The organism is Streptomyces sp. NBC_00572 (assembly GCF_026341815.1).
GTDB lineage: Bacteria > Actinomycetota > Actinomycetes > Streptomycetales > Streptomycetaceae > Streptomyces.
Window position 1 is genome coordinate 566822 of record NZ_JAPENX010000001.1, and the last position, 461373, is coordinate 1028194.

The 461373-nt window shown below is 72.0% G+C and carries 409 protein-coding genes, 1 tRNA gene, 2 pseudogenes and 3 riboswitches (2 of these 415 only partly in view); of the genes and pseudogenes, 181 read left to right on the forward strand and 231 right to left on the reverse strand.

What is annotated here, in order from left to right:
• From OG514_RS02670 to OG514_RS02680, 3 genes are all read right to left on the reverse strand, one after another.
• Positions 1-213: the beginning of an enoyl-CoA hydratase/isomerase family protein gene (locus OG514_RS02670; RefSeq protein WP_266890416.1), read on the reverse strand. The gene continues 588 nt to the left of window position 1, outside the view; 213 of the gene's 801 nt are visible here — the first part of the coding sequence; it begins with the start codon at positions 211-213; its stop codon lies off the left edge, out of view.
• 132 nt (positions 214-345) lie between these two features.
• Positions 346-567 (reverse strand): helix-turn-helix domain-containing protein, encoded by a 222-nt coding sequence (locus tag OG514_RS02675; protein ID WP_006123601.1) that lies wholly within the window; start codon positions 565-567, stop codon positions 346-348.
• Positions 568-962: 395 nt separating this feature from the next.
• Positions 963-2561 (reverse strand): ABC-F family ATP-binding cassette domain-containing protein, encoded by a 1599-nt coding sequence (locus tag OG514_RS02680; RefSeq protein ID WP_266890418.1) that lies wholly within the window; start codon positions 2559-2561, stop codon positions 963-965.
• A gap of 264 nt (positions 2562-2825) precedes the next feature.
• Here OG514_RS02680 and OG514_RS02685 point away from each other — a divergent pair, with 264 nt between their 5' ends.
• On the forward strand, positions 2826-3716 hold the full coding sequence (locus OG514_RS02685; RefSeq protein ID WP_266890420.1) for a neutral zinc metallopeptidase: 891 nt from the start codon (positions 2826-2828) through the stop codon (positions 3714-3716).
• A 67-nt stretch (positions 3717-3783) separates the two neighbouring features.
• Positions 3784-4185 (forward strand): VOC family protein, encoded by a 402-nt coding sequence (locus OG514_RS02690; protein ID WP_266890422.1) that lies wholly within the window; start codon positions 3784-3786, stop codon positions 4183-4185.
• A 31-nt stretch (positions 4186-4216) separates the two neighbouring features.
• On the opposite strand, the gene OG514_RS02695 is transcribed toward OG514_RS02690, so the two are convergent.
• Together OG514_RS02695 and OG514_RS02700 are read right to left on the reverse strand one after the other, a co-directional pair.
• Entirely contained in the window at positions 4217-5545 is a 1329-nt protein-coding gene (locus OG514_RS02695; RefSeq protein ID WP_266900727.1) for a hypothetical protein, read from the reverse strand.
• Positions 5546-5735: 190 nt separating this feature from the next.
• Complete coding sequence (locus OG514_RS02700) at positions 5736-6863, reverse strand: alpha/beta hydrolase (protein WP_266890424.1); 1128 nt, start codon at positions 6861-6863, stop codon at positions 5736-5738.
• Between the two features lie 397 nt (positions 6864-7260).
• On the opposite strand from OG514_RS02700, the gene OG514_RS02705 reads away from it, so the two are divergent.
• The 7 genes from OG514_RS02705 to OG514_RS02735 all read left to right on the forward strand — a co-directional run bounded on the left by OG514_RS02705 (position 7261) and on the right by OG514_RS02735 (position 15671).
• Positions 7261-8529: an inorganic phosphate transporter gene (locus OG514_RS02705; protein ID WP_266890426.1), complete on the forward strand. Its 1269-nt coding sequence runs from the start codon at positions 7261-7263 to the stop codon at positions 8527-8529.
• 12 nt (positions 8530-8541) lie between these two features.
• Positions 8542-8763, forward strand: a complete 222-nt coding sequence (locus tag OG514_RS02710) for a hypothetical protein (protein WP_266890427.1) — start codon at positions 8542-8544, stop codon at positions 8761-8763.
• Positions 8764-8898: 135 nt separating this feature from the next.
• Positions 8899-9031, forward strand: a riboswitch (cobalamin riboswitch).
• A 33-nt stretch (positions 9032-9064) separates the two neighbouring features.
• Positions 9065-10048, forward strand: a complete 984-nt coding sequence (locus OG514_RS02715) for a cobalamin biosynthesis protein (RefSeq protein ID WP_266890429.1) — start codon at positions 9065-9067, stop codon at positions 10046-10048.
• The gene (locus OG514_RS02720) at positions 10045-11553 is read left to right on the forward strand and encodes a cobyric acid synthase (protein WP_266890431.1); all 1509 of its coding nucleotides are present in this window, start codon (positions 10045-10047) and stop codon (positions 11551-11553) included. Before OG514_RS02715 ends, OG514_RS02720 begins: the two co-directional genes overlap by 4 nt.
• Before the next feature lie 112 nt (positions 11554-11665).
• Complete coding sequence (locus tag OG514_RS02725; RefSeq protein WP_266890433.1) at positions 11666-13726, forward strand: putative cobaltochelatase; 2061 nt, start codon at positions 11666-11668, stop codon at positions 13724-13726.
• Positions 13726-14334, forward strand: a complete 609-nt coding sequence (cobO, locus tag OG514_RS02730) for a cob(I)yrinic acid a,c-diamide adenosyltransferase (protein WP_187624073.1) — start codon at positions 13726-13728, stop codon at positions 14332-14334. Before OG514_RS02725 ends, cobO begins: the two co-directional genes overlap by 1 nt.
• Positions 14328-15671, forward strand: a complete 1344-nt coding sequence (locus tag OG514_RS02735) for a cobyrinate a,c-diamide synthase (protein WP_266890436.1) — start codon at positions 14328-14330, stop codon at positions 15669-15671. The genes cobO and OG514_RS02735 overlap by 7 nt, the downstream gene beginning before the upstream one ends.
• 2 nt (positions 15672-15673) lie before the next feature.
• Here OG514_RS02735 and OG514_RS02740 read toward each other — a convergent pair whose 3' ends face one another.
• Positions 15674-16453, reverse strand: a complete 780-nt coding sequence (locus tag OG514_RS02740; protein WP_266890437.1) for a ZIP family metal transporter — start codon at positions 16451-16453, stop codon at positions 15674-15676.
• A gap of 21 nt (positions 16454-16474) precedes the next feature.
• On the opposite strand from OG514_RS02740, the gene cobC reads away from it, so the two are divergent.
• The gene (gene cobC / locus OG514_RS02745; protein ID WP_266890439.1) at positions 16475-18106 is read left to right on the forward strand and encodes an Rv2231c family pyridoxal phosphate-dependent protein CobC; all 1632 of its coding nucleotides are present in this window, start codon (positions 16475-16477) and stop codon (positions 18104-18106) included.
• 126 nt (positions 18107-18232) lie between these two features.
• On the opposite strand, the gene OG514_RS02750 is transcribed toward cobC, so the two are convergent.
• Together OG514_RS02750 and OG514_RS02755 are read right to left on the reverse strand one after the other, a co-directional pair.
• On the reverse strand, positions 18233-19243 hold the full coding sequence (locus OG514_RS02750; protein ID WP_266890441.1) for an SCO1860 family LAETG-anchored protein: 1011 nt from the start codon (positions 19241-19243) through the stop codon (positions 18233-18235).
• A 288-nt stretch (positions 19244-19531) separates the two neighbouring features.
• On the reverse strand, positions 19532-20251 hold the full coding sequence (locus tag OG514_RS02755) for a siderophore-interacting protein (protein WP_266890443.1): 720 nt from the start codon (positions 20249-20251) through the stop codon (positions 19532-19534).
• Between the two features lie 114 nt (positions 20252-20365).
• Here OG514_RS02755 and OG514_RS02760 point away from each other — a divergent pair, with 114 nt between their 5' ends.
• Both OG514_RS02760 and OG514_RS02765 read left to right on the forward strand, forming a co-directional pair.
• The gene (locus OG514_RS02760; protein ID WP_266890445.1) at positions 20366-22486 is read left to right on the forward strand and encodes a penicillin acylase family protein; all 2121 of its coding nucleotides are present in this window, start codon (positions 20366-20368) and stop codon (positions 22484-22486) included.
• Positions 22483-23052, forward strand: coding sequence for a GNAT family N-acetyltransferase (locus OG514_RS02765; protein WP_266890447.1), 570 nt, complete (start codon positions 22483-22485; stop codon positions 23050-23052). Before OG514_RS02760 ends, OG514_RS02765 begins: the two co-directional genes overlap by 4 nt.
• A 31-nt stretch (positions 23053-23083) precedes the next feature.
• On the opposite strand, the gene OG514_RS02770 is transcribed toward OG514_RS02765, so the two are convergent.
• A complete protein-coding gene (locus OG514_RS02770) occupies positions 23084-24169 on the reverse strand; it encodes an amidohydrolase family protein (RefSeq protein ID WP_266890449.1) in 1086 nt (361 codons plus the stop codon).
• 78 nt (positions 24170-24247) lie between these two features.
• Positions 24248-25789 carry an FG-GAP repeat protein gene (locus OG514_RS02775; RefSeq protein WP_266890451.1) on the reverse strand — a complete coding sequence of 514 codons (1542 nt, stop codon included), beginning with the start codon at positions 25787-25789 and terminating at the stop codon, positions 24248-24250.
• Positions 25790-26015: 226 nt separating this feature from the next.
• On the opposite strand from OG514_RS02775, the gene OG514_RS02780 reads away from it, so the two are divergent.
• Positions 26016-27116 carry an alanine--glyoxylate aminotransferase family protein gene (locus OG514_RS02780; protein ID WP_266900728.1) on the forward strand — a complete coding sequence of 367 codons (1101 nt, stop codon included), beginning with the start codon at positions 26016-26018 and terminating at the stop codon, positions 27114-27116.
• Between the two features lie 137 nt (positions 27117-27253).
• Here the strand turns inward: OG514_RS02780 and OG514_RS02785 are convergent, their stop codons facing one another.
• Complete coding sequence (locus OG514_RS02785; RefSeq protein ID WP_266890453.1) at positions 27254-28321, reverse strand: alkene reductase; 1068 nt, start codon at positions 28319-28321, stop codon at positions 27254-27256.
• A gap of 116 nt (positions 28322-28437) precedes the next feature.
• Between OG514_RS02785 and OG514_RS02790 the strand changes: the two genes are divergently transcribed.
• Positions 28438-28947 carry a MarR family winged helix-turn-helix transcriptional regulator gene (locus OG514_RS02790; protein WP_266890455.1) on the forward strand — a complete coding sequence of 170 codons (510 nt, stop codon included), beginning with the start codon at positions 28438-28440 and terminating at the stop codon, positions 28945-28947.
• Between the two features lie 62 nt (positions 28948-29009).
• Here OG514_RS02790 and OG514_RS02795 read toward each other — a convergent pair whose 3' ends face one another.
• The 4 genes from OG514_RS02795 to OG514_RS02810 form a co-directional block, all read right to left on the reverse strand.
• Positions 29010-30068, reverse strand: a complete 1059-nt coding sequence (locus OG514_RS02795) for an aminotransferase class V-fold PLP-dependent enzyme (protein WP_266890457.1) — start codon at positions 30066-30068, stop codon at positions 29010-29012.
• A gap of 126 nt (positions 30069-30194) precedes the next feature.
• A complete protein-coding gene (locus tag OG514_RS02800) occupies positions 30195-30902 on the reverse strand; it encodes a DsbA family oxidoreductase (protein WP_266890459.1) in 708 nt (235 codons plus the stop codon).
• Positions 30903-30965: 63 nt separating this feature from the next.
• Entirely contained in the window at positions 30966-31442 is a 477-nt protein-coding gene (locus OG514_RS02805; RefSeq protein ID WP_266890461.1) for a GNAT family N-acetyltransferase, read from the reverse strand.
• A 6-nt stretch (positions 31443-31448) separates the two neighbouring features.
• Positions 31449-32501, reverse strand: coding sequence for a GlxA family transcriptional regulator (locus OG514_RS02810; protein WP_266890463.1), 1053 nt, complete (start codon positions 32499-32501; stop codon positions 31449-31451).
• Between the two features lie 72 nt (positions 32502-32573).
• Between OG514_RS02810 and OG514_RS02815 the strand changes: the two genes are divergently transcribed.
• A complete protein-coding gene (locus tag OG514_RS02815) occupies positions 32574-33953 on the forward strand; it encodes an MFS transporter (protein ID WP_266890465.1) in 1380 nt (459 codons plus the stop codon).
• Positions 33954-33963: 10 nt separating this feature from the next.
• On the opposite strand, the gene OG514_RS02820 is transcribed toward OG514_RS02815, so the two are convergent.
• Positions 33964-34878 carry an AraC family transcriptional regulator gene (locus tag OG514_RS02820; protein WP_266890467.1) on the reverse strand — a complete coding sequence of 305 codons (915 nt, stop codon included), beginning with the start codon at positions 34876-34878 and terminating at the stop codon, positions 33964-33966.
• A 101-nt stretch (positions 34879-34979) separates the two neighbouring features.
• Here OG514_RS02820 and OG514_RS02825 point away from each other — a divergent pair, with 101 nt between their 5' ends.
• Entirely contained in the window at positions 34980-35996 is a 1017-nt protein-coding gene (locus tag OG514_RS02825; protein ID WP_266890469.1) for a zinc-dependent alcohol dehydrogenase family protein, read from the forward strand.
• A 19-nt stretch (positions 35997-36015) separates the two neighbouring features.
• Here OG514_RS02825 and OG514_RS02830 read toward each other — a convergent pair whose 3' ends face one another.
• Positions 36016-37515: an aldehyde dehydrogenase (NADP(+)) gene (locus OG514_RS02830; protein ID WP_266890471.1), complete on the reverse strand. Its 1500-nt coding sequence runs from the start codon at positions 37513-37515 to the stop codon at positions 36016-36018.
• A 150-nt stretch (positions 37516-37665) separates the two neighbouring features.
• Here OG514_RS02830 and OG514_RS02835 point away from each other — a divergent pair, with 150 nt between their 5' ends.
• Positions 37666-38436 carry an IclR family transcriptional regulator gene (locus OG514_RS02835; RefSeq protein WP_266890473.1) on the forward strand — a complete coding sequence of 257 codons (771 nt, stop codon included), beginning with the start codon at positions 37666-37668 and terminating at the stop codon, positions 38434-38436.
• Positions 38437-38538: 102 nt separating this feature from the next.
• Here the strand turns inward: OG514_RS02835 and OG514_RS02840 are convergent, their stop codons facing one another.
• Positions 38539-39036 carry a cupin domain-containing protein gene (locus tag OG514_RS02840; RefSeq protein ID WP_266890475.1) on the reverse strand — a complete coding sequence of 166 codons (498 nt, stop codon included), beginning with the start codon at positions 39034-39036 and terminating at the stop codon, positions 38539-38541.
• Positions 39037-39236: 200 nt separating this feature from the next.
• Between OG514_RS02840 and OG514_RS02845 the strand changes: the two genes are divergently transcribed.
• The 9 genes from OG514_RS02845 to OG514_RS02885 all read left to right on the forward strand — a co-directional run bounded on the left by OG514_RS02845 (position 39237) and on the right by OG514_RS02885 (position 51809).
• The gene (locus OG514_RS02845) at positions 39237-40268 is read left to right on the forward strand and encodes a hypothetical protein (protein WP_266890476.1); all 1032 of its coding nucleotides are present in this window, start codon (positions 39237-39239) and stop codon (positions 40266-40268) included.
• A complete protein-coding gene (locus tag OG514_RS02850; protein ID WP_266890478.1) occupies positions 40265-41512 on the forward strand; it encodes a histidine kinase in 1248 nt (415 codons plus the stop codon). Before OG514_RS02845 ends, OG514_RS02850 begins: the two co-directional genes overlap by 4 nt.
• Entirely contained in the window at positions 41509-42180 is a 672-nt protein-coding gene (locus OG514_RS02855; protein WP_266890480.1) for a response regulator transcription factor, read from the forward strand. The genes OG514_RS02850 and OG514_RS02855 overlap by 4 nt, the downstream gene beginning before the upstream one ends.
• A gap of 96 nt (positions 42181-42276) precedes the next feature.
• Positions 42277-43725 (forward strand): penicillin-binding protein 2, encoded by a 1449-nt coding sequence (locus OG514_RS02860; RefSeq protein WP_266890482.1) that lies wholly within the window; start codon positions 42277-42279, stop codon positions 43723-43725.
• Positions 43726-43851: 126 nt separating this feature from the next.
• Complete coding sequence (locus OG514_RS02865) at positions 43852-44292, forward strand: hypothetical protein (RefSeq protein ID WP_266890484.1); 441 nt, start codon at positions 43852-43854, stop codon at positions 44290-44292.
• A gap of 71 nt (positions 44293-44363) precedes the next feature.
• On the forward strand, positions 44364-45569 hold the full coding sequence (locus OG514_RS02870) for an MFS transporter (protein ID WP_266890486.1): 1206 nt from the start codon (positions 44364-44366) through the stop codon (positions 45567-45569).
• A 102-nt stretch (positions 45570-45671) separates the two neighbouring features.
• Entirely contained in the window at positions 45672-47738 is a 2067-nt protein-coding gene (locus tag OG514_RS02875; protein ID WP_266890488.1) for a SpoIIE family protein phosphatase, read from the forward strand.
• A complete protein-coding gene (locus OG514_RS02880) occupies positions 47735-50503 on the forward strand; it encodes a SpoIIE family protein phosphatase (protein ID WP_266890490.1) in 2769 nt (922 codons plus the stop codon). The genes OG514_RS02875 and OG514_RS02880 overlap by 4 nt, the downstream gene beginning before the upstream one ends.
• A 100-nt stretch (positions 50504-50603) precedes the next feature.
• Complete coding sequence (locus tag OG514_RS02885) at positions 50604-51809, forward strand: amidohydrolase (RefSeq protein WP_266890492.1); 1206 nt, start codon at positions 50604-50606, stop codon at positions 51807-51809.
• Positions 51810-51857: 48 nt separating this feature from the next.
• Here the strand turns inward: OG514_RS02885 and OG514_RS02890 are convergent, their stop codons facing one another.
• Together OG514_RS02890 and OG514_RS02895 are read right to left on the reverse strand one after the other, a co-directional pair.
• Complete coding sequence (locus tag OG514_RS02890) at positions 51858-53363, reverse strand: APC family permease (RefSeq protein WP_266890494.1); 1506 nt, start codon at positions 53361-53363, stop codon at positions 51858-51860.
• A complete protein-coding gene (locus OG514_RS02895) occupies positions 53360-54616 on the reverse strand; it encodes an amidohydrolase (RefSeq protein WP_266890496.1) in 1257 nt (418 codons plus the stop codon). Before OG514_RS02895 ends, OG514_RS02890 begins: the two co-directional genes overlap by 4 nt.
• A 190-nt stretch (positions 54617-54806) precedes the next feature.
• Here OG514_RS02895 and OG514_RS02900 point away from each other — a divergent pair, with 190 nt between their 5' ends.
• Complete coding sequence (locus tag OG514_RS02900) at positions 54807-55520, forward strand: GntR family transcriptional regulator (RefSeq protein WP_266890498.1); 714 nt, start codon at positions 54807-54809, stop codon at positions 55518-55520.
• Between the two features lie 82 nt (positions 55521-55602).
• On the opposite strand, the gene OG514_RS02905 is transcribed toward OG514_RS02900, so the two are convergent.
• Both OG514_RS02905 and OG514_RS02910 read right to left on the reverse strand, forming a co-directional pair.
• A complete protein-coding gene (locus tag OG514_RS02905; RefSeq protein ID WP_266900729.1) occupies positions 55603-56736 on the reverse strand; it encodes a hypothetical protein in 1134 nt (377 codons plus the stop codon).
• A 77-nt stretch (positions 56737-56813) separates the two neighbouring features.
• Complete coding sequence (locus OG514_RS02910; protein ID WP_266890500.1) at positions 56814-57746, reverse strand: 5-dehydro-4-deoxyglucarate dehydratase; 933 nt, start codon at positions 57744-57746, stop codon at positions 56814-56816.
• A gap of 276 nt (positions 57747-58022) precedes the next feature.
• Between OG514_RS02910 and OG514_RS02915 the strand changes: the two genes are divergently transcribed.
• A complete protein-coding gene (locus OG514_RS02915; RefSeq protein ID WP_266890502.1) occupies positions 58023-58832 on the forward strand; it encodes an NAD(P)-dependent oxidoreductase in 810 nt (269 codons plus the stop codon).
• A gap of 17 nt (positions 58833-58849) precedes the next feature.
• Positions 58850-59605: an SDR family oxidoreductase gene (locus OG514_RS02920; protein ID WP_266890503.1), complete on the forward strand. Its 756-nt coding sequence runs from the start codon at positions 58850-58852 to the stop codon at positions 59603-59605.
• Positions 59606-59928: 323 nt separating this feature from the next.
• Here the strand turns inward: OG514_RS02920 and OG514_RS02925 are convergent, their stop codons facing one another.
• Entirely contained in the window at positions 59929-60864 is a 936-nt protein-coding gene (locus OG514_RS02925; RefSeq protein ID WP_266890505.1) for an AraC family transcriptional regulator, read from the reverse strand.
• A 148-nt stretch (positions 60865-61012) separates the two neighbouring features.
• Here OG514_RS02925 and OG514_RS02930 point away from each other — a divergent pair, with 148 nt between their 5' ends.
• Positions 61013-61252 carry a hypothetical protein gene (locus tag OG514_RS02930; RefSeq protein WP_266890507.1) on the forward strand — a complete coding sequence of 80 codons (240 nt, stop codon included), beginning with the start codon at positions 61013-61015 and terminating at the stop codon, positions 61250-61252.
• Positions 61253-61288: 36 nt separating this feature from the next.
• Positions 61289-62536, forward strand: a complete 1248-nt coding sequence (locus OG514_RS02935; protein ID WP_266890509.1) for a TerD family protein — start codon at positions 61289-61291, stop codon at positions 62534-62536.
• Positions 62537-62558: 22 nt separating this feature from the next.
• Here OG514_RS02935 and OG514_RS02940 read toward each other — a convergent pair whose 3' ends face one another.
• From OG514_RS02940 to OG514_RS02955, 4 genes are all read right to left on the reverse strand, one after another.
• Positions 62559-63581 carry a 1-aminocyclopropane-1-carboxylate deaminase gene (locus OG514_RS02940; protein ID WP_266890511.1) on the reverse strand — a complete coding sequence of 341 codons (1023 nt, stop codon included), beginning with the start codon at positions 63579-63581 and terminating at the stop codon, positions 62559-62561.
• Positions 63582-63640: 59 nt separating this feature from the next.
• Complete coding sequence (locus OG514_RS02945) at positions 63641-64348, reverse strand: GntR family transcriptional regulator (RefSeq protein WP_266890513.1); 708 nt, start codon at positions 64346-64348, stop codon at positions 63641-63643.
• Positions 64349-64390: 42 nt separating this feature from the next.
• Entirely contained in the window at positions 64391-65851 is a 1461-nt protein-coding gene (locus OG514_RS02950) for an alkaline phosphatase PhoX (protein WP_266890515.1), read from the reverse strand.
• Between the two features lie 193 nt (positions 65852-66044).
• Positions 66045-67499, reverse strand: coding sequence for a hypothetical protein (locus OG514_RS02955; RefSeq protein ID WP_266890517.1), 1455 nt, complete (start codon positions 67497-67499; stop codon positions 66045-66047).
• Positions 67500-67723: 224 nt separating this feature from the next.
• Between OG514_RS02955 and OG514_RS02960 the strand changes: the two genes are divergently transcribed.
• Positions 67724-69586 (forward strand): endonuclease/exonuclease/phosphatase family protein, encoded by a 1863-nt coding sequence (locus OG514_RS02960; RefSeq protein WP_266890519.1) that lies wholly within the window; start codon positions 67724-67726, stop codon positions 69584-69586.
• Positions 69587-69611: 25 nt separating this feature from the next.
• On the opposite strand, the gene OG514_RS02965 is transcribed toward OG514_RS02960, so the two are convergent.
• Entirely contained in the window at positions 69612-70337 is a 726-nt protein-coding gene (locus OG514_RS02965) for an antibiotic biosynthesis monooxygenase (RefSeq protein ID WP_266890521.1), read from the reverse strand.
• Positions 70338-70448: 111 nt separating this feature from the next.
• Here OG514_RS02965 and OG514_RS02970 point away from each other — a divergent pair, with 111 nt between their 5' ends.
• Positions 70449-70904 (forward strand): GNAT family N-acetyltransferase, encoded by a 456-nt coding sequence (locus OG514_RS02970; protein WP_266890523.1) that lies wholly within the window; start codon positions 70449-70451, stop codon positions 70902-70904.
• 7 nt (positions 70905-70911) lie between these two features.
• On the opposite strand, the gene OG514_RS02975 is transcribed toward OG514_RS02970, so the two are convergent.
• Positions 70912-71664, reverse strand: coding sequence for an SDR family NAD(P)-dependent oxidoreductase (locus OG514_RS02975; protein ID WP_266890525.1), 753 nt, complete (start codon positions 71662-71664; stop codon positions 70912-70914).
• A gap of 135 nt (positions 71665-71799) precedes the next feature.
• Between OG514_RS02975 and dapA the strand changes: the two genes are divergently transcribed.
• Positions 71800-72693: a 4-hydroxy-tetrahydrodipicolinate synthase gene (dapA, locus tag OG514_RS02980; protein ID WP_266890527.1), complete on the forward strand. Its 894-nt coding sequence runs from the start codon at positions 71800-71802 to the stop codon at positions 72691-72693.
• Here the strand turns inward: dapA and OG514_RS02985 are convergent.
• The 4 genes from OG514_RS02985 to OG514_RS03000 all read right to left on the reverse strand — a co-directional run bounded on the left by OG514_RS02985 (position 72672) and on the right by OG514_RS03000 (position 74970).
• Positions 72672-72890, reverse strand: a complete 219-nt coding sequence (locus OG514_RS02985; RefSeq protein WP_266890529.1) for a hypothetical protein — start codon at positions 72888-72890, stop codon at positions 72672-72674. The genes dapA and OG514_RS02985 overlap by 22 nt on opposite strands.
• Positions 72891-72952: 62 nt before the next feature.
• Positions 72953-73936 carry a 2,3,4,5-tetrahydropyridine-2,6-dicarboxylate N-succinyltransferase gene (gene dapD, locus OG514_RS02990; RefSeq protein WP_266890531.1) on the reverse strand — a complete coding sequence of 328 codons (984 nt, stop codon included), beginning with the start codon at positions 73934-73936 and terminating at the stop codon, positions 72953-72955.
• Positions 73937-74101: 165 nt separating this feature from the next.
• The gene (locus OG514_RS02995; RefSeq protein WP_266890533.1) at positions 74102-74650 is read right to left on the reverse strand and encodes a TetR/AcrR family transcriptional regulator; all 549 of its coding nucleotides are present in this window, start codon (positions 74648-74650) and stop codon (positions 74102-74104) included.
• Positions 74650-74970: a multidrug efflux SMR transporter gene (locus OG514_RS03000; protein WP_266890535.1), complete on the reverse strand. Its 321-nt coding sequence runs from the start codon at positions 74968-74970 to the stop codon at positions 74650-74652. The genes OG514_RS02995 and OG514_RS03000 overlap by 1 nt, the downstream gene beginning before the upstream one ends.
• A 62-nt stretch (positions 74971-75032) precedes the next feature.
• Between OG514_RS03000 and OG514_RS03005 the strand changes: the two genes are divergently transcribed.
• Complete coding sequence (locus OG514_RS03005) at positions 75033-76136, forward strand: oxidoreductase (protein ID WP_266890537.1); 1104 nt, start codon at positions 75033-75035, stop codon at positions 76134-76136.
• 98 nt (positions 76137-76234) lie between these two features.
• Here the strand turns inward: OG514_RS03005 and OG514_RS03010 are convergent, their stop codons facing one another.
• The 8 genes from OG514_RS03010 to OG514_RS03045 all read right to left on the reverse strand — a co-directional run bounded on the left by OG514_RS03010 (position 76235) and on the right by OG514_RS03045 (position 82792).
• Positions 76235-76573: a metal-sulfur cluster assembly factor gene (locus tag OG514_RS03010; protein WP_266890539.1), complete on the reverse strand. Its 339-nt coding sequence runs from the start codon at positions 76571-76573 to the stop codon at positions 76235-76237.
• Complete coding sequence (sufU, locus tag OG514_RS03015) at positions 76570-77034, reverse strand: Fe-S cluster assembly sulfur transfer protein SufU (protein WP_266890541.1); 465 nt, start codon at positions 77032-77034, stop codon at positions 76570-76572. Before sufU ends, OG514_RS03010 begins: the two co-directional genes overlap by 4 nt.
• A gap of 10 nt (positions 77035-77044) precedes the next feature.
• The gene (locus tag OG514_RS03020) at positions 77045-78313 is read right to left on the reverse strand and encodes a cysteine desulfurase (RefSeq protein WP_187624021.1); all 1269 of its coding nucleotides are present in this window, start codon (positions 78311-78313) and stop codon (positions 77045-77047) included.
• A complete protein-coding gene (gene sufC, locus OG514_RS03025; protein ID WP_024757174.1) occupies positions 78310-79077 on the reverse strand; it encodes a Fe-S cluster assembly ATPase SufC in 768 nt (255 codons plus the stop codon). The genes OG514_RS03020 and sufC overlap by 4 nt, the downstream gene beginning before the upstream one ends.
• Positions 79078-79084: 7 nt before the next feature.
• Positions 79085-79402, reverse strand: coding sequence for a bifunctional 3-phenylpropionate/cinnamic acid dioxygenase ferredoxin subunit (locus OG514_RS03030; RefSeq protein ID WP_030322524.1), 318 nt, complete (start codon positions 79400-79402; stop codon positions 79085-79087).
• The gene (gene sufD / locus OG514_RS03035) at positions 79402-80583 is read right to left on the reverse strand and encodes a Fe-S cluster assembly protein SufD (protein WP_266890549.1); all 1182 of its coding nucleotides are present in this window, start codon (positions 80581-80583) and stop codon (positions 79402-79404) included. The genes OG514_RS03030 and sufD overlap by 1 nt, the downstream gene beginning before the upstream one ends.
• Before the next feature lie 71 nt (positions 80584-80654).
• On the reverse strand, positions 80655-82070 hold the full coding sequence (gene sufB / locus OG514_RS03040; protein ID WP_030322521.1) for a Fe-S cluster assembly protein SufB: 1416 nt from the start codon (positions 82068-82070) through the stop codon (positions 80655-80657).
• Complete coding sequence (locus tag OG514_RS03045) at positions 82067-82792, reverse strand: metalloregulator ArsR/SmtB family transcription factor (RefSeq protein ID WP_266890553.1); 726 nt, start codon at positions 82790-82792, stop codon at positions 82067-82069. Before OG514_RS03045 ends, sufB begins: the two co-directional genes overlap by 4 nt.
• Before the next feature lie 277 nt (positions 82793-83069).
• Here OG514_RS03045 and OG514_RS03050 point away from each other — a divergent pair, with 277 nt between their 5' ends.
• The 3 genes from OG514_RS03050 to OG514_RS03060 all read left to right on the forward strand — a co-directional run bounded on the left by OG514_RS03050 (position 83070) and on the right by OG514_RS03060 (position 85921).
• Positions 83070-84005, forward strand: coding sequence for an ABC transporter ATP-binding protein (locus OG514_RS03050; RefSeq protein WP_266890555.1), 936 nt, complete (start codon positions 83070-83072; stop codon positions 84003-84005).
• An 88-nt stretch (positions 84006-84093) separates the two neighbouring features.
• Positions 84094-84879 carry an ABC transporter permease gene (locus tag OG514_RS03055; protein WP_266890557.1) on the forward strand — a complete coding sequence of 262 codons (786 nt, stop codon included), beginning with the start codon at positions 84094-84096 and terminating at the stop codon, positions 84877-84879.
• Positions 84880-84952: 73 nt separating this feature from the next.
• Positions 84953-85921 carry a heme A synthase gene (locus OG514_RS03060; RefSeq protein ID WP_266900730.1) on the forward strand — a complete coding sequence of 323 codons (969 nt, stop codon included), beginning with the start codon at positions 84953-84955 and terminating at the stop codon, positions 85919-85921.
• 81 nt (positions 85922-86002) lie between these two features.
• Here the strand turns inward: OG514_RS03060 and OG514_RS03065 are convergent, their stop codons facing one another.
• The 4 genes from OG514_RS03065 to OG514_RS03080 all read right to left on the reverse strand — a co-directional run bounded on the left by OG514_RS03065 (position 86003) and on the right by OG514_RS03080 (position 89520).
• Positions 86003-86920, reverse strand: coding sequence for an immunity 49 family protein (locus OG514_RS03065; protein ID WP_266890558.1), 918 nt, complete (start codon positions 86918-86920; stop codon positions 86003-86005).
• Between the two features lie 42 nt (positions 86921-86962).
• Positions 86963-88078 carry an amidohydrolase family protein gene (locus OG514_RS03070; protein ID WP_266890560.1) on the reverse strand — a complete coding sequence of 372 codons (1116 nt, stop codon included), beginning with the start codon at positions 88076-88078 and terminating at the stop codon, positions 86963-86965.
• A gap of 75 nt (positions 88079-88153) precedes the next feature.
• Positions 88154-88474 (reverse strand): hypothetical protein, encoded by a 321-nt coding sequence (locus OG514_RS03075; RefSeq protein ID WP_266890562.1) that lies wholly within the window; start codon positions 88472-88474, stop codon positions 88154-88156.
• Positions 88475-88572: 98 nt separating this feature from the next.
• The gene (locus OG514_RS03080) at positions 88573-89520 is read right to left on the reverse strand and encodes a heme o synthase (RefSeq protein ID WP_266890564.1); all 948 of its coding nucleotides are present in this window, start codon (positions 89518-89520) and stop codon (positions 88573-88575) included.
• A gap of 314 nt (positions 89521-89834) precedes the next feature.
• Between OG514_RS03080 and tkt the strand changes: the two genes are divergently transcribed.
• Genes tkt through pgl form a run of 5 tightly spaced genes read left to right on the forward strand, consistent with a single transcriptional unit; the run spans position 89835 to position 96440 of the window.
• Entirely contained in the window at positions 89835-91922 is a 2088-nt protein-coding gene (gene tkt, locus OG514_RS03085; RefSeq protein WP_266890566.1) for a transketolase, read from the forward strand.
• A 36-nt stretch (positions 91923-91958) separates the two neighbouring features.
• Positions 91959-93077: a transaldolase gene (tal, locus tag OG514_RS03090; RefSeq protein ID WP_266890568.1), complete on the forward strand. Its 1119-nt coding sequence runs from the start codon at positions 91959-91961 to the stop codon at positions 93075-93077.
• Positions 93078-93082: 5 nt separating this feature from the next.
• Positions 93083-94615, forward strand: a complete 1533-nt coding sequence (gene zwf / locus OG514_RS03095) for a glucose-6-phosphate dehydrogenase (protein WP_266890569.1) — start codon at positions 93083-93085, stop codon at positions 94613-94615.
• A complete protein-coding gene (gene opcA, locus OG514_RS03100) occupies positions 94612-95661 on the forward strand; it encodes a glucose-6-phosphate dehydrogenase assembly protein OpcA (protein WP_266890571.1) in 1050 nt (349 codons plus the stop codon). The genes zwf and opcA overlap by 4 nt, the downstream gene beginning before the upstream one ends.
• Positions 95658-96440: a 6-phosphogluconolactonase gene (pgl, locus tag OG514_RS03105; RefSeq protein WP_266890573.1), complete on the forward strand. Its 783-nt coding sequence runs from the start codon at positions 95658-95660 to the stop codon at positions 96438-96440. The genes opcA and pgl overlap by 4 nt, the downstream gene beginning before the upstream one ends.
• 22 nt (positions 96441-96462) lie before the next feature.
• On the opposite strand, the gene OG514_RS03110 is transcribed toward pgl, so the two are convergent.
• From OG514_RS03110 to uvrC, 14 genes are all read right to left on the reverse strand, one after another.
• The gene (locus OG514_RS03110; protein ID WP_266890575.1) at positions 96463-98046 is read right to left on the reverse strand and encodes a PH domain-containing protein; all 1584 of its coding nucleotides are present in this window, start codon (positions 98044-98046) and stop codon (positions 96463-96465) included.
• The gene (locus OG514_RS03115) at positions 98043-98543 is read right to left on the reverse strand and encodes a PH domain-containing protein (RefSeq protein ID WP_266890577.1); all 501 of its coding nucleotides are present in this window, start codon (positions 98541-98543) and stop codon (positions 98043-98045) included. Before OG514_RS03115 ends, OG514_RS03110 begins: the two co-directional genes overlap by 4 nt.
• A 4-nt stretch (positions 98544-98547) precedes the next feature.
• Complete coding sequence (pgi, locus tag OG514_RS03120) at positions 98548-100200, reverse strand: glucose-6-phosphate isomerase (RefSeq protein WP_266900731.1); 1653 nt, start codon at positions 100198-100200, stop codon at positions 98548-98550.
• A 56-nt stretch (positions 100201-100256) separates the two neighbouring features.
• Positions 100257-101465, reverse strand: coding sequence for an MFS transporter (locus OG514_RS03125; RefSeq protein WP_266890579.1), 1209 nt, complete (start codon positions 101463-101465; stop codon positions 100257-100259).
• A 171-nt stretch (positions 101466-101636) separates the two neighbouring features.
• Positions 101637-101972, reverse strand: coding sequence for an RNA polymerase-binding protein RbpA (locus tag OG514_RS03130; protein WP_071891222.1), 336 nt, complete (start codon positions 101970-101972; stop codon positions 101637-101639).
• A 77-nt stretch (positions 101973-102049) separates the two neighbouring features.
• A complete protein-coding gene (gene secG, locus OG514_RS03135; RefSeq protein ID WP_017238647.1) occupies positions 102050-102280 on the reverse strand; it encodes a preprotein translocase subunit SecG in 231 nt (76 codons plus the stop codon).
• A gap of 97 nt (positions 102281-102377) precedes the next feature.
• The gene (gene tpiA, locus OG514_RS03140; protein WP_266890584.1) at positions 102378-103157 is read right to left on the reverse strand and encodes a triose-phosphate isomerase; all 780 of its coding nucleotides are present in this window, start codon (positions 103155-103157) and stop codon (positions 102378-102380) included.
• Positions 103158-103164: 7 nt separating this feature from the next.
• Positions 103165-104376, reverse strand: coding sequence for a phosphoglycerate kinase (pgk, locus tag OG514_RS03145; protein WP_266890586.1), 1212 nt, complete (start codon positions 104374-104376; stop codon positions 103165-103167).
• A gap of 104 nt (positions 104377-104480) precedes the next feature.
• Complete coding sequence (gap, locus tag OG514_RS03150) at positions 104481-105491, reverse strand: type I glyceraldehyde-3-phosphate dehydrogenase (RefSeq protein ID WP_266890588.1); 1011 nt, start codon at positions 105489-105491, stop codon at positions 104481-104483.
• A 218-nt stretch (positions 105492-105709) separates the two neighbouring features.
• A complete protein-coding gene (locus OG514_RS03155; RefSeq protein ID WP_266890590.1) occupies positions 105710-108661 on the reverse strand; it encodes a M14 family metallopeptidase in 2952 nt (983 codons plus the stop codon).
• Between the two features lie 152 nt (positions 108662-108813).
• Positions 108814-109803 (reverse strand): DNA-binding protein WhiA, encoded by a 990-nt coding sequence (whiA, locus tag OG514_RS03160; protein ID WP_073806627.1) that lies wholly within the window; start codon positions 109801-109803, stop codon positions 108814-108816.
• Entirely contained in the window at positions 109794-110819 is a 1026-nt protein-coding gene (gene yvcK / locus OG514_RS03165; RefSeq protein WP_266890593.1) for a uridine diphosphate-N-acetylglucosamine-binding protein YvcK, read from the reverse strand. Before yvcK ends, whiA begins: the two co-directional genes overlap by 10 nt.
• A complete protein-coding gene (gene rapZ / locus OG514_RS03170) occupies positions 110816-111814 on the reverse strand; it encodes an RNase adapter RapZ (RefSeq protein WP_266890596.1) in 999 nt (332 codons plus the stop codon). Before rapZ ends, yvcK begins: the two co-directional genes overlap by 4 nt.
• Complete coding sequence (uvrC, locus tag OG514_RS03175; protein ID WP_266890598.1) at positions 111811-113787, reverse strand: excinuclease ABC subunit UvrC; 1977 nt, start codon at positions 113785-113787, stop codon at positions 111811-111813. Before uvrC ends, rapZ begins: the two co-directional genes overlap by 4 nt.
• Before the next feature lie 58 nt (positions 113788-113845).
• Between uvrC and OG514_RS03180 the strand changes: the two genes are divergently transcribed.
• Positions 113846-114598: an SDR family NAD(P)-dependent oxidoreductase gene (locus OG514_RS03180; RefSeq protein WP_266890600.1), complete on the forward strand. Its 753-nt coding sequence runs from the start codon at positions 113846-113848 to the stop codon at positions 114596-114598.
• A 355-nt stretch (positions 114599-114953) separates the two neighbouring features.
• Here OG514_RS03180 and OG514_RS03185 read toward each other — a convergent pair whose 3' ends face one another.
• Together OG514_RS03185 and OG514_RS03190 are read right to left on the reverse strand one after the other, a co-directional pair.
• The gene (locus tag OG514_RS03185) at positions 114954-115757 is read right to left on the reverse strand and encodes a hypothetical protein (protein WP_266890602.1); all 804 of its coding nucleotides are present in this window, start codon (positions 115755-115757) and stop codon (positions 114954-114956) included.
• On the reverse strand, positions 115754-116341 hold the full coding sequence (locus tag OG514_RS03190; protein ID WP_266890604.1) for a papain-like cysteine protease family protein: 588 nt from the start codon (positions 116339-116341) through the stop codon (positions 115754-115756). The genes OG514_RS03185 and OG514_RS03190 overlap by 4 nt, the downstream gene beginning before the upstream one ends.
• A gap of 572 nt (positions 116342-116913) precedes the next feature.
• Between OG514_RS03190 and OG514_RS03195 the strand changes: the two genes are divergently transcribed.
• Positions 116914-117843, forward strand: coding sequence for a hypothetical protein (locus tag OG514_RS03195; RefSeq protein ID WP_266890606.1), 930 nt, complete (start codon positions 116914-116916; stop codon positions 117841-117843).
• Positions 117844-117899: 56 nt separating this feature from the next.
• Here the strand turns inward: OG514_RS03195 and OG514_RS03200 are convergent, their stop codons facing one another.
• Both OG514_RS03200 and uvrA read right to left on the reverse strand, forming a co-directional pair.
• Positions 117900-118337: a Rieske (2Fe-2S) protein gene (locus OG514_RS03200; protein ID WP_266890608.1), complete on the reverse strand. Its 438-nt coding sequence runs from the start codon at positions 118335-118337 to the stop codon at positions 117900-117902.
• A 158-nt stretch (positions 118338-118495) separates the two neighbouring features.
• On the reverse strand, positions 118496-121540 hold the full coding sequence (uvrA, locus tag OG514_RS03205) for an excinuclease ABC subunit UvrA (protein ID WP_266890610.1): 3045 nt from the start codon (positions 121538-121540) through the stop codon (positions 118496-118498).
• A 169-nt stretch (positions 121541-121709) separates the two neighbouring features.
• Here uvrA and OG514_RS03210 point away from each other — a divergent pair, with 169 nt between their 5' ends.
• From OG514_RS03210 to OG514_RS03220, 3 genes are all read left to right on the forward strand, one after another.
• The gene (locus OG514_RS03210) at positions 121710-122393 is read left to right on the forward strand and encodes a maleylpyruvate isomerase family mycothiol-dependent enzyme (protein WP_266890612.1); all 684 of its coding nucleotides are present in this window, start codon (positions 121710-121712) and stop codon (positions 122391-122393) included.
• Positions 122394-122428: 35 nt separating this feature from the next.
• Positions 122429-123085: an MBL fold metallo-hydrolase gene (locus OG514_RS03215; RefSeq protein WP_266890614.1), complete on the forward strand. Its 657-nt coding sequence runs from the start codon at positions 122429-122431 to the stop codon at positions 123083-123085.
• A gap of 120 nt (positions 123086-123205) precedes the next feature.
• Positions 123206-124495 (forward strand): MFS transporter, encoded by a 1290-nt coding sequence (locus tag OG514_RS03220; protein WP_266890616.1) that lies wholly within the window; start codon positions 123206-123208, stop codon positions 124493-124495.
• Positions 124496-124581: 86 nt separating this feature from the next.
• Here the strand turns inward: OG514_RS03220 and OG514_RS03225 are convergent, their stop codons facing one another.
• The 5 genes from OG514_RS03225 to OG514_RS03245 all read right to left on the reverse strand — a co-directional run bounded on the left by OG514_RS03225 (position 124582) and on the right by OG514_RS03245 (position 131730).
• Positions 124582-125625, reverse strand: a complete 1044-nt coding sequence (locus OG514_RS03225) for a TerC family protein (RefSeq protein WP_266890618.1) — start codon at positions 125623-125625, stop codon at positions 124582-124584.
• A 241-nt stretch (positions 125626-125866) separates the two neighbouring features.
• Positions 125867-127774, reverse strand: coding sequence for a TerD family protein (locus OG514_RS03230; RefSeq protein WP_266890620.1), 1908 nt, complete (start codon positions 127772-127774; stop codon positions 125867-125869).
• 133 nt (positions 127775-127907) lie between these two features.
• Positions 127908-128486 (reverse strand): TerD family protein, encoded by a 579-nt coding sequence (locus OG514_RS03235; RefSeq protein ID WP_030325289.1) that lies wholly within the window; start codon positions 128484-128486, stop codon positions 127908-127910.
• Between the two features lie 152 nt (positions 128487-128638).
• The gene (uvrB, locus tag OG514_RS03240) at positions 128639-130768 is read right to left on the reverse strand and encodes an excinuclease ABC subunit UvrB (protein ID WP_266890623.1); all 2130 of its coding nucleotides are present in this window, start codon (positions 130766-130768) and stop codon (positions 128639-128641) included.
• Positions 130769-130830: 62 nt separating this feature from the next.
• Positions 130831-131730, reverse strand: a complete 900-nt coding sequence (locus OG514_RS03245; protein WP_266890625.1) for an MHYT domain-containing protein — start codon at positions 131728-131730, stop codon at positions 130831-130833.
• 246 nt (positions 131731-131976) lie between these two features.
• On the opposite strand from OG514_RS03245, the gene OG514_RS03250 reads away from it, so the two are divergent.
• Both OG514_RS03250 and OG514_RS03255 read left to right on the forward strand, forming a co-directional pair.
• Positions 131977-132552, forward strand: a complete 576-nt coding sequence (locus OG514_RS03250; RefSeq protein WP_266890627.1) for a methylated-DNA--[protein]-cysteine S-methyltransferase — start codon at positions 131977-131979, stop codon at positions 132550-132552.
• Positions 132553-132621: 69 nt separating this feature from the next.
• The gene (locus OG514_RS03255; RefSeq protein ID WP_266900732.1) at positions 132622-133881 is read left to right on the forward strand and encodes an MFS transporter; all 1260 of its coding nucleotides are present in this window, start codon (positions 132622-132624) and stop codon (positions 133879-133881) included.
• A gap of 18 nt (positions 133882-133899) precedes the next feature.
• Here OG514_RS03255 and OG514_RS03260 read toward each other — a convergent pair whose 3' ends face one another.
• The 4 genes from OG514_RS03260 to OG514_RS03275 all read right to left on the reverse strand — a co-directional run bounded on the left by OG514_RS03260 (position 133900) and on the right by OG514_RS03275 (position 138225).
• Positions 133900-134895 carry a hypothetical protein gene (locus tag OG514_RS03260; protein WP_266890629.1) on the reverse strand — a complete coding sequence of 332 codons (996 nt, stop codon included), beginning with the start codon at positions 134893-134895 and terminating at the stop codon, positions 133900-133902.
• 3 nt (positions 134896-134898) lie between these two features.
• Positions 134899-136215 carry an MFS transporter gene (locus OG514_RS03265; protein ID WP_266890631.1) on the reverse strand — a complete coding sequence of 439 codons (1317 nt, stop codon included), beginning with the start codon at positions 136213-136215 and terminating at the stop codon, positions 134899-134901.
• Positions 136215-137555, reverse strand: a complete 1341-nt coding sequence (locus OG514_RS03270) for a discoidin domain-containing protein (RefSeq protein ID WP_266890632.1) — start codon at positions 137553-137555, stop codon at positions 136215-136217. The genes OG514_RS03265 and OG514_RS03270 overlap by 1 nt, the downstream gene beginning before the upstream one ends.
• Before the next feature lie 313 nt (positions 137556-137868).
• Entirely contained in the window at positions 137869-138225 is a 357-nt protein-coding gene (locus OG514_RS03275; protein WP_266890633.1) for a cupin domain-containing protein, read from the reverse strand.
• A gap of 296 nt (positions 138226-138521) precedes the next feature.
• Here OG514_RS03275 and OG514_RS03280 point away from each other — a divergent pair, with 296 nt between their 5' ends.
• Both OG514_RS03280 and OG514_RS03285 read left to right on the forward strand, forming a co-directional pair.
• The gene (locus tag OG514_RS03280) at positions 138522-139466 is read left to right on the forward strand and encodes a pseudouridine-5'-phosphate glycosidase (RefSeq protein WP_266890635.1); all 945 of its coding nucleotides are present in this window, start codon (positions 138522-138524) and stop codon (positions 139464-139466) included.
• The gene (locus OG514_RS03285; protein WP_266890637.1) at positions 139463-140377 is read left to right on the forward strand and encodes a carbohydrate kinase family protein; all 915 of its coding nucleotides are present in this window, start codon (positions 139463-139465) and stop codon (positions 140375-140377) included. Before OG514_RS03280 ends, OG514_RS03285 begins: the two co-directional genes overlap by 4 nt.
• Positions 140378-140401: 24 nt before the next feature.
• Here OG514_RS03285 and OG514_RS03290 read toward each other — a convergent pair whose 3' ends face one another.
• Both OG514_RS03290 and OG514_RS03295 read right to left on the reverse strand, forming a co-directional pair.
• Positions 140402-141037: a uridine kinase gene (locus tag OG514_RS03290; RefSeq protein ID WP_266900733.1), complete on the reverse strand. Its 636-nt coding sequence runs from the start codon at positions 141035-141037 to the stop codon at positions 140402-140404.
• Positions 141038-141042: 5 nt separating this feature from the next.
• The gene (locus OG514_RS03295) at positions 141043-141552 is read right to left on the reverse strand and encodes a hypothetical protein (protein WP_266890639.1); all 510 of its coding nucleotides are present in this window, start codon (positions 141550-141552) and stop codon (positions 141043-141045) included.
• Between the two features lie 43 nt (positions 141553-141595).
• Between OG514_RS03295 and OG514_RS03300 the strand changes: the two genes are divergently transcribed.
• Positions 141596-142348, forward strand: a complete 753-nt coding sequence (locus OG514_RS03300; RefSeq protein ID WP_266890641.1) for an SDR family NAD(P)-dependent oxidoreductase — start codon at positions 141596-141598, stop codon at positions 142346-142348.
• 26 nt (positions 142349-142374) lie between these two features.
• On the forward strand, positions 142375-142731 hold the full coding sequence (locus OG514_RS03305; RefSeq protein WP_266900734.1) for a MerR family transcriptional regulator: 357 nt from the start codon (positions 142375-142377) through the stop codon (positions 142729-142731).
• Positions 142732-142797: 66 nt separating this feature from the next.
• Here the strand turns inward: OG514_RS03305 and OG514_RS03310 are convergent, their stop codons facing one another.
• On the reverse strand, positions 142798-143439 hold the full coding sequence (locus OG514_RS03310; protein WP_266890643.1) for a helix-turn-helix domain-containing protein: 642 nt from the start codon (positions 143437-143439) through the stop codon (positions 142798-142800).
• Positions 143440-143530: 91 nt separating this feature from the next.
• On the opposite strand from OG514_RS03310, the gene OG514_RS03315 reads away from it, so the two are divergent.
• The 3 genes from OG514_RS03315 to OG514_RS03325 all read left to right on the forward strand — a co-directional run bounded on the left by OG514_RS03315 (position 143531) and on the right by OG514_RS03325 (position 146005).
• On the forward strand, positions 143531-144742 hold the full coding sequence (locus tag OG514_RS03315) for a pyridoxal phosphate-dependent aminotransferase (RefSeq protein ID WP_266890645.1): 1212 nt from the start codon (positions 143531-143533) through the stop codon (positions 144740-144742).
• Between the two features lie 100 nt (positions 144743-144842).
• Entirely contained in the window at positions 144843-145301 is a 459-nt protein-coding gene (locus OG514_RS03320; RefSeq protein WP_266890647.1) for a hypothetical protein, read from the forward strand.
• Positions 145302-145315: 14 nt separating this feature from the next.
• Positions 145316-146005 carry a DUF2293 domain-containing protein gene (locus OG514_RS03325; protein WP_266890649.1) on the forward strand — a complete coding sequence of 230 codons (690 nt, stop codon included), beginning with the start codon at positions 145316-145318 and terminating at the stop codon, positions 146003-146005.
• Between the two features lie 47 nt (positions 146006-146052).
• On the opposite strand, the gene OG514_RS39320 is transcribed toward OG514_RS03325, so the two are convergent.
• The 3 genes from OG514_RS39320 to OG514_RS03345 form a co-directional block, all read right to left on the reverse strand.
• Positions 146053-146853, reverse strand: coding sequence for a chaplin family protein (locus OG514_RS39320; protein WP_323181468.1), 801 nt, complete (start codon positions 146851-146853; stop codon positions 146053-146055).
• 124 nt (positions 146854-146977) lie between these two features.
• Positions 146978-148240, reverse strand: coding sequence for an SWIM zinc finger family protein (locus OG514_RS03340; RefSeq protein WP_266900735.1), 1263 nt, complete (start codon positions 148238-148240; stop codon positions 146978-146980).
• A gap of 2 nt (positions 148241-148242) precedes the next feature.
• Positions 148243-151104 (reverse strand): DEAD/DEAH box helicase, encoded by a 2862-nt coding sequence (locus OG514_RS03345; protein WP_266890651.1) that lies wholly within the window; start codon positions 151102-151104, stop codon positions 148243-148245.
• A gap of 208 nt (positions 151105-151312) precedes the next feature.
• Between OG514_RS03345 and OG514_RS03350 the strand changes: the two genes are divergently transcribed.
• A complete protein-coding gene (locus OG514_RS03350; RefSeq protein WP_266890653.1) occupies positions 151313-151651 on the forward strand; it encodes a hypothetical protein in 339 nt (112 codons plus the stop codon).
• Positions 151652-151726: 75 nt separating this feature from the next.
• Entirely contained in the window at positions 151727-151996 is a 270-nt protein-coding gene (locus tag OG514_RS03355; protein ID WP_266890654.1) for a DUF6343 family protein, read from the forward strand.
• A 19-nt stretch (positions 151997-152015) separates the two neighbouring features.
• Here the strand turns inward: OG514_RS03355 and OG514_RS03360 are convergent, their stop codons facing one another.
• From OG514_RS03360 to OG514_RS03370, 3 genes are all read right to left on the reverse strand, one after another.
• Positions 152016-152384: a tetratricopeptide repeat protein gene (locus OG514_RS03360; RefSeq protein ID WP_266890655.1), complete on the reverse strand. Its 369-nt coding sequence runs from the start codon at positions 152382-152384 to the stop codon at positions 152016-152018.
• 157 nt (positions 152385-152541) lie between these two features.
• On the reverse strand, positions 152542-153147 hold the full coding sequence (gene coaE, locus OG514_RS03365; protein WP_266890657.1) for a dephospho-CoA kinase: 606 nt from the start codon (positions 153145-153147) through the stop codon (positions 152542-152544).
• Between the two features lie 31 nt (positions 153148-153178).
• Positions 153179-154117 carry a PAC2 family protein gene (locus OG514_RS03370; RefSeq protein ID WP_266890659.1) on the reverse strand — a complete coding sequence of 313 codons (939 nt, stop codon included), beginning with the start codon at positions 154115-154117 and terminating at the stop codon, positions 153179-153181.
• A gap of 262 nt (positions 154118-154379) precedes the next feature.
• On the opposite strand from OG514_RS03370, the gene OG514_RS03375 reads away from it, so the two are divergent.
• Complete coding sequence (locus OG514_RS03375) at positions 154380-155327, forward strand: right-handed parallel beta-helix repeat-containing protein (protein ID WP_266890661.1); 948 nt, start codon at positions 154380-154382, stop codon at positions 155325-155327.
• A 104-nt stretch (positions 155328-155431) separates the two neighbouring features.
• Here OG514_RS03375 and rpsA read toward each other — a convergent pair whose 3' ends face one another.
• Positions 155432-156937: a 30S ribosomal protein S1 gene (gene rpsA / locus OG514_RS03380; protein WP_266890663.1), complete on the reverse strand. Its 1506-nt coding sequence runs from the start codon at positions 156935-156937 to the stop codon at positions 155432-155434.
• 346 nt (positions 156938-157283) lie between these two features.
• Between rpsA and OG514_RS03385 the strand changes: the two genes are divergently transcribed.
• Positions 157284-158123 (forward strand): class I SAM-dependent methyltransferase, encoded by an 840-nt coding sequence (locus tag OG514_RS03385; RefSeq protein WP_266890664.1) that lies wholly within the window; start codon positions 157284-157286, stop codon positions 158121-158123.
• 68 nt (positions 158124-158191) lie between these two features.
• Entirely contained in the window at positions 158192-160744 is a 2553-nt protein-coding gene (gene hrpB, locus OG514_RS03390) for an ATP-dependent helicase HrpB (RefSeq protein WP_266890666.1), read from the forward strand.
• Here the strand turns inward: hrpB and OG514_RS03395 are convergent.
• The 3 genes from OG514_RS03395 to OG514_RS03405 form a co-directional block, all read right to left on the reverse strand.
• Positions 160728-161711 carry a DUF3068 domain-containing protein gene (locus tag OG514_RS03395; RefSeq protein ID WP_266890668.1) on the reverse strand — a complete coding sequence of 328 codons (984 nt, stop codon included), beginning with the start codon at positions 161709-161711 and terminating at the stop codon, positions 160728-160730. The two genes, hrpB and OG514_RS03395, sit on opposite strands and share 17 nt — an antisense overlap.
• A gap of 11 nt (positions 161712-161722) precedes the next feature.
• Entirely contained in the window at positions 161723-161863 is a 141-nt protein-coding gene (locus OG514_RS03400) for an SPW_0924 family protein (RefSeq protein WP_106975990.1), read from the reverse strand.
• A gap of 211 nt (positions 161864-162074) precedes the next feature.
• Entirely contained in the window at positions 162075-163895 is a 1821-nt protein-coding gene (locus OG514_RS03405; RefSeq protein WP_266890672.1) for a lytic transglycosylase domain-containing protein, read from the reverse strand.
• A 344-nt stretch (positions 163896-164239) separates the two neighbouring features.
• Between OG514_RS03405 and OG514_RS03410 the strand changes: the two genes are divergently transcribed.
• Entirely contained in the window at positions 164240-165148 is a 909-nt protein-coding gene (locus tag OG514_RS03410) for a DUF4184 family protein (protein ID WP_266900736.1), read from the forward strand.
• A gap of 217 nt (positions 165149-165365) precedes the next feature.
• On the opposite strand, the pseudogene OG514_RS39325 reads toward OG514_RS03410, so the two are convergent.
• Positions 165366-166028 (reverse strand): annotated as a pseudogene (locus OG514_RS39325) (serine hydrolase); the annotation flags it as partial.
• A gap of 179 nt (positions 166029-166207) precedes the next feature.
• A complete protein-coding gene (gene polA, locus OG514_RS03420; RefSeq protein ID WP_266900737.1) occupies positions 166208-168865 on the reverse strand; it encodes a DNA polymerase I in 2658 nt (885 codons plus the stop codon).
• 187 nt (positions 168866-169052) lie between these two features.
• Here polA and OG514_RS03425 point away from each other — a divergent pair, with 187 nt between their 5' ends.
• From OG514_RS03425 to OG514_RS03455, 7 genes are all read left to right on the forward strand, one after another.
• Positions 169053-171335: an FdhF/YdeP family oxidoreductase gene (locus OG514_RS03425; RefSeq protein ID WP_266890674.1), complete on the forward strand. Its 2283-nt coding sequence runs from the start codon at positions 169053-169055 to the stop codon at positions 171333-171335.
• A gap of 65 nt (positions 171336-171400) precedes the next feature.
• Complete coding sequence (locus OG514_RS03430; protein WP_266890676.1) at positions 171401-171895, forward strand: PaaI family thioesterase; 495 nt, start codon at positions 171401-171403, stop codon at positions 171893-171895.
• A gap of 547 nt (positions 171896-172442) precedes the next feature.
• Positions 172443-173678 (forward strand): branched-chain amino acid ABC transporter substrate-binding protein, encoded by a 1236-nt coding sequence (locus tag OG514_RS03435; protein ID WP_266890678.1) that lies wholly within the window; start codon positions 172443-172445, stop codon positions 173676-173678.
• 97 nt (positions 173679-173775) lie between these two features.
• Positions 173776-174705, forward strand: coding sequence for a branched-chain amino acid ABC transporter permease (locus OG514_RS03440; protein ID WP_266890680.1), 930 nt, complete (start codon positions 173776-173778; stop codon positions 174703-174705).
• Positions 174706-174710: 5 nt separating this feature from the next.
• A complete protein-coding gene (locus tag OG514_RS03445) occupies positions 174711-176540 on the forward strand; it encodes a branched-chain amino acid ABC transporter permease (RefSeq protein WP_266890682.1) in 1830 nt (609 codons plus the stop codon).
• A gap of 3 nt (positions 176541-176543) precedes the next feature.
• Positions 176544-177656: an ABC transporter ATP-binding protein gene (locus OG514_RS03450; RefSeq protein WP_266890684.1), complete on the forward strand. Its 1113-nt coding sequence runs from the start codon at positions 176544-176546 to the stop codon at positions 177654-177656.
• Complete coding sequence (locus OG514_RS03455; protein ID WP_024757294.1) at positions 177653-178369, forward strand: ABC transporter ATP-binding protein; 717 nt, start codon at positions 177653-177655, stop codon at positions 178367-178369. The genes OG514_RS03450 and OG514_RS03455 overlap by 4 nt, the downstream gene beginning before the upstream one ends.
• A gap of 84 nt (positions 178370-178453) precedes the next feature.
• Here OG514_RS03455 and OG514_RS03460 read toward each other — a convergent pair whose 3' ends face one another.
• Positions 178454-179104, reverse strand: a complete 651-nt coding sequence (locus tag OG514_RS03460) for an ANTAR domain-containing response regulator (protein ID WP_266890688.1) — start codon at positions 179102-179104, stop codon at positions 178454-178456.
• Between the two features lie 110 nt (positions 179105-179214).
• On the opposite strand from OG514_RS03460, the gene OG514_RS03465 reads away from it, so the two are divergent.
• Together OG514_RS03465 and OG514_RS03470 are read left to right on the forward strand one after the other, a co-directional pair.
• Positions 179215-179289, forward strand: a tRNA-Leu gene (locus OG514_RS03465).
• Positions 179290-179398: 109 nt separating this feature from the next.
• Positions 179399-180174, forward strand: a pseudogene (locus tag OG514_RS03470) (transcriptional regulator).
• Here OG514_RS03470 and pyk read toward each other — a convergent pair.
• Positions 180175-181602 (reverse strand): pyruvate kinase, encoded by a 1428-nt coding sequence (gene pyk, locus OG514_RS03475; protein WP_266890690.1) that lies wholly within the window; start codon positions 181600-181602, stop codon positions 180175-180177. It abuts the pseudogene before it with no gap.
• Between the two features lie 146 nt (positions 181603-181748).
• Positions 181749-182432, reverse strand: a complete 684-nt coding sequence (locus OG514_RS03480) for an SIMPL domain-containing protein (protein WP_266890692.1) — start codon at positions 182430-182432, stop codon at positions 181749-181751.
• A 159-nt stretch (positions 182433-182591) separates the two neighbouring features.
• Between OG514_RS03480 and OG514_RS03485 the strand changes: the two genes are divergently transcribed.
• Positions 182592-184391: a bifunctional UDP-sugar hydrolase/5'-nucleotidase gene (locus OG514_RS03485; RefSeq protein WP_266890694.1), complete on the forward strand. Its 1800-nt coding sequence runs from the start codon at positions 182592-182594 to the stop codon at positions 184389-184391.
• Between the two features lie 18 nt (positions 184392-184409).
• On the opposite strand, the gene OG514_RS03490 is transcribed toward OG514_RS03485, so the two are convergent.
• From OG514_RS03490 to OG514_RS03515, 6 genes are all read right to left on the reverse strand, one after another.
• The gene (locus OG514_RS03490) at positions 184410-185825 is read right to left on the reverse strand and encodes a lysine N(6)-hydroxylase/L-ornithine N(5)-oxygenase family protein (RefSeq protein WP_266890696.1); all 1416 of its coding nucleotides are present in this window, start codon (positions 185823-185825) and stop codon (positions 184410-184412) included.
• Positions 185822-187198 carry an aminotransferase class V-fold PLP-dependent enzyme gene (locus OG514_RS03495; RefSeq protein WP_266890698.1) on the reverse strand — a complete coding sequence of 459 codons (1377 nt, stop codon included), beginning with the start codon at positions 187196-187198 and terminating at the stop codon, positions 185822-185824. Before OG514_RS03495 ends, OG514_RS03490 begins: the two co-directional genes overlap by 4 nt.
• Positions 187199-187405: 207 nt before the next feature.
• Positions 187406-189892 carry an aminopeptidase N gene (gene pepN / locus OG514_RS03500; RefSeq protein WP_266890700.1) on the reverse strand — a complete coding sequence of 829 codons (2487 nt, stop codon included), beginning with the start codon at positions 189890-189892 and terminating at the stop codon, positions 187406-187408.
• Between the two features lie 88 nt (positions 189893-189980).
• Positions 189981-190967, reverse strand: coding sequence for an asparaginase (locus OG514_RS03505; RefSeq protein ID WP_266890702.1), 987 nt, complete (start codon positions 190965-190967; stop codon positions 189981-189983).
• Complete coding sequence (locus OG514_RS03510; RefSeq protein WP_266890704.1) at positions 190967-191314, reverse strand: chorismate mutase; 348 nt, start codon at positions 191312-191314, stop codon at positions 190967-190969. The genes OG514_RS03505 and OG514_RS03510 overlap by 1 nt, the downstream gene beginning before the upstream one ends.
• A gap of 11 nt (positions 191315-191325) precedes the next feature.
• A complete protein-coding gene (locus OG514_RS03515; RefSeq protein ID WP_266890706.1) occupies positions 191326-192213 on the reverse strand; it encodes an AraC family transcriptional regulator in 888 nt (295 codons plus the stop codon).
• Between the two features lie 129 nt (positions 192214-192342).
• On the opposite strand from OG514_RS03515, the gene OG514_RS03520 reads away from it, so the two are divergent.
• On the forward strand, positions 192343-194100 hold the full coding sequence (locus OG514_RS03520) for a beta-galactosidase family protein (RefSeq protein ID WP_266890708.1): 1758 nt from the start codon (positions 192343-192345) through the stop codon (positions 194098-194100).
• Positions 194101-194187: 87 nt separating this feature from the next.
• Here OG514_RS03520 and OG514_RS03525 read toward each other — a convergent pair whose 3' ends face one another.
• Complete coding sequence (locus OG514_RS03525) at positions 194188-194955, reverse strand: trypsin-like serine protease (protein ID WP_266900738.1); 768 nt, start codon at positions 194953-194955, stop codon at positions 194188-194190.
• 170 nt (positions 194956-195125) lie between these two features.
• Between OG514_RS03525 and OG514_RS03530 the strand changes: the two genes are divergently transcribed.
• A complete protein-coding gene (locus OG514_RS03530; protein ID WP_266890710.1) occupies positions 195126-196010 on the forward strand; it encodes a hypothetical protein in 885 nt (294 codons plus the stop codon).
• Here OG514_RS03530 and OG514_RS03535 read toward each other — a convergent pair.
• On the reverse strand, positions 196007-196468 hold the full coding sequence (locus tag OG514_RS03535) for a GNAT family N-acetyltransferase (protein ID WP_266890712.1): 462 nt from the start codon (positions 196466-196468) through the stop codon (positions 196007-196009). The genes OG514_RS03530 and OG514_RS03535 overlap by 4 nt on opposite strands.
• A gap of 104 nt (positions 196469-196572) precedes the next feature.
• On the opposite strand from OG514_RS03535, the gene OG514_RS03540 reads away from it, so the two are divergent.
• Positions 196573-198123, forward strand: a complete 1551-nt coding sequence (locus tag OG514_RS03540; RefSeq protein WP_266890714.1) for an ankyrin repeat domain-containing protein — start codon at positions 196573-196575, stop codon at positions 198121-198123.
• An 84-nt stretch (positions 198124-198207) separates the two neighbouring features.
• Here the strand turns inward: OG514_RS03540 and OG514_RS03545 are convergent, their stop codons facing one another.
• From OG514_RS03545 to OG514_RS03555, 3 genes are all read right to left on the reverse strand, one after another.
• On the reverse strand, positions 198208-198633 hold the full coding sequence (locus OG514_RS03545) for a ribonuclease domain-containing protein (RefSeq protein ID WP_266890716.1): 426 nt from the start codon (positions 198631-198633) through the stop codon (positions 198208-198210).
• A 326-nt stretch (positions 198634-198959) separates the two neighbouring features.
• Positions 198960-199835, reverse strand: a complete 876-nt coding sequence (locus tag OG514_RS03550; protein WP_266890718.1) for an SDR family oxidoreductase — start codon at positions 199833-199835, stop codon at positions 198960-198962.
• A complete protein-coding gene (locus OG514_RS03555; protein ID WP_266890720.1) occupies positions 199822-200676 on the reverse strand; it encodes an SDR family oxidoreductase in 855 nt (284 codons plus the stop codon). The genes OG514_RS03550 and OG514_RS03555 overlap by 14 nt, the downstream gene beginning before the upstream one ends.
• 67 nt (positions 200677-200743) lie before the next feature.
• Here OG514_RS03555 and OG514_RS03560 point away from each other — a divergent pair, with 67 nt between their 5' ends.
• Genes OG514_RS03560 through OG514_RS03580 form a run of 5 tightly spaced genes read left to right on the forward strand, consistent with a single transcriptional unit; the run spans position 200744 to position 205097 of the window.
• Positions 200744-201493 carry an enoyl-CoA hydratase family protein gene (locus OG514_RS03560; RefSeq protein WP_266890722.1) on the forward strand — a complete coding sequence of 250 codons (750 nt, stop codon included), beginning with the start codon at positions 200744-200746 and terminating at the stop codon, positions 201491-201493.
• Positions 201490-202356, forward strand: a complete 867-nt coding sequence (locus OG514_RS03565) for a CoA transferase subunit A (protein ID WP_266890724.1) — start codon at positions 201490-201492, stop codon at positions 202354-202356. The genes OG514_RS03560 and OG514_RS03565 overlap by 4 nt, the downstream gene beginning before the upstream one ends.
• Complete coding sequence (locus tag OG514_RS03570) at positions 202353-203090, forward strand: CoA-transferase subunit beta (protein WP_266890726.1); 738 nt, start codon at positions 202353-202355, stop codon at positions 203088-203090. Before OG514_RS03565 ends, OG514_RS03570 begins: the two co-directional genes overlap by 4 nt.
• Positions 203087-204139: a nitronate monooxygenase family protein gene (locus OG514_RS03575; RefSeq protein ID WP_266890728.1), complete on the forward strand. Its 1053-nt coding sequence runs from the start codon at positions 203087-203089 to the stop codon at positions 204137-204139. The genes OG514_RS03570 and OG514_RS03575 overlap by 4 nt, the downstream gene beginning before the upstream one ends.
• Positions 204140-204194: 55 nt before the next feature.
• Positions 204195-205097 (forward strand): tyrosine-protein phosphatase, encoded by a 903-nt coding sequence (locus OG514_RS03580; RefSeq protein WP_266890730.1) that lies wholly within the window; start codon positions 204195-204197, stop codon positions 205095-205097.
• Here OG514_RS03580 and OG514_RS03585 read toward each other — a convergent pair.
• The 5 genes from OG514_RS03585 to OG514_RS03605 all read right to left on the reverse strand — a co-directional run bounded on the left by OG514_RS03585 (position 205022) and on the right by OG514_RS03605 (position 210866).
• Complete coding sequence (locus tag OG514_RS03585) at positions 205022-206755, reverse strand: DEAD/DEAH box helicase (RefSeq protein ID WP_266890731.1); 1734 nt, start codon at positions 206753-206755, stop codon at positions 205022-205024. The two genes, OG514_RS03580 and OG514_RS03585, sit on opposite strands and share 76 nt — an antisense overlap.
• A gap of 320 nt (positions 206756-207075) precedes the next feature.
• Complete coding sequence (locus OG514_RS03590) at positions 207076-208233, reverse strand: acetyl-CoA C-acetyltransferase (protein ID WP_266890732.1); 1158 nt, start codon at positions 208231-208233, stop codon at positions 207076-207078.
• Between the two features lie 60 nt (positions 208234-208293).
• Positions 208294-208914 (reverse strand): TetR/AcrR family transcriptional regulator, encoded by a 621-nt coding sequence (locus tag OG514_RS03595; protein WP_266890733.1) that lies wholly within the window; start codon positions 208912-208914, stop codon positions 208294-208296.
• A gap of 15 nt (positions 208915-208929) precedes the next feature.
• Positions 208930-209721: an SDR family oxidoreductase gene (locus tag OG514_RS03600; RefSeq protein WP_266890734.1), complete on the reverse strand. Its 792-nt coding sequence runs from the start codon at positions 209719-209721 to the stop codon at positions 208930-208932.
• Positions 209718-210866, reverse strand: a complete 1149-nt coding sequence (locus OG514_RS03605) for an acyl-CoA dehydrogenase family protein (protein ID WP_266890736.1) — start codon at positions 210864-210866, stop codon at positions 209718-209720. The genes OG514_RS03600 and OG514_RS03605 overlap by 4 nt, the downstream gene beginning before the upstream one ends.
• Before the next feature lie 57 nt (positions 210867-210923).
• On the opposite strand from OG514_RS03605, the gene OG514_RS03610 reads away from it, so the two are divergent.
• Both OG514_RS03610 and OG514_RS03615 read left to right on the forward strand, forming a co-directional pair.
• Positions 210924-212069 carry an acyl-CoA dehydrogenase family protein gene (locus OG514_RS03610; protein ID WP_266890738.1) on the forward strand — a complete coding sequence of 382 codons (1146 nt, stop codon included), beginning with the start codon at positions 210924-210926 and terminating at the stop codon, positions 212067-212069.
• Positions 212069-213094, forward strand: coding sequence for an acyl-CoA dehydrogenase family protein (locus OG514_RS03615; protein WP_266890740.1), 1026 nt, complete (start codon positions 212069-212071; stop codon positions 213092-213094). The genes OG514_RS03610 and OG514_RS03615 overlap by 1 nt, the downstream gene beginning before the upstream one ends.
• Here OG514_RS03615 and OG514_RS03620 read toward each other — a convergent pair.
• The 3 genes from OG514_RS03620 to OG514_RS03630 all read right to left on the reverse strand — a co-directional run bounded on the left by OG514_RS03620 (position 213089) and on the right by OG514_RS03630 (position 214562).
• A complete protein-coding gene (locus tag OG514_RS03620; RefSeq protein WP_266890742.1) occupies positions 213089-213604 on the reverse strand; it encodes a pyridoxamine 5'-phosphate oxidase family protein in 516 nt (171 codons plus the stop codon). The two genes, OG514_RS03615 and OG514_RS03620, sit on opposite strands and share 6 nt — an antisense overlap.
• A 73-nt stretch (positions 213605-213677) precedes the next feature.
• On the reverse strand, positions 213678-214058 hold the full coding sequence (locus tag OG514_RS03625) for a VOC family protein (protein ID WP_266890744.1): 381 nt from the start codon (positions 214056-214058) through the stop codon (positions 213678-213680).
• A 138-nt stretch (positions 214059-214196) separates the two neighbouring features.
• Positions 214197-214562: a MerR family transcriptional regulator gene (locus OG514_RS03630; RefSeq protein ID WP_266890746.1), complete on the reverse strand. Its 366-nt coding sequence runs from the start codon at positions 214560-214562 to the stop codon at positions 214197-214199.
• Between the two features lie 69 nt (positions 214563-214631).
• On the opposite strand from OG514_RS03630, the gene OG514_RS03635 reads away from it, so the two are divergent.
• Entirely contained in the window at positions 214632-215600 is a 969-nt protein-coding gene (locus tag OG514_RS03635) for an aldo/keto reductase (protein WP_266890748.1), read from the forward strand.
• Here the strand turns inward: OG514_RS03635 and OG514_RS03640 are convergent.
• Together OG514_RS03640 and OG514_RS03645 are read right to left on the reverse strand one after the other, a co-directional pair.
• Positions 215595-216314: a VWA domain-containing protein gene (locus OG514_RS03640; protein WP_266890750.1), complete on the reverse strand. Its 720-nt coding sequence runs from the start codon at positions 216312-216314 to the stop codon at positions 215595-215597. The genes OG514_RS03635 and OG514_RS03640 overlap by 6 nt on opposite strands.
• Complete coding sequence (locus OG514_RS03645; RefSeq protein WP_266890752.1) at positions 216305-216898, reverse strand: PadR family transcriptional regulator; 594 nt, start codon at positions 216896-216898, stop codon at positions 216305-216307. The genes OG514_RS03640 and OG514_RS03645 overlap by 10 nt, the downstream gene beginning before the upstream one ends.
• A gap of 96 nt (positions 216899-216994) precedes the next feature.
• Here OG514_RS03645 and OG514_RS03650 point away from each other — a divergent pair, with 96 nt between their 5' ends.
• The 6 genes from OG514_RS03650 to OG514_RS03675 all read left to right on the forward strand — a co-directional run bounded on the left by OG514_RS03650 (position 216995) and on the right by OG514_RS03675 (position 225737).
• Positions 216995-218122: an LLM class flavin-dependent oxidoreductase gene (locus tag OG514_RS03650; protein ID WP_266890754.1), complete on the forward strand. Its 1128-nt coding sequence runs from the start codon at positions 216995-216997 to the stop codon at positions 218120-218122.
• Positions 218119-218841 (forward strand): SDR family NAD(P)-dependent oxidoreductase, encoded by a 723-nt coding sequence (locus OG514_RS03655; RefSeq protein ID WP_266890756.1) that lies wholly within the window; start codon positions 218119-218121, stop codon positions 218839-218841. The genes OG514_RS03650 and OG514_RS03655 overlap by 4 nt, the downstream gene beginning before the upstream one ends.
• Complete coding sequence (locus tag OG514_RS03660; RefSeq protein ID WP_266890758.1) at positions 218838-219725, forward strand: alpha/beta hydrolase; 888 nt, start codon at positions 218838-218840, stop codon at positions 219723-219725. The genes OG514_RS03655 and OG514_RS03660 overlap by 4 nt, the downstream gene beginning before the upstream one ends.
• 92 nt (positions 219726-219817) lie before the next feature.
• A complete protein-coding gene (locus OG514_RS03665; RefSeq protein ID WP_266890760.1) occupies positions 219818-224959 on the forward strand; it encodes a caspase family protein in 5142 nt (1713 codons plus the stop codon).
• Positions 224956-225285, forward strand: coding sequence for a hypothetical protein (locus tag OG514_RS03670; RefSeq protein WP_266890762.1), 330 nt, complete (start codon positions 224956-224958; stop codon positions 225283-225285). Before OG514_RS03665 ends, OG514_RS03670 begins: the two co-directional genes overlap by 4 nt.
• Positions 225282-225737, forward strand: coding sequence for a hypothetical protein (locus tag OG514_RS03675; RefSeq protein WP_266890764.1), 456 nt, complete (start codon positions 225282-225284; stop codon positions 225735-225737). Before OG514_RS03670 ends, OG514_RS03675 begins: the two co-directional genes overlap by 4 nt.
• Before the next feature lie 128 nt (positions 225738-225865).
• On the opposite strand, the gene OG514_RS03680 is transcribed toward OG514_RS03675, so the two are convergent.
• From OG514_RS03680 to OG514_RS03690, 3 genes are all read right to left on the reverse strand, one after another.
• Positions 225866-227326, reverse strand: a complete 1461-nt coding sequence (locus OG514_RS03680; RefSeq protein ID WP_266890766.1) for a glutamate synthase subunit beta — start codon at positions 227324-227326, stop codon at positions 225866-225868.
• On the reverse strand, positions 227319-231884 hold the full coding sequence (gene gltB, locus OG514_RS03685) for a glutamate synthase large subunit (protein WP_266890768.1): 4566 nt from the start codon (positions 231882-231884) through the stop codon (positions 227319-227321). The genes OG514_RS03680 and gltB overlap by 8 nt, the downstream gene beginning before the upstream one ends.
• A gap of 600 nt (positions 231885-232484) precedes the next feature.
• A complete protein-coding gene (locus OG514_RS03690; RefSeq protein WP_266890770.1) occupies positions 232485-233213 on the reverse strand; it encodes a VIT1/CCC1 transporter family protein in 729 nt (242 codons plus the stop codon).
• A 253-nt stretch (positions 233214-233466) separates the two neighbouring features.
• Here OG514_RS03690 and OG514_RS03695 point away from each other — a divergent pair, with 253 nt between their 5' ends.
• The 7 genes from OG514_RS03695 to OG514_RS03725 are packed head-to-tail and all read left to right on the forward strand — an operon-like array spanning position 233467 to position 241649.
• On the forward strand, positions 233467-234462 hold the full coding sequence (locus OG514_RS03695; RefSeq protein ID WP_266890772.1) for an ADP-ribosylglycohydrolase family protein: 996 nt from the start codon (positions 233467-233469) through the stop codon (positions 234460-234462).
• The gene (locus OG514_RS03700) at positions 234462-235931 is read left to right on the forward strand and encodes an ADP-ribosylglycohydrolase family protein (RefSeq protein WP_266890774.1); all 1470 of its coding nucleotides are present in this window, start codon (positions 234462-234464) and stop codon (positions 235929-235931) included. The genes OG514_RS03695 and OG514_RS03700 overlap by 1 nt, the downstream gene beginning before the upstream one ends.
• Positions 235888-237066, forward strand: coding sequence for an ADP-ribosylglycohydrolase family protein (locus OG514_RS03705; protein WP_266890776.1), 1179 nt, complete (start codon positions 235888-235890; stop codon positions 237064-237066). Before OG514_RS03700 ends, OG514_RS03705 begins: the two co-directional genes overlap by 44 nt.
• Entirely contained in the window at positions 237063-238637 is a 1575-nt protein-coding gene (locus tag OG514_RS03710) for an ADP-ribosylglycohydrolase family protein (protein WP_266890778.1), read from the forward strand. The genes OG514_RS03705 and OG514_RS03710 overlap by 4 nt, the downstream gene beginning before the upstream one ends.
• Positions 238634-239560 (forward strand): ribokinase, encoded by a 927-nt coding sequence (rbsK, locus tag OG514_RS03715; RefSeq protein ID WP_266890780.1) that lies wholly within the window; start codon positions 238634-238636, stop codon positions 239558-239560. The genes OG514_RS03710 and rbsK overlap by 4 nt, the downstream gene beginning before the upstream one ends.
• Positions 239557-240798, forward strand: a complete 1242-nt coding sequence (locus OG514_RS03720; RefSeq protein ID WP_266890782.1) for a CaiB/BaiF CoA-transferase family protein — start codon at positions 239557-239559, stop codon at positions 240796-240798. Before rbsK ends, OG514_RS03720 begins: the two co-directional genes overlap by 4 nt.
• Positions 240799-240803: 5 nt before the next feature.
• Positions 240804-241649, forward strand: a complete 846-nt coding sequence (locus OG514_RS03725; protein ID WP_266900739.1) for a CoA ester lyase — start codon at positions 240804-240806, stop codon at positions 241647-241649.
• 76 nt (positions 241650-241725) lie between these two features.
• On the opposite strand, the gene lgt is transcribed toward OG514_RS03725, so the two are convergent.
• From lgt to hisI, 11 genes are all read right to left on the reverse strand, one after another.
• The gene (gene lgt, locus OG514_RS03730; protein ID WP_266890785.1) at positions 241726-242718 is read right to left on the reverse strand and encodes a prolipoprotein diacylglyceryl transferase; all 993 of its coding nucleotides are present in this window, start codon (positions 242716-242718) and stop codon (positions 241726-241728) included.
• Positions 242719-242805: 87 nt separating this feature from the next.
• On the reverse strand, positions 242806-243657 hold the full coding sequence (locus OG514_RS03735; RefSeq protein ID WP_266890787.1) for a thioredoxin domain-containing protein: 852 nt from the start codon (positions 243655-243657) through the stop codon (positions 242806-242808).
• Positions 243658-243720: 63 nt separating this feature from the next.
• On the reverse strand, positions 243721-244548 hold the full coding sequence (gene trpA, locus OG514_RS03740) for a tryptophan synthase subunit alpha (protein ID WP_266890789.1): 828 nt from the start codon (positions 244546-244548) through the stop codon (positions 243721-243723).
• Positions 244545-245783, reverse strand: a complete 1239-nt coding sequence (gene trpB / locus OG514_RS03745) for a tryptophan synthase subunit beta (protein WP_266890791.1) — start codon at positions 245781-245783, stop codon at positions 244545-244547. Before trpB ends, trpA begins: the two co-directional genes overlap by 4 nt.
• A 319-nt stretch (positions 245784-246102) precedes the next feature.
• Positions 246103-246384 carry a tryptophan biosynthesis modulator TrpM gene (trpM, locus tag OG514_RS03750; RefSeq protein WP_266890793.1) on the reverse strand — a complete coding sequence of 94 codons (282 nt, stop codon included), beginning with the start codon at positions 246382-246384 and terminating at the stop codon, positions 246103-246105.
• A 7-nt stretch (positions 246385-246391) separates the two neighbouring features.
• Entirely contained in the window at positions 246392-247201 is an 810-nt protein-coding gene (gene trpC, locus OG514_RS03755; RefSeq protein WP_030314603.1) for an indole-3-glycerol phosphate synthase TrpC, read from the reverse strand.
• A 154-nt stretch (positions 247202-247355) separates the two neighbouring features.
• Complete coding sequence (locus OG514_RS03760) at positions 247356-247925, reverse strand: DUF2752 domain-containing protein (RefSeq protein ID WP_266890797.1); 570 nt, start codon at positions 247923-247925, stop codon at positions 247356-247358.
• A 164-nt stretch (positions 247926-248089) separates the two neighbouring features.
• On the reverse strand, positions 248090-248338 hold the full coding sequence (locus OG514_RS03765; RefSeq protein ID WP_266890799.1) for an HGxxPAAW family protein: 249 nt from the start codon (positions 248336-248338) through the stop codon (positions 248090-248092).
• A 159-nt stretch (positions 248339-248497) separates the two neighbouring features.
• Positions 248498-249148, reverse strand: a complete 651-nt coding sequence (locus tag OG514_RS03770) for a TIGR02234 family membrane protein (protein WP_266890801.1) — start codon at positions 249146-249148, stop codon at positions 248498-248500.
• Positions 249149-249162: 14 nt separating this feature from the next.
• Positions 249163-250653 carry an anthranilate synthase component I gene (locus OG514_RS03775; RefSeq protein WP_266890802.1) on the reverse strand — a complete coding sequence of 497 codons (1491 nt, stop codon included), beginning with the start codon at positions 250651-250653 and terminating at the stop codon, positions 249163-249165.
• A gap of 11 nt (positions 250654-250664) precedes the next feature.
• Entirely contained in the window at positions 250665-251039 is a 375-nt protein-coding gene (hisI, locus tag OG514_RS03780; protein WP_266890803.1) for a phosphoribosyl-AMP cyclohydrolase, read from the reverse strand.
• An 84-nt stretch (positions 251040-251123) separates the two neighbouring features.
• Here hisI and OG514_RS03785 point away from each other — a divergent pair, with 84 nt between their 5' ends.
• Positions 251124-251759, forward strand: coding sequence for a TIGR03085 family metal-binding protein (locus tag OG514_RS03785; protein WP_266890804.1), 636 nt, complete (start codon positions 251124-251126; stop codon positions 251757-251759).
• A gap of 57 nt (positions 251760-251816) precedes the next feature.
• Here the strand turns inward: OG514_RS03785 and OG514_RS03790 are convergent, their stop codons facing one another.
• The 10 genes from OG514_RS03790 to hisD form a co-directional block, all read right to left on the reverse strand.
• Positions 251817-253058, reverse strand: coding sequence for an MFS transporter (locus OG514_RS03790; RefSeq protein ID WP_266890805.1), 1242 nt, complete (start codon positions 253056-253058; stop codon positions 251817-251819).
• Positions 253055-253642 carry a transcriptional regulator gene (locus OG514_RS03795; protein ID WP_266890806.1) on the reverse strand — a complete coding sequence of 196 codons (588 nt, stop codon included), beginning with the start codon at positions 253640-253642 and terminating at the stop codon, positions 253055-253057. The genes OG514_RS03790 and OG514_RS03795 overlap by 4 nt, the downstream gene beginning before the upstream one ends.
• 115 nt (positions 253643-253757) lie before the next feature.
• Entirely contained in the window at positions 253758-254513 is a 756-nt protein-coding gene (gene hisF, locus OG514_RS03800; RefSeq protein WP_266890807.1) for an imidazole glycerol phosphate synthase subunit HisF, read from the reverse strand.
• On the reverse strand, positions 254510-254908 hold the full coding sequence (locus tag OG514_RS03805; RefSeq protein WP_266890808.1) for a RidA family protein: 399 nt from the start codon (positions 254906-254908) through the stop codon (positions 254510-254512). The genes hisF and OG514_RS03805 overlap by 4 nt, the downstream gene beginning before the upstream one ends.
• Complete coding sequence (priA, locus tag OG514_RS03810; protein ID WP_266890809.1) at positions 254905-255636, reverse strand: bifunctional 1-(5-phosphoribosyl)-5-((5-phosphoribosylamino)methylideneamino)imidazole-4-carboxamide isomerase/phosphoribosylanthranilate isomerase PriA; 732 nt, start codon at positions 255634-255636, stop codon at positions 254905-254907. The genes OG514_RS03805 and priA overlap by 4 nt, the downstream gene beginning before the upstream one ends.
• A 2-nt stretch (positions 255637-255638) precedes the next feature.
• Positions 255639-256286, reverse strand: coding sequence for an imidazole glycerol phosphate synthase subunit HisH (hisH, locus tag OG514_RS03815; protein WP_266890810.1), 648 nt, complete (start codon positions 256284-256286; stop codon positions 255639-255641).
• Positions 256283-256447: a hypothetical protein gene (locus OG514_RS03820; protein WP_187623890.1), complete on the reverse strand. Its 165-nt coding sequence runs from the start codon at positions 256445-256447 to the stop codon at positions 256283-256285. Before OG514_RS03820 ends, hisH begins: the two co-directional genes overlap by 4 nt.
• Before the next feature lie 2 nt (positions 256448-256449).
• A complete protein-coding gene (gene hisB, locus OG514_RS03825) occupies positions 256450-257043 on the reverse strand; it encodes an imidazoleglycerol-phosphate dehydratase HisB (RefSeq protein WP_015032911.1) in 594 nt (197 codons plus the stop codon).
• Complete coding sequence (locus tag OG514_RS03830; RefSeq protein WP_266890811.1) at positions 257040-258146, reverse strand: histidinol-phosphate transaminase; 1107 nt, start codon at positions 258144-258146, stop codon at positions 257040-257042. The genes hisB and OG514_RS03830 overlap by 4 nt, the downstream gene beginning before the upstream one ends.
• Positions 258143-259486 carry a histidinol dehydrogenase gene (gene hisD, locus OG514_RS03835; RefSeq protein WP_266890812.1) on the reverse strand — a complete coding sequence of 448 codons (1344 nt, stop codon included), beginning with the start codon at positions 259484-259486 and terminating at the stop codon, positions 258143-258145. Before hisD ends, OG514_RS03830 begins: the two co-directional genes overlap by 4 nt.
• 203 nt (positions 259487-259689) lie before the next feature.
• Between hisD and OG514_RS03840 the strand changes: the two genes are divergently transcribed.
• From OG514_RS03840 to ybaK, 4 genes are all read left to right on the forward strand, one after another.
• Complete coding sequence (locus tag OG514_RS03840; protein ID WP_266890813.1) at positions 259690-261315, forward strand: oxidoreductase; 1626 nt, start codon at positions 259690-259692, stop codon at positions 261313-261315.
• Between the two features lie 147 nt (positions 261316-261462).
• The gene (locus OG514_RS03845) at positions 261463-262515 is read left to right on the forward strand and encodes a hypothetical protein (protein ID WP_266890814.1); all 1053 of its coding nucleotides are present in this window, start codon (positions 261463-261465) and stop codon (positions 262513-262515) included.
• Positions 262516-262526: 11 nt separating this feature from the next.
• Complete coding sequence (locus tag OG514_RS03850) at positions 262527-263264, forward strand: LON peptidase substrate-binding domain-containing protein (RefSeq protein ID WP_266890815.1); 738 nt, start codon at positions 262527-262529, stop codon at positions 263262-263264.
• A gap of 90 nt (positions 263265-263354) precedes the next feature.
• Positions 263355-263852 carry a Cys-tRNA(Pro) deacylase gene (gene ybaK, locus OG514_RS03855; RefSeq protein ID WP_266890816.1) on the forward strand — a complete coding sequence of 166 codons (498 nt, stop codon included), beginning with the start codon at positions 263355-263357 and terminating at the stop codon, positions 263850-263852.
• Between the two features lie 88 nt (positions 263853-263940).
• Here ybaK and OG514_RS03860 read toward each other — a convergent pair whose 3' ends face one another.
• The 4 genes from OG514_RS03860 to OG514_RS03875 all read right to left on the reverse strand — a co-directional run bounded on the left by OG514_RS03860 (position 263941) and on the right by OG514_RS03875 (position 268051).
• Entirely contained in the window at positions 263941-264582 is a 642-nt protein-coding gene (locus OG514_RS03860) for a DUF2567 domain-containing protein (protein WP_266890817.1), read from the reverse strand.
• A 34-nt stretch (positions 264583-264616) separates the two neighbouring features.
• Entirely contained in the window at positions 264617-265420 is an 804-nt protein-coding gene (locus OG514_RS03865; protein WP_266900740.1) for an ABC transporter permease, read from the reverse strand.
• Between the two features lie 232 nt (positions 265421-265652).
• Positions 265653-266633, reverse strand: coding sequence for an ABC transporter ATP-binding protein (locus OG514_RS03870; protein ID WP_266890818.1), 981 nt, complete (start codon positions 266631-266633; stop codon positions 265653-265655).
• An 11-nt stretch (positions 266634-266644) separates the two neighbouring features.
• Positions 266645-268051, reverse strand: coding sequence for an NYN domain-containing protein (locus OG514_RS03875; RefSeq protein ID WP_266890819.1), 1407 nt, complete (start codon positions 268049-268051; stop codon positions 266645-266647).
• Between the two features lie 216 nt (positions 268052-268267).
• Between OG514_RS03875 and OG514_RS03880 the strand changes: the two genes are divergently transcribed.
• Positions 268268-268444, forward strand: a complete 177-nt coding sequence (locus OG514_RS03880; RefSeq protein ID WP_266890820.1) for a hypothetical protein — start codon at positions 268268-268270, stop codon at positions 268442-268444.
• Between the two features lie 100 nt (positions 268445-268544).
• On the opposite strand, the gene dnaE is transcribed toward OG514_RS03880, so the two are convergent.
• Complete coding sequence (dnaE, locus tag OG514_RS03885; RefSeq protein WP_266890821.1) at positions 268545-272084, reverse strand: DNA polymerase III subunit alpha; 3540 nt, start codon at positions 272082-272084, stop codon at positions 268545-268547.
• 190 nt (positions 272085-272274) lie between these two features.
• Here dnaE and OG514_RS03890 point away from each other — a divergent pair, with 190 nt between their 5' ends.
• The 5 genes from OG514_RS03890 (at position 272275) to OG514_RS03910 (ending at position 278418) form a co-directional block, all read left to right on the forward strand.
• A complete protein-coding gene (locus tag OG514_RS03890; protein WP_266890822.1) occupies positions 272275-273600 on the forward strand; it encodes a DUF2252 domain-containing protein in 1326 nt (441 codons plus the stop codon).
• 70 nt (positions 273601-273670) lie between these two features.
• A complete protein-coding gene (locus OG514_RS03895) occupies positions 273671-274357 on the forward strand; it encodes a hypothetical protein (protein WP_266890823.1) in 687 nt (228 codons plus the stop codon).
• Positions 274358-274420: 63 nt separating this feature from the next.
• The gene (locus OG514_RS03900; protein WP_266890824.1) at positions 274421-275236 is read left to right on the forward strand and encodes a thioredoxin domain-containing protein; all 816 of its coding nucleotides are present in this window, start codon (positions 274421-274423) and stop codon (positions 275234-275236) included.
• 204 nt (positions 275237-275440) lie between these two features.
• Positions 275441-277090, forward strand: coding sequence for an alkaline phosphatase (locus OG514_RS03905; protein ID WP_266890826.1), 1650 nt, complete (start codon positions 275441-275443; stop codon positions 277088-277090).
• Between the two features lie 317 nt (positions 277091-277407).
• Positions 277408-278418: a zinc metalloprotease gene (locus OG514_RS03910; protein WP_266890827.1), complete on the forward strand. Its 1011-nt coding sequence runs from the start codon at positions 277408-277410 to the stop codon at positions 278416-278418.
• Between the two features lie 60 nt (positions 278419-278478).
• On the opposite strand, the gene OG514_RS03915 is transcribed toward OG514_RS03910, so the two are convergent.
• The 6 genes from OG514_RS03915 to OG514_RS03940 form a co-directional block, all read right to left on the reverse strand.
• Positions 278479-279048 (reverse strand): dienelactone hydrolase family protein, encoded by a 570-nt coding sequence (locus tag OG514_RS03915; RefSeq protein WP_266890829.1) that lies wholly within the window; start codon positions 279046-279048, stop codon positions 278479-278481.
• A gap of 87 nt (positions 279049-279135) precedes the next feature.
• The gene (locus OG514_RS03920; RefSeq protein ID WP_266890831.1) at positions 279136-280722 is read right to left on the reverse strand and encodes a Na+/H+ antiporter; all 1587 of its coding nucleotides are present in this window, start codon (positions 280720-280722) and stop codon (positions 279136-279138) included.
• 109 nt (positions 280723-280831) lie between these two features.
• The gene (locus tag OG514_RS03925) at positions 280832-281299 is read right to left on the reverse strand and encodes a GNAT family N-acetyltransferase (protein WP_266890833.1); all 468 of its coding nucleotides are present in this window, start codon (positions 281297-281299) and stop codon (positions 280832-280834) included.
• The gene (locus OG514_RS03930) at positions 281296-282237 is read right to left on the reverse strand and encodes an RluA family pseudouridine synthase (RefSeq protein WP_266890835.1); all 942 of its coding nucleotides are present in this window, start codon (positions 282235-282237) and stop codon (positions 281296-281298) included. Before OG514_RS03930 ends, OG514_RS03925 begins: the two co-directional genes overlap by 4 nt.
• Before the next feature lie 74 nt (positions 282238-282311).
• Positions 282312-282935, reverse strand: a complete 624-nt coding sequence (lspA, locus tag OG514_RS03935; RefSeq protein ID WP_266890837.1) for a signal peptidase II — start codon at positions 282933-282935, stop codon at positions 282312-282314.
• A gap of 80 nt (positions 282936-283015) precedes the next feature.
• Positions 283016-283849 (reverse strand): histone H1-like repetitive region-containing protein, encoded by an 834-nt coding sequence (locus tag OG514_RS03940; protein ID WP_266890839.1) that lies wholly within the window; start codon positions 283847-283849, stop codon positions 283016-283018.
• Positions 283850-284388: 539 nt separating this feature from the next.
• Here OG514_RS03940 and ileS point away from each other — a divergent pair.
• A complete protein-coding gene (gene ileS / locus OG514_RS03945; protein ID WP_266890841.1) occupies positions 284389-287532 on the forward strand; it encodes an isoleucine--tRNA ligase in 3144 nt (1047 codons plus the stop codon).
• Positions 287533-287935: 403 nt separating this feature from the next.
• On the opposite strand, the gene OG514_RS03950 is transcribed toward ileS, so the two are convergent.
• The 16 genes from OG514_RS03950 to rsmH form a co-directional block, all read right to left on the reverse strand.
• Positions 287936-289045 carry a DivIVA domain-containing protein gene (locus tag OG514_RS03950; protein WP_266890843.1) on the reverse strand — a complete coding sequence of 370 codons (1110 nt, stop codon included), beginning with the start codon at positions 289043-289045 and terminating at the stop codon, positions 287936-287938.
• 55 nt (positions 289046-289100) lie between these two features.
• Positions 289101-289391 (reverse strand): YggT family protein, encoded by a 291-nt coding sequence (locus OG514_RS03955; RefSeq protein WP_266890845.1) that lies wholly within the window; start codon positions 289389-289391, stop codon positions 289101-289103.
• Positions 289392-289472: 81 nt separating this feature from the next.
• Positions 289473-290093 carry a cell division protein SepF gene (locus OG514_RS03960; protein ID WP_266890847.1) on the reverse strand — a complete coding sequence of 207 codons (621 nt, stop codon included), beginning with the start codon at positions 290091-290093 and terminating at the stop codon, positions 289473-289475.
• A gap of 140 nt (positions 290094-290233) precedes the next feature.
• On the reverse strand, positions 290234-290953 hold the full coding sequence (locus tag OG514_RS03965; RefSeq protein WP_266890849.1) for a YggS family pyridoxal phosphate-dependent enzyme: 720 nt from the start codon (positions 290951-290953) through the stop codon (positions 290234-290236).
• Entirely contained in the window at positions 290953-291729 is a 777-nt protein-coding gene (gene pgeF, locus OG514_RS03970) for a peptidoglycan editing factor PgeF (protein WP_266890851.1), read from the reverse strand. Before pgeF ends, OG514_RS03965 begins: the two co-directional genes overlap by 1 nt.
• Entirely contained in the window at positions 291726-292937 is a 1212-nt protein-coding gene (gene ftsZ / locus OG514_RS03975) for a cell division protein FtsZ (RefSeq protein ID WP_266890853.1), read from the reverse strand. The genes pgeF and ftsZ overlap by 4 nt, the downstream gene beginning before the upstream one ends.
• A gap of 278 nt (positions 292938-293215) precedes the next feature.
• Positions 293216-294019 carry a cell division protein FtsQ/DivIB gene (locus OG514_RS03980; protein WP_266890855.1) on the reverse strand — a complete coding sequence of 268 codons (804 nt, stop codon included), beginning with the start codon at positions 294017-294019 and terminating at the stop codon, positions 293216-293218.
• A gap of 28 nt (positions 294020-294047) precedes the next feature.
• Positions 294048-295142 carry an undecaprenyldiphospho-muramoylpentapeptide beta-N-acetylglucosaminyltransferase gene (murG, locus tag OG514_RS03985; protein ID WP_266890857.1) on the reverse strand — a complete coding sequence of 365 codons (1095 nt, stop codon included), beginning with the start codon at positions 295140-295142 and terminating at the stop codon, positions 294048-294050.
• Positions 295143-295148: 6 nt separating this feature from the next.
• Positions 295149-296489 carry a putative lipid II flippase FtsW gene (gene ftsW / locus OG514_RS03990; RefSeq protein WP_266890859.1) on the reverse strand — a complete coding sequence of 447 codons (1341 nt, stop codon included), beginning with the start codon at positions 296487-296489 and terminating at the stop codon, positions 295149-295151.
• Positions 296490-296544: 55 nt separating this feature from the next.
• Positions 296545-297984: a UDP-N-acetylmuramoyl-L-alanine--D-glutamate ligase gene (murD, locus tag OG514_RS03995; protein ID WP_266890861.1), complete on the reverse strand. Its 1440-nt coding sequence runs from the start codon at positions 297982-297984 to the stop codon at positions 296545-296547.
• Complete coding sequence (gene mraY, locus OG514_RS04000) at positions 297966-299036, reverse strand: phospho-N-acetylmuramoyl-pentapeptide-transferase (protein WP_266890863.1); 1071 nt, start codon at positions 299034-299036, stop codon at positions 297966-297968. The genes murD and mraY overlap by 19 nt, the downstream gene beginning before the upstream one ends.
• Complete coding sequence (gene murF, locus OG514_RS04005; protein WP_266890865.1) at positions 299033-300457, reverse strand: UDP-N-acetylmuramoyl-tripeptide--D-alanyl-D-alanine ligase; 1425 nt, start codon at positions 300455-300457, stop codon at positions 299033-299035. The genes mraY and murF overlap by 4 nt, the downstream gene beginning before the upstream one ends.
• Before the next feature lie 4 nt (positions 300458-300461).
• On the reverse strand, positions 300462-302048 hold the full coding sequence (locus OG514_RS04010) for a UDP-N-acetylmuramoyl-L-alanyl-D-glutamate--2,6-diaminopimelate ligase (RefSeq protein ID WP_266890867.1): 1587 nt from the start codon (positions 302046-302048) through the stop codon (positions 300462-300464).
• Between the two features lie 118 nt (positions 302049-302166).
• A complete protein-coding gene (locus OG514_RS04015; protein WP_266890869.1) occupies positions 302167-304149 on the reverse strand; it encodes a penicillin-binding protein 2 in 1983 nt (660 codons plus the stop codon).
• A 7-nt stretch (positions 304150-304156) separates the two neighbouring features.
• Complete coding sequence (locus OG514_RS04020) at positions 304157-304651, reverse strand: septum formation initiator family protein (RefSeq protein ID WP_266900741.1); 495 nt, start codon at positions 304649-304651, stop codon at positions 304157-304159.
• Between the two features lie 50 nt (positions 304652-304701).
• Positions 304702-305658 carry a 16S rRNA (cytosine(1402)-N(4))-methyltransferase RsmH gene (rsmH, locus tag OG514_RS04025; RefSeq protein WP_266890871.1) on the reverse strand — a complete coding sequence of 319 codons (957 nt, stop codon included), beginning with the start codon at positions 305656-305658 and terminating at the stop codon, positions 304702-304704.
• 329 nt (positions 305659-305987) lie between these two features.
• Between rsmH and OG514_RS04030 the strand changes: the two genes are divergently transcribed.
• From OG514_RS04030 to OG514_RS04045, 4 genes are all read left to right on the forward strand, one after another.
• A complete protein-coding gene (locus tag OG514_RS04030) occupies positions 305988-306539 on the forward strand; it encodes a carbonic anhydrase (RefSeq protein ID WP_266890873.1) in 552 nt (183 codons plus the stop codon).
• Between the two features lie 145 nt (positions 306540-306684).
• Complete coding sequence (locus OG514_RS04035) at positions 306685-307701, forward strand: MoxR family ATPase (RefSeq protein ID WP_266890875.1); 1017 nt, start codon at positions 306685-306687, stop codon at positions 307699-307701.
• The gene (locus OG514_RS04040) at positions 307701-309056 is read left to right on the forward strand and encodes a DUF58 domain-containing protein (RefSeq protein ID WP_266890877.1); all 1356 of its coding nucleotides are present in this window, start codon (positions 307701-307703) and stop codon (positions 309054-309056) included. Before OG514_RS04035 ends, OG514_RS04040 begins: the two co-directional genes overlap by 1 nt.
• Positions 309053-311482, forward strand: coding sequence for a DUF3488 and transglutaminase-like domain-containing protein (locus OG514_RS04045; RefSeq protein ID WP_266890879.1), 2430 nt, complete (start codon positions 309053-309055; stop codon positions 311480-311482). Before OG514_RS04040 ends, OG514_RS04045 begins: the two co-directional genes overlap by 4 nt.
• 286 nt (positions 311483-311768) lie before the next feature.
• Here OG514_RS04045 and OG514_RS04050 read toward each other — a convergent pair whose 3' ends face one another.
• The 3 genes from OG514_RS04050 to OG514_RS04060 all read right to left on the reverse strand — a co-directional run bounded on the left by OG514_RS04050 (position 311769) and on the right by OG514_RS04060 (position 313825).
• Positions 311769-312179, reverse strand: a complete 411-nt coding sequence (locus OG514_RS04050; RefSeq protein WP_266890881.1) for a DUF3040 domain-containing protein — start codon at positions 312177-312179, stop codon at positions 311769-311771.
• Between the two features lie 272 nt (positions 312180-312451).
• Complete coding sequence (locus OG514_RS04055) at positions 312452-313240, reverse strand: bifunctional 2-polyprenyl-6-hydroxyphenol methylase/3-demethylubiquinol 3-O-methyltransferase UbiG (protein WP_266890883.1); 789 nt, start codon at positions 313238-313240, stop codon at positions 312452-312454.
• Positions 313241-313306: 66 nt separating this feature from the next.
• A complete protein-coding gene (locus OG514_RS04060; RefSeq protein WP_266890885.1) occupies positions 313307-313825 on the reverse strand; it encodes an SAV_6107 family HEPN domain-containing protein in 519 nt (172 codons plus the stop codon).
• A 164-nt stretch (positions 313826-313989) separates the two neighbouring features.
• On the opposite strand from OG514_RS04060, the gene OG514_RS04065 reads away from it, so the two are divergent.
• From OG514_RS04065 to OG514_RS04085, 5 genes are all read left to right on the forward strand, one after another.
• Positions 313990-314952: an ATP-binding cassette domain-containing protein gene (locus OG514_RS04065; RefSeq protein WP_266890887.1), complete on the forward strand. Its 963-nt coding sequence runs from the start codon at positions 313990-313992 to the stop codon at positions 314950-314952.
• A complete protein-coding gene (locus OG514_RS04070) occupies positions 314924-317020 on the forward strand; it encodes a YhgE/Pip domain-containing protein (RefSeq protein ID WP_266890889.1) in 2097 nt (698 codons plus the stop codon). Before OG514_RS04065 ends, OG514_RS04070 begins: the two co-directional genes overlap by 29 nt.
• Positions 317021-317063: 43 nt before the next feature.
• Entirely contained in the window at positions 317064-317672 is a 609-nt protein-coding gene (locus OG514_RS04075) for a TetR/AcrR family transcriptional regulator (protein ID WP_266890891.1), read from the forward strand.
• Between the two features lie 279 nt (positions 317673-317951).
• A complete protein-coding gene (locus OG514_RS04080; RefSeq protein ID WP_266890893.1) occupies positions 317952-318599 on the forward strand; it encodes a DUF4126 domain-containing protein in 648 nt (215 codons plus the stop codon).
• Positions 318600-318641: 42 nt separating this feature from the next.
• Positions 318642-320084 carry an NAD(P)/FAD-dependent oxidoreductase gene (locus OG514_RS04085; RefSeq protein WP_266890895.1) on the forward strand — a complete coding sequence of 481 codons (1443 nt, stop codon included), beginning with the start codon at positions 318642-318644 and terminating at the stop codon, positions 320082-320084.
• A gap of 44 nt (positions 320085-320128) precedes the next feature.
• On the opposite strand, the gene OG514_RS04090 is transcribed toward OG514_RS04085, so the two are convergent.
• From OG514_RS04090 to OG514_RS04110, 5 genes are all read right to left on the reverse strand, one after another.
• Positions 320129-320968: a hypothetical protein gene (locus OG514_RS04090; protein ID WP_266890897.1), complete on the reverse strand. Its 840-nt coding sequence runs from the start codon at positions 320966-320968 to the stop codon at positions 320129-320131.
• Between the two features lie 54 nt (positions 320969-321022).
• On the reverse strand, positions 321023-321940 hold the full coding sequence (metF, locus tag OG514_RS04095; RefSeq protein ID WP_266890899.1) for a methylenetetrahydrofolate reductase [NAD(P)H]: 918 nt from the start codon (positions 321938-321940) through the stop codon (positions 321023-321025).
• Between the two features lie 162 nt (positions 321941-322102).
• Positions 322103-322771 carry a thiamine phosphate synthase gene (thiE, locus tag OG514_RS04100; RefSeq protein ID WP_266890901.1) on the reverse strand — a complete coding sequence of 223 codons (669 nt, stop codon included), beginning with the start codon at positions 322769-322771 and terminating at the stop codon, positions 322103-322105.
• A 102-nt stretch (positions 322772-322873) separates the two neighbouring features.
• Positions 322874-323239, reverse strand: coding sequence for an Rv2175c family DNA-binding protein (locus OG514_RS04105; RefSeq protein WP_266890903.1), 366 nt, complete (start codon positions 323237-323239; stop codon positions 322874-322876).
• 43 nt (positions 323240-323282) lie between these two features.
• Positions 323283-324506, reverse strand: coding sequence for an NAD(P)/FAD-dependent oxidoreductase (locus tag OG514_RS04110; protein ID WP_266890905.1), 1224 nt, complete (start codon positions 324504-324506; stop codon positions 323283-323285).
• An 82-nt stretch (positions 324507-324588) separates the two neighbouring features.
• Positions 324589-324702: riboswitch (TPP riboswitch) on the forward strand.
• Positions 324703-324750: 48 nt separating this feature from the next.
• Between OG514_RS04110 and thiO the strand changes: the two genes are divergently transcribed.
• The 6 genes from thiO (at position 324751) to OG514_RS04140 (ending at position 330688) form a co-directional block, all read left to right on the forward strand.
• Positions 324751-325983, forward strand: coding sequence for a glycine oxidase ThiO (thiO, locus tag OG514_RS04115; protein ID WP_266890907.1), 1233 nt, complete (start codon positions 324751-324753; stop codon positions 325981-325983).
• Positions 325980-326180, forward strand: coding sequence for a sulfur carrier protein ThiS (gene thiS, locus OG514_RS04120; protein WP_266890909.1), 201 nt, complete (start codon positions 325980-325982; stop codon positions 326178-326180). The genes thiO and thiS overlap by 4 nt, the downstream gene beginning before the upstream one ends.
• A 5-nt stretch (positions 326181-326185) precedes the next feature.
• Positions 326186-326980 carry a thiazole synthase gene (locus OG514_RS04125; protein ID WP_266890911.1) on the forward strand — a complete coding sequence of 265 codons (795 nt, stop codon included), beginning with the start codon at positions 326186-326188 and terminating at the stop codon, positions 326978-326980.
• Positions 326981-327228: 248 nt separating this feature from the next.
• Positions 327229-329133, forward strand: coding sequence for a Stk1 family PASTA domain-containing Ser/Thr kinase (gene pknB / locus OG514_RS04130; protein ID WP_266890912.1), 1905 nt, complete (start codon positions 327229-327231; stop codon positions 329131-329133).
• 6 nt (positions 329134-329139) lie between these two features.
• A complete protein-coding gene (locus tag OG514_RS04135) occupies positions 329140-329991 on the forward strand; it encodes a deoxyribonuclease IV (protein ID WP_266890914.1) in 852 nt (283 codons plus the stop codon).
• Positions 329992-330076: 85 nt separating this feature from the next.
• Positions 330077-330688: a DUF4396 domain-containing protein gene (locus tag OG514_RS04140; protein ID WP_266890916.1), complete on the forward strand. Its 612-nt coding sequence runs from the start codon at positions 330077-330079 to the stop codon at positions 330686-330688.
• Between the two features lie 33 nt (positions 330689-330721).
• Here OG514_RS04140 and OG514_RS04145 read toward each other — a convergent pair whose 3' ends face one another.
• Entirely contained in the window at positions 330722-331366 is a 645-nt protein-coding gene (locus tag OG514_RS04145; RefSeq protein ID WP_266890918.1) for a sulfite oxidase-like oxidoreductase, read from the reverse strand.
• Positions 331367-331543: 177 nt separating this feature from the next.
• Between OG514_RS04145 and bfr the strand changes: the two genes are divergently transcribed.
• Positions 331544-332020: a bacterioferritin gene (gene bfr, locus OG514_RS04150; protein ID WP_030314454.1), complete on the forward strand. Its 477-nt coding sequence runs from the start codon at positions 331544-331546 to the stop codon at positions 332018-332020.
• Between the two features lie 25 nt (positions 332021-332045).
• Here the strand turns inward: bfr and OG514_RS04155 are convergent, their stop codons facing one another.
• Positions 332046-332291 (reverse strand): bacterioferritin-associated ferredoxin, encoded by a 246-nt coding sequence (locus OG514_RS04155; protein ID WP_266890921.1) that lies wholly within the window; start codon positions 332289-332291, stop codon positions 332046-332048.
• 132 nt (positions 332292-332423) lie between these two features.
• Complete coding sequence (locus tag OG514_RS04160) at positions 332424-333776, reverse strand: class II 3-deoxy-7-phosphoheptulonate synthase (RefSeq protein ID WP_266890923.1); 1353 nt, start codon at positions 333774-333776, stop codon at positions 332424-332426.
• Positions 333777-333929: 153 nt separating this feature from the next.
• Between OG514_RS04160 and OG514_RS04165 the strand changes: the two genes are divergently transcribed.
• The 3 genes from OG514_RS04165 to OG514_RS04170 all read left to right on the forward strand — a co-directional run bounded on the left by OG514_RS04165 (position 333930) and on the right by OG514_RS04170 (position 338899).
• A complete protein-coding gene (locus OG514_RS04165; protein WP_266890925.1) occupies positions 333930-336755 on the forward strand; it encodes an N-acetylmuramoyl-L-alanine amidase in 2826 nt (941 codons plus the stop codon).
• 111 nt (positions 336756-336866) lie between these two features.
• Positions 336867-336923 (forward strand): trp operon leader peptide, encoded by a 57-nt coding sequence (locus OG514_RS39450; protein WP_073917353.1) that lies wholly within the window; start codon positions 336867-336869, stop codon positions 336921-336923.
• 104 nt (positions 336924-337027) lie between these two features.
• Positions 337028-338899: an anthranilate synthase family protein gene (locus tag OG514_RS04170; protein WP_266890927.1), complete on the forward strand. Its 1872-nt coding sequence runs from the start codon at positions 337028-337030 to the stop codon at positions 338897-338899.
• A gap of 64 nt (positions 338900-338963) precedes the next feature.
• Here the strand turns inward: OG514_RS04170 and OG514_RS04175 are convergent, their stop codons facing one another.
• From OG514_RS04175 to OG514_RS04195, 5 genes are all read right to left on the reverse strand, one after another.
• Positions 338964-339743 carry a trypsin-like serine protease gene (locus OG514_RS04175; protein ID WP_266890929.1) on the reverse strand — a complete coding sequence of 260 codons (780 nt, stop codon included), beginning with the start codon at positions 339741-339743 and terminating at the stop codon, positions 338964-338966.
• Positions 339744-339874: 131 nt separating this feature from the next.
• The gene (locus tag OG514_RS04180; RefSeq protein WP_266890931.1) at positions 339875-340885 is read right to left on the reverse strand and encodes a 2-hydroxyacid dehydrogenase; all 1011 of its coding nucleotides are present in this window, start codon (positions 340883-340885) and stop codon (positions 339875-339877) included.
• Positions 340886-341027: 142 nt separating this feature from the next.
• Complete coding sequence (locus tag OG514_RS04185; protein WP_266890933.1) at positions 341028-341714, reverse strand: response regulator transcription factor; 687 nt, start codon at positions 341712-341714, stop codon at positions 341028-341030.
• Positions 341711-342925 carry a MacS family sensor histidine kinase gene (locus tag OG514_RS04190; protein WP_266890935.1) on the reverse strand — a complete coding sequence of 405 codons (1215 nt, stop codon included), beginning with the start codon at positions 342923-342925 and terminating at the stop codon, positions 341711-341713. Before OG514_RS04190 ends, OG514_RS04185 begins: the two co-directional genes overlap by 4 nt.
• Before the next feature lie 34 nt (positions 342926-342959).
• The gene (locus OG514_RS04195) at positions 342960-343706 is read right to left on the reverse strand and encodes a 1-acyl-sn-glycerol-3-phosphate acyltransferase (RefSeq protein ID WP_181399446.1); all 747 of its coding nucleotides are present in this window, start codon (positions 343704-343706) and stop codon (positions 342960-342962) included.
• 186 nt (positions 343707-343892) lie between these two features.
• On the opposite strand from OG514_RS04195, the gene OG514_RS04200 reads away from it, so the two are divergent.
• Positions 343893-344675 carry a carboxylesterase gene (locus tag OG514_RS04200; RefSeq protein WP_266890938.1) on the forward strand — a complete coding sequence of 261 codons (783 nt, stop codon included), beginning with the start codon at positions 343893-343895 and terminating at the stop codon, positions 344673-344675.
• Positions 344668-345348 carry a hypothetical protein gene (locus OG514_RS04205; RefSeq protein WP_266890940.1) on the forward strand — a complete coding sequence of 227 codons (681 nt, stop codon included), beginning with the start codon at positions 344668-344670 and terminating at the stop codon, positions 345346-345348. The genes OG514_RS04200 and OG514_RS04205 overlap by 8 nt, the downstream gene beginning before the upstream one ends.
• Positions 345349-345390: 42 nt before the next feature.
• On the opposite strand, the gene OG514_RS04210 is transcribed toward OG514_RS04205, so the two are convergent.
• The 6 genes from OG514_RS04210 to OG514_RS04235 all read right to left on the reverse strand — a co-directional run bounded on the left by OG514_RS04210 (position 345391) and on the right by OG514_RS04235 (position 350493).
• Complete coding sequence (locus OG514_RS04210; protein WP_266890942.1) at positions 345391-346137, reverse strand: endonuclease/exonuclease/phosphatase family protein; 747 nt, start codon at positions 346135-346137, stop codon at positions 345391-345393.
• A 103-nt stretch (positions 346138-346240) separates the two neighbouring features.
• On the reverse strand, positions 346241-347182 hold the full coding sequence (locus tag OG514_RS04215; protein WP_266890944.1) for an ROK family glucokinase: 942 nt from the start codon (positions 347180-347182) through the stop codon (positions 346241-346243).
• Positions 347183-347248: 66 nt separating this feature from the next.
• Complete coding sequence (locus tag OG514_RS04220; RefSeq protein ID WP_266890946.1) at positions 347249-347734, reverse strand: DUF5304 domain-containing protein; 486 nt, start codon at positions 347732-347734, stop codon at positions 347249-347251.
• A gap of 43 nt (positions 347735-347777) precedes the next feature.
• A complete protein-coding gene (locus tag OG514_RS04225) occupies positions 347778-348914 on the reverse strand; it encodes an ArsA family ATPase (RefSeq protein ID WP_266890948.1) in 1137 nt (378 codons plus the stop codon).
• A 278-nt stretch (positions 348915-349192) separates the two neighbouring features.
• Positions 349193-349636, reverse strand: coding sequence for an SRPBCC family protein (locus OG514_RS04230; protein ID WP_266890950.1), 444 nt, complete (start codon positions 349634-349636; stop codon positions 349193-349195).
• Positions 349637-349725: 89 nt separating this feature from the next.
• Positions 349726-350493 (reverse strand): metallophosphoesterase, encoded by a 768-nt coding sequence (locus OG514_RS04235; protein WP_266890952.1) that lies wholly within the window; start codon positions 350491-350493, stop codon positions 349726-349728.
• A 256-nt stretch (positions 350494-350749) separates the two neighbouring features.
• On the opposite strand from OG514_RS04235, the gene OG514_RS04240 reads away from it, so the two are divergent.
• Complete coding sequence (locus OG514_RS04240) at positions 350750-352546, forward strand: long-chain fatty acid--CoA ligase (protein WP_266890954.1); 1797 nt, start codon at positions 350750-350752, stop codon at positions 352544-352546.
• A gap of 130 nt (positions 352547-352676) precedes the next feature.
• Positions 352677-353204: a hypothetical protein gene (locus OG514_RS04245; protein ID WP_266890956.1), complete on the forward strand. Its 528-nt coding sequence runs from the start codon at positions 352677-352679 to the stop codon at positions 353202-353204.
• Here the strand turns inward: OG514_RS04245 and OG514_RS04250 are convergent.
• Positions 353188-354330 (reverse strand): glycosyltransferase family 4 protein, encoded by a 1143-nt coding sequence (locus OG514_RS04250; protein ID WP_266890958.1) that lies wholly within the window; start codon positions 354328-354330, stop codon positions 353188-353190. The genes OG514_RS04245 and OG514_RS04250 overlap by 17 nt on opposite strands.
• An 88-nt stretch (positions 354331-354418) precedes the next feature.
• Here OG514_RS04250 and OG514_RS04255 point away from each other — a divergent pair, with 88 nt between their 5' ends.
• Positions 354419-355693 (forward strand): glycosyltransferase 87 family protein, encoded by a 1275-nt coding sequence (locus OG514_RS04255; protein ID WP_266890960.1) that lies wholly within the window; start codon positions 354419-354421, stop codon positions 355691-355693.
• Here the strand turns inward: OG514_RS04255 and OG514_RS04260 are convergent.
• Complete coding sequence (locus OG514_RS04260) at positions 355654-356982, reverse strand: MATE family efflux transporter (protein WP_266890962.1); 1329 nt, start codon at positions 356980-356982, stop codon at positions 355654-355656. The genes OG514_RS04255 and OG514_RS04260 overlap by 40 nt on opposite strands.
• Positions 356983-357083: 101 nt before the next feature.
• Between OG514_RS04260 and OG514_RS04265 the strand changes: the two genes are divergently transcribed.
• Positions 357084-357626 carry a PadR family transcriptional regulator gene (locus OG514_RS04265; RefSeq protein WP_266890963.1) on the forward strand — a complete coding sequence of 181 codons (543 nt, stop codon included), beginning with the start codon at positions 357084-357086 and terminating at the stop codon, positions 357624-357626.
• Here the strand turns inward: OG514_RS04265 and OG514_RS04270 are convergent.
• The 5 genes from OG514_RS04270 to OG514_RS04290 all read right to left on the reverse strand — a co-directional run bounded on the left by OG514_RS04270 (position 357623) and on the right by OG514_RS04290 (position 363108).
• Positions 357623-358849: a hypothetical protein gene (locus tag OG514_RS04270; RefSeq protein ID WP_266890965.1), complete on the reverse strand. Its 1227-nt coding sequence runs from the start codon at positions 358847-358849 to the stop codon at positions 357623-357625. The genes OG514_RS04265 and OG514_RS04270 overlap by 4 nt on opposite strands.
• 91 nt (positions 358850-358940) lie before the next feature.
• Positions 358941-359951 carry an NlpC/P60 family protein gene (locus OG514_RS04275; protein ID WP_266890967.1) on the reverse strand — a complete coding sequence of 337 codons (1011 nt, stop codon included), beginning with the start codon at positions 359949-359951 and terminating at the stop codon, positions 358941-358943.
• Positions 359952-360150: 199 nt separating this feature from the next.
• On the reverse strand, positions 360151-361200 hold the full coding sequence (locus OG514_RS04280; protein WP_266890969.1) for a C40 family peptidase: 1050 nt from the start codon (positions 361198-361200) through the stop codon (positions 360151-360153).
• A 267-nt stretch (positions 361201-361467) separates the two neighbouring features.
• Entirely contained in the window at positions 361468-362832 is a 1365-nt protein-coding gene (locus OG514_RS04285) for an NYN domain-containing protein (protein ID WP_266890971.1), read from the reverse strand.
• 33 nt (positions 362833-362865) lie between these two features.
• A complete protein-coding gene (locus OG514_RS04290; protein ID WP_017238847.1) occupies positions 362866-363108 on the reverse strand; it encodes a hypothetical protein in 243 nt (80 codons plus the stop codon).
• A gap of 158 nt (positions 363109-363266) precedes the next feature.
• Here OG514_RS04290 and OG514_RS04295 point away from each other — a divergent pair, with 158 nt between their 5' ends.
• Positions 363267-364001, forward strand: a complete 735-nt coding sequence (locus OG514_RS04295; protein ID WP_266890977.1) for a rhomboid family intramembrane serine protease — start codon at positions 363267-363269, stop codon at positions 363999-364001.
• Positions 363998-364279, forward strand: coding sequence for an Lrp/AsnC family transcriptional regulator (locus OG514_RS04300; RefSeq protein ID WP_030205672.1), 282 nt, complete (start codon positions 363998-364000; stop codon positions 364277-364279). The genes OG514_RS04295 and OG514_RS04300 overlap by 4 nt, the downstream gene beginning before the upstream one ends.
• 71 nt (positions 364280-364350) lie before the next feature.
• Here the strand turns inward: OG514_RS04300 and OG514_RS04305 are convergent, their stop codons facing one another.
• The 6 genes from OG514_RS04305 to OG514_RS04330 all read right to left on the reverse strand — a co-directional run bounded on the left by OG514_RS04305 (position 364351) and on the right by OG514_RS04330 (position 371570).
• Positions 364351-365760: an aminotransferase class V-fold PLP-dependent enzyme gene (locus tag OG514_RS04305; RefSeq protein ID WP_266890983.1), complete on the reverse strand. Its 1410-nt coding sequence runs from the start codon at positions 365758-365760 to the stop codon at positions 364351-364353.
• Positions 365761-365996: 236 nt separating this feature from the next.
• A riboswitch (SAM riboswitch) is annotated at positions 365997-366113 on the reverse strand.
• Positions 366114-366201: 88 nt separating this feature from the next.
• Positions 366202-367266: an anthranilate phosphoribosyltransferase gene (gene trpD, locus OG514_RS04310; RefSeq protein WP_266890985.1), complete on the reverse strand. Its 1065-nt coding sequence runs from the start codon at positions 367264-367266 to the stop codon at positions 366202-366204.
• Positions 367267-367397: 131 nt separating this feature from the next.
• Complete coding sequence (locus OG514_RS04315) at positions 367398-369020, reverse strand: cytochrome bc complex cytochrome b subunit (protein WP_266890987.1); 1623 nt, start codon at positions 369018-369020, stop codon at positions 367398-367400.
• Positions 369017-370069, reverse strand: a complete 1053-nt coding sequence (locus OG514_RS04320) for a ubiquinol-cytochrome c reductase iron-sulfur subunit (RefSeq protein WP_266890989.1) — start codon at positions 370067-370069, stop codon at positions 369017-369019. The genes OG514_RS04315 and OG514_RS04320 overlap by 4 nt, the downstream gene beginning before the upstream one ends.
• Entirely contained in the window at positions 370066-370875 is an 810-nt protein-coding gene (locus tag OG514_RS04325; RefSeq protein ID WP_266890991.1) for a c-type cytochrome, read from the reverse strand. The genes OG514_RS04320 and OG514_RS04325 overlap by 4 nt, the downstream gene beginning before the upstream one ends.
• A 74-nt stretch (positions 370876-370949) precedes the next feature.
• Complete coding sequence (locus tag OG514_RS04330; RefSeq protein WP_266890993.1) at positions 370950-371570, reverse strand: heme-copper oxidase subunit III; 621 nt, start codon at positions 371568-371570, stop codon at positions 370950-370952.
• Positions 371571-371772: 202 nt separating this feature from the next.
• Between OG514_RS04330 and OG514_RS04335 the strand changes: the two genes are divergently transcribed.
• Positions 371773-372174 carry a hypothetical protein gene (locus OG514_RS04335; protein ID WP_266890995.1) on the forward strand — a complete coding sequence of 134 codons (402 nt, stop codon included), beginning with the start codon at positions 371773-371775 and terminating at the stop codon, positions 372172-372174.
• A 5-nt stretch (positions 372175-372179) separates the two neighbouring features.
• Here the strand turns inward: OG514_RS04335 and OG514_RS04340 are convergent, their stop codons facing one another.
• The 4 genes from OG514_RS04340 to coxB form a co-directional block, all read right to left on the reverse strand.
• Positions 372180-373433, reverse strand: coding sequence for an Ig-like domain-containing protein (locus OG514_RS04340; RefSeq protein ID WP_266890997.1), 1254 nt, complete (start codon positions 373431-373433; stop codon positions 372180-372182).
• Positions 373434-373555: 122 nt separating this feature from the next.
• On the reverse strand, positions 373556-373954 hold the full coding sequence (locus OG514_RS04345) for a cytochrome c oxidase subunit 4 (RefSeq protein WP_266890999.1): 399 nt from the start codon (positions 373952-373954) through the stop codon (positions 373556-373558).
• Positions 373951-375687 (reverse strand): cytochrome c oxidase subunit I, encoded by a 1737-nt coding sequence (gene ctaD / locus OG514_RS04350; RefSeq protein WP_266891001.1) that lies wholly within the window; start codon positions 375685-375687, stop codon positions 373951-373953. Before ctaD ends, OG514_RS04345 begins: the two co-directional genes overlap by 4 nt.
• A complete protein-coding gene (gene coxB, locus OG514_RS04355; RefSeq protein WP_266891003.1) occupies positions 375684-376649 on the reverse strand; it encodes a cytochrome c oxidase subunit II in 966 nt (321 codons plus the stop codon). Before coxB ends, ctaD begins: the two co-directional genes overlap by 4 nt.
• Before the next feature lie 389 nt (positions 376650-377038).
• On the opposite strand from coxB, the gene OG514_RS04360 reads away from it, so the two are divergent.
• Positions 377039-378424, forward strand: coding sequence for a cysteine desulfurase/sulfurtransferase TusA family protein (locus tag OG514_RS04360; protein ID WP_266891005.1), 1386 nt, complete (start codon positions 377039-377041; stop codon positions 378422-378424).
• Between the two features lie 170 nt (positions 378425-378594).
• Here OG514_RS04360 and OG514_RS04365 read toward each other — a convergent pair whose 3' ends face one another.
• Entirely contained in the window at positions 378595-379569 is a 975-nt protein-coding gene (locus tag OG514_RS04365) for a carbohydrate kinase family protein (protein WP_266891006.1), read from the reverse strand.
• 130 nt (positions 379570-379699) lie between these two features.
• Here OG514_RS04365 and OG514_RS04370 point away from each other — a divergent pair, with 130 nt between their 5' ends.
• Complete coding sequence (locus OG514_RS04370) at positions 379700-379906, forward strand: hypothetical protein (protein ID WP_266891008.1); 207 nt, start codon at positions 379700-379702, stop codon at positions 379904-379906.
• Between the two features lie 66 nt (positions 379907-379972).
• Positions 379973-381490: a hypothetical protein gene (locus OG514_RS04375; RefSeq protein WP_266891010.1), complete on the forward strand. Its 1518-nt coding sequence runs from the start codon at positions 379973-379975 to the stop codon at positions 381488-381490.
• 91 nt (positions 381491-381581) lie between these two features.
• On the opposite strand, the gene OG514_RS04380 is transcribed toward OG514_RS04375, so the two are convergent.
• A complete protein-coding gene (locus tag OG514_RS04380) occupies positions 381582-381938 on the reverse strand; it encodes an iron-sulfur cluster assembly accessory protein (RefSeq protein ID WP_015033024.1) in 357 nt (118 codons plus the stop codon).
• 271 nt (positions 381939-382209) lie between these two features.
• Here OG514_RS04380 and nadA point away from each other — a divergent pair, with 271 nt between their 5' ends.
• Complete coding sequence (gene nadA, locus OG514_RS04385) at positions 382210-383406, forward strand: quinolinate synthase NadA (protein ID WP_266891012.1); 1197 nt, start codon at positions 382210-382212, stop codon at positions 383404-383406.
• Positions 383407-383496: 90 nt separating this feature from the next.
• On the opposite strand, the gene OG514_RS04390 is transcribed toward nadA, so the two are convergent.
• From OG514_RS04390 to OG514_RS04410, 5 genes are all read right to left on the reverse strand, one after another.
• Positions 383497-386625 carry an efflux RND transporter permease subunit gene (locus OG514_RS04390; RefSeq protein ID WP_266891014.1) on the reverse strand — a complete coding sequence of 1043 codons (3129 nt, stop codon included), beginning with the start codon at positions 386623-386625 and terminating at the stop codon, positions 383497-383499.
• Between the two features lie 187 nt (positions 386626-386812).
• A complete protein-coding gene (locus tag OG514_RS04395; protein ID WP_266891016.1) occupies positions 386813-387502 on the reverse strand; it encodes a response regulator transcription factor in 690 nt (229 codons plus the stop codon).
• The gene (locus tag OG514_RS04400) at positions 387499-388761 is read right to left on the reverse strand and encodes a sensor histidine kinase (RefSeq protein ID WP_266900742.1); all 1263 of its coding nucleotides are present in this window, start codon (positions 388759-388761) and stop codon (positions 387499-387501) included. The genes OG514_RS04395 and OG514_RS04400 overlap by 4 nt, the downstream gene beginning before the upstream one ends.
• Positions 388762-388970: 209 nt before the next feature.
• The gene (locus tag OG514_RS04405) at positions 388971-389249 is read right to left on the reverse strand and encodes a hypothetical protein (RefSeq protein WP_266891018.1); all 279 of its coding nucleotides are present in this window, start codon (positions 389247-389249) and stop codon (positions 388971-388973) included.
• A gap of 45 nt (positions 389250-389294) precedes the next feature.
• Entirely contained in the window at positions 389295-390095 is an 801-nt protein-coding gene (locus OG514_RS04410; protein ID WP_266891020.1) for a PspA/IM30 family protein, read from the reverse strand.
• 271 nt (positions 390096-390366) lie between these two features.
• Between OG514_RS04410 and OG514_RS04415 the strand changes: the two genes are divergently transcribed.
• The 3 genes from OG514_RS04415 to OG514_RS04425 all read left to right on the forward strand — a co-directional run bounded on the left by OG514_RS04415 (position 390367) and on the right by OG514_RS04425 (position 392983).
• On the forward strand, positions 390367-390969 hold the full coding sequence (locus OG514_RS04415) for a DUF3043 domain-containing protein (protein ID WP_266891022.1): 603 nt from the start codon (positions 390367-390369) through the stop codon (positions 390967-390969).
• 65 nt (positions 390970-391034) lie between these two features.
• Complete coding sequence (locus tag OG514_RS04420) at positions 391035-391811, forward strand: bifunctional 2-polyprenyl-6-hydroxyphenol methylase/3-demethylubiquinol 3-O-methyltransferase UbiG (protein ID WP_266891023.1); 777 nt, start codon at positions 391035-391037, stop codon at positions 391809-391811.
• 92 nt (positions 391812-391903) lie between these two features.
• The gene (locus tag OG514_RS04425) at positions 391904-392983 is read left to right on the forward strand and encodes a S1C family serine protease (RefSeq protein WP_266891025.1); all 1080 of its coding nucleotides are present in this window, start codon (positions 391904-391906) and stop codon (positions 392981-392983) included.
• A gap of 122 nt (positions 392984-393105) precedes the next feature.
• Here the strand turns inward: OG514_RS04425 and OG514_RS04430 are convergent, their stop codons facing one another.
• Positions 393106-393312, reverse strand: a complete 207-nt coding sequence (locus OG514_RS04430; RefSeq protein WP_189830705.1) for a hypothetical protein — start codon at positions 393310-393312, stop codon at positions 393106-393108.
• Between the two features lie 91 nt (positions 393313-393403).
• Between OG514_RS04430 and OG514_RS04435 the strand changes: the two genes are divergently transcribed.
• The 4 genes from OG514_RS04435 to OG514_RS04450 all read left to right on the forward strand — a co-directional run bounded on the left by OG514_RS04435 (position 393404) and on the right by OG514_RS04450 (position 398345).
• Entirely contained in the window at positions 393404-394606 is a 1203-nt protein-coding gene (locus tag OG514_RS04435; protein WP_266891028.1) for a bifunctional adenosylcobinamide kinase/adenosylcobinamide-phosphate guanylyltransferase, read from the forward strand.
• A gap of 45 nt (positions 394607-394651) precedes the next feature.
• Complete coding sequence (gene cobT, locus OG514_RS04440; protein ID WP_266891030.1) at positions 394652-395740, forward strand: nicotinate-nucleotide--dimethylbenzimidazole phosphoribosyltransferase; 1089 nt, start codon at positions 394652-394654, stop codon at positions 395738-395740.
• Between the two features lie 134 nt (positions 395741-395874).
• Positions 395875-397638: a phosphatidylglycerol lysyltransferase domain-containing protein gene (locus tag OG514_RS04445; RefSeq protein ID WP_266891032.1), complete on the forward strand. Its 1764-nt coding sequence runs from the start codon at positions 395875-395877 to the stop codon at positions 397636-397638.
• The gene (locus OG514_RS04450) at positions 397635-398345 is read left to right on the forward strand and encodes a hypothetical protein (RefSeq protein ID WP_266891034.1); all 711 of its coding nucleotides are present in this window, start codon (positions 397635-397637) and stop codon (positions 398343-398345) included. Before OG514_RS04445 ends, OG514_RS04450 begins: the two co-directional genes overlap by 4 nt.
• On the opposite strand, the gene OG514_RS04455 is transcribed toward OG514_RS04450, so the two are convergent.
• On the reverse strand, positions 398285-399049 hold the full coding sequence (locus OG514_RS04455) for a hypothetical protein (protein ID WP_266891036.1): 765 nt from the start codon (positions 399047-399049) through the stop codon (positions 398285-398287). The two genes, OG514_RS04450 and OG514_RS04455, sit on opposite strands and share 61 nt — an antisense overlap.
• 67 nt (positions 399050-399116) lie before the next feature.
• On the opposite strand from OG514_RS04455, the gene cobS reads away from it, so the two are divergent.
• On the forward strand, positions 399117-399881 hold the full coding sequence (gene cobS, locus OG514_RS04460) for an adenosylcobinamide-GDP ribazoletransferase (protein ID WP_266891038.1): 765 nt from the start codon (positions 399117-399119) through the stop codon (positions 399879-399881).
• Between the two features lie 11 nt (positions 399882-399892).
• Here cobS and OG514_RS04465 read toward each other — a convergent pair whose 3' ends face one another.
• The 5 genes from OG514_RS04465 to OG514_RS04485 are packed head-to-tail and all read right to left on the reverse strand — an operon-like array spanning position 399893 to position 406480.
• Positions 399893-400690 carry an endo alpha-1,4 polygalactosaminidase gene (locus tag OG514_RS04465; protein ID WP_266891040.1) on the reverse strand — a complete coding sequence of 266 codons (798 nt, stop codon included), beginning with the start codon at positions 400688-400690 and terminating at the stop codon, positions 399893-399895.
• Positions 400687-401304 (reverse strand): spherulation-specific family 4 protein, encoded by a 618-nt coding sequence (locus OG514_RS04470; RefSeq protein ID WP_266891042.1) that lies wholly within the window; start codon positions 401302-401304, stop codon positions 400687-400689. Before OG514_RS04470 ends, OG514_RS04465 begins: the two co-directional genes overlap by 4 nt.
• Positions 401305-401316: 12 nt before the next feature.
• Complete coding sequence (locus tag OG514_RS04475; RefSeq protein WP_266891044.1) at positions 401317-402804, reverse strand: hypothetical protein; 1488 nt, start codon at positions 402802-402804, stop codon at positions 401317-401319.
• Entirely contained in the window at positions 402801-404348 is a 1548-nt protein-coding gene (pelF, locus tag OG514_RS04480) for a GT4 family glycosyltransferase PelF (protein ID WP_266891046.1), read from the reverse strand. Before pelF ends, OG514_RS04475 begins: the two co-directional genes overlap by 4 nt.
• Before the next feature lie 26 nt (positions 404349-404374).
• Positions 404375-406480 (reverse strand): hypothetical protein, encoded by a 2106-nt coding sequence (locus OG514_RS04485; protein ID WP_266891048.1) that lies wholly within the window; start codon positions 406478-406480, stop codon positions 404375-404377.
• Positions 406481-406795: 315 nt separating this feature from the next.
• On the opposite strand from OG514_RS04485, the gene OG514_RS04490 reads away from it, so the two are divergent.
• The 5 genes from OG514_RS04490 to aceE all read left to right on the forward strand — a co-directional run bounded on the left by OG514_RS04490 (position 406796) and on the right by aceE (position 415565).
• Complete coding sequence (locus OG514_RS04490) at positions 406796-408304, forward strand: leucyl aminopeptidase (protein ID WP_266891050.1); 1509 nt, start codon at positions 406796-406798, stop codon at positions 408302-408304.
• Between the two features lie 276 nt (positions 408305-408580).
• On the forward strand, positions 408581-409969 hold the full coding sequence (gene lpdA / locus OG514_RS04495) for a dihydrolipoyl dehydrogenase (protein ID WP_056560364.1): 1389 nt from the start codon (positions 408581-408583) through the stop codon (positions 409967-409969).
• Positions 409970-410031: 62 nt separating this feature from the next.
• Complete coding sequence (sucB, locus tag OG514_RS04500; RefSeq protein WP_266891054.1) at positions 410032-411789, forward strand: 2-oxoglutarate dehydrogenase, E2 component, dihydrolipoamide succinyltransferase; 1758 nt, start codon at positions 410032-410034, stop codon at positions 411787-411789.
• A gap of 119 nt (positions 411790-411908) precedes the next feature.
• Positions 411909-412532, forward strand: coding sequence for a GntR family transcriptional regulator (locus tag OG514_RS04505; RefSeq protein ID WP_266891056.1), 624 nt, complete (start codon positions 411909-411911; stop codon positions 412530-412532).
• 327 nt (positions 412533-412859) lie between these two features.
• A complete protein-coding gene (gene aceE, locus OG514_RS04510) occupies positions 412860-415565 on the forward strand; it encodes a pyruvate dehydrogenase (acetyl-transferring), homodimeric type (RefSeq protein ID WP_266891058.1) in 2706 nt (901 codons plus the stop codon).
• Positions 415566-415662: 97 nt separating this feature from the next.
• Here the strand turns inward: aceE and OG514_RS04515 are convergent, their stop codons facing one another.
• A complete protein-coding gene (locus OG514_RS04515) occupies positions 415663-417111 on the reverse strand; it encodes a protein kinase (protein ID WP_266891060.1) in 1449 nt (482 codons plus the stop codon).
• A gap of 72 nt (positions 417112-417183) precedes the next feature.
• Here OG514_RS04515 and OG514_RS04520 point away from each other — a divergent pair, with 72 nt between their 5' ends.
• Positions 417184-418143, forward strand: coding sequence for a YafY family protein (locus OG514_RS04520; RefSeq protein WP_266891062.1), 960 nt, complete (start codon positions 417184-417186; stop codon positions 418141-418143).
• A 28-nt stretch (positions 418144-418171) separates the two neighbouring features.
• On the opposite strand, the gene OG514_RS04525 is transcribed toward OG514_RS04520, so the two are convergent.
• Positions 418172-419101: an SDR family oxidoreductase gene (locus OG514_RS04525; protein ID WP_266891064.1), complete on the reverse strand. Its 930-nt coding sequence runs from the start codon at positions 419099-419101 to the stop codon at positions 418172-418174.
• A gap of 99 nt (positions 419102-419200) precedes the next feature.
• On the opposite strand from OG514_RS04525, the gene OG514_RS04530 reads away from it, so the two are divergent.
• On the forward strand, positions 419201-419722 hold the full coding sequence (locus OG514_RS04530) for a DUF4240 domain-containing protein (RefSeq protein ID WP_266900743.1): 522 nt from the start codon (positions 419201-419203) through the stop codon (positions 419720-419722).
• Positions 419723-419888: 166 nt separating this feature from the next.
• Here OG514_RS04530 and OG514_RS04535 read toward each other — a convergent pair whose 3' ends face one another.
• Positions 419889-420683 carry an SDR family NAD(P)-dependent oxidoreductase gene (locus OG514_RS04535; protein WP_266891066.1) on the reverse strand — a complete coding sequence of 265 codons (795 nt, stop codon included), beginning with the start codon at positions 420681-420683 and terminating at the stop codon, positions 419889-419891.
• 143 nt (positions 420684-420826) lie between these two features.
• On the opposite strand from OG514_RS04535, the gene OG514_RS04540 reads away from it, so the two are divergent.
• Positions 420827-421531, forward strand: coding sequence for a TetR/AcrR family transcriptional regulator (locus tag OG514_RS04540; RefSeq protein ID WP_266891068.1), 705 nt, complete (start codon positions 420827-420829; stop codon positions 421529-421531).
• Here OG514_RS04540 and OG514_RS04545 read toward each other — a convergent pair.
• The gene (locus tag OG514_RS04545; RefSeq protein ID WP_266891070.1) at positions 421514-422017 is read right to left on the reverse strand and encodes a GNAT family N-acetyltransferase; all 504 of its coding nucleotides are present in this window, start codon (positions 422015-422017) and stop codon (positions 421514-421516) included. The genes OG514_RS04540 and OG514_RS04545 overlap by 18 nt on opposite strands.
• Before the next feature lie 38 nt (positions 422018-422055).
• Here OG514_RS04545 and OG514_RS04550 point away from each other — a divergent pair, with 38 nt between their 5' ends.
• Together OG514_RS04550 and OG514_RS04555 are read left to right on the forward strand one after the other, a co-directional pair.
• Complete coding sequence (locus tag OG514_RS04550; protein ID WP_266891072.1) at positions 422056-422976, forward strand: TIGR01777 family oxidoreductase; 921 nt, start codon at positions 422056-422058, stop codon at positions 422974-422976.
• A gap of 222 nt (positions 422977-423198) precedes the next feature.
• Positions 423199-424578: an NAD(P)/FAD-dependent oxidoreductase gene (locus OG514_RS04555; protein WP_266891074.1), complete on the forward strand. Its 1380-nt coding sequence runs from the start codon at positions 423199-423201 to the stop codon at positions 424576-424578.
• Between the two features lie 88 nt (positions 424579-424666).
• Here OG514_RS04555 and OG514_RS04560 read toward each other — a convergent pair whose 3' ends face one another.
• Positions 424667-426223 (reverse strand): regulator, encoded by a 1557-nt coding sequence (locus OG514_RS04560; protein WP_266891076.1) that lies wholly within the window; start codon positions 426221-426223, stop codon positions 424667-424669.
• A 287-nt stretch (positions 426224-426510) separates the two neighbouring features.
• Between OG514_RS04560 and lipB the strand changes: the two genes are divergently transcribed.
• From lipB to OG514_RS04580, 4 genes are all read left to right on the forward strand, one after another.
• A complete protein-coding gene (gene lipB / locus OG514_RS04565; RefSeq protein WP_266891078.1) occupies positions 426511-427320 on the forward strand; it encodes a lipoyl(octanoyl) transferase LipB in 810 nt (269 codons plus the stop codon).
• 114 nt (positions 427321-427434) lie between these two features.
• Positions 427435-428403 (forward strand): lipoyl synthase, encoded by a 969-nt coding sequence (gene lipA, locus OG514_RS04570; protein ID WP_266891080.1) that lies wholly within the window; start codon positions 427435-427437, stop codon positions 428401-428403.
• Between the two features lie 254 nt (positions 428404-428657).
• Complete coding sequence (locus OG514_RS04575; RefSeq protein ID WP_266891084.1) at positions 428658-428873, forward strand: hypothetical protein; 216 nt, start codon at positions 428658-428660, stop codon at positions 428871-428873.
• A gap of 10 nt (positions 428874-428883) precedes the next feature.
• A complete protein-coding gene (locus OG514_RS04580) occupies positions 428884-429588 on the forward strand; it encodes a DUF4191 domain-containing protein (RefSeq protein WP_266891086.1) in 705 nt (234 codons plus the stop codon).
• An 85-nt stretch (positions 429589-429673) separates the two neighbouring features.
• Here the strand turns inward: OG514_RS04580 and OG514_RS04585 are convergent, their stop codons facing one another.
• Positions 429674-430141, reverse strand: coding sequence for an RDD family protein (locus tag OG514_RS04585; RefSeq protein WP_266891088.1), 468 nt, complete (start codon positions 430139-430141; stop codon positions 429674-429676).
• Between the two features lie 222 nt (positions 430142-430363).
• Here OG514_RS04585 and glnA point away from each other — a divergent pair, with 222 nt between their 5' ends.
• The 4 genes from glnA (at position 430364) to OG514_RS39330 (ending at position 433861) form a co-directional block, all read left to right on the forward strand.
• Entirely contained in the window at positions 430364-431788 is a 1425-nt protein-coding gene (gene glnA, locus OG514_RS04590; protein ID WP_266891090.1) for a type I glutamate--ammonia ligase, read from the forward strand.
• A 236-nt stretch (positions 431789-432024) separates the two neighbouring features.
• A complete protein-coding gene (locus OG514_RS04595; RefSeq protein WP_266891092.1) occupies positions 432025-432750 on the forward strand; it encodes a tRNA-dependent cyclodipeptide synthase in 726 nt (241 codons plus the stop codon).
• The gene (locus OG514_RS04600) at positions 432747-433499 is read left to right on the forward strand and encodes a hypothetical protein (protein WP_323181472.1); all 753 of its coding nucleotides are present in this window, start codon (positions 432747-432749) and stop codon (positions 433497-433499) included. The genes OG514_RS04595 and OG514_RS04600 overlap by 4 nt, the downstream gene beginning before the upstream one ends.
• On the forward strand, positions 433478-433861 hold the full coding sequence (locus tag OG514_RS39330) for a cytochrome P450 (RefSeq protein WP_323181473.1): 384 nt from the start codon (positions 433478-433480) through the stop codon (positions 433859-433861). Before OG514_RS04600 ends, OG514_RS39330 begins: the two co-directional genes overlap by 22 nt.
• A 57-nt stretch (positions 433862-433918) precedes the next feature.
• Here OG514_RS39330 and OG514_RS04605 read toward each other — a convergent pair whose 3' ends face one another.
• Positions 433919-434194 (reverse strand): hypothetical protein, encoded by a 276-nt coding sequence (locus OG514_RS04605; RefSeq protein ID WP_266891094.1) that lies wholly within the window; start codon positions 434192-434194, stop codon positions 433919-433921.
• 149 nt (positions 434195-434343) lie between these two features.
• Between OG514_RS04605 and OG514_RS04610 the strand changes: the two genes are divergently transcribed.
• Complete coding sequence (locus OG514_RS04610) at positions 434344-434703, forward strand: arsenate reductase family protein (RefSeq protein WP_266891096.1); 360 nt, start codon at positions 434344-434346, stop codon at positions 434701-434703.
• Positions 434704-434729: 26 nt separating this feature from the next.
• Here OG514_RS04610 and OG514_RS04615 read toward each other — a convergent pair whose 3' ends face one another.
• A complete protein-coding gene (locus tag OG514_RS04615) occupies positions 434730-434933 on the reverse strand; it encodes a hypothetical protein (RefSeq protein WP_266891098.1) in 204 nt (67 codons plus the stop codon).
• Positions 434934-435007: 74 nt separating this feature from the next.
• Between OG514_RS04615 and OG514_RS04620 the strand changes: the two genes are divergently transcribed.
• Both OG514_RS04620 and OG514_RS04625 read left to right on the forward strand, forming a co-directional pair.
• Entirely contained in the window at positions 435008-435448 is a 441-nt protein-coding gene (locus OG514_RS04620) for a helix-turn-helix domain-containing protein (protein ID WP_266900744.1), read from the forward strand.
• Positions 435445-436851 carry a PLP-dependent aminotransferase family protein gene (locus OG514_RS04625; RefSeq protein WP_266891100.1) on the forward strand — a complete coding sequence of 469 codons (1407 nt, stop codon included), beginning with the start codon at positions 435445-435447 and terminating at the stop codon, positions 436849-436851. Before OG514_RS04620 ends, OG514_RS04625 begins: the two co-directional genes overlap by 4 nt.
• Positions 436852-436879: 28 nt before the next feature.
• Here the strand turns inward: OG514_RS04625 and OG514_RS04630 are convergent, their stop codons facing one another.
• Positions 436880-437830: a Gfo/Idh/MocA family protein gene (locus OG514_RS04630; protein WP_266891102.1), complete on the reverse strand. Its 951-nt coding sequence runs from the start codon at positions 437828-437830 to the stop codon at positions 436880-436882.
• Here OG514_RS04630 and OG514_RS04635 point away from each other — a divergent pair.
• The 4 genes from OG514_RS04635 (at position 437829) to OG514_RS04650 (ending at position 442757) form a co-directional block, all read left to right on the forward strand.
• Complete coding sequence (locus OG514_RS04635) at positions 437829-439436, forward strand: hypothetical protein (protein ID WP_266891104.1); 1608 nt, start codon at positions 437829-437831, stop codon at positions 439434-439436. The genes OG514_RS04630 and OG514_RS04635 overlap by 2 nt on opposite strands.
• Positions 439433-440632 (forward strand): hypothetical protein, encoded by a 1200-nt coding sequence (locus OG514_RS04640; RefSeq protein ID WP_266891106.1) that lies wholly within the window; start codon positions 439433-439435, stop codon positions 440630-440632. Before OG514_RS04635 ends, OG514_RS04640 begins: the two co-directional genes overlap by 4 nt.
• Positions 440633-440770: 138 nt before the next feature.
• Positions 440771-441802, forward strand: coding sequence for a glutamine synthetase (gene glnII, locus OG514_RS04645; RefSeq protein WP_266891108.1), 1032 nt, complete (start codon positions 440771-440773; stop codon positions 441800-441802).
• A gap of 376 nt (positions 441803-442178) precedes the next feature.
• On the forward strand, positions 442179-442757 hold the full coding sequence (locus OG514_RS04650) for a winged helix-turn-helix domain-containing protein (protein WP_266891110.1): 579 nt from the start codon (positions 442179-442181) through the stop codon (positions 442755-442757).
• Positions 442758-442763: 6 nt separating this feature from the next.
• Here the strand turns inward: OG514_RS04650 and OG514_RS04655 are convergent, their stop codons facing one another.
• Positions 442764-444212, reverse strand: a complete 1449-nt coding sequence (locus OG514_RS04655) for a PepSY domain-containing protein (protein WP_266891112.1) — start codon at positions 444210-444212, stop codon at positions 442764-442766.
• 49 nt (positions 444213-444261) lie between these two features.
• Complete coding sequence (locus tag OG514_RS04660; protein ID WP_266891114.1) at positions 444262-444894, reverse strand: hypothetical protein; 633 nt, start codon at positions 444892-444894, stop codon at positions 444262-444264.
• Positions 444895-445138: 244 nt separating this feature from the next.
• On the opposite strand from OG514_RS04660, the gene OG514_RS04665 reads away from it, so the two are divergent.
• From OG514_RS04665 to OG514_RS04685, 5 genes are all read left to right on the forward strand, one after another.
• Complete coding sequence (locus OG514_RS04665; RefSeq protein WP_266891116.1) at positions 445139-446137, forward strand: NAD-dependent epimerase/dehydratase family protein; 999 nt, start codon at positions 445139-445141, stop codon at positions 446135-446137.
• Positions 446138-446281: 144 nt separating this feature from the next.
• Positions 446282-447085 carry a tyrosine-protein phosphatase gene (locus OG514_RS04670; protein WP_266891118.1) on the forward strand — a complete coding sequence of 268 codons (804 nt, stop codon included), beginning with the start codon at positions 446282-446284 and terminating at the stop codon, positions 447083-447085.
• Between the two features lie 75 nt (positions 447086-447160).
• On the forward strand, positions 447161-449506 hold the full coding sequence (locus OG514_RS04675) for a hypothetical protein (protein WP_266891120.1): 2346 nt from the start codon (positions 447161-447163) through the stop codon (positions 449504-449506).
• Positions 449507-449587: 81 nt separating this feature from the next.
• On the forward strand, positions 449588-450472 hold the full coding sequence (locus OG514_RS04680) for a metal-dependent hydrolase (RefSeq protein WP_266891122.1): 885 nt from the start codon (positions 449588-449590) through the stop codon (positions 450470-450472).
• Positions 450472-451536 carry a PDR/VanB family oxidoreductase gene (locus tag OG514_RS04685; RefSeq protein WP_266891124.1) on the forward strand — a complete coding sequence of 355 codons (1065 nt, stop codon included), beginning with the start codon at positions 450472-450474 and terminating at the stop codon, positions 451534-451536. Before OG514_RS04680 ends, OG514_RS04685 begins: the two co-directional genes overlap by 1 nt.
• Positions 451537-451578: 42 nt before the next feature.
• Here the strand turns inward: OG514_RS04685 and OG514_RS04690 are convergent, their stop codons facing one another.
• The gene (locus tag OG514_RS04690) at positions 451579-452085 is read right to left on the reverse strand and encodes a hypothetical protein (RefSeq protein ID WP_266891126.1); all 507 of its coding nucleotides are present in this window, start codon (positions 452083-452085) and stop codon (positions 451579-451581) included.
• Positions 452086-452122: 37 nt separating this feature from the next.
• Here OG514_RS04690 and OG514_RS04695 point away from each other — a divergent pair, with 37 nt between their 5' ends.
• The gene (locus OG514_RS04695) at positions 452123-452857 is read left to right on the forward strand and encodes a TetR/AcrR family transcriptional regulator (protein WP_266891128.1); all 735 of its coding nucleotides are present in this window, start codon (positions 452123-452125) and stop codon (positions 452855-452857) included.
• Here OG514_RS04695 and OG514_RS04700 read toward each other — a convergent pair.
• The gene (locus OG514_RS04700; protein ID WP_266891130.1) at positions 452842-453174 is read right to left on the reverse strand and encodes a 5-carboxymethyl-2-hydroxymuconate Delta-isomerase; all 333 of its coding nucleotides are present in this window, start codon (positions 453172-453174) and stop codon (positions 452842-452844) included. The two genes, OG514_RS04695 and OG514_RS04700, sit on opposite strands and share 16 nt — an antisense overlap.
• Before the next feature lie 66 nt (positions 453175-453240).
• Here OG514_RS04700 and OG514_RS04705 point away from each other — a divergent pair, with 66 nt between their 5' ends.
• Positions 453241-453759, forward strand: coding sequence for a GNAT family N-acetyltransferase (locus OG514_RS04705; protein WP_266891132.1), 519 nt, complete (start codon positions 453241-453243; stop codon positions 453757-453759).
• Here the strand turns inward: OG514_RS04705 and pulA are convergent.
• The 3 genes from pulA to OG514_RS04720 form a co-directional block, all read right to left on the reverse strand.
• Positions 453746-459046, reverse strand: coding sequence for a pullulanase-type alpha-1,6-glucosidase (pulA, locus tag OG514_RS04710; protein WP_266891134.1), 5301 nt, complete (start codon positions 459044-459046; stop codon positions 453746-453748). The genes OG514_RS04705 and pulA overlap by 14 nt on opposite strands.
• Before the next feature lie 79 nt (positions 459047-459125).
• Positions 459126-460841, reverse strand: a complete 1716-nt coding sequence (locus OG514_RS04715) for a carbohydrate-binding module family 20 domain-containing protein (protein ID WP_266891136.1) — start codon at positions 460839-460841, stop codon at positions 459126-459128.
• 122 nt (positions 460842-460963) lie between these two features.
• A protein-coding gene (locus tag OG514_RS04720) for a LacI family DNA-binding transcriptional regulator (protein ID WP_266891138.1) crosses the window boundary here: on the reverse strand, positions 460964-461373 show its 3' end. Its footprint extends 688 nt past the window's final position; the window shows 410 of its 1098 coding nt (coding positions 689-1098); its start codon lies off the right edge, out of view; the stop codon is at positions 460964-460966.

A 461373-nucleotide genomic window follows, 5' to 3' on the forward strand; every position in this document is an offset into this window, starting at 1 on the left:
GGCGGAGAAGGACTTTCCCTCGCCGCGCAGGACGACGACCCGCACGCTGCCGGGCAACGACCGGCCGGCTTCTGTCAACGCCCGCCACAGAGCGGGAGACTGAGCGTTGCGCTTCGCCGGATTGGTCAGGGTCACCGTGGCAACGGCGTCCTCGACGGTGAGCCGTACACCGTCCTTGTCGAATACGAGCTCAGAGTCGTCGAGCGTAGTCATGGGGGCGCCTCCGATTACGGTGCAGCACTGCATGCGAAATGCTAAGTGACTGCACAGTAACCACCTGGCCGGTACGAAGACCGACCGGGTGGCCACCGAGAGACCCGGTGGCCCGGTCGAGGCGTCCCGATGTCAGGCCGAGGCGGCTTTCTTGCCCCGTGTCGCTCCGCCGCGTCCACGCAGCGTGACTCCGGACTCGCTGAGCATCCGGTGGACGAATCCGTAGGAGCGGCCCGTTTCCTCGGCCAGCGCCCGGATACTCGCACCGGAGTCGTACTTCTTCTTCAGGTCTGCCGCGAGCTTGTCGCGCGCGGCGCCGGTCACCCGGCTGCCCTTCTTCAGAGTCTCGGCCACCCGTGCCTCCTCATGGGAAGTGCGCTCTGGACTTCTCATGATCACCCCTCCCGTCCGTCCTGGCCACCCATTCGACAAGGTCCATGCCGCCGGGTTTGTGGACGAGCGCGCCTTCGTCACGACCGGAAGCCGGAATTCCGCTGGGCCGGAATCACGGCTCCGTACCGTGCGGCACGGGAATCAGCAGGTCAGCGATACGGGGGGAACACACGTACGGCGCGGGTCTGCCGGAAGGATTCGGCAGAGCACCGCGCCGGGGGGTACGAGACGCCCTCACTCAGATGAAGGATCACCCATGAGCCGAATGATCCAGCCCGGGATGATCACTCCGGGCCGCTCGGGGGCGCTCCCGGCGGATTCCGGGGCGATCCCGGACCCCGAGGGGCGCCGCCGGGTCAGGCCAGCGCCACCAGGTCCGCGTAGTCCGGGCCCCACAGGTCCTCGACGCCGTCCGGGAGCAGGATGATCCGCTCCGGCTCCAGCGCGTCGACCGCGCCCTCGTCGTGGGTGACGAGGACGACGGCGCCCTTGTAGGTGCGCAGGGCCCCGAGGATCTCCTCGCGGCTCGCCGGGTCGAGGTTGTTGGTGGGCTCGTCGAGGAGCAGCACGTTCGCCGAGGAGACGACCAGGGTGGCCAGGGCCAGACGGGTCTTCTCGCCGCCGGAGAGGACCCCGGCCGGCTTGTCGACGTCGTCGCCGGAGAAGAGGAAGGACCCGAGGGTCTTGCGGACCTGGACGAGGTCGAGGTCGGGCGCGGCCGAGCGCATGTTCTCCAGGACGCTGCGCTCGGGGTCGAGCGTCTCGTGCTCCTGGGCGTAGTAGCCGAGCTTGAGGCCGTGGCCCGGGGTCACCTCTCCGGTGTCGGGCGTCTCGGCGCCGGCGAGCAGCCGGAGCAGCGTGGTCTTGCCCGCGCCGTTGAGGCCGAGGATGACGACGCGGGAGCCCTTGTCGATCGCGAGATCCACATCCGTGAAGATTTCGAGCGAGCCGTAGGACTTGGAGAGCCCCTCGGCCGTCAGCGGGGTCTTGCCGCAGGGAGCGGGGTCGGGGAAGCGGAGCTTGGCGACCTTGTCGGAGGCGCGCACCGCCTCCAGACCGGAGAGCAGTCGCTCGGCGCGCTTGGCCATGTTCTGCGCGGCCACGGTCTTGGTGGCCTTGGCGCGCATCTTGTCGGCCTGCGAGTTGAGGGCGGCGGCCTTCTTCTCGGCGTTCTGGCGCTCGCGCTTGCGGCGCTTCTCGTCGGCCTCGCGCTGCTGCTGGTAGAGCTTCCAGCCCATGTTGTAGACGTCGATCGTGGAGCGGTTGGCGTCCAGGTAGAAGACCTTGTTGACCACGGTCTCGACCAGGTCGACGTCGTGGGAGATCACGATGAAGCCGCCGCGGTAGCTCTTCAGGTAGTCGCGCAGCCAGACGATGGAGTCGGCGTCGAGGTGGTTGGTCGGCTCGTCGAGGAGGAGCGTGTCGGCGTCCGAGAAGAGGATCCGGGCGAGCTCGACGCGGCGGCGCTGACCACCGGAGAGGGTGTGCAGCGGCTGGCCGAGGACCCGGTCGGGCAGACCCAGGGCGGCGGCGATGGTGGAGGCCTCGGCCTCGGCCGCGTAACCGCCCTTGGTCAGGAACTCGGTCTCCTGGCGCTCGTACTGCCGCATCGCCTTGTCGCGGGTGGCGCCGGCGCCGGTGGCGATGCGCTCCTCGTTCATCCGCATCTTCTTGAGGAGGACGTCGAGGCCGCGGGCGGAGAGGATGCGGTCGCGGGCCAGCACGTCGAGGTCGCCGGTGCGCGGGTCCTGCGGGAGGTAACCGACCTCGCCGGAGCGGGCGATCTGGCCGGCGGCGGGGACGCCCTCGCCCGCGAGGCACTTGGTGAGGGTGGTCTTGCCCGCTCCGTTGCGACCGACGAGGCCGATGCGGTCGCCCTTGGCGACGCGGAAGGAAGCGGACTCGATGAGGACTCGGGCGCCGGCGCGCAGCTCGATGCCGGAAGCGGTGATCACGGACAGACTCCAGGGCGATGGGAAACGGCGGAAGGACGGCTGATGAAGGGCTTCGACGCCGCTAATGCACGGGGAGAATGGCCATACGGCCAGTCTAACGGGCCCCTGCAACTGCTTTTAGGCCATGCGGGGCTCCGGAGCCGAATCGGAGCTTTCTCACATCTCCGCCCATGATTCACAAAAGGGGCGAGAGGTATGAGATGAGCCGATACTCGGCGCAGGGCGGCGGCCACTGCCGCGGCAGTGACGCGAAGGTGGTGAGCCGTGCAGTTCGACGACGACGCCGATCTGGACACCTCGGAGGTCAAGGACGTCCGGAGCAGCCGCATCCCGGGCGGCAAGGCGACCGTCGGCGGCGGGATCATCGGCCTCATCGCCCTGATCCTGGGCCTGCTCTTCGGGGTGGGGCCGGACCAGCTCGGACTCTCCTCGGGCGGCGACGAGCCGGTGGCCAGCTCCTCCTCGGTGGCCCAGGTGGCCCAGACCTGCAAGAAGGGTTCGGACGCCAACGCCCGCGAGGACTGCCGCATCGTCGCCGTCGTCAACAGTCTCCAGGACTACTGGCGGAGCGAGTACGCGCGCCGGGGCGGCACCTACGGGAGCGCCGCCACCGTGATGTTCAGCCAGCGGGTCCCGACCGCCTGTGGGTCCGCGACCTCGGCGGTGGGGCCCTTCTACTGCCCCGGCGACCGGCAGGTCTATCTGGACCTCGACTTCTTCGACGAGCTGCGCACCAAGTTCGGGTCGAGCGGTGGGCCGTTCGCCCAGGCGTACGTGGTGGCGCACGAGTACGGCCACCACATCCAGAACCTCATGGGGACCCTGAGCCGCGCCCAGGACGGCCGGACGGGCGCGAACTCCAACGCCGTGCGGGTCGAGCTCCAGGCCGACTGCTACGCGGGCGTGTGGGCCCGGCACGCGACGACCACGCCCGACGACCGGACGGGCCGGCCGGTGCTGACGCGGCTGACGGACGAGGACATCCGGGACGGCCTCGACGCGGCGGCCGCGGTGGGCGACGACCGGATCCAGGAGAGGTTCCAGGGCCGGGTGACCCCGGAGAACTGGACCCACGGCTCGGCCGCGCAGCGCCAGCAGTGGTTCTACGAGGGCTACCGAACGGGCGACATGGCCCGGTGCAACACCTTCCGTTGATTGTCGGTGGTGACTGCCAGACTGAGACCCGGGTCACATTCGACTGAATCGAGAGGAAGTGATCGGGATGGCTGAGGCACCCCACATCTGTCCGACGCTGACGTACGAGGACGCGAAGGCGGCGATCACCCTGCTCACGGAGGGCTTCGGCTTCCGTGCGACCGCCGTGTACGAGGCCGAGGACGGGCGCGTCGCGCACGCCGAGCTGTCGTACGGGAACGGCATGGTGATGCTGGGCAGCAAGGGGACGGGCAGCGAGTTCGACAAGCTGATGGCCGACGCCGGCCCGGTCGGCGTGTTCGTGCACGTGGACGACGTCGACGAGCACCACGCACGCGCGGTGACCCACGGCATCGAGATCGTGATGCCGCCCAAGGACCAGGACTACGGCTCGCGGGACTACATGGCCCGGGACCACGAGGGCAACATCTGGAGCTTCGGGACGTACACCCCCGGCGCCGCGGAGTAGCCGGGCGCCGGGCGGGGGCGCACGTCGCTCGTCACGCTCCCCCGGTGTGGACCTGGAAGGCGGCCCGGCGGACCGCCTTGGCCAGGGCCGGGTCCGGGTGGGCGGCGGCGAGGGCGACCAGGACCTGGACGGTACGGGGGTGGCCCACGGCCCTGATCTCGTCGAGGAGCGCCGGAACGGTGCCCTGCACGGCGGAGTCGAGGTGCCGGACGAGCAGCTCGCTCTCGCCGTGGTCGGCGACCGCGGCGGCCGTGTCCACCCAGAGCCAGGTGGACTCCTCGCGGGTGAGGACCTCCTGGGCGTCGTCGGGGTCGGCACCCTCGTACTCGGCGAGCCAGAGCAGCGCGTACGGCCGCAGGGACGGTTCGGCGACGGTGGCCCGCACCTCGGCCTCGGCGGGGGCGCCGACGACCCGGAGCGCCTCGAAGGCGAGCCCGCGCAGCAGCGCGTCCTCGCCGCGGGCGACGGCGAGCAGTTCGGTCACCGCGCTGGAGAGCGTGCGGGCCGCGAGCCAGGCGCGGTACTCGGCGCGGGCCGGGCCGGGGGTGAGCCGGGCACAGCCGCGGAGCATGTCCTCGGCGGACTGCTCGATGTTGCCCGCGGGGCTCTGCGCGGCGACGCAGATCTGCTCCAGCTTGACCCAGACCGCCCAGTTGCCGAGCGGGGTCAAAGTGGCGTGACGCCCCTCCGCGCCGGAGTCCAGGGTGAGCGCGCCGACGGCCGCCAGGCCTTCGAGGGCCCAGTCGAGCAGGGCCGGGAGCCCCTCGGTGCCGTCCACCGCGGGGGCGTCGGCGGCCTCGGGGGCCTCCTCGTCCACCGGGACCTCGCAGCGCTCCTCGCGCAGCTCCTCGACGCGCTGGCCGAGCAGGTCGAGGAGGGCGGGGACGAGGACCGGGCCCTGGGAGAGCTGGAGCAGCGACAGGACCTGCGGGAGGGCCTCGACGACCTCCGCGACGGCGCTCGGCTCGACCCCCTCGGCGGCCGGGTGCACCAGGGACCAGGCGTCGAAGAGGGCGACCCAGCCGCGCAGCACGGCGGAGTCGTCACGGTCCCAGGCGTGCAGCCGCCAGCCGGGGCGGGCGGTGTCGCCGTGGAGCTCGACGAGTCCGGCGAGCCGGGCCCGGTCCCAGCCGGCCCGGATCTGGCCGGGCGTCAGGTTCAGCGCGGCGGCGGCCCGTTCCTGGGCGGGGACGGCTCCCGGGCCGGTGCGGGGTGCGGCTACGGCGCCGCGCTCGACGGCGGCCCAGCGGGCGATCCGTACGGCGTCGGCGAGGACGTGCCGGGCCTGGCGGGCGAGCTCCGCGCGGGGCGGAGTGCCCTCGGGCGGCCGCGGCGCCGGCCGGGTGCGCCGGGTCGTCACGGCCCGTCGGGCGGTGGCCAGCGCCCGCGGGCGGACGAGTCGGAGTCTGGAGTTGCGCGCCAATGGTTCATCGGGCTTTCGAGACGTCACGGGGGCAGTCTTCCCGCTGACGGCCCGAAAGCCCAATCGGAATCGGCCGCCCCGTCGCGACGGGCCCGGGAACAGGCGCGGAAAGGGCTGTCGCGAGGTCCTAGAGGAGCGGGGTGAGGAAGCGGCGCATGGCCTCCTCGTAGCGGACCGGGTCGGCGTTCCACATCGACGCGTGCGGGGCGTGCCGCACGGTGTGGAGGGTGACCAGATCGGGGCGGCGGGCGGCGAGTTCGACGGACGGCTCGTAGGGGGCGATGGTGTCGTCGGGCCCGTGGAAGAGGAGGACGGGGACGCGCAGGGCGTCCGGTGCGGAGGCGGCCCGGAGCAGGTCGCCGTGCGGCCCGGTCCGGCCCTGGGCGGCGCGGACGGCGAGCGGGAGCAGGGGGCCGGGGACGTGGCGGGCCGAGGCGAGGTTGCGCAGGGTCGCCTCCCAGTCCAGGACGGGTGAGTCGAGGACGAGTCCGCTGATCCGGTCGCGGACCCCCGACTCGGCGGCGGCGCGAAGGGCCATCGAGGCCCCGGTCCCCCAGCCGTGCAGCACGATCTTCGACGCGCCCCGGTGGACGGCGTAGCGGATGGCGGCGTCGACGTCGCGCCATTCGGAGTCGCCGAGGTGGGCGAGGCCGTCCGGGGAGGCGGGTGCTCCCGCGTCGCCGCGGTAGGCGGGGACGAGGACGGGGATCTTGCGGCGGTTGAAGAAGGGGACGACGTTCAGCGGGTGCTCGCGGGTGGTGCCGAGGCCGTGCAGGGCGATCACCCAGGTGGTGCGGGGGGCTGCCACCAGCCAGGCCGGCAGGGGGCCGAGCTCGCCGGGGATCTCGACGTCCTCGTGGGCGAGCCCGAGGGCGCTGATCGGCGTGCCGATGTGCAGCTGGGGGGTGAAGCGGACGCGGGAGCCGGGACCGATCACCCCGAGCTCGACCCGTTCGAGGCGCCGGACGACGGTGTCGGCGGTGTGTGGGACCCGGTCGAGGACGGGGCCGACGACGGCGTGCTGGCCGTGGCCCTCCATGCCGTACGTACCGGGGCGCAGCGAGGCGAGGCTGCGGGTGAGGGTGACCCGGTCGGGGCCGGTGGCGTGCACGGTGAGTTTGGGATCTCCGGGCAGGGGACGTCCGGACGGCGCCTTGAGGGCGACGTCGCTGGCGTACCGGCCGACCGCGATCGCGGCCGCGCCGACACCGAGCAGGGTGGTGACGGCCGCTGCCGTCGCTGTAGCCGGGCGCACGCTCCCAGTCTCGACAGGGTCCGGGCGGACTGCCACCGGACGGACCCGGACGGCCCCCGAAGACCCTGCCCGGCGGGACCCCTCTCCGGAGCGCGACGGGCCCCTCGGGAGAGTGACATGGGTCTCCTCGACAGGGTCCTCCGTGCGGATGGTTCGGTCCGGGGAGCGGAACCGGGTGACGGAGGAGAAACCGGGTCAGGTCGCACGTGCCCGGTGATGGCCCGGATTACCCGGGGTTGCGGGGTGACCGCATCGTGGACACCTGCCCCGGCCGGACGCTAAGCGGAATGCCTTGACACCGGATAGGGACACCACGTCGCCCGGCCCAGTTCACCTTCCGTTCACCCAGGTTGCCTACGTTCGGCTTGCCACTGACGTCAAACGATTGCCTGGGTAAATGGAACACATCACGCTGCTGCTCGCCATTGTGGTCGTGACAGCTCTAGTGTTCGATTTCACGAACGGTTTCCACGACACCGCGAACGCGATGGCCACGACCATCTCGACCGGTGCACTCAAGCCGAAGACGGCGGTGGCCATGTCCGCCGTGCTGAACCTCGTCGGCGCTTTCCTGTCCGTGGAGGTCGCCAAGACGATCTCCGGCGGGATCATCAACGAAGAGGGCATTCGTACAGAGGTGATCTTCGCCGCGCTGGTCGGCGCCATCCTCTGGAACCTGCTCACCTGGCTGCTCGGACTGCCGTCCAGCTCCTCCCACGCCCTCTTCGGCGGACTCATCGGCGCCGCGGTCATGTCGGCCGGCTGGTCGGCGGTGAACGGCTCCACCATCGTCACCAAGGTCCTCATCCCGGCCGTCGCCGCACCGCTCGTCGCCGGCCTCGCCGCGATGCTGGCCACCAAGCTGACGTACCGGATCGGCGCCAAGACCGACGAGAAGCACACCGCCAAGGGCTACCGGGTCGGCCAGATCGCCTCCGCCGGTCTCGTCTCGCTCGCCCACGGCACCAACGACGCCCAGAAGACGATGGGCATCATCACCCTGGCCCTGGTCACCGGCGGCGTCCTCGCCCCCGGCTCCAACCCGCCGATGTGGGTCATCGTCTCCGCCGGCATCGCGATCGCCGCCGGCACCTACCTCGGTGGCTGGCGCATCATCCGCACCATGGGCAAGGGCCTCACCGACCTCCGGCCGCAGCAGGGCTTCGCCGCCCAGACCAGTGCCGCGACGGTCATCCTGGCCTCCTCGCACCTCGGCTTCTCCCTCTCCACCACCCAGTCCTGCTCGGGTGCCGTGATGGGTGCCGGTCTCGGCCGCAAGGGCGGTGTCGTCCGCTGGTCGACCGCGACCCGGATGTTCGTCGCCTGGGGTCTGACCCTGCCCGCCGCGGGCCTGGTCGGCGCCGGTGCCGAGTTCCTCACCAAGCAGGGCCCCTGGGGCATCGCCGCCGTCGCGGTCCTGCTGATCGCCGGCTCGGGCGTCATCTGGTCGCTGTCCCGCCGCAAGCCGGTCGACCACAACAACGTCACCGCCGACGACCTCGACGACGAGCCCGCGGGCGTCGTGACCACCGCCATCGCGGCCGTCACCCCGCCGCCGGCCGCCGGTTCCGTCGCCGCCGTCGCGGACGAGGACCTCAAGACCACCATCCCCGCCCCGGCTCCCACCGACCCGGCCGCGCCCTCCGCCCCCGCCGCAGCGGTGTAAGGAACGAACGACATGAAGATCGACTGGGCAGCTCTCGGCTCCGTCTTCGGAGTCAGCCTCGTGGCGACCGTCGCACTGGTGGGCCTCTTCACCCTCGGCATCATCGGCCTCTCCAAGCAGGAGCAGGCCGCCGCCCAGGGAGGCTCCGCCACCCTGGCCCGCACCGGCGCCTACGCCTGCTTCGCCCTCTGCCTCTCGGCGGTGGCGTACGGCATCTATCTGATCGTCGTCTGACGGTCCGAACTCACGACGGCCGGGCGGTCCGCACCTCGGGTGAGGACCGCCCGGCCGTCGTATGTTCGGCGCCGTGTTTGTGGTGCTTCGCACAGTGACCCGATGCAGGTCAAGGGTGAGTTGACGGGTGTTCTCGGGCCGTGGTGGACTGCCGAGGCCATTACGGCGGCAGTAGAGGAAGTCCGGTGCGAATCCGGCGCGGTCCCGCCACTGTGACCGGATCCGAAGGGTCCGGGAGTCAGGAACTCTCGCCGCCGGTCACGTCGATCCAGGGCGCGGACCCTGAGTGAGGACATGCGCCATGCCCGGCCGCAGCAGAACCAGCCGCCTTTCCCCGGACGGATTCGCGTACGGAGCGGCCGCGGGTCTCGCCGTCGATCTGCTCGTCGGCGACCCCCGCCGCGGACATCCCGTCGCCGCGTTCGGCCGGGCCGCCGCCGCCGTCGAGGAGCGCCTCCACCACGACCACCGCGGCTGGGGTGCCCTGCACACCGCCGTCTGCGCCGGCTCCACCGTCGTCCTCGGAGCGCTCGCCACCCGGGCCGTACGGAACCGCCCGGCCGCCTCCGTCGCCCTGACCGCCGCCGCCGTCTGGGCCGTCGTCGGCGGTACGACCCTGGGGCGGGAGGCCCGCGCGATCGCCGGTGCGCTCGCCGCCGGGGACCTGGACGTGGCCCGGGAGCGGCTCCCGCATCTGTGCGGGCGCGACCCGCAGTCCCTGGACGGCCCCGCGATGGCCCGGGCGGTCGTCGAATCGGTCGCCGAGAACACCTCCGACGCCGTGGTCGGCGCCCTCTTCTGGGGCGCGCTCGCGGGCGTACCCGGCCTCGTCGGCTTCCGGGCCGTCAACACCCTCGACGCGATGGTCGGCCACAAGTCCCCGCGCCACCGCCGCTTCGGCTGGGCCTCGGCCCGCCTCGACGACGTGGCCGGCTGGCCCGGCGCCCGGCTGACCGCCGTACTCGCGACCGTCGCCGGCGGGAACCCGCGGGGTGCGCTGAAGGCCTGGCGGGCGGACGCGGGCAAGCATCCCAGCCCCAACGCGGGCCCGGTCGAGGCCTCCTTCGCGGGCGCGCTCGGCGTACGGCTCGGCGGCACCCTGTCGTACGGCGGACGGATCGAACACCGCCCCGTGCTCAACGGGGACGGCCGGGCCGTCGACGTGGCCGACATCGACCGGGCCGTACGGCTCTCGCGACGGGTCACCGGACTCACTCTGGCCGCCTGCGTGGGCGGCCGCCTGATCATCGGCGCCCTGGGGGCCCGGAAGCGGAGGAACGCATGAGGGGTGGGGGACTGCTCGTCGCCGGGACCACGTCCGACGCCGGCAAGAGCGTCGTGACGGCCGGCATCTGCCGCTGGCTGGTCCGCAAGGGGCTGAAGGTGGCGCCGTTCAAGGGGCAGAACATGTCCCTCAACTCCTTCGTCACGAGGGAGGGGGCCGAGATCGGGCGCGCGCAGGCCATGCAGGCGCAGGCGGCGCGGGTGGAACCCACCGCGCTGATGAACCCCGTCCTGCTCAAGCCCGGTAGCGACCGCTCCAGCCAGGTCGTCCTGATGGGCAAGCCGGTCGGCGAGCTGAGCGCCCGGGGCTACCACGGGGGCCGGCAGAAGGAGCTCTTCGAGCCGGTGATGGCCTGCCTGGAGGAGCTGCGGAGCACGTACGACGCCGTGATCTGCGAGGGCGCGGGAAGTCCGGCCGAGATCAATCTGCGGCGCACCGACATCGTGAACATGGGGATCGCGCGGGCCGCGCGGCTGCCCGTCGTCGTGGTCGGCGACATCGACCGGGGCGGGGTCTTCGCCCAGTTCTTCGGGACGACGGCGCTCCTCGCGCCGGAGGACCAGGAGCTGATCGCGGGCTACCTCGTGAACAAGTTCCGCGGCGACGTCACGCTGCTCGAACCCGGGCTCGACATGCTGCACGGGCTGACCGGGCGGCGGACCCTCGGCGTCCTGCCGTACGCCCACGGGCTCGGCATCGACGAGGAGGACGGCCTGCGGGTCTCCCTGCGGGGTGCGGTCCGTGAGTCGGTCGTCGCGCCGCCGGTCGGTGAGGACGTGCTGCGGGTCGCCGTCTGCGCGGTGCCGCTGATGTCCAACTTCACGGACGTGGACGCGCTGGCCGCCGAGCCGGGTGTCGTCGTGCGGTTCGTGGACCGTGCCGAGGAGCTCGTCGACGCGGACCTGGTGGTCGTGCCGGGCACCCGGGGCACGGTGAAGGCGCTGGCCTGGCTGCGGGAGCGGGGTCTCGCCGACGCGCTGGCGCGGCGCGCCGCCGAGGGACGGCCGGTGCTCGGGATCTGTGGCGGCTTCCAGGTGCTCGGTGAGCACATCGAAGACGAGGTCGAGTCCCGGGCGGGGGCCGTCGACGGCCTCGGGCTGCTGCCCGTACGGGTCCGGTTCGCGCCCGAGAAGACCCTCGCCCGGCCGGTCGGCTCGGCGCTCGGGGAGCGGGTGGAGGGGTACGAGATCCACCACGGGGTCGCCGAGGTGCTGGGCGGGGAAGCCTTCCTGGACGGGTGTCGGGTGGGTGCCGTGTGGGGTACGCACTGGCACGGCTCCCTGGAGAGCGACGGGTTCCGGCGGGCGTTCCTGCGGGAGGTCGCGGCGGCGGCGGGGCGGCGGTTCGTACCGGCGCCGGACACGTCGTTCGGGGCGCTGCGGGAGGAACAGCTGGACAAGCTGGGGGATCTGATCGAGGAGCACGCGGACACGGACGCGCTGCTGCGGCTGATCGAGGAGGGGGCTCCTCCGGGGCTGCCGTTCGTGCCGCCGGGCGCCCCGTGAGCGCGGGGCGGCTTGTCGAGAATCCCGCGGGTGGCCCCCGTGGGGCCTTGCTCACCGTCGGCGGCCTCGGGTCGTCGTTCGAACATTCGCGATCTGAAGGAGTGACCAGCCGATGAGTACCCGGTATCCGTTCACCGCCGTCGTCGGTATGGACGACCTGCGGCTCGCGCTGCTACTCAATGCCGTCAGTCCGGCCGTGGGCGGTGTGCTCGTGCGAGGGGAGAAGGGAACCGCCAAGTCCACCGCCGTGCGCGCGCTCGCCGAGTTGTTGCCCGCCGTGGCCGTCGTCGCGGGATGCCGGTTCAGTTGTGATCCGGGCTCGCCCGACCCGGGCTGCCCCGACGGGCCCCACGAGGCCGTCGGCGCGGACACCCGGCCCGCGCGCATGGTCGAGCTGCCCGTCGGCGCCTCCGAGGACCGGCTGGTCGGCTCGCTCGACATCGAGAAGGCGCTCTCCGAGGGGGTCAAGGCCTTCGAGCCCGGACTGCTCGCCGCCGCCCATCGGGGCATTCTCTACGTCGACGAAGTCAATCTGCTCAGCGATCACCTCATCGATCATCTGCTCGACGCCGCCGCCATGGGGTCCTCCTACGTCGAGCGCGAAGGCGTCTCCGTACGGCACGCCGCCCGCTTCCTGCTCGTCGGCACCATGAACCCCGAGGAGGGTGAGCTCAGGCCCCAGCTCCTCGACCGGTTCGGGCTGACCGTCGAGGTCGCCGCGTCGCGCGACCCGCAGCAGCGCGTCGAGGTCGTCAGGAGGCGGCTCGCCTTCGAGGACGACCCCGCCGCCTTCGCCGACCGCTGGGCCGGGGACGAGGCCGCGCTGCGCGAACGGATCGTCACCGCAAGGGCGTTGCTGCCCGAGGTGACGCTCGGCGACGCCGTCCTGCTCCAGATCGCCGCCACCTGCGCCGCCTTCGAGGTCGACGGCATGCGTGCCGACATCGTCATGGCCCGCACCGCGACCGCGCTCGCCGCCTGGGACGGCCGCGCCGAGGTCACCTCCGAGGACGTACGGCAGGCCGCCCTGCTCGCCCTCCCGCACCGGCGGCGCCGCTCCCCCTTCGACGCTCCCGGCCTCGACGAGGACAAGCTCGACGAGACCCTGGAGGAGTTCAAGGGCCAGGACCAGGAGCCGGACGAGGACCCGGAGCCCGACGGGCCCGGCGACGGTGGTCCCGGGGACGGCGGTCCCGGTGGGGGTGTTCCGCCGCAGAGCGACGGGCCCGCCGCCGAGAACTCCCCCGCTCCCGAGGAGACTTCCCCGCCCGCGCCGGCTCCCGAACCCGCTCCCGCTCCCCAAGGGGCCGGTTCCGGTGAGCGGGCCGCCGTCGCCGCCTCCGAGCCCTTCCGTACGAAGGTGCTCAGCGTCCCCGGGCTCGGCGAGGGTGCGGCCGGGCGCCGCTCCCGGGCCCGTACCGAGCACGGCCGTACCACCGGATCCGTACGCCCCCGGGGCGCGCTGACCAAGCTGCACCTGGCCGCCACCGTGCAGGCCGCCGCCCCGCACCAGAAGACCCGTGGGCGGACCGGGCCCGGCCTGGTCGTCCGCCGGGACGATCTACGGCAGGCGACCCGGGAGGGACGCGAGGGGAACCTGGTGCTCTTCGCCGTGGACGCCTCCGGTTCCATGGCGGCCCGGCAGCGGATGAGCGCCGTCAAGGGCGCCGTGCTCTCTCTGCTGCTCGACGCCTACCAGCGGCGCGACAAGGTCGGCCTCATCACCTTCCGGGGCCGGGACGCCGAGGTCGCGCTGCCGCCGACCTCGTCCGTCGACGCTGCCGCCGCCCGCCTTGAGAAGCTCCCGACCGGCGGCCGTACGCCGCTGTCGGCCGGACTGCTCAAGGCCCACGACGTGCTGCGGGTCGAGCGGCTGCGGGATCCCTCGCGCCGCCCGCTGCTCGTCGTCGTGACCGACGGACGCGCGACCGGCGGCGGCGCCGACCCGGTGGCCCTCGCCGCCCGCGCGGCGCGGCTGCACGCCGCCGAGGGCACCGCCTCCGTCGTCGTGGACTGCGAGACCGGACCGGTGCGGCTCGGGCTCGCCCGGGAGCTCGCCCGTGAACTCGGCGGCACCGCCGTCACCCTGGACGAGCTGCGCGCCGACTCGATCGCCGGCCTCGTCAGGGACGTACAAGGAAACCGGAAGACCACTGCCAGGAGGGCCGCTTAATGCCGCAGGGACAGCCGACCGTCGTACCCGACGACGGGCTCACCACCCGTCAGCGACGCAACCGCGCACTCGTGATGGTGCACACGGGCGTCGGCAAGGGGAAGTCGACCGCCGCGTTCGGCATGGCGCTGCGCGCCTGGAACCAGGGCTGGCCGATCGGGGTGTTCCAGTTCGTGAAGTCGGCCAAGTGGAAGGTCGGCGAGGAGAACGCCCTCAAGGCGCTCGGCGAGACCGGCAAGGGCGGCACCGTCACCTGGAACAAGATGGGCGAGGGCTGGTCCTGGATCCAGCGCGAGGTCGCCGAGGGCGAGCAGTCCCACGAGGAGAAGGCCCGCGAGGGCTGGGAGCAGGTCAAGCGGGACCTCGCCGAGGAGAAGTACACGTTCTACGTCCTCGACGAGTTCGCGTACCTGCTGCACTGGGGCTGGATCGACACCGCCGAGGTCGTCGAGGTGCTGCGCGACCGTCCCGGGCACCAGCACGTCGTCATCACCGGCCGCAACGCGCCGCAGGAGCTCGTCGACTTCGCGGATCTCGTCACCGACATGTCCAAGGTCAAGCACCCGATGGACGCCGGTCAGAAGGGCCAGCGGGGCATCGAGTGGTAGCACGTCTCGTCATCGCCGCGCCCTCGTCGGGCGCGGGCAAGACCACGGTCGCGACCGGCCTGATGGCCGCGTTCTCCGGCCGTGGTCTGGCGGTCTCGCCGCACAAGGTCGGACCGGACTACATCGACCCGGGCTACCACGCGCTCGCGACGGGGCGGCCGGGCCGCAACCTCGACGCGTACATGTGCGGTACGGGGCTGATCGCGCCGCTCTTCGAACACGGGGCCCGCGGCTGCGACCTGGCGGTCGTCGAAGGTGTGATGGGCCTGTACGACGGGGCCGCCGACCAGGGCGAACTCGCCTCCACCGCACAGGTGTCGAAGCTCCTCAAGGCGCCGGTGGTGCTCGTCGTCGACGCGTCGTCGCAGTCGCGGTCGGTGGCGGCGCTGGTGCACGGTTTCGCGTCGTGGGACCCGGAGGTGCGGATCGGCGGCGTGATCCTCAACAAGGTCGCGACGGATCGGCACGAGCATCTGTTGCGGGAGGCGCTCGGGGAGTCCGGGGTTCCCGTGCTCGGCGTCCTGCGGCGGGCGCCGGCCGTGGCCACGCCCTCGCGGCACCTCGGGCTGGTGCCGGTGGCCGAGCGGCAGGCGGCGGCGGTGGAGGCGGTGGCCGCGCAGGCGGAGCAGGTGCGTGCCGGGTGCGATCTGGAGGCGCTGCTCGCGTTGGCGCGGAGTGCGCCCGAGCTGTCCGCGGAGGCCTGGTCGCCCGAGGTGGTGAGGCGGGTCCGGGACGATCGCCCCCCGCGTGTGGCGGTGGCCGGTGGGGCCGCGTTCACCTTCTCCTACGCCGAGCATGCCGAGCTGCTGACCGCCGCCGGCGCCGAGGTCGTCACCTTCGACCCGCTCCGGGACGAGGCCCTTCCCGAGGGGACGTCCGGGCTCGTCATAGGCGGCGGCTTCCCCGAGATGTACGGCGAGCAGCTGTCCGCCAACGAGCCGTTGCGGAAGGCCGTCGCCGCGCTCGCCGCCTCCGGGGCGCCCATCGCCGCCGAGTGCGCCGGGCTGCTGTATCTCGCGCGGTCGCTCGACGGCACCCCCATGTGCGGGGTGCTCGACGCGGACGCGCGGATGTCCGAGCGGCTCACCCTCGGGTACCGGGACGCCGTCGCCGTGAGCGACAGCGTGCTCGCGCCCGCAGGAGCGCGGATGCGGGGGCACGAGTTCCACCGGACCGTCATCGAGCCGGGCGCCGGGGCCGCGGCCGCGTGGGGGCTGCGGCAGCCCGACCGGCGCGTCGAGGGCTTCGTCCAGGGCGGGGTGCACGCGAGCTATGTGCACACCCACTGGGCGGGTTCCCCGGAGGCTGCCGCGCGTTTCGTGGAGCACTGCAGGTGAGGTCAGCCGCCGGAGACGCCCACCACGAACCAGATGAAGCCGACGCCCGCCACCGTGCACAGCAGGGTGGAGCGGGCGGGGTGTTCGTGGTGGGCCTCCGGCAGGATCTCGGTGGCGGCCAGGTAGAGCAGGGCGCCTCCGAAGAAGCCCAGATAGCTGCCGAGGAGTTCCTCCGGAAGGGTGAACAGCAGGGTGGACGCCGCGCCGACCAGCGGGGCGACCGCGTCCGCGACGAGCATCGCCAGGGCCTTGCTGCGGGCGTTCCCGTAGAGGCTCGTGATCGTGTACGTGTTGAAGCCGTCGGCGAAGTCATGGGTGATGACGGCGAGGGCGACGGTGGCGCCCATGCCGCCGCCGACCTGGAAGGCCGCGCCGAGCGCGATGCCGTCCATGAGGCTGTGACCGACCATCGCGGCGGCCGCCGTCATGCCGACCTGCGGAACCCGCCCGCCCGTCTCCCGGCCACCACCCCCCGTCGAAGCGCTTTGCGCTGCCCCCCAATCGGCCGCGACGCCGTGTGCGGCCCGGCGTACAGCGAGGAGTCGCTCCACGACATGGGCGAGGAGGAAGCCGCCGACGAACAGCAGCAGGGCCTCGGGGACACCGAACACCTCGTCGCCCGCCGCCTCCATGGCCTCGGGGAGCAGGTCGAGTCCGACGACGCCGAGCATGAGTCCGCCGGCGAGGCCGAGGACGAGGTGGCGTCGGTCGGTGACGCGCCCGGCGACCCAGCCGCCGAAGAGCGTCATGAGGAACGCGCCGAGCGCGACGACTACAGCCATGGGCCTTTGGTATCGGATGGGATGGCGTCCGCGCACCTCGGCGTCGGCGCGCGGTCGGGGGTCCCGGTGGACGAGGTGCTCGCCCTGATCGAGGCGGTTCTGCGGGAGGCGGGTCTGAGGCGCGCGGACGTCCGGTCGCTGGCCACGCTCGACGCGCGGGCGGCGGAGCCGGGGATCACGGGGGCGGCGGAGGTGCTCGGCGTCCCGGTGCGGGGGTTCACGGCGGAGGAGCTCGCGGGCGTGCCCGTACCGCATCCGTCGGCGCTGCCGTTGGCCGCGACGGGCACGGCGTCGGTGGCGGAGGCGGCGGCGCTGCTCGCCGCGGCGGCGGCGGACGAGGGGACGGCGGACGAGGGCGCGGCGGGCGAGGGGACGGCAGCAGCCGGAGGTACCGGGCCGACGGGAGGTGCGGGGGGCTTACTCCTCGTACCGAAGCGGAAAACCAGGCGCGTAACGTGCGCTCTCGCCGCTTCCGTCCCGTTTCGTCCGAACGAAGATGCCCCAGGCGTACGGTTGTTGCGCCGAACTCACGGGTACATCGCTGGCGAGCCTGGCTCACCCCCCACCATCCCCACCCCCCACACGACGGCGGCCATGGACATGCACCTGCATACCGACGCCCACGACCTGCGCCACCACGGTGACGCCGAGGTCCGGGACGAGAAACTCATCGACCTGGCGGTCAACGTCCGGACGAACACCCCACCGGACTGGCTTCGGAGGCGGATCGCCGACTCCCTGACCGGACTCGCCGCCTACCCCGACGGCCGGGCCGCGCGGGCGGCCGTCGCCGAGCGGCACGACCTGCCCTCGAACCGGGTGCTGCTCACGGCCGGCGCGGCGGAGGCCTTCGTGCTGATCGCGCGGGCGCTGCCGGTGCGGCGGCCCGTCGTCGTGCATCCGCAGTTCACCGAGCCGGAGGCGGCGCTGTCCGACGTCGGCCACGAGGTGGGCCGGGTGCTGCTGCGCGAGGAGGACGGTTTCCGGCTGGATCCGGCGGCCGTCCCCGAGGACGCGGACCTGGTGGTGATCGGGAACCCCACGAACCCGACCTCCGTGCTGCACCCCGCCGACTCGATCGCCGCGCTCGCGAGACCGGGGCGGACCCTGGTGGTGGACGAGGCCTTCATCGACGCGGTGCCGGGCGAGCGCGAGTCGCTGGCCGGGCGGACCGACGTGCCGGGGCTCGTGGTGCTGCGCAGCCTCACCAAGACCTGGGGGCTCGCCGGGCTGCGGATCGGGTACGTGCTGGCCGAGCCGGAGACGATCGTGGCGCTCGAGCGGAGCCAGCCGCTGTGGCCGGTGTCGACGCCTGCCCTGGTGGCGGCGGAGGCGTGCATGTCGCGGGCGGCGCTCGCGGAGGCCGAGCACGCGGCGCACCGGATCGGGGTGGAGCGGGCCCATCTGCTCGCCGGCCTCGCCGAGTTCGACGAGGTGCGGACGGTGGAGGGGTCGGAGGGGCCCTTCGTGCTGCTGCGGATCGACGGGGCGGACGCGATCCGGGAGCGGCTGCGGTCACTGGGCTTCGCGGCCCGCCGGGGCGACACCTTCCCGGGGCTCGACCGGAACTGGCTGCGGATCGCGGTCCGCGACCGGGTGACGACGAACCGCTTCCTCCAGGCCCTCGACCAGGCCCTGTTGATGGGCGGCTGAGCCCGGCGGACGCACAGGGGTCCGGGGAGGGCGACGTCGTCACCGTCGCCCTCCCCGGACCCGTGTTTCCCCCTTCGAGGCTCCCCCCGGAGCCTCCCGCGCCCCCGCGCGGCCCCCTCGGACCCGTCAGCCTCGGGAGCGGGCGCGCGAGCGGGTCAGCGCGAGGGCGCCGCCGCCGGCGACGAGGAGCGCGAGCGCCCCGCCGGCGATGTACGGGGTGGTGGAGCTGCCGCCGGTCTCGGCGAGGTTCTGGGTGGGCGTGGTGCCGCCGTTGTTGGTCTTGATACCGCCGGCGTCGCTGGGCTTGACCGAGGGCTGCTGCGTGGGCTGCTCGGAGGGCCGCTCACTGGGCTCCTGGGTGGGCTGCTCGGTCGGCTTCTCGGTGGGCCGCTCCGTGGGCTTCTCCGTCGGGGCCGTGCCCTCGGGGGTCTCGCAGGTGGCCTCGGCGAGCGTCACGGTGCCGTTGACCTCGGCGACGCCGAGCTTCAGCGGGTCGACCTCCACCTTGAGTTCGAGGGCGGTCGCCGCCGCCGTACGAGAGGTGGTGGACGTACGGGAGAGGTCGAGGGTCACTTTGCCGATGCCCGGGACGCTGACCTGGGTGCGACCGCCGGTGGAGAGGGTCGTCCTCTTGCCGAAGACGGTGACGTGACCGAGGACGTTGGACTCGGCGACCGGCTTCCTGCCCACCTCGCACAGCGCCTTGGAGGTCACCTTCTCGACCTCGACGAGGGAGAGCAGCGGGATTCCGGGGACGTGGACCTGGGCCTTGACGAGGTTCACGTACCCCTCGGCCTTCTCCTCGTCGACGGTGGCCGTCGAGGTGGCGACTTCGGCGGCGAGGATGTCGATCGGCTTGCCCTCCTCGGCCCCCTGCACCTTGACGGAGAGCGCGGTCTCGCTCTCGGTCTGCGGCGCCCTGACCTCGTTGAGGGAGGCCCGCACCGGCACGTCGACCGTCTTGCCGAGGAGCGAGACGTCGAGGCCGGTGCGCAGGACGACGGCGGTGGCGCGCCCTTCGCCGCCCGTGGCGTGCGCCGCGGGGGCCGCGAGGAGGACCGGGCCGACGGTCAGGGCGGCGACGGTCGCGGCGGCCGCGGTGCGGCGCACGGGCATGCGGAAGGTGTTGCTGTTCAAGATGGTGGAACCCCCACAAGAGACACGGCGTCGCCGGCCGCTCACCACGGGGACGGTGGGTCGGCGCGGCCTCGGCGACTTGAGACACCGAAATCTTTACGCACGGAGAGTGAACCGGCAGTCGCCTGACGTGAGTTCACTCCAAAGGGGGGTTTCCGTGTTCATTTTCGATTTTTCTGGACACAACCGTTCCCGGGTGTCCCGCGTCTTTCGCACGCGCGGGTACACAAGGGAATGGTGTGAACGATCTGCTCCGCGGCGAAGTAACGGATCGTCAACCCGGCACGTTCAGCTCGCGCGCCAGTACCCGAGAGCGTGGACACGCTCCTTGGGGAGGGCGAGCTCCTTGCGCGCGTACGTGGCGAGGGTGCGGGTGGTCGTGGTGTCGCAGGCGATCCAGACGTACGGGTCCGAGTCGGCGAGTCCGGGCAGCTCGGCCTTCACACGGGCGACGAGGTCGGCTCCGTCGTTCCGACGCGGCACCCGGCGCAACTCGTGGTGCTCGGGGTCGAGCCGGACGGGCAGTTCCTCGTCGGAGGCGTGCTGGGTCTCGAACCAGACGGTGGCCGGGACGCCCGGGAGCGCGTCGAGCAGGGAGTTGACGGCGGGCAGAGAGGCCGGGTCGCCGACCACGAGAAGCCGCCCGGGGCGCGGCTCCGGCGCCTCGAAGCCGGTGCCCTGGAGGGTGGCGTCCACGGTGTCGCCGGGGGCGCAGACGCGGGCCCAGCGGCTGGCGACGCCGTCGTGGAGGGCGAACTCCAGGCTGAAGGTGCCGGCCTCCCGGTCGGGGTCGACCAGGGTGTACGCGCGCTGGTGCGGCTTGCCCGCGTTCTCGAACCAGATGCGCACCCACATCGTCGGGTGGACTCCGGCGGCGGCGAGCAGTCCGCCGTCCGTGAAGTGCACCCTGCGGTAGTCCTCGGTGACCTGCTCGGCCCCCGTCACGGTGAACGTGAAGCCCTTGCCCCGCATCAGCTTGAGAACGGCACCCTGCCAGCCGTGACCCACCGCAATCCCCTCCCCTGAACTCCTGTAGATTAATTTAGGTCAGCCTAACCTAAGAAATTCGCGGAAGACATGGCCGAAGACCATGTCGGGTACAGGGACGGGATCGGGGTCTGCGTGAGCATCGAGGTCTACCGGGACGCCTGGGGCGTCCCCCATCTGCGCGCCGCGGACCCGGACGAACTCGCCTTCGCCCAGGGCCGGGTCACCGCCCGCGACCGGGCCTGGCAGCTGGAGGTCGAGCGGCACCGGGCCCAGGGCACCACGGCCGCCTTCCTCGGCGCCGCCGAGCTCGGCTGGGACACCTTCGCCCGGCGGTCCCGGCTCGCCGACACCGCCCGCCTCTGCTTCGAGCGGCTCGAACGCGACGACGCGACGACCGCCGCCTGGGTACGCGCGTACGTGGACGGGGTCAACGACGGCCTGGAGGAAGGGGCCGGACGCGCACCCGAGTTCGAGCGGACCGGCCTCACGCCCGGCCGGTGGGAGCCGTGGACCCCGCTCGCCGTCTGGCTGACCACCCACATCCTGTTCGCCGGCTTCCCCACCAAGCTGTGGCGCGAGGAGGTCGCCCGGCGGCTCGGCGAGGAGTGGACGGAGCTCTTCGCGACCGACGGGCCGGGGACCTCCGGCTCCAACGGCTGGCTGATCGCGGGCGATCGGACCGCGAGCGGGGCCGCCCTGGTGGCCGGCGACCCGCACCGGTTCATCGAGGCGCCGGGCGTCTACCAGCAGATCCGGCTCGCCTGCCCCTCGTACGACGTGGTGGGCATCGCCGTGCCCGGCATCCCCGGGCTCGCCCACTTCGGCCACACCGGGCCGGTCGCCTGGGCGATCACCAACGCGATGGCCGACTACCAGGACCTCTACCGGGAGCGGCTGCGGCGGCTCCCGGACGGCGGGGTGGAGGCGTACGGCCCCGAGGGCCGGCGCCCGGCGACCACGCACACGGAGACGATCGAGGTCGCGGGCGGTGAGCCGGTCGTCGTCGAGGTGATCGAGACGGACCGGGGGCCGGTGATCATCGGGGTGGACGACGAGCCGGGGAGCGAACCGGGGAGCGAACCGGGGAGCGAGTCCTGCGGATGGGAGGCGGTCAGCCTTCGGTACCCGCCGCGCGTCACCGGAGAGCTCGGATTCGGCGTCCTGCCCGCGCTGCTGCGCGCCCGGACCGTCGCCGATGTGGACACGGCCCTCGACGGCTGGATCGAGCCGGTGAACGTCGTGCTGGCCGCCGACACCCAGGGCGGTCTGCTGCACCGGGTCGCCGGACACGTCCCCGTACGGAACCGGGCCAACTCGCTGCGCATCGTGCCCGCCTGGGACCCGGCCCACGCGTGGGAGGCCGCTCCGGCGCCGCTGCCCCGCGCCGAGGTCGACGGCCACGCCGTGATGGCCAACGCCCGGGGCCTGGCCGGGCCGCTGGGGATCGAGTTCGCCCCGCCGCACCGGGCGGAGCGGATCGGCACGCTCCTCGACGCCTCGGCGGACTGGACTCCGGAGACCGTCGCCGCCGTCCACCGCGACACCGACAACCCCTCGGCGGCCCGCCTCCTCGCGGCGGTGGCACGCGCGGGCGACGCCGGGGTCGGCACCGTCCTCTCCCCCGCCGCCTCCGCCGTCCGGGACCGGCTGCTCGCCTGGGACCGGCGGATGGACGCGGACAGCACCGATGCCGGCCTGTACGCCGCCGTGCGCGGGGCCGTGGTGCGGCGTCTCGCCGCCCACGAGGCCTTCGCGGCGCTGCGCGAAGGCGCCCCGTACCCCGAGGTGTTCCGGCCCTGGCTGGCCCTCGGACCGCGCGTCGCCTACGCCCTGGAGACCCTGCTCGTGGCCGGGCCCGTGCCCGCCGGGGACGTCGACCGGATCGTGCGCAAGGCGCTCGACGAGGTCGGAGCCGGCGAGCCGCCGGCCGCCTGGGGCGTGACGCACCGGCTCGCGCCCTGGCAGGCGCTGCCCGACGCCGACGACGCGCAGTGGCCCGGGCTCGGCGGGGACCACGACTGCGTGCTCTCCACCTCCAGCGTGCCCGGGTGGACCGACCGCAGCGCCCGCGCCTCCGCCGCCCGTTACGTCTGGGACCTCGCCGACCGCGAGCGCAGCGGCTGGATCGTGCCGTTCGGCGCGTCGGGCGTCCCCGGCGACCCGCACCACCGCGACCAGCTTCCGCTGTGGCTGAGGGGCGAACTCGCCCCCGTCACCACCGACTGGCAGTACCTCACCAAGGAGCAGGGATGACCACCGCAACCGCCGCCCACGTCCAGAGAATCGAGGGCTTCGGCACCGTCACCGTCCGGCCCGTCGAGCCCGAGCGCGACGCGCCGGTCCTGCACGCCTGGGTCAACGAGGAGCGGTCCCGCTTCTGGGGCATGGTCGGCACGACCGTCGAGCAGGTCCGGGACGTCTACGCGCACCTCGACTCGCTCACCACGCACCACGGCTTCCTGGTGAGCCTGGACGACGAGCCGGTCGCCCTCCTGCAGACGTACGACCCCGAGGCCGACCGCGTCAGCGAGTGCTACGAGGTGGAGCCCGGGGACATCGGCGCCCACTTCCTGATCGCGCCGAACGCGGCCCCGCAGCCCGGCTTCACCGGCACGCTCCTGTCCGTGCTCATCGCCTTCACGCTGCGGGACCACACCCGTGTGGTCGTGGAGCCGGACGCCTCCAACGAGAAGGCGATCGCCCGTATGGTGCGGGCCGGTTTCGAGCTGGGCCCGGAGGTCGTGCTGCCCGAGGTGGACCTGCCGGAGGTCTTCATCCCGGAGAAGAAGGCCCGGCTCGCCTTCCTGAACCGCGGCTAGGAACGACCCAGGACTGTCCGCCGGACATCCCCTAGCCGACCACGCGCCCGTTGACGACGACCCGGCGCGGCGCCGCGAGGACGCGGACGTCTGCGCGCGGGTCCTCGCCGTAGACGACGAGGTCGGCCGGGGCGCCCTCCTCCAGGGAAGGACGGCCCAGCCAGGCCCTGGCTCCCCAGGCGGTGGCGGCGAGCGCGTCGATCGGCGGGATGCCGGCCTTCGTCAGCTCCTCCACCTCCTCGGCCACCAGGCCGTGGGCGAGGGAGCCGCCCGCGTCGGTGCCGACGAAGACCGGGACGCCCGCGTCGAAGGCGGCGCGCACCGTGTCGTACCGGCGCTCGTGCAGCCGGCGCATATGGGCCGACCAGCGGGGGAACTTCTCCTCGCCGCCGTCGGCGAGGTGCGGGAAGGTCGCGATGTTGACCAGAGTCGGGACGATCGCGACGCCCCGCTCGGCGAAGAGCGGGATGGTGTCCTCGGTGAGACCGGTCGCGTGCTCGATGCAGTCGATCCCGGCCTCGACGAGGTCGCGGAGCGAGTCCTCCGCGAAGCAGTGCGCGGTGACGCGGGCGCCGAGCCGGTGCGCCTCGGCGATGGCGGCCTCGACCTCGGCGCGCGGCCAGCAGGCGGTGAGGTCGCCGGCCTCGCGGTCGATCCAGTCGCCGACGAGCTTGACCCAGCCGTCGCCGCGCCGGGCCTCGCGGCCGACGTACGCCACGAGGTCGGCGGGCTCGATCTCGTGGGCGTAGTTGCGGATGTAGCGGCGGGTGCGGGCGATGTGCCGGCCCGCGCGGATGATCTTCGGCAGGTCCTCGCGCTCGTCGATCCAGCGGGTGTCGGAGGGCGAGCCCGCGTCCCGGATCAGCAGGGTGCCCGCGTCCCGGTCGGTGAGGGCCTGCTTCTCGCTGGTGGCCTCGTCGACGGGGCCGTGCCGGTCGAGGCCGACGTGGCAGTGGGCGTCGACGAGTCCGGGCAGCACCCAGCCCTCGACGGTGACCGTCTCGGCGGCGGGCCGGTCGAAGGTGACCCGTCCGTCGACGCACCACAGTTCGTCCCGTACGTCCTCGGGGCCGACGAGCACCCGTCCCTTCACGTGCAGCACCGCGTGATCACTCATGCCTGCACTGTACGAGGGCGGGTGCCCGGCCGGGACCCCCGATCGGGGGGTCACGGGTCGACCGCGCCCCTGCGACCGTCACTCGTCGATCGCGGACCCGAAGCGCGCGTCGACGTGCGGGCCGCCGAGGCTGCCCACGCTGTAGGTCCACGAGCCGGTGGCGGTCGGCCCGCCCGTACCGGCGGAGAAGACCCACACGTGCCCGTCCGCGGTGTTCTCCCCGGGGGCGGCGGCCAGCAGTCCGAAGCGGCCGTCGGCGTTCGGGTCGACCAGCCGGACCTGGCCGCCGAACCCGTCCCCCTTCTCCACCCCGCCGGGCACGGACGGCGAGTCCTGGGTCCAGGACCGGGCGCGGGTGCCGGTGAGGCCCCGGGCGCTGCCGCGCAGGACGGTGACCATGCCCGCGTCGGCGACGGTGCCGACGTCCTCGCCGGGCGCGCCGATCGCGAGGTCGGCGTAGCCGTCGCGGTCGGTGTCGCCGAGGGAGAGGTCGGCGCCCCAGCCGTCGCCGCGCTCGGATGCGCCCGGTACTCCCGGGGAGTTCTGGGTCCACCACTGCGGCGGGGTGCCGACGCCGGTGGCGCCCGCGAGGCCGCGCGGGCCGCCCCGGTAGACGCCGACGAGGCCGCCGGTCATGCTCTCGCCGCCGTCGTCGGGGCTGTGCGGTTCGCCGGTGACGAGGTCGTCGTAGCCGTCGCCGTCGAGGTCGCCGGAGGCGGTGACCGGGCCGCCGCGCAGGTCGCGCTGGTGGACGAGGTGGTCGCTCCGTCCGGCGAGGTACCAGGACCAGCCGTGGCCGGGTTCGGCGCCGGTGGTGACGCCGCCGATCACCAGGTCCGCGAAGCCGTTCTTGTCGTAGTCGCCGGTGGTGACGGACTTGGCGATGAGGTCCCGGAGCGGTGGCGCGGCGGCGCGCCCACCGCTCCGCGCGAGGGCGGCACGGCTCAGCGGCGCGGCGCTGTGTGTGCGGGGGCCGGTGCCGGTGCGCCCCTCGCCCGGCCGGAGGACGGCGCCGAACAGGTGCCGTTCGGCGGACCGGCGGTCGAGGGCGATGAGCTGGTCCCCGGACGTCTCGGCGGTGAACCGCGCGGCGCCGAGCGCGGAGCCGAAGCGGTTCCCGGCCACCGGGCCGAGGAGGCTCTCGACCCAGCGGCTGTCGGTGCCGACGAGTCCGCGCGGGGAGCCCCACAGGACGATCACGCCGCCGGCGTCGGCGCGGGTGCCGATGTCCTCGCCGGGGGCCCCGACCACGGCGTCGTCGTAGCCGTCGCCGTCGAGGTCGCCGGTGGCGACGGCGGCGCCGAAGGAGTCGCCGGCCTCGGCACCGCCGGGTACACCCCTGGTGTTCTGGCTGATGACCGTGGCGGCGCGGGTGTCGATGCCGTGCCGGGAGCCGTACTGGACGGTGACGAGGCCGGCCCCGCGCCTGCCGCCGACGGTGGCGCCGGGCGCGCCGACGAGGACGTCGTCGAAGCCGTCGCCGTCGAAGTCACAGTTGCGGTCGTCGGCGCGGGTGCTGCCGGGCACCCCGGCCCAGGCGGCGGGTGCGGTCGCGATCCCCGCACCGGTGAGAAGGAGGAGGGTCGCCGCGGCGAGGGCGGCGGAACGGTGCTTGCGCATGGAGCGTCTCCTGGAGTCGGAGGGTTCCGGGCGGCTGCGGGGGTGCGCCGGACGGGGCCCGTGCCCGGTCCGTCGTCCTGTTGGACACCTGATGTCCCTTGACGGTTGCACCGGAACGAAGATCCCTTTTGTACGGGTGGGCCAAGGGCGGGAAAGGGGTGCCTCGGTACCCTGATCGGGAGTTCCGCCCGCACCGCACCGAGTCGAAGAAGGCACCGCCGTGACCGTGACACATCCGCTCCTGGACCTGGCCCCGCTGACCGCCGCGCATTTCGCGTCGATCGAGCGGCGGGTGGCCGCGCTGCTCTCCACGGAGCAGGACGTGGTGATCACCCAGGGCGAGGCGCTGCTCCCCCTGGAGGGGTGCATCCGCAGTGGGGCGCGGGCCGGTTCGACCGCGCTGAACGTGGTCACGGGGCCGTACGGGCAGACCTTCGGCAACTGGCTGCGGGACTGCGGCGCGACCGTCATCGACCTGGAGGTGCCCTTCCACACGGCGGTGACGGCCGCTCAGGTGGAGCAGGCGCTCGGCGCGCACCCGGAGATCGACTTCGTGTCCCTGGTGCATGCGGAGGCGGCGACCGGCAACACCAACCCGGTGGCGGAGATCGGTGAGGTCGTCCGGGCGCACGGCGCGTTGTTCTACCTGGACGCGGTGGCCTCGATCGGCGCCGAGCCGGTGCTGCCGGACGCCTGGGGCGTGGACATGTGCATCATCGGCGCGCAGAAGGCGATGGGCGGGCCGGCGGGCGTGTCGGCGGTGTCGGTGAGTGCGCGCGCGTGGGAGCGGTTCGCGGCCAACCCGGCCGCGCCGCGCCGCTCGTACCTCTCCCTCCTGGACTGGAAGGAGCGCTGGATCGACGGCGGCCGGAAGACGCTGCTGCACGCTCCGGCGCAGCTGGAGATGCTGGCCCTTGAGGCCTGTGTGGAGCGGATCGAGGCGGAGGGCCTGGACCTGCTGATGGCGCGGCACGCCTCCGCGGCGGCCGCCACGCGCGCGGGTGCGCTGGCGCTGGGCGGCGGCCTGGAGCCGTATGTGCACGAGGCGAAGGACGCGGCCCCGGTCGCGACGACGCTGCGCGCGCCGGCCGGGGTGGACGCCTCGGAGCTGGTGGCGAAGGCGCTGGCCGCCGATCCGTCGCTGCCGCTGATCGCGGGTGGCGGGGCGCTGGCCAAGGAGATGATCCGGGTGAACCACTACGGGGTGGACGCGACCCCGGGCGCCGTGCAGTCCTCGCTGGCCGCCCTGGGCGCGGCGCTCGGCGAGACGGGACGCACGGTGGACCTGGAGGGCGCGCGCCGGGCGGTCACGGAGGCGTGGGCCTGATCCCGGTCGGCGGTACGGGGGAAGGGGCGGGGTTCGCACTCCGCCCCTTCCGCCCGTGCGGCCGCGCAGGGAGGGGGCGGGGGTCCGGTGCCGGGCCCCCGCCCCTACTCATGTGCGCGGGTTTCGCCTGTGCCGGCTCACAGCGCCGGGTAGTCGGTGTAGCCGCGGTGGTCGCCGCCGAAGAAGGTCGCGGTGTCCGGGGTGTTGTACGGGCCGCCGGCCCGCAGTCGGGCGGGCAGGTCGGGGTTGGCGAGGAAGAGCGCCCCGTAGGCGACGAGGTCGGCGGTGCCGTCCTCGATCAGCGCCAGGGCGTCGGCGCCGGTCGGTCCTTCGGTGGACGGGTTGAGGACGAAGGTGCCGGAGAAGGCCTTGCGCAGGGCGAGGGTCAGCTCGCGGACCTCGGGCGTGGGCTCCGTGACGTGCAGGTAGGCGATGCCGACGGGGTCGATCGCGGCGACGAGGGCGGGGTAGAGCTCCTCGGTGTCGGTCTCGGCGATGTCGTTGTAGGTGTTGGCCGGGGAGATCCGCAGTGCGGTGCGCTCGGGGCCGATCTCGGCGGCGACGGCCTTGACGACCTCGACGGTGAGGCGGACGCGGTTCTCGACGGGGCCGCCCCACTCGTCGGTGCGGTGGTTGGAGCCGGTGGCGAGGAACTGCTGGAGGAGGTAGCCGTTGGCGCCGTGGATCTCGACGCCGTCGAAGCCGGCGTCGACGGCGTTGCGGGCGGCAGCGGCGAAGCCGGCGATCGTCTCCCGTATCTCGTCGGAGGTGAGCTCGCGCGGGGCGACGAAGTCGATGAGGCCGGTGCCGGCGAAGAGCTGTCCCTTCGGGGCGACGGCTGAGGGGCCGACGGGGTGGAGGCCGTCGCCGAGGACGACGGGGTGGCTGATCCGGCCGGCGTGCATCAGCTGGACGAAGATCTTTCCGCCGCGCTCGTGGACGGCGTCGGTGACCTCGCGCCAGGCGGCGATCTGTTCGGCGCTGTGCAGGCCGGGGGTGTTGGGGTAGCCCTGGCCGACGGCGGTCGGCTGGGTGCCCTCGGTGATGATGAGGCCGGCCGAGGCGCGCTGGGCGTAGTACTCGGCGACGAGCGCGGTGGGGGTGCGACTCTCGCCCTCGGCCCGGCTGCGGGTCATGGGCGCCATGGCGATGCGGTTGGCGAGCCGGGTCCCGGCGAGGTCGATGGGGTCGAAGGCGGTGGTCATGGCTGTCCCCTTCACAGATTTATGTGGTCGGCCAACTATCTGGTCCGGATGCCACTGTAACTCATTGATTGGCCGACCAAGGTAATCTGTGGGGAGAGTCTTCCCGAGGAGCCCCGATGCCAGGACCCGACCCCGCCTGTACCGAGCCGACCCCCTCCGCCGCCCGCGGCGGACCCGTCAGCATCGCCCTGGCCCGGGTGGCCCGGATGCACCGGATCGCCGCCGGACGCCGGCTGCGGGAGCTGGAGCTCTACCCCGGCCAGGAGATGATGATGATGCGGCTCTGGGACTGCGGACCGGTCCGCCAGTCCGAGCTGATCCAGTCCCTGGGCCTGGACGCCTCGACCGTGACCAAGATGCTCCAGCGCCTGGAGCAGGGCGGCCACGTCCGCCGCGGCCCCGACCCGGCCGACCGGCGCGCGGTCCTCGTCGAGGCGACGGAGGAGGGGCGGGCGCTGCGCGCCGGCGTCGAGGGCGTCTGGTCGGACCTGGAGCAGGCCTCCCTGAACGGGCTCGGCCCGGAGGAGCGGGCGGAACTGGCCCGGCTCCTCGGCCTCGTGGCGGAGAACCTGCGCGAGGAGGCGGGCGAGGCGGGCGAGTGCCCGCCACCGCCGGCGAACTGCTGAGGACAGGGCGGCCGCCGGGGGGCCTCCCCGCCTGCACCATCCCCCCTGCGGCGGTACGGGCCTCAGCCCGCGAGGACGTCCAGGACCCGGTCCACGTCCGCCGCCGTGTTGTACAGGTGGAAGGACGCGCGCAGGTTGCCCGCGCGGGCGGAGAGCAGGACGCCGGCCTCGCGCAGCGCCTCCGCGCGGTCCCCGAGGCCGGGGATCGCGACGACCGTCGAGTCGTCCATGACCGGCTCGTGGCCGAGGGAGACGAGACCCGAACGGAAGCGGGCCGCGAGCCCCTTGTCGTGGGCCTCGATCCGCTCGATGCCGATCTCCTCCAGGAGCGCGAGCGAGCGGGCCGCCCCGTGGTACGAGAAGAAGGCCGCGGGCTCGTCGAACCGGCGTGCCGTACGGGCCAGTTCGCGGACCGGGCCGTAGCTGTTCACCCACAGCTCCTCGCCGGTGACCCAGTTGGCGTGGATCGCGAGGAGCGAGTCCTGCGCCTCCTCGGTGACGGTGAGGAAGGACGCCCCGCGCGGGCAGAGCAGGTACTTGTATCCGCCGGTGACGGTGTAGTCCCAGTCCCCCGCGCTCAGCGGCAGCCAGCCCGCCGACTGTGTGGCGTCGAGGAGCGTCCGGGCGCCGTGCGCGGCCGCCGCGGCACGGATCGCCGTGAAGTCGGCCGTCCGGCCGTCCGCCGACTGCACGGCGGAGAAGGCGACGAGCGCGGTCTCCGGGCGGACGGACTCGGCGAGCCGCTCCAGGGGCACGAACCGGGTCTTGAGGTCGCCGCGGATGGTGAAGGGGGTGATGACGGAGGAGAACTCGCCCTCGGGGAAGAGGATCTCGGATCCGGCGGGCATCGACTGGGCGATCATTCCGCAGTGCACGGCGACGGAGCTGCCGACGGCGACGCGCTCGTGCGAGACGCCGGCGAGGCGGGCGAAGGCGGCGCGGGCCTCGTCGACGATGCCGAAGCTTCCGGCACCGTCGGACCGGCCGTCGGCGGTCTCCTCGGCGAGGAGCGTGACCGCCTCGATGGTCCGGCGGGGCAGCAGCCCACAGGCGGAGGTGTTGAGGTAGGTCTTCTTGGGCGCGAACTCGGCGCCGCCGAGCGGGTTTTCCAGGGGTTCCATGACCTCAGCCTGGATTCCCCACGATCACCCGTCAATCGCCTTTGATCGTGGGGAAAACCCAAGCCTGTCTTATCGCCGCAGGTGGGCGGGGGTGCGGGTGATGGGCCGACGTCCGGAGACGGGCCCTCAGGCCCCCGGTACCTCGCAGCTGCCGTCGGTGTCGCAGGCCGCCGCGTCCCCGCCGATCGGCTGGAGGACCCGGCCCTGCCAGGCCTGCTCCAGGGCCTGGGTGAAGACCTCGGCGGGCTGGCCGCCGGAGATGCCGTAGCGGCGGTCGAGGACGAAGAAGGGCACGCCGTTCGCACCGAGTTCGGCGGCCTCGCGCTCGTCCTCGCGTACGGCCTCGGCGTAGGCGGAGTCGTCGGCGAGGACGGCCCGCACCTCGGCCTCGTCGAGGCCGGCCTCGACACCGAGCGTCACCAGGGTCTCCGCGTCGAAGACCGAGCGCTCCTCGGCGAAGTTGGCGCGGTAGGCCAGGTCCAGGAGCTCGTTCTGACGCCCGCGGTCCTTGGCGAGGTGGAGCAGCCGGTGGATGTCGAAGGTGTTGCCGTGGTCGCGGCCCTCGGTGCGGTAGCCGAGGCCCTCGGAGTGCGCGTTGGAGGCGACGTGGGCCTCCATGGCACGCGCCTCGTCGAGGGTGCGGCCGTACTTCTTGGCGAGCATCTCCAGGACGGGGCCGGTGTCGCTCTTGGCGCGGTTCGGGTCGAGCTCGAAGGAGCGGTGCACGACCTCGATGTCGTCGCGGTGGGCGAAGGCCGCGAGCCCCTTCTCGAAGCGTGCCTTGCCGATGTAGCACCAGGGGCAGGCGATGTCGCTCCAGATCTCGACGCGCATGTGACTTCTCTCCGAGGGTTGCCGATGGGGTGTTCGTCCTGGGAACGCCCCCACCGGTCCGGATCATTCCGTTTCCGGCCCCAGTGTGAGCCGGAGCACGAGGTGATCGCCGTCGCGCGGGGTCTCCGGGTCGGGGGTCCAGCCGTGGGCGGCGTAGAAGGCCTGGGCGCGCTCGTTCTTGTCGAAGACCTCCAGGCGGGCCGTGGTCACCCCGGCGGCGCGCCAGTTCTCCACGCAGGCCGCGTGGAGCCCGGCTCCGATGCCCGCGCGCCAGCGGGCGGGCAGGACGTGGAGCTGGGTGAGGTGCATGAGGCCGTCCCGCTCGCCGTACGCGGCGATGCCCGCGAGCTCCCCGTCGCGTACGGCGCAGAGGACCGCCCCGCGGTCGATGGCGCCCGCCCAGCCCTTACGGGCGCGGGCGACCTCCTCGGGGCCGAGGAAGTCGGCGTCGGGGAGGTGGCCACGGTAGTAGGTGGCGCGGGCCTCGGTGTGGAGGGCGACGACGGCGTCGAGATCGGCGGCGGTGGCGAGTCTGATCATGACTCTTCAGGACGTGCGGGAGGGTGGGACGGTTCCGGACCCGGCAGGTGCCGTCGCATGGCCGGCGGAGGACATGTGACCGGAGGAGGACGCGTGGCCGAAGGAGGAGCGGTACGCGCTCGGGGTGAGGCCCGTGCGGCGCAGCAGGTGCTGCCGCAGGGAGTCCGCCGTGCCGAGGCCGCTGGCGCGGGCCACCCCGTCCATGGCGAGCGAGGTGGTCTCCAGGAGCTCCTTGGCCCGCTCCACGCGCTGGTGCAGCAGCCACTGGAGCGGGCTGACGCCGGTCTCGGCGTGGAAGCGGCGGGAGAGGGTGCGGACGGAGACCCCGGCGTGCCGGGCGAGGTCGCCGAGGCCGAGCGGTTCGTCGAGGTGTTCCATGGCCCACGCGCGTGTGTCGGCGAACGAGGCCCCTCGCTCGGGCGGCAGCGGGGTCTGCGTGAACTGGGCCTGGCCCCCGGGGCGTACCGGCGCGACGAGGGCGAGCCGGGCGACGGTGTTGGCGACGGCGGCGCCGTGGTCGGTGCGGATGACGTGCAGGCAGAGGTCGATGCCCGCCGCGTATCCGGAGGAGGTGAGCACGGGCCCGTCCTGGACGAACAGGACGTCGTCCTGGAGGTCGACGGCGGGGTGGCGGGCGGCGAGCAGCGAGCGGTACGCCCAGTACGTCGTGGCGGCCCGGCCGTCGAGCAGCCCGGCCTCGGCGAGCGCGAAGGCGCCGGTGCAGATGGAGGCGATGCGCTTGCCCGCGGCGGCCGCGGCGCGCAGCGCGTCGAGGATCCGCGGGTCGGGGTCGGCGGAGGAGCCGCCGCCCGCGAGGACCACGGTGTCGGCCTCCTCCACCGCGTCGAGGCCGCGCGGGACGAGCAGGTCCAGGCCTCCGGCGGTGGTGACGGGCCCGGGGTCGGGGGCGCAGATGACCGTCTCGTACCCGGGTGCGCCGTCGATCTCGACCTTGCCGAACAGCATCTCGGGGATGGCCAGGTTGAACATCGAGACGGGCGGGGCGGCGATCACGGCGACGCGTCGGACGCGGGACGGGGGTGCGGACTCGGCTGTCATCTGGCCAGAACCTCCGGGCATATGGCATTCGGGCCACTACTGTACGGCTCCGCCGATCATGAAGCTGGAGGCATGTCCTCAACCGACCTCGTACAAGCCGATGTTGCCGTCCCCTCCCCCGCGAGCGCCCCGAAGCGCCCCGCCTCGCCGGGCCTCGCGCTGGCCGCCGCGATGCTCGGGTTCGCCCTCATCACCCTCGACACCTCCGTCGTGAACGTCGCCCTGCCCGCGATCGGCGCCGACCTGCGGGCGGGGATGTCGGGACTCCAGTGGGTGGTCGACTCGTACACCCTGGCCTTCGCCGCGCTGCTGCTCTCCAGCGGGGCGCTGGCCGACCGGATCGGGGCGAGCCGGGCGTACGGCACCGGGGTCGTCGTCTTCGTCCTGGCCTCCGCCGCCTGCGGCCTGGCCCCCGGCCTTCCGGCGCTGCTCGCGGCCCGCACGGTGCAGGGCGCGGCGGCCGCCGTGATGCTGCCGGCCTCGCTCGCGCTCGTACGGGAGGCGTACGGCGATCCCGGGCGGCGGGCGCGTGCGGTGTCGCTCTGGGCGGCGGGCGGCACGGTCGCGGTGGCGCTCGGTCCGGTCGCGGGCGGGGCGCTGACCACGGCGTGGAGCTGGCGGGGAATCTTCTTCGTGAACCTGCCGCTGGGGCTGCTCGCGCTCGCCCTGCTGACCCGGGTGGCGCGTTCGGCCCGCCGGCCCGCCCCGCTCGACCTGCCGGGGCAGCTGACGGCGATGACGGCGCTCGGGGCGCTCACCTTCGCCGCCATCGAGGGCGGTACGGAGGCCTGGTGGGCGCTGGGTGTGGCGGCTGTCGCCTTCGCCGCGTTCCTGGTGATCGAGACACGGCGGCGGCACCCGGTGGTGCCGCTGGGGCTGTTCCGGAACACGACGGTCGCGGTCGCGGTGGCGGCGGGCTCGGCGAACAGCGTGGCCTTCTACGGGATGCTCTTCGTCTTCAGCCTCTTCTTCCAGCAGGTGCTCGGCCTCTCGCCGCTGGCCGCCGGGCTGATGTTCCTGCCGATGACGGGACTGCTCGCCGCGGTGAACATCCTGTCGGCGAAGGTGGCGGCGCGGTACGGGGCGAGGCTGCCGATCGTCGTCGGCCAGGTGGTCGCGGTGGCGGGCCTGCTCGGGCTGCTCACCGTGGACGCGGACTCCTCCCGGGTGGCGCAGGCGCTGCTGCTTGTACCGCTGGCGCTCGGGGCGGGCTTCTCGCTGCCGCCGCTGATCGCCTCGATGATGGAGGCGGTCCCGGCGGAGCGGGCGGGCACGGCCGCGGGCCTTCTGAACGCGGTCCGGCAGACGGCGGGCGCCCTCGCGATCGCGGTCTTCGGCTCGATGGCGGCCGAGTCCATGGAATCGGCCCTCCGCACCAGCCTCCTGATCAGTGCGGGCTTCCTGACCCTGACGACGCTGGCGTCGCTCCGGCTGCCGGGCCGCAGGGCCTGAGCTCCGGGTCTCAGGCGCCCTTGCGGTACTGGCCCGGCGCCACGCCGTACTCCCGCTTGAAGGCCTTGGCGAAGGCGAACTCCGAGGAGTAGCCGGAGCGTTGGGCGACCGCGCGGAGCGGAAGGTCGTCGGAGCGGAGCAGCCGACCCGCCGCGGTCATGCGCCACCAGGTGAGGTACGAGAGGGGTGCGCGGCCCACCAGGGCGGTGAACCTGCGGGCGAAGGCGGCGCGGGAGAGGCCGCTCAGGGCGCCGAGTTCCTCGACCGTCCACGCGCGCGCGGGGTCGCCGTGCAGGGCGCGGAGGGCGCCGGCGACCGCCGGGTCGCCGAGGGCGGCCGACCAGCCGGTGGAGCGGTCGGCGCGTTCGGTGAGCCACCAGGTGCGCAGCAGGTAGAGCAGCAGGGTGTCGAGCAGGGCGGGCACGATCGCGTCGGATCCCGGCTGGGGTTCGGCGAGTTCGGCGCCGAGCAGGTCGACGGCGGCGCGCAGCCGGGGGTGGGCGCCGACCCGGGCGGGCAGGTGCACGTACGGGGGCAGATCGGTGAGGAGCGGGTGCGCCCGGGCGCGGCTGAGCTGGTAGGCGCCGCAGAGGAGCAGGGTCTCCTCGGCGCCGATCGGGCCCCGGTCGGGCGGGGTGGGCCAGGAGCCGTCGGAGGCCGGCAGGGCGTCGACGAGGGGCGTGTCGGGCCGGTCGGCGAGGCCGTGGCCGGTGCCGTGGGCGAGGAGGACGACGTCGCCGGGGCCGAGCCTGACGGGGGCGGCGCCGTCCGGGGGCAGCAGCCACGCGGTGCCCTGGAGGACGACATGGAATCCGGCACCCTCGCTGGGAGGGAAGCGGAGGCCCCAGGGGGCGAAGCGGACCGTGCGGGAGGAGTGGGGCCGCCCGGTGCGCATGGCGGCGATGGCATCGCTCAGTACGTCCATCCCGGCACCGTACTCCTCGCCGACACGGATGAGACGATCGGACATCGACAGGAGCCGTCGGGACATGGATCGTCTCGCCACGTGCTCGTAGCGTCTGGCTCATGACGACAACGGACATGACCACCAGGGCAGTTCTCTTCCATCGGACCGGCGGGCCCGAGGTCCTCACCGTGGAGGAGGTGCCGCTGCCGGCCCCCGGGCCCGGCGAGCTGCTCGTACGGGTCGAGGCGATCGGGCTCAACCGGGCCGAGGCGCTGTTCCGCGCGGGCACCTACTACTACCCGCCGACGCTGCCGGGTTCCCGGCTCGGCTACGAGGCGGCGGGCGTCGTCGAGGCGGTCGGCGCGGGGGTCACCGCGCACGCGCCCGGCGATCCGGTGATGGCGGCGGCCAACTTCGACTTCGGGGTGTACGGGGTCTACGCGGAGCGGGTGGTACTGCCCGAGGAGTACGTGGTGGCCCGGCCCGAGGGGGTGGACGCGGTGACGGCGGCGGCGGTCTGGCTGACGTACTTCACGGCGTACGGCGGCATGGTGCTGACCGGCGGTCTCGGCCCCGGCGACCACGTGGTGATCACCGGGGCGTCCAGCGGAGTGGGAACGGCCGCCCTCCAGACGGCGCTGCGCGTCGGGGCCGTGCCGATCGCCACCACGCGCGGCGAGGGCAAGCGGAAGCGGCTCCTGGAGCTCGGGGCCGCGCACGTGATCGCGACGGACACCACGGACGCCGACGCCCTGGTGGCGGAGGTGCGGCGGATCACCGCCGGGGCGGGCGCCGATCTCGCCTTCGACGCGATCGGTGGGCCCGGGTTCGCCCGGCTCGGGGACGCGCTGCGGACCGGGGGAACGGCCGTCCTGTACGGCTGGCTCGACCCGCGGCCGGTCGCCCTCTCGGCGAACTGGCCGCAGACGGTCCACACGTACGCCAACGGGGCACTGGCCAGGTCCGAGGAGGGGCGGCGGCGCGCGGCCGGTTTCATCGGCTCGGGGCTCCGCGACGGTTCCCTGGCGCCGGTGATCGCCGAGGTCTTCGACGGTCTGGAGCGGATCGCCGACGGCCATCGGCTGATGGAGTCCAACGCGCACCTCGGGAAGATCGTGGTGCGCGTCGGGGAGTGAACCAGGGGACGGCCGGGACTCAGCGGCGGGGCAGGTCCAGCGGGTTGTCGTCGCGGAGCTCCGGCGGGAGCAGGTGGCCGGGGGTCGACTGGTAGGTGACCGGGCGCAGCCAGCGCTCGATCGCCGTCGCGCCGACCGAGGTGGAGGTGGAGGTGGTGGCCGGGTAGGGGCCGCCGTGGTGCTGGGCGGCGGCGACGGCGACGCCGGTGGGCCAGCCGTTGACGAGGACGCGGCCCGCGAGCGGGGTGAGTTCGGCGAGGAGCGGGGCCGCGTCCTCGTCCTGGTCCCGCTCGGCGATCTGCAGGGTGGCGGTGAGGTTTCCGGGCACCCTGGAGAGGACGTCGGTGACCTCCGTACGGGAGTCGTAGCGGACGACGACGGTGACCGGGCCGAAGACCTCCTCCACGAGGCTGGGATGCGGGCCGTCGAGCAGGGTCTTGGCGTCGACGGCCAGGAAACCGGCCTTGACGGTGTGCGGCCCCCCGGCGGCGGGCTGGACCGGCGCGGTGACGCCGGGGATCCGGGCCATCCCTTCGGTGCCGGTGAGGAAGTGGTCCCGCATCCGGTGGTCGAGCATCACGCCGGGCTCGGCGTCGCGCAGGGAGATCGTCAACGCGTCGACAAAGCGGTCGCCCGCGTCGCCGGAGGGGGCGAGGACGAAGCCGGGCTTGGTGCAGAACTGACCCTGCCCCAGCGTCATGGAGCCGGCCAGGCCGGTTCCGATCTCCTCGGCCCGCTCCTCGACGGCGGCCGGGGTGATCACGACCGGGTTGAGGGAGCCGAGTTCGCCGTGGAAGGGGATGGGGACGGGCCGGGCGGCGGCCGCGTCGAAGAGGGCCCGGCCGCCGCGGACCGAGCCGGTGAATCCGGCGGCCGAGACGAGCGGGTGGCGGACCAGCTCGACGCCCGCGTCGAAGCCGTGGACGAGGACGACGACGTCCTCGGGGAGACCTGACTCCGCGGCGGCCCTGCGGAGCAGCGAGGCGCAGAGTTCGGAGGTGGCCGGGTGGTCGGGATGGGCCTTGATCACCACGGGGCAGCCGGCCGCGAGGGCGCTCGCCGTGTCGCCACCGGGGACGGAGAAGGCGAGCGGGAAGTTGCTGGCGGCGTAGACGGCGACGACGCCGAGCGGGATCTTCCAGCGGCGCAGGTCGGGGCGGGGCGGGATCGCCGCGGGGTCGGGCAGGTCGATCCGGATGTCGAGGAAGGAGCCTTCCTCGACGACCTCGGCGAAGGCCCTCAACTGGGCGGTGGTGCGGGCGAGTTCGCCGGTGAGGCGGACCGGCCCGAGGGCGGTCTCGGCATCGGCGGTCTCGACGATCTTTTCGCCCGCCCCGTGGAGGAGGCCGGCCGCGGTACGGAGGAAGGCGGCCCGTACCGTCCGGTCGGCGAGGGCCTCGCGGACCGCGTACGCGGCCCGTACGGACCGGTCGACGTCCGCCGCCGTGGCCTCCACCGCGACCCGCTCGCGCGGCTTCCCCGTCCGGGGGTCCACACTCCACACTGGTTCTGCCGCCACCGCCACGCCCCTGTTCGCTATTCTGAACACAGTTCCCGTAGATGAACGCATCTGTACGGGACTTTAGGGACGGCCCGGCCGTCTCCACAAGGGGCCCCGTTCGGCCAGGTGGCCACGGGACGACCGGACGACGGAAAAGGGGCGAGGGTCATGGCGACTGCCGACGCGGGCGGAGCGCAGGTGAAGTCCGCGGTGCGGACCGTGGAGCTGCTCGAATACTTCGCCGGGCGCCCGGGGATGCACTCGCTCGCCGCGGTCCAGGAGGCCGTCGGCTACCCCAAGTCCAGCCTGTACATGCTGCTGCGCACCCTGGTCGAGCTGGGCTGGGTGGAGACGGACGCGACCGGCACCAGGTACGGCATCGGCGTACGGGCGCTACTCGTCGGCACCTCGTACATCGACGGCGACGAGGTGGTGGCCGCCTCCCGGCCCACCCTGGACCGGCTCTCCGACGACACCACCGAGACCATCCACCTGGCGCGGCTCGACGGCACCAACGTCGTCTATCTGGCGACCCGTCAGTCCCAGCACTACCTGCGGCCGTTCACCCGGGTCGGGCGCCGGCTGCCCGCGCACTCGACCTCGCTCGGCAAGGCGCTGCTCGCCACCCACACCGACGAGCAGGTGCGCAAGCTGCTCCCGGAGACCCTCCCGGCCCTGACCGAGCACACCATCACCGACCGCGAGCAGCTCATCGAGGAGCTGCGCGTCATCCGTGAGCAGGGCATCTCGGTGGACCGCGAGGAGAACACGCTCGGGCTGCGCTGCTTCGGCGTCGCCATCCCGTACCGGACCCCGGCGCGGGACGCGATCAGCTGCTCGGTACCGGTGGCGCGGCTCACCCCGGCCCACGAGCAGATGATCAAGGACGCGCTCTTCGACGCCCGGGACCGGCTGACGCTGGCGACCCGCCGCCTCTGAGCCTCCCGCCGGGAGGTCAGACACGCTTGAACCTCCGGCCGGGGCAGCCGCTCTTGAACCTCCGGCCAGGGGTCAGCCGCGCTCGGGCCTCCCGCCGGGGGATCAGCCGCGCTCGGCGAGCGCCTTCTGCCAGACCGGGCTGTCCACGTAGTGGTTGTCGTACTGCTCCGAGGAGGCCTTGATCTCCTCGAAGCTCGCCTCGCCCCGCATGACCCTGCCGAGGAGGCGCAGGTAGTCGAAGCGGGCCATGCCGGGCGTGAAGACGAACAGCACGTCGGCCTCGGCGCCGGGCGCCGCCGCGAAGGCGTGCGGGGTGTGCGGCGGGACGAGCAGGAAGTCGCCCTTCTCCAGGACGGACAGCTCCTCGTTCACCAGGACCTGGAGCGAGCCGTCGATCACGTAGAACATCTCCGACGCCTTGGTGTGGAAGTGCGCCGGGGCGCCGACCGCTCCCTTGGCGAAGGTGGAGCGGTAGCTGGTGAGCTGCCCGCCGGTGGTGCCGGAGTCGGCGAGGAGGGTCATGACGCTGCTGGGGTCCGCGGTGGTCTCGGCGGTGGCGGCGCGGGTCAGGAGCGGGGCGAAGGGCGCGTTCTCGTTCATGATCACTACTCTAGGGCCTCATTGACCCTTGGGGAGGGTTCAATTGATCTACAAAAACGTGGGTCAATTCACTGCGCCCGAAGCCGTCGCACGGCGTACCGCGTCGCGTCCCGGGGACGAGGGCGCCTCCCCCGTGCGGCGGAGGCGGATCACCGGTCCGCAGGAGGTGGCGCCGGGGGTCCGCGCGGGAGCGTGGAGCCATGACACGGACCGCTCATCTCCCCGCCCCGGCGCCCGGCGCCGACCACGGAACCACGGACGACCACGGAACCGCCGGAGACCGCGGGACCGGTGGATTCCGCCGCGCCCTGCGCGTACTGGCGATCCTCGCCTGCCTCCCGTACATCACGCTCAAGATCGCCTGGGTGGCCGGCAGCGAGATCGGCATCCCCGCCGGAAGTGTGCTCCTGGAGCACCGGGAGCTGCTGGTCGTCGCCAACTCGGTCTCGGTGGTGGCCGACGCCCTCGTGGTCGTCCTCGCCCTGCTCCTCACCCAGCCCTGGGGTCGGCGGGTGCCCGCCTGGCTGCTCGCGCTCCCGATGTGGGCGGCGACCGGGCTGCTCGCCCCGATCATGACCGGCTACCCCAGCCAGCTCGCGGTCGCCCTCTTCACCGGCGACGAGCAGGCCGCCGCGCCCGCCGAACCCTTCCTGCACCCCTGGGTCTTCGCCGTCGTCTACGGCGGCTTCATCCTCCAGGGCCTCTCCCTCGGAACCCTTTTCGTGCTGTACGCCCGGGACCGCTGGGGCCGGCTCCTGCGCGGCCGCCTCGGTGACCTCTCCGCCCGTACGGCCGGGCCGGGCGTACGGGCCACCGCCCTGGCCGCCGCCGTCGTCGCGCTCCTCCCCCTCACGCTCCACACGATGTGGCTGTCCGGCGCGACCGAGGGACTGTCCCCCCGGCAGATCGCCGAGCGCGACGCCGACTTCACCGTCCTGGAAGCCCAGTGGATCGTCTACATCGTCGTCGCCGTGGCCACCACCCTCCTCCTCGTCCTGCGCCGGCCCGCCGCACCGAGGACGCGCAACGTCGTCGCCCTGGCCTGGATCGGCTCGGGCACGGCGGGCTGCTGGGGCGCGTACATGTCGCTGGTCGCGCTGATGCCGGACACGGATCCCGCCAAGCGGCTCACGGGCCTGGCGCAGCTGACCTACGCTGGCGAAATGATCACCGGATTCCTCCTCGCCGCCTGTCTGGCCGCGGTCCTGCGGCGGCGGAGTGCCGAGGCGTGAGACGGTGCGCGATCGCCCTCCTCGGGCAACGGGCCAGACGGCGCTGGCTCCATCTGATCGTGGGCGGCGCGCTGTTCATGCCGTTCTGGATGGTCGGCTCCGTGATCGTCGGGGCGTTGCTCGACGCGGGCGGACTGTTCACCGGAAGCCTCGCGGTGCAGTTCGGGGCGTACGCGGTGGGGCTTCCGCTGGTCGCGGTCGCCGCGCTGTTCCCGCTGGCCCGGCCGATGTCGGTGGCGGCGGCGCGGGCGCTGTGCGGGATACCGGCGGACGGGTTGGCGGACGGCCCGGCGCGGGGCCGGGAGGAGAAGGCCCGGACGGCCGGCTGGTTCACGCTGCACCTGGCCGCCGGGGCGCTGATCAGCGGGGCGACGCTGGCCCTTCCGCCGTTCGCGGTGTCGGTTCTGGCGCTGCCGTTCTCGCCGGCGCTGCGGGAGTCGGAGGTCGGCCGGCTCTGGGGTCTCGACCGGCCCTGGTGGAGCTGGGCCGCGATCCCGGCGGGGATCCTGATGCTGATCGCGCTGGCCGCCGTGGCCGCCGCGACCGGGGCCCTGCTCGCCCGGCAGGCGCCCCGGCTGCTCGGGCCGAGTCCGGCGGACCGGCTCGCGGCGGCCGAGCGGCGCGCGGCGGAGGCGGAGTCCCGCAACCGGCTGGCCCGGGAGCTGCACGACTCGGTCGGTCACGCGCTGAGCGCGGTCACCCTCCAGGCGGGCGCGGCCCGCCGGGTCCTGGACGGCGGCGACGGGGCGGACCTGGAGTTCGTCCGGGAGGCGCTGACCGCGATCGAGGAGACCACCCGGCGCACGGTCGGCGAGCTGGACTGGGTCCTCGGGCTGCTGCGGCGCGACGAGGACGCCGGGGAAGGACCGGGGCCCGGTCCGGGGCTGGACGCCCTGGAGGCCCTGGTGCGGGGTGCGGGACCGAAGGTGGCGCTGACCGTGTCCGGCGACCTCGCGCCCGTACCGGAGGCGCTGTCCCGGGAGGCGTACCGGATCGTTCAGGAAGGGCTGACGAACGCGGCCCGGCACGCGGGCGGGGAGCCCGTCGCCGTGCGGCTCGACGCCCGTACCGAGGAGTTGGAGATCACCATGGAGAACCCCCTGCCCGCGCGGCCTCCGGTCGCCCGCCCGAACGGCGGCCGCGGCCTGCGCGGAGTCACCGAGCGGGCCCGGCTGCTGGGCGGCACCGCCGAGGCGGGCCCGGCGGACGGCGTCTGGCGGCTCGCGGTGCGGATCCCCCGATGAGCGCCCCGGCGAACGCCACGATCAGAGTCGTCCTGGCCGACGACGAGCGGATGGTGCGGACGGCCCTGCGGGTCATCCTCGACGCGGAGCCCGATCTGCAGGTCGTCGGCGAGGCGTCCACCGGCGCCGAGGCGGTCTCCGTGGTGCGGGCCGAGCGGCCCGATGTCGTCCTCATGGACGTACGGATGCCGGAGATCGACGGCATCCGGGCCACCGAGCAGATCCTCGCGGGGATGGCGGAGCCGCCCCGGATCGTGGTGGTGACCACCTTCGAGAACGACGCCTATGTGTACGACGCGCTGCGCGTCGGCGCGGCCGGCTTCCTGCTCAAGCGGGCGGCGGCGGAGGATCTGGTGAGCGCGGTCCGGCTGGTCGCGCGGAGCGACTCGCTGCTCTACCCGGCGGCGGTACGGGGTCTGGCCGCCGAGCACGCCCGGCATCTGGCGCCGGTGGCGCCGCCCTGGGTGGCGCGGCTCACCGAGCGGGAGGCCGAGGTGCTGCGCCTGGTGGCGACGGGCCTCACCAACGCGGAGATCGCGGGCCGGATGGGCGTCGGCGCGGCCACGGTCAAGACGCACGTGGCGGCGGTCCTGGCGAAGTCGGGCGCCCGGGACCGTACGCAGGCGGTGATCCTGGCGTACGAGTCGGGCTTCGTCCGGGCGGGGTGAGGGCGCCCGCCGCGAGCTCCGCCGACATGAAGGTTCACTGAGAAACGGGCCACATCCGGAACGTCCCCCACCGGGTCGTTCGTCCCCACAAGTGCGATGAACAAGACGATCAGGCGCACCTCGGTCTTCGTACTGCTCCTGGTGCTCGCCCTGCTGGGCCGGGCCACCTGGGTGCAGGCGTACGAGGCGAAGGCGCTCGCGAACGACAAGAAGAACCGGCGGAACACGATCGCGCAGTACGCGCAGCCGCTCGGGAACATCGTCGTGGCCGGCTCGCCGGTCACCGGCTCGAAGAAGACGGAGGGAACGGACCTCGAGTACCGCCGTACGTACACGGACGGCGAGCTGTACGCGGCGGTGACCGGCTACAGCTCGCAGGCGTACGGCGCCACCCAGCTGGAGGGCATCTACTCCGACGTCCTCGACGGCACCGACGACCGGCTGAAGAACCCGCTCGACGCCGTCACCCGCAAGCAGCAGGAGCCGGGCACGGTCGTCACCACGATCGACCCGGACGTGCAGAAGGCCGCCTACCGGGCGCTCGGGGACACGAAGGGCGCGGCCGTCGCCGTCGACCCGGTCACCGGCCGGATCCTCGCGATGGTCTCCACCCCGTCCTACGACCCGTCGAAGATCGCCGGGACGACGAACGGCGACGCCTGGAAGGAGCTGACCACCGACGCGGACAAGCCGCTGGTCAACCGGGCGCTGCGGCAGCCGCTGCCGCCCGGCTCCACCTTCAAGCTGGTCGTCGCGGCGGCGGCCCTGGAGGACGGTCTGTACGGCTCGGTGGACACATCGACGGAGAGCCCCGACCCGTACACCCTGCCGAACACCCGGACCGTGCTGAAGAACGAGAACGCGTCCGCGCCCTGCGAGAACGCCACGATCCGCACGGCGCTCCGCTACTCCTGCAACAACGTCTTCGCCAAGATGGCCGCCGACCTGGGGCAGGACAAGGTGAAGGCGATGGCGGAGAAGTTCGGCTTCAACGACGCCGAGCTCGACGTCCCGGTCCGCGCCTACCCGAGCGTGTACCCGTCCGGCATGGACAAGGCGCAGACGGCGCTGACGGGCATCGGCCAGTTCGACGTGACCGCCACCCCGCTGCAGATGGCGATGGTGTCGGCGGCGATCGCCAACGACGGTCTGCTCGCCGCCCCGCACATGGTGTCGGAGGTCGTCGACTCCGACGGCGACGCGCTCAAGACCTTCGAGGACGGCGACAGCGAGCGGATCGTCTCCTCGTCGACGGCGGAGCAGCTGCGCAGCGCGATGCGGACGGTCGTGGACGAGGGCACGGGCACCAACGCGGCGATCAGCGGGGCCGAGGTCGGCGGCAAGACGGGTACGGCGCAGCACGGCGAGAACAACAGCAAGACGCCGTACGCCTGGTTCACCTCGTACGCGAAGGACGCCTCGACCGGGAAGCAGGTCGCCGTCGCGGTGATGATCGAGGACTCGGGCGCGGCCCGCTCCGAGGTCAGCGGCAACGGCCTGGCGGCCCCGGTGGCCCAGAAGATGATGGCGGCGGCGCTGAAGTGAGCTGAATCCGCTTGGCGGGGGCCCCCGATTGGCCGTCGGGGCCCGTCACGCGATATGCAGGGTCACGCTCGTATCCGAGCACGCATTCGAACCGCTGATCCTGCTCTCACCTCGCGGAGGACCGCCGTGCGCCTGCCCCGTTCCCTGTCCGGCTGGACCATCGCGGTCTTCGGTGTGCTCGCCGCCGCGCTGGGGGTGGTGGGCCTGGTCGTACCGGACGCGCTGCTCACGATGATGGGCTTCGAGCCGGTGCCCGCGGGCGGAGCCGTAGAGGGAGACCACACCCTCGTCTTCCTCACCGCCTCCTCGATGGCCGCGGTCAACATGGGCGTGTACTACGTGCTGGCCGCGCTCGCCGACTGGAAGCCCTTCTTCCGCTGGACGGTCCCCTTCCGCCTCCTCACCTGCGCGGTCTTCACCCTCGCGGTCGTCACCGGCCGGGCCCCGGCCGGATTCGTGGGGGTGGGCCTGTGGGAGGGGCTGGGCGCGGTGGTGACGGGTCTCGCTCTGCGGTACGAGAAGGCGCACGCGGAGCCTCCGTACGAGAGGCAGGGCGCGGGCGCGTGACGCGCGACGGGCCGGCCCATTAGGGAAGATGCCCGATCCCCCGGGGCCACCTCAGAGACCAGCCTGAGGTCATGCGCTGGTATCTGACAGGTGTCGTCGTGTCCGGGTTCGGGACGACGGCGATGTGGCTGGTCTCCGGGATCTGGGTCAAGTCGCTGACGGGCTCCGACAGTCTCGCGGCCCTGGCCGCCTTCGCCCTCTGGGCGCCCGTCCTCCTCGGGCCGCTCCTCGGCACCCTCGCCGACCGGGTACGGCGTCGGCCGCTCCTGGTCGCGCTGAACGCGGCGATGGCCGTGCTCCTCCCGCTGCTCCTGTGGGTGGAGTCGGCGGACAGGGTGTGGCTGCTCTTCGCCGTCCTCGTGCTCTACGGCGCGCAGGGCGCCGTACACGAGGCGGCGGAGCAGGCCCTGATCGCGACCGCCCTGGACGAGAAGCGGCTCGGTACCTTCAACGGGCTGCGGATGACCGCCAACGAGTCCATGAAGCTGATCGCCCCGCTGGTGGCGGCGGGGCTCTTCGCCCGGTACGGGGGCGGGCCTGTCGCCCTCCTCGACGCGGCGAGCTTCGCGCTCGCGGCGGCCCTGTTCGCGTGGATGCCGGTGCGCGAGACGCGGCCGGTCCGGTCCGGGTCCCGGCACTGGTGGCGGGAGACCGCCGAGGGCGTGCGGCTGCTCCGTGGCTCACCGGTCCTGCGGCCGCTGGTCGCGACGGGCGCGTTCACGATGCTGCTCGCCGGGGTGAACGGGGCCGCGATCTACGCGGTCGTGGACCGGGGGCTCGGGCACGCGCCCGTGTACGCCGGTGTGCTCTACGCGGTGCAGGGCGTGGGCTCGGTCCTCGCGGGCCTGGTCACCGGCCCGCTGCTGCGCCGGACCCCGGAGCGGACGCTCGCCGCGGCGGGTCTCGCCCTGTTCGCGGTGGCGGTGGGCGTACGGACGCTGCCGTACGAGACGACGGCGCTGGCCGCGAGCGCGGTCATCGGCCTCGGGCTGCCGTGGGTGCTCGTGGCGGTGATGACGGCCGTGCAGCGGGAGGCGCCGACGGAGGCGGTGGGCCGGGTGGCGGCCACCGCGAACACCCTGGTCATGGCGCCGAACGCGCTGGCCCTCGCCCTCGGCGCGGGCCTCGTGGCCCTGGTCGACGTCCGCGTCCTGCTGCCGCTGCTCGCGCTCGCGGGGACCGGGTGGGCGGCGGGAGTCGCGATACGGGGGCGGCGCGGGCGACGCGACCGTGATCCGGCGACGAGCACCCCGGAGACCCCCGTCCCGGCCCGCTGATCGGGCCGCCCTCAGGGCGCGGCCCGTGGGCGCTCGCGGTGCGGGGCGACCGGCGTGCGGCGAGCATGGAAGGAGGCGCGGGCGTGGCGGGAGGAGGGCAGCGTGACGGCCGGTTCCTTCCCGGGGACGACGGGGCGGGTCGGTGTGCCCCTCGAAGGCACGGGGTTGCTCGACGTGCTCGGGGTCGCCGCCGTAGTCGTCGACGCCCACGGCCGGATCGTGCTGTGGAGTCCGCAGGCGGCGGACCTCTTCGGGTTCCGCGCCGACGAGGCGCTGGGCCAGTACATGGGCCGGCTGGTCGTCGGCGCGGACCACCGGGAGGAGGCGACGCGCCTCTTCGGCGAGGTGCTGCGCGAGGGCACGACCTGGGCGGGCGTCTTCCCCGTACGGCACAAGGACGGCAGCGTACGGAACGTGGAGTTCCGGAACATGCGGCTCTCCGACGACCTGGGGGGTCTGTACGCGCTCGGGATCGCCGCCGACCGGTCCGTCGTCGAACGGGTCGAGGCCGAGCTCGCCCTCTCCGACCGGCTCGTCTCCCAGTCCCCCATCGGCCTCGCCGTCCTGGACACCGACCTGCGCTACGTCCTGGTGAACCCGGCCCTGGAACGGATCAACGGGATCCCGGCCGCGCTGCACCTCGGACGGCGGATCAGCGAGATGGTGCCCGAGGTCGACGCCCCGGCCCTGGAGGCCGCGCTGCGCGCCGTCCTGGCGACGGGCACACCGCTGCTCGACCATCCCACCGTCGGGCGGACCCCGGCCGACCCGGACCACGACCACGCCTGGTCGGTGTCCTTCTACCGCCTGGAAGGGCCGGAGAAGCGGATCCTGGGAGTCGCCGCCTCGGTGATCGACGTGACCGAACGGATGCGGGCGGACGCGGACGCCGACCGGTCCCGGCGACGGCTCGCCCTCATCGCGGACGCCTCCGCCCGGGTCGGCACCACCCTGGAGGTGGAGAAGACGGCCGACGAGCTGGCCTCGGTGGTCGTACCGGAGCTCGCCGACATCGCCGCCGTCGACGTCCTGGACTCCGTGCTCGCGCTGCGAAGGCCGGGCGCGCCCGAGGAGGGGCCCGAACTGTTCCGGGCGCTCGCGGTGAAGGCCGCGGCCCGGACGGAGGCGCTGCCGGCGGCGGACCCGCCCGGGGCGATCACCATGTACGGGGCGGACCGGCTCGTCACCCGGTGTGTGCACACCGGCCTTCCGGTCCTGGTGGAGCACGTCGGCCCCGGCGACCTGTCCCGGATCGCGCGGAGCCCGGAGGCCGCCGAGCTGCTCGCCCGGGCCGGGGTCCACTCCTATCTGGCGGTGCCGCTGATCGCGCGCGGGGAGGTGCTCGGCGCGCTCGACCTCAAGCGGGACCGCAACGCGCTGCCCTTCGACGGCGACGACGTCCTGCTCGCGACGGAGCTCGCGGCCCGCGCGGCGGTGAGCATCGACAACGCGCGCTGGTACCAGAGCGTGCGGAACTCGGCGGTGACGCTCCAGCGCAGTCTGCTGCCGGGCAAGCCCCCGGAACGGGCGGGTCTCGAAGTCGCGACCCGCTACCAGCCGGCGCAGGCGTCGAGCGAGGTCGGGGGCGACTGGTACGACGTGATCCCGCTGCCCGAGGACAAGACGGCGCTGGTCGTGGGCGACGTGATGGGCAGCGGGATCGACGCGGCGGCGACGATGGGACGGCTGCGGACCGCCACCTGCGCGTTCGCGGACCTCGATCTCTCACCGGCCCAGGTCCTGCGGCATCTGGACCGGATCACCGAAGGCCTTGAGCACTACATCGCGACCTGTCTCTTCGCCGTGTACGACCCGGCCCTGGGCCGGTGCCGGATCGCGAACGCGGGGCACCTGCCACCCGTGCGGGTCCCGGCGGACGGCCCGGCCGAGCTGGTGGACGTCCCGCCGGGGGTGCCGCTCGGGGTGGGCGGCGGCACGTTCCGTACGGTCCGGGTCCCGTTCCGGCCCGGGGACCGGCTCGTGCTGTACACGGACGGCCTGATCGAGACCCGCCACGAGGCCATCGACGAACGGCTCGCGCTGCTCGTGGGCCTCATCGACAAGTCGCGCGGGCCCCTTGAGGAGACCTGTGACGAGCTCCTTCGGGCACTGCGCCGGCCGGGAGCGCCGGACGACGTGGCGCTGCTCATCGCCCGGAGCACGGGATGACGGCCCGGGGCGGCCGGGAGCGGGGGAAGGGCCCGGGTGACCGCGGGACCGGCCTGCGCAGCCTCGCCGGGCAGGTGTTCGCCCTGGAGGCGCTGATCGCGCTCCTGGTGATCGCGGCGGCCGTGTTCGTGACGTTCTACCAGGCGCGCAGCGACACCGAGCGGGATGCCCGGGTCCGTTCGCTGGCGGTCGCGGAGGCCTTCGCCAAGGCGCCCGGCATCGACGCGGCGCTCGCCTCGCCCGATCCGACGGCCGTGCTCCAGGACCGGGCGGAGGCGACCCGGCGGGCGACGGGAGTGGACTTCATCGCGGTCCTGAACCCGGAGGGCGTGCGGTACACCGACTCGGAGCCGAAGCTGATCGGCCGCAAGGCGACCGGCGACCTCAACCGCGCGGTGGTGGACGGCGAGTCCTTCACCGAGCTGTTCCGGGGCGCGCCCAACGACGCCGTACGGGCCGTGGTGCCGGTCGTGAACGACCAGGGAAAGATCGTCGGCCTGGTCACCAGCGGCGTCGAGGTGGAGAACATCACGCACGCGGTGGAGGGCCGGTTGCCGCTGCTGGTGGGCGCGGCGGCGGGCGCGCTCGTGCTCGCCGTGGGCGGGGCCGCCCTGGTGAGCCGACGGCTGCGGCGGCAGACGCACGGCCTCGGCCCGGCCGAGATGACCCGGATGAAGGAGCACCACGAGGCGGTGCTGCACGCGGTGCGCGAAGGGGTCCTGATCGTGGGCCCGGACCGCCGGCTGCTGCTCGCCAACGACGAGGCGCGCCGGCTGCTCGGTCTCACCGCGGACGCGGAGCGGCGGCATGTCTCGGAGCTCGGCCTCGATCCCCGTACGGTCGAACTCCTGGAGTCGGGCCGGCCGGCGACGGACGAGGTGCACCGGGCGGGCGACCGGCTGCTCGCGGTGAGCGTACGGCCCACGCTGCCGCACGGGCGGGAGTCCGGCTGCGTGATGACGATGCGGGACACCACCGAGCTGGCCGCCCTGACCGGCCGGGCGGCGGTGGCCCGCGGCCGGCTCCAGCTGCTGTACGAGGCGGGGGTGCGGATCGGGACGACGCTTGAGGTCGTGCGGACCGCGGAGGAGCTGGCGGAGGTGGCGGTGCCGCGGTTCGCGGACTTCGCGACGGTGGAGCTGCTCGAACCGGTGCTGCGGGGGGAGGAACCCGCGGCGTCCGTCCCGGCGACGACGGAAATGCGGCGGACGGCGCTGAGCGGGCTGCGGCCCGACCAGCCGCTGCAGCCGGTCGGGGACACCGTACGGTTCGACGTCACCAGCACCCCCATGGCGAGGGCCCTGAGCGCGGGACACGCCGTGGTGCAGGCGGAGCTGGCCTCGGCGGAGGGCTGGCGGGAGCAGGACCCGGAGGGGGCGGCGCAGGCCCTCGCGTTCGGGATGCACTCGCTGCTCACGGTGCCGCTGCTGGCCCGTGGGGTGGTTCTGGGGATGGCGAACTTCTGGCGTGCGGACACGCCGGAGTCGTTCGGGGAGGAGGACCTGTCGTTCGCGGAGGAGCTGGCGGCGCGGGCGGCGGTCGCCATCGACAACGCGCGCCGGTTCACCCGGGAGCACGCGATGGCGGTGACGCTCCAGCGGAGCCTGCTGCCCCGGGTGCTGCCGGACCAGAGCGCGGTGGACGTGGCATACCGCTATCTCCCGGCGAAGGCCGGGGTGGGCGGCGACTGGTTCGACGTGATCCCGCTGCCGGGGGCGCGGGTGGCGCTCGTCGTCGGTGACGTGGTGGGGCACGGGCTGCACGCGGCGGCCACCATGGGGCGGCTGCGGACGGCGGTGCACAACTTCTCGACGCTCGACGTGCCGCCGGACGAGCTGCTCGGGCACTTGGACGAGCTGACGAGCCGGATCGACGACCGGGAGTCGGAGGGGTCGGACGGCGAGGCGAGGCGGCGGGAGGAGGGCATCACCGGCGCGACCTGTCTGTACGCGATCTACGATCCGGCGTCGGGCCTGTGCACGATCGCCAGCGCGGGACATCCCGGGCCCGCGCTCGTGGGTCCCGACGGGCGGGTCGAGTTCCCCGAGCTGTCGCCGGGGCTGCCGCTCGGGCTCGGCCTGGGCGATGTGCCGTTCGAGGCGACGGAGCTGCGGCTGCCGGAGGGCACCAAGCTGGTGCTGTTCACGGACGGGCTCCTGGAGGACCGGGGGCGGGACCTCGACACGGGCCTCGGCCTGCTGGGGTCCACGCTCGCTCGCCCGGACCGGAGCCCGGAGCAGATCTGCGCGGACGTGCTCGCGACCCTGCTCTCGCCCGCACCGCGCGACGACATCGCGCTGCTCGTCGCCCGGACCCGGCTGCTCGACCGCGAGCGGATCGCCGAGTGGGAGGTGGCGCGCGACCCGTCGGCGGTCTCTCCGGTGCGGAACGCGGCGGCGGCGAAGCTGTCGGAGTGGGGTCTGGACGGTCTCGCGTTCACGGCGGAGCTGGTCCTCAGCGAGCTGATCACGAACGCGGTGCGGTACGGGGCCGATCCGGTCCGGGTACGGCTGCTCCACGACCGGACGCTGATCTGCGAGGTGTCGGACGGCAGCAGCACCTCGCCGCACCTGCGGCACGCGGCGGCGACGGACGAGGGCGGGCGCGGGCTGTATCTGGTGGCGCAGTACGCGGAGCGCTGGGGGACGCGCTACGGCCGGCGCGGCAAGACGATCTGGGCGGAGCTGCGGGCGGGCGGGGCCGACGCGGAGCCGGTCGTGACGGCGGTGCCGGATCTGGACGCGCTGGAGGATCTGGCCTGGTGAGGGGGCGGGATCGGGCCGCGGCGGGGCCGCCACGACCGCTCGTGGTATACCAGATCACGGCACCGTTTTCCGTACTGTCGACAGCTCCGAGGAGACTCCCGTGACCCCGCCGCCGCCCCACACCGCGACCCTGTTCCACGACGTCCGGCCCTTCGGCCGGCCGGCCGGCGACCTGATCGCCGTGGACGGCGTCCTGGTGACGGAGGTCCCGGAGGGCGCCGTGGTCGAGCGGGTCGACGGGGGCGGGCGGCTGGCGCTGCCGACCCTGGTCGACGCGCACATCCACCCCGACAAGACGTCCTGGGGCGAGCCCTGGCACAGCAGGCGCCCGGCGGACGGCATCGCCGAGTACGTCGCCGGGGACGTGGAGCTCGCCCGGGCGCTCCCGACGCCGGTGGGCGAGCGGGCGCTGCGACTGATGTCGCACGCGGCGGCCCAGGGCACGCGCGCGATGCGCGCCCACGCGGACGTGGCGCCCTCGTACGGCCTGTCCGGGATCGAGGGAGTGGCGGAGGCGGCGGCGAAGCTGGCCGGGATCGTGGACGTGGAGCTGGTCGCGTTCCCCCAGCACGGTGTGGTCCGCACGCCGGGAGTGGCCGAGCTGCTCGCGGAGGCCGCGGCGAGCGGTCTGGTCACGCACATCGGAGGCATCGACCCGGCGGGCTTCGACACGACGGGCGAGGGCACGGGCGACCAGCTGGGAACGGTCTTCGCCCTCGCGGAGAAGCACGGCCTGGGCCTGGACATCCACCTCCACGACCGGGGCGAGCAGGGCCTGGCCCCGCTGCGGGACATCGCGGCCCGTACGCGCGCGCTGGGGCTCCAGGACCGGGTGAGCGTGGCGCACGCCTTCGCGGTGGCCGGTCTGTCCGGCCGTGAGCTCGACGAGACGGCGGACCTGCTCGCGGAGACGGGGATCGCCCTCACGACGGTCGCCCTGTCGGTGACGACGATCCTGCCGTTCCGTCGCCTCGCCGAGCGCGGGGTACGGGTCGGGCTCGGCTCGGACGGAGTCCGGGACAACTGGAGCCCGTTCGGCAATGCGGACATGCTGCACCGGGCCTGGCTCGCGGCCTGGGCCCTGGACCTGCGACTCGACGAGGAACTGGAGTCCTGTTTCCGCCTGGCCGCCGACGGCGGCGCGGACCTCCTGGGCCTCCCGAAGGCCGACCTCCGCCCGGGCTCCCCCGCCGACTTCATGCTCGTCGACGGCGAATGCCTCCCCCAGGCGCTGGTGGACCTCCCCCGCCGCGACCTGGTGGTCCGCGCCGGCCGGGTGGTGGCGAGGGACGGCCGGCTGGTCTGACGGTCGACGGCGGTACGGGGGCGGGCGCGGGCCCGCCCCCGTACCGGATCAGTCGCGTTCCACGTCCACGGTCGTCAGGGAGGCGTACCGCTCCGGGTCGGTGCGCCGAATGCGGAGGGCCACCAGGAGGCCGGCCACCAGGACCACGGGGAGCGGGACCAGGAGGGCCGTGTTCACGGCGCCCGTGCGGCCCGTCAGGAGGTCGAAGTGGACCACCGCGAGAACAGTGAGGACCGCGAGGCCCGCGCAGGCGACGAGCGGGGCCCAGACCACCCGGGCCGCCGAGAGGCCGTGGCGGTCGCGGCGGAAGTACGCCCAGACGGCGAGCGCGGCGAGGGCCTGCATGCCCATGATGCCGAGGACGCCGACGCTGTTGGTCCAGAGGAAGACCTCGCCGTACGGGTCGGCGGCGAGGAGCGCTCCGGCGCCGACGATCGCCAGGTTGAAGGCGGTCTGGGCGACGACGGCCCCGCCGGGCGAGCCGTGCCGGCCGGAGACCGCGCCGAGCCGGCGGGGCAGCAGGCCCTCGCGGCCGAGGGCGTACAGGTAGCGGGCGGCGGCGTTGTGGAAGGCGAGGGTCGCGGCGAAGGCGCTGACGACGATGAGTCCGTGCATGGCGTCCGCCAGCCAGGGTCCGGCGTACAGCTCGGCCGCCCGGAAGGTCAGTTCCGGTCCGTCGGCCGCGCGGGCCGTTTCCACGGCCTCGTCGGTGCCGAAGGCGCCCATGATCAGCCAGCAGCCCAGGGAGTAGAAGACCGCGAGGAAGCCGATCGCGATGAAGGTGGCGCGGGGCACGGTCTTGCGCGGCTCGCGCACCTCCTCGGCGAAGATCGCGGTCGCCTCGAAGCCGGTGAAGGCGCCGATGACCAGGACGAACATGCCCGCGACCCCGCCCGCGGCAAGCGTCGAGGGGGCGAAGGACGCGGTGTCGAGGGCGGCGGTGCCGCGCTCGCCGATGATGCCGCCGTCCATGACGACCAGCGACAGGACCTCCAGGACCAGGGCGACGCCGAGGACCTTGGCGCTGAGCGTGACCTTCAGCCAGCCGAGCACGCCGACGGCGAGGACGCAGACCCCGGAGAGCAGCCACCACGGCACGTCGACGCCGGTGGAGTCGCGGATCGAACCGGCGGCGAAGTAGCCGAAGGCGGCGGCGACTCCGGGCGTGACCAGGTTGTACGAGACGACGGCCACGTACGCGGTGCCGACGCCGAGGGTGCGGCCGAGACCGCGGGCCACGTAGGCGTAGAAGGCCCCCGCGTTGCGGACGTGCAGGCTCATCGCCGTGAACCCGGCGGCGAAGAGCGCGAGCAGGGCGCCGGAGACCAGGTAGGCGAGCGGGGCGCCGGGACCGCCGATGCCGATGGCGAAGGGCGCGACTCCGGCGAGCACGGTGAGCGGTGCGGCGGCGGCCACGACGAAGAAGACGAGGTCGAAGGTGCCGATCCGGCCGGCGGCGAGCTTCCCCGCCTCCGGGGTCGCCGTCGGGGCCGCCGTCGGGGTCGCGGGAGGGATCGCCTCCGGGGTCGTACGAGGGGTGGTTCCGGTGCTCATCTCGCTCCTCCTGCGGCCGGTACGAGTGCGGGGAAGGTGTCGTCCGCGAAGGGTCCGACGACTCGGCCGGCGTGCAGCACCAGCAGTCGGCGGGGGTGGGAGGCGACGGCCTCGGCGACGGAGCCCGCGGCGACCGCGACGAGGTCGGCGCGGCTGCCCGGGGTGAGTCCGTGACCGGTGAGGCCGAGCGCGGCGGCGGCCTCGTCGGTGACGAGGGAGGCGGCGGCGCTCAGTTCGGCGTCGGTCATGAGTCCGGCCCTGAGGCCGATGATCGTGGCGCGTTCGAGCATGTCGGCCGTGCCGTACGGCCACCAGGTGTCGCGGATGTTGTCGGAGCCTGCGAAGACCCGGACGCCGTGCTCGCGCAGCCGCAGGACGGGTGGCATGGGGCCACTGGGACCGTTGGTCATGATGGCGACCCCGGCGGCGGCGAGGGGCGCGCAGGTGCGGTCGAGTTCGGCGTCGTCGACGTCGCCGAGTGCGTACGCGTGGCTGACGGCGACCGTGCCGCCGAGGCCGAGCGCGGCGGTGCGGGCCGCGATGTCCCGCAGCTGGGCGGTGCCGGTCTCGCCGCCGTCGTGGAGGTGGAGGTCGATGCCCTTGCCGTGGCGCTGGGCGAGGCCGAAGACGATGTCGAGCTGGCCGTCGGCGTCGCCGTCGAAGCCGACCGGGTCGAGCCCGCCGATCAGGTCGGCACCCTCGGCGAGGGCCGCGTCGAGGAGGTCGACGACACCGGGCGCGGTGACGACCCCGCTCTGCGGGAAGGCCACGAGCTGGATGCCGAGCCGGTCGCGGAAGTCCTCGCGTACGCCGAGGAGGGCGTGCAGGTGGTCGAGTCCGGTGTCCGGGTCGACGTCGACGTGGGAGCGGACGTGGCCGGTGCCGAGGGAGACCATCCGGCGGGCGAGGGCGGCGGCCCGTTCGGCGACGGGCACCTCCTCGGTGTGGCGGGAGTCCCGTTCGGCGGCGATCTGCTCGCGCAGGCCGGCGGTGGCGCGGTGCGGTCGCCAGGGGGCGCCGAGGAGGGTCTTGTCGAGGTGGGCGTGACCGTCGACGAGGGCGGGCAGCAGCAGCGCGCCGCCGAGGTGGAGGGCGCCGGGCGGGGTGGGGCGGCCGGGGACGTGGTCCTCCACGGCGCTGACGAGACCGTCGTGGAGACGGACGTCAGCGGTGCGGCCGTCGGGGAGGGTGGTGCAGACGAGGGCAGTGGGTTCACCCGTGGTGGTGAGTGGCGGGGCCGGGGCCTCGCTCATGGCTTCTCCTTCGCAGATCCGTACGGCTCGAAGGGGGCCATGCCGGGATCTCCCCTGGTGAGCGCGGTGCGGCGCCAAGGTAGCTGGTATACCGAATACCAAGCAACGGTTTACGGGGGTCGAATTTTCCGGGCCCACGGGTCTGCGAAGATCGAAGGAGTACGACATCCACCCGACTGGAGCCGCCCCCATGACCGTCCAACGCCCCGCCACCCGCGGCACCGCCGTCGGGGACACCCACCAGTCCCTGCGGGAGCGGGTCTATGTGGAGCTGCGCGAGCGGATCATCGAGGCGGAGTACCCGGCGGGCATGCGGCTGGTGGAGCGGGAGATCGCCGACGAGCTGCGGGTCTCCCGGGTCCCGGTGCGCGAGGCGATGCAGCGCCTGGAGTCGGAGGGCTTCCTCTCGGTGCAGCCGCGCCGGGGTTCGGTGGTGGCGGACTTCGGACCGCGGGACGCGGAGTACCTCTTCGACGTACGGGAGAACCTGGAGGGCCTGGCCGCGCGGCTCGCCGCCCGGCACGCGGGTCCCGCCCAACTGCGGGACCTGGAGCGGCTCCTCGCGCGGGCCAGGAAGGCGGCGGAGTCCGGACGCCTCCGCGAGGCCGTCTCCCTCAACGCCGACTTCCACCGGCAGATCGTCGAACTCTCCGGCAATCCGCTCCTGGTGGACCTGATGGCCCCGCTCGACTCCCGGCTGCGCCGGCTCTTCCGGCTCACCTCCGCCCAGTCGGACGGCGAGCCGATGTGCGGGGCCCACGAGCGGCTCTACGAGGCCGTCCGCGATCACGACGAGGACGGCGCGGAGGCGCTGGCCCGCGCCCATGTCGCGGACACCCGCGCCTCCGCCGCGCGCCTTCTCGCCGCATCCCGGGAGGAACAGGCGGCGGAGACGGCGCCTTAGGGATTCCTCGGGAGGCCCCCAGGGGGATCCCGAAGGGGTCTCCAGCAGGGGTCTCCAGCAGGGGGTCCCCAGGGGCTCTCCCCTAGCCGAGCTTCCCCAGGGCCGTCCGGACCGCGGCCAGATCCTCGCCCGAGGCCAACCCGGCGTGGTAGAGCCGCAGTTCGGTCGCGCCCGCGTCCCGCGCCCGCTCGGCGGTGTCGGCGAGCCGGTCGGGCGCGCCACCCATGCCGGTGACGACGGACAGGTTCGCCGCGAGGACGGTGTCCACGCGCGCGTGGGCCGCGAACTCCGCGACCCGGAGCGGCCGGGCGACCACACCGTCCGCGAGGCCCAGGACGTGCGCCGGGTCGGTGCCGGAGTCGGCGCCGCAGCGGTACGGGTCGGGGTCGGCATGCAGCAGGACGCGGAAGCCGGGCGGGGCCGCGGCCCGTACGGCGGCCACGGCGGCCTCCTGGAAGCTGCGGGCGGTCCCCGCGCGCCAGGCCAGGGCCGGGGCCTCCAGGGCGCCGAGCCCGCCCGCGGGACCCGATCCGCCCCACACGGGCTCCAGGGCGCCGCGCACGACGGCGGCCAGCTCGTCCGGGTCGACGCCCTCGCCCCCGTACCCCTCCCGGCAGGAAGGGCAGAAGCAGAGCGACATCAGGTACTGCTCCCGGTCCCCCAGGGCGACGCCGCCGGTCTTGTCGTGGGCGTGGAGGTGGGCGAGGCCGTACCAGCCGCAGGACTCCAGCTCGGTGCCGACGGCGCCGGGCCGTACGGCGGCCTCGGCGGCCAGGCCGACGAGCAGGTCGCGGACCTCGGGGCGGGCGATGCAGGGGGCCCACGGGTAGCGGTCGCCGTACGCGTTGACGACGGAGGTCTCCGGATGTTCGGCGCCGAGGCGGGAGTTGTGCGCGAGCACGACCCAGCTGTGCACCTCAAGACCGGTGGGCGCGAGAGCCTCGACGGCCCGCCCGAAGGCGTCGCCGGGGGCCCACTCCCCCGCCGGGTACGGGCGGAGCGGGCGCCCGGACCAGCGGTCCGGGTCCGGCGGGTAGAGCACGGCGGCGTGCTCGGCGGTGACGATCCGGTGGCCGGGATGGCGGGGGGTGAGTGCCCGGGTGGAGTGGTAGGCGGCGGCGAGCGTGACCTGCGCGAGGCCGAGTTCGGCGAGCAGCGCGGGCGCGGCGGGATCGCCGTCGACGTCCCAGGGGTAGACGAAGGCCCCCGCCCGCACGCCCCGGCCTCCCGTACCCCCGCTCACGCCCCGGTCTCCCGTACCCCCGCTCACGCCTCGGCCTCCCGTACCCCCGCTCACGCGCCGAGCTCCTTCAGGAGGGCCCGGCCGCTCTCGACGAGCAGCATGAGGGCGTCGACGTGCTCGGGCGCGGGCTCGCTCAGCGGCGGCCGCACCTCACCCACGTCCAGGCCACCCCGCCGCACCGCCGCCTTGACCAGCGAGACGGCGTATCCGCGTCCCTGGGCTCGGAGTTCGACGAGCGGCCGGTAGAAGACGTCGACGAGCCCGTTCACGGTGGTGTCGTCGCCGGTGGTGAGGGCGCGGTGGAAGGCGAGGGCGATGTCCGGGGCGAAGCAGAAGACGGCGGAGGAGTAGAGGGTGACGCCGATGCCCCGGTAGGCGGGGCCGGTGAGTTCGGCGGTCGGCAGGCCGTTGAAGTAGAGCAGGTCGAGCCCCTCGGCGCGGACGGCGCTGACGATCCGCTGCATCAGGTCGAGGTCGCCGAGGCCGTCCTTGAGGCCGATGATCCCGTCCGTGCGGGCGAGGGCGACGGCGCTGGCGGGGGTGAGGATCGCGTTGTCGCGCTGGTAGACGATGACGTCGAGCGAGGTGGCGGCGGCGAGTTCGGTGTAGTGGCGCAGCAGCCCGGCCTGGTCGGCGACGACGAGGTACGGCGGCATGGCGAGGAGTCCGTCGGCGCCGGCCTCCTCGGCGAGCCGGGCGAACCGCACGGCGAGGGCGGTGCCGTAGCCGGCGCCCGCGACGACGGGGACGCGGCCGTCGGCCTCCTCGACTGCGGCGGCGACGCAGTCCCTGAACTCCTCGGGGGTGAGGGCGTGGAACTCGCCGGTGCCGCAGCACGCGAACACGGCGGCGGCTCCCGCCTCGATCCCCGCGCGCACGTGGGCGCGGAAGGTGTCGAGGTCGACGGAGCCGTCCGGCGCGAAGGCGGTGACAGGGAAGAACAGCAGGCCGTCGAGCCGGCCGGTGAGCGGGGCAGTGGTCACGGGCGCTCCCAGGAAAGTCCGTCGTGCAGGGCCATCGCGTGCACAGTTATGACTGTCATCCATATTCTTGAACACTGACGCTCCGCACGCTAGAACAGCACGGAAGGGCCGGTCAAGGTGAGAACGCGCCCTGTCGCCCGCTCTTGACGCTCCGTCGGGCCGCTCCCTAGCGTGTCCACGGTTGTGAATTCCACTCAGGTGAATGCCATCGCATGCGGTTGAATGCCCCCGCATGCGAACGACACCGCATGCCGCTCGACGGAGGAGATCCGTTCCATGGCCGTACCCCGCACCGTCCTGCTCACCGGCGCCGCCGGAGGCGTCGGCACGCTGATGCGGGAGCTGCTGCCCCCGTACGGCTACGAGCTCCGCCTCCTGGACGTCGCCCCCGTGCCGGGGGCGCCCGACGCGATCGTCGCCGACCTCGCGGACCGCGCGGCGCTGCGCGAGGCCGTCCGGGGTGTCGACGCGATCGTGCACCTGGCGGGCATCTCCCTGGAATCGACCTTCGACAAGATCATGGCCGCCAACATCGCCGGGACGTACAACCTGTACGAGGCCGCCCGCGAGGAGGGCGTCCCGCGCGTGGTCTTCGCCTCCAGCAACCACGCGGTCGGCTTCACCCGTCAGCCACGCGAGGGCGACCCGCTCGTCCCGGTCGACACCCCGCACCGCCCGGACACCTTCTACGGCCTCTCCAAGTGCTTCGGCGAGGACCTGGCGCAGCTGTACTGGGACCTGCACGGCGTCGAGACGGTCTCGGTCCGCATCGGCTCCTGCTTCCCCGAGCCCACCTCGGTCCGGATGCTGTCGATGTGGCTCAGCCCCGCCGACTGCGCCCGCCTGCTGCACGCCACGCTCACCGCCGGGGACGTGGGCCACACGGTCGTGTACGGCTCCTCCGCCAACACGCGCGCGTGGTGGGACCTGTCCACGGCCCGGGAGCTCGGCTTCGAACCGCGGGACGACTCGGAGGTCTACGCGGAGAAGCTCATCGCCGACAAGGGCTTCCCCCCGGAGGGCAGCGCCGACGACCTCTACCTGGGCGGGCACTTCTGTGTGAACCCGCCCCGGTGGCCGCACTGAACGACAGGAGCAACACGATGAACCGTCCCTTGGCCCTCGTGACCGGTGTGGGCCGTACGGTCAGCATCGGCGCGGGCATCGCCCTACGTCTCGCCGAGTCGGGCTGGGACATCGCGTTCACGTACTGGACCCCGTACGACCGGCGCATGGACTGGGGTGAGGAGGACGGCGCGGCCGGGGCGATCGCCGAGCAGCTCGCCGAGCTGGGCGCGGCCTGCACGGCCGTCGAGGCCGACCTCGCCGACCCCGAGGCGCCGGCACGCGTCTTCGACACGGCGGGGGAACGGTTCGGCCGCCCGGTCACGGCCCTGGTCATGTGCCACTGCGAGTCGGTCGACTCCGGTCTGCTCGACACCACCGTCGAGAGCTTCGACCGCCATTTCGCGGTCAACACGCGCGCGTCCTGGCTGCTGATCCGGGAGTACGGCCGTCGCTTCACCGGCCCTCCGGGCACCGGCCGCGTCGTCGCCCTGACCAGCGACCACACCGTGGGGAACCTGCCGTACGGGGCGAGCAAGGGCGCCCTCGACCGCATCACCCTGGCCGCCGCGCGCGAGCTGGCGCATCTCGGGGTCACCGCCAACGTGGTCAATCCGGGTCCGGTGGACACCGGCTGGATGACGGAGGAACTGCGGCAGGAGATGGTCCGGCAGACCCCGCTCGGCCGCCTCGGCACCCCTCGGGACACCGCGCACCTGGTGGACTTCCTCTGCTCACCCGAAGGGCAGTGGATCAACGGGCAGCTGTTGCTGAGCAACGGCGGGCTGGCCTGAGGCAACGGCCACCCGAACGGGAGAACCGCGCGAAAATACACAGGACCCGGCCGGACTGATACGGGGGAGCCGGCCGGGGCCCGGGTCACGGTGCACGCTGGCAGCCGGACCTGCTCACCGTAGGCCCGGACGAAGATCATCGCGAGCCGCTGAACGCGGCACCTGTCCGGAATGCGCGATGGATTGGCGCATGGAATTCTGCCGGTCAGCGAAATATGCGCCCCTCGCGCGCCCCGGCGTACGCCCGGACCCGTCGCGGCCCGCGGCGGCGGGGCCGCAAGGGGCCTGAGGACCCTCGGCGACACCCTGGCGAGATCCCGCCCTCAGCGACACCCGCGCAAGGTCCCCGACGGCGACTCGCCGAACTTCTCCCGGTAGCGCGCCGCGAAACGGCCCTGGTGGGCGAAGCCCCAGCGCCAGGCCACCTCGCTCACGCTCACCTCGTCCGGCCCGGCCGCCCGCAGCTCCTCGCGGACCCGGTCGAGGCGGACCTCCCGTACGTACGCCATCGGCGACATCCCCACGTACTCCCGGAACGACTCCTGGAGGCGGCGCACGCTCACCCGGGCCAGGGCGGCGAGTTCGGTCGTCGTGAACGGGTGCTCGGGACGCTCCCGTACGGCGTCCATGACGCGCTTGACCGGGGCCGGACGCCGGGGCTCCCCCGGGTGGGCCAGGTCCTCGCGCCAGGGGTGCTCGGCGGCCAGGAGCAGCCCGTTGAGCAGGGCCTCCTGCAGGGGGCGGGCCACCAGCTCGTGCCGGGCGAGGCCCTCGCCGGCGAGGGCCTCCGCGGCGACCTGGCGGGCGAAGCGCACCCAGCTCAGACCGGGGCCGCGCGTGATGTCCAGGACGGGCGCGAAGACGAGCGGGCCCCGGGGGGCGCGGCCGATGAGCTGTTCGAGGCGGTCACGCAGTTCGGCCGCCCCGATCTTCACGGACAGGGTCCGGCAGTCCCCGCTCCAGCGGTCGAGGAAGGTGTCCCCCGCCGGGTCGAGCAGCAGCGCATCGGTGGCCGTGGCGACGATCGGCGCGCCGGCCTGGCGCATCTCCATCCGCCCGCTGAGCGGCGCGTTCAGGTGGTACGCGCCCAGCTCCCCGAAGCTCATCCGCACATCGGCCCCGCAACTCAGGTCGCCGATGACCAGCGGGCCGAGCGCGACCGTGTCGAAGCGCGCCGCGAAGGGGCGCCGCTCACCGTCGACGACGTCCATCCGGTTCGCGTAGTAGCGGGCGTCGAGTTCCTCGCGCGCCTCGTCCACGTCCTTTGTCCGGAAACAGCTCCCGTCGACCGTGCCCACAGCACCCCCCGCCCCTGCCGGTACCACCGGCCCCTCCGCCCCCACTGCACCCATGGGTCGAAAGAATATTCATATGACGGATCTGACCGGGAACGGCAGGATGCCCGGCATGCCACGACCCCATGGATTCACGTACGAGCAGCGCCGGGACGGCTCCGTCGTCCTGACGCATCTGGGACGCGCCGCGGGCGTGCTGCGCGGCGCCCGCGCGGAGAAGTTCCTCGCGGAGGTCGAGTCGGGCGACGCCCAGCTCGTCATGGCCCGCTGGACCGGTTCGTACCGCTTCGGCAACGAGCGGCAGGCCAGGAACCACCCGCGTAATCAAGGTGGCCGAACCGGGCGAGGGTAAGGGAACGGCAAAGGGACCCGGTTCGTTAGCTCTGGCATGACCGCTATGACCCCCGGCTCGAACATCCCTCTCACCGCCGCGCGCGTGGCGGTGGACGTCGCCGCCCCGGTGCGGCTCGACGTCTCGGGCCTGCTGCTCGGCGCCAACGGCAAGGTGCGCTCGGACGACGACTTCATCTTCTACAACCAGCCGTCCGGCCCCGGTGTCACCTACCGCTCCGGCGGCGGGACCGCCCCCGACGCGATCCTCGTCGACACCTCGGCCGTCCCGGCCGGCATCGAGAGGATCGTCGTCACCGCGAGCCCGGACGCCGCGGGCCAGACCTTCCAGGGCATCGAGCCCACGGCCACCCTTCGCAACGCGGACGACGGCAGCGTCCTCGCCACCTTCACCCCGCCGCAGCTGGCCAACGAGACCGCGCTCGTGGTCGTCGAGATCTATCTGCGCAACGGCGCGTGGAAGGCCCGCGCCGTCGGCCAGGGCTATGCGAACGGCCTGGCCGGCATCGCGACCGACTTCGGCGTCTCCGTGGACGACGAGCCCGCCGCCGCCCCGGTCGCCGCCGCCGCGCCCGTGGCCCCGCCCGCCCCGGTGGCTCCCCCCGTCGCGCCCCCGGCCCCGCCCGCGCCGCCCGTCGCCCCCGTGGACCCCCGCATCGCGGCCGCCACACCGCCCGCTCCCCCGGCCGCCGCCCCCGTCTCCACCGGCAAGATCAACCTCGACAAGGGCCGGGTCAGCCTCCAGAAGAACCAGACGGTGTCCCTGGTCAAAGGCGGCCGTCCGCTGCTCTCCCAGGTCAAGATGGGCCTCGGCTGGGAGCCCGCGTACCGGGGCAAGGACATCGACCTGGACGCCTCCGTCATCGCGTACGGCCCGCAGCGCAACCACCTGGACAGCTGCTACTTCGGCAAGCTGTCCATCCTCAACGGCTCGGTGAAGCACTCCGGCGACAACCTCACCGGTGAGGGCGCGGGCGACGACGAGGTGATCGTCGTCGACCTCGGCCGGCTCCCGGCCGACGCCACCGGCCTGGTCTTCACGGTCAACTCCTTCTCCGGCCAGAAGTTCACCGAGGTCGCCAAGGCCTACTGCCGGCTGATCGACGCGGCGACGGGCGAGGAGCTGGTCCGCTTCGACCTGACCACCGCCGAGCCGCAGACCGGCGTGATGATGGCCAAGCTGATCAAGCAGTTCAGCGGCGAGTGGGAGATGACGGCGATGGGCGAGTTCGTGAAGTCCCGGACCGTCCGGGGCATGGTGAAGCCGGCCGCCCAGTCACTCTGAGCGACCGGCTCCACGAGCGCCGCTACGAGAACAGGGCGCTGTAGGCGTTGAGGGCGGGCTGGCCGCCGAGGTGGGCGTAGAGCACGGTCGAGTCCCGGCCGATCTCTCCCCGGTCCACCAGGTCGATCAGTCCCGCCATCGACTTCCCCTCGTACACGGGGTCGGTGACCATGCCCTCGGTGCGGGCGGCGAGCTTCATCGCGTCGAGCGTGGCCTCGTCGGGGATGCCGTACACCCCGGCGTGGTAGCGGTCGTCCAGCTCGACGTCGGCCGCCGTCACCGGCCGCTCGACGCCGATGAGGGCTGCGGTGTCCCGGGCGATCCGGGTGATCTGCTCGTGCGTCGGGCCGGGCTTCGCGGAGGCGTCGACGCCGATGATCCGCCGGGCCGGGACGCCCTCCTCCTCGGCGAGCGCGGCGAAGCCCGCGACCATGCCGGCCTGGGTGGAGCCGGTCACCGAGCAGACGACCACCGTGTCGAAGAAGACGCCGAGCGCGCGCTCCTGCTCGGCCACCTCGTAGGCCCAGTTCGCGAAGCCGAGCCCGCCGAGCGGATGGTCGGAGGCGCCCGCCGGAATCGCGTACGGCTTGCCGCCGCTCTCCTCGACCTCCCGCAGGGCCTGCTCCCAGCTCTCCTTGAAGCCGATCCCGAAGCCCGCCTTCACGAGGCGTACGTCGGCGCCCGCGAGGCGGCTGATCAGGATGTTGCCGACCTTGTCGTAGACGGAGTCGGGCCAGTCGACCCAGCTCTCCTGGACGAGGACGCACGCGAGCCCGGCGCGGGCGGCGACGGCGGCGACCTGCCGGGTGTGGTTGGACTGGACGCCGCCGATGGAGACGAGGGTGTCGCAGCCCTGGGCGAGGGCGTCGGCGACCAGGTACTCCAGCTTGCGGGTCTTGTTCCCGCCGTACGCGACACCGGAGTTGCAGTCCTCGCGCTTGGCCCAGAGGGTGGCACCGCCGAGGTGGTGGGTGAGCCGTTCGAGGGGGTGGACCGGCGAGGGCCCGAAGAGGAGCGGGTAGCGGTCGAAGTCGGTGATCGGCAAAGCGGCTCCCGGTGAGTGACGGCTGCTGGTCGACGTTCCTGGACGCGGAGACGGAGGCGCTACGGAGCCGCGGGAGCGGGCGACGGGGGCGCGGGGATGCCCGTCACCTCCGCCACCTCGATGGCGTCGTCGGCGAGCTGTTCGAGGGCCGCCCAGATCTCCGTGGTGACCCGCACCGCCTCCGCCGCGTCCCCCGCCTCGCACGCGTCGATGAGCCGGGCGTGCAGCTCGGCCGAGCCACAGCTCCCGGCGTCGCCGAAGAGCCGCCGTTCGACACGGCGGATCAGGGGGGTGTACCGCGCGATCGTGGCGGCGGCGGCGTGGTTGCCACTGGCGATGACGAGGACCTGGTGCAGCTCGTCGTCGGCGTCGAGAGCGGCCTCGACGTCGGAGGCGCGGACGGCCGCGGCGAAGCGCTCGTTGGCCTCGCGCATGGCCCGGATGCCCTCGGGCCCGAGCAGGGGTACGCCGGTCCGCGCCGCGAGTTCGTGCATCACCCGCACCACCGAGGCGGCATCCCGGACGACGCGGCTGACCGGCCGGGTGACCCGGGTGTAGCTCTGCGGCTTGGACTCGACGAGGCCCTCGTCGCCGAGCCGGGCCAGGGCCTCGCGCACGGGTGCGCGCGAGAGCCCGAGCCGTTCGGCGAGGTCGGCGTCCTTGAGCGGGGCGCCGGGGGCGAGGTCGCCGCGCACGATGGCCTCGCGCAGCGCCTCGTACGCCCGGTCACGCAGCAGGGTCCGGCTCACGGGCCGTAGTGCGTCCATGGACTGACATGTTAGATGTCAGTCCATGGAACTGACCAGAGGTCAGCGGCGGGGCTGACGGCGCCAGGGGCCGGTGATGGCCACCATGATGCCCGGGTCCTGGATGTTGGCGAACAGTGTGTCCCCGTCGGGCGAGAAGGTCACACCGGTGAACTCGCTGCCGTTGAGGTCGTTACGGGCGATCGGGTAGGTGCGGCCCGAGTCGGTGGCGCCGAAGAGGTGCTGGACGCCCTCGCCGTCCTCGGCGATGACGAGCCCGCCGTACGGGGAGACCGTGATGTTGTCGGGGCCGTCGTAGGCGCCGTCCACGTCCGGGTTCGCGTTCACACCGAGCAGCACCTTGAGGGTGAGGGTGCGGCGCTTGGGGTCGTAGAACCAGACCTGGCCGTCGTGCGCGGCGCCGGGGCTCTCCTCGCGCGCGTAGGAGGAGACGACGTACGTGCCGCCGTCGGCCCACCACATGCCCTCCAGCTTGCGGGCACGGGTGACCTGGCCGTCCGTGAACTGCTTGCGGACGGAGACGGTACGGCCGTCGCGGTCGGGGACGTCGACCCAGTCGACGCCGTAGACGGTGCCGATCCGGCTCGCCCGGGAGAGGTCGTCCACGAAGCGGCCCGCGGAGTCGACGCACTTGGCGGCCTGGAGCACACCGGCGTCGTCGGCGAGGGTGCGGAGCTTGCCGCGGCCGTGCTCGAAGCCCTTCGGCGGCACCCAGCGGAAGAGCAGTCCGTTGGGGTTGGAGGCGTCCTCGGTGAGGTAGGCGTGGCCGCGCTTGGGGTCGATGACGACGGCCTCGTGGTCGTACCGGCCGAAGGCCTTGACCGGCTTCGGGGCGCGGTTGGCGCGGCGGTCGCGCGGGTCGACCTCGAAGATGTAGCCGTGGTCCTTGGTCATGCCGTTGACGCCGGCGCGGTCGGAGTTCTCCTCGCCGGTCAGCCAGGTGCCCCAGGCGGTGCTGCCACCGGCGCAGTTGGTGGAGGTGCCGGCGATGCCGACCCACTCGGCGACGGTGCCGTCGCGGTGCACCTCGACGACCGTGCAGCCGCCGGCCGCGGCCGGGTCGTAGACGAGCCCCTCGGTGAGCGGCACCGGGTGGGCCCACTTGTCGCGGGTGCCCTTGAGCTCGTGGTTGTTGACCAGATACGTGGTGCCGCGCGGCCCGGCGAAGGCGGCGGTGCCGTCGTGGTTGGAGGGCGTGAACTCGCCGGACTCCAGCCGGGTCACACCGCTGTGGGTGATGACGCGGTACGTGAACCCGGCGGGCAGGGCGAGCATCCCCTCGGGGTCGGCGACGAGCTCTCCGTACCCGAGCCGGTGGCCGTGGCCGTGCCCATGACCGTGGTCGCCGTCGTGGTCGTGACCGTGGCCGGCGCCGTATGTCTCCAGGTCGTCGGAGGCGAGCGCCTCGGGCGCGGTGGCGAGAGCACCGACGACGCCGGTGAGGGCGAGCCCCGCACCGGCGACGGCGGACTGCTTGGTGAACTCTCTGCGGTTGAGGGGCATGTGTGGCGTTCTCCCTGTGCTGGCCCGGTTGTCGCGGGCCACCCTCCCGCGCCGCCACGAACACCGTCTGAACGCCACGGGAACACCGCCGGGCGCGACAGCCCGACGGTGTCCCCCCGCTCGCCGTCAGGCCCGACCGCCTCCTGTGTCAGGCCCCTACCGCCCCGCCGTCAGGCCCCGAACGCCTCCTGTCTCAGGCCCCCGACCGCGACCGCGCCTTGAAAGCGGCCTTGCGGGCCTCCTTCGCCGCGCCCTTGTCCCGGTGCAGGCGTCCCATCGCCTCCAGGACCTCCGCGGTCGCCGGGTGCTCCACCCGCCAGGCCGCCTCGAAGAAGCCGCTGTGGCGCCCCGTGAGCCCCTCGATCAGCTCCTGGAGCTCCCCCAGGTCGCCGTCCGCGTCCAGCTGGGCCGCGATCGTGTCGATCGCCAGCCAGAAGATCATCGACTCCGGCGGCGCGGGCACGTCCGCCGCGCCCCGCTCGGCGAGCCAGACCCGCGCGAGGCCGCCGAGTTCCGCGTCGTCCAGGACTTCCCGTACGGCCGGCTCCGCCTCGGCGCCCACCAGGGACAGCGTCTGCTGGCAGTGGAGGCGGCGGAGCGGCGAGCCGGCGTCCGCGCCGCGCGCGGCGTGCAGCAGCTCGCGGGCGGCGCCGAGCGCGTCGCGGCCGGTCAGCCAGGCGGCGGTCTCCTCGCGGGCGGCGGCCTCCGGGTAGCCGGAGATCCCGTCGAGCAGCGCGTCGGCGCCCTTGTCGGCGAGGTCGCCGACGGCGGGGGCGTCGACGCCGGCGTCCAGCATCCGGGCGCGGACGCCGTAGAGGCCGAGTTCGGTGAGCCGGACCATGCCGTACCGGGTGACGTCCTCGTCGTCGACCGGCGGCGCGGGCTCCTCGCCCTCCTCGGCCATCAGCGCCTCGTCGACGGGCTGGTACTCGACCAGCCCGATCGGTTCGAGCAGCCGGAACTGCTCGTCGAGCCGCATCATCGCGTCCGAGACCTGCTCCAGGACGTCGTCGGTCGGTTCGCCCATGTCGTCGGGGACGACCATCGACGCGGCGAGCGCGGGCAGCGGGACCGGTCCCTCGCCGGGGCCGCCCTCGCTGACGGTGAGCAGGTAGAGGTTGCCGAGGACACCCTCCAGGAACTCGGCCTCCACCTCGGGGTCCCAGTCGAGCGACTCGATGTCGATCTCGCCGTCCTCACCGACGATCGCGTCGAGGTCGTCGAGGACGGGGGCGACGGCGTCGGCGAAGACCACGTCGAAGCCCTCCAGCCAGAGCGCGAGGACGTCCTGGGGCGAACCGCCCGTCATGAGCGCGAGGTTCTCGCCGGGCGTGGCCCGCCCGGGAGCGTCACCCGCCTCGTCCTCGTCACCGTCCTCGACGTTCACCAGGCCGGTGTCGACCGCGAGGCGCCAGGCGTCGGCCGCCCAGATCTCGGCGTCCTCGTCGTCGGTGAGGCCCAGGACCTCGACGGCCTCGGGCAGTTGCTCGTCGACGAGTTCGCCGCCCGCGTCGACCCGGGTGTCCGGCCCGGCCCAGCGGGCGAGCCGTACCGCGTGCGCGAGGAGGGGGGCCGCCAGGGCGTCCCGCGCCAGCTCCGCGTCCGCACGCAGCCGAACGGGGGGAAGGGTGGGGTGCTCCGCTGACATCTGGGGGGTCTCCTCGACGCGTCCGTGGGTGAAGGGTGAAAGGGGGCTCAGAGAGGGCTCGAAGCGCGGCTCTCAGCGTAGACGCATCCGGGAGGGCGTCCGTCGGTTCACACATCCGTCAGCCTTCGTACACTCGTCGACTCTTGACAAGTTGGGCGCTCTGCAAAGAGATTGACGCGCGTAGATTCATCTGCCGTTCCTCCAAGCACCCTCGGAGTCCCCTGATGCCTTCCTCCATACCGAGATCTGCCGGCCGCACCGTCGCGCGCTCCGCCGCGGTCTCCGCCGTCGTCGCCGCCGCCCTCTCCGCGGGTCTGCTCGCCGGTTCGACGAGCGCCGCCGCCGACGACGCCGCGGCCGGCGTCCGCATCCACGACATCCAGGGCACGACCCGCGTCTCGCCGCTCGTCGGCACTCAGGTCACCGGCGTCACGGGCATCGTCACCGGCGTCCGCACCTACGGCTCGCGCGGTTTCTGGATCCAGGACCCCGAGGCCGACGCGAACCCGGCCACCAGCGAGGGCATCTTCGTCTTCACCAGCTCCGTCCCGACGGTCGCCGTCGGCGACGCGGTCAGCCTGAACGGAACGGTCACCGAGTACGTCCCCGGCGGGCTGAACTCCGGCAACCAGTCGCTCACCCAGATCTCCAAGCCGGTCGTCACCGTGGTCTCGAAGGGCAACGCCGTCCCGGCCCCCGTGACCGTCTCGGCCTGGTCCGTCCCTGACGAGTACGCCCCCGAGGGCGACCCGGCCGCCGGCGGCTCGATCAACGGCCTGACCCTGGACCCGGAGACGTACGCCCTGGACTACTACGAGTCCCTGGAGGGCACGAACGTCCGGATCGGCTCCTCGCGCGTGGTCGGCGCCACCGACCCGTACTCCGAGCTCTGGGTGACGGTGAAGCCCTGGGAGAACCGCAACTGGCGCGGCGGCACGGTCTACGGCTCGTACGAGTCGCAGAACACCGGCCGTCTGCAGATCCAGTCGCTGACCCCGATCGCCCAGCAGCCGTTCCCCAAGGCGAACGTCGGCGACCGGCTGACCGGCACGACCGAGGGCCCGCTCGACTTCAACCAGTTCGGCGGCTACACGATCACCGCCCGCACCCTCGGCACGGTCGTCGACGAGGGCCTGGAGCGGGAGTCCACGGACAAGCAGCACAAGAACGAGCTGGCCGTGGCCACGTACAACGTGGAGAACCTCGACCCGAGCGACCCGCAGGAGAAGTTCGACGCGCTCGCGAAGGCGGTCGTCGACAACCTGGCCTCGCCCGACATCCTCGCCCTGGAGGAGATCCAGGACAACACCGGCGCCAAGAACGACGGCACGGTCGCCGCCGACCAGACGGTGAAGAAGTTCACGGACGCGATCGTCGCGGCCGGCGGCCCGGCGTACGAGTGGCGCTCGGTCGACCCTGAGAACAACAAGGACGGCGGCGAGCCCGGCGGCAATATCCGTCAGGTCTTCCTCTTCAACCCCGAGCGGGTCTCCTTCACGGACCGCGCGGGCGGCGACGCCACCACCGCCACCGCCGTGACGGGCACGAAGGGCCACGCCGCGCTGACCGTCTCCCCCGGCCGGATCGACCCGGCGAACACCGCCTGGGAGAGCAGCCGCAAGCCGCTCGCGGGCGAGTTCGTCTTCCGCGGCCGTACGGTCTTCGTGATCGCCAACCACTTCGGCTCCAAGGGCGGCGACGAGTCGATCGTCTCGCACCACCAGCCGCCGAACCGTTCCTCCGAGGCGAAGCGACTCCTCCAGGCGCAGGCCGTCAACTCCTTCGTGAAGGACATCGTCGCGCTCGAGAAGCAGGCCGACGTCCTCGTCGTCGGCGACATCAACGACTTCGAGTTCTCCGGCACGACGCAGGCGCTGACCGACGGCGGCGCGCTGTACCCGGCCGTGAAGTCGCTGCCGCGCAGCGAGCGCTACTCGTACGTCTTCCAGGGCAACAGCCAGGTCCTCGACCAGATCCTGACCAGCCCCGGCGTGCACCACTTCGAGTACGACAGCGTCCACATCAACGCGGAGTTCGCCGACCAGGACAGCGACCACGACCCCCAGGTCCTGCGCTTCCGCCCGTAGCGGCTCCGGGGCCGACCGGCCCCCCTCACACGCCCGCGCTCAGACTGAGCGCGGGCGTGTACCGCCGCACCCGGCCGCCCACGAGCCGAGGGTCGTGCCGGACGCGCTTCCAGGCCTCGCTCAGCGGGGCGTCGTCCGCCAGCCAGTCCAGATGGGCCTGCTCGCTCTCCCACTCGGCGTAGTTCAGGACCCGGCCGCCGTCGACGGACAGATGGAACTGGCCGCTGATCCCGCCGGTCGTCGGCCGCGTCACCGCGTCCTCGTCCAGGGCGGCGAACACGCTGTCCACCCACTCCTCCCGGTGCCCCGCGCCGACCGCTGCCCCGGCCCCCTCGAAGTCCGCCTCGACGATCACGACGACCCCGGGCAGCTCCCCCGTGCTCGTCGCGGCGTGGACGGTGGAGCGGTGGATCGCCCCGTAGCGGCGGAGTTCCAACCGCTCGACGCCGGGCACGGCGGCGTCGATCTCGGCGTTCCGGTCGTCGCGGTAGGTGCGGACGAAGTCGTCGTAGGCCTTCTGCTCGGTCCACTGCGAGTAGTGCAGCAGCGTGTCCCCGTCGGTCCCGGTGAGGACGCTGTACGAGAGCAGCCCGAGGTCCGGCCATTCCCGGCTCTCCCAGGCCGTGCGGATCGCCTCGACGGCGGCGCGCTGGCGCTCGGGAGTGCCGACGCTCCAGGTGCTGACGAGGACGGCGCCGACTCCGGGGCGGTGGAGGTCGGGACGGGCATCGGGGCGTGCGACGGCGTTCATGAGGGGACGTCTCCTGTTCCTCGGGGTTCCTCGGGGTTCCTCGGATGGCTCCACCGTCGTCCCTCAACCTTGGTTGAGGTCAAGCCCGTCTCCCGTGCGAGACTTCGCGCCATGACCCGCGCCCCGATCCTTCGCCCGGCCACCCGCGCCGAACTCCCCACCGTCCTCGCCCTCCTCGCCGACGAGGAGACGGTCGTGGACCCCGACTCGGTCACCGTCACCGAGGCGTACGAGCGGGCGTTCGCGGCCATCGAGGCCGATCCGCGCAACGAGATGCTGGTCCTGACGGACGGTGAGCTGGTCCTGGGCTGTCTCCAGGTCACGTATATCCCGGGGCTCGGCAAGGGCGGCGCCGAGCGGGCCCTGATCGAGGCGGTCCGGATCAGGGCCGACCGGCGCGGCGACGGTCTCGGCCGGGAGCTGATGGAGCGGGCCGTGGCACGCGCGCGGGAGCGCGGCTGCGCGCTGGTCCAGCTGACGAGCGACAAGCGGCGGACGGAAGCCCACCGCTTCTACGCCTCACTGGGCTTCGCGCGCAGCCACGACGGCTTCAAGCGCGCCCTCTGAGGCGGAGCTAGCCGAGCAGGTGTCCGCCGCCGTCCACGAGCAGCACCTCGCCGGTGATGTACGAGGAGTGGGCCAGGTCGTGGACGGCCCCGGCGATGTCCTCGGCGCGGCCGACCCGGCGCAGCGGGACGACGTCCGCCACATGGGCCTTGGCCACGTCGGCGCCGTCGACCCCGTCGAACCAGGGGGTGTCGACGAGGCCGGGTGCGACCGCGTTGACCCGCACGTCGGGGCCGAGGGCCTTGGCGAGGAGCTTCGTCATGTGGTTGACGGCCGCCTTGGAGACGGCGTACGGAATGGAGCTGCCGCCCGGCCGGACACCGGCCTGCGAGGAGACGTTCACGATGGCGCCGCGGGCCTTCCGCAGGTGCGGGACGGCGGCGGTGACGGTCTGCCAGACGCCGATGACGTTGACGTCGTAGAGGTGGCGCCAGACGTCGGGGGAGGCGGCTTCGAGGTCGTCGTGCGGGATGAACCGGGTGGTGCCCGCGCAGTTGACGAGGAGGTCGAGGCGGCCGAGGGTCGCCACGGCCCGCTCGACGAGGGCCTTGGCCTGGCTCTCGTCGGACACGTCGGCCTGGAGGTAGACGGCGCCGGGCAGTTCGGCGGCGAGCCGTTCGCCCGCCTCGACGGAGCGGGCGGAGTTGACGACGACCCGGTAGCCGGCCTCTGCGAGGCGGCGGGCGACGGCGGCGCCGATGCCCGAGGACGAGCCGGTGACGAGTGCGACGCGCTGTCCTTCGGTGCTGTGTGAGCTCATGCGGTGCTGTTCTCCATGTCCCCCTGTCGCGCCCCCCGATCATGTCAGACCACCCCGACCCTTCAGTGGTCCTTATCTCTTGAGCCAAGCAGATCTAAGTGGACCTTCACGGTCCGGTGCACCCAGACTTGGCGGATGACTTCTGCACGACCTTTCGGCCGCGCGCTCTGCGCGATGATCACCCCGTTCACCGCCACCGGTGAGCTCGACCTCGACGAGGCGGGCAAGCTGGCCGCCCGGCTCGTCGGCGAGGGCTGTGACGGCCTGGTCCTCAGCGGCACCACCGGCGAGTCGCCGACCACCACCGACGCCGAGAAGGCCGCGCTCGTCCGAGCCGTCCGGGAAGCCGTCGGGCCCGGACCCTCGGTCCTGACGGGCGTCGGGACCGCCGACACCCGGCACACGGCCCAGCTGGCCCGTCAGGCGGAGGCGGCGGGGGCGGACGGACTGCTCGTCGTCACCCCGTACTACAGCCGCCCGCCGCAGTCGGCCGTCGAGGCGCACTTCCTGAAGGTCGCGGACGCGACCGGACTTCCGGTGATGGTCTACGACATCCCCGGCCGTACGGGCACCCGGATCGAGCCGGCGACGATGCGGCGGCTCGCCGAGCACCCGCGGATCGTGGCGGTGAAGGACTGCGCGTACGACCTGCTGAGCTCGGCCCGGCTGATCGCGGAGACCCCGCTCGCGTACTACTCGGGCTGCGAGGAGATGAACCTGCCGCTGTACGCGGTCGGCGGCGCGGGCTACGTCAGCACGGTGGCGAACGTGGCGCCCCGTCAGCTGCGCGGCATCCTCGATGCCTTCGACGCGGGCGACACCGCGGAGGCGGCCCGGCTCAACGCTCGGCTGATGCCCCTCGCCGAGCGGATGATGGCCGGGGGCCTGCCCGGCACGGTGACCGTCAAGGCGCTGCTCGGCGGCCCGGTGCGGGAACCCCTGCAGCCCGCCGACCGGGAGACGGCCGACGGGCTGCGGGGGCTGTACGAGGCGCTGGTCCGGACGGATCAGGCGGAGTCGGTGGTGTAGGTCCTGCCGAGGATCGCGGCGTGCTCCAGGACGTCCTCCAGCGGGTCGTCGATCTGACCCGTGTGGAGCGAGAGGCTGGGCCCGTTGGTGACGGTGGGCCCGTTGTGGGTGTGCGTCTCGTCGGCCGCGGCCGTCCCGGCCGGCAGCAGGACCGCCGCCATCGTGAGCACTCCTGCGACCATGGGCTTCGTCCTCATGTCGACTCCTCGCCTTGTCTGCGTGCGGTGACTCTGCGTTCTGTTAACGCAGAGTCACCGGATCAGTTGTGGCTGTGGAGGATGTCGTTCAGCCCGCCCCAGACCGCGTTGTTCGGGCGGGCCTCGACGGCGCCGGTGACCGAGTTGCGGCGGAACAGGATGTTCGAGCCGCCGGAGAGGTCACGGGCCTTCACGATCTCGCCGTCGGGCATCGTGACCCGGGTGCCGGCGGTGACGTACAGACCGGCCTCGACGACGCACTCGTCACCGAGCGCGATGCCGACGCCCGCCTCGGCGCCGATCAGGCAGCGCTCGCCGATCGAGATGACGACGTTGCCGCCACCGGAGAGGGTGCCCATGGTGGAGGCACCGCCGCCGATGTCGGAGCCGTTGCCGACGACGACGCCGGCGGAGATCCGGCCCTCGACCATCGAGGTGCCGAGGGTGCCGGCGTTGAAGTTGACGAAGCCCTCGTGCATGACCGTGGTGCCGGCGGCGAGGTGGGCGCCGAGGCGGACGCGGTCGGCGTCGGCGATGCGGACCCCGGCGGGCACGACGTAGTCCGTCATGCGCGGGAACTTGTCGATGCTCGTCACGGCGAGGTGCAGGCCCTCGGCGCGCGCGTTGAGGCGGACCTTCTCGATGTCGTCGACGGCGACCGGACCGAGCGAGGTCCAGGCGACGTTGGTGAGCAGGCCGAAGACGCCGTCCAGGCTCTGGCCGTGCGGCTTGACCAGGCGGTGGCTGAGCAGGTGCAGCCGCAGGTAGGCGTCGTGGGCGTCGAGCGGCTTCTCGTCGAGCGAGGCGATGACGGTACGGACGGCGACCACCTCGACGCCCCGGCGGGCGTCCACGCCGAGGGCCTTGGCGGCGCCCTCGCCGAGGGCGTTCACGGCCTCGTCGGGGCTGAGCCGCTGGGTGCCGGCGGGGCCGGGCGCCTCCGTCAGCTCGGGGGCGGGGTACCAGGTGTCGAGAACGGAGCCGTCACCGGCGATGGTGGCGAGGCCGGCGGCGACGGCGCCGGTGGTGCGAGGAGCAGTGGTCATGACGGAAAACCTAACCGGCGGGGCCCCGCGCGGGCCAACCGGTCTCAGGTGTCGGTCGAGCGTGTGGGCGGTTCCGACGAGCGCGGGAGGGCCCTTTTCGGTCCTTCCTTCAGGACGGGCAGGGCCCGTGCCCGGCTCTCGCCCGAGCTCTCGTCCGGCTCCCGCTCAGGCCGGGCGCAGCACCCGCGCCAGCATCTCGCGCGCGTACTCCTCGTCGTACGCGTCGCCGGTGAGCAGGGACTGGAGGCAGATGCCGTCCATGAGGGCGACCAGGGCGCGCGCGGTGGCGTGGTCGGTGTGCCGGGAGAGGACGGAGACCACGGTCTCGGTCCACTCGGCGGCGACCGGGCGGAGCGCGGGGCGGCGCAAGGCGGCGAGGTAGAGCTCGTACTCCAGCTCCACGCGCGCGCGTTCGCCGCCCATCCACTCCCCCAGGAGGCGGGCGAGCGCGGCCCCGAGGTCGGTGTCCGGCGCGGCGAGGGCGGCTCGCTCCCGCAGCAGCTCCCCGAAGCCCTCGTTGGCCTTGCGGAGCGCCGCGACGAGGAGTTCGTCGAGGGAGGCGAAGTGGTACGTGGTCGAGCCCAGCGGCACATCGGCCTCCGCGGCCACGGTGCGGTGGCTGATCCCGGAGATCCCGGCGCGTCCGGCGACCCGGAGGGCCGCGTCGACGATCCGCTCGCGCCGTTCGGGGTCGTGGCGGCGGGGGCGGGCCATCAGTGGGCGCCGCCCAGGTTGAGGACGGCGACCCCGGCGATGATGAGGACGATCCCGGCGATCTTGGGGAGGCTGAGGGTCTCGCCGAGGAAGAGGATGCCGATGGTGGCGACGGCGGCGGTGCCGACGCCCGACCAGATGGCGTACGCGGTGCCGACCTGGAGCGTCTTGAGCGCCTGCGCAAGGAGCGCGAAGGCGACGACATAGCCGACGCCGGTGACGATCGAGGGCCAGAGCTTGGTGAAGCCCTCGCTGTACTTCATGGAGGTGGTGGCGAGTATCTCCGCCGCGATGGCGCCCGCAAGCAGTCCGTAACCCATGCGTACGAGCGTACACAAGATACGTACAGGCGTACGCAACGGCGCCCGATACGGTGTCCCGCATGACGATTCCCCCAGGTCCGCCCTACGGTCCCGCAGGGCCGCCCTATGGCTACGGCTACCCGCCGCCACCGCCGCCGCCGAAGCCCGGCGTGATACCCCTGGCCCCGCTCACCTTCAGCACGATCCTGACCGGCGCCTTCTCGACCTTCGGCCGCTACTGGAAGCAGCTCCTGGGCGTGGCGGCGGCCGTCTACCTCGGTGCCCTGCTGGTCGTCCTGGCGGCGATCGGCATCGCGTACGCGGCCGTGGGCGAGCTCTTCCCCGCCGTGTTCGACCTGCCCGAGGGCCGGACGCCGCGGTGGGACGACATCCAGCCACTGATCGTCGCCTTCGCCTGCGTCTGGATCGTCGGCATGATCGCGATCCTCGTCGCGAACGCCCTGGTGGCGGCGGCCTGTCCGGCCGTGGTCCAGGAGGCCGTCCTCGGCCGGCCCACGACCTTCGGCGTGATCTGGCGCCGGGCCTGGGCCCGGATGCCGGCGGTGCTCGGCACGGTGCTCCTGACGAGCGTGGCGCTGCTGATTCCGGTGATCCTCTTCATGGTCGCCTTCGTCATGATGATGATCGCGTTCGTCGCCGAGATCGCCGACGCGTCCACGGGCGCGGACGCCGGCTATTCGGGCTCCGGGATCTCGTTCGCCGTCATGCTGCTCTGGTTCCTGGGCGCGCTGGCGACCCTCCCGTTCGCCCTCTGGATCTGGGTGAAGTTCAGCCTGGCTCCGTCGGCGGCGGTGATGGAGGGCCAGGGCGCGGTCGCCTCGATGCGCCGCTCCTCGCACCTGGTCCGGGGCTCCTGGTGGCGGCTGTTCGGCTCGCTGCTCGCCGCCGGGATCATGGCCTCCGTCGTCGGAATGATGATTCAGCAGGTCATCTCCCTGCTGGTGTCGACCCCGCTGTCGACCACCGACTTCTCCGACGTGGACTCCTCCGCGATGGTGGCCGCCGTGGTGGTCGTGATCACGTTCGCCGCCCTCGGCCAGCTGATCAGCCAGATGATCGTCTCCGTCTTCCCCCCGCTGGTCACGGCGCTGCTCTACGTCGACCAGCGCATCCGCAAGGAGAACCTGGCCCAGGACCTGAGCCAGGCGGCGGGAATCCTCTAGACCCGCGACCACGCGCGCGACCGGACACCGCCCCGACACGCGAAACGGCCGTGCCCCGAGGGGCACGGCCGTTCACCGCCAAGACGAGCGGGGGTCGATCAGACGTTGAAGCCGAGCGCGCGCAGCTGCTCGCGACCGTCGTCCGTGATCTTGTCCGGGCCCCACGGGGGCATCCAGACCCAGTTGATCTTCAGTTCGCTGACGATGCCGTCCGTCGCGGACTTCGCCTGGTCCTCGATCACATCGGTCAGCGGACAGGCCGCCGACGTCAGGGTCATGTCCAGCGTCGCGATGTTCGAATCGTCGATGTGGATGCCGTAGATCAGGCCCAGGTTGACGACGTCGATGCCCAGCTCGGGGTCGACGACGTCGTACAGCGCCTCACGGACTTCTTCCTCGGAGGCCGGCTTCATCGTGGCCTCGGCGTTCTCGGTCATGCCGACTTCCTCTCCGCCGCGTCACCCAGAGCCTGGGCGGTCGCGTCCTTCCACGCCATCCAGCTGAGCAGCGCGCACTTCACACGGGCCGGGTACTTGGAGACTCCGGCGAACGCGACCGCGTCCTCCAGGATCTCCTCCATCGCGTCGTCGGGCTCGATCTGGCCCTTGGACTGCATCAGCTCCAGGAAGGTGCCCTGGATCTTCTGCGCCTCGGCCAGCTCCTTGCCGACGAGCAGCTCGTTGAGGACGGACGCCGAGGCCTGGCTGATGGAGCAGCCCTGTCCCTCGTACGACACGTCCTCGATGAGCGAGCCGTCGTACTTCACGCGGAGCGTGATCTCGTCGCCGCACGTCGGGTTGACGTGGTGCACCTCGGCGTCGCCGTCCCGAAGACCGCGCCCGTGCGGGTGCTTGTAGTGGTCCAGGATGACGTCCTGGTACATCGAATCCAGCTTCACGAGCCGTCCCCTAGCCGAAGAAGTTCCGTACGTGCTCCAGACCCGCGACCAGGGCGTCGACCTCGGCCGGGGTGGAGTACAGATAGAACGACGCCCGCGTGGTCGCAGGAATTCCGTACCGCAGGCAGACCGGCCGCGCGCAGTGGTGGCCGACCCGGACCGCGATGCCCTCTTCGTCGAGGACCTGGCCCACGTCGTGCGGGTGGATGTCGCCGAGCGTGAAGGAGATCGCCGCGCCGCGGTCCTCGGCCGTGGTGGGGCCGATGATCCGCAGGTCCGGGACCTCCTGGAGGCGCCGGACGGCGTACTCGGTGATCGCGTGCTCGTGGCGCGCGATGTTCTCCATGCCGATCGCCGAGAGGTAGTCCACGGCCGCGCCGAGGCCGACGGCCTGGGCGATCGGGGGCGTACCCGCCTCGAACTTGTGCGGAGCCGGCGCGTACGTCGAGGAGTGCATCGAGACGGTCTCGATCATCTCGCCGCCGCCGAGGAACGGCGGCAGGTCCTCCAGGAGCTCCTGCCGTCCCCACAGCACGCCGATGCCCGTCGGACCGCACATCTTGTGGCCGGTGAAGGCCACGAAGTCGGCCTGGAGCGCCTGCACGTCCAGGACCATGTGCGGGGCCGCCTGGGAGGCGTCGATGCAGACCAGCGCACCGACCTCCTGCGCACGCCGGATGATCGTCTCGACCGGGTTGATCGTGCCCAGCAGGTTCGAGACCAGCGTGAACGAGACGATCTTGGTCTTCTCGGTGATGACCTCTTCGATGTTCGAGAGGTCGAGACGGCCGTCGTCGGTGAGGCCGAACCACTTCAGCTTCGCGCCCGTGCGCTGCGAGAGCAGCTGCCACGGCACGATGTTGGAGTGGTGCTCCATCTCCGTGATGGCGATCTCGGTCTCGTGGTCCACGCGGTAGGGCTCGTCGGCCCAGCCCAGCATGTTGGCCACGAGGTTGAGCGACTCCGAGGCGTTCTTGGTGAAGATCACCTCGTCGCGGCTCGGCGCGTTGATGAAGGCCGCGACCTTGTCACGGGCGCCTTCGTACAGCGCCGTCGCCTCCTCGGCGACCGTGTAGACGCCGCGGTGGACGTTGGCGTTGTGACGCTCGTAGTACGTGTTGAGCGCGTCGAGGACCTGCCGCGGCTTCTGCGAGGTCGCCGCGGAGTCGAGGTACACGATCTTCTTGCCGTCGTGGACCACGCGATCCAGGAGCGGGAAGTCCTTGCGGATCGCCTCGGTGTCGAGGAGGCCGGAGAGCCCCTGATGGGCAGAAGTCACGCGGATGCGCCACCCTTCGTGCTGTAGGCCTCGTAGCCCTCGTTCTCCAGCTTGTCGGCGAGCTCGGCGCCGCCGGACTCGACGATGCGGCCCTCGGAGAAGACGTGCACGAAGTCGGGCTTGATGTAGCGGAGGATCCGCGTGTAGTGGGTGATCAGCAGGGTGCCGACCTCACCGGTCTCGCGGACCCGGTTGACGCCCTCGGAGACCTGGCGCAGCGCGTCGACGTCCAGGCCGGAGTCGGTCTCGTCGAGGATCGCGATCTTGGGCTTGAGAAGCTCCAGCTGGAGGATCTCGTGGCGCTTCTTCTCACCGCCGGAGAAGCCCTCGTTGACGTTGCGCTCGGCGAAGGCCGGGTCCATCTGGAGCTGCTCCATCGCGGACTTGACCTCCTTCACCCAGGTACGCAGCTTGGGGGCCTCGCCGCGGATGGCCGTGGCGGAGGTGCGCAGGAAGTTGGAGACCGAGACACCGGGGACCTCGACCGGGTACTGCATGGCCAGGAAGACGCCGGCGCGGGCGCGCTCGTCGACCGACATCTCCAGGACGTCCTCACCGTCGAGGGTGACGGTGCCGCCGGTGACCGTGTACTTCGGGTGGCCGGCGAGCGAGTACGCCAGGGTCGACTTGCCGGAGCCGTTGGGGCCCATGACGGCGTGGGTCTCGCCCTGCTTGATGGTCAGGTCGACACCCTTGAGGATCTCGCGGGGGCCGTTCTCGGCCTCGACGGAGACGTGCAGGTTGCGGATTTCAAGCGTTGCCATGGGTGACTCAGGACTCCTGGGTGACGGAGACGAGCACATCGTCCCCTTCGATCTTTACGGGGTATACGGGGACGGGGCGCGTCGCGGGAAGGCCGGAGGGCTTGCCTGTGCGGAGGTCGAAGCTGGAGCCGTGCAGCCAGCACTCGATGGCACAGTCCTCGACCTCGCCCTCCGAGAGCGAGACGTTCGCGTGCGAGCAGATGTCGTTGATCGCGAACACCTCGCCCTCGGTGTGCACGACCGACACCGGCGTGCCGTCGACCTCGACCCGCTTCGGGGTGTCGGCCTCCAGCTCGCTCAGCGCGCACACTCGGACGAAGGCCATCAGACGGAGGCCTCCAGCTCGGCCTCGATCTTGGCGAGGAGGCGCTCCTGGACGTCCGGCAGACCGATCTGCTGGACGAGTTCCGCGAAGAAGCCGCGGACGACGAGGCGACGGGCCTCGGCCTGCGGGATACCGCGGGACATCAGGTAGAAGAGCTGCTCGTCGTCGAAGCGGCCGGTGGCCGAGGCGTGACCGGCGCCGGCGATCTCGCCGGTCTCGATCTCCAGGTTCGGTACGGAGTCGACCCGGGCGCCGTCCGTGAGGACCAGGTTCCGGTTGAGCTCGTACGTGTCCGTGCCCTCGGCGGCGGCCCGGATGAGCACGTCGCCGATCCAGACGGCGTGCGCGTCCTGGCCCTGCAGCGCGCCCTTGTAGGCCACGTTGGACTTGCAGTGCGGGGTGTTGTGGTCGACCAGGAGGCGGTGCTCCTGGTGCTGGCCGGCGTCGGTGAAGTACAGACCGAACAGCTCGGCCTCGCCGCCGGGCGCCGCGTACCGCACCCGCGGGTGGATGCGGACGACGTCGCCGCCGAAGGTGACGATGACGGACTTGAAGGAGGCGTCACGGCCGACCAGCGCGTTGTGCTGGGCGACGTGGACGGCCTTCTCGTCCCAGTCCTGGACGGAGACGACGGTCAGCTTGGCGCCGTCGCCCAGGACGTAGTCGACGTTGGCCGCGAGGACCGCGTCGCCGGAGTGGTCGAGGACCACGACGGCCTCGGCGAAGGCGCCGAGCTCGATGACCTGGTGACCGAAGGCGACTCCGCCCTCACCGTGCACGGTGATGCGGATCGGCGCGTCGAGGACGGCCTCCTTGGCGACGGTGACGACCGAGGCCTTCTCGAAGGAGGAGTACGCCTGGGCGGCGACCCGGTCGACGGGCGTGCCGGCCTTGCCGAGGCGCTCGTCCTCGCGGCCGACGGTCTCCACGGTGACGCCCTCGGGGGCCTCGACCTCGACCTTGACGCCCTCGCCGGAGGCGACGGCGGTGCCGTCGTGAAGTCCGCGGAGGCGGGCGAGCGGGGTGAACCGCCACTCCTCCTCGCGGCCGTGCGGGACGGGGAAGTCCGCGACGTCGAAGGACGGGGGCGCGCTCATGCGCGTGGCGACGGTGGACTCGGCGGCCACCGCGATCGAGCCGGCGGTGGTGGAGCCCGCCGGGATGTTCTGAGCCTCAGCCATGGCTGTCGTGTTGCTCTCTTCCTGCGTACGTGGAAATCGGTCGCTGCGTGTGGTGGGGCGGGGTGGGGGCGTTAGCCCACCGAGCCCTCCATCTGCAGCTCGATCAGCCGGTTGAGCTCCAGGGCGTACTCCATCGGGAGTTCCTTGGCGATGGGCTCGACGAAGCCGCGGACGATCATCGCCATGGCCTCGAACTCGGTGAGGCCGCGGCTCATCAGGTAGAAGAGCTGGTCCTCGGAGACCTTGGAGACGGTGGCCTCGTGGCCCATGGAGACGTCGTCCTCGCGCACGTCCACGTAGGGGTACGTGTCCGAGCGGGAGATCGTGTCGACGAGCAGCGCGTCGCAGAGCACGTTGGACTTGGCGCCCGGCGCACCCTCGCCGATCTCGATGAGACCGCGGTAGGAGGTGCGGCCGCCGCCTCGCGCCACCGACTTGGAGACGATGTTGGAGGAGGTGTTCGGGGCCATGTGGACCATCTTGGCGCCGGCGTCCTGGTGCTGGCCCTCGCCCGCGAAGGCGATGGAGAGGGTCTCGCCCTTGGCGTGCTCGCCCATCAGGTAGACGGCCGGGTACTTCATGGTGACCTTGGAGCCGATGTTGCCGTCGACCCACTCCATGGTGGCGCCCTCGTAGGCGACGGCGCGCTTGGTCACCAGGTTGTAGACGTTGTTCGACCAGTTCTGGATGGTCGTGTAGCGGCAGCGGCCGCCCTTCTTCACGATGATCTCGACGACGGCGCTGTGCAGCGAGTCCGAGGAGTAGATCGGGGCGGTGCAGCCCTCGACGTAGTGGACGTAGGCGTCCTCGTCGACGATGATCAGCGTCCGCTCGAACTGGCCCATGTTCTCCGTGTTGATGCGGAAGTAGGCCTGGAGCGGGATCTCGACGTGCACGCCCTTCGGCACGTAGATGAACGATCCGCCGGACCAGACGGCGGTGTTCAGGGAGGCGAACTTGTTGTCGCCGACCGGGATGATGGTGCCGAAGTACTCCCTGAAGAGTTCCTCGTGCTCCTTCAGCGCGGTGTCGGTGTCGACGAAGATGACGCCCTGCTCCTCCAGGTCCTCGCGGATCTGGTGGTAGACGACCTCGGACTCGTACTGGGCGGCGACGCCGGCGACGAGGCGCTGCTTCTCCGCCTCGGGGATGCCGAGCTTGTCGTACGTGTTCTTGATGTCCTCCGGCAGGTCCTCCCAGGACTCGGCCTGCTTCTCGGTGGACCGCACGAAGTACTTGATGTTGTCGAAGTCGATGCCGGAGAGGTCGGAGCCCCAGGTCGGCATGGGCTTCTTGTCGAAGAGCCGCAGACCCTTGAGACGCAGCTTCAGCATCCACTCGGGCTCGTTCTTCTTCGAGGAGATGTCGCGGACGACGTCCTCGTTCAGACCGCGCTTCGCGGTGGCACCGGCGGTGTCGGAGTCGGCCCAGCCGTACTCGTACCGACCCAGGCCCTCGAGCTCGGGGTGGCTGATCTCGGTGGTCATGCGGGGTTCCTCCCGGCCGTACTGACGGATGCTGATTCGGTGGTCTGTGGGGCGCTGTGCGGGATGAACGTGGTGCAGACGCCGTCACCATGCGCGATGGTGGCCAGACGCTGGACGTGCGTTCCCAGGAGGCGGGAGAAGAATTCCGTCTCCGCCTCGCACAGCTGTGGGTACTGCTCGGCGACGTGGGCGACCGGGCAGTGGTGCTGGCAGAGCTGCTCGCCGACCGGCGCGTTCCGCGCAGTGGCAGCGTACCCGTCCGCGGTCAGGGCCTTGGCGAGCGCCTCGGTCCGCTGCGCGGGCTCGGCCGCCTCAACAGCTTCGCGGTACGTGTCCGCCTGGGCCTCGATCCGGTCGCGGGCGAAGGCTGCCACGGCCGCCTCTCCGCCGGCGTTGCGCTCGATCCACCGGAGCGCCTCGACGGCGAGGGAGTCGTAGGACTGGTCGAAGGCGTCCCGGCCGCAGTCGGTGAGCGCGAAGATCTTCGCGGGGCGACCCCGGGCGCGGGCCCCGTAGACCCGCTGCTCACGGGCTTCGACGACGTTCTCGGCGACCAGCGAGTCGAGGTGGCGGCGGACGGCGGCCTGGGTGAGGCGGAGTCGTCCGGCCAGGTCGGCGACGGTCGACGGCCCGTGGTCCAGGATCGACCGCGCGACCCGGTTGCGCGTCGAACGCTCTCGGGTCGCGAGTTCCTCCACCGGAGCCGCGCCAACGTTTTTCACAACGCCATTGTTGCGTAATTAATCTCGGACTGACAAGCGGCCCCGGGAGCGGCGACGGTGCCGTGCATCACTCAGGTAAGGCTTACCTGACCTGCGGAAACGATCATTCGTAGGACGAATCAGGGGCGCGATCCGGCCGCCCGGCGAACCCGTACCCGCAGGCCACAAGGGCTCCGCCACCCCCCGAGCCGCCCGGAACGATCAAGAGCGAGGTGTGCCTCCAGGCACCCGGGCCCCGCGCCGGAAGGACCTTCGGCCCCTCTCTAGACTTCCCGTCATGCGAAACGAGTCCGTCGAGTCGGTAGTCCAGGTGCGTGGCCTGGTCAAGCGGTACGGCAACAAGACCGCCGTCGACGGCCTCGACCTCGACGTACGGGCCGGCACCGTCACCGCCGTCCTCGGCCCCAACGGAGCCGGCAAGACCACCACCATCGAGACCTGCGAGGGCTACCGAAGGCCCGACGGCGGCACCGTACGCGTCCTCGGCCTCGACCCGGTCGCCGACGCCGCCGCCCTGCGGCCCCGGATCGGCGTCATGCTCCAGTCCGGCGGCGTCTACTCCGGCGCCCGCGCCGACGAGATGCTCCGCCACATGGCGAAGCTCCACGCCCACCCCCTGGACGTGGACGCCCTCATCGAGCGACTCGGCCTCGGCTCCTGCGGCCGCACCACCTACCGGCGCCTCTCCGGCGGCCAGCAGCAGCGCCTCGCGCTCGCCATGGCCGTCGTCGGCCGCCCCGAGCTCGTCTTCCTCGACGAGCCGACCGCCGGACTCGACCCGCAGGCCCGCCGCGCCACCTGGGACCTCGTGCGCGAGCTGCGCACCGACGGCGTGACCGTGGTCCTCACCACCCACTTCATGCAGGAGGCCGAGGAGCTCGCCGACGACGTCGCCATCGTCGACGCCGGCCGGGTCGCCGCCCAGGGCAGCCCCGAGCAGCTGTGCCGGGGCGGCGCCGAGAACACCCTGCGGTTCACCGGGCGCGCCGGACTCGACCTGGGCTCCCTGCTCAAGGCGCTGCCGGACGGCACGGCCGCGGCGGAGCCGCTCCCGGGCACGTACCGGATCACCGGCACCGTCGACCCGCAGCTGCTCGCCACGGTCACCAGCTGGTGCGCCCAGCACGGCGTCATGCCCGACGGCATCTCCGTCGAGCGCCACACTCTTGAGGACGTCTTTCTTGAACTCACGGGCAAGGAGTTGCGCGGATGATGCGGGTCGGCACCCAGATCGGCCGGGGGTCCAGGGGTCGTCCCCCGGGTGGGCACAGTCTCGAACCGACGGGCAAGGAACTGCGGTCGTGAGCACTGGTACGTACACCCCCCGGCCGGGAGCCGCACCCGTCGGCCGGATGATCGCGGCGCAGACGGCGCTGGAGACCCGGATGCTGCTGCGCAACGGCGAGCAGCTGCTGCTCACCGTGATCATCCCGTCGCTGCTCCTGGTGCTCTTCTCCACCGTCGACATCATCACCGTGCCCGATTCGACGACGGGAGGCACCGACAAGGCCGTCGACTTCCTCGCCCCCGGCATCCTCGCCCTCGCCGTCCTGTCGACCGCGTTCACCGGCCAGGCCATCGCGACCGGTTTCGAGCGGCGGTACGGGGTGCTCAAGCGGCTCGGCGCCTCGCCGCTCCCCCGCTGGGCGCTGATGACCGCCAAGACGCTCGCCGTCCTGGTCACCGAGGTCCTCCAGATCGCACTTCTGACGGCGATCGCCCTGGGCCTCGGCTGGTCCCCGCACGGCAACCCGCTGTCCGTGCTGCTCCTCCTGGCGCTCGGCACGGCCGCCTTCTCCGGCCTCGGCCTGCTCATGGCCGGCACCCTGAAGGCGGAGGCCACCCTGGCCGCCGCCAACCTGGTCTTCCTGCTGCTCCTGGTGGGCGGCGGGGTCATCGTCCCGCTGGAGAAGTTCCCGGACGCGGCCCGCTCGGTCCTGGAGCTGCTCCCGATCTCGGCCCTCTCCGACGGGCTGCGCGCGGTCCTCCAGGACGGCGCGGCCCTGCCCTGGGGCGACGCGCTGACCCTCGCGGTATGGGCCGTCCTCGGCCTCGGCGCGGCGGCGAAGTTCTTCCGCTGGGAGTAGTGGAGGGGTCCCAGAGGGTGACGTTTCCCGACAAGGCACCCCTCGTGAAAGCGTGCACAAGCCCCGGCCTACGATAGGGCGCGTGCTGACCCCCCTCGCCTCCATCGCCAGGCGCTGGACCCCGTCCCCCAGGACGCTCCGGCGCGCCGCGCTCTCCGCCGTCGTGATGAGCGTCCTCATCATCGTCACGGGTGGCGCGGTCCGGCTGACCGGTTCCGGTCTCGGCTGCGACACCTGGCCGAAGTGCACCGACGACAGCCTGATCGTGACGCCCGAGCAGGGCTATCGCGGTGCGATCGAGTTCGGCAACCGGATGCTGACCTACGTCCTGTCGGCCGCGGTCGGCTGGGCGATCATCGCCGCCCGGTCCACCAAGCCGTGGCGGCGCGGGCTGACCCGGCTCGCCTGGGCCCAGTTCTGGATCGTGATGAGCAACGCCGTCATCGGCGGCATCACGGTGTGGATGGGCCTCAACCCGTGGACGGTCGCCGGCCACTTCCTCGCCGCGAACGCGCTGCTCACCGTCGCCGTCATCACCTGGCACCGGACCGGCGAGGGCGACACCGCCTCCCGCCCGCGCGTGCCGCGCCCGGTCCGCAAGCTGGGCTGGGCGATCACGATCACCTCGGGCCTGCTGATCGCGCTCGGCACGACGGTGACCGGCGCCGGCAAGCACGCCGGTGACAGCAGCGACGTGCCGCGCATGCCCTGGGACTGGACGGACGCCGCCCACCTCCACGCCATCGCCGCCTGGGTCGTCTGCGCGCTCGCGCTCGCGATGTGGCTGGTCCTGCGCGTGGTGGACGCCCCGCTCGACACCCGGGCCCGCGCCCGCGACCTCCTGATCGTGCTGCTCGCCCAGGGCGCCATCGGCTACGTCCAGTACTTCACCGGGGTCCCGGAGCTCCTGGTCGCCGCCCACATGCTCGGCTCCTCGCTGATGTGGATCGCGGTCCTGCGCCTGGCCCTGAGCCTGCGCGAGCGCCCGGCCCCCACCGCCGACATCCCGGCCCAGGCCGACCCCGAGCTCGCGACCGCCTGAGACGCGCCGGAGCGCGACCGAGACCGTCCGGAGCCGCCCGGACCCCCTTGCCCACGGGCGAGGGGGTCCGGGCGGCTCCGTTCATACGGACACCGGCGCGCGCAGCAGCGCCTCGGGCAGGTACCCGGAGCGGACGCCCGGCTCCCAGCCGTGCGCCAGGTGCGCGAGCGCGGTCAGCGCGACGGCGCCCACCGGCAGCAGGGTCTTCGGCTCGGGATCGGCCCCGACGCCCGCGCGGTGCTCCACGAGCCGGTCCACCAGCGCCTGCTCGAAAGCCTCGCGGTCGTCGTCGAGCAGCACGCGCAGCAGTCTCTGGTCCGGGCCGAGCGCACCGGCCGCGTCCAGGGCCCGCGCCGCACGCGCGCGCTCCTCCGCGTCGGGCCGGCGCACCGGGACGGCCCCGGGTACGGCGCCGGGGTACCGCCCTCGCTCGACGGTCAGGTACGCGCAGAGGGCATCCATCTCCGCGAGGTCCGCCGGCTCCGAGACCGAGTCGAACACCGAGTACGGCACCCCCTCGCGGATCGCGGGGGCGTAGTCCTCCCGGAGCAGCGGGCCGATCACCCGCCGCCGCTCCCAGGCCAGCCCGCTGATCAGGCACAGCGCGAAGGCGTCGATCCAGGTGCGGGCGGTGGGCACCCGGTGGTCCCCGGCCAGCTCCTCGTCGTAGAGCTGGTCGTCGCTGGACAGTGTCCTGTCGACGAGCGGCAGGGGGACGTCCCAGTCGCCGCCGGGGAAGCAGCCGAGGCCCAGCACGCCGAGGGCGCACTCGGCGGCGGTGAGCAGCACCGTCCGCGAGGAGTCGGCGGCGAGCGCGGGGTCCTCCAGGGTGCGGGCCCCGACGTGGTCGAGCAGTTCGTCACGCGTCTTACCGAGGCGGCTGAGTGACATCCCGCCGTACCGGAGGTCGTGCCAGTCGTCGAAGACCTGCCCCCAGACGTCCTGGAGCGCCTGCTCGGCCCTCGCCCCGTCGACCCGGTGTCCCGTCACTTCCCGCATGGCTTCCGCTCCCCGAGATTCGTTCGATCTTGCTCGGGAACGCTAGCAACGCGCACCGACAGCGGGCCCGGCCAGCCGGTAGACCCGTCGTGCGTTGTCCGCCGCGATCATCGCGGCGACCCTCTGGGCGTCCGTACGGGACCAGGCGCCGTCCATGACCCACTCGCCGAGCACCCGGGCGAGGGCGGTGCGGAAGACGCTCGCGGCGACCACGTGCAGCTCGGGCAGTCCTTGGGCGCCGCTGGAGAACAGCAGCTTGCCGAACGGCGCCCGCTCCAGGACCTCGGCGAGGACGGCCGCCGCCCGGGCCCCGGTGTGGGCGAGGACGGGGCCCAGGTCCGCGTACACATGCGGGTGCACGCCGGTGAGGTGCGCGGCGGCGCGGTGGTACGGGTAGGAGTGCAGCAGCACCAGGTCGGCGCCGAGCCCCGCGGTGGCGGCGGCGAAACCCGCCACCGAGGCCGGGTCCCGGTCCCCGGTGTGCAGCTGGAGGGGCCGCCCGGCGGTGACCGCGATCCAGAGCAGATGGCGCAGCAGGACGGGGTCGGTGAGCCGGCCGCCCGCCGGGCGTCCGGCGAGCCAGCGCCCCGCCGCTCCGCGGACCTCGCCGGGTCCCGGGGGTTCGGGCGCGTCCGTGAGTCCTTGGCGTACGCCCGTCACGGAGGCGAAGGCCACGGCGTGGACGGCGGCCCCGTGGACGGCCTCCGCGAGGTTGGCGAGGAAGGCCTCGACGGTGCCCGAGGTGTCGGCGACCTGTTCGGCGAGGGGTTCGAGGCGGACGATCTCATGGGCCTCGGCGGCCCCCGTGGCGCCGAGTTCGGCGGGCCCCGTGAGGTCGCCCGGGAGCCCCGTGTCGACGAGGTACGTCGCGATCCCGGAAGCCCGCAGCAGGCGGCGGCCCGCCTCGGCGACGCCCAGTTCGCGGCGGCGCGCGAGATACCGGGCGGGCGGGCAGTGCGGTTCCAGACCGAGGAGCGGCGGGCACCAGCGGCGCACGGCGAAGCCGGTCTGGGTGTCGAAGAAGGTGGTGCCGGCGGCGGGCAGCTTGGTGCTCCCGCCGAGCTGGGCGCCGAGGTGGGCCTCGAAGGTGCCGAGGCCGAGCTCCTTACGGAGTACCCCGTGGCAGTACTGGTCCACCAGGCTCGGCGTGTCGATCATCTCGGGGGGCTCCCTGTGTGGCCGTGTCGCGTCTCCACACGTCCTAACGGGTGAGCCCCGCGCGAGGTTGTTGCCTCAGCTGTTGGAGGGGCCGCCGATCTGGATACCGGCCATCCGGGTCCACTCGTACGGACCGGTGGCGACCTTGGCGGCGAACTCGCCGTCGAACTCCTCGTGGAGGGTGAGGCCGGCCTTCTCGGCGGCCTGCTGGGCGATCTCGTAGGTCGGCGCGACGAGGTCGCCCCAGCCGCCGTCCGTGCCGACGAGGACGATCCGGGTGCCCGCCTGGCCGATGTGCGCGAGGTGCCCCTCGGAGCCGCCGTGCTCCTTGGAGAAGGCCTTGATCTCCTTGGCGAGCCTGGCCGCCTTGCGCTCTGCCTGCTTCGTTTCTGCCATGAAAACGATGCTACCGAGGGGTAGATCTACTGGCGACGGCCGGGTCACGTGGCCTATCCCACGTGACCCGGCCGTCTGCCGGTCGAATCATCTGAGCGCTAGCGGAGGAAGGGGTCCACCGCGACCGCCACGAAGAGCAGCGAGACATAGGTGATGGACCAGTGGAAAAGGCGCATCTCCTTGAGCTTCGCGCCGGTCGCGCCCGACTTGGCGCGGTTGAGCAGCCCGTGCGCCTCCCAGAGCCACCAGCCGCCGGTGGCCAGCGCCACCGTCAGGTAGAACCAGCCGGTGTAGCCGAGCGGGGTGAGCAGCAGCGAGACGGCGACCATCACCCAGCTGTACGCGACGATCTGCTTCGCGACGACCTTGTTGGAGGCGAGGACGGGGAGCATCGGCACGCCCGCGCGGGCGTAGTCGTCCTTCACCTTCATCGACAGCGGCCAGTAGTGCGGCGGCGTCCAGAAGAAGATGACGAGGAAGAGGATGACCGCGGCCCAGGACATCGAGTTGGTGACGGCCGACCAGCCGATGAGCACCGGCAGGCAGCCGGCGATGCCGCCCCAGACGATGTTCTGCGCGGTGCGGCGCTTCAGGATCATCGTGTAGACGACGACGTAGAAGAGGAGCGCGCCGAGCGAGAGGGCGGCCGAGAGCCAGTTGACGAGCAGGCCGAACCAGAGCGTGGAGACCACGGCGAGGGTGAGGCCGAAGACCAGGCCCTCGCGCGGCGTCAGGACGCCGGTGACCAGCGGACGCTGGGAGGTGCGGTCCATCAGCGCGTCGATGTCGCGGTCGATGTACATGTTCAGCGCGTTGGCGCCGCCCGCGGACAGGTAGCCGCCGAAGCAGGTGACGAGCACCAGCCACAGGTCGGGCACGCCCTGCTCGGCGAGGAACATCACCGGAACGGTGGTGATGAGCAGCAGTTCGATGATCCGCGGCTTGGTCAGCGCCACGTATGCCTTGACGCGGGCCCCGAACGGCCGATGGCCCCCCGGGCTGGGAGTCAAGACGACCCCTGCGGGTCGGGACTCGACGGCCGTCACGCACACCCCTGACAGAGAAATTCCCAGCAAGCCGCCCGGATGAAGACGGGGCAAAGCTTGCGCGTACCACGCCACTGTAGACGTTGCCCAGACGCCGATCTTCGCGGGGGTGGGGTCGTGTTGAGGGGGTGTGTCCCAAGGCGTGGACACGCCTCGGGAGGCGAACTCACACGGCCGGCGGCAGTCTTGCTGTGTCCGCTCATTTGAGGGGCATGCACACGAAAAGAGGGACGTTCCGGCGGGGGTAGGCTCGACAACGCCGGTACACCCTCAGTCACCGGCTTAAGACATGTGGAGAGGAGCCCTGACCCAGGGTGAGCACTAAGCCGACCACCACAGACCTCGAGTGGACCGAGTTGGACCAGCGGGCTGTCGACACCGCCCGCATCCTCGCGGCGGACGCCGTACAGAAGGTCGGCAACGGCCATCCCGGTACGGCGATGAGCCTGGCGCCCGCCGCGTACACCCTCTTCCAGAAGGTGATGCGGCACGACCCGGCCGACCCCGAGTGGGTCGGGCGCGACCGGTTCGTCCTCTCCGCGGGACACTCGTCCCTGACCCTCTACACCCAGTTGTACCTGGGTGGCTTCGGGCTTGAGCTGGACGACCTGAAGGCGTTCCGTACCTGGGGTTCGAAGACCCCCGGGCACCCGGAGTACGGTCACACCGCCGCGGTCGAGACCACCACGGGCCCGCTGGGCCAGGGTGTCGCCAACGCCGTGGGCATGGCGATGGCCGCCCGCTTCGAGCGCGGTCTGTTCGACCCGGAGGCCGCCACCGGCGCTTCCCCGTTCGACCACCGGATCTACGCGATCGCCGGTGACGGCTGCCTGCAGGAGGGCATCTCCGCGGAGGCGTCCTCGCTCGCCGGCCACCAAAAGCTCGGCAACCTGATCCTGCTGTGGGACGACAACCACATCTCGATCGAGGGCGACACCGAGACGGCCGTGTCCGAGGACACGATGAAGCGGTACGAGGCGTACGGCTGGCACGTCCAGCGCGTCGAGCCGCAGGCCAACGGCGACCTGGACCCGGCCGCGCTGTACACGGCGATCAGGGCCGCCGAGGCCGAGACCGAGCGTCCGTCGTTCATCGCGATGCGCTCGATCATCGCCTGGCCCGCCCCGAACGCGCAGAACACCGAGGCCGCGCACGGCTCGGCGCTCGGCGACGCGGAGATCGCGGCCACCAAGCGCGTCCTCGGCTTCGACCCGGAGCAGACCTTCGAGGTCACCGACGAGGTCATCGCGCACACCCGCTCGCTCGGCGACCGCGGCCGTGAGGCCCGCGCCGCGTGGGAGAAGTCGCTCGCCGAGTGGCGTACGGCCAACCCGGAGCGCGCGGCCGAGTTCGACCGCATCCAGGCGAACGAGCTGCCGGCCGGCTGGGCCGAGAAGCTCCCGGTCTTCGAGCCGGGCAAGGGTGTCGCCACCCGTGCCGCCTCGGGCCAGGTCCTCAAGGCGCTCGGCGCGGTCATCCCGGAGCTGTGGGGCGGCTCGGCCGACCTCGCCGGCTCCAACAACACGACGATCGACAAGGACTCGTCGTTCCTGCCCGAGGGCAACCCGCTGCCGGAGGCCGACAAGTACGGCCGCACGATCCACTTCGGCATCCGCGAGCACTCCATGGCCGCGGAGATGAACGGGATCGCGCTGCACGGCAACACGCGCATCTACGGCGGCACCTTCCTGGTGTTCTCCGACTACATGCGCAACGCCGTGCGTCTGTCCGCGCTGATGCACGTGCCCGTCACGTACGTCTGGACCCACGACTCGATCGGTCTGGGCGAGGACGGCCCGACGCACCAGCCGGTGGAGCACCTGGCCTCGCTGCGCGCGATCCCGGGTCTGAACGTGGTCCGTCCGGCGGACGCCAACGAGACGGCGATCGCCTGGCGCGAGATCATGCAGCGTCACACGAAGGTGTTCGGCAAGGGCGCCCCGCACGGTCTGGCGCTGACCCGTCAGGGTGTGCCGACGTACGCGCCGAACGAGGACACGGTCAAGGGCGGCTACGTGCTGTTCGAGGCCGACGGTGGCGACGCTCAGGTCGTGCTGATCGGCACGGGCTCCGAGGTGCACCTGGCCGTCGAGGCCCGTGAGCAGCTCCAGGCCGCCGGTGTCCCGACCCGGGTGGTCTCGATGCCGTCCGTCGAGTGGTTCGAGGAGCAGGACCAGGCGTACAAGGACTCCGTCCTGCCGCCGTCGGTCAAGGCCCGCGTCGCGGTCGAGGCCGGTATCGGTCTCACCTGGCACCGGTACGTCGGGGACGCCGGCCGGATCGTCTCGCTGGAGCACTTCGGTGCCTCGGCGGACGCGAAGGTCCTGTTCCGCGAGTTCGGGTTCACGCCGGAGGCGATCGTCGCCGCCGCGCGGGAATCGATCGCTGCCGCCGCGCGCTGACGCGCATACGTACGACTTAATGGAGATGGAATTCTCATGACAGACGCTCTCAAGCGCCTCTCCGACGAAGGCGTCGCGATCTGGCTGGACGACCTCTCGCGCAAGCGGATCACGTCCGGCAACCTGGCCGAGCTCATCGACCAGAGCCACGTGGTCGGTGTGACCACGAACCCGTCGATCTTCCAGAAGGCCATCTCGCACGGTGACGGTTACGAGCAGCAGCTCGCCGACCTCGCCGCCCGCAAGGTGACCGTCGACGAGGCCATCCGCATGATCACGACGGCGGACGTCCGCGACGCCGCCGACATCCTGCGGCCGGTCTTCGAGGCGACCGACGGCCAGGACGGCCGGGTCTCCATCGAGGTCGACCCCCGTCTCGCCCACGAGACGACCGCCACCATCGCCGAGGCCAAGCAGCTGGCCTGGCTGGTGGACCGTCCCAACACGCTCATCAAGATTCCGGCCACCAAGGCGGGTCTGCCGGCGATCACCGAGGTCATCGGCCTCGGCATCAGCGTCAACGTGACGCTGATCTTCTCCCTGGAGCGCTACCGCGCGGTCATGGAGGCCTACCTGGCGGGTCTGGAGAAGGCCCGCGAGCGCGGCCTCGACCTCTCCAAGATCCACTCGGTGGCCTCCTTCTTCGTGTCCCGCGTGGACTCGGAGATCGACAAGCGCCTGGACGCCCTCGGCACCGACGAGGCCAAGGCGCTCAAGGGCAAGGCCGCCCTGGCGAACGCCCGTCTCGCCTACGAGGCCTTCGAAGAGGTGTTCTCCGGCGAGCGCTGGGCGGCCCTCGACAAGGCGCAGGCCAACAAGCAGCGTCCGCTGTGGGCCTCGACCGGCGTGAAGGACCCGGCGTACAAGGACACCCTGTACGTCGTGGACCTGGTCGCTCCCGGCACGGTCAACACCATGCCGGAGTCCACCCTGGAGGCCACCGCCGACCACGGTGTGGTCTCCGGTGACACCGTGCGCGGCACGTACGAGCAGTCGCGTGCCGAGCTGGCGGCCATCGAGAAGCTGGGCATCGCCTACGACGATGTCGTCCAGCTCCTCGAGGACGAGGGCGTCGAGAAGTTCGAGGCGTCCTGGAACGACCTTCTCAAGTCCACCGAGGCGGAGCTCTCGCGCCTCGCACCTTCGGAGGCGTAAGCACTTTGAGCGCAGTCCACGGAGCCAACCCGCTCCGTGACGCCGCAGACCGACGGCTCCCGCGTATCGCGGGGCCGTCGGGTCTGGTGATCTTCGGCGTCACGGGCGATTTGTCCCGTAAGAAGCTGATGCCTGCCGTCTACGACCTGGCCAACCGCGGCCTGCTGCCGCCGGGCTTCTCGCTCATCGGCTTCGCCCGCCGGGAGTGGCAGGACGAGGACTTCGCGCAGGAGGTCCACGACGCCGTCGAGCAGCACTCGCGCACCCCGTTCCGCGAGGAGGTGTGGCAGCAGCTGATCCAGGGGATGCGTTTCGTCCAGGGCGACTTCGACGACGACGACGCCTTCGAGCAGCTCAAGGCCACCATCGAGGAACTGGACAAGGCGCAGGGCACCGGAGGCAACTTCGCCTTCTACCTGTCCGTGCCACCGAAGTTCTTCCCCAAGGTCGTCCAGCAGCTCAAGAAGCACGGCCTGGCCGACCAGAAGGACGGCTCCTGGCGCCGCGCGGTCATCGAGAAGCCCTTCGGGCACGACCTGGTCTCCGCCAAGGAGCTCAACGAGGTCGTCCACGAGGTCTTCCCGCCGAACGAGGTCTTCCGGATCGACCACTACCTCGGCAAGGAGACCGTCCAGAACATCCTGGCGCTCCGCTTCGCCAACACCCTCTTCGAGCCGATCTGGAACCGGTCGTACGTCGACCACGTGCAGATCACCATGGCCGAGGACATCGGCATCGGTGGCCGAGCCGGCTACTACGACGGCATCGGCGCCGCCCGTGACGTCATCCAGAACCACCTGCTCCAGCTGCTCGCGCTGACCGCGATGGAGGAGCCCGGCTCCTTCGACGCCGACGCGCTCGCCGCCGAGAAGACCAAGGTCCTCGGCGCGGTGAAGGTGCCCAAGGACCTGGGCAAGTCCACGGTCCGCGGCCAGTACGCGGCCGGGTGGCAGGGCGGCGCGAAGGCCGTCGGCTACCTCCAGGAAGACGGTATCGACCCCCAGTCGAAGACCGACACCTACGCGGCCATCAAGCTGGAGATCGACAACCGCCGCTGGGCGGGCGTCCCCTTCTACCTGCGCACCGGCAAGCGGCTCGGCCGCCGCGTCACCGAGATCGCGGTCGTCTTCCAGCGCGCCCCGCACTCTCCCTTCGACTCCACCGCGACCGAGGAACTCGGCCGCAACGCCATCGTCATCCGTGTCCAGCCGGACGAGGGCGTGACGGTGCGGTTCGGCTCCAAGGTGCCCGGCACCCAGATGGAGATCCGGGACGTGTCGATGGACTTCGCCTACGGCGAGTCCTTCACGGAGTCCAGCCCCGAGGCGTACGAGCGGCTCCTCCTGGACGTCCTGCTCGGCGACTCGAACCTCTTCCCGCGCGTCGAGGAGGTCGAGCTGTCCTGGAAGATCCTCGACCCGATCGAGCAGTTCTGGGACAAGCACGGCAAGCCCGCGCAGTACCAGTCCGGGACCTGGGGTCCGGTCGAGGCGGACGAGATGCTCGCACGAGACGGACGGAGCTGGCGCCGGCCATGAAGACCGACCTGACGGACACCACGTCATCCAAGATCAACAAGGCGCTGGTGCTCGGGCGGCGGGCGATCGGTACGCCGGCCGTCGGCATGGTGCTCACCCTCGTCATCGTCACCGACGAGGAGAACGCCTACGACGCGCTGAAGGCTGCGAACGACGCGTCCCGCGAGCACCCCTCGCGGACCCTCGTCGTCATCAAGCGGGTCACGCGCTCCCCGCGTGACCGCTCCAAGGCACGGCTCGACGCCGAGGTCCGCCTCGGCGCCGACGCCAGCACCGGCGAGACGGTGGTCCTCCGGCTGTACGGCGAGGTCGGCGACCACGCCCAGTCGGTGGTCCTGCCGCTGCTCCTCCCGGACGCCCCCGTCGTCGTGTGGTGGCCGGTGAACGCGCCGACCGACCCGGCGAAGGACCCGCTGGGCGCGCTCGCCCAGCGCCGGGTGACCGACTCGTACGCCGCCGAGCAGCCCATCCAGGAGCTGACCGCGCGCGCGGACGCCTACACCCCGGGCGACACGGACCTCGCGTGGACCCGGATCACCCCGTGGCGTTCGATGCTGGCCGCCGCGCTCGACCAGGTCGTGTGCGAGGTGACCTCCGCCGAGGTGGAGGGCGAGGAGTTCAACCCGAGCGTCGAGCTGCTCGCCATGTGGCTGGCGGAGCGGCTGAAGATCCCGGTGCGCCGCTCGACGTCGACGGGTCCCGGTCTCACCTCCGTACGGATGGAGACCAGCACCGGCCCGATCGTCCTCGACCGGCCGGACGGCTCGCTCGCGACGCTCTCCATCCAGGGGCAGCCCGACCGTGCCGTGGCGCTCAAGCGCCGGGACACGGCCGAGCTGATCGCGGAGGAGCTGCGCCGGCTCGACCCGGACGACACCTACGCGACGGCGCTCAAGTTCGGCCTTGAGCGGCTGGACGAGGAGGCGGCCGTGACCGCCCCCGAGGTCGTCGTGGAGACGGTCGTGGAGACCTTCGTGGAGTCGGCCGCCCCGGCCGCCAAGCCCGCCGCGAAGAAGGCTCCGGCCAAGAAGACGGCGGGCAAGTGAGTACGCCTCAGCTGGTCGTCCACCGTGACAAGGCGCTGATGGCCGAGGCGGCCGCCGCCCGGCTGATCACGAAGATCGTGGACGCCCAGGCCGCCCGTGGCTCCGCCTCGGTGGTGCTCACCGGCGGACGCAACGGCAACGGGCTGCTCGCGGCGCTCGGCGCGGCGCCCGCGCGGGACGCGGTCGACTGGTCACGGCTCGACCTGTGGTGGGGCGACGAGCGCTTCCTGCCCGACGGCGACCCCGAGCGGAACGTCACCCAGGCCCGGGAGGCGCTGCTCGACCGGGTGCCGCTCGACCCGGCGCGGGTGCACGCCATGCCGGCCTCGGACGGTCCGTTCGGCAGCGATGTCGACGCCGCCGCGGCCGCGTACGCGGAGGAGCTCGCCGCCGCCGCGGGTCCCGGCGACCACGGCGGGGTGCCGACCTTCGACGTCCTGATGCTGGGCGTCGGCCCGGACACCCATGTGGCCTCGCTCTTCCCGGAGCTGCCCGCGGTCCGTGAGACCGAGCGGACGGTGGTCGGCGTGCACGGCGCGCCCAAGCCGCCGCCGGTCCGGGTCTCGCTGACCCTGCCGGCGATCCGGGCGGCGAAGGAGGTCTGGCTGCTCGCGGCCGGTGAGGACAAGGCGAAGGCGGCGGCGATCGCGCTGTCGGGCGCGGGCGAGGTGCAGGCCCCGGCGGCGGGCGCCTACGGCCGCTCGCGCACGCTGTGGCTGCTGGACGCCGCGGCGGCCTCGGAGCTGCCGCGGAGTCTGTACCCGCCGGCGTCCGCCTGATCCGACGCCGTGGAGGCCCGGTTCACCCCTTGGTGGACCGGGCCTCCCGCATGTCCCGGGTGTCCCGTGTCGGTACGGGTTCGAGGAAGGGCGTCAGCAGGTCAGGTACGGCCTCGGCGGCGAAGGTCAGGCCCTGACTCTGTCCCGCGTCGAGGATGTCGTAGGCGCCCGCTCCGGCCGCCGTGGTGGCGGTCAGCGTCAGGACGCCGGCCCGCCGCTGGAAGTACGACTGCTTGACGGTCCAGCCGATGACGCCGGAGCGCTGGAGGGCGACCGTGGCGCGCCGGACCGTACCCGAACGGGTCACCAGATAGGCGCCGCTGACGCCGTGGCCGAGACCGCGGTACGCGTCGAGGGCGAACAGCACGGCGACCGGACCGAGGACGACCGCGCAGCCGCCCGCCACGTACAGCAGGGCCGGGGTGAGGAGGAGCCCGAGGAGGGCGAGGACCGCCACCGGCAGGAGGACGCTCGCCAGCGCCCAGCGCACCCTCCGGCTGCGGGCGGCCCGGGGGTGGGCGGCGAGGGGTGCCCCGGTGGGCGGCTCGGGCTCGCGCAGGACCTGGGCGGCGACCCGGTCGGCGACGGCCCGCTCCACGGCCGGCAGCAGGTTCTTGAGGTCGGCGTGCTTGTCGTCGTCGTCCTTGACGAGACCGGTGGCGACGGCGTCGACGCGGGCCGCCCCGAACATGCGGACGCCGAGCGGCTCGACCAGCTCGATGCCGCGCATCCTGCGCTCCTCTATGGAGACCGAGCGTGCGGTGAAGAGGCCGCGGGAGACCCGCAGGGTGCCGCCGGGCTCACGCTCCAGACGGTAGTTCCACCACATCTCGACCCAGAGGCCGAGGGCGCCGACGGCGCCGACGACGGTGGCGAGGAGGACCAGGGTGGCGATCGTCCAGGGGATGGAGACGTCCTGGAAACGGTCCCCTATCCAGTGGATGACCTTCCCCTGGGCGCCGAACCACTCGCTGACCTGCATGACCGCTCCTGCCGCCGCGCCGCCGAGGGCGGGGGCGAGGAAGGAGACGGGGGCGTAGCGGATCCAGCGCGGGTCGAGGGTCGCGAGGGCGGTGTCGTCGTCCGGGTCCTCGGGGGTGACGGCGGCGCGGGCGAGCAGCTCGCGGCGCAGCCGCTCTCCTTCGGCCCGGGTGACCAGGTCGAGTTCGAGCGTGGACTCACTGCCGCCGGTGTGCTCGCCGGTGCCGATGCGGACCTTGACGAGGCCGAGGACGCGCTGGAGCGGGTTGGCGGTGAGGTCGGCGCTGCGGATGCGCTCACGGGCGAGCGAGCGGCGCTGGACGACGAGGAGTCCGGTGTGGAGCTCGACCCGCTCGGTGCCGACGCGGTAGCGGGTGCGGCGGAGGCGGACGGTCTCGGCGACGACGTCGGCGAGCAGGGCGAGGGCGACGCCCGCGGCGACCCAGGCGACGGCCTCCCACAGCGGGCGCGGCCCGGCCAGTGCGAAGGTGACGGGCAGCGCGGCGCCGGCGAGGACACCGCCGAAGAGGACGACCCGGACGAGGACGGTACGGGGATCGAGCCGCAGCCAGTCCGAGCCCTGGTTCTCCTCCACGGCGGGGGCCTTCTCCGGCGCCTCGCTCATGTGGCGTCCCCGGGGGTGGCCTGGGTGATGACGGTCAGCCGCTCGGCGAGTTCGGCGGCCAGTTCGTGGTCGAGGCCCTCGATCCGGAGGGCGCCCTTGGAGGAGGCGGTGGTGACCGTGACGGTGGCGAGCCGGAAGAGCTGCTCCAGCGGACCGCGCGAGTGGTCGACGGTTTGGATCCGGGACATCGGCGCGATGCGCCACTCCTGCCAGAAGGCGCCCGTACGGACGTAGACGGCGTCCTCGGTGACCTCCCAGCGGTGCACCCGGAACCACCAGGCGGGGAAGAACGCGGTGCAGGCGAGGCCCACGGCCGCCACGGCCGCGGCCGAGACGAGCAGCCAGAACCGGGCGGGTCCGATCAAGGCACCGAGGACGCCGAGGACCACCACCGGTACGGCGGTGGTGGCGAGGAGCCGGCTCCGCCACCAGGCGACGGCCCGCTCGTCCACGGCGTTCCTGGGCGGACGCAGCCGCACCGCGTTCTCCCCCGTCATGGCTCTACCGTCCGCGCAGCGTGCGGTAGGCGGACACGAGTCCGGCGGTGGAGCTGTCGAGGTGCTCGGCGCCCTCGCCCTCCGTCAGGACGGGCTCGATCCGCTTGGCGAGGACCTTGCCGAGTTCGACGCCCCACTGGTCGAAGGAGTCGATGTTCCAGATGGCGCCCTGGACGAAGACCTTGTGCTCGTACAGCGCGATGAGCTGGCCGAGGACGGACGGGGTCAGTTCGTCGGCGAGGATCGTGGTGGTGGGGTGGTTGCCCTGGAAGGTCTTGTGCGGGACGAGCTCCTCGGGGACGCCCTCCGCCCGTACCTGCTCGGGGGTCTTGCCGAAGGCCAGCGCCTGGGTCTGGGCGAAGAAGTTGGCCATCAGCAGGTCGTGCTGGGCGACGAGACCGGGCAGCAGGTCGTCGACCGGCCGGGCGAAGCCGATGAAGTCGGCCGGGATGACCTTGGTTCCCTGATGGATCAACTGGTAGTACGCGTGTTGCCCGTTGGTGCCCGGGGTGCCCCAGACGACGGGGCCGGTCTGCCAGTCGACCCGGTTGCCCTCGCGGTCCACCGACTTGCCGTTGGACTCCATGTCGAGCTGCTGGAGGTAGGCGGTGAACTTGGAGAGGTAGTGCGAGTACGGCAGGACGGCGTGCGACTGGGCGTCGAAGAAGGCGCCGTACCAGACGCCGAGGAGGCCGAGCAGCAGCGGCGCGTTCTCCTCGGGCGGGGCGGTGCGGAAGTGCTCGTCGACGAGGTGGAAGCCGTCGAGCATCTCGCGGAAGCGCTCCGGGCCGATGGCGATCATCAGGGAGAGGCCGATGGCGGAGTCGTACGAGTAGCGGCCGCCGACCCAGTCCCAGAACTCGAACATGTTCGCGGTGTCGATGCCGAACTCCTCGACCTTCTCCGCGTTGGTCGAGAGGGCGACGAAGTGCTTGGCGACGGCCGTCTGGTCGGCCCGCAGGTCGGTGAGGAGCCAGTTCCGCGCGGAGGTGGCGTTGGTGATCGTCTCGATGGTGGTGAAGGTCTTCGAGGCGACGATGAACAGCGTCTCGGCCGGGTCGAGGTCACGGACGGCCTCGTGGAGGTCGGCGCCGTCGACGTTGGAGACGAAACGGAGCGTCAGGTCCCGCTGGGTGAAGGAGCGCAGGACCTCGTAGGCCATGGCGGGACCGAGGTCGGAGCCGCCGATTCCGATGTTGACGATGTTCTTGATCGGCTTGCCGGTGTGCCCGGTCCACTCGCCCGCGCGGACCTTGTCGGCGAACGCGCCCATCTTGTCGAGGACGGCGTGCACGCCGGGGACGACGTTCTCCCCGTCGGCCTCGATCACGGCCCCGCGGGGGGCGCGGAGCGCGGTGTGGAGGACCGCCCGGTCCTCGGTGGTGTTGATCTTCTCGCCGCGGAACATGGCGTCGCGCAGCTCGGCGACGCCGGTGACGGCGGCCAGTTCGCGCAGCAGGGTCAGCGTCTCGTCGGTGACGAGGTGCTTGGAGTAGTCCAGGTAGAGGTCGCCGACGCGCAGGGCGTAGCCGGTGCCACGCTCCTGGTCCGCGGCGAACAGGTCCCGCAGATGGGTCTCGCCCAGCTGCTCACGGTGCTTGCCGAGGGCCGCCCACTCGGGCAGCCGGTTGAGCCTGGTGCGGCCTTCGTTGTTCATCTCGGACATCGCCCACTTCTTCTCGTACTGCTTGTCTGCCCCGCTGCGTCTCCAACTTAATTGATCAGAGGGGCGAGCGACGCGACGGCGAGCGCGAACAGCGCCGCCGCGAGCAGGGCCGGTGTGAGCGGGCCCCAGCCGGCGGCCGCCGCGCCGCCGAGAAGAGCCCCGAGCGGGGCACCCGCGACGGCGAGGGTGCGGAAGGCCGCGGCGATGCGGCCGAGCATGCCCTCGGGGGCGCGCTCCTGCATGAGGGTCGTCTGCTGGACGTTCCACACCGTCCCCATGAAGCCGAACACCGCCATGGCCCCGATCGCCACCCCGAGGACGGGCACGGTCCCCAGCAGGACGAGGCAGCCGGTCTGGACGGTCCCGGCGAGGAGCACCGCCCGTATCCTTCCGGTCCGTTCGGCGATCCGGCGGGCGAGGAACCCGCCGGCGACACCGCCCGCCGCGAAGGCGGTGATGGTGGCCGCGTATCCCGTATCGCCCGCGTGGAGGCCGTCGGTGACCAGGACGACGAGGGTGGCGATGAGAGCGCCCATGCCGATGTTGCACAGGGTGGTGGCCGTGCAGAGCCGGCGCAGGGACCGGTCCCCGCGCAGCACGGCCAGCCCCGCGGCCATCTCGGCCCGGAGGGTGGATCCGGCGGGGCGGGGCGGCCGCTCGGGCGCCCCGGTCCGCAGGGAGGCGATGAGCAGCGCGGCCAGGACGTAGGTGACGGCGTCGGCGGCGTACGGTGCGGCAGGCCCGGCGAGGAGCAGGGCCGGCACCAGGGGCGCGGCGAGGAGTCCGCCCGCGAGCTGCTGACCGGTCATCAGGCGGGCGTTGGCCCCGGCCAGGGTCTCGGTGGGCACGAGGGCGGGGAGCAGCGCTGTGGCGGCGTTGTCGAAGAGGGTCTGCAGGGTCGTCAGGGCGAAGGCGAGGACGAGCAGCAGGGCGATGCCGGCGTGTCCGAGTGCGACGGCGACGGCGAACGCGGCCACGAGCGCGCCCCGTACGAGGTCGACGGCCCACATGGCCCGCCGCTGGTCGACGCGGTCGGCGACGGCCCCGCCGAGCAGCCCGAAGAGCAGCCAGGGCAGGAAGCCGCAGGCGGTGACCGAGGCGATGAGGAGGGGGTCGTCGGTGAGCGAGGCGGCGAGCAGGGGCATCGCGGCGGTGCGCAGCGAGTCGCCGAACCGGGAGACGACGGCGGCCGTCCACAGCCTCCCGAAGCCACCCCGCCAGGCGGGTACGGCTTTGCCGCCCGCTGTCGCCGTCATCGCCATCGTGCACGCCCCCCCGGTCGTCCTCCGGACCCGAAGATCCCTTCTCGACCGACGTTAACGGGCACCACTGACAACGGTCCGGTGCGCGTGCGGAGATGACGAACGGGCCTTGCCCGCGAACCGAGTTCGCGGGCAAGGCCCGTTCGTCATACCGTCACACCGTGCTCAGATCTCGCCGCGCAGCTTGGCCAGCGCTTCGGCGAGGATCGCCTCGCCGTCCGCGTCGCTGCGCCGCTCACGCACATAGGCGAGGTGGGTCTTGTACGGCTCCGTGCGCGGCGGGTCCGGCGGGTTGTCCCGGTCCTGACCGGCCGGGAAGCCGCACCGTGGGCAGTCCCAGGTCTCCGGGATCGCCGCGTCGCTGGCGAAGCTCGGCTGCGTCTCGTGCCCGTTCGAGCACCAGAAGGAGATGCGGGCGCGCGGCGCCGATTCGCCCCGCTCGGCCTCGCCCATCGGCCCCGCTCCGACCCGGCTTCCCCGGATCGCGTTGCCACTTGCCACGGTCGTAACTCCCTGCGTGATGGTGCTCGAAGATGCCCCAGTCTACGTAAGGCCCAACGCGCGTCCAGTGTTCGGAGTTACCCGTCCAACTTCATCAGCAGACCAAGTACCACAATGCAGGCGAACCAGAGCAGACCGACCACGACGGTGATCCGGTCCAGGTTGCGCTCGGCGACCGAGGACCCACCGACGGAAGACTGCATTCCGCCGCCGAACATGTCGGAGAGGCCGCCACCCTTCCCCTTGTGCATCAGCACGAGCAGCATCAGCAGCCCGCTGAAGACGATGAGGGCGATCGAGAACCCCATAACCACGGCTGGACCAACTTCCTCGGACTTATACGGACGGGGGCCGGGCACCTGCCCGACCCCCGCAAGGGTACGACGTAACTCCGCTACCGCATACTCACTGGTCGCGGAAGCGGGCGATCTTGACGAACTCGTCGGCGTCCAGCGCCGCGCCGCCCACCAGGGCGCCGTCGACGTCCGGCTGCGCCATGATCGCGGCGACGTTGCCCGACTTGACCGAGCCGCCGTACTGGATGCGGACCTTGTCGGCCAGCTCCTGCGAGTACAGCTCCGCGAGGCGGCCGCGGATCGCCCCGCAGACCTCCTGCGCGTCCTCGGGGGTGGCGACCTCGCCGGTGCCGATGGCCCACACCGGCTCGTACGCGATCACGATGGTCTCGGCCTGCTCGGCCGGGACGTCCTTCAGGCCGCCGTCGAGCTGGGCGAGGGTGTACTCGACCTGGTTGCCGGCCTTGCGGACGTCGAGGCCCTCGCCGACGCAGAGGATCGGGGTCACGCCGTGCTTGAAGGCGGCCTTCACCTTGGCGTTGCAGACCTCGTCGTTCTCGGCGTGGTACTGCCGGCGCTCGGAGTGACCGACGGCGACGTAGGCGCACTTCAGCTTGGACAGCATCAGGCCCGAGATCTCGCCGGTGTAGGCACCGGAGTCGTGCGCCGAGATGTCCTGGGCGCCGTACTTGATCTTGAGCTTGTCGCCGTCGATCAGGGTCTGGACGGACCGCAGATCGGTGAAGGGGACCAGGACCGCGACCTCACAGGCGTCGTAGTCCTTGTCGGTCAGGGCGAAGGCGAGCTTCTGGACGTGGGCGATGGCCTCGAGGTGGTTGAGGTTCATCTTCCAGTTCCCCGCCATCAGCGGGGTGCGGGTGCTGCTCATGAAAGGGTCAGTCCTCCAGTGCGGCGAGGCCGGGAAGCGTCTTGCCCTCGAGGTACTCGAGGGAGGCGCCGCCGCCGGTCGAAATGTGGCCGAATGCCTGCTCGTCGAAGCCCAGGATCCGGACGGCGGCGGCGGAGTCGCCACCACCGACGACCGTGAAGGCCGGGGAGTCGACGAGCGCCTGGGCGACGGCCCGGGTGCCCTCGGCGTAGTCGGGGTGCTCGAAGACGCCCATCGGGCCGTTCCAGAAGATGGTGGCCGCGTCGGCGAGCTTCGAGGCGTAGAGCTTACGGGTCTCGGGACCGATGTCCAGACCCATCCGGCCGGCCGGGATGGCGTCCCCGGCGACGGTCTCCGGGTGGGCCGGGGCCTTGGTCTTCATGTCCGGGAACTCGGCCGAGACCAGGACGTCGACGGGGAGCACGAACTCCACGCCGCGCTCCGTCGCGCGCGCCAGGTACTCCTGGACCACCGGGATCTGGTCCTCCTGGAGCAGCGAGGTGCCGACCTCGTGGCCCTGGGCCTTGAGGAAGGTGAAGACCATGCCGCCACCGACGAGGATGCGGTCGGCCTTCTCCAGGAGGTGGTCGATCACGCCGAGCTTGTCGGAGACCTTGGAGCCGCCGAGCACGACCGCGTACGGCCGCTGGACGTCCTCCGTGAGCTTCTTCAGAACGCCCACCTCGGTGGCGATGAGGTAGCCCGCGGCGTGCGGCAGGCGCGCCGGGAGGTCGAAGACCGAGGCGTGCTTGCGGTGCACGGCGCCGAAGCCGTCGCCGACGTAGACGTCGGCGAGGGCGGCCAGCTGGTCCGCGAACGCGCCGCGCTCGGCGTCGTCCTTGGAGGTCTCGCCGGCGTTGAACCGAAGGTTCTCGATGACGGCGACCTGGCCGTCGGCGAGGCCGGCGACGGTGGCGGTGGCGGACTCGCCGACCGTGTCCGTCGCGAAGGCCACCTCGGCGCCGAGGAGCTCGCCGAGGCGAGCGGCGGCCGGGGCGAGCGAGAACGCCGGGTCCGGGGCACCCTTCGGGCGGCCCAGGTGCGAGGCGACCACGACGCGGGCACCCGCGTCGGCGAGCGCCTTGACCGTGGGGACGACGGCGCGGATGCGGCCGTCGTCGGTGATGGTGGTGCCGTCGAGCGGCACGTTGAGATCGGCGCGGACGAACACCCGCTTGCCGGAGACGCCTTCGGCGAGAAGCTCGTCGATCGTCTTCATCTGTCACAGACTCCTTGGTACGCGGTGGAGCACACAAACAGGGCTCGCACAGCGCTGCGTTGCGCTGCCCGAGCCCTGCTCACATCGAAAGCCTGCCCTGAAGTTTAGAGCTGGCCGCCGACGAAGACGGTGAGGTCGACGAGACGGTTGGAGTAGCCCCACTCGTTGTCGTACCAGCCCAGGATCTTCACCGTGTTGCCTTCCTGGACCATGGTCAGGGAAGCGTCGAAGGTGCAGGAAGCCGGGTCGCCCACGATGTCCGAGGACACGATCTGGTCCTCGGTGTAGTACAGGATGCCCTTGAGGTCGCCGTCGTCGGCGGCCTTCTTGAACGCGGCGTTGACCTCGTCCTTGGTGACCTCGCGGTCGAGGGTGACGACCAGGTCGGTGGCGGAACCGGTCGGGACCGGGACGCGCATGGCGATGCCGTCGAGCTTGCCCTTGAGCTGCGGGAGGACCAGCGCGGTGGCCTTGGCGGCACCCGTCGTGGTCGGGATGATGTTCTCCGCGGCGGCGCGGGCGCGGCGCAGGTCCTTGTGCGGGAAGTCCAGGATGCGCTGGTCGTTGGTGTACGCGTGGACCGTGGTCATCAGGCCCTTGACGATGCCGAAGTTCTCGTCGAGAACCTTCGCCATCGGCGCGACACAGTTGGTGGTGCAGGACGCGTTCGAGATGACGTTGTGCTGCGCCGGGTCGTACTTGTCCTGGTTGACGCCCATCACGATGGTGATGTCCTCGTCGCTGGCCGGAGCCGAGATGAGGACCTTCTTGGCGCCACCGGCGATGTGCTTCTCGGCGTCGGCCTTCTTGGTGAAGATGCCGGTCGACTCGATGACGATGTCGACGCCCAGCTCGCCCCAGGGGATGTCGGCCGGGTTGCGCTCGGAGAGCACCTTGATGGTGCGGCCGTCGACGGTGATGGTGTCGGCGGTGTGGGTCACCTCGGCCTTGAGGCGGCCCAGAATGGTGTCGTACTTCAGCAGGTGTGCCGTGGTCGCGGTGTCACCCAGATCGTTGACAGCCACGATCTCGATGTCAGCACCCTGCTCAAGGAGCGCGCGGAAGTAGTTCCGGCCGATGCGGCCAAAGCCGTTGATGCCTACGCGGATCGTCACGAACCGATCTCCTCGTTAGGTACGCCGGTGTGCTCGACGCCGGCGAGATTTTTGTTTTTTGGGATGTCCCCGACCGCTTACGACCCTACCCCCACAGGACCCCGGCAGTGACATCCAGCTCATCCGTACGAGCCCGGAAAGTGAGGGAAAACGGCCGACGGCCCGTACCTACCAACGGGTACGGGCCGTCGTGGGACCTTTGTCCCCACTACTCTCCGTCAGCGGCGGAGCACCCCGAGGGCGCGGCCGACGAGACGTGCCCGGTCGGTCGCGCCGGGCACGTGCTCCAGGCCGTAGCCGAGGAGGACGGTGTCACGCGTGGTGACCGCGGCCTGCGAGTGGAAGAGCGCCGCGGAGCGCGCCCAGTCGCCGGTGTTGCCGGGGCTGCCGGCGGGGGCGCCCGGTACGGTCCAGGCGCCGAGGGAGGTCTCGAAGCCCTCCGCCTCGGTGGTGGTCCCGGTGACGAGGCGGGTGTCGTCGACGAAGGCGCCCATCTCTCCCGTACCGGGGTCGGAGACGTAGGAGACGGACAGCTCGACCTTCTTGCCGGCCCAGGCGCTCAGGTCGACGGAGGCCTGCCGCCAGCCGTTGGAGGGGCCGGTGAAGGCGTTCCAGGAGCCGGTGGTGCCGGTGGTCGCGCAGCCGTCCTCGCCGACGGTGAGGTAGTGGGCGAGGAAGGGGTGGCCGCGGACGTAGTAGCCCTCGCCGCAGTCGGCGGGGGCCTCGGTGGAGGTGCCGCCGTTGCGGTCGGGCAGGGTCGTCCAATCGTCCTGGCCGACGGTGTGGGCCTCGACGACGAGGTTGTCGTAGCCGGGCTCGGTGTCGTAGCTGACCTGGAAGTCCAGGCGCGGGGCCGACGCGGCGGCGACGCCGCTGAGGTCGACGGTCCTGCTGAGCCGCGCCCAGGTGTTGTCGACGTGCTTGACGGCCGCGAAGGTCGCGCCCTCGGCGGGCTCGAAGGGCATGCGGATGCCCGGGTAGTCACCGGCGGAGGCGCTGCTGGCGAACTGCGGGAAGTCCTTCGCCTTCAGGGTGTCCGAGGTGACGGTGTACGCGCCCGCGTTGTCCAGCGGGTTGTCGGCGGCGGCGCCGAGGCCCGCGCCGAGGCCCTTGAAGGCACCGGAGCCGGCGAAGGCCGGCGGGTTCTTGAGGCCCGCCCGGTGGTATGCGCCGAGGTAGTACTGGGCGAAGTCGTTGGTCTCCGCCAGGCCGACCTGGGTGAGGCCGCCGGACTTCTCGCCGGCGTTGATCAGCTTGCCGCCCTCGTTGAGGTAGGAGCGGACGGCGAGCTGAGCGGCTCCGGAGGGCCGCTCGGCGCCGGTGTACCAGACGACGGTACGGAAGTGGGAGAGCACGCCGAGTGCGTCCGGGGCGCCCTGGGTGGCGACGTCCCAGACGGCGGCCTTGCGGCCGTTGTCGGCGAGCGCCTTCACATAGGCGGCGGTGTGCTTCGCGGCGGTGGTGCCACCCTCGTCGGCGAGGACGAGCACGTCGCCGCGGGGCCGCTCGGCCACCGTGTAGGTGAAGGGGGCGGAGGCGGTGGCGCGGCCCTCCCGGGTGCGGGCGGTGAACCAGACCTCGACGGAGTCACCGGGCCGGGCGTCCTCGACCTCGGCGCGGTACTCGTCGAAGTAGAGGTTGTCCTCGCCGCCGTAGGTCTCGCCGCCCTTCCAGGCGTCGAGCTCCTCGCTGTGGGTGCGGCCGCCGTTGATCCGGTACTTCAGGGTCTTGCCGCGCAGGGACTTGCGCGCGGTCACCGCGATCTCCTGCTCCCCGCCGCGGGCGAAGGAGGTGGTGAAGGTCTTCGGGGTGAAGTCGGGAGCCTCGATGCCGACCGGGGAGACGGGCCGGTCCGGGTGGGCGGCGGTCTCGGCGACGGCGAGCGCGAAGGGGATGTTCTTGGCGAACTCGGCCTGGATCAGCTTCTCGTCGTCCGGGAAGGTGAAGACGGAGGCGCAGTCGGCCGGGTTCCACGCGTCGTTCGGGTCGACCCGGGAGGCGGTGGCGCAGGTCGACATCTCCGGGGTGAACATCTGCATCTCGTTGACGTTGGCGGCGTGTCCGTCCGCCTCGCCGTTGGTGATGTACAGCTCCGAGGAGACCTGCGGCCGGTAGCCGGGCACGGCCGAGTTCTGCGGGGTGCCTGCGAGGGCCTTGAGGGCCACGTCGTCGGGGGTGTCGGTGGCGACCTGCCAGCCCACGCCGTACAGCAGGAGCTGGGCGGCCGAGTGGTAGTTGATGCCGTACGTGAAGCCGATGCGCTTCTGGAAGGCGTCGAGGGCCCTGGTCTCGGGCTCCGACATGGGGCCCTTGCCGCGGAAGGTCTCGTCGGCCGGGTCGGGCGACGAACCCTCGTTGTCGTATCCCCACTTGTAGGCGAAGTTGCGGTTCAGGTCGACGCCGTCGCCGGGTGCGATCCGCCCGTCTCCGTCGTTGTCGCGGAGGTTCTTGCGCCACTGCCGGTTCTCGGGGTCGGCGTGCGTGAAGTCGTAGCCGTCCGGGTTGGCGGAGAGCACGAACCACAGCTCGGTGGAGTCGACGATCCGGGTGATCCGCTCGTCCTTGCCGTACCCGTCGAGGTAGTGGTGCATCAGCCGCCGGGTCATCTCCGGGGTGATCCACTCGCGCGCGTGCTGGTTGGACATGTACAGCATGGCGGGCTTGGAGCCGTCCTTGACCCGCGGGGCGCCCTTGCTGACCTTGAGGGCGAGGATGTCCTGGCCCTTGAGGGTCTTGCCGATGGAGACGACCTTGGTGATCCCGGGGTTCGCCCGGGCGGTGTCCAGGATCTCCTGCTTGAGACCGTTCGGGCCGCCGTACGGGCGGAAGACGCCGTCCCCCGCGGCGGCCACCCGCTTCTCGGCGGAGGCGGTCAGGCTGTGCTCGGCGAGCTCGACGCCCTGGCCGCGCAGCTGCCCGGCCTGCCGGCCCGTCAGGAACAGCTCGACCGTCGCGGAGCCCTTCGCGGGCACCTGCTCGGTCAGTTCATGCGCGTCGGCACCGGCTTCGAGGAGCAGCGGAACCTGCTCCTTGGTGACCTCGGCGCGCCATACGGAGAGGGCGTCACCGCCGTCCCGGTCGTTCGGCTGCGCTCCGGCGACGGGTGCCGCCGCCACTCCCGCGATCAACAGTGATGCCGCTGCGAGGATCGATCTCGCTCTGCGTCTCATGAGCCCCCCTTGCTGTCGTCTGCCACGAAGGTGAACAGACGCCAGGCTCATGGGCGCCCATGGACCTGTCAAGGGTGCCGCGCGCGCGTACGAAAAAGCTGCCGATGCCTCAGAAAGGCACCGGCAGCGTGGAGTTCGGGGTTCCGGACGGATCAGCCGACCAGGCTGTCGTCCAGCTCCTCGGTCAGATTGGACTCGGTCCCGGGAATGCCCAGGTCCTGCGCCCGCTTGTCCGCCATCGCGAGCAGCCGGCGGATCCGGCCGGCCACCGCGTCCTTGGTCAGCGGCGGGTCGGCGAGCGCGCCCAGCTCCTCCAGAGAGGCCTGCTTGTGCTCCATGCGGAGCCGGCCGGCCGCCGCGAGGTGCTCGGGCACCTCCTCGCCGAGGATCTCCAGGGCACGCTGCACCCGGGCCCCCGCGGCGACCGCGGCGCGGGCCGAGCGCCGCAGGTTGGCGTCGTCGAAGTTGGCCAGGCGGTTGGCGGTGGCGCGGACCTCGCGCCGCATCCGCCGCTCCTCCCAGGCGAGCACCGACTCGTGCGCGCCGAGCCGGGTGAGCAGGGCGCCGATCGCGTCGCCGTCACGGACGACGACCCGGTCCACCCCCCGCACCTCACGGGCCTTCGCCCCGATGGAGAGCCGACGCGCCGCACCGACCAGGGCCAGCGCGGCCTCCGGTCCCGGGCAGGTCACCTCCAGGGAGGAGGACCGGCCGGGCTCCGTCAGCGAACCGTGCGCGAGGAACGCGCCCCGCCAGGCCGCCTCCGCGTCGCAGGTCGCCCCGGAGACCACCTGCGGGGGGAGGCCCCGGATGGGGCGGCCCCTGCCGTCCACGAGACCCGTCTGCCGGGCCAGCTGGTCGCCTCCGGCCACCACCCGCACCACGAAACGCGAGCCGCGCCGCAGCCCGCCCGGGGCCATCACGATCAGTTCCGAGCTGTGCCCGAAGATCTCCAGGATGTCCCGCTTGAGGCGGCGCGCCGCCATCGCGGTGTCGAGCTCCGCCTCGATCACGATGCGGCCGCTCACCAGGTGCAGCCCGCCCGCGAACCGCAGGATCGACGAGACCTCTGCCTTCCTGCAGCAGGTCCGGGTGACGGGAAGCCGGGAGATCTCGTCCTTCACCGCTGCCGTCATCGCCATGGGCCGATCCTTCCATGCATCCGAAAAATACGGTCGTACGCGGCGGCCAACAGCTCCGGGTCATGCTTCGCGGAGCCGTCGGGCCCGGCCACCGGCGCCAGCTCGACCGCGGCACCGAGCCGCTTGGCGGCATCGGCGAGAGACTCGCGATCGGGCACGGCGGCCTCGTCGGCCAGCACCACGTCCAGGGCGAGTTTAGGGGCGTGTCGTCCCAAAACCTCCAAATGACGCTGCGGGGAGAAGCCCTCGGTTTCTCCGGGCTGCGGCGCGAGGTTCAGCGAGAGCACCTTCCGGGCCTTCGTCTCGGCCAGCGCGTCGAGCAGGTCGGGGACGAGAAGGTGCGGGATCACCGAGGAGAACCAGGAGCCGGGACCGAGGACCACCCAGTCCGCGTCCAGGACCGCCTCGACCGCCTCGGGCACCGCCGGCGGGTCGTTCGGCACGAGGTGCACGGACTGCACGTCGCCCGGGGTGAGGGCCACGGTCGCCTGACCTCGCACGGTGTCCACGTCCTCGGGACGCTCCGGGTCATGGCCCTTGACCAGGGCCTGGAGCTCCAGGGGTACGGCGGACATGGGCAGTACCCGGCCCTGGGCGCCGAGCAGCCGGCCCACCAGGTCGAGGGCCTGCACGGGGTCGCCGAGCTGCTCCCAGAGGGCGACGATCAGCAGATTGCCGACGGCGTGGCCGTTGATCTCGCCCTTGGACTGGAAGCGGTGCTGGATGACCCGGGCCCAGGTCTGGCCCCAGTCGTCGTCGCCGCAGAGCGCGGCGAGCGCCTTGCGCAGATCGCCCGGGGGCAGCACGCCCAGCTCCTCCCGGAGCCGGCCGCTGGAGCCCCCGTCGTCGGCGACGGTGACGACGGCGGTGAGGTCGCCGGTGATCCGGCGGAGGGCGGCGAGGGAGGCCGAGAGGCCCATCCCGCCGCCCAGCGCGACCACCTTCGGCTGGGCACCGCGCCTGCGGAGCGTGCGCCGCACCGAGAGGGTGGAGACACGACGGCGGTACGGCTTCACTCGCGCCCCATGTCCCGGTGCACGACGACGGTCTCGACCCCTTCGGCGGCGATGCGGGCGGCGAGCCGCTCGGCGGTGGCCACGGAGCGGTGCTTGCCGCCGGTGCAGCCCACGGCGATGGTCACGTAGCGCTTGCCCTCGCGGCGGTAGCCCGCGGCGATCAGCTGGAGGAGCTCGGTGTAGCGGTCGAGGAACTCCTTGGCGCCGGGCTGGTTGTAGACGTAGTTCGACACCTCCTCGTTGAGGCCGGTGAAGGGGCGGAGCTCGGGGACCCAGTGCGGGTTCGGCAGGAAGCGCATGTCGACGACGAGGTCGGCGTCGACCGGCAGGCCGTACTTGAACCCGAAGGACATGACGGTGGCCCGCAGCTCGGGCTCCTCGTCGCCGGCGAACTGGGCGTCCATCTTGGCGCGCAGCTCGTGGACGTTGAGGCTGGAGGTGTCGATGACCAGGTCGGCGTCGCCGCGCAGCTCGCGCAGCAGGTCGCGCTCGGCGGCGATGCCGTCGGTGATCCGGCCGTCGCCCTGGAGCGGGTGGGGCCTGCGGACCGACTCGAAGCGCCGGACCAGGGCGTCGTCGGACGACTCCAGGAAGACGATCCGGCGGGTGACCTGCTTGGCGTCCAGGTCGGCGAGGGACTCCCGGAGGTTGTCGAAGAACTGCCGGCCGCGGACGTCCACGACGACGGCGATCCGGGCGACATTGCCCTGGGAGCGGGCGCCGAGCTCCACCATGGTGGGGATCAGCGCGGGCGGCAGATTGTCCACGACGAACCAGCCGAGGTCCTCCAGGCACTTCGCCGCGGTGGACCGGCCGGCTCCGGACATGCCGGAGATGATCACCAGCTCGGGAATGGCCGCCTCGGCGTCGTTGTCGCCGGGGGTCTCCTTCGTGCCCGTACTCACGTGTCCTGCTCCGTCTTCTCGGTCGTGCTCTTCGTGCGTGTGCCGCTGTTCTTGCTGTTCGTCCTGCTGGTGCTGCTCGTGCGCGGTCATGCCGTGCCGCCCCCGTCGTCTTCCATGATCTCTCCTGTCGCCGTGTTCACGGCGGGTGCGGCCGGGGCCGCCTGTGCGAGGGCCACGACGACCGCCTCCGCGGTCTTCCGGCCCATGCCGGGGACCTCGCAGATCTGCTCGATTGTCGCCTGCCGGAGCCGCTTCACCGAGCCGAAATGCTTGATCAACGCCTGTTTCCGCGTGTCACCCAGGCCGGGCACCGCGTCGAGAGGGCTGGTCCGGATGCGTTTCGCACGCTTGGACCGCTGGTAACGGATGGCGAAGTCGTGAGCCGTGTCACGTACCCGCTGGAGGAGGTAGAGGCCCTCGCTGGAGCGGGGCAGCACCACCGGGTCGTCGTCGCCGGGCAGCCACACCTCCTCCAGACGCTTGGCGAGCCCGCAGACCGCGATGTCGGAGATCCCCAGCTCGTCGAGGGCGCGCCGGGCCGCCGCGACCTGCGGCTGCCCGCCGTCGACGACGACGAGCTGCGGCGGGTACGCGAAGCGCTTGGGCCGCCCGCTCTCCTCCGGGTCCTCCACGACGCCCTCGGGGTCCCACTCCCCCGTCTTCTCCTTCTCGGCGAGATAGCGCTTGAAGCGCCGCCCGATCACCTCGTGCATGGACCGGACGTCGTCCTGGCCCTCGAAGCCCTTGATCTGGAAGCGGCGGTACTCGCTCTTGCGGGGCAGCCCGTCCTCGAAGACCACCATCGAGGCCACCACGTCCTCGCCCTGGAGGTGCGAGATGTCGAAGCACTCGATCCGCAGCGGCGCCGAGTCCAGGCCCAGGGCCTCGGCGATCTCCTCCAGGGCCCGGGAGCGGGTGGTCAGATCGCTGGCGCGCTTCGTCTTGTGCAGCACGAGCGCCTGCTGGGCGTTGCGCGCGACGGTCTCCATCAGGTCCTTCTTGTCGCCGCGCTGCGGGATGCGCAGCGAGACGTTGGACCCGCGGCGGCCGGAGAGCCAGGCGGTGACGGCCTCGGCGGCCTCGGGCAGCGCCGGGACGAGGACCTCCTTGGGCACCGAGTCCCCGGTCTCCTCGCCGTACAGCTGCTGGAGCGCGTGCTCGACGAGTCCGGCCGTGTCGACGGCCTCGACCTTGTCGGTGACCCAGCCGCGCTGGCCGCGGACGCGTCCGCCGCGGACGTGGAAGATCTGCACGGCGGCCTCCAGCTCGTCCTCGGCGAGGGCGATCAGGTCGGCGTCGGTGGCGTCGGCGAGCACGACCGCGCTCTTCTCCATGGCCCGGCGCAGCGCCTCTATGTCGTCGCGGAGCCGCCCGGCCCTCTCGTACTCCATGTCCTCGGCCGCGAGCATCATCTGCTTCTCCAGCCGGCGGATGTACGTGCCGGTACGGCCGGCCATGAAGTCGCTGAACTCCTCGGCCAGTTCGCGGTGCTCCTGCGGGGTGACCCGGCCGACGCAGGGCGCCGAGCACTTGCCGATGTACCCGAGGAGACAGGGCCGCCCGGCGGAGGCGGCGTTCCGGAAGACACCCGCGGAGCAGGTCCGCACGGGAAAGACCCGCAGCATCAGGTCGACGGTCTCGCGGATCGCCCACGCGTGCGCGTACGGCCCGAAGTAGCGCACGCCCTTCTTCTTGTGCCCGCGCAGGACCTGGACGCGCGGGAACTCCTCGTTCATGGTCACCGCGAGGTACGGGTAGCTCTTGTCGTCCCGGTACTTGACGTTGAACCGGGGGTCGTACTCCTTGATCCAGGAGTACTCCAGCTGGAGCGCCTCGACCTCGGTCGACACGACGGTCCACTCCACGGACGCCGCGGTGGTCACCATGGTGGCCGTGCGCGGGTGCAGGCTCGTGAGCGGCTGGAAGTAGTTGGCCAGCCGCTGGCGGAGGGACTTCGCCTTCCCCACGTAGATCACCCGGCGGTGCTCGTCGCGGAACTTGTAGACCCCCGGGGAGTCGGGGATCTGACCCGGCTTGGGGCGGTAGCTGGAGGGGTCTGCCATGCTCCCCACCCTACTGGCGGGCACCGACACTCCGGCCTCGCGCGCTCGTTGGCGATGCATGGCGAATCAGGTGACGGAACGGCTGGCGGACCGGGTGTGCGTGATCACGGGGGCGGCGAGCGGAATCGGGCGGGCGACGGCGGAGCGGTTCCTCCGGGAGGGGGCGCACGTGGTCGCCGCCGACCTCGACGAGGAGCGTCTGGCGACGCTGAAGGGGGTGGTCCCGGTCGTCGGCGACGTGTCGCGCGAGGAGGACGCCCGCCGGATGATCGCCACGGCGGTGGACCGCTTCGGCCGGCTGGACGTCCTGGTGGCGAACGCGGGAGTGATCCCGCTGCTCTCCGTGACGGAGGCAGAAGCCTCGGACTTCGACCGGGTGATGGCGGTGGACGGCCGCGGAATGTTCCTGACCTGCAAGTACGCGATCGAGGCGATGCTCGTCTCCGGCGGCGGGGCCATCGTGTGCACGTCGTCGATCTCGGGCGTCGCGGGCCAGGCCCGGCAGGCGGTCTACGGTCCGGCGAAGTTCGTGGCCACCGGTCTGACCAAGCACCTGGCGGTGGAGTGGGCGGAGCACGGGATCCGGGTGAACGCGGTGGCCCCGGGCACGATCGAGACGGAACGCGTGGCCGCCGCGCGCGTGGAGCCCGGCGGCCCCGAGTACCTCTCCGAGGTCGTCCGGGGCCATCCGATGGGCCGCTTCGGCACGCCGGAGGAGGTGGCGTCGGCGATCCTCTTCCTCGCGTCGGACGAGGCGTCGTTCGTCACGGGAGCGATCCTGCCGGTGGACGGCGGCTACCTGGCCCGTTAAGAGGCTGAGCGATGCCCCACCTCCGCCGCCACACGGGCGGGCGAGCCGGTCCACCACCCCGCCCCCGCCGTGTGGGCCGCGCCCGCCACCCCCACCGCCGTGTGGGCAATCGTCACGCAGGGCGGGACGGGTGGGCACACGGGACGGCGCGCTCTGGCGGCGCCTCCGCCCCTTGTGCCTGAACCCGCACCACGAAGCACGGTGCACACGGGGTGCGGGTCAGGACGCAAGGAGCCTGGGAGGAACAAATGCCCACAAGGTGGGCGGCGGGAGCGGGGGAGCCGCCCCAGCGGAACGGCGGCCCCCACCGGGGCGGAGACCCGGCGGGGGCCGTTCCCCGGGGCGGGGTCGAGGGTCAGGTGGGGTTCGGGGTGCGGCGGCGGCGGATCGCCGCCGTGGATATCAGGGCCAGTGCCAGCACCGCGCCCACACCCGCCGTCGCCGACGCCACAGTGACGGCAGGCTCACCGGACGCAGGCACCGGTGCCGGTGCCGGTGCCGCCACCGGTGACGTCGCCCCCGGGCCGTACCCACCCGCCGCGCCCTTCTTCGCGTAGGCCGAGCCGGGAAGCTTGTCCCCGTACGCCCGGACGACCCGGTCGCGGTAGGCGTCGAGGCTCGTCCCGTTGCGCCCGACGGCCCGTACCGCGTCCTCGTCCAGCGGGAGCACCTTCGCGCCCTTCTGGACGTACCACGCGTCGATCTGCGGCTCGCGGAACACGAGGCCGTCGCCGCCCATCTCCGCGTAGCGGATCTCGTCGTCGCCGGTGGCGATGTTCACCACCTGCCAGCCGCCGGCCTGCTTCACCGTCCACAGGGAGGCCTTCTGGCCGTCCGAGGACACGGCCCGGCTGGCCCGGAACTCGACCCGGGCGACCGGGGCACCCGCCTTTCCGGCGACGAACTCCGGGGAGAGGATCCGTACCGGCACGGACCCGCCCTCGACGCGCGGTGCGGCGGCCGAGCGGGCGACCGCCCCGTCCCGGGCGAAGAAGCGGGACAGGGTGTCCAGGGTCCCGGGCGCCGAGGCGGCCTGTTCGGGGGTCGGCGCGGGCGGCAGGGCCCCGGCGGCGGCCTCCGCCGGGAAGGTTCCCAGAAGAACGAGGGCGGCGGTGGTGAGGAGCCCGGCGCCCGTGGCACGTGCGTTCATCGTCGTCACGCCCCGATCCGGTAGAGCGAGTGGGTCCAGGAGAAGGAGTCGTTGTCGACGTACCAGGCGTGCGAGGCCCAGTTGTAGCGGTCGCTGGAGGGCCAGGGGTCGCCCCAGTAGACCCAGCTGTCGGCGTCGTCGTAGCCGTAGACGACGTGCATGTGACCGCCGCCGCTGGACCACTGGATGCGGGTCTCGACGGGCCGGTCGGCGTTGATCTCGGTCTGGACCGTGGAGTAGCGCAGCCAGCCGGTCACGTACGAGCCGGGGGTGATGCCGGCCCAGCTCAGTCCGGTCTGGACGTTGCCGAGGGTGGCCTGGTTGTTGGGGCAGTCGTAGCCCTGCTGGCGGTTGAAGGCGGCGTTGCAGAACTGGTTCTGGCTGTAGTTCCGGCCGAACCAGGTGGCGATGGTGTTGCCGCCGGCCGCCCAGCACCAGTTGGTCTTCTGCTGGGCCTGCATGGTGATGTTCAGCCGCTTGGAGCCGAGGGCGGCGGCGTCCTCGCCGGCGGGTGCGGCGGACGCCGAGGTGGTGGGGACGAGAAAGAGGGCGGCCACGGCGAGTGCCGCGAGGTTCAGCTTTCTTCTGCGCATCGCGTTCCTCCCAGTGCGGGGGGTGTGGGGATGTGGGGGGGGGTGGAGGAGCGCGTCCGGACGCTGGTCAGGAGCATCTTCCGTTGTCCGGATCCGGTCAACACGCTTCAACGCGGGGCGACATCGGGCTGTGAACGGTGTGACCCGGGTGTGAACGGACGCCCTCGGCCCACCTGCCCGCAAACCCCTCGCTACGCGACGGTCCGCTCCCCCGTCGTGAACGTTCACGTGTCTCCACCGAGGAAGACCGGAGCTTCAGCCTCGGGGAGGTATCGGCTCCATGGAACGGAGCCGCGCGGCGGCGGAGTTCTCGAACTACGCGCTCTGAGAGAAGGTCGGTTTCCGCAGCGGACCGTCATGCACGCGGACCACAACGGCTCCCGCAACATCGCCCATCGAGGCGACGCCGTGTGGAAGCGGGGCGCGGTCAACCGCCCCGGAACCAGCACACGCTGATTCCGGACGCAGGGGACCACGCGACAGCCAGCCGCGCTCCACCTGCACTCACGGCCTTTACGGATCGGGTGACAAGCCCGATCCTTCAGGCCTGAGAAGTTGACTGAGGAGTCCTCGTGAGCCACACCGAGGCCGATCTCGTGCAGCTGCTGCACACCGGCCCCTTCCATCTGGCGCTGCGCACCGCGCTGGCCGTGCGCGGGCTGCCGCTCCAGCGGGTCCAGCACCATCTCGCGCACCGGGGCATCAAGGTCGGGGTGACGAGTCTGAGCTACTGGCAGCAGGGTGCCCGCCGGCCGCAGCGGCCGGAGTCGCTGAAGGCGGTCCGTGCCCTGGAGGAGGTGCTTCAGCTGCCGGGGAACTCGCTGCTGCGGCTGCTCTCGGGGGACGCGGCCGCGCGGTCCGAGGTGGAGCGCCCGGCGGCCCGTTCGTATCGCTCGCTCGTGGAGGCGTCCGGCTCGGTCGAGGAGCTCCTCGCGGAGCTCGAATCACCGGCGGACGGCGGGCTGCACACCGTGGGGCACCACGAGCGGGTACGGATCGGGGCGGGGCGGGAGCTGGTGGGGCGCGAGTCGCAGCAGGTGGTGCGGGCGCACCGGGACGGCGTGGACCGCTACCTGGCCATCCACCACGGCGACCCCGGCTGCGACCCGTCGGGGGTCACGGTGCGCGCGGTGGAGAACTGCCGAACCGGGCGGGTGCGGTGGCACGCGGGGACGGGGGTGCTGGTCGCGGAGCTGCTCTTCGACACGCGGCTGCGGGCCGGCGACACGTATCTGTTCTCGTACGGCTTCGAGGACGGTACGGCGGGGCCGAGCGGGGAGTACGTGCGCGGGTTCAGCTTCGCGGGCGGGCAGTACGCGTTGCAGGTGCGCTTCGACGAGGCGGCGCTTCCGGTGCGGTGCCGGAGGTTCGCGCAGGCCTCGACGGGTGCGCCGCGCGGGGGCCGTGCGGAGCTGACCCTGAGCGGCCGGCACCGCACGGTGCACGTCGTGGAGCAGGGCGTACGCCCGGGGATCCTGGGGATCGACTGGGACTGGACCTGACGGGGACCGGACCGGACGAGGACCAGACCTGACAGGGACTGGGACTGGGCCCTGACTCAGGCCTTGGGTGCGGCCTCGGGTCCGGCGATCAGCTTGCCGTTCTCCACGCGGACCGGGACCTCGGGGAGCGGGACGGTGGCCGGGCCCTTGAGCGCCTTGCCGGTGGTCACGTCGAAGCGGCTGCCGTGGCAGGGGCAGTTGCCCTCGTTGTTCTCGATCTTGTCGAGGACGCAGCCGGCGTGGGTGCACTGGGCACTGAACGCCTTGTACTGGCCCTTGGCCGGGCAACTCACCACGACCTTCTGCTCGCGGTAGAGCTTGGCACCGCCGACCGGGACCTCGTCCGGGGCGCCGAGCGCGACCGGTGCGGTCGGGGTGGGGACGCCGGCGTGGCCGAGCTTGGATTCGGTGGAGCAGGCGGCGACTCCCAGCCCGGCGGCACCGGCGAGAGCGGCGCCCTTCAGTACGGTGCGGCGGCTGGACTGGCCGGACATGGGCGCTCCACGGTGGATCGGGGCAAGGCGTGACCGAACCGACGATACCGGCGGGGTTTCCGGCGCCGACGGCCGGGCCTGCGGGTCCGGGCCTGCAGGTCCGGGCCTGCGGAGAGGCAGGGCCCCGGGACGGGTACCCTGCCTCTCCCCCACGTGCGTCAGGCCTTGCGGGCCCGCGTCGTCGCCTTCTTCGCGGCGGCCTTCGTGGCGGTCGCCTTGGTCGCGGCCGTCTTGGTGGCCGTCTTCTTCACCGGAGCGGCTGCCTTGGTGGCGGCGGCCTTCTTCGCCGGGGCGTTCTTGGCCGCCGTCTTCCGCGCGCCGCGGGCTGCGGGAACGGTTACCCCGGCGTCGCTGATCCGGTCCGCACCGAGGATCTCGCGGAGGAACTTGCCGGTGTGGCTCGCCGGGACCGAGGCGACCTCCTCCGGCGTGCCCTCGGCGACGACCAGGCCGCCGCCGTTGCCGCCCTCGGGGCCCATGTCGATGAGCCAGTCGGCGGTCTTGATGACGTCGAGGTTGTGCTCGATGACGATCACCGAGTTGCCCTTGTCGACCAGACCGGAGAGCACCTTGATCAGCTTCGAGATGTCGTCGAAGTGCAGACCGGTGGTCGGCTCGTCCAGGACGTAGACCGTGCGGCCCGTCGAGCGCTTCTGGAGCTCGGAGGCGAGCTTCACGCGCTGCGCCTCACCGCCCGAGAGCGTCGGCGCGGACTGGCCGAGCCGGACGTACCCGAGGCCGACCTCGTTGAGCGTGCGCAGATGGCGCGCGATGGTCGGGACGGCCTCGAAGAAGTCCAGGGCCTCCTCGATCGGCATGTTCAGGACTTCGGCGATGGACTTGCCCTTGTAGTGGACCTCCAGGGTCTCCCGGTTGTACCGGTCGCCGTGACAGACCTCGCACGGGACGTAGACGTCCGGGAGGAAGTTCATCTCGATCTTGATCGTGCCGTCGCCGGAGCAGTTCTCGCAGCGGCCGCCCTTGACGTTGAAGGAGAACCGGCCGGGCAGGTAGCCCCGGACCTTGGCTTCCATCGTCTCGGCGAAGAGCTTGCGGACGTGGTCGAAGACGCCGGTGTACGTCGCCGGGTTCGACCGGGGGGTGCGGCCGATCGGGGACTGGTCGACGTGCACGACCTTGTCGACGAGGTCGTCGCCGTCCACGCGCGTGTGCCGGCCGGGCACCGACTTGGCGCCGTTCAGCTCGCGCGCGAGGTGGGTGTAGAGGATGTCGTTGACCAGCGTCGACTTGCCGGAGCCGGAGACGCCGGTGACGGCGGTGAGGACGCCCAGCGGGAAGGAGACGTCGATGTCCTGCAGGTTGTTCTCGCGGGCCCCGTGGACGGTGAGCCGGCGGCCGGGGTCGACCGGGCGGCGAATGTCCGGGGTGGGGATCTCCCGGCGGCCGGACAGGTACTGCCCGGTGATCGACTCCTCGTTGGCGAGGAGCTCCTTCATGGTGCCCGAGTGGACGACCTTGCCGCCGTGCTCACCGGCGCCGGGGCCGATGTCGACGACCCAGTCGGCGACCTTGATGGTGTCCTCGTCGTGCTCGACGACGATGAGCGTGTTGCCCATGTCCCGGAGCCGTACGAGGGTCTCGATGAGCCGGTGGTTGTCGCGCTGGTGCAGGCCGATGGACGGCTCGTCGAGCACGTACAGCACGCCGACCAGGCCGGAGCCGATCTGGGTGGCGAGCCGGATGCGCTGGGCCTCGCCGCCGGAGAGGGTGCCCGCGGCGCGGTTGAGCGAGAGGTAGTCGAGGCCGACGTCGACGAGGAAGCGGAGCCGCTCGTTGACCTCCTTGAGGACCCGCTCGGCGATCTTCTTGTCGCGGGCGTTCAGTGTGAGGCGGGAGAGGAACTCGGCGCAGTCGCTGATCGACATCGCGGAGACCTCGGCGATGGACTTCTCCATGACCGTGACCGCGAGGACGATCGGCTTGAGGCGGGTGCCCTCACAGGTGGGGCAGGGCACCTCGCGCATGTAGCCCTCGAAGCGCTCGCGGCTGGAGTCGCTCTCGGCCTCGGTGTGGCGCCGCTTGACGAAGGAGACGGCACCTTCGAAGGCCGGGGTGGTGTACGCCCGCTCCCGTCCGTACCGGTTGCGGTAGCGGACCTCGACCTGGGTCTTGTGTCCGTACAACAGGGCCTTCTTGGCGCGCTGCGGCAGTCCCGCGTACGGCATCTCCGTGCTGAAGCCGAGGGCCTGCGACAGACCGCCGATGAGCCGGCCGAAGTACTCCTTGGTGTGGCCGTGCGACCAGGGGTGGATGGCGCCCTCGTCGAGGGACTTGTCCTCGTCGGGGACGATCAGCTCCGGGTCGACCTCCATGCGGGTGCCGATGCCGGTGCAGTCGGGGCAGGCGCCGAAGGGCGAGTTGAAGGAGAAGGAGCGCGGCTCCAGCTCCTCGAAGGACAGGTCGTCGTACGGGCAGTAGAGGTGCTCCGAGTACATCCGCTCGCGCTCGGGGTCGTCCTCGGCGAGGTCGACGAAGTCGAGCACGACCATGCCGCCGGAGAGTCCGAGCGCGGTCTCGACGGAGTCGGTGAGGCGGCGCTTGGCGCTGTCCTTCACGGTGAGGCGGTCGACGACTACCTCGATCGTGTGTTTTTCCTGCTTCTTCAGCGTCGGCGGTTCGCTCAGCTGTACGGTCACGCCGTCGACGCGGGCGCGGCTGTAGCCCTTGGTCTGGAGGTCTGCGAAGAGGTCGACGAACTCGCCCTTGCGCTCGCGCACGAGCGGGGAGAGCACCTGGAAGCGGCTGCCCTCGGGGAGCTCCAGGACCTTGTCGACGATGGCCTGCGGGGACTGGCGGGAGATCGGCCGCCGGCACTCGGGACAGTGCGGCTTGCCGATGCGGGCGAAGAGCAGCCGAAGGTAGTCGTAGACCTCCGTGATGGTGCCGACCGTCGAGCGCGGGTTGCGCGAGGTCGACTTCTGGTCGATGGAGACGGCGGGCGACAGACCTTCGATGAAGTCGACGTCCGGCTTGTCCATCTGGCCGAGGAACTGCCGGGCGTACGAGGAGAGCGACTCGACGTAGCGGCGCTGCCCCTCGGCGAAGATCGTGTCGAACGCGAGGGAGGACTTGCCCGATCCCGAGAGCCCGGTGAAGACGATCAGGGAGTCACGCGGGAGGTCGAGCGAGACGTTCTTGAGGTTGTGCTCACGAGCGCCACGGACGATGAGACGGTCGGCCACGCCGGTCCGCACCTTTCTTCAGAGAGCGGATGTGCCTGAAAGACCCAACACCTCAAGGATGCCGGATGCTTCCTTCGAGCTTATAGCACGCACATTCGATTTCCGGACTCGCGGAGACCTCTTCACCCGAACGAGTGGTGGCACCCCGGCTGGCACTAGGGTCGGCGCCATGATCGACCACGAACGCGACCTTGCTCACGTACGCGAAGCGACCGAAAGGCTGCTGAACGCGGCCGCTTCCCTGGACAACGCGGCGGCGGCCGAGCCGTCACGGCTTCCCGGCTGGACCCGCGGCCACGTGCTCGCCCACGTCGCCCGCAACGCCGACGCCCTGGTGAACGTCCTCCAGGGCCGGCCCATGTACGCGGACGCCGCGACCCGCGACGCCGACATCGAGCGCGACTCCGGCCGCCCGCTCGACGTCCAGCTCGCCGACCTGCGCGAAACCGCCGACCGGTTCCAGGCCACGGGCGCCGAGCCCGCCGACTGGAGCCGTACGGTCGAGCTCCGCAACGGCGTCACGGACAGCGCCTCCCGCATCCCGTTCCGGCGCTGGGTGGAGGTCGCCCTGCACCACGTCGACCTGGGCGTCGGCTACGAGCTGGAGGACCTGCCGGAGGAGTTCGTCCACCGCGAGATCGACTTCCTGACCGAGCGCTTCAAGGGCCTGGAGAGCGTCCCCGCGACCGTTCTGTGGGCCGATGACGGGCGGGGCTGGACCACCGGCGGCACGTCCGGCGGCGTCGCCGTCATGGGCCCGGCCACCGAGTTCCTCGGCTGGCTCGCCGGCCGCCGCGACGGCTCCGCCCTGAAGACCAAGGGCGGCCCCCTGCCGGAGCTTCCGCCGCTGTAGCCGCCGCTGTCACTCCCCGGGGCTAGTCTGAGGCCATGACGTACAGCGGAGTGGTGAAGGTCGGCGGGGCGGCGGACGTGCACGAGCTGACGGACCTGATGATCTCGAAGGTCGCGGTCGGCCCGATGGACAACAACGCGTATCTGCTGCGCTGCCGGGCGACCGGCGAGCAGCTGCTGATCGACGCGGCCAACGACGCGGACACCCTCCTCACGCTGATCGGTGACGACGGCATCAAGGCCGTCGTCACCACCCACCGGCACGGCGACCACTGGCAGGCGCTCGCCGACGTGGTCGGGGCGACCGGCGCCCGGACGTACGCGGGCGCGTACGACGCGGAGGGCATCCCGGTCGCGACCGACGTGACCGTCGAGGACGGCGACACGATCCGGGTGGGCCGGATCGAGCTGACCGCCCGGCACCTGGTCGGCCACACCCCGGGCTCGATCGCCCTCGTCTACGACGACCCGCACGGCCATCCGCACGTCTTCACCGGCGACTGCCTCTTCCCCGGCGGGGTGGGCAACACGTGGAAGGACCCGAAGGCCTTCGCGAGCCTGATCCACGACGTGGAGACCAAGCTCTTCGAGGTCCTGCCGGACGAGTCCTGGATCTATCCGGGCCACGGCAAGGACACCACGCTCGGTGACGAGCGCCCGCACCTCGCGGAGTGGCGCGAGCGCGGCTGGTGACGCCCGGCGCGCGGCCCCGGAGCTGCGCACCTCCGCACGCCCCCGTAACCGGGACGACGGAGGGGTAGTTGGCGCGACATGCGCCAAAGTCACCCTCCGTCGCCGCCCGGGACCCCGTCGATGGGACGGCTCGCCGCCGCCTCGCTCGTCGGCACCGCCATCGAGTTCTTCGACTTCTTCGTCTACGGAACCGCCGCCGCCCTCGTCCTGGGGCCGCTCTTCTTCCCGACCTTCTCCCCGCTCGCCGGGACCCTGGCCGCCTTCGGCACCTTCGCCATCGGCTTCGTGTCGCGGCCGCTCGGCTCGGTCCTCTTCGGTCATGTCGGCGACCGGTACGGACGGCGCCCGGTCCTCTTCGCCTCGCTGCTCCTGACCGGCTGCGCCACGGTCGCGGTGGGCTGTGTCCCCACGTACGAGACGATCGGCATCGCCGCACCCGTACTGCTGCTCGTGCTCCGCTTCCTCCAGGGCCTGGGCCTCGGCGGCGAGTGGGGCGGGGCCGTCCTGCTCACCGCCGAGCACGCCCCGGAGAACCGCCGCGCGCTCTGGTCGAGCTTCCCGCAGATCGGCCCGTCGATCGGCTTCCTCCTGGCGAACGGGGTGATGCTGGCCCTCTCGGCCGGCCTGAGCGACGCCGAGTTCCGCTCCTGGGGCTGGCGGGTGCCGTTCTGGGCGGCCGGGCTGCTCGCGGCGGTCGGGCTGCTGCTGCGCTCCTCGCTCGCGGAGACCCCTCAGTTCGAGAAGCTGTCCGCTGCCGGGCAGACCGCGGGCGCCCCGCTGGCCGAGGTCGCCCGCGACCACTGGCGGCTCGTGCTGCTGACGGCCGGGGCGCTCGCGGTCGGGTACGCGACCTTCTACGCGGTCTCCACCTGGGCCCTGGCCTACGGCACCGAGCGGCTCGGGGTGAGCAGCACGGTGATGCTGACCTGTGTCATGGCGGCGGTCGCGATCAAGGGCGCGGTCACGCCGTTCATCGCGGCGCTGTCCGACCGCTGGGGCCGCAGGCCGCTGTGTCTGGCGGGGTGCGCGGCCTCCGCGCTGTGGATGTTCCCGATGGTGGCGCTGCTGCACACGGCGCGCCCGTTGCTGATGTTCCTGGGCTTCCTGGGGGCGCTGCTCGCCTTCATCACCATGTTCGCGGTGGTGGCCGCGTACCTCCCGGAGCTGTACGAGCCCCGCGTCCGCTGCACCGGGGCCGCCGTCGGCTACAACCTCGCCGGTGTCCTGGGCGGCGCCCTCACCCCGCTGGTCGCCACCGCCCTCTCCGACGGCGGTTCGGGGCCGCCCTGGGGCGTCGCGGCCTATCTGACCGTGGTCGCGCTGGTCAGCCTCGGCTGCTTCGCCCTGCTCCCGGAGACCCGGCCGGCCAAGGCCGGGCAGCCGGCGGAACTCGAACCCGCCTCTGCCTGAGAGACGGTGAGACGGCGACGGCCGGCCGGGGAGTCCCCGGCCGGCCGTCGCCGTAGCTGTGCCATCTCCATGGCGTGTCAGGCGTGTCAGGCGCCGATGCTGTCCTTCTTGGCGTCGTCGACGTCGGTCACGCCCTCGGCGTCGGTCGCACTCTCGGCCTCGGTCACGCCGGCGGCCGCGTCCCGCGCCGCCTGCCTCTTGGAGGCGATCAGGCTGGTGATCGTGGTGACGACCAGGACGCCGCCGATGACGGCGAGCGAGAACGGGATGGAGATCTCCGGGACGTGCACCCCGGACTCGTGCAGGGCGTGCAGCACGAGCTTGACGCCGATGAAGCCGAGGATCACCGACAGGCCGTAGCTGAGGTGGACCAGCTTCTTGAGCAGGCCGCCGATCAGGAAGTACAGCTGTCGCAGACCCATGAGGGCGAAGGCGTTGGCGGTGAAGACGATGTACGGGTCCTGGGTGAGGCCGAAGATCGCCGGGATGGAGTCGAGGGCGAAGAGGATGTCGGTGGTGCCGATGGCGAGCATGACGACCATCAGCGGGGTCATGATCCGCTTGCCGTTGCTCCGGATGAACAGCTTGGTGCCGTGGTACCGGTCGGCGACGCCGAACTTCTTCTCGACGCTCTTGAGGAGACGGTTCTCCTCCCAGTCGTCCTCGTCCTCGTCGGTGCGCGCCTCCTGGATGAGCTTCCAGGCGGTGTAGATCAGGAACGCGCCGAAGATGTAGAAGACCCAGGAGAAGTTCGCGATGACCGCGGCGCCCGCGGCGATGAAGATCGTGCGGAGCACCAGGGCGATCACCACACCCACGAGCAGCACGCGCTGCTGGAGGTGGGAGGGGACCGCGAACTTCGCCATGATCAGGACGAAGACGAAGAGATTGTCGACGCTGAGCGATTTCTCGGTGATGTAGCCGGCGAAGAACTCGCCGGACGCCTGGCCGCTGCCGAAGAACATCAGGCCGAGACCGAAGAGTCCGGCCAGCACGATCCAGACGATCGTCCAGATTCCGGCTTCCTTGACCGACACGTCATGGGGCTTGCGCCCGATGAAGAAGTCGGCACCGATCAGGGCACCCAGACCAAGAATGGTCAGTACCCACAGGGTCATTGAAACGTCCACTGCGCCTCCGGCGTCGTACGGCTACTGATCAGCGTCGTCGCTGCCGGAGGTCTCTTCCACCCGGGCGACGGACGATCGCCGCCGGGCCGACGCCCCGGGATCGGATCACTGGGGATCCGTCCGTATTGACGGGTACGCCGCGCATGGGGAGTACTCCCCTCCGCACCGGAAAGACTACCCGAAAGACCAAGAGAAGGTAAAGGGGAGGGTAAAGGGCTCCCAAGAGTGCAGGTCAGGGGTGTCAGGGGCGCTTTCCATGACGAGCGGCCGCCACCTGTGCGAGGACCTGCCGGAGCACCCCGCTGCCCGGCGGGAGCATCGGCGGCTCGTACGACCAGGCGTGGCCGACCCATGGATCGGCGAGGTGGTCGTCGGGGACGGGCGTGAGCCGCAGGAGCGAGCGCCACAGCGGGTCGAGCAGCGGTCCGTACGCGGACGCGTCCTCCCGGTCCGCCACCATCAGCAGATGGACGCCGACCGACGGGCCCTCGTCGGCGAGGTACCGGAGCCGGGTGACCGCCCGGTCGTCGAAACCGTGCGGGAAGTCGTGCACGAGCAGCAGCTGACGGGCCGCGTCCAGACCGGGCGGCAGGGCGTCGGCGGCCCCGGCCCTGACCGCCATCTGCAGCAGGTCGACCCGCTCGGTGAGCTGCTCCAGTACCGCCGAGACCCCGGCCGCGCCCCGGGCCGGCGGGGCCGCGAGGACGCCCGTCTCCACGAGCGGCGCGAGCGCGGCGGCACCCGCACCGGCCGGGTCGACGACATGGACGGTGAACTCGCCCGCCGGATGCGCCGCGAGCAGCCGGGCCGTGTGCGCGACCGCGCAGTCCAGGGCGAGCCGTCGCAGTTCGATCTCGTCGAGGAGACCGGCGGCCTCGGAGCGGCCTCGGCCGCTGTCCACCCAGAGCCCGCGCTCCAGCGGCAGCCGGACGAGCATGGGGATCCGCAGATCGGCCCCCTCGGGGAGCTGGAGGTCACCGAGCCGGACCGCCATCGGCTCCTCGGCCGGGACGCGGTAGCCGTGCCAGACGGGGTTGTCCCAGCGGGCGTAGGCGGCGGGCAGGGCGGGCTCGACGACCTCGGACTCGGCCGCGAGCTGGGCGAGGTCCCGGTCGAGGACCTCCTGGGCCCGCTCCACCAGCTCGTCGTGCCGGGCGCGGGCGGCGGCTCGCGCGGCGTCGTTGGCTCCGTCGGCGCGGGCGCGGTAGTCGGAGAGGGTCTCGTCGAGCTCCCGGTCGAGCCGGGACTCGGCGAAGTCGCACGCACTGCGGTAGGCCGCGGCGGTACGGGCCAAGTCCTCGAACATGCCCCACACCTGGTTGTACAGGCGCTCCTCCATGGACCAGCCCGACGCGTCCCCGGCGACCGGGGTGGGCGGACCCTGCGGGGGCTGGGACGGGGACTGGGGCTGGGCTTCGGGAGCGGGCGCGGTGGGCCGGCGGCGGGGGTGGGAGTAGTCGACGGGGCCGCCGACGGCCGGTCCGGTCCCCTGGACGGGAGTGGGCACCGGGGTGGTCGGGGCCGGGTCCTGGGCGGTCACCGGCGCCGGGTGGCGTACGCGCTCCGCCTCGGGGACGTGCTGCGCCTGGGCGGTGGGCCCCGGCGCGACCGTCTCCAGGATGGACGCGGCCAGGTCGGCGGCGCGCTCCAGGCCCTGGTCGCCGAGGAGGGCGGCGAGCCCGCCCTCGTACCCCTGGCCCATGGCGCGGACCTTCCAGGTGCCCTGGCGCCGGTAGAGCTCCAGGGCGACGACGGCGGACTCGCTGTCGAGTCCGGTGATCGTGAAGGTGGCGATCTCGGCGCCGTCCGGGCCCGCCACGGCGACGAAGGGGGCGGCGACCGTTCCGAAGCGGGCGGCTCCGCCGGCGCGCGGCCCGGGCAGCGCGAGGAGGACCGAGACGCGGTGGACTGCGCCGGGGACCGCGTCCAGGTCGATGGTGAGGCGGTGGTCGGCGGCCGTCTGCCCGGGGACGTCGACGCCGGGCAGCGAGGGTGCGCCGGGGTGGGCGATCCACTCCACGCCCGGAACTCTGCCCTGTTCGTCGCCGAGGGTGGCTCCGGCGAGAACAGGGTGACCGGCCGACACCCGGATCTCCAGTCGGGTGTCGGGCAGGGGGTGGTTCTGCCCCCGGACCAGCTCGGCCGTCATCGACTCTGTCCCCTCAGTGTTTCCCGGCGCGGATCAAGCGGTGTGCGAGTGAAGCGGATCATGTGGATCATGCGGGACAGCTCCCGGTGGCCGCTGCCTCCGGGAGCTGTGGGTGCGTGCTGTGCGGGCCTGCCTACAGGTGCGGCAGGATCGCGGGCATCAGGTCCTGGAAGGTGCGGCCGTTGGCCGGGTTGCCCAGGGCGGTCATCTGCCAGCCGGAGCCGACCCGGTGCACCTTCGCCATGATCTGCGCGGTGTAGTTGCCGCCGCCGTCGAGGGTGTAGCGCGCGAGCTCCTGGCCGTTCGTCTCGTCGACGATCCGGCAGAAGGCGTTCTGCACCTCCTGGAACGTCTGACCGGTGAAGGAGTTCACCGTGAAGACGATCTGGTCGATGTGGACCGGGACCCGCTGGAGGTCGACGAGGATCGCCTCGTCGTCCCCGCCCTGGCCGGCGCCGCCGACGAGGTTGTCGCCGGTGTGCTTGACCGAGCCGTCGTCGCTGACCAGGTGACGGAAGAAGACCACGTCGACCGGCTGCTTGTCCGCGAAGAGAACGGCCGAGGCGTCCAGGTCGATCTCCTGCGTGCGCTTGCCGAAGAGACCGCGGCGCGGTGCCGCCTGCCAGCCGAGCCCCATCCGCACCTGGCTGAGGCTGCCCCCGCCCTGCTTCTCCAGGCTGATGGCCTGACCCTTGGTCATATTGACCGACACGCGTTTTCCCCTCTCGTTGGCGTTCCCCGCGCCCGCTGTTCCGGTGCGTGCGGTTGTCGAGCACCCTACGCAGCGCGACGGACACCGCGGAGGTGCGGTCCGGTTTTGTGTCGGTCTTGCAACACACCGGACCGCGCGCCGGACCTGTCCGGTCAGCCGAGTCCCGCCTCCTTCATCTGGCGCAACTCCTTCTTCAGCTCTCCCACTTCGTCGCGGAGCCGGGCGGCGACCTCGAACTGCAGCTCGGCGGCGGCGGCGCGCATCCGGTCGGTCATCTCCTCGATGATCGCGGCCAGTTCGGTGGCGGGCCGGTCGCCGAGCTCGACAGTCGAGCCGGCCTTGCCCTTGCCCTTGACGCCGTGCGCGGCGAGCGAGGGGACGGGGGCCTTGGCGCCCTTGCCCTCCTTGCCCTGGCGGTAGCCGCTGCCGAGGAGCTCCTCGGTGTCGATCTCCTCGCGCGCGATGGTCGCGACGATGTCGTTGATCTTCTTGCGGAGCGGCTGCGGGTCGATGCCGTGCTCCGTGTTGTACGCGATCTGCTTCTCGCGGCGCCGGTTGGTCTCGTCGATGGCCTTCTCCATCGCCGGGGTGATCCGGTCCGCGTACATGTGGACCTGGCCCGAGACGTTTCGCGCGGCGCGGCCGATCGTCTGGATCAGGGACGTCCCGGAGCGCAGGAAGCCCTGCTTGTCGGCGTCGAGGATGGCGACGAGGGACACCTCGGGGAGGTCGAGGCCCTCGCGGAGGAGGTTGATGCCGACGAGGACGTCGTACTCACCGGCGCGCAGCTCGCGCAGCAGCTCGATGCGGCGCAGGGTGTCGACGTCGCTGTGCAGATAGCGCACCTGGATGCCGAGCTCCAGGAAGTAGTCGGTGAGGTCCTCGGCCATCTTCTTGGTGAGGGTGGTGACGAGGACCCGCTCGTCGCGCTCGGTGCGCAGCCGGATCTCGTGGACCAGGTCGTCGATCTGACCCTCGGTGGGCTTCACGACGACCTCGGGGTCGACGAGTCCGGTGGGGCGGATGATCTGCTCGACGAAGCCGTCGCCGCGCGAGAGTTCGTACGTCCCGGGGGTCGCGGAGAGGTAGACGGTCTGGCCGATGCGCTCCTGGAACTCCTCCCACTTCAGCGGGCGGTTGTCGAGGGCGGACGGCAGCCGGAAGCCGTGGTCGACCAGGGTCCGCTTGCGGGAGGCGTCGCCCTCGTACATGGCGCCGATCTGCGGCACGGTGACGTGCGACTCGTCGATGACGAGGAGGAAGTCTTCGGGGAAGTAGTCGATGAGGGTGTTGGGCGCGGAGCCGGGGTCGCGGCCGTCGAAGTGCATCGAGTAGTTCTCGATGCCGGAGCAGGAGCCGATCTGGCGCATCATCTCCAGGTCGTACGTGGTCCGCATGCGCAGGCGCTGGGACTCCAGGTGCTTGCCCTGCTTGTCGAGCTCGGCGAGGCGGCCCTCCAGCTCGCGCTCGATGTCGTTGACCGCGCGCTCCATGCGCTCGGGGCCGGCGACGTAGTGGCTGGCGGGGAACACGTACAGCTCGCGGTCCTCGCTGATGACCTCGCCGGTGAGCGGGTGGAGGGTGGAGAGGGCCTCGATCTCGTCGCCGAACATCTCGATGCGGACGGCGAGCTCCTCGTACACCGGGAAGATCTCGATGGTGTCGCCGCGGACGCGGAAGGTGCCGCGGGTGAACGCCAGGTCGTTGCGCGTGTACTGGATGTCGACGAAGCGGCGCAGCAGCTGGTCGCGGTCGAGCTCCTCGCCGACCTTGAGCGGGACCATCCGGTCCACGTACTCCTGGGGCGTGCCGAGGCCGTAGATGCAGGAGACGGAGGCGACGACGATGACGTCCCTGCGGGTGAGCAGGGAGTTCGTCGCGGAGTGGCGGAGCCGCTCCACCTCCTCGTTGATGGAGGAGTCCTTCTCGATGTACGTGTCCGACTGCGGCACGTACGCCTCGGGCTGGTAGTAGTCGTAGTACGAGACGAAGTACTCCACCGCGTTGTTCGGCAGGAGCTCCCGGAACTCGTTCGCCAGCTGGGCGGCCAGGGTCTTGTTCGGCGCCATCACCAGGGTGGGGCGCTGGAGCTTCTCGATCATCCACGCGGTGGTGGCCGACTTTCCGGTGCCGGTGGCACCGAGGAGCACGACGTCCTTCTCGCCCGCGCGGATACGCCGCTCCAGGTCGGCGATGGCCGCCGGCTGGTCGCCGTTGGGCTTGTACTCACTGACGACCTCGAAGGGCGCCACCGAACGTTCGATCTTGGAAACGGGCCGCATGGAACCACCGTACGACCCGGCACTGACAGTCGGGCGGCGATCGGCTCACCGGCCGCCCGCGGTCACCAGTCCTGGGAGCGGTGGCCGCCCCTGGGGACGCCTCTGCGGGCCCCGCGTCCGGCGGGCCGGGCCGTCCAGTTGGCGGGCTCTCCGTAGGACGGTACGTGGCGCGGGGCGGGCACGCCGGGGCGGTGCGGGGTACGGGCGGCGGGCCCCTTCCAGTCCGGGTCACCCATCACGAGGAGCGGGTCGAACATGACGACGACGGCGGCGAGGATCAGGAAGACCGCCGGGCCGATCAGCATCGGCAGGAGCAGCGAGGTGGCGGTGTCGCCGGTGCCGGCGACGGGTTCGGTGCCGTGCAGATGGACGCTGACCGCCGACATGGCGGTGTAGTGCATACCACTGACGGCGACGCCCATCACCAGGCTCGCACCGAGGCTGGCCAGAAATCCATGTACGGAGACGGCCGCCCAGAGGGCCGTCGTGGCGGCCACGACGGCGATGACCACGGACAGCGCGACGGTGAGCGTGTCGTACTCGATGCGTCCCTGGAGGCGCATCCCGGCCATGCCCAGGTAGTGCATGGTCGCCACGCCGAGGCCGGTGATGGTGCCGCCGGTGACCAGGGTGAGGGCGGTCGCCCCCCGGTATCCCACGATGAAGATGCCGATGCCGACCATGAGGACGGCGACGCCCAGGCTGGCGAAGGTGATGGGGAGGTCGTAGTTGATGGGCGCCTGCCGGACCGAGAAGCCCATCATCGCGATGAAGTGCATGGTCCAGATGCCGGTGCCTATCGAGGTGGCGCCGAGGGCGAGCCAGCCCGCCTTGAAGCTGTCGCGGTGGCGGAGCGATCTCGTGGTGCAGCGCAGGCCGAGGGCGCCGCCCAGGCACGCCATGAGAAAGGCCGCCACCGGAGTGACGAGCCCGTAGCTGAATCCGTCGACCGTGCCCTGCATGAGCGTGTGTCCTCCAGCCCTGGTGCCACGTCGTCCGAAAACAGTCGGTACCGCTGGGTAGTACTACCGGGGCGAGATTATGGCGCGCCGCGGGCCTCGCGACCACGTGACCGGGGAATTTCCGCTCGTGAGACCGGAGCGAGACCGGTCCGTGATCTTGGCCGCCGTTCCGGTGCCTTCGGTGACCGGGCAGGCGGGAAGCCGTTTCCGGGCTCGCTGTCGGTGGCGGGTCGTACCGTGGGCGGCATGGACATCGAAGCGGGACCGACGGGGGCGACGGACGGCGGGCGGGCCGTCCCGGTCGAGTGGACGGTCATGGAGAGCGGCATCGGGCCACTCTTTCTCGCCGCGACCGAGCGGGGGCTCGTGCGGGTCGAGTTCCATGCCGACGCGGCGCGGCGGGAGCGGATGCTCGACCGGCTGGCGGCGCAGCTCGGCGCGGAGCCGGTGGAGCGTGCCTCGGGGCTCCTCGCGGGCGCGATACGCCGGCTCGACCGGTACTTCGCGGGCGAGCCGGGCGATGTCGACCTTCCTCTGGACTGGAGCCTGACGGCCGGCTTCAACCGGCAGGTGCTGCGCGAGCTGGCGAGCGGTGTGCCGTACGGCACGGTCGTCGGGTACGGGGAGCTGGCCAGGCGCGTGGGGCAGCCGGGGGCGGCGCAGGCGGTCGGGGCGGCGATGGGTTCCAATCCGCTGCCGGTGGTGGTGCCGTGCCACCGTGTGGTGGAGAGCGACGGCGGTCTCGGCGGTTTCGGGGGCGGTCTGGAGACCAAGCGGCAGCTGTTGGCCCTTGAGGGCGTGCTGCCCGCGCCGCTGTTCTGATTCCCATCAGGTGAGACGGCTGGCACACTCACGTAAGTGACCCGCACCCCCGGCGCCCCTGACGCCACCCTGCCCGAGCACATACCCGCCCCCGTCACCGACGCCGAGCTTCCGGCGCTGCGCCGCCGCGTTCAGGCCGTGCTCATCGCCACCCAGATCCTCGGCGGCCTCGGTATCGCCACCGGCGTCGCGCTCGCCGCCGTCCTGGCCAGGGACGTCAGCGGCTCCGAGGCCCTGTCCGGTCTCGCCTCGACGGCGACCGTGGCCGGTCCCGCGCTGCTCGCCATGCCGCTGGCCGCCCTGATGGCCTCGCGGGGGCGCCGGGCCGGACTCGTCCTCGCGTACCTCATCGGCGCGGTCGGCGCCGGGGTCGCGGTGCTCGGGGCGGTCGCCGACAGCTTCCCGCTGCTGCTCGTCGGACTCGTCGGCTTCGGCGCCGGGTCCTCGGCCAATCTGGCGGCCCGCTTCGCCGCCGCCGACCTCGCCGAGCCGGACCGCAGGGCGCGGGCCATCTCCACGGTGGTGTGGGCGACCACGATCGGCGCCGTGCTCGGCCCGAACATCGCCGCGCCGGCCGGGAAGAGCGTCGCGGGCCTGGGGATTCCGGCCACGGCGGGCCCCTTCGTCTGGGCCGCCGGAGTCTTCGTGATCGCGGCGGCCGTGGTGGCCCTGCTGCTGCGTCCCGACCCGCTTCTCACCGCCCGCGCGCTGACCGACACCGGTACGGGCGAGGCGGCGGAGGAGCGCTCGCTGCGGGCCGGGATGCGTGCCGTACGGGAGTCTCCGAAGGCCCGCCTCGCCCTGGTCACCGTCGCCGGCTCGCACACCGCGATGGTGTCGATCATGTCGATGACCCCGGTGGCGCTCACCCACCACGGTGCGGACATCCAGCTGATCGGGCTCGTGATCAGCGGGCACATCGCCGGCATGTACGCCTTCTCCCCCGTGATGGGCTGGCTGTCCGACCGGCTGGGAAGGCTGTCGGTGATCGGGCTCGCGGTCGGGCTGATCGGCGTGGCGGCGCTCGTCGCGGGCACGGCGGGGCCGAGCCACGGCCGGACCGCCCTCGGTCTCTTCGTCCTCGGCCTCGGCTGGTCGGCGGGTCTGGTGTCCGGCTCGGCGCTGCTCACGGACTCGGTGCCGCAGGCCGCGCGGGCGGCCGTCCAGGGGCTCTCCGACTTCGTCATGAACACCGCCGCCGGTCTCGGCGGCCTCGGGGCGGGTCTGATCGTGGCGCAGGCGGGCTACGGCCCCTTGAACGCGATCGCCGCCTGCCTGCTCCTGCCGATGGCGGCGCTCGCGATCCGAGGCTCGCTCCGGAAGGCGTGATGTCCCTCGGTGTGCCGGTCAGTGCGGCACCGCCGGGGAGGAGGTTCCCTGCGCCAGTCGGCGTGGGCTGCCCGTGCCGTCGGCCGGTACCGACCAGACCGCTCCCCCGTATCCGTACGCGAGGGTCTTCCCGTCCGTCCACAGGGCCTGGTCGTCGATGCCGCGCCGCTCGGCGACCGCGTGTTCGCGCCCGGTGCTCAGCTCGTACACGTACAGCCGCCAGGGCTCGCTGGGGCCGTCGGAGACCCGTTTCTTGAAGGCGAGCCGAGTGCCGTCCGGGGAGAGCGACGGGCATTCGACGTTTTCCCGCAGGGCCTTGGCCGACCAGTTCCGCATGTCGCCCTCGACGAGATGGGTGCGGCCGTCGGTGGAGACGGTGGCGTAGAAGCGGTTGTCGTCGGCGGCGAAGCTGACGCCCCAGTAGTTGACGTCGGGGGCGTGGTAGCGGCGGCCGCCGAGGGTGAGCGGGATCTGCTCGATGTTCTTCACCAGATAACCGGTGCGCAGATCGAGGATCGAGGTGCGGGTGGAGAAGGCCGAGCGCGCGTAGGAGTCACCGGTCGCGAACATCGTCCAGGCGAGCATCTTCCCCGAGGCCGAGACCCGGGCCCGGCTGGGGATGCCCGGCAGGCCGATCCTGCGCACCTCGCGCAGCCGCCGGTCGAGCACGAGGACGTACGAGCGGGCCGGGACGCCCGGCCTGCGCTGGAGGCAGAGGGCGGTGGGGCCGGCGGCGTGGAAGCGGTCGCAGGAGGGGCCGCCCACCACCCGGCCGCCCGGCGCGGAGGGATCCACGCGCGCGACGCGGCCGCTGGCGGTGTCCCGGGCGAAGAGCGCGTCGGCTCCGCCGTCGAGGGTGAAGCCGGGGTCGGCGGTCCCGGTGGCCGCGGCCTCGCGGCCCGAGGCCGCCCGCAGCGTGTAGGCGGTGGCGCCGCCGCCGAGCAGGAGCAGCGCGAGTACGAGGATCCACACGCGCGTACGGGTGGACGGACGGGCGCCGTTCAGGGCGGGCATGGGTCAGTCGGTCCTCTCGGAGGTCTCGGGGGTCTCGGGAACGACGCTCTCGGAGGGCTTCGGAGCGCCCTGCGTCGAGGGGGTGGCGGGCAGCAGGCGTGCGGAGAAGCAGAGGGCGGCCGTGAGGGCGAGCAGCGCCCCGACGAGCGCGGTCTCCGGCCCGCTCGCGGTCCAGACGGCGCCGAACGCGACGGCGGCTCCGAGCCGGGCGAGGGCCTGCGCGGTCTGGACGACCGCGAGGCCGCTCGCCTGCCGGCCCTCGGTCAGGAAGGGGCCTGCCAGGGCCATCAGGACGCCGTCGGTGGCGGCGTAGAAGACACCGAGCAGGAGGAGGACGCCGAGGAGGACCACCGGGTCGGGCAGCGGGGCCAGGAGCAGTCCGTAGGCGAGGAGCAGGGCCCCGTGCCCGTACAGGAGGGGTCCTCGCCGCCCGGTCCGGTCGGCGAGGCGTCCGACGGGGACGGCGAGCAGCAGATAGACGGCGGCCGCGCCGAGCGGCAGGAACGGGAACCAGGTCGGGTCGAACGCGAGCCGCCGCTGGAGCAGCAGGTACAGGAAGGAGTCGCCGACGGTGGCGGCGCCGAGGAGTCCGGCGCAGAGCACGATCCGCCGGTACGCGGGCGAGCGCAGTCCGGCGAGGAGCCCGCCACGCGCGCGTGGCACCGCCGGGGCGGTGCGTGTCTTCCCGTCCTCCCGTGCCCGCCCGGGGACGAGGAGCACCCACAGCAGGACGCCGAAGGCCCCGACGCAGAAACTGACGGCGAAGACGGCATCGTACGCGTCGGCCGTCGCCCACAGCAGCGCGAAGGCGGCCAGGGGGCCGAGGAGGGCGCCGGTGGTGTCCATGGCGCGGTGGGTGCCGAAGGCGCGGCCCAGGTCCTCGGGCGGGCTGTGCAGCGTGATGAGGGCGTCGCGCGGTGCGGTGCGGACGCCCTTGCCCAGCCGGTCGGCGGCGAGGGCTGTCGCGATCCAGCCGGTCGCGCCGCCCGCGAGGAGGAGGCCGAGCCGGGAGCAGGCGGAGAGGGCGTAGCCGAGTCCGCCGACCTGTTTGTGGCGGCCGCCGCGGTCGGCGGTGGCGCCGCCGAGGAGCCGTACGAGCGCGGTGGCTCCGGTCGAGAGGCCGTCGAGCAGCCCGAACTGGAGCGGGGAGAGGCCGAGTCCGAGGACCAGGTAGAGCGGCAGGACTGCGGTCACCATCTCCGAGGAGACGTCGGTGACCAGGCTGACCGCGCCGAGGGCGAGGACGGTGCCGGGGACGCGCCGCCGGACCCCCGAGGGGGCGGGCGGCGCGTCGCGGCGACCGGTGGTCGCGAGGTACATCAGTGGCAGGTGTAGGTCGGGCCGGAGTCCTTCACCTGGTTGTCGGTGCCGACGTACTGCCAGGTGTAGGTGGTGTCGGTGAGGTCCAGCTTCAGGACGCCGTACGGACCGCTGATCCGCTTCTGGCTGTTCGGCTGGACCGTCTCGATGTCGTAGGGCTCGGCGCCGCCCATGCCGCCCACGATCTCGACGATGCCGTCGGCGGTGGCGCGCCCGTTGGGGTCCTGCGGGGCGAAGCGCTCGTAGTGGTGGTCGTGTCCGTTGAGCACCAGGTCGGCCTTGGCGTTGTAGAGGATCTGCCAGACCGGCTTGGAGACGGGGTCGTTGCCGTGGCCGCCGGAGGAGTACAGCGGGTGGTGGAAGTAGGCGGCGACGCAGCCCTTGGTGTTCCGCGCGAGGTCGTCCTTGAGCCACTGGATCTGTGCGGCGTCGTCGAAGGAGTTGGAGTCGAGGGCGACGAAGTGCCAGTTGCCCTGGTCGTAGCTGTAGTAGGACTTGCCCTGCGGGTAGGCGATCGAGCCGAAGTACGACTTGTATCCGGCGAGCGGGCCGGCCGGGTCGTAGGTCTCGTGGTTGCCGGGCACGGGGCGGGTCTTGGCCTTGAAGGCGCCCCAGGACTTGTCGTAGTAGTTCTTGAAGTCGGAGAGCAGGGCGTCGTCGTACTGGTTGTCGCCCATCGTCAGATAGAAGGACGGCGCGATCCGCTGGGCCAGTGCGGCCGTCTTGGGGTGGGCGCAGGAGCTGCTGGAGGCCGTGCACTGGGCGGCGATGTCACCGGCCGCGACGACGGTGAAGGAGCCGGTGGGCGGCTCCGTGGTGCCGGTGGTGCCGTAGACCTCCACCGAGAAGAGCGAGTAGCCGTACGAGGTGCCGCGGGCGGTCCCGTACACGCGGAGGTAGCGGCCCTGGCCGGTGAGTCCGGTCCAGTCGTCCGTGGCGCCGTTCCCCGCGGTCTCGTTGGCGAGGCGGGTCCAGGTGGTGCCGTCGGTGGAGATCTCGACGCGGTAGGCCTTGGCGTAGGCGGCCTCCCAGACGAGCTTGACGCGGGAGACGGTGGCCGAGGGGCCGAGGTCGACGCGGATCCACTGGGGGTCGACGCCTTCGGCGCTTGCCCAGCGGGTGGTGGAGACGCCGTCGAAGGCCTTCTCCGGGCCGAAGGTATCGTCCTCGACGGAGGAGGACGTGGCCGGTCGGCCCTGCGAGATCAGGACGTCGGCGGCGGCGCCGGCCCGGTCCGGAAGGGCGAGGAGGAGCCCGCCGACGAGCAGCAGCACGGCGGCGAGGACGAAGGGGAGAGGGGTGGTGGTGCGGCGTGGTGGGGCGGAGGCGTTCAGGCGCATACCTGGGCTCCCTGGCCTGGGGGGTCGGCGAGAGCTGGACACCGGTGCGGCGCACCACGGACCGGCCGCGCGGCGCGGGCCGGGGCGCCCGTGCCGTGGGTACGGACACGGGCGACCGGCCGGGTGGCGATTCGGGGCGCCACACGGCGGGGTGGTGCTCGGCGGCCGGGTCAGAGCTCTCACTGAGCGCGTCACGCCCCTTGGGGTGGGGCGCCGCGCCAAGCCGCTGCCGGGATGCTAGCCGATAGGAAGGTTTCCTACCAGACCCTCAACTCATGGCCGTCCCCTGCGACTTCAGGGGGCTTCAGGGACTTCAGAGGCTGATGTGGTACGCCTTGCGCAGGGTCTCGTGCACGGTCCAGGTCGTCTTGTCGCCCTCGCGCAGCACGCAGGCGTCGCCGGGCCCGATCTCCAGGGTGGCCCCGCCCTCGACGGCGACGGTCGCCCGGCCGGAGACCACCACGAACAGCTCGTTGGCCTCGGTGTCGGTGACGACGCCGGGCGTGATCTGCCAGATGCCGCGCAGCTGCTTGCCGTCGGCAGACTCCCACAGCACCTTGCCCGTCACCTCGGGCGTGCCGGAGACGATCTGGGCGGGGTCGAGAGGCTCCGCCTCAAGCTCCGCGTCGGGGATGTGCACGGCGAAGGAGGGCTGGTCATGTGTCGTCATGGGCGGTGACTGTAGCGGGGGTCCGGGGCCGCCCCGAGGCCGGGACCGGCTGGACGGAACCCCTCCGCTTCGCCTCCCACCAGGCGCGATGCCCGGATCCCGGCGCGACGACGAAATCCGCACGACCCCATCGACACAGCGCCGGACGGGTGGCGCGCCGGGCGCGGACGACCGCGCCGGGCACCCCGTGACGGATTCCGAAGGCGCCTTCCACGGATTCCGCAGGAGCCCCCCACCGTGTGGCTGGAGCTCGCCAACGAGGTTTGCGGGGCACGTGGTCGCGCCAGGAATGGGACATGTCCACACAGGTGTCCGAAGAGGTACGCGAAGCGCTCCACGAGGGGCGTCCCGTCGTCGCGCTGGAGTCGACGATCATCGCCCACGGTCTGCCGCGCCCGCGCAACCTGGCCGTGGCCCTGGAGCTGGAGGAGCTGGTCCGGGCCGGCGGCGCCGTCCCCGCCACGATCGCCGTGGTCGACGGCACGGCCAGGGTCGGCCTCGACCGGGCGGCCCTGACCCGGATCGCCGAGGACCCGGCCGTGCGGAAGCTGGGGCACCGCGACCTGGCTCCCGCCCTGGCGACCGGGGCGACCGGGGCGACGACGGTCTCGGCGACGGCCTGGCTCGCGGACGCGGCCGGCATACGGGTATTCGCGACCGGCGGCCTCGGCGGCGTGCACCGCGCCTGGACCGAGACGCAGGACGAGTCCGCCGACCTGCGACTGCTCGCCCGGGTCGGGATCACCGTCGTGTGCGCAGGGGTCAAGTCGATCCTCGACGTGCCCGCGACTCTTCAGCGCCTGGAGACGCTGGGGGTGACGGTCGTGGGGTACGGCACGGAGCACTTCCCCGGCTTCTACCTCGCCTCCTCGGGCGAGCCCGTCGACTGGACGCTGCGGACCCCGGAGGAGGTGGCCGGGGTGATACGGGCGCAGGACCGGCTCGGCGGGCCACGGGCCGCGCTGATCGTGGCCAACCCGGTGCCGTCGGCGCAGCAGTTGGATCCCGCACTGCACGACCGGGTCCTCGCGGGTGGTCTGGCGGCGGCGAAGGAGAAGGGGATTTCGGGGCAGGCGGTGACGCCCTTCCTGCTCGAATATCTGACGGTGCACACGGAAGGGGCGTCCCTGGAGGCCAACCTGGCGGCGGTACGGGGCAATGTGCGGCTCGCGGCGAGGATCGCGGGGGCGTACGGCGCGGGGAGGTCCGGAGCGGAGACGTCCGGAGCGGGCGGCCGGTGAGCCGGGCGGCGGGTGCGCTGCTCGTCGTCGGCGACGTGGTCACGGATGTCGTCGCCCGGCACCGGACCCCGCTGGCCCCCGCCACGGACACGGCGGCGGAGATCCGGACCCTCCCGGGCGGCGCCGGGGCCAACGCGGCCTGCTGGGCGGCGCGTTCCGGCTGCGACGAGGTGCGGCTCCTCGGCCGGGTGGGTACGGACGCGGCCGACTGGCACGAGCGGGCGCTGCGGCGCGCGGGCGTGCGCCCGTTGCTCGTCCCGGACGCGGAGGCGGCGACGGCCACCGTGATCGCACTCGTGGACTCCTCGGCGGAGCGCACCTTCCTGACCGACAGCGGCGCCGCCCTGCGCCTCTCCCCCGGCGACTGGTCGGCCGGCCTGCTCGACGGCGTGGCCCGGCTGCATCTCTCCGGGTATCTGTTCTTCGCCGCGCCGAGCCGCGAGACGGCCCGGCTGGCGCTGCGGGACGCACGGGAGGCGGGGGTCCCGGTGAGCGTGGACCCGGCCTCGGCGGGGTTCCTGGCGGAGCTGGGAGTGGACAGGTTCCTGGCGGCGACGGACGGCGCCGAGGTTCTGCTGCCCAACGCCGACGAGGCCCGGTCGCTCACCGGGCGCGCCGAACCGGAGGTGGCGGCGGCCGAGTTGAGCCGCCGCTTCCCGCTGGTCGTGGTCACCCTCGGGGCGGCGGGCGCCCTGGTCGCCGAGGACGGCGCGGTCACCGCGCGGGTGGCGGCGCCTCCGGTGCGGCCGGTGGACTCGACCGGCGCGGGCGACGCGTTCACCGGCGCCTTCCTGGCGGCCCGGCTCGCGGGCGCGGACCCGGCGAAGGCCGCCGAGGCGGGCTGCCGGGCGGGCGCGGAGGCGGTCACCGTGGTGGGCGGCAGACCTCCGGAGGGGCTGACGGGCGACTGACGGGGGCGGGCCGCGAGCCCTCCCCTAGGGGAGGTCCCCCGTCCAGGCCGGGTGGCGCGGGTCGTCGGCGCGTACGACGACGTCGGCGGTCCCGCCGGGGTCGACCTCCGTCTCGTACCGGACGAACGCGGGGAGCGTCCAGACCTCCTCGGTGCGCCGGGCGAGGGCGGCGGCCGAGAGCCGCAGGTGCACGGTGAGGTCGAAGGGGAACCAGTGGCCGAGCAGGAAGGGCCCGTGCAGCACGAGCACCGCGCCGGGCGGCAGCGTCACGTAAGGGCTACGGGTCGCACGGTCCGTCACCGGGTCCCACAGGTCGGGCAGCACGCGCCCGGTGCCACCGGGCTCCAGCGGTCCGAAGACCTCCCGCCACAGCGCCCCGGTGTCGGTCCACCCGCTGTAGTACGAGTCCGGGTCCTGCTTCCCGTACTCGTACCGCAGCGACGCGGGCCGCAGGAAGCCGCCGGTCCCCGCGACGAGGACGGAGCGCCCGCGTGTCCGCAGTGCCTCGGCAAGCAGTTCGGCGAACTCGCCGCCGGGCGCGGCGGGCGGCCCGTCGACGGCGACCTTGAGCCAGCCGCTCCCATCGGCCGAAGCGGACCCGTCGAGCCGCCGGGCGAGCGCCTCCGCCAGCCGTTCCCAGGTGATCGCCTCGTATCGCATCCCGCTCATCCCACTCGACCCCCGTCTCCCGACCATCCTGCCCGCATGTCCGGCGGCCCGTCGTCGCCGGGGCCGCACAGGGGCACCCCGAACCGGTCCGCCAGGGCCCGTGCGGTGGCGAGGGGTTCCGCCCAGTCGACCTCCTGCCACTGGGCCAGCGGGTGCGGCCGTTCCGCCGGGCCGGGGAGGACGGCGCCGAGCAGCAGGATCCAGCCCCAGGTGTCCCCGTCCCACTCCAGTTCCAGGGCGACGGGCGGACGGGGCAGCGCCGATGCCTGCCTGGAGAGCGCGTCCACGTCCTGGCGCGGCAGCGACACGAGACGGTCGGCCAGGATCTCCTCCCGCACCGCGACGAGAGCGACGCAGTCGTTCAGGTCAGGCCGGGGGAGAACGCCTGCCTCCCAGATCTCGCGGACCGCCGGCAACCGGCGCCGCCGGATCACGAGGCCGTCCACACGTTCGCGGGTCTCCCACGGCAGGGCCGGCCACAGTTCATGCGCCAGTTCGTACACCACGGCTTGACCTTGTCACTGGCGTCACTGTTTGACCATCGGATTCATGGACACCACCACACCCACCAGGGTCGTCGTCGTCACCGGTGCGGGCACCGGCATCGGCCGGGCCGCCGCCCGCTCCTTCGCGCGGCAGGGGGCGACGGTCCTCGCCGTCGGCCGCAGGGCGGAGCCACTGCGGGAGACCGCCGAAGGGCATCCCGGGATCCACCCGTTCGTCGCGGACATCACGGCGGACGGCGCGGCCGAGGAGATCGTGCGCGCCGCCGTGACCGGCCACGGCCGACTGGACGTGCTCGTCAACAATGCCGGGATCTCCCTCGGCGGCCCGCTCGGCACCCTCGACCGTTCCGTGATCGACCCGCTCCTGGAGACCAACCTCGTCGCTCCGGTCCTCCTCACCCAGGCCGCCCTCCCCGCGCTCCGGGAGTCGCGTGGCGTCGTGGTGAACGTGACGACGACGATCGGTCAGCGCGGCTGGCCGGCCAACTCCGTCTATCCGGCGACCAAGAGCGCCCTGGAGACACTGACCCGCTGCTGGGCGGTGGAGCTCGCGCCCGACGGTGTCCGGGTGGTGGCGGTCGCCCCCGGCCCGATCGAGACCCCGATCGCGAATCACATGGGACTCTCCCCCGAGCAGCTGAAGGCCTTGCGGGCCTGGCAGCTCGCGCACGTTCCGCTGGGCCGGATCGGCCGTCCCGAGGAGGTCGCCTGGGCGATCACCTCGCTCGCGGCGCCCGACGCCTCGTTCCTGACCGGCACCGTCCTGCCCGTCGACGGGGGTGCGCTGGTCGCGTGATACGACTGAGCGAGGAGGTGGCGTCCTTGCGCATCGGTGAACTGGCCCGGCGGACCGGGGTGTCGCCGCGCGCCCTGCGCCACTACGAGACGGCGGGGCTGATCGCGTCGGAGCGCGCGGCCAACGGATACCGGGTGTACGGCGAGGACGCCGTGACGCGGGTGTCGAACATCCGGTATCTCCTGGACGCCGGCCTCACCCTGGACGACGTGTCCGCGTTCCGGTCCTGCCTGGACGGCGACGTGCCCTCGGCCCCGCCGTCCGCCCGCGGCCTGGAGATCGCCCGCGAGCGGCTGGCCGTGCTCGACGCGCGGATCGCGGCGCAGACCGAGGCCCGGGACCGGCTGGCGCGAAGCCTGGGCGTGGTGTCGGACCGGGGCTGACGCCCGGGATGAGCCGATGCGCCGGGATGGGCCGATGCGCCGGGATGGACTGGTTCCGGGGTCCGGCTACGACTGGGCGGCCCGCACGGGCCGTTCCAGCACCGCGCGCCCCGACTGGACCGCCTCGGCGAGCGTCGACTCCCCGCCCGCGAGGGCCCGGCAGGTCGCCGTGTCGGTCCTCAGCCGGACGTCCGCCACCTCCGCCGTACCGGCGCCGTACACCCCGTCCCCGTACGACACGGCTCCGTCGCCCCCGATCCGTACGTGGAACTCGCCCTCGTCCAGGGTCACCTGGACGACCCCCTCGCCCAGTTCGGCGAGTGCCCCGAGGAGCGGGATCGCGTACCAGTGCGCGCGGACGGCGTCGGTGGGCCGCGGCTCGCCCAGGTCGGACGCCCCCCAGGCAGCAAGTGTGCGCAGCACGGGCAGCAGCTCGCGTCCACGCGGGGTGAGCTCGTACACGAACGCCGAGGCGGGAGGCGGCAGTCGGCGGCGGGTGACCAGCTCGGCGCTCTCCATGTCCTTGAGGCGGCCGGCGAGCATGTCGGTGCTGACACCCGGGAGGTCGGCGTGGAGGTCGGTGTAGCGGCGCGGCCCGGCGAGGAGTTCGCGGACGACGAGCAGGGTCCAGCGGTCGCCGACGAGGTCGAGGGCGCGCGCGGCGGCGCAGTGCTGGTCGTAGCTGCGGCGGCGTGGCTGACGTGGCATGCGACGCAGTCTAGACATGTTGTTGGACTTTCCAAGCTCGAACTTGGTAAAACCAAGCAACACTGATTCCGGGGACTTGGGGAGGTCGGACATGGAGTTCCGGCAGTCGAGCAAGCTGAGCGAGGTCTGCTACGAGATCCGGGGCCCGGTCATCGAGCACGCCAACGCGCTGGAGGAGGCGGGCCACAGCGTCCTGCGCCTCAACACCGGCAATCCGGCGCTCTTCGGCTTCGAGGCGCCCGAGGAGATCGTCCAGGACATGATTCGGATGCTCCCCAAGGCCCATGGCTACACCGACTCGCGCGGCATCCTCTCCGCCCGGCGCGCGGTCGCCCAGCGCTACCAGTCCATGGGCGTGCCGGAGGTGGACGTCGACGACATCTTCCTCGGCAACGGTGTGTCCGAGCTGATCTCGATGGCCGTCCAGGCCCTCCTGGAGGACGGCGACGAGGTCCTCGTACCCTCCCCGGACTACCCGCTGTGGACGGCGGTGACCACGCTCGCGGGCGGCAAGCCCGTGCACTACCTGTGCGACGAGTCCGCCGACTGGTACCCGGACCTCGACGACATGGCGTCGAGGATCACCGACCGCACCAAGGCCATCGTCGTCATCAACCCCAACAACCCCACCGGCGCGGTCTATCCGAAGCAGATCGTCGAGGGCATCCTCGATCTCGCCCGCCGTCACCACCTGATGGTCTTCGCCGACGAGATCTACGACCAGATCGTCTACGACGAGGCCGTCCACTACCCGGCCGCCTCCCTCGCCCCCGACGTGGTCGTGCTCACCTTCGGCGGGCTTTCCAAGACGTACCGGGTGGCGGGTTTCCGCTCCGGCTGGCTGGTCGTCAGCGGTCCGAAGCAGCACGCCAGGAACTACCTGGAGGGCCTCACCATGCTGGCCTCCATGCGGCTCTGCCCCAACGCCCCCGCCCAGTACGCCATCCAGGCCGCGCTCGGCGGCCGGCAGTCGATCCACGAGCTGACCGCCCCCGGAGGCCGGCTGCGCGAACAGCGCGACCGGGCCTGGGAGAAGCTCAACGAGATCCCGGGCGTCTCCTGTGTGAAGCCGAAGGGGGCGCTGTACGCCTTCCCGCGCCTCGACCCCGCCGTGCACAGGATCCACGACGACGAGAAGTTCGTCCTCGACCTGCTCCTGCGGGAGAAGATCCAGGTCGTCCAGGGCACCGGATTCAACTGGCCCCGCCCGGACCACTTCCGCATCCTGACCCTGCCGTACGCCGACGACCTCGACGCCGCGATCAGCCGCATCGGCCGCTTCCTCAGCGGCTACCGGCAGTGAGCGGGCGACCGTGACGTGACACCCCCTCAACTGTCATGATCTGAGAGCCTGAAGATCCTTCGGGCCGACGGACAGGACGACGGACGGGGGGGCGCCGGTCATGGATGTGGCGCTGATAGCGGTGGCGGGAACCCTGTTGGGCGTCATCGCGACGCACTGGTTCCAGGGGCGGGCCACCGAGCGCACCGCCTCGCTGGCCCGGACCGAACAGCTCCGCCAGGAGCGGATCGCGACCTACAGCGCCTACGCGGGCGCGGTCGTCGACTACCGGCACAGCCAGAACGACCGCTGGTTCCGAGCGCACGAGGGGCCGGGGTCGGAGGAGGCCGAGGAGTCCCGCCACGCCTCCTACCGTCAGCGCACCGCCGCCCGCCAGGCCCTTTTCCGCGTGCAGTTGGTCTGCGACGACCCGCAGGTCCGACGACTGGCCGAGGCCGCGTTCGAGCAGACCCACTGCATGCACGATGCGGAGGGAGAGGTCGAGCGCGCCCGCCGCTCGGCGGAGGCGAAGGAAGCGCTCGCCGTGTTCATCGCCGCCGCCGCGCCCGGCGTGCGCTGAACGGAGGTGCGGACATGGATCTCGTCGCGCCCGTGGTCGTCGAGCCGCTCAAGCGCCGCCGCTGCTCCGAGTGCCGACAGGGCCCCCTCGAACGGATGATCGTCGAGTTCAACGCCCCGGTCTGTCTGGACTGCGCCGACCTCGGGCATCTCGTCTTCCTGCGCCGGGGCGACACGGCGCTCACCCGCCGGGCCCGCGAGGGAAGCACGCTCTGGGCCGTGGTCGTACGCCACAACAGGCGCCGCACCCGCTACGAGCGTCAGGGCCTGCTCGTCGAGGAGGAGGCACTCGCCGAGGCGGAGCTGTCCTGCCTGGCGGACGCGGAGGCTCGGGCCAGGCGCCGGGCGAGGGACGCTGTACGGCGCGCGGCCCTCGACGTGGAGATCACCGAGGTCCTCCGGGCGGAGGTCCTGCGACTCTTCCCGTCCATCCCGGCGGACCGGGCCACGGAGATCGCCGTCCACGCCTCCGCGAAGGGCAGTGGACGGGTGGGGCGCACGGCGGCCGGCCGCTCGCTCGACCGAGGCGCCGTCACGGCGGCCGTGCGCGCCTCCGTGCGCCATGTCGACACGCCGTACGACACCTTGCTGATGCAGGGGGTTCCTCGGCACCAGGCCCGGACGAGGGTCGCTCCCGCCATCGAGGCGGTGCTCCGGGCCTGGCATCGCGGTGGCGAGAGCGCCCTCGGCCGGGGACGCGGCTGACGGCTCGGGTGTCAGCGCGCGTCGGCCGGACCGCGTGGTCGGGACCCTCAGGCCTGGTCTCCGGCGCGGCGCGCGCGACGGTACAGCAGGGCTCCGCCGAGCAGCAGCGCCGCGCTCGCGGCGGACGTGTAACCGATGCTCTCCGAACCGGTGGAGGCCAGCGCGACCGTGCTCGTCTCACCCTGCGGCTTGGGCGCCGGGGCGGCAGGCTTCTCCGTCTCGGTCTCGGTCTGCGGGACCGGCACGTTCCGGACGGGGGTCTGCGGGCGCGGCGTCGGCGTCTCGATCGGCTGCTCGGGCTTCGAGGGGCCGTTGACCGAGGTGTTGCCGAAGACCGGGTTGAGGATGCCCACCACGTTGACCGAGTTCCCGCTGACGTTCACCGGGAGGTCGATGGGCAGCTGCAGGCCGTTCCCGGAGAGGACGCCGGGAGATCCCGCGACGTGGGTCTCGGCGGTGGACCCGCCGCCGTTGGACGAGCCGCCGCCGGAGGAGCCGCCGCCGTGCTGACCGCCGGCCTGCTCTCCGCCGCGCGGGGTGCCGGGCTCGTCCTTGTGGGACCCGCCGCCGTCCTCCGAGCCGTAGCCGTCGGGCTCCTTCTCGGCGGAGTGGTTGGAACAGCGGTTGCCGAAGGCCGGGTTGAGCAGGCCGACGACGCTGACCGTGTTGCCGCAGACGTTGACCGGCACGTGCACCGGCAGCTGAACCGTGTTGCCGGAGCCGACGCCCGGCGAGCCGACCGCGGCGCCCTGTGCGCCGGAGTCGGCGTGCGCGGCGCCTGCCGACAGGGCGAGCGCCCCACCCGTGACCAACAGTGTGGCCAGACCACTTCGGCGAATCTGCCTCATGGCTTCCTGCCTTCCGGAGGTGTGCGGGCAAGTGCCCGTACCGGAATCAACGCGACAAACGCACGTGCCGGATCCGGCCGTTGACGGGTTTCACTCCATCGAGTGGGCCCCGTTCGAGTGTCGGTCAGCGCCCCAGAAGGTCGGTGAGGGCTCCCACCGGGTCGTGATCGGGGGTGCCGCGCGGCCACCAGTCCTCGCGTCCGGCGTCCGACTCGTAGCCGTACCAGAGGCCGTCCCGGCCGAGGCGGAGCTGCAGGGACTCGGTGGAGAGCCGATTGCGCCAGGGACGGAAGACGGGGAAATCGGCGGCGAGCAGCGCGGGCCGGGCCCGGTCGAACGGACCCGCGGGCGGATCCCACGGCTCTTCGAGTACGGCGAGACCGGCGGCGCCGCCCTGACGCCAGGCGGCGACGGCCCGGGCGAGGTCCGTGGGGGTCCGGTCGAGCGCGTACGCCAGGTCGCGGTAGAGGGCCCGGGTCGAGGCCGTGAGCCCGGAACCGGGGTGTGCGGCGGCCAGCCGGACGGCGTCCTGCCACGGGCTGAGCGCGGCGACCGGGTCGTGCCCGGTGGCGAGGAACGCGTGGGCGCGGGCGGCGGCTTCGGAGGCGAGGAGGTCGAGGGCGAGCGGGTCGGGGGCGTCGGGGTCGGGCGGGAAGACGGCGGGGCGACCGGGGCGGTCCGGAAGCGGCAGCGGAGGAGGCAGCGGCAGCCCCGCCCGCTCCGTCGCGGCGAACACGGCACGGGCGGGGACGGTGGGCATCGAGGGTGCGGCAGCGGTCGTCTCGGCGGCGGACAGGGCCGCGTTGCGCCGGGTGAGCTCGGCGAGCAGCTCCTGCTCCCCGCGGCCGCGCATCAGGAAGAGGACGAACGGGTCCTCGTCGAGGAGCCGGGCGGCCTGGTAGCAGAGGGCGGCGGCGTGCTTGCAGGGGTAACCGTCGTCCGGGCAGGAGCAGTCGGGGACGAGGTCGCCCGGCGCGGGCAGCAGTCCTGTGACCGCCTCCAGGGCGTGCGGCACGTCCTTGTCGAGCAGGGCGGCGATGTGGTCGGGGCGGGCGGTGGCCTCGTCGAGGAACCGCTCCCAGCCGTCGTCGCCGAGGGTCCGCATCCTGATCTCGGTGCGGTACGGGCGGGGCCGGCTGCCGTGGACGTAGGCGACGACCCGGCCGGGAGTGACGGTGATCGCGTCGACATGCCCGCGTCGGGCGTACGCCTTGCCGCGGGCGAGACGGGCCGCGTCGAGGGCCGCGTCCTCCAGTGCCTCCACCCAGGCGTTCCCCCACCAGGTGGCGGCGAACCGACCGTCGGGGGCCTCGCGGGGCGCGACCTGCGGGAAGCTGCGGCGGCGGTCGTCGTGGCGGGGGGCTGCGCCGCGGGCGCCCCGTGGCATGGTCACGAGGGCCTCCTCAGGGACACCAGGTCGGCGAGCTCGCGGTCGGTCAGTTCGGTGAGGGCCGCCTCGCCCGAGCCGAGGACGGCGTCGGCCAGGGCACGCTTGGCGCGGAGCATCTCCCCGATGCGGTCCTCGACGGTGCCCTCGGCGACGAGCCGGTGGACCTGCACCGGCTGGGTCTGCCCGATGCGGTAGGCCCGGTCGGTGGCCTGCTCCTCGACGGCCGGGTTCCACCAGCGGTCGAAGTGGACGACATGGCCGGCCCGGGTGAGGTTGAGGCCGGTGCCCGCGGCCTTGAGGGAGAGCAGGAAGACGGGGATCTCGCCGGCCTGGAAGCGGTCGACCATCCGCTCCCGCTCGGCCACCGGGGTGCCGCCGTGGAGGAGTTGGGCCTGGATGCCGCGGGCGGCCAGATGGTCGGCGAGGAGCCGCGCCATCGTCACGTACTGGGTGAAGACGAGCACGGAGCCGTCCTCGGCGAGGATCGTGTCGAGGAGCTCGTCGAGGAGGGCGAGCTTCCCCGAGCGGCCGGCGAGGCGGGCGGTTCCGCTGCCGCGCGGTGCCTCTTCCTTCAGGTACTGCGCGGGGTGGTTGCAGATCTGTTTGAGGGAGGTGAGCAGCTTCATGACGAGGCCCCGGCGGGCGATGCCCTCGGCCTCCTCGATCTGCGCCATGGTCTCGCGGACGACCGCCTCGTAGAGCGAGGCCTGCTCCCTGGTGAGGAAGACCGGATGGTCGGACTCCGTCTTCGGCGGCAGCTCCGGAACGATGCCGGGGTCGGACTTGCGGCGGCGCAGCAGGAAGGGCCGTACGAGCCGGGCGAGCCTCTCGACGGCCTCCTCGTGCTCGATCTCCTCGTGGTTCTCGACGGCGCGGGCGTGCCGGGAGCGGAAGGCCTTGAGCGGGCCGAGGAGACCGGGGGTGGTCCAGTCGAGGAGCGCCCAGAGCTCGGAGAGGTTGTTCTCCACGGGGGTGCCGGTCAGGGCGACCCGGGCGGGCGAGGGGATCTCGCGGAGCGCCTTCGCGGTCGCGGAGAACGGGTTCTTGACGTGCTGGGCCTCGTCGGCGACGACCATCCCCCACTCCCGCTCCGCCAGTCGGGCGGCGCTCGTCCGCAGGGTGCCGTAGGTGGTGAGGACGAACCCGCCGTCGGCGCCGTCGAGGTCACGGTCGGCGCCGTGGAAACGCCGGACGGGCACGTCTGGGGCGAACTTCTCCACCTCCCGCTGCCAGTTGCCGAGCAGGGAGGCCGGGCAGACGACGAGGGTGGGGGCGCGGCGGGCGCGGCGCAGATGGAGGGCGATGAGGGTGACCGTCTTGCCGAGGCCCATGTCGTCGGCGAGGCAGCCGCCGAGACCCAGCGAGGTCATCAGGTCCAGCCAGGCGAGGCCGCGCAGCTGGTAGTCGCGGAGGGTGGCGGTGAGGCCGGGCGGGGCCTGCACGTCCTCGGGGCCGGCCAGGAGCCGGTCGCGGAGAACGGCGAGCGCTCCGACGGGGACGGCGGGCACGGTCTCGCCGTCCACTTCGGCGGTGCCGGTGAGGGCGACGGCCAGGGCGTCGACCGGTTCGAGCAGGCCGAGTTCCCGCTTGCGCGCCTTGCGGACCAGGTCGGGGTCGACGACGACCCACTGGTCGCGGAGGCGCACGATCGGCCGGTGGGCCTCGGCCAGGTGGTCCATCTCCCGCTCGGTGAGCGGATCGCCGTCGAGGGCCAGCTGCCAGTTGAACCGCAGGAGTTCCTCGCTGTCGAAGAACGCGGTGCCGTCGGTGGCCGAGCCGGGGGCGGTCTGGGAGGCCCGGACGACGGCGGAGGCGCTGAGCGAGCGGGCCAGCTCACGCGGCCAGTGGACGGCGACCCCGGCGTCGGCGAGCCGGGCGGCGGCGGGGCCGAGCAGCTCGTACAGCTCGTCCTCGGTGACGGCGAGGACGTCGGGCACGTCCCGCTCCAGGAGCCGGGCGAGCGGAGGCCAGACGCGGGCGGCCCGGCGCAGGGCGAGGACGGCGTCGATCCGGGCGCGGGGCCCGAAGTGCTCGCCGTCGCCCGCCCACAGGGCCGTGGCGTCGATGACGAGAGTGGGGTCGGCGAGGCTGTGGACCTGGAGGAGCGCGGCGGCCGCGTGGCGCTCGCCCCGGGGCGTCTCGGGGGTGTCGGTGCCATGGGCGCTGTCCGTCGTGTCGAACAGTTCGTACGGCGAGAAGTCCAGGCGGAGCGAGACCCGGACGCCCGCGTCCATCCCGGCCGCCGCCTCGGCGGCCCAGGCACGCGCACGGGGCAGGTGCTGGGGCGCGCGGGCCGCGAACGGCGCCCCCACCGCGTGGGCGGCGGCCGGGGTGCGGGGCAGGGTGTCGGCGACGGCGTCGAGGAAGGCGCGCACGAGGGCCTCGGGGTCGGGCAGTCGCAGCGGGCCGCTCCCGGGGACGGGCACCGCGTGCGCCTCGTACGGCAGGGCGGCGGCGACGGCCCGCAGATGGGCGATGTCCTCGGCGTCCAGCGGGCCGGCCCGCCAGGCGTCCAGGTCGTCGGCGGTCAGACCCGGCAGCATGCGGCCGCGGGCCACCAGGTGCAGGGCGTGCAGGGCGGCGGCGCCCCAGCCGGCGGTGGCGGGGTGGGCGGCCGGGTGGCGGCGGGCCGCGACGAGGTGGGGCAGGGCGGCGTCGACCGGGAGGGTCAGGGCGGGGACGGTCCGGCCTCGGGCGCCGCTGCCGTGCCGTCGGGCGACGGTCAGCTCGACGCGCTCCGCGCCGCTCTCGGCCGGGTCCGGCAGCGCGTCGCCGTCGGGGGCCCAGAAGGCGACGCGGCCCTCACGGGGCAGGGCGGCCGGCAGGAAGACGGCGGCGCTGCTCGTCCAGGTGTGTGCCACGGCTCCGCTCTCCTTCCCACCGGTGACGAGTGTCGACTGGATCTCCGACCTTACGGCGGGGGTCTGACAACGGCCGACAGGCGGGTTCGCCCGAGCGGCCCAGCAACGGATGACACGGGCGCCCGGGGGCGCGAGGGTGGGCCTGAACCGGGTGCACCCGAGGTGCCACCGGAACACCGACTCGGACTCCGACAGAAGAGGAACCGACATGTCCGTTCGCCGGCGTCTCACGACCGCCACCGGGGCCGTGCTGCTCACTCTCGCCGTCGCCGGCTGTTCGAGCCTGGGCCGCACCATGGTCGGCACGCTCTCCTACGAGACGGAGCGCGAGTTCGTGGTGACCGAGACGAGCCCCTCGGTGAACGGCTGCCACCGCCTCCTCGCCCCCCGGGGGGTGACCAGGGTCGAGAACAACACCCTGGTCGACATCAGGCTGTTCCCGACGCGCGACTGCACGGGGAAGCACAACATCTACCTCGCCACCAACACCAGCAACCAGATCGCGCCCGGCGCCCTGCCGTGGCGCAGCTACAGCGTCATCCACTGACCGGTTCCGTTCACCCCACCGCAGGGTCCATCCTGGAAGAGGCCTTCGAGGCTCCGACGGAAGATGGTGACCGTCATGCGTTCCGGGAACGAACCGGCGACCGCGCGCAGTCCCCTGCGCATGCGGTTCTGGCTGGGCATGTGGGGACTGCTCTGGGCCGCCTTCGGCACGACCGTCTTCTCGCTGGTGGGCCGCCCCGGCTGGGCGGCGGCCTGCGGGGTGCTGTTCCTGGTGGTCGTGTGCGACCTGGCGATGGTGGTGCACCACATGCGTCAGGGCCCGCACTGGCAGCCGGGCCGGAACATCCCGCCGTACGAACCCGACCACGGCGGCACGGGACGCTGAGCGCCCCGCCGCGCCGGCCCTACTGCTCCGTGTCGAAGCCCGCGGCCTGGAGGTACTCCGGCTTCGGGTCGAGCGCCGCGGCGAGGCGGAAGTGCCGGGTGGCCTGGGCGGTCAGACCCGAGCGCTCGAACGTACGGGCAAGGGCGAAGTGCGCGAACGCGTTGTCCGGCTCGCGCTCCAGGACCAGCTCGAACTCCAGCTGCGCCGGACGCAGCTGCGCGGCGGCGAAGAACGCCCGGGCCCGCAGCAGGCGCGCGGCGGTGTTCTCGGGGTGCGCGGCGATCACGGAGTCCAGCAGCTTCACGGCACCACGGGGATCCCGGGCGGCCAGCAGGTGCTCGGCGGCGCGGAAGTCGATGACGTGCGTTTCCGGGTTTCTGTCGGCCACGATGGAATCCTTCCCCTCGATCCGATGGTTGAACACCGGACCCGGCACCCTCATTCCGCCGGGCGCCCACGCGGACGGGCCCCGGCCACGGTCCACCGGACACCCTCCCGGTCGTGCCAGAGGTCGCGGGCCGGGCGGGACACCTTCCGGACGCGGCCTAGGGGGTGTCCGCCGCCCTGCGCTCCAGCTCGTCCCAGACCTTGCGTACCTGGGGTTCGAGCGCGTCGAGCGGTCCGTCGTTGTCGATCACGAGGTCCGCGACGGCAAGACGCTGCGCGCGCGTGGCCTGGGCGGCCATCCGGGCCCGCGCCTCGGACTCGACCATGCCGCGGAGCCGTACGAGGCGGTCGAGCTGGGTCTCCGGGGACGCGTCCACCACCACGACCAGGTCGTACAGCGGTGCGAGCCCGTTCTCGGTGAGCAGGGGCACGTCGTGGACGACGACGTCTCCCGTACCCGCCAGGCTCTCCAGTTCCGCCGACCGTGCCCCGACCAGGGGGTGGACGATGGCGTTGAGGGTGGCGAGGCGGGCGACGTCGGCGAAGACGATGGAGCCGAGCTTCGGCCGGTCGAGCGCCCCCTCCCCGGTCAGGACGTCCTCCCCGAAGGCCTCGACGACGGCCGCGAGCCCCGGTGTCCCGGGCTCGACGACCTCGCGGGCGATCCGGTCCGCGTCGATCAGCACGGCCCCGTACGAGACGAGCAGCCGTGACACTTCGCTCTTGCCGGCGCCGATCCCGCCGGTCAGGCCCACCTTCAGCATGAGCGGCAGCTTAGGGCCTGCCCCGGACGGGTCAGGCGTCGCCCTCCCGCTCGGCGAGGAAGCGCTCGAACTCGCGGCCCAGCTCGTCCGCCGACGGCAGGTCGACGGGCTCGGCGACCAGGCTGCCGCGGGTCTCGGCACCGGCCGCCGCGTCGTACTGGTGCTCAAGGCCCTGCACGAGCGCGACCAGCTCCTCGTCGCCCTCGCCGATCTGGCGGTCGATCTCGGTCTGGGTGCGCCGGGCCTCGGTCCGCAGGGAGTGGGCGACGCCGGGGAGGACGAGGCCGGTGGCGGCGGTGACGGCCTCCAGGGCGGTCAGCGCCGCGTCCGGGTACGAGGAGCGGGCGACGTAGTGCGGGACGTGCGCGGCGACACCGAGGGTGTCGTGGCCGGACTCGGTGAGCCGGTACTCGACGAGGGCCTCGGCGCTGCCGGGAACCTGGGCCTCGTCGAAGGGGCTGCGGTGGCCGGGCATGAGGTCGGTGCGGCTGCCGTGCGGGGTGAGGCCGACGGGCCGGGTGTGCGGCACGCCCATGGGGATGCCGTGGAAGTTGACGGAGAGGCGCACGCCGAGGCGCTCGATGATCTGCCGGACGGCGACGGCGAAGCGCTCCCACTCCACGTCGGGCTCCGGGCCCGAGAGGACGAGGAAGGGGGCGCCGGTGGCGTCCTGGACGAGGCGGACCTCGATGGACGGCGTCTCGTACGCGGTCCACCGGTCGCGCCGGAAGGTCAGCAGCGGGCGGCGGGCACGGTAGTCCACCAGCCGGTCGTGGTCGAAGCGGGCCACGAGCTGGTGGGGCAGGGTGTCGAGCAGGCCCTCGATGATCTGCTCACCGGTCTCCCCCGCGTCGATGTAGCCGTCGAAGTGGTACAGCATGACCAGCCCGGCCGACTCCTGCGCCAGTGCCAGGTCGACGACAGCCAGGCCCTTGGTGTCCCATTCGTACAAATCCTGGGGATCAAGCACGATTACCGCTCCTCCTCGTGTTCTCTCTGAAAACGTCTCGGGCGGCACCGCCATTCCCGTGCCGCACGATCTTCCGGCGGTCGATCTCCCGGCGGGAGCGGGTCGGCCTCCCGGCGGGGCGCGGGGCGAACTCCGGCCACTGGTCCAGACCTTGACAGGGCCATCACCTCTCCCTACCGTCTCGGGACAGCATCGCGTTCAGCATCTAGACCAACGTGCACATACAGGAACACCCCTCGCCCCCGCACGGAAGGCATCCCCCATGCGCACCCGAACGCTGCTCCTCCCCCTGCTCCCGGCGCTCCTCGCCGCCCCCCTCGTCGCCACGCCCGCCTCGGCGGCGACCGTCGAGGTCTCGACCGCCGCCCAGCTGAAGACCGCGCTGGCCAACGCCCGGCCGGGCGACACGATCCACCTCGCGGACGGCACGTACACCGGGAACTTCAAGGCCACGACCCCGGGCACCTCCTCGGCCCGGATCACCCTGACCGGCTCCTCCCGCGCGGTGCTGACCGCCGGCGGCGGCTACGGACTGCACCTCAACGGCGCCTCGTACTGGACGGTCAAGGGCGTCACCGTGAGCGGCGGCCAGAAGGGGATCATGGCCGACACCGCGGACGGCGTGGTGATCGACGGGGTGACCGTGCACGACCTGGACATGGAGGGCGTGCACTTCCGCAACTCCAGCAAGAACGGCGTCATCAAGAACTCGAAGATCTACGACACCGGGAACGACGGCCGGGGCATGGGCGAGGGCGTGTACGTCGGGACCGCCGGCAACCTCGGCGACCGCAGCGACAACGCGCAGATCCTGAACAACGTCATCGGGCCGGACGTCGGCGGCGAGAGCGTCGACATCAAGGAGGGCACCACCGGGGCGCGGATCGTCGGCAACACCTTCGACGGGCGCGGTCTGACCGGCGCCAACTTCGACGACTCCTGGGTCGATGTGAAGGGCAACGGCGTCCTCGTCGAGAACAACACCGGCGTGAACACGACGAACAACGGCTTCGAGACGCACACGCAGCAGAGCGGCTGGGGCTGCGGCACCGTCTTCAAGGGCAACCGCTCGACCCTGACGGGCGCGACCGGCGCGCAGCGGCTCGCGATCAACGTCACCAACCGGAGCGGCTCCTGCCCGACCACGGTCTACGCCTCGAACACGGTGACCGGCGGGAACGGCCTGACGAACATCCCCGTCACGCCCTGAGGGCCGACCCGTCGGGAACAGGCCCGGGAAATGACCGAGGCCCGCTCCCCCGAAGGGGAGCGGGCCTCGATTCGCTAGCGGCTAGCGCTCAGCTCAGAGCCTGTTCAGCTCTGGCCGCCGGCCAGCTTCTCGCGCAGGGCGGCAAGCGCCTCGTCCGACGCCAGGGCGCCGGAGGTGTCGTCCGACTCCGAGGAGTACGAACCACCCGAGATACCCGCACCGGCGTTGCCGGCGGCCGGGGCGGCAGCACCCTCGGCAGCGGCGGCCTCGTCGGCCTCGCGGGACTTGATGACCTGAGCCTGGTGCTGCTCGAAGCGAGACTGCGCCTCGGCGTACTGGGTCTCCCAGGCCTCGCGCTGGGTCTCGAAGCCCTCGAGCCAGTCGTTGGTCTCGGGGTCGAAGCCCTCGGGGTAGATGTAGTTGCCCTGGTCGTCGTAGGACGCGGCCATGCCGTACAGGGTCGGGTCGAACTCGACCGAGGCCGGGTCGGCACCGAAGGACTCGTTGGCCTGCTTCAGCGAGAGGCTGATGCGACGACGCTCGAGGTCGATGTCGATGACCTTGACGAAGATCTCGTCGTTGACCTGGACGACCTGCTCCGGGATCTCCACGTGGCGCTCGGCCAGCTCGGAGATGTGGACCAGACCCTCGATGCCCTCGTCCACGCGGACGAACGCACCGAACGGAACCAGCTTGGTGACCTTACCCGGGACGACCTGACCGATCTGGTGCGTCCGGGCGAACTGCTGCCACGGGTCCTCCTGCGTCGCCTTCAGCGACAGGGAGACACGCTCGCGGTCCATGTCCACGTCGAGAACCTCGACGGTGACCTCCTGGCCGACCTCGACAACCTCGGACGGGTGGTCGATGTGCTTCCAGGACAGCTCGGAGACGTGCACGAGACCGTCGACGCCACCCAGGTCCACGAAGGCACCGAAGTTGACGATCGAGGAAACGACGCCGGAGCGGACCTGACCCTTCTGCAGGGTGGTGAGGAACGTCTGGCGAACCTCGGACTGGGTCTGCTCGAGCCAGGCACGGCGGGACAGGACCACGTTGTTGCGGTTCTTGTCCAGCTCGATGATCTTCGCCTCGAGCTCCTTGCCCACGTAGGGCTGGAGGTCGCGGACGCGACGCATCTCGACGAGGGAGGCAGGCAGGAAGCCACGGAGGCCGATGTCGAGGATGAGACCACCCTTGACGACCTCGATGACGGTACCGGTGACGATGCCGTCTTCTTCCTTGATCTTCTCGATCGTGCCCCAGGCACGCTCGTACTGAGCGCGCTTCTTGGACAGGATCAGGCGGCCTTCCTTGTCCTCCTTCTGGAGAACCAGGGCCTCGATCTCGTCGCCAACCTTGACGACCTCGTTCGGGTCGACATCGTGCTTGATCGAGAGCTCACGGCTCGGGATCACGCCTTCGGTCTTGTAACCGATGTCGAGCAGGACCTCGTCCCGGTCGACCTTCACGATGACGCCGTCGACGATGTCGCCGTCGTTGAAGTACTTGATCGTCTCGTCGATCGCGGCGAGGAATGCTTCCTCGTCACCGATGTCGTTGACCGCAACCTGCGGGGTGGTGGCGGTGGTCTCGGTGCTGCTCGTCATGTGGGTAAGGGCTCCGGTTACGGACAGAAAGTCGTAGGTACTGCTACGCCGAGAGCCCGTATCGCACCAAGAAGCCGGACAGCCAATGAGGCCCCCTTCCCGCGAACGGGAGGAGCCTCGAAAACCGAGGGGACATACAACAGGTACGAGCGCGGCCTGCTCCGTCTGAGGCGCGCAGGCCCGCAGCGCAACCTTTAGCATACGGGGGCAGCCGGACAGGGTCAATGCGCGAAGCGCGCACCCGGGGCAGATCTGCTCAACTCCGGCACCAACTTGCGTCCTTCCACGCCTCATCGGCGGGAACCGCGCACAGCGGCACTGAGCGCAAACTACATCGGCGGGCGAGATGAACCAAGAGTACGAACACGAAGTCCCCTCCGACTCGGCCGAGGAGGAGGCGGAGGCGACCCGGCGTGACGCAGGGGACGCGGAGAGCAGTCGGGCGAGCCGTGGCTGGTGGGACAGGAACGCCGACGAGTACCAGAGCGATCACGGATCGTTCCTCGGCGACGACCGGTTCGTCTGGGGTCCGGAGGGGCTCGACGAGGCCGAGGCCGGGCTCCTCGGCCCTGCCTCCTCCCTGAAGGGCCTCGCCGTCCTGGAGATCGGCGCGGGCGCGGCGCAGTGCTCGCGGTGGCTGGCGGCGCAGGGGGCGCGGCCGGTGGCCCTCGACCTCTCGCACCGGCAGCTCCAGCACGCGCTGCGGATCGGCGGGGACGTGCCTCTGGTGGAGGCCGACGCCGGTGACCTGCCCTTCCGGGACGGCTCCTTCGATCTGGCGTGTTCGGCGTACGGCGCGGTGCCGTTCGTGGCCGACCCGGTGAAGGTGTTCCGTGAGGTGCGGCGGGTGCTGCGGCCCGGTGGCCGGTGGGTGTTCTCGGTGACGCACCCGATCCGGTGGGCGTTCCCCGACGAGCCCGGCCCCGAGGGCCTCTCGATCGCCGCCTCCTACTTCGACCGCACCCCTTATGTGGAGCAGGACGAGGAGGGGCGTGCGGTGTACGTGGAGCACCACCGGACCGTCGGTGACCGGGTGCGGGACGTGGTGGCCGGCGGGTTCCGGCTCCTGGACCTGGTCGAACCTGAGTGGCCGGAATGGAACAGCCAGGAGTGGGGCGGCTGGTCTCCGCTGCGGGGGAACCTGATCCCGGGCACGGCGATCTTCGTCTGCGAGCGCGAGGATTAGTCCTATTTATAGGTGGGCCCTGTGGACAACGGGGCCCACCTTTTCGCGTCGCGTACGAGACTGAGTGCGTGATCCGAAACGACGCACTCGACCGTCTCCCCGTCCGCCATGCCGTCCCCGAGCTGCTGGCCGCGCTCGACCGGCGCGGTACGGCCGTGTTGTCCGCGCCTCCCGGCACCGGCAAGACGACGCTGGTGCCGCTCGCCCTCGCGGGTCTCATAGGGGACGGACCGCGGCGGCGGGTCCTGGTGGCCGAGCCGCGGCGGATGGCGGTCCGGGCGGCGGCCCGGCGGATGGCGTGGCTGCTCGGCGAGGAGGTCGGCTCCACGGTCGGCTTCTCGGTGCGCGGCGAGCGGCGGACCGGTCCCTCGACCCGGGTCGAGGTGGTGACCACGGGCATCCTGCTCCAGCGGCTCCAGCGCGACCAGGAGCTGGCGGGTGTGGACGTGGTCCTGCTCGACGAGTGCCACGAGCGGCATCTGGACGCCGACACGGCGATGGCGTTCCTCGTGGACGTGCGGGCCACCCTGCGGCCGGAGCTGAAGCTGATCGCCGCGTCGGCGACCAGCGACGCGGCGGCCTGGGCGGATCTCCTCACCGTCCTGGACGGCACGGGCCCGGCGCCGGTGGTGTGGAGCAAGGGCGAAGGGCACGGCTGCCGGGTCTCCTTCGCGGCGCCGCCCTCCGACATCCGGCCGGCGCACGGCACGTGGGTGGACCCGGCGCTGCTCCGGCACGTCGCCGCGACGGTGCGGCTCGCGATGGAGCGGCACGAGGGAGACGTCCTCTGTTTCCTTCCGGGTACGGGGGAGATCGCGCGGACGGCCGGGATGCTGGCCGACGTCGACGCGGAGGTGCTCCAGCTGCACGGGCGGGCCCCTGCGGCGGTGCAGGACGCGGTGCTGCGCGGTGCGGAGCCGGGCGGGCGACGCAGAGTGGTGCTCGCGACCTCGGTGGCGGAGTCCAGCCTGACGGTGCCGGGGGTGCGGATCGTCGTGGACTCGGGGCTCGCCCGTGAGCCGCGCATGGACCACGCCCGGGGTCTCGGCTCGCTGGCGACGGTGACGGTCTCAGAGGCGACGGCGACCCAGCGCCTGGGCCGGGCCGGCCGTGAGGCCTTCGGTTTCGTCTACCGCTGCTGGGCGGAGACGAGCGACGGAGGCAGGCCGCGCTTCCCGTCCCCGGAGATCAAGGTCGCCGACCTGGCGGACTTCGCCCTGCGGGCCGCCTGCTGGGGCGACCCGACGGCGGAGGGGCTCGCGCTGCTCGACGCTCCGCCCGCCGGGGCGATGACGGCGGCCCGGTCGGTCCTCGACTCGATCGGGGCGGTGGACGCGGACGGCCGGGCCACCGACAGAGGGGTACGAATGTCCCGGCTGGGGCTCCATCCCCGGCTGGGCCGCGCCCTCCTCGACGGTGCGCCGGAGGTCGGGGTACGACGGGCCGCGGAGGTGGTGGCGCTGCTCAGCGAGGAGCCGCCGCGCGACTACGGGGACGATCTGGCGGCGGCCTGGCGCGCCGCCCGCCGGGGCGCCGACGGGTACGGCGCCCGCTGGAAGACGGAGGCGCGCCGACTGGAGCGGTCGGCGGCCGACGCGGTGGGCGGGGGCGCCGGGGCGGGGGCGGCCTCCGCGATCGGCGAGGACGCGGTGGCCGGTCTGGTGACGGCGCTCGCCTTCCCCGAGCGGGTGGCGAGGGCCCGGGAGCAGGGGGGCTATCTGATGGTGTCGGGCAGCGGGGCGCGGCTCGGCGAGGGGTCCGGGCTGCGGTCCACTCCGTGGCTGGCCGTGGCGGTGGCGGACCGTACGGCGCGGGACGCCACGGCGCGGGTGCGGCTGGCCGCGGTGGTGGACGAGGAGATGGCGCGGCGGGCCGCCGGGCATCTGCGGTCCGCGGGTGAGGAGGTCCGTTGGGAGGACGGGGACGTGGTCGCGCGCTCGGTGGACCGGCTCGGCGCGGTCGAGCTGACGGTCCGGCCGCTCGGGGCGAAGGCCGAGCCCTCGCTCGTACGGGAGGCGCTGCTCGACGGCCTGCGGCGTGAGGGGCTCGGGCTGCTGCGGTGGAGCCGGGAGGCCGGGGAGCTGCGCGAGCGGCTCGCCTTTCTGCACCGGGAGGTGGGGGAACCCTGGCCGGATGTGGCGGACGAGTCGCTCGTGGAGCGGGCCGGGGAGTGGCTGGAGCCGGAGCTGTCCCGGGCAGTGCGTCGCGCCGATCTGGGGCGGATCGACGCCGGTGACGCCCTGCGGCGGCTGCTGCCGTGGGCGTCGGGCGAGGCGGGCCGGCTGGGAGAGCTGGCGCCCGAGCGGATCGAGGTGCCCAGCGGATCGCGGATCCGGGTCGAGTACGGGGGTGAGCGGCCGGTGCTCGCGGTGAAGCTCCAGGAGATGTTCGGTCTGGCCGAGACCCCTCGGGTGGCCGGTGTCCCGGTGCTCGTCCATCTCCTCTCGCCCGCCGGGCGGCCGGCGGCGGTGACCGCCGACCTGGCGTCGTTCTGGCGGGACGGCTACCGATCCGTGCGGGCGGAGCTGAGGGGGAGGTACCCGAAGCACCCGTGGCCCGAGGACCCGTCGGCGGCGGAGCCGACCCGGTTCACGAGCGCGCGGCTCAGACGGGAGGGGTGACCGGGGCCGTGGCGTGGGCCGGCGCCGGGCGCCGGGAGCGGGCCTCCAGCCAGAGGGCGAGGGCGAGAAGGAGCAGTGCCAGGAAGGTGAGGCTCCAGGGGAGGTAGGAGACGAGCAGGAGGATCGTGAAGCGGTTGGAGGAGACCATCTCGCCGACGCTCTTGATGTAGTCCTCGCGCATCTTCACGTGCCCCTCGAAGACGGTGAGGGTGTCGCGGCCCATCAGCGCCTTGGCGTTGCGGAGCTCCTCCTTGTGGATCTCCTCGCCGTTGACGGGGGCGCCGGTGACCGGCTCGATCCAGAACATCCGCTTGGTGGTGTACCAGCGGGTGAGGCCGGAGTCGGCGAGGATCTTCGGGGTGATGCCCTTGACCGGCATGGCCTTGGGCATGGGGACCTTGGTCCAGGGGATGGTCTGCTCGAAGTAGTAGACCTCCGTGCCCCGGAAGGTGCGGGTGCCCTTGTAGTGGATGGGGGCCGAGGTGCGGGTCTGGGCGTCGAAGTACTGGTAGTCCCGCTTCTCGGTGAGGAAGGGCCACTTGAACTCGATGCCCTCGCGCCGGACCGGGTCGCCGTCGACGGATTCGCCGGTGGCGTTGACGGGGTCCTGGGTGTGGGCGTCGAAGATGTACCGCTCGGGGACCTGGGAGACCATCTTGCCGTCGGGGCCCGTGACATAGGCGAGGGCGTCCCAGACGACGACGTCGCGCCCGGCGTCGCGTTCGATCCGCCGCGACTCCTCCACATTGCCCTTGAGGGTCTGGATGATCGTGATCTTGTCGACCTTCTCCGCCTGGAGCGTGGAGTAGTTGAGCAGGGTCGCGGGCTTCGCCTCCAGGACGGTCTCCTGGTACTGGTTCGGCGGGATCTTCGCCAGGCGGGGGAAGGCGTACCAGCGCAGGGTCGGGGCCATCGCGGCGCAGAAGACGGCGAGGGCGAGGAGGACGAGGCCGGCTCGGCGGCGCACGGTCGTCTCCCCTACTTCTTGGGGCCGGGATCGGCGGTCAGCAGTGGCTTGGGCGAGGTGGGTCCGTCGGGCGGCAGATCGACCACGGAGACGAGGAGGACGAAGAGGAGGACTGGGGCGAGTCCGATGGCGGCGGCGACGAGGGCGCGCATGGTCGGCCTCCCGGGGTGTGATCTGATAGGTCGTCAGGGCGGGGGCACCGTAGCAACGCGGCCGCGAGATGAGAACACGTTGCACCGGGACACCGTCGGACCGTCGTGTCACCGGACGGTCGCGACCGGGGAACGCGAAGCGCCGCCCCTCCGCCCGGTGGGGCGGAGGAACGGCGCGAGGGGAACGCGGGCCGCGCGGGCGGCGGGTGCGTCAGGCCGAGGGCGAGGGGGAGGCCTCGGGCGAGCCGGTGCCGGAGGGCGTCGGCTCCGGGGTCGGAGTCGGGGTCGGCTCCGGGGTCGGGGTGGGTGCGGTGACCGTCAGCTCGATCTCCGTCTTCCCACCGCCGGGCGCGGTCAGGCGCAGCACGAACTCGCCGGCCTTGTCGCCCGCGAAGAGGTCCTTGAGGGAGATCAGGCCGTTGGCGTCGGTCTTCAGGACGAGCGTACGGACGTTGCCCGCCGCGCTCTTGAAGTACGGGCCCTCGGCGCTCTCCTCGGTGTCCGTCGCGGAGGCGACGATCACGGCGGTGACGAGCACACCGGGGGCGAGCGCGCCCTTGTCGGTGGCCTTCACCTGCGCGGGCTGGGTGAAGGCGGTGCCGGTGGTGGCCGACAGGGGGTCACCGGCGACTCGGGCGAGGGTGTCCGCCCGGCGTTCGGTCACGGTCGCCGTGAACGCCGCCGCCTTCGTGCTGTTGCCCACGACGGTGGCCTTGACCGTGAACGGCCCGGTCTTCTCGCCCGCCCGCAGCGCGGGGGCGGCGGCGAGGCCGGCCGATCCGGTGGTGACGGTGGCGGTCGTCGCGCCGCCGGAGAAGCGGGTGTCGGTGGTGCCGGTGATCTCGAAGCGGATGCTCACCCCGGTGACCGGCGTGCCCGAGGCGTCGAGGGCCGCGACCGTCACCGCCTTGGCGAAGGCGCTCTCGGTGGTCGCGGTCAGTTCTCCGGTGGAGACGGTCGCGAGTCGCGCGACCTTGACGGCCGGCGGGACGATCGGCGGCTTCGTCGGCGGAGTGACCGGGGGCTTGGTCGGCGTGACCGGCTTCGTCGGAGACGGGGTGACCTCCGAGGGCCCGCCCGGCTTCGTCGGAGAGGGCTTCGGGGCGCCCGGCTCGGACGGCTTCGGAGCGGGGGGCGTCGGGGAGGGCGAGAGCGGCGGGGTGGGACGGTGGCGGTTGCCCTGCCCCCGGTCGTCGCTGCGGTCGACCGGCAGCACTCCCGTGCCGTCCGGGACCTGGTGGGTGCCGCGCTGGTAGTACGTGAACCAGGACAGGACCGTGTTCAGGTACTCCGTCGAGCGGTTGTAGCTGAGGATCGCCCGGTCGAGGTCGGCCTTGAGCGCGAGGTTGCGGTCGTTGGCGCAGAGGTAGAGACCGGCGGCCTGCGCGGCGTCGTAGATGTTGTTCGGGTCCTTCTTCCCGTCGCTGTTCGCGTCCTGGCCCCAGGTGGCCCAGGTGGACGGGATGAACTGCATCGGGCCGACGGCACGGTCGTGCTTGGTGTCGTCGTCGTACGCGCCTCGATCGGTGTCGGCGATGAGGGCGAACCCGTTGCCGTCGAGGGCGGGGCCGAGGATCGGCTTGAGCGTCGTGCCGTTGGCGTCGACCCGGCCGCCGCTCGCCTGTCCGGACTCGACCTTGCCGATCCCGGCGAGCAGCTGCCAGGGCAGGTTGCAGCCGGGGGCGGTCGAACGGATCGACTGCTCGGCGCGCTTGTAGGCGGAGAGCACGGACGCGGGTATGCCGGCCTCGGCCGGCCCGGTGATGACCGGCAGGTTGGTGGCGGCCCCCGGCTTGTTCGGCGTGGCCAGCGGGGGCAGTGCCGTGTAGTACGGCGAGTCGCCGGTGGCGGAGCCGTCGCCGGACGGCGGCGCGGTGTCCCCGGCGCCGATGGTCCGGTCACCGCCGGCGTTGTCGGCGGGCGGCGTGGCCATCTCCGGCGCCTGCGAGGCGGCGAGCGCAGCGACCGCCGCAGCCACCACCGCACCGCTGGTGGCCCCCTTGCGCAGCCTGCGGCTCAAGTGCGCTGACATGTCCGTGGTCCCTTCCCCCTCGACTGAGGTCCCACGCTCCCCGCGTCAGACCTCCGGCGACCCTATGCCAACTCCGGACCACCGGGCACCGGCGCCTGACCGGCTTTCACGCTTTCGTCACCTCTCGGCTGCCTGCAGACCTCCCCGACCAGGCACGGAGGGCGACCGGTCGGGGGCTCCGGCGGGAGCCGGAGCGGAGAACCAGGCACATCCGGGCAACGATCGGGCAGAGACGGAGGACCGGGCGCCCCTGCCGTGGGAACCGGGCGGAGGGTCAGGCGCCTCTTGCACTGCGGCCGATGATGCACCCCGGCCGTCACCACCGGATCCTGGGGGAACTCCCGTTGCCGTTCACGCTGAGCCATGCCGCTGCCGTGCTGCCCGGGTTGCGCCGGAACGGGACCGCGCGCGGACCGCTGGTCGCGTCCGCTCTCGTCGCGGGCTCCTTCGCGCCCGACATGACCTATTTCGCCGCGACGGCCTTCCCCGGGGCGATGGTCCTCGGGGACGTGACCCACTCCCCCGTCGGGATCGTCACGGCCGACGTGCTGATCACCGCCGCGCTCGTGGCCCTGTGGCTGACCGTGCGTGAGCCGCTCGTGGCGCTGCTGCCCGCCCGGTGGCGCGGGCGGGTGTACGGGCTCGTCCGGGGCGACGTGTGGCGCGACCGGCACGCGGCCGTGCTCGCCGGGTGGTTCGGTCTCTCCGCCGTCGTCGGCTCGACGACCCATGTGGTGTGGGATTCGTTCACCCACCTCGACCGCTGGGGGACCCGGATGATCCCGTTCCTCGGTGACATCGTGGCCGGGTTCCCCGTCTATCTCTATGCGCAGTACGGCGGTTCGGCGCTGGCCCTGGGGCTCCTCGGCTGGTTCACGGCGCGGGCCCTCCGGTCCACCGCCCCGGGTGGGGAGCTGCCGGCCCGGGTGCGGGTCCCGGGTCGGCGCGGACGGCTGCTCGCGGCCGGGCTCATCGGCGGCTGCGTCCTCGCCGGGGTCGCCCACCGGGTGCTGCGCTGGGCGGCGTACTGGGGCTGGGACCGGATCGAGACGCCCCTGGACGTCATTCCGACGGCCTGCTTCGGGGCCGGCGCGGGGCTCGCCGTCGGGCTCGTGCTGTACGGGACGGGGGCGCGCCTCCTGGGAGCAGCGCCGGATCCGGGGCCGGCGGCTCCGGCCACCCCTCCCCCGGCGCCCGGGAGTGAGGGCCGCCCGGCCCCTCGTGCGGAGCGCTCCCGTCAGGGATCTCGCTGATCTTCTCCGGCGGGGTGAAACCGCGGGCCGCTGCGGCGCCGGAGAGTCTGCGGTGCACGGCGAGCGAGACGCCCTCCAGGGTGCGGACGCCGTACCGCAGGGTGGGGTTGTCGTGGCTGAGGAGGGCGATCCGGTAGTCGACCGCCTCGGTGTCCGTGGTGCCCGCCGCCGGTCGTGCGATGCCGATGCTGTGGACGCGCCAGGCATGGGTGGCGCGGTGCAGCCAGCCGTTCTTGAGGTGGACCTTGACCGTACGGGGCGCGCCCGCGGTGACGCCCCAGGCCTGGTGGCGGACGACCCGGCCCATCAGGTTCATCGCCTCGGTGCGGCGGGAGACGGCGGCGAGCAGGGCCAGTTGGTCCCGGGCGGTGGTGCGGGTGAGGCCCCAGTAGCGGGCGCGGCCGAGGACGGTGTCCTGGGCTCCGGCCTCGCGCAGCACCCTGTTCAGCCGGGCGCGGGAGAGGCCCTCCCACAGTTCGGTGGCGGCGGTGTTGTCGGAGGTGGTGATCATCGCCTTCATCCGCCGGGACTCCAGCGCGGTGGGCGCCCTGCCGAGTTCCTCGGCGCGTCCGAGGACGGCCTGCAGGATGAGGACCTTGGCGATGCTGGCGGAGTCGTACGCCAGGGTGTCGCCGAGCCCGCAGCGCAGTCCGCGCCCGGGGTCGTGGACGGCGACGGACACCTGGCCGTGGCGGTCCTTGAGCGCGGCCGCGATGTCCTGGGACAGGCGGGCGGCGAGGGTGGGGTCACGGGTCGAGGTGCAGAGTGCGGGTGCGCGGTGTGCCTCGGCCTCGGCCGGCCACGTGGTACCTGACGCGCTGAGGAGGGTACTCAGCAGGGCCCAGGCGCGGAGGTGGGAGCGGCGGCGGCTCGTGAACATGCTGCCAGTTTCGGGAGCGGGGTCGTGGGGCCGCTCCCTTACTGGTCCACCTGGCGCACACCTGCGGGGCCGGGCCCGCCCTCCCTGCGCGGCGCCCCCGTGGTGCGGGTTCAGGCCCGGAAGCCTGGGCCCGGCAGAGGGCGCCGTTCCACGTGGCCGCCCTCCCCCGGGCTCCGTCGTCAGTGGGCCGCGGAGTCCCAGTCGTGGCCTACGCCTACCGAGACGTCGAGGGGGGCGCGGAGGTCGGCCGCTGCCGACATCTGCTCACGGACCAGGGCCTCGACCTGCTCGCGCTCGCCGGGGGCGAGTTCGAGCACGATTTCGTCGTGGACCTGGAGGAGCATCCGGGAGCCGAGGCCCGCTTCCGTCAGCGCCCGGTCGACGTTCAGCATGGCGACCTTCACGATGTCGGCGGCCGTGCCCTGGATCGGGGCGTTGAGCGCCATCCGCTCGGCGGCCTCGCGGCGCTGGCGGTTGTCGCTGTTGAGGTCGGGCAGGTAGCGGCGACGGCCCAGCATCGTCTCGGTGTAGCCGGTGGCGCGGGCCTCGTCGACGACCCGGCGCAGGTAGTCCCGTACCCCGCCGAAGCGCTCGAAGTAGGTGTCCATCAGGCCGCGGGCCTCGCCCGGGTCGATGTTCAGCTGCTGGGAGAGGCCGAAGGCGGAGAGGCCGTAGGCCAGGCCGTACGACATGGCCTTGATCTTGCGGCGCATCTCGGCGTCGACGGCGGACCGCTCGACGGAGAAGACCTGGGAGGCGACCGTGGTGTGGAGGTCCTCGCCGGAGGTGAAGGCCTCCAGGAGACCCTCGTCCTCGGAGAGGTGGGCCATGACGCGCAGCTCGATCTGGCTGTAGTCGGCGGTCATGAGGGCCTCGAAGCCCTCGCCGACCACGAAGCCGTGCCGGATGGCGCGGCCCTCGTCCGTCCGTACCGGCACGTTCTGCAGGTTGGGGTCGGTGGAGGAGAGACGGCCGGTGGCGGCGACGGTCTGGCTGAAGGTGGTGTGGATCCGGCCGTCGGCGGCGACGGTCTTGATGAGGCCCTCGACGGTGGAGCGCAGCCGGGCCTGCTCGCGGTGGCGGAGCATGATCACGGGCAGGTCGTGCTCGGTCTGGCCGGCCAGCCAGGCGAGCGCGTCCGCGTCCGTCGTGTATCCGGTCTTGGTCTTCTTGGTCTTCGGCAGGTTCAGCTCGCCGAAGAAGACCTCCTGGAGCTGCTTGGGCGAGCCGAGGTTGAACTCGTGGCCGACGGAGGCGTGCGCCTCCTTCACGGCCTGCTGGACGGCGCCGGCGAACTGCTGCTCCATGGCCTCCAGGTGGTCGCGGTCGGCGGCGATGCCGTGCCGCTCCAGGCGGGCGAGGAGGGCGGAGGTGGGCAGCTCGACCTCGTGGAGGAGCTCACGGGCGCCGACCTCGCCGAGCTTCTCCTCGAAGGCCACGGCGAGGTCGAGGACGGCCCGCGCCTGGGTCATGAGGGCCTCGGCCTCGGCGGTGTCGTCGGCGCCGAAGGCGAGCTGGCCGTCGGCGGCGGCCGCGGGGGCGAGCTCGCGGTGGAGGTACTCGACGGAGAGCGCGTCGAGCGCGAAGGAGCGCCGGCCGGGCTTGACGAGGTAGGCGGCGAGGGCGGTGTCCATGGTGACGCCCGCGATGCTCCAGCCGTGCTCGGGGAAGACCCGCATGGCGCCCTTGGCGTTGTGCATGACCTTCGGCCGCTCGGCATCGGAGATCCAGGCGGCCCAGGCCTGCTCGTCGGCCTCGTCGAGCGTGCTCGGCTCGAACCAGGCGGCGGCGCCTCCGGCGGCGGCGAGGGCGATCTCGCCGACGTTCCCCGTGCCGAGGGCCCAGCTGTCGACGGTGGCGATGCCGAGGGGCTCGGTGCCGTGCTCGGCGAGCCAGGGGGCGAGCTCACCGGCGCCGAGGACGGTGCCGTCGATCTCGACGCCCGCCTCCGGGGCCGGGGCGGTGTCCTCGGCGGCGCCCGGGTCGACGGCGAGGAGCCGCTCGCGCAGCGAGGGGTTGCGGATCTCCAGGGTGTCGAGGACGAGGGCGACGGCCCCGCGGTCGTACGGCTCGCGGGCGAGGTCGGTGACGCCCTTCGGCAGCTCGACGTCGGTGACCATCGCGGTCAGGCGGCGGTTGAGCTTGACCGACTCCAGGTGGTCGCGGAGGCTCTGGCCGGCCTTGCCCTTGACCTCCTCGGCGCGCTCGACGAGCGCGTCGAAGGAGCCGAACTCGTTGATCCACTTGGTGGCGGTCTTCGGGCCGACGCCGGGGATGCCGGGCAGGTTGTCCGACGGGTCGCCGCGCAGGGCCGCGAAGTCGGGGTACTGGGAGGGGGTGAGGCCGTACTTCTCCTGGACCTTCTCCGGGGTGAAGTGGGTGACCTCGGAGACGCCCTTGGTGGGGTAGATCACGGTGGTGCGGTCGGAGACCAGCTGGAAGGAGTCCCGGTCGCCGGTGAAGATCCGGACGTCGAAGCCCTCGGCCTCGGCCTGGGTGGTGAGGGTGGCGATGACGTCGTCGGCCTCGAAGCCGTCGACGGCGAAGCGCGGAACGTTCATCGCGTCGAGGAGCTCGCCGATCAGTTCGACCTGCCCCTTGAACTCGTCGGGGGTCTTGGAGCGGTTCGCCTTGTACTCCGGGAACTCCTCGGACCGCCAGGTCTTGCGGGACACGTCGAAGGCGACGGCGAAGTGCGTGGGCGCCTCGTCGCGCAGCGTGTTCGCCAGCATCGAGGCGAACCCGTAGATCGCGTTCGTCGGCTGTCCGGTCGCGGTGGTGAAGTTCTCCGCGGGCAGCGCGAAGAACGCCCGGTACGCGAGCGAGTGCCCGTCCATGAGGAGCAGGCGGGGGCGGGTGTCTGCGGGGTTCTTCGATGCTGTCTCGGCCACATGACGATCCTGCCACGGACGACTGACAATCCCGCCCACCGATCCCGCCCGCACCGGCGGGGTGCCGGGCTGTCGCCACCGCGTGACAGGATCGGAGACGTACGCGCAGGATTACCGCTCAAGGGAGAGCGCGATGGTCAGCAAGCCGCCGGTCGGCGACCCGGTCCAGGACGCACCGCAGGTCACGCCGCCGCAGCACGCCGCCGCCGGGCTGCCCGCCATCGGGCACACCCTGCGGATCGCCCAGGAGCAGATGGGGCTGCGGCGCACCGCGCGGACCCTGCTCAAGGTCAACCAGAAGGGCGGCTTCGACTGTCCCGGCTGCGCCTGGCCCGAGGAGGACAAGCGGCATGTCGCCGAGTTCTGCGAGAACGGGGCGAAGGCGGTCGCCGAGGAGGCGACGCTGCGCCGGGTGACCCCGGAGTTCTTCGCCGCGCACCCGCTGGCGGACCTGACGACCCGCAGCGGGTACTGGCTGGGCCAGCAGGGCCGGATCACCGAGCCGATGCTGCTTCCGGAGGGCGGCGACCGGTACGAGCCGGTGAGCTGGGAGCGGGCCTTCGCGATCATCGCCGAGGAGCTCCGGGCGCTCGCCTCCCCCGACGAGGCGCTCTTCTACACCTCGGGGCGGACGAGCAACGAGGCGGCGTTCCTCTTCCAGCTCTTCGCGCGCGAGTTCGGTACGAACAACCTGCCGGACTGTTCCAACATGTGCCACGAGTCCTCGGGTTCGGCGCTGACGGAGACCATCGGCATCGGCAAGGGCAGTGTCTCGTTGGAGGACCTGCACCGGGCCGACCTGATCATCGTGGCGGGGCAGAACCCGGGCACGAACCACCCGCGCATGCTGTCGGCCCTGGAGAAGGCCAAGGCGGGCGGCGCGCGGATCATCTCGGTCAATCCGCTGCCCGAGGCGGGCCTGGAGCGGTTCAAGAACCCGCAGACCCCGCAGGGCATGCTCAAGGGCGCCGCGCTCAACGACCTCTTCCTCCAGATCCGGATCGGCGGCGACCAGGCACTCTTCCGGCTCCTCAACAAGCTGGTCCTGGAGACGGCCGGGGCGGTCGACGAGGAGTTCGTACGCGAACACACCCACGGTTACGAGGAGTTCGTGGCGGCGGCCAAGGAGGCCGACTGGGACGAGACGCTGGCCGCGACCGGACTGGACCGGGCGGAGATCGAGCGGGTCCTGGAGATGGTGCTCGCCTCGGAGCGGACCGTCGTGTGCTGGGCGATGGGCCTCACCCAGCACAAGCACTCGGTGCCGACGATCCGCGAGGTCGTCAACTTCCTCCTGCTGCGCGGCAACATCGGCCGGCCGGGCGCCGGGGTCTGCCCGGTGCGCGGCCATTCGAACGTGCAGGGCGACCGCACGATGGGCATCTTCGAGCGCCCCGCGGCCGCCTTCCTCGACGCCCTGGACAAGGAGTTCGGGATCGTCTCGCCGCGCCACCACGGCTTCGACGTGGTCCGGTCCATCCAGGCGCTGCGGGACGGCGAGGCGAAGGTGTTCTTCGCGATGGGCGGCAACTTCGTGGGGGCGACGCCCGACACGGAGGTGACGGAGGCGGCGATGCGCCGTGCCCGGCTGACCGTCCACGTCTCGACGAAGCTGAACCGCTCGCACGCGGTCACGGGCACGCGCGCGTTGATCCTGCCCACCCTGGGGCGTACCGACAAGGACGTGCAGGCGAGCGGCAAGCAGTTCGTGACGGTCGAGGACTCGATGAGCCTGGTGCACGCCTCGCGGGGCAATCTGCCGCCCGCGAGCCCGCACCTGCTGTCCGAGCCGGCGATCGTGGCGCGGATGGCCCGCGCCGTCCTGGGCCACGGATCGGCCACGCCCTGGGAGGAGTTCGAGGCCGACTACGCCACGATCCGGGACCGCATCGCGCGCGTGGTGCCCGGTTTCGAGGACTTCAACGCCCGTCTGGCGGCGAACGCGGGCGGCTTCCGGCTGCCGCACGGACCGCGCGACGAGCGCCGCTTCCCGACGAAGACCGGCAAGGCCAATTTCACGGCGGCGCCGGTGGAGTACCCGAGGGTGCCGGAGGGCCGGCTGCTGCTCCAGACGCTGCGCTCGCACGACCAGTACAACACCACGATCTACGGCCTGGACGACCGCTACCGGGGCATCAAGGGGGGCCGCCGGGTCGTCCTGGTCCATCCCGAGGACGCCGCCGCTCTGGGCTTCGCCGACGGGGCGTACGCGGATCTGGTGAGCGAGTGGACGGACGGCAGCGAGCGGCGGGCGCCCGGCTTCCGGGTGGTGCACTACCCGACCTCCCGGGGCTGCGCCGCGGCCTACTACCCGGAGACGAACGTGCTGGTGCCGCTGGAGTCGACGGCGGACGTCAGCAACACCCCCGCGAGCAAGTCCGTGATCGTCCGTCTGGAAGAATCCGCCTCCGCCTAAGCGTTTGCTCAGGCAGCTCAGGAAGACCAGCCGTACGAAGACGTACGAAACGAACGGAGCCGGGCATGGGTGAGCAGCAGCACGTGAAGTTCCCGCAGGAGGTCCTCGACGAGTACGCGGCGCTGGGCGTCGACCTCCCGGCGCTCTTCTCGGCCGGGCACCTGGGGAACCGGATGGGAGTCCAGATCCTCGAGGCCTCCGCCGAGCGGGTCGTCGGCACCATGCCGGTGGAGGGCAACACCCAGCCGTACGGTCTGCTGCACGGCGGCGCGTCGGCCGTGCTCGCGGAGACGCTGGGCTCGATCGGCTCGATGCTGCACGGCGGGGTGTCGAAGATCGCGGTGGGCGTCGACCTGAACTGCACCCATCACCGCGGGGTGCGCAGCGGCCTGGTGACCGGTGTGGCGACGCCGGTGCACCGCGGGCGGTCGACCGCCACGTACGAGATCGTGATCACCGACGAGCAGGACAAGCGGGTCTGCACGGCGCGGCTGACGTGTCTGCTGCGTGAGGTCACCGCGAAGGACGCGTCCAGCATTCCGGACACCCGGAACGCCTGAGCGGTGACACAGGCGGTCTGACCAGCGACGCACGACCAAGGGGCGGCACCTACGGGTGCCGCCCCTTCGGCGTTCCCGAGCGGCTCTCCACCCCCGTTTTCGTCACGCTGTGTCACATGCACAAGATGTGGCACATACCGAAGCGGAGGGGCCGGTTCGTCCGCTCAGGTTTCTGCCGTTGTCCGATATCCGGAGAGTCCGCTGAGCGGACCGTCAGTACCAAGAATCGCTCAAGCCCCTTAGCGGAACTGCGCGTTCTCACTATGTGAACACCGCATTACAGACCCCTATGTCCTGGTATTCCCAGGCGACGCGCACACTCTTCCCTCGTCGGCATAACAAGACAGTCACATCCTGTCCTCGGCGCTCCCCGACCCTCCCCACCTGCGCTTAGAGTCACCGCCAGTCACCGCGCCGCCGGGCGCGTTCTACTGCACGGCCCTGTACCAACTCCAGTACGGCCCGGCGTTCCAAAACGGCACCCCTCGCTCCGCAGCTTCACGGCACCGCCTCATCCGAGGGGGCCGCGCCAGGGAAAGGACCCTTCGTGCGAAACCGTTCGATGCTCATACTCACCACCGCGGTCACCGCGGGAGCACTCACCCTCACCGCCTGTGGTTCGCGCGACGACAAGGGTGGCGCCGCCGAGAACGGTGACGGCGGCAACGTCACCGTCACCATCGGTCTCGACGCGCCCCTCACGGGCGAGCTGTCGGCCCTCGGCCTCGGCATCAAGAACTCGGCCGACCTGGCGGTCAAGACGGCCAACAAGAAGTCCTACGTCAAGGGCGTCACCTTCAAGCTGGAGTCCCTGGACGACCAGGCCCAGCCCTCCGCCGGTCAGCAGAACGCGACCAAGTTCGTCGCCGACAAGGGCGTCATCGGCGTCGTCGGCCCGCTGAACTCCTCGGTCTCCGAGTCGATGCAGAAGGTCTTCGACGACGCGAAGCTGGTGCAGGTCTCCCCGGCCAACACCAACCCGTCCCTGAGCCAGGGCGTCAACTGGAGCACCGGCGACAAGAAGCGCGGCTACAAGTCGTACTTCCGTACCGCCACCACGGACGCCATCCAGGGCCCGTTCGCCGCCCAGTACGTCTTCAACGAGGCCAAGAAGACCAAGGCCTTCATCATCGACGACAAGAAGACCTACGGCGCCGGCCTCGCGGGCACCTTCAAGGGCGAGTTCGAGAAGCTCGGCGGCAAGGTCCTCGGCACCGAGCACATCAACCCGGACACCAAGGACTTCTCCGCGGTCGCCACCAAGGTGAAGAGCTCCGGCGCCGACGTCGTCTACTACGGTGGCGAGTACCCGGCCGCCGGCCCGCTGGCCAAGCAGATCAAGGAAGCCGGCGCGAAGGTCGTCGTCGTCGGTGGCGACGCGATCTACAGCCCCGAGTACGTGAAGCTCGGTGGCGCCGCCGCGACCAACGGCGACATCGCCACCTCCGTCGGCGCACCGATCGAGTCCCTCGCCTCGGCCAAGGAGTTCCTGGCCGACTACAAGACCGGTGGCTACAAGGAGGCCTACGAGGCCTACGGCGGCTACGCCTACGACTCGACCTGGGCGATCATCGAGGCCGTCAAGAAGGCCACCGAGGCCAACGGCGGCAAGGTCCCCGAGCGCGCCAAGGTCGTCGAGGCCATGCAGGGCGTCTCCTTCGAGGGCGTGACCGGTTCGGTCGCCTTCGACGAGTTCGGTGACACCACCAACAAGCAGCTGACGGTCTACAAGGTCGAGGGCGGCGCCTTCAAGCCGGTCAAGTCCGGCACCTTCGGCGGCTGATCAACCCCACCACTCAGCACCACCTTCACCGCGCGGGGGGCCGCACCTGGCTCCCCGCGCGGTGTCACATCCGTCGAAAGTCTCGGAGGACAATGCGGTGAACGAACTGCCGCAGCAGCTGGTCAACGGCCTGCTACTGGGATCCATGTACGGGCTCGTCGCCGTCGGCTACACGATGGTCTACGGCATCGTCCAGCTCATCAACTTCGCCCATGGCGAGATCTTCATGACCGGCGGCTTCGGGGCGCTCACGGTCTGGCTCATCCTGCCCGCCGGCACCACCATGTGGGTCGCACTGCCCCTCATGATCATCGGTGCCATTCTCGTCGCGACGACGATAGCCGTCGGCGCGGAACGGCTCGCGTACCGTCCGCTCCGCGGCGGCCCACGCCTCGCCCCCCTCATCACCGCCATCGGTCTCTCGCTCGCCCTCCAGCAGGCCGTCTGGTCCCTGTACCCGGAGGCGAAGTCCGCCCGGACCTTCCCGCAGATCCCCGGCGGCCCGATCGAGCTCGGCCCGGTCACCATCCAGACCGGCGACGTCTTCCTCCTGATCGCCGCCCCGATCTGCATGGCCTTCCTCGCCTTCTTCGTCATGCGCACCCGCACCGGTCGCGGCATGCAGGCCACGGCGCAGGACCCGGACACCGCGAAGCTCATGGGCGTCAACACCGACCGGATCATCGTGATCGCGTTCGCCCTCGGTGCCGCGATGGCCGCCGTCGGCGCCGTCGCCTACGGCCTCAAGTACGGCGTCGTCGACTACAAGATGGGCTTCCTCCTCGGACTCAAGGCCTTCACGGCCGCCGTCCTCGGCGGTATCGGCAACATCTACGGAGCCATGATCGGCGGAGTCGTCCTCGGTATCGCCGAGACCATGGCGACGGCGTACATCAGCCACATCCCCGGTATGGAGCAGCTCGGCGGCCAGTCCTGGGCCGACGTCTGGGCCTTCGTACTCCTCATCGTCGTACTCCTCGCCCGGCCACAAGGCCTCCTCGGCGAGCGCGTCGCGGACAGGGCGTGAGCACCATGACCACCATCTCCGAGAACTCCAAGGCAGCCGCGGCCCCCGCACCGGCCGAGGCGACCGGTCTCATCGACCTCATACCGGCCAAGATCGCCCGCGCCCTCACCCTGGGCGCCGGTGTCCTCACCGTCGCCAGCTGCTTCCTCGCCTGGACCTGGACCCCCAGCTTCCCCGGCGACCTCACCTTCTACGGCTCCCCGGCCGGCCTCCAGATGCAGGTCCTGGTCACCGGTGTCCTCACCACCCTCTTCGCCCTCTCCACGTACGGCGTCAAGGGCACCCGCTGGCTGACCCCGGCCGGCGGCGACGCGGCCCTCAAGCTCGCCGCCATCGCCAACTTCGCCATCGTCTGGTTCACCGTCGGCGCGATCAGCATCACGCTCGGCGGCCCGATCAACCTGGAGCCGGGCGGCGCGGTCGTCGCGGTCGCCGGCCTGCTCGGCCTCCTCGGCGCCCTCGCCCTCCCCTTCGAGCGGCCGAAGCAACTGCCCGTGGACCCCGAGGACACCGGCTGGGACCAGTTCAAGCACAACTTCGGCAACGGCTGGGACACCTTCAAGGCCGCCTTCGCCACCGGCCCCGTGCGCAAACTGCCCGCGATGCACTCGTCCGTCGAGATCCTGATCATCACCGGCATCCTCGCCGTGGCACTCGGCGTCTTCACCTACGGTGTCGGCACCGAGTACGACGAACTGTTCCTCGGCTTCCTGATCACGACCGGCATCGGCTTCGCCGCGCTCAACAAGTCGGGCCTCATGGCGCAGGCCACGCAGCTCACCAGCAAGCACCAGAACCTCAGCATCGCCGGTGCGTTCACCGCCGCCGCCCTCTTCCCGTTCACCCAGACCGACGACCAGTACGCGACGCTCGGCGTCTACATCCTGATCTTCGCCACGGTCGCCCTGGGCCTGAACATCGTCGTCGGCCTCGCCGGTCTCCTCGACCTCGGTTACGTCGCCTTCCTCGGCGTCGGCGCCTACGCGGCCGCCCTCGTCTCGGGCGCCCCGACCTCCCCGTTCGGCGTGCACTTCCCCTTCTGGGCAGCGGTCCTGGTCGGCGCGGCAGCGTCCCTGGTCTTCGGTGTCCTCATCGGTGCCCCGACCCTGCGGCTGCGCGGCGACTACCTCGCCATCGTCACCCTCGGTTTCGGTGAGATCTTCCGTATCGCGGTGAACAACACCGACGGCACCTCCGGCCCCGACATCACCAACGGTTCCAACGGCATCGCGTCCATTCCGAACCTGAGCATCTTCGGCTTCGACTTCGGCGCCGAGCACGCCATCGCCGGGTTCACCATCGGCCGCTTCGCGAACTACTTCTTCCTGATGCTGCTGATCATGGCGGTCGTCGTGCTGGTCTTCCGGCGCAGCGGCGACTCCCGTATCGGCCGCGCCTGGGTCGCCATCCGCGAGGACGAGACCGCCGCGCTCGCCATGGGCATCAACGGCTTCCGGGTCAAGCTCATCGCCTTCGCGCTCGGCGCCTCGCTCGCCGGTCTCGCCGGCACCGTGCAGGCCCACGTCACCTACACGGTCACCCCGGAGCAGTACCTCTTCGCCGGGCCGATCCCGCCCAACTCCGCCTTCCTGCTCGCGGCCGTCGTCCTCGGCGGCATGGGCACGATGAGCGGTCCGCTGGTCGGCGCCTCGCTGCTCTTCCTCATCCCGAACAAGCTCCAGTTCATGGGCGAGTTCCAGCTCCTCGCCTTCGGCGTCGCGCTGATCCTGCTCATGCGCTTCCGCCCGGAGGGCATGATCGCCAACCGGCGCAACCAGCTGGAGTTCCACGAGAAGGACGAGACGCCCGCCACGCTCGCCAAGGCAGGTGCCTGAACCATGACGACCACCACGAAGACCGCCGACGCCACCACCGCGCCGGCCACCGGCGAGACCGTGCTCGACGCGCGCGGGGTCACCATGCGCTTCGGCGGCCTCACCGCCGTGCGCGATGTGAACCTGACCGTCAACAGCGGCGAGATCGTCGGTCTGATCGGCCCCAACGGCGCCGGCAAGACCACCTTCTTCAACTGCCTCACCGGCCTCTACGTCCCCACCGAGGGTGAGGTCCGGTACAAGGGCAAGGTCCTGCCGCCCACGTCCTACAAGGTCACCGACGCCGGCATCGCCCGCACCTTCCAGAACATCCGCCTCTTCCACAACATGACCGTCCTGGAGAACGTCCTCGTCGGACGCCACACCCGGATGAAGCAGGGCCTCTGGTCGGCGCTGCTCCGTCTTCCCGGGTTCAGGAAGGCCGAGGCGGAGGCCTCGAAGCGGGCCATGGAGCTCCTGGAGTTCATCGGCCTCCAGGACAAGGCGCAGCACCTCGCCAAGAACCTCCCGTACGGAGAGCAGCGCAAGCTGGAGATCGCCCGCGCCCTCGCGAGCGACCCCGGTCTGATCCTGCTCGACGAGCCCACCGCCGGCATGAACCCGCAGGAGACGCGGGCGGCGGAGGAACTCATCTTCGCCATCCGGGACATGGGCATCGCCGTGCTCGTCATCGAGCACGACATGCGGTTCATCTTCAACCTCTGCGACCGGGTCGCCGTGCTCGTCCAGGGGCAGAAGCTGATCGAAGGCGACAGCCAGACCGTCCAGAGCGACGAGCGGGTCATCGCCGCGTACCTGGGCGAGCCCGTCGCGGACGACGCACCGGCGGAGGAAGCTCCCGTGGAGGAGGCCCCCGCCAAGGACGCGCTGTCCAAGGAGGCGCCCGCCGAGGCGGCTCCGGCGAAGGACGCTCCGGCGAAGGAGGTTCCGTCCGAGGACGAGGCCGACGAGGCCTCCGAGGACGAGGCTTCCGACGACGAGGCCTCCGACGACGCGCCTTCGGACGACGCCCCGGAGGCCCCCGAGGCCTCCGACGACGAGACGCCGGCTGCCGAGGAGACCTCCTCGGAGGACACCACGCAAGACCCCGGTTCGGGCAAGGAGAACGACGCATGACCGCACTGCTCGAAGTCGAGGACCTGCGCGTCGCCTACGGAAAGATCGAGGCCGTCAAGGGCATCTCCTTCTCCGTCGACGCCGGTGAGGTCGTCACCCTCATCGGCACCAACGGCGCCGGGAAGACCACCACCCTGCGAACCCTCTCCGGGCTCCTCAAGCCGGTCGGCGGCCAGATCAAGTTCGAGGGCAAGTCCCTCCGCAAGATCCCCGCGCACAAGATCGTCTCGCTGGGCCTGGCCCACTCCCCCGAGGGCCGGCACATCTTCCCCCGGATGACGATCGAGGAGAACCTCCTCCTCGGCGCCTTCCTCCGGAAGGACACCGCCGGCATCGCCAAGGACGTCCAGCGCGCCTACGACCTCTTCCCGATCCTGGGCGAGCGTCGCAAGCAGGCGGCCGGCACGCTCTCCGGCGGTGAGCAGCAGATGCTCGCCATGGGCCGGGCGTTGATGTCCCAGCCGAAGCTGCTCATGCTCGACGAGCCCTCGATGGGTCTCTCGCCGATCATGATGCAGAAGATCATGGCGACCATCGCCGAGCTGAAGGCCCAGGGCACCACGATCCTGCTCGTCGAGCAGAACGCCCAGGCCGCGCTCGCCCTCGCGGACCACGGTCACGTGATGGAGATCGGCAAGGTCGTGCTCTCGGGCACCGGCCAGAACCTGCTCCACGACGAGTCCGTCCGCAAGGCGTACCTCGGCGAGGACTGACCCACCCGGTCACCCAGGACAGAAGGCCCGCCCCACAGTGACGTGGGGCGGGCCTTCTTCGTACGTGTACGGCGGCGGGCGGGGCTACTGGCCCTTGGCCGCCTTCTTCTCCTCGGCGTCCTCGATGACGGCCTCGGCGACCTGCTGCATCGACATGCGGCGGTCCATCGAGGTCTTCTGGATCCAGCGGAACGCGGCCGGCTCCGTCAGCCCGTACTGGGTCTGGAGGATGGACTTGGCGCGGTCCACCAGCTTGCGGGTCTCCAGGCGCTGGGAGAGGTCCGCGATCTCCAGCTCCAGGGCGCGCAGCTCGGCGAAGCGGGAGACGGCCATCTCGATGGCCGGCACGACGTCGCTCTTGCTGAACGGCTTCACCAGGTACGCCATGGCGCCGGCGTCCCGGGCCCGCTCGACGAGCTCGCGCTGCGAGAAGGCGGTGAGCATGAGAACCGGGGCGATGGACTCGCCGGCGATCTTCTCGGCGGCCGAGATGCCGTCGAGGACGGGCATCTTCACGTCGAGGATGACGAGGTCGGGGCGGTGCTCGCGGGCGAGCTCGACGGCGGTGGCACCGTCACCGGCCTCGCCGACGACCGTGTAGCCCTCTTCCTCCAGCATCTCTTTGAGGTCGAGGCGGATGAGGGCCTCGTCCTCGGCGATGACGACGCGGGTCGTCAGCGGCGGGACGTGCGACGCGTCGGCGTCGTCGGGCTGGGGCGACTCGGGGGCGGTCACGGGGGCTCCTCGTTCAAGGCCTCTTCCAGGCGGATACAGCTCACCAAGAGCCTACCTAGCTGCGGTAAGGTGGACGCGCAGAGGGTCAGAGAGAACCTTTGATTCTGCGGGCCCCGGTAGCCCAATTGGCAGCAGGCAGTGGATTCAAAACCCACACAGTGTCGGTTCGAGTCCGACCCGGGGCACTTTTCCTTCGATTCGAAGGCCGACGACTGGTCAGCACTCGTCACCCACACGCATGAAGCTTGATGGTCTACACCATGCTGTCGGGGCGAAGCAGCCACGATCGACCGTATGTACGACATCGACACGCGCAAGCAGGCGCTGGCCCTCGTCGCCCAAGGCAGAAGCCTCAATTCAGTCAGCAAGGAGACAGGGATCTCCCGCGCCTCCCTCCGCAGTTGGCGTGAGCGCCTCGAACCTCGCACCCGGGGGTTCGCGCCCTGTGTACGGTGCCGTTCACTGCCGGGCCCACCTGATGCAGCGGAGATGTACGCCCACCTCCTCGGGCTCTACCTCGGCGACGGATACATCAGTCAGCCCCGACAACACCGTGTGGCGAGCCTGCGGATCACCCTCGACGACGCCTGGCCCGGCGTGCAGCAGGAGGCTCACACCTCCTTACGTGCGGTGTTTCCCGACAACGCGGTCTGCTGGGCCCCGAAGGCGGGTGCCATGACCTCAAGGTGTACTCCAAGCACCTCGAATGCCTCTTCCCACAGCACGGGCCCGGCAAGAAGCACGAGCGTCGCATCGCCCTCCAAGCCTGGCAGCAGGAGATCGTCGACGTGCATCCGTGGCACTTCATTCGGGGACTGATCCACTCCGACGGGAGCCGGATCACGAACTGGACGACCCGGCTCATCGGCGGCGAGCGGAAGCGGTACGAGTACCCCCGCTACTTCTTCACCAACTCGTCCGCCGACATCATCGGGCTCTTCACCGACGCCCTCGACCGCGTGGGCGTCGACTGGAAGCCCACGAACCAGTCGCGCACCGCGCAGAACATCTCCGTCGCCCGCAAAGCCTCCGTCGCGCTCATGGACCTTCACGTAGGTCCCAAACACTGACTACGTCAGCGACTCCCCGATGTGGTGCACCCGCACCAGGTTCGTCGAGCCCGCGACCCCCGGCGGGGAACCGGCCGTGATGACCACGATGTCGCCGGGCCGGCAGCGGCCGATCCGCAGCAGTTCCTCGTCGACCTGGGCCACCATCGCGTCCGTCGAGTCGACGTGCGGGCCGAGGAAGGTCTCGACGCCCCAGGTGAGGTTGAGCTGGGAACGCGTCGCCGGGTCCGGGGTGAAGGCCAGGAGGGGGATCGGCGAGCGGTAGCGGGAGAGCCGCTTGACCGTGTCGCCGGACTGCGTGAAGGCGACGAGGAACTTGGCGCCGAGGAAGTCACCCATCTCAGCGGCCGCGCGGGCCACCGCGCCGCCCTGGGTACGGGGCTTGTTCCGCTCGGTCAGCGGCGGCAGGCCCTTGCCGAGGACGTCCTCCTCCGCGGCCTCGACGATGCGGCTCATGGTGCGGACGGTCTCGATCGGGTAGCGGCCGACGCTGGTCTCGCCGGAGAGCATCACGGCGTCGGTGCCGTCGATGACCGCGTTCGCCACGTCGCTCGCCTCGGCGCGCGTGGGGCGGGAGTTGTCGATCATCGAGTCGAGCATCTGGGTGGCGACGATGACCGGCTTGGCGTTCCGCTTGGCCAGCTTCACGGCGCGCTTCTGGACGATCGGTACCTGCTCCAGGGGCATCTCGACGCCCAGGTCGCCGCGGGCGACCATGATGCCGTCGAAGGCGGCGACGATCTCCTCGATGTTCTCGACGGCCTGCGGCTTCTCGATCTTGGCGATGACGGGCAGTCGGTGCCCTTCCTCGTCCATGATCCGGTGGACGTCGACGATGTCCTGGGCGCTGCGGACGAAGGAGAGGGCGATGACGTCCGCGCCGATGCGCAGCGCCCAGCGGAGGTCCTCGATGTCCTTCTCGGAGAGGGCGGGGACGGAGACGGCGACGCCGGGCAGGTTGAGGCCCTTGTTGTCGGAGACCATGCCGCCCTCGATGACCAGGGTGTTCACCCGGGGTCCGTCGACGGAGGTGACCTCCAGGGTGACGCGGCCGTCGTCGACGAGGATGCGCTCGCCGGCGGTGACGTCGGCGGCGAGGCCGGAGTAGGTCGTGCCGCAGGAGTGGCGGTCGCCCTCCGTCGGCTCGACGGTGATGGTGAACTCGTCGCCGCGTTCAAGGAGTACGGGGCCTTCACGGAAGCGGCCGAGGCGAATCTTCGGGCCTTGAAGGTCGGCGAGGACACCGACACTGCGGCCGGTCTCGTCGGAGGCCTTGCGTACGCGCTGGTAGCGCTCCTCGTGTTCGACGTACGAGCCGTGGCTGAGATTGAGGCGGGCCACGTCCATTCCGGCCTCGATCAACGCCTTGATCTGGTCGTATGTTTCGGTGGCGGGCCCAAGGGTACAAACGATTTTCGCTCGGCGCATGAGTCGAGCCTAGGCCTTACCCACCAGTAGCGAGTTGGCGGGACATGACTACTCAACAACCTTTCCGTGAAAGGCTGTTGACAAGTCTTGAATCTGTGCGCCGGGGTGCTCCGATGAGCGATTTTCGCGCCGCTGCGCTGCCTGTCTCAGAGTGCGGGCGGTCGCATCGTGAAGCGTGCGACCACCTCCGCGGTGACCGTCTGACGCTGCGGTTCGAGGTCGAGCGGCGGGGCGTCCGCGACGCCCTCCGCCGAGTACGCCACCGCCGCCGAGCCGAAGACGGCCCGCCTCGGCCTCAGCGGGTCCGCGTCCCCCGCGTCCGACAGTTCGAGGAGTGAGTCGAGCGAGGTGCCGAGCGCCTCGGCGTACGCCCGTGCCCGTGCCACCGCCTCCGTCACCGCGAGCCGGCGCGCCTCCGCGTACGAAGGGGAGGCCGGGCGCAGGCTCCACCACGGCCCGTCGACGCTCGTCAGCTCCAGGTCGGCGAGCCGGGTCACCAGCTCCCCCAGCACGGTGAAGTCGGTCAGTTCGGCCGTGACCCGCACCCGCCCGTGGAAGGCGTGCACCCGCTCCCCCCGCCCCTTGCGGGTGAGCTCGGGGGAGATGGAGAAGCTGCCCGTCTCCAGCTTCTCCACCGCGGATCCCTGCGCCTTGACCAGGTCGAGTACCAGGGCGTTGCGCCGGGTCAGGTCGGCCAGCGTCGCCGAGCGGTCGGGTCCCCGGGCGGAGACGGCCACCCAGATCCGGGCGAGCTCCGGGTCGACCTCCAGCCGCCCCTCCCCACGGACTGTCACCTGGGGTGCTTCCGGGGTCGCGTGTTCCTGCGTCACGTCCTGACTCCTCCGTGTTCGGTAACGATCGTCCACCGAACACTTTCCCACTCCGTAACCCGAAAGGTCTGTTGCCGACGTGCCGTCTGAGCCAGAATCTACGCGCGTTGTGCGCCACGGTCGGCGCCGACGGCACAGAACCACAAGGGGAGAAAACACATGCCGCTGAACCGCAGGACGTTCCTGGAGCGCTCGGCCGCCGCCGGGGCCGGAGTGGCCGTCGCCGGAGCCGTCGCCGTTCCCGCCGAGGCCCACGGCCACGGCCGCCCGCGTCCGCAGAAGCGGTACTCCTTCACCGTGATGGGCACCACCGACCTGCACGGCAACGTCTTCAACTGGGACTACTTCACGGACAAGGAGTTCGACGACAAGGCCCACAACGACGTCGGCCTCGCCAAGATCTCCACCCTGGTCGACCAGGTCCGCGAGGAGAAGGGCCGCCGCAACACCCTCCTCATCGACGCCGGTGACACCATCCAGGGCACCCAGCTGTCGTACTACTACGCCAAGATCGACCCGATCACCGCCCGCCGCGGCCCGGTCCACCCGATGGCCCAGGCCATGAACGCCATCGGCTACGACGCCGCCGCGCTCGGCAACCACGAGTTCAACTACGGCATCCCGGTGCTGCGCAAGTTCGAGGAGCAGTGCGACTTCCCGCTGCTCGGCGCCAACGCGCTCGACGCCAAGACCCTGCGTCCGGCCTTCGCCCCGTACAGCATGCACCGGCTGCGCACCCCGCACGGCAAGGACGTCAAGGTCGCGATACTCGGCCTGACCAACCCCGGCATCGCCATCTGGGACAAGGCGAACGTCAGCGGCAAGATGGTCTTCCCGGGTCTTGAGGAGCAGGCCGCGAAGTGGGTGCCCAGGCTGCGCTCGATGGGCGCGGACGTGGTCGTCGTCTCGGCGCACTCCGGCTCCAGCGGCACCTCCTCGTACGGTGACCAGCTCCCCCACATCGAGAACGCCGCCGGGCTCGTCGCCGAGCAGGTGCCGGGCATCGACGCGATCCTCGTCGGCCACGCGCACACCGAGATCCCCGAGTACCGGGTGAAGAACAAGGAGACCGGCAAGGACGTCGTTCTGTCCGAGCCGCTGAAGTGGGGCCAGCGCCTCACCCTGTTCGACTTCGACCTGGTGTGGGAGAAGGGCTGCTGGAGCGTCGAGAAGGTCGCCGCGCAGGTCCTCAACTCCAACACGGTGGCGGAGGACCCGGAGATCACCGGGTTGCTCGGCGATGAGCACAAGAAGGTCGTCGCGTACGTCAACCAGATCATCGGTACCTCCACCGCCGCCATGACCACGGCCGACGCGCCGTGGAAGGACGAGCCGATCATCGACCTGATCAACGTGGTCCAGGCCGAGACCGTGAAGGCGGCCCTCGCGGGCGGCGCCCACGGGGCCCTGCCGGTCCTCTCGCAGGCCTCCTGCTTCTCCCGTACGGCCCGCATCCCGGCCGGGCAGGTCTCCATCAAGGACGCCGCCGGTCTGTACCCCTTCGAGAACACCCTGGAGGCCCGTCTGATGACGGGCGCCCAGCTGAAGGACTACCTGGAGTACTCGGCGAAGTACTACGTCCAGACCCCGGCGGGCGCTCCGGTCGACACCGCGAAGCTGACCAACGCGGACAACACCCCGGACTACAACTACGACGCCGTCTCCGGGCTCACGTACGACATCGACATCGCCAAGCCGGCCGGTTCCCGGATCGTGAACCTGTTCTTCGAGGGCAAGCCGCTGGACCCGGCGGCGAAGTTCGTCCTCGCGGTCAACAACTACCGGGCGAGCGGCGGCGGCGCGTTCCCGCACGTCGCGGGCGCCCAGCAGCTGTGGGCCAACTCGGACGAGATCCGCAACACGATCATCCAGTGGGTGCAGGCGAAGGGGACGGTCGACCCGTCCCTGTTCGCCTCGGTGGACTGGAAGCTGACCCGGGACGGCGTTCCGGTGTTCTAGGGCCTGTCCGAGGACCCGCTAGACGATCTGTGTGAGAGGCGTCAGCTTCTGGCCCTGGGCCGGGATGCTCGGCGCCTCTCGTGTCTCCAGACCGAAACTGGTGAACGCCGTCCGGCGGGGCAGCGGGTACGGCTCCTTGCCGCTGATCGAGTTGAGGATCGTCGCGCTCCGCCAGGCGGCGAGGCCCAGGTCGGGGGCGCCGACGCCATGGGTGTGCTTCTCGGCGTTCTGTACGTGGACGGCGCCGGTCACGGACGGGTCGAGGACCAGCCGGTAGTGCTCGTCGACCCTGGGGCGGCCGGCCGAGTCGTGGCGCAGATACGGGTCGAGACCGGCGAGCATCCGGTCCACCGGGCGCTCCCGGTAGCCGGTCGCGAGGACGACCGCGTCGGTGGTGAGCCGGGAGCGGCTGCCCTGCTGGAGGTGTTCCAGGTGCAGCTCCACCTGGGTGGTGGCGACCCGGCCTGCCGTACGGACCCGGACGCCGGGGGTGATGACGGCGTCGGGCCAGCCGCCGTGCAGGGTGCGGCGGTACAGCTCGTCGTGGATGGCCGCGATGGTGTCGGCGTCGATGCCCTTGTGCAGCTGCCACTGGCGGGGCACGAGTTCACCGCGTACCGGCTCGGGCAGGGAGTGGAAGTAGCGGGTGTAGTCGGGGGTGAAGTGCTCCAGTCCCAGCTTGGAGTACTCCATCGGTGCGAAGGCCTCGCTGCGGGCCAGCCAGTGGATCTGCTCGGCTCCGGCGGGACGGGCCCGGAGCAGGTCGAGGAAGACCTCGGCGCCGGACTGGCCGGAGCCGATGACGGTCACGTGCCCGGCGGCGAGGAGCGTCTCGCGGTGCGCGAGATAGTCGGCGGAATGGAAGACGGGAACGCCGGGGGCGTCGGCGAGCGGCTTGAGCGGCTCGGGGACGTACGGCTCGGTGCCGACTCCGAGGACGACGTTGCGGGTGTACGCGCGGCCCAGCGCCTCGGCCTCGCCCTCCGGGTCGATCTGGGTGAAGTCGACCTCGAACAGGCGCCGCTCGGGGTTCCAGCGGACCGAGTCGACCTGGTGACCGAAGTGCAGACCGGGGAGCTGCTCGCTGACCCAGCGGCAGTAGGCGTCGTACTCGGCGCGCTGGATGTGGAACTTCTCGGCGAAGTAGAAGGGGAAGAGGCGCTCACGGCTCTTCAGATAGTTGAGGAAGGTCCAGGGGCTGGCCGGGTCGGCCAGGGTCACCAGGTCGGCGAGGAACGGGACCTGGAGGGTGGCGCCCTCGATGAGGAGACCCGGGTGCCAGTGGAAGGCCGGTTTCTGCTCGAAGAAGGAGGCGGCGAGCCCGCCGGGGACGCCGTGCGCGAGTGCGGCGAGCGAGAGGTTGAAGGGGCCGATGCCGACGCCCACCAGATCGTGGGGCTGATCGAGGTCCTGCTGAGGGGTGCTGCCGGTCATCGCTGCGCGCTGCCTTCCACGAGGGTGATGAGCTGAGCCAGGTCGCCGGGGGTGGCGTGGGGGTTGAGCAGGGTGGCCTTGAGCCAGAGGCGGCCGTCGGCCTCGGCGCGGCCGAGGACGGCACGGCCCTCGGCGAGGAGGGTGCGGCGGATCGCGGCGACGGTCCCGTCGTCGGCGCCGCTCGGCCGGAACAGGACCGTGGTGAGGGTCGGCCGGGCCCGCAGATCGAGCCCCGGCGTCTTCTCCACCAGATCGGCCAGGTCCCGGGCCCGGTCCATACAGGCGTCGACGAGCGCGCCGAGGCCGGTGCGGCCCAGGGCCCGGAGGGTGACGGCGGTCTTGAGGACGTCGGGACGGCGGGTGGTGCGCAGCGAGCGGCCCAGGAGGTCGGGGAGGCCCGCCTCGGTGTCGTCGTCGGCGTTGAGGTAGTCGGCGGTGTGACCGAGGGCGGCGAGGTCGGCGGCCTCTCGGACGGCGAGGAGCCCGGCGGCGGCCGGCTGCCAGCCCAGCTTGTGCAGATCGACGGTGACGGTACGGGCCCGGGCCAGACCGTCCAGGAGGGGGCGGTGGGTGCGGCTGAAGAGGAGCGGGCCGCCGTAGGCCGCGTCGACGTGGAGCTCGGCGTCGTGCGCCGCGCAGACGTCCGCGAGGGCCGGGATCGGGTCGATGAGGCCCTCGTCGGTGGTGCCGGCGGTGACGGCGACCACGACCGGGCCGGTGAGGGTGGTCAGTGCCTCGTGGAGCGCGGCCGGGTCGAGGGTGCCGCTGGGGGTGGGCACCACGACCGGCTCGGGGAGGCCGAGGAGCCAGGCGGCGCGCCGGAAGGAGTGGTGGGCGTTCGCGCCGACGACGGTACGGACCGGGCCGAGGCGCTCCCTCGCGAGCAGCAGGGCGAGCTGGTTGGACTCGGTGCCGCCGGTGGTGACGAGCGCGTCGGGGGCGGCGGCGCCCGGATACACCTCGGTGGCGAGCGCGGCCGTGACCAGGGCTTCCAGGGCGGAGGCGGCGGGGGCCTGGTCCCAGGAGTCCATGGACGGGTTCAGGGCGGAGGCGGCAAGATCCGCGGCGGCGGCGAGGGCGAGGGGTGGGGTGTGGAGGTGGGCGGCGCAGAGGGGGTGGGCGGGGTCGGCGGCGCCGGCGGCCAGTGCCCGGACGATGGTGGCCAGCGCCTCGTCCGCGCCGGTGCCGGTCTCGGGGAGCGCGGTGCCGAGTGCGCCGACGCGGCGGGCCACCGCTTCCGGGCCGCCGGCGGGGAGGGGGCCGCCGCGCTCCTTCGCCCCCGCGCGAAGTGCGTCGAGGACGGTATCGAGGAGGGGGCCGAGGGCATCGGGGCCGGGGGCGCCTCCGGCGAGGGGTGGGGGTTCGGCACGCATGGACGACAGAGTGCCGGGGGTTGTCGGGGTATGTCCGGGGAGTGGGTCGTTGTGACCCGAACGGGTTACCTGGGCCGGCGGGTGCGGCCCGGCCGGTGTGCTACCGGCCGGGCTCGGGCCCGAAGGGTGCAGCGGGGTCTGTCTGGGGTCTGTCGAAACACCCCCTAGGTGTATTGACCCGCGTGACAACGCTGCAGGTCAGTACACCTAGGCCGTACGGGCCTTCAGGGCTCGGCGGAGGTCGTCCAGTTGGTCCACCAGTTTGCGGTGGAGGGCCGGGGTCATCTCGTCGGTCGTCAGGTGGTGGTCGCCCAGGGTCAGGGAGTCGGGGTCGATCGCGTACGACGGGAAGGCGTAGCGGCCGGCGGCTTCGGCCATCGCGGCGCCGCGGCGGGCGGCCAGGGCGATGGCCGCCGGGTAGAAGCGGGGGACGTACTCGCGTACGAGGTCCGACTGCTCCGGCTGCCAGAAGCCCTGGGCGGTGGCGGTGAAGAGGTAGTTGGAGAGGTCGTCCGTGTCGAAGAGGGCCGACCAGGCCGCCGCCTTCGCCTCGGCGGTGGGGAGGGAGGCCCGGCAGCGGGCCGCGCCCTCCTGGCCGGTGGCGCTCGGGTCCCGCTCCAGTTCGGCGGCGATCGTGGGCTCGTCGGTGGCGCCGAGGACGGCGAGGCGGGCCAGGATGCGCCAGCGCAGTTCCGGGTCGAGTTCGGGGCCGCCGTGGACGGTGCCCTCGTCGAGCCAGGAGGCGATCTTGTCGGGGGTGGAGGCGCTGTCGATGAACGCGCGGACGGCGGTGAGGCGCAGACCGGGCGCGTCGCCGTCCTCGGTGCGGCGCAGCAGCGCGCGGGCGATCTCGCCGATGGTGGCGAGGGCGGCGGGCCGCTCGTCCTCGGTGACGTACCGGTCGGCGATCTGGGCGCGGGCGAAGCCGAGGACGCCCTGGACGAGGGCGAGTTCGTTCTCCTCGGCGAGGTGCGCGAGGGCGATCTCCAGGTACGCGCGGGGGGCGAGGTCGCCGTCGCGGACCATGTCGCGGAGCGCGTTCCAGATGACGGCGCGGGTCAGTGCGTCGGGGATGCGGGAGAGGCCGCGCAGGGCGGACTCCGCGGACACGTCGTCGAAGCGGAGCTTGGCGTAGGTGAGGTCCTCGTCGTTGAGGACGACGAGGGCGGGGCGCGGGCCGGTGAGCTCGGCGGGCTCGGCCTGGGGCACGTCGAGTTCGCGGCGCTCGCGCAGGACGAGGTCGCCGGAGGGGTCGCGGTCGTAGAGGCCGGCGGAGATCCGGTGCGGGCGGCTTCCGTCGCGGTCGATCGCGAGCTTCCAGTGGAGGCCCTCGCCGGTGAGGGCGGGGGTGAGGGTGTCGACGCCGGTGGTGCGGAGCCACTGGTCGGCCCAGGCGTGGACGTCGCGTTCGGTGGCGGCGGCGAGGTTGTCGATGAAGTCGGCGAGGGTGGCGTTGCCGAACTTGTGGCGCTTGAAGTGGATGTTGATGCCGGCGAGGAAGTCCTTCTCGCCGAGCCAGCTGACGAGCTGGCGGAGGGCGGAGGCGCCCTTGGCGTAGGAGATGCCGTCGAAGTTGAGGAGGGCGGAGGCGGTGTCGGGGACGGACTCCGGGTCGGGGGCGACGGGGTGGGTGGAGGGCCGCTGGTCGGCCTCGTACCCCCAGGCCTTCCGGGTGACGCCGAAGTCGACCCAGGTGTCGGGGAAGAGGTCGGCGCAGGCCTCGTTGACGGTCTGGAAGCCCATGTACTCGGCGAAGGACTCGTTCAGCCAGATGTCGTCCCACCAGCGGAGGGTGACGAGGTCGCCGAACCACATGTGGGCCATCTCGTGGGCGATGACCATGGCCCGGGTCTGCCGCTCGGTGACGGTGACGGCGGAGCGGAAGACGAACTCGTCGCGGAAGGTGACGAGGCCGGGGTTCTCCATGGCGCCCGCGTTGAACTCGGGAACGAAGGCCTGGTCGTAGGAGTCGAAGGGGTACGGCTCCTCGAACTTCTCGTGGAAGCGGTCGTAGCAGGCCTTGGTGACGGCGAGGATCTCGTCGGCGTCGGCGTCGAGGTGGGCGGCGAGGGAGCGGCGGCAGTGGATGCCGAAGGGGAGCCCGGCGTGCTCGGTGCGGATCGAGTGCCAGGGTCCGGCGGCGACGCAGACGAAGTAGGTGGAGAGCGGCGGGGTGGGGGCGGCCTTCCAGCGGCCGTCGGGCTGCTGCTCGGTGATGCCGTTGGCGAGGACGGTCCAGCCCTCGGGGGCCGTGACGGACACCTCGAAGGCGGCCTTCAGGTCGGGCTGGTCGAAGGCGGCGAAGACGCGCTGGACGTCCTCCATGAAGAGCTGGGTGTAGACGTACGACTCGCCGTCGCTGGGGTCCGTGAACCGGTGCATGCCCTCGCCGGTACGGGAGTACCGCATGGTGGCGACGATCCGCAGGACGTGCTCGCCCGCGGCGAGGCGCAGCGGCAGCCGGTTCCCTTCGAGGGTGGTGAGGTCGAGCGGCTCGTCGTCCAGGAGGGCGGAGTGCAGGGTTTCGGGCTTCAGCTCGACGAAGGTGTCCCCGGCGGTGCGGGCGGTGAACCTGACGAGGCTGGTGGACTCGAAGGTCTCGTCGCCGGTGGTGAGGTCGAGGTCCACGCTGTAGTGCTGGACATCGAGGAGCTGGGCACGGGTCTGCGCTTCGTCGCGCGTCAGTACGGACATGGCCCTATGCTGCCCGATGCCTTCGGCGTCGGGCAGGGGTGGTGGCGACAAGACTCCGCTGGTGGGGGCGGGACACTCTCTGCCGGGCTCAGGCGAGTCCGGAGCCGTCCAGGTGGGCGAAGGCGGCGGTGATGCGGGGGCGGTCGTAGCCGGCCGGGCCGGCCGCGCCGCTGGACAGCAGGGTGTGGAGCAGGATCCGGGCCTTGGCCGGGTCGAGGGCGCCGGCCGGGATCAGTCCGTGGTGCAGCAGGTCGTACTCGGATCCGGGGCCGCGGTAGGTGTCGGAGAGGGTCGCGCCGCCGCCGGTACGGGAGGCGAGGACGACCGGGATGCGGCGGGCGATCTCGGCGAGCGGTTCGACGAGCCAGGCGGGGGCGTGTCCGGCGCCGAAGGCGGCGACGACGAGGCCCTGGAAGCGGTGGTCGACGGCGTCGAGGAGTTCGCCGCGGTCGCCCAGGGAGAGGGTCACCAGGGCCACCCGTACGTCGGGGTCGAGCTTCAGCGGGCAGTACGCGGCGGGGACGGCGGGGCGGAGCAGGATGCGGGGCTCGCCCTCGACGACCGTGCCGAGCCGTCCGGCGCCGGGTGAGGCGAAGGTGGCGACGGAGGTGGTGTGGGTCTTGCGGACGAGCCGGGCCGCGTGGATCTCGTCGGCGAGGACGACGAGGACGCCGAGGTCGCGGCAGGCCGGGTCGGCGGCGACGGCGAGTGCGGCGGCCAGGTTGGCGGGGCCGTCGGCGCCGGGCAGGTCGGGGCGGCGCATGGCGCCGGTGACGACGATCGGCCGCTCGGTGGTGCAGAGCAGGTCGAGGAGGAAGGCGGTCTCCTCCAGGGTGTCGGTGCCCTGGACGACGACCACGCCGGAGCCGGCGGCGACGGTGGCGCGGACCTCTGCGGCGAGCGCGGCGAGGTCCGCGTGGGTGAGGGTGGAGCTGGGGACGCGGCGGAAGTCGTTCAGGACGACGTCGTGGTCCCCGCCGAGCTCGGCCAGGACCTCCTGGCCGGTCATCCGGGCCGCGTCGCCGCCGCGTGCGGAGATGGTCCCTCCGAGGGTGAACACCGTGACGCGGGCCATCAGCGTGCTCCGTCCGCAATCGTCTCGTGGTGGCGGATGACCTCGGCGATGATGAAGTTCAGGAGTTTCTCCGCGAAGGCCGGGTCCAGTTTGGCGTTCCCGGCGAGTTCCCGCAGCCGGGCGATCTGGCGGGCCTCGCGGGCGGGGTCGGCGGGCGGCAGCTGGTGCCGGGCCTTGAGGACGCCGACCTGCTGGGTGCACTTGAAGCGCTCGGCGAGCATGTGCACGACCGCCGCGTCGATGTTGTCGATGCTTTCGCGCAGCCGGGTCAGCTCGGCCCGTACGGACTCCGGCTGAGACGGGGGCGGGGACGGGGTGGGCTGCTGGGGGCCGGTGGACTCGCTCATGATCTGCGAGCTTAGACGGATCTCGGGAGGATCGTGGGCGGGTGTTCGGGATCCGGAACGGTGTTGCTCCAGCCGCCGTGCACCGACCGTCCCTGCTGCTCGCGGAAGCGGATGGGGGCGGTGCCGACCCGGCGGGTGAACAGCCGGGAGAAGTAGGCCGGGTCGTCGTAGCCGACCCGGCGGGCGACGGCGGCGACGGGCAGTTCGGTGGCGGCGAGGAGTTCCTTGGCCCGGCCGAGGCGCACGGTGAGCAGGTAGTCCTTGGGGCTGCACCCGGCGGCCCGGCGGACGGCCGTGCGCAGCTCGGCGGCGGTCATGCCGTGCCGGGCGGCGTGTTCGGCGACGGAGAGCGGCTGGAAGGCGTCGCGGGCGAGGGCGGCGAGTACGGGGTCGCCGTCGGCGTTGGTGTCGGCGCGGGCCCGGCGCAGGGCGACGAGCAGTTCGTGGACGGCGGCGCCGGTCTCGACTTCCAGGAGGGGGTTGCCGGGGCGGGCGGCGCGGGCGATCCGGCTGATGGCGGCGCGGGCGGGGGCGGCGTCGGCGAGGGGGACGACGGGCCGGTCGGGTTCTATGTAGCCGAGTTCGGTGTAGGTGGTGGTGGCGGGTCCGGTGAAGTCGACGAAGGCCTCGTCCCAGCCGGTGCCGGGGTCGGCGCCGTAGTGGTGGGGGGTGCCGGGGGTCAGCCAGAGCAGGGCGGGGGCGGTGACGGTGGTGCGGCGCCCGTCGGCGCCCCGGTACCAGCCGCTGCCGGCGGAGACGACGACGGCCACGTGGTGGTCGAGGGTGCGGGGCCCGACGGTGGGCAGGGTGCCGTGCTGGAGTCCGACGCCGAGACAGACGAGGCCGAGGCGATGGTGGACGGGGCTGGGCGTGAAGTAGCGCATCCAGGTGTGGTACATGCGGTGGTGCCCCTCCCTCGGGCCCGTCCGGCGCCATCGGGGTCGGATGGGACGGGCAGGCCCTAACGTCCAAACTGCGACGATCTTTGTCCATGGACCGGTTCGCCGCCAGAGGGTGAGGGTGAGGCCATGAGCACGTTCGCTGTGGGTGACGAGGACTTTCTGCTCGACGGGCGGCCGGTGCGGCTCCTGTCGGGGGCGCTGCACTACTTCCGGGTGCACGAGGAGCAGTGGGAGCACCGGCTCGGGATGCTGCGCGCGATGGGCCTCAACTGTGTCGAGACGTACGTCCCCTGGAATCTGCACGAGCCGGAGCCGGGCCGGTACGCGGACGTGGACGCCCTCGGCCGGTTCCTGGACGCGGTGGCGCGGGCCGGGATGTGGGCGATCGTGCGCCCGGGGCCGTACATCTGCGCCGAGTGGGAGAACGGTGGCCTGCCGCACTGGCTGACCGGCCCGCTCGGGCGGCGGGTGCGGACGCTCGACCCGGAGTTCCTGGCGCCCGTGGAGGACTGGTTCCGGCGGCTGCTGCCGCAGGTGGTGGAGCGGCAGATCGACCGGGGCGGGCCGGTGGTGCTGGTGCAGGTGGAGAACGAGTACGGGAGTTACGGCAGCGACCGGGCCTATCTGGAATGGGTGGCGGAGCTGTTGCGCGGCTGCGGGGTGAGCGTTCCGCTGTTCACCTCGGACGGTCCCGAGGACCACATGCTGACGGGCGGTTCGGTGCCGGGGGTGCTCGCCACGGCGAACTTCGGCTCGGGGGCGCGGGAGGGTTTCGCGACGCTGCGGCGCCACCAGCCGTCGGGGCCGCTGATGTGCATGGAGTTCTGGTGCGGCTGGTTCGACCACTGGGGCACGGAGCACGCGGTGCGGGACGCGGCGGACGCGGCGGAGGCGCTGCGGGAGATCCTGGAGTGCGGGGCCTCGGTCAACATCTACATGGCGCACGGGGGCACGAACTTCGGGGGCTGGGCGGGCGCGAACCGGGCCGGTGAGCTGCACGACGGGCCGGTGCGGGCGACGGTGACCTCGTACGACTACGACGCGCCGGTGGACGAGGCGGGGCGGCCGACGGAGAAGTTCCGGCGCTTCCGCGAGGTGCTCGCGAAGTACGCGGAGGGGCCTCTGCCGGAGGTCCCGGAGCCCCCGGCCGGGCTTGCGGGACCGGTTTCCGGCACCCTCGACGGGTGGGCTCCGCTGGAGACGGTCCTGGAGGTGCTCGGCGACGAGGAGGCGGTGACACCGGTGCCGCCGACCTTCGAGCAGCTCGGTGTGGACCGGGGCCTGGTCCGTTACCGGGTGGCGGTGCCGGGTCCGCGGCAGCCGTATCCGCTGGGGGTGACGGGGCTGCGGGACCGGGCGGTGGTGTGCGTCGACGGGGCCCCGGCGGGGGTGCTCGACACCACGGACGGGGAGAGCGTGTCCCTGCCCGGGCCGGTGGCGGGTCCGGCCGTGGTGGACCTGTGGGTCGAGTCGCTCGGCCGGGTCAACTACGGGCCTCGGCAGGCGGAGCCGAAGGGGATCACCGGTGGCGTGCGGCACGAGCGGCAGTATCTGCACGGGTTCCGGTCCCGGGCGCTGCGCCTGGACGCCTTCGAGGCGGCGGCGGTGGCGAAGGTGCCGTTCGGCGCCGGGCGCGGGGGCCGGGGGCTCCACCGGGGGACGCTCGACGTGACGGGCGCCGGGGACGCGATGCTGCGACTGCCGGGCGCGACCCGGGGCTTCGTGTGGGTGAACGGCTTCTGCCTGGGCCGGTACTGGCCGGCGGCCGGCCCGCAGGACGCCCTGTTCGTGCCGGGCCCGGTGCTCCGGGAGGGCGCGAACGAGGTGTGGGTCCTTGAGCTGGAGGGGGACGGGGACATGGGCGTCGAGCTCTGCGTCCTCTGAGGCTTCAGAACAAGAAACGCCCTAGGGCGGGAAGGTGCCCCGGAGCCGAGGCCGCTCCGGGGCACCAGTACGCGAGGTCCGTGACGGCTACAGCGTGGCCGCGGCGGACTTGATCGCGGAGGCGAAGGTCGAGACCTCCGTGTAGACGCCCGGGTAGCCGGCGCGGGCGCAGCCCTCGCCCCAGCTCACGATGCCGACCTGGACCCAGGCACCCGCGTTGTCCTTGCGGAACATCGGGCCGCCGGAGTCACCCTGGCAGGTGTCGACCCCGCCCTGGCTGTAGCCGGCGCAGATCTCCTCCGCCGGGACGAGGTCGCTGCCGTACGAGTTCTGGCAGGACGCGTCCGAGACGAACGGGACGGTCGCCTTGCGCAGGTAGCGCTGCTGGCCGCCGCCCTCAGTGGCGGCGCCCCAGCCGGCCACGGTGAAGGTGCCGCTGTTGTACGCCGTGGTCTCGGCGATCTTCAGGTTGGGCAGAGAGGTGATCGGGCTGGCGAGCTTGATCAGCGCCCAGTCCTTGCCCTTGCCGTTGTAGCCGGGGGCCTGGAGGACCTTGGTGGACTTGACCTTGATCGCGCTGCCGCTCTGCAGGTCCACGACTCCGGCGGTGGCGGTGATGCTGGTGTTGTTGCCGGAGCCGTTCACACAGTGGGCCGCGGTGAGGACGACCTGCGGGGTGATCAGGGAGCCGCCACAGCCCATGGAGAGCCGGACCATCCAGGGGAACTCGCCCTGGGCGGCACGGGTGCCTCCGACGACGGGGGCGGGGGCGGCGGAGGCCGTGGTGGGCTGGAGGCTGACGGCCGCCAGGACGACGGCGCCGGCCGCGGCCAGCTTCTGGAGCGCACGGACCATTCGGTTCTGCTTCACGTGTCTGCCTTCTCTCATGGGGGGTTGCCTCGACGAGCGATGACATGCGCCCGTCAAGTCATGTCCGGATTATCGACAACTCTCAACTGCCCCCACAAGGAAGCCTTTTCGGCCACGCCGCACCGGACCGTAAAATGAGCCGGAGGGGGTCCTGTATGCCGAACCGTCAGGAGGGCGACCGCGTCGCCCACGGCTTTCCGCACCGCGCCACCGTCGGGGCCTCGCTCACCGCGCTCTACCGGCGCCTCTCCCCCGACGGCGTACACCGCTACCCGGCGAGCGTGGCGCCCGCCGACGTGGCCCTCGGCGACGACGAGGACCTGCACCTCGGCACCCAGCGGGTCGCCCGCGCCCTCGTCCGGCACCTGCGGCTGCCCGAGGCGCGCATGGTGGTGAGTTTCCGGCCGATGGAGGACGCGGCGGCCGTGGACCTCGCGGCGGGGCCCGAGTACTTCGTGGAGCTCAACGACCGCTTCCGGACCCGCCGCCGGGACATCGGCGCGGCCCTCGCACACGAGATCACCCATGTCCTGCTGCACCGGCTCGGCCTCGGCTTCCCCGGCACCGCCGAGAACGAGATCCTCACCGACGTCGTCACCACGTACCTGGGCGCGGGCTGGCTGCTGCTCGACGCCTTCCGGCAGGACGGCGTGGAGAGCCAGAAGCTGGGCTATCTGACCCCGGAGGAGTTCGGTTACGTCCTGGCCAAACGGGCCGAGGTGTTCGGCGAGGACCCGTCACCGTGGTTCACCAGCGCGGTGGCGTACGAGGCATGGGTACGGGGCCGGGCCGAGGCCGACCGGGAACGGGCGGCGCCGCCGCTCGCCGGGGCGGGCTGGGCCGAGCGCCGGCGGTACGGCTGGGAGCGGCGCCGGGGCCGGGCCGTCGAGGGCGCCCCGTACACCTTCGAGGGCGGCGCGCCCGCGACCGGCGTCTCGTTCCCCTGCCCGGTCTGCCGGCAGCGGCTGCGGGTCCCGGCGGGGCGGGCGCTGCGGGCCCGGTGCGGGGTGTGCCTCACGGTGCTGGAGTGCGCGGGTTAGTCGTCCGCCGAGGGCTCCTCGACCAGGCTCTTGTGGAAGTGGACGTCCTCGGCGCCGCCCGGGATGCCGAGCACCCGGCCGGTCTCCACGTAGCCGTGCCGCCGGTAGAAGTCCGGGGCCTGGAAGGTGAAGGACGAGACGTTGGCGCGGTCGCAGCCGCGCCGCCGGGCCTCGTCCTCGGCCGCGCGCAGAAGCCGGCTCCCCCAGCCGTCCTCGCGGCTGTCCTCGCGGACCCACAGCATGTCGATCCCGAAGAGGCCGCTCCAGGTCCAGCCGGTGAGCCCGCCGATCAGCTCGCCGTTCTCGTCGACGGCCTTCACGGACAGTTCCCCCTGGTCCTCGGGGGTGGTGTTCGTGGCCGCGAAGTTGAACGCGTCGAGCCCCTGCTCCAGGAGCTTCGCGAGGGCGGCGTCACCGTGGCCGACGCTGAGCGTCGCGTCGTCGTGATCGTGCGTCATGCGGCCCGATTCTGGCACGGGCGTACGAACGGGCCGCGCCTCCCCGGGCGACGGGGGCGGGAATCGATTTGCGCCAGGACCGGACGGCGGGTCAGGGTCGGCCCATGAGCACGCTGTTCGACGCCATCCGTGACGGGGACGAGAACGGGGCCGTACAGGCCCTGCGGGACGGGGCCGACCCCGAGGGCCGGGCGGGCGGGGAGACCCCGCTGTACCGGGCGGCCGTCGGCAACGAGGCCGGAATCGTACGGGTGTTGCTGGCCGCCGGGGCCGACCCGGGCGGCGGCAGCGGCGAGGACGGCGATGAACTGCCGCTCTGCGGGGCGGCCGTCGGTGGGCACACCGAGGTGGTGCGGGCCCTGCTCGCGGCGGGCGCGGCGGCGGACCAGGAGGAGGAGTACGGCTTCACGGCCCTCGCCTGGGCCCTGCGGCTCGGGTACGCCGACACCGCACGGGCCCTGCTTGAGTACGGGGCCGACCCCGACCGACGGGGACCGGACGGGATCCTGCCGCTGGTGGCCGCCGCCCGGCGCGGCTCCACCGGCTGCGTACGGGCGCTGCTCGACCACGGGGCGAACTCCCGGGAGGCCGCGCTCCGGGAGGCGCGGCGCTGGATCGGCGCCGACATCGCCGCCGAGCTGCGGCGCGGGCTCGTCGCCGGGAACGAGGGTGGGCAGACGTACGAGGCGGTGGTCCGCCGGGTCCGGGAGGACGGTGGGATCACGGTCGTCGTCGAGCTGCTGCGGGAGGACGGCGCTCCGGGGCGCGGCGACGACCGCCAGACCGGGCACGCGGCGATCGCCACGCTCCTGGAGGCGGCGCTCGGACTGCACACCTCGCACGAGGAGCTGGCGGCACGGGCCCTGCGCTGCGGCGATCCGGAGCTCGACGACTGGACGACGGCGGTGGCCGAACTCGCGGGCCGGGCCGACGAGGAGACCTTCGTGGCGGCGGCCGCGTGGTGCGCGTACCGCGATCCGATGCGCCGGGCGCTGGGCGCGCGGGTGCTCGGCGCGTTGCCGGGCTTCGCGCCGAGCGCGGTCCCGGTGCTCCGGCGGCTCGCGGCGGAGGTGATGGTGGCGCCCGTTCCGGCGCGGGAGCCGGGGGCGTCGGCGCGGCAGCAGGTGCCGTCGCCGCGGGAGCCGGGGCTTTCGGTCGTGTCGGCGCGCGAGCCGGTGCTGTCGGTGGTGTCCGCGCTGGGGGCGTGCGCCGACCCGGCCGCCGTACCCGAACTGCTCGCCGCGGCCGGGCATCCCGACGCGGTCGTACGGCGGGCGGTCGCGGGGGCCCTGGCCGGGATCGTGCCGGCCGGGCACGTCGAGGCGCTCGGGGTGCTGCTCGCGCTGAGCCGGGACGGTGACGCGCGGGTGCGGGACTGGGCGACGCTCGCGCTCGCCGAACTGCCGGACGACACCCCTCTCGTACGGGAGGGGCTCGCCGAGCGGCTCGGCGACGCCGATCCGGAGACGGCGGCGGAGGCGGCGCGCGGGCTCGCGATCCGTCAGGACCCGCGCGCCGTCGACGCGCTGGCGTCGGTCCTCGCGGACGGCGATCCGGAGGGCGCGGCGCGGGAGACGGCGCTGGCCGCCCTGGAGTACGTCCACGACCCCCGGGTCAGGACCCGGCTGGAGTGGACGTTCCCGCGCCGCGGCTGACCGGACGCGCGCGGCTCGGCGGCCTTCGGACGCGCCGGCGCCCTCCGGCGGCCCCGGGGGCCGCAACCGCCTTTCCGGACGTGCTCAGCAGTCGTAGTCGATGAGGTCGAAGGTCGCGTAGTGGTCGGCGGTGTAGTAGTCCTCCGCCGTCGAGTTGCCGGTCACGATCCGGCGGGCGCCACGGGTGGAGGACCCCGGGGTCTTGACCGTGTACTCGTGGTAGTAGCCGAGCGAGTGGGACGGCAGGACGCCCTCCCGGTTCTGGAAGACGGAGCCGTCCTGGCTGTACGGGAAGGGGCCGCCCGCGTCGATCAGACGCAGGGTCGTGTAGGCCTGGCTGGGGAGGGCCGAGTAGCAGATGTCCCCGACGGCCGCGGTCGCCGCGACGGAGGCCGTGACGGTGGCGGGCGCGGGTGCCGGCGCGGCGGTGGCCGGGGCTCCGAGGGGGAGGGAGGACAGGAGGGCGGTGGCGACACCGCCGGCGAGGGTGAATCGAGGGGGGATTCGCATGGCTGAGATTTTGACGCGCGTAGATCGGGCCGTGAACCCCAACGCCCTTCAATTCGCCGGACGTTAACTCCTTGCCCGCGAACGTGGGGATCCCGTGTGCACGGCGTCACCGGGATGTTTCCCGACCCGCGCGCAGCGCACCGCCGGAGCCCTTGCGGGCCCCGGCGGTCGTCACGGACGCTCTTCGAGGACTGGTCGCGGGAGTCCACGAGCTCTACGAGGAGTTCACGACCGAGGAGCCGGCGACGATCACCCGCTTCCCGACCGGGGCGACCGAACGCCGGCGGGGCACGCGACCGAGCGCCTCACGGAGTAGCGGGCCCCGGTCAGGCCCCGTACACCGGGTGCGGCGGTTCCGCCTCCGCGAGGAGGCGCCGGGCCGTCTCCCCCGCCTCCGCCGGGGTGCGGCGCGTGCCCTTGTCCGCCGTCGGGCCCGGCCGCCAGCCCTCCATCACGGTGAGGCGGCCTCCCTCGGCCTCGAAGACCCGGCCGGTCACGCCTTCCGACGCGGCCGAGCCCAGCCACACCACCAGCGGTGACACGTCCTCGGGCAGGGCGTCGAGACCGTCGAAGACCTGCTCGGTCATCCGGGTCCTGGCGGCCGGGGCGATCGCGTTGACCTGCACGCCGTACCGGGCCAGCTCCGCCGCCGCGACGAGCGTGAGCCCGACGATCGCGGCCTTGGCCGCCGCGTAGTTGCCCTGCCCGACGCTGCCGAGGAGCCCGGCGCCCGAGGTGGTGTGGACGACCCGCGCCACCGGCGTACGCCCCGCCTTGGCCTCGGTCCGCCAGTACGCGCCCGCGTGCCGCAGCGGCAGGAAGTGGCCCTTGCCGTGGACCCGCATGACCGCGTCCCAGTCCTCCTCGTCGAGGTTCACGAGCATCCGGTCGCGGAGGAAGCCCGCGTTGCTGACGAGGGTGTCGAGCCGTCCGTACGTGTCCAGGGCGGTCGCGACGAGGGAGGCGGCGCCCTCGGTGGTCGCGATGTCGCCGCCGTGGGCGACGGCCTCGCCGCCCGCCGCCCTGATCTCCTCGACGACCGCCGCCGCCGGGCTGTCCGGCCCCGGGTGCCCGTCGAGACCGACCCCGAGGTCGTTGACGACGACCCGGGCGCCCTCGGCGGCGAACGCGAGCGCGTGCGCCCGGCCGAGTCCGCGACCCGCTCCCGTCACGATCACCACTCGCTCGTCACACAGACCCATCTCGACTCTCCTTGCTGGCGGTTGCGACGCCGACGGTCGCGGCGTGGACGGTCGCGGCGTGGACGGTCGCGACATCGGCAGTCGCGACATTGACGGTCGCGGCATCCAGGAAGGCGGGGCGCTCCCCGCCGCCGTGCACGAGGAGCGAGGCTCCCGAGATGTAGGCCGCCCGGTCGGAGGCGAGGAAGACGGCCGCCTCGCCGATCTCGTCCGGTGCGGCGAGCCGGCCCAGCGGTACGGTCCGGCCGACCGCGGCGATCCCCTCCTCGTCGCCGTAGTGGAGGTGGGACAGTTCGGTCTCCACCATGCCGAGGACCAGGGTGTTGACCCGTACGTCGGGGGCCCATTCGACGGCCATCGAGCGGGCGAGGTTCTCCAGGCCCGCCTTGGCCGCGCCGTAGGCGGCCGTGCCCGGGGAGGGCCGGGTGCCACTGACGCTGCCGATCATGACGACCGCGCCTCGCGAGGCCCGGAGGAGCGGGTGGGCGGCGAGGCTGACGGCGAGCGGGGCGGTGAGGTTGAGCTCGACCACGCGCGCGTGCCGTGCGGCCTCGCCCTCGCCGAGGAGGCGGTACGGCGTGCCGCCCGCGTTGTTGACGAGGGCGTCGAGCCGTCCGTACCGCTCGGCGAAGTCGGTGAAGAACTCCCGTACGGCGATGGGTTCCCGCAGGTCGAGGGGGTGGAACTCGGCGGTGCGGCCCGCCGCTTCGACCGGTGCGTCCGGGGGTCTGCGGGCGCAGACGGCGACCCGGGCGCCGGCCCGCAGAAAGGCGCGTGCGATGCCCGCACCGACTCCGCGGGTTCCGCCGGTGACGAGCACGACCCTCCCGTCCAGCTCCATCGGCTGCTACCTTCCTCCTCAAGAGGTTACCTAACAAACGTTTGGTGGAAAGGTAGCTGATCCACTCATGGGTGTCTGCACCTCGCGCCCCACTCCGGGCGTGGCCCTGGTCACCATCGACTTCCCGCCCGTCAACGCCCTGCCCGTCAAGGGCTGGTACGCGCTCGCCGACGCCGTCCGCACGGCGGGCCGCGACCCCGAGGTCCGCTGTGTCGTCCTCACCGCCGAGGGCCGCGGCTTCAACGCGGGCGTCGACATCAAGGAGTTGCAGCGCGACCCCGGGCACACCTCCCTGATCGGCGCCAACAGCGGCTGCGCCGAGGCCTTCGCCGCCGTGTACGAGTGCGAGGTGCCGGTCGTCGCCGCGGTCGCCGGCCACTGCCTGGGCGGCGGCATCGGGCTCGTCGGCAACGCCGACGCGATCGTCGCCGCCGAGGACGCCGTCTTCGGACTGCCCGAGCTGGACCGGGGCGCGCTCGGCGCCGCCACCCATCTGGCCCGGCTCGTGCCCCAGCACCTGATGCGGGCCCTCTACTACACCTCGCGGACCGCGACCGCCGCCGAACTGCACGCCCACGGCTCGGTGTGGAAGGTCGTCCCGCGCCCCGGGCTGCTCGACGCGGCCCTCGAACTGGCCGGGGAGATCGCCGCCAAGGACGGCAGCCTGCTCCGGCTCGCCAAGGCCGCTCTCAACGGCATCGACCCCGTGGACGTCCGGCGCAGCTACCGCTTCGAGCAGGGCTTCACCTTCGAGGCCAATCTCAGCGGGGTCGCCGACCGCGTCCGCGACACCTTCGGGAAGGAGAACTCCCCGTGAACCGGCGGACAGAGAAGACGGACAAGGTACTGACCCCCGAGGACGTCGTGGCCCGGCTGCGCTCCGGCATGACGATCGGGATCGGCGGCTGGGGCTCGCGGCGCAAGCCGATGGCCCTGGTCAGAGCGCTGCTCCGGTCCGAGATCAGCGATCTCACGGTGATCTCCTACGGTGGCCCGGACGTCGGCCTGCTCGCCGCCGCCGGCCGGATCGGACGACTCGTCGCGCCCTTCGTGACCCTGGACTCCATCCCCCTCGAACCGCACTACCGCGCCGCCCGCGAGCGCGGTGCCTTCGAACTCACCGAGCTCGACGAGGCGATGTTCATGTGGGGGCTGCACGCCGCCGCCAACCGGCTGCCCTTCCTGCCGGTACGGGCCGGTCTCGGCTCCGACGTGATGCGGGTCAACCCGGGTCTGCGGACCGTCACCTCCCCGTACGAGGACGGCGAGGAGTTCGTCGCCGTGCCCGCGCTGCGCATGGACGCCGCCCTCGTCCACGTCAACCGCGCCGACCGGCGCGGCAACGGCCAGTACCTCGGCCCCGACCCGTACTTCGACGACCTGTTCTGCGAGGCCGCCGACACGGCGTACGTCTCCTGCGAGCGGCTGGTGGAGTCCTTCGGACCGGACACCGTGCCCCAGGCCCTCCTCGTCAGCCGCCACAGCGTCACCGGCGTCGTCGAGACCCCGAACGGGGCCCACTTCACCTCCTGCGTCCCCGACCACGACCGCGACGAGCCCTTCCAGAAGCTCTACGCGACCACCCCCTGGCCCGAGTTCGCCGAGCGCTTCCTCTCGGGCAAGAGCGAGGACGACTACCAGGCGGCCGTCCAGGCCTGGCACAAGGAGCAGCGGAAGTGACGACGGACGCGACGACGGCAGTGACCAGCCGGGCCGAGTACTGCGTGATCGCCTGCGCGGAGGCCTGGCGCGACAACGGCGAGGTGCTCGCCAGCCCCATGGGCCTGATCCCCGGCTTCGGCGCCCGCCTCGCCAAGCGCACCTTCTCCCCCGACCTCCTCCTCACCGACGGCGAGGCCCTGCTCGTCGGCCTCGACGGGGAGCCCGAGGGCTGGCTGCCGTACCGCCGGCACCTCGCCATGGTCACCGGCGGCAAGCGGCACGTGATGATGGGCGCCAGCCAGATCGACCGGTACGGCAACCAGAACATCTCCTGCATCGGCGACTGGGAACGGCCCACCCGGCAGCTCCTCGGCGTACGCGGGGCGCCCGCCAACACCCTCAACAATCCTGTCAGCTACTGGATCCCCAAGCACTCGCCCCGGGTCTTCGTCGAGCGCGTCGACATGATCAGCGGCGTCGGTTACGACCACGCCGTCGGCCCCTACCACCGCCTCCCGCGGGTGGTGACGGACCTCGCCGTCCTCGACTTCGAGACGCCCGGACACGCGATGCGGCTCGCGTCCGTGCACCCGGGCGTGAGCGTCGACGAGGTCCGGGCCGCCACCGGCTTCGACCTGGTGATCGGCGACGACGTGCCGTACACCCGGGAGCCCACCGCCGACGAACTCCGGCTGATCCGCGAGGTCATCGACCCGCGCGGGCTGCGGGACCGCGAGGTCGCGCCCCGATGAGGACCCCGCTCACCGAGCTGACCGGGGTCCGCCACCCGATCGTGCAGACCGGCATGGGCTGGGTCGCCGGGCCCCGGCTGGTCTCCGCCACCGCGAACGCGGGCGCGCTCGGCGTCCTCGCCTCGGCCACGATGACGGTGGACGAGCTGCGCGCCGCCGTCCGCGAGGTGAGGTCCCGCACCGACCGGCCCTTCGGGGTGAACCTGCGCGCCGACGCGGGCGACGCCCGCGAACGGGTCCGGATCATCGTCGACGAGGGCGTCCGGGTCGCCTCCTTCGCCCTCGCGCCCTCCCGCGACCTGATCGCCGAGCTCAAGGACGCGGGGGTCGTCGTGATCCCCTCCGTCGGCGCCCGGCGGCACGCCGAGAAGGTCGCCGGCTGGGGCGCGGACGCGGTGCTCGTCCAGGGCGGCGAGGGCGGCGGCCACACCGGCGAGGTCGCGACGAGCGTCCTGCTGCCCCAGGTGGTGGACGCCGTGGACATCCCGGTGATCGCGGCGGGCGGCTTCCACGACGGACGGGGCCTGGTCGCCGCCCTCGCCCACGGGGCGGCGGGCATCGCCATGGGCACCCGCTTCCTGCTCACCTCCGACTCGACCGTGCCGGACGCGGTGAAGGCCCGCTATCTGGCCGCCACGGTCAAGGACGTCACCGTCACCACCGCCGTCGACGGGCTGCCGCACCGGATGCTCCGTACGGACCTCGTCGCGTCCCTGGAGCACGCCGGGCGGGTACGGTCCCTGGCCCGGGCCCTGCGTCGGGCGGCCGGATTCCGCAGGATCTCCGGGCTCTCGTGGCCCGCGATGATCCGCGACGGCCTGGCCATGCGCCATGGCAAGGACCTCTCGTGGAGCCAGGTCCTGCTCGCCGCGAACACCCCGATGCTGCTGCGGGCGTCCATGGTCGAGGGCCGCACCGACCTCGGGATCATGGCCGCCGGGCAGGTCGCGGGGGTGATCGAGGACCTTCCCAGCTGCCAGGAACTCGTCACCCGGATCATGACGGAGGCCGCGCAGGCCCTCCGCGCGCTTCCGCACCCCGAGGAGTAACCCACAAGCCGCACCACCCACCCTCAACACCCTTGAGCCGCAAAGGAGTCCGGCCGTGCACCTGTCTCGACGCGCTCTGCTCACCGCCACCGGCGCCACCGCCCTGCTCACCGCCCTGCCCACGGAGGCGATCGCCCGCCCCCGGTCCGCGCAGGCGCCCCCGATCCGGCAGATCCCGCTCCAGGGCGCCGTCAACGTCCGTGACCTCGGCGGCTACCCCACGTACGACGGGAGCCGGGTCCGGTACGGCCTCGCCTACCGGGGCGACCACCTCGCCAAGCTGACCGACGCCGACCTGACCACCCTCGCCGGGCTGGGCCTCGGCACCGTGGTCGACCTGCGGATCCCCCTGGAGGTCGGCTACGACGGTGCCGACCGGCTCCCGGCCGGTGCCGTCCCGGTGCCCCGGCCCGTCACCGACAACGGTCTGTTCGGGCAGCTGCTCACCGCGATCGGCTCGCGCGACCCGGTGCGGCAGGAGGAGATGCTGGGCGGCGGACGGGCCGCCGCGTTCATGCGCGAGGTGTACCGGACGTTCGTCACCGACGCCGCGAACCGGGCCGCCTTCGCGGCGACCCTGCGGGACCTGGCCGACCCCCGCCGGGGGCCGCTGCTCCTGCACTGCACCTCGGGCAAGGACCGCACCGGCTGGACCGGGTGGCTGCTGCTCACGCTCCTCGGCGTGCCCGACACCCTCGCCCGCTCGGACTACCTGGCCTCCAACACCTTCCGCGCCGCGTCCGACGCACGGGTGCGGGAGGGATTGAAAAAGGCCGGGCTCATGCAGAACCCGGCCCTGATCATTCCGCTCCAGGAGGTGCGGGCGGAGTACCTCGACACCGCCCTGGAGCAGCTGCGCTCCTCGTACGGGAGCGTGTTCCGCTACGTGTCGGACGGCCTCGGCCTGGAGTTCCGCGAGCTGCTGGCGCTGCGCGAACGGCTGGTGCCCGGGGCCTGACGCCCCCCGGTGCGGCCGGCACCGGCGCCCGCGGCGGCACCGCGTCCGCCGCCCGTGCCGGAGCCGGCACCCCGGCCACCGCCGGACGCGCGGCCCGCGCCGCCCGCGGAAGCGGCGGTGCGACCGGCGGAACCGGCGCTGCGGCCCGAGGAGCCCGCGGCGCGGCCCGAGGCCGTACCTGCGGCTCCGGAACGACCCGAGCCCGTGCCCGTACCGGCCGTGCCTCCGGCCGCGGCCGGACGGCGGCGCCGGCCGGAGGAACGGCCACCGCCGGCACCGGAGCCGGCCGGCTTGCGCGGCTGGGTCGGCTGCGGGGTCTCGACGACGACCGGGACGCCCGAGGGCTCCCGCGCGCCGGTCAGCTCGACCAGCTGCTCGTCGCTGGACTTGATCTGCGCCGTACGGGGGCTGATGCCCGCGTTCGACATCAGACGGCCCATGTCACGCTTCTGCTCGGGCAGGACCAGGGTGAAGACGCTGCCGGACTCACCGGCGCGGGCGGTGCGGCCGCCGCGGTGCAGGTAGTCCTTGTGGTCCATCGGCGGGTCGACGTTGACGACCATGTCGAGGTCGTCGACGTGGATGCCGCGCGCGGCCACGTTCGTGGCGACGAGCGTGGTGACCTGACCGCTCTTGAACTGGTCCAGGGTCCGGTTCCGCTGCGGCTGCGAACGGCCGCCGTGCAGCCCGGAGGCCCGTACGCCGTTGGCGAGGAGCCGCTTGACCAGCCGGTCCACGGACCGCTTGGTGTCCAGGAAGAGGATCGTCCGGCCGTCGCGGGCCGCGATCTTCAGCGTGACGGCCTTCTTGTCGGTCTCATCCATCACGTACAGGACGTGGTGCTCCATGGTGGTGACCGCGCCGGCCGACGGGTCGACCGAGTGCACGACCGGGTCGTCGAGGAACATCTTGACCAGCCGGTCGATGTTCCGGTCGAGGGTGGCCGAGAACAGCAGTCGCTGCCCGCCCGGCTCGACCTGCTTCAGCAGCTTCGTGACCTGCGGCAGGAAGCCCATGTCGGCCATCTGGTCGGCCTCGTCGAGGACCGTGACGGCGACCTGGTCGAGGCGGCAGTCGCCGCGGTCGATGAGGTCGTGGAGCCGGCCGGGCGTGGCGATGAGGATCTCGGCCCCGCGCCGCAGCGCGGAGGACTGCCGGCTGATCGACATGCCGCCGACGACCGTGGTGATGCGCAGCCGCAGCGCGGAGGCGTACGGCGTGAGCGCGTCGGTCACCTGCTGGGCGAGCTCGCGCGTGGGCACCAGGACGAGCGCGAGCGGCGCGCCGGGCTCGGCGCGGCGGCCGGCCGAACGGGCCAGGATCGCGAGGCCGAAGGCGAGGGTCTTGCCGGAGCCGGTACGCCCCCGGCCGAGCACGTCGCGGCCTGCCAGCGAGTTCGGGAGGGTCGCGGCCTGGATCGGGAACGGCTCCGTGACGCCCTGCTCACCCAAGGTCCGCAGCAGGCCCTCGGGCATGTCGAGGTCGGCGAAGGCGGCCACCGCGGGAAGCGCGGGCGTCACCGTCTCCGGCGGCGTGAACTCGCTCGGCGGCGGGGGCGCGGAGGGGCGGCGCCCCCCACGGGAGGCCTTCGGCTGTGACGTGGACTTCGCCTGGGCGGTGCGGGGGCTGCGCTTGTGGGGGCGTTCGGAGCGGGTCATGCGTGCCTTTCTGGCCGGTGCTCGCGGCACAGCCAGGGCCCGCACCTGCACGGTGCGGGCCCCGGCTGCTCTACCCGGAACACGCGATACGGGCCCCGGCTGTTTTCCCGGAACGCGCGAAACGAGCCCCGGATGTCTCTACCGGAACAATAGTGCGCCCCGGGACCTTCCCGCCCCGCCCGATCGATCCCCGGACGGATCAGACCAGCCCAGCGCGGTGTGACGTGGGCGACCTCACAGCCGGGTGGTGATCCACCACCGGCCCGGTCACGGCGGGGCAGTGATCCGTCACCGCCCCGCTCACCGCCTTTTGATGATCGTCACAACCGTTCGATGATCGTCACGTTCGCCTGGCCGCCGCCCTCGCACATCGTCTGGAGGCCGTAGCGGCCTCCGGTGCGTTCCAGTTCGTGGAGGAGCGTCGTCATCAGTTTCGCGCCGGTCGCGCCGAGGGGGTGGCCCAGGGCGATCGCGCCGCCGTTGACGTTGACGCGGGCGGGGTCGGCGCCGGTCTCCTTGAGCCAGGCCAGGACGACGGGCGCGAAGGCCTCGTTGATCTCGACGAGGTCGATGTCGTCGATGGTCAGGCCGGTCTTCTTGAGGGCGTGGGCGGTCGCGGGTATCGGCGCGGACAGCATCCGGATCGGGTCCTCGCCGCGCGCCGAGAGGTGGTGGACGCGGGCCCGGGGGGTGAGCCCGTGCTCCCGTACGGCCCGCTCGCTCGCGAGGAGCAGCGCCGCCGCCCCGTCGGACACCTGGGAGGAGCAGGCGGCGGTGATGGTGCCGCCCTCGACGACCGGCCGGAGCCCGGCCATCTTCTCCGCGCTGGTGTCGCGGCGCGGTCCCTCGTCGACGGTGACCTCGCCGTACGCCACGGTCTCCTGCGCGAAGCGCCCCTCGTCGATCGCCCGTAGCGCCCGCTCGTGCGAGCGGAGGGCGAATTCCTCCTGGTCACGGCGGGTGATCCGCCACTTCTCGGCGATCAGTTCGGCGCCGTGGAACTGGTTGACGGGCGCGTCGCCGTACCGGGCGCGCCAGCCCTCGCTGCCGTGGAAGGGCCCGCCGGTGAGCCCGAGGGGTTCGGCGGCCTGCCGGGAGGCGAAGGCGATGGGGATCATCGACATGTTCTGGACGCCGCCCGCGACGACCAGGTCCTGGGTGCCGGACATCACCGCCTGGGCGGCGAAATGGACGGCCTGCTGGGACGAGCCGCACTGGCGGTCGACGGTCACCCCGGGGACCTCCTCGGGGAGGCCCGCGGCCAGCCATGCCGTACGGGCGATGTCGCCGGCCTGCGGCCCGACGGTGTCGAGGCAGCCGAGGACGACGTCCTCGACGGCGGCCGGGTCGATCCCGGAGCGGGCGACGAGCTCCTTCAGGGCGTGGGCGCCGAGGTCCGCCGGGTGGACGGACGAGAGTCCGCCCCCTCGGCGCCCCACGGGTGTGCGGACCGCTTCGACGATGTAGGCCTCGGGCATGGCGTCTCCTCCGATGGGTCGGGTGGGAGGTGCGGCGCCGATGCCGGGGCCGTGCCTCCGCTACGTACGTACGGCGATTCCGTCCAGGACCATCGACAGGTACTGGCGGGCGATCTCCTCGGGGCTGTGCAGGCCGCCCGGCCGGTACCAGGACGCGGCGACCCAGACGGTGTCGCGGACGAACCGGTAGGTGAGGCGGACGTCGAGGTCGGCGCGGAAGACCCCGGCGGCGACCCCGCGCTCCAGGGTGCCGAGCCAGGCCTTCTCGAACTTGCGCTGCGAGTCGGCGAGGTAGTGGAAGCGGGGCTGGTCGGTGAGGTGCCGGGACTCCTTCTGGTAGATGGCGACGGCGGCGCGGTGCCGGTCGATCTCGCGGAAGGACTCGGTGACGAGGGCCTCGATCGTCTCGCGGGGCCCGAGTCCGGCGTCGAGGACGGCGTCGTACCCCTGCCACAGCTCGTCGAGGAACGTCGAGAGGATCTCGTCGAGCATCGACTCCTTGGAGTCGAAGTGGTAGTAGAGGCTGCCGGCGAGCATCCCGGCGGCGTCCGCGATCTTGCGGACGGTGGTGGCGTTGTACCCCTGGGCGGCGAACACCTCGGCCGCCGTGTCGAGGAGTTCACGGCGCCGCTCGGGCCCGCCGCTCACCGGGGTCTTCTTCTTGCTTGCAGTGTTCGGCACAGGTCCATTCTGGTCCTACGCGTGCTGGCTGCTGACGGAGACCGTCTCGCCGGTCATGTAGGAGGAGTAGTCGCCGGCGAGGAAGACGATGACGTTGGCGATCTCCCAGGGCTCGGCGTACCGCCCGAAGGCCTCGCGCGCGGTCAGCTCGTCGAGGAGTTCGGTGGTGGTGACCTTGGCCAGGTGGGGGTGCATGGCGAGGGACGGGGAGACGGCGTTGACGCGGACGCCGTACGCGGCGGCCTCGACGGCCGCGCAGCGGGTGAGGGCCATGACGCCGGCCTTGGCGGCGGCGTAGTGGGCCTGTCCGGCCTGGGCGCGCCAGCCGACGACGGAGGCGTTGTTGACGACGACGCCGCCGGTGCCGGACTCGCGGAAGCGGCGCAGCGCGGCGCGGGTGCAGCGGAAGGTGCCGCCGAGGGTGACGTCGAGGACCTTGTTCCACTGTTCGTCGGTCATGTCGGCGAGGTCGGCGGTGCCGCCGAGGCCGGCGTTGTTGACGAGGATGTCCAGGCGTCCGTGGAGCCGTACGGCGGTGTCGTACAGGGCCTGGACCTGGGTCTCGTCGGTGACGTCGCAGGGCTGGGAGGCGACGGAGTCCGCACCGAACTCGGCGGCGAGGGCGGTCTCGGTCTCCTTGAGGCGCCGGGTGTGGGCGTCGCTGACGAGCACGCGAGCGCCCTCTTCGAGGAAGCGGCGGGCGGTGGCGCCGCCGATCCCGGCTCCGGCGGCGGCGGTGATCACGGCGGTCCGCCCGGCGAGGAGCCCGTGCCCCTTCACGTAGGGCGGTGCTGGGGTACGGGTCATGGGCGCGGCTCCTTCGGGAGGCCGAGCACCCGCTCGGCGATGATGTTCCGCTGGATCTCGCTGGACCCGGCGTAGACGGTGTCGGCGCGGGAGAAGAGGAACAGCCGCTGCCAGTCGTCGAGTTCGTACGGGGCTCCGGCGGCGAGCGTGGCGGCGGGGCCGCAGACCTCCAGGGCGAGTTCGCCGAGGTCGCGGTGCCAGTGGGACCAGTACAGCTTGGCGGCGGAGGGGTCGGTGCCGCGCAGGGCGCCGGCGCGCAGGGCTTCGAGGCCGGCCCAGGCGCGGGTGAGGCGGTCGCGGATGTCGGGGTCGGTGGCGGCGCCGTTGCGGCGGGCGAGGGCGACGAGGGCGTCGAGTTCGCGGCGGAAGCCGACCTGCTGGCCGAGGGTGGAGACGCCGCGTTCGTAGCCGAGGGTGGCCATGGCGATCCGCCAGCCGTCGCCGGGCGCGCCGACGACGTTCGCCGCGTCCGTCGTGGCCCCGTCGAAGAAGACCTCGTTGAACTCGCTGGTGCCGGTGAGCTGCACGATGGGCCGGATCTCGACGCCGGGCCGGTCGAGGGGGACGAGGAGGTAGGAGAGCCCGGCGTGGCGCCGGGACCCCGGCTCCGGGCGCGGCTCCGTGCGGGCCAGGACGAAGCACCACTGGGACTCGTGGGCGAGGGAGGTCCAGATCTTCTGCCCGTTCACCACCCACCGGCCGTCCCGGAGGGTCGCGCGGGTGCGGACGGCGGCGAGGTCGGAGCCTGCGCCGGGTTCGCTGTAGCCCTGGCACCAGAGTTCCTCGACGGCGCGGATCGGGGGCAGGAAGCGGGCCTTCTGCTCCTCGGTGCCGTGGTCGATGAGGGTGGGGCCGAGGAGCTGTTCGCCGATGTGGTTGACGCGGGCGGGGGCGTCGGCGAGGGCGTACTCCTCGTGGAAGGCGATCTGTTCCTCGATGCTCGCGCCGCGCCCGCCGTACTCCTTCGGCCAGCCGACACAGGTCCAGCCGTGGGCGGCCAAGTGCCGCTCCCAGGCGAGGCGTTCGGCGAAGGCCTCGTGCTCGCGGCCGGGTCCGCCGCGCCCTTTGAGGGTGGCGAAGGAGCCGCTGAGGTGGGTCTTCAGCCAGCCCCGTATCTCGGCCCGGAACTCCTCGACGCTGCTCATGGCCGTACGTTAACCTACCAAACACTTGTTAGGGAACGGGTGAGGGCGGGGTGGCCGATGGATCTCTCGTACACACGGACCGAGGAGGCCTTCCGGGCCGAGGCGCGGGAGTGGCTGCGGGACCACGTCCCCGCCGCGCCGCTGCCCTCCCTGGAGACGGGCGAGGGTTTCGCCGCCCACCGCGCCTGGGAGGCCGAACTGGCCGCCGCCCGCTGGTCGGTGGTCTCCTGGCCCGAGGAGTACGGGGGCCGGGGCGTCGACCTGGCCCGCTGGCTGGTCTTCGAGGAGGAGTACTGGGCGTCGGGGGCGCCCGGCCGCGTCTCGCAGAACGGCGTCCAGCTCCTCGCGCCCACCCTCATCGACCACGGCACGGAGGAGCAGCGGGCCCGGATCCTGCCGTCGATGGCGACCGGGGAGACGATCTGGGCTCAGGCCTGGTCCGAGCCCGAGGCCGGCTCCGACCTGGCGTCCCTCACCTCCCGCGCGGTCCGTACGGACGGCGGCTGGCTGCTCTCCGGGCAGAAGACCTGGTCCTCCCGGGCCGCCTTCGCCGACCGGGCCTTCGGCATCTTCCGCAGCGACCCGACGGCGGACCGCCCGCACCGGGGTCTCACGTATCTGATGTTCGACCTGCGGGCACCGGGGGTGACCGTCCGGCCCATCGGCCGGCTCGACGGGAAGCCCGCCTTCGCGGAACTCTTCCTCGACGAGGTCTTCGTCCCCGACGAGGACGTGATCGGGGAGCCGGGCCAGGGCTGGCGCATCGCGATGTCCACGACGGGCAACGAGCGGGGCCTGATGCTCCGCTCCCCCGGCCGCTTCCTCGCCGCCGCCGACCGGCTCGTACGGCTCTGGCAGGCGGAGGGCGACCCGGCCGACTCCGCGCTGCGGGACCGGGTGGCGGACGCGGTGGTCGGGGCACGGGCGTACCAGCTGTTCACGGCGGGCGCGGCGGCCCGGCTGGCGGCGGGGGCGCCGTCGGGGGCCGAGTCCAGCCTCAACAAGGTCTTCTGGTCGGAGTACGACCTGGCCCTGCACGAGACGGCGCTGGACCTCCTGGGCCCGGACGGCGAGCTCGCGGACGGCGCGTGGGCGGAGGGGTACGTCTTCTCCCTCGCGGGCCCCCTCTACGCGGGCACCAACGAGATCCAGCGCGACATCATCGCCGAGCGGCTGCTCGGCCTCCCGAAGGGCCGCCGCTGATGACCTTCCTGCCGACCGACGAACAGCGCGCCTTCGCCCGCTCCCTGGACGCGATGCTCACCACCGCGGACACCCCGTCGGCGGTACGGGCCTGGGCGGGCGACGACCCCGGCCCGGGGCGAGCCCTGTGGGGTCGGCTCGCGGAGGCGGGGGTGTGCGCGCTCGCGGTCCCGGAGGAGTACGAGGGCATGGGGCCGCTCCCGGTCGAACTCGCCCACGCCTTCGTGGAGCTGGGTCGTCACGCGGTGCCGGGCCCGGCGGTGGAGACGGTGGCGACGGCGGTACTCCTCGGGGAACTGGCACGCCTGGGCGAGCCGGGCCCGGCGAAGCGACTGCTTCCGGCCCTGTCGACGGGCGAGCGGACGGCGACGCTGGCGATCGCCGGGACGGAGGGCGCACGAGGGGGGACGGAAGGCGTACGGCACGCCGTCCCGTACGCCCTGGACGCCGACCGGGCCGACGCGGTGCTCGTCGTACGGGGTGAGGAACTGTGGCGCGCGCCCGGTCACGGCCCCGTCCGGGTCTCCGCCGACCCCGCGCGACGGCTCGCCCGCCCGGCACCCGGCGGGGAGCTGCTCGCCGAGGGCCCGGCGGTGGCCGCGGCGGCCGCGCGGGCCGGCCGCTGGGCGATGCTGGCGACGGCGGCGCAGTCGCTGGGCGTGGGCCTGGCGCTGCTCGACCGGACAGTCGCGTACGCCCGCCAACGCACCCAGTTCGGCACCCCGATCGGCGCGTTCCAGGCGGTCAAGCACCGGCTGGCGGACACGCTGCTCGCCCTGGAGTTCGCGCGGCCGCTGCTGTTCGGGGCGGCGGTGACGATGACGCCCGGGGACCTCGCGGCGGCCAAGGCGACGACGGGCGAGGCCGGGTACGCGGCGGCCCGCACGGCCCTCCAGGTGCACGGCGCCGTCGGCTACACGGAGGAACTGGACCTGTCGCTCTGGCTCCGCAAGGCCCGCCCCCTGAGGGACGCCTGGGGCGACCCGGCCACGTGCCGGGCGGCCGTCCTCACCGCGCGCTCATGACTCCTGGCGGGGCGGGCTCTCGTCGTTGCCGCGCCGGAGGGTCCGGGCCCGGCGTCCGGCGGACCAGGTGCGGATCACGAGTTCGTCGCCGTCCACCCAGGTCCGCACGACCTCGGTCGGGTCGACCCGGAAGAGGTGGAACGGCTGGGGTTCGCCCGCGTCGGCCACGTACCGGGCGACGGTCTCGGGGTCGGTGACCTCGACCGCCCGCCCCGAGACACGGACGTCCCCGCCGCCCATGTCGGTGCCGGCGCCCAGGTTGGCGAGGAGGGTGAGCCGTGGGTCGCGGCGCAGGTCACGGGCCTTGCGGGAGCCGGGCATCATGCCGAGCCAGAGTTCGCCGAAGCGGAAGCCCACCTCGATGCCGCTGAGCCGGGGCGATCCGTCCTCGCGCACGGTGGCGAGGGCGTGGTGGGTGTACTGCCCGAAGCGCTCGCGCACGGTCGCGGCGAACTCGGGTTCGGCGGCCTCGAAGGCCGACCAGGTGGTTCCGGTTCCGGTGTCTCCCATGGATCCAGGAAACACCGGATACCCGACATCCACTGTCCGGATTACTCCGTACGTCTCAGGTCCGGAACCAGGATCAGGAGGTGGCGCCGCGCTCCGCCACGCTGCGCTCGACGCAGAACTCGTTGCCCTCCGGGTCGCCCAGGGTCGCCCAGCCGGTGCCGTCCGGGTTCCGGCGGTCGTCGAGAAGGGTGGCGCCGAGGCCGAGCAGCCGCTCGACCTCCTCGTCACGGGTGCGGTCCTGCGGCTGGAGGTCGAGGTGGATGCGGTTCTTGACCGCCTTCGCCTCGGGGACCTGGATGAAGAGGAGGCCGGCCCCGGGCGTCTCGACGAGCACCTCCTCGTCGCCCGGCTGATCCTCGTCGGAGACCTTGGAGTCCAGGACCTTCGCCCAGAAGGTGGCGAGGGCGTAGGCGTCGGCGCAGTCGATGGTCACGTGTCGCACGAGAGAAGTCATGCCGCCATGATCGCCCTCGACCGGGACCCGGAGCCACCGCATTCCCGCCAGGCCGACCGAAGGCGGCCGGGCATCCGGCCACGGCCGCCGGCAGCGCCGCCCCACCACCCGCGGGCGGCGCCGACCAGCCGTCCACTCTCAGTCCGCGGTGGCGAGTTGTCGCCCCTCGGTCGACGCCACGAGCGCGGCGAGGGAGGAGCGGGCACCCTGGAGGTCGTGGATCTGCTCGTCGATGGCGTCCAGCCGGGCGACGAGCATCGGGCTCAGGCAGGGCTCGATCTCCGCCTCGCTGCCGCAGACGCAGTCGAGGACCTCGGCGATGACGCGCGTCGGCAGTCCCGCGCCGAGGAGGGCCCGGATGCGCCGCACGACGGCGGGGGCGTCGGGACCGTACACCCGCTGCCCGCCGGGGGTGCGCTCCGTGGCCAGCAGGCCCTGCTCCTCGTAGTAGCGGAGCAGCCGGACGCTCACCCCGGTCTCACGCGCCAGCTCACCGATCTTCATGTGACCCCCCTCACATCCGTCCGGTCGCGCTTGAACCTCACATCCGTGTGAGCTCCTACGGTTCCGAGCATGACGAACAACAAGAACAACAAGAACAACTCACCCGACGCGAGCAAGGCGAACGGCACGAACTCCTCCGGCCCGACGATATTCCAGCTCGGCGGCGACCTCCCGGTCCGGCGTGTCGGCTACGGCACGATGCGACTCGCCGACGGTCCCGGCGACCCGACCGGCCCGGCGGCCCACATCTGGACGGCCCCGGCCGACCGGGCGGCGGCGGTGAACCTGCTGCGGACGGCCGCCGAGGCGGGCGTCACCCTCTTCGACACGGCCGACGCGTACGCCCTCGGGGCCGGGGAGGAGTTGCTCGCCGAGGCACTGCACCCGTACGGCGACGGGATCGCCGTGGCCACCAAGGTCGGTGTGGTCCGGCCGTCCCCCACCGAGTGGGTGCCGCTCGGCCACCCCGCCTATCTGCGCCAGCAGGCCGAGCTGAGCCTGCGCAGGCTGCGCACCGAGCGGATCGACCTCCTGCACCTCCACCGCCTGGACGAGAACTACCCGGTCGCCGAACAGGTCGGCGCCCTGCGGCAGCTCCAGGAGGAGGGCAAGATCCGGCACATCGGGCTCTCGGAGGTGACGGTCGCCCAGCTGGAGCAAGCCGAGGAGGTGGCGCCGATCGCGGCCGTGCAGAACCTCTACAACCTGGCGACCCGGGACCACGAGGCGGTCGTCGAGCACACCGCGGGACGGGGGATCGCGTTCGTGCCGTTCTTCCCCGTCGCCATGGGCGGGCACGCGGGCCCGGACGGACCGGTCGCGCGGGTCGCACGGGAGATCGGCGCCACTCCGTCACAGACGGCCCTGGCCTGGCTGCTGCACCGGGCCCCGCACATCCTCCCGATCCCGGGCACCTCGTCGGCCGCCCACCTCGTGGAGAACCTGGGCGCGCTCGACGTCACCCTCACCGAGGAGCAGTTCACACGCCTCGGCGAGGAGGCGGCCGGCGGGAAGGCGCGGCAGGAATCCCCCTCATGACGGGACCACGCCCTGGGCCCGGGCCGCGGCGAGCCAGGCGGGGAACTCGGAGACGAGCCGGTCGTACAGCTCGGCGTCCGGGACCCGGCCGGGGTCCTGTCCCGCGTGGAAGAAGCCGGCGTTGTCCAGGAGTCGCTTCGCCGGTACGTCCAGCTCGTCGAGCCGGCGCAGGAACTCGAACTGCCGGCTGCTCGGGTCGCCGAAGCCGATGAACTGCCAGAAGATCGGCAGCCGGGCCGCCTTGCACACGTACCGCTCGGCCGCGAGCTTGTTGATCGGCCCGCCGTCGGTCTGGAAGACGACGAGCGCGGGCGCGGTGGATCCGCTGTCGAGGTAGTGGTCGATGACGGCGTCCATGGCGAGGTGGTAGCTGGTCTTGCCCATGTGGCCGAGCCCGGCGACGATCCGGTCGATCCTCCCGACGTGGTCGTCGAGCCGGATGTCGGTCTCGGCGTCGATGTCCGTGGAGAAGAAGACCACGGGCACCCGCCCGTCGTCGTCGAGCTGCGCGGAGAGCCCCAGCACCCGGTCGGCCAGGGCCTGGACCGCGCCGCTGTTGTAGTACGGCTTCATCGACCCGGAGTAGTCGACGACGAGGTAGACGGCGACGCGCTGCCCGTCGATCCCGTGCCGTCGGAGCGACTCGCCCGCCTGCTTGTAGAGGCTCACCAGCGCGGGCGCGGCCTCCTCGACCTTCCGCAGACTCATTGCCATGGATTCTTCCCCTCCGGAAGCTCCAGCCGCTCGATGTCCGCGAGCATGGCGTCGGCCAGGTCGCGCTCGGCGGCGTAGTACCGCTCGGCCCACCTGAGGGTGAGCCGGGGGTACGCCCAGGCCTCGTCCGCCGACGCGTCCGCCGCGTCGGCCTCGGCCCGCAGCCGCATGCCCTCGGCGTACGCGCGGTGCTCGGCCAGGACCTCCCGCGTCCGCTCGGGTTCGAGGAGATGGCCGAGCCAGAGCCGGAGCATCGGCCCGTGCTTGAGGACCGGTGGGTCGACGGGGGCCGCTCCGGCCCAGGAACGGACGGCGGCGAGGCCCTCGTCGGTGATCCGGTAGACGCGTTTGTCGCGCGAACCGGCCTCCGGGGCGACCAGGCGCGAGTCGGCGTATCCGGCCTTCTCCAGGCGCTTGAGCTCGCTGTAGATCTGGCTGAAGGACGGGCTCCAGTAGAAGAGGCCCAGGGACCGGTCCGACCATTTCTTGAGGTCGTAGCCGGACAACTCCCGCCCGAAGGAGAGCAGTCCGAGCACGGCCCAGCTCGTCGCCGGAAGCGCCGGCACGGTCTCTTCGTCCGCCACGGTCGGCAGTCTACGGCCCTTCCCTCCCCCATCCATGCCTGCTAGAAGTATTTCGATTAGGCATACTCGCCGTATCTTCTCCGGGAGGAGCTCCCCGTGAAGTTCTCCATGATCTTCGAAGCACAGCTCGTCGACCCCACCCCCGCCCGCGAACACCGCGTCCTGCACGACTGCGTCGAACAAGCCGTCCTCGCCGAGGAGATGGGCTTCGACCGGATCTGGGCGGTCGAACACCACTCCCTCACCCAGTACGCCCACATGAGCGCGTCCGAGATCTTCCTGACCTGGGTCGCCGCCCGCACCCGGACCATCCGCGTCGGCCACGGCGTGGTCACCATGCCCTTCGGCTACCAGCACCCCGTCCGGGTCGCCGAGCGCGCCGCCATGCTCGACGTGCTCTCCGGCGGCCGGGTCGACGTCGGCGCCGGACGGGGCGCGACCCGCCAGGAGATGCGGATGTTCGGGGTGCGCCCGGAGGACACCCGGCCGCAGACGGAGGAGGCCCTGCGGATCTTCGCCGCCGCCTGGCGCGAGCCGGAGTTCGAGTGGCACGGCTCCCTCGACATCGGCCCCGGCGCGGTCCTGCCCCGCCCCGTCCAGCACCCGCACCCACCGCTCTTCATGGCCTGCTCGCAGCACGATTCGCTCCGGCAGGCCGCCGAACTCGGCATCGGGGCCCTGGTGATGGGGTTCGCGGGCGCCGACGACGTCCGCGCGATGCGCACGGTGTACGACGAGGCCGTCGCCGTACGGGACGGATCGCGGTTCGTCTCCACCGAGGTCAACGACCACTTCTCCGCCCTGTGCCCGACGATCGTCCTGGACGACGCCGACCGCGCCCTCCGGCTCGGCACCCGGGGCCAGCGCTTCTTCGCCGAGTCGATCGCCCACTGGTACGGCGGCGCCCCCGCGCCCACGGGCTACGCGGAGGACGAGGACCACGCCGGCGCCCTCGCCCGCGAACGGGACGAGCTGATCGCCCGGCTGCACGAGGCGAACGTCCCCGCCCGGCCGGTCGACACCGGCACCTACAACACCGACCACGCGTACGGGGACGCCGCCACGGCCATCGCCTACGTCGAACGCCTCCGGGAGATCGGCGTCGACGAGGTGATGTGCCTGATCCAGATGGGAACCGTGCCGCAGGAGGACTGTCTGGAGACCATCCGCCAGTGGGGCACGAAGGTCATCCCGCACTTCCGCTCTCCGGAGCCGCGGTCGTGAGCGGCCTCCACGGCAAGGTCGTCGTCGTGACCGGCGCGGCCCGCGGCCAGGGCGCGGCCGAGGCCCGGCTCCTGGTGGCGTCCGGGGCGAGGGTCGTCCTCACCGACGTACGGGAGGAGGAGGGGAGGGCGGTGGCGGCGGACCTCGGCGGGGCGGCCGTCTTCGTCCGCCACGACGTGACGTCGGCGGAGGACTGGCGGACCGTGACGGACACGGCGGTCTCCACCTACGGCGGACTCGACGGGCTCGTCAACAACGCGGCCCTGTGGCGTACGGCGCCGGTCGAGTCGGAGACGTACGAGAACTTCGACCTCCTCCTCAGGGTCAACCTGTTGGGTCCGTTCCTCGGCATCCAGGCGGTGCTGCCCGCGCTCCGGGAGGCGGGCGGCGGGGCGATCGTGAACGTGTCGTCCACGGCAGGACGCGTCGGCGTCCCCGGCCACACGGCTTACGGGGCGGGCAAGTTCGGCCTGCGTGGCCTCAGCCGCTCGGCGGCGCGTGACCTCGCCCCGTACGGCGTCCGCGTCAACACGGTCCACCCGGGCGCCGTCGACACCCCCATGACGGCGGCGGTCGCGGACCGGGACTGGACGCACGTACCGCTCGGCCGGATGGGCCGCCCGGAGGAGGTCGGGGAACTGGTCGCCTTCCTGCTCTCGGAGGCGGCCTCGTACGTGACGGGCGCCGAGTTCACGATCGACGGAGGTCTCACCGCATGACGACCGACCCTCTGCGCACCGACCCCCTCACTCCGGCCGCCCGCGCGCTCTGCGACGCGATGACGGCCGGCTTCCCCCGCCCGGAGGCGGGCGCGGAAGCCCTGCGGGCGGCGGCCCGGGCACACCTGGGCGAGATCCCACCGGCGCTGTCCACCTCGGCGAACGGCGTTCCCGTACGCCTCTACGAGGGACGAGGGGACCCGGTCGTCGTCTTCGCCCACGGCGGCGGCTGGGTCCTGGGCGACCTGGACACCCACGACCGGACGTGCCGCGCGCTCGCCTCCCGTACCGGCGCGACCGTCGTCTCCGTCGACTACCGGCGCGCACCCGAACACCGCTTCCCGGCGGCCGAGGACGACGTGTGTACGGCCTTGGGGTGGGCGGCCGACCGCTGTCCGGGGCGGCCGCTCGTCGTGGCGGGCGACTCCAGCGGCGGGAACCTGGCCGCGGCGGCCGCCCTGCGCGCCCGCGACGGGGCCGGCCCGCCGCTCGCGGGCCAGCTCCTGGTCTACCCGGCCCTGGACCACCGCCTGGAGGGACGGTCGGCGCGCGACTTCGCGGAGGGCTACTTCCACACGACGGCCCACATGCGCTGGTACTGGCGGCAGTACGTGGGCCCGGACGGCGACCCGGCCGCCGCCTCGCCGGGCCTGGCGGCCGACGTCACCGGACTGCCCCCGGCGCTCCTCGTCCTCGCCGACTGCGACCCGCTGCGCGACGAGGGCCTCGCCCACGCCCGCCGCCTCTCCGCCGCGGGCGTCCCGACCGAGGTCCGCCTCCACACCGGCATGTTCCACGGCTTCCTCGGCGGGGCGGGCCTGCTGCCGGAGGCGGACGCCGCACTGGACGGGGCGGCGGCCTGGCTGAGGAGCCTCGGAAGGTAGGCCCCCGAGTCTCCCCAACGCCCCGCGATCCGGCCGCCCCTTCTGGAATCATCGACGTCCAGGGGTGCCACACAGGGGAGTTGGGGGTACGGGTGAGCTCGACGACGGACGCGGCCGAAGAGACGGGCACCGGCAGGCGGCGGGCGCTGCTCATCGGTGTGGGCAGGACCCCGTTCCTGGAACGGGACGAGGTCCTCGCCCGGCGCTTCAAACCGCTCGACTTCGTCGACCGCGACATCGAGATGGTCCGCGCCGCCCTCATCGAGTCCGACTACGAGGTCGACGCGCTGCATCCCGGCCACCCCGACCCGGAACGGCAGGACCCGGACGCCGGCTCGATCGTGGTGGCCGTGGAGAAGTTCCTGCTCTCCTGCGAGGCCGGGGACACCGCCTTCCTCTACTTCTCCTGCCACGGGGTGACCGTCGGCGAGCGCGAGTACCTCCTCACCTCCGCCGCACAGGCCCGGGCCAACGGCTCCCTGATCTCGCACACGATCCTGGAGGTCAGCCCCGAGGTCCTCCTCGGTCCCGTGCCCGAGGGCGTCACGGTCGTCGTCTGCCTCGACACCTGCCGTACCGACGACTCGCGCTCACCCGCCGACTTCCACGAGACGCCCCTGACGAGTTCCGCCTACCGCGACGTGGCCTGGCTGCACGCGAGCGGCCCCGGACAACCGGCCTATGCCGACCCCCAGAAGGGCAGCTACTTCGGGATCGCCCTGTCCCAAGCCCTGTCGCGCACCAGCCCCCCGAAGACCTTCAAGGAGGTCCACTCCTACGTCCAGGGGCGGGTGGAGCATCTCACCGCCCACCTCGCGGACCCTTCGCCGACGGTCGAGGCCCGGTGTGTGAAGGACCTCGAGGACCGGCTGATCCTCTGCCGGGGCTCCCGGCAGACCGAGCGCTGGGCCAAGGCGGTCACCACATCCGTCCTCTGGAACCACACCTCGCAAGGGCCCGAGGTACACCAGCGGGTCAAGGACCGGCTCGAAGACCTGGCGCGCGAGGTCGCGAAGAGCCGCCTCGGCACGGACGCGGCCCTCACCAGTCCCTGGAGCGATCCGGAGTACCCGATCCGGGTCGTGGAGCGTCTCGGCCGTCTCGTCGAGACCGCCGGCCTCACCGGCAACGAACGCCTCTCCCCCGCCGAGACCGCGGCCCTGCTCGCCGCTCCCCTCATGCACGAGGGCGTCGTCGCCGTCGCGTTGAGCGAGCTGGCATGGCTGCGACCGGACCGGCTGGACAGGCGGGAGGAAGGCGGCCGGGGCAAGGAGCCCGACGAGGGTCATCAGCGGCAGGTGTGCGACGAGGCGGCCGACCTGTGCCAGGCCCACTCGGGAGTGCACCACGTGGCCGAGTCGCTGCGGCAGCGGAAGCTGACCGATGCCGCCACCGCCGCCGACCACTGGCTGCGCCATCGTTTCATCGCCGACTGGGACCGGCTGTGGGACCGCACCGACGACTACCCGGCCGTGAACGGCCTCCTCGACAGGGTCGTCGGGGCCGTCTCGGCGGGCACCGAAGGCATGTCCGGCGCGCAGCTCTCCGAGGTGGACCGACACGTCCGCCGGGTCCTGCCGCACATGACGGTCCCTCCGGGGTCCAGCCCACGCATCGACGCCTCCGCCAGCCCCAGTTGGAGCCGGCTCGAACGCCCCGTACCGGGCAACATCTGGCGCGCCTGGGAGCTCGCCTACCTCCTGTGGCTGGCGGCGCTGCTCGCCGCCGACCCCCGCCGTATGTCCAGCGTGCTCGTCGACCACCTCGGCGCACGTCGGCCCCTCACCCCGGCGACCGTGGTGACCGCGCTCGCGGGCTGCGGCTGGGAGGCGCTCGACCGTGACGGGTCGACGGACTACGTGCTCCGCCTCACCTGCCCGCACCCCGCGCTGCACGCGGCGCTCGAAGAGCTGGCGGCGACCGCCGACGCCTCCGTGCGGGCCCTTCACCGGCGCTGGCACGCCGACGGGCACACCGCGCCGGATCTCCTCCGGGGCGTTCCCCGGAAGGTGACCGGCGAGTTGCTGAAGCCGACGGACCAGAGCTACACGGTGCCCCTGGAGCGCTTCCGGCTCGCGGAGGACGAGATCCGGCCGCTGCTCATGGGTACCCAGTTGTACGGCGACCGGACGCTCGCGGTGCGGGAGCTGTACCAGAACGCACTCGACGCCTGTCGGCACCGGCGGCAGCGCGCCGAGTACGGCGACAGGCGCAAGCGGTTCAACGGCCCCGACCGTGAGCCCGAGATCCACTTCCTCCAGGCGTACGACGGGGACCGTCCGTACATCGAGTGCCGCGACGAGGGCTCCGGGATGAGCCGCGAGAAGCTCACCTCCATGTTCGCCCGCGCGGGCAAGCGGTACACACAGGACCCGGACTACGTGCAGGAGCGGCGCAACTGGCGTCGGGTCGGCATGAAGCCGATCCCCCTCAACAGCCGGTTCGGCATCGGGGTGTTCAGCTACTTCATGCTGGCCGACGAGGTCACTGTCCACACGGAGGCGATCGACGAGTACGGCAACCCGTCCCGCACGGCGGTCCCGCTCCGGGCCACCGTCCAGTCGGGCTCCGGTCTGCTCCAGATCGGCCCGACGGACAGCCCACCGGGTCGAGGGGGCACGGTGGTGCGGCTCTACCTCAACCACGAGGGCGACGAGGAGGACCCGCCGTCGGTGGTGACGACGCTGCGGCGCCTGCTGTGGGTGAGCGACTTCCGGGTGACCGCGGTGGAACTGGGCCCGGACGGGGAGGAGATCCGCTCGGACGCCTGGGACCCAGGTGTCCTTCACGCCTCGGGGGACCGCGCCACGGAGTGGCACGGGCCGGCCGTGAAGGCGGGCGATGAGAGCTGGATCGTCCAGGGACCCGGGCAGTTGCTGCTCGACGGCATCGTCGTGGAGCGCGCTCCCGAGGTCCTCGGGTACGTCTTCAACCTCCGGGAGAAGCACCGTCCGGAGCCGAGCGTCAACCGGAACTCGCTGGTCTCGTACGACTCCGTGGCGGTGCGGAAGGAGCTGCTCGCCGCGGTACCGGTCGCGGCAGGCGTACTCGACGAGGTCCTCCTGCCGTGGCTCTGGGAGCTGGCGAGCGAGGAGCCGCAGCTCGTCGTCCGGCTCTTCGACCATCTGCCGCCCGGAGCGACCGGACTCCTCGACTCGGAAGCCGTCGACTACCGGCTCCCCGCCACCCGCCTGCCCCTGCGCCGCACGGGCGTCCTCGGAATGGACTCCAGCCAGATGCGGCGGTGGACGGGCCGCGAGCCCATGCCGAGCTCCGAGCGGGCCGAGGCGAGGATTCTCAGACGGTGGCGGCTGACAGCGCTGGGGGCGTCGTCGATCGGCGAGCCCGCGTTCGCGCCCGACCGCTACCCCGCGCCGATCGGCCTGGACGCGCTCCTGGCGTCCTCGCGGCTGCTCGACGGCCGGTGGGCGGTCCCCTTGGGGGCCGCCCTGCGCGCCGGAATCCCGCTGGCCGAGAGTGTCCGGGCATTGCGCCGGTACGCGATCGCCGGCGCCCATGTTCCGGCCGCGCGGAGCATCGCGGACCTGCGCGCGGTGGGCGCACCCAGCCATAGAATGGCGGATCTCTGCCAGGCCTACGAAGCGGTGGCCGCGCGGGCGACGGTCGCCGAGCCGCCCACCGCCGCTCACGTACCCCTGCTGACCGTGGCCACCCGCCACGGCGTGCCCCCGTCCCGCCTTCTGCCGGATCTGGACGTCCTTCGGCGCCTCGGCGTCGAGATCCCCGATCCGGGTGTCCTCTCCGCCGTCGACCTGACGGCGAAGCCTCTTGAGGCCGAATCCGCCCTCCTCGAATCCTCCAGAGGCCCCTGGCGGAAGGTTCACCCCGTCGATCTGCTGCTGAGCGCGCCGCTGCCCGCGCAGCGACGCCGACTGGCCGAGCGGATCACGGCCCTGGAGCCGCTGGGCCTCTCCCACGCCGAACCCGTGCGCGAGGAGACCCTCGACCACCCCGCGCTCACTCCCTTCGAACGGAGGCTGATGTCGCGCGACATCGACGGCATGCACCCATGGCTCCCCGCCGGCCGTCTGACCGTGCACCAGCTCATGGACCGCAGTAACAGCCTGAGCAGGACGCTCGGCGAGGTGGCTCGGGATGTGGCCCGCATCGCGCCGGCCACCGGGGTGTCCGCTCCGGAGGTGCCCGAGGAGTGCCAGGACTGGATCCCGCCGCGATGGGTGGTGAGGGCGGCACGCTCCACCAAGCCGACGTCCGGGACCGGGGCCACGCACTCCAGTTGGCGCCTGCTCAGCAACGCGCACCAGGCCGACCGTCGCCCTTCGCCGGAAGAACTGCGGCGGGAGCTCGTCCTCCTGGACACGTGGGGTTGCCTGGCCGATCCCGTCGACGCGCTGGTGGAGGAGTTCGAGCACCTCTCACCCGCCCTCGCCGGCCTGCTGGACTACGGACCCAGCGGCTGGTCCGTCGATGTGGACGAGTGGGGGTTCGATGCCGGCGTCTTCCGCATCGCCCTCTTCCTGAAGTTGGCGGCCACGAACCGCACCACCCTGGGCGAAACCATCGTCGACCTGACGCGGAACGAGCAGGGCGCGCGCCGGATTCCGCTCCTGATCCCCGCCGTCCCTGAGGGGGCCTCCCTCCTCACACCCGTGCACGCCCATCTGACTCACCTGCTCCACAGAACCGCGCACGGCGAGTCCTTCCGGGAGCACCTGGCGATCCAGGACCTCCTCTCGCTCGCCATGACCCGCCGCGGCGGTACCCTCAGGGACGCCGCCACCGTCCTCGACGCCTACCGCTGCCTCGGCGGCCCCGCGGCCCCCGGCCCGATCACCGACGCCCTCGCCGTCCTCGAACCCACCGAGTTCGACCTCGCCGCCTTCGATCCGAGCCTCCTCGGCCCCGGCACCCTCGGCGCCCTCGAACTCGTCCTCGTGGCGGGCCGGTTCGGATGGACGCTCGGGGAGACGTACGACCGTTACGCCCCCTTCGCGAGCCTCGGCCTCAGGGTCACCACGCCCGAACCCCAGGGCGGCGAACGGGACATCGTCCCCGGCTGGCGTGACGTCATCGTCCTCACCGAACAGTTGACCGGCCGTTCGCCCGCCGTCGCGGGAACCGTCACCGACGAGCATGTCGTTCTCTGTGCCGAGGAGACGGAGCAGTCCGAGGACGGCGTCCGTGACAGCCTCCGCAGCTACGCCCGACTGTTCTCGCTCGTCGTTCCCACCCCCGGAGGACCACAGGCATGAGTCCCATCAGCACGTGGCAGCGCAAGCCGTTTCCCCCCACCGCCGCCCGCACCGACTTCGTCTGGGAGGTGTGGACCGACGGCGACGGCGTGCAGGCCACCGGCCCGTGCCCTGAGTGCCGGTGCACGACCAGAAACGTCATCACGGGAACCCAGTTCGCCACCAAGGGCCCCTCCAGGCAACTGAGGGACCTCGTGGCCTCCGCCGAACCGAAGTACGCCGCGTGCCAGTGCACGACCTGGCACCTGAGCCGGCCCGACGGGATAACGGCCGGTTGCGGAGCCTCGTTCTACATCGCGCTCCCGGCCCAGGGGCTCCCCCTGTGAGCGACTTCTCCGAGGACGAACTCTGGAACGCCAACCTGCGGGTACGGGCGATGGCGAGCCCGCCCGAGCGGCTGCGGGCGGCGCTCCAGCAGGCCGAGGGGTACCGGAACTTCCTCACCACGCTCACCGGGCTGCTCACCGTGATCTTCGTGCTCAAGGGTCAGGAGAACCTGAGCAAGATGACCACCGGCCCGAGGTGGTGGGTGATCGGCCTGCTCGCCGGAGCGTTCGTGCTCCTCCTGGCGGCCTCATGGATGCTGGTCTCGGCCGTGCACGAGCGTCCGGGCAAGGAGATCCTCACGGACGCGAAGTACTTGCTGAATTACGAGAAGAAACGGGCCAGGTCGGTCGTACGCACGACCGGCGCAGCCCGCTGGATGGGCCTCGTGGGAGTCCTCGCGGTCTCCGCCGCCTCCATCGTCACCTGGATCTTCCCCGGCCCGGTCGGCTGACGGCCCCCCGGCCCGCATCCGGACGCGCATCGGCGCCCGCCCAGTCGTCCGGTCGGGGACATTCGGGGGGCGCCGCGCTCAGTTCCGTACGTCGTTGTACGGGACGTTCTTCGGGGTGATCCGGCGGATCAGACCATCAGGGAACGGTCCGTCGGGCGGATCGGGGCCGGCAGGGAGCTGGCTCCGGTCAGGTAGCGGTCCACGCCGCGGGCGGCGGAGCGGCCCTCGGCGATGGCCCAGACGATGAGGGACTGACCGCGGCCGGCGTCGCCGGCGACGTACACGCCATCGACGTTGGTGGCGAAGTCCGCGTCTCGGGCGATGTTACCCCGCTCGTCGAGGTCCAGACCAAACTGGGCGACCAGGCCGTTCTCCACGTCCGTGCCGGTGAAGCCCATCGCGAGCGTGACCAGCTGGGCGGGGATCTTGCGCTCCGTGCCCGGCTTCTGGGTCAGCTTGCCCTCGACGAACTCGACCTCGATGAGGTGGAGGAACTGGACGTTGCCGTCCTCGTCGCCCTCGAAGTGGGTGGTGGAGACGGAATAGACCCGCTCGCCGCCCTCCTCGTGCGCGGAGGTGACCTTGTACAGCATGGGGAAGGTCGGCCAGGGCTGGCCCGGGTTCCGCTCCTCGCCCGGCCGGGGCATGATCTCCAGCTGGGTGACGGAGGCCGCGCCCTGGCGGTGGGCCGTACCGACGCAGTCGGCGCCGGTGTCGCCGCCGCCGATGACGACGACGTGCTTGCCCTCGGCGGTGATCGGCGGGGCGACGAAGTCACCTTCGACGACCTTGTTCGCCAGCGGCAGGTACTCCATCGCCTGGTGGATGCCGGCCAGCTCACGGCCCGGGACGGGCAGGTCGCGGGCGGTGGTGGCGCCGGCGGCGATGACGACCGCGTCGTAGCGGTTGCGGAGCGCCGTCGCCGGCATGTCGCGGCCGATCTCGACACCGGTGCGGAACTTGGTGCCCTCCGCGCGCATCTGCTCGATGCGGCGGTTGATGTGCCGCTTCTCCATCTTGAACTCGGGGATGCCGTACCGGAGGAGTCCTCCGATGCGGTCCGCGCGCTCGTAGACGGCGACGGTGTGGCCGGCCCGGGTCAGCTGCTGGGCGGCGGCGAGACCCGCCGGGCCGGAGCCGATGACGGCGACGGTCTTGCCGGAGAGGCGCTCGGGCGCCTGCGGCTTGACGTCGTTGGCGTCCCACGCCTTGTCGATGATGGAGACTTCGACGTTCTTGATGGTGACGGCCGGCTGGTTGATGCCGAGCACGCACGCGGACTCGCACGGTGCCGGGCACAGGCGGCCGGTGAACTCCGGGAAGTTGTTGGTGGCGTGCAGGCGCTCCTGCGCCGCCGACCAGTCCTCGCGGTAGGCGTAGTCGTTCCACTCGGGGATCAGGTTCCCGAGCGGGCAGCCGTTGTGGCAGAACGGGATGCCGCAGTCCATGCAGCGGCCGGCCTGCTTGCTGATGATCGGCAGCAGGGAGCCGGGAACGTAGACCTCGTTCCAGTCCCGGACGCGCTCGCCCACGGGGCGGGTCTTGGCGACCTCGCGACCGGTGGACAGGAAGCCCTTGGGGTCAGCCATTGGTCGCCGCCTCCATCATCTTCTCGGTGGTCTCGGCCTCGGAGAGACCGGCGAGCTCAGCGGCGTCCTTGGCGGCGAGCACTGCCTTGTACGTGGTGGGGATGATCTTGCTGAACCGGTCCGCGTTCACGGCCCAGTCGGCAAGCAGCTTCTCGGCGACCGTGGAGCCGGTCTCCTCGTGGTGGCGGCGCACGACGTCGTGCAGCCACGCCTTGTCGGAGTCCGACAGGGTCTCGATCGCGCCCAGGTTGCCGGAGTTGACGTTGTCCCGGTCGAGGTCGACGACGTAGGCGACACCGCCCGACATGCCGGCCGCGAAGTTGCGTCCGGTTTCGCCGAGGACGACCGCCGTGCCGCCGGTCATGTACTCGCAGCCGTGGTCGCCCACGCCTTCCGAGACGACCAGGGCGCCGGAGTTGCGGACGCAGAAGCGCTCGCCGGTGCGGCCGCGGAGGAACAGTTCGCCGCCGGTCGCGCCGTACCCGATGGTGTTGCCCGCGATGGTCGAGTACTCGGCGAGGTGGTCGGCGCCCCGGTCGGGGCGGACGATCACCCGGCCGCCGGAGAGGCCCTTGCCGACGTAGTCGTTGGCGTCGCCCTCCAGGCGGAGGGTGACACCGCTCGGCAGGAAGGCGCCGAACGACTGGCCCGCGGAGCCGGTGAAGGTGATGTCGATGGTGTCGGCCGGGAGGCCGGCGCCGCCGAACTTCTTCGTCACCTGGTGGCCGAGCATGGTGCCGACCGTGCGGTTGATGTTGCGGATGGCGACCTGGGCGCGGACCGGCTGGGCCTCCTCGGCGGAGGCGGCGTTCAGGGCCTCGGCGGCGAGCTGGATCAGCTCGTTGTCGAGGGCCTTCTCCAGACCGTGGTCCTGCTCGATCAGGGCGTGGCGGACCGCGCCCTCGGGCAGCTCCGGCACGTAGAAGAGCGGCTCCAGGTCGAGACCCTGCGCCTTCCAGTGGGTGACGGCGCGGCTGGTGTCGAGCAGCTCGGCGTGGCCGACGGCCTCTTCGAGGGTGCGGAAGCCCAGCTCGGCGAGGATCTCGCGGACCTCTTCGGCGATGAACTCGAAGAAGTTGACGACGTACTCGGCCTTGCCGGAGAACCGGTCGCGCAGCGCCGGGTTCTGGGTGGCGATGCCGACCGGGCAGGTGTCCAGGTGGCAGACGCGCATCATGACGCAGCCGGAGACGACGAGCGGCGCGGTCGCGAAACCGAACTCCTCGGCGCCGAGCAGCGCGGCGATGATCACGTCACGGCCGGTCTTGAGCTGGCCGTCGGTCTGGACGACGATCCGGTCGCGCAGACCGTTGAGCAGCAGGGTCTGCTGGGTCTCGGCGAGGCCGAGCTCCCAGGGTCCGCCCGCGTGCTTGAGCGAGGTGAGCGGCGAGGCGCCCGTTCCGCCGTCGTGGCCGGAGATGAGGACGACGTCCGCGTGGGCCTTGGAGACACCGGCGGCGACCGTGCCGACGCCGACCTCGGAGACCAGCTTCACGTGGATGCGGGCGACCGGGTTGGCGTTCTTGAGGTCGTGGATCAGCTGAGCCAGGTCCTCGATGGAGTAGATGTCGTGGTGCGGCGGCGGCGAGATGAGGCCGACGCCGGGCGTCGAGTGACGCGTCTTGGCGACCCACGGGTAGACCTTGTGGCCGGGCAGCTGGCCGCCCTCGCCGGGCTTGGCGCCCTGCGCCATCTTGATCTGGATGTCGTCGGCGTTGACCAGGTATTCGCTGGTGACGCCGAAGCGGCCGGAGGCGACCTGCTTGATGGCGGAGCGACGGGCCGGGTCGTAGAGGCGGTCCGGGTCCTCGCCGCCCTCACCGGTGTTGGACTTGGCGCCCAGCTGGTTCATGGCGATGGCGAGGGTCTCGTGCGCCTCGCGGGAGATGGAGCCGTACGACATGGCGCCGGTGGAGAAGCGCTTGACGATCTCGGCGGCCGACTCGACCTCGTCGATGGAGATCGCGGGGCGGTCCGAGGTGAAGCCGAAGAGGCCGCGGAGCGTCATGAGGCGCTCGGACTGCTCGTTCACCCGGTCCGTGTACTGCTTGAAGATGTCGTACCGCTTGTTGCGCGTGGCGTGCTGCAGGCGGAAGACGGTCTCCGGGTCGAACAGGTGCGGCTCGCCCTCGCGGCGCCACTGGTACTCGCCGCCGATGTCCAGGGCGCGGTGCGCCGAGGGGACGCCGGAGACGGGGTACGCCTTGGCGTGGCGGGCGGCGACCTCCTTGGCGACGACGTCGAGACCGGCGCCGCCGATCTTGGTGGCCGTGCCGTTGAAGTACGTGGCGACGAAGGTCTCGTCGAGGCCGACGGCCTCGAAGACCTGGGCGCCGCGGTAGGAGGCGACGGTGGAGATGCCCATCTTGGACATGACCTTGAGGACGCCCTTGCCGAGCGCGTAGATCAGGTTCCGGATGGCCTGCTCGGGCTCCAGGCCCTCGATGAAGGTGCCGGCGCGGACCAGGTCCTCGACGGACTCCATGGCGAGGTACGGGTTGACCGCCGCGGCGCCGTAGCCGATGAGCAGGGCGACGTGGTGGACCTCGCGGACGTCACCGGCCTCGACGAGCAGACCCACCTTGGTGCGCTGCTTGGTGCGGATGAGGTGGTGGTGGACGGCAGCGGTGAGCAGCAGCGAGGGGATCGGCGCGTGCTCGGCGTCGGAGTGCCGGTCGGAGAGCACGATGAGGCGGGCGCCGCCCTCGATGGCGGTGTCGGCCTCGGCGCAGATGGCCTCGATGCGGGCGGAGAGGGCCTCGCCGCCGCCGGAGACCCGGTAGAGGCCGGAGAGGGTCGCGGCCTTCATGCCGGGCATGTCGCCGTCGGCGTTGATGTGGATGAGCTTGGCCAGCTCGTCGTTGTCGATCACCGGGAAGGGCAGGGTGACGCTGCGGCACGACCCGGAGGTCGGCTCAAGCAGGTTGCCCTGAGGGCCGAGCGAGGAGCGCAGCGAGGTCACGAGCTCTTCGCGGATGGCGTCCAGCGGCGGGTTGGTGACCTGAGCGAACAGCTGGGTGAAGTAGTCGAAGAGCAGCCGCGGCCGGGCGGACAGGGCCGCGATCGGCGAGTCCGTGCCCATGGAGCCGAGGGGCTCGCCGGCGGTGCGGGCCATCGGGGCGAGGATGACGCGGAGCTCTTCCTCGGTGTAGCCGAAGGTCTGCTGGCGGCGGGTGACCGAGGCGTGGGTGTGCACGATGTGCTCACGCTCGGGGAGGTCGGAGAGCTCGATCTCCCCGGTCTCCAGCCACTCCGCGTACGGGTTCTCGGCGGCGAGGCCGGCCTTGATCTCGTCGTCCTCGACGATGCGGTGCTCGGCGGTGTCGACGAGGAACATCTTGCCGGGCTGGAGGCGGCCCTTGCGGACGACCTTGGCGGGGTCGATGTCGAGGACGCCGACCTCGGAGGAGAGGACGACGAGGCCCTCGTCGGTGACCCAGTAGCGGCCGGGGCGCAGACCGTTGCGGTCGAGGACCGCGCCGACCTGGACGCCGTCGGTGAAGGTGACGCAGGCCGGGCCGTCCCAGGGCTCCATCATCGTGGAGTGGTACTGGTAGAAGGCGCGGCGGGCCGGGTCCATGGTCTCGTGGTTCTCCCACGCCTCCGGGACCATCATCAGGACCGCGTGGGGCAGGGAGCGGCCGCCGAGGTGGAGGAGCTCCAGGACCTCGTCGAAGGAGGCCGAGTCGGAGGCGTCCGGGGTGCAGATCGGGAAGATCCGGTCCAGCGAGCCCTCGCCGAAGACGGTGGAGTCGAGCTGGGCCTCGCGGGCGGTCATCCAGTTCCGGTTGCCCTTGACGGTGTTGATCTCACCGTTGTGGGCGACGAAGCGGTACGGGTGGGCCAGCGGCCAGCTCGGGAAGGTGTTGGTGGAGAACCGGGAGTGGACCAGGGCCACGGCGGTGGCGCAGCGGCGGTCCGACAGGTCCGGGAAGAAGGGCTCCAGCTGGCCGGTGGTCAGCATGCCCTTGTAGACGATGGTGCGGGCGGAGAGCGACGGGAAGTAGGTCGCGGCCTCCCGCTCGGCGCGCTTGCGCAGCACGAAGGCCTTGCGGTCGAGCGCGATGCCGGTGGCCTCGCCGGCCGCGTCCGCGACGAAGAGCTGACGGAAGACCGGCATGGTGGAGCGGGCGGAGGCGCCGAGGAGCTCGGGGGCGACGGGGACCTCACGCCAGCCGAGGACGTTCAGGCCCTCGTCGGCGGCGATCGCCTCGATCTTCGCGGCGGTCTCGTCGGTGCCGTCCTCGGGGAGGAAGGCGATGCCGACGGCGTACGCGCCCGCCTCGGGGAGGTCGAATCCGGCGACCTCGCGGAGGAAGGTGTCCGGGACCTGGAACAGGATGCCGGCGCCGTCACCGGAGTCGGGCTCGGAGCCGGTGGCGCCGCGGTGTTCGAGGTTGCGCAGTACGGTCAGCGCCTGCTCGACCAGCGCGTGGCTGGCTACACCGGTGAGGGTGGCCACGAACCCGACACCACAGGCGTCGTGTTCGTTACGGGGGTCGTACATTCCCTGCTGAGCAGGGCGACCGTCCATGGGCGACCAGGCGTCGGAACGCATCGGCTCTCCCGTCGTCGTCGTGGCTGGGGGCACCTCCCAGACACGTCTGGGGGAGCTACTGCCGAGGGACGACGTTGGCCCTCCGCGAAATTTCGTGCAGGTTACATGATGGCTGGCTTCTCGCGAAGTGGATAGCTCGTTCCAACATGCGGACACCACCGACACGGAGCGGTGGCGTGGGTTCACCTGTGGTTTGCGAGGTCAGAGGCCTGCCTCGCGGGGACGGATCGAAGTGATCCGGAGGATCTCCGGGTCTTCGGCGACCCGTCACTGTGTGGGCTTCATTGCCCAGCGACGCTCATGCCTCATTCCCGTTGGTCACGGGTTCGAAACCGCCGAGTAACCGGCTACATATGTGGCGTCGTGCATAGTGTCTCATCGCTGCGGCGGATCGGACCAGGGATATACGTCACAGCCGATACGAGGCTTACGTCCCGAAAAGGTGCCACGAAAAGACCGAGAGGCCCCTTTCGGGAGCCTCTCGGTCTTCTGCGGGGCACGGAATCCGTACCGGCCTCTGCGGGGCACGGAATCCGTACCGGCTTCCACGGGGGGGGCACGGAGTCCGCACCGGTCCCGCGCACGCACGTACGGAACGGGCTACAGCGCGGCCCCGAGGAGCATGCCGAGCCCGTACGTGACGGCCGCAGCGGCACCGCCGAGGACGAGCTGACGCATACCGCTGAAGAGCCAGCCGCGCGCGGTCACCCGGGCCACGAGCGCGCCGCAGGCGAAGAGCCCGACGAGCGCCAGCAGCACGGCGGGCCAGAGCGCGGTCGCCCCGAGCAGATACGGGAGCAGCGGGAGGAGCGCGCCGAGCGCGAAGGAACCGAAGGACGAGACCGCGGCGACCATCGGGGACGGCAGGTCGTCCGGGTCGATGCCGAGTTCCTCGCGGGCGTGGATCTCCAGGGCCTGCTCGGGGTCCTTCGACAGCTGCATCGCGACCTCGCGGGCGAGCGCGGGCTCGACGCCACGGGAGACGTAGAGCGCGGCGAGCTCCTCCATCTCGTCGATCGGGTGCTTGCGCAACTGGCGGCGCTCGACGTCCAGTTCGGCCTGGACGAGTTCGCGCTGCGAGGCGACGGAGGTGTATTCGCCGGCCGCCATGGAGAAGGCACCGGCCGCGAGTCCGGCGAGGCCGGTGATGACGACGGTCTGCGTGGAGACCGCGCCACCGGCGACACCGGTCATCAGGGCGAGGTTGGACACGAGTCCGTCCATCGCGCCGAACACCGCCGGACGCAGCCAACCGCCGTTCACATCACGGTGCGTGTGGTTGTCGCGGTGGGCCTCGTGCAGTGGCGCCTGAGCTTCGATGATGGACATGGCTCTCCCCTCGTTCCGGCGGGCCGGGTTGCACCCGCCGCCCCCAACACCTCGAAAATACGCGCGATGTAAGGGGCGCGCTAGCAAGGCAGGCCGTACTTACTAAGGCGCACCTTGCTGCGTGAACCGGGTTCTGGCGAGGTGTCAGGCGGGTGACAGAGACGTTTCTGCAGCGAGTTCCCGGCCCGTGGTGGCACAGATCCAGACATCGGGGCGCCATCGATGCGCCCCCACCGAGGAAGGGGCCACGGACATGGTGACCACCACGGCATGCGATGTGCGCGAGCGGGCGAGAGGGGCGCTCCTCGGCCTCGCCGTCGGCGACGCGCTCGGCGCGCCCGCCGAGAACATGCGGCCCTCCGAGATCCGCCGCCGCTGGGGCCGGATCGAAGGCTTCGTGACGGACAGCCCGGCAGGCACCGACGACACCGAGTACGCCATCTTCTCGGCGCTGCTCCTCGCCCGGCACGGCTCGGCGCTCACCGTCCACCACGTCGAACGGGCCTGGCACCACTGGATCGCCGACCTCGACGAAGGCCCGTTCCGCGGCGCCGGCTTCTCGGAGCGCGGCACCCTGGAGAACCTCCGCCGGGGCCTCGCCGCGCCGATCTCCGCGCAGCACCGGCACGCCTGGAGCGACGGTCTCGCCATGCGGGCGGCGCCGTTCGGGGTGTTCGCGGCGGGCCGCCCGGCGGAGGCGGCCCGACTGGTCGCGATCGACGGCAGCGTCAGCCACGACGGCGAGGGCATCTACGGCGGGCAGGCGGTCGCGGCCGGCGTCGCGGCGGCGATGACGGGAGCGGGCGTGACCTCGGTGATCGCGGCGGCCCTCTCGGCCGTCCCGATGGACTCGTGGACGGCCCGCTCGCTGCGCCGCGCGGTCGTCGCCGCCCAGCGCGTCCAGCCGGACCCGCTCACCCGCGAACGCCAGGTCCGCTCGGCGGTCGTCATCGGCGGCTACCCCTGGACGGACCTGGCCCCGGAGGCGGTGGGCCTGGCGTTCGGCGCCTTCGCGGCGGCCCGGGGTGACTTCCGTACGGCGGTCCTGACGGCCGTCAACATGGGCCGCGACGCCGACACCACGGCGGCAGTGGCGGGCGCGCTGGCCGGCGCGGCCGGCGGACTGCGGTCGATCCCCGAGGAATGGGGCTCGGCCATCACCCCGGTCACGGGCAGCTGCCTCCCCTCCATGCGCGGCTACCACGTCCTGGACGTAGCAGACCTGCTGACCCCAGAGGGGGAATCCTGATGAGCGGTGACACGACAACGACGACGACTACTCCTGCTGTGGGCAGCGCCCCCGCCGCCGCCACCTCCGCTGTGGGCAATCGTCCCGCTGGACGGTGGGGGCTCCCCCAGACGGAGTCTGAGGGAGCGTGTGCACAGCGCCCGTTGCCGGGTCCCGGCTCGTTGCTCGGTGACCCACAGGACGTCGGCACGGGGCCGGGCGCCGACCCATTGGGGTTCGCCCCAAAGCCCCCCGCCCCCGTACGCGGCACGGGTTCATGGGGCGGCACCCACGAGGCCCAGCAGCCCGAGGCCCCCCGCAGGCCACCGCGCGACGCGGTCGAAGGCCTCCTCCTGGGCCTCGCCGCAGGCGACGCCGCAGGATGGCCCGCCGCCAGGCACCGCGCCGCCCGCATGCCCGAGTGGACCCGCCGCCTCACCCGCGAGCTCGACACCTTCGCCGAGCAGAACGCCACGACCACCCTTCCCGTCCCCATCGCCCTCAACCAGCCCCCCGAGCCCCTCCGCCTCGGCCCCTCCGACGACGCCGAGTGGGCGGTCTTCACCGCCGAGGCGATCCTCACCGCCTCGGGCCCGGTCTTCACCGGCCTCCCCCCGGAGCGCAGGCTCCGCGCCGCCGTCGACCTCACCTGGAACGCCCTCGCCGGACAGGTCGCCGCCGCCGCGGACCGCGCCCCGGAGGTCGAGTCCGCCGTTCTCCCCCTCCGCGCCCGGATCTCCGTCCGCGCGGGCCTCGGCAATCTCGCCACCGGTCTGCGCCCGCCCGCCACCGGCCACGACAACCCACACTTCTTCGACGACGCGGCCTGCGTCCGGGCCGTCGTCCTGGCCGTCGTCCATCCCGGCGACCCCCGCGCCGCCGCCGAACTCGCCGAGTTCGACGCCCGGTACACCCAGGACGGCGACGGAGTCCACGGCGCCCGCGCGATGGCGGCGGCCGTCGCCGCGGCGCTCGGCGGGGCGACCGTCGACGAGGCCGTCGAAGCGGCCCTCGCCGAACTCCCGCCCGTCACCGAGATCGGCCGCAACGCCCGGTACGCGGTGAAGCTCGCCCAGAGCGCCGGTTCGGCCTTCGAGCTGGTCCCACTCCTGGAGCACCAGATCGTGGACCACGTCTACAGCTACGGCATCGCCGCCGCCGAGACCGTCCCGGTGGCGCTCGCCCTCGCCACCGCCGCCCGGGGCGAGATGACGGCCGCGGTCCCGGCCGCCGTCTGCCTCTCCCGGGTCGCCGACTCCGCTCCCGCGCTGGCGGGCGCGCTCACCGGGGCGCTGGGCGGGGGCCGTTCGGTGCCGGCGACCTGGCGCGAGGCGTGCCGGACGCTGGCGGGCTGCGCGCTGCCCCGGCTCGCGGGGACGGATCTGGTCGAACTCGCCGGGCTGCTCGCAGCCACGGAACCGGCCACCCCGGGTGGACAATTCCGACATGACCCCCACAGCGACAACCACAGTGACACCCACGCTGGATGACCGGATCACCGGAAGTCTCCTCGGGGCCGCCGTCGGCGACGCGCTCGGCGGCCCCGTCGAGGGCTACACCCCCGAGCAGATCGTGGAACGCCACGGCGGCCGCGTCACCGGGATCGTCGGCCCCTGGAACGGCGACGCGTGGCGGACCGCCCGCCCCATCGCCCCGTACCACAAGGGCGACGGGCACGTCACCGACGACACCTTGATGACCCATGCCCTGATCAGGGTGTACGAGAAGGTCCGCGGCCACCTCGACGCGTACGCGGTCGCGGACCACCTCGTCCCCGACCTGATGGGCTCCCCCGTCTGGATCCCCGAACTGGAGGCGGAGGCACTCCCGCTCCAGCGGATCTTCCTGGCCGAGAAGTGGCTGGTGGCTCGTCTCCACTACGGCCATGTGGACCCGCGCGAGGCCGGCAGCGGCAACATCGTCAACTGCGGCGCCGCGATGTACATGGCCCCGGTCGGGCTCGTCAACGCGGCCTGCCCGGAGGCCGCGTACGCCGAGGCCCTCGACGTCGCCGGCGCGCACCAGTCCTCGTACGGCCGTGAGGCGGCGGGGGTGTTCGCGGCGGCGGTGTCGGCGGCGTGCGTGCCGTGCGCCACCCCGTCGTCGGTGGTCGATACGGCCCTGGCGCTCGCGAAGGACGGCACGCGGTCGGCGATCGAGGCCGTGGCGGAAGTGGCGTCCCGGTACAAGGACTTCGAGTCGGCGCTGACCCCGCTCCGCAAGGCGGTGGCCCCCTTCGACTCGGTGGGCCCCGACTACCGCGCGCCGGGCCTGGGCGCCCGTCGCCCGTCCCGCCTCCATGCGATCGAGGAACTCCCGATCGCCCTCGGCATGCTGCTCGTCGGGGAGGGCGACTTCCGCCGTACGGTCCTGGGCGCGGTCAACTACGGCCGTGACTGCGACTCGATCGCGACGATGGCGGGCGCGGTCGCGGGCGCGCTGCACGGCGAGTCGGCGGTGCCCTCGAACTGGGCGAAGCAGGTCGCGGAGGCGAGCCGCCTGGACCTCCATGCCCCGGCGAGGGCGCTGACGGCGGTGGCCCAGGAGATCTTCACCCAGGACCGGGAACGCCGCCGGTCCCACGAGCAGGCGTTCGCCACCCTGACCAGCGCGGCCGCCCGATGAACCTCCGCCTGACCTGGGTCCAGCCGGAGGACCTGGTGGGCCACGAACTCCGCCAGGCGGCGGAGGACGGCCGCGACGCGCGGGAGGTCGCCGCCCGCTGGCAGCGGGCCGGCGGCGCCCCCGCCCCACCCGAGGCCGGCGCATCCCCGACCCCCCGCCCGGACCTCCGCCCCCTGGCCGAGACCCTCCTGGACGCCCTGTCGGCTCTCCCGGCCCCCTCGCTCCTCCGGGAACCCACCTCCCTACCGGAGATCAGATCCCTGACGACCCCCCGCACCACCCCTCCCCCAAACCCTGACGGGACCGGGCACGAAACACCGGGGTCCCCCGGCGCCGGGCACGAATCACCGGGGTCCCCCGCGTCCGGCGACGAAAAGCCACGGCACCGTGGGTCCGTGGGCAGCGCCCCCGACGGGCCGTTCCTCGCGCGCGAAGCGCCGCGATCCCGGGGGTTCGGGGGCGGCGCCCCCGGTCCCGTCAGGGTTTCGGGAAGGGGCGGGGTGGGGGAAGACACCGCCCTCCGCGACCGCCTGCACGCCGCCTGGCTGGGCCGCGCCGCCGGCTGCCTCCTCGGCAAGCCCGTCGAGAAGCTCCCCCTCACGGCCATCCGCGCCCTCGCCCGCGCCGCCGGCAACTGGCCCCTCTCCACCTGGTTCACCGCCCGCGGCGTCCCGCCCGAGCTGCTCGCCGCGCACCCCTGGAACCGTCGCTCCGCCCCGACCTCCCTCGCCGAGAACATCGACGGGATGCCCGAGGACGACGACCTCAACTACCCCCTCCTCAATCTGCTCCTCCTCCAGCGGTACGGCCGCGACTTCACCACCGCCGACGTCGCCCGCCTCTGGCTCGACGAGCTACCCGCCGGCCGCAGCTTCACGGCCGAGCGCGTCGCCTACCGCAATCTCCTCGACGGGATCGAACCCCCGCTGACGGCCGTCCACCGCAACCCGTTCCGCGAGTGGATCGGCGCCCAGATCCGGGCCGACGTCCACGGCTGGACGCACCCGGGCGACCCGCACGCCGCCGCCGAGCAGGCATACCGGGACGCCGCCCTCACCCACACCGCGAACGGCGTCTACGGCGCCATGTTCGTCGCCGCCACCCTCGCCACCGCCGCGACCGGCACCGCCGACGTCCATCAGGCGCTCGCCGAGGGACTCGCCGTGATCCCGCCGCGCTCCCGCCTCGCGCAGGCGGTCCGCCGGGGGATCGGACTCGCCCACGACACCCCCGACTTCGACACCGTCGTCGACCGCCTGCACGCCGAACTCGGCGGGTACCACTGGGTGCATGCCGTCCCCAACGCCGCCCTGCTCGCCGCCGCCCTCACCCACGCCGACGGCGATTTCACCCGCTCCGTCTGCGCGGCGGTCTCCGGCGGCTGGGACACCGATTCCAACGGCGCCACCGCCGGTTCGGTCGCCGGGCTGCTCGCCGGGCACCCCGACCGACTGCCCGAGCGCTGGACCTCCCCCCTCAAGAACCGTCTCGCGACCTCGGTCCCGTCCTTCGACGGCATCGGATTCGACACCCTGGCCGAACTGACCCACCTGGAGGCAGTACGCCCATGACCAGCATCGTCGTACTCGGCAGCACCAACATGGACCTCGTCGCCTATGTACCGAAGGCCCCCGCCCTCGGCGAAACCGTCACCGGCCGCTCCTTCCGTACGATCCCCGGCGGCAAGGGCGCCAACCAGGCCGTCGCCGCCGCCCGCGCCGGCGGCGAGGTGTCGATGATCGGCGCGGTCGGCGCCGACGACTTCGGCACCCGGCTCCGGGCCACCCTCGAACACTGCTCGGTGGACACCGACCTCCTGCGCACCGCCGAGGGCGCCTCCGGCACCGCGCACATCGTCGTCGACGACGAGGGCGGCAACGCGATCGTCGTCGTCCCCGGCGCGAACGGCACCGTCACCTCCCTCGACCACGGCGACGAGGCCCTCATCGGCACCGCCGACACCCTGCTCCTCCAGCTCGAACTCCCCCTCTCCGTCGTCGTGGAGGGCGCCGCGACCGCCCGCCGCCTCGGCGTCCGTACCGTCCTCACCCCCGCTCCCGCCCAGCCGCTCCCTCCCGAACTCCTCGCCTCCGTCGACCTGCTGGTCCCCAACGAGCACGAGGCCACCGCGCTCACCGGCCTGATCGACCCCCGCGAGGCCGCCCTGGCCCTGCTCCGTGACGTCCCCGAGGTCGTCATCACCCTGGGGGCGGCGGGCAGCCTGTACGCGGTACGGGGCGCCGATCCGGTGACGGTGCCCGCGCCCCGCGTCCGGGCCGTGGACACCACCGGGGCCGGGGACACCTTCGTCGGCGCGCTCGCGGTCGCCCTCGGCGAGGGCCGCCCCGCACCCGAGGCCCTCGCCTGGGCGGGGACCGCCGCCGCGCTCTCCGTCCAGCGCGAGGGCGCGTCGACGTCGATGCCGTTCCGCACCGAGATCGAGGCCGCCTTCGGCTCCCTCGACGAGGCCGAGAGGGAGACCGACCGCGTATGACCACCACCCCGCCCACCTCCGCGGCGCCCTCCCCCGCAGCCGCGCCCACACCTCGTGCCCCCCTGCACGGCCTGCGCGTCCTGGATCTGGCGACCCTCTTCGCCGGCCCGCTCGCCGCCATGATGCTCGGCGACTTCGGCGCCGACGTCGTCAAGGTCGAGCACCCCCGCAAGCCCGACCCGTCCCGTGGTCACGGCCCCGCCAAGGACGGCATCGGTCTCTGGTGGAAGGTCCTGGGCCGCAACAAGCGGGCGATCACCCTCGATCTCTCCTCACCCGGCGGCCGGGACACCCTCCTCGCGCTCGCCGCCGACGCCGACGTGATCGTGGAGAACTTCCGCCCCGGCACCCTGGAACGCTGGGGCCTGGGCTGGGAGGAGCTCTCCACCGTCAACCCGCGTCTGGTCCTCACCCGGGTCACCGGCTTCGGCCAGTTCGGCCCGTACGCCCACCGCCCCGGCTTCGGCACCCTCGCCGAGGCGATGAGCGGCTTCGCCGCCATCACCGGCGAGCCCGAGGGCCCGCCCACCCTGCCCCCCTTCGGCCTGGCCGACTCGATCGCCGCCCTGGCCACGGCGTACGCCGTGATGACCGCGCTCACCGCGAGGACGACGACCGGGCGCGGCCAGGTCGTCGACATGGCGATCATCGAACCGATGCTCTCGGTCATCGGGCCCCACCCCCTCTGGTACGACCAACTCGGCTATGTCCAGCCCCGCACGGGCAACCGCTCCCGCAACAACGCCCCGCGCAACACGTACCGCACCTCCGACGGCTCCTGGGTCGCCGTCTCCACCTCCGCCCAGTCCATCGCCGAACGCGTCATGGTCCTGGTCGGCCGTCCCGATCTGATCGACGAGCCCTGGTTCGCCGACGGCACGGGTCGGGCCGAGAACGCGGACGTCCTGGACGAGGTGGTCGGTTCGTGGATCGCCCGTCACACCCGGGACGAGGCCATGGACGCCTTCGAGAAGGCGGAGGCGGCGATCGCTCCGGTCTACGACATCCGGGACGTCGTCGCCGACCCCCAGTACCGGGCGCTCGGCACCGTCACCGAGGTGCAGGACCCCGAACTCGGCCCGATCAAGATGCAGAACGTCCTCTTCCGCCTCTCCGAGACCCCCGGAGGCATCCGCTGGCCCGGCCGCCCCCACGGCGCCGACACCACCGCCGTCCTCTCCGAGCTCGGCCTCAGCCCCGCCGAGATCGGCGCCCTCCGCGAGCAGGGAGCGGTATGAGCAACATGAGCGAGACCCCGGCCCGCGCGAACGGCACGGCGCGCCGCTCACCCACCGCGACCGCGGTCACCTGGCTGTACGCCCCCGGCGACCGCCCCGAGGTGGTCCGCAAGGCTCTGACCTCCGGCGCCGATGTCGTCATCGTCGATCTGGAGGACGCGGTCGCCCCGCACCGCAAGGCGTACGCCCTCGACGCCACGGCCGATCTGCTCGCGGATCCGCACCCCGTCCCGGTCCACGTCCGCGTCCACACCCCGCGCGACATCCCCACCCTGGCCCTCCTCCCCGGCCTCCACGGTCTTCGTGTTCCCAAGGTGACACACGCCACTGACATCCACCGGCTCGCCGAGCTCGCCCCGGGCCTCCCGCTCTACCCGCTCCTGGAGAACGCCCTCGCCGTGGAGCACGCGTACGCCATCGCCACGGCCCACCCCGCCGTCCGCGGCATCGCGCTCGGCGAGGCCGATCTCCGTGCGGACCTGGGCGTACGGGAGGACTGCGGCCTGGACTGGTCGCGCGGCCGGGTGGTGGTCGCGGCCCGCGCGGCCGCCCTCCCGCCCCCGGCCCAGTCGGTCCATCCCGACATCGGCGACATGGAGGCGCTGGCCGCGGGCTGCGCCCGGGGCCGGGCCATGGGCTTCTTCGGCCGGGCGGCCATCCACCCCCGCCAGCTCCCGGTCATCGAGCGCGCCTATCTCCCCACCCCGGAGGAGGTCGACGCGGCACGGGAGGTCGTCGCGGCCGCCGGCCCCGAGCGGGGTGCCCTCGCCCTCCCGGACGGGCGCTTCGTGGACGCGGCGGTGGTGGCGGGCGCCCACCGGGTCCTCGCGCTCGCGGCCCGGACGGCGTGACTCCCCCTGCCCGGGCATGCGAAAGGGCCGCCGGGACCTCTCGGTCCCGACGGCCCTTCGACCGGCTGGAGGGGGATCAGCTCTTGGCGGCAGACCCGGCGCCGTTGCCGGCCTTGTCCTCCAGGTCCCCGTCGGAAGTGTCGGTGTCCGGAGCGTCGACGTCCGGAGCGGCGTCCTTGAGCTCACCGTCCGTCGGCGCGTCCGTCTCGGCGGCGTCACCGGACTTCTCCGCGCCGTCCGCGCCGTCCTTCTCCGCGGCCTTCGGCTCCACGATCTCCTCACGGCCCGGACGGATCCGCGCCGAGATCGCGATGTAGAGCACCGCGAGCACGAAGACGATGATCGCGGTCCACACGTTCAGGCGCAGGCCGAGGATGTGGTGGGCCTCGTCGACACGCAGGTACTCGGTCCAGACGCGACCCGCGCAGTAGGCGGCGACGTACAGCGCGAAGGCGCGCCCGTGGCCGAGCTTGAAGCGGCGGTCGGCCCAGATGACGAGGACGGCGACGCCGACGCACCAGAGCGACTCGTACAGGAAGGTCGGGTGGTAGTACCCGGCCTCGCGGTTCGCGCTCTCGGTGATCTTCAGGGCCCAGGGCAGATCGGTCGGCTTGCCGTACAGCTCCTGGTTGAACCAGTTGCCCCAGCGGCCGATGGCCTGGGCGAACGCGATGCCGGGAGCGATGGCGTCGGCGTACGCCGGGAGCGGGATGCCCCGCCGGCGGCAGCCGATCCAGGCACCCACCGCGCCGAGCGCGATGGCGCCCCAGATACCGAGGCCGCCCTCCCAGATCTTGAAGGCGTCGACCCAGTTCTCACCCTCGCTGAAGTACAGCTGGTAGTCGGTGATCACGTGGTAGAGGCGTCCGCCGACGAGGCCGAAGGGCACCGCCCAGACGGCGATGTCGGCCACGGTGCCGGCAGTGCCGCCCCGGGCGATCCACCGCTTGTTGCCGTACCAGACGGCGACGAAGACACCGATGATGATGCAGAAGGCATAGCCGCGCAGCGGGATCGGTCCGAGGTTGATCACGCCGGTCGACGGGCTGGGAATGTAGGCAAGGTCCATGGCAGGACCGACGCTACCCTGCCGGGCGGGCGGGACGGCAGCCCACCCGGCAACGTATGGGTAACTAACCCAACCGGAAGCGGTGGCTCAGCCCGCCGGGGGAGAGGTCGGAGCGGCCGGAGTGACCGGCGCGGCCGTGCCGGGCTTCTTGCCCTTGTTGGCCTCGGCGACCCACTTCTTCAGGTTCTCCGGGGAGATCTGCTCGCTCCCCTTCGTCGGGAAGATCGATTCTCCGTTGAGCAGGACGGACGGCGTGCCGCGGAAGCCGCCGTTCTGGAAGGCCTCGTTCGACTTGACCACCCAGCTGTCGTGCGTCCCGTCGTTGACGCAGCTGCGGAAGGCGGGCGTGTCGAGCCCCGGCACCTTCGCCGCCAGCTCGATCAGCTTGTCGTTGTCGCCGAAGGCGTCGTCCGTCTCCGGCGGCTGGTTGACGTAGAGCGTGTCGTGGTACGCGGTGAACTTCCCCGCGTCCTGGGCGCACGCGGCCGCGTTCGCCGCGCGCAGGGAGCCGCTGCCGCCCATGTTCCCGTCGATGAGGGTGGCGAGGTGGTACTCGGCCCTGAGCGCGCCCGAGGCCTCCAGCTCGTGGATGGTGTCCCGGAACGCGTTCTCGAACTGGGCGCACGCCGGGCAGCGGAAGTCCTCCCAGATCGCCAGCGTCGACGGGGCGTCCGTCTTCCCGGTGGGAATGGCGGGCTTGCCGTCCTCCTCGGTCGCTCCGGTCGGCGCGACGACCGGGCCGGCCTTGTCGGACCCGGTGTCCTTGTCGCCGCCCGCGGCGATCACGCCGACGACCGCGGCGAGGCCGAGGACGCCGACCACCGCCGCCGACACGATCAGGACGCGCCGCTGCTTCTCGCGGGCCTTCTCTCGCTCACGCTGCTCCTTGAGGCGCTCCCGCGCGCTCCCCTTGCCATCACCGCTGTTCTTCTCGCTCACGCCTCGGAAACGAACCGGGGAGGCACGTGCGTGCCTCCCCGGTCGCAGATCCACCCAAATGGGTTACGAAACGCGCCTCACGCCCTCGGCGAGTTCGGCCGCCAGTTCCTTTACGGCGGCGAGTCCCGCGGTCTCGTCGCCGTCGGCGTCGAGGATCCGCTTCACGAAGGCGGAGCCGACGATGACGCCGTCCGCGAAGGCGGCGACCTCCTTGGCCTGGGTGGCGTTGGAGACGCCGAGGCCGACGCACACCGGGAGCTCGGAGGTGGCGCGGGTGCGCCGGACGAGGTCGGCGGCCTCCTGGCCGACCGACTCGCGGGTGCCGGTGACACCCATGAGCGAGGCGGCGTAGACGAAGCCGGAGCCGGCCGCCGTGATGGTGGCCAGGCGCGCGTCCTTGCTGCTGGGCGCGACGACGAAGACGGTGGCGAGACCGTGCTTGTCGGCGTTCTCGCGCCAGACCGCGGACTCCTGGACCGGCAGGTCGGGCAGGATGCAGCCCGCGCCGCCGGCCGCGGCGAGCTCCTCGGTGAAGCGCTCGACGCCGTAGCGGTCGATCGGGTTCCAGTACGTCATGACGAGGACCGGCTTCCCGGTGGCCTCGTGGGCCTCGCGGACCGTGCGCATGACGTCGGCGATCTTGACGCCGCCGCGCAGGGCGATGTCGTCGGCGGTCTGGATGACCGGCCCGTCGAGGACCGGGTCGCTGTGCGGGAGGCCGACCTCGACCACGTCCGCGCCACCGTCGAAGACGGCCTTGATCGCCGCGATGCCGCCGTCGACGGTCGGGAAGCCGGCCGGGAGGTACGCGATGAGCGCGGCCCGGTTCTCCGCCTTCGCCTTGGCGAGGGTGTCGCTGAGCAGCTGGATGTTGCCGGTGCCGGTCGTCACTTGGAGCCCTCCCCGTCGTACAGGCCGAAGTAGCGGGCGGCCGTGTCCATGTCCTTGTCGCCGCGCCCGGAGAGGTTCACGAGGAGCAGGGCGTCCTTGCCGAGCTCCTTGCCGACCTCCAGGGCCCCGGCGAGGGCGTGCGCCGACTCGATGGCGGGGATGATGCCCTCGGTACGGGAGAGCAGCCGCAGCGCCTGCATGGCGGCGTCGTCGGTGACGGCGCGGTACTCGCCGCGCCCGCTGTCCTTGAGGTACGCGTGCTCCGGGCCGATGCCCGGGTAGTCGAGGCCCGCCGAGATCGAGTACGGCTCGGTGATCTGGCCCTCCTCGTCCTGGAGGACGTACGACCGCGAACCGTGCAGGATGCCGGGCTCGCCGGCGGTGAGGGTGGCCGCGTGCTCGCCGGTCTCGACGCCGTGACCGGCCGGCTCGCAGCCGATCAGTCGGACGCCCGCGTCGGGGACGAAGGCGTGGAAGAGGCCGATGGCGTTGGAGCCGCCGCCGACGCAGGCGATCGCCGCGTCGGGGAGGCGTCCGGCGCGCTCCAGGATCTGGCGGCGGGCCTCGACGCCGATGACCCGGTGGAAGTCGCGGACCATGGCGGGGAAGGGGTGCGGTCCCGCCACGGTGCCGAACAGGTAGTGCGTGCGGTCCACGTTGGCGACCCAGTCGCGGAACGCCTCGTTGATGGCGTCCTTGAGGGTCCGGCTGCCGGACTTCACCGCGATGACCTCGGCGCCGAGCATCCGCATCCGGGCCACGTTGAGGGCCTGGCGCTGGGTGTCGACCTCGCCCATGTAGATGGTGCAGTCGAGGCCGAACAGGGCGCAGGCGGTGGCGGTGGCCACGCCGTGCTGACCGGCGCCGGTCTCGGCGATGACGCGGGTCTTGCCCATGCGCTTGGTGAGCAGGGCCTGACCGAGCACGTTGTTGATCTTGTGCGAGCCGGTGTGGTTCAGGTCCTCGCGCTTGAGGAAGATCCGGGCGCCACCGGCGTGCTCGGCGAACCGGGGCACCTCCGTGAGGGCGCTCGGGCGGCCCGTGTAGTTGACCATCAGGTCGTTGAGCTCGCGGGCGAACTCCGGGTCGGACTTGGCCTTGTCGTACTCGACGGCGACCTCGTCGACGGCGGCGACGAGGGCCTCGGGGATGAACTTGCCGCCGTAGGCACCGAAGTAGCCCTCGGCGGTGGGGACCTGACCCTCCGGGTCTGGAATGAAGAACTCGCTGGACATGCGGATGCTCCTCGCGGGGCGGGTGCCCCGTGCTCTTTACGTGCGGTCGATGGTCACGGTATGCGCACGACCGCTCACCTCCACCAACGCCAAGCGGGCTACCCCGCGATGTGCCGCCCGCCGTGGGCTGCGCCCGCGCCCGCGGCCCACGTCGTGGGCATCTGTTCCTCCCCCCGGGGGCGGAACGGGTGGGCACAACGGAACGGCGCCCCTTGCCCACACGGGGCAGCGGTGTGGCAGCGGTGCGGTGCCCACACGGTGCCGGGCAGCGGCGAGGGCCACGGCTCGACGCCCGCGAAGGGCGCCGGAGGCACAGGCCTCAGTGGTCGGCGGTGCTGTGTCGGTTCGTGATGGTGCGCGCGAGGCGCGGGCGCCATCGCATGCCGTTGACCTGGCCCGGCTCGTCCCCGATGACGTACCGGACCCGGCGGCCGTGGACACGGCGGGCGGGCGCGCGGCAGCCACGCGGACGGCAGCCCCGGGCCAGCGGGGCGTGCGGCGCGGGTACGGACGCGGCTGCGATCCGCAGCCTGCCTCCGCGCACGCCGACGGTCCCCCGGGCGGTGCCCGGAGGGGTCGGCATGGCGCGGCGGCGGGTCATGGCGCGGTCAGCTCCTGCCGTGCCGGAGCGCCGGGTGGGCGCCGGCGGCGACCAGGTCGGCGACGGCGGCCTTCGGGTCGCGGCCGGTCACGAGCGACTCGCCGACCAGGACCGCGTCGGCGCCGGCGTTGGCGTAGGCGATGAGGTCGTGCGGGCCTCGGACGCCGGACTCGGCGATCTTGACGATGTGCGCGGGGATCTCGGGGGCGACGCGCTCGAAGGTGGAGCGGTCGACCTTGAGGGTCTTCAGGTTCCGCGCGTTGACGCCGATGATCCGGGCGCCCGCGTCGACGGCGCGCTCGACCTCGTCCTCGTCGTGGACCTCGACGAGCGGGGTGAGCCCGATGGACTCGGCGCGCTCGATGAGGGAGACCAGGGCCTCCTGCTCCAGGGCGGCGACGATGAGGAGCGCGAGATCCGCTCCGTACGCGCGCGCTTCCCAGAGCTGGTACGCGGTGACGATGAAGTCCTTGCGCAGGACCGGGATGTCGACCTTGGCACGGACGGCCTCCAGATCCGCGAGCGAGCCGCCGAAGCGGCGCTGCTCGGTGAGGACGGAGATGACGGCCGCGCCGCCCGCCTCGTAGTCCGCGGCGAGTCCGGCCGGGTCGGCGATCGCGGCGAGCGCGCCCTTGGACGGGCTGGAGCGCTTGACCTCGCAGATCACCTTGACGCCGTCGCCGCGCAGTGCGGCGACGCCGTCCTTGGCCTGCGGCGCCTTGGCGGCGCGCTCCTTGAGCTCGTCGAGGGTGACCCGCGCCTGCCGCTCTGCGAGGTCGGCGCGTACGCCTTCGATGATCTCGTCGAGCACACTCACGCGAGGGGCCCCCTTCCGGGACGGTGATGGTGATGATGAACCAGGTTCAGCCACATCGATCCTATCCGCAGGACGGCCCCGAGCTCGCATCGGCCGGAGGTGCGTCCCATCTGCTGGGACTCCCGTAGGGGTCCCCGAGGCGCCGTACCGGCCCTCAGGGGGCCAGCGCGGAGCCGAAGGGAAGGTTCCGGACCAGGGTGAAGAGGGCGAGGACGGCCCCGATCCCCCACCACCAGACCGGGGAGACCGCGAGGCGCATGGGCACCCCGCGGATGGCACGAATCAGCCAAAGGGCCATGAGGACGCCGAAGAGTCCGTAGCCGATGACGGCGAGGGCGTTGGCTCCGAGGGCGGCCGGGAGGTCGCCGTGGACGAAGGCGTGGGCGCTGCGGAGTCCGCCGCATCCGGGGCAGAAGACGCCGGTGAAGCGGAGCAGCGGGCAGACGGGGTAGTGCCCGGGTTCGTTGGGGTCGACGGTCCCGACGTACGCGAAGGCGGCGGCCACCCCGGCGAGCGTGGCGACCGGTGGGAACAGCCGCCGCGCGAGCGACCTGGTCGGCGGGGGTACGGGACCGCCGGGCCACGCGGGCGCGTGCGGCGGCGGTACGGGACCGGCGGGCCACGCGTGCGCGTGCGGCGGCGGTACGGGACCGCCGTCCCATGGCGGAGTGGCCGGTCGGGCGGCGGTGTCCCCCGGGACCGGTTCGGCCGGTGGCACGGGCACGGGTTCACCTGGTGGCACGGGCACAGGTTCACCCGGTCGGGTGCTGGATGCGTCGGTCACGGCTCCGGCCGTGGGCTGCGGGTCCACCCGGTGATTCTCGCCCCGGACGCGCGAGAGCGCAGCCCGGCACGGCCGGACTGCGCTGTCGGATGTGTCGTGTCGCGTCAGGAACGGGCCTGCGCGGTCGCGACCTCGCGGGCGGCGGCGACGGCCGCCGACTCCTTCGGCATGCCGAGGCCCGCGGCCTTCATCGCGCCGCCGACGATGCCACCGAGCACGATGACACCCATGCCGGCCCAGAAACCGGGCAGGTTGGCGGCCACCATGAAGACCCCGGCGATGCAGAAGCCGATGAAGGAGATGATGACACCGGTCCAGGCGGCCGGGGTGTGTCCGTGGGCGCTGCCCGCCATGAGTTGCTCCTCGTTGCAGTTGCTCGATGGTGAGGTCTCGCGTGCGCGGACTCTCGGCGCTCATTGTCCCGCACACGGGCGCGCGAGGGTGAATCGGGGGTACCGGGACGATCACGCGTCGCGGTCGGCTCCCCCGTCGGGCGCCGTGGATCGGCCCCGTCAGGCGCCGTGCGTGGGGTCCTCGCCGCGGTCCAGGGCCTTCCACAGGTCCTCGGGCCGGTCCGGGTCGGTCGTGGGAGCCTTGCGCGCCGCGCGGGGGGTGCCGGAGCGCTCGTAGCGGCCGCCCATCGCGGGCCAGGTCTTGCCGAAGCGCAGCGCGAGGAGGCCGGCGAGCAGGATGAGGACGGCGCCGGCGGCGGTCACGTACGGCCAGACGGTGTGGGTCAGGCCCACGACGGCGGCTGCGGTGTCGCCGCTGATGCGGGCGGCCTCGGCGTTCAGCGCGGCGCTGTCGGACGCGCCGAGGACCGCGGCGACCGCGGCGCCCGCGCCGCTGAGGGCGAGGAGCGCGGAGACGAGGGTGCGGCCGGTGCGGCGGACGGCGAAGACGGCGAAGAGCGCGGCGAGACCGACGATCGCGAGGGCGGTCGGCACACCGGTGACGGTGCCTCCGTCCGCCTCGACGGGGACGCTGCCGCCGCCGACGGACGCGGTGCCCTCCGCCCAGATCTGGCCGGCGGAGAGCAGGACGACGGTGGCGCCGAGGGCGCCGAGGAGGAGGGCCGCGGCCAGGCTGCGGCGGCCGCCGGTGGGGACGGCCGCGCGGGCGGCCCGGGGCTGGGGTACGGGTACGGCACTCACGTACCCCACTATCCCCTACGTGGTCAGGCGCCGTTCATCCGGTTGGCGGTGTGAACGGCCCGGAGGACGGCCGCGGCCTTGTTGCGGCACTCGTTGTCCTCGGCGACGGGATCGGAATCGGCGACGACACCCGCTCCGGCCTGCACATACGCGGTTCCGTCGCGGAGCAGGGCGGTGCGGATGGCGATGGCCGTGTCCGCGTCACCGGCGAAATCGAGATAACCGACACATCCGCCGTACAGGCCGCGCCGGGAGGGTTCGAGCTCCTCGATGATCTGCATGGCGCGGGGCTTGGGCGCGCCGGAGAGCGTGCCGGCCGGGAAGCAGGCGGTGAGGACGTCGAAGGCGGTCCTGCCCTCGGCGACCTCGCCGGTCACGGTGGAGACGATGTGCATGACGTGCGAGTAGCGCTCGACGGACATGAAGTCGACGACCTCGACGGAGCCGGGCGTGCAGACGCGGCCGAGGTCGTTGCGGCCGAGGTCGACGAGCATGAGGTGCTCGGCGCGCTCCTTGGGGTCGGCGAGGAGTTCCTCGGCGAGGTCGTGGTCCTCCTGCGGGGTGGCGCCGCGGTGCCGGGTGCCGGCGATGGGGTGGAGCAGCGCGTGCCCGTCCTCGACCTTGACGAGGGCCTCGGGGCTGGAACCGACGACGTCGAAGCCGTTCTCGAAGCGGAAGAGGTACATGTACGGGGAGGGGTTGGTGGCCCGCAGGACCCGGTAGACGTCGAGCGCGGAGGCGGTGCACGGGGTCTCGAACCGCTGCGAGGGCACGACCTGGAAGGCCTCGCCCGCCCGGATGCGCTCCTTGATGTCCTCGACGGCGTCCTGGTAGGCCGGTCCGCCCCAGAGCGCGGAGAACTCGGGGAGTTCGGAGGCGGGCAGCGCGGTGGGGGCGGTGGCGACCGGGCGGGCCAGGTCGGCCTCCATGGCGTCGAGGCGGGCGACGGCGTGCGCGTACGCCTCCTCGACGCCGGTCTCCAGGTCGTTGTGGTTGATCGCGTTGGCGATCAACAGGACCGAGCCGTCCCAGTGGTCGAGGACCGCGAGGTCGCTGGTGAGGAGCATGGTCAGCTCGGGGAGCCGCAGGTCGTCCCGGGTGGAGTCGCCGATCTTCTCCAGGCGGCGGACGATGTCGTAGCCCAGGTAGCCGACCATGCCACCGGTGAACGGCGGCATCCCGGAAGCGAGGTCGCGCGGGGTGTGGAGGGTCTCGACGGTGGCGCGCAGGGCCAGGAGCGGGTCGCCGTCCGTGGGGACGCCGACGGGCGGGGTGCCCAGCCAGTGGGCCTCGCCGTCCTTCACCGTCAGGGTGGCGTCGCTGCGGACGCCGATGAAGGAGTACCGGGACCAGCTGCGGCCGTTCTCCGCGGATTCGAGGAGGAAGGTGCCGGGCCGTTCGGCGGCGAGCTTGCGGTAGAGCCCGACCGGGGTGTCGCCGTCCGCGAGCAGCCGGCGGCTGACGGGGATGACACGGCGGTCGGCCGCCAGCTTGCGGAAGGTGTCGAGATCCATGGCGCCAGACCCTACTCGGAGACGGGGTGCACGTCGGACGTGGTCACGGGGAGCACGTCGGCGTCGAAGCAGGTCCGGGCGCCGGTGTGGCAGGCTGCTCCGACCTGGTCGACCTTGACGAGGACGGTGTCGGCGTCGCAGTCGAGGGCGACGGACTTGACGTGCTGTACGTGCCCGGAGGTGTCGCCCTTGACCCAGTACTCCTGGCGGCTGCGGGACCAGTAGGTGCAGCGGCCGGTGGTGAGGGTGCGGTGGAGGGCCTCGTCGTCCATCCAGCCGAGCATCAGCACCTCGCCGGTGTCGTACTGCTGGGCGATGGCGGGGACGAGCCCGTCGGGGCTGCGCTTGAGCCGGGCGGAGAGGGCCGGGTCGAGATTGCTGCTCATGGCGCCATTGTGCCGCGATCCGGGGTGGTGTCCGGCGGGGCGTCCACTGGGCGGACCGGCGGCACCCGCCGTACGCTGGCGGTCATGTCGACCCATGCCAAACGTGAACGGCTTCTGCTCGCCGACCTGTTGGAGGCGGCGGGCCCCGATGCGCCGACGCTCTGCGAGGGCTGGCGGACCCGGGACCTCGCGGCCCATGTGGTGGTGCGGGAGCGGCGCCCGGACGCGGCGGCCGGTTCGCTCGTACCGGCGCTGAAGGACCGGCAGGACCGGGTGCAGGCGGAGTTCGCCGACAAGCCGTACGAGGAGCTGATCCAGCTCATCCGGACGGGGCCGCCGAAGTTCTCTCCGTTCACCATCAAGCAGGTGGACGAGGGCGCGAACGTCGTCGAGTTCTACGTCCACGCCGAGGACGTACGCCGGGCCCAGCCCGAATGGTCGGCGCGCGAGCTCGACCCGGTCTTCGCGGACGCCCTCTGGTCCCGCCTGGAGCGCACGGCCCGCCTGCTCGGCCGCAAGGTCCCGGTCGGCCTGGTGCTGCGCCGCCCGAACGGCCAGACGGCGGTCGCCCACCGCGGCACCCCGGTGGTGACGGTCTCCGGGGAGCCGGGTGAGCTGACGATGTACCTGTACGGCCGCCAGGACTCGGCCAAGGTGGAGCTGGACGGGGAGCCGGAGGCGATCGAGCGCCTGCGGGAGACGAAGCAGCTGGGGCTCTGAGCCGGGTCCCGTCCGGCGGATCAGGTCGCGGCCCGGCCCTGATCCGCCGGACGGGGCCTAGCGGGGCAGCTCGGCGCGGCGCAGGGCCGGGGTCAGGAGGCCGTACACGCCGCCGAGGGCGCAGACGGCGGCGCTGGCCGTGAAGACCGGCCCGGGGCCCCAGAGGCCGACGGCCGCGCCGGTGAGCGGGAAGCTCAGCGGGGCGACGCCGAGGCTGAAGAAGGTGGACACCGAGGTGACCCGGCCCAGGTAGGCGGGGTCGCTCTCGGTCTGGGTGAGCGCGCCGCACAGGGCGCCGCTGAGGCCGGCGAGCAGGCCGATCGAGACCGACACGGCGACGGCGACCGGAAGCCTGGGCACGTAGGCGAGGGCGGCGATCGAGACCGCGCCGAGGGCGATGGTCCAGGAGAGGACGGCCCCGGCGCGCGGGACGCGGCCCCGTACGGTCAGGACCAGGGACGCGGATCCCGCCCCCGCACCGAAGCCGGCCAGGACCCAGCCGATGCCGGCGGCGCCCCAGCCGCGGGCGTCGGAGAGCAGCGCGAGGCCGACGTTCAGGGGGCCGACGAAGCCCAGGTCGCTGAGGGCGACGACGATCATCAGGGGGCCGAGGACGCGGTGGCGGCGGAGGTAGCGAAGGCCGTCCGTGAGGTCGCGGAGGGCTGTGGTCCCTTCCCGTGCCGTGCCGTCGGTCGGCAGCGGCTTGAGGCGGAGTGTCAGGAGCAGGGGCAGCGAGAAGGCGAAGAGCAGCCCGGCGGCCCCGAACGCGGCGGCCGGTCCGCCGAGGGCGACCGCGAGGCCGCCGAGCGGCGCACCGGTCAGGACGGAGATCCGGTAGGCGAGGCCGCGCATGCCCTGGACCCGGGCGAGCTGCGCGGGGGCGGCTATCCGTGGCGGGAGGGCGCCCACGGCGGGCAGGAACAGGGCGTCCACGGCCCCGAAGACGAGTGCGACGACGGCGAGGACCCACAGCCCGGGTGAGGTGAGGGCGAGGAGCGCGGCGAGGCCGAGGACGACGGCACAGCGGACCGCGTCGGAGGAGATCACGATCCGCCGGGGCCCGAAGCGGTCGGCGACGACTCCCCCGCCGAGCATCAGCAGGGCTCTCATCACGGCGCTGAGGGCGAGGACGAGCCCGGCCTGCGCGGGGGTGCCGCCGTGCACGGCGGCCCAGGCGAGGGCCAGGTGGTAGACCATGTCGCCGGTGGTGGACGCGGTGTAGGCGCCGAGCCAGCGCAGCACGTCGGGGTCGCGGTGGGCGGGCCGCTCGACGTCGGCGGGGGCGGTGGTGGCCGTCATGAGCGGTAGGGGAAGCCGTGGAGGTGGACGGCGACCTTCTCGCGGCCCTCGGTGTCGCCGGCGGCCTCGGCGGCGCGGGCGCGCCGGTCGTACTTCTCGCAGACGGCGTCGAGTTCCTCGCCGAGCGCGGCGAGTTCCTCGGAGGTGAGGCGCGGCAGCCACTCGGAGCTGATGGCGGCGGAGCGCCAGGCATCGGGCCAACTGAGGCGCTCGTCGAGGAAGCGCTGGTGGAGGTCGGTCCGCTGGTCGTTGATCGTACGGCTGAGGGCGTCGCTCGCGGCGACCAGTTCGGGGGTGCCCCGGACGTCCTCGTCGCGGATGCTGAGCCCGTACGAGGAGGGCTGCCACCAGCGTTCCCGGCCGTCCTCCGACCGGCCCTCGGCCTCCTCGATGAGGCCGTGCTCGGCGAGCTTGCGCAGGTGGTAGCTGACCAGCGAGACGGCTTCGTCGACCTGGTCGGCGAGCTGGGAGGCGGTGGCGGTGCGGGCCACGAAGAGGGCTCGGTAGAGGCGCATCCGCAGCGGGTGCGAGATGGCTTTGAGGGTGCCGAGATCGGTGATCCGGCGGTTCTCCGGCGAGGTCATGCATCCGACCCTAGATACACAAGAAAATGTGCGCAACGAAAATTGCACAACTTATCCTGTGCATTCGAGGAAAGCGAAGGGCCCCCGAGGGGGCCCTTCGTGACATCGGGTCAGGTCAGCGGACCGGGTGGCCCGCCCTCCGCAGCTCGTCCTTGACCTGCGAGATCCGCAGATCGCCGAAGTGGAAGACGGAGGCCGCGAGCACCGCGTCCGCGCCCGCCGCCACCGCCGGCGGGAAGTCGGAGAGCTTGCCCGCGCCGCCGGAGGCGATGACCGGGACCGTGACGTGCTTGCGTACGGCCGCGATCATCTCGGTGTCGTAGCCGTCCTTCGTGCCGTCCGCGTCCATCGAGTTGAGCAGGATCTCGCCCGCGCCCAGCTCGGCGGCCCGGTGCGCCCACTCGACGGCGTCGATGCCGGTGCCCTGGCGGCCGCCGTGCGTCGTCACCTCGAAGGAGCCGGAGGCCGTGCGCCGGGCGTCGACCGAGAGGACGAGCACCTGGCGGCCGAAGCGCTCCGCGATCTCCTGGATCAGCTCGGGGCGCGCGATGGCGGCGGTGTTGACGCCGACCTTGTCGGCGCCCGCCCGCAGCAGCTTGTCGACGTCCTCGGCCGAGCGGACGCCGCCGCCGACCGTGAGCGGGATGAAGACCTGCTCGGCGGTGCGGCGCACCACGTCGTAGGTGGTCTCCCGGTTGCCGGAGGAGGCGGTGATGTCGAGGAAGGTCAGCTCGTCGGCGCCCTCGGCGTCGTACAGCTTGGCCATCTCGACGGGGTCGCCCGCGTCCCGCAGGTTCTGGAAGTTGACGCCCTTGACGACCCGGCCGTTGTCGACGTCCAGGCAGGGGATCACCCGTACGGCGAGAGTCATTCCGCACTCCCCCGGTACGCCTCGACCTCGACCTCGACGACCAGGCTGGGGTCGACGAAACCGGAGACGATGATCATCGACGCGGCGGGGCGGACGGCGTCGAACAGCTCCTTGTGGGCGCGGCCGACCTCGTCCACGTCCCGGGCGTGGGTGATGTACATCCGGGTGCGGACGACGTCCTCCGGGCCCAGGCCGAGCTTCTTGAGCGCGTCGAAGGCCACGTTGAAGGAGTTGATCGCCTGCTCGTACGGGCCTCCGCCGGCGATCTGGCCGCCGATCACCGACGTACAGCCGGCGACGAGGACAAGACCGTTCGGCAGTTCCACCGCGCGGGAGTAGCCGAACTGCTCCTCCCAGGGAGCGCCGGTGACGACCTTGCGTACGGAATCGGTCATGCCGACGCCACCGCCTCCAGCGCTTCTTCGAGGGTGAACGCCTTGGCGTACAGCGCCTTGCCGACGATCGCGCCCTCGACGCCCAGCGTGACGAGGCCGGACAGGGCCCGCAGGTCGTCCAGGGAGGACACGCCGCCGGAGGCGACGACGGGCTTGTCGGTGGCCGCGCAGACGTTCTTCAGGAGCTCCAGGTTGGGGCCCTGAAGGGTGCCGTCCTTGGCGATGTCGGTGACGACGTAGCGGGAGCAGCCCTCGGAGTCGAGGCGGGCGAGCGTCTCGTAGAGGTCGCCGCCGTCGCGGGTCCAGCCGCGGCCGCGCAGGGTCGTGCCGCGCACGTCGAGTCCGACGGCGATCTTGTCGCCGTACTCGGCGATGACCTTGGCGACCCACTCGGGGGTCTCCAGGGCGGCGGTGCCGAGGTTGACTCGGGTGCAGCCGGTGGCGAGGGCGGCGGCGAGGGAGGCGTCGTCGCGGATGCCGCCGGAGAGCTCGACCTTGATGTCCATGGCCTGGGCGACCTCGGCGATCAGCTGCCGGTTGTCACCGGTGCCGAAGGCGGCGTCGAGGTCCACGAGGTGCAGCCACTCGGCGCCCGAGCGCTGCCAGGCGAGGGCCGCCTCCAGCGGGGAGCCGTAGGAGGTCTCGCTGCCGGACTCGCCGTGCACGAGGCGGACGGCCTGGCCGTCGCGGACGTCGACGGCGGGGAGGAGTTCAAGCTTCTGAGCCATGATCAGAGGGTCTCGATCCAATTGGTGAGGAGCTGGGCTCCGGCGTCGCCGGACTTCTCGGGGTGGAACTGGGTCGCCCACAGGGCGCCGTTCTCGACGGCCGCGACGAAGGGCTCGCCGTGGGTGGCCCAGGTGACCTTGGGGGCGCGGATGTTGACGTTGCCGACCTCCAGGGTCCACTCGCGCACCGCGTAGGAGTGCACGAAGTAGTACCGGGCGTCGGCGTCGAGGCCCGCGAACAGCTCGCTGTCCCGGGGCACGTCGACCGTGTTCCAGCCCATGTGGGGGACGACGGGGGCGTTCAGCGGTTCGACCGTACCGGGCCACTCGTCGAGGCCCTCGCTCTCCACGCCGTGCTCGATGCCGTGGGCGAAGAGGATCTGCATGCCGACGCAGATGCCCATGACCGGGCGGCCACCGGCGAGCCGGCGGCCGATGATCCACTCGCCGCGGGCCTCCTTGAGCCCCTTCATGCAGGCGGAGAAGGCGCCGACGCCGGGGACGAGGAGTCCGTCGGCGTTCATCGCGGTGTCGTAGTCGCGGGTGATCTCGACGTCGGCGCCGACCCGGGCGAGGGCGCGCTCGGCCGAGCGCACGTTGCCGAAGCCGTAGTCGAAGACGACGACCTTCTTGGGGGTGCTCGCGGTCATGCCCACACGTCCAGCCGCAGCACACCGGCGACGAGGCACATCGCGGCGCCGAAGGCGACGAGCGCGATGAGGCCCTTGGGCATCTGCTGCTTGACGAAGGAGTAGATGCCGCCGAGCAGGAAGAGCCCGACGACGATGAGGATGGTGGAGAGGCCGTTCACGTTTAGAGCGCGCCCTTCGTGGAGGGGAGGATTCCGGCGGCGCGCGGGTCGCGCTCGGAGGCGTAGCGGAGGGCGCGGGCGAAGGCCTTGAACTGGCACTCCACGATGTGGTGGGCGTTGCGCCCGTACGGCACGTGGATGTGCAGGGCGATCTGGGCCTGGGCGACGAAGGACTCGAAGATGTGCCGGGTCATCGTCGTGTCGTACGAGCCGATCATCGGCGCCATGTTCTCGGGCTCGGTGTGCACGAGGTACGGGCGGCCGGAGAGGTCGACGGTCACCTGGGCGAGCGACTCGTCCAGCGGGACGGTGCAGTTGCCGAAGCGGTAGATGCCGACCTTGTCGCCGAGGGCCTGCTTGAAGGCGGCGCCGAGGGCGAGGGCGGTGTCCTCGATCGTGTGGTGCGAGTCGATGTGCAGGTCGCCGTCGGTCTTGACGGTCAGGTCGAACAGGCCGTGCCGGCCGAGCTGGTCGAGCATGTGGTCGTAGAAGCCGACCCCGGTCGACACATCGACCTTTCCGGTGCCGTCGAGGTCGATCTCGACGACGACGGAGGTCTCCTTGGTGGTGCGCTCAACGCGGCCTACGCGGCTCATCGCTCCTGCTCCTTCATCAATTCACGAACCGCGTCGAGGAACGCGTCGTTCTCTTCGGGGGTGCCCGCGGTGACCCGCAGCCATCCCGGTACGCCGTTGTCCCGGACCAGGACGCCCCGGTCGAGGATCCGCTGCCAGGCCGCGTGCGTGTCGGGGAACTTCCCGAACTGCACGAAGTTGGCGTCCGAATCGGTGACCTCGTAGCCGATCCCGCGCAGCTCGGTGACGAGCCGGTCGCGCTCGGCCTTGAGCTGCTCGACGTACCCGAGGAGGGTGTCGGTGTGCTCCAGGGCGGCGAGCGCGGTCGCCTGGGTGACGGCGGAGAGGTGGTACGGCAGCCGGACCAGCTGGACGGCGTCGACGACGGCCGGGTGGGCGGCGAGGTAGCCGAGGCGCAGTCCGGCGGCGCCGAAGGCCTTGGACATGGTCCGGGAGACCACCAGGTTCGTACGGCCCTCGATGAGGGGCAGCAGCGAGTCCCGGTGGCTGAACTCCACGTACGCCTCGTCCACGACCACCATCGAGGGCTTGGCCGCCTGGGCCGCCTCGTACAGCGTCTCCACGGTCCGTGCGTCGACGGCCGTGCCGGTGGGGTTGTTGGGCGAGGTGATGAAGACGACGTCCGGCGCGTTCACGGCGATGGCCTGCGCGGCCGCCTCGACGTCGATCGTGAAGTCCTCGTTGCGCGGGCCGGAGATCCAGCCGGTGCCGGTGCCGCGGGCGATCAGCGCGTGCATCGAGTACGAGGGCTCGAAACCGATCGCGGTACGGCCCGGGCCGCCGAAGGTCTGCAGCAGCTGCTGGAGGACCTCGTTGGAACCGTTGGCCGCCCAGACGTTCTCGGTGGCGACCGGGTGCTTGCCGGTCCGGGTGAGATAGCGGGCGAGCTCGGTGCGCAGCTCGACCGCGTCCCGGTCGGGGTAGCGGTTGAGGCCGCGGGCGGCCTCGGCGACCCGCTCGGCGATCCGGGCCACCAGGGGCTCGGGCAGCGGGTAGGGGTTCTCGTTGGTGTTCAGCTGGACGGGGACGTCGAGCTGGGGCGCGCCGTAGGGGGACTTGCCGCGCAGCTCGTCACGGACGGGCAGATCGTCGATTCCGGTCACTTGGTCACCGGCACCTTCCACCCGAACCGGGCCTTGACCGCCGCGCCGTGGGCCGGGAGGTCCTCGGCCTCGGCGAGGGTCACCACGTGGTGGGCGACGTCGGCGAGCGCGTCCCGCGTGTAGTCCACGATGTGCACCCCGCGCAGGAAGGACTGCACGGAGAGGCCCGAGGAGTGGCAGGCGCAGCCGCCGGTGGGCAGGACGTGGTTGGAACCGGCGCAGTAGTCGCCGAGGGAGACCGGGGCCCAGGGGCCGACGAAGATCGCGCCCGCGTTGCGGACGCGGTCGGCGACGGCGGTCGCGTCGGCGGTCTGGATCTCCAGGTGCTCGGCGCCGTACGCGTCGACGACCTTGAGGCCGTCGGCGATGTCGCGGACGAGGACGATCGCGGACTGGCGGCCGGCGAGGGCCGGGACGATCCGGTCGTCGACGTGCTTGGAGGCGGCGACCTGGGTCTTCAGCTCGGCCTCGGTGGCGGCGGCCAGCTCGTCCGAGTCGGTGACGAGGACGGAGGCGGCCATCGGGTCGTGCTCGGCCTGGCTGATGAGGTCGGCGGCGACGTGCACGGGGTCGGCGGTGGAGTCCGCGAGGATCGCGATCTCCGTCGGGCCGGCCTCGGCGTCGATGCCGATGCGGCCCTTGAGGAGGCGCTTGGCGGCGGCCACGTAGATGTTGCCGGGGCCGGTGACCAGGTTGACCGGGGCGCAGCCGGGATCACCGTCCGTGCCTTCGGTGCCGTACGCGAACATGGCGATGGCCTGGGCACCGCCGGCGGCGTACACCTCGTCGACGCCGAGCAGGGCGCAGGCGGCGAGGATCGTCGGGTGCGGAAGTCCGCCGAACTCCTTCTGCGGGGGCGAGGCGACGGCCAGGCCCTCGACACCGGCCTCCTGGGCCGGGACGACGTTCATCACGACGGAGGACGGGTAGACGGCGCGGCCGCCCGGCACGTACAGACCGACGCGCTCGACCGGGATCCACTTCTCGGTGACCGTGCCGCCGGGGACGACCTGGGTGGTGTGGGTGGTGCGGCGCTGCTCGCGGTGGACGAGGCGGGCGCGCCGGATGGACTCCTCCAGGGCGGCACGGACGGCCGGGGCCAGCTCGTCGAGGGCGCGGGTGATCGCCTCGGCGGGGACGCGCAGGCTCGGGACGCGGACGCCGTCGAATTTCTCCCCGTACTCGATCACCGCGGCCGCGCCATGATGCCGGACGTCCTCGCAGATCGGCCGCACCGTCTCCAGGGCGGCTTCCACGTCGAACTCGGCACGGGGCAGCAGGTCGCGCAGGGCGGAACCCTCGGGGAGGGCCTCGCCGCGCAGATCGATTCGAGAGATCACGGGTCAATTCTCGCAGACGGCCCACAGCGCCGGACGCCCGTATCACTGGCTGATACACGCCACAGTGGCGTCTTGTCGCCACTCCTGACCGTTAGCGTTCAGCCCGTTACTCAACGGGAAGAACGGCTGTACGAATCCACGAACCCCCGGAAAAGGGATCGGGGAATCGTGGGAACGGATCGTGGAAAGCGAGGGGGGCGGCAGTGACCGAGCCGCACGAGGACGGGATGCCGGACGGTCTCACGGGCCCGGAGCGGGCCGTGTGGCGGGCGTTCCGGGTCGGCAGGACGTGCGACCTGACGGAGGGGAACGCGGAGCGGGACGACCCCTTCGGGGGACGGGAGTGGGGGGAGGAGCGGAGTGTCCGCGCCGACGTGGTGGCGCTGCTACTGCTCGCCGGGCCGCCGGCCAGGTCCGGCCGGGTGGCCGCGCTGAAGCTGCGCGGTGTCCGGATCACCGGCGTGCTGAACCTGGCAGGCGGGACGATAGGGCCGTACGTCGAGCTGCAGGGGTGCCGGTTCGACGGCGAGGTGGTGCTGCCCGAGGCCCGCTTCGGCACGCTGCGGATGGTCGAGTGCGCGCTGCCGCGCCTTGAGGCCGCCCGGCTGCACACCGAGGGGGACCTGCATCTGCCCCGCTGCCGGGTGAAGTGGGGCATCCGGCTCACCGACGCGCAGATCGGCACGGACCTGCTGATCAACCAGATCCAGGTGTGGCCGGACCGGCGCGGCCGGGCCATCGCGGCGGACGGGATGGTGGTCGCCCAGGACCTCCAGGCCGAGCTGATCGAGACGCACGGGGAACTGAGCCTGCGCGGGGCGAAGGTCGGCGTCTCGCTCAGCCTGCGGGGCAGCGTGATGCGTGGCGCGCAGGGCCGCCGCGCGCTCAACGCACCGCAGCTGACGGTGGAGCGCTCGCTCTATCTGAACGCGGCCTGGGTGTACGAGGACGCCGGGGCGTACGGGAGCTCGGGGTACCCGGGCGGCGGCTCGACGTCCACCCCGCCGTACGGGGTGACACCCGCCCACGGCGCCCGCCGCAAGCCGGTGGAGTGCCACGGCGGGGTGCGGCTCGACGACGGCCGGTTCGGTGACGCGGTGGACCTGCACCACGCCCGGTTCCTGCTGAGCGGGGCGCGCCGGGAGGAGGTCTCGCTGCGCCGGATCGTCACCCCGGAGCTCCGGTTCAACGGCGAGCGCCCGGAGGAGGGCCGCGTCGTGCTCAACGGCGCGAAGGTCGTCACCCTGATCGACCTGTCGACGAGCTGGCCGGGCCCCGGCGGGCTCGCGATGGGCGGCTTCGCCTACGAGAACCTCGTGCCGTACGGACACTTCCCGCTGGCCCGGCGGCTGGAGTGGGTGGCGGCGGCGACCCCGGAGTACGCCCCCGAGCCGTACGAGCGCCTGGCGACTGTCCTGCGGAACAGCGGGGAGGACGCCGACGCCCGCGAGGTGCTGCTCGCCAAGCAGCGGCGCAGACGGGAGACCCTGCCGCTGGCGGGGAAGCTCTGGGGCTACCTCCAGGACTGGACCGTGGCCTACGGCTACCGGCCGGGCCGGGCGGCGCTGTGGATGGCGGTCCTGTGGGGCGCGGGCACGGTGGCCTTCTCCCGCTACCACCCGATACCGCTGAAGGCGGAGGAGGCCCCCGAGTGGAACGGCACGCTGTACGCGCTCGACCTGCTGCTCCCGGTGATCAATCTCGGCCAGGACGGCTACTGGCGACTTGAGGGGATCTGGCAGTGGGTGGCGGCGGTGCTGATCCTGCTGGGCTGGATCCTGGCGACGACGGTGGCGGCGGGCGCGACGCGACTCCTGAGCAGGGGGTGACGAGGCGCGGCGACCACCGTGCCGCGCAGGGGTGAGGAGGCGCGGTGACCACCGTGCCCGGCAGGGGGTGAGGCGGCGGAGGTTTGGTGTGAGGGGCGTGAGGCGGGCTGCGGGCGCGGGAGGGGGCGGGAGACAATACGTCGCACCATGTTCTTGCTCCGTTCCCTGATCGGCTCCGTCCGTTCGGCTCGGCACTCCCCGCGGCTCACCGCCGGGTTCGTGCCGGGCGACGACGTGCTGCTCGACGCCCCGGACGAGCGGCTCGCCCCCGCCCTGGTCGCCGCCGCGCTCGCCGACCCGGAGCCCGCCGCGAAGCTGCTCGCCACCACCAGGGACGCCGGTGAGTGGGAGGACCGCGACCGGTACGTCACCCGGCTCGCCACCTTCGCGTACAGCAGGGACGAATGGCTGACCCATTGGCTCTCCGCCGCGCCCGGCGACCCCGACGCCCTGCTCGTCACGGCGCAGCTCGCCGTCCGCAGGGCCTGGGAGTCGCCCGCGCGGGCGGAGCGGCTGCGCGAGCTCGGGCCGCTGATCCACACGGTCGCCGAGGGGGCCCCGCACGACCCGGTGCCGTGGCGTCTCGCCCTGGACCACGCGCGCGGGGCGCACGCCGGGCCCACCGTCTTCGAGTCGCTCTGGGAGCAGGCCGTGCGCCGCTCCCCGCACCACTACGGCAGTCATGTCGCGGCCCTGAAGTACCTGTCCGCGCAGTGGTACGGCTCGCACCGGGCCGCCTTCGACTTCGCCGAGCAGGCGGCGGACGATGCCGCCCCGGACTCGCTCGTGCGGGCGCTGCCGGTCCGAGCGGCCCACGACCGGCTCCGGGTGCCGCCGGACCGGGACCCGTCCGTGCCGGAGGCGCGGATCGACCGGGCGGCGGACCGTGCCCTGGCCCTGTCGGCGGTCTTCCCCGCGGGAGACCCGTGGCCGGCCGAGGTCCGCAATCTGCTGGCCCATGTGCTGGTCGAGCGGGCGCGGTGGGAGGAGGCGCGGGAGGAGTTCGGCCGGATCGGGGCCCATGCGACCTCGTTCCCGTGGGGGTCCGCGCAAGGAGCCGGGCGGGGAGCCGTACGGGAGGATCCGCTGCGCGGGTTCCTCGCCGCGCGGGACCGGGTCGGGACCGAGCTGGCCCGCCGTACGCCCCTCTGGGACACCGGAGATGGACGGGCCGGACGGGGCGGGCCCGGCGGCCATTAGGCTTGACCGCTGTGACCACCGCTCGCCTGCCTCTCTTCCCGCTCAACGCGGTGCTGTTCCCTGGCCTCGTGCTGCCGCTGAACGTCTTCGAGGAGCGTTATCGCGCCATGATGCGCGAGCTGCTCACGATCGACGACTCGGAGCCCCGCCGCTTCGCCGTCGTCGCCATCCGTGACGGCCGCGAGGTCGCGCCGACCGCTCCCGGCATGCCGGACCAGACGGCGCTGCCGGAGAAGGGCCCGGCCGCGGGCTTCGGCTCCGACCCCATCCAGTCCTTCCACCGGGTCGGCTGTATCGCCGACGCGGTGCAGATCCGGGAGCGCGCCAACGGCAGCTACGAAGTGACGGCCACCGGCACGACCCGGGTGAAGCTGCTGTCGGTCGACGCGAGCGGGCCGTTCCTGGTCGCCGAGGTCGAGGAGATCCCGGAGGAGCAGGGCGAGGAGGCCGGCACCCTCTCCGAGGGGGTGCTCCGGGCCTTCCGCAGCTACCAGAAGCGGCTCGCGGGGGCGCGCGAGCGTTCGCTGACGACGAGTGAGCTGCCGGACGACCCCTCGGTGGTGTCGTACCTGGTCGCGGCGGCGGCGGTGCTCGACACACCGTCGAAGCAGCGGCTGCTCCAGGCTCCGGACACCGCGACCCGGCTGCGCGAGGAGCTGACGCTGCTGCGCGCGGAGACGGCGGTGCTGCGGCATCTGCCGTCGCTGCCGGTGGTGGACCTGACGCAGGCCCCGACGTACCCGAACTGAGCCGACCGGGCCGAACCGAGCCGACCCGATCCGAGCCGCCCGTGCCGAACCGATCCGATCCGAGCCGACCCCAGCCGAGGAAGAGCGCGCGTGGCGAAGAAGCAGAAGAAGAACAGCGGCGGCACCCCGGCGACGGTGGCCCTGACGGCGTCCGGCACCCCGTTCACCCTGCACGCGTACGAGCACGACCCGGCCTCCCCCTCGTACGGCGAGGAGGCGGCGGAAGCCCTCGGGGTCTCCCCGGACCGGGTCTTCAAGACCCTGGTGGCGGACGTCGACGGCGAGCTGACGGTCGCGGTGGTCCCGGTCGCGGGCCAGCTCGACCTGAAGGCGCTGGCCTCGGCGGTCGGCGGCAAGCGCGCGGCGATGGCGGACCCGGCGGCTGCGGAGCGCACCACAGGCTATGTCCGGGGCGGCATCTCCCCGCTCGGCCAGCGCAAGCGGCTCCGCACGGTCCTCGACGCCTCGGCCTCGGAGCACGCGTCCATCTGCATCTCGGCGGGCCGGCGCGGCCTTGAGGTGGAGCTCTCCCCCGCCGACCTGGCCGCGCTCACGGCGGCGGTCGTGGCCCCGATCGGCCGCGCCTGACGTCCGGCGCGGCGGCCCTGAGGCCGGGAAGGCAGCCGGGTCGGCAAACCGCCCCCGGGAGGTAACCGGGGGCGGAGAACGACGGCCTTCAGCTCGGGCTCGGGCCCTGGGTGTACGGCTTCGGCTCGCCCCACGGTTCGGGTTCCGGGTCGCGCGGGCCGAAGAGGGCCGTGAGCGCCAGGTGCACGATCATCGCGGCGAGCGGCCAGGCCAGCATCGCGGCGGCCGCGAAGTTCAGTTCGAGCGGCGCCTCGAAGGCGATGTTGGGGCCGACGGCCTTGGCGTGGGCGACCACGTCGCTCGTCGGGCCGAAGGACGTCCCGAGGCCCCAGGCGAGCAGCGAGCCGAGGACGCCGCCGAGCGCGAGACCGAGGACGAGCGGGACGCCGCCCTTGCGGCGCGCGAGGAAGACGACGAGCGCGGCGACCGCGCCGAAGGCCAGCGCGAGGAGGACAAACGTTCCGTCCGCGCCGATCGCCGCCTCCCCCTCCGAGTTGCGGAGGTAGACGCCCTTGCCGTCCGAGATGAGCAGGATCCGCGGGGCCAGATTCAGCCACAGCACTCCGAGCAGCGCCCCCGCGATCGCCGAGACGACGGTGACCAGGACACCCTGCAGGACCTCGGCCATCGTGATCGGGTCCCCGGCCGGGCCGTGCATCGGCGGGGGCGGCGGGGGCCAGTCGGGGTCGTGCGGCGATGGCTGGTGAGGCGGAGTCAGGGGTGCGGTCACCCCGCCATCGTGCCAGGTGTGTCTGTGGCCCGCCTCAGCGGACGGCGGCCCGCCGGTACGCCCAGGTGGCGACGGCCAGGGAGACCACGCCGACCACCCCGCACACGGCGAGGTCGAGGGCGACGGCCGCCCAGTCGGGACGCGGGTCGAAGGTACGGGCCAGAGCCTCCACGCCGTACGTCGACGGCAGCAGGTCCCGGGCCCAGCCGATGGGCCCCGGCAGCCGCTCCGCCGGGAGCACACCGAGGAGCAGGGCGGCGGACATGCCGAGCTGGCCGAGGAGGGTGGCGAACTCCTGCCGCGGCGCGAGGAGCCCGAGGGCCGCGCCGAGCCCGGCGAGCGCGGCTCCGGCGAGCGGGACGACGGCGGCGAGGATCCAGAGGTGGCCGAGCGGCAGCCCGAAGAGCACGGAACCGGCGACGGCGGTGACGGCCGTCCCGGGCACGGTGAAGGAGGCGTACGCCCCTGCGGCGCCGAGCACGACGGCGGCGGGCGGCACGGGCAGGGTGGCGTAGTGGTCGAGGCCGCCGGTGGCCCGCAGCTGCCCGAAGTACTGGGCGAGCAGGTTGAGCGCGACGAAGGCGACGACGAGGACGGTGGAACCGGCCACGACGGCGCGCGCCTCGGAGCCCCCGTCGACGACCCCGCGCATCAGGACCATGATCCCGATGGACTGGAAGGTGGCGACGAAGAGCAGCGGGATGCGGGCGACCCGGGCGCGGGAGAGCTGCGCGCGGTAGACGGCGGCCAGGGCCGGCAGCAGCCGGGCACGCGGGGCGAGGGGCGCGGCGGCCTCCTCGCCGTCGTGGTCCCGGACGGAAAGCGCGCCGGTCGGCAGGGCCTCGGCGGGCACGGTGCTCACTGCGTACAGCTCCTGGGGGTGACGTGCGGTACGGGCAGTACGTGAGGTGCACGGGTCACGTGCGACACACGGGCTACGAGAGGGGCAAGGGCTACGTGGGATGCCAGGGCTACGTGAGAGGCAAGGGCTACGTGGGATGCCAGGGCTACGTGAGAGGCAAGGGCCACGTGAGATGCCAGGGTCACGTGAGGGGTCACGCCTTCACCGGTCACGCCTTCACCAGCCCCTCGTTCGCGCCGCCCAGCGCCAGGTACACGTCCTCCAGGCTGGGCGTGGCGAGCGTGAAGTCGTCGAGTGCGGCGAACGCGGCCCCGCCGGTGACGGTGGCGACGGCCGCACGGGCCGCGTCCGGGGCGAGCCGGAGGATCCAGCGCCTTCCCGTCTCCTGGGCGAGTCCGCCCAGCGCGGCGACCTCGGGCAGGTGGAGGGGCGCCGACTCGCGCCAGACCAGTTCGACGCGGATCTCGCCCGCGACGCGTTCCTTGAGTCCGGCGGGGGTGTCGCAGGCGATGACCTTGCCGTGTTCGAGGACGGCGACGCGGTCGAGGACGGTCTCGGCCTCGATGACGTTGTGGGTGACGAGCAGCACGGTGGTGCCGTGTTCGGCGCGTCGCCGGTCGACGGCCGCCCAGACGGCGCGGCGGGCGACCGGGTCCATGCCGGTGGTGGGCTCGTCGAGGACGAGGACGGGGCGCTCGCCGACGAGCGCGGCGGCGAAGCAGGCGAGCCGGCGCTGGCCGCCGGAGAGCTTCCTGAGCGGCCGGGAGGCGAGCGCGCCGAGGCCGAGCTCGTCCAGGACGGCGTCGCGCTCGGCGCGCGCGTCGTGGGCGGTGAGGCCGCGCAGCCGCCCGGTGGTCTCGGCGGCGAGGGCGACGGTCAGCTCGTCGAGGGCGGTGGACTCCTGGCCGAGGTAGGCGAGGAGCCGGGCCGCCCGCTCGGGGTGGCGCACCAGGTCGTGGCCGAGGAGGCGGACGCTGCCGGAGTCGGGGCGCATGAGCCCGGTGAGCTGGCGGACGAGAGTGGACTTGCCGGCGCCGTTGGGGCCGAGCAGGCCGAAGATCTCGCCGCCGCGCACGTCGAGACTGATCCCGTCGGTGGCCCGCACCTCGGGTGTCGCGGGCGCACCGCGCCCGCCGCGCGTGGCGGGGTACGTCTTGACCAGGTCCCGCACCACGCACACCGTACTCACGGGGGAAGAGCCTACGGGGTCGCCGGGCCCGCTCCGGGCGTGGGGGCGTGTTCGGCGGCGGCCCGGACGTCGATCTCGCGCCAGAATCCCGCCCGGATCGCATACCGGTCGTGCTCGTCGATCTGGTCGTCCTTGTGGGCGAGCAGCCCGAATCGGGCGGCGTACCGGAGGAGTTCGCCGTCGATGCGGTGCGGGATGCGGGGGTAGAGGGTGGACAGCTTCGAGACGTGGCTCTGCTCGGGAAGCCGCTCCATCCACCGGCGAGCGAACACCTGTCCGACTTCGAACGGATCGCCGCCGACGGTGGTGATGTCCTCCTCGCGGTCCGCCCAGCGCTGCTCGGCACTGGTGAGGGCGGCGAGGGTGGGCAGGGAGGCGGTCTCGGCCGGTTCGCCGAGCGTGGGGGCGGGGCGCTCGACCCAGCCCCGGTCGGAGGACCAGCGGAGGGCGCTCGCACCCTGTGGCACGGGGGCGCCCGGGGTGGCGGGGGCGGCGCCGGGGGCGCGCAGTCCCGCGAGGTCCTTGGGGGTGGGGACGCCCTTTCCGCCGGCCGGGGCGGGGACGCCGGCCCCGGCGCCGTGGCCGTGGTCGTCCTCACGGAGGTGACCGGTGCCGTGGCCGTGGTCGTCCTCACGGAGGTGACCGGTGCTGTGGGCGTGGCCGTTGCCGTGGTGGACGTGACCGTTGCCCGCGTGGCCGTTGCCGTTGGCGGTGGCGACCTCGCCGGAGGCCCCGCCGGCGGCCGCCGCCTCGGCGGCCCGTTCGGCGGAGGCGGCCAGGGCCGCCTCGGGCAGCGGCGCGGACAGGATGGCGGCGATCTCGGGGCGCGGGGCGGGCGGGGGCGAACAGATCCCCGTGAGGTCCTTGGCGCGGACGGCCCGGGTGATCCAGGTCCGGTCCAGCACACGGCGTTCGTCGGCCTCGGCGACCAGGTCCTCGGACTGGTTGTAGTCGCCGTCGGCGGCCTGGACGGCCCAGAGGTGGACGGCGACGCCGTGCTCCTTGGCCGACATCAGACCGGGCAGCAGATCGCCGTCGCCGGTGACGAGCACGATGTCGGAGCAGGCCCGGTTCCTGGCGAGCTCGGTCAGCTCGGTGTGCATCGCCGCGTCGACGCCCTTCTGCGCCCAGCGTCCGTCGCTCCTCGTCAGGGCGCCCAGCCGGACGGTGACCCGGGGCATCACCCGCAGTCTGCGGTGCTCGGGCTGGGGCACCCGGTCGGGCGCACCGTCGAACCAGTAGATCCGCAGGAGGGGCAGCGCTGTCTCGGCCTCGGCGCGCTGGCGCAGCTGCTGGATGAGCCCGGCGTGATCGACGGTGATCCTGGAGCGGGCCGGTTCCCCGGCGAGAAGACTGGCGGCGGCACCCAGCAGGTAGCCGGCGTCCACCAGGACGACGCAGCGGTCCACGTGTTCCACCCTCTTTCGGGAACCTCGGGATCGGAAGTTGCTTCGGATTTCCTTCGAGTCTGCCCGAAGGCCGGGGGCTCGACGGTCGGAACTGGATCATCGGCGTGGCGGATGTCACGTTCACGGGGCCCTTACGCTCCGTAATGATCCAACATGCGGCGGTTCGTGCGGTATGTGAATCTGACAGCGGCCCTGGCCCCTAGGTCCCTTTGAGGAGGCATCCCCATGGCCAAGAACCGCAACCAGAACCGCAGCCAGAAGCAGCAGCAGTCCCCGGCCGAGCGCGGCGCCCAGCAGGCGCAGCAGTCGGCGTTGGAGTCCGAGGCGTCACAGCGTGCGTCTCAGGTCCTGCCGAGCGACGTGGCCCGCAAGGGCCGTCAGAAGCGCTTCGGCCACAACTGACGGCGTCCGCGTACGGCAAAGGGGCGCGCCCGTGACGACGGGCGCGCCCCTTGCGCGTGTTCGGGAGGTCCCTCCCGGCCGGACCAGGAGGGACGAATGATCAGCCGGCCAGGCAGGACGGGCCGAGCAGCACCTTCAGGTCGCCGAAGAGGGCCGGATCGGCCGTCACCCGGTGCCGGTCGAGCCGGAGCACGGTCGTGGTCCGGGGGCCCTGGAGCTTGATCCGTACCTCGGTGTTGCCCTTGTGGTGGCCCAGGATCTCACCGAGCCGGGTGATCATCGGCGGGGTCACCTTGACGGTGGGGATGGTGAGGATCACCGGCGCGTTGGTCCCGGCGTTCGACACGTCGGGGACCATCAGCTCCATGGCGACGAGCCGGGGCACGTCCTCGCGCTTGTCGAGGCGTCCCTTGACGAAGACGACCGTGTCCTCGACCAGCTGGGTGGAGACCAGCTGGTAGGTGGCCGGGAAGAACATGCACTCGATGGAGCCGGCCAGGTCCTCGACGGTGGCGATCGCCCAGGCGTTGCCCTGCTTGGTCATCTTCCGCTGGAGGCCGGAGATGATGCCGCCGATGGTGACGACCGCGCCGTCGGAGTGCTCCCCGCCGGTGAGCTGGGAGATCGCCGCGTCCGTCTTGTCGGACAGGATGTGCTCGATGCCGAAGAGCGGGTGGTCGGAGACGTACAGGCCGAGCATCTCGCGCTCCTGGGCGAGCAGGTAGGACTTCTCCCACTCGACGTCGGAGAACTCGACGTCCAGCCCGAAGCCCGGCTCGTCGCTCGTCTCCTCGCCCATGCCGCCGAAGAGGTCGAACTGTCCTTCGGCCTCCTTGCGCTTGACCGCGACCACGTTGTCGATCATCGGTTCGTGGTGGGCGACCATGCCCTTGCGGGTGTGGCCCATCTCGTCGAAGGCGCCGGCCTTGATCAGCGACTCGATGGTCCGCTTGTTGCAGACGACGGCCTCGACCTTGTCGAGGAAGTCGGGGAAGGTCGAGTACTTCCCCTTCGCCTTGCGCGACCTGATGATCGACTCGACGACGTTGGTGCCGACGTTCCGCACGGCGGAGAGGCCGAAGAGGATCACGTCGTCGCCCTGGGCGGCGAAGTTCGACTCGGACTCGTTGACGTTCGGCGGGAGCACCTTGATGCCCATGCGGCGGCACTCGTTGAGGTAGACGGCGGACTTGTCCTTGTCGTCCTTGACCGAGGTGAGCAGGCCGGCCATGTACTCGGCGGGGTAGTTCGCCTTGAGGTAGGCGGTCCAGTAGGAGACCAGGCCGTACGCGGCGGAGTGCGCCTTGTTGAAGGCGTAGCCGGCGAAGGGGACCAGTACGTCCCAGAGCGCCTGGATCGCCTCGTCGCTGAAGTCGTTCTTGCGGGCGCCCTCTTGGAAGATCGTGAAGTTCTTCGCCAGTTCGTCGGGCTTCTTCTTGCCCATCACGCGGCGCAGGATGTCGGCCTCGCCGAGCGAGTAGCCGGCGATGATCTGGGCGGCCTTCTGCACCTGCTCCTGGTACACGATCAGGCCGTAGGTGACCGCGAGCACCTCTTCGAGCGGCTTCTCCAGCTCGGGGTGGATCGGGGTGATCTCCTGCTGCGCGTTCTTGCGCAGGGCGTAGTTCGTGTGCGAGTTCATGCCCATCGGGCCCGGCCGGTACAGGGCGGACACGGCGGAGATGTCTTCGAAGTTGTCGGGCTTCATCAGCCGCAGCAGCGAACGCATGGGGCCGCCGTCGAACTGGAAGACGCCGAGGGTGTCACCGCGCTGGAGCAGTTCGAAGGTCTTCGGGTCGTCCAGCGGCAGGGCGAGCAGGTCGAGGTCGACGCCCTTGTTGGCCTTCACCATCTTGACGGCGTCGTCCATGATCGTGAGGTTCCTGAGGCCCAGGAAGTCCATCTTGATCAGGCCGAGCGACTCGCACTGGGGGTAGTCCCACTGCGTGATGGTCACGCCGTCCGTGTGCCGCACCCAGATCGGCGCGTGGTCGACGATGGGCTCACTGGACATGATCACGCCGGCCGCGTGCACGCCCATCTGGCGGACCAGGCCCTCGACGCCCCGGGCGGTGTCGATGACCTTCTTGACGTCCGGTTCGTTCTCGTACATCGCGCGGATCTCGCCGGCCTCGCTGTAGCGCGGGTGCGAGGGGTCGGTGATGCCGTTGAGGTCGATGCCCTTGCCGAGGACGTCGGCGGGCATGGCCTTGGTGAGCCGGTCGCCCATGGCGTACGGGTAGCCGAGGACGCGCGCGGAGTCCTTGATGGCGTTCTTCGCCTTGATCTTGCCGTACGTGCCGATCATGGCGACCTTGTCGGAGCCGTACTTCTCCGTCACGTACCGGATCACCTCGACGCGCCGACGCTCGTCGAAGTCGATGTCGACATCGGGCATCGAGATGCGCTCGGGGTTGAGGAAGCGCTCGAAGATCAGTCCGTGCGGGATCGGGTCGAGGTCGGTGATGCCCATGGCGTACGCGACGATCGAGCCGGCCGCCGAGCCTCGGCCGGGGCCCACGGCGATGCCCTGCGCCTTCGCCCACATGATGAAGTCGGCGACGACGAGGAAGTAGCCGGGGAAGCCCATCGAGATGATCGTGTCCATCTCGTACTCGACCTGCTTCAGGCGGTCCTCGGGGATGCCTCCGGGGAACCGGCGGTGCATGCCCCGCATGGTCTCCTCGCGGAACCAGGTGGTGTCGGTGTACCCCTCCGGGATGTCGAACTTCGGCATGAGGTTCTTCTCGACGAACATGCCGTCGGTGTTGATCTGCTCCGCGACCAGGAGGGTGTTGCGGCAGCCCTCCTGCCAGGCGTCCGACGAGTCGATGGCGTACATCTCGTCGGTGGACTTGAGGTAGTAGCCGGTGCCGTCGAAGCGGAAGCGGTCCGGATCGGAGAGGTTCTTGCCGGTCTGGATGCAGAGCAGGGCGTCGTGCGCGGTCGACTCGTGCGCGTACGTGTAGTGCGAGTCGTTGGTGACGAGCGGCGGGATGCCGAGCTTCTTGCCGATCTCCAGGAGCCCGTCGCGGACCCGGCGCTCGATCTCGATGCCGTGGTCCATGAGCTCCAGGAAGTACCGCTCCTTGCCGAAGATGTCCTGGTACTCGGAGGCGGCCTTCAGGGCCTCGTCGAACTGGCCGAGGCGGAGCCGGGTCTGCAGCTCGCCGGAGGGGCAGCCGGTGGAGGCGATGAGCCCCTCCGACCACTTGGAGATGGTCTCCTTGTCCATCCGGGGCCACTTCTGCAGCCAGCCCTCGGCGTAGGCGTCGGAGGAGAGCTTGAAGAGGTTGTGGAGTCCGGTGGAGTTCGCCGCCCAGATCGTCTTGTGGGTGTAACCACCGGAACCGGAGACGTCGTCCCGCTTCTGGTGCGGCTGGCCCCACTGGATCTTCCGCTTGTTGCGCCGGGACTCGGGGGCGACGTACGCCTCGATGCCGATGATCGGCGTCACCCCGGCCTTCTTGGCCGTGTGGAAGAAGTCGTAGGCCCCGTGCAGGTTGCCGTGGTCGGACATCGCGATATGGGTCATGCCCATCTCGTTGCACGCGTTGAACATGTCCTTGAGCCGCGCGGCACCGTCCAGCAGCGAGTACTGGGTGTGGACGTGGAGGTGCGTGAAGGGCGGCTTGGTCACGGCGGGAGGCCTCCGGAAAACGCTGAGCGACAGGCTGCGGACAGTCTGGGGGGACAGCGTGGAAGTCTACGTCGCGCGACTGACAGCCGACGGGCACTCGGGGCTAGGGTCGCGCGTTGAGAGGCTTGGAACACCTGTCCCAATTGTCATGAACAGTCTTGCAGAACGTCCGGTACCAGGAGGCACCTCGATGTCGGTCCCCCAGCCCACCGCCACAGAGCGCGGTGAGCACATTCTCGCCGTCTTCGACACCGCCTTCGGCGAGCTCCTCGCCGCCGACCCCGCGGCCTTCCGCGTCAAGTTCCGGAAGATGGCCGGCTCCGCCTTCGCCTTCTACCGGGGCACTGCCTGCCTGTTCTACGCGGACCTGGAGCGGGAGGCCCACGGCGGCCCCTACCTGGACGAGCGGACCGGCCGGGTCTGGATCCACGGCGATCTGCACGCCGAGAACTTCGGCACGTACATGGACGCCAACGGACGGCTGATCTTCAACGTCAACGACTTCGACGAGGCGTACGTCGGCCCCTTCACCTGGGACCTCAAGCGGCTCGCGGCCTCGCTCGCCCTCATCGGCTACGCGAAGGCGCTGAGCGACGAGCAGATCACCCACCTGGTCCGGATCTGCGCCGCGGCCTACCGGGAGCGGATCCACGCCCTCGCGACCGGCGCGAAGAACGACGACCTGCCCCCGTTCACGCTGGACACGGCCGAGGGCGCGCTGCTCGACGCGCTGCGCGACGCCCGCTCCATGACCCGCTTCGGGCTCCTGGAGTCGATGACGGAGATCCGGGACTTCGAGCGCCGCTTCTCCGCGGGCGGCGGCGCGATCGAGCTGGACGCGGCCGCCCGGTACAAGGTCCTGGCCGCCTTCGACGGCTACCTGGAGACCCTGCCGGAGTCCAGCCTGTCCCGCCCCGACTCGTACCGGGTCAAGGACGTCGTCGGGCGGCGCGGCATCGGCATCGGATCGGCCGGCCTCCCCTCGTACAACATCCTTCTGGAGGGCAACAGCGACGCCCTGGAGAACGACGTCGTGATCTACCTCAAGCAGGCGCAGACCCCGGCGGTCTCCCGCCATGTGACGGACGCGGCGGTACGGGAGTACTTCCGGCACGAGGGCCACCGCACCGTGATCTCGCAGCGGGCGCTCCAGGCGCACGCCGACCCGTGGCTGGGCTGGACGGAGCTGGACGGCGCCGGGCAGCTGGTCGCGGAGGTCTCGCCGTACGCGGTGGACCTGGACTGGTCGGACATCGACGACCCCCAGGACATCGCGGCCACCGTCGCCGACCTGGGCCGGGCGACGGCGACCATGCACGCGGCGGCGGACGAATCCAGCGGGCACTCGCTGGTGCCGTTCTCGACGGAGCGGGCCATCGACGCGGCGATCGCCGCCGACGAGGAGGGCTTCGCGGACCTCCTGGTGGACTTCGCCCACGCGTACGGGGCACGCGCGCGGGCCGACCACCAGATCTTCGTGGACCTCTTCCGCAACGGCCGGATCCCGGGCCTGTAGGGACCGCCGGGACCGTCCACAGACTTCCTTTAAGGACGTCTTACGGACCGGCATGGGAGACTCGCCGACGATGGACATGGCAGGGACGCAGCTGAGGGCGCTGCGGGCGGCGTTCTTCACGGCACTGGTCGTGACGCTGTCCGTGGCGTCCCACGTGCTGCTCTCCCGCGTGCCGCTGCCGCTCGGGACGGTCGCCCCCGTCGCGGTCGGCGTCTTCGCCGTGGCGTACGCCCTGGCCGGCCGCGAGCGGGGCCTCGGCCCGATCGCCGGTCTCCTCGTCCCGCTGGAGCTGGCGGCCGACACGCTCTTCACCAGCGGCCAGGTGATCTGTTACGGCGCCGCCGGCGGGCCGGTCGCCGGTTCGCTGCGCGCGGTGGGCGTGGACGTGTTCTGCGGCGGCGCCGTGGGAAGCCCGCTGCCCGGCGTGGCGGCCCCCGAGAGCGGCACCGCGGCCGCCCTGCTCGACTCCCCCGACCCGGCGCTGCCCTGGCTGCTGCTCCTGGCGCATGTGGGCGTCGGGCTCTTCGCGGCGGTCTGGCTGCGCGGCGGGGAGCGGGCGCTCGCCCGGCTGCTCGGCGCGGTGTCGGCCTTCGCGTTCCGGCCGCTGCTCCTGGTGGCGGCCTTCTTCCGTACCGGTGGTCCGGCGCCGCGGCGCGCCGGGCGGCCCGCGGGACGGCCCCGGGCCTCCCGCAACCGGCTCCTCACGCACTCCGTGGGACGGCGTGGACCGCCGTGCCCGAGCTTCGCTCTCGTCTGAGCAGCGCAAGCACACAGGCACGCGGTTCCCCCTTTCCTCCTCACTCCCACGGAGATCACGATCATGAGTGCACGCAACAACCAGGCCAACAAGGCTGCCGCCCGCGAGCGTCTGCGCGTCGAGCGCGAGCACCAGGCGAAGAAGGACCGGGCGCGCCGCCAGCTCGTCGTCGGCGTCTCGGCCGTGGCCGTCCTGGCCGCCGCCGGCGGCATCGGCTACGCCGTGGTCCAGTCGAACAAGCCCTCCCAGTGGGAGGAAGCGGCGAAGGCGACCACCGTGACCGCCCCGAAGAACACCACGGGCACGAACGGCACGACCGTCGTCGTCGGCAAGTCGTCCGCGAAGAAGACCCTGGAGCTGTACGAGGACTCGCGCTGCCCGGTCTGCGCGACCTTCGAGCAGTCCGTGGGCTCCACGGTCGAGAAGGACGTCGAGGCCGGCAAGTACAAGATCAAGTATGTCGGTGCCACCTTCATCGACGACGCCGCCACGGGCGAGGGCTCGAAGAACGCCCTCTCGGCACTCGGCGCCGCCCTGAACGTGAGCCCCGACGCCTTCCTGAAGTACAAGGGAGCGCTGTACTCGGCGGACTTCCACCCCGAGGAGAACGACGACAAGTTCGCCAAGGACTCCTACCTGCTGAAGGTGGCGGACTCGGTACCGGCCCTCAAGGGCAACGCCGAGTTCAAGAAGAACGTCGAGAACGGCACGTTCGACGCCTGGGCGATGAAGATGTCGAAGGCCTTCGACGAGAGCGGTGTGACCGGCACCCCGACCCTGAAGATGGACGGCAAGCCGGTGACGGTGGCGGGCTCCGACAACCCGCCGATGACGCCGGCCGAGTTCACCACGGCGATCGACACGGCCCTGAAGGGCTGACGGCCGGGTACCCGCCTTCGCCGCCCCCTGGCCCGGCCGCCCCACGGCGGCGGGTCAGGGGCCGAAGGGCAGCATCCGGGGCCCGGTGGCCCCGCGCCGGGAAGGGGCTCGTACGAGGATCCGTCGCGACCTCGGGGCAAAGGTCCGACGAACTTCGGGTAAGAGGCTCCCAACCCGCCGTACCCGCCAGTAATCTGACTGCCTGTGACCAGTCGTTTCATATCTCCTGCCCCCAGTCGGCGCACGGTCGTCAAGGCCGCCGCCGTCACCGCCGTCGCCGCGCCCGCCCTTCTCGGCGCGGCCTCCACGGCCCACGCGGCCCCCGGGGCACCCGCGTTCCTCCACGGCGTCGCCTCCGGCGACCCGCTGCCCGACGGCGTCCTGCTCTGGACGCGCGTCACCCCCACCCCCGAAGCCGTGCCCGGTTCCGGCCTCGGCCCGGACCTCCAGGTCGGCTGGGAGCTCGCCGAGGACCGCGCCTTCGCGCGGGTCGTGGCCTCCGGCACGACCACCGCGAGCGCCGGTTCCGACCACACGGTGAAGGCCGACGTCCGGGGCCTGCGCCCGGCCACCGCCTACTGGTTCCGCTTCACCGCGGGCTCCACCGTCTCCCCCACCGCACGCACCCGTACGGCTCCGGCCGCCGATGCCGCCGCGCCCGGTGTCCGCTTCGGCGTGGTCTCCTGCGCCAACTGGGAGGCCGGCCACTTCTCGGCGTACCGCCACCTCGCCTCCCGCGCCGACCTGGACGCGATCCTCCACCTCGGCGACTACGTCTACGAGTACGGCAGCGGCACCTACCCCGAGGCGAAGTACACGGTCCGGCAGCACGAGCCGCGCCACGAGATCGTCTCGCTCGCCGACTACCGCACCCGGCACGGCCACTACAAGACGGACGCCGACCTCCAGGCGCTGCACGCGGCCCACCCGGTCGTCGCCATCTGGGACGACCACGAGTTCGCCAACGACGCCTGGTCGGGCGGGGCAGAGAACCACACCCCGGGCGCCGAGGGCGACTGGGCGGCCCGGGTCGCCGCCGCCAAGCAGGCCTATTTCGAGTGGATGCCGGTCCGCACCTCCACCGAGGGCACGGTCTTCCGGCGGCTGCGCTTCGGCAAGCTGGCCGATCTGCACCTGCTCGACCTGCGCTCCTTCCGCTCCGCCCCGGCGAAGACGGGCAGCGGTTCGGTCGACGACCCGGAGCGGAGCATCACGGGCCGCGCCCAGCTCGACTGGCTCAAGTCCGGGCTCGCGGGCTCGGACGCGACCTGGCAGCTGGTCGGCACCTCGGTGATGATTTCGCCGGTCGCCTTCGGGGCCCTGCCCGCCCACCTCCTGGAGCCGCTCGCCGAGCTGATGGGCCTGCCGAAGGAGGGGCTCGCGGTCAACGTCGACCAGTGGGACGGGTACACGGACGACCGCAAGGAGCTGCTCGCGCACCTCACCTCGCGGGCGATCCGCAACACGGTCTTCCTGACCGGCGACATCCACATGGCCTGGGCCAACGACGTGCCGGTGAAGGCGGCCACCTATCCGTTCTCGGCGTCCGCCGCGACCGAGTTCGTGGTCACCTCGGTGACCTCGGACAACCTGGACGACATGCTGCACGTGGCCCCGGGGACGCTCTCGGTGGTGGCCGCCGGAGCCGTCAAGGCCGCCAACCGGCATGTGAAGTGGGTGGACATGGACCACCACGGCTACGGGGTGCTGGACGTGACCGCCGAGCGCTCGCAGATGGACTACTACACGGTCTCCGACAAGACGGACCCGGACGCGACGACGGCCTGGGCGCGCTCCTACCGGACGCTGAGCGGAACGCAGCGTGTCGAGCGGGTGTACCAGCCGGTGCGCTGAAAGTTCCCCTGCGACACCGAGTTGACGCTCTAACGACGATTTTCAGCCATGATCTCTTCTGTTAACGGGAGATCACATCGCTACGGCGGGTGGCCGGATTTGTAGATCGAATCCGGACACACCACCCGCCTCCGTCACCCCGACTGTTACGTCGGCGTCTCAAACCCCGGAATCGGCGCAAGAATTTCTTCCCGATGACCCGAATTGCCCCACGAATGATTGGGCTTGATCACTCCTCAACAGTGGCTGACATGGACGCGTAATCTCCCCGGCGTGGCGGAGGAAGTTCCTCCCCCCACCCCCCACGAGGAGTCACCATGCGTGCTCTTGCCCGTATATCCCCGCGTATGTCACGTCGGATGCTCGGTACGGCTGTCATGGCCGGAACCCTGGCCCTTGCCCCGCTCTCCGCCCCGGTCGCGAGCGGCACCACCACCGCCACCCTGGCCGGCGCCTCCGTCGAGGAGTGCGCGGACGACGCCGGCGCCCTCTCCGGCGCCCGTAAGGCGCGCGGCGCCGACAGCCACGCCGCCGAGCCGAACGAGGTCACGGCCGCCAAGGCCGCGGCCATGGACGCCGACTTCAAGAAGAAGCTGTCCGCGGCCCGTTCCGAGGGTCGCCTCAGCGCCTCCGCCGAGTCCGGCGCCGCCGCGGTGGTGAACATCCCCGTCTACTTCCACGTCATCCACTCCGGTACGACGGGCAAGCTCTCCGCGACGGCGATCACCAACCAGATGAACGTCCTGAACGCGGCCTACGCGGGCCAGGGCACCGGCAATGTGAACACCAACTTCCAGTTCACCCTTGCCGCGACCGACTACACGGACAACGCGTCCTGGTACAACCTGTCCTCCGGCTCCACCGCCGAGAAGCAGATGAAGCAGACCCTCCGCAAGGGCGGCGCGGGCGCGCTGAACTTCTACACCGCCAACCTGGGCGGCGGCCTCCTCGGCTGGGCGACCTTCCCGTCCTCGTACGCCTCGCAGCCGTCCATGGACGGTGTCGTCGTCCTCGACGCCTCGCTCCCGGGCGGTTCCGCGGCCAACTACAACCAGGGCGACACCGCGACCCACGAGGTCGGCCACTGGATGGGTCTCTACCACACCTTCCAGGGCGGCTGTAACGGCGCCGGCGACTCCGTGGCCGACACCCCGGCCGAGAAGAGCCCCGCCTACGAGTGCCCGACCGGCCGTGACTCCTGCGCCTCCAAGGCCGGTGTGGACCCGATCCACAACTTCATGGACTACACGTACGACGCCTGCATGTACCAGTTCACTTCCGGCCAGGTGACCCGGATGAACGACTACTGGACGGCGTACCGCGGCTGACGGAACGTCCGAGACACAGGTGTGGCCCCCGGGGAACTCCCCGGGGGCCACACCCCGTTCCTACAGCCCCTCGACGAAGCCCAGCGCCACCGACCAGGTCCGCTCGGCCGCCTCCTCGTCCCAGTCGGGCAGCTCCGGGTCCGTGTACACGTGCCCCGCGCCCGGGTAGCGGTAGATCTCCACGTCCGCCCCGGCCTTGCGCATCTGGAGGTACCAGGAGGACAGCCAGTCGTGCGTCTCGAACGGGTCGGGATCGGCCACGTGCAGCTGCACGGGCAGCTCGTCCACCGAGGCGGTCTCCGCGAGGTCCGAGGTGCCGTGGAAGAGCAGCAGCCCGCGCGCCTTCTCGTCCCCGAGCGCCAGCGTCTGCGCGATCGAGGCCCCGAGGGAGAGACCCATGTAGACCAGGCCGCGCTCGGAGTACGGGGCGGCGGCGAGCACCGCCCGCTTCAGCAGCTCGTCCTTGCCGATCTCGTCCCGGAGCGCCACACCCTCCTCGACCGTCCCGACCGTCCGGCCCCCGTAGAGGTCCGGGGTCCAGACCTGGTGCCCGGCGGCACGGAGCCGCTCGGCAGCGGCCTCGACGGAAGGGGTCAGCCCGTAGGCCGAGTGGAAGAGCATGATGTCCATGCGTCCCATCCTGCCACCCGGCCCACGGGACTCCGGCCCCACCGCCCGCCGCGTCGACCACCTCCCCACCTGACGCCGCCCGCCCCCTCACCGCATGCTGCGCACGTCCAGATGCCGCAGCACCCGGTCCACCACCTCCGGATCGGCACCCGGCTCGCTGCGGGCCGAGAGCACCTCGTGCCGGGCGGCCGACATCAGCTCCCGCTGGATCCGCTGCACCGCCTTGAACCGCTTCGTCCGCTCGACGAACGCGGCCCGCCGCTCCTCGTCGACCATGTCCGGACTGATCCGCGCCCCGATGTCGTACGCCCCGCGCAGCAGGCGCTCCTGGACCTCCTCGGGCAGCTCCTCGACCTCCTCGATCTCCTTGAGCCTGCGCCTGGCGGCCTTCGCGGCGCGGATGGCGAGATCCCGCTCAAGGGCCCGCTCCGCGTCCGCGTCGGCCCGCACGCCGAGCCGCTTCACCAGCCAGGGCAGGGTGAGGCCCTGGAAGACGAGAGTGGCGATGATCACGCAGAAGGCGATGAAGACGATCTCGTCGCGGCCGGGGAAGGGCGAGCCGTCGTCGGTCCGGAGCGGGATGGCGAGCGCGAGCGCCACCGAGGCCACGCCGCGCATCCCCGCCCACCACATGACGATGGTCTCCCGCCAGCTCGTCGGGATCTCCTCGTCGACATCCCGGCGGGTGTGCAGCCGTTTCGCGAGCCAGGTGGCCGGCAGCAGCCACAGCAGCCGGACGCCGACGACCACCCCGACGACGGCGGCGCCCCAGTCGAGCATCTGCCAGCCGCGCCCCTCGGCCACCCCGAAGACATGCACGAGTTCGAGGCCGATGAGACCGAAGGCGATGCCGGTGACGAGGGTGTCGACGATCTGCCAGAAGGTCTGGCCGGCGAGGCGGCCCATGACGTCGTCGGCGTCGGCCGCGTGCTCGGCGAGGAAGAGGGCCGTGACCAGGACGGCGAGGACGCCCGAGCCGTGCAGCTCCTCGGCGAGGACGTAGCTCACGAAGGGCACGAGGAGGGTGAGGCCGGTCTGCAGGGTGGCGTCGCCCAGGAACCCGATGAGCTTGTTGGCGAACCAGCCGAGCGCCAGGCCGAGGACCAGGGCGACCACGGCGGAGAGGAAGAGCTGGCCGACCGCCTCGGGCCAGGAGAAGGAGCCGCTGACGGCCGCGGCGATGGCCACGTGGTAGAGCACGATCGCGGTCACGTCGTTGAAGAGCCCCTCACCCTCCAGGATCGACACGAGCCGCCGCGGCAGCCCGAGGGAGCCGGCGACGGCGGTCGCCGCGACCGGGTCGGGCGGTGCGACGAGGGCACCCAGCGCGATCGCGGCGGCCAGCGGAAGACCGGGCACGAGCGCGTGCGCGACCGCGCCCACGGCGGCCGTGGTGACGAACACCAGGGCGACCGCGAGCAGGAAGATCGGCCGCTTGTTGGCCGCGAACTGACGCCAGGAGGTGCGCTGCACGGAAGCGTAGAGGAGCGGCGGCAGCACCAGCGGGAGGATGAACTCCGGCGGGACCTCGACGTTCGGCACGAAGGGCAGGAGGGCCAGCGCGATCCCGATGAGGGTCATCAGGACGGGCGCGGGCAGTCCGAGCCGGTCGCCGAGGGGAACGGTGAGCAGAGCGCCGAGCAGCAGCAAGAACAACAGGGCCAATTGATCCACGGCCACACCCTGCCACGTATGTCCGTTTTAACAGCGACTGCCCCCTGTGTGCACCCGTGCGCGGCGGGTGCTACAGGGGGCAGGGGACGCCGTCGGTGGCGCGGAGGTCCTACAGCGAGCGCCTCATCGCCCGGTGCGGCATGTCCGCGTCCGGGAACTCGGGGCCGTACGCCTCGTAGCCGAGCCGCTCGTAGAAGCCGAGCGCGTGGGTCTGCGCGTGCAGGTCGACGGCGGTCAGACCGCGCTCGCGCGCCACGTCCTCGATGCCCCGCACGAGCGCCGCGCCGACACCGAGGCCGCGCGCGGCCTCGGAGACCGCGAGCCGGCCGAGCGAGCCCACCGAGACGTCGGCGCCGGTCTTGCCGGCCGCGTCCGCCCCGAAGAGAAGCCGGCCGGTGCCCAGCGGCAGCCCGTCCTCGCGCACCGCGAGCACGTGCACGGCGGTCGCGTCGTACGTGTCGTACTCCAGCTCCTGCGGAACGCCCTGCTCCACCACGAAGACCTCACGGCGGACCGCGAAGCAGGCCTCGCGGTCCTCGGGGCCGAGCGCCTCACGGACGCTGTACGCGGTGGTCACTGGCTCTCCGCCGCGATCCGGTCCAGGGCCTTCTGGAGGTCCTCGGGGTAGGTGCTGGCGAACTCGACCCAGGAGCCGTCGCCCGGGTGCTCGAAGCCGAGGCGGACGGCGTGCAGCCACTGCCGGGTCAGGCCGAGACGCTTGGCGATCGTCGGGTCGGCGCCGTAGGTGAGGTCGCCGACGCAGGGGTGCCGATGGGCGGACATGTGCACCCGGATCTGGTGGGTGCGGCCCGTCTCCAGCTTGATGTCGAGCAGCGAGGCCGAGCGGTACGCCTCGATGAGGTCGTAGTGCGTGACGGAGGCCTTGCCGTCGGCGGTGACCGCCCACTTGTAGTCGTGGTTCGGGTGTCGGCCGATGGGGGCGTCGATGGTGCCGCTCATCGGGTCGGGGTGGCCCTGTACCAGCGCGTGGTAGCGCTTGTCGACCACGCGCTCCTTGAACTGGCGCTTGAGCGAGGTGTACGCGTACTCCGACTTGGCGACCACCATCAGACCGGAGGTGCCGACGTCGAGGCGGTGCACGATGCCCTGGCGCTCGGCGGCGCCGGAGGTGGAGATGCGGTACCCGGCGGCGGCGAGGCCGCCGATGACCGTGGTGCCGGTCCAGCCGGGGCTGGGATGCGCGGCGACACCGATCGGCTTCATGATCACGACGATGTCGTCGTCGTCATGGATGATCTCCATGCCCTCGACGGGCTCGGCGACGATCTGCACGGGCGCGGCAGCGCCGGGCATCTCGACCTCGAGCCACGCGCCGCCGCTCACCCGCTCGGACTTGCCGACGACGGAGCCGTCGACCTGGACCTTCCCTGCGGCGGCCAGCTCGGCCGCCTTCGTACGGGAGAACCCGAACATACGGGCGATGGCGGCGTCGACGCGCTCGCCCTCCAGGCCATCGGGAACGGGCAGCGTGCGGATCTCGGGACTCGTACTCACTCGTCGAGTATGCCTTGCCCGGGAGGTACTCCGTCCGGGCAAGGGCTTCCGGCGAGATCCGGCCCGCCCGGGATTCAGTCCTTGTGGACGGTGCCGTCGGGGTCCAGGCCCCGGAACGACAGGATCACGATGAGGATGCCGCCGCAGACGATCGCCGAGTCGGCCAGGTTGAAGACGGCGAAGTGCGCGGGGGCGATGAAGTCGACGACCGCGCCCTCGAAGACGCCCGGCGAGCGGAAGATCCGGTCGGTGAGGTTGCCCAGCGCACCGCCGAGCAGCAGCCCGAGCGCGATGGCCCAGGGCAGGCTGTAGAGCTTCCGCGCCAGCCGGATGATCACGGCGATCACGGCGGCGGCGATGCAGGTGAAGATGATCGTGAAGGCCTCGCCCATGCCGAACGCCGCACCCGGGTTCCGGATGGCGTCGAAGCGCAGCAGATCGCCGACCACCTCGATCGGCTCGTGGCCCTCCAGCTTGGCGACCACGAGCATCTTGCTGCCCAGGTCGAGGAGGTAGGCGAGGACGGCCACGACGAACAGGGCGACGATCCTGCGCCTGCCCCGGGGCCGCTCCTCGGGAGCGGCCGTACCGTCGTCGGGCGCGGCCGACCCGTCGGCGGCCACCGTCTCGTCGGAGGCGGCCGGCTCCTCGGCCCCTGCTGAATCCGGCGTACCGATGATGCGCTCCGCCTCTGCCACGTGAGTGAATCCCTCGACCTCGATGCCTGACCGTGCCCCGAGGGTACGGCACAGGCGTACGAGACCGGCAGCCGAGATCGTCAGCCGCGCCGCTCCTGTCGCTGCTTGTCCTCGACGCAGAGCGTGGCCCGGGGGAAGGCCTGCATCCGCGCCTTGCCGATCGGCTTCCCGCACACCTCGCAGAGGCCGTACGTGCCCGCGTCGAGCCGTTCCAGGGCGTGCTCGGTCTGTTCCAGCATCTCCCGGGCGTTGGCCGCGAGGGCCAGCTCGTGCTCGCGCGTGATGTTCTTGGTGCCGGTGTCGGCCTGGTCGTCCCCGGCGCCGTCGCCCGAGTCCCGCATGAGGCCGGTGAGCTCCTCCTTGGAGTGCGCCAGCTCGCTGCGGAGCCGCAGCACCTCGGACTGGAGCTCGTTACGGGCCTCGGTGACCTCGGCCGGGGTCCAGGGGTCCTCGCCGGGACGCACGGCGAGCTCGCCGGTACGGGCGGGAGGCACGGCGGCCTCGTCCCCGGCGGTCGTGACGCCACCCGCGGTCTTCTTCGCTGCCACCGTCCTGGCTCCTGTCTGCTTCTTCGCGGCGGGCGCCTTCTTGGCGGCCGCCTTCTTCGCCACTGCCTTCTTGGCGGGCGTCTTCCCGGCGGCGGCCTTCGGGGCGACCGTTCCCCCGGCGTCCGGCTCCGCGGCGACCGATGCGTCGGCGACCGCCTTCTTCCCAGCGGTCTTCTTCACGGCGGCCTTCTTCGCGACGGTCTTCTCGGCGGGGGTCTTCTTCAGGGGGGTCTTCGCGACCGTGTGATGGTCGACCGGCTTCCCGGCGACCGTCGTCTTCTTCCCGGCCACGTCCTTGGCGACCTCGGCCGAACCGGTGGAACCGGCGGCCGAGGTCCTCTTCGCGGCGGTCTTCTTCGCCACCATGTCGCGGCCCCTTCACATTTTGTGATCTTGCTCGCGAATCGTGCTGGGACGATAAATCGGCCCAAGGCCCGCGGCAACGGGGCACGCCGCCGTTCCCACCCGCCCCCGCACCCCTCGGGGCAGGCCTGCCTCCGTTGTGCCCAGCTCCCCGCCGGGTAATCGCTCCCACCCCTCCCCCACATGGCCGCACACCAAGTCCGAACCGCCCCGTATGGCCATTCGGGTCACGGGAAAACCGGTCTGCCACCCCGCCCCGGGGCCCGTACACTGGGCCTAGCGAAAGGCTTGGATGGGGACGAGTAGCGTCGTACGCAGCCATGAGCGACCCGGGGACGGTGAGAGCCCGGGGGCGAGCCCGATGTGAAGCATCACCCCGGAGCCGTCGGAAGAAAGCCGCAGGACACTGCGGTGACTAGACCCGGCGTCGCGACCCCAATGAGGGGGCTCAGGGCGTGTGCCCGGGGCCAAGGAGGGTGGTACCGCGGGAGCAGCGCTCTCGTCCCTCCGACGGAACGACGACAGTCCGCCGGAGGAACTCGATGACACCGCCGCAGTACCGCCAGGTGCCCGCCCAGGTAGACCTGCCCGCGATGGAGCACGCCGTGCTCGATTTCTGGCACGAGAACAAGGTCTTCGCCAAGACCCTCGAACAGTCCGAAGGACGCCCCGAGTGGGTGTTCTACGAGGGCCCCCCGACCGCCAACGGCATGCCGGGCGCGCACCACATCGAGGCCCGCGTCTTCAAGGACGTGTTCCCCCGCTTCCGGACCATGCGCGGCTACCACGTGGCCCGCAAGGCGGGCTGGGACTGCCACGGCCTGCCGGTCGAGCTCGCCGTCGAGAAGGAGCTCGGCTTCTCCGGCAAGAAGGACATCGAGGAATACGGCATCGCCGCGTTCAACGACAAGTGCCGCGATTCGGTGACCCGGCACACCGACGCGTTCGCCGACCTGACGACCCGCATGGGCTACTGGGTCGACCTGGACGACGCGTACCGGACGATGGACCCCTCGTACATCGAGTCGGTCTGGTGGTCCCTGAAGCAGATCTTCGACAAGGACCTGCTGGTCCAGGACCACCGCGTCGCCCCCTGGTGCCCCCGCTGCGGCACCGGCCTCTCCGACCACGAGCTGGCGCAGGGCTACGAGACGGTCGTCGATCCCTCGGTCTACGTCCGCTTCCCGCTGACCTCCGGCCCGCTGGCCGGCAAGGCCGCGCTCCTGGTCTGGACGACCACCCCGTGGACCCTGGTGTCCAACACGGCGGTCGCCGCCCACCCCGAGGTCACCTACGTCGTCGCCACCGACGGCGACGAGCGGGTCGTCGTCGCCCAGCCGCTGGTCGAGAAGGCGCTCGGCGAGGGCTGGGTCACCACGGGCGAGTCCTTCACGGGCGCGGAGATGGAGCGCTGGACCTACCAGCGCCCCTTCGAGCTGGTGGAGTTCCCCGAGCCGGCGCACTACGTCGTCAACGCCGAGTACGTGACGACCGAGGACGGTACGGGTCTGGTCCACCAGTCCCCCGCCTTCGGTGAGGACGACCTCAAGGTCTGCAAGGCGTACGGCCTGCCGGTCGTGAACCCGGTCCGCCCCGACGGCACCTTCGAGGAGGACGTGCCGCTGGTCGGCGGCGTCTTCTTCAAGAAGGCCGACGAGGCGCTCACCGCCGACCTGGACGCGCGCGGACTGCTCTTCCGGCACATCGCGTACGAGCACAGCTACCCGCACTGCTGGCGCTGCCACACGGCGCTGCTGTACTACGCGCAGCCGTCCTGGTACATCCGCACGACTGCGGTCAAGGACCGCATGCTGGCGGAGAACGAGCGGACGAACTGGTTCCCGGAGTCCGTCAAGCACGGCCGCTTCGGCGACTGGCTCACCAACAACGTCGACTGGGCGCTCTCCCGGAACCGCTACTGGGGCACCCCGCTGCCGATCTGGCGCTGCGAGGACGGCCACCTGACGTGCGTGGGCTCGCGCGCCGAGCTGACCGAGCTGACGGGCACCGACCAGTCGGAGCTCGACCCGCACCGCCCGTACATCGACGCGGTGACGTTCGAGTGCACCGCCGAGGGCTGCTCCCTGGAGACCACCCGCGTCCCGGAGGTCATCGACGCCTGGTACGACTCGGGCTCGATGCCGTTCGCGCAGTACGGCTACCCGTACGAGAACAAGGAACTCTTCGAGTCCCGCTACCCGGCGCAGTTCATCTCCGAGGCCATCGACCAGACGCGTGGCTGGTTCTACACCCTCATGGCCGTCGGCACCCTGGTCTTCGACAAGTCGTCCTACGAGAACGTGGTCTGCCTGGGCCACATCCTCGCCGAGGACGGCCGCAAGATGTCCAAGCACCTGGGGAACACCCTCCAGCCGATCCCGCTGATGGACCAGCACGGCGCGGACGCGGTCCGCTGGTTCATGGCGGCCGGCGGCTCGCCGTGGGCGGCACGCCGGGTGGGCCACGGCACGATCCAGGAGGTCGTCCGCAAGACCCTCCTGACGTACTGGAACACGGTGGCCTTCCAGGCGCTGTACGCCCGCACCTCGGGCTGGGCGCCGAGCGCGGCGGACCCGGCCCCGGCCGACCGCCCGGTCCTCGACAAGTGGCTCCTGTCCGAGCTGCACACGCTGGTGGCCGAGGTCACCGAGGCGATGGAGTCGTACGACACGCAGCGGGCCGGCAAGCGGCTCTCGTCGTTCGTCGACGACCTGTCGAACTGGTACGTGCGCCGCTCGCGCCGCCGCTTCTGGCAGGGCGACAAGGCGGCCCTGCGCACCCTCCACGACGTGGTCGAGACGATCACGCGCCTGATGGCCCCGCTGACCCCCTTCATCACGGAGCGGGTCTGGCAGGACCTGGTGGTCCCGGTGACGCCGGACGCCCCGGAGTCGGTCCACCTGACGACGTGGCCGGAGGCGGACACGACGGCGATCGACAAGACGCTCTCGGAGCAGATGCTGCTGGTCCGGCGCCTGGTGGAGCTGGGCCGGGCGACACGCGCGGAGTCGGGCGTGAAGACCCGCCAGCCGCTCTCCCGCGCGCTGGTGGCGGCGACGGGCTTCGCGGCCCTCTCCCCGGAGCTCCAGGCCCAGATCACGGAGGAGCTGAACGTCTCCTCCCTGGCGTCCCTGTCGGAGGTCGGCGGCTCCCTCGTCGACACGACCGCGAAGGCCAACTTCCGCTCCCTGGGCAAGCGCTTCGGCAAGGGCGTCCAGGACGTGGCGAAGGCGGTCGCGGCGGCGGACGCGGCGGCCCTGTCGCTCGCCCTGCGCTCGGGCGAAGCGGTCCTGTCGGTGAACGGCGAGGACATCACCGTCACCCCCGAAGAGGTCATCATCACGGAGACCCCCCGGGAAGGCTGGTCGGTCGCCTCGGACGCGGGCGCGACGGTCGCCCTGGACCTGGAGATCACCCCGGAGCTCCGCAAGGCGGGCCTGGCCCGTGACGCGATCCGCCTGATCCAGGAGGCCCGCAAGAACAGCGGCCTGGACGTGGCGGACCGCATCGCCCTCCGCTGGCAGGCGGACTCCCCGGAGACGGTGGAGGCCCTGACGGCCCACGCGGCGCTGATCGCGGACGAGGTCCTGGCGACGGACTGGACGGAGGGCGAGGCCGACACCACGTACGGCCCCGCGTTCACGGACGAGCCCCTCGGCCTGACGTTCCGCCTCCGCAAGGCCTGAGCAACACGGTGAAGGGCCCGGCACCACTCTCGGTGCCGGGCCCTTCACCATCCCCCCGCCCCGTCGTGGGCCGGGGGGGGCGGCCCAGCGCCCCCACCCCGCCCGCCGCCGTGGGCCTCCGCCCCACCGCGCTGTGGGCCTCCCTGACCCGCACCCCAGGTACGGCGCGCAGGGGGTGCGGGTCCAGGCACAAGGGGCGGAGGCGCCGCCGGGCGCGTCGTCCCGTGTGCCCACACGGGGGTGGGCGCCCAGCCGGGCGCGGGCCCCCACGACAGCGGGGGCAGGGCGCACAGCACGCGCGGCAGGTGGCGGGGGCACGGCAAAGGGCCGGGCCCCCGGAAATCCGGGGGCCCGGCCCTTTAGCCTGCCGACGGCTACGCGCTCATCGCGCGACCTCGCGCCGTCAGTTGTCGTCCTCGTCGATCAGGAAGCCACGCATCGGCGCCGGCGCCTGCTGCATCGGCTGCGGTGCCTGCGGGCGGACCGGAGCCATCGGCTGGGTCATCGCCGGGGACATCTGCTGCTGGCCGCCGTAGGAGGGGGCGCCGCCCATGGACGGTGCACCACCCATCCCGCCGTTGCCACCGTAGGACGGCGCACCGGCGCCGGCCGAGGCCATCGACGGGGCCGGCGGCAGCGAGGCCGCGGCCGGGGTGCGCGGCGGGGCGAGCGAGTCGTCGGCCTGGGTCTCCAGCTGACGCAGCTGCGACTCCAGGTACGACTTCAGACGCGTGCGGTACTCGCGCTCGAAGCCGCGCAGGTCCTCGACCTTGCGCTCCAGCGTGGCGCGGGCGGACTCCAGGGAGCCCATCGCGACGCGGTGCTTCTCCTGCGCGTCCCGCTCAAGAGCGTCCGCCTTGGCACGGGCGTCCCGCTCCAGGCCCTCGGCGCGCGAGCGCGCCTCGCCGACGATCTTGTTGGCCTCGGAGCGGGCCTCGGCGATCGCCTGGTCGGCGGTCTGCTGGGCCAGCGAGAGGACACGCGCGGCACTGTCGCCACCGGGACCCTGGGCAGGCTGCTGCTGCATCTGCGGCGGCATCTGCTGCTGCATCTGCTGCTGCGGGTGACCCATGGGGCCGCCCTGCATCGGGCCGGGACCCATGGGGCCGCCCTGCATGGGGCCACCCTGCATCGGGCCGCCCTGCATGGGGCCACCCTGCATCGGGCCGGCGGGCAGCTGCGGGGCACCGGACGGAAGCTGCGGCGGGCCCATCTGCGGCGGCTGCTGCTGGACCGGCGGTCCGGATATGGCGGCGGGCACGGGCGCGCCGGGACCGACGGGACGATCCTGCTGCTCCGGGGGCTTGCGCATCCCCTGCTGCTGCTGGTTCTGCGCGGCGGCACGCGTCGCGGCGGCCAGCTTGGCGCGCAGGTCCTCGTTCTCGCGGAGCAGGCGGGTCAGCTCGCCCTCGACCTCGTCAAGGAAGGCATCGACCTCGTCCTCGTCATAGCCTTCTCGGAGGCGGACGGTCGTGAACTGCTTGTTCCGCACGTCCTCGGGGGTCAGCGACATCTCTTCTTCACCTCTACGTAGTCGTCGGCAGTCGGCAAGACCGTATCGTCCACATTCACCTCGCGAAGCTGCTCACGATGGAGATCAGGATGTAGACAATGATCATCAGAACGAAGAAGGACAGGTCGAGTGCCACGCCCCCGAGACGCAACGGCGGGATGAGTCGCCGCAGAAGCTTGAGCGGTGGATCGGTGACAGTGTAGGTGGACTCAAGGACGACCACCATCGCCTTACCGGGTTGCCATGAACGGGCGAACTGGAAGACGTAGTCCATGACAAGTCGGACGATCAGGAGGACGAGGAAGCACATCAGCACGATGTAGACCACCTGTAGTGCGACGCCCATCCCGCGTTTCCCTCTCCCCTGACTTACGTGCTCTCACTTGTTCCGGCCGCTTCGCGACCGGTCCGTCCGGTTCTCGTGTTCTCAGCTCTGGTTGAAGAATCCGCCCTCTGCGATCCGGGCCTTGTCCTCCGCCGTGACATCGACGTTAGCAGGCGACAACAGGAACACCTTCTGCGTCACGCGCTCAATGCTGCCATGGAGCCCGAAGACGAGTCCGGCGGCAAAGTCGACAAGTCGCTTCGCGTCCGTGTCGTCCATCTCCGTGAGATTCATGATCACCGGGGTGCCCTCACGGAAGTGTTCCCCGATGGTACGGGCTTCGTTGTAGGTCCGGGGGTGCAGCGTGGTGATGCGGTAGGGCTCCCGCTCGGACACGACCTTGGGCATGATCACCGGTGCGTTCTTCTCCATGCTCGGGCGTTCGGGTGTGATGGATGCCACGGGGGCAATTCGGGCCGGGCGTCCGCTTTCGGCGAGTACCGGGACAGAATGGGGCATCGGTTCACGGGGGGCCGGGGGCTGCACCACTCGCACCGGTTCCTCACGCTCGATCTGCCGCGGAGGGGTGTGGCGCCGGTCGCGCTCGGGCTCCGGCTCCAGCTCGGGTTCGAAGTCGTCGTCGGGGTCGAAGCCCCGGCCGTCGTACCCATCGTCCTCCACGAGGCCGAGGTAGACCGCCATCTTGCGCATCGCGCCGGCCATTCTCTGAGTCCTCCGCTCTGTGGTGGATCGCCATATTGGCCAAATGTCGCAGCGTCACCAAGTGCCCGCGATCCACGGGTCAACCCGCCGTTCTGCGGAATGACCATATTTTCTGCTGTGGTCCGACTTGCTTCGCGACGTTACCCGAGCTTCGGGCGGACTCCGAGTACCGCCGTACCGACGCGTACGTGTGTCGCCCCGGCCGCGACGGCCTCCTCGAGGTCCGCACTCATCCCTGCTGACACCATGTTCGCAGCCGGACGGGTCGCGCGCAGGGCAGTCGACAAATCCATCAACCGGTCGAAAGCCGCGCGTTGCCGTCCCGTGTACGGACCGGAGAGCGGGGCGACGGTCATGAGTCCGTCGAGCCTCAGCCCGGGGGCAGCGTCCACCGCGGCCGCCAACTCCTCGATGCCGTCCGGCGCGACGCCGCCGCGGTCACCCCGCTCGCCGGACTCGGCGTCGAGCGCGACCTGGAGGAGACAGCCGAGCTCGCGGCCCTCCTTCTCCGCGGCCGCGGAGAGAGAGGAAACGAGCTTCAAGCGGTCGACAGACTGCACCACATCGGCATAACCCACCACAGATCTGACCTTGTTGGTCTGCAACTGACCCACGAAGTGCCAGGTCAGATCAAGGTCGGCACAGGCCGCCGCCTTGGGTGCGGCGTCCTGGTCCCGGTTCTCGGCGACGTTCCGGACGCCGAGCCCGTGGAGGATTCTCACGTCGCTCGCGGGGTAGGTCTTGGTGACCACGATGAGCGTCACCTCTTCCCGCGCGCGCCCGGCCGCGGCACAGGCGGCGTCGATGCGCGCCTCCACCCGGGCCAGATTCTCGGCGAGTTCCGACGTGCGGTCCGTCATCAGTTCTTTCCTGCCGGGGGTCCGGGGGTCGCCCCCGGGGTGGATACAGCGTCCAACCAGACATATCCCGCGAGTCGCCCCGTGGTGCGATCGCGGCGGTACGAGTAGTGGTCACCGGATTCCCGGGTGCAGACCGTACTGGCCTGCCGGTCGGTGACGCCGAGCCGTTCGAGCTGGGCCAGCACTCCCGCGGTCACGTCGACGGCCGGGGTGCCCCAGCTCGTCTCGGCCCAGGCGGCGGGTTCGGTCTCCGCGACCTCGGCCCGCATGGCTTCCGGAACCTCGTAGCAACGCCCGCAGACGGCGGGGCCGGTGCGGGCGACGATACGGGCGGGGTCGGCGCCGAGATCGATCATGGCCGCGACAGCGGCGGGAACGACTCCGGCGACCATCCCGGGACGCCCCGCGTGGGCGGCGGCCGCGACTCCGGCGACCGGATCCGCGAGGAGGACCGGGACGCAGTCCGCGGTGAGGACCGCGAGTCCGACTCCCGGCCGGGAGGTGACGAGCGCGTCCACCGACGGAATCGCGTCGGTGGCCCACGGACCGTCGACCTCGGCGACGTCCGCGCCGTGGACCTGGTTCATCCAGACCACCCGGGCCGGGTCGAGCCCGAGGGCGCCGGCCGCGAGCGCCCGGTTGGTCAGTACGGCTTCGGGGTCGTCCCCCACCGCACCGCCGAGATTGAGCTCCTCGTACGGAACGGCGCTCACCCCGCCCCACCTGTCGGTGAAGGCGAAGTGCGCGCCGTTCGCGTCGAAGCGCTGTCCTATCACTTCAGGAAGTCCGGGACGTCCAGCTCTTCGGCCTGGCTGTCCGCGTACGGACGGGCCGGCGGGACCACCGGAGGCGCGGACAGCGGGGTCTCGTTGACCGCCGGGGCGGGCTCGACCGGAACCTGGACCGGCTCCTCGCGCGGGGCGACCGTGCCGAGGCCGCCCAGCGGACGGGAGGTCTCGACGTGGCGGGGCGCCGGGGCCGGCTCCTCGCGCTTGGCGGAGACCGATCCGATGATGTTGTCCCGGCGGGCCGGCGGCTGGCCGCCGTCGAAGCCTGCCGCGATGACGGTGACCCGGACCTCGTCGCCGAGGGCGTCGTCGATGACGGCACCGAAGATGATGTTGGCCTCGGGGTGGGCCGCCTCGCTCACCAGCTGCGCGGCCTCGTTGATCTCGAAGAGACCGAGGTCGCTGCCGCCGGAGATGGAGAGCAGTACGCCACGGGCGCCGTCGATGGAGGCTTCCAGGAGCGGCGAGGAGATCGCCATCTCCGCCGCCGCCACCGCGCGGTCGTCGCCGCGGGCGGAGCCGATGCCCATCAGGGCCGAACCGGCCTCGGACATGACCGACTTGACGTCGGCGAAGTCGAGGTTGATCAGACCCGGGGTGGTGATGAGGTCGGTGATGCCCTGGACACCGCTCAGCAGCACCTGGTCGGCCGACTTGAAGGCGTCGAGCACGGAGACCTGACGGTCCGAGATCGACAGGAGCCGGTCGTTGGGGATGACGATGAGGGTGTCGACCTCTTCGCGGAGTTCGGCGATGCCGTCCTCCGCCTGGTTGGCCCGACGGCGACCCTCGAAGGTGAACGGCCGGGTGACCACACCGATCGTCAGGGCGCCGAGCGAGCGCGCGATGTTGGCGACGACAGGTGCGCCGCCGGTGCCGGTGCCGCCGCCTTCTCCGGCGGTGACGAAGACCATGTCGGCCCCCTTGAGGACCTCCTCGATCTCCTCACGGTGGTCCTCTGCCGCCTTGCGACCGACGGCCGGGTTCGCCCCGGCCCCGAGGCCGCGGGTGAGTTCACGGCCGACGTCGAGCTTGACGTCGGCGTCGCTCATCAACAGCGCTTGCGCGTCGGTGTTGATCGCGATGAACTCGACGCCCTTGAGACCGACCTCGATCATTCGGTTGATGGCATTGACACCACCGCCGCCGACACCGATGACCTTGATGACTGCGAGGTAGTTCTGCGGTGCTGCCACGTCGAAGGCCTCTCGCCTCGAGTTACGTGTCGTCGCTGCGCGGTTGGTCGCGCCGCTCCGACGGATGCCGATTGGGACGGTCCGAAACGCCGACCCGAACCCTAACGTTGAAGTTTAGGGTTACCAGTGTCTCTGTTCGCTGGACTCTTCCGAACAGGACACTAAGTCGACAAGTGGCGCACGTTCAACGAACACGCCGAACCTCCCGTTTTTCTTTTCACCCTATGTGATCACCCGTAGCGCTGGCCAACCAGGGTGCTGGCCAGGGGTGATACCCGTCAACTCCCGGACGAGGCGGGCGCCGTGGGGGCACTTACATCGAAGTGCCCCGCTTTGGGAGTGGCCTTCAGCAGCGCGGTGAGAACCCGGGCCTTGACCGGGCCGTGTTCGCCGCTGCCCCAGAAGACGGTGCGCCCCCTCGTCAGCTCCAGAGTGACGGAGTCGTACGAGGTGACGCGTACGACACGAGTGTTCCGGGCGATTTCCGCCGGGAGTTCACCCCGGATGCGGACGGCCTCCTGGAGCAGCCGGTCCGCGCCGAAGCGACGCAGGCTCGGGGAGTCGGCGCTGTCGAGGACGAGTCGGGGAACACCTCGGGGGGCGGTGTCGACGGTGGCGAACCGCAGTCCGGTCGCGTCCACTTCGATGAACTTTCCGCCCTTTTCCATCAGGAGAACGGGCTTCCGTTCCGTCACTTTCAGCCCGATTCCGTGCGGCCAGGACCGCACGACGTCCACCGACTCGATCCGCGGGAACCCCTCGCGGAGCCGCGCCTCGATGGCCTCGATGTCGACGCTGACGAGCGGGGCACCCATGGGAACGGCGGCGACCGCCTCGACCTCGCCCGGGGTCAGGACCCCCGTACCGGAAGTCTTCACATGTTCCACACGGAACCAGGACGAGCCGTAGAGCGCCCAGAACACGCCGGCCACGAGCAGGAGAACGCCGAGGCCGACGAGGAGCACCCTGGCACCGGGCACCCGGAACTTGCGATTCCGGGTGCCCGTGCGGGACGAACCCTCCGACGACCCCTTCGATGTGCTCGCGCCGCTCTTCTCGGCGGTCGTCGGTCCGGCTGCCACGTGGCGCCTCCTGCCCTCAGCCGCCGCGCTACGCCTGTCGGCGGGCGGCGATCGCCTCGTACACCATGCCGACGAGCAGATCGTCGGCATCCCGGCGGCCGAACTCGGCGGCGGCGCGGGACATCTCGTACAACCGGTGCGGATCGGCCAGTACGGGCAGGACGTTGCCCTGCACCCACTGCGGCGACAGCTCCGCGTCGTCGACGAGGAGCCCACCGCCGGCCTTGACCACCGGCTGGGCGTTGAGCCGCTGTTCGCCGTTGCCGATCGGCAGCGGGACGTACGCGGCGGGCAGCCCGACGGCGGACAGTTCGGCGACGGTCATCGCGCCCGCGCGGCAGAGCATCATGTCGGCCGCGGCGTACGCGAGATCCATCCGGTCCACGTACGGTACCGGCACGTAGGGCGGCATTCCGGGCATGTTGTCGACGCGCGGCATTTCGTTCTTCGGGCCGACCGCGTGCAGGATCTGGATGCCGGAGCGCTGGAGCACCGGGGCGATCTGCTGGACGACCTCGTTGAGCCGCCGGGCGCCCTGCGAGCCGCCGGAGACGAGGAGCGTCGGCAGGTTCGGGTCCAGCCCGAACGCGGCGCGCGCCTCGGGACGCACCCGCGCCCGGTCGAGGGTCGCGATGGTGTGCCGCAGCGGAATGCCGATGTAGCGGGCGTTGCGGAGCTTGCTGTCCGGGGTGGCGACGGCGACCCCGGCCGCGTACCGCGAACCGATCTTGTTGGCGAGGCCGGGCCGGGCGTTGGCCTCGTGGACCACGATCGGCACCCCGAGGCGCTTGGCCGCGAGATAGCCGGGCAGCGCCACATAGCCGCCGAAGCCCACCACGCAGTCCGCCTTGGTGCGCTCCAGGATCTGCTCGGCCGCCTTGATGGTGCCGCGCAGCCGCCCGGGGACGGTGATCAGCTCAGGGGTGGGCTTGCGGGGCAGCGGTACGGCGGGGATGAGGGCCAACTCGTAGCCCCGCTCGGGCACGAGCCGGGTCTCCAGACCCTTCTCCGTGCCGAGCGCCGTGATCCCCACGCTGGGGTCCTGCCTGCGCAGGGCGTCCGCGAGGGCCAGCGCGGGCTCGATGTGGCCGGCGGTCCCCCCGCCGGCGAGTACGACATGCACCGAAATTCACCGCTCTCCGGACGGGCGCTTCTTGACGCGCCGTCGCATCGACTTCCATCTCACCCCGGCCCGCTTGCCCCAGCCGGGGCGGCGCATGGCCAGGGCCGCTTTCGCGGCGGGTTCCTGTCGCGCGAAGGCGATGAGGAGCCCGACGGCGAACATGGTCGGCAGCAGGGCCGACCCACCGTAGGAGAACAACGGGAGCGGGACCCCGGCGATCGGCAGCAGACCGAGCACCGCACCGATGTTGATCACGGCCTGAGCCGTGATCCAGGTGGTCACACCTCCCGCGGCGAACCTCACGAAGGGGTCCTCCGTGCCTCCGGCCACGCGGATACCCGCATAGCCTAGAGCCGCGAACAGGGCGAGTACCGACAGCGTCCCCGCCAGACCCAGTTCCTCACCGGTGACCGCGAAGATGAAGTCGGTGTGCGCCTCGGGCAGTTGGCCCCATTTCTCGACGCTCGCACCGAGTCCGGAACCGAACCATCCACCCGACGCCAGAGCATAGATTCCGTGCGCGGCCTGCAGGCAGGGGGCTCCCTCGCCGCCGGGGTCGGTCGCGCCGATGCAGTCGAAGCGCTTCATCCGGTTGGAGCTCGTCTTGATCAGCAGGAAGCCGATCGCGCCGGCCACCGTGAGCACCCCGACGAAGAGCCGGGTGGGCGCTCCGGCGGTCCACAACAGGCCGAAAAGGATCGCCGCGAGGATGATCGAGGTGCCCATGTCGCCGCCGAGCATGATCAGTCCGAGCAGCATGAAGGCGCCCGGGACCAGGGGCACCAGCATGTGCTTCCACTGGGTCAGGAGCCGCGTGTCGTGTTTGCGGGCGAGCAGATCGGCCCCCCACAGGATCAGCGCCAGCTTGCCGAACTCGCTGGGCTGGAGCTGGAAGGGGCCGCCGAGGGAGATCCAGTTCTGGTTGCCGTTGACCGCGTGCCCTATCCCGGGGATCTGCACGAGGACCATCAGGAAGACGGCGCCGACCAGGATGGGGTAGGCGAGGGCCCGGTGGAGCTTCACCGGCATGCGTGAGGCGACCAGGAGCAGTCCGGTGCCGAGGAGAGCGGCGAAGAACTGCTTCCGGAAGAAGTAGGAGGGCACCAGGTCGTAGCGGAGTGCCGTGATCATCGAGGCGGAGTAGACCATCACGAGGCCGAGGGCGGTGATGAGCATGCCCGCGCCGATGATCACGTAATACGCCGTGAGCGGCCGGTCCCAGGCCTTCAGGGCGCGCTCGTGGAGGCGTCGTACGCCCCCGCCGCGCGGCCGTCGCGGGGTCGCGGGGGCCCGCCCTCCGCCGCGTGCGGCGGAGGGCCTGCGTGTCCCTGCGATCTTGCTCGGCATGGTCGCTGCCCCCTCCGGTCGTGCCCGGTCCTGCCGGACCCTCCCACTGGTCGGGTCAGACGTCCCCGGTGGCGGCGAGGGCGCGGACCGCGTCCGCGAAGGCCTCGCCCCGCTTGTTGTAGTTGGTGAACATGTCCATCGAGGCGCAGGCCGGGGCGAGAAGGACCGTGTCCCCCGCTCGGGCGAGCCGGGTCGCCTCGCGGACCGCCTCGGACATCGCCCCAGTGTCGGTCCGGTCGAGGTCCACCACCGGTACCTCCGGGGCGTGTCGCGCCAGGGCTTCGCGGATCAGGGCCCGGTCGGCGCCGATCAGGACGGCCCCGCGCAAGCGCTTCGCCGACTTCTGGACGAGCTCGTCGAAGGTCGCGCCCTTGGCCAGGCCGCCGGCGATCCAGACGATCGGGTCGTAGGCCGCCAACGAGGCTTCCGCGGCATGGGTGTTGGTGGCCTTGGAGTCGTCGACGTACGCGACTCCCTGGACCTCCTCGACCAGTTCGATGCGGTGCGGGTCGGGCCGGAAGGCCTTCAGCCCGTCCCGTACGGCCTTCGCGTCGACACCGAAGGCGCGGGCGAGGGCCGCCGCGGCGAGCGCGTTGGCGATGTTGTGCGGGGCCGGCGGCTGGACGTCGGAGACCTCGGCCAGCTCCTGGGCGTTCTTCTGCCGGTTCTCGACGAAGGCCCGGTCGACGAGGATGCCCTCGACGACACCCAGTTGGGAGGGGCCGGGGGTGCCGAGCGTGAAGCCGATCGCCCGGCAGCCCTCCTCGACGTCGGCCTCGCGGACGAGGTCCTCGGTGACCCGGTCGGCGACGTTGTAGACGCAGGCGACCTGGTTGCCCTCGTAGATCCGGCCCTTGTCGGCGGCGTACGCCTCCATGGAGCCGTGCCAGTCGAGGTGGTCGGGCGCCAGGTTGAGCACGGCGGCCGAGTGGACGCGGATCGATGGCGCCCAGTGGAGCTGGTAGCTGGAGAGCTCGACGGCGAGGACGTCGTACTGCTCCTCACCGAGGACGGCGTCGAGGAGGGAGACCCCGATGTTGCCGACGGCGGCGGTCCGCAGTCCGGCCGCCTCCAGGATCGAGGCGAGCATCCGGACGGTCGTGGTCTTGCCGTTGGTGCCGGTGACCGCGAGCCAGGGGGCCGCCCCGGGCCCGCGCAGCCGCCAGGCCAGCTCGACGTCGCCCCAGATCTCCACGCCCGCCTCCGCGGCGGCCGTGAAGAGCGGCTTGTCGGGCCGCCAGCCGGGGGTGGTGACGATCAGCTCGGTGCCGGACGGCAGGGTGGCCCCGTCGCCGAGGCGGACGGTGATGCCCTCCGCCTCCAACTCCGCGGCCTGGGCCCGGGAGCGCTCGTCGTCGCCGTCGTTGACGACGGTCACGAGCGCGCCGAGGCCGTGCAGGACGCGGGCGGCCGGAATGCCGGACACCCCGAGCCCCGCGACGGTGACCTTCTTGCCGTTCCAGTCGAGCTGTTCGGTCACTTTTCCGCTGCCCATCCCGCGTAGAAGAGGCCCAGGCCCACGATCACGCACATGCCCTGGATGATCCAGAACCGGACGACGACCAGGACTTCGGACCACCCCTTGAGTTCGAAGTGGTGCTGGAGGGGGGCCATCCGGAAGACGCGCTTGCCCGTCATCTTGAACGAACCGACCTGGATGACCACGGACATCGTGATCAGCACGAACAGGCCGCCGAGCAGGGCGAGCAGCAGCTCCGTACGGGAGCAGATGGCGAGACCGGCGAGCGCGCCGCCGAGGGCCAGCGAACCGGTGTCACCCATGAAGATCTTGGCCGGCGAGGTGTTCCACCACAGGAAGCCGAAGCAGGAACCCATCAGCGCGGAGGCCACGACCGCGAGGTCGAGCGGGTCGCGCACCTCGAAACAGGCGTTGGGGTTGGTCAGGGTCATGGCGTTCGCACAGGACTCCTGGAACTGCCAGAGCCCGATGAAGGTGTACGCGCCGAAGACCATCACCGACGCACCGGTGGCCAGGCCGTCCAGACCGTCCGTCAGGTTCACGCCGTTGGACATGGCCAGGATCATGAAGAGCGCCCAGACCACGAAGAGCACCGGGCCGATGGCCCAGCCGAAGTCCATGATGAAGGAGAGCTTCGTGGAGGCCGGGGTGAGCCCGCGCAGGTCGGCGAACTGCAGCGACAGCACGGCGAAGGCGATGCCGACGATCAGCTGCCCGGCCATCTTCGCCTTGGCCCGCAGGCCCAGCGACCGCTGCTTGACGATCTTGATGTAGTCGTCGAGGAAGCCGACCAGGCCCATGCCGGCCATCAGGAACAGCACCAGGGCACCCGAGTACGTCGGGTCCTCGCCGGTGATGACCTTGGCCAGGGCGTACGCGATGAGCGTCGCCAGGATGAAGGAGATTCCGCCCATGGTGGGCGTGCCCTTCTTCCCGGCGTGGCCGCGCGGGCCGTCGTCGCGGATGAACTGCCCGTACCCCTTGCGGGCAAGGAGCTTGATGAGCAGCGGCGTGCCGATCAGGGTCAGGAAGAGCCCGATGGCCCCCGCGAAGAGGATCTGCCTCATCGGCCGGTGACCTCACCCTCGGTGTCGAGGAGAGCCAGGGCGACCTGTTCGAGACCGACCGACCTGGATGCCTTCACAAGGACGACGTCCCCCGGGCGCAGCTCACTGCGCAACAGGTCGACAGCCGCCTGCGCGTCGGACACGTGCACCGACTCCTCACCCCACGAACCCTCGTTATATGCGCCCAGTTGCAGCCAGGACGCTTCCCTGTCCCCGACCGCGACGAGCTTGCTGACGTTGAGCCGGACGGCGAGCCGTCCGACCGCGTCGTGCTCGACGAGCGATGCGTCACCGAGCTCGGCCATCTTGCCGAGCACCGCCCACGTACGAGCCCCTCGGGCCTGTGCGGCCCTGCCCATGGCCGCGAGCGCGCGCAGGGCGGCTCGCATGGACTCGGGGTTCGCGTTGTAGGCGTCGTTGACGATCGTCACGCCGTCCGGACGCTCGGTGACCTCCATGCGCCAGCGCGACAGGGTGCCGGCTTCGGAGAGCGCGGTGGCGATCTCTTCGACAGGCATGCCCAGCTCGTGCGCGACGGCGGCCGCTGCGAGCGCGTTCGACACGTGGTGCTCACCGTACAGGCGCAAGGTCACGTCACTGCACCCGGTGGGTGTGTGAAGCCTGAAAGAAGGCTGTCCGGACTCTGTGAGGCGGACGTTCTCGGCCCGTACGGCCGCTTCGTCCGCTTCGCCGAAGAAGGTCACGCGGGCCTTGGTGCGGCTCGCCATCGCGCGGACGAGCGGGTCGTCGGCGTTGAGGACCGCGACTCCGCCCTCCTCGGCGGAGGGCAGCGCCTCGACGAGCTCGCCCTTGGCCTCGGCGATCTGCTCCCGGCCGCCGAACTCGCCGATGTGGGCGGTGCCCACGTTGAGGACGAGGCCGATACGGGGCGGGGTGAGGCCGGTGAGGTAGCGGATGTGCCCGATGCCGCGGGCGCCCATCTCCAGGACCAGGTGCCGGGTCTCGTCGCTCGCGCGGAGCGCCGTGAGCGGCAGACCGATCTCGTTGTTGAGCGAGCCCGGCGTCCACACGGTGGGCGCGTGCCGGTCGAGGACCTGGGCGATCAGGTCCTTCGTGGAGGTCTTGCCGGCCGAGCCGGTGAGGGCGACGACATCGGTGCCGAGCCGTTCGACGACCGCTCGGGCGAGGGCCCCGAGCGCCGTCTGGACGTCGTCGACGACGATGGCGGGGACGCCGACGGGGCGGGCGGCGAGGACGGCCGCCGCACCTGCCGCGACGGCGCGTTCCGCGTAGTCGTGGCCGTCGACGTGCTCACCGGTGAAGGCCGCGAAGAGGCTGCCGGCCCGCACCTCGCGGGAGTCGATGACGACGGGCCCGGTGATCCGGGTGGCCGGATCCGGTATGTCGTGCGCCTGCCCGCCGACGATTTCGGCGATCTCGGCGAGGGAGAGGGCGATCACTGCTTCATCCCTGACTGTTCTGGTGGCTGTCTGTTCCGCTCGGCGCGGAAGCCTGGGTGTGCGAGCGGTCGGCGATGGCCTCGCGCAGGACCTGGCGGTCGTCGAAGGGGCGTACGACCCCGGCGATCTCCTGGCCCTGCTCGTGGCCCTTGCCCGCGACGAGGACGGTGTCCCCCGGCTGCGCGCGGGCCACCGCGGCCGCGACGGCCGCGGCGCGGTCGGCGAGGACGAGCACCTCGCCGCGTTCCTCCGCGGGCACCTCGGCGGCACCCGCGAGCATGGCGGTGAGGATCTTGAGCGGGTCCTCGGAGCGGGGGTTGTCCGAGGTCAGGACGGCCGTGTCGGCGAGCCGGGCCGCGGCGGCGCCCATCGGGCCGCGCTTGGTGGTGTCCCGGTCGCCGCCGCAGCCGATGACCACGTGCAGCTTGCCCTCGGTGACCTCGCGCAGGGAACGCAGGACCGATTCGACGGCGTCCGTCTTGTGCGCGTAGTCGACGACGGCGAGGTACGGCTGGCCGGCGTCGACCCGCTCCAGACGGCCCGGTACGCCGGGGACGGCGGCGATGCCCTCGGCGGCGCTCTTCGGGTCGACGCCCGCGGCGGCGAGGGTGGCGATCGCGGCGAGGGTGTTGGCGACGTTGAACGGTCCGGGCAGCGGGGCGGTGGCCGGAATCCGCTCACCCTCGGGACCGACGGCGGTGAACGTCGAGTCGTGGGAGCCGAGGACGAGGTCCTCGGCGCGCCAGTCGGCGTCGGCGCGGCCCTCGGCGGAGAAGGTGACGACCGGAACGGTCGCCTCCCCGACCAGCCTGCGGCCGTACGCGTCGTCGAGGTTGACCACGCCGAGGCGGCTGCGCTCGGGCGTGAAGAGCCCGGCCTTCGCCCGGAAGTAGTCGTCCATGTCGGAGTGGAACTCCATGTGCTCCGGGCTGAGGTTGTTGAAGACGGCGACGTCGAAGACGCAGCCGTCGACCCGGCCGAGCACGAGGGCGTGGCTGGACACCTCCATGGCGACGGCGTCGACGCCGCGCTCGCGCATGACGGCGAAGAGCGCCTGGAGGTCGGTGGCCTCCGGGGTGGTGCGCTCCGACTTGATGCGCTCGTCGCCGATCCGCATCTCGACGGTGCCGACGAGCCCGGTGTGGTGTCCGGCGCCGCGCAGTCCGCCCTCGACGAGGTAGGCGGTGGTGGTCTTGCCGGAGGTGCCGGTGATGCCGATCTGGAGGAGGTCGGCGCCGGGCCGTCCGTAGATCTCGGCGGCGAGTTCGCCCATCCGGCCGCGTGGGTTCTCGACGACCAGGACCGGCAGGCCGGTGGCGGCGGCGCGCTCGGCCCCCGTCGGGTCGGTGAGGATCGCGGCGGCGCCGAGTCCGGCGGCCTGGGCGACGAAGTCGGCGCCGTGGAGGCGGGCGCCGGGCAGGGCCGCGTACACGTCGCCGGGGCGCACGGCCCGGGAGTCGTGGGTGATGCCCGAGATCTCGGCGGCCTGGGGGGTGTCGACCCCCAGCTGCGCGGCCAGGTCGCCCAGGGGTGTGGGGCGGGCCTGCTCCGGCCGGGGCGGGGCGTTTCGGTACTGATCAGCGTGTGGCACGGCGGTGAGCGTACCGGGCGCACCCTGTGGGGGGCCAAAAGAGCCCGGGGCGTCGCCGGAGTTCGATTTCCGGTTCCCGGAATGGGGGGTGATCGTTGTCACTGGTGCTCCCGGAGGGTCACGGGGTGCCGTCGGCGAAGACCGGCAGTCGGGCGGGCGCGCTGCCCGTGGGGGCGACGTGGAGGGTCTTGAGGGCGAACTCCATGACCTTCTTGTAGATGGGGCCGCAGATCTGGCCGCCGAAGTAGCTGCCCTTGGTGGGGTTCTGGATGGCGCAGTAGACGGTGATCTCCGGGTCGTCGGCGGGGGCGAATCCGGCGAAGGAGGCGGTGTAGCCCTTGTAGCGGCCGAGCTCGGGGTCGACGCGGTTGGCGGTGCCGGTCTTGCCGGCGACGCGGTAGCCGGGGATGGCGGCCTTGTTGCCGGTGCCCTCCCGGTCGTCGACGACGGACTCCAGCATCTGGGCGAGGGCCTTGGCGGTCTTGTCGCCGACGACCCGGGACTCCTTGGGCGTGGGGGCCGGGGCGAATCGCCCGTCCGGGCCCTTGGTGCCGCGGACCAGGGTCGGCTCGACGCGTACGCCTCCGTTGGCGATGGTCGAGTACACGGAGGCGGCCTGCAGGGCGCTGACGGAGAGGCCCTGGCCGAAGGGGATCGTGTACTGCTGCGAGGTGGACCAGTTCTCCGGCTTGGCGAGGATGCCGGGGGTCTCGCCGGGGAAGTTCACGCCGGTGGGGCTGCCCATGCCGAACTTGCGCAGATAGCCGTGGAGGACCTTGTTCGCTTCGGCCTGGGTGGCACCGAGCTGGCCGGTGGCGAGGATGGTCCCGATGTTGCTGGACTTGGCGAGGACGCCGTTGAGGGTCAGGTTCCAGGTCTTGTGGTCGATGTCGTCCTGGAAGAGCCGGTCGCCGCGGTGGAGCCGGTTGGGGACGGTGACATGGGTGTCGGGGGTCGCCTTGCCCTCCTCCAGGACGGCGGCCATGGACATGACCTTGCTGGTGGAACCGGGCTCGTAGGCGTCCTGGAGGGCCGCGTTGCCCATGGCGGCGGCGTTGGCGGCGGAGAGGTCGTTGGGGTCGAAGCCGGGGGCGTTGGCCATGGCGAGGACCTCGCCGGTCCTCGCGTTCTGCACGACGACGTAGCCCCGGTCGGCCTTGGACTTCTTCACCTGCTCGGTGATGGCCTGCTGGGCAGCCCACTGGATGTCCCGGTCGATGGTCAGCTCGACGTCGGAGCCGGGGACGGCGGGGGTGCCCTGGGAGCCCGCGGTGGGCACCTGGCGGCCGCCGGACTGGGTGAAGCGGATCTTGCCGTCCTGGCCGGCGAGCGCCGGGTCGAGCATGGACTCCACACCGCCTGCGCCCTTGCCCTCGGCGTTGACGTAGCCCAGTATCCCGGCGGCGAGCTCGCCGTTCGGGTACACCCGCTTGGTGCTGGGCTCGCTGAGGATGCCGCCGAGGAGATTGACGCCGTTGCCGCCGGCGGAGCGCTGGGCCTTCTGCCCGTAGACCCGCCGGAGGTCCTTGATCTGGTTCCAGACCTGCGGGGTCTGCTTACGGGCGAGGAGCGTGTACCGGGACTTGGGGGTACGAAGCTTCTTCGCGAGCTCCGCGGGCTCCTTGCCGAGGAGCGGGGCGAGGAGGGCGGCGGCCTGCTCGGGCGCGTCGGGGACCTTGGCCTCCTCGGGCGTGAAGAGCTGGGGGTCGGCCGTGATGTCGTACGCGTCGACGCTGGCGGCGAGCGCGATGCCGTTGCGGTCGGTGATCTCGCCCCGCTCGGCGGAGAGCGTGTACTCCTGGAAGCGGTACTTGTCGGCCTTGGCCGCGTACGCGCTGGCGTCGACGGCCTGGACCTGGAGCAGCCGCACCACGAAGGCCACCATGACCAGGGTCAGACCGAGCGAGACCAGGCGCAGCCGGGGCCGGGGGCTGCCGAGCCGGATGGTGCGGGGCTGCCGGGCCGGCGGCCTGGGCGCGGTCCGCTTCGCGGCCGGGCGCGGGGCGGGACGGGACGTGCGGGCCCCGGCGGAGACGGGCCGGGGGCGCGCGGGCCGGGCGGGTCCGGGGACGCGGCGGCGCGGGGGCTCCTTGGGGGGCACTTGCGGGTCACCTGCCGGAGTTCGTCGGGGTGGGTGGCGGTGCGGGTGCGCGTGCGGGCGCTGTCTGTGCGGGAGCGGTGGTGCCCGCGCCGGTGGTCGTCCCCGGCTTCGGGGTGCCGGTGGCGGCGGGCGGCGTGGGCTTCTCGCTCGGCGTGGGCTTCCGGCTCGGCGCCGGGGTGGGCTTCGGGGCGACCGCCTCCGAGGGCTCGCCGAGCACCTTGCCTTCCGGGCCCAGGAAGGCCGGGCTGCCGCCGGGGATCATGCCGAGCTCACGGGCCCGCCGCTCCAGGGCGTCGGGGGCCGCGTAGTCGTCGACGTCCCGCTGGAGCGCCTGCTCCTCGTCGGTGAGCTCGGTGGTCCTGTCCTTGAGCTCGTTGAGCTGGAAGGAGCCCTGGTTGAGGGCCGAGTTCAGCAGGAGCAGGCTGATCAGACCGCCGCCGAGCAGCACGACGACCAGCAGGACGAAGGGGGTGCGGGCGGCCGAGCTGGGCCCCGACGGCATCAGCCGTCCGAGCCGCGCGGCCCGCCCTTTGAGCGGCCCCTTCGCCGTGCTCACAGGACGTCTTCCCGGATCCGCTCGGCGCCCCGGAGCCGGGCCGGGGCGGCGCGCCGGTTCTCGGCGACCTCCTCCTCGGTGGGCAGCTCGGCACCGCGGGTGAGGAGCTTCAGGCGGGGCTGGTACTTCTCGGGGACGACCGGCAGGCCGGGCGGGGCGGTGGTGGCCGCGCCGGCCGCGAAGACCTGCTTGACGATGCGGTCCTCCAGGGACTGGTACGAGAGGACCGCGACCCGTCCGCCGACGGCGAGGGCCTTCACGGCCGCAGGGATCGCCTTCTCGACGCTGTCGAGCTCGCGGTTGACCTCGATGCGCAGGGCCTGGAAGGTGCGCTTGGCCGGGTTGCCGCCGGTGCGCTTGGCGGCCTGCGGCAGGGCGTCGCGGATGAGCTCGACGAGCCGCGCGCTGTTGCTGAACGGCTCCTTGTCGCGCTCACGCACGATCGCGGAGACGATCCGCTTGGCCTGCTTCTCCTCGCCGTACGCGCGGAGGATGCGGACCAGCTCGCCGGGCGCGTAGGTGTTGAGGACCTCGGCCGCGCTGATGCCGGTCGTCTGGTCCATGCGCATGTCGAGCGGGGCGTCCTGCGCGTAGGCGAAGCCGCGGTCGGCCTCGTCCAGTTGCATGGAGGAGACGCCCAGGTCGAAGAGGACGCCGTCGACCGTGGGGAGGCCGAGCCGGTCGAGGACCTCGGGCAGCTCGTCGTACACGGCGTGGACGAGGGTGGCGCGCTCCCCGTACGGGGCGAGCCGCTCGCCGGAGAGCCGCAGGGCCTCCTTGTCACGGTCGAGGGCGACGAGCCGCGCCTCGGGGAACCGCTGCAGGAGTGCCTCGCTGTGGCCGCCGAGGCCCAGGGTGCAGTCGACGACGACCGCGCCGGGGCGCTCCAGGGCGGGGGCCAACATGTCCAGGCACCGCTGGAGCATGACCGGGACGTGTCGGTCGTTGCTCAATGCGCCCTCTCAGATCCGGCGCGGAGGTACGGGCGAGCGGGAAGGAGGCCGAGCCGTAGGTACCGCCGCACACACGGGGGGGAGAAACCGCGGAAAGTCGCTCGTTGTCTCCGTGAACTTCGCGTCACTTTAGTCCACGGGACCCGCCGGTCAATCAACCGGCTGGCGCGTCGCACGGCGCCGGACACCCTGCCGGACATTCCGGACAGGTCACCCGTTCGGGGCGGGGTCGCCCGGGCCTGTGGGTTAGCTCACAACAAGGCTCATTGAGGTTCTTTGTCCCCTCTCACAGCAGGCCCGGAAGGCCTGTGCCCGTTAACGTCGGAACCATGTCGACCTCCGCGCACCCCTCTGCCGACGTCATACGCACCGGCGGCACGGTCACCGACCGTCTCGTCGAGGCCAACGCACGTTACGCCGCCGATTTCACCGACCCGGGAATGGACGCGCGGCCCGTGCTGCGGGTCGCCGTCGTCGCCTGTATGGACGCCCGTCTCGACCTGCACTCGGCGCTCGGTCTCGAGCTCGGCGACTGCCACACGATCCGCAACGCGGGCGGCGTGGTCACCGACGACGTGATCCGGTCGCTCACCATCAGCCAGCGCGCCCTCGGCACCCGCAGCGTGATGCTGGTGCACCACACCGGCTGTGGCCTGGAATCGCTGACCGAGGACTTCCGGCACGAGCTGGAGGACGAGGTCGGCCAGCGCCCGGCCTGGGCGGTCGAGGCCTTCCGTGACGTCGACCAGGACGTACGGCAGTCGATGCAGCGGGTGCGGACCTCCCCCTTCCTGCTGCACGCCGACGACGTCCGGGGCTTCGTCTTCGACGTGACCACCGGCCTGCTGCGCGAGATCGACCCCGCTACCGACCCGGCTTAAACACCCAAAGCCCGGCATTTCCCTCGCACTTGTCAGCAGGCAAGTGACACGACCCGGCCATGCGAACAAGAATGCTCGGATGCGACACCCCCCGAAGATCCCACGGGGGCAGGTGTCCGTGTTCCGGAAGGCCGAGGAGGGCCGGGTGACGACCTATGACGATCGAGCGAGCCTCACTGATCTGACCACCACTGTGGAGAGAGTCCGCAGATCGGTGGAGAGTGTGATCGAGGGCAAGCCCGAGGTCGTACGGCTTTCGCTGACCGTGCTGCTCGCCGAGGGACATCTCCTCATCGAGGATGTCCCCGGCGTCGGCAAGACCATGCTGGCCAAGACACTGGCCCGGTCCATCGACTGTTCGGTGCGCCGTATCCAGTTCACTCCCGACCTGCTGCCCTCGGACGTCACGGGCGTGTCGATCTTCGACCAGCAGCGCCGGGACTTCGAGTTCAAGCCGGGCGCGATCTTCGCGCAGATCGTGATCGGCGACGAGATCAACCGCGCCTCGCCGAAGACCCAGTCCGCGCTCCTGGAGTCCATGGAGGAGCGTCAGGTCACCGTCGACGGCCAGACCTACGAGCTGCCCAGCCCGTTCATGGTCGTCGCCACGCAGAACCCGGTCGAGATGGAGGGCACCTACCCGCTGCCGGAGGCCCAGCGCGACCGCTTCATGGCCCGCGTCTCCATCGGCTACCCGAGCGCCGAGGCAGAGCTCCAGATGCTCGACGTGCACGGCTCGGTCTCCCCGCTGGACGACCTCCAACCGGTCGCCCACGCCCACGACATCATGAAGCTGATCGAGGCCGTGCGCGCGGTCCACGTCGCCGACGCCGTACGCCGCTACGCGGTCGAGATCGTCTCCGCCACCCGCACCCACGCCGACCTGCGGCTCGGCGCCTCCCCGCGGGCCACCCTCCACCTGCTGCGGGCCGCCAAGGCCTCCGCCGCGCTCAGCGGCCGCGAGTACGTGCTGCCCGACGACCTCCAGGCCCTCGCCGCGCCCGTCCTCGCCCACCGGCTGCTGCCGACGGCGCAGGCCCAGCTGAACCGCCGGACCGCCGAGCAGGTCGTGCAGGACATCCTGCAGCGCACCCCCGTCCCGGCCGCGGCCCCGCCCGCCGGACCGCTCTACGGCCAGCAGCCCGGCGCCCGGCGGCTGTGATGACTACCGCTGCCGTGCCGGACGGACAGCGGGGTGACGACGACGACCGGGGCGGTCTGCGGGCCGCCTTCGGCGGTCTCACCACCCGTGGCCGTTCCTTCCTCGCCGCCGGCGTGGCCGCCGCCGTCTGCGCGTACGTCCTCGGCCAGGCCGATCTGCTGCGCGTCGGGCTGCTGCTCGCCACCCTGCCGGTGATCTGCGTCCTCGTGCTGCACCGCACCCGCTACCGGGTCGCGGCCTCCCGCCGGCTCTCCCCCCAGCGGGTGGAGGCGGGCGCCGAGGCCCGGGTCCAGCTGCGCATGGAGAACGTCTCCAAGCTCCCCACCGGGCTGCTGATGCTGCAGGACCACGTGCCGTACATGCTGGGCCCCCGCCCCCGTTTCGTCCTCGACCGGGTCGAGGCCGGCGGGCGGCGCGAGGTGTCCTACCGGGTCCGCTCCGACCTGCGCGGCCGCTTCCCGCTCGGCCCGCTCCAGCTGCGGCTCAACGACCCCTTCGGGATGTGCGAGCTGACCCGCTCCTTCAGCGCGTACGACACCCTCACCGTCATTCCGAGGACCGAGGCACTGCCTCCGGTGAAGCTCTTCGGCGAGGCCTCGGGGTACGGCGACGGACAGCAGCGCTCGCTCGCCCTCGCCGGCGACGACGACATCATCCCGCGCGCCTACCGGCACGGTGACGACCTGCGCCGGGTGCACTGGCGCTCCACCGCCCGCTACGGCGAGCTGATGGTCCGCCGCGAGGAGCAGCCGCAGCGGGCCCGCTGCACCGTCCTCCTCGACACCCGCCGGATCGCCTACCAGGGCTCCGGCCCCGACTCCGCGTTCGAGTGGGCGGTCTCCGGCGCCGCCTCCGCCCTGATCCACATGCTGGAGCGCGGCTACGCGGTCCGGCTGGTCACCGACACCGGCAGCGCGGTGCCCGGCGAGGGCGCCGAGGGCTTCGCCGGCTCGGCCCAGGACTCGGCCGAATCGGCCGGTCTGATGATGGACACCCTCGCGGTCGTCGACCACTCCGAGGGCGGCGGTCTCTCCCGCGCCTCCGACACGCTGCGCGGCGGCGGCGAAGGGCTGCTCATCGCCTTCGTCGGCGACCTCGACGAGGAGCAGGCGGCCCTCACCGCCCGGATGCGGGGCCGAGCCGGCGCGGCCGTCGCCTTCGTCCTGGACTCCGGGACCTGGCTGACCGGCGGCGCGGTCGCCGGGGCCGTCGAGGAGCGGGTGCGGCAGCTGCGCGAGGCGGGCTGGACGGCACTGGCCGTCGCCCCCTCGGCCAAGCTCGCCGACCTGTGGCAGCAGGCGGCCGGAGTCCGCGCGGAGTCCGCCGCCGCCGACACCTACGGAGGATGGTCATGAGCGGGCGCGCACGGCTGACCCTGGCCGCCTGGGGCGCCACTCTGATGGCGTCCGGAGCACTGCTCCCCCTGGTGAAACCGGCGACCTGGATCTTCACGGCGGCCTTCGTCCTCGCCCTGGTGAGCGGGGCGGGCACGCTGGCCCGGCGGGCACCGCTGGCCCGGCCGCTGACCCTGCTCGCCCAGTTCGCCGTCGCGCTGCTCGCGCTGACCGTGATCTTCGCCCGCGAGCAGGCGATCCTCGGGTTCCTGCCGGGCCCGCAGGTCGTCACCCACGCCGTCGAACTGTTCACGGCGGGCGCCGAGGACGTCAGCCGGTACGCGATCCCCGCCCCGGACACCCAGGGCATCCGGCTCATGCTGGTCGGCGGCGTCGTCGCCATCGGCCTCATGGTGGACACCCTCGCGGTCACCTTCCGCAAGGCGGCCCCGGCCGGGCTTCCGCTGCTCGCCCTGTACTCGGTGGCGGCCGGTCTCTCCGGCGGCGGCGCCGGCTGGCTCTGGTTCCTGCTCGCGGGCACCGGCTATCTGCTGCTGATCCTCGCCGAGAGCCGCGACCGGCTCTCGGCGTGGGGGCGGGTCTTCGGCGGCGCCCAGCGCTCCGGCCGGCCCGGCACCGCCCTCGCGGCGGGCGGCGGCACGGCCTTCGCCCCGGCCCGCACCGGCCGCCGGATCGGCGCCGTGGCCATGGGCGTCGCCATGGTCGTACCGCTCGCACTGCCCGGTTTCTCCGGCGGTCTCTTCGGCGGCGACGGCGAGGGAACGGGCGGCACCGGCAAGGGCGGCGGCACGATCACGGCCGTGAACCCGCTGGTCTCCCTCCAGGACAATCTGCGCCAGCCGGAGGACCGGGAGGTCCTGCGCTACCGGACCAACGCCCGCGACAACTCCGACATGTACCTGCGGCTCGTCGCGCTCGACCAGTTCGACGGCACCTCGTGGAAGTCCTCGGTCCGCCCGATCGAGGCCGTCCCCAAGCAGCTGCCCTGGCCGGACGGACTCTCCCAGACCGTCCAGATCACCGAGGTGACCAGCAACTTCGTCGCCTCCGACGGCTACGAGCAGAAGTGGCTGCCGATGCCGTACCCGGCCGGCCGCGTCGACATCGACGGACGCTGGCGGTACGAGCCGACCGGCCGGATGCTCGTCGGCGACGACAAGCAGACCACCCGGGGCGCCCGCTACACGGTCTCCAGCCTGGACGTCCGGCCCACGTCCGCCCAGCTGGCCGCGGCCGGGAACGCCCCGGAGCAGGTACGCCGCGAGTACACCAAGGTCCCGGCCTCGCTGCCGGCCGATGTGAAGGCGACCGCGCTCGACGTCACCAAGGGCGCGCGCAACGACTACGAGCGGGCGGTCAAGCTCCAGGACTGGTTCGCCCGGGACGGCGGCTTCCGCTACGACGTCGAGGTCACGTCCGGCACCGGCGTGCAGGCGATCTCCCGCTTCCTGAAGGACAAGCAGGGCTTCTGCGTCCACTTCTCCTTCTCCATGGCGGCGATGGCCCGCTCCCTCGGCATCCCGGCCCGGGTCGCCGTGGGCTTCATGCCGGGCACGACACAGACCGACGGCTCCGTCTCGGTCGGCATCCGGGACGCGCACGCGTGGCCCGAGCTGTACTTCGAGGGTGCCGGCTGGACCCGGTTCGAGCCGACCCCCTCGCGGGGCTCCACCCCCGCGTACACCCGGGGCAACACGCCCTCGGGTACGGCCACCAACCCCGCCCAGCCCCAGCAGAGCGCCTCGGCGCAGCCCTCCGCCGCCCCGAGCGCCTCGGAGAGCTGCACCCCGCAGGAACGCCGGCTCGGCGACTGCGACCCGGAGGAGGCGGTGGGCGGTACGACGTCCGACGGCTCCGGCCCGAACCCCCTGACGGTGGTCCTCATCGCCCTGGGCGCACTGCTCGTCCTCGCCCTCCCGTTCCTCCCCCTCCTCTGGCGGACACGGGTACGGGCGCGGCGGCTGGGCACGGCCGGGCTCCGCGGACCGGAGGAGACGACGGCACGGACGCTCGCGGTCTGGCAGGAGATCAACGACACCGCCTGGGACTACGGGGTCGAGCCGGACGAATCGCAGACGCCGAGAAAGACGGCGGCGCGGATCGTCCGGGTCGGCGAGCTGGGCGGCGAGGCGGCGGACTCGGTGCACCGGGTGGCACGGGCGGTGGAGGAGGCGCTGTACGCCCCGAACCCGCGGCCCACTTCCGGCCTGGCGGACGAGGCGGCCCGGATCCGGGCGGGCTTCCACGCCGCGGCGGACCGCCGGGCCCGCCTCCGGGCGCTCCTGGCCCCCCGCTCGGCGGCCCGTCTGCGCTGGTCGGCCGCGGTCGGCTGGTCGCGAACGACGACGAAGTGGTCGACGCGCCGCGACGCCCTTCTCGCCCGAGCGACGACCGCACTCCGCAAACCCCCCCGCGAAGCAAACTGACCCGTAAGCCCCGGGCCCGGCCCCCGCCCCATCATCGGGGGCCGGGCCCGGGGCCGGGCCCAACCCCACCTCCATGCGTGCTGCGCCCGACCCCGTACAGGGCTGGGCCCCACCCCGCCCCCACCGCCGTGTGGCCAATCGTCCCTCCCCCAGACCCCGTCCGGGGGAGGAACAAGATGCGCACCGCGGCGGGCGGGGACGACGAAGCCCCGTGCGGCTGGCGCTGTCGCGCGGGCCGCACAGGGCTCGGTCACATAAGGTCGCGGGGCCGCCGCTCAGGGGGCCGTCAGTGGCCGCCGCCCTGCTGCTCGTCGCGGCGGCGCTGCCACCGCTCTTCCATCCGGTTCATCATGGAGCGTCGCTGCCGGGTCTGACGGCCACCGGCCGTCGTCCCACTCCTGGTGGCCTGCTGCTGCTCACCCGGCTTCGGCGCCTTGCGCCATCCGGTGACCGCCAGGACCGCGCAGCCCAGCATGACGAGGAACCCCACCACGCTGATCCAGATCTGCTGTGCGACCATTCCGGCCATGAGGAGCGCGATACCCACCAGGAAGCCGGCGACTGCCTGGTAGACCCGTCGCCGGGTGTACGTACGCAGTCCGCTTCCCTCGAGCGCTGTCGCGAACTTGGGATCTTCGGCGTACAGCGCTCGCTCCATCTGCTCGAGCATTCGCTGCTCGTGCTCCGAGAGCGGCACGGAGTCCTCCTAGTCGTCGGTCGCGGGGGCGACCGGTTTGCGGCCCTTTCAGGATAGGCAGGGAATCGCCCCCGTGAAACCCGCCCACAATGCCGAATAGCCAATCCGGGCCGCCATGCGGATCGGTTGCTGAGGCGTTGATTCCCCAGGCCCTCCTCCGTCATGCCGGATGCTGTCCCCCGATCATACGGGGCGGAGGCCGATACCGGGCGGGCAGTGGCGTACTCCATGGGGTGCCGTCGCCCGCACCGCCGAACGGGTGGCCGTCCAGCTCAGGCCCGCTTCTCGCCCAGGAGGTGCAGCTGGGTGGCGATGGCCTGGAAGGAGGGCAGCTCGGCGGCCGCCGCTTCGAGCTTGAGCAGGGCCTCGGCGGCACCGGGCTCGGTGTCGACGAGGACGCCGGGGACGAGGTCGGCGAAGACCCGGACGCCGTGCACGGCGCCGACCTCCAGACCGGCCGCGTCGGCCAGCTCGGTGAGCTGCCCGGCGGTGAAGCGCCGGGGCACGGGGTCGCCCGCGCCCCAGCGGCCCGCCGGGTCGGAGAGCGCGTGCCGGGCCTCGGTGAAGTGCCCGGCGAGGGCACGGGCCAGGACCGCGCCGCCGAGTCCGGCGGCGAGCAGGCTGAGGCTGCCGGCGGGCCGGAGCGCGGCGACCGCGTTCCGTACGCCCTCGGCGGGGTCGTCGACGTACTCCAGGACCCCGTGGCAGAGCACCGCGTCGTAGCCCTCGCGGCCGACCACGTCGAAGAGGCCGCTGATGTCGCCCTGGACGCCGGTGACGAGGTCGGCGACCCCGGCCTCGGCGGCCCGGCGCTCCAGCGCGAAGAGCGCGTTGGGGCTGGGGTCGACGACGGTGACCCGGTGGCCGAGGCGGGCGACCGGCACCGCGAAGTTTCCGGAGCCGCCGCCCGTGTCGAGGACGTCGAGGCTGTCCTTCCCGGTGGCCTCGACCCGGCGGTCGAGGGCGTCCTTGAGGACGTCCCAGACGACGGCGGTACGCAGGGAGGCGCGCGACGGGCGCGACGTCGCCTCTCGACCGAAGACAGGGGAAGGGTCCGGCACGGCTGTTGACTCCTCGGTGACGGGTACGGACGTCCCCACCCTATGGCCTCGGTCCTGCCTTTCGGATCACCCGTCGGCCTCGTCCGCGCCGGGCTGGCGGGGCAGCACCGGCCGGAGGGCGAGCAGCCGCTCGACCAGGCGCAGGAAGTGCGCGGAGTCCCTGAGCAGGTCGTCGGCCTCGCGCCGGGTCGCCGCGCCGGCGATCCCGGCCTCGGCGCGGGCCCTGCGCGGGGCGCCGGAGGCGAAGAGGGCGCTCCATTCGGTGAGCTCGGGCGCCAGCTCGGCGAGGAGCTCCCAGGCGCTCCTTATCCGCTGTCTGCGGCGGGGGCCGGGCTCGGGCCTGGCCAGGGCGGCGAGCACTGCGGCGGCGGCCCGCAGGGCGGCGAGGTGGGCGGCCGCGTACCGCTCGTGGGGGCGGTCGAGCGCGGCGGCCTCGACGAGTCCGGCGCGGGCCTTGGCGAGGAGGTCGAGGGCAGCCGGCGGGGCGGCGGTGCGGCGCGGGACGGGGTGGATGTCGGACGCGGGTCCCGCCTGCACGGGGGCGGGGCGTCGGCGGGGCGCGGCTGCTGCGGAAGGGCTTGCCATGACGAGTCCTCCTGTCGTCGCGTGACGGCTTCGTGGCCGTATGTGTCCATCGTGCCCGGCCCCACTGACAATCCCGCTGACCTGGGGTTTTGCCTGAAAACCCAACTCCGGGGTAACTTTTGCACTGACCAGTCAGTTCAAAAGGGGGAATGGGGGGTGGATCCGTGGGAGCGGAAGCCGATGAGCGGCCGCGCGGCGCCGCCGTCGTCGCGGACGGCTTCGGACTGAAGGGACCGCGCGGCTGGGCCTTCCGGGAGGTCTCGTTCCGGGCCGAGCCGGGCTCGCTGGTGGCGATCGAGGGGCCCTCGGGCTCGGGCCGCACCTGCCTGCTGCTCGCGCTCACCGGCAGGATGAAGGCCAAGGAGGGCACCGCCGAGGTCGGCGGCCTGCCGCTGCCCCGGAAGATGTCGGCGGTGCGCCGGATCACCGCCCTCGGGCAGGTCCCCGGCGTCAGCGAGCTCGACCCCGCCTTCACGGTGGCCGAGCACCTGAACGAGCGGGCCCTGCTCCAGCGCCGTTTCGACGGCACCGTCCGGGCCCTGCTGCGGCGCCCGGCCGAGCGCAAGGCATCGGCCAGGGCCCGGATCGACGAGGCCGTGGCGGCCGCGGGGCTCGACCTCGCCGCCCTGCCGAAGGGCGAGCGGACCTCCGTACGGGATCTGGAGCGGCTCGAAGCGCTGCGGCTCTCGATCGCCCTGGCCCTGATCGGCCGTCCCCGGCTGCTCGCCGTGGACGACACGGACCTGAAGCTCTCGGACGCCGACCGCGCCGAGGCCTGGGCGCTGCTGCGCTCGGTGGCGAATTCCGGGACCACCGTCCTCGCGGTCTGCAGCGAGGCCCCGGAGAACGCCCTGCGGATCACCACGCTCGCCGACACCACCGCCGACAAGAGCGAGGCCGAGTCCGAGTCCGGAACCGAGGCCGGGGCCAGGGCCGGGGCCGAGACCAAGGCCGGAGCCGGAGCCGAGGTCAAGTCCGGAGCCGTAGCCGCAGAAGACGCCGACGCCGAGGACAGCGACACCAAGGCCGACGACACCAAGGCCGACGGCGACGTCACCGAAGAGTCCGCCGAAGACACGACCGAGGAGGGGGCGGCCGATGCGCTCGCCGAAACTGGCCGCGCTTGAGCTGAAGCGCTTCGGCAGGGGAAAGCTGCCGCGCGCCGCGCTCGTCGCGATCCTGCTGCTGCCCCTGCTGTACGGCGCCCTGTACCTGTACTCGTTCTGGGACCCGTACAGCAGGCTCGACAAGATCCCCGTCGCCCTCGTCAACGAGGACCGGGGCGCCACCACCGACGGCAAGAAGATCAACGCCGGCGACGACATCACCAAGGGGCTCCTGGAGAGCAACACCTTCGCCTGGCACCGGGTGAGCGACGCCGAGGCGCGCAAGGGCGTCGAGGACGGCACGTACTACCTGTCCCTGACCATGCCCGGCGACTTCAGCTCGCGCATCGCCTCCAGTTCCGGCGACGCGCCCGAGACCGGCGCCCTCCGGGTGCGGACCAACGACGCCAACAACTACATCGTCGGCCAGATCTCCCGGACGGTGTTCTCCGAGGTCCGCACCGCGGCCTCCACCAAGTCCTCTCGCACCTTCCTCGACAAGATCTTCATCTCCTTCTCCGACATCCACGACGCCACCGCGAAGGCCGCCAAGGGCGCGGGCGACCTCAAGCAGGGTGTGGACAAGGCGAAGAAGGGCTCGAAGGACCTGGCGAACGGCCTCAAGGACGCCAAGACCGGCAGTGGCGACCTGGCCGCCGGCCTGAAGAAGCTCGACAAGGGCGCCAAGGACCTGGAGAGCGGCTCCCGCAAGGTCGCCGACGGCACGCAGTCCCTCGCCGACAAGGTGAACGGCAACGCCGACAAGGTCCGCCCCTATCTGGCGAACAACGGCAAGTCCATCCGCGACACCGCCCGGCTCGTCTCGGACTCCGCCACCGCGGTCCGCCACAACCTCGACGTCCTGGTGAAGCGCGCCCCGGTGATCCGCAGCGCGGCGCACGTGGCCGACGACGAGCTGGCCAAGGCCCACCGGGAGGAGTGCGTGGCGAAGCCGGAGGCCGCCGCCGAGTTCCCCACCATCTGCGCCACGCTCAAGAAGGCCTCCGTCACGGCCGGGGACGTCGCCACGATCGCGGACGACGTCCACGAGCTGACCAAGGACAGCAAGGGCGACCTCAAGACCCTCGACGCGCGGCTCGTGAAGCTCACGCAGCAGGCCGACGAGCTCGCCCGCCGCGCCCCGCACCTCGACGAGGACGTCGAGGACGCCATCCGGAAGATCAACGAGCTCAACGCGGGCGCGAAGAAGGTCGCGTCGGGCGCCGACAGGCTGCACACCGGCATCACCGACGCCAAGGCCGGCTCCGTGAGCCTCGACACCGGCGTGGGCAAGCTCAAGAAGGGCGCGGGCGACCTCGACGGCGGCCTGTTCAAACTGGCCGACGGCTCGGGCACCCTCGCCACCGGCCTGAAGGACGGGGTCGACCGGATCCCCGACTACGACGAGCAGGCCCGTGACCGGCGTACGGAGGTCATGGCCGATCCCGTGCAGCTGGCCTCCCAGTCCCTGCACAAGGCGCCGAACTACGGCACCGGTTTCGCCCCGTACTTCATCCCGCTCTCCCTCTGGGTCGGCGCGATGGTGGCGTACATGATCATCCAGCCGCTCAACCGGCGCGCCCTGGCCGCCGGCGGCTCCGCCTGGCGGATCGCGCTCGCGGGCTGGCTGCCGGTGGCGGCGATCGGCATCCTCCAGGTCGGGGCGCTCATGTCGGTCCTGCACTGGGGCCTCGGCCTCCAGATGGACCGGGCGGCCGGCACGGTCGGCTTCCTCGCCCTCGTCACCTGCTGCTTCGCCGCGATCATCCAGTGGCTCAACGCCCGCTTCGGCGCGGCCGGCCGGATCCTGGTCCTCGCGGTCCTGATGCTCCAGCTGACCTCGGCGGGCGGCACGTACCCCGTACAGACCAGTCCGGGCTTCTTCAACGCCGTCCACCCCTACCTGCCGATGAGCTACGTGGTCGAGGCGCTGCGCCGGCTGATCACGGGCGGCGGGATCGGGCCCGTCTGGCAGGCCTGCGCGGTCCTGACCGCGTTCACTCTGGGCGCCCTGGCCCTGACCGCCGTGTCCGCCCGCAAGAAGCAGGTCTGGACGCTCGACCGGCTCCACCCCGAACTGAGCCTGTGAGACGGGGCCTGTGGCACCCGCGACACCTGTGAGAATCGACCCCATGGACAGCAGCAGCACCCGACGCCAGGCCACGCGCGCGAAGCTCTACGAGGCGGCCGTCACCCTCATCGCGGAGCAGGGCTTCTCCGCGACCACGGTGGACGAGATCGCCGAGCGGGCCGGCGTCGCCAAGGGCACGGTCTACTACAACTTCAAGAGCAAGACCGAGCTCTTCGAGGAGCTGCTGCGCCATGGGGTGTCGCTGCTCACGGCCTCGCTGCGGACGGCGGCCGAGGAGACCGCCGAGCGCGGCGGGAGCCGGGTCGACGCGCTGGACGCGATGATCCGGGCGGGCCTCGTCTTCATCGACCGCTACCCGGCCTTCACCCAGCTGTACGTGGCCGAGCTGTGGCGCACCAACCGGGCCTGGAACTCGACCCTCCTGGTGGTCCGGCAGGAAGCCGTGGCCGTGGTCGAGGGGGTGCTGCGCGAGGCCGTCGCGGCCGGTGAGCTGAGCGAGGAGATCGACGTCCAGCTGACGGCGGCGGCGCTCGTGGGGATGGTGCTCGTGGCGGCGCTGGACTGGCAGGCCTTCCAGAGCGAGCGTTCGCTCGACGACGTGCACGCGGCGCTGTCCCGGCTGTTGCACGGCCGGGTGGGCGGCCGCTGACCACGCGCCCGCGTGGAGGACGACAAAAGGCCGGTGCGGCGAGGCTCGATCCCCCCGAGCCCCGTCGCACCGGCCTTCCGCCGTACACCCCCGTGACACCCCCGTGCCCCGTAGCGGCAGGCGCGCGGCCCCGGTTCCGCAGCCCCGTGCCGGCGGTGCCCGGAGCCGCGCCCCTTCCGTGGACTCCACTCTTCCGCCCCGGGGGTCCCGCGCCCATCCGCGCACCTACTCATCTCGACCCCTAGGTACGGGTACTCAGTCCTGGTTACGATCGCGGGCGTGTCCGTACTCCCCCTGGTGTTCACCAGCGGCTGGGCGAGCGGGATCAACGCGTACGCGGTGGTCCTGCTGTTCGGCGTCTTCGGCGCGACCGGGCTCACCGACGAGGTGCCCGAGTCCTTGCAGCGCACCGATGTCCTCGTCGCCGCCGGCGTGCTCTTCCTCTGTGAGGCGGTGGCGGACAAGATCCCGTACGTCGACTCGATATGGGATTCCGTCCACACGGTGATCCGGCCGATCGCGGGGGCCGTGGTCGGCGCCCTGCTCGCCGGGCAGAACGGTTCGCTGCCGGAGCTGGCGGCGGGCGCGGTCGGTGGTTCGACGGCCCTGCTGAGTCATTTCGTCAAGGCCGGGACGAGGATGGCGGTCAACTCCTCACCGGAGCCGTTCTCCAACGTCGCGCTGAGTCTGGCGGAGGATCTCGGGGTGGCGGCGATCGTCACCTTCGCGATCTTCCATCCGCTGGCGGCGGCGAGCATCGCGGCCGTCCTGCTCGCCCTCGGCCTGGTGATACTGGTCTTCCTCGCCCAGCGGATCCGCCGCTTCCTGCGCCGCAGGTCGCAGCGGCGCGAGGAGAGACAGCTCGCCGACGTGGAGGCCCGCACCCGGGCCCGGCCGCCGTCCGGCGACGGCTCGGAACACTTCTGAGCCCGTTCGGGACTGTCCGAGGCGCCGGATAAAGTCGCTGACATGGCACGGATTGTGGTGATCGGCGCGGGACTCGGCGCCATGGCGGCGGCGGCCCGGCTGGCCGTGGCGGGCCACCGGGTGACGGTGTACGAGCGGGGGGCGACGTACGGCGGCGCGGTCGGCCGGTTCGCGCGCGACGGGTTCGCGTTCGACACGGGCCCCGGGCTGCTGCACCTGCCCGCCGTGTACCGGGACCTGTTCGTGAAGACCGGCAAGGAGCCCCTGGAGGACTGCGTCTCGCTGACGCAGGTCGACCCGGCGAGCCGTCATGTCTTCGCCGACAACGCCCGCGTGGACCTGCCGAACGCCTCCCGGGCCGGCACGGTCGCCGCCCTGGACGCGGCGCTCGGCGCGGGCGCGGGCGAGCGCTGGGGCGACTTCCTGGTGCGGGCCCGCGAGGCCTGGGACCGCACCCGCCGCCCGCTCCTGGAGGAGCCGCAGCCGGCCGACCGTTCGCCGCTGGCCCGTGAGCCGTACCCGGCCCTGAAGGCGGGCCTGTTGCGGCGCCCGACGACGACGCTCGCGCAGATCGGGGCGCGTGAGCTGCGCGACCCCCGGCTCGCCGCCCTCCTCGACGCGTACGCGTGGACGTACGGCTTCGACCCGGCCACCGCCCCGGCCTCGGCCGCCGTCCTGCCGTACATGGAGCAGACCTTCGGCAGCTGGTACGTGGGCGGGGGCCTGCGGGCGCTCGCCGACGCGGTGTACGAGCGGTGCCGGAAGCGGCGGGTCGAGTTCGTCTTCGACGCGGCCGTCGAGGACGTCCTGGAGAAGGACGGCCGGGCGGTGGGTGTCCGGCTGGCCGGGGGCGAGACCGTCGAGGCCGACCAGGTCGTCTCGGGGGCCCCGGTGCCCGCCCTCTACCACGAGCACGTCGTCGAGTGGGGTCACGGCGACGACTGGCCGCCGTACCAGGCCGCCCGGACGAGCCGGGTGACGGCCTGTCTGGCCCTGCGCGGGCCCCGGGAGCCGGAGGCGGTCCACCGCACGGTCGTGCACGCGGACGGCGACCGGCCGACGGTGACGGTGCTGCGCCCGAACGACCCGGCGCTGCGTCCGGACGCGGACCACGAGTCGGTGACGGTCACGGCGACCGTCCACACGTCCCCGGACCGGGACGCGGCCGCGTGGGAGGCCTTCGCCGGGCGGATGGTCGAGGCGGCCGGGCGCGCGGTCCCGGGGCTCCGGGAGCGACTGCTGTGGCAGCACGTCCGCACCCCGGAGGACGTACGGCGGGACACGGGCACCGCCGAGGTGCCGGGGCCCGCGCTCGCGGGGGCCGGCGGTCACCTGCTTCCGGCCGACAACCGCTCCCCGCTGCCGGGCCTCTGGTTCGCGGGCGGCTGGTCCCACCCGGGCGGCGGGCTCGCCCACGCGGGCATGTCGGGCGCGCTGGTGGCGGGATTCATCGTGGAGGGCGCGGACTTCCGCGGCTCCCGGTAGACGCGTGGGGGCCCCGCCGGACTCGGCGGGGCCCCCACGGTCATTCAGTACCGGTACTGCTGCTGGTCGTCCGGGTGCGGCTCGTAGCCGTACTGGCCCGGTCCCTGCTGCTGCGGCTGGGGCGCCTGATCGGTGTCGCGCTGCTGCGGGACCCAGACCCCGCCGGGCGGAGTGTCGTAGCTGTACGAGGGGGCGTACGGGTCGCCGTAGTAGGAGCCGTACTGCTGGCCGTCCGTACCCGGGCCGATGTACGGATCGGAGTAGGCGGCGTACTGCTGCTGCCCGGCGGCCTGACCGTAGTCGTAGGCCGGCTGCTGCTGCTCGTACGCGGGCGCGTAGGGGTCGTACCCCGTCTGGTAACCCGTGTCGTAGCCGGTGCCGGGGGTCTGGGCAGCACCCTGGCCCGTGTCCTGGCCCAGGTTGTAGACCCCGTACTGGCCGGTGTCCTCGGGCATCGGCAGGGGTTCGTAGACCGCGGTGGTCTCGGCGGCGGACGGAGCGCCGGCCCCCTCCGGCCCGTCCTGCACCGAGTACGGGGCGTCCTCGGCCTCGTAGGAGAGCTCGGTGACCTCCAGCGTGGGTCCGGCCTGCGCCGGAGCACCCGACCTGCGGCGACGGCTCGCGCCCGGGCTGCCGCCGATCGCCCAGCCGGTGGAGAAGCCACGGCGGAAGGAGAGCGTCACATAGGTCTGGCCGACGGCGAAGGCGACCGCCCCGGCGATGATCACCGCCACCGAGGGCAGCAGCACGCCGAAGACCACGCCGAGGAAGCCGCAGAAGGCGAGAATCCGCCAGCGCAGTCGTGCCTTGTACTGGAGGAGCACCTCCCCCAGCAGCCACAGCGCGACCACGCCGAACGCGATGTAGAGGACCGTCCACCCCATGCCCCGCCGCCCCTCTCCACGGTCACCGCCGCGGGTCGGGGCGGGTACGACCGGTCACGACTGCTGGTGCAGTCCGAGATTCTCGTAGATCTCGAGCGTCGCGGTGGAACTGTTCAGCGTGATGAAGTGCAGTCCGGGGACACCCTCGGAGAGCAGCCGCGCGCAGAACTCCGTCGCGAACTCGATACCGATGGAGCGTACAGCGGTGGGATCGTCCTTGACGGCGAGGATGCGCTCTTTCACGTCCGCGGGGAAGTGCGCGTTGCTCAGCTGGGGCAGTCGGCCGAGGGTCTTCACGTTCACGACGGGCATGACCTCGGGGATGATCGGGGTCTCGCAGCCGGCCTTGGCGACGCTGTCCCGCAGCCGCAGATAGTTCTCCGGGTCGAAGAACATCTGGGTGATCGCGTAGTCGGCACCGGCACGGCACTTGTCCACGAAGTGCCGGATGTCCTTGTCCCAGTCGGTGGAGCGGGGGTGCATCTCGGGGAAGGCGGCGACGCCCACGCAGAAGTCGCCCGATTCCTTGATCAGCCGGACGAGGTCGGCGGCGTACTTGACGCCCTCGGGGTGTTCGACCCACTCCCCCAGCGGGTCGCCCGCCGGGTCGCCGCGCAGCGCGAGCATGTTGCGGATGCCGGCGTCGGCGTACTGGCCGAGGATGTTGCGCAGCTCGGCGACCGAGTGGTCGACGGCCGTGAGGTGCGCGACCGGGGTGAGCGTGGTGTCGGAGGCGATCTTCTGGGTCGCCTTGACGGTGCCGCCGCGGGTGGTGCCGCCGGCGCCGTAGGTCACGGAGACGAAGCTCGGCCCGACCGCCTCGACGCGGCGCATCGCGTTCCAGAGGCCCTGCTCGCCCTTCTCGGTCCGGGGCGCGAAGAACTCGAAGGAGTACGACGTGCCGCCGGAGGCGAGGATCTCGCGGACCGTGCGGGCGCGGTCCGAACGGACGGAAGCGGTTCCAAGGGCCATACCGGCAGGTTAGACGGGGCGCGGGGAGCGGCGTAAACGGTGTCCGCTGAATGGACACCTTTTCGGACAGGCGCCCGGGCGGATCGTTGGAGGATCTGCCGGAAGGTCCCGGCGGGCGCCTCGCAGGGGCCCGCCGGGCCGGCCGGCCCGCCGGGCCGGCCCTCAGATCCCCTGGATCTCCGCGCGCTCCCGGACCCGCTTGGCGAGGGCGGCCGTCGCGGCGGCCGGGTCGTCGGCCTCGGTGATCGCCCGGACGACGACGATCCGGCGCGCACCCGCGTCCAGGACCTCGTCCAGATTCGTCTCGTCGATGCCACCGATGGCGAACCAGGGGCGGTCCTGGGCCAGGCCGGCCGTGTACCGCACGAGGTCGAGGCCCGGTGCGTACCGTCCGGGCTTGGTGGGGGTGGGCCAGCAGGGCCCGGTGCAGAAGTAGTCCACGCCCGGTTCGACGGCGGCCGCGGCCGCCTCGGTCTCGGCGTGGCAGGAGCGGCCGATCAGTACGTCGTCGGAGCCGCCGAGGATCGCGCGGGCGGCGGGCACGGGCAGGTCGCCCTGGCCCAGGTGCAGCACGTCGGATCCGATGGCGTGGGCGACGTCGGCCCGGTCGTTCACCGCGAGGAGCTTGCCGTGCCGGCGGGCGGCGTCGGCGAAGACGGCGAGGTGCTCCAGCTCCTCACCGGCCTCCATGCCCTTGTCGCGGAGCTGCACGATGTCCACGCCGGAGGAGAGCACGGCGTCGAGGAAGGCGGGCAGGTCGCCCTGGCGCTTCCGGGCGTCGGTGCACAGGTAGAGCCGGGCGTCGGCGAGCCGCTCACGAGGCGTGGGCATGGGTGGGTTCCCCCCGTCGGTCGCGCCGGTGCCACGGCGGCCGGCCCGTGGGGGCCGGTCGCCGTGGCACCCGCTTGGTGGTGTCTTCGGTGCGTGCGGGCGTCAGAGGGCGAGCGCCTGGGCGCGGCGCTTCACCTCCGTGCCGCGATTCTCGTTGAGCGCCTGCGCGGGCGTGCCCGGCAGGCTCTCGTCCGGAGTGAACAGCCACTCCAGCATCTCTTCGTCGGTGAAGCCGTCGTCCCGCAGCACGGTCAGGAGCCCGACGAGGCCCTTGACGATCCTGTCGCCCTGGATGAAGGCGGCGGGGATCTGCAGGGCGTTGTTCTCTCCGCGGCGCACGGCGATGAGCTGACCTTCCTTGATCAGCTGCCGCACGCGCGTCACCTCGACATCGAGCATCTCCGCGATGTCGGGCACATAGAGCCAGGCGGGGACGAGCGCATCGATCTTTACGTCAATCTCGGTCACAGGACAAGCCTGCCATCCCGGACTGACAGCCGGTAGTCGGGCCCTACCGGACTGCGGCCTTCAGGGGTACGGAGGGGTCCGCCGCGCGCGTGGGGTCGAGGGCGGTGGCCGACTCGATGAGCTTGCGGCCCTGGGCCAGATCCCGGGGGCGGCCGACGGCGAGGAGGGCGACCGGCACCTCGGCGCGCAGCCACAGCACGGACCAGGCCCCCTCCGCCGGGTCGCCGCGCCAGAGCAGTTCGTCGGCGTCCGCGTGGTGACCGGCGTACTGGACGAAGCGGCCGAACTGCTCGGACCAGAAGTACGGAACGGGGTCGTACGGCCCCGAGTCCGCCCCGGTGATGGTTCCGGCGACCGTGCGGGGGCCCTGGAGCGCGTTGTCCCAGTGGTGGACGAGGAGGCGCCGCCCGTAGCGGGCGGAGGGGAAGGAGGCGCAGTCCCCGACGGCGTACACATCGGGCAGGCTGGTGCGCAGCCGCTCGTCGGCGGTGACGGCGCCGCTCGGATCGAGGTCGATGCCGGAGCCGGCGAGCCAGTCGGTGGCGGGACGGGCGCCGATGCCGACGACGACGGCGTCGGCGGGCAGCTCGCGGCCGTCGGCGAGGACGACCCGGCCCGGTGCGCCGGGCTCGACGGTGCGGACGCGCGCGTGGGTGAGGAGTTCGGCACCGTTCTCGCCGAACCACTCGGCCATCGGGGCGGTGACCTCGGCGGGCAGGGCTCCGGCGAGGGGGCGGTCGGCGGCCTCGACGACGGTGACGGCGCAGCCGGCCGCGCGCGCGGCGGTGGCGAACTCGGCGCCGATCCAGCCGGCGCCGACGACCACGACGCTGTGGCGGCGCTCCAGGACGGGCCCGAGGCGTACGGCGTCGTCGAGGGTGCGCAGCAGATGGACCCCGGGGACGCCCTCGGTGCCGGGCAGGGTGACCGGCTGGGCGCCGGTGGCGACGACCAGGGTGTCGTACCCGACGGACCCGGCCTCGGTGTCGATCTCGTGGTCGGCGGCGCGCAGCCCGGTGACGTCCAGGCCGAGGCGGAGCTCGACGCCGAGCTCCTCGAAGTCGACGTCGAAGGCGGAGTCCTCGGCCTTGCCGAGGAGGACGGCCTTGGAGAGCGGGGGCCGGTCGTAGGGCTGGTGGGGCTCGGCCCCGATGAGGGTCACGGGGCCGGTGAAGCCCTGTTCGCGCAGGGCGACGGCGGTCTGTACACCCGCCATCCCGGCGCCGACGATCACGACGTGCTGCTGTGCCTGCTTCTGCTCGCTCACCCGACCACCTTACGCATCTGACGGATCGTCAGGAAGGGAGGGGCCTACGGCCCCCCGGACGCGGAAGCTAGTGTGTCGGGCGTAAAGCACTCGCGGGAGCCCGGACGCACCGGGCTGAGAGGGAGGCTGGGACGGCCTCCGACCGTACGAACCTGATCCGGGTCATGCCGGCGAAGGGAGGGGCTGGACGCCCATGCGTTCTTCCGATGTCCATGTGTCCGAAACCGACGCATCCGATACCGATGTGCCCGATGTCCGTGAGTCCGACGTCAGCGGGTCCGATACCGGTCGGGCCGATGTCCGCGGGTCCGATGCCGGTCGGGCCGACGTCCTCGTCGTCGGGGGCGGCATCATCGGCCTGGTCACGGCCTGGCGGGCCGCGCGGCACGGCCTGCGCACCGCCGTGGTCGACCCCGACCCGGGCGGCGGCGCCGCGCGGGTGGCGGCCGGGATGCTCGCCGCCGTCACCGAACTCCACTACGGCGAGGAGACCCTCCTCGGGCTCAACCTCGCCTCCGCCCGGCGCTATCCCGACTTCGTCGCCGAACTCACCGAGGCCACCGGCCTCGACGTCGGCTACCGCGCCTGCGGCACCCTCGCCGTCGCCCTCGACGCCGACGACCGGGCCCATCTGCGCGAACTGCACGCCCTGCAGACCCGCTGCGGACTCACCTCGGAGTGGCTCAGCGGCCGCGAGTGCCGCCGCCTCGAACCGATGCTGGCCCCGGGCGTGCGCGGCGGACTCCGGGTGGACGGCGACCACCAGGTCGACCCGCGCCGGCTCGCCGCCGCGCTCCTCGTCGCCTGCGAACGGGCCGGGGTGGTCTTCCACCGCGCCCTCGCGCAGAACCTGACGGTGGTACGGGACCGGGCGCGCGGTGTCGTGCTCGCCGGGGGCGAGGAACTGACGGCCGACCAGGTCGTCCTCGCCGCGGGCAGCCTGAGCGGGCGCCTCGCGGGCGTACCGGACGAGGTCCTGCCGCCGGTGCGACCGGTGAAGGGCCAGGTACTGCGCCTGCGGGTGCCGGCCCCGTACGCCCCCTTCCTCTCCCGGACCGTCCGGGCCGTCGTCCGCGGCAGCCACGTCTACCTGGTGCCCCGCGAGAACGGCGAACTCGTCGTCGGCGCCACCAGCGAGGAACTGGGCTGGGACACCACGGTCACGGCGGGCGGGGTGTACGAGCTGCTGCGCGACGCCCACGAACTCGTCCCCGGGCTCACCGAACTGCCGCTCACCGAGACCCTCGCGGGCCTGCGCCCCGCGTCACCCGACAACGCGCCGATGCTCGGCCCCACCGCCCTGCCCGGCCTGCACCTCGCCACCGGCCACTACCGCAACGGGGTCCTGCTCACCCCCGTCACCGGCGACGTCATGGCCGAGGTGCTCACCACCGGCGTCCTCCCCGACGAGGCCCGCCCCTTCACCCCCCGCCGTTTTTCCAGTACTCCTCCCGTACGTCAGGAGCAGCCCGTATGAACGTGTCCGTGAACGGAGAACCGCGCGTGCTCTCCGGCCCCCTCTCCCTCGACGCCCTCGTCGCCACCCTGACCACGGCCCACTCCGGGGTCGCCGCCGCCCTCAACGAGACGGTCGTACCGCGCGGCGAATGGGAGACGACGCTCCTCGGCGAGGGCGACCGGGTGGAAGTCCTCACCGCGGTCCAGGGAGGTTGAGCGCGATGTCCGACGACGTCTTCACCCTCGGGGGTACGGAGTTCTCCTCGCGGCTCATCATGGGCACCGGCGGGGCGCCCAGCCTCGACGTCCTTGAGCGCTCGCTGGTCGCCAGCGGTACGGAGCTGACGACGGTCGCGATGCGCCGCCTCGATCCGACCGTCCAGGGCTCGGTCCTCTCCGTCCTGGAGCGGCTCGGCATCCGGGTCCTGCCGAACACGGCGGGCTGCTACACGGCGGGCGAGGCCGTCCTCACGGCCCGCCTGGCCCGCGAGGCGCTCGGCACCGACTGGATCAAGCTGGAGGTCGTCGCCGACGAGCGGACCCTGCTGCCGGACGGGGAGGAACTCCTCGAAGCGGCCGAGACGCTGGTCGACGACGGCTTCACCGTCCTCCCCTACACCAACGACGACCCGGTCCTCGCGCGCAAGCTGGAGGACGTCGGCTGCGCGGCGATCATGCCGCTCGGCTCCCCCATCGGCTCGGGGCTCGGCATCCGCAACCCGCACAACTTCCAGCTGATCACGGAGCGGGCGGGGGTGCCGGTGATCCTCGACGCGGGCGCGGGCACGGCGTCCGACGCGGCGCTCGCGATGGAACTGGGGTGCGCGGCGGTCATGCTCGCCTCGGCGGTGACCCGCGCGCAGGAGCCGGTCCTGATGGCCTCGGCGATGCGGCACGCGGTGGAGGCGGGGCGCCTGGCACACCGGGCGGGCCGCATCCCCCGCCGCCACTTCGCGGAGGCGTCGTCACCGACGACAGGCCGCGCAACCCTGGACCCGGAACGCCCGGCCTTCTGAAACGAAGGCGCCGCCGCCCCCCGTGCGGGGGCCTCCGTTCCGCCGGGGCGGCTCCGCCCCACTCCCCCGCCCAGGCCTTGGTGCCGCCGGGCCGACCCGCAGGGCGCGGCCACACGGCGGCGGGCCCGGTTCGGGCGGCGGGTGCGCGGGGTCCGGGCGCGGTTCGGGCGTGCGGTGCTCGTCACAGGTGCGTCGCAGTCGTGGGCGCCCGGCCAAGGCCCCGCCCGCCCCCTCGTAGACTCGACGCCGTGGACACGACCCTTCAGGACCCCCTCGTCGGGCGGCTGCTCGACGGCCGCTACCGCGTCGACGCGCGCATCGCCGTCGGCGGGATGGCCACGGTCTACCGGGCCGTCGACACCCGCCTCGACCGCGTCCTCGCGCTCAAGGTGATGCACCCCGCTCTCGCCACGGACGCCGCCTTCGTCGAGCGCTTCATCCGCGAGGCGAAGTCCGTCGCCCGGCTCTCGCACCCGAATGTCGTCGGTGTCTTCGACCAGGGCGCCGAGGGCGCGTACGTCTATCTGGCGATGGAGTACGTCGCCGGCTGCACCCTCCGTGACGTGCTGCGCGAGCGCGGCGCCCTCGCGCCCCGGGCCGCGCTCGACATCCTGGAGCCGGTGCTCGCCGCGCTCGGCGCCGCGCACCGGGCCGGGTTCGTGCACCGGGACATGAAGCCGGAGAACGTCCTGATAGGGGACGACGGCCGGGTGAAGGTCGCGGACTTCGGTCTCGTGCGGGCCGTGGGCTCGGCGACGGCCACCACTGGTTCGGTCCTCGGCACCGTCTCGTACCTGGCGCCGGAGCAGATCGAGCACGGCACCGCCGACACCCGCGCCGATGTGTACGCCTGCGGTGTCGTCCTGTACGAGATGCTGACCGGCGGCAAGCCGCACTCGGGCGACACGCCCGCCCAGGTGCTCTACCAGCACCTCAGCACGGACGTGCCCGCCCCCTCGGCGACCGTTCCCGGGCTCGCCCTGGAGCTGGACGAGCTGGTCGCGGCGGCCACGGCCCGTAACCCCGAGGTCCGCCCGTACGACGCCGTCGCCCTGCTCGCCCTCCTCCGGGAGGCCCGCGCCGCGCTCGGCGACGAGCAGCTGGACGCCGTACCCCCGCAGGCGCGGTCCGAGGCCCGGGACACCACGGACGACCGGACCAGCGTGATCGCCCGGCCCGCACCGGCCGAGGCCGACGCGCACCAGGTGCTGCACACGAACCGGCTTCCGGCCCCTGAGCCGCCCGCGCCCGGCCGCCGTCGCCGGCCCCCGCGCGGCCCTCTGCTCCTCGTCCTCGGCGTTCTGCTGGCCCTCGGCCTGGGCGCCGGCGTCTGGTACATCAATTCCGGCCAGTTCACCCGGGTCCCCGCCGTGCTCGGCCAGACGGAGACCGAGGCGACCAAGCGGATCACCGACGCCGGTCTTGAGGTCGGCACGACGAAGCGCGCGTTCAGCGACGTCTACGAGCGCGGCACCGTCATGGCCGTCGACCCGGCGCCCGGCGAGCGTCTCCGGGACAACGGCACGGTCACCCTGACCCTGTCCCGGGGCCCCGAGATCGTGAAGGTGCCCAACCTCAAGAACAAGCCACTCGCCGAGGCGAAGCGGGCCCTGGCGCAGGAGGGCCTGGTGGCCGGGGTGATCACCAGCGCGTTCAGCGACTCGGTCGCCCAGGGCGCGGTGATCAGTACGGACCCCGAGCCCGGCACCGAGCGCGCCCCCGACTCGGCCATCGCCCTGGTGGTCAGCAAGGGCTCCCCGATCGACGTCCCCGACGTCACCGGCGAGACCGTGGCCGATGCCACGGCCCTGCTCCAGGACGAGGGGCTCAAGGTGGTCGTCGCCCCGGAGCGGATCAACTCGCCCGAGGACGCCGGATCAATCGCCGCCCAGTCCCTCGCCGGGGGCAGCCGGGCCGCCGAGGGCGACACCATCACCCTCACCGTCTCCAAGGGCCCCCGGCTCGTCGAGGTCCCGGACGTCACCGGCGAGTCGGTCGACGACGCCCGTACGGCCCTGGAGGACGAGGGCTTCGAGGTGGAGATCAAGAAGTCCTTCCCCTACCTGGGCAACACGGTCGCGAGCCAGTCCGTGGAGGGCGGCTCCACCGCGCCCGAGGGCTCCGTCGTCACGATCACGATCAAGGGACTGTAGAAGCTGATGCGCAACCCCGTCGGTGGCCATGTCCCGGTGGCCGGTGGCCTCGCCACGGTCGGCCTCGGTTACGCCCGTGAGCTCGGCGCCGAGACCGTGCAGGTCTTCGTCGCCAACCCGCGCGGCTGGGCCACCCCGCCCGGGAACCCCGCCCAGGACGAACGCTTCCGCGCCGACTGCGCCGCCGAGTCGATCTCGGCCTGGGTCCACGCCCCGTACCTGATCAACTTCGGTTCCCACACCGAGGCCACCGCGGAGAAGTCGGTGGAGTCGATGCGGCACTCGCTGCGGCGGGGCCGCGAGATCGGCGCGAAGGGCGTGGTGGTGCACACCGGCTCGGCGACCGGGGGCCGCACGCGCGCGGTGGCGCTCGCGCAGGTGCGGGAGCTGCTGCTGCCGCTGCTCGACGAGCTGACGCACGAGGACGATCCGGATCTGCTCCTGGAGTCGACGGCCGGGCAGGGCTTCTCGCTCTGCTCGCGCGCGGAGGACTTCGGGCCGTACTTCGACGCGCTCGACCGTCATCCGAAGCTGGGGATCTGCCTCGACACCTGTCACATCTTCGCCGCCGGCCACGATCTGACCGGTCCGCACGGCGCGGCGCAGACGCTCGACCAGCTGGTGGCGACCGTGGGCGAGGGACGTCTGAAGCTGATCCACGCCAATGACTCCCAGGACGTCGTCGGCGCCCGCAAGGACCGGCACGCGAACATCGGCGTGGGTCACATCGGCGAGGACGCGTTCCGGAACCTCCTCCGCCACCCGGCGACCGAGGGCGTGCCGCTGATCATCGAGACGCCCGGCGGCACGGCGGGTCACCTCGCGGACGTGGATCTGCTCAAGAAGCTGAGGGACTGACACGACTTCCCGTTGAGGAATACCCCTGGGGGGTATACGGTTCTTGCAACGGCAGGAACCGCTACCCGACCATGGGGGGCACCCGATGCAGCACGACGCGCACGCCCATCACGACCACAGCACCCACACGGGCCACGAGGGTCACACGGCGGGACACGAAGGCCACCCGGCCCACGAGGGTCACCAGGAGCAGCACGGTGGCCATCAGGACCAGCACGGCACTCACCACGAGCACCACGGTGCTCACCACGCCCCCGGCAAGGTCTCCTGGTCCATGGCCGCCAAGGCCACGCTGCACTGCCTCACCGGCTGCGCCATCGGCGAGATCCTCGGCATGGTCATCGGCACCGCGCTCGGCTGGGGCAACACGCAGACGATGATCCTCGCGATCATCCTGGCCTTCTTCTTCGGCTACGCGCTCACCCTGCGCGGCATCCTGGCCGCCGGCGTCGATTTCAAGACGGCCTTCAAGGTGGCGCTCGCCGCCGACACCCTCTCCATCGCGGTGATGGAGATCATCGACAACGGCATCATCGCCCTCTGGCCCGGCGCCATGGACGCGCATCTCGACGAGGCGTTCTTCTGGATCGTGCTCGCCATCGCGCTCGCCGCCGCCTTCGTGATCACCACGCCGGTCAACAAGTGGATGATCGGCCGCGGCAAGGGCCACGCGGTGGTCCACCAGTACCACCACTGAACGGCGAAAACAGACCGACGGACGGTCCGGGGCCTACAGCTCCGGGCCGTCTCCAGGTTCCTCCTGGTACGAGTACCGCTGCTCCGTCCAGGGGTCGCCGAGGTTGTGGTAGCCCCGCTCCTCCCAGAAGCCCCGGCGGTCGGCGGCCATGTACTCGACACCCCGGACCCACTTGGGGCCCTTCCACGCGTACAGGTGCGGGACCACCAGGCGCAGCGGGAAACCGTGCTCGGCGGTGAGCAGCTCCCCGTCCTTGTGGGTGGCGAAAATCGTACGGTCCCCGGCGAAGTCGGCGAGTCGCATGTTGGCGCTGTAGCCGTACTCGGCCCAGACCATCACATGGGTGACCTGAGGCGCCGGCGGGGCGAGCTCAAGCACCGTACGGGCCGGGACGCCACCCCATTCGGCCCCGAGCATGCTGAATTTCGTGACGCAGTGCAGATCGGCCTCGACCGTGGAGAACGGAAGGGCCGAGAACTCCTCGTGGTTCCAGCACCGCTTGTCACCGTCGGCCGTCGCGCCGAAGACGCGGAACTCCCAGCGGTCCGGTTTGAACTTGGGGACGGGCCCGTAATGGGTGACCGGCCAGCCGCGCTGGAGCCGCTGACCAGGCGGAAGGTCCGGTGAACGATCCGGCTGCCCCGCTTCCCGGTGTACTCCGCTCTCCGGCTGACCCATGTCATCCATGGTGACAGACGGCGAGGGGTGGTCATGACCAGGCGACCTCCCGCCGGGTCGGATCGGGGCAACTCCCACTAAGCCTGCACTTACTGGACGCCCCCCATTCGGGGTGCGAGGATGCGGCCATCCTGCCCAGTGACGGCGTAGACACGCAACGTGGAAGGAGCCTCTGCGATGCAGGGCGACCCCGAGGTCCTCGAGTTCCTCAACGAGCAGCTGACCGGCGAGCTGACGGCCATCAACCAGTACTGGCTGCACTACCGCATCCAGGACAACAAGGGGTGGACGAAGCTCGCCAAATACACGCGCGAAGAGTCCATCGATGAGATGAAGCACGCGGACAAGCTGACCGAGCGCATTCTGATGCTCGACGGCCTGCCCAATTACCAGCGGCTCTTCCACGTACGGGTCGGCCAGACCCTCACCGAGATGTTCCAGGCGGACCGCCAGGTCGAGGTGGAGGCGATCGACCGCCTCAAGCGCGGGATCGAGGTCATGCGGGCCAAGGGGGACATCACGTCCGCCAACCTCTTCGAGGAGATCCTGGCCGACGAGGAGCACCACATCGATTACCTGGACACGCAGCTGGAGCTGATCGAGTCCCTGGGTGAGGCGCTCTACATCTCGACGCTCATCGAGCAGCCCAGCTGACAGCCCGGCCGGTGCTCCGGAGGGCTCAGGCGGCCTCGGAGAGGCCCTCGGGCTCGACGACGTCGGCCGCCAGGGCGGGCATGCCCTGGTCCACGAGGTCACGTCGTGGGCAGTTGCCCCGGCCGAGAATGGCCTGAATGCGACGGACGCAGGAACCGCAGTCCGTACCGGCCTTGCAGGCCGACGCGATCTGGCGCGGCGTGCAGGCGCCCGCGTCGGCATGCTGCTTGACCTGCTTCTCCGTAACGCCGAAGCATGAGCAGACGTACAACGCGGTTCACCTCCCGCCGTGATCGATTAGGCTAACCTAACCTTACCCGGCGACGCGGGACCGTAAAAGCCCTGGATACGACGATGGGGCGCGGATCACATCGATCCGCGCCCCATCCTCGTAGGTACCTACTTACTGATCGCGGTACATCTCCGCGACCAGGAAGGCCAGGTCGAGGGACTGGCTGCGGTTGAGACGCGGGTCGCAGGCCGTCTCGTAGCGCTGGTGCAGGTCGTCGACGAAGATCTCGTCGCCGCCGCCCACGCACTCGGTGACGTCGTCACCGGTGAGCTCGACGTGGATGCCGCCCGGGTGGGTGCCCAGCGCCTTGTGGACCTCGAAGAAGCCCTTGACCTCGTCGAGCACGTCGTCGAAGCGGCGCGTCTTGTGGCCGGAGGCGGCCTCGAAGGTGTTGCCGTGCATCGGGTCGGTGACCCAGGCGACGACCGCACCGGAGGCGGTGACCTTCTCGACCAGCTCGGGGAGCTTGTCGCGGACCTTGTCGGCGCCCATGCGGACGATGAAGGTCAGCCGGCCCGGGTCGCGGTCCGGGTCGAGACGGTCGACGTACGTCAGCGCCTCGTCCACCGAGGTGGTCGGGCCCAGCTTGATGCCGATCGGGTTCGAGATGCGCGCGGCGAACTCGATGTGGGCGTGGTCGAGCTGGCGGGTGCGCTCGCCGACCCAGACCATGTGACCGGAGGTGTCGTACAGCTTGCCGGTGCGCGAGTCCGTACGGGTGAGGGCGCCCTCGTAGTCGAGCAGCAGCGCCTCGTGGGAGGCGTAGAACTCGACGGCCTTGAACTCGGCCGGGTCGGTGCCACAGGCCTTCATGAAGTTCAGCGCGTTGTCGATCTCGCGGGCGAGCGCCTCGTAGCGCTGGCCCGAGGGGGACGACTTCACGAAGTCCTGGTTCCAGGCGTGCACCTGGCGCAGGTCGGCGTAGCCACCTGTGGTGAAGGCGCGCACCAGGTTGAGCGTGGAGGCGGAGGCGTTGTACATCCGCTTCAGGCGCTCGGGGTCCGGGATGCGGGACTTCTCGTCGAAGCCGAAGCCGTTGACCGAGTCGCCTCGGTACGTCGGCAGGGTCACGCCGTCACGGGTCTCGGTGCCCTTGGAGCGGGGCTTCGAGTACTGGCCGGCGATGCGGCCGACCTTCACCACGGGCACGGAGGCCGCGTAGGTGAGGACGGCGCTCATCTGGAGCAGCGTCTTGAGCTTGGCCCGGATGTGGTCGGCGGACACGGCGTCGAAGGCCTCGGCGCAGTCGCCGCCCTGGAGCAGGAACGCCTCGCCACGGGCGACGGCTCCCATCCGGGCGCGCAGCTGGTCGCACTCGCCGGCGAAGACGAGCGGAGGATACGACTCGAGGTCCGCGATCACATCGCGCAGAGCCTCGGCATCGGGGTACTCGGGCTGCTGCGCCGCGGGCAGGTCTCGCCAGGTCGCCTTGGCGACGGCGTGGGTATCAGCGTTCACGGTCACACGCACAACATTACGGGGTTCTTCGTCCGGTCCTGTCCCCCTGCCCAGTGACTGAGACGCGCGCCCGGAATGTCACCCGCTGATATTCACGCCATCGAGTGGTGTTACCCTCTGGCCCGTTTCACTTTAAACAGTCGAATCACAGGGGTGGGCGTGACCCAAGGGCACCGCAGGGACCGCAAGAAGAGACGACTCTTGTACGGAGCGGCGGCAGCGGTCGTCGCCACCGCCACGATCGGCACCATCGCGGTCGCTTCGCCGGGCCTCCTCGGCGGGGCGGGCGACACGAAGGCGGCTGCCGGGGATGCTTCCCTCCAGTCACAGTTCGCAAACGCGGCGCGAGAGTTCGATGTGCCGCAGAGCGTGCTGATGGCGGTGTCGTACCGGCAGACGCGGTGGGAGTCGCACGACGGGCAGCCGAGCACGACTGGCGCGTACAACGTCATGGGCCTGACGAAGGTCGACCCGGAGGACATCGAGGAGCCCGACGACGAGGATCTCCTCTCGCACCTCAACGCGAGCGGCAAGGCCGAGATCGAGAAGAACTTCGACGCCGCGAAAGCGCTGAAGGCGCTGAAGGCGATGCCGAAGCGGACCGTCGACACCGACGACCCGCGGCTGCACACCCTGGACAAGGCGGCCGAGCTGATCGACAGCTCCGCCGACGCCGTCAAGGACGACACCGCCGCGTCGATCCGCGCGGGTGCCGCGCTGCTCGCCGAGTACCAGAAGCAGGCCGGTGCCGAGCTCTCCGAGGACCCGGGCGACTGGTACCCGGCCGTGGCTCGCTACAGCCAGTCCCCCGACAAGAAGGGCGCCGACCTCTTCGCGAAGCGCGTCTTCGAGTCGATCAAGACGGGCGAGACCGCGCTCACCGCCAACGGTGAGCCGGTCGCCCTGTCGGCGGACCCGGCGGTCGAGCCCGTCAAGCCGTCGAACGTACCGCTGGCCGCGACCTTCGCGAGCACCACGGCGCTTCCGACCCCCGAGTGCCCTGCGAACCTGAGCTGCGACTTCCGGCCGGCCGAGGTGCCGAGCACCGGACAGCGGAACTACACCCTCGCCAACCGCGCCAAGGGCGCGGCCCTGGACATCCGCCGCATCGTGATCCACGACGCGGAGGGCAGCTACGAGGGCACGATCACGGCCTTCCAGAGCCCGACGGCCGCGGGCAGCGCGCACTACCTGGTCCGCGCCCTCGACGGCCATGTCGCGCAGATGGTCGAGAACAAGAACATCGCGTGGCACGCGGGCAACTGGTCCGACAACATGCACGACATCGGCGTGGAGCACGAGGGCTACGCCATCAAGGCCGGCTACTGGTACACCGAGCCGCAGTACGAGTCCTCCGCCGCCCTGGTGAAGTTCCTCGCGACCAGCTACGGCATCCCGCTGGACCGTGAGCACATCATCGGCCACGACGAGGTCCCGGGGCACATCAACTCCAAGGTCTCGGGCATGCACTGGGACGCCGGCCCCTTCTGGGACTGGAACCACTACATGTCCCTGCTCGGCGCCCCGACGGGTGCCGGCCAGGCGGGCGGCCTGCTCAAGGCCGGCCAGCTGGTCCGCGTCGTCCCGCCGTTCACCTCGGCGAACCAGCAGGCGATGAAGTACACGGAGCGGGAGAACGGGGTGGACGTCAACAAGACGACCGACCCGCTTCCGGTCAACTTCGGGTACCTCTACTCCGAGCCCGTGGCCGACCAGAGCAAGGCGCTGACCGACCCGTACTTCACGTCGAACTGGCAGTACGGGTACAACTGGGCGAACAAGGTCCGCGCGGGCGGCGCCTACGTGGTCGCCGGCGTGCAGAACGACTGGACACAGATCTGGTACGGCGGGCAGAAGGCCTGGTTCTACAACCCCGGCGGCCAGTACACCTCGGTCGTCAAGGACACCTCGCAGCAGGTGCTCAAGCCCAAGGCCGGCGTGACCCCGCTGATCTACGGACGCGCCTTCCCCGAGGCCTCGGCGTACCCCGGCACCAACGGTGTCACCGCTCCCACGGACAACCCGAACTACCTGTCGAAGTACGTCTTCGGCAGCGGCGCCGCCTATGTGAAGGCCGGTCCGGCCGTCAAGGGCGACGACTACTTCGGCTCCGCCCAGGCGCACGTCGTGGGCACCGACATGTACATCCCCATCCGCTTCAACCACCGCATGGCGTGGGTGAAGGCCTCCGACGTGGTGGAAGCGGCTCCCGCCGCCCCCGTCGCCACCACCAACCGCTACAACCTCCTCGCCCGTGACACCGCCGGTGTCCTCTGGCAGTACCAGGGCACCGGCAAGGGCGCGTTCCTGAACCGGTACCGGGTCGGGTCCGGCTGGGGTGCGTACAACACCATCACGCCCATGACCGCGCTCCGTGCCGACGGCACCGGTGACGCCGTGGCCCGTGAGGCCTCCGGTGTGCTCTGGTACTACCAGGGCAGCGGGAACCCCTCCTCGCCGTTCAAGACCCGGCTCAAGACCGGTGGCGGCTGGCAGGTCTACGACCGGATCCTCGGTGTCCGTGACCTGAACGGTGACTCCAAGCCGGATCTGATCGCCCGTGAGAAGTCCGGCGTGCTCTGGTACTACCAGGGCACCGGTACTCCTTCCGCGCCGTTCGCCACCCGCCTGCGGGTCGGCGGTGGCTGGCAGACGTACAACCAGCTCATCAGCACCGGCGACCTGAACGCTGACGGCAAGGCCGACCTCGTCGCACGCGACACCACCGGGGTTCTCTGGTACTACCAGGGCACGGGCAAGCCCACCGCGCCGTACGCCACCCGCGTCCGGGTCGGCGGCGGCTGGGGGGCCTACAACAGCATGGTGGGTCCGAGCGACCTCGACATGGACGGCAAGGTCGACCTCGTCGCCCGCGACGGCTCCGGCGCCCTGTGGTTCTACAAGGGCACGGGCAAGCCCACTGCCCCCTTCGCCACCCGCGTGCAGGTCGGCCCGGGCTGGCAGATCTACAACCTGATCTTCTGATCGGACAGATCAGGTAGTTCAGTAGTTCAAGGACACCTCGGGGTCCGGCTCGCACCGTCCACGGTGCGGACCGGACCCCGTTCCCGTGTCCGGCTGGGTTACAGTGCTCGCATGTACGCCTCGCAGATCCAGAACTGGTGGTGGACCGCTCATCCGGCGGCCCACTGATTGCGCGTACACCGACAGACACGCGAAGGCCGCCCGAGGGGCGGCCTTTCTCGTACCCGGGGCCGTTCCTCTCCGTACTCCACTCGGAAGGAACGACACACCTCATGGACCTCACCCGTCTCCTCGACCCCTCCTGCCCGCCCTTCGCCCTGCTGCGCCGCCGTACTCCCGGCCGTGACCACGACACCGTCGAGGTGCTGATCGGCCGGGTCCACGAGGCCGAGCGCCTCGCGGAGCTGCCCGTGGGCCCGCTGCCGACGCTCGCCCTGGTGCCCTTCCGGCAGATCCGGGAGCGCGGCTTCGACGTGCGCGACGACGGCACCCCGCTCTCGGTCCTGGTCGCCGAGGAGTCCCACGAGCTACCGCTCGCCGAGGCCCTGGAGCAGCTGCCCGCGCACGACGTGGCCGTCGAGGGCGGTGGCTTCGACGTCTCCGACGAGGAGTACGCGGGGATCGTGCGGCGGGTCATCGACGAGGAGATCGGCTCCGGCGAGGGCGCGAACTTCGTCATCCGGCGTACGTACACCGGGGAGATCCCGGGCTTCGGGCGGGCCGACGCGCTCGCCCTGTTCCGGCGGCTGCTCGCCGGCGAGCGGGGCGCGTACTGGACCTTCGTCGTGCACACCGGTGACCGGACGCTGGTCGGGGCGAGCCCCGAGGTGCACGTACGGATGTCGGGCGGCACGGTCGTCATGAACCCGATCAGCGGCACGTACCGCTACCCGGCCGGGGCCGCCCCGACCGCCGAGGGCCTGCTCGCCTTCCTCGCCGACCGCAAGGAGACCGAGGAGCTGTCGATGGTGGTCGACGAGGAGCTCAAGATGATGTGCACGGTCGGCGACATGGGCGGGGTGGTGGTCGGTCCGCGGCTGAAGGAGATGGCCCATCTCGCGCACACGGAGTACGAGTTGCGGGGCCGCTCCAGCCTGGACGTGCGGGAGGTGCTGCGGGAGACGATGTTCGCGGCGACCGTGACCGGCTCGCCCGTGCAGAACGCGTGCCGGGTGATCGAGCGTCATGAGGTGGGTGGGCGCGGCTACTACGCGGGTGCCCTGGCCCTGCTCGGCACCGACGAGAGCGGCGCGCAGACCCTGGACTCCCCCATCTTGATCCGTACGGCCGACATCGCGGCCGACGGGCACCTCCGGGTGCCGGTCGGCGCAACCCTCGTACGGCACTCGGACCCGGCGGGCGAGGTCGCCGAGACCCACGCCAAGGCCGCCGGGGTGCTCACCGCGCTCGGGGTGCGGGAGGGCCGGCCTCCGAGCGGCGCCGCACCGGCCTCCATGGCCCTCGCGGACGATCCGCGGGTGCGGGCCGCCCTGGACGCGCGGCGGTCGGACCTCGCGCCGTTCTGGCTGAAGATGCAGGTCAGGTCGGCCGAACTGGCCGGCCACGCGCTGGTGATCGACGCCGAGGACACCTTCACGGCGATGCTGGCGCACGTCCTGCGCTCCTCGGGTCTCGACGTGTCGGTGCTCCGCTACGACGAGCCGGGGCTGCGCGAGCTCGCGCTCGCCCACGAGGGGCCGGTGGTCCTCGGCCCCGGTCCCGGGAACCCCTCGGACGCCGCCGACCCGAAGATGCGCTTCCTGCGCGCTCTGACGGCCGAGCTGGTGCGGGAACACCGGCACGGTCTCCTGGGTGTCTGCCTCGGGCACGAGCTGATCGCCGCCGAGCTGGGCCTGGAGATCGTCCGCAAGCGGACCCCGTTCCAGGGGGCCCAGCTGCGGATCGACCTCTTCGGGCAGGAGCGGACCGTCGGCTTCTACAACAGCTTCACCGCCCGCTGCGACGACCGGACCGCGACGGAGCTGGCGCTGCACCGGATCGAGGTGAGCCGGGACACGGAGACCGGCGAGGTGCACGCACTGCGCGGGCCGGGCTTCGCGGGGGTGCAGTTCCACCCGGAGTCGGTGCTGACGACGGAGGGCGCGGCCCTGACGGCCTCGCTCCTCGCCGGCGTACTGGTCTGAGGGGCGACGCTCCCGGGCCCGCCCGCGAACCTGCCGGTGCCGGCGGGTCCGCGGGCCCGCCGGTTCAGGACACCGGCAGGTTCAGGCCCTTGGCGATCGCGTCGACCCGGGTGAACACGGACGCCGGGTACTGGTCGTCGCAGTACTTGTTGCCGCTGGAGACGATGCCGACGAGCTTCCCGTCCGCGACCAACGGCCCGCCCGAGTCGCCCTTGCAGACGCTGTCGGGGGCGCCGGACGCCGAGGTCCCGCACAGCTTCAGGGCGGCGGAGTCGGTGGGATCGGTGAACGGCTCGCAGCTCTTGAGCGGCGCGAGGCGCAGCTCGGCCGCCTTCAGCCGGGTGGCGAGGGTCGTCCGGTCGGTGCGGCCCCAGCCGACGGTCTTCGCCTTCGTGCCGGGGGCGTAGCGGGCGGAGTCCTTCGGCCCGGCGAGCGGCATCGTCGCGTACGGCATCGGCCGGTCGAGGGTGAGGACGGCGGCGTCGTACGCGAACGTGCCGTCGCCCCACTTCGGATGGACCTTGATCGAGACGATGTGCCGGACGGTCCCCTTGGTGCTGCCGAGGTCGGTGCGGCCTCCGATGACGAGCAGGTCGCGCGGGGCCGCGGCATCGTCCACGCAGTGGGCGGCGGTGAGCACCTTGGTGGGTGCCACCAGGGTCCCGCCGCAGTACTGGACGCCCTCCGGAGTCTGGATGAGCATGGCGTACGGGTGGTCCACCACGGTGGTGCCCCGGCCCCCGTGGATCGCGGCGGCCGGAGTCGCCGTGACGGCGGCCGTGGCGACGGCGGCGACAGCGGCGGTGAGCGCGACGACGGAGCCGCGCCTGACGAACGAGAACATCTGATCCCCCACGAACCTGTGGTTCCACAAGAAGTCGGCGCGCGGTCCGAACGGCCGCGCTGCCTGGTCACGTTGCAGGAGGCAGGGGGCTCCGGTGAGGTTGTCCGGAGGGCGGAGCTGTAGCGATTCGGTCACATGGACGGGGTCGGGGTACGGGGCACCAGGACGTTCTCGCTGCGTCGGCCGGCGGTGTAGTCGAGGACGTTCCGGACGGTGGTGTCGATGATCTGGCCGACCGCGTCCTCGGTGTAGTACGCCTGGTGGGAGGTGACCACCACGTTCGGGAAGGTGACCAGGCGGGCCAGGGTGTCGTCCTCGACGACCTCCAGGGACTTGTCGAGGAAGAAGAGCCCCGCTTCTGCCTCGTAGACGTCGAGGCCGACGCCTGCGAAGCGTCCGGCCCGGAGTTCGACGACCAGCGCCTCGGTGTCGATGAGGCCGCCGCGGCTGGAGTTCACCAGGATGGCGTCGTCCTTCATGGACGTGAGGGCGGCGGCGTCGATGATGTGCTGGGTGGAGGGCAGCAGCGGTACGTGGAGGCTGATCAGGTCGGCCTCGGCGAAGAGCCGTTCCTTCTCCACGTACTTCATGCCGAGTCCGACGCAGGCGGGGTTCTCGGCGACGTCCCAGCCGAGGAGGGTCATGCCGAAGCCGTGGGCGATCCGGGTGAACGCCTCGCCGATCTTGCCGGTGCCCATCACGCCGACGGTACGGCCCCGCAGGTCACGGCCCATCAGCCCGTCGAGGCGGAAGTCGAAGTCGCGGGTCCGGTTGGAGGCGCGGACGATCCGGCGGTTGACGGCCATGGCGAGGGTCCAGGCGAACTCGGCGACGGAGTACGGCGAGTAGTACGAGACCCGGGCGACGGTGAGGCCGAGGCGCTCGGCGACCTCCAGGTCGATGTTGTTGAAGCCGGTGGAGCGCTGGGCGATCATCTGCGTCCCGCCGGCGGCGAGGGTCTGCAGGACGCGGTGGTCCAGGGCGGCGTTGACGCTGGTGGAGACGATCTCGTAGCCGGCCGCGATGGGGGCGGTGTCCTCGGTGAGGAAGACGCTCAGACAGCGGACGTCGTGGTGTCCCGCGAAGGCCTTCTCGATCAGGGGCTTCTCGTCCGCCTGCACGCCGAATGCCAGGATTTCCACGAGATTCCCCTCAATGACGGTGATGGGCCGGATATACGCGATCCTCGCGAATATACGACCCATCCCGTCGCGGCGCCCGGCCTACCGGGCGCCTGGGGCCAGGTGCCTTTTGCTTGCTGCTTGCTGCTTGCTGCCTGGCGCCTCAGGCGTCGTCGAGGCCGCGCTCTATGGCGTACCGGACGAGCTCCACCCGGTTGTGCAGCTGGAGCTTGCCGAGGGTGTTCTGGACGTGGTTCTGCACCGTGCGGTGCGAGATCACCAGGCGCTCGGCGATCTGCTTGTAGCTCAGCCCCTTGGCGACGAGCCGCAGGACCTCCGTCTCGCGCTCGGTCAGCTGCGGGGCCTTCGGCTCGTCGCCGCCTGCCGCCGGGACGGGCTCGGAGGCGAGCCGGCGGTACTCGCCGAGGACCAGTCCGGCGAGGCCGGGGGTGAAGACGGGGTCACCGGCCGCGGTCCGCCGCACGGCGTCGATCAGCTCCTCCGTACTGGCCGACTTGAGGAGATAGCCGGTGGCGCCGGACTTCACCGCCTCCAGCACGTCGGCGTGCTCGCCGCTCGCCGAGAGGACCAGGACGCGCAGTCCCGGCCGGCCGCCGACGAGCTCCTTGCACACCTGGACGCCCGGCTTCACCGGCAGGTTCAGGTCCAGCACGAGGACGTCGGGGGTGACCGCGAGGGCGCGGCGGACGGCCTGCTCGCCGTCGCCGGCGGTGGCGACCACGTCGAGGCCCGCCTCGGCCAGGTCGCGGGCGACCGCGTCCCGCCACATCGGATGGTCGTCGACGACCATCACCCTGATCCGCTGCTGCTCGGCCTGCTGCTCGCTCATCTTTCCTGTCCTGCCTTCCCCCGTGGAACCTTCAACTCGACTTCCGTGCCCTGGCCCGGGACCGAGATCAGCTCGGCCGAGCCGCCCAGATCCCGCAGTCTCCCCCGGATGGAGAGGGCGACCCCCATCCGGCCCTCGCCCCAGGCCTCCGCGAGACGGCCCTCCGGGATGCCGGGGCCGTCGTCCCGGACCGTGACGATCACCTCGTCCGGCCAGTCCTCGACGAGGATCCAGGCCTGGGCGTCCTCGCCCGCGTGCACCCGGACATTGTCCAGGGCGGCACCGACGGCGGCGGCCAGCTCTCGGGCGGCGGGCGGCACGAGGAGCACGGGCGCGCCCGGCTCGGACAGGGTGACCTTCGCCCCGGCGCGCGGGGCGAGCAGGAGGCGCAGGTCGACCGGGGTGTCGTCGTCCGGCTCGTCGTCCACGTCGACGACCCGGACCACGGCCCCCTCGGACTCGTCCTCCGAGACCAGGCTGGGCCGGGTGAGACCGCCCGCGACGAGCGTACGGAGCGCCACCTCCTGCTCCCCCGCCATCCTGGCGATCTCGGCGGCCTCACCGCCCATCGCCGTGCCGCGCCGCTGCACCATCGCGAGGACCTGGAGGACGCTGTCGTGGATGTCGCGGGCGAGCCGCTCCCGCTCGCGGGTGGCGGCCTCGATCTCCAGGGCGCGGGCGAGGGTGCGCTCGGAGGCGCGGGCCACCTCGACGACGTATCCGATGGCGATGGAGGCCACCCAGACGAGCAGGACGTTGTGGAGGGTGTCCCGGCTGGGGTGGCCGCGCTCGACGAGGTTGGCGGCGGCGACGGCGGTGGAGGCGAAGCCGGCCCAGCGCCAGCCGCCCTTGAGCGCGTACGCGAGGACGGATCCGGCGGTCCATATCGTCGGCAGGGTGGGGCCGTCGACGGTCTGGGCCTGGGCGTCGGCGAGCGGGGTGAGGAGGATGCCGACGAGGGCGACGGTGAGGTCGGCGCCGAGGAAGCGCTTGGTGCAGCTGGCCGCGTTCGCCACCCTGGGGAGGGTGGCGAGGGTCCAGACGCTCATCACCGCCAGATAGGAGACGGCGATCCAGGGCCGCTCGTACCCCTCCCGGCCGAAGACGAACAGCAGGACCGCATAGATCATCGTCCCGACGCGGTAGCCGGTCAGTGCCCGCCACAACGGCTGCTCGACCGACATGCGCACGACACGCTCGCGCTTGGCCATCTCCCCCACCCCCGGGCGTCCCGTACGGGAACGCCTACGCGCCGGACTCTTCCCGAGCCGCGATCTCGGCCTTGACGGCCTCCTTGGCCGCCTTCTCCGCATCCGCGATCTGCCGCTTGGCGGCGGTCGCGTAGATGTCGACGTACTCCTGGCCGGACAGCTTCATGATCTCGTACATGACCTCGTCGGTCACCGAGCGCAGGATGAAGCGGTCCCCCTCCATGCCCTGGTAGCGGGTGAAGTCCAGCGGCTTGCCGATCCGGATCCCCGGGCGCATCAGCTTGGGGACGACCTTGCCGGGCGGCTGGATCTTCTCGGTGTCGATCATGGCGACCGGGATCACCGGCGCGCCGGTGGCCAGGGCCACGCGCGCGAGACCGCCGGGCTTGCCCCGGTAGAGGCGTCCGTCGGGCGAACGGGTGCCCTCGGGGTAGATCCCGAAGAGCCCGCCGCTCTCGATGACCTCGATGCCGGCCTTGATGGCCGCCTCGCCCGCGCCGCGGGCACCCGAACGGTCCACCGGGAGCTGGCCGACGCCCTTGAAGAAGGCGGCGGTGAGCTTGCCCTTCACACCCGGCGAGGTGAAGTACTCCGCCTTGGCGATGAAGGTGACCTTGCGGTCGAGCACGGCGGGCAGGAAGAAGGAGTCGGAGAACGAGAGGTGGTTGCTCGCGAGGATCGCGGGCCCCTCGGCGGGGATGTTCTCCAGACCCTCCACCCAGGGTCGGAAGGCAAGCTTCAGGGACCCTCCGAGGGAGAACTTCATTGCGCCGTAGATCAACTCGCCATGCCTTCCGTGTGCCGTCGCGACGACTTTATCCCGTACCGGGGTACGGCCCCCGCTACGGCCCTGGTCGGTGTCGGTCCGGTCGCGTACCGTGAAGGTCCTTCCCCATTTTCCGTCGCTGCGGCGCCCCCGAAGGCGCACCCGAAGGCGAACGCGAAGTCGAGCGAACAGGAGACCCCGGTGCCGGTCCTTCCCGGAGCCGAGCCGTACCGCCATGAAGGCGGAGAGGTCGGCGTCCTTCTCTGTCACGGATTCACCGGTTCCCCGCAGTCGTTGCGCCCGTGGGCCGAGTATCTGGCCGAGCGCGGCCTGACGGTGTCACTGCCGCTGCTGCCCGGCCACGGCACCCGCTGGGAGGACATGCAGCTCACCACCTGGCACGACTGGTACGCGGAGGTGGACCGGGCCCTGCGCGAGCTCCTGGAGACGTGCGGGACCGTCTTCGTCTTCGGCCTCTCCATGGGCGGGGCGCTGACCCTGCGGCTCGCCGCCCAGCACGGCGACGCCGTCAAGGGCATCGTCCTGGTCAACCCGGGCAACAAGGTGCACGGCCTGGCGGCGCACGCGCTGCCGGTCGCCCGCCATCTGGTCCGCACGACCGCGGGCATCGCCAGCGACATCGCCAAGGAGGGCGTGACCGAGGTCGGCTACAACCGGGTGCCGCTGCACGCCGCGCACTCCCTGCGCCAGTTCTTCCGGACCGTCGACGCGGAGCTTCCGCAGGTCACGCAGCCGGTGGTACTGCTCCACAGCCCTCAGGACCATGTCGTGCCGCCCGTCGACTCGGCCCGGATCCTCTCCAGGATCTCCTCGACGGACGTCCAGGAGATCCTGCTGGAACAGAGCTACCACGTCGCGACGTTGGACCATGACGCGGAGCGGATCTTCGACGAGAGCCTGGCCTTCGTCGAGCGTCTCGCCCCGGGTCTGGTCGACGAACAGGGGAGCAGGAGCGGTGGCTGAGGAGCAGGACGGCGGCGGGCGGGAGCCACAGCCCATCGACGAGGAGGCGGCCTGGGCCGCGATCGTCGCGGGGTACGGCGAGGAGCCCGTGGACCCGCCGGGGGCCAAGCCGTTCCGGACGGTCGAGAACCTGTCGCTTCCGGAGCCGGAGGGCGAGGACGGCGACGACGCCGGTGAGGTCCGGCCGGTGAAGCCGGGGCCGGCCGTCGGAAAGGGCACGCCCTGGAAGCCGAGGCCGACGACCGGGGAGACCGCGCCGGAGGCCTCCGAGGAGCCCGGGGCGGACGAGGAGCCGGAGGCCGGTCCCGAGCGTCCCGCGCTCGGCAGCTCGATCGTCTTCGCGCCCGGGGTACGGCCCGCCGGCCCCCGGGACTACTCTCCCGCCGAACCGGAGGACGCCCCCGGCGGCTCCGACGAGGGCCACTTCGTGCCGCCGGAGCCTCCCCCGCTGCCCGAGGCGGACACGACGACCAAGTTCGCCTGGCTCGCCGTGGTCGGCGGACCGGTGCTGATGCTGCTCGCCGTCCTCCTCCAGTGGGACATGACCTGGTGGCTGACCACGCTCTGCATCGGCGGCTTCCTGGGCGGCTTCGCGACCCTGGTGGGGCGCATGAAGCGCGACGACGACGATGACGACGGCTTCGACGACCCGGGCCGCGGCGCGGTCGTCTGATCCTCCTACCGCCGGTGGCCCGGGCCACCGGCGGTGCGGCCCTCAGGGCAGTGCCGGGACGCGGACCGCCGCCAGCACCGGAAGGTGATCGGTGGCGGCCCGCAGGTCTGCGGGGTCGAGGTCCGTGGGCACCCCGCAGCCGAGGAACTCGACGCCCGGGGTGGCCAGGATCGCGTCGATCCGCTGGTGCGGATCGGCGGGGGTCGAGGTGTTCGCGCCTCCCCAGGGGCTGACCTCCCAGCCGTCCTGGAGCTCCTTCGCCAGACGGCGGAAGGCGGGGCCTTCGGGCCGTTCGTTGAGGTCCCCGGCGACGAGGACGTACGGGGTCCCCAGGGCTGCGACCCGGTCGAGGACCATCCCGGCCTGGGCGTACCGCTCGTCCTCGCGCAGGCTCAGATGGCAGCTGATGAGCCCGACCCGGGCCCCGGCGAAGCGGACGACGGCGGTCGCGAGACCGCGCCGGTGCAGGCCGGGGGTGAGCGGCAGCAGCACGTCCTCGGTGCGTTCCACGGTGGCCCGCAGGGAACAGAGCAGCATGGGTCCGGCCGCGGTGGCACCGCCGCTCAGGATGACGAGCTCGCTCTTGGCCGCGAGCCGGGCGGCGTGCTTGCGCCAGCGGAAGAAGCGCGGGGCCTCCTGGACGAAGACGAGGTCCGGGGCGCAGGCCCGGATGACCCGGGCGAGGGCGTCCTCGTCGTCGCGCATCGAGCGCACGTTGTAGCTGAGGACCCGGAGGACGGCCGAACCGTCCGCCTCGGTGCGGGAGTTGGGCAGCTCACTGATCGCCATGACACGTAACGTACGACAACCGCCCGCCGCGTCCACGTGGGACGCGACGGGCGGTCGCCGTATGTCTTCTTATGCCTTCGCACTCATGCCTTCGTGCGGGAGGTCAGCCCTGGCGGGCCAGGTCCGCTGCGCCGACCAGGCCGGCCTTGTTGCCGAGCTGGGCCGCGAGGACCTGAGCGTGCGGACGCCACTGGCCGCCGATCAGCCAGCGCCGGAAGGACTTGCGGATCGGGTCGAGGACGAGATCGCCCTCGTCCGAGACGCCGCCGCCGACGATGAACGCCGAGGGGTCGAACAGCGAGGCCAGGTCCGCGAGACCGGCACCGGCCCAGCGGGCCAGCTCACGGAAGGAGTCGACGGCGACCGGGTCGCCGGCGCGGGCGGCCTGGCTGACGTGCCGGCCCTCGATGCCCTCGGGGGTGCCGTCACCGAGACCGAGGAGGACCTCGGCGCGCTCGGGGGTGGCGTTGGCGCGCTGCTTGGCGTACCGGACGAGCGCGCGCCCGGAGGCGTACTGCTCCCAGCAGCCCTGACTGCCGCAGCCGCACAGCAGACCGTCCGGGACGACCCGGATGTGGCCGAACTCGGCGGCCACGCCGAAGCGTCCGCGGCGCAGCTTGTTGCCGATGATGATGCCGCCGCCGAGGCCGGTGCCGAGGGTGATGCAGATGACGTCCTCGTGGCCCTGGCCGGCGCCGAACCTGTACTCGCCCCAGGCTGCCGCGTTGGCGTCGTTCTCGACGACGACGGGCAGGCCTACCCGCTGCTCGACCTTGTCCTTGAGCGGCTCGTGCCGCCAGTCGATGTTCGGCGCGAAGAGGACGGTGGCACGCTTGTCGTCGACGTAGCCCGCGGCACCGATGCCGACGGCCTCGATCGTGTGGCCCTTGCCGGCCTCGGACACGGCCGCGCAGATCGCGTCGACGATGCCCTCGGGGGTCGGCGGGGTGGGCACCTTGTGCGTGTCGAGGATGTTGCCCTCCTCGTCGACCACGCCGGCCGCGATCTTCGTGCCGCCGATGTCGACGCCGATGGTGAGTCCCATGTGTCCCTCAGTTTTCGGTCGAGCCCCGCTAAGGCCCACCGTACCCGAGGGGGACGGGCGTCCCGATCAGTCGAGGTCGATGTGCTGGCCGGTTCCGGGCCCCTCGTCGTCCTTGCGGTCGTCCTTGCGGTCGTCCGCGGCGGCGCCCTTGCCCGGCCCGTCCGCGTCCCGGCGCGGGTCGCGCGGGTCGTCCGGGGTCACCTTCTCGTCACGCGTCCAGCGGCTCTCATGACCCTCGACGGCGGAGCGGTAGGCGGCGAGCAGCTCGTTCCCGGCGGCGGCGAGGTGGTCGAAGACCTGCGGGTTGCGCTCGATCACGGGCTCGACGACGGACTTCGCCTGGTTGACGAGCTGCTGCACGGTCTGCGCGGCCTGTCCGCCGAGCAGCGGGTTCCCGAGACCGCCGGAGACCTTGTCGGCGACGGCTTCGAAGAGCTTGCGGAACTCGTCGGCGGCGGAGCCGGTCTCCGCCCCGCGCTGCGCCCGGCGGCGGGCCTTCTCGGCCTCCAGGTCCTCGGCGCACGCCTTGGCCCAGGCATCCGAATCGCTCATGGCGTACTCCTCAGTGGCTGGTACTTCGACGGTACACGCCTCCTCAGGAGGTACGGGGCCAGAGCCCGGGGTCGGGGGTGAAGCGCACCCGGAGGTCCCCTTCGACGAGTCCCGCGCCGGTCACGGTGCAGCGACGGAGGGCGGCCGGCAGGGGCACGTTGCGGCGGAAGGCGCCGACGGTCAGGAGCAGTTCGTCACCCCTGCGGACGAGGGACAGCTCCTCCTTGACGGCCCCGGGGAGGCCGATGTGCCACACCAGGACGCCGTCCTCCTCCCGCCGGTCCTCGACGGCCCAGTCCGGTACGGCGTCGGGGACGGCCACGGGCCGTGCGGGCGCGAGCAGCGCGAGGTCCTCGGGCCCGCGCGGGTCCCGGCCGAGGTGCGGCAGCTCGTCGACGACGTCGCAGGCGGTACGGAGCTCCGCCAGGTGCCGGTGCTGCTGGGCGGTGAGTCCGGCGAGCCAGGGGTCCTCGGATGCGGCGGGCAGCAGCCGGTTGGCGACGACGGCGTCGAGGGCGAGGCCCTGGAGGGCGAGGCCGAGCCGGGCTCCGCGCAGGGCCCGGACGGCGGTGGGACCGGGTTCGAGGACGAGACGGACGCTGGTGGTGGGGGCCTCGACGACGGCCTGGACGGCGGCCAGCTCGGCCTCCCAGCGCCCGGTGGTCTCGTACAGCCACTGAGCAGGCATCGGGACCCCGGCGAGCTGGGCGAGCATCGGGCGCAGGGCGCGGGCGGCCTGCCGCTCGGGGGGCAGGAGGCGGCGCAGATAGCGGCGGAGCTGCTCGGGCAGGGCGAGGACGGCGAGGGCCTCGGGGAGCGGCGGCAGATCGACGACGGCGAGCTCGTGGTCGCCCTCGGCGGCGTCGCGCAGGGAGCGCAGCAGGGCGAACTGGCGGCTGCCGGGGAGTTCGGTGAGCTCGGCGTCCTCGAAGGGCACGGCGCCCAGCAGGTCGAGGGCGGCGGAGGAGCGGGCCTGGAGGGCGAGGAACTCGCGGCGGAAGTCGGCGGCCGGCTCGGGGCGCAGGACGCGGAGTCCGCTCTGGGCCTGAAGCGGTTCCCGTTCGACGTCCTCGGAGACGAGCAGGACGCGGCGGCCGGCGCGTGCCTCGGCGAGGGCGGTGGCGGCGGCGACGGTGGTACGTCCGGCGCCGCCGAGGCCGGTAACAAGAATGATCCGCATACGGAGGACGTTACCGGGGCCCTCCGCACGAGCATCCGCCCCCGTTGCGGGCGACTGTTCCACGGGGACGGAGCCCACCCGCGCCCCCACGCTGTGGGCCTGCGCCCCGCACGGTGCACACGGGGTTCAGGCACAAGGGGCGGAGGCGCCGCCAGAGCGCGCCGTCCCGTGTGCCCACCCGTCCCGCCCTGGGGGTCCCCCCGGACGGAGTCCGGGGGAGGGGCGATCGCCCACACGGCGGTGGGTGGCGGGGCGCGGGTTGGAAGTCGGCGGAAGGGTTACGCGCCCGATTCGACGCGCTTCTTCAGGCCCGCGAGCGCGCGGTCGATGATGACCTTCTCCGCCTTGCGCTTGATCATGCCGAGCATGGGGATCTTGACGTCGACGGTCAGCTGGTACGTGACCTCGGTGCGGTCGCCGCCGCCGACCGGAGCGAGCCGGTACGACCCGTCGAGGGACCGGAGCATCTGGGACTTGACCAGCGTCCAGCTGACCTCGTTCCCCCCGGTCCAGGTGTACGCGAGGGTGTGGTCGTCCTTGATCGCGCCGGCGTCGAGGAGCAGCCGGACCTTCTCGGCGCGGCCGGCGTCGTCGGTCGCCAGGACCTCGGCCTCCTTCACCTCGCCCGTCCACTCGGGGTAGCGGGCGAAGTCGGCGATCACGCCCATGACGTCGGCCGGTGCCGCCTCGATCGTGATGCTCGAGCTGGTGTGTTCGGCCATCGTGGTGGCTCCTCCACTGTGCGGTCCGGCGGAAGTCAAGGGGCACAGACGTGCCGACGGAAGGCTATCGCGCCGCGGCGCGGGGCCTGTCACCACTCCAGCGCGAAGGGCTTGCCCGTCGAGGCGAAGTGGCCGACGTTCACGCACTCGGTCGAGGCGATCCGCATCCGCTGGGCGAGCGGCTGGTGGACGTGGCCGAAGAGGGCGTAGCGGGGGCGGGTGCGTCGGATGGCGTCGAGCAGGGCCCGGCTGCCGCGTTCGAAGCGGCGGGCGACGGTGTCGTACGTCAGGTCCGGCACGTCCGGCGGGATGTGGGAGCAGAGGACGTCGACGTCGCCGAGGGCCTCGACCTTCGCCGCGTACTCCTCGTCGGAGATCTCGTACGGGGTGCGCATCGGGGTGCGCAGGCCGCCGCCGACGAAGCCGAAGACGAGCCCGCCGACCTCGATCCGCTCGCCGTCGAGGACGGTCGTCCCGGGCCGGGCGAATTCGGACCAGAAGCGGGGGATGTCGACGTTCCCGTAGGTGGCGTACGTGGGGGTGGGGAAGGCGGCGAAGAGTTCGGCGTACTGGCGGCGGACGGCACCCTCGATCGCGGTCTCGCGGTCGACGTCGAGCTCGGCCCAGAGGCGACGCCCCAGGTCACGGGCATCGTCGAAGCGGCGGGCGGTGCGCAGCTCGACCAGCCGGTCGGCGTTCTCGACGCCGAAGAGGTCGGGGAAGATCCCGCGGCTGTGGTCGGCGTAGTCGAGGAAGAGGACCAGGTCCCCCAGGCATATGAGGGCGTCGGCCCCGTCCCCCGCCCTGGCGAGGTCTCCGGCGTTGCCGTGCACGTCACTGACCACATGGACTCGCATGGGCCCCACCTTAGGGGGTGTCACCTGCGGTTACTTCCGAGTCGGGAAACCTGTGGATTACTGTGCGGAGAGCACCGCCACACATGTGTGACGCACGGAACATCTGGCCGGAACCCCCTATCCGGAACCATGTACTGATGGGTAACGTCCGGGCAGTCCAGTCGTGCTCACCCCCACGGAGCACCTGCCAGTTCTTGGACTTCACCGGTGCATCACACAGAGCCGTGGCGCCGGCGCCCGATGAGGAGCAGCAGTCTTGCGCGAGTTCAGCCTTCCGGCCCTGTACGAGGTCCCCGCGGACGGCAACCTGACGGATCTCATCCGCCGCAACGCCTCCCAGCACCCAGACGTCGCCGTCATGGGTCGCAAGGTCGACGGCGTGTGGACGGATGTGACCGCGACACAGTTCCTCGCGGAGGTCCGCGGGGCCGCCAAGGGCCTGATCGCGGCCGGCGTCGAGCCGGGCGACCGGGTCGCGCTGCTGTCGCGTACGCGTTACGAGTGGGTCCTCCTCGACTTCGCGATCTGGAGCGCGGGCGGCGTGACCGTTCCCGTGTACGAGACCAGCTCGCCGGAGCAGATCCAGTGGATCCTCGGCGACTCGGGCGCGACGTTCGCGCTCGTCGAGAGCGGGGCGCACCAGGAGTCCGTCGAGTCCGTGCGGGCGAACCTGCCGGAGCTCAAGGGTGTCTGGCAGATCGAGGACGACGCGGTCGCGCAGCTGACCGCGACCGGCTCGGACGTCTCCGACGAGCTGCTCGACGAGCGCATGTCGGCGGCGAACGCGGACGACCCGGCGACGATCGTCTACACCTCGGGCACGACGGGCCGCCCCAAGGGCTGCGTCCTGACCCACCGGGCCTTCTTCGCCGAGTGCGGCAACGTGGTGGCGCGTCTGAAGCCCCTCTTCCGTACGGGCGAGTGTTCGGTGCTGCTGTTCCTGCCGGCCGCGCACGTCTTCGGGCGGCTCGTCGAGATCGCGTCCGTGATGGCGCCGATCCGGCTGGGCTGCGTCCCGGACATCAAGAACCTCACGGACGAGCTGGCCTCGTTCCGGCCGACGCTGATCCTGGGCGTGCCCCGGGTCTTCGAGAAGGTCTACAACTCGGCTCGGGCCAAGGCGCAGGCCGACGGCAAGGGCAAGATCTTCGACAAGGCCGCGCACACGGCGATCGCGTACAGCAGGGCGCTGAGCACCCCGCAGGGCCCGTCCTTCGGCCTCAAGCTGAAGCACAAGATCTTCGACAAGCTGGTCTTCAGCAAGCTGCGGGCGGTGCTCGGCGGCCGCGGCGAGTACGCGATCTCGGGCGGCGCGCCGCTGGGCGAGCGGCTCGGCCACTTCTTCCGGGGCATCGGCTTCACGGTCCTGGAGGGCTACGGCCTGACGGAGTCGTGCGCGGCGACGGCGTTCAACCCCTGGGACCGGCAGAAGATCGGCACGGTCGGTCAGCCGCTGCCGGGTTCGGTGGTGCGGATCGCCGACGACGGCGAGGTGCTGCTGCACGGCGAGCACATCTTCACGGAGTACTGGAACAACCCGACGGCGACGGCCGAGGCGCTGGCGGACGGCTGGTTCCACACGGGCGACATCGGCACCCTCGACGAGGACGGCTACCTCGCGATCACCGGCCGGAAGAAGGAGATCCTGGTGACGGCGGGCGGCAAGAACGTCGCCCCGGCGGTCATCGAGGACCGGATCCGGGCGCACGCGCTGGTCGCGGAGTGCATGGTGGTCGGCGACGGGCGTCCGTTCGTGGGTGCGCTCGTCACGATCGACGAGGAGTTCCTGGGCCGCTGGGCCGCCGAGCACGGCAAGCCGGCGGGTTCGACGGCGGTCACCCTCCGCGACGACGCGGACCTGGTGGCGGAGGTCCAGCGCGCGATCGACGACGGCAACGCGGCGGTCTCCAAGGCGGAGTCGGTTCGCAAGTTCCGCATTCTCCCGGCCCAGTTCACGGAGGAGGCGGGCCACATCACCCCGTCCCTGAAGCTGAAGCGGAACGTGGTGGCGAAGGACTTCGCGGACGAGATCGAGGCGATCTACCGGGGCTGATCCCGGAAGGCACGTACGTACGGGCCGGAGGCCCGGGGCGACATCGCTCCGGGCCTCCGGCCGTTTCCGTACACCCTGCCCGACACCCCAGACTTGAACATGTTCAAGTCTGGGTGTCAGGATGCGTCCCGTGAGGATCACGAGGGGAAACTCGCTCCGCCGGCTCCGGAGGTACGGGGCGGTGGTGGCCCTGCTCACCACCCTGACCGCCTGCCTCGCCGGCCCGGGCCAGTACTACGAGGGGACGGACGTCCACGACGCCACGGCGGCCGAGGTCGCCGGGGCCTGGAAGTCCACCGAGGGCACCGCGATGACGCTGCGCCCGGACGGGACGGCGACCGTCACCCGGCTCGACGGACAGGACTTCGACTTCGACGACGGCTGGCGGCTCTCCGGTACGGGCACCTGGTCGCTCGCCGACGACGCGAACGGGCAGGACGTCCGCCTGGAGCTCACGGCCCGCACGAAGGCCGAGACGCGCGCCGACGCGACGACGCCTCTGCCGGACGCCACGGACGCCCCCACCACCTACACCTGGCGCTTCTTCGTGGACCGCGACAAGCAGAAGAAGCCCGTCCTGTTCTTCTTCTTCGGCGACCCCGACGCCGCCGACACCTACGTCATGACACGGAAGCCGACCGCTACAGCAGCTCCCTGAGCCGCTCCGCGAGGAGGTCCCAGCGCCACTTCTCCTCGACCCAGGCCCGGCCCCGCTCGCCCATGCGGGCGCGGAGTTCCGGGTCGAGGAGGAGGGTGGTGACGCGGTCGGCGGTGTCCTCGACGGATTCGCCGCGGACGACCCAGCCTGTCTCGCCGTCGAGGACCGCGTCGGGGGCGCCGCCCGAGTCCCCCGCGACGACGGGGAGGCCGGTCGCGGAGGCCTCCAGGTAGACGATGCCGAGGCCCTCGACGTCGAGGCCGCCGCGCCGCGTGCGGCAGGGCATGGCGAAGACGTCACCGGCCCCGTAGTGGGCGGGCAGCTCCGACCAGGGGACGGCGCCGGTGAAGCGAACGGATCCGGCCACCCCGGTCTCGGCGGCGAGACGGTGCAGGTCCTTCTCGTACGGGCCGCCGCCAACGATCAGGAGGACCGCGTCGGGCACCCGGCGCAGGATCCGCGGCATGGCCCGGATCAGGGTGTCCTGGCCCTTGCGCGGGACGAGCCGGGAGACGCAGACCACCACGGGGCGGTCGCTGAGCCCGAGGCGGGCGCGGACCTCCGCGCCGCCCGAGTCGGGGTGGAAGGTCTTCTCGTCGACGCCCGGCGGAAGCTGCACCATCCGGCCGGCGGCGGCGGGCGTGAGGGCCGCCGCGATCCGGGAGCGGGTGTACTCGCCGAGGTAGGTGATCGTGGCCGTGCCCTCGCCGATCCGCCTCAGGAGCTGCCGGGAGGCGGGCAGCTGGGCCCAGCCCGCCTCGTGGCCGTGCGTGGTGGCCACGAGTCGCCGTGCGCCGGCCCTGCGCAGCGCGGGGGCCATCAGGCCGAGCGGCGCGGCCGCGCCGAACCACACGGACTCGCAGCCGTGCTCGCGCAGGAGCGCGGTGGCACGGGCGGTGACCCGAGGTGTGGGCAACAGCATGGTGGTGCGATCCCGGACGACCGTGAAAGGCTGTTCGGCGTCGAACGCGGCCGTCGCCTCGGCCCCTTCGCGGCTGCGCTTCCAGGTGGAGGCGTAGACCACGATCCGTTCGGGATCCAGGCGGAGGGCCATGTTGTGCAGGAAGGCCTGGATTCCGCCGGGACGCGGCGGGAAGTCGTTGGTTACGATCAGGGTCTTGTGCATCGTGGCCGAATCTACCGCGAGCGCACCCACCGCCCAGCACCACCACTCCCCCGCGTGAGCGGGCCTACAGGACAAGGACGAGACAGTGATGACGGGCGCAGTGGGGAAGTGGTCACGCACGGGTCTGCGACTGCCGGTCGGCCTCTGGGCCCTGACCCGGGTCATCCTGCTGCTGTGCGTCTTCAAGGTCGTGGTGATCCCCGGACCGGACATCACGTTCGACGTCGAGAACATCTACCAGGGCTGGTACGAGGTCCTGCGGACGGGCACGTATCCGCTGGACGACGTGACCTGGCAGTACCCGCCGGCCGCCGCGTTCGCGATCCTCGCCCCGGGGCTGCTGCCCTTCCTCGGCTACTCGGCCGCCTTCTTCGTCCTCGCCTTCCTCTGTGACGCGCTCGTCTTCGGGCTGCTCCTGCACACGGGCCGCCGGGCCGGCCGCTCGCCGCGCGGTGCCTGGATCTGGATCGCGGGCGTCGCCCTGCTCGGGCCGACCGTGTACGCCCGGTACGACGTGATGGTGACCGCCGTCGCGGTGGCGGCGATACTCGCGGCCGGCCGGAGCCCGCGCGTCCTCGGCGCTCTCGCGGGCTTCGGCGCGGTCCTGAAGGTGTGGCCGGTGCTGCTGCTCGCGGGCACCCCGAAGGGCCGGGCCACCTTCCGCTCCTGGCCCGTGGCGGTGGGCGCCGCGGCCGCGGTGCTGCTGTTCTGCGTGCTGTGGATGCCGGGCGCGCTCGCCTTCCTCTCCTTCCAGCGCGACCGGGGCACCGAGGTCGAGTCGCTGGGCGCGATGGTCTTCCACGTGGCCCGGCACTTCGGCTGGAGCGGCGAGGCGCAGATGAACTACGGCTCGATCGAGTTCCTCGGCCCGTACGTCTCCACCGTCTCGACGGCCGCGATGGTGCTCACCTTCGTCGCCTTCGGCTGGCTGCTGCTCTGGCGGTTCAAGGCGCGCCGCTTCACCACGTCGACGGTCGCGGACGCGGGCTTCGTGGCGGTGCTGCTCTTCACCACGACGAGCCGGGTGCTGTCCCCGCAGTACATGCTGTGGCTGGTCGGGCTGGCGGCGGTGTGTCTCGCGTACCGGTCGAGCCGCATGGAGCGGCCGGCGCATCTGATCGTGTGGGCGGCGGCGGTGACGCAGTTCGAGTTCCCGGTGTGGTTCTCGCACGTGACCCGCAGCGATCCGCTGGGCATCGCGGTGCTGTTCACCCGGAACGGTCTGCTGATCGCGGCCACCCTCATCGCCTGCCGGATCCTGTGGCAGCAGACGGTGACGGAGCCCCCTCTCACCGGGTCCGTGGTCGTGCCCGCGCAGGCGACTCAGCCGGAGCGCGAGAAGGCCCTGTCCGGCTCGCGCTGAGGGGCGCCGACGGTACGGCGGTGCAGCAGGCCCAGTGCCGCGCACTGGGCCGCCATGGCGAGGGCCATGGCCAGGCAGATCCCCGGCAGTCCGAGACCTGAGAGGCCGTACGCGAGCGGCAGCTGGACCAGGACGCCCGCGACGGTGATCCGGGCGAGGTAGGGGCTCGCCCCGGTGCCCTCGAAGACCCCGGCGAGCGCGATGTATCCGGCCATGAGCAGCAGATAGGGGCCGAGGCAGCGCAGGAAGAGCGCGCCCGCCTCCGCCACGGCGGGCTCGGCGCCGAAGGCCCGCATGACGGGTCCCGCGCCCAGGAGCAGCACTCCCGCGGAGCCGGCGCCGAGGACCCCGCCGAGCAGCAGGGCCTGCCGTCCGACGGCCCGGCGTTCGTCGCGGCCCGCTCCGAGCAGATGGGCGCTGTGGATGGCGGCGGCCTGCCGGACGGCGTAGAAGGCCATGGTCGCCACGTACATGGCCTTGGTGGCGATGCCGTAGGCGGCGATCTCGGTGACACCGAGCCGGGCCACGACGGAGACGAGGGCGAGGGCCCCCGCCATCCGGACGGCGAAGTCGACACCCATCGGCAGGCCGGTGACCGCGGTCCGGCGCAGGGCGGCGGCGGTCCGCTCGGCCCGGCGGGCGGCACGGGCGGCTCTGAGCAGGGGGTTGCGGCGCAGGGCGAGCAGTCCGACGGCGAGGGCGACGGCCCGGCCGGTGACGGTGGCGAGGGCGGCGCCCTGCACCCCGTACGCGTGGATGAGCAGCGGGTCGAGGACGAGGATCAGTCCGTTGGCGAGGAAGGCGAGCCGCATGGGAGTGCGCGTGTCGCCCGCGCCCTTGAGGATGCCGTCGAGGACGTTCGTGGCGAAGAAGACGGCCGTGCCGGGGAGCGAGACCGCGAAGTAGGCGACGGCCAGGGCGTGGGCGGGGTGGTCCGGGCCGCCGAGCAGCAGGGCGGCGAGCGGGTCGCGCAGCAGGTAACCGCCGAGGGCCACGGGCGGTATCAGCAGGGCGCCGAGGGCGGCGCCGCCCCGGACGGCGGCGCGGACGGCGCCCGGGTCGTCGGCGCCGCGGGCGCGGGCGACGAGCACGGTGGTGCCGGAGCCGGCCACGAGGACGACGCCGAGGAGCAGGTTCTCGACGTTGGTGGCGATCGCGACGGCGGCGACGGCGTCCCCGCCGAGCCGGGCGACCCAGACCATGTTGATGACGCCGGCGGCGACTCCGGCCAGCAGTTCGAGATAGACCGGGCGGGCGAGTCGGACGAGCGTGCGGCGGTGCGCGGACATACGAAAGCATCTCCCTCTTTTCGATGTACCTCGAATCGAGGCACATCGAAAAGAGATACCATGGCGACCGGTCCGACGACAGCCGCGAAGGAGGACACCCGGTGCTGGAGCTGTCGATCCTGGGCTTCCTGTACGAGAAGCCGCTGCACGGGTACGAGCTGAAGGAACGCATCAACGGCCTCAGCGGTCATGTGCGCCCCGTCAGCGACGGTGCCCTCTACCCGGCGATCAACCGCCTGGTGAAGAACGGCCTGGTGGACAGCCGGACGGAGCCCGGCGCGAGCGCCGCCCCGCGCCGGACGCTCTCCCTCACCCCCGACGGCCGCCGGGACCTGCTCGCCCGACTGCGCACCCCCAAGGACGCCGAGATCACCGACGGCCAGCGGTTCTTCACCCTGCTCGCCTTCCTGGGCCGGCTCCCCGACCCCGCGGACCAGGCGGCCGTCCTCCGCCGCCGCCAGGAGTTCCTGAACACCCCGGCCAGCTTCTTCTACGAGGGCGGGACCCCGGTCAGCGTCGAGCGGGAGCCGGACCTCTTCCGCCAGGGCATGCTGCGGATCGCCCGAGCGACGGGCACGGCCGAGAAGGCCTGGCTGACGGACGCCCTGGCCGCCCTGGAGGGCACCTCCGGGGACACCCCCTAGCCGAGCCGCTCCCGCAGATAGGCGCGCCAGTCGGCGGTGAACTCCCCGGGCGTGGTGTCCAGCACCTCCTGGAGGGCCTTCTCCACCGCGCCCTCACGGCCGGGGTGCGCGCCCACCGCCCGGTAGAAGTCCGTCAGTCCCGCCTCGCCCCAGCGGTCCGCGATCAGCGCGCAGGCCAGCCAGCCGCCCTCGTACGCCCGGGCCAGCGCCGCCGCGTCCCCGCCGAAGGAGAAGTCGGGGTCCTCCGGGAGCCGGGCGGGCAGTTCGCCCGCGCGGACGGCGCGGCCCAGTTCGGGGGCGGCCTGAGCGGGGGTGCGGCCGGCGTCCCGGTAGGCGACCCAGTCGGCGAAGCCCTCGGAGAGCCAGACCGGGGTCGACGAGGTGGTGTCGGCGCGGGTGGCGACATGGACGGTCTCGTGGGTGAGGACGAGCTGCCGGCCGAACGCGCCGAGGACCCCGTACGCCTCCGGGTTGACGATCACCCGGTCCGCGGGCGCGTCCGCGCCGCCCCGGATCTCCCCCGTGGTGACGGCGGCGATGCCCCGGTAGGAGGTCCCGGGTGCCCCGAGGAGCTCCCCCATCCCCTCCAGCGAGCCGGGGACGAGGACGACCACCTCCCGGGCCCAGTCGGCGGGCCAGGCGGCGGAGACGGCGGGGACGGCCCGGTCGGCGGCCGCGGCGATCTCCCGGAGCCGCTCGGGCTTCTGGCCGACGCCGAGGACGAGCGAGCGGGCGCCGCGGATGGTGGCGACGTCGCCCTGCTCCCAGAGGTGCCGGGGCGCGCCCTGCGCCGGACGGTCACCGGTCACGTACCAGCGTCCGTCCCGTTCGGTCAGGTTCAGGACCCGGTCGCCGGTGACGGGCCGCTTGTCGTGGCCCTTGAGCCGGTAGCCGAGTTCGGCGCGGACGGTGACGCGGTCGGGGGCCGTGCGGTCGACCCCGGTGAGCCGGTACGTCCAGCCGTCGACGGGAACCGTCGCGAGCCGCCGGAAGACGGTCAGGGCGGTCGGCACGTACGCGGGGTCGACGGCGGCCAGGTAGCCGGGCCGGTCACGGTCGAGGAGCGCCCTGGCGTGCCGGTCGAGGAGCCCCTGTATCTCCCGGGCCGCCGTGTCGGCGGGCCTGGTCCCCGCGCCGCAGCCGACGAGCCCGACGAGCGCGAGCAGCAGGGCCAGCAGGCAGGCTGTCGCCGACCGCCGCGCTCCACACCCCTGACCCGCCACGCCTCCGATCGTACGGTCGGAACGGCCGGACCGGCTCCCGGTGTGGGCGAAGGCCCCCGCGTCCTGGGCGGCTGAGGCCCGGCAGCCGGGCTCAGACCCGGGTCACCGTCACGTGGGACATCATGTTCACCGGGTCGTAGCGGACCCGCGCGCCCGGGTAGGGGGCGTGGATGACCTGCCCGTTGCCCGCGTAGATCCCGACGTGGCTGGCGTCGCCCCGGTAGGTGACGAGGTCACCGGGCTGCGCCTGGGCGAGCGGCACCTGCCGGCCCGCGTACCGCTGCGCGGAGGAGGTGCGGGGCAGGCTGATCCCGGCCTGCCCGTACGACCAGACCATCAGGCCCGAGCAGTCGAAGGCGGAGGGGCCGGTCGCCCCCCACACGTACGGCTTGCCGATCGCGCTGCGGGCGGCGATCACCGCGGCGGATGCCCGGGAGGAACCCGCGGGTGCCTCGGGCATGGGCGGGAGTTCCTCCACGCGCCCGCCGGAGCGCGATGCCCGGTCGAAGTCGGCGCGCTCCTCGACGGTGAGGCTCGCGAGCACCCGGCGGGCCTCGGCGAGCTTGCCCTCGACGACGCGCTTGTGGCGGGCGACCTCGGCCCGGCTGCGCTCCAGCTCGACCAGGGCCGTACGGGCCTCGGACCGCTGCTGCTTCAGCCGGCGCTGCTCCCGCTGGAGTTCGCCGAGCGCGACGCCCTGCCGGGCGGTGAGCCGGTCGAGCGCGGAGGCCCGGTCGAGGTAGGTGTCCGGGTCGGAGGAGAGCAGCAGGGCGATGGCCGGGTCGATGCCGCCGGAGCGGTACTGGGCGCCGGCGACCGAACCGAGCGCGCCCCGCATGTGGTTGATGCGCTCCTGGCCCCGGGCGAGGCTGTCCTGGGCCTGGGAGACCGTCCGGCGCAGCGCGTCCGCCTTCTCGTCCGCCCGGTTGTAGCCCTCCGTGGCCTTCTCGGCCTCCTCGAAGAGCCGGTCGACCGTGGCGCGGGTGGCCGCGGGTCCGGCCCCGGGGTCGGCGCTCGCGGGGACGGCCCCGAGGGACGCCGCCGCGGTGGCCGCGGCGGCGGTGAGGACGGTGACCCTGGCGGGTCGGCGGAGGGACGCCACGGATCGCGCTCCGTTCGGCTCGACGCTGACTGGAGCGGCAGACAGTAGCCGCTGATCACTCCGCGTCCAACGAACCCGCCGGGCACACAAAGTGACGCCCCGCCGGAGATCACAGGTCACCGGCGGGGCGTCAGGTCAGCTCGCGTCGCGGCGAACCACCCGATTGGGCGGTCGGCTGCGCGGGTCGCGTCGGGGCGGGTCAGCCGCCGATGCGGACACCGAACTGGAACGAGCCCAGGGTGTTCATGGACTCGTAGCGGACGTTGACGCCCGAGTACGGGGCGTGCAGGACCGTGTTGTTGCCCGCGTACAGACCCACGTGCGACAGGTTGTTGAAGAAGACCAGGTCGCCCGGCTTGAGCTGGCTGCGGCCGATCCTCGTGCCGTCGTTCTGCTGGGTGTAGGTGGTGCGGGTGAGGTCGATGCCGGCCTTGCCGTAGGCCCACTGGGTCAGACCGGAGCAGTCGAACGAGTTGGGGCCCTCGTGACCGGAGGCGTACGGCATGCCGACCCGGGTGGCGGCGGCGCTGAGCGCCGCGGCGCCGAAGCCGGACGCGGGGGCCTCGTTGCCGAGGTCGATCCGCTCGCCGGCGGCGCGGCTGGCGCGCTGTTCCTGCTCCTGCTCCTTCTGCCTGATCTTGGCGCGCTCGGCCTCGGTCAGCGTGTTGAGGAGCTTGCGGGCGTCGGCCAGCTTGCTCTGGAACTTCTTCTTCTTCTCGCCGAGCGTCTTGCGGACGTCCTCGAGGTCGCCGAGCTTCGTGGTGGCCTCGGCGCGCTGCTGCGCGAGGCTCCGCTGCTTGGCCTGGATCGTGGTGAGCACGTCGGCCTGCTGAGCACTCAGCTGGTCGATCGCGGACGCCTTGTCGAGGTAGGTGTCCGGGTCGGCGGAGAGGAAGAGCTGGAGCGCGGGGTCGATGCCGCCGGAGCGGTACTGGGCGCTGGCGACCGAACCGATCTGGTCGCGCAGGGTGTTGAGCTCCTGCTGGCCGCGGGCCACCTTGTCCTGGAGGTTGCCGATCTCCTTCTGCAGCTTGCCGCGGCGCTCCTCGGCGAGGTTGTACTGCTCCGTGGCCTCTTCGGCCTCGTGGTGCAGCTTGTCGACCTTCGACTTGACCTCGTCGATCTTGGGCTTGGCGGGGGCCGCCTGGGCACCACTCTGGGCGGTGAGAGCGACGGCGGCCGCTGCGGTCGCGGTGAGCACGGTCACGCGCATGCGGCTCGGCTGCTTGGGTCGACGGTGGGACGCCACGAAGGCGAGCTCCTTCTTCCTCAGAGCCGCCCAACCGGTAAGGGGCAGGCGGTTCCTCCGCCGCCACCCCGGATGGGTGATCAACCGCGCGAAGGTTCGAAGCTCGACCCTAGTGACCAAGTTGTGATCAGTTCAAATCCCACTGGCAAAAATATTGCCCACGGACCACTTAATTTACACGTACCGCACGGGCAGTGATGGGCACTTGACGGTCCGCCGTCCAGAATTCGGGCATAAGGCCCGAGAGTTGCGATGTCGTGCGATGCGTCATGAGAGCCGCGAAAGCCGCTTCAGCAACAAGGCGGACGCCACCGGCCGCGCACCCGCCTTCGCCACTCCGTCGGCCACCTCGCGGTCGGTGCTGACCACCACGACCGGCCGGCCCGGCGGCTCCGCCCGTACCAGCTGACGGATCAACTCGTCGGCCGTCACACCGGGCTTGGAGAACAGCACCCGCACCCCGCGCGGCGGCGCCAGCAGCACCGGGGCCGCCAGCTCCGCCCCGTCGAAGACACAGGTGACCTCGGCGCCCGAGCGGGCCGCGAGGGCCGACAGACTGCCGAGCAGCCGCAGCCGCTGCTTCTCCAACGGCATCGTCGGATAGCCGGTCTTGGTGACGTTGTAGCCGTCGACGACCAGATGCGCCTGCGGCAGCGCGAGCAGCTGGTCGAGCAGCGCCGGGTCGGTCTCGGAGAGCGCCCGCGCGGCGATGTCCTTCGGCGACATCCGCCCCGGCTCCACCGCGTCCACGGTGTCCGCAGGGTGCATCGACACCGGTGGCAGCGCGAGTTCGCGGCGCAGCCCCTGGGCGGCGTCGAGAACGGTGTCGAGCAGCAGCCGCAGCCGCATGTCCTCCACCGAGCGCCCCTCACGGGCGGTCCTGCGGCTCGCCTCCAGGGCCGCCTCGACCTCGCCGAGCCGGGCCTTGAGCCGTCGGCTCTCGCTCTCGGCGGACGACACCTGGGCCGCCGCCTCCGCCTTCGCGGTGTCGATCTCGCCCTGGACCCGGCGCAGCGCGGCCTCGCCGCGCTTCACATCGCTCTGGGCGCTGCGCAGCTTGCGGTGAAGCGATTCCGCTTCCTTCCGGGCCGCCTCCAGGTCGTGGCGCAGCTCCTCGGTCTCGCCGCGCGAGCGGTCCCGGGCGGCGGCGAGTTCCTCGCGCAGCCGCTCCAGCTCACGCCGGCCCGCCTCGTCGGCGCGCTCGGCGTCGACGCGCTGGGCCTCCTCGCCCGCGGCGGCCACGAGCTTGACCCAGCCGGGCGGGCGCAGCACATAGGCGGCCGCCGCCACGTCGACGGGGTCGGCGGCGGCGGGCGGGGTGCCGGTCTCGACGGCTCCGGCCAGCTCGGGCTGGCCCTGCTTGAACCGTTCGCCGATCCGTTGACGGAAGAGCGGGTCGCTCTCCAGGGCAGCGGCCATCGCGTTCCCGGCGAACTTGGCCCGCCGGGTGGCGGTGAATCGGGCGTACTGCCGCAGGGGCGCGGGCAGCTCCGCGACGGTCAGCCCGCCGAAAGCGTCAGCGACCAGCGCGACGACCCGCCGCCGTACGCCTTCCGGCAGTGGGTGGTCGAGCGCCTCGGCAGCGTCACCTGCCGCGCCGGCCGGTTCTCCACCGTGCGCGGGCTGCTCCACGATCCGTCACCCCTATGTCGTCCGCGCCGTCCCTCAGGAAGCGGCGCCCGGCCTGTCCACCAGTTCGATCTGATCCACCGCGTTGCACCAGCGGCAGCGGACCGACTCGATGGTCTCACTGACCACCTGCCGCTCCTCGACCGTCGGGTCTCCCGCGAGGTCCAGATGGACGTACTCGACGACCTTGGACGAGCGCGTCACGTCGAAGCGGGTCAGGTTGCCGCAGAGCGTGCAGCGCCACCGGGTCTCGGCGGTCGGCAGGGGAACCGTCGTCATCGTGCCGTCCTTCTTCCTGTTGCGTGGTACCAGGTGCGGGAGCCGCGGTGCGCCGTCGAACTGCGGTCGTACTGCCCGTTACCCTACGGCCTCGCCGGTACCCGGGGGCACGGCGAGGCACTCTGTCCAGTTCGGCCCCGGTACGCCATGATCTGTCCATGATCGACTGGCGAGGTGCGGCCCTCGGTGCCTGGCGGGGCACACGCAGCGGACCCACGGTGACGTACGGACTGATCGCCGCCTGCTGTCTGCTCTTCGCGATCGGCCCGGTCTCCGGACTCAACCCGGTGTACGGCACGGGCGACCAGCTCCTCGCGGCGCAGGGCGAGTACTTCCGCCGCTGGGGCGTCGTCCCGGCCGAGCTGATGAGCGGCGAGCCCCGCGCCCTGCTGACCCCGCTCACCGCGCTCTTCGTCCACGGCAGCTGGCTCCACCTGCTGGGAAACATGCTGTTCCTGTACGTCTTCGGAGCGATGGCCGAGGAGCGCATGGGTCCCGTCGAGTTCGCCCTCTTCTACCTGGGCACGGGCTACCTCGCACTGCTCGGGTACGCGGTGGCGCACGCGAACAGCGAGCAGACCCTGGTCGGGGCGTCCGGGGCGATCTCCGGGGTGCTCGGGGCCTTTCTCTTCCTCTTCCCGCGCTCCCGGGTCACCAGTCTCTTCCCGTTCCTCTTCTTCCTGCCGCTGCGCTTCCCCGCCTGGATCGTGCTGATCTTCTGGTTCGTGCTGCAGTGGCTGGCCGCGCGTGCCGCGGGCGCCGGTCCCGGCGTCGCCTATCTGGCCCATGTGGTGGGCTTCTCCGTCGGCTTCCTCTACGCCTGGGGGCGCTACCGGGGTGGGGATAGAGTGAAAGCCCAAGCCGCGGCGACCGAGGGAGAAAGCCAGCCGTGATCACCGCGATCGTGCTCATCAAGACCAGCGTGGACCGCATCCCCGAGATCGCCGAGTCGATCGCCGCGCTCGACAGCGTCAGCGAGGTCTTCTCGGTGACCGGCACCTACGACCTCATCGCCATGGTCCGCGTGCCCCGTCACGACGACCTGGCGGACGTGATCCCCGGCAGCATCAGCAAGATCCCGGGCGTCGAGGCCACGGACACGCATGTCGCCTTCCGTACGTACTCCCAGCACGACCTGGAGGCGGCCTTCGCCATCGGGCTGGAGTCCTGAGACCTCGTACACGGCATGGGTGAAGGGGGCCTCCCGCTCGGGAGGCCCCCTTCACCCGTACGAGTGAGTGCTCAGCCGCGGTCCGGGACGCAGCGGCCGTCCTCGGTACGGTACTTCCACTGCGCGCCGTCGCGGACGAGCTCCTTCACGGCGCCGACGAACCGCTCGACGTGCTCGTCCGGCGTACCGGCGCCGAAGCTCACCCGGATGGCGTTGAGCGACCTCTCCCCCGGGGCCGCTTCGGGGGCGCCGCACTCGCCCGGGTCCTGCGGGTCGCTGCCGAGCAGCGTACGGACCAGCGGGTGGGCGCAGAACAGACCGTCGCGGACGCCGATGCCGTACTCGGCGGAGAGCGCGGCTGCGAAGTGGGAGCTGTTCCAGCCCTCCACGACGAAGGAGATGACGCCGACGCGGGGGGCGTCGTCGCCGAAGAGCGAGAGCACCTTGACCTCGGGAACCTCGGCGAGACCCTCGCGGACCGTGGCGATCAGGTGCTTCTCGCGGGCCACGAGCCCGTCGAAGCCGGCCTCGGTGAGCGCCTTGCAGGCGGAGGCGATGGAGTACACGCCGATGACGTTCGGGGAGCCGGCCTCGTGCCGGGCCGCGGTGGTGTGCCACTCCACGTCCACACCACCGTCGGCCCGACGCGCCACCTTGCGGGAGGCGCCGCCGCCCGCGAGGTAGGGCTCGGAGTCCTGCAGCCAGTCGGCGCGGCCTGCGAGGACACCCGAGCCGAAGGGCGCGTACAGCTTGTGCCCGGAGAAGGCGATCCAGTCCACGTCCAGCTCCTGCACGGAGACCGGGTGGTGGGGCGCGAGCTGGGCGGCGTCGAGCACGATCCGGGCGCCGTGGGCGTGAGCGGCGGCGGCGAGCTCCTTCACCGGCCACAGCTCACCGGTGACGTTGGAGGCGCCGGTGACGCAGACCAGGGCGGGACCGTACGGGTCGCGGTCGGCGAGGGCGCGCTCCAGGGTGGCGACGGCCTGCTCCGGGGTGCGCGGCGCGTTGAGGTAGGTGACCCGGGCGTCGCGCCAGGGCAGCAGCGAGGCGTGGTGCTCGGTCTCGAAGACGAAGACCTGGCAGTCGGCGGGGAGGGTGGCGGCGAGCAGGTTGAGCGAGTCGGTGGTGGAACGGGTGAAGACGACCTGGTCGCCGGGGCGGCAGTCGAGGAACTCGGCGACGGTGACGCGGCTGTTCTCGAAGAGGTCGGTGGAGAGCTGGGAGAGGTAGCCGGCGCCGCGGTGGACGCTGCCGTAGTAGGGGGCGTACGCGGCGACGTCGTCCCACACCCGCTGGAGGGCCGGGGCGCTGGCCGCGTAGTCGAGCGCCGCGTAGGTCACCTCGCCCCCGGTGACGAGCGGGACGGTGACGTCGCGGCCGAGCACGGGCAGCGGGGCGTCGCAGCAGGGGTCGGCGGAGTCGGCGGCGGCGGTCTCGACGACAGCGGTGGCGGTGGCGACGGCGTCAGGGCGTGCGGACATGGCGGTATCTCCCGGCGGGCGGTGCTGAATGGCTTCGGTGATCCCGTACGCGGCCGGACACGGCGGGGTACGGGTGATGCCTCGGAGGACACGGGAGGGCACGGAAGTGCACGCGGGTACGCGGAAGTGACCCTGATCCGATGATCCGAGGGTGAAGAAGGGGCGTATTCGCCCTATCGCATTCGCTTGCTCACGGAAAAAGCTCCTCGAGAGACCAGGACCCCTGGTGTTCGAGGGGTCCGCGCTTGCCGTAGACCTCGCTGCCTACGGCCTGGTCATCACCCGGGGCACCCCGCCACGGACGGAGGGTTGCCGGACAGCAAGCCGGGGCCAAAACGCTGTCACTCGTGACCTGTAGAGCATCCTGCCACATGATCGACGAAGCGCAAGACCCCGGTCCGCATACTGGACCGGGGTCTTGGACGTACGACGTGCGAATCGTCAGGCGTTGCTGGCGGTGATCCAGCGCTCCAGGGCCCGGCGGGCCTCGCCGGAGTCGATCGCCTCCGCGGCCTTCTCGATGCCGGCGCGGATCTCCTCCACCAGGGTGCCCTCCCCCGGCGTGAGCGCGGTCAGCGCCGCCGCCGAGTTGAGCAGCACCGCGTCCCGTACCGGACCGGTCTCCCCCGCGAGCAGACGGCGGGCGACATCGGCGTTGTACGAGGCGTCGGCGCCGCGCAGGGCCTCCACCGGTACGAGGTCGATGCCGACGTCCCGGGGGTCGAAGGCCTCCTCGCGTACCGCACCGTCGCGGACCACCCAGACCCGCGAGGTGGCGGTGGTGGTCAGCTCGTCCAGGCCGTCGTCGCCGCGGAAGACGAGCGCGGAGGAGCCGCGGTCGGCCAGCACGCCGGCCATGATCGGGGCCATCCGGGCGTCGGCCACACCGGTCGCCTGGGCCTTGACGCGGGCCGGGTTGGTGAGCGGACCGAGGAAGTTGAAGGTGGTCCGGATGCCGAGTTCCTTGCGGGCAGCGGCGACATGACGCAGCGCCGGGTGGAACTTCACCGCGAAGCAGAAGGTGATCCCGGCCTCCTCCGCGACCTCGGCGACCCGCTGCGGGGTCAGCTGCAGATTGACGCCCAGCTTCTCCAGGACGTCGGAGGCGCCGGAGGCGGAGGACGCGGCCCGGTTGCCGTGCTTGACGACCTTGGCACCGGTGCCGGCGACGACGATCGCGGACATCGTGGAGATGTTGACGGTCTTGGCGCCGTCGCCGCCGGTACCGACGATGTCGACGGACGGGCCGGGCACCTCGATCGTGTTGGCGTGCTCGTACATGGTGCGGACGAGGCCGGTGATCTCGTCGACGGTCTCGCCCTTGGCGCGCAGGGCGACCGCGAAGCCGGCGATCTGGGCGTCGGTGGCCTCGCCGCGCAGGATCCGGTCCATCGCCCAGGCGGTGTCCTCGGCGCTCTGGTCGCGGCCGGTCAGCAGACCTTCCAGTACGACGGGCCAGGAGCGGCCCGCCGACGTAGGTCCTCCAGCGGGGGTCGCAGCGCTCATGGCAGCTCCTGGTGAGTCCGTAACGGCTAGGGCTCCACCCTATCGACCCCCGGGGACGGCAAAGAGCCCCGTCCATCGAATGGACGGGGCTCCCGCTGTGGCGACTTCAGAAAGTCGGAGGATCCAGGTGATCAGTGGTGGCCGTGGCCGCTCTCGATCTCCTTGTACTCCTCCACCGTGGGCTTGGCGATCTGGTTGTCGTCGGCGTAGTAGCCCCTGTTGAGCTTGACCCGGAGCTTCTCCATGCGCCCGATCTTGCGCTCGACACCGTTCTCGTCGACGGCCGGCGGAAGCTCCGCGGCCTCGTACTGCTCGTGCGCGGTGAGGCGGTGCTTCTCGCCCTGGCTGAGCGGCTCGTGGATCTCGACGAACTCACCGTGCGGCAGGCGCTTGATGATGCCGGACTCGCGGCCGTGCAGCACCTTGTCCTTGTCGCGGCGCTGGAGGCCGAGGCAGATCCGCTTGGTGGCGACGAACGCGATGACCGGGCCGACGAAGAAGAAGATCCGCACGAACCAGGTGATCGAGTTGAGCGACAGGTGGAAGTGGGTCGCCCAGAGGTCGTTTCCACCACCCACGAGCATGATCATGTACGCGGTGATCCAGGCGACACCGAAACCGGTGCGCGTCGGAGCGTTGCGCGGGCGCTGCGCGATGTGGTGCTCGCGCTTGTCGCCGGTGATCCACGACTCGATGAACGGGTAGACCGCGATCGCCGCGAGGACCGCCGGGAAGATCGCCAGCGGGATCATCACGCCCAGGACCAGCGTGTGGCCCCAGAGGTTGATCTCCCAGCCCGGCATGACACGGATCAGACCCTCGGCGAAGCCCATGTACCAGTCGGGCTGGGCGCCGGTGGACACCTGGTCCGGGCGGTACGGGCCGATGGCCCAGATCGGGTTGATCGAGGCGATCGCCGCGATGATCGCGATGACACCGAAGACCAGGAAGAAGAAGCCTCCGGCCTTGGCCATGTAGACCGGCAGCAGCGGCATGCCCACGACGTTCTTGTTCGTACGGCCGGGGCCGGCGAACTGCGTGTGCTTGTGGAAGAACACCAGGATGAGGTGGGCCACCACGAGGCCGAGCATGATGCCCGGCAGCAGCAGGACGTGGGCCGAGTAGAACCGGGCCACGAAGTCGCCGCCGGGGAACTCCCCGCCGAACAGGAACATCGACAGGTACGTGCCGATGACCGGGACGGACAGGATCGCGCCCTGCATGAAGCGGACACCGGTGCCGGAGAGCAGGTCGTCCGGGAGCGAGTAACCGGTGAAGCCGGTGAACATGCCCAGGAAGAACAGCAGGAAGCCGAACAGCCAGTTGATCTCACGCGGCTTGCGGAACGCGCCCGTGAAGAACACGCGCATCATGTGCACGAACATGCCCGCGAGGAAGATCAGCGCCGCCCAGTGGTGGATCTGCCGGATGAGCAGACCACCGCGGACCTCGAACGAGATGTGCATCGTCGAGTTGAACGCCTCGGACATCAGCTGTCCCTGGAGCGGGACGTACGGTCCGACGTACTCCACCTCGTTCATCGACGGGTGGAAGAACATCGTCAGATAGACGCCCGTCAGGATGATGATGAGGAAGCTGTAGAGGCAGATCTCGCCCAGCATGAAGGACCAGTGGTCCGGGAAGATCTTCCGCATGTTCGACTTGGCCAGGGTGTAGATACCCAGGCGTCCGTCGGCCCAGTCGGCGACCCGCTCACCGGCGGGCGCTTTCTTCGTATCGGTCACGGTGCTCATCCGCGCTCCCAGAAGGACGGACCGACGGGCTCGTCGAAGTCGCTGAGCGCCTCCAGGAAGCCCTTGTCGTTCACGCCGATCCGCAGCTGCGGGAGGGCGTGACCGGCCGGGCCGAAGATGACGCGGGCGCCGTCGGAGAGGTCGAAGGTGGACTGGTGGCACGGGCAGAGGACGTGATGCGTCTGCTGCTCGTACAGGGAGATCGGGCAGCCCACGTGGGTGCAGATCTTCGAGAAGGCGACGATGCCCTCGTGCGACCACTCGAGCTCGCGCTTGTCCTTGATGTCCTCCGGCTGGATCCGGACGATCATCAGGGCGGCCTTGGCGATCTCGACCTGGAAGTCGTGGTCGTGCTCCGAGAGGCCCTCGGGCATCGCGAAGGTCAGCGAACCGACCGCGACGTCCTCGGGACGCAGCGGCTCGTGCGTGTTCATGTTGATGAGCTGAAGGCCCTTGGTCCACATGGTGGTCCGGAGCTTCTTCTCGGGCAGCGGGCCCATGTCACGCAGCAGCACGAGGCCGGAGAGCGGAACGAGCGACAGCGCGCCGAACATCGTGTTGCGGATGAGCTTGCGGCGGCCCATGCCCGACTCGGCGGCACCGGCCGCGAAGTCCGACATGACCTTCGCCTTGGTCTCGGCGTCGGCCGCGATCGGGTGCCGCTCGTCCGCGATCTCGACGTCGGACATCAGGGTGCGGGCCCAGTGGACCGCGCCCGCGCCGATGAAGAAGAGCGCGAGACCCAGGGTCCAGCCCAGCGCGAAGTTGAGCGCGGACACCCGGCCGAAGGGCCAGATGTACACGATCTTGTCGACCGGGAAGATCACGTACGAGGCGATGAAGCCGATCGTGGCCAGCATCGACAGCGTGAACATGAACGCCACCGCGCGCTCGGACCGACGCGCGGCCCGCTCGTCGATGTCCTGGATGCGGGGCTTGTGGGGCGGGAGGCCCGGGTCGGCGAACGGGTCGTCGGCGACCTTCACCGCGCCGTGCGCGGTGTCCTGCCCTGCCGGCAGGTTCTCTTCTGGAATCTCTTGGCTACTCATGACTTCTTGGCCTTAGCGGTGTGGGCCGCGACCCAGACGGCAACTGCGATCAGCGCACCCAGACCGAAGACCCAGGCGAACAGACCCTCGCTGACGGGGCCGAGGCCACCGAGCTTGAGACCGCCCGGGTTGTCGGCCTCGTCACTGTTGACGGCCTGGACGTACGCGATGATGTCCTTCTTCTCCTTCTCCGGCATGGTCGTGTCCGGGAAGGAGGGCATGTTCTGCGGGCCGGTCTGCATGGCCTCGTAGAGGTGCTTCGGGCTCACGCCTTCGAGGTTCGGGGCGTACTTGCCGTAGGTCAGCGCGCCGCCCTCACCGGTGAAGTTGTGGCACTGGGCACAGTTGGTGCGGAACAGCTCGCCACCCTTGGCGATGTCCGCACCGTCAGGGCTGTACTGGCCCTCGGTCGGCGTGATCGGACCGGCACCGAGAGACGCCACGTACGCCGCGAGCTGATCGATCTCAGCCTGCGAGTAGATGACCTTCTTCTTCGGGACCTGGGCGCCCGGCTGCTGGGCCGGCATGCGACCCGTGCCGACCTGGAAGTCGACGGCGGCCGAACCGACGCCGACGAGGGAGGGGCCGTCAGTGGTGCCCTGACCGCCGGTTCCGTGGCAGCTGGCGCAGCCGACGGAGTAGAGCTTCTTGCCCTCCTCGATGGCGAGGGACTGGGCGGTTTCATCGGCCTTCGCCGTGCTCGCGGGCGCGAACGCGGCGTACAGCCCCCCAGTGGCCGCCAGCGCGAGAAGTAGGACGACGACCGCCGCCAGCGGATGGCGTCGTCGTGCGGAGAGCTTTTTCACGGATTACCCCGGTGTCAGGATCTTCTGCGTCGATGCTTGCTGGATGTCTCGGTCCGCCGTGACGGCGGCGCCGATTACTTGATCATGTAGATCGTGGCGAAGAGGCCGATCCAGACGACATCGACGAAGTGCCAGTAGTAGGACACGACGATGGCGGCGGTTGCCTGCTCGTGAGTGAACCTCTTGGCGGCGTACGTTCGGCCGAGGACCAGCAGGAAGGCGATGAGACCGCCCGTCACGTGCAGGCCGTGGAAGCCGGTGGTCAGGTAGAACACGGAGCCGTACGGGTCGGAGGACAGCGAGAGGCCGTCCACCTTCACCAGCTCGGTGTACTCGAAGACCTGTCCGCCGATGAAGATCGAACCCATCACGAACGTGATGATGAACCACGACCGGAGCTTCTTCACGTCGCCCCGCTCGGCGGCGAAGACGCCGAGCTGGCAGGTGAGCGAGGAGAGCACCAGGATCGTGGTGTTGGTCGCCGAGAACGGGAAGTTCAAGGCCGAGGCCTTTTCCGTCCAGTACTCGGCACCCATCACCGATCGCAGGGTGAAGTACATCGCGAAGAGGGCCGCGAAGAACATCAGCTCGGAGCTCAACCAGATGATGGTTCCGACGCTGGTGAGGTTCGGTCGATTGACCGACGGGTGCGCGTGCCCTGTTTCTACTGTCGTTACTGTCGCCACGACCGACATTATGTCGGTCGCTTATCCCGCCCTCACTCCGGGGGGTGCCGTTCGGAGTGTCAGAGGGGTGTGTCCAGCCCGAACGGCCCAGTGCGAGGGCCCCCCGGCACCCTTCGAACAGGTGTTGAACGGGTGTTGACGGGGTGTGGACCGGAGTAGCATCCGCGCATCGGTCGACGACGACCCACCCGCCTTCCCAGCCGGAGGAACGATGCAGTCGAGTGCCACGGTCCTGGTCTACAGCGACGACGCGAACACCCGCGAGCAGGTACGGCTGGCGGCCGGGCGCAGGCCCGCGTCGGACGTCCCCCCGGTCGAGTTCGTGGAGTGCGCGACCCTGCCCGCGGTGCTGAAGCACCTGGACGAGGGCGGCATCGACGTCTGCGTCCTGGACGGCGAGGCGGTGCCGGCCGGCGGCATGGGTGTCTGCCGGCAGATCAAGGACGAGGTCTTCCGGTGCCCGCCGGTACTGCTGCTCATCGGCCGCCCGCAGGACGCCTGGCTGGCCACCTGGAGCCGCGCGGACGCCGCGGTCACCCTTCCGGTGGAACCGGTCGAGTTCGCGGCGTCCTTGGCCTCCCTGATCCGCTCGCGGCTGTCGATCGACGCCTGAGCTGATCAGATCGAGGGCCTGAGGCGGGCCTTCTCCGTGGTGGCCACCGGGTTTCCGGCGGCCTCCACCAGGGCGCTGCCCTCCTGCCACTTGGCCCACGGCATGTTCCAGTCGCCGAAGCCGTTGCCGAAGGTGTCCATCGTGTCGCCGTAGCTGTTGACGACGCTGACGATGTCGCCGGGGCGGACGGTCTCGTAGAACCAGGCCGCGTTCCCGGTCGACATACCGACACAGCCGTGGCTCACGTTCGCCACGCCCTGCGAGCCGACCGACCAGGGCGCGGCGTGGACGTACTCACCGCTCCAGGTGACCCGGGTGGCGTAGTAGACGGGCAGGTCGTACGACTCGGAGCTGCCTTCGGCGATGCCGATGCTGGTGCCCCGCATCCGGACGTAGTACTCCTTGCCGAGGACTACCTTGACGCCGTTTCGGGTGGAGAAGCCCGGTTTGCCCGTGGTCACCGGAATGGTATTGATCACTTCTCCGTTGCGTCGCACGGTCATGTAGTGGGACCCGGCGTCCGCGACGGCCTCGATCCGGTCGCCGATGGTGAGCTTCAGCGCCTTGGACGCGCCGCCGTACAGCTTGTCGCCGACCTTGAGGCCGTCCAGGTTGCCGGTGACCGTGACGCTCGCGCCCGCGGGCCAGTACTCCTTCGGGCGGAAGTGCAGCTTCTTGTCGTCCACCCAGTACCAGGCGCCCTCGACGGAGGGCGTGGAGCGGACCTTGAGGGCCCGTTCGACGACCGCGCGGGCCTTGCGGTCCTTGACGGGGAGGCTGAGGTCGGCGGTGACGGGCTGTCCGACGCCGTACGTGCCCGCCTGCGGGCCGAAGGCCACGGTAAGGGCCCGTTTGGCGGGTGCCGTCTCGAAAGTGAACGTACGGGCGCCTGGAGCGCCGTCCTCGTCCTCTGTGGCCACCCGAACGGTGTAGCGGGTGCCGGCCGCCAGGGCGGCCGTGGAGCGCCAGCGCTGCCCGTCCGCGGTGAGTTCGCCCGCCAGGTGGTGGCCCGCCGTGTCTATGGCGGTGACGTCGGTGATCCTGCCGTCGTCGCCCTTGGCGGTGACCTCCAAGGGCTTCTCGGGGTCGGCCTTGGCTCCGTCCGCGGGGACGCTGACCGCGAGCTGGTCCGCCGCGTCATACGCCCTCGCCGACAGGGGATGGCCGTCGGAGCCCGCGCACGCCGAGGCGGCTGCGGTGACGGTGACGGCCAGAAGAGTGCAGCTCAGAACAGTCCGAATGCGCGGCGTGTCGTTCATGACTTCACGCTAAGGACTGTCCTCGGCACCAGCGCGTCGAGTGCGCCAAAAGAGGGGCCCGGACACTTCGGTGACGAAGTGTCCGGGCCCCTCCGGGTGCTCCGGTGCGGAGCGGGGTACCGCTACTGGTTCTGGTTCTCGCCGCGGTAGAACTCGAAGACCCAGCCGAACAGGCCGACGAGGATCAGCGGGGCGGAGAAGTACAGGATCCACCAGCCCATCGCGATGGCGAGGAAGGCGAGCGCACCGCCGACGGCCAGCGACAGCGGCTGCCAGCTGTGCGGGGCGAAGAAGCCCACTTCACCGGCCTCGTCCGCGACGTCGGCCTCCTTGTCGTCCTGCGCCATCGCGTCGACACGCTTGGCCGTGAAGGCCAGGTAGTAGCCGATCATGATGGACAGGCCGAACGCGAGGAACAGCGCCGTCGTACCGACCGGCTCCTTCGACCAGACGCCATACAGGATGGCCATGGCAAGGATGAAGACGCTCAGCCAGATGAACATCTTGCCCTGGATCTTCACTTGCCGACCTCCTTGCTGCCCGCGAGGGCCTCGACCACGTGCCCCTTGTTCTCGAGCTGGTCGAGAGCGGCGATCTCAGGGTGGTGCAGGTCGAACGCCGGGGATTCCGAACGGATCCGCGGCAGCGTGAGGAAGTTGTGCCGCGGCGGCGGGCAGGACGTCGCCCATTCGAGCGAACGGCCGTAGCCCCACGGGTCGTCGACCTCGATCTTCTTGCCGTACTTGGCGGTCTTCCAGACGTTGTAGAGGAACGGCAGGATCGACAGACCGAGCAGGAAGGAGGAGATCGTCGAGATCGTGTTCAGCGCGGTGAAGCCGTCGGCGTCGAGGTAGTCCGCGTAACGACGCGGCATGCCCTCGGCACCGAGCCAGTGCTGAACCAGGAAGGTGCCGTGGAAGCCGATGAACAGCGTCCAGAACGTCATCTTGCCGAGCCGCTCGTCCAGCATCTTGCCCGTGAACTTCGGCCACCAGAAGTGGAAGCCAGCGAACATCGCGAAGACCACGGTGCCGAAGACGACGTAGTGGAAGTGCGCGACGACGAAGTACGAGTCGGAGACGTGGAAGTCCATCGGCGGCGAGGCCAGGATGACGCCCGTCAGACCACCGAAGGTGAAGGTGATCAGGAAGCCGATCGTCCAGAGCATCGGTGTCTCGAAGGACAACGAGCCCTTCCACATCGTTCCGATCCAGTTGAAGAACTTCACGCCTGTCGGTACGGCGATGAGGAACGTCATGAAGGAGAAGAACGGCAGGAGCACGCCGCCTGTGACGTACATGTGGTGGGCCCACACGGTCACGGACAGACCGGCGATCGCGATGGTCGCGGCCACCAGACCGATGTAGCCGAACATCGGCTTGCGGCTGAAGACCGGGATGACCTCGGAGATGATGCCGAAGAACGGCAGCGCGATGATGTACACCTCTGGGTGGCCGAAGAACCAGAAGAGGTGTTGCCAGAGCAACGCTCCACCGTTGGCCGCGTCGAAGACGTGTGCACCGAACTTGCGGTCCGCCTCCAGGGCGAACAGCGCGGCCGCAAGGACCGGGAAGGCGAGCAGGACCAGAACACCGGTCAGCAGCACGTTCCAGACGAAGATCGGCATGCGGAACATCGTCATGCCCGGAGCGCGCATGCAGATGATCGTGGTGATGAAGTTGACCGAACCGAGGATCGTGCCGAAGCCGGAGAAGGCCAGACCCATGATCCACATGTCGGCGCCGACACCCGGCGAGCGGACGGCGTCCGACAGCGGGGAGTAGGCGAACCAGCCGAAGTCGGCCGCACCCTGCGGGGTGAGGAAGCCGGCCACCGCCATGATCGAGCCGAAGAGGTACAGCCAGTACGCGAACATGTTCAGCCGCGGGAACGCCACGTCGGGCGCGCCGATCTGCAGCGGCATGATCCAGTTGGCGAATCCGGCGAACAGCGGCGTCGCGAACATCAGCAGCATGATCGTGCCGTGCATCGTGAACGCCTGGTTGAACTGCTCGTTCGACATGATCTGCGTACCCGGACGGGCCAGCTCGGCGCGCATGAAGAGCGCCATGAGTCCGCCGATGCAGAAGAAGACGAACGACGTGACCAGGTACATCGTCCCGATCGTCTTGTGATCGGTGGTGGTCAGCCACTTGATCACGACGTTGCCGGGCTGCTTGCGCCGTACGGGCAGCTCGTTCTCGTACGAGTCCTCAGCTGCGGCGGCACCCTGGGTTTCGTTGTGGATGCTCACAGTTGGTTCTTCTCCGCATTCCTGGCCGGGTCCGTCTGCTCGATGCCAGACGGGATGTAGCCGGTCTGCCCCTTCTCGGCCAGCTCCTTCAGGTGCTGCTGGTAGCGCTCCGGGGAGACCACCTTGACGTTGAAGAGCATCCGGGAGTGGTCGACACCGCACAGCTCGGCGCACTTGCCGAGGAAGGTGCCTTCCTGCGTCGGGGTGACCTCGAAGGCGTTGGTGTGACCCGGGATGACGTCCTGCTTCATGAGGAAGGGGACCACCCAGAAGGAGTGGATGACGTCACGGGAGGTCAGGACGAACCGGACCTTCTCGCCCTTGGGCAGCCACAGCGTCGGGCCCGGGTTGCCGGTCTGCGGGTTCCGGTCACCGGGGATACCGGCGTCGTAGACGCCGCCGGCGTTCGCCGGGAAGTCGTCCTGGAACTTGTTCGGGATGGCGTCGAGGTTCGGGGCCGTCTGCGCGTCGCCCTTCACACCCGGCACGTTCTCGATGTAGTTGAAGCCCCAGCTCCACTGATAGCCGACCACGTTGATGGTGTGGGCCGGCTTGTCGGCGAGCGACAGGAGCTTCGACTCGTCGCGCGCGGTGAAGTAGAAGAGGACCGACACGATGATGAGTGGCGTCACCGTGTACAGCGCCTCGATGGGCATGTTGTACCGCGTCTGCGGAGGTACCTCGACCTTGGTGCGGGTGCGCCTGTGGAACATGACGGACCACAGGATCAGCCCCCAGACCAGGACGCCCGTGGCGAGCGCAGCCGCCCACGAGCCCTGCCAGAGGGAGAGGATCGTAGGGGCCTCTTCCGTGACCGGAGTGGGCATACCCAGGCGGGGGAAGTCTTCCCAGTTGTACGAGCAGCCCGTGGCTGTCGCCAGGATCAGGCCCGCAGTCAGCACCTGCGGCAGCTTCCGCCGCATCGGGCGCCGCGACGAGCGGTCGGAGCCGTTGGGACTCACGTAGCGCCTTCCCGAGAGTCTCGGCCCGCGTTGGTCGGCCACGGCCGTCCGTCTCGCTGGTCGGTCGCCGCCCCGGCCGCGGGCAGGGGTTTGGATGTTTATGCGGACCAAACCCTACTGGACGCTATTTGGGGTCGCGCGGGGAGGGTGCCCAACGCGCCGTCCGAGTCCCCGAAGGGGTGGACTCCGGGGTTCCGGAGGGGGGTCGGGCACGTCCGTTCGGCGGCCTGCCGGTACGCCGCGGCGCGGTTCTGACGAGGGCTCACGGCGGGCTCACCACGGAGTCACTCCGACCTCACCGTGGACTCGTCGCGGACTCCTCCCGGACTCGTCGCGGACTCACCGTGGGCGGATGAAGGCCGCCCGCGCACAGGCCCTACCGTGGGCGGATGCCGTACTTCGACGCCGCGTCCGCCGCCCCGCTGCACCCCGTCGCCCGACAGGCGCTGCTCGCCTCCCTCGACGAGGGCTGGGCCGATCCGGCCCGGCTCTACCGGGAGGGGCGGCGGGCCCGGCTGCTCCTCGACGCGGCCCGGGAGGCCGCGGCGGAGGCCGTGGGCTGTCGTCCCGACGAGCTGGTGTTCACTCCTTCGGGGACGCGCGCGGTTCACGCGGGAATCTCGGGATCCCTCGCGGGGCGTCGGCGTGTCGGAAACCGGATCGTGGTCTCCGCGGTCGAACACTCCTCCGTACTCCATGCGGCCGAGACGCACGCGGCGGCCGGCGGCGCCCTGACCGAGGTGCCGGTGGGCCGCTCCGGGGCGGTGGACGCGGACGCCTTCAGGGCCGCGCTCGACTCCGGCACCGCCCTGGCGTGTCTTCAGTCGGCCAACCACGAGGTGGGGACCGAGCAGCCGGTGGCGGAGGTCGCCGAGGCCTGCCGGGCGGCGGGCGTGCCGCTGCTCGTGGACGCGGCCCAGTCGCTCGGCTGGGGGCCGGTGGAGGGCGGCTGGTCGCTGCTCGCGGCGAGCGCGCACAAGTGGGGCGGTCCGGCGGGCGTGGGACTCCTCGCCGTACGGAAGGGGGTCCGCTACGCGCCCCAAGGCCCCTCGGACGAGCGGGAGTCGGGCCGGGCGCCCGGCTTCGAGAACCTGCCGGCGATCGTGGCGGCGGCGGCCTCGCTGCGGGCGGTGCGGGCGGAGGCCGCGGCCGAGGGGGCCCGACTGCGGGCCCTGGTGGACCGGATCCGGGCGCGGGTGCCGGAGCTGGTGCCGGATGTGGAGGTGGTGGGCGACCCGGTGCGCCGGCTCCCCCACCTGGTCACCTTCTCCTGCCTGTACGTCGACGGGGAGACGCTGCTGCACGAGCTGGACCGGGAGGGTTTCTCCGTTTCGTCCGGTTCGTCGTGTACGAGTTCGACGCTGACGCCCAGCCATGTGCTGCGCGCGATGGGGGTACTGAGCGAGGGCAACGTCCGGGTGTCGCTGCCGACCGGCACCACGGCGGAGGACGTGGACCGCTTCCTCGACGTACTGCCGGGGGTGGTGGCGGGAGTGCGGGAGAGGCTCGGCGCGCCGGCCTCGTCCCCGGTGGCCGCGCCGGGGCCGGACTCCCTGGTGGTGGACGCCCTCGGGCGGCGCTGCCCGATCCCGGTCATCGAGCTGGCGAAGGTCATCGGCGACGTGCCGGTGGGCGGCACGGTGACGGTCCTCGCGGACGATGCGGCGGCGCGGCTGGACATTCCGGCGTGGTGCGAGATGCGGGGGCAGTTGTACGTGGGCGAGTCGCCGTCGGCGGGGGGCGGGGTCGCTTACGTGGTACGTCGGCTGACCTGAGCGCCGGGCCGCGCCTGAGGGCCGCGTGGCGCGCCACGACAGGCGCCCCCGCCGCGTTGGGCCTGCGCCCCGCCACGCGCAGAAGGTGCGGGCGCAGCACGCGCTGCGGGCCAGGCACCGGCCCCGCAGCGGGGGCGGGGCCTGGCCCGGGTCGCGCTGTGGGGTGGGGGTCAGCTCAGGTGGGCGTGGACTTCGGCTGCTGCCGTGTCGCCGTAGGCCTTGGTGAAGCGCTCCATGAAGTTGGCTCGGCGCAGGGTGTACTCCTGCGTGCCCAGGGTCTCGATGACCAGCGTCGCCAGCATGCAGCCGACCTGCGCGGCGCGCTCCAGGCCGACGCCCCAGGACAGGCCGGTGAGGAAGCCGGCGCGGAAGGCGTCGCCGACGCCGGTCGGGTCGACCTTGGCGGTCTCCTCGGGGCAGCCGACCTCGATCGGGGTGTCGCCGACGCGCTCGATGCGCACACCGCGCGAGCCGAGCGTGGTGACCCGGTGGCCGACGCGGGAGAGGATCTCGGCGTCGGTCCAGCCCGTCTTGGACTCGATGAGGCCCTTCTCGTACTCGTTGGAGAAGAGGTAGGTGGCGCCCTCCAGGAGGGTGCGGATCTCCTGGCCGTCCATGCGCGCGATCTGCTGCGAGAAGTCGGCGGCGAACGGGATCTCCCGCGTCTTGCACTCCTCCGTGTGGCGGAGCATCGCCTCGGGGTCGTCGGCGCCGATGAGGACCAGGTCGAGCCCGCCCACCCGGTCGGCGACGGCCTTGAGCTCGATCAGCCGGGCCTCGCTCATCGCGCCCGTGTAGAAGGAGCCGATCTGGTTGTGGTCCTTGTCCGTGGTGCAGACGAAGCGGGCGGTGTGCAGAACCTCGGAGATGCGCACCGAGCCGGTGTCGACGCCGTGGCGGTCGAGCCAGCCGCGGTACTCGTCGAAGTCGTAGCCGGCCGCGCCCACCAGGATCGGGCTGCCGCCGAGCTGCCCCATGCCGAAGCAGATGTTGGGGCCGACGCCGCCGCGGCGGACGTCGAGGTTGTCGACGAGGAAGGAGAGGGACACCGTGTGGAGCTGGTCGGCCACGAGCTGGTCGGCGAACCGGCCGGGGAAGGTCATGAGGTGGTCGGTGGCGATGGAGCCGGTGACTGCAATACGCACGGCGGGGTGCTCCTGCGGGAAGGCGGTAATGACAGTTCACGCTACCGGGTGGAGGGCGCGCTGCCGAACAGTGGAAACTACCCCAGAGTAGGGCTTTTCCCCGGGGGCGTGCGGTGCATACGGTGCGCCCATGACCATCTACCCCGCTTCACGTGAGCGACACGAGTCCGAGTTGAGCCTCGCCGAGCTGCGGGGCGCCGGCGCACGGATGGCTCCGCACTGGGTGACTCCGGCCTCCCCCGCGCCCGCGCCGGTCTCCCCCGCGCTGATCCACGGGGTCGTCGTACCGGCGGCCTCGGCACGGCTGATCGACGCCACCGCCGAATACGGGGGCTGACGGAGGGAACCGTCCGCCCGCCCGCTCCGTCCCACCGGCGTCCGGTCGAGACGAGGGAGCGTTGCGGTGAGCGGTACGGAGAACGTACGGCGGCGGCGGAGTGTCATCGCCGCCTCGGTGGCGGCGGGTGTGCTGCTCGCCGGGGGCGGTGGCGTCTACCTCGCCACCACGGCATCCGGTGACGGCACCGGCGTCGGCGTGGCCGCCAAGGCCGCCGACGCGGCCGGTCCGCCCCCGCCGCTGCGCCTGGAGGGCGGCAGCGGCGGCGGTGGGGACACCGGCGGCGACACGCGGGGCGGTCCGGGCATCGCGCCCGGTGAGCCGGACCCCGGAGGCGGCCCGAACGGGACCGTGTACACAGCCAAGGGCCCCCTCCCCCAGGGGCCCTCCTCGGCCGCGGTCCACCGGCCCGAGGGCCTGGTCACCTCGGCGGAGGTGACCAGGCTGGCCGAAGCGCTGGGCATCTCCGGGAGCCCCTCCCGGGTGGGTGAGGTCTGGACGATCCGGCCCGAGAAGGACGGTTCGGGACCGCGCCTCGACGTGTCGGAGAAGGCGCCGGGGAACTGGACGTACTCGTGGTACGACGGCGGCCCGGCCGGCGATGCCTGCCTCAAGGGCAAGGCATGCCCGCCCCCGGGCGAGACGAAGCCCGCGCCGGGCGGTACGCCGCTGAGCGAGGCGGCGGCGAAGGCCGCGGCCGCGCCCGTCCTGAAGGCGCTCGGCCAGGACGACGCGAAGGTCACCGCGACCCAGGTCATGAACGGTTCGGTGCGGGTGGTCAACGCCGATCCGGTGGTGGGCGGGCTGCCGACCTACGGTTGGTCGACGGGGCTGCACATCGCGCGGGACGGCCGGCCGGTCGCCGGCAGCGGGATGCTGAAGGAGCCGGTGAAGGGCACCACGTACCCGGTGGTCGGGGCGTCGAAGGCCCTCGCCCAGCTGAACGAGGACTCGAAGGGCACCGGCCCGATCGGCATCGGGCACTGCCCGACCGCCCCGACGGCGGTGGACGGGAACGGGAAGCCCGAGGACACCGGCACGGTCGGCTCGACCCGGAAGCCCGTCGAGCCGACCCCGCCCTGCCAGACGATCGTGGACAGGGCCGCGCCGGACCAGGTGCCGGTGACGGCCGCGGTGTTCGGTCTCGCCGCGCGGGACGTGGCCGGCGAGCGGCTGCTCGTACCGTCCTGGCTGTTCACCGCGGACCCGGCGGACGGCGCGCCGTACACGGTGGCGCGGGCGGCGGTGGCCCCCGAGTACCTGGTGCCGCCGGCGAAGCCCACACCGACGCCCACGCCCCCTCCGGGGGACGGTACGGCGGCGCGCGCGGTCGAGTCCGTCCGGGTCGAGGGGGACGGCCGGCAGCTGGCCGTCACCTTCTGGGGCGGGGTGTGCAGCACCTACACCGTGAAGGCCGACGAGCAGCCGGACCGGGTGACGGTGCGGATCATCGAGAAGTCCGACCCCGAGCGGGTCTGCATCATGATCGCCAAGGACTTCACGAAGACCGTGACGCTCAAGAGTCCGCTGGGCGACCGGCCGGTGGTCGACGCGGCGAGCGGGGAGGCGGTGCCGCGCCGCTGAGTCCGGCGGGGCATGCGTGAGGGCGGTGGCCCGGAATCACTCCCGGGCCACCGCCCTCACACGTACGACCTCTGCGACCTACCTGTGCGACTTAGCTGAACGAGTCGCCGCAGGCGCAGGAACCCGTGGCGTTCGGGTTGTCGATGGTGAAGCCCTGCTTCTCGATGGTGTCGACGAAGTCGATCGAGGCGCCGCCCAGGTACGGGGCGCTCATGCGGTCGGTGACGACCTTGACGCCGTCGAAGTCCTTCACGACGTCGCCGTCGAGCGAACGCTCGTCGAAGAACAGCTGGTAACGCAGGCCGGAGCAGCCGCCGGGCTGAACGGCGACGCGCAGGGCCAGGTCCTCGCGGCCTTCCTGGTCGAGGAGGGCCTTGACCTTGGCCGCGGCGGCGTCGGACAGGAGGATGCCGTCGCTGACAGTGGTCTTCTCGTCCGATACGGACATCTGCTTCTCTCCCGGTGTGTACGGAGACTGCTTGCCGACGGTTGCAACCGACGGTGCCCCGGATTCATTCCGGGCCGTGTGGGGTCTTTCTCTCTTCATGCTCGCACACCCTGTCCAGCGACGGGGACGACGAAGCCCAGGGGCGGGGACGACGAAGTCCAGGGACGGGGACGGCGAATTCGTCACATCGACACTATGGACATCGTCAACGTGACGTGAAGCGGTTATGATAGATAGCGTCATTTCGACGAAAAGGTTCCCCGAAGAAAGGGTGCGTGACGTGACCACGGCCCAAGCCCGTCATGAACTCGACGTCCAGCCGTCGCCGCTCGCCCTGCTCCTGCTCGGTCGCGAGGCCGACCCGAAGAGCGAGCGCGGCGTGGAGTGCCCCGGCGATCTGCCGTCGCCCTCCGACCCCGACCTCGTGGAGCGCGCCCGCGCGGCCAAGGAGAAGCTCGGGGACAAGGTCTTCGTGCTCGGCCACCACTACCAGCGCGACGAGGTCATCCAGTTCGCCGACGTCACCGGTGACTCCTTCAAGCTCGCGCGCGACGCGGCGGCCAAGCCCTCGGCCGAGTACATCGTCTTCTGCGGTGTGCACTTCATGGCGGAGTCCGCCGACATCCTGACCGGTGACGAGCAGAAGGTCGTCCTGCCCGACCTCGCGGCCGGCTGCTCCATGGCCGACATGGCCACCGCCGAGCAGGTCGCCGAGTGCTGGGACGTACTGACCGAGGCCGGCATCGCCGAGCAGGTCGTGCCCGTCTCCTACATGAACTCCTCGGCCGACATCAAGGCCTTCACCGGCAAGCACGGGGGCACGATCTGCACCTCGTCCAACGCCGAGCGGGCCCTGAACTGGGCCTTCGAGCAGGGCGAGAAGGTGCTGTTCCTGCCGGACCAGCACCTGGGCCGCAACACGGCCGTCCGCGACATGGGCATGTCCCTCGACGACTGCGTTTTGTACAACCCGCACAAGCCGAACGGCGGGCTGACCGTCGAGGAGCTGCGCGCCGCCAAGATGATCCTGTGGCGGGGTCACTGCTCGGTGCACGGCCGCTTCTCGCTGGACTCGGTCAACGACGTCCGCGAGCGCATCCCGGGCGTGAACGTGCTCGTCCACCCCGAGTGCCGGCACGAGGTCGTCGCCGCCGCGGACTACGTGGGCTCGACCGAGTACATCATCAACACCCTGGAGGCGGCCCCGGCCGGTTCCAAGTGGGCGATCGGCACGGAGCTGAACCTGGTCCGGCGGCTGGCGAACCGATTCGCCGACCAGGACAAGGAGATCGTCTTCCTCGACAAGACGGTCTGCTTCTGCTCGACCATGAACCGCATCGACCTGCCGCACCTGGTGTGGACCCTGGAGTCGCTGGCCGAGGGCAACCTCGTCAACCAGATCCAGGTCGACAAGGAGACGGAGAGCTTCGCGAAGCTCGCGCTGGAGCGGATGCTCGCTCTGCCGTAACGGTTCTGCCCGTACGGACGGTTCTCCGGTACGTACGCCGAAGGGGCGCCCCGCGTGATCGCGGGGCGCCCCTTCCTCGTTCCGTACGGATCAGACCGCGGCCGGCTCCTTGGCCTGCGGCGGGACCGGCGAGTCGCCGGCCGTCACACCCTTCTTCGCCGCCTTCTTCTTCGCGCGGCGCTCCTTGCGGAGCTCCACCATCGCGTAGAGCGTCGGGACGAGGAGCAGCGTCAGCAGCGTCGACGTGATCAGACCGCCGATCACGACCACGGCCAGCGGCTGGGCGATGAAGCCGCCCTCGCCGGTGACGCCGAGCGCCATCGGCAGCAGGGCGAAGATCGTCGCCAGGGCGGTCATCAGGATCGGGCGGAGCCGGTGCCGGCCACCCTCGATCACCGCTTCGACGACGCCCATGCCCTGGGCCCGGTACTGGTTGATCAGGTCGATCAGGACGATCGCGTTGGTGACGACGATGCCGATGAGCATCAGCATGCCGATCATCGCCGGGACGCCCATCGCGGTGTCGGTGATCACCAGGAGACCGATGGCGCCGGTCGCCGCGAACGGGATCGAGACCAGCAGGATCAGCGGCTGGATCAGCGACCGGAAGGTCGCGACGAGCAGCATGAAGACGATCGCGATGGCCGCGAGCATCGCCAGGAACAGGTTGGTGAAGGCCTCGCTCTGGTCCTCGGAGACGCCGCCGATGCTGGCGGTGGCGCCCTCGGGCAGGTCGAGCGCGTCGATCTTCTGCTGGAGGGTGGCGCTCACGGCGCCGGTGTTGTCGCCGACCGGCTTGGCCGTGATCGTCGCGGCGCGGGCGCCGTCGATCCGGGTCATGGAGACCGGACCGGGGACCAGCTCGACGGTGGCGATGTCGCCCAGCTTCACCGGGCCGAGGGGCAGCGCCCTGAGCCCGGCCAGAGTGGTGACCGGCTTCGACGAGGTGATGAGGACGTCCCGCTCGCTGTCGTCGAGGATCGCCTTGGCGGCCGGGGTGCCCCGGACGGCCTGGCCGACGATCATTCCGAGCGAGGCGGAGTCGAATCCGGCGTCGGCCGCCGCGGGCTTCGCCTTGACCGAGATGCGCGGGACGGACTGCGAGAGGTCGCTCTGGACGTCGGTGACGTCCTTGATCCCGGCGATCGCGGCCCGGACCTGCTCGGAGGCCTTCTCCAGGACCTCGGCGTCGGCGGCCTTCACGACCACCCTCAGGTCCTGGCTGCCGAAGCCGTCACCGGCGGCGATCTTGGTGTCGCCGACGCCGTCGAGGGCGGCGAGGCCCTTCTCGATGGCGTCACGGGTCTTCTCGAAGGAAGCGGACTCCTCCAGGCTGACCTGGTAGGTGGCCTGGTTGGTGCCGGTGCCGCCGCCGAAGGCCGCCATGAAGCCGGACGAGCCGACGTTGACCTGGTAGTCCTTGACGCCCTCGGTGTCCGCGAGGAGCTTCTCGATCTTCTTCGCGGCCGCGTCGGAGGCGTCGAGGCCGGTGCCGGGCGCCAGCTCCTGCTGGATGCTGAGCACCTCCTGCTCGCCCTGGTCGAAGAAGTTCGTCTTCAGGAGCGGGGCCATGCCGAAGGTGACGATCAGGACGACGAGCGCGATGGCCAGGCTCATGAAGCGGCGCCGGGTCGCGAACCTCAGGACGGGCACGTACAGGCGCTGGAGGCGGCTCTTCTCCTCCTTCTCCTCGGCCAGCCTGCGGGCCTCCGCCAGGTCCTCCGAGGTGCCCTTGGGGGCGCGCAGGAACCAGTACGAGAGAACCGGGACCACGGTCAGGGAGACGAGCAGCGAGGCGAGCAGGGCCGCCGTGATCGTCAGCGAGAACGAGCCGAACAGCTCGCCGATCATGCCGCCGGTCAGACCGATCGGCAGGAAGACGGCGACGGTGGTGAGGGTGGAGGACGTCACGGCGCCCGCCACCTCGCGGACCGCGGTGAGGATCGCCGCCTGGCGCTCCTCGCCGTAGCCGAGGTGCCGCTTGATGTTCTCCAGGACCACGATCGAGTCGTCGACGACCCGGCCGATGGCGATGGTGAGCGCGCCGAGCGTCAGCATGTTGAGCGAGAGGTCACGGGTCCACAGCACGATGAGCGCGAGGACGACCGAGAGCGGGATGGAGACCGCGGTGACCAGGGTGGAGCGGATCGACGCGAGGAAGACCAGGATCACCAGGACGGCCATGACGAGGCCGAGCGCGCCCTCGGTGGTCAGTCCGGAGACGGCCTTGGCGACGGCGGGGCCCTGGTCGGAGACCACGGTCAGCTCGGCGCCCGCGCCGAGGTCGGCCCGCAGCTCGGGCAGCTTCTCCTTGACGGCGTCGGAGATCGCGACGGCGCTGCCGTCCTTGTCCATGGTGGCCATGACGGCGAGGCTGGGCTTGCCGTTGGTCCGGGTCAGGGAGACGCGCGGCGACTCCTGCTGGCGGACGGTGGCCACGTCACCGAGGCGGACCGCCTTGCCCTTGCCCGGGGTGGCCGAGGGGATGCGGAGGTCCTCGATCTGCCGCAGCGAGGTGTAGCCGCCGCCGACCTGGATGGTGCGGCTCTTGCCGGCCTCGGAGAAGGAGCCGGCCGGGAGCGTGCCGCCGCCGTTGCGGAGGGCCTCGCCGAGCTTCATGGCGTTGAGCCCCGCCGCGGCGAGCTTGCGGTCGTCCGGGGTGACGGAGACCTGGAGGTCCTGGACGCCGGTGACGGAGACCTGGCCGACGCCCTCGATGTCCTCCAGGGCGGGCACGACGGTCCGCTCCAGGAGGTCGGCGAGGGCCTGCGGGTCCTTGTCGGAGGCGGCGGCGAGGACGACGGTCGGGATGTCGTCCGTGGAGCCGGCCACGACCTGCGGGTCGACCGTGTCGGGCAGCTGGGCGCGGGCGCGGTTCACCGCCTGCTGGACGTCGGCGACGAGCTGCTTGGTGGATTCGTCGCCGTAGTCGAAGGAGGCCATGACGAGCGCCATGCCCTCGGAGGCCGTGGAGGTGACCGACTTCAGGCCGTCGACGGCCTTGAGGTTGTTCTCCAGGGGCTCGACGACCTGCTTCTCGACCACATCGGGAGAGGCACCCTGGTACGGGGCGAGGACCGAGACCATGGGCAGCTCGATCGAGGGGAACAGCTGCTGCTTCAGCTGCGGAATCGCGATCGCCCCGAACACGATCGCGACAATGGACACGAGCCCGATCAGGGCCCGTTGCGCGAGGCTGAATCTCGACAGCCAGGACATGGGGTCTCTCTTCTGTGGCGTACTCGTCGGCAGGCGGGAGCAGCCAAGACCCCGGCCCTGATCCGCTGGATCCGCCGGAAGCGCCCCCCGCCTATACGATCTGCCATCGGCCGCCGGAAGTCCTCGGCCCCCGGGTCCAGATCCTTATCCCGCGCATACCGCGTCTGGAGTACGCCGGAGCCCCCGGTCACTCCACCCTTGGACGTACCAGACCCGATTCGTAGGCCGTGACGACCAGCTGGGCACGGTCGCGGGCGCCGAGTTTGGCCATGGCCCGGTTGACGTGGGTCTTCACGGTGAGAGGACTGACGTCGAGCCGCTCGGCGATCTCGTCGTTGGAGAGGCCGCCCGCGACGAGGACGAGGACCTCGCGCTCCCGGGCGGTGAGCGCGCCCAGCCGCTCGGTACGGCCCCGGCCGCCCTCCCCGACGGTCTCCGCGCCGGTGCCCTGGGCGAGGAACGTGGCGATCAGGCCCTTGGTGGCGGCCGGGGAGAGCAGGGCCTCGCCGGCGTGGGCGATCCGGATCGCGCCGAGCAGTTCCTCGGGCTCGGCTCCCTTGCCGAGGAAGCCGGAGGCCCCGGCGCGCAGCGACTGCACGACGTACTCGTCGACCTCGAAGGTGGTCAGCATGACGATCCGTACGGCGGAGAGCTCCGGGTCGGCGGTGATCATGCGGGTGGCGGCGAGGCCGTCCGTGCCCGGCATCCGGATGTCCATCAGGACGACATCGGCCCGCTCCGAGCGGGCGAGGGCCACGGCCTGGGCGCCGTCGGCGGCCTCGCCGACGACCTCCATGTCCGGTTCGGAGTTCACCAGGACCTTGAAGGCGCTGCGGAGCAGGGCCTGGTCGTCGGCCAGCAGTACCCGGATCGTCATGTGTCCTCCCCCGTACGGGACGTCACGGGCAGTATCGCCTGCACCCGGAAGCCGCCGCCGTACCGGGGGGCCGCGGTCAGGGTGCCGCCGAACGCGCCGACCCGTTCGCGCATGCCGAGCAGGCCGTGGCCGCTGTTGGGCGCGGGGGCCGGGGCGCTGGGCGCATTGCCGTTGTCGAGGACGGTGATCTCGACCGTACGGCCCACCCGGACGACGCTCACCTCGGCCTCGGCGTTCGGTCCCGCGTGCTTCTGCACATTGGTCAGCGCCTCCTGCACGATCCGGTACGCGGCCAGGTCGACGGTCGCGGGCAGCGGCCTGTCCCCGTCGGTACGGGCCAGGGCGACGGGAAGCCCCGCCTTGCGGAAGCTGTCGAGCAGCCCGTCGAGGACGGCGAGGCCCGGGGCGGGTTCGGTGGGGGCCTCCGGGTCGCCGGACTGGCGCAGCAGGCCGACGGTGGCCCGCAGCTCGTCGAGCGCGGAGCGGCTGGCCTCCCGCACATGGGCGAGGGCCTCCTTGGCCTGGTCGGGGCGCTTGTCCATGACGTGCGCCGCGACCCCGGCCTGGACGTTCACCAGGGCGATGTGGTGGGCGACGACGTCGTGGAGGTCGCGGGCGATCCGCAGCCGCTCCTCCGCGACCCGCCGTCCTGCCTCCTCCTCGCGGGTGCGTTCGGCCCGTTCGGCCCGCTCCCTGATGGCGTCGACGAAGGCCCGGCGGCTGCGGACGGCGTCACCCGCGGCTGCGGCCATGCCGGTCCAGGCGATGAGGCCGAGGTTCTCCTGCGCGTACCACTGGGTCGGGCCGAAGGCCATGGCCGCGGCCGTCATCAGCGCCATCGTGACGAGGCCGACCCGCCAGGTGGTGGGCCGGTCGGTGCGGGAGGCGACCGTGTAGAGCGCGACGACGGCGCTCATGGCGATGGTGGCGGGCCGGGTGTCGCTGACCAGCTCGAAGAGGCTGACCGCCACCGTGAAGCAGAGCACCCGGAAGGGATAGCGCCGCCGCAGTACCAGGACGCTGGCCCCGGCCACCATGATCAGCACGCTCGTGACCGTGGGCACCCGTTCGCCGAAGGTCGGCCCGGTCCGGCTGCCGGGCGGGCCGGTGAGGGACCCGGCGATCATGCAGATGAGCACGCCGAACGCGAGCGTCGCGTCGAAGGCGAGCGGATGTGCGCCGAACCGGTCACGGAGACGACCGAAGAGGGTGCCGGTTCCGGGGGCGGGGGCGGGTCCGGTGGTGGTCACGGGGCACAACGGTACGGGGCGGGGCGGGACTGCCGGTACGGGGCGGCGGCACGACTGGGACGGGACTGCCGGTACGGGGCAGCGGCACGGCTGGGACGGGACTGCCGGGTACAGGGCGGCGCGGCCACTCGTGCCCGCCCCCTGGTGGAGGCGGCCGGACGCGGAACGCACGACGGTCCCGCCACCCCGGGGGTGGCGGGACCGTTCGTACAGGGTCGTCAGCCGGGGATGAGGCCGTCGTCGGACAGCATCTCCCTGACCTCGTCCAGGCTCGCGTCCGAAGCGGGGAGGATCAGCTCCGAGGGTTCGAGCGCCTCGTCCGGCAGTGGCTCACCGAGCCGCCGGACCGCGTCCAGGAGGGCGTTCAGCGTGCGCCGAAAGCCTTCCTCGTCCCCCGATTCCATCTCTTCGAGCAGCTCGTCGTCGAGCCTGTTCAGCTCCACGAAGCGGCTGTCGGCCAGCTTCCACTGGCCCTCCCCCATGATCCGTACGATCATGACGCGTCCTGTTCTGTTCGCGGGCTGTCGCCTACGTGCCGTCGCCTACTTCTCGAAGCGCGGGTGGGACTGCGGCTGCTGCGTGGAGTCCTGCGGCGCGGCCGCGCCGCCGCCCTCGAGCGCCTGCTGCTGGGCCGACGGGCCGCCGGCCAGCTCCGCCTTCATCCGCTGGAGCTCCAGCTCGACGTCCGTACCGCCCGAGAGCCGGTCCAGCTCCGCCTGGATGTCGTCCTTCGCGAGCCCGGACTGGTCGTCCAGGGCGCCCGAGGCGAGCAGCTCGTCGATCGCGCCCGCGCGCGCCTGGAGCTGGGCGGTCTTGTCCTCGGCCCGCTGGATCGCGAGACCGACGTCGCTCATCTCCTCCGAGATTCCGGAGAAGGACTCGGCGATCCGGGTCTGCGCCTGGGCCGCCGTGTAGGTCGCCTTGATGGTCTCCTTCTTGGTGCGGAAGGCGTCCACCTTGGCCTGGAGACGCTGGGCGGCGAGGGTGAGCTTCTCCTCCTCGCCCTGCAGCGTCTGGTGCTGCACTTCCAGGTCGCTGACCTGCTGCTGGAGCGCGGCACGGCGGGACAGCGCCTCGCGCGCCAGGTCCTCGCGGCCGAGCGCCAGCGCCTTGCGGCCCTGGTCCTCCAGCTTGGACGACTGGCCCTGCAGCTGGTTCAGCTGGAGTTCGAGCCGCTTGCGGGAGGTGGCGACGTCGGCGACGCCCCGTCGCACCTTCTGCAGCAGCTCCAGCTGCTTCTGGTAGGAGTAATCGAGCGTCTCGCGCGGATCCTCGGCCCGGTCAAGGGCCTTGTTCGCCTTCGCGCGGAAGATCATCCCCATACGCTTCATGACACCGCTCATGGGCTTCGCGCGCCCCCTTCTGACGGACTTCGGCTCCAGCTCTTCGACAGGTCCACAGTACGGGCCCTGTCTCCATTACCGCACTGTTCGGAGCCTGATGCGCTCCTCCCCAAGGACGACTGCGCCCCGACTTCCCTCCCGCGCAGGGAGTAGATGGATCTAGGGGAAACCACGGCCGTCCTCCGTACGTACCGCCGTAGACGCAGTCCGTTAGCGGATCGTTCCCGCCCGGCATGGGGTTCATGCCCGCCACCCCGTACCCTTGGGTTTTGTGTTCCGTAGCCGTTCGAAGGACGAGAAGGCCCCCACCGACAAGGTGACGGCGGACCTTTCCAAGCAGCCCCGCGACCCCGAGGCCCCCAAGGGCCGCCCGACCCCGAAGCGGAGTGAGGCGCAGACCCAGCGCCGTCGCGCCGCGACGGTGCCGACCGACCGCAAGGAGGCCTCCAAGCGCCAGCGCGAGGCACGCCGCTCGGACCTGGCCCGTCAGCGCGAAGCGCTGGCCAGTGGCGACGAGCGTTACCTGCCGGCCCGCGACAAGGGTCCGGTCCGCCGCTTCGTGCGCGACTTCGTCGACTCGCGGTTCGCGATCGCCGAGTTCTTCCTGCCGATGGCCGTGGTGATCCTCGTGCTGTCGCTGTTCGGCAACGCCAACCGGTCCCTGCAGAACATCTCCCTGCTGCTCTGGCTCGGTGTGATCATCCTGATCGTCATCGACTCGGTCGGCATCTGGATCCGGCTCCGGAAGCAGCTCAACGAGCGCTTCCCGAACGAGCCGAAGCGCGGCGCGATCGCCTACGGCCTGATGCGTACGCTCCAGATGCGCCGACTGCGACTGCCGAAGCCGCAGGTCAAGCGCGGAGAGCGGCCCTGAGCGCCGAAAGCTCGGAGCCCGTCGAGCGCGCGTTCGGCGCGGCGACGTCGGAGTCGGGCGGCCCCGTGCTGCCCGTCGTCGTGCACTGGCCCGCCGGTTCCGGCGGGCTGCGCGACACCATCCGGCAGGAGATCGTCGCCCGCCAGCTCGACGAGCAGATATCCGGTCGCTACCCGGTGGGACAGCGGCTCCGGATCCTCGACGCCGGTATGGGTCAGGGCACGCAGGCGCTGCGCCTCGCCCGCGCGGGGCACACGGTGACCGGCCTCGAAGCCGATCCCGATCTTCTGAAGACCGCCCGTGAGTCGCTCGCGACCGAACCCGCCGGGATCCGCGAGCGGGTCCGGCTGATCGAGGGCGACGGGCGCGAGACCGGGGTGCACTTCCTCCCCGGCAGCTTCGACGTCGTCCTCTGCCACGGCGTCCTCATGTACGCGGACGAGCCCGACGCGCTGCTCGCGGGCCTGGCCCGGATGCTCGCCCCCGGCGGCCTCCTCTCCCTGGTCGTACGGAACGGCGAGGCGCTCGCCATGCGCCCCGGGCTCGCCGGGGACTGGTCCGGTGCCCTCGCCGGCTTCGACTCGGACGTCTACACCGACGACAACGGCGTGAAGGTGCGCGCCGACCGCCTCGACGCGCTGACGGCGACGCTCGCGGGAATCGCGGCACCGCTGCACGCCTGGTACGGGGTGCGGGTCTTCACGGACGGCGTCCCGGCCGAGGCGGGCCTGCCGGCCGCCGAGGAACTGGATCGGCTGCTCGCCGCCGAGGACCGGGCGGGCCGGACGGAGCCGTACCGGCGGGTGGCGGCGCTGCTGCACCTGTGCGGGGTACGGGGCTGACGAACCGTCGCCGTCCCCGCCCGGCGGTCGCGCACCCCTGATCGGGTGCGCTCGCCGGGCTCCTGAACGGGAGCGAAACGGATACTCCGGACATGGACGTATCCGGTACCCGTACCCGTACCCGTGCCCTCCGCCGCCTTCTCCCGCTGACCGCCGCGGCCTGTGCCGTCGCGCTCGTCGGCGGCTGCTCCTCCGGCGGGGCCACGCCCGCGCCGGAGCGTTCCACCCAGGCGGCGGCGCCGCTCGCCGCCAACGAGCTCCAGGACGACTACCAGGCCGTCATCAAGAACGTCCTGCCGTCGGTCGTCCAGATCGAAGCCTCCCAAAGCCTCGGTTCCGGGGTCGTCTACGACGACAAGGGCCACATCGTCACCAACGCGCACGTCGTCGGCCGGGATACGTCCTTCGAGGTCAGCGCCGCGACAGGCGGGCAGTCGGTGACCGCCCGGCTCGTCTCCAGCTACCCCGAGCAGGACCTCGCGGTGATCAAGCTGGCATCGCTGCCGCAAGGGCTGAAGCCGGCGAAGTTCGGCGATTCGGCGGCCGTCGACATGGGGCAGATCGTGCTCGCGATGGGCTCCCCGCTGGGCCTGTCCGGCAGCGTCACCCAGGGCATCGTCTCGGCGACCGGGCGCACGGTCAGCGAGGGGCAGACCGGCGGCGGCACGGGCGCGACCATCGCGAACATGGTGCAGACGTCGGCCGCGATCAACCCCGGCAACAGTGGGGGTGCGCTGGTGAACCTGGACAGCGAGGTCATCGGCATCCCGACGCTCGCGGCGATCGACCCGGAGATGGGCGGCGGCTCGGCGGCCGGCATCGGGTTCGCGATCCCCGCGTCGATGGTGCGGACGATCGCGGACCAGATCATCAAGGACGGCAAGGTGACGGACTCGGGCCGGGCGGCCCTGGACATCACCGGCCGCACGGTGCTGAGCGACGACTACGAGCCGGCGGGCGTGGCGGTCGTCGAGGCGCCGGCGAACGGGGCGGCGGGCAAGGCGGGGCTTGAGCCGGGTGATGTGATCACTCGGCTCGGCGACACGGACATCACGACGATCACGTCGCTGTCGGAGGCGTTGGCCTCGCTTCAGCCGGGGGACGAGGTGACGGTGATGTATGTCCGGGGGACGGCGACGAAGAAGACGCAGGTCACGCTGGGCGAGATGTAGCCTTCCGCCACGCCCGCCGCGCCTCTGCAGCGGGCCCCACACCTGGCTGCGCGTGCACCCGGCCGGGGGCGGGGGTGTCGGGCGTTCTGGGCCCGCACCCCCGCCCTTGGCCGCCGGGCGCTCTAGCCCTCCGCGTTCAGGGGCATCGGGCCGTAGATCTTCGCCCCGTCCTCCGAGAGGGTCACCTGGTCCGCGCCGCCGCCCAGGAGGTCACGCCAGTGTTCGCCGATCCAGCTCTCCGCGTCGCCCTGGGTGGTGAACTCCTCCGGAGTCACCACCGGCTCGACCTCCGTGCCGTCGGACTTCTCGAACCGCCACGTCCATGCCATGTCCGCCTCCTGGCGCTCACCGGATGATCGGTTTCCTGCCCGCAGAGTAGCCGGGCGCGCACGGCTCGCGGTGGCGCGGGAGGATCTGAGGGTGGAACTGACTCTGCTCGGCACCGGCGCCCCGCTCGGACTGCCCCGTCCCGACTGCCCCTGCGCCGTGTGCGCGCGCTCCCGTGGGCCACGGGTCCGCGCCGCGACGGCACTGCTGGTCGACGGGGCCCTGCTGCTCGATCTGACCCCGGGCGCCGCCCTGGCGGCGGCCCGGTCCGGGCATTCGCTGGTGGGCGTACGGCAGGTGTTGCTGACCCATCCGCACGACGGGCCCGCGGTGGACCTGCCCGCGGGACTGCCCACCGCCGGGCGGGTGCCGGACGGACGGGAGTTGACGCTGATCTCCGGGCACCGGGTGCGGGCGGTGCCGATGGACTCCCCCGGTACCGGTTACGAGGTGACCTCGGCGGACGGCGAGACGCTGCTCTATCTACCGCCGGGTGGGTCCCCGGCGGGGCTTCCGGAGGACCACCGGGTGCCGTACGACCTGGTGGTCGCCGATGTGACGGGCCGGCCGGACGCGTTGGCACGGCTGCGGGCGACCGGGGCCGTCGGGCCCTCGACCGACGTGGTCGCCGTGCACCTGGACCACGACGCGCCGACCGGGGCCGAGCTGGACCGGCGGCTCGCGGCGGCGGGGGCGCGGGCGGTGCCGGACGGGACGACGCTGTACGTGGGCGAGTACCACGAGGTGCCGGACGTGCCCCGGCGGACCCTGGTGACCGGCGGGGCCCGGTCGGGGAAGTCCGTGGAGGCCGAGCAGCGCCTTGAGACCTTTCCCGAGGTGCTGTACGTGGCCACGGGCGGGAGCCGGGAGGGCGACCCGGAGTGGGCGGAGCGGGTGGGCCTGCACCGGGAGCGGCGGCCGGGTACCTGGCGTACCGCCGAGACCTGTGACCTCGTACCGCTGCTCGAAGAGGACGGACCGGCGCTCCTCGTCGACTGTCTGTCGTTGTGGTTGACGGATGCCATGGACCGGGTGGGTGCCTGGGACGACGAGACATGGGCGGCCGGTGGGCAGACGGCGTTGCGCGAGCGGACCGCGGAGCTGGTGGCGGCGGTGCGGGCGACCCGTCGTACGGTCGTGGCGGTGACGAACGAGGTCGGCTCGGGGGTGGTGCCGGCGACGGCGGCGGGGCGCCGCTTCCGGGACGAGCTGGGCCGGCTGAACGCGGCGTTCGCCGACGAGTGCGAGGAGGTCCTCCTCGTGGTCGCCGGACAGGCCCTGGTGCTGCGCGGGTAGGGTGCGAGCACCGATGGCCCTCGCTGAGTCACAAGGCGGAAACCCGTGAACCTGGACGACTTCTCCGATCTGATCGAGCGCCCCGACGGGGGGATCCGGCGAGACGCCGAGGAGCGCCGTGAGCGGCTGACCGTGCCGCCGGGGGCGCTCGGTCGGCTCGACGAGCTCGGTGAGTGGTTGTCGGCCGCGCAGGCCTCGGTCAAGGTGCGGGCGATCGAGCAGCCGAAGGTGGTGCTGTTCGCCGGCGACCACGGGGTGGCCTCGCTCGATGTGTCGGGGCGCGCGGCGGGCACCGCGCACGAGCTGGTGCGCGCGGTCCTGGACGGGGCGAGCCCGGTCGCGGTGCTCGCCCGTTCGACGGACGTGCCGGTACGGGTCGTGGACGCGGGTCTGGACTGCGACCCGGAGCTGCTGCCCGCCGAGGTGGTGCGCCACCGGGTGCGGCGCGGCAGCGGCCGGATCGACATCGAGAACGCGCTGACGGTCGAGGAGACCGAGGCGGCGGTCCGGCTCGGTATCGCGATCGCCGACGAGGAGGCGGACTCGGGCACCGATCTGGTGGTGCTCGGGGATCTGAGCGTCGGCGGGACGACGCCGGCCGCCACCCTGATCGCGGCCCTCTGCGGGACGGACGCGTCGGTGGTGACGGGCCGGGGCGGCGCCGGTATCGACGACCTGGCGTGGATGCGGAAGTGCGCGGCGATCCGGGACTCCCTGCGGCGGGCCCGGCCGGTCCTGGGTGATCAGCTGGAGCTGCTCGCGGCGGTCGGCGGGGCGGATCTGGCGGCGATGACCGGGTTCCTGCTGCAGGCCTCGGTGCGGCGGATGCCGGTGATCCTGGACGGTGTGGTGGGCGCGGCGTGCGCGCTGGTGGCGCAGCGGGCGGCGTTCCGGGCGCCGGACTGGTGGCTGGCGGGTCAGGTCAGCGGGGAGCCGGCGCAGGCGAAGGCACTGGACCGGATGGCGCTCAACCCCTTGCTCGACCACGGCGTCCATGTGGGTGAGGGAACCGGGGCATTGCTCGCGCTTCCACTCGTCCGGGCCGCGGCGGCGTTCGCCGCGGAGCTGCCCGAGCGTCCGGATCCGGCCACGTCGGACGACGAGGGCGACGAGGGCGTCGACTCCGAGGTCTGACGGGCGGGAAGCGGGACGGACTCAGTGAGGCCGGAGGCGGCCGCACGCGCGGCGCACGACATGTGCGGACGACGCGCGCGTGGCCGCCTCCGGCGTCGCCGCACGGCAAGCGGTGCCCCATATGATCGCTTTTCATGGGAGAGGTCCGTTTGTCCGCCGAAGGAGCGCCCCGGGGCACCACCCCGCGATCGCGGCGCAGCGCCGCGTTCGCCGTCTGGTACCTGCGCGTCGTCACGTTCATCAATTTCCTGAGTGCCGTCTGGGTCTCGTTCGGGCAGGACCTGCGCCGCCACAACGAGGACAACTACTTCACCCCGTACATGCTCACCGCGGGTTTCGCCTCGGGGGTCTTCACCCTCTTCCTGGCGATCACCATGCGGCGTCGCAAGCGGGCCGCGTGGATCCTCAACCTGGTGCTCAGCGGTCTGTTCCTGCTGCTCTTCGCCCTGGTGATGTTCTTCCCGGAGATCCGCCAGCACGCCCAGAACTGGATCTCGCTGGTCCTGACCGCCGCCTTCGTCGTCGCGCTGCTGCTCGGCCGCAAGGAGTTCTACGCGAAGGGCGACCGCTCCAACCCGTGGCTCGCCGCGATCGTGGCGGTCGGCGGACTGCTCGTCACCTCGCTGCTCGCGGCCGTCCTGGTCACCGTCACCAACACCTCCACCGCCCACTCCACCTTCCTGGAGCGCTGGCGGTACGGCGTGATGCGGCTGATCACCCTGGCCTCGGACGACTCGCGGTTCGCCGGGATCACCACCCCCGGCTGGGTCGACGTCACCATCAACGTCCTGTCCACACTGCTGCTCTTCGCGGTGCTGTTCGCCGCCTTCCGCTCCCGCCGGGCCACCGACCCGCTGACCGAGGAGGACGAGGAGAAGCTGCGCCTCCTGCTGGACAAGAACGGCGACCGGGACTCGCTCGGCTACTTCGCGCTGCGCCGCGAGAAGAGCGTCGTGTGGTCGCCCAGCGAGAAGGCCGCCGTCACCTACCGGGTGGTCGGCGGGGTCTCGCTCGCATCCGGTGATCCGATCGGCGATCCCGAGGCCTGGCCCGGCGCCATCGAACCCTGGCTGGCCGAGGCGCGCGAGCACGGCTGGATCCCGGCGGTGATGGGCGCGAGCGAGGAGGCCGGTGTCATCTACGCCCGGCACGGTCTGGACGCCCTGGAGCTGGGCGACGAGGCGATCGTGGAGACCGACGAGTTCACCCTGGACGGGCGGGCCATGCGGACGGTCCGGCAGGCCTTCAACCGGGTCAAGCGGGCCGGGTACGAGGTCCGGATCCGGCGCCACGAGGACATCCCGGCCGAGGAGATGGCCGAGCTGCTGCGCAAGGCCGACGACTGGCGGGACGGAGCCACCGAGCGCGGCTTCTCGATGGCGCTCGGGCGGCTCGGCGATCCGCACGACGGGCGCTGCGTGATGCTGGAGTGCACCGATGGTGAGGGTGAGCTGCGGGCGGTGCTCTCCTTCGTCCCGTGGGGGCCGAAGGGGCTGTCGCTGGATCTCATGCGCCGCGACCGGGACTCCGAGAACGGCCTGATGGAGTTCATGGTCATCGAACTCCTGCAGCGCGCCAAGGAGATCGGGATCACTCAGGTCTCGCTCAACTTCGCGATGTTCCGCTCCGTCTTCGAACGTGGCTCGAAGCTCGGGGCGGGACCCGTGCTGCGCATGTGGCGTTCACTGCTCAGTTTCTTCTCCCGCTGGTGGCAGATCGAGTCGCTGTACCGCGCCAACGCCAAGTACCGACCGATCTGGGAGCCCCGATTCATGCTCTTCGAGAAGAGTGCCGACCTGCTGCGCATCGGCCTCGCGGCCGGTCGTGCGGAGGGGTTCCTGGAGGCCCCGGGCCTGCCGAAGTGGATGCACCGCCGGCACCTGGAGAGCGGCCGTTGACCCGCGCCCTCCGGGAGTTCGCCCGCCGCGAGTGGGGCCCGCTGTTCTCCACCGTACGAACGGCGCTCCTCACGAAGACGTGGCGCGCGGCCCCGATGACGCTCGCCGCCGTCTGTCTCACCGCTCTCTTCCAGCTGGTCCAGAACCAGGACTGGGGCTATCAGCCGGTCCAGAACATCGGCTCCGTACGGGCCGAGGACCCGTTCTGGCTCGCGCTGCTCCGGACCCCGCTCTCGCTCTTCGTGCCGGCGCTCGACCTGCCCGTGTGGGGCGCCCTCGCGCAGGTCCTGCTGGTGTTCGGGATCGCCGAGATCTGCCTCGGCCGGTGGCGTACCCTCGCCGTCGCCTATCTGGCCACCCTCTGCGGAACGCTGTACGCGCGCGTGGGCATCGCGCTCGGCCCGGACAACCCGCTCGGGCTGCCCGCCACCGACGCCCAGGTCGTCGACACCGGGCCCTCGGCGGCCGTGGTCGGCCTCGCCGTCTACGTCTGCTGGCGGTACGGGGCCCGGTGGACGGGGACGCTCGTGGTCGTGGCGATGGTCGTCGAGGTGATCATCAAGCCGAACCTCGCGGGCAAGGAGCATCTGGCGGCCATCGCGGGCGTCCTCGTCCTGATCGGGGTCCAGGCCTGGCGCGAGCGCGGTCAGGAGGGCGTGGAGCCCCGCCCGGGAACCCGTTCCTGGAAGCCGCCGATCAAGTCCTGAGTACGGCGCCGGATCTTGTTCCAGCGCCTGTCGTGGCGGTACGTACGGATCCGGGAGCGGGCCCGTGCCTTGTATCGGCGCCGGTAGAAGCGCCGGGACCACCAGGAGCCGGGGCGGGCGAGCCGGACGGCGCCGACGATCGCCACGAACGGGACCAGGGTCCCGATCACGGCCATCCGGAACTTCCCCTTGACCAGGGTGATCAGGATGAAGAGGAAGTTGATCGCCAGGGTCAGGATGAAGGTGGCCCGGTCCTGGCGTTCGTCGGTGGTCATGTCGTCGACACCCAGCGGCGAGAAGCCGCTCAGGGTGAGCCCGACCAGGGCGGCGGTCAGGACGACCACCTCGACGCTCTTGCGGCCCTCGTCGGTCCAGTACACGTCGTCGAGATGGAGGATCAGCGCGAACTCGTCCAGGACGAGCCCCGCGCCGATCCCGAAGACCACGGCGAAGACGGCCGCGCCGAACCCGTGCCGGTCGCTGCCCACCGCACCGAAACCGCCGATGACGGTGAGGACGACGCCCGGCACGACGTGATGGATGTGGAGCCCGCCGGAGGAGACGTTCCCGAAGGGCCCCTTCCCCGCCCGGATGAGACGGACGATGGTCCTCGTGACCAGGAACGTCACGATGAACGAGGTCAGCGCGAGAAGCATCGGGAGCTTGCCCGGTTCGACGATGTTGCGGGAGAACCAGTGACCCATGCCACCCCGTTCCGATTTGCGCGGTATGCGCAATCTACCGTGCGAGAGCGGCGATTACCCTGCCCGGATGGACGGCCTGCGTTTCGCCTTCGGCACCCTCACCGTGTTCCCCGCCCGCATCACCCGCTGGGACCGTGACGCGGCGCGCGCCGGCATGCTCTGCGCCCCGCTGGCCGGCCTGGTCATCGGCTTCTTCGCCGCCGGGCTCGGAGTCGCCTTCCTGGCGCTCGGCTCGGGCCCGCTGCTCGCGGCCGTCGTCACCACCGGCGTGCCCGCCGCCCTCACCCGGGGCCTCCATCTCGACGGCCTCGCCGACACCGCCGACGGCCTCGGCAGCGCCAAGCCCGCCGAGGACGCGCTGCGCATCATGAAGCAGTCGGACGTCGGCCCGTTCGGCGTCATCGTGCTGCTCCTCGTCCTGCTCGCCCAGGTCGCCGCGCTCTTCGAGCTGTACGGGGAGAGCTGGGCGCACGGCGCGGTCGGCGCCGCCCTCGCCGCGACCGTCGCCCGCCTCGCCCTCACCCACGCCTCCCGCCACGGCGTCCCGCCGGCCCGCCCCGAGGGCCTCGGCGCGATCGTCGCCTCGACCGTCCCGGTCCGGTCCGCGACGCTCGCGACGGCGGCGGTCCTCGTCCTCTGCGCCGCTTCCGGCCTGCTGTTCTCCCCGTACGACGCGCTCCACCACGTCCTGGCGGCCGGCGCGGCCCTGGGGGCGGCGGCGCTGCTCCTCCGCCGGTGCGTACGGCGGTTCGGCGGGGTGACGGGTGACGTGTTCGGGGCGGTGGAGGAGACGGCGGCGACGGCGGCGCTGGTGGCACTCGCCCTGGGCTGACCTGTCCGCCCCTAGCAGGCCCGGCGCCATACCCCCAGTTCGTACCGCTTCTGCATCGAGGAGAGGCCCAGGGCCCGGGCCTGCGGGCAGAATTCGCTCGCCTGGAGTTCGTACTCGACGTGGAAGACCGCCTTGCCCGCCGCCACGAACGGGGCGAGGCGGCCGCACTCGTCGTACTCCGCGCACTGTTCGTTGACCGCGAAGTCGAAGTCCGGGAGCAGTTGCGGGATCTGGTCCAGGTCGTTCTTGAGGCCCACCGCCAGGCCCCGTTCGTGGGCCAGCCGGGCGATCAGCCGGTTGTAGCGGAGCTGGTCGGCGGCGGTGAGGGGGAAGCCGGTGCTGTTGCGGTAGCCGTCCATGTTGTCGGGTTCGACCGCGTCGAAGCCCTTGATACGGCACATGTCGAGGCGCTCGGCCATCAGCGGGGTGAGGACGTCGGTGCGGCGGATGTCGAGCCAGCGCTCGCCCTTCCAGCCGTTGCCCTTGCCCAGGACGGACTTCGGGAACGCGGCCGCGTCCGGGCGGAAGTCCTCCCACGCGCCCGTGGACAGGTAGCAGATGACCTTGCGGCCCCGGCGGTGCAGGTCCGCGACCGTGGACGCCGGGTGGTCGAAGCCGTCGATGTCGTACACGGGGACGTCGACCGTCGGGTCGAGCCGGCCGCTGAGCTGCCACTGCCAGGCCAGGCCCGGCTTCGGCTGCCACCGCTCCCCCGTCGGCTTCGGGTCCGGGGCGGGCCGGTCCGGGCCCGACGTACACGCCGTTGCGAGCAGGAGCAGGCCCGCGAGCAGGGGCAGCAGTCGTCTCATCGGGCGGGCTCCAGGAGGTGCGGAAGGGTGCCCCAGGGGTGCGCGCCCGTGCCGGGGACGGCGCAGTGCACCGGGGTCACCGGGAGGACGCCGGGCGGGGCGGCGTAGACGAGGTGGCAGTAGTGGGCGGCGACCGGCAGGTCGAGCTTCCGGTACGTGTCCCAGGGGCCCTCGAAGGTGACGAGGAGGTCGGCGAACTCCTCGTAGCCCGGGTCCGGGTGGGCGCCGTGGTTGAGCACCAGGGTCTCGGCCCCGGCGGACCGGGCCGCGACCGCGACCCGGCGGTAGTGGGCGAGGGCGTCGGGCGCGGTGGAGACCTGGTCGAGGAAGGCGCCGTCGGTGCCGTACCAGTCGCGGTGGCGGAGGAGGTCGGTGACGACCTCGGCGTGCGGGCGGCGCCCGTAGTCGGTGTCCACATAGCCGAGGAGGCGTACGTCGGCCTCCCGCAGCCGGTCGGCCGCCTCCGCGAACGCGGGGTCGGGGGCCTCGCCCGCGCCGCTCGCCGGGTTGACGACGACGCCGTACAGGCACGGTGCCGCGTCGACGAGGGCCGACCAGGCCTCGGGCCGGTCGGCCGGGTGCTCGTAGAACGGCACCAGGAGGAAACGATTCACGGGCCGAATCCCCTAGACACGGTGAGCGGTCGGTCGTACCAGCAGAACACAGGCGAGGACGGCGAGCACCGCGGCAGCTCCCCCGGCCGCCACCGGCCCGGCCGCGGGTGCCGCGACCTCCGCCGCCGCCGCGAGCAGACAGACGGCGGCCGCGCTGAGCACCGCGCCGAAGGCCTGGAGCAGCAGCCCCAGCCAGAGCACGGTCCCGATCAGGAGCAGGGTGACGAGGCGGGGGAGGGCCGGCCAGGGCGCCCCGGGCCAGGCCACGTTCACGGCGAGGGTGAGCGAGACGAGGACGGTGAGGTAGCCGCCGAGACAGAGCACGAGGGTGCCGGTGACCGCGCGGCGGAACTCGCGCGCGGTGGCCAGGGTCCGCAGCCGGGCCAGGCTCTCGCCCCGGAAGCGGTGCAGCAGCCACTCGGCGGGCCCCATGGAAAGGGTGAGCGCTATGACGGCGCCCGCGCCGCCCACCAGGGTGTCGCCCACGCCCGCGTGGAGCACGAGCAGACCGCTGCCGAGACCGAAGAGGCCGTACGGGAGGGAGGCCGCGCGCGGGGGGCCGCCGCGTCCCGCCGCGCCACGGCGGGCGCCCGGCCGCAGGACGAGCCCGGCGAAGGTGACGCTCGCGGTGAGTGCGGCGAGGAGGAGCCCGGCGCGCAGGAGGTCGGGCAGGTCCCAGCGGAAGGCGGGGACGGCTCCGGCGAGCGGCACCAGGGCGCAGAGCAGGGCCCGTTCGCGGCCGAGGACCAGGAGCACGGTCGCGGCGGCGAGGTAGACCGACTGCCCGGCGGCGAACAGGGCCGCCGGGATCTCGCCGGGCGCGGCCGCCGCGAGAGCGACGGCCGTACCGGCGAGGGCGCCCGCCGGGGCGCCGATGAGCAGGGTGCGGGCGGCGGCGGCCCGGTCGCCGAGACCCAGCCAGGTGTACGCGCGATGGGAGAGGGCCTGGTTCCACACCCAGCCGGTGACGGCGCCCGCGAGCAGCGGAACCGTTCCGCCCGGGAGCCCGAACCGGCCCTGCTCCCCGGCCAGCAGGGGCGCGGCGAGGACGTACGCGAGGCCGGGCAGCGCGAAGACGAGCCCGCGCAGGAGACAGCCCGCGAGCCCGGTGTGCCAGGCGTCGGCGGGTGGCGCCTCCGGGGCGGGGTGGCGCCGCTCCACGCGCGCGTAGAGGTCCTCGGCGAGCTCGAAGGAGTCGGCGCGGCCGTAGGTGAGCCGGATGTGGTCGTCGGTCATGCCGTCGGACTCGAGGATCGCGGCGATCTCGTCCGGGTGCACGGCGACGGCGACGAACGCCCCGATCCGCTCGGCGAGCTCGTCGAGGGGGTCGTCGGCGAGGGGCGCGTCGGCGAGGACGGCGGCGGGGGGCGCGGCGTCCGGGCCCGGTTCACGGGACGTGGTCCCCGCGGCCCCGGTCGGGGCCGTCTCCCGCCGCGGCCTGGGGATCTTCGGCAGCGGGGTCTCCGTCGCCGGTCGTTTCAGCCAGAGGGAGCCGCTCATGCCGGGGTTCCTCCCGCTACCAGGGTCGGGGTGATCCGACGCGGGGCAGGCAGGCGGAGCGGCCAGGGCTTGGGGTGGGTGAGGGGCCGCGCGGGCCGGACCCGGTCGCCCGCCAGTTCGCGGTAGATCTGCCGGAAGCCGTCCACCGAGCGGTGCAGGGTGAACCGGTCGATGACCCGCTGCCGGGCCCGGCGGCCGAGTTCGGCGCGGCGGGCCCCGTCGCGGAGGAGTGCGGTGACGGCGGCGGCCATGACGGCCGGTTCGCGGGGCGGGACGACGATCCCGGTGTCGCCGACGGCCTCCCGTACCCCGCCGACGTCCGTGGAGACGGTGGCGCGGCCGCAGGACATGGCCTCGATGAGGGAGAAGGGGAAGCCCTCGCTGATGGAGGAGAGCATCACCACGCTGCCGGCGGCGTAGGCGCGCGGCACCTCGGAGACCCGGCCCTCGAAGGTGATCCCGTCGGTGACGCCGAGTTCGGCGGCGAGCTTCTCCAGGTGGGTCAGGTAGTCCTCGTTCCCGGCGGGGACCGGGCCGAACAGGCGCAGCCGCAGCGCCGGGAGTTCGGCGCGGCAGATCGCGTACGCCCTGATCAGGGTTTCGAGGTCCTTGATGGGGTCGACGCGTCCGCACCAGCTGAGGGTGGGGATCTCGGGTTCGGGTCCGGCCTCGGGGAAGAGGGCCGGGTCGACGCCGTTGTAGACGGTGCGGATGCGGTCGGCGGGGGCGCCGCCGCGCTCCTCCCAGCGCCGGTTGTACTGGTTGCACGGGGTGATGAGGTCGGCCTTGCGGTAGCCGAGGGTGTTGAGCTCACGGTAGAAGCCGAGCATGAGGGCCTTGACGGGCCAGCGCTGCGCCTCGGTGCGGTAGCCGAGATAGCGCTCGCGGAGGTAGATGCCGTGTTCGGTGAGCAGGAAGGGCACCCCTTCGAAGTGCTGGGCGGCGAGCGCCGGCAGCGTGGCGAGGCCGCTGGAGACGGCGTGCGCGACGCCGCCGTCGGCTATCCGGGCGGCGAGCGGCCGCAGGGCGTGTTCGAGGAGGTCGGTGGCGGTGAGCGCGTCGTGGACGGTGGGCCGGGCCGCGAGCGTCGGCAGATGCGGCATGGTCCAGATCCACATCAGGGAACGCAGGGCGGCCTCGGAGCGCAGGGCGGTGGTCAGCCGTCCCTGCCGGGCGAGTTCGGCCAGCTCGTACAGGCCGGCGCCGAAGTCGCAGCCCGCCTCCGGGTCGAGGAGGGCGAGCAGCAGGCGCTCGTAGGTGTCGAGGAAGCGGCGGCGCGCACGCCCCCGCAGGGGCCGGCGCGCGCGAACGGGCGCGGCCGGCCCCTGCGGGAGTCCCCAGAGGGGGTACGCGGTGTGCCGGGTGACGTTGGACGGCAGCTCCCAGGTGACGGGTTCGCGGCCGCTGCCCGTGAGGGCGAGGATCTCGAAGTCGACCTCGGGCATGCCACGGACGAGCTGATCGCACCAGGTGCTGACGCCTCCGTGGACATGCGGGTAGGTGCCTTCGGTGAGCATGGTGACGTGACGGCCACTGCTCGGCATGTGCGTTTCCCCCCAGAACGTGCTGGTCAGGCGGTCGGGAGCGTGAGTGTGACGCTGCTCTGGAGCAGTTCGGGAGCGGTCCAGGCGGAGCGGGTCCCGGCGTACGGCGTGCCGAAGGCGGTGGTGCCGAGGAGGAGCCGCTTGCGGGTGCCCTCGGGGGCGGTGACGGGTGCGACGAGGCCGGCGGGGGCCTTGACGGTGACCGCGGTGCCGATGCGGTAGGCGGTCACCTTTCCGGCGGCGAGGGCCTGGTCCCAGGCGGTGCGGCGGGTCAGTTCGGTGCCGACGTCCCGTTGGGCCGGGTTCACCAGCGGGGCGCTCGGGGCGAACAGGCCCCGGTAGTCGGCGAGTACCCGGTCGAGGACGGGGTAGAGGATGCGCTCCTCGGCGAGGTTCGACTGGTGCACGTAGTGCGGCCGGGGGTCGTTGCCCAGGACGTGGGAGAGGGCGGTGCGGGCTTCCTGCGGCACGATGTGGTCGGCGTAGCCGGTGGCCGTGGGGAGCGGGGCGGGCAGGCAGGTGGAGGCCGGGTTGGACTCGCAGATTCCGCTGCCGCCGTCGGCGCGGGAGGTGTAGATCCAGTTGTACTCGTCGGCCATCTCGGCCGCGGTGCCCACGTTGTAGTACACGTTCATGGGGTGGCGGGGCACGGTCTTCGCGGCGCCGGACGCGGTGCCGATCGAACGCTGCTGCGGCTCGCGGGAGTTGTCGCTGCCGGCCCACTTGACGCCGTTGTCGGCGAGGGCGCCGGCGAGGTTCGGGTTGTCGACGGGCTGCTGGGGCAGGGTCCTGAGGCCGGAGTGCTCGCCGGTGACGAGTTCGGAGCGGTCGACGGAGATGCCCTTGCCGACGGCCCAGTTGTGGTTGTTCCGGATCTGGCCGGAGAGCTCGGAGCGGCTGACCCAGAGCGTGGTGCCGGCGGTGTCCTTGGCGCACTGCCAGGGGACGACGCTGTTGTCCTGGACGCAGCCGAGGAAGGGGTGGGTGTACGTGTGGTTGATCCACCGGTACTGAGCGCGGTCCGCGACGAGTTGGGTGGTCAGGGGGTCGGTGCCGCCGTGCTCGGTCTTCCACTGCTCGCCCTGGCCGCCGTTGTAGACCATGTCGAGGGTGAAGCCGGAGGACTTCTGCCAGGCGGCCGCGTACTGGGCGTCGGCGACCGTCATCCGGATGGGGTTGGCGCCCTCACCGTCGTCGCCGACGCAGTCGAAGTCGCCGGGCGTGCAGTTGAGGGTGGTGTCCCAGCGGGCGTCGGGGGCGAAGACGTCGTCGACGTGGACGGAGAGGTAGTTGCGGCTCTGGCCGAGGTGGACGCCGTCGGTGAGCCATTCGACGATGCCGCGGGCGAGGGCGCGGAACTGCCGCTGGTACTGGTTGTAGGCGAAGGTGACGACCAGTTCGCGGCGCCCGTCGGCGGTGTACTCGCCGACGAGGCTGGCCCGGCCGCCGCCGGCCGCTCCGTCGACGGGCACGTCGATGTAGCTGGTGTAGCCGGCGCGGGGGCGGCCCGCGTAGCCGTAGCTCTCGGCGATCGTGGGGTCGTTGTCCTCGAAGGTGAGTGCCCCGGCCAGATACCGGAAGGGGCCGGTCTTCCCGGCGGCGGTGACGCCTGCCGTGGTCCCGTCGAGGACGCCGGACCAGCCTCCCTCGTTGGTGTAGTCGAGGCCGACCCCGGGGTGCGACCAGGTGTAGGCGTCGACCTGCGGGATCCCGAAGGTCCGTTCGTACGTCCGGAGGGCGGTGTGCTCGGCCGAGTCGGGGCCGAAGGCGCTCTCGTGGGGCAGCACGACGCCCTGGTACTTGGCACGGGGACGGCCGTCGAGCGTGTCGCTGAGGAAGGCCGTGTCGAGGACCGGCCGGTTCGGGTCGTTCAGGTCGATCCGGCGGTACGGGACGCCGGCGCCCTTCAGCTCGGCGGTGATCGCCCCGACCGCGCTGCCGCCGTCGTCGACGACGAGGACGGTGAGATCGATCCGGGGCGCGGGGGCCGCGAGGGCCTGCGCGGACGGAACGACGGTGGCGAGCAGCGCGGCGGCGGCGAGGGCCGCGACACGGGCACCGCGGGGTGCGACGCGGGCGGTGCGGCTCGTGCGGGGCGCGGTTCTGGGCGTACGGATTCGGCCGGAGTCCATCAGGTGGTGTCCCCCCTCGGCAGGTCCCCGCGCACCGGGGGCCGGGGCGGCGAACCTGTGGAGATGATGCAGATGGTGCGAAGACGAGCGGGTCGTCCTTGCGTGACTGAGGTGAGTGTGAAGGAGCGCTCCGAGCCTGAACGGTAAACATGAAAGAGACACCACGGATGAGTGAATCAACGCCGCCGTGAGCGAACAGAGTGAGCGAGCGTAGGCTCGTTCTCGGCGCTCTCCGGGCCGAAATACGATGCGGCGGGCACGGTCGGCCCATCCCTCGACCGCCACAGAACTCAATGGAAGCGAGATTTCACCACCGTGACTGCTCTCACTCTCAGCACCGCCGGCGCGGCGACGCTCCGCGCCGACGCCCTCGTCGTCGGCGTCGCCAAGTCCGGGAAGACGCTCGTCGTCGCCCCGGGCGCCGAGGCCGTCGACAAGGCCTTCGACGGCCGGCTCGCCGCCGTCCTGGAGACGCTGGGTGCCTCCGGTGCCGAGGGTGAGGCGACCAAGCTGCCCGCCCCCGCCGGTCTCAAGGCCCCCGTCGTCCTGGCCGTCGGCCTGGGCTCCGCCCCCGAGGACGGCGAGTCCTACGGCGCGGAGACCCTGCGCCGGGCCGCCGGCGTCGCCGCCCGCACCCTGACCGGCGCGAAGAAGGCCGCGTTCGCGCTGCCGATCGCCGCCGCCGAGGACGCCGCCGCCATCGCGGAGGGCGCCCTGCTCGGGGCGTACGCCTTCACGGCGTACCAGGAGAACGGCAAGGACGCGAAGAAGCCGCTGGGCGAGGTCGCCCTGCTCGGCGCCAAGCCGCGCGACAAGGCCTTCAAGGCGGCCGCCGAGCGCGCCCAGGCCGTCGCCGAGGAGATCAACCGCGCCCGCGACCTGATCAACATGCCGCCGAACGACCTGACCCCGGCCGCCTTCGCCGCCGCGGCCCAGGCCGCCGGCAAGGAGCACGGCCTCAAGGTCCAGGTCCTCGACGAGAAGGCGCTCGCCAAGGGCGGCTTCGGCGGCATCCTCGGTGTCGGCGTCGGCTCGGAGAACCCGCCGCGCCTGGTCCGGATCGGCTACACCCACCCGAAGGCGGAGAAGACCCTCGCCCTGGTCGGCAAGGGCATCACCTACGACTCGGGCGGCATCTCCCTGAAGCCGGCCGGCCACAACGAGACGATGAAGTGCGACATGAGCGGCGCCGCCGCCGTGTTCTCCACCGTCGTCGCCGCGGCCCGCCTCGGCCTCGAGGTCAACGTCACCGGCTGGCTCGCCCTCGCCGAGAACATGCCGTCCGGCTCCGCCACCCGCCCGGGTGACGTGCTGCGCATGTACAGCGGCAAGACCGTCGAGGTCCTGAACACCGACGCCGAGGGCCGTCTCGTCCTCGCCGACGCGCTGACCAAGGCCTCCGAGGAGCACCCGGACGCGATCGTCGACGTGGCGACCCTGACCGGCGCGATGGTCCTGGCGCTGGGCAACCGCACCTTCGGCATCATGGCCAACGACGACGACTACCGCTCCGCGATCCACGAGATTGCGGAGGAGGTCGGCGAGGCGTCCTGGCCGATGCCGCTCCCCGCGGACCTGCGCAAGGGCATGGACTCCCCCACCGCCGACATCGCCAACATGGGTGAGCGGATGGGCGGCGGCCTGGTCGCCGGTCTCTTCCTCCAGGAGTTCGTGGGCGAGGGCATCACCTGGGCCCACCTGGACATCGCGGGCCCGGCCTTCCACGAGGGCGCCCCGTACGGCTACACCCCCAAGGGCGGCACCGGCTCCTCGGTCCGCACCCTGGTGAAGCTGGCCGAGAACACCGCGGCCGGCCTGCTCTGACCGGTCGGTGACGGCCCCGGGTCCGTACGGGACCCGGGGCCGTCGCCGTTCGCTCGCGACGAAATCCGTAGCTTCGTACGCTCTGGTCGGCCCCCCGTACGGACGATCGGCCGTCTCAGAGCCCGGCCCCGCGTCCCGCCATCCGTCAACAAGTGCGAAGATGGGTTCTCGGCAGGACAGGGCCCCCACCACAGGGCCGAAAATAAGCGGCCGAACACCAGCCGCCGCCCGGTCACTGAGGACCGGCGACGAGCGCACATGCATGGAGGACGTGACGTGGCGAACGACGCCAGCACCGTTTTCGACCTAGTGATCCTCGGCGGCGGTAGCGGCGGTTACGCCGCGGCGCTGCGCGGAGCGCAGCTGGGCCTGGACGTCGCACTGATCGAGAAGAACAAGCTCGGCGGCACCTGCCTGCACAACGGCTGCATCCCGACGAAGGCCCTGCTCCACGCCGGCGAGGTCGCCGACCAGACCCGCGAGGCAGAGCAGTTCGGTGTCAAGGCCTCCTTCGAGGGCATCGACATCAAGGCCGTGCACAAGTACAAGGACGACGTGATCTCGGGCCTGTACAAGGGTCTGCAGGGTCTCGTCGCCTCCCGCAAGGTGACCTACATCGAGGGCACCGGCCACCTGTCCTCCCCGACCTCCGTCGATGTCGACGGTCGTCGTGTCGAGGGCCGTCACATCCTCCTGGCCACCGGTTCCGTGCCGAAGTCCCTCCCCGGCCTGGAGATCGACGGCAACCGGATCATCACCTCGGACCACGCGCTGACCCTGGACCGGGTCCCGGAGTCCGCGATCATCCTCGGCGGCGGTGTCATCGGCGTCGAGTTCGCCTCCGCGTGGAAGTCCTTCGGCACCGACGTCACGGTGATCGAGGGCATGAAGCACCTCGTTCCCGTCGAGGACGAGAACAGCTCGAAGCTTCTTGAGCGCGCGTTCCGCAAGCGCGGCATCAAGTTCAACCTCGGCACCTTCTTCCAGTCCGCCGAGTACACCGACAACGGCGTCAAGGTCACCCTGGCCGACGGCAAGACCTTCGAGGCCGAGGTGCTTCTGGTCGCCATCGGCCGCGGTCCGGTCTCCGCCGGTCTCGGTTACGAGGAGCAGGGCGTCGCGATGGACCGCGGCTACGTCCTGGTCGACGAGTACATGCGCACCAACGTGCCGACGATCTCGGCCGTGGGCGACCTCGTCCCGACGCTCCAGCTCGCGCACGTCGGCTTCGCCGAGGGCATCCTCGTCGCGGAGCGCCTGGCCGGCCTGAAGGCCGTCCCGATCGACTACGACGGCGTGCCCCGGGTGACGTACTGCCACCCCGAGGTCGCCTCCGTCGGCATCACCGAGGCCAAGGCCAAGGAGATCTACGGCGCGGACAAGGTCGTCGCCCTGAAGTACAACCTCGCGGGCAACGGCAAGAGCAAGATCCTCAAGACCGCGGGCGAGATCAAGCTCGTCCAGGTCAAGGACGGTGCCGTGGTCGGCGTCCACATGGTCGGTGACCGCATGGGCGAGCAGGTCGGCGAAGCGCAGCTGATCTACAACTGGGAGGCGCTGCCGGCCGAGGTCGCGCAGCTCATCCACGCTCACCCGACGCAGAACGAGGCGCTCGGCGAGGCCCACCTGGCCCTGGCCGGCAAGCCCCTGCACTCCCACGACTGACGCTCACGTCATCACAGGGCGCGACGACCACTTCCCGCAATTCGTTAGGAGCAACTGAAACCATGTCGGTTTCCGTAACCCTGCCGGCGCTCGGCGAGAGCGTCACCGAGGGCACCGTCACCCGCTGGCTCAAGGCCGAGGGTGAGCGTGTCGAGGCCGACGAGCCGTTGCTCGAGGTCTCGACCGACAAGGTCGACACCGAGATCCCCGCCCCCGCCTCGGGCATCCTGGCCTCCATCAAGGTCGCCGAGGACGAGACGGTCGAGGTCGGCGCCGAGCTGGCCATCATCGACGACGGCACGGGCGCCCCGGCCGCCGCTCCGGCTCCGGCCGCCGAGCCCGTCGCGGCCCCGGCCGCCCCGGCGCCGGTCGCCGAGGCCCCGGCCGCTCCGGCCCCCGTGGCCGAGACCCCCGCCGCCGCCCCGGCGGGCGGTGCCACCGGCACCGACGTCGTGCTGCCCGCGCTCGGCGAGTCCGTCACCGAGGGCACCGTGACCCGCTGGCTGAAGTCGGTCGGCGAGACCGTCGAGGCCGACGAGCCGCTGCTCGAGGTCTCCACGGACAAGGTCGACACCGAGATCCCGGCCCCGGTCTCCGGTGTCCTCCTGGAGATCGTCGTCGCCGAGGACGAGTCCGCCGAGGTCGGCGCCAAGCTCGCCGTCATCGGTGCCGCGGGTGCGGCTCCGGCCGCCGCCCCGGCCCCGGCTCCGGCCGCTCCCGTCGCCGCTCCGGCCCCGGTCGCCGCCCCGGCTCCGGCCGCTCCGGCTCCGGCCCCCGCGCCGGTCGCCCCGGCTGCCCCGGTCGCCGCTCCGGCTCCGGTCGCCCAGGCCCCGTCGATCGCTCCGGCCGTCGTCACCCCGGTTCCGGCGACCCCCGCGGCCGCTCCCGCCGAGGACGGCGCGTACGTGACCCCGCTGGTCCGCAAGCTCGCCACCGAGAACGGTGTCGACCTGGCGGCCGTCAAGGGCTCGGGCGTCGGTGGCCGCATCCGCAAGCAGGACGTCCTCGCGGCCGCCGAGGCCAAGAAGGCCTCCGCCGCCGCCCCCGCCGCGGCTGCTCCGGCCGCCGCCAAGGCTCCGGCCCTGGAGGTCTCCCCGCTGCGCGGTCAGACCGTCAAGATGACCCGCATGCGCAAGGTCATCGGCGACAACATGATGAAGGCGCTGCACGGCCAGGCCCAGCTGACCTCGGTCGTCGAGGTCGACATCACCAAGCTGATGAAGCTGCGCGGCCGCGCGAAGGACTCCTTCGCCGCCCGTGAGGGCGTCAAGCTGTCCCCGATGCCGTTCTTCGTGAAGGCGGCGGCCCAGGCGCTGAAGGCCCACCCGGTCATCAACGCCCGGATCAACGAGGACGAGGGCACGATCACCTACTTCGACACCGAGAACATCGGTATCGCGGTGGACTCCGAGAAGGGTCTGATGACCCCGGTCATCAAGGGTGCGGGCGACCTCAACATCGCCGGCATCTCGAAGAAGACCGCGGAGCTGGCCGGCGCCGTGCGCGCCAGCAAGATCACCCCGGACGACCTGGCCGGTGCGACCTTCACCATCTCCAACACCGGTTCGCGCGGCGCGCTGTTCGACACGATCATCGTGCCCCCGAACCAGGTCGCCATCCTGGGCATCGGCGCCACCGTGCGCCGTCCGGTCGTCATCAACCACCCGGACCTGGGTGAGACGATCGCGATCCGCGACATGACGTACGTCGCGCTGTCCTACGACCACCGTCTGGTGGACGGCGCCGACGCCGCCCGCTACCTGACCTCGGTCAAGGCGATCCTTGAGGCCGGCGAGTTCGAGAACGACCTCGGTCTGTAGGGCTCCCGCCGAAAGGCAACGTAACGAGCCTCACCTGCGGCGCCCCCGTCCGGAAGTGTTTCCGGACGGGGGCGCCGCCGTATTGTCTTTAGAGTCAACACTCCCCGAGGAGCCGCTTCATGACCGTCCCCGTCGTCCACTCGCTGCGCGAGCAGATCCGCGAGCACATCGTGGAGGGGATCGTCAGCGGCCGCTGGAAGCCGGGCGAGCGGATCGTGGAGCGCCGGATCGCGACCGAGCTGGAGGTCAGCCAGACCCCCGTGCGCGAGGCGCTGCGCGAGCTGGAGTCGCTGCGGCTGATCGAGTCGGCGCCGAACAAGGGCGTCCGGGTCCGCAATCTGACCGCCGCCGACCTGGAGGAGAGCTACCCCGTCCGGGCCGGTCTGGAGCAGATCGCGGCCGAGCTGGCGGCCGGTCGGCTCGCGACGGACTGCTCGGCCCTGGAGCCGCACGTGGCGGCCCTGTACGAGGCGGACGCGACCTCCGACGGGACCGCGCAGGTGCGGCACACGGTGGCCTTCCACCGGGAGCTGGTGAAGGCCGCGGGGAACGCCGTCCTGCTGCACACCTGGGAGACGCTCGGCATCGAGGTCTTCACGGCCCTGTCGATCCGCTGGCTGGGCACGGTCCAGAAGTCGTACGCGGAGGAGCACCAGGAGCTGGTGGAGGCCTTCCGCCGGGGCGACCCGAACATCGGCGCGCTGGTGAAGGCGCACGTGCTGGGCTGCGCGCCGCGCGCCTGAAGCCTCATTCCCCGCTCTCTCCGCTCACTCGTTCCTCAGTTTTCAGTAACGCAACGTAGCGGGTCCACCCCTCTGGGTGGGCCCGCTCATTCGTGCGAGCACCCTCTCAGAAAGTGGCTCCCACCTGCGAAAACTAGGCACCGGGTGCCCAGTTTCGCGGCACCCTGTGCCGACTTTCTCGATACGGAGAGGTTTTCCCCTTCAACCCTTTGATCGATCATCGATCGTCGGTTTACAGTCTTCGGCGGGCCGCTACCCGGCCCTTCGCCCTGTCCTGCCAGACAAGGCACCCCTTCTCCACCCCCATCTGTCCGGAAGGCGGCGATCATGACCGATCCCGTAGGCAAGATTCCGAGTGAGCTCGACCAGCTCCCGGACCGTGACACCGAGGAGACCGCCGAGTGGGCGGCCTCCCTGGACGCCGTCACCAAGGCCGCCGGGCCCCACCGGGCCGCCTACCTGATGCGCCGCACGCTCCAGCACGCCGAGGGCGCGGGCCTGGCCCTGCCCAAGCTGCTGGAGACGGACTACGTCAACACCATCCCGACCTCCGCCGAGCCGACGGGCGCCGCCTTCGACGGCGACGAGGCCATGGAGCGCCGGATCACCGCCTGGAACCGCTGGAACGCGGCCGCGATGGTCACCCGCGGCTCGAAGTACGGCGTCGGCGGTCACATCGCCACGTTCGCGTCGGCCGCCTGGCTGTACGAGACCGGCTTCAACCACTTCTTCAAGGGCAAGGAAGCCGACGGTTCCGGCGACCAGCTCTACATCCAGGGTCACGCCGCCCCCGGCATCTACGCCCGCGCGTTCCTGGACGGCCGCCTGAACGAGGCGCACCTCGACAACTTCCGGCAGGAGTCCGGCGGCAACGGTCTGCCCTCCTACCCGCACCCGCGCCGCCTCCCCTGGCTGTGGGAGTTCCCGACCGTCTCCATGGGTCTGGGCCCGCTCTCCGCGATCTACCAGGCGCGCTTCAACCGCTACCTGACCAACCGCGCCATCAAGGACGTCTCCGCCTCGCACGTGTGGGCGTTCCTCGGTGACGGCGAGATGGACGAGCCCGAGTCGACCGCGGCCCTCGCCCTGGCCGCCCGCGAGGGTCTGGACAACCTGACCTTCGTCATCAACTGCAACCTGCAGCGCCTCGACGGCCCGGTCCGCGCCAACTTCAAGATCGTGCAGGAGCTGGAGGCCCAGTTCCGCGGCGCCGGCTGGAACGTCGTGAAGTCGCTGTGGGGCAACGCCTGGGACGAGCTTTTCGCGCTCGACACCACCGGCGCCCTCGTCCGCCGCCTCCGCGAGGTGCCGGACGCGCAGGTCCAGACGTACCAGACCCGCGACGCCGCCTACATCCGCCAGGACTTCTTCGGCAAGGACCCGGCGCTCGTCGCGATGGCGCAGCTGCTGAGCGACGACAAGATCCTGGAGTGCTTCCACCTCTCCCGCGGTGGCCACGAGCCGCGCAAGGTGTACGCCGCGTACAAGGCCGCCGTGGAGTTCAAGGGCGCGCCGACGGTCATCCTCGCGCAGACCGTCAAGGGCTTCACCCTCGGTGAGGGCTTCGCGTCGAAGAACGCGAACCACCAGATGAAGAAGCTCTCGAACGACGAGTTCAAGAACATGCGTGACCTTCTTGAGCTGCCCATCTCGGACGCGCAGTTCGCCGACGGTCAGGTGCCTTACGGCCACCCCGGCGTCGACTCCCCCGAGGTCCGCTACCTCCAGGAGCGCCGCGCGGCCCTCGGCGGCCCGGCCCCGGCCCGCCGTACCCACGCGATCGCCCCGCTGCCGGCCCCGGCCGAGAAGGCCTTCACCGCCTTCGACAAGGGCTCCGGCACGCAGTCGATGGCGACCACGATGGCGTTCGTCCGTCTGATCAAGGATCTGATCCGCGACAAGGAGACCGGCAAGCGCTGGGTCCCGATCGTCCCGGACGAGGCCCGTACCTTCGGTATGGAGTCGCTGTTCCCGTCGCTCGGCATCTACTCGCCGAAGGGCCAGACGTACGAGCCGGTCGACCGCGACCAGCTGATGTACTACAAGGAGGCCGTCAACGGCCAGATCCTCAACGAGGGGATCACCGAGGCCGGTTCGATGGCCGACTTCATCGCCGCGTCCACCGCGTACTCCACGCACGGCGAAGCGATGATCCCGTTCTACATCTTCTACTCGATGTTCGGCTGGCAGCGCACCGCCGACCAGATGTGGCAGCTCGGCGACCAGCTCGGCCGCGGCTTCCTCGTCGGCGCCACCGCGGGCCGTACGACCCTGACCGGTGAGGGCCTCCAGCACGCCGACGGCCACTCGCCGGTGATCGCGGCCACCAACCCGGCCGCCCTGACGTACGACCCGGCGTTCGCCTACGAGGTCGCGACCATCGTCAAGGAGGGTCTGCGCCGGATGTACGGCGAGGCCGCCGAGGGCGAGGACCAGAACGTCTTCTACTACCTCACCGTCTACAACGAGCCGATGCCGCAGCCGGCCAAGCCGTCCGGCATCGACGAGGGCATCGTCAAGGGCCTCTACCGCTTCAACACGGCGGAGTCGGCCGGTCTCGACCTCCCCGCGAACGCCTCGCGCATCCAGCTCCTCTCCTCCGGTACGGCCATCCACTGGGCCCTGGAGGCGCAGAAGCTGCTCGCCGCCGAGTGGGGTGTGGGCGCCGACGTGTGGTCCGCGACCTCCTGGACGGAGCTGCGGCGCGACGCCCTCGACGCCGACGCGGCGCTGCTGCGCGGCGAGGAGCAGGTGCCGTACATCCGCAAGGCGCTCGAAGGCGTCGAGTCCCCGGTCCTCGCGGTCTCCGACTACATGCGCCAGGTCCCGGACCAGATCGCGCAGTGGGTCGAGCAGGACTGGTCCTCGCTGGGCGCCGACGGCTTCGGCCTCTCGGACACCCGTGACGCGGCCCGCCGCCACTTCGGCGTCGACGCCCAGTCGATCGTCGTCGCGGCCCTCGCGCAGCTCGCCCGCCGCGGCGAGGTCCCGGCCTCGGCCGTGAAGGAGGCGCGCGAGCGCTACGGCCTGTAGTCCGGCCGCCCGATCCGGTCCTGAGGGCCGCGCCCGTACGTCACTTCTCGTACGGACGCGGCCCTTCGGCGTGACCCGTCGGACCGGTCCAGCCTCGTCAGGCCTTGCGGAACCCGGCACGGTCGGGTGGGGGCCCGGCCTCGCCCCGGTCCGCCGAGGCGGGGCCGGAGGCCGTTTCCGACAGGGCGGAGAGCCCGCGGTGAAGTGCTTCGAGCTCGCGGAGGGTGCCCTCGCGCTGCTGTGCCAGGGAGCCGAGCGGCTGGTACTTGCTGTCGGCCAGGAGCTCGCCGATGGAGGAGCGCAGCTCCGCGACGTCCCCGAGCCCGGCCGCCAGCTCGGCACGGGACTCCTCCAGAAGGGCATCCGCCTCCGCACGCGCGTCGGCCACCACCTGCCGGGCCCGGCGCTCCGAGTCCCTCCGCAGCTTCACCGCCTCCAGCCGGAGCTGCTCAGCCCGGTGCTCGATCTCCGCGAGGCGCTCCTCCGCCTTCGCCTGGCGCGTGGCCAGATCCTGCTCCGCCTGCTCGCGCCGCTTCTTCAGGTGGGTCTCGAAATCCGCCGCCGCCTGCGAGGCCTTGGTGCGGGTTTCGTCGAAGAGGGCGTCCGCCGCGTCGCGTCTGGCCCGCGCCTCCCGTTCGGCCTCGGCGAGGATCCGGTCACGCTCGGCGCCCACGTCGGTGGCCATGAGCGCCCCGGGCGCCGTCGAGGGGGCCAGGTCGTGGAGCCGGGCCAGCAGGTCCTTCGCGGAGGCGGGCCGGTGCCCCGGTTCGCGGGCGAGCAGGTCCATGACGAGCGCGCTGAGACCGTCCGGGATTCCGGGCACGTGGTGGTGCGGCGGGCGTTCCGTGCCGTGGAGCTTCTGGTTGATCAGGCCGAGCATGTTGTCGGCCGCGAAGGGCGCGCGGCCGGTGAGGGCGAAGTAGAGCACGCAGCCCAGGGAGTACAGGTCGGTGCGGTGGTCGACGGACCGTTCGCCGAGCGCCTGTTCCGGTGACATGTAGAGGAGCGTGCCGATCGCGACGCCGGTCCCGGTGAGCCCGCCGATCCGGACGGTGTCCCCGAGGAACTTGGCGATGCCGAAGTCGAGGATCCTGAGGTCGCCGTCCTCGTCGAACATCACGTTGTCCGGCTTGAGGTCCCGGTGGACGATCCGCCGGGAGTGGGCCGCGTCGAGGGCGGTGGCGAGCTGCCGGGCCCAGTCGACGGTGACGGTCCAGTGCGGGCGGTCCTCGTGGACGGCCCGGGTGAGCGTACGGCCGGTCAGCCGCTCCATGACCAGGTACAGGGCCCGTTCGCCGTCGATCTCGGTCGCTCCGCAGTCGTACGCGGCGACCGCGTACCGGCCGGGCAGGCTCGCCGCGGAGCGGATCTCGCGGCGGAAACGCAGAAAGGTCTCCTCCTCGCCCATCTCGGGCAGCGCGGTGACGAGTTTGACCGCCACGTCCCGATGCATCCGGCGGTCCAGGGCGCTCCACACCTGGCCCATCCCGCCGCGTCCGAGCCGGGTCTCCAGCTCGTACCGGCCGTCCAGCACCGTCCCCCTCATCGTGCCCTCCCCCATGGCCCCTTCGGACTGCTGTGCCCCGTGAGCCACAGTATCGATGGGAGGGTGGGTTTCATGCGCGCCGCCCGTCTGATCAAGTTGGTCCTTCTCCTCCAGTCCCGTCCTTCGATGACGGCGGCCGAACTCGCCGCCGAGCTGGAGGTGTCGGAGCGCACCATCACCCGCGATGCCCTGGCCCTCTCGGAGGCGGGGGTTCCCGTGTACGCGGACCGGGGCAGGGCCGGCGGGTACCGGCTCGTCGGCGGCTACCGCACGCGTCTCACGGGCCTGGCGCGCGGCGAGGCCGAGGCGCTGTTCCTGTCCGGACTGCCGGGCGCGCTGCGGGACATGGGCCTGGAGGACGCGGCGTCGGCGGCCCGGCTGAAGGTGTCCGCGGCGCTGCTGCCCTCGCTGCGCGACGCCCCGGACTCGGTGGCGCAGCGCTTTCTGCTCGACGCGCCCGGCTGGTACCAGGAGCCGGAGACCCCGGAGTTGCTGCCGCCGATCGCGGAGGCGGTCTGGGACGACCGGCTGCTCTCCGCCCGCTACCGGCGGGGCGACCGTGAGGTGGACCGCGAGCTCGCCCCGTACGGCCTCGTCCTGAAGGCGGGCGTCTGGTACCTGTGCGCGCGGTCCGGTACGGCGTTCCGTACGTACCGGGTGGACCGCTTCACGGCCGTCGCCCTGTCCGGGGAACACTTCGTACGGGACGAGGGGTTCGCCCTGCCGGACTTCTGGGCCGACCGTGCGGCGGAGTTCGCCCGGTCGATCCTGCGCGCCGAGATCGTCGTACGGCTCACGGAGGCGGGGGCCCGCAGACTCCCGTACGTGACGGACCGCGGCGCCGCCGAGGAGGCCCTGGCGGCGGGGGTGACCGAGGACGGCGGGGTACGGGTGGTCCTCCCGGTGGAGAGCGAGGAGGTCGCCTTCTCGCAGCTGCTCACGCTCGGCGCGGAGGCCGAGGTACTGGCACCGGCCTCCTTGCGCGCCCGGTTCGGGGAGGCGGCTCGCGCCATGGCCGCGCTCTACGGGTAGTCGGTCCGTCGGTCTCCGCGTGGTCGGTCTAGCGGTAGTCGTTCACGTCCGGCTTTCCCGTCTCGCCGGCGAGGATGAAGCCCCAGGCGTCCGGCCGCGAGCCGTCCGCGTCGGTGAAGCCGTACTCCCCCGCGAGCTGTCCGCTCGACAGCGACTGTCCGTTCCAGCGGTGCCGGTCGGGGTCGGCGGCGAGAGCGGCGACCGCCCGTCCCACGTACACCGGTGATTCGGCGATCGCGAAGTCCGGGATCTTCCCGACGGCGTCGCGCCAGTTCTCCTCCGTGACGCCGAACCCGGCGAGCATCTGCTCGGACCTGAGCCAGCCGGGGGTGACGGAGACCGCCGTGCCGCCGTACTCCTCCAGTTCCTTGCCGAGGCCGAAGGCCATCCGGATCGGGGCGTTCTTGGCGAGGTCGTAGAAGAGGTTCTCGCGGAAGCGGGTGCCGTTGTACTCGGACGTGCCGTCGGTGACCTCGACGACGAGCCCGCCCCCGTTCCGGATGAGCAGCGGGATGGCCGTGTGCGAGGTGATGGCGTGCGTCCGCACCCCGAGTTCGAGCATCCGGAGGCCGCCGGTGAGGTCGTTCTCCCAGGTCTTCCTGCCGAAGACGAGGAGGTGCTCGCCGCCCCACACGTCGTTGACGAGGACGTCGAGCCGCCCCTGCTCCCGGTCGATCCGGTCGACCAGCGCGCGGACCTGCTCGACGTCCAGATGGTCGGTGGGGACGGCGATGCCCTCGCCGCCGGCCGCCGTCACCAGTTCGGCCGTCTCCTCGATGGTCTCGGTGGCCCGGCCGACCTCGCTGAGCTTCTCCCGCGTGGTCCGCCCGGTGACGTACACCGTGGCTCCGGCCGCGCCGAGCTGGACGGCGATGCCCCGTCCGGCGCCCCGGGTGGCTCCGGCGACCAGGCAGATCCGTCCCCGCAGGCTCTTCGTGTCGTTCGTCTCCGTCGTCATGGGCACCAGACTTACAGGAAAGTACGACACCTTCTGTCTGGATTCATTTCGGGCTTTCCGGGTGCGTCGCCCCTCCCGAGCCACGATGCTGGTCCCGTGATGGACGAGACCGAGTTCTGGGAGATCATCGACGCCAGCCGCGAGGACGCCGAGGGCGACCCCGAGGAACAGGCCGACCTGCTCGTGGAACGGCTGACCCGGCTGGACCCCGACTCCGTGCTCGACTACGCACGCCATTTCGAGGCCCGCTACAACCGCGCGTACCTCTGGGATCTGTGGGGCGCGGCCGCCGTGCTGTTCGACGGGGCCGGTGACGAGACCTTCGACTCGTTCCGCTGCTGGCTCATCGGCCAGGGCCGGGAGGTCTACGAGGGCGCGGTGCACGAACCGGACGCGCTCGCGGAGCTGCTCGGCGACTTCGACGTGGAGATCGACGGGGACGGTGAGGAGATCGGTTTCGCGGCGGACGAGGCGTACGAGCAGCTGACCGGCGCCGAGACCCCCGACCTGGGCATTCCGATGCCGGGCGGGGAGCCGCTGGGTGCGCCGTTCGACCTGGAGGACGACGACGTGCTCGCGTCCCGCTTCCCTCGGCTGTGGGAGCGCTTCGGAGCGGCGTAGCGCGACCACGGATCCTGGGACCCGCCCCCGGGATCCGCGGTCGTCCGTCGGTCCGTCCGGCGCTCTCAGCGAGCTCGGCAACCTGCCGCCGATGGTGGTCCGGAGCGGTCTTGCGCGCGGTCCGTGAGGGCCTCGACGGAGGCGGGGTCGGCGAGGACGGGCTTCGTCAGAAGTGCGTCCCGCCGTCGACGCGGACCTCGGTGCCGGTGATGAACTTTCCGTCCTCGCTGGCCAGCATCGCGACGACGCCGGCGACGGTCTCGGGGCCGGCGAAGCCCTGGCCGAGGGCGGGGGCGAGCTTCGCGAAGAGGGACCAGTCGGCGTCCTCGGGGATGCCGGGGCCGACACTCTGGCGGCTGGCGCCGGTGCCGTCGGTCATGCCGGAGGAGATGGAGCCGGGCTGGACGGCGGTGAAGCGGATGCCCTGCTTGGCGTACTCGGAGGCGAGCGCGTGGGTCATGGACTGGATGCCGCCCTTGCTGGCCGCGTAGGCCGCCATGTAGGGGTGGGCGAACATCGCGGAGGTGGAGGAGAAGTTCACGACGGCTGAGCCGTCGCCCTCCAGGAGGGCGGGGATCGCCTCGCGGATCATCAGGAACGTGCCGGTGAGGTTGATCCGTATGACCTGCTCGAACGAGTCGAGGCTCGTCTCGTGGGTGTGCGAGGAGCGCAGGATGCCGGCCGCGTTGACCAGCACGTCCAGGCCGCCGAGCGCCGCTACGGCGGCGGCGACTCCGGCGCGTACGGAGGCCTCGTCGGCGACGTTCAGGACGACCGTGGTGAGGCGGTCGGCGGCGTCGCCGGCCTTGGCGACGGTGTCCTTGAGGCCGTCCTCGCTGATGTCCGCGGCGACGACCCGGCCGCCCTCGGCGAGCACGCGCAGGACGGTGGCCTGGCCGATGCCGGAGCCGCCGCCGGTGATGAGGGCGCGGCGTCCTACGTAACGGGTCAGCTGGTTCATGGCGGCAACCTCTCGATGTCGGGCTTCCGACCGGGATTTTCCGGGGGAGGCTGCCACCGTACGCCCAAGTGGCACGTTTTGCCATAGTTGCACTCCGTGCACATCATGCACGTCTGACAGACCGCGGGCGTACGCTTCGTACGGTGAGCACCAAGCCCGAGGGCGCCACGCCCCCCACCCGGACGCTGACGGAGCGCCGCAAGGCCGCCACCCAGCTGGACATCGCGCGCGCCGCCGCCGAGCTCTTCACGGAGCACGGCCCCGACGGCACCACGGCCGAGGACATCGCCCTGCGGGCCGGGGTCGCCCTGCGCACCTTCTACCGGTACTTCCGCTCCAAGCAGGACGCCGTGGCCCCGCTCCTCGCGGGCGGCGGCGACCGCTGGCGCGAACTCCTCGCCGCGACGGCGACGACAGCCACAACGGCGACGACAGCCGCGACGGAACCGGGCGCGGGACTTCCCGAGGCCCTCGAACGCTCGATCGCCGCGTCGCTGACCCCCGGGGACGCGGCGGCCGAGGAGGGGCTGCGCTGGACGCGCGGGCTGCTGCGCGCGGCCGCCGAGGACCCGGCGCTGCGGGCCGTCTGGTACCGGGTCAACCAGGAGTCGGAGGAGCGGCTGCGCGAGGTCGTCGCCGGGCTCGCGGGACCGGGTGCGGACCCGCTGGAGGTACGGCTCGCGGCTGCGGCGGCCACGGACGCCATCCGGATCGCCCTGGAGTCCTGGGCGGAGACGGACGCACCGGTACGCGGCGAGGGCGCCCCGGGGGAGCTCGCGGTCCGGTGCCTGCGGGAGCTGATGGGCGGGATGCGGCTGTTGAACCCGGGTTCAGCGGGTGGCGAGTGACCGGCCCATGAGGATGTCGTCCACGTACGCCCCGGCCAGGAAGAGCTCCCCCGGCAGGACGCCCTCGACCGCGAAGCCCTCGGAGGCGTAGAGCGCGCGGGCCGGGGCGTTGTGGCCGAGCACCCGGAGCGTCATCCGCACGGCGCCGTCCGCCCGCGCCTTGTCCATCGCGGCCCGCAGCAGCGTCCGCGCCACGCCGAGCCCCCGCGCGGACTCGGCGACCACGAGGCCCTGGATCTGCCGGACGTGGGCGGTGGCGGCGAGCGGGGTCGGCGGCACCACCCGGATGTAGCCGACGATCACGCCCTCGCGCACGGCGAGGAGGTAGTCCTCAGGCAGATGGGGGTCGTCGAAGAAAGGGCTGTACGGCGGGACCGGGGCGGGCAGCACCGCGTGCAGGGTCGACCAGGCGGCCCGGTCGAGCTCGGCGAGGGCGGCGTCGTCCGCGGGGTCGGCGGGGCGTATCAGCGTCTCCGGCACGATCATGGCGGCCACTGTGCCACGTACCGGCCGGGGAGGGCAGGATGGTGCCCATGCAGCGTTCCGCCACTCGCAAGCGTGTCGCCGTCACCGGCGCCTCCGGGCTCATCGGCACCGCCCTCGTCCGCTCCCTGCGCGCCGACGGCCATGACGTCCTCCGGCTCGTCCGCCGGCCCGCCAGGACCGCCGACGAGGTCGAGTGGGACCCGAAGCGGCTGTACGTCGACGCCGCCGGGCTGGTCGGCGTGGACTCCGTCGTCCACCTGGCGGGCGCCGGGGTCGGCGAGCGCCGCTGGAACGAGGCGTACAAGCAGGAGATCCGGGACAGCCGGGTGCTCGGCACGACGGCGATCGCCCAGGCCCTCGCCTCGCTCGCGGAGCCGCCGGAGAGCCTGGTCTGTGGCACGGCGCTCGGCTGGTACGGGGACACCGGCAGCCGCGCGGTGGACGAGAGCGCCCCGGCGGGCACCGGCTTCCTGCCCTCGGTCTGCGTGGAGTGGGAGGCCGCCGCGGCCCCCGCCGAGGAGGCCGGCATCCGCGTCGCCTACGCCCGTACGGGCCTGGTCGTGGCGCGCGAGGGCGGGGCCTGGGGGCGACTGTTCCCGCTGTTCCGCGCCGGGCTCGGCGGGCGGATGGGCGACGGCCGTCAGTACTGGTCGTACATCTCTCTCCACGACGAGGTGGCCGCCCTGCGCCATCTCGTCGACACCCCGTCGCTCTCGGGCCCGGTGAACCTGACCGCCCCCGAGCCGGTCACCAACCGCGAGGTGACCGCGGCGATGGGCCGCGTCCTGCACCGGCCGACCCTCTTCACGGTGCCCGCCCCCGCCCTGAAGGTGGTGCTCGGGGACTTCGCGCAGGACGTGCTGGGCAGTCAGCGGGTGCTGCCGGGACGGTTGTTGGAGACCGGTTTCGAGTTCGCGTTCCCGACGATCGACGACTCGATCAGGGCGGCGGCCCGCTGAGCGGCGCATGACTCCCGCCCTTCCCGCCCCCTCCTTCCGACCCCTCCTCCGACCCCTCTTCCCACCCCTCTGCGCTCCCCCGTGCCGCACGCACCCCGGTGCGCGCGGCTGGCACCCGTGGGAGCGCTGCCTAGGCTCGACATGAACGGCGAACTCGGGCATTCCGGAGGCCCGTTGGGGGCATAGGCCTCCCACCGGCCGCGCCGACCTGGGGAGGGGCACGTGCTCAACAGCGCAGACAGCGCAAGGACCGCACAGCGTACGGACGTCGACGTCGCGCAGACCGTCGACGTCGTGATCGTGGGAGCCGGGGTCGCGGGACTCGCCGCCGCCCGCCGACTGACCGACGCCGGGCTCTCCGTCGCCGTCCTGGAGGCGGAACCCCGGATCGGGGGCCGGATGGCGACCGAGGCCGTCGACGGCTTCCTGCTCGACCGGGTCGGGCCGCTGCTCACCGTGTCGCACGAGGAGCTGCGGGCGGTCCCGGGGCTCGACGGCCTGGTGCTGCGGCCGTTCACCCCGGGGGTGCTCGTGCACAGCGACGGCCGGTACGCGCGGTGGGGCGCCCCGCACCCGCGCCGGGCGGCCGTGGGGCACCGGAGTGCGGGGCACCGGAGCGTGGGGGGAGCGTTCAGCGTGGCACGCGCCCTCGCGAGCGCCCCCCGGCATCCGGCCGCCTCGCTCGACCAGGCGCGGCTCGGCGCCTCCCTCGTCCGGCTCGCGGCGACCCCGACGCAGCGGATCCTGGCCCGCCCCGAACGGACCGCGCGCGAGGCGCTGACCGCCCGGCTGCCCGCCAGGACCGTGCAGGGCGTGCTGCGGCCGCTGCTCGCGGCGCTCCTCGGCGACCCGGACCTGGGCACGTCGAGCCGCCGCGCGGACCTCGCTCTGCGCGCCTTCGCCCGGGGCAGGCTCACCACCCCCGAAGGCGGGTCGGCGGCGCTCCCGGAGCGGCTCGCGGCGGCCCTTCCGCCGGGCACGGTCCATACCGGAGTCCGGGTCACGGAGGCGTCGATCTCGCGGGTCACGACGGCGGAGCACGGGGTGTTCCGCTGCCGGTCGGTCGTCCTCGCGACGGGGGCGCGGACGGCGGCCGAGCTGCTGCCCGGTCTGCGTCGGCCCGCCTTCCACTCCGTGACGGTGCTTCACCACACCGCGCCGGTGGCGCCCGTCGGGGATCCGACGCTGATCCTGGAGTCCGACCCGGGCGGGCCGGTGGCCCACACCGCGGTGATGAGCGCGGTCGACCCGGGGCGGGCGCCGGAGGGCCGGCCCCTGATCACCTCGACGGTGCACGGAACACCACCGGACGACACGGAACGGCGGGTCCGCAAGCACCTCGCCACGCTGTACGGCACGTCGACCGATGAGTGGGAGCTGCTCGCCATGCGCCACACGCCGGACGCGGTCCCGGCGATGGCGCCCCCGCACGACGGGCGCCGCTCGGTCCGGCTGCTGTCGGGCCTGTACGTCTGCGGCGACCACCGGGCCACGAGCACCCTCCAGGGCGCCCTGGCCTCGGGCCACCGCGCGGCCCACGAACTCCTGACGGACCTGGGCATCCGCCTCCCGTCGGCACCTCCGGCGGAGGAGGCGGCGTAACCCGTCGCGGGCCCGCGTCCCACCGGAGGCGTGCCCGCGCGGCGGGCGCGGGGTGGGGCGCAGCCCCGCACGGGACCGGGGCCGGGGGTCAGCCGATGGCTGCTACTCGGTCCCGGTACGTGCGGGCTGCCGCCGCGTCGCGGTAGGGCTCCAGGCGGCGTTCGAAGTCGCGTACGTACTCCACCGCGCGCGCCGAGCGCATCTCCGAGGCCTGTTGCGCGGCCTCCGCGCCGAGCGCGCACGCCTGCTCCAGTTCACCGAGCGCCAGGCGCGACGTCGCCAGGACCACCCGGCAGAAGAGGCGGCTGCGGGCGAAGCCGGGGGCGCGGAGCTGGAGGGCGCGTTCGGCGTGCTGGGCGGCGGGGCGGTACTGCTGGAGGTCGCGGTGGCAGTGTCCGAGCTCGTCGGCGAGCTGGGCCTCGTCGAACATCCGGGCCCAGTACGGCACCTCGTCGCCGGGCCGGGCCGCTTCGAGGGCCCGCTCGGCCCGTACGAGCGAGGCGCTGCACGCACGTGTCTCGGCGAGGACCGCGTGCCCGCGCGCCTCGACCGCGTGCAGCATCGCCTGGACGACGGGCGGGGCGGCGGGCCCGACGCCCTGCTGGGCGACCCGGGCGAGCTGCACGGCCTCCCGCCCGTGGCCGAGGTAGACGGCCTGGCAGCTCATGGTGAGGAGCACGTACGAGCCGTAGGCCCGGTCCCCGGCGGCCTGGGCGAGGCGCAGCGCCTGGACGAAGTAGCGCTGGGCGAGGCCGTGGGCGGCGATGTCGTACGAGGTCCAGCCGGCCAGCCGGGTCAGGTCGGCGGCCGCGGCGAAGAGGCGGCGGCCGACGGACTCCCCGTACGTCCCGCGCAGCATCGGCTCGGCCTCGTGCTCCAGGTAGCGGACGAGCGCCTGGCGGGCGTGGCCGCCGCCGTAGGCGTGGTCGAGGGTGCGGAACAGTTCGCCGACGGAGCGCAGGGCGGCGATGTCGCCGCTGGAGACCCGCTGGCCGGGCCCCCGGTCCGTGCCGCGCTGCCGGGGCACGGAGAAGCGCCCCTGGGGCGGCACCCGGGGGTCGTGGATGAGGCGCGGGTCGTGGGCGATGCGCGGGTCGTGCGGGAGCCGGGGCTCGGCGGTGACACCGGAGGAGGCGGACGAGGCGGCGGAGGGGGGCGCGGACGAGGTGCGGAGGCCGGGCGGCTGGTCCCCGCGCGCCACCCGGTCGTCGGCGCGGCCGATCAGCCAGTCGCGGCTGGGGACGACCAGCCCCGCCGGGGTGAAGGCGATCTTGCGGAGTTCGGCGTGGCTGCCGGAGTCCTTGCGCCAGAGCCCGCTGACGATGTCGACGGCCTCTTCGGGGGTCGCGGCGAACTCCAGGCCCGCGTAGACGGGGGCGCAGGCGTCGAGGCCGAGGTCCTGGGCGGAGAGCCGGCGCCCGAGGCGACGGGTGAAGACCTCGGCGATGAGCGCGGGGGTGGTGCCGCGCGGCTGCTGGCCGCGGAGCCAGCGGGTCACCGAGGTCTTGTCGTACCGCAGGTCGAGACCGTGTTCCAGACCGAGCTGGTCCACCCGTCTCGCCAGGCCCGCATGGGAGAACCCCGCTTCGGCGATGAGCGCGGCGAGCTGGCGGTTCGGGATGCGCTGCGGTGGTCGTTCCGTCATCAGCTGTGCGGTCTCCTGCCTTCCGGGTCCGGACGGCAGCCCCGTCGGACCCTCATGGAACGGCGCGAATTTAGCGGTCCTCACGGCCTGTACCGCCACCTTCGCCCCACATTCATCCGATCGTGTGAGGATTGACGGCATCGCTGACGTAGGTGCCCCCGTCCACCTGCCGGAGGGGCGTCCCCGGCACCGCCGTACAGTGGCATGGGCGCGAATGACGCATGGTGCCGCACCGGCCCGGGATGATCCCCGGAGTCCGGACCCGGCACCCAGGAGGAGGCATGGCCGTGAGTGAGCTGCGATTCGTCCGCCTTGGTTTCGGCGCGGAAGCCGTCGACTACCAGGTGGCCTGGGACAAGCAGCGGGAAGTGCACGCCGCGCGGTTCGCCGACGAGATCGACGACACCTGTCTGCTCCTGGAGCACCCTCCGGTCTACACGGCCGGACGGCGTACGGCGGAGAACGAGCGCCCGCTCGACGGAACGCCCGTGGTGGACGTCGACCGTGGCGGCAAGATCACCTGGCACGGACCCGGCCAGCTGGTCGGCTACCCGATCATGAAGCTGCCCCGCCCGGTGGACGTCGTCGCGCACGTCCGCCGCCTGGAGGAGGCGCTGATCCTCACCGCCGCCGAGTTCGGCCTGCAGACGACCCGCATCGAGGGCCGCAGCGGGGTCTGGGTGCTCGGCGACCCGGTGGAGAAGCGGCCGGCGCTCGGCGGACTCTCCCTCGACTTCGACCCGCGGCTGACGGACGAGGAGTTCGACCCCCGTCTGAACGGCCCGGAGTACGCCCCGTCCAACGCGGGCCAGCGCCGCGAGGACCGGAAGCTGGCGGCGATCGGCATCAGGGTCGCCAAGGGCGTCACGATGCACGGCTTCTCGCTCAACGTGAACCCGGACAACGCGTGGTTCGACCGGATCATCCCGTGCGGCATCCGCGACGCGGGCGTCACCTCGTTCGCCAACGAGCTGGGCCGGGACGTCCCGGTCGAGGAGGTGCTCCCGGTCGTGGAGAAGCACCTGCGGGCGGTCCTGGAGCAGGCGGAGCTGAAGCCGCGCGAGATCGAGCGTCCGGTGGAAACGACCTCGGTCTGAGGAGTGCCCGCAGGAATGCAGGGCGCTGGCCAGAGGTTGGCCAGACGTAGTAATGCATGGGAAGCAACGGCGTACCCTGGTGTGCGCCGAAGAATCGAAGCTACAGGAGCCGATGTGTCCGCAGTCGCACCCGACGGACGCAAGATGCTGCGCCTGGAGGTCCGGAACGCCCAGACCCCCATCGAGCGCAAGCCCGAGTGGATCAAGACGCGGGCGAAGATGGGGCCCGAGTACACGAAGATGCAGAGCCTCGTGAAGAGCGAGGGCCTGCACACGGTCTGCCAGGAGGCGGGCTGTCCCAACATCTTCGAGTGCTGGGAGGACCGCGAGGCGACCTTCCTCATCGGCGGTGACCAGTGCACCCGGCGCTGCGACTTCTGCCAGATCGACACGGGCAAGCCCGAGGCGCTGGACCGTGACGAGCCGCGCCGCGTGGGTGAGTCCGTCGTCACGATGGACCTGAACTACGCCACCATCACCGGCGTCGCGCGCGACGACCTGGAGGACGGCGGCGCCTGGCTGTACGCGGAGACCGTGCGCCAGATCCACCAGCAGACGGCGGAGCGCGCCGAGGGCCGCACCAAGGTCGAGCTGCTCGCGCCCGACTTCAACGCGGTGCCGGAGCTCCTGGCGGAGGTCTTCGCCTCCCGCCCCGAGGTCTTCGCGCACAACGTGGAGACGGTGCCGCGGATCTTCAAGCGGATCCGTCCGGGCTTCCGTTACGAGCGCTCGCTGGACGTCATCACGAAGGCGCGAGACTACGGTCTGGTCACGAAGTCGAACCTGATCCTCGGCATGGGCGAGACCCGTGAAGAGGTCAGCGAGGCGCTTCGGCAGCTGCACGACGCCGGTTGCGAGCTGATCACGATCACGCAGTACCTGCGCCCCTCCGTCCGGCACCACCCCGTGGAGCGCTGGGTGAAGCCGCAGGAGTTCGTGGAGCTCAAGGAGGAGGCCGACGAGATCGGCTTCTCCGGTGTCATGTCGGGCCCGCTGGTCCGTTCGTCGTACCGCGCGGGCCGCCTCTTCCAGCAGGCGATCGAGAAGCGCGGCGCGGTGGACAACGCCACTCAGGCCGTGTGAATCGGAGCACAAGTGGTTACCGGCCGGTAATGGCCGGATCGGACGCGGCCCGTACGCCCCCGCAGCTCAGCGGGGATGTACGGGCCGCGTCGGCGTTCCCGCACTCCTCCGCATGGCCGCATCAACGTTTCATCAGTGTTTGACCGCCGGGTCACGCGCTGGTAACACCAGTCTGTGAGCCTGGTTTCACTCACCGCCACCACCGCTCGCTTTCCCCCACCTCGTCTCACCCGCAATCGAGGGAGGACCCCGACATGCCGGCCGCATCGACGCACGTCCGCGTCACCGCGATCCCGTCCGTCACCGACGCCCTGAAGGCCATGGAGTCACTGCTCCTCGGCGCCGGGCAGCGCACCGCCCGGCGCAACGCCTGGAACTCCGTACTGGAGGACCGCCGCCGCGCCAAGGACCGGGTCGAGGCCCAGCACGTGATGGAGGTCGCGTCGGGCCGGACTTCCCGGGCCACGTAAACTTCAGGACATGGCGAGGAAGGCAAACACGGGCAGCGCTGACGCTGCGAACCAGGGGCGGCTCAAGCAGATCGCCCTCACGTACAAGATGACCCGAAAGGCTGACCCTAAGGTCGGACTTGTCGTCGCAGGCGTGGGCATCGTCGTACTCGGTGTCCTCCTCGCGATCGGCTTCCTGATCGGTCACCCGGTCTACCTGGGCATCCTGGGCTTCGTCCTGGGGCTCCTGGCGGCGGCCATCGTGTTCGGGCGGCGCGCCGAGCGCGCGGCCTTCGGGCAGATGGAAGGCCAGCCGGGCGCTGCCGCGGCGGTCCTGCAGAACGTCGGGCGCGGCTGGACGACGACCCCTGCGGTCGCGATGAACCGCAGCCAGGACGTCGTGCACCGGGCGGTCGGCCGGGCCGGCATCGTGCTGGTGGCGGAGGGCAACCCGAACCGGGTGAAGCCTCTGCTCGCGGCCGAGAAGAAGCGGATGAACCGCGTTGTGGTGGACGTGCCGGTGACCGACATCATCGTCGGCGACGGCGAGGGCCAGGTGCCGCTCAAGAAGGTCCGTACGACCATGCTCAAGCTGCCTCGGGTGCTCACCGGCCCGCAGGTGACGGCGGCCAACGACCGGCTGCGGGCGATGGGCGACCTGATGAGCAACATGCCGCTGCCGAAGGGTCCGATGCCCAAGGGCATGCGGATGCCGCGGGGCGGAAAGACGCGCTGACGCGCCCGACCTGAACACCGAGCGACACGAGAGGGGCCCCGGACCGTGAAAACGGTCCGGGGCCCCTCTCTCACGTCCCGACGGGTCAGATGCGGACCTGGACGGCGCCGGAGAGGCGGTCGTGGAGGCCTCGGCCGTCGCGGTCCCAGATGAGGGCCGGGATGGCCAGGCAGACGAGCAGGGAGCGGAGCGCCACGCGCGGGAGGGCGAGGCGGCCGCCGTTCACGGAGACGACCCCGAGTCCGAAGAGGCGCTTGCCGGGCGTCGAGCCGATGGTGCCGACGGTCAGCACGCTCAGGACGAGCAGGATGACGAGGGCCCAGTTTCCGGTCGCCTGGTTGTAGCCGTCGGTGATCAGGCCGTATGCGATCAGCGTGCAGAGGGCCCAGTCGACGGCGAGGGCGCCGAGGCGCCGCCCGGGACGGGCGATCGAACCGGGGCCCTCCTCGGGCAGCCCCAGCTGCTGACCGCGGTAACCGAAGTCGACGCCTGCGTCCTCGGCCGCCGCGCGGGGGCCGGAGAGCCAAGATCCGAGTGCTTGCCTGTTGTCCACGCGACCACGGTACTGCGCCCGTTTTTGATCACTTCCGCCCGGGTCGGCGAAGGGTGTCGGCAGGCGGAGTGACACCCACCCCGGTTAACTTCGACGAAACAATTGGGTCATGCTTGAGAAATCCCGTCTGCCTATGGTCGGGTCCAGCGTGTGCCACCGCACTGGCTGCACGAACCAGCTGCAAACCCCGCCCCTCCCCGGGCCGGGAGTAGGAGGAGTGGGATGTCCGAGACGCACGGGTTCCAGAACGCCGACGAGGTCCAGAAGTACATCAAGGACAACGACGTCAAGATGGTCGACGTCCGTTTCTGCGACCTTCCGGGCGTGATGCAGCACTTCACGATCCCGGCGACGGCGTTCGACCCGTCGGAGGAGCTCGCCTTCGACGGCTCGTCGATCCGCGGCTTCCAGGCGATCCACGAGTCCGACATGGCGCTCCGCGCCGACCTGTCGACGGCCCGCGTGGACCCCTTCCGCCGCGACAAGACGCTGAACATCAACTTCTTCATCCACGACCCGATCACGGGCGAGCAGTACAGCCGTGACCCGCGGAACATCGCGAAGAAGGCCGAGGCGTACCTCGCCTCCACGGGCATCGCCGACACCGCGTACTTCGGCCCCGAGGCCGAGTTCTACGTGTTCGACTCGGTGCGCTTCGAGACCTCGGCGAACCAGGGCTTCTACCACATCGACTCCGAGGCCGGCGCCTGGAACACCGGTGCGGAGGAGAACAACCGCGGCTACAAGGTCCGCTACAAGGGCGGCTACTTCCCGGCCCCGCCGGTCGACCACTTCGCCGACCTGCGCTCGGAGATCTCCCTGGAGCTGGAGAACGTCGGCCTGCAGGTCGAGCGCCAGCACCACGAGGTCGGCACCGCCGGCCAGGCCGAGATCAACTACAAGTTCAACACGCTGCTCGCCGCGGCCGACGACCTGATGCTCTTCAAGTACATCGTGAAGAACGTCGCCTGGCGCAACGGCAAGACCGCGACCTTCATGCCGAAGCCGATCTTCGGCGACAACGGCTCGGGCATGCACGTCCACCAGTCGCTGTGGGCGAAGGGCGACCCGCTGTTCTACGACGAGACGGGCTACGCGGGCCTCTCGGACATGGCCCGCTACTACATCGGCGGCATCCTCAAGCACGCCCCGTCGCTGCTCGCCTTCACCAACCCGACGGTGAACTCGTACCACCGTCTGGTCCCGGGCTTCGAGGCCCCGGTGAACATGGTGTACTCGCAGCGCAACCGCTCCGCCGCCATGCGCATCCCGATCACGGGCTCGAACCCGAAGGCCAAGCGCGTCGAGTTCCGCGCGCCGGACCCGTCCTCGAACCCGTACCTCGCCTTCTCGGCGCTGCTCCTCGCGGGCCTCGACGGCATCAAGAACAAGATCGAGCCGGCGGAGCCGATCGACAAGGACCTCTACGAGCTGGCTCCCGAGGAGCACGCGAACGTCCAGCAGGTCCCGACCAACCTGGAGGCCGTCCTCCACGCCCTCGAGGACGACAACGAGTACCTGCAGGCCGGCGGCGTCTTCACGTCCGACCTGATCGAGACCTGGATCGACTACAAGCGCACCAACGAGATCGCCCCGATCCAGCTGCGCCCGCACCCGCACGAGTTCGAGCTCTACTTCGACCTCTGAGCCGTACCGCGCGAGCGACGTTCTCCCGAGGCCCGTCGTCCCCTTCGAGGGGGCGGCGGGCCTCGCCGTTTCCGGTCAAGATCACAGGAGTGCGAACAGGTGACGAACTATCGCCTGTACCTACGAGTAGGGGGTTCACGCTCCGCGACTGATCGATAGCGTGTGGTCGTCGCCGCCGCCACACCCGGAGCACAGGGCTCCGCTGGGACTAGCTGGCGCGACTGAGGACTGCCGACGTGACTCAGGCGGCTTTCGCCCCTGCAGAGACGCTCCGACTCCAGCCGTACACCGATCACTGCCGCGTCATCGCCGACGAGGGCGCGCACGTGGTCATCGGCGTCTCCCCGGGAAACAGTTATTTCACCGCCCAGCGGCTGCGCGAGCTGACGCGCTGGGGCTTGGACCACTTCGACCAGGTCGATCTCGTCTACACCGACCTCCATGTCTCCGACATGTACGAGGCGCTGGGGTACGGGGCCGACGAGGCGCGACGGAAGGCCGTCAAGAACCTGCGGGGGGTGCGGGCGAAGGTCGGGACGGCCGTGGCCGAGGCCGATCCCACGGGGGTACGGGTACGGGCCCGCGGGATGTCGGAGTTCGCCGACGTCCCGGCCTACCGCGAGCTGCACGGCACGGTGCTCGACGCGGTGGCGGCGGACCCGGTGGTGCGCGAGACCTGTGACGCGCTGACCGGGATCTTCCTGGCCGGGAAGCTGGCGCCGGGGCAGCGGACCGACGAGCGGCAGCGGGAGGTGTGCCGGGCGTACATCTGCGCCGAGGTGCCGCTGTTCCTGGACACCCCCGCGATCCTCGGGGTCCCGTCCTCGCTCAACTGCTACCACCAGGCACTGCCGCTGGCCGATCTGCTGTACGGCCGCGGGTCCGGGCTCCGGGCCTCGCGCAATCAGGGCCACGGCATCCTCACACCCACCGGAACCACTGTCCAAGGAGCCGCGCGATGAGCGTCGCCGTCGAGACCCTGCCGGCCTTTCCCTTCGACTGGGACGGGACCCGGCTGCCCGCCGAGATCGAAGCGCTGCGCGCCGCGCCGGTCCGGAAGGTGCGCACGATCGCCGGGGCCGAGGCCTGGCTGGTCTCCTCGTACGAGCTGTGCCGACACGTCCTGGAGGACGAGAGGTTCAGTTTGAAGGACACCTCGGCGCCGGGAGCGCCGCGGCAGTACGCGCTGACGATCCCGCCGCACGTGGTGAACAACATGGGCAACATCACCGGGGCCGGGCTGCGCAAGGCCGTCATGAAGGCGATCAACCCCAAGGCGCCCGGCCTGGAGGAGTGGCTGCGGGCGCGGGCCGGGGCCCTGGTGGACGCGCTGGTCGCCGAGGGGGCGCCCGGGGACCTGCGGGGCGCCTACGCCGACCCGTACTCGACGGGGCTGCACTGCCGGATGCTGGGCATCCCGGAGGAGGACGGGCCGCGGCTGCTGCGCAGTCTGGACGTGGCCTTCATGAACGCCCCGCACGAGATCGAGGCGGCCCGGCTCCACTGGGACCGGGACATCGCCTACATGACCGAGCGCCTCGACGATCCGGCGACGGGCGGGCTGATCGCGGAGCTCGCGGCGCTGCGCGAGGATCCCGACTACGCGCATCTGACGGACGAGATGCTGGCGACGGTGGGCGTGACGCTGTTCGGCGCCGGGGTGATCTCCCGCACGGGGTCGCCGGGGCGATGGATGAACTGCTGCGGGTGAATCTGTCGATCGGCGACGGCCTGCCGCGGCTGGCCATGGCGGACGTACGGCTCGGCGAGGTCGACGTGCGGGCCGGTGAACTGGTCCTGGTGTTGGTGGAGGCCGCGAACCACGATCCGCAGCACTTCCCGGACCCGCTCGCCTTCCGGCCGGACCGGGAGAACGCCGCCGATCACCTCTCCTTCGGCGGCGGTCGGCACTACTGCCCGGCGACGGCGCTCGGCAAGCGGCACGCCGAGATCGCCCTGGAGACCCTCCTCGACCGGCTGCCGGGGCTGCGGCTCGCGGTACCGGTCGAACAGCTGGTGTGGCGCACCAACTTCATGAAGCGGCTCCCCGAGCGGCTGCCGGTGGCCTGGTAGCGGGCGGGATCCGACGACGGCGCTGCCCGGCCACGGCCGGGCAGCGCCCCTCCGCCGTCAGCGGCCGTAGCGGATGAAGGTGCGGACCATGCGGCAGGTGGTGTCCGAGGGCGGGTGGATGCCGATGTGGGCGGCTGTGGTGCGTATCGTCGTGTTCGTCGCCTTCGACGGGACGTAGACGCCGGCGTCGAGAAGGGCGATCGCGAGGCGCATGGCCTTCAGCCGGCGGTTGTGCGTCACGTACCACTCGCGGGGGCGGCCCGCGGGGAGCGGCTTCCTCTGGAGCGGCTTCCAGGGTTCGAGGGACGGTGTCCGGATCACGGCGAGAGCCATGGGCTACCTCCTGGCGAACGGCGGGGGTGCGGGCCCTCCCCGGGACCCTCACCTTCACCCCCTATTTTAGTGGCCCCCACTGACAATCGCCCCTGGCCAGAGGGGGTTTAGGGGGTGGTGGAGAGAGGTCTGGGGGGTACCGTGGGGGCATGGAGATCTGGATCAATCCCGCCTGTTCCAAGTGCCGCAGCGCCCTCACCCTTCTCGACGCCGAGGGCGCCGACTACACCGTGCGCCGCTACCTGGAGGACGTGCCCTCCCCCGACGAGATCCGGCAGGTGCTCGACCGGCTCGGTCTTGAGCCGTGGGACATCACGCGGACGCAGGAGGCCGTCGCCAAGGAGCTCGGGGTGAAGGAGTGGGCCCGCGACGCCGAGAACCGGGAGCGATGGATCGCAGCCCTTTCGGCGCACCCCAAGCTCATCCAGCGGCCGATCATCACCGCCGAGGACGGCACGGCCGTCGTCGGCCGGTCCGAGGAGGCCGTTCGGGACGCGCTCTCCCGTTGAGGCCCTGCGGCGCCGCGGCGTTGGGGTTACGTCGGCTTCAGGAAGCTCTGGTAGCCCGGACGGAAGCCGGCAAGGCAGCCGGTCGGATCGAGGAGGACCGGCGGGCCGTCCTCCACACCGTGACTCAGGAGGTGTGTGGTGCCGTAGGGGGTGGGGAGTTCCGAGACTCTCGTGGGGTGCGGCCAGGTCGTGAGGAGCGCGTTGTAGGCGGCCTCGAAGATGACGGACATGGCGCGGTCCTCTCGATCGGCGATACTCTCGCTCAGCGAGATAATAGGAGGCCGTGGTGGACGAGTCACCCGAGATGCTCATCTTCCATCTGCTGCGCGAGGTCACCGTCGAATACGGGCTCCGCCAGGGCGAGTTCGCCGCCCTCAACGGCATGCACCCCACCGACGTCCGCGCCCTGATCTGCCTCCTCGACGCCGAACGCGCCGGCACCGACGCGACCGCAGGACGGCTCGGCGAGCGGCTCGGACTCAACTCGGCCGGCACGACGGCCGTCGTCGACCGGCTCGAACGCCTCGGCTACGTCGCCCGCGTCCGGGACACCCGCGACCGGCGGCGCGTGCTCCTCACCGTGGAGGACCGGGCGAAGGACCTCGGGCGGGCGCACTTCGGGCCTCTGATCGAAGGGGCCGTGACGCTCCTCGGCGGGTTCGAGGAGCGGGAGAAGGAGGCCGTTCGACGGTTCCTGAGCGGTGTTCGGGATCTCGTGAGCCGCGGGGACGAGGCGGGGCGGTGACCGGTACCGACGCGGGCGGGCTCGGGGTCGATCTGCACCTGGAGTTGAGCGCCGCCGGTGGACGGCGGGCCGTACTCATCGCGGCCCTGCGCGAGGCCGTACGCGGCGGGCGGCTGGCTCCCGGGACCCGGCTGCCGCCCTACCGCTCGCTCGCCGCCGACCTCGGCATCGCCCGGAACACCGTCGCCGACGCCTACGCCGAACTCGTCGCCGAAGGCTGGCTCACCTCCCGCCAGGGCTCCGGGACCCACGTCGCCGACCGGGTCGCCGCGCCCGCCCCCGGGCCCGTACGGCCCACCGCGCCGCCGCCGCTCCCGTACGACCTCGTCCAGGGCAAGCCCGACCCCGGCGCCTTCCCTCGTGCCGCCTGGCTCGCGGCGGCCCGGCGGGCCCTGACGGCCGCGCCGCACGAGGCCTTCGGGATCGGCGACCCGCAGGGCCGCATCGAACTGCGCCTGGCGCTCACCGAGTACCTCGCGCGCGTGCGGGGCGTTCGCACCACCCCCGACCGGATCGTGATCTGCTCGGGCGCCGCGCACGCCCTGCGGCTCCTCGCGCGCGTGCTCGGTCCGGCGAGGCCCTGGGCGGTCGAGGCGTACGGACTGCCCTTCCACCGCGGGCTCCTCGCCGAGGCCGGGGTGACGACGGTGCCGGTGGCCGTCGACGAGGACGGGGCGCGGGTCGCCGAAATCCCCCGCCACGCGGGCGCGGTACTGCTCACCCCCGCCCATCAGTTCCCCACCGGCGGGCCGCTGCACCCCGAGCGCCGGGCCGGCGTCCTGGAGTGGGCGCGGGCCTCCGGCGGGCTGGTGATCGAGGACGACTACGACGGGGAGTTCCGCTACGACCGGCGACCGGTGGGCGCCGTCCAGGGCCTCGACCCCGAACGGACCGTCCTCGTCGGATCCATCAGCAAGAGCCTCTCCCCCGCACTGCGGATCGGCTGGATGTGCCTGCCGGCCGCCCTGGTGGACGAGGCCGTCGCGGCGAAGGGCCTACGCGAGCCGTACGCCCCGGCCACCGAGCAGCTCACCCTCGCGGACTTCCTCGCCTCCGGCGCGTACGACCGGCACGTCCGGCGGATGCGGCAGCGGCACCGCGGGCGGCGCGACCGCCTGGTGGCACTGCTCGCCGAACGGGTGCCGGGGGTACGGGTGACGGGCATCGCCGCCGGGCTGCACGCCGTCCTCGAACTGCCGCGGGGCACGGAGCGGGCCGCCCTCGCCGCGGCGGCCCGGCACGGGGTCGCGGTCGAGGGCCTGGCTCCCTACCGTCACCCCGACGCCAGGGGCCCCGCCCATCCGGACGGGCTCGTCGTCGGCTACGCCACACCGCCGGAGCGGCTGTACGGAGCCGCCCTGGACGCGTTGCGCGGGGCCCTGTCCGAGGCGCTCGGGTCCTGAAGCCCACGGGGCGCTCAAGAGTCGGGCCTCAGCCTTCCGACGCCTCGCGGCCCGTCGCCGCTGCCCTCTTCCCGACTGCCGCCTCCGCCTCCGCCTCCGCCTCCGCCAGGATCTCCGTGAGGCGGAGGCCGAAGCGGGCGTCGCAGGCGTCGGGTTCGCCCGTGCGGGCCGAGCGGATCAGGGCGTCCACGGCAGCGCCGAACGCTCCCACCGCCCCGTCCCAGCGGGGCAGTTCGGCGCGACCCCCGGCGCCGAACAGGGTGAGGGCCGCCCCCGCCGCCTCCGGCGGGGCGCTGAGAGTGAGCGTCGCGGTGCTGCTCGCGCCCGAGCTGTGGCGCAGCACCAGGTGGTGGGTGTCCGCCGGGCCGGGCGCCGCGGTGATCTCTGTGACGTCACCGAGGACCGGCAGGAGGACGGAAAGGACGTGCGGCCCCACGTCCCACAGACCGCCCTTGGCCCGGCGCCAGGGGGAGGCCGCGTACGCGCTGCTCGAACCGGCCCCGTAGAGCGAGCCCAGCCAGTGCGCCTCGCCCAGGAACCAGCCGCCGACCGCCGCCTGTTCCTCGACCCAGCGGGCCGTCGGCTCCGCGAACCGCAGCGTGCAGAAGACCACCGAGGCCACCCCCGCGGCCTCCACCGCCTCGGCCACCTTCCGCGCCCCCACGACCGTCGTCGCGACCGGCTTGTCCAGCAGGACATGACAGCCGGCTTCGGCCGCCCGGACCGCCAGCGGGGCCTGGACGTCCGGCGGCAGCGCGAACGCCACCGCGTCACTGGCGGCGAACAGGGCGTCCACGTCCTCGTACGCGCGCGTGCCCGACGCGGCGGCGAGCGCCGCCGCCGCCTCGGGGCGTCTGCCCCACACCCCGCTGAACTCGATCCCCTGATGCCCGGCGAGCGCGGGCGCGTGCGTGTGACCGGCCCAGGGGCCGGTGCCGAGGAGTCCGATGCGGGGCTTCGCGCCCAGGTGCTTCGCCATGCCCCCAGTCTGCCGTGCGCCTCCGACAGCAGCTCCCGATAATCCGCTCGCGTGCCACCCCCCGCCCGGTGTTAGCGTTTCCAGGCCGGCCGCGGGACTTCGGTGCGACTTCCGGAACCTGCCTCTGAAGCAACGTCTTCGCTGTTCGTGCCCTCATTCCCCGGCCGGCATCCACGAGAAGGAGAGAGCAGTGTCCGAGCTCGTCGCAGCCGAGGACGTGCTCCTCTTCGTCAACGCCGCCGTGACCGCCACCGGCCAGCGCGAGTTCCGCTCCTCCGCCGCCGCCCAGCGGTTCTCGCTCCGCTTCGTCCACGAATACGTACGCGTCAACTACCGGCCCGTGTACGCCGCCGCCCTCGCACTCGACATCAACCACCACAACGCCGCCCTCATCGTCGAACAGCTGCTGCGCACCGCCGACGAGGCCGGCGGGCCCGAGGAGAAGCGGGCCGAGGGTCGGCTGATCGGGGCGCGGCTCGCGCTGCTTCCGCCGCAGCGGGTCTACCGGCTGTTCCGCGCGCTGCGCGCCGCCGGGGTCAACAACCGGCGCACGCGCGCGATCATGCGCGCATGGGTCGCGGCCCGCCCCGATCCCGCCCTGGACGCGGTGAAGTACCGGACCGGCCTGAAGGCCACCCTCCGGCACGTCCACGGCCGGCTCCCCGACCCCGAGACCGGGGACTTCCTCTTCGCGCCGGGCCGCCGGGTCCGGTACGAGAACCCGACGCTCGACGCGTTCCGCCGCGCCCGTTACGAGCAGGGCGCCTTGTACGAGCTGCCGTTCACCGTCGCAGAAGGGTTCGCCGCCAAGCACGGCGTACCGCGCGAGGTGTTCCTGGAGCGGATCGCGCCCCGGATGACCAGGCTCGAACAGCTCAGGACGGCGCGGGCCGCCGACCTGTCCGTGATGCCGCTGACCCGGCTCGCCCTGTACGTCCTCTCGCTGCCGTTCGGCGAGCGCGTGGAGCGGCGGGCGGAGCTGACGGGTGCGCTGCGGGCGGCTGCCCGGCGCGCGGCGGGGCCGTACGCCGGGAGCTGGGGGCGGGTCACGGCCGTCCTCGACGACAGCTTCTCCTCCTCGGGTTCGGCGGTGAAGCGGCGCCGCCCGCTGGCCGTGGCGCTGGGCTGCCACTATCTCCTGGAGGCGCTCGCGGCGCCGGGGGCGTACACCCCGCTGTGGACCTCCGGCGGCAGCGACCCGCTCCTCGTCCGGCCGTACGGACCGACCCCGCTGGGCATGCGCGTCCTGGACGGCCTGGAGACCGGCCCCGACCGGCTCGTGATCGTCTCGGACGGCTGGGACAACGCCCCGCCGGGGCTCGCGGGCGAGGTCCTGCGGGTGTGGAGGTCGCGGCTGGATCCGGAGCGCCGGACGAGCGTGGTGCACCTGAACCCCGTATACGACGCGCAGGGCTTCGACGTACGCCGGCTCGCCCCGAGCGTGCCCGCCGCCGGGATCCGGGACGCGGAGGATCTGGCGGCGCTCGTGGAGATCGCGCAGTTCACCGAGGGGCGGACCGGGTTCGCGGAGCTGCGGGCCTATCTGGACCGGCGGGTGGAGCTGTTCCTGGCCGGGGCGGGAGAGGGAAAGGGGGCCGGGGGATGACCCGGATCGATCTGACCGGGCTCGACGTCCGGCCGGCACAGGTGTGGGGCGGGGTGCGGCTCGTGCCGCTCGTGCGGGCCGAGCCGGTCCCCGGGCTGCGCCTGCACCGGGAGATCTACGGCGGTTTCGGCGCGGTGGACCTGCCCGATCGCACCACCTACACCTCGTACGTCCCGCACGGCTTCGTCGCCGACTGGACGGGGGCGGGGACGGACTCGTCCTCGGTGCCGGGGGCGGGCCGGGAGTCCGCCGCGTACGGGACCCGGCTCGGTGGCAGCGCCGGCGACGAGCCGCCGTCCTGCGTGCCCCTGCGCCGGATCCACCGGATGGCCAAACGGCGGCGCGCCCAGGACGGGCACATCGAGCGGCGGCTCCGTTTCCTGCCGCTGCACCTCGCCCTGGAGGGTTATCTCGCACTGCACTTCGGCGGGCCGTCGATCGTCTGGGACGAGTGGTCCCGCGAGACGGTCCGGCACGGCCTCTCTCCGCGCTCCGAGGCGGCGTACGCGGGGTGGAGCGTGCCCGGTCTCACGGAGGCCCTGCGGATCTTCGAGGTCCACCCGGGCCAGTGCGGGCTGCTCTTGTACGTGGCCGACGCGCTGGCCGCGGCCTTCGTGGTGCCGCACCCGGACGACTACCGGCTGCTGCACCCGACGCTCGTCGAGGACCTGTACGGGGAGCTGGTCCACCAGTACGCGTACTACGGCGGCCCGGTGCCCGAGTTCACGGCGCGGATCAGGGACGGGGCCGGCGGCATCCGGAACCTCGCGGATCTGCGGGCGGCGGCGCGGGAGCAGGAGCGGGCCTGGACGGTGGCGCACGACGGGCTGATGGCGCGGGACCTCCTGGAGACCTCGTACGCCTTCGAGCGGGTGCATCGGATGGGGCCGTTCGATCTGCACCGATTCCTGCCGCCGTTCGAGCGGGGCGGGCGGGAGCAGCACATCGGCGAGCTGATCACCGACCGCAAGGGCCGGACGGCGTACCTGAAGACGTTCCGGCTCTCGGAGAACCAGATCCGGAAGGGGCATCTGCTGCAGCGCCTCGCCGACTGCGACTGGCACCTGGAGCGGACGGCGCAGGCCCTGGGGACCTCGTACGCGGAGGTCGTACGGCGTGTCCGGGGCGCGGGTCTCGACTCCCTCCTGAACTCCCACGTGGTCGCACAGCGGCTCCGCGAAAATCAGGAAGGCTGAGTAACACGGGGTTCACATTCGGGCAACCGCCGGGAAATCCCGTGTTGCGAAGCTGCGACCGGACACAGACACCGCAGCTTCTCGCAGCGCCGCGAGCCGCCGCGACACCCGCAGCAGCACGCCCAAAGGATGAGGCCCGTGACCTTCAAGGCTGAGTACATCTGGATCGACGGCACCGAGCCGACCGCGAAGCTTCGCTCGAAGACGAAGATCCTCGCCGGCGAGGGCGCCTCCCTGGAGGAGCTGCCGATCTGGGGCTTCGACGGTTCCAGCACGAACCAGGCCAAGGGCCACGCCTCGGACCGCGTCCTCAAGCCGGTCTTCGTCTGCCCGGACCCGATCCGCGGCGGCGACGACATCCTGGTGCTGTGCGAGGTCCTCAACACGGACATGACGCCGCACGACTCGAACACCCGCGCCGCGCTCGCCGAGGTCGAGGCGAAGTACGCCGCGCAGGAGCCGATCTTCGGCATCGAGCAGGAGTACACCTTCTTCGAGGGCAGCCGCCCGCTCGGCTTCCCGACCAACGGCTTCCCGGCCGCTCAGGGTGGCTACTACTGCGGCGTCGGCGCGGACGAGATCTTCGGCCGCCCGATCGTCGAGGCGCACCTGGAGAACTGCCTCAAGGCCGGTCTCGGCATCTCCGGCATCAACGCCGAGGTCATGCCCGGCCAGTGGGAGTTCCAGGTCGGCCCGCTGGCGCCGCTGGAGGTCTCCGACCAGCTGTGGATCGCCCGCTGGCTGCTGTACCGCACGGCCGAGGACTTCAACGTCTCCGCGACGCTGGACCCGAAGCCGGTGAAGGGCGACTGGAACGGCGCGGGCGCGCACACCAACTTCTCGACGAAGGCGATGCGCGAGGGCTACGACGCGATCATCACCGCCGCCGAGTCCCTCGGCGAGGGCTCGAAGCCGCTCGACCACGTCAAGAACTACGGCGCCGGCATCGACGACCGTCTGACGGGCCTGCACGAGACCGCCCCGTGGGACCAGTACTCCTACGGCGTCTCGGACCGCGGCGCCTCGGTCCGCATCCCGTGGCAGGTCGAGCAGGACCAGAAGGGCTACATCGAGGACCGCCGCCCGAACGCCAACGTGGACCCGTACACGGTGACCCGCCTCCTGGTGGACACCTGCTGCGAGGCCCTCGCGAAGGCCGGCCAGGTCTGATCCGCACCGCTTCACCACGAGGGGCGCCCACCGGGAACGGTGGGCGCCCTTCGTGCTTCCGGGGGAGGGCGCTCTCCCGGCATGTGGGAAGGACGACACGGGGTTTGGCCGGTGAAGGGGTCGTCGGGGGCATTCCCTTCTGGTTCAATAGGGAAATGGCCATCACACAGAACGACACCGCGACGGGTCGTCACGACCTTGAGCCGTTCTGGCCTTCCCGGCAGCATCATGACTTCGACCGGGTGTGTTGCCGCGCGAGGAACGCGTCGGCCCTCTAAAGCCCCGATCGGTACGGTCCGATCCACGGCCTTCGGCCGACGCGCACGACGTACGACTCCTGTCTGTTCGTTACTCCGCGCGAAAGAGCTGACCTCTCATGGCCCACACCGCCCCCACCGCCCACACTTCGAGCGCTTCCCTCACGGCCGTTCGTCCCGGCCGTCATCGACTGCGTGCCGTCGATCCCAACGAGGTCGTCGACTTCGCCCAGGTCGCCGACTTCCTGCCGCCCGGCGCCACTCTGCTGCCCGCTCCCCCGCACACCTTGCCGACCCTGCCGGGCCGGCCGCCGATGGTCGGGTACCTCGTGCTCGTACCGGCCGATCAGCAGCCGCGGCTGCCCGTCGCCACTCCCGTGCCCGCGACCGCACCCGTCGCCGCTCCGGTGGAGGACCAGGGGCCCGTCGCCATCGACGGCGGCCGGCGGATCGCCGTCGTGGACGGGCAGGCGCTCGACCTGACGTATCTCGAGTTCGAGTTGCTCGCCCATCTGGTGGCGCACCCCCACCGGGTGCACACCCGCGACCAGTTGGTCACCACCGTGTGGGGGTACGGCCACGTCGGCGACGGACGTACCGTCGACGTGCACGTGGCCCGGCTGCGGCGCAAGCTGGGCGCCGAGCACCGCCACACGATCCAGACCGTGCGGCGGGTCGGCTACAAGTACACGCCCTGATCCCTGTCAGAGGGTTCGGGACCTCGTCCTCGCCCTGGACACCACTCCCAGGGCGAGGTCCACGGTCAGGAACAGCAGCAGGCTGATGCCGAGCAGCGGGACGAACCACGCCACCAGCGCCGTGACCGCGAGGAGCGGGAGCAGCATCGTCACCGGGATCTTCCGCCACGCCCCGCGCGCCGCCGGGCGGCCCGGGCGGCGCAGCCACCACATGCGGTAGCCCCAGAGGATCAGCAGGATCAGGGCGAGTGCCAGGGCCGCGAGGGCCAGCTGGTTGAACAGGCCCAGGAACACGCCGGTGTGCGCGTCGATGCCTATGCGGGTGAGCTTCGCGAGGAGCGGGTAGTCGGCGAAGCGGAGCTGGTCGAGGACCGCGCCGTCCGCCGGGTTCACCGCCACCGAGTCCAGCTGGAGGGGGAACTGCGTGTCCGTCTCCTTGACCACATAGCCCTTGCCCTCGCCCGGCAGGACCACCGAGATCCTCGGGCTGTCGATGCCGGCCGCGCGCGCCGCCTCAAGTGCCTTGTCGAGGCCGATGTCCGGGCCCTGGGCGGTGGAGCCGCCGGTGTGGGCGCCGCCGTGGCCCTCGTGTTCCGAGGAGCCGCCGGCCGCGCCTCCGACGGTCGCGGTGAGCGTGGGCGTCGCGCCGCCGAGACCGTCCTGGACGGCGCCGATGTTCTCGCCCGCGTACCGCGACCAGGTCAGACCCGTCGCGGAGAGCAGGACGAGCCCGGTCACCGCCCACAGGCCGACCGAGCCGTGCCAGGACAGGGTGCGGCGGCGCGAGGCCGGACCGCCCTCCGGCACGAACAGGGCACGGCGGTTCTTCCGGCGCCGGCCCAGCCAGAGCAGCAGACCGCCGAGCGCGATGACCCACAGCCAGCTCGCGGCCAGCTCGCTGTAGTTGCGGCCGGTCTCGCCGAGGTGCAGATCGCGGTGCAGGCCGTCGATCCAGGTGCGCAGCGGAAGGGCGCCGGAGCTGCCGTAACTGGGCAGCTGTCCGCGGACGTCCCCGGTGTACGGGTCCACGAAGACGGCCAGCGAGGTGTCCTCGGGGACGTCCGGATCGGCCATCAGGACCCGGGTGGTCGCCCCGGGTTCGGCGCCGGGCCAGACGGCGGTGACGGTGCCGTTCGGGTTGACCTTGCGGGCGATGTTCACCTGCTGGGAGAGCGGCAGGGTCGTCTCGCCGACGGGGACCTCCAGCTCGTGCGCGTACACGACCTTCTCGGCCTGGAAGGAGAGCGCGTACAGCAGGCCGCTCGCGGCGGCCACGAGGAGGAACGGGGCGACGAGCACGCCCGCGTAGAAGTGGAGGCGGAGGACGAGGGGGCGGAGGGCGCTCCAGGTCGTGGGCTTGGACGTGGGCTGCGTGGAGGTGGGGGTGGCAGCTGTTGTGGCTTCCGACGGTGGCGCCTCGGCGGTTTCCGGGCGTGCGGGATCGTCGATGGTCATGGCTGTGGCTGTCCTCGGAGTCGGTGCAGACAGGGGGAAGACCCCCGGGTCAGACGTGTGCTCCGAGGGCCGTGGCGCGGGGTACGGACAGCCGGGGCGGGCCGCGCCGGGAGAGGCTGTGCGCGAGGACGACGGTGTGCGGCCGGTGGGCGCTCCGCCGGGCCCGGCGGACGGGGCCACGCGGGGCGTCGGGGACCTGGACGTGCGCGAAGAGCAGGCGCAGGGGCGTGAAGGCGTACGCCAGGGCGGCTCGGGCGAGCGTGAGGAACGCGGCCTCGCCGTGGGCCAGCCAGAGGCCGCAGAGGAGGGCGGCGAGGAGGTGGGCGGCGAGCATTCCTGCGCCGGAGCCGGTGCCGAAACCGGAGAGCATGGCCGGGACCATGTCGGTGCCCGTGCCCGCACCCGGGACCATGTCGGCGCCCGCGCCCGTGCTCGCTTCGTGCATCCCGGCCATGGCATCCATGCCGTCCATGCCGTGCATCGCATGCGTGCCGGTCCCGCCCGTTTCCCCCGCGTGGGAACCCGTCATCGAGAAGATCAGGTGCAGTGCGCCCTGGAGGACGAACAGCGCGCCCGCGATCGTCGGCGCACCCCGGCGTCGGCCGGCCGCCGCCCACGCGACGGCCGCCGTCAGGGCGAAGGCGCCGAGCAGGGTGAGTGCCGGAAGCCGGTGCGCAGACATGGACGAATGCCCCACGGCGGCCAACGTCACGCACACCACCGCGAACAGGGCGGCTCGCGCAGCGCGCAGGGGCGACCGGGGATTCGTCATCGTCCGTCATGGTGTCATCCCGCCACGCGGGGCACGAGAGGCCCTCCCCGTCCCGTGACGTCGCCGTTCGATCCGGTGACGTTCCTCCCGTGGCGGAATCCTCCGGGAGCGAAAGTTCTGGCCCCGCGCCGCGCGGCCGGGCAGGCTCCTGATCATGAAACTTCTGATGCTCGGGGGTACGGAGTTCGTGGGTCGCGCGGTCGTCGAGGCTGCGCTCGAACGGGGCTGGGAGGTGACCGTCTTCCATCGGGGGAGGCACGCGCCGCCGGCCGGGGTCACCTCGCTGATCGGCGACCGCACGACCGGCCCCGACGGTCTCGCCGCCCTCGCCACGGGCTCCTGGGACGCTGTGGTGGACACCTGGTCGGCGGCACCCTCTGCCGTACGGGACGCCGCGCGGCTGCTCGCCGACCGGGTCGGACGGTACGCGTACGTGTCGAGCCGTTCCGTGTACGCGTGGCCGCCGGCGGCCGGGCTCGCGGAGGACGGCCCGCTGGTGGAGGGCTCGCCGGACGACGGGGACGTGCCGTACGCGGAGGCCAAGATGGGCGGTGAGCTCGCCGCCACGGCCGCGTTCGGCGCGGACCGGACGCTGCACGTCCGCGCGGGGCTGATCATCGGGCCGTACGAGAACGTGGGCCGGCTCCCCTGGTGGCTGGGTCGGATCGCGCGCGGCGGCCCGGTCCTCGCGCCGGGACCCGCCTCGCTGCCGATCCAGTACATCGACGCCCGCGACCTGGCCGAGTGGACGCTCGACGCGGTGGCCGCGGGGCTCTCCGGGCCGTACAACCTCGTCTCGCCGCCCGGGCACACGACCATGGGCGAGCTCCTCGACGCGTGCGTACGGGCCACCGGCTCGGACGCCGAACTCCGCTGGACCGACCCGGAAGCACTGGTCAAGGCCGGCGCCGCGCCGTGGTCGGAGCTGCCCGTGTGGCTCCCGCCGGGCGAGATGTACGACGCGATGCACACCGCCGACGTGTCCCGGGCCGTCGCGGCCGGGCTGCGTTGCCGGTCCGCGGAGGAGACCGTCGCGGACACGTGGGCGTGGCTGGAGTCGCTCGGCGGGACGGCCCCGCAGCGACCGGACCGGCCGGAGGTCGGCCTCTCCCCCGAACGGGAGGCGGAGGTGCTGGCCGCGCTCGCCGAGTAGCCGGGTAGTGCCGGGTTGCCGCGCGAGTGGCCGGGTTGCCGGGTTGCCCGGCCACGCGCGCGGTATGAATCGTCCCGATCTGCCTGGATCGGGGCGATCCACTACCGTCGACACGAACGTGCACGAACCGGAGGAGTCGACGCCATGCCCGCCATCCCCGCCACCTCCGTCGCCAACCTCCGCGACCTCGGCGGTCTGACGCTCGGTGCCGGGCGTTCCGTCCGCCCCGGGCTCGTCCTGCGCTCGGCCCAGCTCGACCGGCTCGACCCGGCCGACCCCGTCGTGGCCGCCCTGGGCATCCGTACCGTCGTCGACCTCCGTACGGAGAGCGAGCGCGCCGACCGGCCCGACCGGCTTCCCGCCGGCGCCCGGCACCTCGTCGCGGACGTGCTCGCCGACCATCTGGCCATCAGCGGGCTGCCGCCCGCCGCCCGCCTGAAGGCGCTGCTCACCGACCCTGCGCTCGCCGAGGAACACCTCGGCGGAGGCCAGGTCCGGGCGGCCTTCGCCCGCACCTACCGGACCTTCGTCTCCGGCGACTCCGCCCGCGCCGCCTACCGCGCCCTGCTCACCGAGCTGGGAGCTCCGGACGCCGGGCCGCTGCTCTTCCACTGTTCGGCGGGCAAGGACCGGACGGGGTGGGCGGCGGCGGTCGTGCTTTCGCTGCTCGGCGCGGACGAGGAGACCGTGCGGGAGGAGTACCTGTCGGTCAACACCGCTGTACGGCAGGCGTTCGCGCCGATGATCGAGGGGTTCACGGCCCAGGGCGGCAATCCCGACCTCGCGCTCGATCTGATCGGGGTCCTGCCGGAGTACCTGGCCGCGGGGCTCGACGAGGTGGCGGTCCGGCACGGGTCGATGGAGAAGTACGTACGGGAGGGGCTCGGCGTCCCGGACGAGGTGACGTCGCGGATCCGCGAGCGGTTGGCGGCCGGCCCGGCGGCCTGAGCCCGCGCCTGGGCCCCCGGGGGCCGGGACCGGGGACCGGGGTGACCATCGGAAGAATCGCTCGTTCTGCTGAACGTGAGCACCAAGGATCTCGTCCCCTCGCCCGTGGGCCCCGTCGACGTCGAGCAGGCCGAGGCCGCGCTCGTCGAGCGCTATCCGCGGCTCGTCCGCATCGCCTACCTCGTGCTGCCGCCGTCGCTCGGCCGCAACCGCCGGGTGCTGACCGCGCACGCGCTCGTCCAGCGCTCGCTGCCGCGCCGCCGGGTCCCGGGCCCGGGCCCGGCCGTTCCTGAGCCCCGGCTCGCCGAGGACGCGGTCGATCCCGGTTACGCGTACGTGCGGGGCGAGGTGCTGCGGCAGGCGCTCATCGCGGGGCTGCCGCTGCGGCGGCTCGCGCTGCCGAGGCGGGCGCAGTTGCCGCCGCTGCTTCCGCACGTGTGGGGACTGCGGCTGTTCCCCCGGGTGGGCGGCGCCGATGAACTCGCCCTGGACCAGCGGCTGTCCCGCCTCTCCGGACCCGGCCGCGCGGCCTACGTCCTCCGCGGCCTGGAACGCCAGGGCGACCCGGAGGTCCTGCGGGTGCTCGCGGCGGCGGGGGTGGCGGACCCGCCGTCGGCCCTGGCCGAGGCGGACGCGCTGGACGGACCGGAGGGCGAGCCGGAGGACGGCCCGGCGGGATCTCTCGCCCCGGAGGCCCCGCCCGGTGACCCGGACGCTCCCCGTCCCCCTGCCGGTACGGGCGACCGCCCCGCCGGCGGCTACGCCCCGGGCACTCGGACCGGGGACGGGGACGCCCGTACGGCCAGGGTCGGCGAACAGCCCGGCCCCCGCTCCGTCGGAGGCGCGGCCGACCGCCGGGCGGGACGACCGGCCGGGGCGGGCGCGGCCGGCAGCACGGACCGCCGCACCGAGCCCGACGGAGCCGGAGGCGCGGGCAGCCGTCCCGGGCCCGACGGCGGGCACGGGAGAAACGCGAGCAACAGGGGCAACGAGGAATCCGCGAGAAGCGGGGGATCCGGGAGGAACGGGGGATCCGTCCCGGCCCCCTTCGATCCCGGTCGGCGTCGCAGCGGTGTCGCCCTGCTCGAGTCCGACGAGTTCGATCCGTGTGCGTTGCAGGCTCGGCCCACCGATCTTCTGCGGCGGCGGCAGCATGCGCGGGCCGCGTTCGTGGCGCTCGCCGCGCTTCTCGTGTGCGGGGCGCTGCTCGGGCTGCCTGGGGACGGGTGGGGCAGAAACGGTGCTGCTGCGCCCTCGTACGCGCGTAATCCCGCCGCCGAGGCCGCCCTCGATCCCGGGGCCCTCAAGCGGGTCGGCCCTGCCGTCTGGCCCGGTTCCACCCGGCGGGACTTCTCCGTGTGGCCCGCGCGCGGTGGACTCGTCGGGGACGCCGCGCTGCTGCGGCGGGCGCTCGCCGTGTGGGCGCGGCCCGGCGCCTCCGTGCGGTCCTCCGCCACGCCCGGGACGCCCGTGGGCCCGCCCATGGGGCCGCCGCAGCTGCTTTTCGCCGGTGTGGTCGACGGGGCCCGGGTGGTGCTCCTCCACGACGGGCTGCGGGTCGTGCGGTACGCGGAACCCGTCGGGGGTGCGGCCGGTGCCGCGCTCGACTTCGCGCGGACCGACGGGGCCGACGTCGTCGGTTCGGCGGCGCTCGTCCTGTCCCGCGCGGCCGGCAACGTCCGCTATCTGACGGCACCTTGGGTGAAGGAGACGGCCGTACGGGATCTGCTGGCGCCCGCCGGGGAGCCGAGGCCGCTGCCGCGCGACGCCAGTGGGGTGACCGAGCCGATGACCGGTCCCGCCCTCGCCAGGAGCTGCACCCGCTGGAACACCCTTCAGGTGCGGGACGGTTCGGGCCGACGACTGCTCACCGATCTCGGCGAGCTGGCACCCGCCCGGCTCCTCTGGGGCCCGCCCGCCGCCGCCCCCACCGACGCCACGAGCCCCGAGGCGCGCGCGGCCTGGGCGCGGACCGCGTGCCAGCTGACGGCGGTACGGGCCCACGGGGTGCGGTCCGTGAACGCCTGGCAGTTCGCCCGGCAGCCGCTGCCCGAGGGCGCCGGGAGCGGCACCTGGCTGTGCACCCGCGCCGAGACCTGGCGCGGCACCGGCAGCCGGGTCCTCGCCCAGTTCCTGGTCCCCTCGCCGACGGTGCCCGCCGCGCTCGCGGCTCGCTCGGAGGGTTCGCCCGCCTGTGGCGTGCGGGATCCCCGGGTGCTGGCCGGGGTGCTCTGGCAGGCTCCCGGCGGCGCCTGGTACGTCCTGGCGGCCGGCAGCCCGGACTTCGCCGCGCTTGAGGTCTCCGGCGGGGTGAAGGGACGGTCCGACGGGCCGGTTCTGGCGGTCAGGGCGGCCGCCGGAGCGCGGGCCGACCTGGACGGCACCTTGCGGGACGGGACGCAGGTCGGCGCCCTGAGGTGACCCGGGGGCCGCGTCCCGTACCCGCCAAAAAGACCGTGCACAGACCTGTTGCCACCGCCTACCCCTCAGTACATTGACGTCATGTCTAATACGCAGCCTGCACCGGTGGCGTCGGAGCACGTCGAGCTCAAGGCCCGCAAGGTCTCCTTCGACTGGGAGGAGACCCCGCTCCACTGGGTACCCGGCGATCCCTTCACCACGCACACCATCAATGTGCTGCACCTGCTGCTCCCGGCCGGCGAACGCTGGTTCGTGCACGTCTACAAGCAGGCGCTGCCGTACATCACCGACGACCGGCTGCGCGCGGACGTCATCGGCTTCATCGGCCAGGAGGCCATCCACTCCCAGGCCCACGACGACGTCCTCCCCCACCTCCGGGAGCAGGGCCTCGACCCCACCCCGTACACCGCGCAGGTCGACTGGTTCTTCGAGAAGCTCCTCGGGGACCGGACCCTGCCGCCGGGCCGGCCGCGCCGCTGGTGGCTGATGGAGCGGGTCGCGATGATCGCCGCCATCGAGCACTACACCGCGTTCCTCGGCAACTGGGTGCTCAACGCCGACGAGCTCGACCGGGTCGGCGCCGACCCCACCATGCTGGACCTGCTGCGCTGGCACGGCGCCGAGGAGGTCGAGCACCGCTCGGTCGCCTTCGAGCTGTTCATGCACCTCGACGGCGGCTACCGGCGCCGCGCCCGCACGTGGGCGCTCGCCTTCTCCGCGCTCGTCTTCCTCTGGCAGCGGGGCGTCCGCTTCTTCATGGAGAACGACCCCAGCCTCCTCGACGGCAAGGCCTCCTTCGGCCAGTTCGTCCGCAAGGGCCGGCAGGGCGTGCTGCCCTCCACCCCGGACATGCTGCGCTCGATACCCCGCTACCTCAGCCGCGCCTACCACCCCTCGCAGGAGGGTGACACCGCACAGGCGATGGCCTACCTGGCCTCCTCCCCCGGCGCCAACGGAGGTCACTGATGCCCCGGCTCACCACCGTCGCCCTCGTCGCGGGGGCCGCGCTGCTCGTCCGCCGCGCCGTCCGCAGCCGCATGACCACGGCCCCGCTGTGGCCGATGCCCTCCCTCGAAGAACCCGTGTCCGGATACGGCCGGGGCAGCACCGTCCCCCGCAAGGTCCTCGTCGCCGCGCGCGCCACGCCCGCCCAGGGGGTCGTCGAACTGCGCCTGGAAGGCCGGGAGTTGCCCGGCTGGCAGCCCGGAGCCCATGTCGACCTCGTCCTGCCCTCCGGCCTCGTGCGGCAGTACTCGCTCTGCGGCGACCCGGCCGACTCCACCACGTACACCGTGGCGACCCGGCTGATCGAGGCCGGGCAGGGCGGCCGGGGCGGCTCGCGCGAGGTCCACGAGCAGCTCCACGAGGGCGTGGAGATCGAGATCCGGGGTCCGCGCAACCGCTTCCCGCTGGTCGACGCGCCCGCGTACGCCTTCGTCGCCGGCGGCATCGGCATCACCCCGGTCCTGCCGATGCTGCGCGCCGCCGAGGCGGCCGGGGCGGACTGGCGGCTCGTGTACTGCGGGCGCAGCCGGGCCACGATGCCGTACCTGACGGAGATCGAGGCGCTGGGCGGTGGCGACCGGGTCACCGTCGTCGCCGAGGACGAGTCCGGCTTCCCCGACCTCGCCTTCCTCGCGCACGTTCCGGCCGAGACGCTCGTCTACTGCTGCGGCCCCGACGGGCTGATGGACGCCGTGACCGCGGCGATGGCGGAGGGCCGGACCCCGCACCTCGAACGCTTCTCGGCCGCCGCGACGACCGGCGGCACGGCCTTCGAGGTCGAACTGCGCCGCTCCGGACGTACGGTGCGGGTGGCGGCCGACCAGTCGGTCCTGGAAGCCGTCCGCGAGGAGCTCCCGGGCCTCATGTACTCCTGCCGGCAGGGCTTCTGCGGGACCTGCCAACAGCGGGTCCTGGAGGGCGAGATCGACCACCGGGACGAGCTGCTCACCGACGCCGAGCGGGACGACTCGATGCTGATCTGCGTCTCGCGCTGCGCGGGAAAGCGGCTCGTGCTCGACCTGTAGACACCCCCTGGGGGGTGCCCGGCCCGATCGGCGGGACAGTCCCTACGGCAGGACCAGCCAGTCGAGGGCGAGCGCGGCGAGGAGACCGCCCACCAGGAGCCAGGTGCCGAGCCGCGTACGGCCGTTGCGGGAGAGTTCGATCACGATCCCGCAGAGGATCATCGCGAGGCCGTACACACCGACGACCAGGACGGAGGTCCGGCTGGCGAGCCGGATCACCAGGACGACGGCCATCGCCACGAGCAGCACGGAGGCGGCGGCGACCCGCAGCCGCCGCGCCTGCTTCGGCGTGAGTCCGGCCCCAGGAGCGGCCTCCTCGTCGTCCTCGTTCTCGTCCTCGTCGTCCTCGTCGTGCTCGTCGTCCTCGTCGTCGCCTGCGGCCTCGTCGAGTTCGTCTGCCTCAGGAGTCTCTTCGCGGGTCTCCGCGGAGGTCTCGCGGGGGGTCTTTGCGGGGGTCTCTTCGGCCTTGGAGATCTCTTCAGGGGTCCCGTCGGCCTCGGGGGCCTCCGGGGACTTGGCGGCCTGGGTGTCCTGGTCGGAAGCGCTCATGGAGCAGGAGCGTAACCGACCCCGTTAGGCTGTTCGTATGACGACCGGGGTACGCCGCAGGATGGGCGTCGAGGAGCGCAAGCAGCAGCTGATCGGGGTAGCCCTCGAACTCTTCAGCCACCGCTCTCCCGACGAGGTGTCCATCGACGAGATCGCCGCGGCCGCGGGCATCTCGCGGCCGCTGGTCTACCACTACTTCCCCGGCAAGCAGAGCCTCTACGAGGCGGCTCTCCGGCGGGCGGCCGACGAGTTGGCGGCCCGGTTCATGGAGCCGCCGCAGGGGCCGCTCGGGGCGCGGCTGCTGCGGGTGATGGGCCGGTTCTTCGACTTCGTGGACGATCACGGGCCGGGGTTCGCGGCGCTGATGCGGGGCGGGCCGGCCGTGGGTTCCTCCACGACGAACGCGATGATCGACGAGGTGCGGCACGCCGCGTACGTGCAGATCCTCGCCCACCTCGGGGTCGAGAAGCCGTCCGCACGGCTGGAGTTGGTCGTCCGTTCCTGGGTCTCGCTCGCCGAGTCGACGGCGCTGATCTGGCTGGACGGGCGCCGGGTCCCGCGCGCGGAGCTGGAGTTGCAGCTCGTGCACGACTTCGCGGCCCTCGCGGCCGTGAGTGCCGCGTACGACGCGGACATGGCGGAGATCCTGGTCGCCATCCTCGCGGACGAGCCGGCCGACGGCCCCTTCGGGGAGCTGGTGGCCCGGCTCGTCGCGCTGGTTCCGGTCGGGGCTCCCCCGGTGAGCGCCGTACCCGATCAGCGCTTGCGGTAGGACGCTTCCAGATCGCGGATCTCGACCGACAGCCGCACGCCCTCGGTCGCCTTGAGGTACGTGGGCAGCAGGGCGAGGACCGCCTCCGACAGGCGGCCCTTGAGCTCGTCCGTACGGCCGGGCAGCAGGGCGATCTCGACGTGTACCACGACGTCCTCGGTCGCGCCGTCCCCGACGACCGTCTCCTCGACCTCGCGGAACCGGGTCTTGCAGGCGTCGAGTGTCGTGTCGACCGTCTCCACGACGAGCGGGTGGAGCGCGAGGGCGAAGCCGCGCCGGTCGAGGGGCGCGGAGTAGTCGACGGTGATCTGCGGCATGAGGAGCACTCCAGGCCAGAGGGATACGGCTGTCGGATGTCTGGCCATACCTTTACGGTGATCGCCATGACGGCACAAGTGACCTTCCGGCAGGCGGACGACCGCGATCTCGACCTTCTGGTGGGAATGTACGACGGCGCTGCACGGTGGATGCTGCGGAGCGGCATCGACCAGTGGAAGCCCGGTGGGAAGAGCGCCGAGCACTTCCGTGCCCGGATCGGCGCGGGTGAGGTGTGGCTGGCGGCCCACGACGGCCGGGCGGTCGGGGCGTACGAGCTGTGGTGGGAGGACGAGCAGGCCTGGGGTCCTCAGCCGCCGGTCGCCGGGTACGTCCACCGGCTGATGACGGAACGGGAGACGGCTCCGGCCGGTACCGGGCGGGCGCTGCTCGCGCACGCGGAGGGGCGCGTCGCGGCCGGTGGCCGGGCGGTCTCCCGTCTGGACTGTGTGTCGAGCAACCCGCGGCTCCGTACGTACTACGAGGCCGCGGGCTACCGTGCCGTCGGCGAGGAGCCGGGAAAGCTCGCCGCCGACGGCACGCGTTACGGGGTGGTGCTCATGGAGCGGGCGATCACTTCGCCGTGAAGACCGCCACCGTCCGCGCCGGGACCGTGAAGGTGCCCGAGGCCGACTCGTAGGACGACGCCTTCACGACCCGGTCCGAGCCCGCCGTCTGCACCGGGTGCAGGGCGTAGGGGGTACCGGCCAGGCCGGAGACCCGCTGGGTCTGCTGCTGCGTGCTCGCGTTGAAGACCACCACCAGTTCGCCCAGGCGCATCGTGATCACGCCCGGGGTCTCCTCGCTGCCCGAGAGCGGGAAGGACAGGGTGTCCTGCACCTGCCCCGCGGTGGCGAGGGAGAACGCCGGCTCGGTGGTACGGATCTTCTGGAGGTCGCGGTACGCGGCGGAGGCGCCGTCGATCTGCTCGCAGCCGACGTTCAGGGCCGGGTTCACCAGGAGCGGCTTTCCGTAGCCCCACTTGGCCTTGTTGTCGGGGGCCGGCGGGAGGCCGCGGCCGAAGCCGTTGCCGTCGCCGCAGTCCCAGTGGATCGCGTTGAACCAGTCGCCGCTGTCGTACGAGTTGCGGTCCAGGGACTTGGAGCGCAGCAGGTCCGAGCCGGCCTGGGAGAGCGCCGGGCCCTGCGAGAGGGTCGCGGTGGCCATGGCGAGGACCTGCATGCGGGCCCGGTCGGCCGCCGTCGTGCCCGCCGGGAGCTTGAAGGCGAGCGCGTCGTACAGGGACTCGTTGTCGTGGGCGTCGGCGTAGGCGAGGGCCTCGCCGGGGGCGGCGGCGTATCCGGCGGGGGCGCCGTTGTAGTCGACCTGGCTGCCCTTGACCGTACGGCCGGAGGTGTCGGTGAAGGAGTAGTCGGCGAGGTTGCCGGTCAGGCCGACCTTGATGAGGTCCTGGTAGTGGAGGAGCCGGGCCTTCTGCTGCTCCGGGGTGCCGTTGGCGGTGGACGTGTTGGGGTCGGTGAAGAGGCCCGAGGCGAAGCCCTGGACGCCGGGGTCCTCGTCGAAGGGGCCGCCGCCGCGGACGGCGTCGCGGGCCCGGTCGGAGAAGGTCGCGATGCCGGTGCCGGCCATGTTCTTCTGGGTGGCCTGGACGAAGCGGGCGTCGTCGGCGATCTCGCCGAAGTTCCAGCCCTCGCCGTAGAGGATGATCGCCTTGCCGTCGACGCCGTCCTCGGCGAGCGTCAGCTCGTCCAGGGCCTTGCGCACGGCGAGGATGTTGTCCTTGGGGTGGTGGCCCATGAGGTCGAAGCGGAAGCCGTCGACCTTGTAGTCCTTGGCCCAGGTGACGATCGAGTCGACGACGAGCTTGCCCATCATCGCGTTCTCGGGCGCGGTGTTGGCGCAGCAGGTGGAGTTGGCGACGGCGCCGTCGGCCTGGAGGCGCTGGTAGTAGCCGGGGACGATCTTGTCGAGGACGGACTTGTCGGACTGTCCGGCGGCGACGGTGTGGTTGTAGACGACGTCCATGACCGTGCGGAGTCCGGTGCCGTTGAGGGCCTGGACCATCTGCCGGAACTCGACCGTGCGGCGGGTGCCTTCGGGGTCGGTGCTGTAGGAGCCCTCGGGGACGGTGTAGTGGAGTGGGTCGTAGCCCCAGTTGTAGGCGTCCTTGGCCGCGGCGGCGGCCACGCAGGCCTGCTGCTCCTCGGAGTCGGGGGCGTAGACCGTGAGGTCGCAGGCGGGCTCGGTCCGGTCGGACTTCTTCTCGGGGATGGTGCCGATGTCGAAGGCCGGGAGGAGGTGGACGTAGGAGGTGCCGGAGGAGGCGAGGTCGCGCAGGTGCTTGTTGCCCTTGCTGGCCTTGTCCGTGAAGGCGAGGTAGGTGCCCCGGTGGTCGGCCTTCGCCGTGGGGTCCGCGACGGAGAAGTCACGGATGTGGAGTTCCTGGATCTGGGCGTCGCGCAGCGGCACGGCGGCCGGCTTCTTCAGGCCGCTCCAGCCGGAGGGGGCGAGCTTCGGGTCGGTGAGGTCGACGGCGAGGCTGCGGGCGGAGTCGGTGGTGAGGGCGGTGGAGTAGGGGTCGGTGACCTTGTTGGTGACGACCTTCTGGACGGTGGGGGCCCAGACCTTCACGACGTAGCGGTACGGCTTGCCCGTCCAGGACTTCGGGCCGGTGACGGACCAGACGCCGGAGGTGTCGTCGCGGCGCATGGGCACGGTCCGGCCGTCGAGTTCGAGCGCCACGGACTGCGCGGTGGGGGCCCACACGGAGAGGCCGACCCTGCCGCCGCGGAAGACGGGGCCGAGGGTGGCGCCGGTGGCCTTCTTCGCGTACAGGTCGTCGAGGATTCCGGCGGTCTGGACGCCGGTGGCGGCGAGCAGGGCGCCGTTGGCGGCGCGCTGGGTGGCGACGAGCTGGCCGCGCAGGGAGTCACGGACGCGGTCGGTGTCGCGCGGGTCGACGGTGAAGGCGGGGTACTCCTTGAGGTGCGGGTACTTCGCCTTCTGGGCGTCGGTGAGCGCGGTCTGGTTGAGCCGGAGCCACTGGCCCTCGGTGTTCAGGGCGCCGTCGGTGACGGTGATGCCGCCGTCCTCGGCGTACACGAGCTGCTGGCTGGTGGCCTCGGTGGCCTTGACCTTCCAGACGACGGTGTTCCGGTCGATCCACTGGGCCTCGGCCTTGCCGAGGTCGAGGTTCGGGGCGCCGCCGACGGTCGGGAGGAGGTACTTGGGCTGCCCGGAGAGCATCCAGACCTCGTGGCCGAGGCTCGCCAGGTCGAGGGACTGGTCGGTGGGCAGGTCCTTCTCGTCGCCCTTGTGGAGGATGTACGAGAGGGAGCCGGCGCCCTCGGTGAGCGGGACCTCGTAGACAGCGCCGTACGCGTCGAAGCGGACCGGCATGAGGGGCTTGGACCAGTCGGTGGGCTGGGCGGCGCCGGTCCAGGTGTGGAGGCCCCAGCCGTCGTAGTTGCCGTCGGCGCGCTGGTAGTGGAGGACGGCCTTGGTCTTGTCCGGGGTGGCGGGGGCCGGGTTGGTGTCGGCCTGGCCGTCCTGGCCCTGGGTGATCCAGACCTCGCCGGTGCGGCCGAGGTCGACACTGCGCTGCGGGCCGTCGGCGGTGCCGTTCTTCTCGACGGTGTACGCGACGGTGGACGCGCCTTCGGGGACCTTGACCCAGGCGAAGCCGCCGTGGGCGTCGCGGCCGGTGAAGGCGGCTTCCTGGCCTGCGCCCTTCAGGGTCCAGCCGTCGTAGTCGCCGTCCTCGCGCTGGTAGTGGACGACGGCGTAGGCGCGCTCGACGGCGACCGGCTTCGCGGGCGCGGGAGCCTGTCCGGCGGTGGTGGCGGCGGTGGCGCTCGCGGTGCGGCCGGTGCTGTCGACGACGACGGCCTTGTAGCGCAGCGGGGTGCCGGCGGGGGCGGTGACGTGCTGGGTGACCTTGTAGGGGGCGTGGTCGGCGGTGCCGAGGGTCTGCCAGCGGCCGTTGCCGGTCTGGGCGGCGAAGACGACCCGGTTGAGGCCGCCGCCGCTGACGTCGGCGGTGAGCTCGACGGTGCCGGTGGCTCCGGCGGCCGGGGCCTTGAGGCTGATGGACGGCTTCGCGGCGGGGGCCGGGAGGGGCTTGTCGGCCTTGAGGACCAGGGAGGAGAGGGCGGGGACGGTGACGGTGACCTTGCCGTTCGCTGCGGCCACCGCGCCCTGGCTGCCGTACAGGGCGCGGAAGTTCGCCGAGTCGACGGGGACGGTGACCGTCTTGTCGGTGGTGGCGCTGTTGGTGGCGACGAGGTACTCGGTCTTCGTCCTCGTGTCCGTACGGGAGAAGGCGTAGACGGAGCCCTCGGCGTACCGTTCCTGCTGGACGCCGTCGCGGAGGGCCGGGTTGTCGCGGGTCAGCTTCGACAGGGCGGCGACGGACTTGTACACCGGGTGCGTGGTGTCGTACGCGTCGGTGGCGTGGGTGCGGTCGGTGCCGAGCTGGTCGTCGTCGAGGTAGTCGGCGGTCTTCGAGGCGAAGAGGGTCTGGCGGGCGTCCTTGTCGCCGCCGGGGCCGGTGAAGCCCTGCTCGTCGCCGTAGTAGATCACCGGGTTGCCTCGGGACAGGAACATCAGCTCGTTGGCGAGGGTGGCCCGGCGGACGAGTTCGGTGTCGGAGGCGTTCGGGTTGTCCTGCTTGAGGAAGGTGCCGATGCGGCCCATGTCGTGGTTGCCGAGGAAGGTCACCTGCTCGTAGGCGTTGGCCTTGTCGGTGGTGTACCGGTAGTCCTCGGCGAAGACCTTGGCGAGCCGGTCGGCTCCGGCGCCCTGGGAGGCGAAGGCGCGGGCGGCGTCCTGGAAGGGGAAGTCGAGGGTGGCGTCGAGCCGGCCCCGGGTGACGTACGGGGAGGTGACGGCGGTGTCGGCGGAGTAGACCTCGCCGAACATGAAGAAGTCCTCGCGGCCCTGCTTCTTGGCGTAGGCGTCGAGGGCGGTGGCCCACTGGGTCCAGAAGTCGAGGTCGACGTGCTTGACGGTGTCGATGCGGAAACCGTCGATCTTGAAGTCGCGGACCCACTTCTCGTAGATCTTCCGCATGCCGTCGACGACCTCGGGGCGCTCGGTCCACAGGTCGTCGAGGCCGACGAAGTCGCCGTACTCGGCGGACTCGCCGGCCCAGGTGGAGTCGCCCCGGTTGTGGTACATCGTGGGGTCGTTGAGCCAGGCCGGGACCTTGGCGTCCGCCTTCTCGGTGGAGGCGACGGGGGTGTACGGGAACGAAGAGGCGTCGACCTTGCCGACGGCGTCCCGGTCGTCGAAGGGGCGGCCGTCCTTGTCGAGGTACGGGTAGGCGCCCTTGGGGCGGTAGCCGTACTTCTGCTCGGCGTAGTCGACCGTGTCGGCGGTGTGGTTGGTGATGACGTCGAAGAAGACCTTCATGCCCTTGCGGTGGGCGGCCGCGATCAGCTTCTCCAGGTCCTCGTTGGTCCCGAAGTGCGGATCGACCTGGGTGAAGTCGGTGATCCAGTAGCCGTGGTAGCCGGCGGAGGCGTCCTTGCCCTCCCCCTGCACGGGCCGGTTCTTGAAGATCGGCGCCATCCAGATGGCGGTGGTGCCGAGGCCCTTGATGTAGTCGAGCCGCTCCGTGAGGCCCTTGAGGTCGCCGCCCTGGTAGAAGCCCTTGTCGGTGGGGTCGAAGCCGGTCTGCGTACGGCTTCCGGTGAGGCCGCCCCGGTCGTTGGAGGTGTCGCCGTTGGCGAACCGGTCGGGCAGGACGAAGTAGAACTGCTCGCGGGTGAGGTCCTGGCGGGCGGGCTCGGCCGCGAGCGCCCGGTCGGAGGGCGGGGCCGGGGGCCTGGGCGCGGCGGCCGCGGGGACGGCGGGCACGAGGGCGGCGCACAGGGCGGCGGCCAGTGCGACCGCCGTTCTCTTGCGTGTCACGGGGGTGCTCCCTGGAGGAGGGACGGGGTACGGGTGGGAGGGCCGCCCCGGTGGGGGCGACCCTGGAGAGGAAGGGAGGTCAGCTGCGGAACGTGTCGTTCAGGACGAGCTGGCCCGAGGCGGGGACGGTCGCGGTGCGGTTGGCGCCGGACTCCCAGGTGACGTTTCCGGCGGCGTCCTTGCGGATGTACTTGTACTCGAAGGCCGTTCCTGCGGGCAGGCCGACGGTCAGCTTCCAGACGGGGTACGTGGCCGGGTCGAGCTTCAGGGCGGCGGCCGGGGACCAGTTGCCGAGCTCGGCGCGGTTGCCGGTGACGTAGATGTTCTGGCCGACCACGGTGGTGGCGGTGGCGTTGAAGGACGCGCCCGAGGTGGCGGGCGGGGTCGTCGGCGGGGTCGTCGGGGTCGTGCCGGAGCCGCAGCTCGTCGCGTTCACGTGCAGGGCGAGCGCCGTGTTGGCGCCGAGGGTGGCCGTGAACTGGCCGGATCCGTTCACCGTCACGGCCGTGTTCGACTGGACGTCGCAGTAGGAGCCGGCGGGCAGCGAGGTCTGGAAGGTGCGGGTGAGCGCCGAGGACTCGTGGTTGATGGCCACGTACGCCTTGGAGCCGCGGCCGAACGCGATCGCGTTGTTGCCGTTGTCCCACCAGCCGGTCACGGCCTGGCCGCGCGCGGTGTTGCGGAAGGCGACCATGGAGGAGATCTCGCGCCAGGCGTGCTGGCACTTCCAGCCGTCGGTGTAACAGGCGTTCACCTGGCCGCCGTTGGGCGGGCCGGCGTCCTTGTCGGTCCACTCGTAGCCGGAGTGGACGTCGGGGGCTCCGTAGGGCCAGGCGAGGGCGAAGACGGAGGCGAGGGTGTAGTTCGCGCCGTCCTTGTAGGAGAGGGTGTCGCCGCCGCGCTCGGTGTCGTGGTTGTCGACGAAGACGCCGGCCTGGCCGGAGGGCATGTAGCCCCAGGCCTCGCCGAAGTTCTTGAGGGAGGAGAGCTTCTCGCTCTGCACGATCCGCTTGAGGTCGCGGGCGTAGCGGAACTCCTGGACGTCTCCGCTGCCGAGGTACTCGCTCGGGGAGACGGCCTCGCCCGCGCCGTGGATCGCTTCCTGCTTCCAGTACACGCCGGGGTTGGTGAGCCGCGACTTGATGTTGGCGAGGTCGGCGGCCGGCATGTGCTTGGCGGCGTCGATGCGGAGGCCGTCGACGCCGAGGGAGAGCAGGTCGTTGAGGTAGCCGGCTATCTTCCCGCGGACGTACTCCTCGCCCGTGTCGAGGTCGGGGAGCTGGACCAGTTCGCAGTTCTGGACGTTGCCGCGGTCCTGGTAGTTGGAGATCGAGGAGCGGCAGTCGTCCATGTCGGAGCCGGAGTAGAGGCCCGGGTAGTCGTACTTGGAGAACGGGGTCCCGCCCGTTCCCGTGCCGGAGCCGTTCGCCATGTGGTTGATGACGGAGTCGGCGACGACCTTGACGCCGGCCGCGTGGCAGGTGTCGATCATGCTCTTGAAGGCGGTGCGGTCGCCGAGACGTCCGGCGATCTTGTAGCTGACCGGCTGGTAGGAGGTCCACCACTGGCCGCCCTGGAGGTGTTCCTGGGGCGGGGAGACCTGGACGTATCCGTATCCGGCGGGGCCGAGGCGGTCGGTGCACTCGCGGGCGACGGAGGCGAAGTTCCACTCGAACATCACCGCGGTGACGTCCTTCTCTCCGGGCGGGCCCGCCTGCGCCGGGGCGTTGCCCGTGACGGCCACAGCGGCTCCCGCCACGAGGGCGAGTGCAGCTGCCACGGTCTTTCTGGCCATGATTCCTCCTGCTGACTTCACTGTCGCAAGAAGTTGCCGAAAGTATCAGCAACTGTTTTCAGCCGTGACCGTACGAGTGCCCCGACGCCCGGTCAACCCTCCGGACACCGCAACGCAAGTTGTTACGTAAGGACTTGCGGGACCGTCTGCGGGTGGACGGCCCTGGCCGGCGGCTGCGCCGTGGAGCCGCGGACCACCAGCTCCGGCTGGAAGACGAACTCCGTGCGCTGCACGGGATTCCCCTCGATCTCCTCCAGGAGCGCGCCGACGGCCGCCGTCGCCATGGCCTGGACGGGCTGGCGCACGGTGGACAGCGGCGGGCTGGTGAAGGCGATCAGCGGCGAGTCGTCGAAGCCGACGACGGAGACGTCCCCGGGCACGTCGAGGCCTTGGGCGCGGACGGCGCGGATCACGCCGAGCGCCATCAGGTCGGAGCCGCAGACGATGCCGGTGCAGCCCTCGCGGAGCAGGATGTCGGCGGCCGCGTGCCCGCCCTCGACACCGAAGAGCGTGGGTCTGATGAACCGTTCCG

Coding starts and splice junctions, on each gene's coding strand:
- OG514_RS02880 (WP_266890490.1), top strand. CDS start 47,735: ATGACGGCCCGGGGCGGCCGGGAGCGGGGGAAGGGCCCGGGTGACCGC.
- OG514_RS03915 (WP_266890829.1), bottom strand. CDS start 279,048: ATGGACATCATGCTCTTCCACTCGGCCTACGGGCTGACCCCTTCCGTC.
- OG514_RS04615 (WP_266891098.1), bottom strand. CDS start 434,933: ATGTCCGTCATCTTCGAGGCCGCCTACAACGCGCTCCTCACGACCTGG.
- OG514_RS03065 (WP_266890558.1), bottom strand. CDS start 86,920: ATGCGGGAAGTGACGGGACACCGGGTCGACGGGGCGAGGGCCGAGCAG.
- OG514_RS04250 (WP_266890958.1), bottom strand. CDS start 354,330: ATGCACAAGACCCTGATCGTAACCAACGACTTCCCGCCGCGTCCCGGC.
- gltB (WP_266890768.1), bottom strand. CDS start 231,884: ATGCGTTCCGACGCCTGGTCGCCCATGGACGGTCGCCCTGCTCAGCAG.
- sucB (WP_266891054.1), top strand. CDS start 410,032: ATGTCGGTTTCCGTAACCCTGCCGGCGCTCGGCGAGAGCGTCACCGAG.
- glnA (WP_266891090.1), top strand. CDS start 430,364: ATGTCCGAGACGCACGGGTTCCAGAACGCCGACGAGGTCCAGAAGTAC.
- OG514_RS03550 (WP_266890718.1), bottom strand. CDS start 199,835: ATGGGTCTGTGTGACGAGCGAGTGGTGATCGTGACGGGAGCGGGTCGC.
- OG514_RS02720 (WP_266890431.1), top strand. CDS start 10,045: ATGAGGGGTGGGGGACTGCTCGTCGCCGGGACCACGTCCGACGCCGGC.
- OG514_RS04610 (WP_266891096.1), top strand. CDS start 434,344: ATGGAGATCTGGATCAATCCCGCCTGTTCCAAGTGCCGCAGCGCCCTC.
- OG514_RS03070 (WP_266890560.1), bottom strand. CDS start 88,078: ATGATCGACACGCCGAGCCTGGTGGACCAGTACTGCCACGGGGTACTC.
- OG514_RS02795 (WP_266890457.1), bottom strand. CDS start 30,068: ATGGAACCCCTGGAAAACCCGCTCGGCGGCGCCGAGTTCGCGCCCAAG.
- OG514_RS03405 (WP_266890672.1), bottom strand. CDS start 163,895: ATGTCAGCGCACTTGAGCCGCAGGCTGCGCAAGGGGGCCACCAGCGGT.
- ftsW (WP_266890859.1), bottom strand. CDS start 296,489: ATGCCGAGCAAGATCGCAGGGACACGCAGGCCCTCCGCCGCACGCGGC.
- OG514_RS04405 (WP_266891018.1), bottom strand. CDS start 389,249: ATGATCGTACGGATCATGGGGGAGGGCCAGTGGAAGCTGGCCGACAGC.
- OG514_RS04475 (WP_266891044.1), bottom strand. CDS start 402,804: ATGAGCGGCTCCCTCTGGCTGAAACGACCGGCGACGGAGACCCCGCTG.
- OG514_RS04640 (WP_266891106.1), top strand. CDS start 439,433: ATGACCCGGATCGATCTGACCGGGCTCGACGTCCGGCCGGCACAGGTG.
- OG514_RS04580 (WP_266891086.1), top strand. CDS start 428,884: ATGGCGAGGAAGGCAAACACGGGCAGCGCTGACGCTGCGAACCAGGGG.
- OG514_RS04650 (WP_266891110.1), top strand. CDS start 442,179: ATGGCCCACACCGCCCCCACCGCCCACACTTCGAGCGCTTCCCTCACG.
- OG514_RS03520 (WP_266890708.1), top strand. CDS start 192,343: ATGAGCACGTTCGCTGTGGGTGACGAGGACTTTCTGCTCGACGGGCGG.
- OG514_RS04680 (WP_266891122.1), top strand. CDS start 449,588: ATGTCTAATACGCAGCCTGCACCGGTGGCGTCGGAGCACGTCGAGCTC.
- OG514_RS03630 (WP_266890746.1), bottom strand. CDS start 214,562: ATGAAGATCGGTGAGCTGGCGCGTGAGACCGGGGTGAGCGTCCGGCTG.
- OG514_RS03260 (WP_266890629.1), bottom strand. CDS start 134,895: ATGCCCGCCCTGAACGGCGCCCGTCCGTCCACCCGTACGCGCGTGTGG.
- OG514_RS03940 (WP_266890839.1), bottom strand. CDS start 283,849: ATGGTGGCGAAGAAGACCGCCGCGAAGAGGACCTCGGCCGCCGGTTCC.
- OG514_RS04230 (WP_266890950.1), bottom strand. CDS start 349,636: ATGGCCGAACACACCAGCTCGAGCATCACGATCGAGGCGGCACCGGCC.
- OG514_RS03315 (WP_266890645.1), top strand. CDS start 143,531: ATGGAGTTCCGGCAGTCGAGCAAGCTGAGCGAGGTCTGCTACGAGATC.
- whiA (WP_073806627.1), bottom strand. CDS start 109,803: ATGGCGATGACGGCAGCGGTGAAGGACGAGATCTCCCGGCTTCCCGTC.
- OG514_RS03310 (WP_266890643.1), bottom strand. CDS start 143,439: ATGCCACGTCAGCCACGCCGCCGCAGCTACGACCAGCACTGCGCCGCC.
- OG514_RS03575 (WP_266890728.1), top strand. CDS start 203,087: ATGAGGACCCCGCTCACCGAGCTGACCGGGGTCCGCCACCCGATCGTG.
- OG514_RS04380 (WP_015033024.1), bottom strand. CDS start 381,938: ATGTCCGTATCGGACGAGAAGACCACTGTCAGCGACGGCATCCTCCTG.
- OG514_RS03680 (WP_266890766.1), bottom strand. CDS start 227,326: ATGGCTGACCCCAAGGGCTTCCTGTCCACCGGTCGCGAGGTCGCCAAG.
- OG514_RS02895 (WP_266890496.1), bottom strand. CDS start 54,616: ATGAGCGAGGCCCCGGCCCCGCCACTCACCACCACGGGTGAACCCACT.
- OG514_RS03585 (WP_266890731.1), bottom strand. CDS start 206,755: ATGACCCGCTCCGAACGCCCCCACAAGCGCAGCCCCCGCACCGCCCAG.
- pgk (WP_266890586.1), bottom strand. CDS start 104,376: ATGAAGACGATCGACGAGCTTCTCGCCGAAGGCGTCTCCGGCAAGCGG.
- OG514_RS04410 (WP_266891020.1), bottom strand. CDS start 390,095: ATGAGCGGTGTCATGAAGCGTATGGGGATGATCTTCCGCGCGAAGGCG.
- OG514_RS04600 (WP_323181472.1), top strand. CDS start 432,747: ATGAGCGTCGCCGTCGAGACCCTGCCGGCCTTTCCCTTCGACTGGGAC.
- OG514_RS03540 (WP_266890714.1), top strand. CDS start 196,573: ATGAGCACGCTGTTCGACGCCATCCGTGACGGGGACGAGAACGGGGCC.
- OG514_RS03705 (WP_266890776.1), top strand. CDS start 235,888: ATGACCCCCACAGCGACAACCACAGTGACACCCACGCTGGATGACCGG.
- OG514_RS04335 (WP_266890995.1), top strand. CDS start 371,773: ATGCAGTCGAGTGCCACGGTCCTGGTCTACAGCGACGACGCGAACACC.
- OG514_RS02870 (WP_266890486.1), top strand. CDS start 44,364: ATGCGCTGGTATCTGACAGGTGTCGTCGTGTCCGGGTTCGGGACGACG.
- OG514_RS04520 (WP_266891062.1), top strand. CDS start 417,184: ATGCGCGCCGCCCGTCTGATCAAGTTGGTCCTTCTCCTCCAGTCCCGT.
- cobS (WP_266891038.1), top strand. CDS start 399,117: ATGGACGGCCTGCGTTTCGCCTTCGGCACCCTCACCGTGTTCCCCGCC.
- OG514_RS02900 (WP_266890498.1), top strand. CDS start 54,807: ATGACCGTCCAACGCCCCGCCACCCGCGGCACCGCCGTCGGGGACACC.
- rpsA (WP_266890663.1), bottom strand. CDS start 156,937: ATGACGAGCAGCACCGAGACCACCGCCACCACCCCGCAGGTTGCGGTC.
- OG514_RS02820 (WP_266890467.1), bottom strand. CDS start 34,878: ATGGACGTACTGAGCGATGCCATCGCCGCCATGCGCACCGGGCGGCCC.
- uvrB (WP_266890623.1), bottom strand. CDS start 130,768: ATGCGGCCCGTTTCCAAGATCGAACGTTCGGTGGCGCCCTTCGAGGTC.
- OG514_RS03075 (WP_266890562.1), bottom strand. CDS start 88,474: ATGGCAGAAACGAAGCAGGCAGAGCGCAAGGCGGCCAGGCTCGCCAAG.
- OG514_RS03230 (WP_266890620.1), bottom strand. CDS start 127,774: ATGACGGCCGAGCTGGTCCGGGGGCAGAACCACCCCCTGCCCGACACC.
- OG514_RS03010 (WP_266890539.1), bottom strand. CDS start 76,573: ATGACCGAGAACGCCGAGGCCACGATGAAGCCGGCCTCCGAGGAAGAA.
- OG514_RS03765 (WP_266890799.1), bottom strand. CDS start 248,338: ATGGCGGGCAGCGCCCACGGACACACCCCGGCCGCCTGGACCGGTGTC.
- OG514_RS03485 (WP_266890694.1), top strand. CDS start 182,592: ATGCCGCTGAACCGCAGGACGTTCCTGGAGCGCTCGGCCGCCGCCGGG.
- OG514_RS04530 (WP_266900743.1), top strand. CDS start 419,201: ATGGACGAGACCGAGTTCTGGGAGATCATCGACGCCAGCCGCGAGGAC.
- OG514_RS39320 (WP_323181468.1), bottom strand. CDS start 146,853: ATGAGGCAGATTCGCCGAAGTGGTCTGGCCACACTGTTGGTCACGGGT.
- opcA (WP_266890571.1), top strand. CDS start 94,612: ATGAAGACCGACCTGACGGACACCACGTCATCCAAGATCAACAAGGCG.
- OG514_RS02775 (WP_266890451.1), bottom strand. CDS start 25,789: ATGCGCAAGCACCGTTCCGCCGCCCTCGCCGCGGCGACCCTCCTCCTT.
- OG514_RS03200 (WP_266890608.1), bottom strand. CDS start 118,337: ATGTCCGGCCAGTCCAGCCGCCGCACCGTACTGAAGGGCGCCGCTCTC.
- OG514_RS02710 (WP_266890427.1), top strand. CDS start 8,542: ATGAAGATCGACTGGGCAGCTCTCGGCTCCGTCTTCGGAGTCAGCCTC.
- trpM (WP_266890793.1), bottom strand. CDS start 246,384: ATGACCCGCCGCCGCGCCATGCCGACCCCTCCGGGCACCGCCCGGGGG.
- OG514_RS04295 (WP_266890977.1), top strand. CDS start 363,267: ATGATCGACTGGCGAGGTGCGGCCCTCGGTGCCTGGCGGGGCACACGC.
- OG514_RS03455 (WP_024757294.1), top strand. CDS start 177,653: ATGACCGCACTGCTCGAAGTCGAGGACCTGCGCGTCGCCTACGGAAAG.
- OG514_RS02845 (WP_266890476.1), top strand. CDS start 39,237: ATGACACGGACCGCTCATCTCCCCGCCCCGGCGCCCGGCGCCGACCAC.
- OG514_RS04225 (WP_266890948.1), bottom strand. CDS start 348,914: ATGCGGATCATTCTTGTTACCGGCCTCGGCGGCGCCGGACGTACCACC.
- OG514_RS04125 (WP_266890911.1), top strand. CDS start 326,186: ATGTCCGACGACGTCTTCACCCTCGGGGGTACGGAGTTCTCCTCGCGG.
- OG514_RS03965 (WP_266890849.1), bottom strand. CDS start 290,953: ATGACGGACCGCACGTCGGAACTCGCCGAGAATCTGGCCCGGGTGGAG.
- sufC (WP_024757174.1), bottom strand. CDS start 79,077: ATGGCAACGCTTGAAATCCGCAACCTGCACGTCTCCGTCGAGGCCGAG.
- OG514_RS04550 (WP_266891072.1), top strand. CDS start 422,056: ATGGTGCCCATGCAGCGTTCCGCCACTCGCAAGCGTGTCGCCGTCACC.
- OG514_RS03280 (WP_266890635.1), top strand. CDS start 138,522: ATGTCCACACAGGTGTCCGAAGAGGTACGCGAAGCGCTCCACGAGGGG.
- OG514_RS02915 (WP_266890502.1), top strand. CDS start 58,023: ATGGCCGTACCCCGCACCGTCCTGCTCACCGGCGCCGCCGGAGGCGTC.
- OG514_RS04330 (WP_266890993.1), bottom strand. CDS start 371,570: ATGTCGGTCGTGGCGACAGTAACGACAGTAGAAACAGGGCACGCGCAC.
- OG514_RS04170 (WP_266890927.1), top strand. CDS start 337,028: ATGGACCTCACCCGTCTCCTCGACCCCTCCTGCCCGCCCTTCGCCCTG.
- OG514_RS04190 (WP_266890935.1), bottom strand. CDS start 342,925: ATGGCCAAGCGCGAGCGTGTCGTGCGCATGTCGGTCGAGCAGCCGTTG.
- mraY (WP_266890863.1), bottom strand. CDS start 299,036: ATGAGGCAGATCCTCTTCGCGGGGGCCATCGGGCTCTTCCTGACCCTG.
- OG514_RS02740 (WP_266890437.1), bottom strand. CDS start 16,453: ATGGCTGTAGTCGTCGCGCTCGGCGCGTTCCTCATGACGCTCTTCGGC.
- OG514_RS03350 (WP_266890653.1), top strand. CDS start 151,313: ATGTCCGTTCGCCGGCGTCTCACGACCGCCACCGGGGCCGTGCTGCTC.
- OG514_RS03605 (WP_266890736.1), bottom strand. CDS start 210,866: ATGAGCAGCGTCGAGGAGTTCCGGGCCGAGATACGGGGCTGGCTGAAG.
- OG514_RS02890 (WP_266890494.1), bottom strand. CDS start 53,363: ATGAGCACCGGAACCACCCCTCGTACGACCCCGGAGGCGATCCCTCCC.
- OG514_RS04220 (WP_266890946.1), bottom strand. CDS start 347,734: ATGAGCGATTCGGATGCCTGGGCCAAGGCGTGCGCCGAGGACCTGGAG.
- OG514_RS03030 (WP_030322524.1), bottom strand. CDS start 79,402: ATGGCCTTCGTCCGAGTGTGCGCGCTGAGCGAGCTGGAGGCCGACACC.
- pepN (WP_266890700.1), bottom strand. CDS start 189,892: ATGTCCGTACTGACGCGCGACGAAGCGCAGACCCGTGCCCAGCTCCTC.
- OG514_RS03250 (WP_266890627.1), top strand. CDS start 131,977: ATGGACATCGAAGCGGGACCGACGGGGGCGACGGACGGCGGGCGGGCC.
- OG514_RS04665 (WP_266891116.1), top strand. CDS start 445,139: ATGAAACTTCTGATGCTCGGGGGTACGGAGTTCGTGGGTCGCGCGGTC.
- OG514_RS04260 (WP_266890962.1), bottom strand. CDS start 356,982: ATGTCCGCGCACCGCCGCACGCTCGTCCGACTCGCCCGCCCGGTCTAT.
- OG514_RS02705 (WP_266890426.1), top strand. CDS start 7,261: ATGGAACACATCACGCTGCTGCTCGCCATTGTGGTCGTGACAGCTCTA.
- OG514_RS04465 (WP_266891040.1), bottom strand. CDS start 400,690: ATGAGACGACTGCTGCCCCTGCTCGCGGGCCTGCTCCTGCTCGCAACG.
- OG514_RS02770 (WP_266890449.1), bottom strand. CDS start 24,169: ATGAGTGATCACGCGGTGCTGCACGTGAAGGGACGGGTGCTCGTCGGC.
- OG514_RS04545 (WP_266891070.1), bottom strand. CDS start 422,017: ATGATCGTGCCGGAGACGCTGATACGCCCCGCCGACCCCGCGGACGAC.
- OG514_RS04020 (WP_266900741.1), bottom strand. CDS start 304,651: ATGCCGTCGGGGCCCAGCTCGGCCGCCCGCACCCCCTTCGTCCTGCTG.
- OG514_RS04620 (WP_266900744.1), top strand. CDS start 435,008: ATGCTCATCTTCCATCTGCTGCGCGAGGTCACCGTCGAATACGGGCTC.
- OG514_RS03155 (WP_266890590.1), bottom strand. CDS start 108,661: ATGAGACGCAGAGCGAGATCGATCCTCGCAGCGGCATCACTGTTGATC.
- OG514_RS04090 (WP_266890897.1), bottom strand. CDS start 320,968: ATGGGGTGGACGGTCCTCTACATCGCGTTCGGCGTGGTCGCGCTGTGG.
- OG514_RS04575 (WP_266891084.1), top strand. CDS start 428,658: ATGCCGGCCGCATCGACGCACGTCCGCGTCACCGCGATCCCGTCCGTC.
- OG514_RS03005 (WP_266890537.1), top strand. CDS start 75,033: ATGACGATTCCCCCAGGTCCGCCCTACGGTCCCGCAGGGCCGCCCTAT.
- OG514_RS02985 (WP_266890529.1), bottom strand. CDS start 72,890: ATGAGGACGAAGCCCATGGTCGCAGGAGTGCTCACGATGGCGGCGGTC.
- OG514_RS03535 (WP_266890712.1), bottom strand. CDS start 196,468: ATGACGCACGATCACGACGACGCGACGCTCAGCGTCGGCCACGGTGAC.
- OG514_RS02790 (WP_266890455.1), top strand. CDS start 28,438: ATGCCAGGACCCGACCCCGCCTGTACCGAGCCGACCCCCTCCGCCGCC.
- OG514_RS04695 (WP_266891128.1), top strand. CDS start 452,123: ATGACGACCGGGGTACGCCGCAGGATGGGCGTCGAGGAGCGCAAGCAG.
- OG514_RS04670 (WP_266891118.1), top strand. CDS start 446,282: ATGCCCGCCATCCCCGCCACCTCCGTCGCCAACCTCCGCGACCTCGGC.
- OG514_RS02950 (WP_266890515.1), bottom strand. CDS start 65,851: ATGCCCCTCAACCGCAGAGAGTTCACCAAGCAGTCCGCCGTCGCCGGT.
- OG514_RS03430 (WP_266890676.1), top strand. CDS start 171,401: ATGGGTGAGCAGCAGCACGTGAAGTTCCCGCAGGAGGTCCTCGACGAG.
- OG514_RS02715 (WP_266890429.1), top strand. CDS start 9,065: ATGCCCGGCCGCAGCAGAACCAGCCGCCTTTCCCCGGACGGATTCGCG.
- OG514_RS04605 (WP_266891094.1), bottom strand. CDS start 434,194: ATGGCTCTCGCCGTGATCCGGACACCGTCCCTCGAACCCTGGAAGCCG.
- OG514_RS04425 (WP_266891025.1), top strand. CDS start 391,904: ATGGACGTATCCGGTACCCGTACCCGTACCCGTGCCCTCCGCCGCCTT.
- rbsK (WP_266890780.1), top strand. CDS start 238,634: ATGACCAGCATCGTCGTACTCGGCAGCACCAACATGGACCTCGTCGCC.
- OG514_RS02725 (WP_266890433.1), top strand. CDS start 11,666: ATGAGTACCCGGTATCCGTTCACCGCCGTCGTCGGTATGGACGACCTG.
- OG514_RS04705 (WP_266891132.1), top strand. CDS start 453,241: ATGACGGCACAAGTGACCTTCCGGCAGGCGGACGACCGCGATCTCGAC.
- OG514_RS02765 (WP_266890447.1), top strand. CDS start 22,483: ATGACCACCGCAACCGCCGCCCACGTCCAGAGAATCGAGGGCTTCGGC.
- OG514_RS04630 (WP_266891102.1), bottom strand. CDS start 437,830: ATGGCGAAGCACCTGGGCGCGAAGCCCCGCATCGGACTCCTCGGCACC.
- aceE (WP_266891058.1), top strand. CDS start 412,860: ATGACCGATCCCGTAGGCAAGATTCCGAGTGAGCTCGACCAGCTCCCG.
- OG514_RS02840 (WP_266890475.1), bottom strand. CDS start 39,036: ATGAACGAGAACGCGCCCTTCGCCCCGCTCCTGACCCGCGCCGCCACC.
- hisH (WP_266890810.1), bottom strand. CDS start 256,286: ATGACCGCGAGCACCCCCAAGAAGGTCGTCGTCTTCGACTACGGCTTC.
- ileS (WP_266890841.1), top strand. CDS start 284,389: ATGACACCGCCGCAGTACCGCCAGGTGCCCGCCCAGGTAGACCTGCCC.
- OG514_RS04305 (WP_266890983.1), bottom strand. CDS start 365,760: ATGTCCGCACGCCCTGACGCCGTCGCCACCGCCACCGCTGTCGTCGAG.
- OG514_RS04040 (WP_266890877.1), top strand. CDS start 307,701: ATGACTACCGCTGCCGTGCCGGACGGACAGCGGGGTGACGACGACGAC.
- OG514_RS03590 (WP_266890732.1), bottom strand. CDS start 208,233: ATGCCCGAGGCCTACATCGTCGAAGCGGTCCGCACACCCGTGGGGCGC.
- OG514_RS02690 (WP_266890422.1), top strand. CDS start 3,784: ATGGCTGAGGCACCCCACATCTGTCCGACGCTGACGTACGAGGACGCG.
- OG514_RS04515 (WP_266891060.1), bottom strand. CDS start 417,111: ATGAGGGGGACGGTGCTGGACGGCCGGTACGAGCTGGAGACCCGGCTC.
- OG514_RS03320 (WP_266890647.1), top strand. CDS start 144,843: ATGGATGTGGCGCTGATAGCGGTGGCGGGAACCCTGTTGGGCGTCATC.
- OG514_RS03180 (WP_266890600.1), top strand. CDS start 113,846: ATGGCGAATCAGGTGACGGAACGGCTGGCGGACCGGGTGTGCGTGATC.
- OG514_RS04485 (WP_266891048.1), bottom strand. CDS start 406,480: ATGGACTCCGGCCGAATCCGTACGCCCAGAACCGCGCCCCGCACGAGC.
- OG514_RS02785 (WP_266890453.1), bottom strand. CDS start 28,321: ATGACCACCGCCTTCGACCCCATCGACCTCGCCGGGACCCGGCTCGCC.
- dapD (WP_266890531.1), bottom strand. CDS start 73,936: ATGACCACTGCTCCTCGCACCACCGGCGCCGTCGCCGCCGGCCTCGCC.
- OG514_RS03795 (WP_266890806.1), bottom strand. CDS start 253,642: ATGACCTCGCCGGAGAACCGCCGGATCACCGATCTCGGCACCCTCAAA.
- OG514_RS04360 (WP_266891005.1), top strand. CDS start 377,039: ATGCCGTACTTCGACGCCGCGTCCGCCGCCCCGCTGCACCCCGTCGCC.
- OG514_RS03950 (WP_266890843.1), bottom strand. CDS start 289,045: ATGTCGCTGACCCCCGAGGACGTGCGGAACAAGCAGTTCACGACCGTC.
- OG514_RS03560 (WP_266890722.1), top strand. CDS start 200,744: ATGGGTGTCTGCACCTCGCGCCCCACTCCGGGCGTGGCCCTGGTCACC.
- OG514_RS03220 (WP_266890616.1), top strand. CDS start 123,206: ATGGGACGGCTCGCCGCCGCCTCGCTCGTCGGCACCGCCATCGAGTTC.
- OG514_RS02805 (WP_266890461.1), bottom strand. CDS start 31,442: ATGATCAGACTCGCCACCGCCGCCGATCTCGACGCCGTCGTCGCCCTC.
- OG514_RS03555 (WP_266890720.1), bottom strand. CDS start 200,676: ATGGAGCTGGACGGGAGGGTCGTGCTCGTCACCGGCGGAACCCGCGGA.
- OG514_RS02810 (WP_266890463.1), bottom strand. CDS start 32,501: ATGACAGCCGAGTCCGCACCCCCGTCCCGCGTCCGACGCGTCGCCGTG.
- OG514_RS03805 (WP_266890808.1), bottom strand. CDS start 254,908: ATGACCGATTCCGTACGCAAGGTCGTCACCGGCGCTCCCTGGGAGGAG.
- pyk (WP_266890690.1), bottom strand. CDS start 181,602: ATGCGCCGAGCGAAAATCGTTTGTACCCTTGGGCCCGCCACCGAAACA.
- OG514_RS03125 (WP_266890579.1), bottom strand. CDS start 101,465: ATGACGGCGACAGCGGGCGGCAAAGCCGTACCCGCCTGGCGGGGTGGC.
- OG514_RS04030 (WP_266890873.1), top strand. CDS start 305,988: ATGTCGACCTCCGCGCACCCCTCTGCCGACGTCATACGCACCGGCGGC.
- OG514_RS02835 (WP_266890473.1), top strand. CDS start 37,666: ATGGCGACTGCCGACGCGGGCGGAGCGCAGGTGAAGTCCGCGGTGCGG.
- OG514_RS02800 (WP_266890459.1), bottom strand. CDS start 30,902: ATGCGCGTCGAGATCTGGAGCGACATCGCCTGCCCCTGGTGCTACATC.
- OG514_RS04255 (WP_266890960.1), top strand. CDS start 354,419: ATGACGGGCGCAGTGGGGAAGTGGTCACGCACGGGTCTGCGACTGCCG.
- hisI (WP_266890803.1), bottom strand. CDS start 251,039: ATGAGCAGCAATCTCGACCCGGCCCTCTCCGCCCGGCTCAAGCGCAGC.
- OG514_RS04635 (WP_266891104.1), top strand. CDS start 437,829: ATGCCCCCAGTCTGCCGTGCGCCTCCGACAGCAGCTCCCGATAATCCG.
- priA (WP_266890809.1), bottom strand. CDS start 255,636: ATGGCTCAGAAGCTTGAACTCCTCCCCGCCGTCGACGTCCGCGACGGC.
- OG514_RS03115 (WP_266890577.1), bottom strand. CDS start 98,543: ATGACGGGGGAGAACGCGGTGCGGCTGCGTCCGCCCAGGAACGCCGTG.
- OG514_RS02860 (WP_266890482.1), top strand. CDS start 42,277: ATGAACAAGACGATCAGGCGCACCTCGGTCTTCGTACTGCTCCTGGTG.
- OG514_RS04235 (WP_266890952.1), bottom strand. CDS start 350,493: ATGCGAGTCCATGTGGTCAGTGACGTGCACGGCAACGCCGGAGACCTC.
- OG514_RS04390 (WP_266891014.1), bottom strand. CDS start 386,625: ATGTCCTGGCTGTCGAGATTCAGCCTCGCGCAACGGGCCCTGATCGGG.
- OG514_RS04560 (WP_266891076.1), bottom strand. CDS start 426,223: ATGACGGAACGACCACCGCAGCGCATCCCGAACCGCCAGCTCGCCGCG.
- OG514_RS03510 (WP_266890704.1), bottom strand. CDS start 191,314: ATGAGCGAGTCCACCGGCCCCCAGCAGCCCACCCCGTCCCCGCCCCCG.
- rapZ (WP_266890596.1), bottom strand. CDS start 111,814: ATGACCGCGCACGAGCAGCACCAGCAGGACGAACAGCAAGAACAGCGG.
- OG514_RS04175 (WP_266890929.1), bottom strand. CDS start 339,743: ATGTTCTCGTTCGTCAGGCGCGGCTCCGTCGTCGCGCTCACCGCCGCT.
- pelF (WP_266891046.1), bottom strand. CDS start 404,348: ATGCCGAGCAGTGGCCGTCACGTCACCATGCTCACCGAAGGCACCTAC.
- OG514_RS03640 (WP_266890750.1), bottom strand. CDS start 216,314: ATGGCAATGAGTCTGCGGAAGGTCGAGGAGGCCGCGCCCGCGCTGGTG.
- OG514_RS03385 (WP_266890664.1), top strand. CDS start 157,284: ATGAACCAAGAGTACGAACACGAAGTCCCCTCCGACTCGGCCGAGGAG.
- thiS (WP_266890909.1), top strand. CDS start 325,980: ATGAACGTGTCCGTGAACGGAGAACCGCGCGTGCTCTCCGGCCCCCTC.
- OG514_RS04685 (WP_266891124.1), top strand. CDS start 450,472: ATGCCCCGGCTCACCACCGTCGCCCTCGTCGCGGGGGCCGCGCTGCTC.
- OG514_RS03300 (WP_266890641.1), top strand. CDS start 141,596: ATGGACACCACCACACCCACCAGGGTCGTCGTCGTCACCGGTGCGGGC.
- OG514_RS03110 (WP_266890575.1), bottom strand. CDS start 98,046: ATGAGCGAGGCGCCGGAGAAGGCCCCCGCCGTGGAGGAGAACCAGGGC.
- OG514_RS03660 (WP_266890758.1), top strand. CDS start 218,838: ATGACGACCGACCCTCTGCGCACCGACCCCCTCACTCCGGCCGCCCGC.
- hisB (WP_015032911.1), bottom strand. CDS start 257,043: ATGAGCCGCGTAGGCCGCGTTGAGCGCACCACCAAGGAGACCTCCGTC.
- OG514_RS03050 (WP_266890555.1), top strand. CDS start 83,070: ATGCGAAACGAGTCCGTCGAGTCGGTAGTCCAGGTGCGTGGCCTGGTC.
- OG514_RS03775 (WP_266890802.1), bottom strand. CDS start 250,653: ATGGATCTCGACACCTTCCGCAAGCTGGCGGCCGACCGCCGTGTCATC.
- cobC (WP_266890439.1), top strand. CDS start 16,475: ATGGCGTCCGCGCACCTCGGCGTCGGCGCGCGGTCGGGGGTCCCGGTG.
- OG514_RS02825 (WP_266890469.1), top strand. CDS start 34,980: ATGACGACAACGGACATGACCACCAGGGCAGTTCTCTTCCATCGGACC.
- OG514_RS02815 (WP_266890465.1), top strand. CDS start 32,574: ATGTCCTCAACCGACCTCGTACAAGCCGATGTTGCCGTCCCCTCCCCC.
- OG514_RS04395 (WP_266891016.1), bottom strand. CDS start 387,502: ATGACGATCCGGGTACTGCTGGCCGACGACCAGGCCCTGCTCCGCAGC.
- murD (WP_266890861.1), bottom strand. CDS start 297,984: ATGGGCAGCGGAAAAGTGACCGAACAGCTCGACTGGAACGGCAAGAAG.
- OG514_RS04690 (WP_266891126.1), bottom strand. CDS start 452,085: ATGAGCGCTTCCGACCAGGACACCCAGGCCGCCAAGTCCCCGGAGGCC.
- OG514_RS03625 (WP_266890744.1), bottom strand. CDS start 214,058: ATGACTTCTCTCGTGCGACACGTGACCATCGACTGCGCCGACGCCTAC.
- tal (WP_266890568.1), top strand. CDS start 91,959: ATGACAGACGCTCTCAAGCGCCTCTCCGACGAAGGCGTCGCGATCTGG.
- OG514_RS03895 (WP_266890823.1), top strand. CDS start 273,671: ATGGACATGGCAGGGACGCAGCTGAGGGCGCTGCGGGCGGCGTTCTTC.
- thiE (WP_266890901.1), bottom strand. CDS start 322,771: ATGCCCACGCCTCGTGAGCGGCTCGCCGACGCCCGGCTCTACCTGTGC.
- OG514_RS04290 (WP_017238847.1), bottom strand. CDS start 363,108: ATGACGACGGTTCCCCTGCCGACCGCCGAGACCCGGTGGCGCTGCACG.
- OG514_RS03530 (WP_266890710.1), top strand. CDS start 195,126: ATGCCGAACCGTCAGGAGGGCGACCGCGTCGCCCACGGCTTTCCGCAC.
- OG514_RS03340 (WP_266900735.1), bottom strand. CDS start 148,240: ATGCCACGGGGCGCCCGCGGCGCAGCCCCCCGCCACGACGACCGCCGC.
- OG514_RS04700 (WP_266891130.1), bottom strand. CDS start 453,174: ATGCCGCAGATCACCGTCGACTACTCCGCGCCCCTCGACCGGCGCGGC.
- OG514_RS02930 (WP_266890507.1), top strand. CDS start 61,013: ATGCCACGACCCCATGGATTCACGTACGAGCAGCGCCGGGACGGCTCC.
- OG514_RS03690 (WP_266890770.1), bottom strand. CDS start 233,213: ATGTCCATCATCGAAGCTCAGGCGCCACTGCACGAGGCCCACCGCGAC.
- OG514_RS03720 (WP_266890782.1), top strand. CDS start 239,557: ATGACCACCACCCCGCCCACCTCCGCGGCGCCCTCCCCCGCAGCCGCG.
- bfr (WP_030314454.1), top strand. CDS start 331,544: ATGCAGGGCGACCCCGAGGTCCTCGAGTTCCTCAACGAGCAGCTGACC.
- OG514_RS04505 (WP_266891056.1), top strand. CDS start 411,909: ATGACCGTCCCCGTCGTCCACTCGCTGCGCGAGCAGATCCGCGAGCAC.
- OG514_RS03400 (WP_106975990.1), bottom strand. CDS start 161,863: ATGCGCGCCCTCGTCGCCGCCGCCATCGGACTCGCCCCAGTCCTCCTC.
- OG514_RS04535 (WP_266891066.1), bottom strand. CDS start 420,683: ATGAACCAGCTGACCCGTTACGTAGGACGCCGCGCCCTCATCACCGGC.
- OG514_RS03785 (WP_266890804.1), top strand. CDS start 251,124: ATGTCGACCCATGCCAAACGTGAACGGCTTCTGCTCGCCGACCTGTTG.
- OG514_RS39330 (WP_323181473.1), top strand. CDS start 433,478: ATGGATGAACTGCTGCGGGTGAATCTGTCGATCGGCGACGGCCTGCCG.
- OG514_RS03490 (WP_266890696.1), bottom strand. CDS start 185,825: ATGACCGGCAGCACCCCTCAGCAGGACCTCGATCAGCCCCACGATCTG.
- pgi (WP_266900731.1), bottom strand. CDS start 100,200: ATGAACAACGAAGGCCGCACCAGGCTCAACCGGCTGCCCGAGTGGGCG.
- polA (WP_266900737.1), bottom strand. CDS start 168,865: ATGGACGGGCACTCGCTCGCGTACCGGGCGTTCTTCGCGCTGCCCGCG.
- OG514_RS04525 (WP_266891064.1), bottom strand. CDS start 419,101: ATGACGACGGAGACGAACGACACGAAGAGCCTGCGGGGACGGATCTGC.
- hisF (WP_266890807.1), bottom strand. CDS start 254,513: ATGACTCTCGCCGTACGGGTGATCCCCTGCCTGGACGTCGACAACGGC.
- OG514_RS03375 (WP_266890661.1), top strand. CDS start 154,380: ATGCGCACCCGAACGCTGCTCCTCCCCCTGCTCCCGGCGCTCCTCGCC.
- OG514_RS03355 (WP_266890654.1), top strand. CDS start 151,727: ATGCGTTCCGGGAACGAACCGGCGACCGCGCGCAGTCCCCTGCGCATG.
- OG514_RS03000 (WP_266890535.1), bottom strand. CDS start 74,970: ATGGGTTACGGACTGCTTGCGGGCGCCATCGCGGCGGAGATACTCGCC.
- OG514_RS03845 (WP_266890814.1), top strand. CDS start 261,463: ATGTTCTTGCTCCGTTCCCTGATCGGCTCCGTCCGTTCGGCTCGGCAC.
- OG514_RS02995 (WP_266890533.1), bottom strand. CDS start 74,650: ATGGCCCGCCCCCGCCGCCACGACCCCGAACGGCGCGAGCGGATCGTC.
- OG514_RS04445 (WP_266891032.1), top strand. CDS start 395,875: ATGGGAGAGGTCCGTTTGTCCGCCGAAGGAGCGCCCCGGGGCACCACC.
- OG514_RS03515 (WP_266890706.1), bottom strand. CDS start 192,213: ATGTACCACACCTGGATGCGCTACTTCACGCCCAGCCCCGTCCACCAT.
- OG514_RS04455 (WP_266891036.1), bottom strand. CDS start 399,049: ATGGGTCACTGGTTCTCCCGCAACATCGTCGAACCGGGCAAGCTCCCG.
- OG514_RS04060 (WP_266890885.1), bottom strand. CDS start 313,825: ATGGCAAGCCCTTCCGCAGCAGCCGCGCCCCGCCGACGCCCCGCCCCC.
- OG514_RS02945 (WP_266890513.1), bottom strand. CDS start 64,348: ATGGACGCACTACGGCCCGTGAGCCGGACCCTGCTGCGTGACCGGGCG.
- OG514_RS03525 (WP_266900738.1), bottom strand. CDS start 194,955: ATGGTCCGTGCGCTCCAGAAGCTGGCCGCGGCCGGCGCCGTCGTCCTG.
- OG514_RS03790 (WP_266890805.1), bottom strand. CDS start 253,058: ATGACGGCCACCACCGCCCCCGCCGACGTCGAGCGGCCCGCCCACCGC.
- OG514_RS02920 (WP_266890503.1), top strand. CDS start 58,850: ATGAACCGTCCCTTGGCCCTCGTGACCGGTGTGGGCCGTACGGTCAGC.
- OG514_RS04185 (WP_266890933.1), bottom strand. CDS start 341,714: ATGAGCGAGCAGCAGGCCGAGCAGCAGCGGATCAGGGTGATGGTCGTC.
- OG514_RS04215 (WP_266890944.1), bottom strand. CDS start 347,182: ATGGGACTCACCATCGGCGTCGACATCGGCGGCACGAAGATCGCGGCC.
- OG514_RS03245 (WP_266890625.1), bottom strand. CDS start 131,730: ATGCAGGGCACGGTCGACGGATTCAGCTACGGGCTCGTCACTCCGGTG.
- OG514_RS03960 (WP_266890847.1), bottom strand. CDS start 290,093: ATGGCCGGCGCGATGCGCAAGATGGCGGTCTACCTCGGCCTCGTGGAG.
- OG514_RS03670 (WP_266890762.1), top strand. CDS start 224,956: ATGAGTCCCATCAGCACGTGGCAGCGCAAGCCGTTTCCCCCCACCGCC.
- OG514_RS03445 (WP_266890682.1), top strand. CDS start 174,711: ATGACCACCATCTCCGAGAACTCCAAGGCAGCCGCGGCCCCCGCACCG.
- OG514_RS04045 (WP_266890879.1), top strand. CDS start 309,053: ATGAGCGGGCGCGCACGGCTGACCCTGGCCGCCTGGGGCGCCACTCTG.
- tpiA (WP_266890584.1), bottom strand. CDS start 103,157: ATGAGCAGCACCCGCACCCCGCTGATGGCGGGGAACTGGAAGATGAAC.
- OG514_RS03190 (WP_266890604.1), bottom strand. CDS start 116,341: ATGCGCAGAAGAAAGCTGAACCTCGCGGCACTCGCCGTGGCCGCCCTC.
- OG514_RS03900 (WP_266890824.1), top strand. CDS start 274,421: ATGAGTGCACGCAACAACCAGGCCAACAAGGCTGCCGCCCGCGAGCGT.
- OG514_RS03325 (WP_266890649.1), top strand. CDS start 145,316: ATGGATCTCGTCGCGCCCGTGGTCGTCGAGCCGCTCAAGCGCCGCCGC.
- OG514_RS03710 (WP_266890778.1), top strand. CDS start 237,063: ATGAACCTCCGCCTGACCTGGGTCCAGCCGGAGGACCTGGTGGGCCAC.
- OG514_RS03955 (WP_266890845.1), bottom strand. CDS start 289,391: ATGGGCGTCGCACTACAGGTGGTCTACATCGTGCTGATGTGCTTCCTC.
- OG514_RS04140 (WP_266890916.1), top strand. CDS start 330,077: ATGCAGCACGACGCGCACGCCCATCACGACCACAGCACCCACACGGGC.
- OG514_RS04655 (WP_266891112.1), bottom strand. CDS start 444,212: ATGACCATCGACGATCCCGCACGCCCGGAAACCGCCGAGGCGCCACCG.
- OG514_RS03495 (WP_266890698.1), bottom strand. CDS start 187,198: ATGCGTGCCGAACCCCCACCCCTCGCCGGAGGCGCCCCCGGCCCCGAT.
- OG514_RS04145 (WP_266890918.1), bottom strand. CDS start 331,366: ATGGGTCAGCCGGAGAGCGGAGTACACCGGGAAGCGGGGCAGCCGGAT.
- secG (WP_017238647.1), bottom strand. CDS start 102,280: ATGGGGTTCTCGATCGCCCTCATCGTCTTCAGCGGGCTGCTGATGCTG.
- OG514_RS03505 (WP_266890702.1), bottom strand. CDS start 190,967: ATGGCCCGCGTCACGGTGTTCACCCTCGGAGGGACCATCTCCGCACGC.
- OG514_RS02965 (WP_266890521.1), bottom strand. CDS start 70,337: ATGAACGCCGTCGCACGCCCCGATGCCCGTCCCGACCTCCACCGCCCC.
- lgt (WP_266890785.1), bottom strand. CDS start 242,718: ATGGACCTTGCCTACATTCCCAGCCCGTCGACCGGCGTGATCAACCTC.
- OG514_RS03620 (WP_266890742.1), bottom strand. CDS start 213,604: ATGGGAGACACCGGAACCGGAACCACCTGGTCGGCCTTCGAGGCCGCC.
- sufB (WP_030322521.1), bottom strand. CDS start 82,070: ATGACCACCGAGATCAGCCACCCCGAGCTCGAGGGCCTGGGTCGGTAC.
- trpD (WP_266890985.1), bottom strand. CDS start 367,266: ATGAGCGCTGCGACCCCCGCTGGAGGACCTACGTCGGCGGGCCGCTCC.
- OG514_RS03425 (WP_266890674.1), top strand. CDS start 169,053: ATGGTCAGCAAGCCGCCGGTCGGCGACCCGGTCCAGGACGCACCGCAG.
- OG514_RS04715 (WP_266891136.1), bottom strand. CDS start 460,841: ATGGCCAGAAAGACCGTGGCAGCTGCACTCGCCCTCGTGGCGGGAGCC.
- OG514_RS03910 (WP_266890827.1), top strand. CDS start 277,408: ATGCGTGCTCTTGCCCGTATATCCCCGCGTATGTCACGTCGGATGCTC.
- dapA (WP_266890527.1), top strand. CDS start 71,800: ATGACTTCTGCACGACCTTTCGGCCGCGCGCTCTGCGCGATGATCACC.
- OG514_RS04210 (WP_266890942.1), bottom strand. CDS start 346,137: ATGGCGATCAGTGAGCTGCCCAACTCCCGCACCGAGGCGGACGGTTCG.
- trpB (WP_266890791.1), bottom strand. CDS start 245,783: ATGTCCAGCGAGTTCTTCATTCCAGACCCGGAGGGTCAGGTCCCCACC.
- OG514_RS04315 (WP_266890987.1), bottom strand. CDS start 369,020: ATGAGCACCGTGACCGATACGAAGAAAGCGCCCGCCGGTGAGCGGGTC.
- sufD (WP_266890549.1), bottom strand. CDS start 80,583: ATGGCTGAGGCTCAGAACATCCCGGCGGGCTCCACCACCGCCGGCTCG.
- OG514_RS03615 (WP_266890740.1), top strand. CDS start 212,069: ATGACCTTCCTGCCGACCGACGAACAGCGCGCCTTCGCCCGCTCCCTG.
- OG514_RS03275 (WP_266890633.1), bottom strand. CDS start 138,225: ATGACGACACATGACCAGCCCTCCTTCGCCGTGCACATCCCCGACGCG.
- OG514_RS02955 (WP_266890517.1), bottom strand. CDS start 67,499: ATGTCAGCGGAGCACCCCACCCTTCCCCCCGTTCGGCTGCGTGCGGAC.
- OG514_RS03700 (WP_266890774.1), top strand. CDS start 234,462: ATGAGCGGTGACACGACAACGACGACGACTACTCCTGCTGTGGGCAGC.
- OG514_RS03635 (WP_266890748.1), top strand. CDS start 214,632: ATGACGAACAACAAGAACAACAAGAACAACTCACCCGACGCGAGCAAG.
- coaE (WP_266890657.1), bottom strand. CDS start 153,147: ATGCTGAAGGTGGGCCTGACCGGCGGGATCGGCGCCGGCAAGAGCGAA.
- OG514_RS04370 (WP_266891008.1), top strand. CDS start 379,700: ATGACCATCTACCCCGCTTCACGTGAGCGACACGAGTCCGAGTTGAGC.
- OG514_RS03215 (WP_266890614.1), top strand. CDS start 122,429: ATGACGTACAGCGGAGTGGTGAAGGTCGGCGGGGCGGCGGACGTGCAC.
- OG514_RS04320 (WP_266890989.1), bottom strand. CDS start 370,069: ATGAGTAGCCAAGAGATTCCAGAAGAGAACCTGCCGGCAGGGCAGGAC.
- OG514_RS04340 (WP_266890997.1), bottom strand. CDS start 373,433: ATGAACGACACGCCGCGCATTCGGACTGTTCTGAGCTGCACTCTTCTG.
- OG514_RS02960 (WP_266890519.1), top strand. CDS start 67,724: ATGCCTTCCTCCATACCGAGATCTGCCGGCCGCACCGTCGCGCGCTCC.
- OG514_RS04660 (WP_266891114.1), bottom strand. CDS start 444,894: ATGTCTGCGCACCGGCTTCCGGCACTCACCCTGCTCGGCGCCTTCGCC.
- OG514_RS04430 (WP_189830705.1), bottom strand. CDS start 393,312: ATGGCATGGACGTGGCGGTTCGAGAAGTCCGACGGCACGGAGGTCGAG.
- OG514_RS03725 (WP_266900739.1), top strand. CDS start 240,804: ATGAGCGAGACCCCGGCCCGCGCGAACGGCACGGCGCGCCGCTCACCC.
- OG514_RS04085 (WP_266890895.1), top strand. CDS start 318,642: ATGGCACGGATTGTGGTGATCGGCGCGGGACTCGGCGCCATGGCGGCG.
- OG514_RS04075 (WP_266890891.1), top strand. CDS start 317,064: ATGGACAGCAGCAGCACCCGACGCCAGGCCACGCGCGCGAAGCTCTAC.
- uvrC (WP_266890598.1), bottom strand. CDS start 113,787: ATGGCAGACCCCTCCAGCTACCGCCCCAAGCCGGGTCAGATCCCCGAC.
- OG514_RS03450 (WP_266890684.1), top strand. CDS start 176,544: ATGACGACCACCACGAAGACCGCCGACGCCACCACCGCGCCGGCCACC.
- OG514_RS03695 (WP_266890772.1), top strand. CDS start 233,467: ATGGTGACCACCACGGCATGCGATGTGCGCGAGCGGGCGAGAGGGGCG.
- OG514_RS02970 (WP_266890523.1), top strand. CDS start 70,449: ATGACCCGCGCCCCGATCCTTCGCCCGGCCACCCGCGCCGAACTCCCC.
- OG514_RS04135 (WP_266890914.1), top strand. CDS start 329,140: ATGCGCAACCCCGTCGGTGGCCATGTCCCGGTGGCCGGTGGCCTCGCC.
- OG514_RS03210 (WP_266890612.1), top strand. CDS start 121,710: ATGATCGACCACGAACGCGACCTTGCTCACGTACGCGAAGCGACCGAA.
- metF (WP_266890899.1), bottom strand. CDS start 321,940: ATGGCCCTTGGAACCGCTTCCGTCCGTTCGGACCGCGCCCGCACGGTC.
- OG514_RS03270 (WP_266890632.1), bottom strand. CDS start 137,555: ATGCGCCTGAACGCCTCCGCCCCACCACGCCGCACCACCACCCCTCTC.
- OG514_RS04070 (WP_266890889.1), top strand. CDS start 314,924: ATGCGCTCGCCGAAACTGGCCGCGCTTGAGCTGAAGCGCTTCGGCAGG.
- OG514_RS02935 (WP_266890509.1), top strand. CDS start 61,289: ATGACCGCTATGACCCCCGGCTCGAACATCCCTCTCACCGCCGCGCGC.
- OG514_RS03600 (WP_266890734.1), bottom strand. CDS start 209,721: ATGACCCGTACCCCAGCACCGCCCTACGTGAAGGGGCACGGGCTCCTC.
- cobO (WP_187624073.1), top strand. CDS start 13,726: ATGCCGCAGGGACAGCCGACCGTCGTACCCGACGACGGGCTCACCACC.
- OG514_RS03890 (WP_266890822.1), top strand. CDS start 272,275: ATGTCGGTCCCCCAGCCCACCGCCACAGAGCGCGGTGAGCACATTCTC.
- OG514_RS03880 (WP_266890820.1), top strand. CDS start 268,268: ATGGCCAAGAACCGCAACCAGAACCGCAGCCAGAAGCAGCAGCAGTCC.
- OG514_RS03265 (WP_266890631.1), bottom strand. CDS start 136,215: ATGTACCTCGCGACCACCGGTCGCCGCGACGCGCCGCCCGCCCCCTCG.
- OG514_RS03610 (WP_266890738.1), top strand. CDS start 210,924: ATGGATCTCTCGTACACACGGACCGAGGAGGCCTTCCGGGCCGAGGCG.
- OG514_RS03545 (WP_266890716.1), bottom strand. CDS start 198,633: ATGCGAATCCCCCCTCGATTCACCCTCGCCGGCGGTGTCGCCACCGCC.
- OG514_RS03290 (WP_266900733.1), bottom strand. CDS start 141,037: ATGCGATACGAGGCGATCACCTGGGAACGGCTGGCGGAGGCGCTCGCC.
- OG514_RS02975 (WP_266890525.1), bottom strand. CDS start 71,664: ATGAGCTCACACAGCACCGAAGGACAGCGCGTCGCACTCGTCACCGGC.
- OG514_RS02855 (WP_266890480.1), top strand. CDS start 41,509: ATGAGCGCCCCGGCGAACGCCACGATCAGAGTCGTCCTGGCCGACGAC.